The 329,490-nt window shown below is 71.7% G+C and carries 279 protein-coding genes, 5 pseudogenes and 1 riboswitch; of the genes and pseudogenes, 142 read left to right on the forward strand and 142 right to left on the reverse strand.

Going from position 1 to position 329,490, the window contains the following annotated elements:
• Window positions 1–1,048: biotin/lipoyl-containing protein (locus KVT44_RS11960; protein WP_217567035.1), on the forward strand; the 1,048-nt coding region annotated here is incomplete at its 5' end.
• A 294-nt stretch (window positions 1,049–1,342) separates the two neighbouring features.
• Here the strand turns inward: KVT44_RS11960 and KVT44_RS11965 are convergent.
• A pseudogene (locus tag KVT44_RS11965) lies at window positions 1,343–2,173 on the reverse strand (ammonium transporter); the annotation flags it as partial.
• Window positions 2,174–2,775: 602 nt separating this feature from the next.
• Here KVT44_RS11965 and dhaK point away from each other — a divergent pair.
• The 3 genes from dhaK to KVT44_RS11980 all read left to right on the forward strand — a co-directional run bounded on the left by dhaK (window position 2,776) and on the right by KVT44_RS11980 (window position 4,854).
• Window positions 2,776–3,768, forward strand: a complete 993-nt coding sequence (dhaK, locus tag KVT44_RS11970) for a dihydroxyacetone kinase subunit DhaK (RefSeq protein ID WP_054233331.1) — start codon at window positions 2,776–2,778, stop codon at window positions 3,766–3,768.
• Between the two features lie 68 nt (window positions 3,769–3,836).
• The gene (gene dhaL / locus KVT44_RS11975; RefSeq protein ID WP_217567036.1) at window positions 3,837–4,436 is read left to right on the forward strand and encodes a dihydroxyacetone kinase subunit DhaL; all 600 of its coding nucleotides are present in this window, start codon (window positions 3,837–3,839) and stop codon (window positions 4,434–4,436) included.
• Window positions 4,429–4,854 (forward strand): PTS-dependent dihydroxyacetone kinase phosphotransferase subunit DhaM, encoded by a 426-nt coding sequence (locus KVT44_RS11980; RefSeq protein WP_099924365.1) that lies wholly within the window; start codon window positions 4,429–4,431, stop codon window positions 4,852–4,854. Before dhaL ends, KVT44_RS11980 begins: the two co-directional genes overlap by 8 nt.
• 452 nt (window positions 4,855–5,306) lie before the next feature.
• Here the strand turns inward: KVT44_RS11980 and KVT44_RS11985 are convergent, their stop codons facing one another.
• Window positions 5,307–5,972, reverse strand: coding sequence for a TetR/AcrR family transcriptional regulator (locus KVT44_RS11985; protein ID WP_308313972.1), 666 nt, complete (start codon window positions 5,970–5,972; stop codon window positions 5,307–5,309).
• Between the two features lie 164 nt (window positions 5,973–6,136).
• Between KVT44_RS11985 and KVT44_RS11990 the strand changes: the two genes are divergently transcribed.
• Window positions 6,137–6,901 (forward strand): SDR family NAD(P)-dependent oxidoreductase, encoded by a 765-nt coding sequence (locus tag KVT44_RS11990; protein ID WP_217567037.1) that lies wholly within the window; start codon window positions 6,137–6,139, stop codon window positions 6,899–6,901.
• 38 nt (window positions 6,902–6,939) lie between these two features.
• On the opposite strand, the gene KVT44_RS11995 is transcribed toward KVT44_RS11990, so the two are convergent.
• Window positions 6,940–7,626, reverse strand: coding sequence for a glycoside hydrolase family 75 protein (locus KVT44_RS11995; RefSeq protein ID WP_217567038.1), 687 nt, complete (start codon window positions 7,624–7,626; stop codon window positions 6,940–6,942).
• A gap of 396 nt (window positions 7,627–8,022) precedes the next feature.
• Between KVT44_RS11995 and KVT44_RS12000 the strand changes: the two genes are divergently transcribed.
• The 3 genes from KVT44_RS12000 to KVT44_RS12010 all read left to right on the forward strand — a co-directional run bounded on the left by KVT44_RS12000 (window position 8,023) and on the right by KVT44_RS12010 (window position 10,838).
• The gene (locus KVT44_RS12000) at window positions 8,023–9,024 is read left to right on the forward strand and encodes a fibronectin type III domain-containing protein (protein WP_308313973.1); all 1,002 of its coding nucleotides are present in this window, start codon (window positions 8,023–8,025) and stop codon (window positions 9,022–9,024) included.
• A 21-nt stretch (window positions 9,025–9,045) separates the two neighbouring features.
• The gene (locus tag KVT44_RS12005) at window positions 9,046–9,978 is read left to right on the forward strand and encodes a LysR family transcriptional regulator (RefSeq protein ID WP_229888876.1); all 933 of its coding nucleotides are present in this window, start codon (window positions 9,046–9,048) and stop codon (window positions 9,976–9,978) included.
• Between the two features lie 284 nt (window positions 9,979–10,262).
• Window positions 10,263–10,838 (forward strand): hypothetical protein, encoded by a 576-nt coding sequence (locus KVT44_RS12010; protein ID WP_217567039.1) that lies wholly within the window; start codon window positions 10,263–10,265, stop codon window positions 10,836–10,838.
• A 79-nt stretch (window positions 10,839–10,917) separates the two neighbouring features.
• On the opposite strand, the gene KVT44_RS12015 is transcribed toward KVT44_RS12010, so the two are convergent.
• The 3 genes from KVT44_RS12015 to KVT44_RS12025 all read right to left on the reverse strand — a co-directional run bounded on the left by KVT44_RS12015 (window position 10,918) and on the right by KVT44_RS12025 (window position 14,551).
• The gene (locus KVT44_RS12015) at window positions 10,918–11,460 is read right to left on the reverse strand and encodes a PadR family transcriptional regulator (RefSeq protein ID WP_217567040.1); all 543 of its coding nucleotides are present in this window, start codon (window positions 11,458–11,460) and stop codon (window positions 10,918–10,920) included.
• 65 nt (window positions 11,461–11,525) lie between these two features.
• Window positions 11,526–13,541, reverse strand: a complete 2,016-nt coding sequence (locus KVT44_RS12020; protein WP_217567041.1) for an NADPH-dependent 2,4-dienoyl-CoA reductase — start codon at window positions 13,539–13,541, stop codon at window positions 11,526–11,528.
• Between the two features lie 224 nt (window positions 13,542–13,765).
• The gene (locus KVT44_RS12025; RefSeq protein ID WP_217567042.1) at window positions 13,766–14,551 is read right to left on the reverse strand and encodes a putative protein N(5)-glutamine methyltransferase; all 786 of its coding nucleotides are present in this window, start codon (window positions 14,549–14,551) and stop codon (window positions 13,766–13,768) included.
• A gap of 264 nt (window positions 14,552–14,815) precedes the next feature.
• On the opposite strand from KVT44_RS12025, the gene KVT44_RS12030 reads away from it, so the two are divergent.
• Complete coding sequence (locus tag KVT44_RS12030; RefSeq protein ID WP_099924358.1) at window positions 14,816–15,274, forward strand: MarR family winged helix-turn-helix transcriptional regulator; 459 nt, start codon at window positions 14,816–14,818, stop codon at window positions 15,272–15,274.
• A gap of 31 nt (window positions 15,275–15,305) precedes the next feature.
• On the opposite strand, the gene KVT44_RS12035 is transcribed toward KVT44_RS12030, so the two are convergent.
• Both KVT44_RS12035 and KVT44_RS12040 read right to left on the reverse strand, forming a co-directional pair.
• Entirely contained in the window at window positions 15,306–16,058 is a 753-nt protein-coding gene (locus KVT44_RS12035; RefSeq protein ID WP_099924357.1) for a GNAT family N-acetyltransferase, read from the reverse strand.
• The gene (locus tag KVT44_RS12040) at window positions 16,055–16,975 is read right to left on the reverse strand and encodes an NADP-dependent oxidoreductase (protein ID WP_217567043.1); all 921 of its coding nucleotides are present in this window, start codon (window positions 16,973–16,975) and stop codon (window positions 16,055–16,057) included. The genes KVT44_RS12035 and KVT44_RS12040 overlap by 4 nt, the downstream gene beginning before the upstream one ends.
• A 222-nt stretch (window positions 16,976–17,197) precedes the next feature.
• Here KVT44_RS12040 and KVT44_RS12045 point away from each other — a divergent pair, with 222 nt between their 5' ends.
• Both KVT44_RS12045 and KVT44_RS12050 read left to right on the forward strand, forming a co-directional pair.
• Window positions 17,198–17,803 carry a sulfite oxidase-like oxidoreductase gene (locus KVT44_RS12045; protein ID WP_099924355.1) on the forward strand — a complete coding sequence of 202 codons (606 nt, stop codon included), beginning with the start codon at window positions 17,198–17,200 and terminating at the stop codon, window positions 17,801–17,803.
• A 4-nt stretch (window positions 17,804–17,807) separates the two neighbouring features.
• Window positions 17,808–18,563: a ferredoxin reductase gene (locus KVT44_RS12050; protein ID WP_190169405.1), complete on the forward strand. Its 756-nt coding sequence runs from the start codon at window positions 17,808–17,810 to the stop codon at window positions 18,561–18,563.
• Window positions 18,564–18,619: 56 nt separating this feature from the next.
• Here the strand turns inward: KVT44_RS12050 and KVT44_RS12055 are convergent, their stop codons facing one another.
• Entirely contained in the window at window positions 18,620–19,453 is an 834-nt protein-coding gene (locus KVT44_RS12055) for a universal stress protein (RefSeq protein WP_217567044.1), read from the reverse strand.
• A 244-nt stretch (window positions 19,454–19,697) separates the two neighbouring features.
• On the opposite strand from KVT44_RS12055, the gene KVT44_RS12060 reads away from it, so the two are divergent.
• The 3 genes from KVT44_RS12060 to KVT44_RS12070 all read left to right on the forward strand — a co-directional run bounded on the left by KVT44_RS12060 (window position 19,698) and on the right by KVT44_RS12070 (window position 23,668).
• Window positions 19,698–20,282: a hypothetical protein gene (locus tag KVT44_RS12060; protein ID WP_190169403.1), complete on the forward strand. Its 585-nt coding sequence runs from the start codon at window positions 19,698–19,700 to the stop codon at window positions 20,280–20,282.
• Window positions 20,283–20,423: 141 nt separating this feature from the next.
• Window positions 20,424–22,319 carry a hypothetical protein gene (locus KVT44_RS12065; RefSeq protein WP_217567045.1) on the forward strand — a complete coding sequence of 632 codons (1,896 nt, stop codon included), beginning with the start codon at window positions 20,424–20,426 and terminating at the stop codon, window positions 22,317–22,319.
• 383 nt (window positions 22,320–22,702) lie between these two features.
• Window positions 22,703–23,668 (forward strand): acetylxylan esterase, encoded by a 966-nt coding sequence (locus tag KVT44_RS12070; RefSeq protein WP_217567046.1) that lies wholly within the window; start codon window positions 22,703–22,705, stop codon window positions 23,666–23,668.
• Between the two features lie 29 nt (window positions 23,669–23,697).
• Here the strand turns inward: KVT44_RS12070 and KVT44_RS12075 are convergent, their stop codons facing one another.
• A complete protein-coding gene (locus KVT44_RS12075) occupies window positions 23,698–24,747 on the reverse strand; it encodes a phosphatidylinositol-specific phospholipase C domain-containing protein (RefSeq protein ID WP_180293120.1) in 1,050 nt (349 codons plus the stop codon).
• A 196-nt stretch (window positions 24,748–24,943) separates the two neighbouring features.
• Here KVT44_RS12075 and KVT44_RS12080 point away from each other — a divergent pair, with 196 nt between their 5' ends.
• The 3 genes from KVT44_RS12080 to KVT44_RS12090 all read left to right on the forward strand — a co-directional run bounded on the left by KVT44_RS12080 (window position 24,944) and on the right by KVT44_RS12090 (window position 27,921).
• Entirely contained in the window at window positions 24,944–26,110 is a 1,167-nt protein-coding gene (locus KVT44_RS12080; RefSeq protein ID WP_217567047.1) for a serine hydrolase, read from the forward strand.
• Between the two features lie 171 nt (window positions 26,111–26,281).
• Entirely contained in the window at window positions 26,282–27,022 is a 741-nt protein-coding gene (locus KVT44_RS12085) for a GntR family transcriptional regulator (RefSeq protein WP_217567048.1), read from the forward strand.
• 65 nt (window positions 27,023–27,087) lie between these two features.
• Window positions 27,088–27,921: a carboxylesterase gene (locus KVT44_RS12090; protein WP_217567049.1), complete on the forward strand. Its 834-nt coding sequence runs from the start codon at window positions 27,088–27,090 to the stop codon at window positions 27,919–27,921.
• 19 nt (window positions 27,922–27,940) lie between these two features.
• Here the strand turns inward: KVT44_RS12090 and KVT44_RS12095 are convergent, their stop codons facing one another.
• Window positions 27,941–28,831 (reverse strand): class I SAM-dependent methyltransferase, encoded by an 891-nt coding sequence (locus KVT44_RS12095; RefSeq protein WP_217567050.1) that lies wholly within the window; start codon window positions 28,829–28,831, stop codon window positions 27,941–27,943.
• A gap of 54 nt (window positions 28,832–28,885) precedes the next feature.
• Between KVT44_RS12095 and KVT44_RS12100 the strand changes: the two genes are divergently transcribed.
• A complete protein-coding gene (locus KVT44_RS12100; protein WP_217567051.1) occupies window positions 28,886–30,481 on the forward strand; it encodes an alpha-amylase family glycosyl hydrolase in 1,596 nt (531 codons plus the stop codon).
• On the opposite strand, the gene KVT44_RS12105 is transcribed toward KVT44_RS12100, so the two are convergent.
• From KVT44_RS12105 to KVT44_RS12130, 6 genes are all read right to left on the reverse strand, one after another.
• Window positions 30,478–31,176: an alpha/beta fold hydrolase gene (locus KVT44_RS12105; protein ID WP_217567052.1), complete on the reverse strand. Its 699-nt coding sequence runs from the start codon at window positions 31,174–31,176 to the stop codon at window positions 30,478–30,480. The two genes, KVT44_RS12100 and KVT44_RS12105, sit on opposite strands and share 4 nt — an antisense overlap.
• A 62-nt stretch (window positions 31,177–31,238) precedes the next feature.
• The gene (locus KVT44_RS12110) at window positions 31,239–33,152 is read right to left on the reverse strand and encodes a hypothetical protein (RefSeq protein ID WP_217567053.1); all 1,914 of its coding nucleotides are present in this window, start codon (window positions 33,150–33,152) and stop codon (window positions 31,239–31,241) included.
• Window positions 33,153–33,457: 305 nt separating this feature from the next.
• The gene (locus KVT44_RS12115) at window positions 33,458–34,228 is read right to left on the reverse strand and encodes an SDR family NAD(P)-dependent oxidoreductase (RefSeq protein WP_217567054.1); all 771 of its coding nucleotides are present in this window, start codon (window positions 34,226–34,228) and stop codon (window positions 33,458–33,460) included.
• Window positions 34,225–35,526, reverse strand: coding sequence for a histidinol dehydrogenase (hisD, locus tag KVT44_RS12120; RefSeq protein ID WP_217567055.1), 1,302 nt, complete (start codon window positions 35,524–35,526; stop codon window positions 34,225–34,227). The genes KVT44_RS12115 and hisD overlap by 4 nt, the downstream gene beginning before the upstream one ends.
• Before the next feature lie 40 nt (window positions 35,527–35,566).
• Window positions 35,567–36,508 carry a VOC family protein gene (locus KVT44_RS12125; RefSeq protein WP_190169391.1) on the reverse strand — a complete coding sequence of 314 codons (942 nt, stop codon included), beginning with the start codon at window positions 36,506–36,508 and terminating at the stop codon, window positions 35,567–35,569.
• Window positions 36,505–37,479: a fumarylacetoacetate hydrolase family protein gene (locus KVT44_RS12130; RefSeq protein ID WP_217567056.1), complete on the reverse strand. Its 975-nt coding sequence runs from the start codon at window positions 37,477–37,479 to the stop codon at window positions 36,505–36,507. Before KVT44_RS12130 ends, KVT44_RS12125 begins: the two co-directional genes overlap by 4 nt.
• A 228-nt stretch (window positions 37,480–37,707) precedes the next feature.
• On the opposite strand from KVT44_RS12130, the gene KVT44_RS12135 reads away from it, so the two are divergent.
• The 8 genes from KVT44_RS12135 to KVT44_RS12170 all read left to right on the forward strand — a co-directional run bounded on the left by KVT44_RS12135 (window position 37,708) and on the right by KVT44_RS12170 (window position 45,434).
• A complete protein-coding gene (locus KVT44_RS12135) occupies window positions 37,708–38,013 on the forward strand; it encodes an antibiotic biosynthesis monooxygenase (protein ID WP_190169389.1) in 306 nt (101 codons plus the stop codon).
• A 50-nt stretch (window positions 38,014–38,063) separates the two neighbouring features.
• Window positions 38,064–39,188, forward strand: coding sequence for an FAD-dependent monooxygenase (locus KVT44_RS12140; RefSeq protein ID WP_099924337.1), 1,125 nt, complete (start codon window positions 38,064–38,066; stop codon window positions 39,186–39,188).
• Window positions 39,185–40,189 carry an amidohydrolase family protein gene (locus KVT44_RS12145; RefSeq protein WP_217567057.1) on the forward strand — a complete coding sequence of 335 codons (1,005 nt, stop codon included), beginning with the start codon at window positions 39,185–39,187 and terminating at the stop codon, window positions 40,187–40,189. The genes KVT44_RS12140 and KVT44_RS12145 overlap by 4 nt, the downstream gene beginning before the upstream one ends.
• Window positions 40,186–41,154 (forward strand): cyclase family protein, encoded by a 969-nt coding sequence (locus KVT44_RS12150; RefSeq protein WP_217567058.1) that lies wholly within the window; start codon window positions 40,186–40,188, stop codon window positions 41,152–41,154. The genes KVT44_RS12145 and KVT44_RS12150 overlap by 4 nt, the downstream gene beginning before the upstream one ends.
• A complete protein-coding gene (locus KVT44_RS12155; protein WP_308313974.1) occupies window positions 41,151–42,533 on the forward strand; it encodes an FAD-binding oxidoreductase in 1,383 nt (460 codons plus the stop codon). The genes KVT44_RS12150 and KVT44_RS12155 overlap by 4 nt, the downstream gene beginning before the upstream one ends.
• Window positions 42,534–42,536: 3 nt before the next feature.
• On the forward strand, window positions 42,537–43,493 hold the full coding sequence (locus KVT44_RS12160) for a fumarylacetoacetate hydrolase family protein (RefSeq protein ID WP_217567059.1): 957 nt from the start codon (window positions 42,537–42,539) through the stop codon (window positions 43,491–43,493).
• A gap of 153 nt (window positions 43,494–43,646) precedes the next feature.
• The gene (locus KVT44_RS12165; RefSeq protein ID WP_099924333.1) at window positions 43,647–44,627 is read left to right on the forward strand and encodes a LysR family transcriptional regulator; all 981 of its coding nucleotides are present in this window, start codon (window positions 43,647–43,649) and stop codon (window positions 44,625–44,627) included.
• A 36-nt stretch (window positions 44,628–44,663) separates the two neighbouring features.
• Window positions 44,664–45,434, forward strand: coding sequence for an SDR family NAD(P)-dependent oxidoreductase (locus KVT44_RS12170; protein ID WP_217567060.1), 771 nt, complete (start codon window positions 44,664–44,666; stop codon window positions 45,432–45,434).
• 33 nt (window positions 45,435–45,467) lie between these two features.
• On the opposite strand, the gene KVT44_RS12175 is transcribed toward KVT44_RS12170, so the two are convergent.
• The 7 genes from KVT44_RS12175 to KVT44_RS12205 form a co-directional block, all read right to left on the reverse strand.
• The gene (locus KVT44_RS12175) at window positions 45,468–46,727 is read right to left on the reverse strand and encodes an RNA polymerase sigma factor (protein WP_217567061.1); all 1,260 of its coding nucleotides are present in this window, start codon (window positions 46,725–46,727) and stop codon (window positions 45,468–45,470) included.
• Window positions 46,724–47,065 carry a YciI family protein gene (locus KVT44_RS12180; RefSeq protein WP_060896254.1) on the reverse strand — a complete coding sequence of 114 codons (342 nt, stop codon included), beginning with the start codon at window positions 47,063–47,065 and terminating at the stop codon, window positions 46,724–46,726. The genes KVT44_RS12175 and KVT44_RS12180 overlap by 4 nt, the downstream gene beginning before the upstream one ends.
• On the reverse strand, window positions 47,062–47,799 hold the full coding sequence (locus tag KVT44_RS12185) for an SgcJ/EcaC family oxidoreductase (protein ID WP_190169381.1): 738 nt from the start codon (window positions 47,797–47,799) through the stop codon (window positions 47,062–47,064). Before KVT44_RS12185 ends, KVT44_RS12180 begins: the two co-directional genes overlap by 4 nt.
• Before the next feature lie 122 nt (window positions 47,800–47,921).
• A complete protein-coding gene (locus KVT44_RS12190) occupies window positions 47,922–49,466 on the reverse strand; it encodes an MFS transporter (RefSeq protein WP_217567062.1) in 1,545 nt (514 codons plus the stop codon).
• Between the two features lie 11 nt (window positions 49,467–49,477).
• Window positions 49,478–49,891 (reverse strand): VOC family protein, encoded by a 414-nt coding sequence (locus KVT44_RS12195; protein WP_099924329.1) that lies wholly within the window; start codon window positions 49,889–49,891, stop codon window positions 49,478–49,480.
• Window positions 49,892–49,897: 6 nt separating this feature from the next.
• Window positions 49,898–50,668, reverse strand: coding sequence for an SDR family NAD(P)-dependent oxidoreductase (locus tag KVT44_RS12200; protein ID WP_099925873.1), 771 nt, complete (start codon window positions 50,666–50,668; stop codon window positions 49,898–49,900).
• Between the two features lie 152 nt (window positions 50,669–50,820).
• On the reverse strand, window positions 50,821–52,080 hold the full coding sequence (locus KVT44_RS12205; protein ID WP_308313975.1) for a cytochrome P450: 1,260 nt from the start codon (window positions 52,078–52,080) through the stop codon (window positions 50,821–50,823).
• Window positions 52,081–52,238: 158 nt separating this feature from the next.
• On the opposite strand from KVT44_RS12205, the gene KVT44_RS12210 reads away from it, so the two are divergent.
• The 3 genes and pseudogenes from KVT44_RS12210 to KVT44_RS60550 all read left to right on the forward strand — a co-directional run.
• Window positions 52,239–53,069, forward strand: a complete 831-nt coding sequence (locus KVT44_RS12210; protein WP_217567063.1) for a bifunctional 2-polyprenyl-6-hydroxyphenol methylase/3-demethylubiquinol 3-O-methyltransferase UbiG — start codon at window positions 52,239–52,241, stop codon at window positions 53,067–53,069.
• 286 nt (window positions 53,070–53,355) lie between these two features.
• Window positions 53,356–54,498, forward strand: a complete 1,143-nt coding sequence (gene rho, locus KVT44_RS12215; protein ID WP_217567064.1) for a transcription termination factor Rho — start codon at window positions 53,356–53,358, stop codon at window positions 54,496–54,498.
• A gap of 259 nt (window positions 54,499–54,757) precedes the next feature.
• Window positions 54,758–55,504, forward strand: a pseudogene (locus KVT44_RS60550) (D-alanyl-D-alanine carboxypeptidase family protein); the annotation flags it as partial.
• Between the two features lie 11 nt (window positions 55,505–55,515).
• Here the strand turns inward: KVT44_RS60550 and KVT44_RS60555 are convergent.
• From KVT44_RS60555 to KVT44_RS12290, 14 genes are all read right to left on the reverse strand, one after another.
• Complete coding sequence (locus KVT44_RS60555; protein ID WP_217567065.1) at window positions 55,516–56,901, reverse strand: glycosyltransferase 87 family protein; 1,386 nt, start codon at window positions 56,899–56,901, stop codon at window positions 55,516–55,518.
• Window positions 56,898–58,310, reverse strand: coding sequence for a polyprenol phosphomannose-dependent alpha 1,6 mannosyltransferase MptB (mptB, locus tag KVT44_RS12230; protein WP_217567066.1), 1,413 nt, complete (start codon window positions 58,308–58,310; stop codon window positions 56,898–56,900). Before mptB ends, KVT44_RS60555 begins: the two co-directional genes overlap by 4 nt.
• A 207-nt stretch (window positions 58,311–58,517) precedes the next feature.
• Window positions 58,518–59,477, reverse strand: a complete 960-nt coding sequence (locus KVT44_RS12235) for a glutaminase (RefSeq protein ID WP_217567067.1) — start codon at window positions 59,475–59,477, stop codon at window positions 58,518–58,520.
• A gap of 33 nt (window positions 59,478–59,510) precedes the next feature.
• A complete protein-coding gene (gene aspA, locus KVT44_RS12240; RefSeq protein ID WP_060902532.1) occupies window positions 59,511–60,929 on the reverse strand; it encodes an aspartate ammonia-lyase in 1,419 nt (472 codons plus the stop codon).
• Between the two features lie 283 nt (window positions 60,930–61,212).
• Window positions 61,213–62,229 carry an asparaginase gene (locus KVT44_RS12245; RefSeq protein ID WP_308313976.1) on the reverse strand — a complete coding sequence of 339 codons (1,017 nt, stop codon included), beginning with the start codon at window positions 62,227–62,229 and terminating at the stop codon, window positions 61,213–61,215.
• Window positions 62,226–63,674: an amino acid permease gene (locus tag KVT44_RS12250; RefSeq protein WP_217567068.1), complete on the reverse strand. Its 1,449-nt coding sequence runs from the start codon at window positions 63,672–63,674 to the stop codon at window positions 62,226–62,228. The genes KVT44_RS12245 and KVT44_RS12250 overlap by 4 nt, the downstream gene beginning before the upstream one ends.
• Window positions 63,671–64,402, reverse strand: coding sequence for a FadR/GntR family transcriptional regulator (locus KVT44_RS12255; RefSeq protein ID WP_099939790.1), 732 nt, complete (start codon window positions 64,400–64,402; stop codon window positions 63,671–63,673). Before KVT44_RS12255 ends, KVT44_RS12250 begins: the two co-directional genes overlap by 4 nt.
• A gap of 116 nt (window positions 64,403–64,518) precedes the next feature.
• On the reverse strand, window positions 64,519–65,355 hold the full coding sequence (locus KVT44_RS12260) for an undecaprenyl-diphosphate phosphatase (protein WP_075025643.1): 837 nt from the start codon (window positions 65,353–65,355) through the stop codon (window positions 64,519–64,521).
• Window positions 65,356–65,448: 93 nt separating this feature from the next.
• Window positions 65,449–65,823: a fluoride efflux transporter CrcB gene (gene crcB / locus KVT44_RS12265; protein ID WP_190169374.1), complete on the reverse strand. Its 375-nt coding sequence runs from the start codon at window positions 65,821–65,823 to the stop codon at window positions 65,449–65,451.
• Window positions 65,820–66,200, reverse strand: coding sequence for a DUF190 domain-containing protein (locus tag KVT44_RS12270; protein ID WP_217567069.1), 381 nt, complete (start codon window positions 66,198–66,200; stop codon window positions 65,820–65,822). Before KVT44_RS12270 ends, crcB (KVT44_RS12265) begins: the two co-directional genes overlap by 4 nt.
• On the reverse strand, window positions 66,197–66,673 hold the full coding sequence (crcB, locus tag KVT44_RS12275; RefSeq protein WP_217567070.1) for a fluoride efflux transporter CrcB: 477 nt from the start codon (window positions 66,671–66,673) through the stop codon (window positions 66,197–66,199). Before crcB (KVT44_RS12275) ends, KVT44_RS12270 begins: the two co-directional genes overlap by 4 nt.
• 258 nt (window positions 66,674–66,931) lie before the next feature.
• Window positions 66,932–67,216 carry a helix-turn-helix domain-containing protein gene (locus KVT44_RS12280; protein WP_217567071.1) on the reverse strand — a complete coding sequence of 95 codons (285 nt, stop codon included), beginning with the start codon at window positions 67,214–67,216 and terminating at the stop codon, window positions 66,932–66,934.
• Window positions 67,217–67,394: 178 nt separating this feature from the next.
• Window positions 67,395–68,957 (reverse strand): glycosyl hydrolase 53 family protein, encoded by a 1,563-nt coding sequence (locus KVT44_RS12285; protein WP_143600623.1) that lies wholly within the window; start codon window positions 68,955–68,957, stop codon window positions 67,395–67,397.
• Window positions 68,958–69,182: 225 nt separating this feature from the next.
• Complete coding sequence (locus KVT44_RS12290; protein WP_217567072.1) at window positions 69,183–71,204, reverse strand: beta-galactosidase; 2,022 nt, start codon at window positions 71,202–71,204, stop codon at window positions 69,183–69,185.
• Window positions 71,205–71,390: 186 nt separating this feature from the next.
• Here KVT44_RS12290 and KVT44_RS12295 point away from each other — a divergent pair, with 186 nt between their 5' ends.
• From KVT44_RS12295 to KVT44_RS12320, 6 genes are all read left to right on the forward strand, one after another.
• Entirely contained in the window at window positions 71,391–72,710 is a 1,320-nt protein-coding gene (locus KVT44_RS12295; RefSeq protein ID WP_217567073.1) for an extracellular solute-binding protein, read from the forward strand.
• Window positions 72,707–73,630 carry a carbohydrate ABC transporter permease gene (locus KVT44_RS12300; protein ID WP_217567074.1) on the forward strand — a complete coding sequence of 308 codons (924 nt, stop codon included), beginning with the start codon at window positions 72,707–72,709 and terminating at the stop codon, window positions 73,628–73,630. Before KVT44_RS12295 ends, KVT44_RS12300 begins: the two co-directional genes overlap by 4 nt.
• Window positions 73,627–74,532 (forward strand): carbohydrate ABC transporter permease, encoded by a 906-nt coding sequence (locus tag KVT44_RS12305; RefSeq protein WP_217567075.1) that lies wholly within the window; start codon window positions 73,627–73,629, stop codon window positions 74,530–74,532. Before KVT44_RS12300 ends, KVT44_RS12305 begins: the two co-directional genes overlap by 4 nt.
• Window positions 74,529–75,560 (forward strand): LacI family DNA-binding transcriptional regulator, encoded by a 1,032-nt coding sequence (locus KVT44_RS12310; protein ID WP_099924312.1) that lies wholly within the window; start codon window positions 74,529–74,531, stop codon window positions 75,558–75,560. Before KVT44_RS12305 ends, KVT44_RS12310 begins: the two co-directional genes overlap by 4 nt.
• A gap of 361 nt (window positions 75,561–75,921) precedes the next feature.
• Window positions 75,922–76,275, forward strand: coding sequence for a VOC family protein (locus KVT44_RS12315; protein WP_217567076.1), 354 nt, complete (start codon window positions 75,922–75,924; stop codon window positions 76,273–76,275).
• 72 nt (window positions 76,276–76,347) lie between these two features.
• Window positions 76,348–76,743, forward strand: coding sequence for a MarR family winged helix-turn-helix transcriptional regulator (locus KVT44_RS12320; RefSeq protein WP_190169367.1), 396 nt, complete (start codon window positions 76,348–76,350; stop codon window positions 76,741–76,743).
• A 39-nt stretch (window positions 76,744–76,782) separates the two neighbouring features.
• Here KVT44_RS12320 and pqqB read toward each other — a convergent pair whose 3' ends face one another.
• From pqqB to KVT44_RS12335, 3 genes are all read right to left on the reverse strand, one after another.
• A complete protein-coding gene (gene pqqB, locus KVT44_RS12325; protein ID WP_217567077.1) occupies window positions 76,783–77,670 on the reverse strand; it encodes a pyrroloquinoline quinone biosynthesis protein PqqB in 888 nt (295 codons plus the stop codon).
• Between the two features lie 63 nt (window positions 77,671–77,733).
• Window positions 77,734–78,846 (reverse strand): hypothetical protein, encoded by a 1,113-nt coding sequence (locus KVT44_RS12330; RefSeq protein ID WP_217567078.1) that lies wholly within the window; start codon window positions 78,844–78,846, stop codon window positions 77,734–77,736.
• A 31-nt stretch (window positions 78,847–78,877) separates the two neighbouring features.
• Window positions 78,878–79,726 carry a LysR family transcriptional regulator gene (locus KVT44_RS12335; RefSeq protein WP_099924307.1) on the reverse strand — a complete coding sequence of 283 codons (849 nt, stop codon included), beginning with the start codon at window positions 79,724–79,726 and terminating at the stop codon, window positions 78,878–78,880.
• Window positions 79,727–80,099: 373 nt separating this feature from the next.
• On the opposite strand from KVT44_RS12335, the gene KVT44_RS12340 reads away from it, so the two are divergent.
• The 9 genes from KVT44_RS12340 to KVT44_RS12380 are packed head-to-tail and all read left to right on the forward strand — an operon-like array spanning window position 80,100 to window position 88,868.
• Complete coding sequence (locus KVT44_RS12340) at window positions 80,100–80,807, forward strand: alpha/beta hydrolase (protein WP_217567079.1); 708 nt, start codon at window positions 80,100–80,102, stop codon at window positions 80,805–80,807.
• Window positions 80,804–81,652, forward strand: coding sequence for a sulfurtransferase (locus KVT44_RS12345; RefSeq protein ID WP_217567080.1), 849 nt, complete (start codon window positions 80,804–80,806; stop codon window positions 81,650–81,652). The genes KVT44_RS12340 and KVT44_RS12345 overlap by 4 nt, the downstream gene beginning before the upstream one ends.
• Window positions 81,649–82,530 (forward strand): ABC transporter permease, encoded by an 882-nt coding sequence (locus KVT44_RS12350; protein WP_217567081.1) that lies wholly within the window; start codon window positions 81,649–81,651, stop codon window positions 82,528–82,530. The genes KVT44_RS12345 and KVT44_RS12350 overlap by 4 nt, the downstream gene beginning before the upstream one ends.
• The gene (locus KVT44_RS12355) at window positions 82,530–83,270 is read left to right on the forward strand and encodes an ABC transporter ATP-binding protein (protein WP_190169362.1); all 741 of its coding nucleotides are present in this window, start codon (window positions 82,530–82,532) and stop codon (window positions 83,268–83,270) included. Before KVT44_RS12350 ends, KVT44_RS12355 begins: the two co-directional genes overlap by 1 nt.
• Window positions 83,267–84,235: an ABC transporter substrate-binding protein gene (locus KVT44_RS12360; RefSeq protein WP_217567082.1), complete on the forward strand. Its 969-nt coding sequence runs from the start codon at window positions 83,267–83,269 to the stop codon at window positions 84,233–84,235. Before KVT44_RS12355 ends, KVT44_RS12360 begins: the two co-directional genes overlap by 4 nt.
• Before the next feature lie 23 nt (window positions 84,236–84,258).
• On the forward strand, window positions 84,259–85,359 hold the full coding sequence (locus KVT44_RS12365; protein WP_217567083.1) for an LLM class flavin-dependent oxidoreductase: 1,101 nt from the start codon (window positions 84,259–84,261) through the stop codon (window positions 85,357–85,359).
• 28 nt (window positions 85,360–85,387) lie between these two features.
• Window positions 85,388–86,392: an ABC transporter substrate-binding protein gene (locus KVT44_RS12370; RefSeq protein ID WP_308313978.1), complete on the forward strand. Its 1,005-nt coding sequence runs from the start codon at window positions 85,388–85,390 to the stop codon at window positions 86,390–86,392.
• Window positions 86,389–87,495 (forward strand): acyl-CoA dehydrogenase family protein, encoded by a 1,107-nt coding sequence (locus KVT44_RS12375; protein ID WP_217567084.1) that lies wholly within the window; start codon window positions 86,389–86,391, stop codon window positions 87,493–87,495. Before KVT44_RS12370 ends, KVT44_RS12375 begins: the two co-directional genes overlap by 4 nt.
• Window positions 87,492–88,868 (forward strand): FAD-binding oxidoreductase, encoded by a 1,377-nt coding sequence (locus KVT44_RS12380; protein ID WP_217567085.1) that lies wholly within the window; start codon window positions 87,492–87,494, stop codon window positions 88,866–88,868. Before KVT44_RS12375 ends, KVT44_RS12380 begins: the two co-directional genes overlap by 4 nt.
• A gap of 13 nt (window positions 88,869–88,881) precedes the next feature.
• On the opposite strand, the gene KVT44_RS12385 is transcribed toward KVT44_RS12380, so the two are convergent.
• Together KVT44_RS12385 and KVT44_RS12390 are read right to left on the reverse strand one after the other, a co-directional pair.
• Complete coding sequence (locus KVT44_RS12385; RefSeq protein WP_217567086.1) at window positions 88,882–89,304, reverse strand: SseB family protein; 423 nt, start codon at window positions 89,302–89,304, stop codon at window positions 88,882–88,884.
• A 148-nt stretch (window positions 89,305–89,452) separates the two neighbouring features.
• On the reverse strand, window positions 89,453–90,694 hold the full coding sequence (locus KVT44_RS12390; protein WP_217567087.1) for an acyl-CoA dehydrogenase family protein: 1,242 nt from the start codon (window positions 90,692–90,694) through the stop codon (window positions 89,453–89,455).
• A 266-nt stretch (window positions 90,695–90,960) separates the two neighbouring features.
• Between KVT44_RS12390 and KVT44_RS12395 the strand changes: the two genes are divergently transcribed.
• The gene (locus KVT44_RS12395; protein WP_217567088.1) at window positions 90,961–92,223 is read left to right on the forward strand and encodes an alpha-L-fucosidase; all 1,263 of its coding nucleotides are present in this window, start codon (window positions 90,961–90,963) and stop codon (window positions 92,221–92,223) included.
• Window positions 92,224–92,236: 13 nt separating this feature from the next.
• On the opposite strand, the gene KVT44_RS12400 is transcribed toward KVT44_RS12395, so the two are convergent.
• Both KVT44_RS12400 and KVT44_RS12405 read right to left on the reverse strand, forming a co-directional pair.
• Entirely contained in the window at window positions 92,237–94,234 is a 1,998-nt protein-coding gene (locus KVT44_RS12400) for a glycosyltransferase family 39 protein (protein ID WP_217567089.1), read from the reverse strand.
• A 154-nt stretch (window positions 94,235–94,388) separates the two neighbouring features.
• Window positions 94,389–94,640: a DUF2180 family protein gene (locus KVT44_RS12405; protein ID WP_099924293.1), complete on the reverse strand. Its 252-nt coding sequence runs from the start codon at window positions 94,638–94,640 to the stop codon at window positions 94,389–94,391.
• 119 nt (window positions 94,641–94,759) lie between these two features.
• Between KVT44_RS12405 and KVT44_RS12410 the strand changes: the two genes are divergently transcribed.
• On the forward strand, window positions 94,760–96,043 hold the full coding sequence (locus tag KVT44_RS12410) for a PP2C family protein-serine/threonine phosphatase (protein WP_217567090.1): 1,284 nt from the start codon (window positions 94,760–94,762) through the stop codon (window positions 96,041–96,043).
• Window positions 96,044–96,070: 27 nt separating this feature from the next.
• On the opposite strand, the gene KVT44_RS12415 is transcribed toward KVT44_RS12410, so the two are convergent.
• The gene (locus KVT44_RS12415) at window positions 96,071–96,544 is read right to left on the reverse strand and encodes an NUDIX domain-containing protein (protein WP_217567091.1); all 474 of its coding nucleotides are present in this window, start codon (window positions 96,542–96,544) and stop codon (window positions 96,071–96,073) included.
• Between the two features lie 40 nt (window positions 96,545–96,584).
• A complete protein-coding gene (gene lnt, locus KVT44_RS12420) occupies window positions 96,585–98,213 on the reverse strand; it encodes an apolipoprotein N-acyltransferase (RefSeq protein WP_217567092.1) in 1,629 nt (542 codons plus the stop codon).
• A gap of 310 nt (window positions 98,214–98,523) precedes the next feature.
• On the opposite strand from lnt, the gene KVT44_RS12425 reads away from it, so the two are divergent.
• Window positions 98,524–99,540 carry an O-antigen ligase gene (locus KVT44_RS12425; protein WP_254649288.1) on the forward strand — a complete coding sequence of 339 codons (1,017 nt, stop codon included), beginning with the start codon at window positions 98,524–98,526 and terminating at the stop codon, window positions 99,538–99,540.
• A 12-nt stretch (window positions 99,541–99,552) separates the two neighbouring features.
• Here the strand turns inward: KVT44_RS12425 and KVT44_RS12430 are convergent, their stop codons facing one another.
• The gene (locus tag KVT44_RS12430; RefSeq protein WP_099924288.1) at window positions 99,553–100,098 is read right to left on the reverse strand and encodes a hypothetical protein; all 546 of its coding nucleotides are present in this window, start codon (window positions 100,096–100,098) and stop codon (window positions 99,553–99,555) included.
• Between the two features lie 139 nt (window positions 100,099–100,237).
• On the reverse strand, window positions 100,238–101,023 hold the full coding sequence (locus KVT44_RS12435) for a glutamate racemase (protein ID WP_217567094.1): 786 nt from the start codon (window positions 101,021–101,023) through the stop codon (window positions 100,238–100,240).
• A gap of 58 nt (window positions 101,024–101,081) precedes the next feature.
• Between KVT44_RS12435 and KVT44_RS12440 the strand changes: the two genes are divergently transcribed.
• A complete protein-coding gene (locus KVT44_RS12440; protein ID WP_217567095.1) occupies window positions 101,082–102,257 on the forward strand; it encodes a glycosyltransferase in 1,176 nt (391 codons plus the stop codon).
• A gap of 46 nt (window positions 102,258–102,303) precedes the next feature.
• Here the strand turns inward: KVT44_RS12440 and KVT44_RS12445 are convergent, their stop codons facing one another.
• Entirely contained in the window at window positions 102,304–103,737 is a 1,434-nt protein-coding gene (locus KVT44_RS12445; protein ID WP_217567096.1) for a TerD family protein, read from the reverse strand.
• A 302-nt stretch (window positions 103,738–104,039) separates the two neighbouring features.
• On the opposite strand from KVT44_RS12445, the gene KVT44_RS12450 reads away from it, so the two are divergent.
• From KVT44_RS12450 to KVT44_RS12465, 4 genes are all read left to right on the forward strand, one after another.
• Window positions 104,040–104,483, forward strand: coding sequence for a DUF6643 family protein (locus tag KVT44_RS12450; RefSeq protein WP_075025618.1), 444 nt, complete (start codon window positions 104,040–104,042; stop codon window positions 104,481–104,483).
• Window positions 104,484–104,551: 68 nt separating this feature from the next.
• Entirely contained in the window at window positions 104,552–105,376 is an 825-nt protein-coding gene (locus KVT44_RS12455; RefSeq protein WP_217567097.1) for an MOSC domain-containing protein, read from the forward strand.
• 158 nt (window positions 105,377–105,534) lie between these two features.
• Window positions 105,535–106,140 (forward strand): hypothetical protein, encoded by a 606-nt coding sequence (locus KVT44_RS12460; RefSeq protein ID WP_229888869.1) that lies wholly within the window; start codon window positions 105,535–105,537, stop codon window positions 106,138–106,140.
• A 158-nt stretch (window positions 106,141–106,298) separates the two neighbouring features.
• Window positions 106,299–108,734, forward strand: a complete 2,436-nt coding sequence (locus tag KVT44_RS12465) for a right-handed parallel beta-helix repeat-containing protein (protein WP_217567098.1) — start codon at window positions 106,299–106,301, stop codon at window positions 108,732–108,734.
• Between the two features lie 28 nt (window positions 108,735–108,762).
• Here KVT44_RS12465 and KVT44_RS12470 read toward each other — a convergent pair whose 3' ends face one another.
• Entirely contained in the window at window positions 108,763–110,982 is a 2,220-nt protein-coding gene (locus KVT44_RS12470) for a hypothetical protein (protein WP_254649325.1), read from the reverse strand.
• 403 nt (window positions 110,983–111,385) lie between these two features.
• On the opposite strand from KVT44_RS12470, the gene KVT44_RS12475 reads away from it, so the two are divergent.
• Window positions 111,386–112,216 (forward strand): DeoR/GlpR family DNA-binding transcription regulator, encoded by an 831-nt coding sequence (locus tag KVT44_RS12475; RefSeq protein ID WP_054228731.1) that lies wholly within the window; start codon window positions 111,386–111,388, stop codon window positions 112,214–112,216.
• Between the two features lie 80 nt (window positions 112,217–112,296).
• The gene (locus tag KVT44_RS12480) at window positions 112,297–112,776 is read left to right on the forward strand and encodes an SRPBCC family protein (RefSeq protein WP_217567100.1); all 480 of its coding nucleotides are present in this window, start codon (window positions 112,297–112,299) and stop codon (window positions 112,774–112,776) included.
• A gap of 33 nt (window positions 112,777–112,809) precedes the next feature.
• Here the strand turns inward: KVT44_RS12480 and KVT44_RS12485 are convergent, their stop codons facing one another.
• Window positions 112,810–113,934 (reverse strand): PLP-dependent cysteine synthase family protein, encoded by a 1,125-nt coding sequence (locus KVT44_RS12485; RefSeq protein WP_095856234.1) that lies wholly within the window; start codon window positions 113,932–113,934, stop codon window positions 112,810–112,812.
• Between the two features lie 392 nt (window positions 113,935–114,326).
• On the opposite strand from KVT44_RS12485, the gene KVT44_RS12490 reads away from it, so the two are divergent.
• Together KVT44_RS12490 and KVT44_RS12495 are read left to right on the forward strand one after the other, a co-directional pair.
• Window positions 114,327–114,650: a hypothetical protein gene (locus tag KVT44_RS12490; RefSeq protein ID WP_054228734.1), complete on the forward strand. Its 324-nt coding sequence runs from the start codon at window positions 114,327–114,329 to the stop codon at window positions 114,648–114,650.
• 1,305 nt (window positions 114,651–115,955) lie between these two features.
• On the forward strand, window positions 115,956–116,489 hold the full coding sequence (locus tag KVT44_RS12495; protein WP_075025610.1) for an ATP-binding protein: 534 nt from the start codon (window positions 115,956–115,958) through the stop codon (window positions 116,487–116,489).
• 26 nt (window positions 116,490–116,515) lie between these two features.
• Here KVT44_RS12495 and KVT44_RS12500 read toward each other — a convergent pair whose 3' ends face one another.
• Genes KVT44_RS12500 through KVT44_RS12510 form a run of 3 tightly spaced genes read right to left on the reverse strand, consistent with a single transcriptional unit; the run spans window position 116,516 to window position 120,137 of the window.
• A complete protein-coding gene (locus KVT44_RS12500) occupies window positions 116,516–119,077 on the reverse strand; it encodes an ABC transporter permease (protein ID WP_217567101.1) in 2,562 nt (853 codons plus the stop codon).
• A complete protein-coding gene (locus KVT44_RS12505) occupies window positions 119,074–119,832 on the reverse strand; it encodes an ABC transporter ATP-binding protein (RefSeq protein ID WP_075025608.1) in 759 nt (252 codons plus the stop codon). The genes KVT44_RS12500 and KVT44_RS12505 overlap by 4 nt, the downstream gene beginning before the upstream one ends.
• The gene (locus KVT44_RS12510) at window positions 119,829–120,137 is read right to left on the reverse strand and encodes an SHOCT domain-containing protein (protein WP_190169338.1); all 309 of its coding nucleotides are present in this window, start codon (window positions 120,135–120,137) and stop codon (window positions 119,829–119,831) included. Before KVT44_RS12510 ends, KVT44_RS12505 begins: the two co-directional genes overlap by 4 nt.
• A gap of 202 nt (window positions 120,138–120,339) precedes the next feature.
• Between KVT44_RS12510 and KVT44_RS12515 the strand changes: the two genes are divergently transcribed.
• The 3 genes from KVT44_RS12515 to KVT44_RS12525 all read left to right on the forward strand — a co-directional run bounded on the left by KVT44_RS12515 (window position 120,340) and on the right by KVT44_RS12525 (window position 122,515).
• Window positions 120,340–120,912 carry a TetR/AcrR family transcriptional regulator gene (locus KVT44_RS12515; RefSeq protein ID WP_254649290.1) on the forward strand — a complete coding sequence of 191 codons (573 nt, stop codon included), beginning with the start codon at window positions 120,340–120,342 and terminating at the stop codon, window positions 120,910–120,912.
• 38 nt (window positions 120,913–120,950) lie between these two features.
• A complete protein-coding gene (locus KVT44_RS12520) occupies window positions 120,951–121,529 on the forward strand; it encodes a DUF4865 family protein (RefSeq protein ID WP_217567103.1) in 579 nt (192 codons plus the stop codon).
• Between the two features lie 68 nt (window positions 121,530–121,597).
• Window positions 121,598–122,515 (forward strand): phosphotriesterase, encoded by a 918-nt coding sequence (locus KVT44_RS12525; RefSeq protein ID WP_308313979.1) that lies wholly within the window; start codon window positions 121,598–121,600, stop codon window positions 122,513–122,515.
• Window positions 122,516–122,521: 6 nt separating this feature from the next.
• On the opposite strand, the gene KVT44_RS12530 is transcribed toward KVT44_RS12525, so the two are convergent.
• Both KVT44_RS12530 and KVT44_RS12535 read right to left on the reverse strand, forming a co-directional pair.
• A complete protein-coding gene (locus KVT44_RS12530; RefSeq protein WP_190169334.1) occupies window positions 122,522–123,766 on the reverse strand; it encodes an ROK family protein in 1,245 nt (414 codons plus the stop codon).
• On the reverse strand, window positions 123,763–124,464 hold the full coding sequence (locus KVT44_RS12535) for an alpha-ketoglutarate-dependent dioxygenase AlkB (protein WP_217567202.1): 702 nt from the start codon (window positions 124,462–124,464) through the stop codon (window positions 123,763–123,765). The genes KVT44_RS12530 and KVT44_RS12535 overlap by 4 nt, the downstream gene beginning before the upstream one ends.
• Window positions 124,465–124,568: 104 nt before the next feature.
• Here KVT44_RS12535 and KVT44_RS12540 point away from each other — a divergent pair, with 104 nt between their 5' ends.
• Window positions 124,569–125,714, forward strand: a complete 1,146-nt coding sequence (locus KVT44_RS12540; RefSeq protein ID WP_217567104.1) for a methyltransferase — start codon at window positions 124,569–124,571, stop codon at window positions 125,712–125,714.
• On the opposite strand, the gene KVT44_RS12545 is transcribed toward KVT44_RS12540, so the two are convergent.
• Window positions 125,704–126,477, reverse strand: a complete 774-nt coding sequence (locus KVT44_RS12545; RefSeq protein WP_217567105.1) for an AraC family transcriptional regulator — start codon at window positions 126,475–126,477, stop codon at window positions 125,704–125,706. The two genes, KVT44_RS12540 and KVT44_RS12545, sit on opposite strands and share 11 nt — an antisense overlap.
• A gap of 71 nt (window positions 126,478–126,548) precedes the next feature.
• Between KVT44_RS12545 and KVT44_RS12550 the strand changes: the two genes are divergently transcribed.
• Window positions 126,549–127,382, forward strand: a complete 834-nt coding sequence (locus KVT44_RS12550; RefSeq protein ID WP_217567106.1) for a phytanoyl-CoA dioxygenase family protein — start codon at window positions 126,549–126,551, stop codon at window positions 127,380–127,382.
• Window positions 127,379–127,660 carry a hypothetical protein gene (locus tag KVT44_RS12555; protein WP_190169330.1) on the forward strand — a complete coding sequence of 94 codons (282 nt, stop codon included), beginning with the start codon at window positions 127,379–127,381 and terminating at the stop codon, window positions 127,658–127,660. Before KVT44_RS12550 ends, KVT44_RS12555 begins: the two co-directional genes overlap by 4 nt.
• Window positions 127,661–127,662: 2 nt before the next feature.
• Here the strand turns inward: KVT44_RS12555 and KVT44_RS12560 are convergent, their stop codons facing one another.
• Window positions 127,663–128,514, reverse strand: coding sequence for a class II fructose-bisphosphate aldolase (locus KVT44_RS12560; RefSeq protein ID WP_217567107.1), 852 nt, complete (start codon window positions 128,512–128,514; stop codon window positions 127,663–127,665).
• 32 nt (window positions 128,515–128,546) lie between these two features.
• A complete protein-coding gene (locus KVT44_RS12565) occupies window positions 128,547–129,437 on the reverse strand; it encodes an SIS domain-containing protein (protein ID WP_217567108.1) in 891 nt (296 codons plus the stop codon).
• A gap of 156 nt (window positions 129,438–129,593) precedes the next feature.
• Between KVT44_RS12565 and KVT44_RS12570 the strand changes: the two genes are divergently transcribed.
• Window positions 129,594–130,373 carry a DeoR/GlpR family DNA-binding transcription regulator gene (locus KVT44_RS12570; protein WP_190169328.1) on the forward strand — a complete coding sequence of 260 codons (780 nt, stop codon included), beginning with the start codon at window positions 129,594–129,596 and terminating at the stop codon, window positions 130,371–130,373.
• Between the two features lie 34 nt (window positions 130,374–130,407).
• On the opposite strand, the gene KVT44_RS12575 is transcribed toward KVT44_RS12570, so the two are convergent.
• Entirely contained in the window at window positions 130,408–132,498 is a 2,091-nt protein-coding gene (locus KVT44_RS12575) for a GH92 family glycosyl hydrolase (protein WP_217567109.1), read from the reverse strand.
• 285 nt (window positions 132,499–132,783) lie between these two features.
• Between KVT44_RS12575 and KVT44_RS12580 the strand changes: the two genes are divergently transcribed.
• Genes KVT44_RS12580 through KVT44_RS12590 form a run of 3 tightly spaced genes read left to right on the forward strand, consistent with a single transcriptional unit; the run spans window position 132,784 to window position 135,295 of the window.
• The gene (locus tag KVT44_RS12580; RefSeq protein ID WP_097283573.1) at window positions 132,784–133,920 is read left to right on the forward strand and encodes an ABC transporter ATP-binding protein; all 1,137 of its coding nucleotides are present in this window, start codon (window positions 132,784–132,786) and stop codon (window positions 133,918–133,920) included.
• On the forward strand, window positions 133,917–134,624 hold the full coding sequence (locus KVT44_RS12585) for an ABC transporter permease (RefSeq protein ID WP_067373069.1): 708 nt from the start codon (window positions 133,917–133,919) through the stop codon (window positions 134,622–134,624). The genes KVT44_RS12580 and KVT44_RS12585 overlap by 4 nt, the downstream gene beginning before the upstream one ends.
• Entirely contained in the window at window positions 134,621–135,295 is a 675-nt protein-coding gene (locus tag KVT44_RS12590; protein WP_075025595.1) for an ABC transporter permease, read from the forward strand. Before KVT44_RS12585 ends, KVT44_RS12590 begins: the two co-directional genes overlap by 4 nt.
• A gap of 52 nt (window positions 135,296–135,347) precedes the next feature.
• Here the strand turns inward: KVT44_RS12590 and KVT44_RS12595 are convergent, their stop codons facing one another.
• From KVT44_RS12595 to KVT44_RS12610, 4 genes are read right to left on the reverse strand one after another with little or no spacing between them, the layout of a single operon-like run.
• Complete coding sequence (locus KVT44_RS12595; RefSeq protein ID WP_229888894.1) at window positions 135,348–135,887, reverse strand: ATP/GTP-binding protein; 540 nt, start codon at window positions 135,885–135,887, stop codon at window positions 135,348–135,350.
• Window positions 135,888–135,909: 22 nt separating this feature from the next.
• On the reverse strand, window positions 135,910–136,341 hold the full coding sequence (locus KVT44_RS12600) for a DUF742 domain-containing protein (RefSeq protein ID WP_060898551.1): 432 nt from the start codon (window positions 136,339–136,341) through the stop codon (window positions 135,910–135,912).
• Window positions 136,342–136,400: 59 nt separating this feature from the next.
• Window positions 136,401–136,874, reverse strand: a complete 474-nt coding sequence (locus tag KVT44_RS12605) for a roadblock/LC7 domain-containing protein (RefSeq protein WP_054228754.1) — start codon at window positions 136,872–136,874, stop codon at window positions 136,401–136,403.
• A 2-nt stretch (window positions 136,875–136,876) separates the two neighbouring features.
• Window positions 136,877–139,741: an ATP-binding protein gene (locus KVT44_RS12610; RefSeq protein ID WP_308313980.1), complete on the reverse strand. Its 2,865-nt coding sequence runs from the start codon at window positions 139,739–139,741 to the stop codon at window positions 136,877–136,879.
• 331 nt (window positions 139,742–140,072) lie between these two features.
• Between KVT44_RS12610 and KVT44_RS12615 the strand changes: the two genes are divergently transcribed.
• Both KVT44_RS12615 and KVT44_RS12620 read left to right on the forward strand, forming a co-directional pair.
• Window positions 140,073–141,029 (forward strand): ABC transporter substrate-binding protein, encoded by a 957-nt coding sequence (locus KVT44_RS12615; RefSeq protein WP_190169326.1) that lies wholly within the window; start codon window positions 140,073–140,075, stop codon window positions 141,027–141,029.
• 164 nt (window positions 141,030–141,193) lie between these two features.
• The gene (locus KVT44_RS12620) at window positions 141,194–141,841 is read left to right on the forward strand and encodes a TetR/AcrR family transcriptional regulator (RefSeq protein WP_190169325.1); all 648 of its coding nucleotides are present in this window, start codon (window positions 141,194–141,196) and stop codon (window positions 141,839–141,841) included.
• Window positions 141,842–141,867: 26 nt separating this feature from the next.
• On the opposite strand, the gene KVT44_RS12625 is transcribed toward KVT44_RS12620, so the two are convergent.
• The 9 genes from KVT44_RS12625 to KVT44_RS12665 all read right to left on the reverse strand — a co-directional run bounded on the left by KVT44_RS12625 (window position 141,868) and on the right by KVT44_RS12665 (window position 166,674).
• The gene (locus KVT44_RS12625) at window positions 141,868–142,647 is read right to left on the reverse strand and encodes an alpha/beta fold hydrolase (protein WP_217567110.1); all 780 of its coding nucleotides are present in this window, start codon (window positions 142,645–142,647) and stop codon (window positions 141,868–141,870) included.
• Between the two features lie 64 nt (window positions 142,648–142,711).
• Window positions 142,712–143,848 (reverse strand): alpha/beta hydrolase, encoded by a 1,137-nt coding sequence (locus KVT44_RS12630; RefSeq protein WP_217567111.1) that lies wholly within the window; start codon window positions 143,846–143,848, stop codon window positions 142,712–142,714.
• On the reverse strand, window positions 143,845–146,355 hold the full coding sequence (locus KVT44_RS12635) for a thioester reductase domain-containing protein (protein WP_217567112.1): 2,511 nt from the start codon (window positions 146,353–146,355) through the stop codon (window positions 143,845–143,847). The genes KVT44_RS12630 and KVT44_RS12635 overlap by 4 nt, the downstream gene beginning before the upstream one ends.
• A 78-nt stretch (window positions 146,356–146,433) precedes the next feature.
• The gene (locus KVT44_RS12640) at window positions 146,434–160,395 is read right to left on the reverse strand and encodes a type I polyketide synthase (RefSeq protein WP_217567113.1); all 13,962 of its coding nucleotides are present in this window, start codon (window positions 160,393–160,395) and stop codon (window positions 146,434–146,436) included.
• A gap of 202 nt (window positions 160,396–160,597) precedes the next feature.
• A complete protein-coding gene (locus KVT44_RS12645; RefSeq protein ID WP_217567114.1) occupies window positions 160,598–162,322 on the reverse strand; it encodes a fatty acyl-AMP ligase in 1,725 nt (574 codons plus the stop codon).
• A gap of 286 nt (window positions 162,323–162,608) precedes the next feature.
• Window positions 162,609–163,439, reverse strand: coding sequence for an alpha/beta fold hydrolase (locus tag KVT44_RS12650; protein WP_217567115.1), 831 nt, complete (start codon window positions 163,437–163,439; stop codon window positions 162,609–162,611).
• Window positions 163,440–163,541: 102 nt separating this feature from the next.
• Entirely contained in the window at window positions 163,542–164,285 is a 744-nt protein-coding gene (locus KVT44_RS12655; protein ID WP_364563915.1) for an alpha/beta hydrolase, read from the reverse strand.
• An 11-nt stretch (window positions 164,286–164,296) separates the two neighbouring features.
• Entirely contained in the window at window positions 164,297–164,986 is a 690-nt protein-coding gene (locus KVT44_RS12660) for a response regulator (RefSeq protein ID WP_099924256.1), read from the reverse strand.
• Window positions 164,983–166,674 (reverse strand): sensor histidine kinase, encoded by a 1,692-nt coding sequence (locus KVT44_RS12665; RefSeq protein WP_217567117.1) that lies wholly within the window; start codon window positions 166,672–166,674, stop codon window positions 164,983–164,985. Before KVT44_RS12665 ends, KVT44_RS12660 begins: the two co-directional genes overlap by 4 nt.
• 236 nt (window positions 166,675–166,910) lie before the next feature.
• Between KVT44_RS12665 and KVT44_RS12670 the strand changes: the two genes are divergently transcribed.
• From KVT44_RS12670 to KVT44_RS12685, 4 genes are all read left to right on the forward strand, one after another.
• Window positions 166,911–167,771, forward strand: coding sequence for an ABC transporter ATP-binding protein (locus KVT44_RS12670; protein ID WP_217567118.1), 861 nt, complete (start codon window positions 166,911–166,913; stop codon window positions 167,769–167,771).
• On the forward strand, window positions 167,768–168,646 hold the full coding sequence (locus KVT44_RS12675) for an ABC transporter permease (protein ID WP_217567119.1): 879 nt from the start codon (window positions 167,768–167,770) through the stop codon (window positions 168,644–168,646). The genes KVT44_RS12670 and KVT44_RS12675 overlap by 4 nt, the downstream gene beginning before the upstream one ends.
• Before the next feature lie 99 nt (window positions 168,647–168,745).
• Entirely contained in the window at window positions 168,746–169,834 is a 1,089-nt protein-coding gene (locus tag KVT44_RS12680) for an ABC transporter substrate-binding protein (RefSeq protein ID WP_075025580.1), read from the forward strand.
• Between the two features lie 134 nt (window positions 169,835–169,968).
• Window positions 169,969–171,024 carry an ABC transporter substrate-binding protein gene (locus KVT44_RS12685; RefSeq protein WP_217567120.1) on the forward strand — a complete coding sequence of 352 codons (1,056 nt, stop codon included), beginning with the start codon at window positions 169,969–169,971 and terminating at the stop codon, window positions 171,022–171,024.
• Between the two features lie 15 nt (window positions 171,025–171,039).
• Here the strand turns inward: KVT44_RS12685 and KVT44_RS12690 are convergent, their stop codons facing one another.
• Together KVT44_RS12690 and KVT44_RS12695 are read right to left on the reverse strand one after the other, a co-directional pair.
• Entirely contained in the window at window positions 171,040–171,831 is a 792-nt protein-coding gene (locus tag KVT44_RS12690; RefSeq protein WP_217567121.1) for a DUF427 domain-containing protein, read from the reverse strand.
• A 9-nt stretch (window positions 171,832–171,840) separates the two neighbouring features.
• Window positions 171,841–172,125, reverse strand: coding sequence for an SHOCT domain-containing protein (locus KVT44_RS12695; RefSeq protein ID WP_168489606.1), 285 nt, complete (start codon window positions 172,123–172,125; stop codon window positions 171,841–171,843).
• A 261-nt stretch (window positions 172,126–172,386) separates the two neighbouring features.
• On the opposite strand from KVT44_RS12695, the gene KVT44_RS12700 reads away from it, so the two are divergent.
• The 5 genes from KVT44_RS12700 (at window position 172,387) to KVT44_RS12720 (ending at window position 176,960) form a co-directional block, all read left to right on the forward strand.
• A complete protein-coding gene (locus tag KVT44_RS12700; protein WP_099924249.1) occupies window positions 172,387–172,815 on the forward strand; it encodes a hypothetical protein in 429 nt (142 codons plus the stop codon).
• Window positions 172,816–173,006: 191 nt separating this feature from the next.
• Window positions 173,007–173,846 carry an SDR family oxidoreductase gene (locus KVT44_RS12705; protein ID WP_099924248.1) on the forward strand — a complete coding sequence of 280 codons (840 nt, stop codon included), beginning with the start codon at window positions 173,007–173,009 and terminating at the stop codon, window positions 173,844–173,846.
• Window positions 173,847–173,956: 110 nt separating this feature from the next.
• Window positions 173,957–175,345 carry a cytochrome ubiquinol oxidase subunit I gene (locus KVT44_RS12710; protein WP_099925867.1) on the forward strand — a complete coding sequence of 463 codons (1,389 nt, stop codon included), beginning with the start codon at window positions 173,957–173,959 and terminating at the stop codon, window positions 175,343–175,345.
• Entirely contained in the window at window positions 175,342–176,391 is a 1,050-nt protein-coding gene (locus KVT44_RS12715; protein ID WP_217567122.1) for a cytochrome d ubiquinol oxidase subunit II, read from the forward strand. Before KVT44_RS12710 ends, KVT44_RS12715 begins: the two co-directional genes overlap by 4 nt.
• Window positions 176,388–176,960, forward strand: coding sequence for a gluconokinase (locus KVT44_RS12720; RefSeq protein WP_217567123.1), 573 nt, complete (start codon window positions 176,388–176,390; stop codon window positions 176,958–176,960). Before KVT44_RS12715 ends, KVT44_RS12720 begins: the two co-directional genes overlap by 4 nt.
• 62 nt (window positions 176,961–177,022) lie before the next feature.
• Here the strand turns inward: KVT44_RS12720 and KVT44_RS12725 are convergent, their stop codons facing one another.
• Window positions 177,023–177,457, reverse strand: coding sequence for a DUF6325 family protein (locus tag KVT44_RS12725; protein ID WP_217567204.1), 435 nt, complete (start codon window positions 177,455–177,457; stop codon window positions 177,023–177,025).
• 187 nt (window positions 177,458–177,644) lie between these two features.
• Here KVT44_RS12725 and KVT44_RS12730 point away from each other — a divergent pair, with 187 nt between their 5' ends.
• On the forward strand, window positions 177,645–179,048 hold the full coding sequence (locus tag KVT44_RS12730) for a hypothetical protein (protein WP_254649291.1): 1,404 nt from the start codon (window positions 177,645–177,647) through the stop codon (window positions 179,046–179,048).
• Here the strand turns inward: KVT44_RS12730 and KVT44_RS12735 are convergent.
• A pseudogene (locus KVT44_RS12735) lies at window positions 179,032–179,994 on the reverse strand (DUF389 domain-containing protein). The gene KVT44_RS12730 and the pseudogene KVT44_RS12735 sit on opposite strands and share 17 nt — an antisense overlap.
• A 129-nt stretch (window positions 179,995–180,123) precedes the next feature.
• Between KVT44_RS12735 and KVT44_RS12740 the strand changes: the two are divergent.
• Window positions 180,124–181,056 (forward strand): cyclase family protein, encoded by a 933-nt coding sequence (locus tag KVT44_RS12740; protein ID WP_217567124.1) that lies wholly within the window; start codon window positions 180,124–180,126, stop codon window positions 181,054–181,056.
• 129 nt (window positions 181,057–181,185) lie between these two features.
• On the opposite strand, the gene KVT44_RS12745 is transcribed toward KVT44_RS12740, so the two are convergent.
• Window positions 181,186–181,830: a GAP family protein gene (locus KVT44_RS12745; protein WP_099924244.1), complete on the reverse strand. Its 645-nt coding sequence runs from the start codon at window positions 181,828–181,830 to the stop codon at window positions 181,186–181,188.
• Window positions 181,831–182,069: 239 nt separating this feature from the next.
• Here KVT44_RS12745 and KVT44_RS12750 point away from each other — a divergent pair, with 239 nt between their 5' ends.
• From KVT44_RS12750 to KVT44_RS12765, 4 genes are all read left to right on the forward strand, one after another.
• Entirely contained in the window at window positions 182,070–182,963 is an 894-nt protein-coding gene (locus tag KVT44_RS12750) for a YhjD/YihY/BrkB family envelope integrity protein (protein ID WP_254649292.1), read from the forward strand.
• 83 nt (window positions 182,964–183,046) lie between these two features.
• Window positions 183,047–184,639: a GMC oxidoreductase gene (locus KVT44_RS12755; protein ID WP_217567126.1), complete on the forward strand. Its 1,593-nt coding sequence runs from the start codon at window positions 183,047–183,049 to the stop codon at window positions 184,637–184,639.
• On the forward strand, window positions 184,636–186,054 hold the full coding sequence (locus tag KVT44_RS12760; RefSeq protein ID WP_217567127.1) for a DUF2252 domain-containing protein: 1,419 nt from the start codon (window positions 184,636–184,638) through the stop codon (window positions 186,052–186,054). Before KVT44_RS12755 ends, KVT44_RS12760 begins: the two co-directional genes overlap by 4 nt.
• 22 nt (window positions 186,055–186,076) lie before the next feature.
• The gene (locus KVT44_RS12765; protein WP_217567128.1) at window positions 186,077–187,909 is read left to right on the forward strand and encodes a glycoside hydrolase family 15 protein; all 1,833 of its coding nucleotides are present in this window, start codon (window positions 186,077–186,079) and stop codon (window positions 187,907–187,909) included.
• Here the strand turns inward: KVT44_RS12765 and KVT44_RS12770 are convergent.
• From KVT44_RS12770 to KVT44_RS57995, 3 genes are all read right to left on the reverse strand, one after another.
• Window positions 187,860–189,164, reverse strand: coding sequence for a chloride channel protein (locus KVT44_RS12770; RefSeq protein ID WP_217567129.1), 1,305 nt, complete (start codon window positions 189,162–189,164; stop codon window positions 187,860–187,862). The two genes, KVT44_RS12765 and KVT44_RS12770, sit on opposite strands and share 50 nt — an antisense overlap.
• Before the next feature lie 241 nt (window positions 189,165–189,405).
• Entirely contained in the window at window positions 189,406–190,521 is a 1,116-nt protein-coding gene (locus KVT44_RS12775; protein WP_217567130.1) for a GNAT family N-acetyltransferase, read from the reverse strand.
• Window positions 190,522–190,793: 272 nt separating this feature from the next.
• Window positions 190,794–191,192: an acyl-CoA reductase gene (locus tag KVT44_RS57995; RefSeq protein WP_308313981.1), complete on the reverse strand. Its 399-nt coding sequence runs from the start codon at window positions 191,190–191,192 to the stop codon at window positions 190,794–190,796.
• Between the two features lie 49 nt (window positions 191,193–191,241).
• Here KVT44_RS57995 and KVT44_RS12790 point away from each other — a divergent pair, with 49 nt between their 5' ends.
• Window positions 191,242–192,411 carry an MFS transporter gene (locus KVT44_RS12790; protein WP_308313982.1) on the forward strand — a complete coding sequence of 390 codons (1,170 nt, stop codon included), beginning with the start codon at window positions 191,242–191,244 and terminating at the stop codon, window positions 192,409–192,411.
• Between the two features lie 402 nt (window positions 192,412–192,813).
• Window positions 192,814–193,557, forward strand: coding sequence for a maleylpyruvate isomerase family mycothiol-dependent enzyme (locus tag KVT44_RS12795; protein ID WP_190169304.1), 744 nt, complete (start codon window positions 192,814–192,816; stop codon window positions 193,555–193,557).
• Between the two features lie 126 nt (window positions 193,558–193,683).
• On the opposite strand, the gene KVT44_RS12800 is transcribed toward KVT44_RS12795, so the two are convergent.
• On the reverse strand, window positions 193,684–194,094 hold the full coding sequence (locus KVT44_RS12800; RefSeq protein ID WP_217567132.1) for a MarR family winged helix-turn-helix transcriptional regulator: 411 nt from the start codon (window positions 194,092–194,094) through the stop codon (window positions 193,684–193,686).
• Window positions 194,095–194,179: 85 nt separating this feature from the next.
• On the opposite strand from KVT44_RS12800, the gene KVT44_RS12805 reads away from it, so the two are divergent.
• Complete coding sequence (locus KVT44_RS12805) at window positions 194,180–195,718, forward strand: MFS transporter (protein ID WP_217567133.1); 1,539 nt, start codon at window positions 194,180–194,182, stop codon at window positions 195,716–195,718.
• A gap of 123 nt (window positions 195,719–195,841) precedes the next feature.
• Window positions 195,842–196,120: a DUF6332 family protein gene (locus tag KVT44_RS12810; protein WP_075025559.1), complete on the forward strand. Its 279-nt coding sequence runs from the start codon at window positions 195,842–195,844 to the stop codon at window positions 196,118–196,120.
• On the opposite strand, the gene KVT44_RS12815 is transcribed toward KVT44_RS12810, so the two are convergent.
• The 3 genes from KVT44_RS12815 to KVT44_RS12825 form a co-directional block, all read right to left on the reverse strand.
• Window positions 196,081–196,746, reverse strand: coding sequence for a response regulator transcription factor (locus KVT44_RS12815; protein WP_054228788.1), 666 nt, complete (start codon window positions 196,744–196,746; stop codon window positions 196,081–196,083). The genes KVT44_RS12810 and KVT44_RS12815 overlap by 40 nt on opposite strands.
• Before the next feature lie 101 nt (window positions 196,747–196,847).
• On the reverse strand, window positions 196,848–198,122 hold the full coding sequence (locus KVT44_RS12820; RefSeq protein WP_217567134.1) for a sensor histidine kinase: 1,275 nt from the start codon (window positions 198,120–198,122) through the stop codon (window positions 196,848–196,850).
• Window positions 198,123–198,235: 113 nt separating this feature from the next.
• Window positions 198,236–198,973 carry a TetR/AcrR family transcriptional regulator gene (locus KVT44_RS12825; protein WP_217567135.1) on the reverse strand — a complete coding sequence of 246 codons (738 nt, stop codon included), beginning with the start codon at window positions 198,971–198,973 and terminating at the stop codon, window positions 198,236–198,238.
• 166 nt (window positions 198,974–199,139) lie between these two features.
• On the opposite strand from KVT44_RS12825, the gene KVT44_RS12830 reads away from it, so the two are divergent.
• A complete protein-coding gene (locus KVT44_RS12830) occupies window positions 199,140–199,589 on the forward strand; it encodes a nitroreductase family deazaflavin-dependent oxidoreductase (RefSeq protein WP_079089222.1) in 450 nt (149 codons plus the stop codon).
• Between the two features lie 100 nt (window positions 199,590–199,689).
• Here the strand turns inward: KVT44_RS12830 and KVT44_RS12835 are convergent, their stop codons facing one another.
• The gene (locus KVT44_RS12835; RefSeq protein WP_190169300.1) at window positions 199,690–200,946 is read right to left on the reverse strand and encodes a geranylgeranyl reductase family protein; all 1,257 of its coding nucleotides are present in this window, start codon (window positions 200,944–200,946) and stop codon (window positions 199,690–199,692) included.
• Window positions 200,947–201,131: 185 nt separating this feature from the next.
• On the opposite strand from KVT44_RS12835, the gene KVT44_RS12840 reads away from it, so the two are divergent.
• Window positions 201,132–202,487, forward strand: a complete 1,356-nt coding sequence (locus tag KVT44_RS12840) for a dipeptidase (protein WP_217567136.1) — start codon at window positions 201,132–201,134, stop codon at window positions 202,485–202,487.
• Window positions 202,488–202,640: 153 nt separating this feature from the next.
• Here the strand turns inward: KVT44_RS12840 and KVT44_RS12845 are convergent, their stop codons facing one another.
• A complete protein-coding gene (locus KVT44_RS12845) occupies window positions 202,641–203,681 on the reverse strand; it encodes an NUDIX hydrolase (protein WP_217567137.1) in 1,041 nt (346 codons plus the stop codon).
• 146 nt (window positions 203,682–203,827) lie between these two features.
• Complete coding sequence (locus tag KVT44_RS12850) at window positions 203,828–204,022, reverse strand: hypothetical protein (protein WP_099924230.1); 195 nt, start codon at window positions 204,020–204,022, stop codon at window positions 203,828–203,830.
• A 122-nt stretch (window positions 204,023–204,144) separates the two neighbouring features.
• On the opposite strand from KVT44_RS12850, the gene KVT44_RS12855 reads away from it, so the two are divergent.
• Window positions 204,145–204,600 carry an excalibur calcium-binding domain-containing protein gene (locus tag KVT44_RS12855; protein ID WP_217567138.1) on the forward strand — a complete coding sequence of 152 codons (456 nt, stop codon included), beginning with the start codon at window positions 204,145–204,147 and terminating at the stop codon, window positions 204,598–204,600.
• 497 nt (window positions 204,601–205,097) lie between these two features.
• Here the strand turns inward: KVT44_RS12855 and KVT44_RS12860 are convergent, their stop codons facing one another.
• Window positions 205,098–206,072 (reverse strand): Clp protease N-terminal domain-containing protein, encoded by a 975-nt coding sequence (locus KVT44_RS12860; protein WP_217567139.1) that lies wholly within the window; start codon window positions 206,070–206,072, stop codon window positions 205,098–205,100.
• A 68-nt stretch (window positions 206,073–206,140) separates the two neighbouring features.
• On the opposite strand from KVT44_RS12860, the gene KVT44_RS12865 reads away from it, so the two are divergent.
• The 4 genes from KVT44_RS12865 to KVT44_RS12880 all read left to right on the forward strand — a co-directional run bounded on the left by KVT44_RS12865 (window position 206,141) and on the right by KVT44_RS12880 (window position 208,987).
• Complete coding sequence (locus KVT44_RS12865) at window positions 206,141–206,500, forward strand: excisionase (RefSeq protein ID WP_075025547.1); 360 nt, start codon at window positions 206,141–206,143, stop codon at window positions 206,498–206,500.
• A 338-nt stretch (window positions 206,501–206,838) separates the two neighbouring features.
• Window positions 206,839–207,060, forward strand: coding sequence for a hypothetical protein (locus KVT44_RS12870; protein ID WP_054228798.1), 222 nt, complete (start codon window positions 206,839–206,841; stop codon window positions 207,058–207,060).
• Window positions 207,061–207,963: 903 nt separating this feature from the next.
• Window positions 207,964–208,287 carry a hypothetical protein gene (locus KVT44_RS58000; protein WP_254649293.1) on the forward strand — a complete coding sequence of 108 codons (324 nt, stop codon included), beginning with the start codon at window positions 207,964–207,966 and terminating at the stop codon, window positions 208,285–208,287.
• 331 nt (window positions 208,288–208,618) lie between these two features.
• The gene (locus KVT44_RS12880) at window positions 208,619–208,987 is read left to right on the forward strand and encodes a hypothetical protein (protein WP_217567140.1); all 369 of its coding nucleotides are present in this window, start codon (window positions 208,619–208,621) and stop codon (window positions 208,985–208,987) included.
• A 236-nt stretch (window positions 208,988–209,223) separates the two neighbouring features.
• On the opposite strand, the gene KVT44_RS12885 is transcribed toward KVT44_RS12880, so the two are convergent.
• Together KVT44_RS12885 and KVT44_RS12890 are read right to left on the reverse strand one after the other, a co-directional pair.
• Entirely contained in the window at window positions 209,224–209,766 is a 543-nt protein-coding gene (locus KVT44_RS12885; RefSeq protein ID WP_168506402.1) for a hypothetical protein, read from the reverse strand.
• Between the two features lie 526 nt (window positions 209,767–210,292).
• Entirely contained in the window at window positions 210,293–210,991 is a 699-nt protein-coding gene (locus tag KVT44_RS12890; protein WP_190169293.1) for a hypothetical protein, read from the reverse strand.
• Between the two features lie 299 nt (window positions 210,992–211,290).
• Here KVT44_RS12890 and KVT44_RS12895 point away from each other — a divergent pair, with 299 nt between their 5' ends.
• Entirely contained in the window at window positions 211,291–211,680 is a 390-nt protein-coding gene (locus KVT44_RS12895; protein ID WP_099924224.1) for a DUF6083 domain-containing protein, read from the forward strand.
• A 418-nt stretch (window positions 211,681–212,098) separates the two neighbouring features.
• On the opposite strand, the gene KVT44_RS12900 is transcribed toward KVT44_RS12895, so the two are convergent.
• From KVT44_RS12900 to KVT44_RS12910, 3 genes are read right to left on the reverse strand one after another with little or no spacing between them, the layout of a single operon-like run.
• A complete protein-coding gene (locus tag KVT44_RS12900) occupies window positions 212,099–213,028 on the reverse strand; it encodes a carbohydrate ABC transporter permease (protein ID WP_190169292.1) in 930 nt (309 codons plus the stop codon).
• Window positions 213,025–213,939 carry a carbohydrate ABC transporter permease gene (locus KVT44_RS12905; RefSeq protein ID WP_079065231.1) on the reverse strand — a complete coding sequence of 305 codons (915 nt, stop codon included), beginning with the start codon at window positions 213,937–213,939 and terminating at the stop codon, window positions 213,025–213,027. The genes KVT44_RS12900 and KVT44_RS12905 overlap by 4 nt, the downstream gene beginning before the upstream one ends.
• A 20-nt stretch (window positions 213,940–213,959) precedes the next feature.
• A complete protein-coding gene (locus KVT44_RS12910) occupies window positions 213,960–215,228 on the reverse strand; it encodes an ABC transporter substrate-binding protein (RefSeq protein ID WP_190169471.1) in 1,269 nt (422 codons plus the stop codon).
• Between the two features lie 267 nt (window positions 215,229–215,495).
• Between KVT44_RS12910 and KVT44_RS12915 the strand changes: the two genes are divergently transcribed.
• Window positions 215,496–217,526, forward strand: a complete 2,031-nt coding sequence (locus tag KVT44_RS12915; protein ID WP_217567141.1) for an NPCBM/NEW2 domain-containing protein — start codon at window positions 215,496–215,498, stop codon at window positions 217,524–217,526.
• 448 nt (window positions 217,527–217,974) lie between these two features.
• Here the strand turns inward: KVT44_RS12915 and KVT44_RS12920 are convergent, their stop codons facing one another.
• Window positions 217,975–218,934: an ROK family protein gene (locus KVT44_RS12920; RefSeq protein WP_099924220.1), complete on the reverse strand. Its 960-nt coding sequence runs from the start codon at window positions 218,932–218,934 to the stop codon at window positions 217,975–217,977.
• Between the two features lie 220 nt (window positions 218,935–219,154).
• On the opposite strand from KVT44_RS12920, the gene KVT44_RS12925 reads away from it, so the two are divergent.
• Together KVT44_RS12925 and KVT44_RS12930 are read left to right on the forward strand one after the other, a co-directional pair.
• On the forward strand, window positions 219,155–220,219 hold the full coding sequence (locus KVT44_RS12925) for a LacI family DNA-binding transcriptional regulator (RefSeq protein WP_099924219.1): 1,065 nt from the start codon (window positions 219,155–219,157) through the stop codon (window positions 220,217–220,219).
• A gap of 3 nt (window positions 220,220–220,222) precedes the next feature.
• Window positions 220,223–220,996 (forward strand): hypothetical protein, encoded by a 774-nt coding sequence (locus KVT44_RS12930; protein ID WP_217567142.1) that lies wholly within the window; start codon window positions 220,223–220,225, stop codon window positions 220,994–220,996.
• A gap of 12 nt (window positions 220,997–221,008) precedes the next feature.
• Here KVT44_RS12930 and KVT44_RS12935 read toward each other — a convergent pair whose 3' ends face one another.
• Window positions 221,009–222,313, reverse strand: a complete 1,305-nt coding sequence (locus KVT44_RS12935; RefSeq protein ID WP_095856179.1) for an aldolase/citrate lyase family protein — start codon at window positions 222,311–222,313, stop codon at window positions 221,009–221,011.
• Window positions 222,314–222,495: 182 nt separating this feature from the next.
• Between KVT44_RS12935 and KVT44_RS12940 the strand changes: the two genes are divergently transcribed.
• A complete protein-coding gene (locus KVT44_RS12940) occupies window positions 222,496–223,386 on the forward strand; it encodes an endonuclease/exonuclease/phosphatase family protein (RefSeq protein WP_217567143.1) in 891 nt (296 codons plus the stop codon).
• A gap of 62 nt (window positions 223,387–223,448) precedes the next feature.
• Here the strand turns inward: KVT44_RS12940 and KVT44_RS12945 are convergent, their stop codons facing one another.
• From KVT44_RS12945 to KVT44_RS12960, 4 genes are all read right to left on the reverse strand, one after another.
• Complete coding sequence (locus tag KVT44_RS12945; protein ID WP_168506416.1) at window positions 223,449–224,423, reverse strand: electron transfer flavoprotein subunit alpha/FixB family protein; 975 nt, start codon at window positions 224,421–224,423, stop codon at window positions 223,449–223,451.
• A 76-nt stretch (window positions 224,424–224,499) separates the two neighbouring features.
• Complete coding sequence (locus KVT44_RS12950; RefSeq protein WP_054228809.1) at window positions 224,500–225,285, reverse strand: electron transfer flavoprotein subunit beta/FixA family protein; 786 nt, start codon at window positions 225,283–225,285, stop codon at window positions 224,500–224,502.
• Window positions 225,286–225,504: 219 nt separating this feature from the next.
• Window positions 225,505–226,035, reverse strand: a complete 531-nt coding sequence (locus tag KVT44_RS12955) for a flavin reductase family protein (protein WP_099924215.1) — start codon at window positions 226,033–226,035, stop codon at window positions 225,505–225,507.
• Window positions 226,036–226,277: 242 nt separating this feature from the next.
• Window positions 226,278–226,691 carry a thioredoxin family protein gene (locus KVT44_RS12960; RefSeq protein ID WP_217567206.1) on the reverse strand — a complete coding sequence of 138 codons (414 nt, stop codon included), beginning with the start codon at window positions 226,689–226,691 and terminating at the stop codon, window positions 226,278–226,280.
• Between the two features lie 75 nt (window positions 226,692–226,766).
• On the opposite strand from KVT44_RS12960, the gene KVT44_RS12965 reads away from it, so the two are divergent.
• Together KVT44_RS12965 and KVT44_RS12970 are read left to right on the forward strand one after the other, a co-directional pair.
• Window positions 226,767–227,183, forward strand: coding sequence for a DUF4395 domain-containing protein (locus tag KVT44_RS12965; RefSeq protein ID WP_168506419.1), 417 nt, complete (start codon window positions 226,767–226,769; stop codon window positions 227,181–227,183).
• A gap of 185 nt (window positions 227,184–227,368) precedes the next feature.
• Window positions 227,369–228,097, forward strand: a complete 729-nt coding sequence (locus KVT44_RS12970) for a 1-acyl-sn-glycerol-3-phosphate acyltransferase (RefSeq protein ID WP_190169285.1) — start codon at window positions 227,369–227,371, stop codon at window positions 228,095–228,097.
• Between the two features lie 124 nt (window positions 228,098–228,221).
• Here KVT44_RS12970 and KVT44_RS12975 read toward each other — a convergent pair whose 3' ends face one another.
• The 4 genes from KVT44_RS12975 to KVT44_RS12990 all read right to left on the reverse strand — a co-directional run bounded on the left by KVT44_RS12975 (window position 228,222) and on the right by KVT44_RS12990 (window position 232,140).
• Window positions 228,222–228,794: a transglutaminase domain-containing protein gene (locus tag KVT44_RS12975; protein WP_217567144.1), complete on the reverse strand. Its 573-nt coding sequence runs from the start codon at window positions 228,792–228,794 to the stop codon at window positions 228,222–228,224.
• A gap of 84 nt (window positions 228,795–228,878) precedes the next feature.
• Entirely contained in the window at window positions 228,879–229,952 is a 1,074-nt protein-coding gene (locus KVT44_RS12980; protein ID WP_217567145.1) for a low specificity L-threonine aldolase, read from the reverse strand.
• Complete coding sequence (locus KVT44_RS12985; protein ID WP_099924211.1) at window positions 229,949–230,707, reverse strand: SDR family oxidoreductase; 759 nt, start codon at window positions 230,705–230,707, stop codon at window positions 229,949–229,951. The genes KVT44_RS12980 and KVT44_RS12985 overlap by 4 nt, the downstream gene beginning before the upstream one ends.
• A gap of 35 nt (window positions 230,708–230,742) precedes the next feature.
• The gene (locus tag KVT44_RS12990) at window positions 230,743–232,140 is read right to left on the reverse strand and encodes a DUF6421 family protein (RefSeq protein WP_217567146.1); all 1,398 of its coding nucleotides are present in this window, start codon (window positions 232,138–232,140) and stop codon (window positions 230,743–230,745) included.
• Between the two features lie 426 nt (window positions 232,141–232,566).
• Here KVT44_RS12990 and KVT44_RS12995 point away from each other — a divergent pair, with 426 nt between their 5' ends.
• A complete protein-coding gene (locus KVT44_RS12995; RefSeq protein WP_190169282.1) occupies window positions 232,567–233,250 on the forward strand; it encodes a glycerophosphodiester phosphodiesterase family protein in 684 nt (227 codons plus the stop codon).
• Between the two features lie 3 nt (window positions 233,251–233,253).
• On the opposite strand, the gene KVT44_RS13000 is transcribed toward KVT44_RS12995, so the two are convergent.
• Entirely contained in the window at window positions 233,254–233,808 is a 555-nt protein-coding gene (locus KVT44_RS13000; RefSeq protein ID WP_190169281.1) for a GNAT family N-acetyltransferase, read from the reverse strand.
• Between the two features lie 84 nt (window positions 233,809–233,892).
• On the opposite strand from KVT44_RS13000, the gene KVT44_RS13005 reads away from it, so the two are divergent.
• Window positions 233,893–234,285 carry a VOC family protein gene (locus tag KVT44_RS13005; protein WP_217567147.1) on the forward strand — a complete coding sequence of 131 codons (393 nt, stop codon included), beginning with the start codon at window positions 233,893–233,895 and terminating at the stop codon, window positions 234,283–234,285.
• Between the two features lie 89 nt (window positions 234,286–234,374).
• Window positions 234,375–235,139, forward strand: coding sequence for a VOC family protein (locus KVT44_RS13010; RefSeq protein WP_217567148.1), 765 nt, complete (start codon window positions 234,375–234,377; stop codon window positions 235,137–235,139).
• A 19-nt stretch (window positions 235,140–235,158) separates the two neighbouring features.
• On the opposite strand, the gene KVT44_RS13015 is transcribed toward KVT44_RS13010, so the two are convergent.
• The 3 genes from KVT44_RS13015 to KVT44_RS13025 form a co-directional block, all read right to left on the reverse strand.
• Window positions 235,159–237,753 carry a cellulosome protein gene (locus KVT44_RS13015; protein ID WP_217567149.1) on the reverse strand — a complete coding sequence of 865 codons (2,595 nt, stop codon included), beginning with the start codon at window positions 237,751–237,753 and terminating at the stop codon, window positions 235,159–235,161.
• Window positions 237,754–237,859: 106 nt separating this feature from the next.
• Entirely contained in the window at window positions 237,860–238,351 is a 492-nt protein-coding gene (locus tag KVT44_RS13020; RefSeq protein ID WP_095856167.1) for a MarR family winged helix-turn-helix transcriptional regulator, read from the reverse strand.
• Between the two features lie 833 nt (window positions 238,352–239,184).
• Entirely contained in the window at window positions 239,185–240,873 is a 1,689-nt protein-coding gene (locus KVT44_RS13025; protein ID WP_217567150.1) for an FUSC family protein, read from the reverse strand.
• Window positions 240,874–241,071: 198 nt separating this feature from the next.
• Here KVT44_RS13025 and KVT44_RS13030 point away from each other — a divergent pair, with 198 nt between their 5' ends.
• The 4 genes from KVT44_RS13030 (at window position 241,072) to KVT44_RS13045 (ending at window position 244,195) form a co-directional block, all read left to right on the forward strand.
• Entirely contained in the window at window positions 241,072–241,641 is a 570-nt protein-coding gene (locus tag KVT44_RS13030) for a DUF5134 domain-containing protein (RefSeq protein ID WP_217567151.1), read from the forward strand.
• 98 nt (window positions 241,642–241,739) lie between these two features.
• The gene (locus tag KVT44_RS13035) at window positions 241,740–242,675 is read left to right on the forward strand and encodes a M56 family metallopeptidase (protein WP_099924202.1); all 936 of its coding nucleotides are present in this window, start codon (window positions 241,740–241,742) and stop codon (window positions 242,673–242,675) included.
• 67 nt (window positions 242,676–242,742) lie between these two features.
• A complete protein-coding gene (locus KVT44_RS13040) occupies window positions 242,743–243,426 on the forward strand; it encodes a phosphatase PAP2 family protein (RefSeq protein WP_217567152.1) in 684 nt (227 codons plus the stop codon).
• Between the two features lie 73 nt (window positions 243,427–243,499).
• Window positions 243,500–244,195 (forward strand): HAD family hydrolase, encoded by a 696-nt coding sequence (locus KVT44_RS13045; protein WP_217567153.1) that lies wholly within the window; start codon window positions 243,500–243,502, stop codon window positions 244,193–244,195.
• Between the two features lie 99 nt (window positions 244,196–244,294).
• Here KVT44_RS13045 and KVT44_RS13050 read toward each other — a convergent pair whose 3' ends face one another.
• Window positions 244,295–244,540 (reverse strand): DUF2630 family protein, encoded by a 246-nt coding sequence (locus KVT44_RS13050; RefSeq protein WP_054229148.1) that lies wholly within the window; start codon window positions 244,538–244,540, stop codon window positions 244,295–244,297.
• A gap of 234 nt (window positions 244,541–244,774) precedes the next feature.
• Here KVT44_RS13050 and KVT44_RS13055 point away from each other — a divergent pair, with 234 nt between their 5' ends.
• Window positions 244,775–245,479 (forward strand): TetR/AcrR family transcriptional regulator, encoded by a 705-nt coding sequence (locus KVT44_RS13055; protein ID WP_217567154.1) that lies wholly within the window; start codon window positions 244,775–244,777, stop codon window positions 245,477–245,479.
• Here KVT44_RS13055 and KVT44_RS13060 read toward each other — a convergent pair.
• Window positions 245,467–246,969 (reverse strand): LVIVD repeat-containing protein, encoded by a 1,503-nt coding sequence (locus KVT44_RS13060; RefSeq protein WP_217567155.1) that lies wholly within the window; start codon window positions 246,967–246,969, stop codon window positions 245,467–245,469. The two genes, KVT44_RS13055 and KVT44_RS13060, sit on opposite strands and share 13 nt — an antisense overlap.
• Window positions 246,970–247,220: 251 nt before the next feature.
• Between KVT44_RS13060 and KVT44_RS13065 the strand changes: the two genes are divergently transcribed.
• The 3 genes from KVT44_RS13065 to KVT44_RS13075 all read left to right on the forward strand — a co-directional run bounded on the left by KVT44_RS13065 (window position 247,221) and on the right by KVT44_RS13075 (window position 250,913).
• A complete protein-coding gene (locus tag KVT44_RS13065) occupies window positions 247,221–247,847 on the forward strand; it encodes a DUF305 domain-containing protein (RefSeq protein WP_254649344.1) in 627 nt (208 codons plus the stop codon).
• Between the two features lie 187 nt (window positions 247,848–248,034).
• On the forward strand, window positions 248,035–249,393 hold the full coding sequence (locus KVT44_RS13070) for an FAD-dependent oxidoreductase (RefSeq protein ID WP_217567157.1): 1,359 nt from the start codon (window positions 248,035–248,037) through the stop codon (window positions 249,391–249,393).
• 161 nt (window positions 249,394–249,554) lie between these two features.
• Window positions 249,555–250,913, forward strand: a complete 1,359-nt coding sequence (locus KVT44_RS13075) for a nucleobase:cation symporter-2 family protein (RefSeq protein WP_099924195.1) — start codon at window positions 249,555–249,557, stop codon at window positions 250,911–250,913.
• Between the two features lie 34 nt (window positions 250,914–250,947).
• Here the strand turns inward: KVT44_RS13075 and KVT44_RS13080 are convergent, their stop codons facing one another.
• Window positions 250,948–251,322, reverse strand: coding sequence for a helix-turn-helix transcriptional regulator (locus tag KVT44_RS13080; RefSeq protein WP_217567158.1), 375 nt, complete (start codon window positions 251,320–251,322; stop codon window positions 250,948–250,950).
• Window positions 251,323–251,472: 150 nt separating this feature from the next.
• Here KVT44_RS13080 and KVT44_RS13085 point away from each other — a divergent pair, with 150 nt between their 5' ends.
• Complete coding sequence (locus KVT44_RS13085; RefSeq protein WP_217567159.1) at window positions 251,473–252,558, forward strand: NADH:flavin oxidoreductase/NADH oxidase; 1,086 nt, start codon at window positions 251,473–251,475, stop codon at window positions 252,556–252,558.
• 55 nt (window positions 252,559–252,613) lie between these two features.
• Here KVT44_RS13085 and KVT44_RS13090 read toward each other — a convergent pair whose 3' ends face one another.
• The 4 genes from KVT44_RS13090 to KVT44_RS13105 all read right to left on the reverse strand — a co-directional run bounded on the left by KVT44_RS13090 (window position 252,614) and on the right by KVT44_RS13105 (window position 256,955).
• Window positions 252,614–253,633 carry a helix-turn-helix domain-containing protein gene (locus tag KVT44_RS13090; RefSeq protein ID WP_217567160.1) on the reverse strand — a complete coding sequence of 340 codons (1,020 nt, stop codon included), beginning with the start codon at window positions 253,631–253,633 and terminating at the stop codon, window positions 252,614–252,616.
• 106 nt (window positions 253,634–253,739) lie between these two features.
• Window positions 253,740–254,744: an alpha/beta hydrolase gene (locus KVT44_RS13095; RefSeq protein ID WP_217567161.1), complete on the reverse strand. Its 1,005-nt coding sequence runs from the start codon at window positions 254,742–254,744 to the stop codon at window positions 253,740–253,742.
• A gap of 175 nt (window positions 254,745–254,919) precedes the next feature.
• A complete protein-coding gene (locus tag KVT44_RS13100; RefSeq protein WP_217567162.1) occupies window positions 254,920–255,633 on the reverse strand; it encodes a response regulator transcription factor in 714 nt (237 codons plus the stop codon).
• A complete protein-coding gene (locus KVT44_RS13105; protein ID WP_217567163.1) occupies window positions 255,630–256,955 on the reverse strand; it encodes a histidine kinase in 1,326 nt (441 codons plus the stop codon). Before KVT44_RS13105 ends, KVT44_RS13100 begins: the two co-directional genes overlap by 4 nt.
• Before the next feature lie 132 nt (window positions 256,956–257,087).
• Here KVT44_RS13105 and KVT44_RS13110 point away from each other — a divergent pair, with 132 nt between their 5' ends.
• Window positions 257,088–257,654, forward strand: a complete 567-nt coding sequence (locus KVT44_RS13110) for a class I SAM-dependent methyltransferase (protein WP_254649294.1) — start codon at window positions 257,088–257,090, stop codon at window positions 257,652–257,654.
• A 151-nt stretch (window positions 257,655–257,805) separates the two neighbouring features.
• Window positions 257,806–258,501, forward strand: a complete 696-nt coding sequence (locus tag KVT44_RS13115; RefSeq protein WP_217567165.1) for a hypothetical protein — start codon at window positions 257,806–257,808, stop codon at window positions 258,499–258,501.
• Here the strand turns inward: KVT44_RS13115 and efeB are convergent.
• The gene (efeB, locus tag KVT44_RS13120) at window positions 258,432–259,715 is read right to left on the reverse strand and encodes an iron uptake transporter deferrochelatase/peroxidase subunit (RefSeq protein ID WP_217567166.1); all 1,284 of its coding nucleotides are present in this window, start codon (window positions 259,713–259,715) and stop codon (window positions 258,432–258,434) included. The genes KVT44_RS13115 and efeB overlap by 70 nt on opposite strands.
• Before the next feature lie 161 nt (window positions 259,716–259,876).
• The gene (efeU, locus tag KVT44_RS58005; protein ID WP_308313983.1) at window positions 259,877–262,303 is read right to left on the reverse strand and encodes an iron uptake transporter permease EfeU; all 2,427 of its coding nucleotides are present in this window, start codon (window positions 262,301–262,303) and stop codon (window positions 259,877–259,879) included.
• A gap of 641 nt (window positions 262,304–262,944) precedes the next feature.
• Between efeU and KVT44_RS13135 the strand changes: the two genes are divergently transcribed.
• The 3 genes from KVT44_RS13135 (at window position 262,945) to KVT44_RS13145 (ending at window position 267,314) form a co-directional block, all read left to right on the forward strand.
• Window positions 262,945–264,747, forward strand: a complete 1,803-nt coding sequence (locus KVT44_RS13135) for a phosphatidylglycerol lysyltransferase domain-containing protein (protein WP_308313986.1) — start codon at window positions 262,945–262,947, stop codon at window positions 264,745–264,747.
• A gap of 87 nt (window positions 264,748–264,834) precedes the next feature.
• Window positions 264,835–266,127, forward strand: coding sequence for a histidine-type phosphatase (locus KVT44_RS13140; RefSeq protein WP_217567168.1), 1,293 nt, complete (start codon window positions 264,835–264,837; stop codon window positions 266,125–266,127).
• Between the two features lie 128 nt (window positions 266,128–266,255).
• The gene (locus KVT44_RS13145) at window positions 266,256–267,314 is read left to right on the forward strand and encodes a sporulation protein (RefSeq protein WP_217567169.1); all 1,059 of its coding nucleotides are present in this window, start codon (window positions 266,256–266,258) and stop codon (window positions 267,312–267,314) included.
• Between the two features lie 62 nt (window positions 267,315–267,376).
• On the opposite strand, the gene tatA is transcribed toward KVT44_RS13145, so the two are convergent.
• The gene (tatA, locus tag KVT44_RS13150; RefSeq protein WP_217567170.1) at window positions 267,377–267,655 is read right to left on the reverse strand and encodes a Sec-independent protein translocase subunit TatA; all 279 of its coding nucleotides are present in this window, start codon (window positions 267,653–267,655) and stop codon (window positions 267,377–267,379) included.
• Window positions 267,656–267,819: 164 nt separating this feature from the next.
• Entirely contained in the window at window positions 267,820–268,365 is a 546-nt protein-coding gene (locus KVT44_RS13155; protein WP_308313984.1) for an ABC transporter permease, read from the reverse strand.
• On the opposite strand from KVT44_RS13155, the pseudogene KVT44_RS13160 reads away from it, so the two are divergent.
• The 9 genes and pseudogenes from KVT44_RS13160 to KVT44_RS13200 all read left to right on the forward strand — a co-directional run.
• A pseudogene (locus KVT44_RS13160) lies at window positions 268,264–268,949 on the forward strand (sensor histidine kinase); the annotation flags it as partial. The gene KVT44_RS13155 and the pseudogene KVT44_RS13160 sit on opposite strands and share 102 nt — an antisense overlap.
• Window positions 268,949–269,627 (forward strand): annotated as a pseudogene (locus KVT44_RS13165) (response regulator). The pseudogenes KVT44_RS13160 and KVT44_RS13165, both read left to right, overlap by 1 nt.
• Before the next feature lie 122 nt (window positions 269,628–269,749).
• On the forward strand, window positions 269,750–270,325 hold the full coding sequence (locus KVT44_RS13170; RefSeq protein ID WP_054228841.1) for a TerD family protein: 576 nt from the start codon (window positions 269,750–269,752) through the stop codon (window positions 270,323–270,325).
• 167 nt (window positions 270,326–270,492) lie between these two features.
• Window positions 270,493–272,520, forward strand: coding sequence for a HEAT repeat domain-containing protein (locus tag KVT44_RS13175; protein ID WP_217567172.1), 2,028 nt, complete (start codon window positions 270,493–270,495; stop codon window positions 272,518–272,520).
• A gap of 106 nt (window positions 272,521–272,626) precedes the next feature.
• Window positions 272,627–273,508, forward strand: coding sequence for a DUF4132 domain-containing protein (locus tag KVT44_RS13180; RefSeq protein ID WP_217567173.1), 882 nt, complete (start codon window positions 272,627–272,629; stop codon window positions 273,506–273,508).
• A complete protein-coding gene (locus tag KVT44_RS13185) occupies window positions 273,505–278,406 on the forward strand; it encodes a hypothetical protein (protein WP_217567174.1) in 4,902 nt (1,633 codons plus the stop codon). The genes KVT44_RS13180 and KVT44_RS13185 overlap by 4 nt, the downstream gene beginning before the upstream one ends.
• Window positions 278,403–279,641: an AAA family ATPase gene (locus KVT44_RS13190; protein WP_254649296.1), complete on the forward strand. Its 1,239-nt coding sequence runs from the start codon at window positions 278,403–278,405 to the stop codon at window positions 279,639–279,641. Before KVT44_RS13185 ends, KVT44_RS13190 begins: the two co-directional genes overlap by 4 nt.
• Window positions 279,628–283,338 (forward strand): DUF5682 family protein, encoded by a 3,711-nt coding sequence (locus KVT44_RS13195; protein ID WP_217567175.1) that lies wholly within the window; start codon window positions 279,628–279,630, stop codon window positions 283,336–283,338. Before KVT44_RS13190 ends, KVT44_RS13195 begins: the two co-directional genes overlap by 14 nt.
• The gene (locus KVT44_RS13200; protein ID WP_217567176.1) at window positions 283,335–285,086 is read left to right on the forward strand and encodes an SWIM zinc finger family protein; all 1,752 of its coding nucleotides are present in this window, start codon (window positions 283,335–283,337) and stop codon (window positions 285,084–285,086) included. Before KVT44_RS13195 ends, KVT44_RS13200 begins: the two co-directional genes overlap by 4 nt.
• 142 nt (window positions 285,087–285,228) lie before the next feature.
• Here the strand turns inward: KVT44_RS13200 and KVT44_RS13205 are convergent, their stop codons facing one another.
• Window positions 285,229–285,816, reverse strand: coding sequence for a hypothetical protein (locus KVT44_RS13205; protein WP_217567177.1), 588 nt, complete (start codon window positions 285,814–285,816; stop codon window positions 285,229–285,231).
• 270 nt (window positions 285,817–286,086) lie between these two features.
• Between KVT44_RS13205 and KVT44_RS13210 the strand changes: the two genes are divergently transcribed.
• Entirely contained in the window at window positions 286,087–287,172 is a 1,086-nt protein-coding gene (locus tag KVT44_RS13210) for a sialidase family protein (protein ID WP_190169250.1), read from the forward strand.
• Window positions 287,173–287,384: 212 nt separating this feature from the next.
• Window positions 287,385–289,814 (forward strand): SpoIIE family protein phosphatase, encoded by a 2,430-nt coding sequence (locus KVT44_RS13215; protein ID WP_308313987.1) that lies wholly within the window; start codon window positions 287,385–287,387, stop codon window positions 289,812–289,814.
• Here the strand turns inward: KVT44_RS13215 and KVT44_RS13220 are convergent.
• The gene (locus KVT44_RS13220) at window positions 289,768–291,825 is read right to left on the reverse strand and encodes a BTAD domain-containing putative transcriptional regulator (RefSeq protein ID WP_217567210.1); all 2,058 of its coding nucleotides are present in this window, start codon (window positions 291,823–291,825) and stop codon (window positions 289,768–289,770) included. The two genes, KVT44_RS13215 and KVT44_RS13220, sit on opposite strands and share 47 nt — an antisense overlap.
• A gap of 151 nt (window positions 291,826–291,976) precedes the next feature.
• Between KVT44_RS13220 and KVT44_RS13225 the strand changes: the two genes are divergently transcribed.
• Window positions 291,977–292,864 (forward strand): alpha/beta fold hydrolase, encoded by an 888-nt coding sequence (locus KVT44_RS13225; RefSeq protein WP_217567178.1) that lies wholly within the window; start codon window positions 291,977–291,979, stop codon window positions 292,862–292,864.
• Window positions 292,865–293,003: 139 nt separating this feature from the next.
• Window positions 293,004–294,881, forward strand: coding sequence for a Na+/H+ antiporter NhaA (gene nhaA, locus KVT44_RS13230; RefSeq protein ID WP_217567211.1), 1,878 nt, complete (start codon window positions 293,004–293,006; stop codon window positions 294,879–294,881).
• Between the two features lie 27 nt (window positions 294,882–294,908).
• Here the strand turns inward: nhaA and KVT44_RS13235 are convergent, their stop codons facing one another.
• The 5 genes from KVT44_RS13235 to KVT44_RS13255 all read right to left on the reverse strand — a co-directional run bounded on the left by KVT44_RS13235 (window position 294,909) and on the right by KVT44_RS13255 (window position 298,329).
• Entirely contained in the window at window positions 294,909–295,223 is a 315-nt protein-coding gene (locus KVT44_RS13235; protein WP_217567179.1) for a hypothetical protein, read from the reverse strand.
• Between the two features lie 9 nt (window positions 295,224–295,232).
• On the reverse strand, window positions 295,233–295,784 hold the full coding sequence (locus KVT44_RS13240) for a PIG-L deacetylase family protein (RefSeq protein ID WP_217567180.1): 552 nt from the start codon (window positions 295,782–295,784) through the stop codon (window positions 295,233–295,235).
• Between the two features lie 93 nt (window positions 295,785–295,877).
• Window positions 295,878–296,783 carry an NAD(+)/NADH kinase gene (locus tag KVT44_RS13245; protein WP_217567181.1) on the reverse strand — a complete coding sequence of 302 codons (906 nt, stop codon included), beginning with the start codon at window positions 296,781–296,783 and terminating at the stop codon, window positions 295,878–295,880.
• A 190-nt stretch (window positions 296,784–296,973) separates the two neighbouring features.
• Window positions 296,974–297,270: a zinc-ribbon domain-containing protein gene (locus tag KVT44_RS13250; RefSeq protein ID WP_095858264.1), complete on the reverse strand. Its 297-nt coding sequence runs from the start codon at window positions 297,268–297,270 to the stop codon at window positions 296,974–296,976.
• A 381-nt stretch (window positions 297,271–297,651) separates the two neighbouring features.
• A complete protein-coding gene (locus KVT44_RS13255) occupies window positions 297,652–298,329 on the reverse strand; it encodes a uracil-DNA glycosylase (RefSeq protein ID WP_067372796.1) in 678 nt (225 codons plus the stop codon).
• Window positions 298,330–298,508: 179 nt separating this feature from the next.
• Here KVT44_RS13255 and KVT44_RS13260 point away from each other — a divergent pair, with 179 nt between their 5' ends.
• Together KVT44_RS13260 and KVT44_RS13265 are read left to right on the forward strand one after the other, a co-directional pair.
• Window positions 298,509–299,555: an N-acetylglucosamine kinase gene (locus KVT44_RS13260; RefSeq protein WP_254649298.1), complete on the forward strand. Its 1,047-nt coding sequence runs from the start codon at window positions 298,509–298,511 to the stop codon at window positions 299,553–299,555.
• A 167-nt stretch (window positions 299,556–299,722) separates the two neighbouring features.
• Window positions 299,723–300,646, forward strand: coding sequence for a sirohydrochlorin chelatase (locus KVT44_RS13265; protein ID WP_095856132.1), 924 nt, complete (start codon window positions 299,723–299,725; stop codon window positions 300,644–300,646).
• A 139-nt stretch (window positions 300,647–300,785) separates the two neighbouring features.
• Here the strand turns inward: KVT44_RS13265 and KVT44_RS13270 are convergent, their stop codons facing one another.
• The 4 genes from KVT44_RS13270 to KVT44_RS13285 all read right to left on the reverse strand — a co-directional run bounded on the left by KVT44_RS13270 (window position 300,786) and on the right by KVT44_RS13285 (window position 306,255).
• Entirely contained in the window at window positions 300,786–301,832 is a 1,047-nt protein-coding gene (locus KVT44_RS13270; protein ID WP_217567182.1) for a lactonase family protein, read from the reverse strand.
• Window positions 301,833–301,894: 62 nt separating this feature from the next.
• Window positions 301,895–303,286 carry a nitric oxide synthase oxygenase gene (locus KVT44_RS13275; RefSeq protein WP_217567183.1) on the reverse strand — a complete coding sequence of 464 codons (1,392 nt, stop codon included), beginning with the start codon at window positions 303,284–303,286 and terminating at the stop codon, window positions 301,895–301,897.
• 135 nt (window positions 303,287–303,421) lie between these two features.
• Window positions 303,422–304,918 (reverse strand): FUSC family protein, encoded by a 1,497-nt coding sequence (locus KVT44_RS13280; RefSeq protein WP_217567184.1) that lies wholly within the window; start codon window positions 304,916–304,918, stop codon window positions 303,422–303,424.
• Between the two features lie 185 nt (window positions 304,919–305,103).
• Entirely contained in the window at window positions 305,104–306,255 is a 1,152-nt protein-coding gene (locus KVT44_RS13285) for a hypothetical protein (protein ID WP_217567185.1), read from the reverse strand.
• A 189-nt stretch (window positions 306,256–306,444) separates the two neighbouring features.
• Here KVT44_RS13285 and KVT44_RS13290 point away from each other — a divergent pair, with 189 nt between their 5' ends.
• Both KVT44_RS13290 and KVT44_RS13295 read left to right on the forward strand, forming a co-directional pair.
• A complete protein-coding gene (locus tag KVT44_RS13290) occupies window positions 306,445–306,921 on the forward strand; it encodes an Lrp/AsnC family transcriptional regulator (RefSeq protein ID WP_067372784.1) in 477 nt (158 codons plus the stop codon).
• Between the two features lie 56 nt (window positions 306,922–306,977).
• Window positions 306,978–307,673, forward strand: coding sequence for an HAD family phosphatase (locus KVT44_RS13295; RefSeq protein WP_190169241.1), 696 nt, complete (start codon window positions 306,978–306,980; stop codon window positions 307,671–307,673).
• Between the two features lie 42 nt (window positions 307,674–307,715).
• On the opposite strand, the gene KVT44_RS13300 is transcribed toward KVT44_RS13295, so the two are convergent.
• The 5 genes from KVT44_RS13300 to KVT44_RS13320 all read right to left on the reverse strand — a co-directional run bounded on the left by KVT44_RS13300 (window position 307,716) and on the right by KVT44_RS13320 (window position 313,741).
• On the reverse strand, window positions 307,716–308,648 hold the full coding sequence (locus tag KVT44_RS13300; RefSeq protein ID WP_254649299.1) for an NADP-dependent oxidoreductase: 933 nt from the start codon (window positions 308,646–308,648) through the stop codon (window positions 307,716–307,718).
• Between the two features lie 99 nt (window positions 308,649–308,747).
• On the reverse strand, window positions 308,748–310,010 hold the full coding sequence (locus tag KVT44_RS13305; protein ID WP_217567186.1) for an XdhC family protein: 1,263 nt from the start codon (window positions 310,008–310,010) through the stop codon (window positions 308,748–308,750).
• A complete protein-coding gene (locus KVT44_RS13310; RefSeq protein WP_217567187.1) occupies window positions 310,003–312,153 on the reverse strand; it encodes a xanthine dehydrogenase family protein molybdopterin-binding subunit in 2,151 nt (716 codons plus the stop codon). The genes KVT44_RS13305 and KVT44_RS13310 overlap by 8 nt, the downstream gene beginning before the upstream one ends.
• Complete coding sequence (locus KVT44_RS13315) at window positions 312,150–313,142, reverse strand: xanthine dehydrogenase family protein subunit M (protein ID WP_190169238.1); 993 nt, start codon at window positions 313,140–313,142, stop codon at window positions 312,150–312,152. Before KVT44_RS13315 ends, KVT44_RS13310 begins: the two co-directional genes overlap by 4 nt.
• Window positions 313,139–313,741 carry a (2Fe-2S)-binding protein gene (locus tag KVT44_RS13320; RefSeq protein WP_217567188.1) on the reverse strand — a complete coding sequence of 201 codons (603 nt, stop codon included), beginning with the start codon at window positions 313,739–313,741 and terminating at the stop codon, window positions 313,139–313,141. The genes KVT44_RS13315 and KVT44_RS13320 overlap by 4 nt, the downstream gene beginning before the upstream one ends.
• A gap of 206 nt (window positions 313,742–313,947) precedes the next feature.
• On the opposite strand from KVT44_RS13320, the gene KVT44_RS13325 reads away from it, so the two are divergent.
• From KVT44_RS13325 to KVT44_RS13335, 3 genes are all read left to right on the forward strand, one after another.
• The gene (locus tag KVT44_RS13325; protein ID WP_190169236.1) at window positions 313,948–314,538 is read left to right on the forward strand and encodes a TetR/AcrR family transcriptional regulator; all 591 of its coding nucleotides are present in this window, start codon (window positions 313,948–313,950) and stop codon (window positions 314,536–314,538) included.
• Window positions 314,539–314,883: 345 nt separating this feature from the next.
• Window positions 314,884–316,989 (forward strand): NAD-dependent DNA ligase LigA, encoded by a 2,106-nt coding sequence (gene ligA, locus KVT44_RS13330; protein ID WP_217567189.1) that lies wholly within the window; start codon window positions 314,884–314,886, stop codon window positions 316,987–316,989.
• A gap of 194 nt (window positions 316,990–317,183) precedes the next feature.
• The gene (locus KVT44_RS13335) at window positions 317,184–318,203 is read left to right on the forward strand and encodes an SGNH/GDSL hydrolase family protein (RefSeq protein ID WP_254649300.1); all 1,020 of its coding nucleotides are present in this window, start codon (window positions 317,184–317,186) and stop codon (window positions 318,201–318,203) included.
• Between the two features lie 31 nt (window positions 318,204–318,234).
• Here KVT44_RS13335 and KVT44_RS13340 read toward each other — a convergent pair whose 3' ends face one another.
• Complete coding sequence (locus tag KVT44_RS13340; RefSeq protein WP_217567190.1) at window positions 318,235–319,599, reverse strand: FAD-dependent oxidoreductase; 1,365 nt, start codon at window positions 319,597–319,599, stop codon at window positions 318,235–318,237.
• Between the two features lie 175 nt (window positions 319,600–319,774).
• Between KVT44_RS13340 and KVT44_RS13345 the strand changes: the two genes are divergently transcribed.
• Window positions 319,775–320,962: a PP2C family protein-serine/threonine phosphatase gene (locus KVT44_RS13345; RefSeq protein ID WP_308313985.1), complete on the forward strand. Its 1,188-nt coding sequence runs from the start codon at window positions 319,775–319,777 to the stop codon at window positions 320,960–320,962.
• 2 nt (window positions 320,963–320,964) lie between these two features.
• On the opposite strand, the gene KVT44_RS13350 is transcribed toward KVT44_RS13345, so the two are convergent.
• From KVT44_RS13350 to KVT44_RS13365, 4 genes are read right to left on the reverse strand one after another with little or no spacing between them, the layout of a single operon-like run.
• Window positions 320,965–321,204: a hypothetical protein gene (locus KVT44_RS13350; protein WP_190169232.1), complete on the reverse strand. Its 240-nt coding sequence runs from the start codon at window positions 321,202–321,204 to the stop codon at window positions 320,965–320,967.
• Window positions 321,204–321,602, reverse strand: coding sequence for a hypothetical protein (locus KVT44_RS13355; protein WP_217567192.1), 399 nt, complete (start codon window positions 321,600–321,602; stop codon window positions 321,204–321,206). Before KVT44_RS13355 ends, KVT44_RS13350 begins: the two co-directional genes overlap by 1 nt.
• Before the next feature lie 47 nt (window positions 321,603–321,649).
• A complete protein-coding gene (locus tag KVT44_RS13360; RefSeq protein ID WP_217567193.1) occupies window positions 321,650–323,134 on the reverse strand; it encodes a HAMP domain-containing sensor histidine kinase in 1,485 nt (494 codons plus the stop codon).
• Window positions 323,131–323,835 carry a response regulator transcription factor gene (locus KVT44_RS13365; RefSeq protein ID WP_099924153.1) on the reverse strand — a complete coding sequence of 235 codons (705 nt, stop codon included), beginning with the start codon at window positions 323,833–323,835 and terminating at the stop codon, window positions 323,131–323,133. Before KVT44_RS13365 ends, KVT44_RS13360 begins: the two co-directional genes overlap by 4 nt.
• A gap of 302 nt (window positions 323,836–324,137) precedes the next feature.
• Here KVT44_RS13365 and KVT44_RS13370 point away from each other — a divergent pair, with 302 nt between their 5' ends.
• The 3 genes from KVT44_RS13370 to KVT44_RS13380 all read left to right on the forward strand — a co-directional run bounded on the left by KVT44_RS13370 (window position 324,138) and on the right by KVT44_RS13380 (window position 328,610).
• The gene (locus tag KVT44_RS13370; protein ID WP_217567194.1) at window positions 324,138–325,499 is read left to right on the forward strand and encodes a diacylglycerol kinase family protein; all 1,362 of its coding nucleotides are present in this window, start codon (window positions 324,138–324,140) and stop codon (window positions 325,497–325,499) included.
• 115 nt (window positions 325,500–325,614) lie between these two features.
• Window positions 325,615–325,785: riboswitch (cyclic di-AMP (ydaO/yuaA leader) on the forward strand.
• A 56-nt stretch (window positions 325,786–325,841) separates the two neighbouring features.
• Entirely contained in the window at window positions 325,842–327,275 is a 1,434-nt protein-coding gene (locus tag KVT44_RS13375; protein ID WP_254649301.1) for a C40 family peptidase, read from the forward strand.
• 165 nt (window positions 327,276–327,440) lie between these two features.
• Window positions 327,441–328,610, forward strand: coding sequence for a hypothetical protein (locus KVT44_RS13380; protein ID WP_217567195.1), 1,170 nt, complete (start codon window positions 327,441–327,443; stop codon window positions 328,608–328,610).
• 71 nt (window positions 328,611–328,681) lie between these two features.
• Here the strand turns inward: KVT44_RS13380 and KVT44_RS13385 are convergent, their stop codons facing one another.
• Window positions 328,682–329,287, reverse strand: coding sequence for a GPP34 family phosphoprotein (locus KVT44_RS13385; RefSeq protein ID WP_099924150.1), 606 nt, complete (start codon window positions 329,285–329,287; stop codon window positions 328,682–328,684).
• Window positions 329,288–329,490 lie beyond the last annotated feature (203 nt).

Consider the following 329,490-nt stretch of genomic DNA (forward strand, 5'->3'; position numbering starts at 1 on the left):
CGCGCCGTTCCTGTCGGACGACCAGGTGGCGGAGCTGTACTCCTCCTCCAAGGCGATCCTCAAGGAAGCCGGCTACGCCGGCGCCGGCACCGTGGAGTTCCTCGTCGGCATGGACGGCACGATCTCCTTCCTGGAGGTCAACACCCGCCTCCAGGTCGAGCACCCCGTCACCGAGGAAGTCGCCGGCATCGACCTCGTCCGCGAGATGTTCCGCATCGCCGACGGCGAGGAACTCGGCTACGGCGACCCCGCCCTGCGCGGCCACTCCTTCGAGTTCCGCATCAACGGCGAAGACCCGGGACGCAACTTCCTGCCCGCCCCCGGCACGGTGACGCTGTTCGCCCCGCCGTCGGGTCCGGGCGTGCGCCTGGACGCGGGCGTCGAGTCCGGCAGTGTCATCGGCCCGGCCTGGGACTCCCTGCTCGCCAAGCTGATCGTCACCGGCGCCACCCGGGAGCAGGCGCTCCAGCGCGCCGCCCGCGCCCTCGAGGAGTTCCAGGTCGAGGGCATGGCGACCGCCATCCCGTTCCACCGCGCGGTGGTCCAGGACCCGGCCTTCGCCCCCGAACTGACCGGCTCCGCCGACCCGTTCACGGTCCACACCCGCTGGATCGAGACCGAGTTCGCCAACGAGATCCCCGCGTTCACAGCCCCCGCGGACACGGAGACCGACGAGGAGCCGGGCCGCGAGACGGTTGTCGTCGAGGTCGGCGGCAAGCGCCTCGAGGTCTCGCTGCCGTCCTCGCTGGGCATGTCCCTGGCCCGCACCGGCCTCGCCGCCGGCGCCAAGCCGAAGCGCCGCGCGGCCAAGAAGTCCGGCCCGGTCGCCTCCGGTGACACGCTCGCCTCGCCCATGCAGGGCACGATCGTCAAGGTCGCGGTCGAGGAGGGCCAGGAGGTCAAGGAGGGCGACCTCGTCGTCGTCCTGGAGGCCATGAAGATGGAACAGCCCCTCAACGCCCACCGCTCCGGCACCATCAAGGGCCTGAGCGCGGAGGTCGGCGCGTCCATCACGTCCGGCGCCGCGATCTGCGAGATCAAGGACTGACGACCACAACTCCGCCCCATAACCAAGTGAGTACTGATCACTGAGGGGCCCTGAGACCTTGGAGGCCGGTTCGCGATCGGCCTTCACATTCGAGGGGCCCCTCATATTGGATTTGGGATTATGAGCCATCGCTCCGCGCCGCCCACGCCTGAGACGCCGGCCAAACCCTTGCGCCGTGATGCACAACGCAACCGGGATGCAATCATGAGCGCTGCTCGTGAGGCATTTTTCCGGGCGACCCGGACCGAGTCCCAAACACACCCCCAATGTCTGAGCCGCGGAGGGTGAGCCTCGCTATCCCGCAGCGGCAGGCTCGGGGGTCGGGGCGTTGGTCGGCGAGTGGGTGAGGTCGTAGGCGCTCTCCGCGTGCAGGTGGACATCGACGCCCTCCTGCTCCACCTCGGGTCGGACCCGCAGGCCCATCGTCTTGTCGAGCGCCTTGGCGATCAGCCAGGTCATGCCGAAGGAGTACGCCAGTACCGCGAAGGCTCCAACTGCCTGCTTGCCGATGAGGGAGAGGCCGCCGCCGTAGAGGAGGCCGTCGACACCGTTGGGTGCGTCCGCCGTGGCGAGGATGCCGACCAGCAGGGTGCCGGTGATGCCTCCGACGAGGTGGATGCCGACGACGTCGAGGGAGTCGTCGTAGCCGAACTTGTACTTAAGGCCGACAGCGAGGGCGCACACCGCGCCGCCGATGGCGCCGAGGACGAGGGCGCCGACCGGGGAGACCGCGTCGCAGGACGGGGTGATGGCGACCAGGCCGGCGATCGCGCCGGATGCGGCGCCGAGGCTGGTGGAGTGTCCGTCGCGGAGCTTCTCGACGAGGAGCCAGCCGAGCATCGCCGAGCAGGTGGCGGTAAAGGTGTTCAGTACGACGACAGAGGCGGCGTTGCCCGACGTCAGCGCGGAGCCGCCGTTGAAGCCGAACCAGCCGAACCACAGCAGGCCCGCGCCGAGCATCACCAGGGGGAGGTTGTGCGGACGCTCCTGGCCGCCCTCCTTCTGCCAGCCGATGCGCTTGCCGAGGACGAGGATCACGGCCAGGGCCGCCGCGCCGGAGTTTATGTGGACGGCCGTACCTCCGGCGAAGTCGATGGCGCCGAGCTTGTTCACGATCCAGCCGCCTACCACGCCCTACTGGGAACGCCCGCTGAAGTTCCACCGCACGACAGGCCCATCACTGAATGCGACCCCGCCAGGCTGCAGCCGCCCTGCCCTTCAACCTCCTTCACGACATCTGGCAGCCATCCAGAATTTCGGGGATGCTCGGTTCAGCAGGCCGCAACAGACTTCTCCACCACCAGGCCCGCATGGAATGGGGAACACGCCCGAGTCTGGGATCGAGACACGAAGTGCTTACTACACTCGCGCCGGAGCCCTCCGCGCCTCCGATAAACACTCGGCCAGACAGTGTCTCTGCAGTCCGCCCTGAGGCCGGATTTCGCCCGGCAGCCGGACAGCCACAAACGCTTTCATTTGCATCCGCACAGATGATCACCGTATCCCCAGCGTCGGCACTTCTCGGAGGAGACTTCTCGGGGCGATCCGCATGCACGTCAGCCATATCTGACAACCTGTCACCAAAGTCAGCAACAGGTCAGCATCAGTACCGCCACAACCCGCTTCCGACCGACATGAACCGCCAAGATCATTTACTGGTCCAACATGGTCTGACCTGCAAAGACAGAGGTCAGAGGCCCATCTGCTAATCTCATCAGGAGGTATCCATGAAGATGCTCATCAACGTGGCGGAGACGGTGGTCGCGGACGCGCTGCGGGGTATGGCGGCCGCGCATCCCGAGCTGACGGTGGATGTGGACAACCGGGTGATCGTACGGCGGGACGCCCCGGTGCCCGGCAGGGTGGGACTCGTCTCCGGCGGCGGGTCGGGGCACGAACCGCTGCACGGTGGTTTCGTGGGCCCCGGGATGTTGTCGGCGGCCTGTCCGGGCGAGGTCTTCACGTCACCGGTGCCGGACCAGATGCTGCGCGCGGCGGCGGCCGTGAACAGCGGCGCGGGCGTGCTGTTCATCGTGAAGAACTACACGGGGGACGTGCTCAACTTCGACATGGCGGCCGAGCTCGCCGAGGACGAGGGCATCCAGGTGGCGAAGGTCCTCGTCAATGACGACGTCGCCGTCACCGACAGTCTGTACACCGCCGGACGGCGCGGCACCGGCGCGACCCTGTTCGTGGAGAAGATCGCGGGCGCCGCGGCCGAGGAGGCCGCGCCGCTGGAGCGGGTGCAGGCGCTGGCCCGCCAGGTCAACGAGAACTCCCGCAGCTTCGGTGTCGCACTGAGCGCCTGCACCACGCCGGCCAAGGGCAGCCCCACCTTCGACCTCCCGCCGGGGGAGCTGGAGCTCGGCGTCGGCATCCACGGCGAGCCGGGCCGGGAGCGGCGCGCGATGATGACCTCGCACGAGATCGCCGACTTCTCGGTCAACGCGATCCTGGAGGACCTGAACCCGCGCAATCCCGTCCTGCTGCTGGTCAACGGCATGGGCGCGACACCGCTCCTGGAGCTGTACGGGTTCCACGCGGAGGTGAATCGGGTGCTCACCGAGCGCGGGGTGCCCGTGGCACGCACGCTGGTCGGGAACTACGTCACCTCGCTGGACATGGCGGGCGCCTCGGTGACGCTGTGCCAGGTGGACGAGGAGCTGCTGCGGCTGTGGGACGCGCCGGTGAAGACGCCCGCGTTGCGCTGGGGCGTGTGAACCCCGGCGGCATCGGCATGATGTCGCCCTCCCGCCCGGTCAACGTTCGTACCACGCAAGGAGATTCTGTGCTCGACGCCGAGTTCTTCCGCCGTTGGATGACGGCGACCGCCGCGTCCGTGGACCGCGAGGCGGAGCGGCTCACCGCTCTGGACTCGCCGATCGGCGACGCCGACCACGGCAGCAATCTGCAGCGCGGCTTCACCGCCGTGGTGACCGCGCTGGAGAAGGAGGCGCCGGACACCCCCGGCGCCGTGCTCACCCTCGCCGGACGCCGACTGATCTCCACGGTCGGCGGCGCGTCGGGTCCCTTGTACGGCACCCTGCTCCGCCGTACGGGAAAGGCCCTCGGGGACGCCGCGGAGGTCACCGAGGAACAGTTCACGGACGCATTGCGCGCGGGCGTGGACGCGGTGATGGCGCTGGGCGGAGCCGCGCCCGGCGACAAGACCATGATCGACGCGCTGGTGCCCGCGGTGGACGCGCTCGCCGAGTCCTTCGCCGCGGCGAAGACGGCCGCCGAGGAGGGCGCCGTCGCGACGACACCACTCCAGGCCCGCAAGGGCCGGGCCAGCTATCTGGGCGAGCGCAGCATCGGGCACCAGGATCCGGGTGCCACGTCCTCGTCCCTGCTGATCAGCGCGCTCGTGGAGGCCCGCGATGAGTGAATCCCCGGGCAGCGCGAACCAGTTCGTCGGCATCGTGCTGGTCTCCCACAGCGCCGCCGTCGCCGCCTCGGTCGCCGAGCTGGCGACGGGACTCGCGGGCGGCGAGACGACCGCTCCCGTCGCCGCGGCCGGCGGCACGGTGGACGGCGGTCTCGGCACCAGCGCCGAACTGATCTCCGCGGCGGCCGCCTCGGTGGACCGCGGCGCCGGGGTCGCCGTGCTCACCGACCTGGGCAGCGCGGTCCTCACCGTGAAGGCCCTACTGGCGGAGGGGGACGAGCTCCCCGACAACAGCCGCCTGGTGGACGCGCCCTTCGTCGAGGGCGCGGTGGCCGCGGTCGTCACGGCCTCGACCGGAGCCGACCTCGCGGCGGTCGAGGCGGCGGCCGCGGAGGCGTACACCTACCGGAAGGTGTGAGAGCACCGGAAGGCGTGAGAGCAGGGGCTGGAGCGTGTGAGTGCCGGGGCCGAAAGGGGTGATCGCCGGGCCGGGAGGTCTAAGCGCGGGGGCCGGGAGGTCTGAGCGCGGGGGCCGGGAGGTCTGAGCGCGGGGCCGGAAGGGCTGAGCGCGGGGGCCGGGAGGTCTGAGCGCGGGGGCCGGGAGGTCTGAGCGCGGGGCCGGAAGGGCTGAGCGCGGGGGCCGGGAGGTCTGAGCGCCGAGCCGGAAGGGCTGAGCGCGGGGGCCGGAAGGGCTGAGCGCCGAGCCGGAAGGGCTGAGCGCGGGGGCCGGAAGGGCTGAGCGCCGAGCCGGAAGGGCTGAGCGCTGGGGCACGAAGGGCTGAGCGCTGGGGCACGAAGGGCTGAGCGCTGGGGCACGAAGGCCTCGGCGGCCGGGAGTCGACCGCGGTCGGACGGCGCCCGGCCCAGCCCTCAGGCGAGCCCTTCCGCGACGATGGCGAGGGCCGAGCGCACGGTCGACACCAGTTCGGCCTCCGCCACCGCGGGGTCGGGCTGCTCCTCGTCCGTGCGCCACGCGTAGTGCTCGACCGCGGTGCGCAGGGCGCTGTTGAGCATGGCGGCCTGGATCTCCGAACGCAGGTCGACGGCGGGCAGGCCGGCCCGGTCGGCGAGGGCGCGGGCGAAGGCCGGCTCGGCCTCGTCGTGCGCCTGGAGCCAGACGGCGCGCAGGCCCGGCTCGGTCCGGGTCAGCCTCATCAGCGCCCGGATCTTGGGGAGGTGCGGTCGGGGCATCGAGGGGTCGCCGGTCGTGGCCGCCCGTTCCAGGGCGTCCTCGAGCGGCCGGCCGGGGCGCCATTCCCGCAGCGAGGCGGCTATCGCGTCGATCCCGGCCGCGAACAGCGGGCTCACACAGCTCTCCTTGCTCGGAAAGTAACGCCACACGGTCCGCGCGGAGACCCCGACAGCCTGCCCGATCTGCTCCCCGGTGGTCGCGGCCACCCCTTGGGCGACGAACAGTTCCACCGCGGCGCGGGCGATCTCCAGCCGGATCTCGGCCTTGCGCCGCTCGGTCAGCGGCGGCCGCCCCGTACGGCCGCGGCCCCGGCCAGGGGGTTCGGTGATCGCGCCGTCCGGCACTGGCGACTCCCTCGACTCGACGACGGGCGGCTGCCGCCCGGGCTGCCGCGATTCTAACGATCTCGAAAACGGCTCCAGACTTTATGTCATTGAGAGACATTAAGTCGTACTGTGTGGCGCACGACGACCTCGTCGCACCACGCACGCACTTCTGGGAGCACGTCATGAGCACCACTGGACTGGCCGGCCGCAGCGTCATCGTCACCGGAGCGGGCTCCGGAATCGGGCGGGCCACCGCCCTGGCCTTCGCCGCGGAGGGCGCCCGGGTCCTGGTGGCCGACCTCAACGCCGAGGGCGCCGAGAAGGTCGTCGAGGAGATAGCAGCGGCCGGCGGCACCGCCGTGGCCGTGACGGGCGACCTGAGCGAGCAGGCCGTGGTCGACCGGGTGACCGCGACCGCCGTGGAGCAGTTCGGCGGGGTGGACGTGCTGGTCAACAACGCCGGGATCATGGACCGCATGTCGGCGGCCGGTGAGGTCGGCGACGCGGAGTGGGAGCGGGTCATCCGGGTCAACCTCACCGCTCCCTTCCTGCTCACCCGGGCGGTGCTCCCGCACATGCTGGCGGCGGGCAAGGGCGCCATCGTGAACACCGCCTCCGAGGCGAGCCTGCGCGGCAGCGCCGCGGGCGCCGCGTACACCGCCTCGAAGCACGGCATCGCGGGCCTCACCAAGTCCCTCGCCGTGACGTACCGCAACAAGGGCATCCGGGCCAACGCCATCGCCCCCGGCGGCACGAAGACCGCCATCACCGTGGACGCCGACCGCGACGCCCTCGGCCCCCAGGTCCTCGCCTCGTACATGGCCAATGTGGGCACCGCGGCCGAGGCCGAGGAGCAGGCCGCCGCCATCCTGTTCCTCGCCTCCGACGCGGCGAGCAACATCAACGGCGCGATCCTGCCCGTCGACAACGGCTGGTCGGCGGTCTGACGCCCTCGAGCAACTGAAGGGACCGCCACCGCGGCCGCTCAGCCGCCGCGCACGAACTCCCGGGCCAGTCGCTCACCCGCCGTCACGGCTGCCGCGTGATCCTCGATGGGCGACACCCGGGAGTTCTTGAAGGCGATGTAGGTGACCCCGGAACTCGTCCCGCCACCGTGCGGGCCGGGACGGATGCCGAGCGCCTTGGCGGTGGCGTACGAGGCCTCGCCGATGATTTCGCGCGGTCCGGTGTCGCCGACCACCGCGTACTGGACCCGATGCTTGTAGATCACCGCGACCACCGAGCCGCCGCGGATACCGTAGGCGCGGTGGTCCCAGATGCCACTGGGTGTGGGCACGACGACATACGGGAGGGTCTCGGCGCTCAGGTACCGCCCGTCGGACTGCCGATACGCGGTGGTCCCGGAGAAGGACGGGTCGGTCCGCCCGTTGCACACGAGGCCGGGGCGGCCGTCGCAGTCGATGTCCATGTCGGCCTTCCAGAACACCGCGCCCCGCGCCCCGCAGACGGGAATCTCGGCGCGGGCGCCCGCGTCGGTGCGATAGCGCCCCTTCGAGACGGGCACGCAGTCACGGACCTTGGCGAGCAGATCGGCGGCGCGCACGTTCCCCTCCCGCACCGCCACCGGCGGGCTCGGACGGGCGGCGGGAAACGGGGCGGGAGCGAGCAGGGCCACGCCGGCCGCGGCCAGCGTCAGCGACTGAACACGCACGATAAAAGACCCTTCCCTGGGTGACATTGACGGCCATTCAGCAAAATTTGGCGTGTTTCTGACGGCGCGTCCACTGGGAAGGGGCCGGACGGTGCATGGCGGACCGGACGGGGGCACGGCGGGTACACGGCGGATTCGGCGGGTGCATTGCGGCCGAGAGCCCGAGCCGTGGTGGACCCGGGCTTCTCGACCGCCCTCGCCGGCGCGGCATCAGCGACGACAGCGGTCCGCGCCGTGGGCGCGAACTCCCCTGTCGAGAGGGTGAGTTCACACCGCGTCAGGCATCAGCATACGTAGCCCGAGGACGGTCCGACGAACGGCCACCGCCCCCTTGATGTGGCCGCGTCAGCCGTGTCTTATAGGTACAGACCAATCCCGTCGAGGGAAGGCAGGCCGGTGCGACGTGTTTCCCTTGGGTTGATCTGCGGCTCGCTGCTCGTCCTCACCGCGTGCGGAGGAGGTGCGGGAGCCGACGCCGGGGGCGAGCGGCTGCCCCCGGCCCCGATGGGGGTCACCGCGACGGCGGGCAGCGCGACCAGCGTGCACGTCATGTGGAACCGCGTCTCCGGGGACGTGAAGGTCACCGGTTACGAGGTGTACCGCGGCACCACCCGGGTCGAGCGGGTGCCCGGCGACGAACACATGGTGGACGTCACCAGACTGGCCCCGTCCACGAAGTACGTCTTCACGGTCCGCGCCCTGAACACCGACGGAAATCCCGGACCCCCCAGCGAGCCGGTGCGCGCCACCACACCGGTCGCGGTCGCCGCCGACAGCACGCCCCCGACCCGCCCCGGACGCCCGCACGGCAGGGCCGTCGGGAGCCGGGCGGCCCAACTGGAGTGGTCGGCGTCGACGGACGCCCGGGGCGTGGTCTCGTACGACGTCTACCAGGGCGGCTCGAAGATCCACAGCGTGGGCGGCGGACAGACGGCGACCGTCGTCACCGGGCTGAGACCCGGCACCGCGTACACCTTCACCGTGCGAGCCCGCGACGCGGCGGACAACCTCTCCCCCGCGAGCGCCGCCGTCCGGCTCACCACCGCGCCGGGCGCGGACGACGGCCGCGGCACCGCGCCGACCGGGTTCCGCGCGACTTCCCACCGCAAGGACGGGGCGTACTACCTCGACCTGTCCTGGCTGCCGCCGCGGACGGACGGGGTGATCACGGAGTACCGGATCGACCTGGACGGCCGACAGGCGACCTCACTCGTCTGGGGCGGCACACCGCCCAGCGGCAGGGCCACCTACAGCTTCTACGTGGGACGGGAGGCCGGGGTCGCGTACCGGGTGCGGATCAGGGCGAAGCTGCCGGACGGCACCTGGGGCGGGTTCTCGGCGGAGCGGACGGTGACGACGGGCTCCGCCACGGGTGGGAACGCCGGCACTCCGAAATAGGCGAACCGTAGGCTCACCCTCGTGCCCCATAGCGAACCCGATGCCTCGACGGCTCCCCTGGACATCTCCCTGCTGCGCACCTTCCTCGCCGTGCACCGCGCGGGGTCGTTCACGGCGGCCGCGCGGCTGCTCGGTCTGTCCCAGCCGACGGTGACGACGCAGATGCGGTCACTGGAGGAGCAACTGGGACGGGAGCTGTTCGAACGGCAGCCACGGGGCGTGGTGCCCACATCGGTGGCGGACGAACTCGCCGCGGAGGTCGCCGCGCCCCTGGACGCGCTCGCGGCGGTCGCGGACCGCCGCGGGGCCGGCGCCGACCAGCCGCCGGACCCGGTGCACCTGGCGGGCCCGGCCGAGCTGCTGTGCACGCGCGTCCTGCCCGCGCTGGCGCCGCTGACCGCACAGGGCGTACGTCTGCGCATCACTCCCGGCCTCACCGACGAGTTGCTGGACGGGCTGCGCGGCGGCCGCTTCGACCTGGTCATCGCCACGACCCGGCCGCGCGGTCGCACCCTGACCGCCGTGCCGCTGATGGACGAGGAGTTCGTGCTCGTCGCCGCCCCGTCGTGGGCCGAGCGCATCGACCCGGCCCGAGTGGCGGCCGAGGGGCCCGCCGCGCTGCACGGGGCACCCCTGGTGACGTACGCCGAGGATCTGCCCATCGCCCGGCGCTACTGGCGGCACGTGTTCGGCGTACGGCTGACCGGCCAGGCGTCGATCACGGTGCCCGACCTGCGGGGCGTACTGGCCGCGGTGGTCGCGGGCGCCGGGATCACCGTGCTCCCCCGGTATCTGTGCCTCGACGCGCTGGCCTCCGGTGCCCTGGTGCCCCTGCTGTCCCCCGAGGAACCGCCCATCAACACCGGGTACCTCACTCAGCGGCCGGGCGCGTCGGACAACCCGCATGTGGCGGTGGTCCGAGAGCGGCTGCTTCAGGCGGGCCGCACGTGGTGATGACGGAGAACAGATAGCGGATAGCAGATAGCAGCTGACGGATGACAGATAACAGATTTCGTCATCCGTCAGCTGTCATCCGTCATCCGTCATCCGTCCAGAGAAAATCACCAGCAAAACGCGGGATTCATCCGCCGGACGAACGAATTCGTCACCTGCCCGGTCCCCGTCCACGTGCGCCCCGAGCCGGAGGCGCATTGGCTCTCCCTGAGGCAGCACGGGCCTTTCCAATCCTCGGCGGCGCATGGGATGTACCGCCAACCGTGCCGCTGGAGGGCAGTCCTATGCGTACTTCTCAGATATTTCTCCGCTCCGGCCTGACCGTGGCCGCCGTCGCTGCGCTTCCGCTCACCCTGACCGCTCCGTCGGCCGCCGCCTTCGGTTCGGGGATCTCGGTGAGCACCAGCGGGTCCAGCGTGTCGGTCACCACCAATTCCTGCCCGAGCAACGGCAGCAGTTTCGGCAACGCCTCGCTGCTCGCCAATGGGCAGGTGAACTTCTCCCAAGGCCGCCAGATGCCGTTGTCCGGAACGAGCGCCACTCAGTCGGCGGTCTGGTCCAACGTCGGCGCCGGCACCTATACCGTCATCGTGGTCTGCCAGGACGGGACGACGGCCGGTACGCAGTCCGTCATCGTCTCGACCAGCGCGGTCCCCAGGGTCACCAAGACTCCCACGATCTCCTCGACCTCCTTGCCCTCCTTGCCCTCCTCGCCATCGCGCGGCGTTTTGGGCGGTCTCGGCGGGTCCACCAAGGACTACAGGACCGCCACGCTGGTGGGCGGCGGCGCGCTGGTGGCGTCGGGCGTCGTGGCAACGGCCTGGTACCTGCGCCGCCGGGCCAAGCCCCACCGGCTCTGATCACGGGGTCCGTCGCACCGGCGGCCGTCCGTCCGACTCCGGTCCGTTGGACGGCCGACTCCGGTCGAGAGGACGGCCCCTACTGCTCGTCGAGGTGCTCGAACTCGTCCAGCGCTTGCGTCAGCCACTGGGTCCAGAAGGTCTCCAGGTCGATCCCGGCCCGCAGCACCAGATGCCGCAGCCGGTCCTGGGGAGCGTCCTTGCCGGGCGGGAAGTCGCGCTTCTGGATCTCCTCGTACTCGGCCAACTGCCTTTGGTGCAGGTCGAGATGGCGGCGCAGGTCCGTCGCGATGCCCGCGGTGCCGACGACGGCCGAGGCGCGCAGCCGCAACAGCATCGTGTCCCGCATGGGCTTCGGGTCCTGGGACGCGGAGGTCCAGCGGGCCAGTTCGTCGCGGCCCGCCGGCAGCACCTCGTAGCTCTTCTTCTGTCCCCGGGCCGGCTGTTCGGACGGCAGGGCGCGGATGTAGCCCTCGGACTCCAGTCTTCCCAGCTCGCGATAGATCTGCTGATGCGTCGCCGACCAGAAGTAGCCGATCGACTTGTCGAACCTCCGGGTCAGTTCGAGGCCTGACGACGGCTTCTCGAGCAGGGCGGTGAGGATCGCGTGCGGGAGTGACATGGGGTCATCCTAGGGACGCCGGACCGAGGCCCCGGGCGCGACCGCTCCGGCCGCGGCTCGGCCGGTCACAGCGCCGCCGCGATCTCCGTGCCCTGCTTGATGGCGCGCTTGGCGTCCAGCTCGGCGGCCACGTCGGCACCGCCGATGAGGTGCACGCTGCGTCCCGCCGCGGACAGTTCCTCGTACAGGTCGCGGCGCGGCTCCTGGCCGGTGCACAGCACGACGGTGTCGACCTCCAGGACCTGACTGTGGCCCTCGACGGTGACGTGCAGTCCGGCGTCGTCGATCCGGTCGTACTGGACGCCCGGGACCATGGTGACGCCCCGGTGCTTGAGTTCGGTGCGGTGAATCCAGCCGGTGGTCTTGCCGAGTCCGGCGCCGACCTTGGAGGCCTTGCGCTGGAGGAGGTGGACCGTGCGGGGCGGGGCGGGGCGCTCGGGTGCGGCGAGGCCGCCGGGTGCCTGGTAGTCCATGTCGACGCCCCAGTGGCGGAAGTACGTCGCCGGGTCCTCGCTCGCCTTGTCGCCGCCGTCGGTCAGGTACTCGGCGACGTCGAAGCCGATGCCGCCGGCGCCGAGGATCGCGACCCGGTCACCGACGGGGGCGCCGTCGCGCAGGACGTCGAGGTAGCCGAGGACGCTGGGGTGGTCGACGCCGGGGATCTCGGGGGTGCGCGGGCTGACGCCGGTGGCGACCACGACCTCGTCGTAGGCGGAGACGTCCTCGGCTGCGACGCGGGTGTTCAACCGGACGTCCACGCCGTGCAGTTCGAGCTGGGTGCGGAAGTAGCGGATCGTCTCGTCGAACTCCTGCTTGCCGGGGACCTTGCGGGCCACGTTGAGCTGGCCGCCGATCTCGCTCGCGGCGTCGTAGAGGGTGACGTCGTGGCCGCGTTCGGCAGCGGAGACCGCGCAGGCCAGGCCGGCGGGCCCGGCGCCGACCACGGCGACGCGCTTGCGCAGCCGGGTCGGCGCGAGGACGAGTTCCGTCTCGTGGCAGGCGCGCGGGTTGACCAGGCAGGAGGTGATCTTCCCGCTGAAGGTGTGGTCGAGGCAGGCCTGGTTGCAGCCGATGCAGGTGTTGATGGCCTCCGGCCGCCCGGCCGCCGCCTTGGCCACGAAGTCGGGGTCGGCGAGCATCGGTCGGGCCAGCGACACCATGTCGGCGTGGCCGTCGGCGAGCAACTGCTCGGCGAGTTCGGGGGTGTTGATGCGGTTGGTGGTCACCAGGGGGATGGAGACCGCGCCCATGACCTTCTTGGTCACCCAGGTGTAGGCGCCGCGCGGCACGGAGGTCGCGATGGTGGGGATACGGGCCTCGTGCCAGCCGATGCCGGTGTTGATGATCGTCGCTCCGGCCGCCTCGACGGCCCGGGCCAGTGTGATCACCTCGTCCAGGGTGGAGCCGCCCGGCACCAGGTCCAGCATGGAGAGCCGGTAGATGATGATGAAGTTCTCGCCGACGGCCTCGCGCACGCGCCGCACGATCTCGACGGGGAAGCGCATGCGGTTCTCGTAGGAGCCGCCCCAGCGGTCCTCGCGCTTGTTGGTCTGAGCGGCGATGAACTCGTTGATCAGATAGCCCTCGGAGCCCATGATCTCGACGCCGTCGTATCCGGCCCGCTGTGCGAGCTCGGCGGCACGGGCGTAGTCGTCGATGGTCCGCTCGACCTCGGCGTCGGTGAGCGCGTGCGGCGGGAAGGGGCTGATCGGGGCCTGCAGGGCGCTCGGGGCGACCAGGTCCTGGTGGTAGGCGTAGCGCCCGAAGTGCAGGATCTGCATCGCGATCTTCCCGCCCTCGCGGTGCACCGCGGCGGTGATCTCCGTGTGCTGCTCGGCCTCCGCCTCGGTGGTCAGCTTCGCGCCGCCCTCGTACGGCCGGCCCGCGTCGTTGGGCGCGATGCCGCCGGTGACGATGAGGCCGACGCCGCCGCGGGCCCGGGTGGCGTAGAACTCCGCCATGCGCTCGAAGCCGCGCTCGGCCTCCTCCAGGCCCACGTGCATGGAGCCCATGAGCACGCGGTTGGGCAGCGTGGTGAAGCCCAGGTCGAGCGGGTTCATCAGGTGCGGGTAACGGCTCATCGGGCCCTCCGTGCGCGGTGTCGTGTGTCTGTTGTAGACGACGGACAACGCCTTATGCAACTAGTTGCACAATGACGGAGGTCACTCGACGAGGGCCGACCCCGCTCAGTGGCGACGGCCGACCCCACCCCCCGGGGCAACAGGCAGGCCCGCTCCGTGGCGACGGGCAGACCTGCTCCGTGGCGACGGGCGGGCCCGGGCGCTCGCCGAGCCCGCCTCGCAGGTCAGACCGCCCGCGGCGGCCTGGTGCCGATCACCACGTTCGCGTACAGCTCGTCGGAGACGGCCAGCGTGGCGGTCAGACCGCCGCGGGCGAAGGCCTCGACGGCCGCGGGAGCCTGACGCTCGCTGGTCTCGACCAGGAGGCAGCCGCCCGGGGCCAGCCAGCGGGGCGCCTCGGCGGTGACGCGGCGCAGGACGTCGAGGCCGTCCGCGCCGCCGTCGAGGGCGACGAGCGGTTCGTGGTCGCGGGCTTCCGGCGGCAGCAGGCCGACCTCGCGCGTGGGAACGTACGGCACGTTGGCGGTGAGGACGTCGACGCGGCCGCGCAGGGCGTCGGGCAGGGCCTCGAACAGGTCGCCCTGGTGGACATGCCCGCCGAAGGGTGCGACGTTGCGGCGCGCGCAGCGCACGGCGGCCGGATCGATGTCCGCGGCGTGCAGTTCGGGCCCGCCGAGGGCGGCGGCCAGTGCGGCACCCACCGCGCCGGAGCCGCAGCACAGGTCCACGACGAGGGCGGCGCCGCGCGCGCGAGCCACGGCCTGGTCGACGAGGAACTCCGTGCGGCGGCGGGGTACGAAGACGCCCGGCTCGACGACGATGCGCAGGCCGTGGAACCGGGCCCAGCCGAGGACGTGTTCGAGGGGGAGTCCCGAGACGCGCCGGTCCACCATGGCGGTGACCTCGTCCGGGGTGCGGGCGGTGGAGAGGATCAACTCCGCCTCGTCCTCGGCGAAGACACAGCCCGCGGAGCGGAGCGCGGCGACAACGGAATCGGAAAGAGGGGGCATGAGAGCCGAGAAGCCTTTCGGTGAGCCGAAGGGCGCTCTCGCGGTCACCTACAGGCGGCGATCCGCAGGGTCCTGAGGTGAGAGCACCCGACCTGACACAGCGGTAATGGGTCTCACCTCCTCGGCAACTCCCGGGCTGGGGTGGTCCGCAGCCAGGACGGTCACCTTACAGGAAGGGCCGGACGGCGATGGAGGTGCTCCCTCGCCCCGCGCCGGTCGCGGACCGCCAAGTTGTACTATGCAACTAGAGAGGAAGGAGCTCCCGTGAATGCAGCCGACGCGTCCGTCGAGACCATCCAGCGCGAGATGACGGCCTTCGCCCGCCGCGCCCGGGCCTCGGCGGGGCGTATGCATCCGGAGCTGTCGCTGGTCTCGTACACCCTGCTGGGCCATTTGGAGGAGAGCGGCGGCTGTCGTGCCACCGACCTCGCCGCGCACTACGCCCTGGACAAGTCCACGGTGAGCCGACAGGTGTCGGCGCTGGAGCGGGCCGGGCTCATCGAACGCCGAGTCGACCCCGAGGACCACCGGGTGCAGGTGCTCCAGCTGACGGAGGCGGGCACCCGCATCCTCGCCCAGGTCACCGAGAGTCGCCGGATCGCGTTCCGTGAGCGGCTCGCGGACTGGCCGGCGGCGGACCTTGAGCGGTTCGCCGGCTACCTGGTGCGGTACAACACGGCGGCGGCCGGGGCACCGCCCGCCGCGCAGGCCTCCGGGAGCTGAGGCTTCGCCACCGGAGGCCCTTCGGGAACCGTCAACGGACCCCCACGGCCTGGCCGTCCGTCAGGTGCTCCGGAACCCGTGCCGCCATGAACCGCGTGCCGCGACGCAACTTGAAGCCCAGGGACTCGTAGAGCCGGATGGCGTTGGTGTTGCTCGCGGCGGTGTGCAGGAAGGGGGTCTCGCCGCGTTCGCGGATGCCGTGCGCCACAGCCAGGATCAGGCGGGTGGCGAGCCCCTCGCCGCGGAAGTCCGGGTCGGTGCAGACCGCGCTGATCTCGGTCCAGCCCGGCGGGTGCAGCCGCTCCCCCGCCATGGCGATCAGCGCGCCGCCGCGCCGGATGCCGAGATAGGTGCCGAGCTCGACGGTGCGTGGCAGAAAGGGGCCGGGCCTGGTGCGCTCCACCAGGTCCAGCATCTCGGGTACGTCGGCGGGGCCGAGCCGCACCGCTTCGGCGTCCGGCGCCGCGGCGAGTCCGTCGTCGACGAGTTGGACGCCGTCCAGGCTGAAGGTCACCTCCCAGCCTTCCGGGGTCGGCCCGTTGAAGCCGGCCAGCGGGGCTTCGCCGCCGGGGCCGACGAGGGCGGCGAGGTCCGCCCAGTCGTCGTCGGTCGGGTCGTCGGGCAGGGCCAGCCACGGCGACACGTCGACGGGATAGCGCAGGACGTGTCCCCGGCGTTCGGCGAAGTGGGCGTGCGGGCCGGTCAGCGAGGCGAGGGCCGGGTTGTCCAGCGGGTGCGTGGCGCCGGCCGGCGGACGGGGGCTCGTGATGCGACGGTCGCTCATCGGGCGACCTCGATCACGATCTTGCCGCGGGCGTGGCCGTCCTCGACCGTGCGCAGCGCCTCGGCTGCCCGGTCGAGCGGAAAGGTCACCGTCACGAAGGGCCTCAGCCGGCCGTCGACCACCAGGGCCGCCACCTCGTCGAGGACGGCGGCGGTGCGGGCGCGTTCGACGGGTCCTCCCCCGAGCCGGGCGGCCGTCTCCCGGTCGGCGCCGGTGATCAGCTTCGTACGGTCGTCCAGCAAGGTCGCCGCGGCCTCCAGCACCTCGCCCCCGACCAGGTCGAAGACGGCGTCCACCCCGTCCGGCGCTGCGGCCCGCACCCGCTCGGCCAGATCCGGCCCCGACGGAACGTGCACGGCCCCGAGCTCCTCGACGAAGTCCTTCTTGCCCTCGCTCGCGACGCCGACCACGGTGAGTCCGAGGGCGCGCGCGATCTGCGTGGCCGCGACACCGACGCCACCGCCCGCACCGGTGATCAGCACGGTCGCGCCGGAGGGCAGGCCGAGCTGGTGGATCCCGTCGTACGCGGTCGCCGCGGCGATGGGCAGGGCCGCCGCGTCCGTGAAGGAGAGGCCGGCGGGCTTGTGTGCGGTGACCGCGGTCGGCAGCAGCGCGTATTCGGCGTATCCGCCGGCCACCGGGTTGCCGAAGACCTCGTCCCCCACGGTGAACCCGGTCACGTCGGGACCGAGCTGCTCGACGACGCCCGCGACCTCGTTGCCGAGGACGGCGGGGAGCTCGCGTGCCCCGGCGCCGGGACGGGCGTATCCCGTCCGCTGTTTCCAGTCGACGGGGTTCACGCCCGCCGCGCGGACCGCCACGAGTACCTGGCCGGGGCCCGGGCTCGGCCGGTCCTGCTCCACCAGGGCCTCGGTCTCCGGTCCGCCGTACCGGGTGAAGACGTACGCCTTGGGCATGTGCTTCCTCACTCTCCTCCGCCGCGCCGCGGGCGGCACTATCGGCAAGGAAGATCACGGCGCGGCTATTCCCGGGGCCCGGGAGAGTTCATACGGCCGCAATGATCGGGATCCCGCCCGGGCGCGGAGCACGGCCCGCGGCCACGTACGGTTGAATGCGTAAGCACCGATCACGCTCGATCCGCGGGCCGCCCCACCCGACGGCCTGGAGGCACCACCGCCATGAACGTCACCCGAGCCTTCACCGGGCGCCCCCGCGTCGACAACGCCGGACTGCCGCCCGGCCAGTACGACGCGGGCGACGACTGGCCCGTCCTGTCCGCCGAGGTCACCCCCGACCTGGCACCCGACGACTGGACCTTCCGGGTCGACGGGCTGGTGGCCGAGCCGCGTACCTGGAACTGGGAGCAGGCGCACGCGCTGCCCGCTTCGGCGTACGAGGGCGACATCCACTGTGTGACGAGTTGGTCGAAGTTCGGGGTGCGCTTCGGGGGTGTCTCCCTGGACGCGTTCCTGGACACCGTGCGCCCGGACGCGTCCGCCACCCACGTGGTCGCGTACTCGCACACCGGGTACACCACGAACCTCCCGCTCGCCGACCTCACCGGCGGTCGTGCCTGGATCGCCTGGGAGTACGAGGGGAAGCCGCTGCCCGCCGAACACGGCGGCCCGGCGCGGCTGATCGTGCCGCACCTGTACTTCTGGAAGAGCGCCAAGTGGATCGCGGGCCTCAGGCTCCTCGACCACGACGAGCCGGGCTTCTGGGAGCAGAACGGCTACCACGCACGCGGCAACCCCTGGGAAGAACAGCGCTACTCCGGTGACTGAGACGATGACCGACACGTTCGTACCGCCCACCCGGTTCGCCGTGCCCGGGCGGATCGCGGTGAGCAACCGGGCCGCCGCCACCTGGCAGACCGCCACGCTCACCGAGATCCGCCGGGAGACGCCGGGCGCCGCCACCTTCCGGTTCGCGGTGCCGGAGTGGACGGGGCATCTGCCCGGACAGCATCTGATGCTGCGGCTGACCGCCGAGGACGGGTACGTGGCGCAGCGTCACTACTCCCTCGCGTCGCCGCCCGACGACACCGGGCACATCGAACTCACCCTCGACCACGTCGAGGGCGGCGAGGTCTCCGGCTGGTTCCACACGGTGGCGAAGCCCGGTGACTCGGTCGAGGTGCGCGGCCCGCTCAGCGGGTTCTTCGCCTGGCCCGGCGACCGGCCCGCGCTGCTGGTCGGCGCGGGCTCCGGTGTCGTACCGCTGATGTCGATGCTGCGCCACCACCGGGCCCGCGCGCTGGACGTGCCGCTGCGGCTGCTCGTCTCCGCGCGCGGCCCCGAAGAGCTCATCTACGCGCGGGAGTACGGCGCCGAGACCACGCCCGTCTTCACGCGCACCGCCCCCGAGGGGATGGCCGTGGGACGGCTCGCGGCGGCGCATCTGGCGCCGCTGCTGGCCGAGCGGCCGCCCGGTGGGTGGGAGGCCTATGTGTGCGGCTCCAACGGGTTCGCGGAGCACGCCTCGCGGCTGCTGGTGGAGGCCGGGCAGCCGGTGGACCGCATTCGTATCGAACGCTTCGGCTGAGACGTCCTCGTCCGTCGAACCCGGTCGGCCGAGACGTCCTCACCCGTCGAACCCGGTCAGTCGTGCGGAACGACCGCCACCGGGCAACCGGCGTGCCGGATCAGCGACCGCGCGGCGCGGCCCGGGCCCCGTCCCGTGCGGCGCCCGACGACCAGCAGACCTGCCCGCGTGGACGCCTCCAGCAGACGGGGACCGGGATCGCCGTCGACGCGGTGCTCGCGGACCGTGGTCCCCGGGAACCTGTGGCGCCACGGCCGCAGTGTGCTGGTGGGCAGGGTCCACGGGTGCACCACGTGCAGCGGCGCCGAGCGCACGGCGGCCGTGTCGAAGGCGTAGCCGATCAGATCGTCGGCCGAGGCGTCCGGATCGAGTCCGAGGACGACCGGCAGGTAGGGCGCCGTACTCGGCGGTGAGCCGTCGACGACGGGCGCACGTTCGTCCTCGGGGAGTTCGCCCGCACGCACCAGGACGACCGGGCGGTCGGCGCGGGCCGCGACGCCGAGGGCGACCGAGCCGACCGGGAACCCCGCGCTCCCCGTACGGCCGCGCGTGCCGAGGACCAGCGTCTCCGCCTCGACGGCCGCGGCGAGCAGCGCCGGGACCGCCGGTGTCGCGGTGCGGCGGGCGATGATGTCCAAGGCCGGGTGGGCGTAGGAGAGTTCGATGGCGGCCCGGTCGAGCGCGGCGCGGGTGCGCCCGGCGGGAACGTCGATGTCGTCTATGTCGTCGATGTCGAAGACGCCGCCGGAAGCGGCCGGTTCGGTCCCCGCGTGCAGCAGCCGCAGGGGGAGCCGGCGGCGCTGCGCCTCGCGGGCGGCCCAGTCGGCCGCGTCCAGGCTGGATCGCGAGCCGTCGATGCCCACGGTGATCGTCCGCGTGTCGGTGCTCATGGCTCCCGCCTTCCCAGGGGGTGCGACCTCGGGCAACTGCCCTTCGTGCGGGGGTCGGTTACGCGCCAGTGCGCGTCGAGTGCTGCTGGATGGGCACAGGTCATGGTGGCTCCTGTTCGCTGCGCGGAGTGGTGCGCGGGTTCCACAGGAGGCGCGGATCAGTCACGCCGGGTGGGCCGCATCGTCCCGGTGCGGGGTCCGTTCGGCCCTCCGCGGGCGGGACCTTGGAGACGAGGAGGTGAAGATGCGTACCCGGGTACGCGGTTGGCGCTGGCGCCGCAATCCGCTGCGCCGCCGCTCGGACGTCGTCGAGGCGTGGACGGTACTGGCCGTCGCCGTGCTGTTGTTCGTCGGTGCGCCGCTGGCCGGAGCCGCTGTGGGGTGGTGGCGGTACGAGAGCGCACAGGCACGGGCGGCGACGCAGCGGGCCGAGCGGCAGCGAGTGAGCGCCGTACTCGTCGAGACCGCGCCCGCGGCGGTGCCCTCGCCGCAGGGTGCCAGGCTGTCCACGTTCCGGGTGAAGGTGCGCTGGACCGAGCCGGGCAAGGGGCCCCGGACCGGTGAGGCCCTGGTCCCCGCGGGCGGGCAGCCCGGCGACCGCGTCGCCGTCTGGCTCGATGCGCGCGGCCGGAACGTCGGTCCGCCGGTGAGCACCGGCGCGGTCTGGCAACACGCGCTGACGACGGGCGTGTCGACCGCCGCGGGGGTCGTGGCCGTCGTACTCGCCTGGCACTTCGCCGTACGGCGGATCGCCGCGCGTCGTCGTCTGGCCGAATGGGAGCGAGAGTGGGCGCGAACGGGGCCCAAGTGGCGACGGCACACGGCTTGATGACGGGGGAACCACCCGTCTTGACGGCGCGGGGTGCCACCCCTCCCGCGTCTTTTTCGCGCACCCCGTACTGCGGTCCGGCGGCGGACGCGCCTACGGTGTCGGCAGCGGCCGGTGCGCCATCGACACGGGAAGGACGCCATGCCCACGCTGATCAACCTGTGCGAGGAGCCCGACTTCTGTCTTCGGTTCGTCAACGGGGGCCCGATGGCCGACCGCGCGGTCGATTCCATACGCGCCCTGTCCCTGGCCGCGACCGCGGGCGGCGCGCTGGGTGACGTGAGGGACGCGCTGGTGGTGATCGGTGACTTCTGGGCTTCCGGGCGCACGTCCGTGCACGAGGGGGTCGAGCCGTTGCTGCGTGAGCTGTCGCGGCAGCGGGCCGCCGGACTCGCCGTGGTGGTCGGGCAGCACGGCGCGCAGTCCGTTCCGGTGGTGATCCGCAGCTCGGCCGTCCGCCTCGGCGTACCGCTGCTGACCACGACGAAGGAGCTGCGCGACTGGCACGAACTGATCCCGCGGCTGCGCGAGTACCGCTACCAGCAGGCCGAATGGCACGCCGATCAGCTCACCGCGCTGCTGAACCGGCTTCCGGACCGGCTCGCCGACGCGCGCACGGCCACGGATGCGGACACGGACGCGATGCAGCGGATCGCCGACTGGCTGGCGGCCGCGGTGGACGCCGAAGTGATGGTCAGTGATCCCCTGCGCGGTGTACTGGCCGCGGCGCCCGACGTCCTCACTCGGCAGCCCCCTCCCACCCCCTTCCCCAGGACGCGGACGGAGTCGCTCCCGCTGAGCGCCGCCGGTTCCGGCGCGGTGCTGTCGGTGACCCCCCGCCGTCCGCTCGACGACGTGCGCACCGAGTTGCTGGGGCACGCGGCGAAGGCGATGGGTCTCATCGACCGGACTCGGTTGCGGGACCAACTGGCGGAGACCCGGCGCGAGGTGCAGCTGAGCGTCCTGCAACTGCTGATGGTGGGTGAGGAGGTGGCGGCCCAGCGCGTGCTGGCCGGCCTCGCACCGGGGCTGCTGGCGACCGAGTCGGTGCGTGTCCATGTGATCGACTGCGCGCGGGAGGACCGTGAGGTGGCGCTCCGGCGGGCGGAGGACGCGCTCGCCGGACGCGCGCTGCTGGCGCGGTGCCCGGTGTTCAATCACCTGATCGTGGTCGATCCGCTCCAGACGGACGAGGACGCTCCGGGCGGTGTGTGGCACACGCTGGAGGCGGTCGTCGCCGCACTGCCCGGGCACTGCATGGGCGGCAGCCGGGTGTACGCGCTGAGCAGTGTGGCGGACGCGTACACGCAGGCGGCCGGCACCCTCGTGACGGCGCGCCGGACGGCCGGCCGGGTCGCGCTCGCCGAACAGCGTGCCGACCTGATGGACGTCCTGCCGCCGGCCACGGCCCGACGGTGGGCGGGCACACTGCTGCGCCCGGTACTCACCCTGCCGGCCGGGCAGCGCGAACAGCTCGTACGGACCCTGGAGTTGGGGCTCGAGTTCCCGCACACGGCCGTCGGCCGACTGCTCGGCATCCACCGCAACACGGTGACGCACCGCATCAGCAAGGGCTTCGGTCTGCTCGGCCTCGACCGCGGACAGGTCCTGAACCGGGTGGTGGTCTCGACGGCGCTCCAGGTCGTCGTGAAGTACGGTCATGACGCGCACTCGGCCGACCCGGCGGCGGACTTCACCGCGATGGTGTCCGCTCCGGAGGTCCGCGCCTGGGCCGACTCGTTCCTCGAGCCGCTGCGGGCCGACCGCCGCGATCTGCTGCGCACGCTCCGGGTCTGGTTGGAGAACGACATCCACACCGGGCGGACGGCCGCCGCCCTTGACATGGCGCCGGTGACGGTCCGCAGTCACCTGCGGGCCGCCGCGCCGCTGATCCAGCGCCACCTGCCGGCGGGCCCGGACGAGACGGAGGCGCTCGACGACATCGGGAACGAGCACGAGCAGGCGCTCAGCGGCGTACGCCCGTTGGCGTTCGCGCTGCACGCCGGGACCGGCCGCCCCTCCCTGCCGGCCACTTGAGCCCGCCCCTCAGCCGGCGCCGGACTGTGCACCGGTGAGGTGGCGCGCCCGCCGTCTTGTGCACCGGAACGGCTCCCGTCCGCCCCGGCGGCGCGCCCGGCGGCCCGACTGTGCACGCGTGACGTGGCACGGCGGGAAGGCGCTTCCTAGCGTGGCGCTCGCCCGCCCGACGCCGCGTCGGGGCCGGTGCGAAGGAGGTCGCCGTGAACGCCAACCGCTGGTCGCGCAAGAGTGAGGACGACCGGGCCGGGCGACGTGACTGCGGTTGGTCCGTGGCCCTGGCCCTCGGCCCCGGTGGCTGACCGAACGGAGGTCTGGCGGCCCTCCGGCGTCACACGTACGGTGTGATCATCCGCACCCGTGACGTCAAAAGGTGGTCCTTCATGGCCCTGTTCGACCTCCCCCTCGACGAACTTCGCGAATACCGCAGCGCGTCCGCCGAGCCCGAGGACTTCGACACCTTCTGGGCCAAGACCCTCCAAGAGACGCGGGAGCACGACCTCGACGCCCGCTTCGAAGCCGTCGAGACGCCGCTCAAGACGGTCAAGGTGTACGACGTGACGTTCGCCGGGTTCGGCGGGCACCCGGTCAAAGGCTGGCTCACGCTGCCCGCCTGGGCGAACTCCGCCCTGCCCACGGTGGTCGAGTTCGTCGGCTACGGCGGCGGTCGCGGCCTCTCGCACACGCATCTGCTGTGGGCCTCTGCGGGCTTCGCGCACTTCGTGATGGACACCCGTGGTCAGGGCAGCGCGTGGGGCGGCGGCGAGACCCCGGACCCGGTGGGCAGCGCGCCCGCGTACCCCGGTTACATGACCCGTGGTATCGACGCCCCCGAGAACTACTACTACCGCCGGGTGTTCACCGACGGTGTGCGCGCGGTGGAGGCGGCCCGCTCGCATCCGCTGGTCGACGCGGAGCGCGTGGCGGCCGTCGGCGGGAGTCAGGGCGGCGGGATCACGATCGCGGTGGGCGGTCTGGTCCCCGACCTGGCCGCGATCGCGCCCGACGTTCCGTTCCTGTGCGACTTCCCGCGTGCGACGACGCTGACGGACCGGCACCCGTACCGGGAGATCGGCAACTATCTCAAGACCCACCGCGGCCGCACCGAGGACGTCCTGCGCACGCTGTCCTACTTCGACGGGGTGCACTTCGCGGCGCGCGGGCGGGCGCCGGCCCTCTTCTCGGTCGCGCTGGAGGACCAGACCTGCCCGCCCTCCACGATCTTCGCGGCCTTCAACGCCTGGGACCACGAGGACAAGAAGATCGAGGTCTACGACTTCAACGACCACGAGGGCGGAGGCTCCTACCAGGAGGCGGCCAAGCTGGCCTGGCTGCCCGCGCACCTCTGACGCGGCCTTGGAGAGGTGACGGCCGGTGCTCAGCCCGCCGTGCCGCGTGGTACGACCGTCGACAGGACCGCGGGCAGGGGGTACCAGTCCGCCGAGACCACGCTGGCGTGCTGCCGGGCGAGGAGGGCGACGCGGTCCAGGGCCTGGGCCTGGGTGGGGTTGGTGGCGTCGATGGCCGGGGGCACGTTCTGGCCGTCGGTCATGACGACGAGGTAGTGCCGGTCGTCGTACCAGGCGGTGTCGATGGTGCCGTTCGCGTAGGTGGCGGCGTCGCCGTCGAAGATCACGAACCAGGGGCGGATGGTCGGGTCCGTGTAGCGGGTGCGCGGGTCGCCCGTGGCCGCGTTGTGCACGGCGGGGAAGGCGGCCGCCTCGCGCAGCCGCCCGGCCGCGGCGAGGTCGCGGAGGTAGGTGGCGTACTCGCGGTCGGTCCAGAGCGAGTCGAGGGGGTTGCCCTCCTCGACGGTTCCGGGGATCAGCTCGACCATGAACTTGCCCGCGAGGGCCGAGCGGGCGGGCCAGCCGTCGGCGCGTACGGCCGAGTCGAGGTCGGCGTGGGAGCCGACGATGTCGGCGGGGCGCAGCAGGGCGTCGCCGAGCTTCGCGGTGAGCAGGGCGTCCAGCTGGGCGGGGCCGCGGCCGTTGTTGGCCTGGAAGCCGTCCTTCATCTCGATCTTCAGCTGGATCGGCCGGTGGCCCGGGTGCGCGTCGTGCCAGGCCTTGATGTCGGACAGGCAGCCGGCGAGGTCGCGGTTGCGGGACTTGGTGCGCAGTTCGGAGGCGTTCGCCGCGTTCTCGCAGTTGTTGTCGTTGCCGATCGGGTTGCTGTGCGAGACGCGCCAGGAGGCGCCGAACACATTGGTCCACACGTCGAGTTCGAGCATTCCGGCGCCGGAGTCCAGCGCGTCGGCGAAGTACGTGTACTTGGCCTTGTCGTAGGAGTTGTGGACCCCGACCGAGGTGCTGGCGGAGTACGAGAGGTCCGCGGCGGTGGCGCCAGGGGCCGTGGTCAGGGCGAGGGCTCCCGCCGTCGCCACCGCGATCCCGGTACGCGTCAACACCCTCACATGTCTGTACATGCTCCCCTGCCTCCTGCGTCTCGGTGGTCAACCGACGTGCAGCGTAGGGGTGTTGGGTGACATCCGGAAGATCCCGCGGTGAAGGACTACGGGCAACGACGACACGTACGGAAGTCGGATGCCGTCACACCGCTTCCCTCCAGTCCGACCAGTCGGTACGTTCGGGGTCGGAGTCCCGATGGATGACGGAGGTCCCATGTCCCAGCCCGCGCCGCGTGTTCACGGCCACTGCGACGCCCGCTTCGCGGCGGTGCGCACCGCGTTCGAGGAGAACTTCCGGGATCGCGACGAGCTCGGCGCGGCCGTGACCGTCACGCTCGACGGCGAGACGGTGGTCGACCTGTGGGGCGGTTGGGCGGACGCGGCGCGCACCCGGCCCTGGGAGCGCGAGACGCTGGTCAACGTCTGGTCGACGTCCAAGGGCCCGACCTCGCTGTGCGCGCACATCCTGGCCGATCGCGGGCTGCTCGACTTCGACGCTCCGGTGGCCGCGTACTGGCCGGAGTTCGCGGCGGCGGGCAAGGAGTCCGTGCTCGTACGGCATCTGCTGTCGCACCGCGCGGGGCTGGCCGGGCTGCGCGAGCCGCACGATCTGGCCCAGCTGTGCGACTGGGAGCTGACCGTGGAGCGGCTGGCGGCGCAGGAGCCGTGGTGGGAGCCGGGGACCCGGTCCGGGTATCACGCGCTCACCTTCGGCCATCTGGTGGGAGAGGTGGTGCGGCGGGTCTCCGGGCTGCGGCCGGGCGCGTTCCTGGAGCGGGAGGTGACCGGGCCGCTCGGGATCGACTTCACCATCGGGCTGCCGGAGAAGGAGGCCGAGCGGGCGGCCGAGCTGGTGCATCCGCCGGTCGCGTCGAGCAGTGAACAGGCGGCGATCTTCGCCCAGTTGGCGCCCGCGGCGGTTGCCGCCCTCGCCAATCCGCTGGTCGGCGCCACCGAGGCCAACACGGCCCAGTGGCGGGCGGCCGAGATACCGGCGGCCAACGGCCACGGCACGGCCCGCGCGGTCGCCGCGCTGTACGGGATCTTCGCCGGGCGCGGGGCGTACGGCTCCCGGCAGGTGCTCTCCCCGGAGGCCGCGGAGCGGGTGCGCGAGGGGCAGGGCAGCTGCCGGGACCTGGTGCTCGGCGCAGGGTTCGAGCACGAGACGGAAACCGGCCTCGGGCTGTGGCTGAGCGGACCCAATGGCTCGTACGGTCCCAACCCGAGGGCTTTCGGACACGACGGCTTCGGCGGCTCCTGCGGTCTCGCCGACCCTGAGTCGGGCCTCTCCCTGGGGTACGTCATGAACCGGATGGGCCCGCACATCGCCGACGACCCAAGGAAGATGGCGCTCGTGGACGCCCTGTACAGCGCGCTCTGAGCGCGCCCGCGACGCCCGGCGGGTGCGGGCTGAAACCGGCCGAACCGTCCGACCGCTCTTCCCTCGTGGTTTAGACCAATGCTAGATCTGGTGGCGCACAGAGCCCGCACGGCTACGTTTTGTCACCACGATCAGCACGCTCACCACGGTCACCTCTCAGGAGGCGCGGACATGGCCCGCACCACCAGTCCAACCAGCACCCACCCGTCCGACCAGGAGCCCCGCTACGCGCGGATCGCCGCACAACTGCTCGGCGAACTGCGCGACGGGACGGTTCCACCCGGTGAACGACTGCCGGGAGAAAGGGAGTTGGCCACGCGCTTCGGCGTCAGCCGCGAGACGGTGCGGCAGGCGCTGCAGCGGCTGCGGCGCGACGGTCTCGTCTCCACCGACCGGCGCGGCAGCCACGCCACCCTGCCCGGCACCACCGCCGAGCACATCCCCTCGCTCGACTTCCCCGTCGGCGCGCACACCGCCGAGCCGTGCGCCGTCCACCGCGCCAGTGTCACCTGGGAGGCGCCCCCGCCCGAGCACGCCGAGGCACTGGGGCTCGCGCCGGCCCGGCCGACCCTCGTGCATCGCTACGAGTCGGCCGCGGCGGACGGCAGCGGACTGCGTACGGCCGTCACCTCGTTCTCCGCCGTCGCCGTGACCGAGGTCGAGGAACTCGCCCGCTACCGCGACCGTGCGGACGGCTCCGCGTCGGCGCAGCTGCGGCGGGCGTACGACTGGATGCGCAAGGCCGGGCTGACCCTGCACCACCGGGACGCGATCACCCGGCTCCCGCAGTCCGTGCGGGTCACCCGGCGCGTGCACGACCAGTACGACCGGCCCCTGGAGATCACCGAACTGGTGGTGGAGGCACAACAGGACGCCCTGGTCTATGAGTTCACACTGCCGGCGGCGGGGTGACACCGATCCGGGGATGCAGTCACGTGACAGATCCCAGGAGCGCCGTACGCGACTAGGTTCGAGACATGACCACCAACGACGCACAGCAGATCGAGCGGGCCAACGCCACGGGCCGCGTCCCGGTCGTCTTCGTCCACGGCCTGTGGCTGCTGCCGAGCAGCTGGGACCGGTGGACCGCGCACTTCGAGCAGGCGGGCTACGCGCCGGTCTCCCTGTCCTGGCCCGACGACCCCGACACGGTCGAGGAGGCCAACGCCCACCCGGAGGTCCTCGCCGGCAAGACGGTCGGGCAGGTCGCCGACCATCTGGAGACACTGATCGGCGGCCTGGAGAAGAAGCCGGCGGTCATCGGCCACTCCTTCGGTGGACTGCTCACCCAGATCCTCGCCGGCCGGGGCCGGTCCGCCGTCTCGGTGGCGATCGACCCGGCACCGTTCCGGGGTGTGCTGCCGCTGCCGATCTCGTCGCTGCGCTCCGCCGCGCCGGTCCTGGGCAACCCGGCCAACCGGCACCGGGCCGTCCCGCTCACCTTCGACCAGTTCCGCTACGGCTTCGCCAACGCGGTGAGCGAGGAGGAGGCCAAGGAGCTGTACGACACGTTCGCCGTACCCGCGCCGGGCGCCCCGCTCTTCCAGGCCGCCACGGCGAACTTCAACCCGTGGACCGAGGTCAAGGTCGACGCCGAGAACCCCGACCGCGGCCCGCTGCTGATCATCTCGGGCGAGAAGGACCACACCGTGCCGTGGGCGATCGCGAACGCCTCGTACAAGAAGCAGCAGCACAACCCGGGCGTCACCGAGATCACCGAGATCCCGGGCCGTGGACACGCGCTGACCATCGACCACGGCTGGCAGGAGGTCGCCGACACCGCGCTGGAGTTCGTCCGCCGCTTCGCCTGACCTCCCGCGACAGCACGGGTCAGCCGGAACCGGAAGCGGCATCCGAAGCGGCGGCGGAGGCGCCGCCGCTTCGGGTGGCCACGACCATCCGGCATCGCGGGCTGCCGTCACGCCGCCACCCGAACTCGGGCAGCGCCAGGAGCTCCACCTCGAACCCCGCCCGCGCCAGCTCCCGCTGTACGTCGCCGAGCCGGAACGCCCGGTAGTACATGACGAACGGTGGCCGCCAGACGGCGTTGCGCACCCGCATCGCCGTGTCGAAGCCCAACAGGGCCCAGTACCAGGGCGAACTCGGGCGCGGCGGGGCCGTGACGGGGAACGCGAAGCGCCCGCCCGGTCGCAGGACGGAGTGGACCTGGGCGAACAGACCCGGCAGCTCGCGCGGCAGGAAGTGCCCGAACGCGCCGAAGCTGACGACGAGGTCGAAGACGGGGCCGAAGGGCAGGGCACGCGCGTCACCCCGTACCCACGCGAGGTGCGGCGACATCCCCTGGTCCACGCCCTCGTACGATCCGGGGCTCGCCCCCGCTCGCGCGCCGGGCCGCGGGCGCGTTCGGGCGCCGGGGAGCGCGACCCCCGGCGCGTCCGCTTCCGTACGCTTCGGTCCCCCCGCACCCGTCCGCTCCCGCCCCACGGCCAGCATCCCCGCGCTGATGTCGACCCCGGTGACCCGACCCCGGCACAGTCCGCTCAGCACCTCCATGCCCGCGCCCGTGCCGCAGCACAGGTCGAGACCGTGGTCGAACGGGCCGATGGGGCCCAGTGCACGGGCCACGGAGTCGAGGATCGCGTCCGGAGTCCGGAACGGCGTGTGGTCGAACTTGGGTGCGAGCAGGTCATAGCCGTGCTCGACGGAGGACAGGGCCTGCGCGGCGAGTTCGCGGAGGGTGGGACCTTGCGGGGTGAACATCGCCCTCAGCTTAGGGGCAGCGCGCGCCCCGGGCGCCGGTCTAGGGTCCCGTTCATGACTTCGTTCCGTCCCGCCCCCGCCTGGCTGGCCGACGCCGTCTTCTACCAGATCTATCCGCAGTCCTTCGCCGACTCGAACGGCGACGGCATCGGCGACTTCAACGGGATCGCCGAGCGCCTCGACCACCTCGCGTGGCTGGGCGTGAACACCGTGTGGCTGAACCCGTGCTTCGTCTCACCGTTCCGCGACGCCGGGTACGACGTCAGCGACTACCTGGCCGTCGCGCCGCGCTACGGCTCCCTCGACGACCTGGCCAAGCTGGTCGACGAGGCCGGCCGACGCGGCATCCGGGTCCTGCTGGATCTCGTGGCAGGGCACACCTCCGACGAGCACCCGTGGTTCAACGCCGCCGCGCACGATCCGACCGACGACCGGTACATCTGGGCGGCCGAGGGCCGTCCCGACGGCTTCGTCCCCTCCCCCGGCACCCGCCCGGGCGCGTACCTGCCGAACTTCTTCGCCTTCCAGCCCGCCCTCAACTTCGGCTACGCGCGGGCGAATCCGGCCGAGCCCTGGCGCCTGCCGGTCGACGCCGAGGGGCCGCGCGCCAACCGGGCGGCGCTGCGCACGATCATGGACCACTGGCTGGGTCTCGGCCTGTCCGGCTTCCGTGTCGACATGGCCGCCTCGCTCGTCAAGGACGATCCGGACAAGACGGAAACCGCAAAGGTCTGGGCCGAGTTGCGCCACTGGCTGGACGGCGCGCATCCGGACGCGGTGCTGCTCTCGGAGTGGGGTGAGCCGGAGGTGTCCGTCCCCGCGGGCTTCCACGCGGACTTCTTCCTCCAGTTCGGCGGCCCCACCGACGGCCTCGCCCTGCGCTCGCTGTGGAGCAACGGCGAGGGGACGGTCAACGAGAGCTGGGACCCGCTCGACTGCTTCTTCGACCGGAGCGGCCGGGGTTCGCCGCGCCCCTTCCTCGAAGCCTGGGAGAAGGCGTCCACCACGCTCGGCGCGAGCGGTTTCATCTCCCTGCCCACCGCCAACCACGACTTCTCCCGCCTCAACTGCGGCCCGCGCACGCCCGAGCAACTGCCCGCCGCCTTCGCGTTCCAGCTCACCTGGCCGACACTTCCGGCGATCTACTACGGCGACGAGATCGGCATGCGCTACCTCCCGGGCCTGCCCGACCAGGAGGGCAGCGTCCTCGGCCCCCGCTACAACCGCGCGGGCTCCCGCACGCCGATGCAGTGGGACGAGGGTCCGAACGCCGGCTTCTCCACCGCCGCGCCGGACCGCCCCTACCTCCCCGTCGACCCGTCGCCCACCCGCCCGACCGTCGCCGCCCAGCGCGCCGACGAGACCTCGCTCCTCCACCTCGTACGCCGCCTCGTCACCCTGCGCACCCACACCCCGCAGCTCGGCTCCCGGGGCTCGGTGGAGGTGCTGCACGCCGGCCATCCGTTCGTGTACCTGCGCGGCGGACGGTACCTCGTGGTCATCAACCCACGGGAGCAGAAGGCGAGTTGTGCCTACGACGGTGCCCGCGCCGGGGTGCCCCTGGAGGCCGACGGGGTCACGGTGAACGGCTCCACGATCACCGCCGAGGGCTTCGCGTACGGGGTCTTCGACCTCGGCCCCGACCGCTAGTTGCCGTCCCCGCCCTCGTCCAGGAACGCGCACACCGCCTCCGTGAACTGCTGAGGCGCCGCGCTGTGGATGAGGTGTCCGACGGGGATCGTGACGACTCGCCCGCCGGGGACGCGGCGGGCGAGTTCGGCGATGCCGTCCTGGGGCACATGGCTGGCGGGTCCGCCGGCCAGCACCAGTGTGTCGGCGGTGATCCTGCTCAGTCCCTCGAGCCAGGCCGGGTCGGGCGTGTCGATCTGCCTTCTGACGGCCACCACCATGTCCCAATCGAAGGTGAGCTCGCCGTCCGGCCTGGTCGGGGTGGTCTTCTCGCGGGGCCGCGGAACCGGCACGTCCTCCAGGACGAGCCGGCTCACCCGCTCCGGTCGCTCCTGAGCGAGCAGGTAGGCCACGACCCCGCCCATGGAGTGTCCGATCAGGTCCACCGTGCCGAGCCCCACGACGTCCAGGAACCGGAGCACGTCGGCACGCATGAGTTCGAGCGAGTACTCCCCCGGCCAGTCGCTCCGCCCGTGGCCGCGCAGATCGAGGGCGTACACCCGTCGTCCGCGGGCGAGGGCGGGCATGACCTCGGCCCAGTCGGTGCTGTTCTCGCCGAGCGCGTGCAACAGGACGAGCGGCGCGGCGGACTCCTGCCCCCACACCTGACAGACGAGCCGGACCCCTCCCACATCAACCGTACGGTGATCAACCATGCGGGAGAGGATATGCGTCGGTCGTCGCCCGCCGGGCCCCGGCGTCGGACGCCCCCGGCGGCTCAGCCGACCGTGAGGACGATCGCGCCGGAGTAGGCGCCTCCTGCTTCGATGGCCGTCTGTGTGCCGTCGACCGTCATCGTCACGGACTTGCCGCTCGCCGCCCGCACCGCCGCGTCGGCGGCGAGCGTCAGCCTGGTCAGGTGCGAGGTGCCGGTCACGGTCCAGGTCGAGCCGCTGTTCAGCTGGACGATCACGCCGTTGTTGACGGCGGGCTTGACGGTGTTGGTGACCTGGCCCAGCTCGTAGAAGTTCGAGGAGTCGATCGTGTCGACGCGGTGCTTGGCCTCCGTGGCCGAGATGACGCCCTGCACGGTCGAGTCCTCGAAGGTGAGGACCATGTTCTTGCCCGCGCGCATGCCGTTGTAGAAGTCGCCCGCCAGCGCGATGGAGGTGAAGGTGGCGGCGCCGTCGGCCGCATGGACCGAGGTCGGGTCGAAGGAGGCGTCCTTGGCGGGGTCGCCCGTGGGTTCGGTGTAGACGCCGACGTTCATCATCTTGCCGTCGACGTTCACCGGGCCCGGGTCGTCGCTCTCGATCATCTGCAGGATGATTCCGTCGCCGGGGCTGAGCTGCGCGCCGTCCGAACCGTCCACCGTGATCGAGGTCTGCTGGCCCTTGTTGAGGAAGGTGGTCTGCGCGGAGGTGATGACCGTGCCGCCGTCCAGCTTCAGGGTGCCGGTGCCGAAGAACATGAAGCCGAAGTGGCCCGAGTTGACGACCGTGATCCGAGCCGGGATGGCAGCGAGTTCGGCCTTGGTCAGGCCGAGGCCGAGCGAGGAGTTGAGCGCCGCGACGGCTTCGCGGGTGCTGTCGCCGTAGTGGATGGAGGCGGCCGGGCCCGCGCAGATGGTGGCGTAGCTGCCGACGTCGAACTGCGAGCCGAGCACGCGGACGGTGGCGTCCCCGATGGCGTAGGTGCCGTAGCCGTACGTTCCCGTGTTGCCGACGCTGCTGTTGATCGCCGTCAGCTGGAGCCCGCTGCCGCCCTCCACCGACAGGGCTCCCCAGGTCTCCGACTGCACGGTCGAGTTGATGTACGTCGCCTTGGTGCCGGCGCCGATGAGGTTGGTGGCGCGGACATTGCCGTCGAGGCCCAGCATCCACGGCACGGACTCCATGTACGGGGTCTCCACGGTCGCCTGGTAGTCGGCGGGGAGCGTGCCGTTGCGGGCCCGCAGGCGGGAGTTCTTCACGATGACGTTGGCGCCGTCGTCCGCGACGACCGTCGTGCGCACCACGCCCTTGTTGGTGATCCTGGCGCCGTCCACGACGAGTGTCGTGGACGAACCGGTGCCGACGACCGCGGCGCCGTATCCCGCGAAGTCGCAACGCCCGTTGCCCGTGAGGGAGATGGCGGGGCTCTTGAGCGTGTAGGTGCCGTTCTTCACGAAGACACCGTCGAAGCACTCGCCGGTGGAGGTGATCGCGACGTTGCGGGCGAGGGTGTCGGTGAGCGTGCCGCCCACGACGCCGGACAGGACGGACCTGGCGCGGTCCACGCCGTCGGCGCCCACGTAAAGGGCCTGCCGGAAGGGGAAGGTGACGGTCTGATAGGTGATCGCGTTGGCCTCCGCCACGGTGAGCACGATGTCGCCCTGGTAGGTGCCGGCGGAGATCAGCGTCTCGGTTCCACCCGTCTCGGTGAGGAGCTGCCCGGTCTCGACCCCGTCGACGGTGAGGGTGACGCTGTACCCGTCGGGCGCGGTGACCTTTCCGCCTTCGGCTATGGACAGTTCGCTCACGCTCGTGGTCGCCGAGAGATGGTACGTCTCGCCGGCCCCCACGGAGATCTTGTCCGCCTTGGTCGTCTTCGCGGTGGGTCCCGCGGCCAGGGCCGGGGCTGCCGGAACGAGCAGGGCTCCGGCCGTGGCCGTACCGGCGATCAGGAACGAACGTCGGGTGATCAGCGTCATTGCATGCCTTCCCAGAGATCCAGTGCGCGGTTGCGCAGCGTGACCGGCCGACCGTCGGATTCATGGGGGCGACGGCTCGGGCGGAGGCACCAAAGGTGCGCATGAGAAAGTCAATCAGCCCTGTGCACAAGGGAGTAGCCACCTTGTGGACACATACCGGAGGGCGATGTCTCGGATCGTGCGGCCCACTTCATGGCCGTCACACAGCGTGTTCACAGGCGGGTCGGAGGGGAACGCACGACGGTGCGGCGGACGACCTGGAGCCGTCCGCCGCACCGTGCTCACCGCGCTCGCCGCGCCCTGGACTACGCCGGTGCGACCATCCCCGCCGACAGGTCGATGTCCGCCCCGCACAGCCCCGGCATCGCGAGCATCGCCACCAGCGCCCGGGCGACCTCGTCCTCCTCCACGAGCCGGCCCAGCGCGGCGCGCGAGGCGAAGTCCCGCTCGGCGGCCTCGACGCTCGTCCCGGTCAGCTCGGCCGTCAGCCGGAAGTTGCGGTCCATGCGCGGGCCCCGAACCGGCCCGGGGGAAAGGGAGTTGACCGCGACACCGTGCGGCCCGACCTCGCCCGCCAGCGTCCGGGTCAGACCGAGGAGCGCCATCTTGGAGGCGGTGTACGGGGTGCGGTTCAGCAGCGGCCGCTTCCCGCTCACGGAGGCGATGTTGACGATGTCACCGGCGCCGGCCGCGATCATGGGCGGTAGGAAGGCCCGGCACATCAGGTACACCCCGCGGACGTTGGCGGCGAACACCTCGTCCCACTCCTCGGGCTCGATGTCGGTGAGCGGGCGTACCGGTCCCGCGACTCCGGCGTTGTTGACGAGCAACGACACCTCCTCGTCGGCGAGTTCGAGGGCCAGGGCGCGCACCGACTCCGGGTCGGAGACGTCACACACCGCCGTACGGGCCCCTCCGTCCTCCTTGGCCACCCGCGCCGCGGCGTCCGCGAGAGCCCGCTCGCCGCGGCCGACGAGGATCACCCGGGCCCCGGCTTTCGCCAGGGCGAGCGCGAAGGCCCGCCCCAGCGGTCCGCCGCCGCCCGTGATCAGCGCCGTACGCCCGTGGAGGGTCATGCCGTGTTCCACGGCAGTTCGTCGCCCGCGGCCTTCGCCGCCCGTACGTCACCGGAGCGGGCGTGCCCCTCGAACAGCTCGACGCGGGAGGCGCGCCCGCACAGCCGGCCGAGCAGGGCCCCCGAACCGGAGTCCGTGACCTCCTGGTAGGTGACCGTCTTGAGGTACTTCCCCACCCACAGGCCGCCGGTGTAGCGGGCCGCGCCCCGGGTCGGCAGCACATGGTTCGTGCCGATGACCTTGTCGCCGAAGGACACACAGGTGCCCTCGCCCAGGAAGAGCGCGCCGTACTGCGTCATCCTGCGCAGGGCCTCGCGCGGCTCGGCGGTCAGGACCTCGACGTGCTCGAAGGCGAACGCGTCGGCGAGCGCGTACAGCTCGTCGAGGGAGTCCACGACGTGCACCTGCCCGTGGTCGCGCCAGGCGGGTCCGGCGAAGTCGCGCGTGGGCATGCCGGGGAGGAGTCGCTCGACCTCGGCGACGGTCTTCTCGGCGATCTCGCGGGAGGTGGTGATCAGGACGGCCGGGGAGTCGGGTCCGTGCTCGGCCTGGGAGAGCAGGTCGACGGCGCACACGAAGGGGTCGGCGGCGCTGTCGGCGAGGACCAGGATCTCCGTCGGACCCGCGAAGAGGTCGATGCCGATCTCGCCGAACAGCTGCCGCTTGGCCTCGGCGACATAGGCGTTGCCCGGCCCGGCGATCAGGTTCACCGGCTCCATGGTGTCCGTGCCGACGGCCATCGCGGCGACGGCCTGCACCCCGCCCAGCAGCCAGATCTCGTCCGCGCCCGCGAGATGCGCGGCGGCGACGGTGGCCGCGGGGATCTCGCCGTGGATCGGGGGCGTACAGGCGACGACCCGCGGCACGCCCGCGACCTTCGCCGTGACGATGGTCATGTGCGCGGACGCGGTGAGCGGGTAGCGGCCACCGGGGATGTACGCGCCCGCCGCCCGCACCGGGATGTGCTTCTGCCCGAGCCTGACGCCCGGCAGGGTCTCCACCTCGAACTCGCCCATCGACTCGAGCTGGTGGCGGGCGAAGGAGCGCACCTGGTCCTGGACGAAGCGGATGTCGTCGATGACCTGCCGCGGGACCGAGGCGACGATCTTCTCGATCTCCTCGGCGGAGAGCCGGAAGGCGTCGGGGCTCCACCGGTCGAACTTCTCGGAGTACGCGCGCACGGCCGCGTCGCCGCGCTCGCGGACGTCCGCGATGACGCCCGCCACGGTCTCGCGCACCTGGTCGAGGGAGGCGGTGACCTCCGCCCCCGGTACGGCGTGCTTCAGGATCGTTGCCACAACTGCGGCCTTTCTGCGGGTTGTTGACGGCGGTCGGCGGTTACACGGGGGGTGCGTCGAACAGCACGTCGGGATCGTTGAACTGCTCCTTGGCGACCGACTCGCTCATCGGGTCGGCGGTGCCCCACTGGTCCTGGGTGATCGGGTCGTCCACGTCGTGGCGGCCCGGGTGCCACAGGTCCTCCTCCAGGACGGCGAGTTCGGTCGTGTACTCGACCGTGTTGCCGTGCGGGTCGTGGAAGTAGGAGAAGGTGTTGTCGCCCGCGAGATGGCGGCCCGGACCCCAGGTGAGCCGCGTCCCGGCGCGCAGCGCCCGCCCCGTACCACGCATGTACTCCTCCACTCCGCGCATCTCGAACGAGGCGTGGTGCAGGGAGACATGGGGTCCGCGCGCGATGGCGAAGGAGTGGTGGAGCGGGCTGCACCGCAGGAAGTACATGAGGTCGCCCATGTGCGCCGAGTACAGGGTGTCGGTGAGCCGGAAGCCGAGGTGCCGGACGTAGAAGTCCCGCAGCCCCTCCGGGTCCTGCGAGTTGACCACGCAGTGCGAGAGGCGCACCGGGATCGCCTCGCGCTCCTCGATCCTGCGGTGTGCGCGCGTCTCGACATCGGCCGACACCTCCACGACCCGGCCGTCCGGGTCGAAGAAGCGGAAGCCGTAGCCGCCGCCCGGAGTGTCCAAAGCCCCCGGCTCGCCGATGAGTCGGACCCCGGCCCGCCCGAGGCGCGGATGCAGCTCGTCCACCGCGGCCGGCGAGACCGCGCCGAAGGCGACCAGGTCCATCCGCTTCCGCTCGTCCTCGCGGATGCGGACGATGTACTGCTCGGGGCTGCCCTCGGCGGCGAAGAAGGCGATCCCGCTGTCGCCTGCGACCTCGGTCAGACCCCAGGTGGTGCCGTAGAAGGCGCGCTGCCGGGCGAAGTCCGGTACGGCCAGGTCGACATGGCGGAGATGGGTGATGGGCTGGAAGGTGCTGGTCACTGTCCGCTCCTGACGGTGTTGCGCTGGTGGCCGAGGCCCGTGATCTCCGCCTCCATGACGTCTCCGGGCTTGAGGAAGACGCCCCAGTGCGCGCCGTTGCCCGCCGGGGAACCGGTGAGCAGCAGGTCGCCGGGGCGCAGGGTGGTGGTCGTGGTGACGTAGGCGATGAGCCGGGGAATGTCGAAGATCATGTCCTTGGTGGACTCGTCCTGGCGCACGGTTCCGTTGTGGCGCAGGGTGATCCGGACGTCCGCGTCGTCGGTGGGGTTGCCGACGAAGGCGGCCGGGACGAGGAAGGGCCCGGTCGGCAGGAAGGTGTCGGCGTTCTTGGCGGTGAACCAGTCGGTGCCGATCGCCTTGAGGTCGGGCCGGTAGAGCCGGTCGCGGGTGGTGAGGTCGTTGCAGATGGTGTAGGCGGCGACGTACGACATCGCGTCCTCGGCGGGGATGTGCTTGCCCGTCCGGCCGATGACGAGGGCGAGTTCGAGTTCCCAGTCGTGCTGCTCGCCGAGCGTGGGCAGCACGATGTCGTCGTACGGGCCGCAGATCGCGCGGGGCGAGCCGAGGAAGACGTACGGGACTCCGCTGCGGATCCGCTCGTCCATCATCCGCTCGGCGTCCGCGCGGGCCTCCTCGGGCGTGGCGCCGTGCACGCTCTCCTTCTCGGCGGCGACCAGGTCCACCACGTGCTTGCGGTAGTTGGCGCCGCTCTGCAGGACCTGGCCGGGCTCGATGGGGGCGAGGACGCGCAGGTCGGCGAGGGCGTGCCAGGAGTCAGCAGCCTCCTGTGCCAGGTCGACCAGGCGCGGGAAGAGGGCGTCCCAGTCCTCGATGACCGCGCGCACGGACGGGGCCAGGTCGGACAGGTCACGTACCCGGGGCCCGACGACCAGGCCCGGGAAGACCTGGGAGCCGTCCCCGAAGGTGCCGAGGGCGAACGGCCCGGTGTGGGAGGGAATTCGGTCGGGCACAGGCTGTCTCCTCGTACGGCGGGTGGCTTGCCGTCGACGCTAGGCAGCGCGGGGGCGGGGCGGAAATGGCGATCCGCGATGCCTGCCATCAGGGGGCCGGAGGCCGTGTGATCAGCGGCCCATCGTCGTACGGGATGGATGACGTCCCCCTTGCCGATGCCTCGATCCGTTGACCCTGCAACGACCCTCCGAGCAGGCTCGGAGCACCGTCGGACCTGAGGAGCGAGTGTGATCGTCGAGCATGCCGAACTGACCGTGGAAGCCGGTCGTGAGCGGGTTTTCGAGGCCGTCTTCGACAAGGCCCGCGAGGTGCTCGCCGAGGCGGACGGGTTCCGCTGGACCGAGCTGCTGCGCTGCGAGGAGCGTCCGGACCGCTATCTGCTGCTGGTCGGCTGGACGTCCGTGGAGGCGCACACGGTCGGCTTCCGCAGCTCCGAGCGCTTCCAGCGGTGGCGCGCCCTGGTCGGGCCGTTCTTCGCCGCGCCGCCCGCCGTCGAGCACTACCGCACGCTCGGCGGCCGCTTCACCGCCTGACCGCACCCCACCGCACCCCTGTTCTTCTTCTACGTTCGCAAGGATCGCCCATGCCCGTACACAAGGTGCTCGTCGTCGGCGGCGGCATCACCGGTAGCGTGCTGTCGCTCGCGCTCGCCCAGCGCGGCGCCGAGGTCGAGCTCGCCGAGATATCGCCCCAGTGGTTCGGTGTGGGCCACGGCATCACCGTCCAGGGCAACGCGCTCAAGGCGCTGCGCTCGGTGGGCGTGCTCGACCGGGTGCTCGCCCGGGCCGTCCCGTTCGACGTGATGCGGCTGCGCCGGGCCGACGGCGGACTGCTCGCCGAGCTGCGCACCCCGCACACCGGCGGTGCCGAGCTGCCGTCGACGGCGGGCGCGCTGCGCTCGGACCTTCAGGACGCCCTGTGCGACGCCGTCTACGCGCAGGGGGTGCGCGTCCGGCTCGCGCTGAGCGTGGCGAAGCTCGACCAGTCCCCCGACCATGTGGACGTCACGTTCACCGACGGCACCAGCGGCCGCTACGACCTCGTGGTCGGCGCCGACGGCATCAACTCGCGGATGCGGCAGCTGATCGGCGTCACCACCAGGCCCCGCCCGGTGGGTATGTCGATCTTCCGGGTGGTCGCGGAACGGCCGCCCGAGATGGACTGCGCGGAGGTGTACTACGGCGGTCCGCGCTACAAGGCCGGCTACAGCCCGATCTCGCCCGACCAGTGCTACGCCTACCTGCTCGACGAGAACCTCGACGCCTCACTGATCGGTCCGCGCGCCCCGCTGTCGCTGCTGCGTGAGCGCGGCGCCGGGTACGGCGGCACCTGGGGCAGGATCCTCGCCTCGCTGCCTCAGGACACCCCGGTCGACTACCGGTGGATCGAGGCGATCCTCGTCGACGAGCCCTGGTACCGGGGCCGTACGGTGATCATCGGGGACGCCGCGCACGCCTGCCCGCCGCTGATCGCGCAGGGCGCCGCGATGTGCGCCGAGGACGCGGTCGTGCTCGCGGAACTCGTCACCGGCGGGGCGCCCCTGGAGAAGGCGCTCGACACGTTCATGGCGCGCCGGCTGCCCCGGGTGCGGGTGGTGCTGGAGAACTCGCTGCGGCTCGCCGACTGGGAGATCCACCCGGAGACGCCCGGCGCGGACCCCGGCCGGATCATGTCGGAGACCCTGGACTATCTGACGGCCGCCGCATGAACGTTCCCGTCGTGGACTTCCACGGGCACCTCGCCGTCCCCGCCGCCGACGCGCTGTGCGCGGGCACGCCCGGCCTGGCCGCCGAGCTGGCCGCCGAACAGCGGGCGCACTCCCCCACGTCACTGGCGGTCAACCGCGCCCAACTTCAGCGTCTCGCACCGAAGTTGACGGACATCACGACCAGGCTCGCCGACCTGGACACGATGGGTGTCGACCTCCAGGTGGTCGGCCCGATGCCGATGCACCACTACTGGGCGGACGCGGATCTCGCCGTACGCCTGGCGCGCACGGTCAACGAGGCCGTGGCCGCGCACTGCGCGGTGGCGCCGGAGCGGCTGTACGGCCTGGGCACGGTCCCGCTCCAGCATCCGGACCTCGCGGTCGCGCTCCTCGACAAGGCGGTCACGGAGTACGGCCTGTACGGGATCAGCGTGTCCACGACCGTGGACGGACGGGAGCTCGCGGACCCCGCGCACGACCCGGTGTGGCAGCGGGCCGAGGAGCTCGGCGCGGTCGTCTTCGTGCACCCCTGGGGCTGCTCGCTCGGGGAACGGCTGGCCACGCACTACCTCGGCAACACGGTCGGGCAGCCCCTCGAGACGACGGTCGCGCTCTCGCACCTCATCTTCACCGGTGTCCTGGACCGCTTCCCGCGCCTCAAGCTCGTCGCCGCGCACGGCGGGGGTTATCTGCCGACGTACATCGGCCGTTCCGACCACGCCTGGCACATGCGCGAGGACGCGCGCGGCTGCGCGCAGCCGCCGAGCGCTTATCTGCGGCGCATGTGGTTCGACGCGCTCGTCTACACCCCGGGCGGACTGCGCCATCTGGTCGAGGAGGTCGGCGCGGACCGGGTCGTCCTCGGCACCGATCACCCCTTCGACATGGGCGTCGAGGACCCGGTGGCCCGGCTGGACGCCGCCGGGCTGTCCCCGGCCGACCGTGTCGCCGTCGCCGGGGGCAACGCTCTCGACCTGCTGCAGAAAGGACGTACTCGATGAGCCTGGGTCCGATTGAGGAAGAGCTCGCCAAGGCCCGTACCGCCTACCGGAACTGGGGCCGTTGGGGTAAGGACGACGTGCTGGGCACGCTCAATTTCATCGACGACGCGATACGGGCGCACGCGGCGGGCCTGGTCCGGCGGGGCCGGTCGTTCTCGCTCTCCCAGGAGTTCAACGAGAGGGGCCCGCAGCGCGGTTTCCGTGGCCGGATCAACCCCGTCCACTACATGAAGGACACCGGTTCGGACGCGGCCGCCGGGACGCAGGACTTCCCGCACGGCTTCGGGGGCGCCGACGACCATGTCGTGATGCCGCTCCAGGCCTCCACCCAGTGGGACGGCCTCGGACACATCTACGACAACAAGCAGGCCTGGAACGGGCGTCCGTGCACCATCGTCAACGGCGACGGCGACTCGGTCACCGGCATCGAGCACATGAAGGACGCCTTCACCGGGCGCGGGGTCCTGCTCGACGTGGGCCGCGCGGTCGGCGACGAACACGGCGAACTCCCGGACGGTTTCGCGATCCTGGAGGAGCATCTGCGCGCCACGATCGAGGCGCAGGGCGCCACCTCCTCCGTACGGCGCGGCGATCTGGTCCTCATCAGGACCGGGCAGTTGGGGCGGGTACGGCGACTCGGCGCGTGGGGTGGGTACGCCGCCGGGGACGCCCCGGGCCTCTCCTTCACCACGCTCGGCTGGCTGCACCGTACGGAGATCGCCGCGATCGCCTCCGACACCTGGGGCCTCGAAGTACGCCCGTACGAGTTCGCCCAGCCCGCGATGTCCCCGCTGCACCAGATCGCGATCCCCAACATGGGCCTCCCGCTGGGTGAGATGTGGGACCTGGAGGAGCTGGCCGAGGACTGCGCCGCCGACGGTGTCCACGAGTTCCTGCTGATCGCGGCGCCGCTGCCGGTGACCGGCGCGGTGGGCGCCCCCGTCAATCCGATCGCGATCAAGTGAGTACGAGCGTGCACATCGACCGTTTCTCAGGCACCCTCCACTTCCCCGGCGACGAGGACTTCGAGGAGGCGTGTTTCGGCCGGGTCTTCAACGCCCGCCGCCCGTCGGACCGTACCCCCGCCGCCGTGCTGATGGCCGAGTCCGAACAGGACGTCGTCGACGGCGTACGACTCGCCCTGGAGCGGGGCTGGCAGGTCGCCGTCCGCTCCGGCGGGCACAGCTGGGCCGCCTGGTCGGTGCGCGAGGACGCGCTGCTGATCGACCTCGGAGGTCTGCGCGAGATGGCGTACGACCCGCGGACCGGGATCGTGACGGCGGCCCCCGGAATCAAGGGCGGCGACGAACTCAACCCGTATCTCGGAGAGTTCGGGCGCTTCTTCAACGGCGGGCACTGTCCCTCCGTCGGCATCGGCGGCTTTCTGCTCCAGGGCGGACAGGGCTGGAACGCGCGCGGCTGGGGCTGGGCGGCCGAGAACGTCGTCGCGATCGACGTCGTCACCGCCGAGGGCGAGCTGGTGCGTGCGGACGAGACGCACCACAGCGACCTGTTCTGGGCGGCGCGCGGGGCGGGTCCTGGCTTCTTCGGGGTCGTTACCCGCTTCCATCTGCGCACCCGCCCGCTGCCGAAGCATTTGGCGCACACCGTGCACGCGTACCCACTGGACCTCTTCGACGAGGTCATGACCTGGCTGCACGGCATGCACCACACCGTCTCCGACCTGGTCGAGATCGTCGCCCTGACACAGACCCCGCCCGCCGGGGACGGTCCGGTGCTGCTGGTCACGGGCGTGTCGATGACCGACACCGCCGAGCAGGCCGCCGAGGCGCTGGCCCCGCTGCACGCCAACCCGTACGCGGACCGGGCGCTGCTGCGGATCGAGGCGCGGCCGACCACCCTCGCCGAGCAGCTTCGGGGCCAGCGCCTCGCCAACCCCGAGGGGCACCGCTATCTCGTCGACAACGCCTGGCTGACCGGGTCAGCCGCCGAGGTCGTGCCGGCGATCCGGAAGGCGTTCACCGAGCAGCCGACCCGGCAGACCTTCACCATCTGGTTCTCGATGGCCCCGCTGCGTGAACTCCCGGACATGGCCTTCTCGTTGCAGTCCGAGATCTACTGCGCCACCTACGTCATCCACGACGATCCCGGGCGCGACGCCGAGCTGCGCGGCTGGCTCGACGAGGCGATGGCGGCGATGCGGCCGGTGACCGCGGGCCAGTATCTCGGGGACTGCGACTTCACCGTGCGGCAGCTGAGGTTCATGGGTGACGCGCAGTGGGAGCGGCTTCAGGAGATCCGGGCGGCTCGGGACCCGAAGGGCCTCTTCGTGGGCCATCTGAGCGCCGGAACCGTCACCAACACCAACGACTGGGAGCGATAGGGCATGCGGTTCACGACATACGCGTACGAGGGTGTGGAGCGCGCCGGGGTCGTACGGGACGGGATCATCCATCCGCTGCCGCCGGGCACGACCGTCCTGTCGCTCGTGGAGCAGGAGGCGCTGCATGCCGCCGGCGGCGAAGCGCTCTCCGTCGAGAGTGACTTGACGGTGGATCAGGTGCGCCTGCTGCCCCCGCTGAAGCCGCCGTCCATCCGGGACTTCGTCGGATTCGAGGCGCACATCGAGGGGGTCGCCAAGTCGCTGGACGGTCTGGAGCAGGTGCCCGAGGAGTGGTACCGGGCGCCGAACTTCTACTTCACCAACCCGCACGCGGCCTACGGCGCGCACGACGACGTTCCGGTACCTGCGGGCTGCTCGGTGCTCGACTTCGAGCTGGAGGTGGGCGCGGTCGTCGGCCGTGCGGGCCGGGACCTCACGCCCGAGCGGGCCCGCGAGCACATCGTCGGCTATCTCGTCTTCAACGACTGGTCGGCGCGCGATCTGCAGAAACCGGAGAAGAACCTCGGTCTCGGCTTCTCCAAGGGCAAGGACTTCGCGAACACCCTCGGCCCGTATCTGGTCACGGCCGACGAGGTGGCGGACCGGCGCGACCCGGACGGCTTCCTCGACCTGGAGATGACGGTCACCCTGAACGGCGAGCTGATCGGCCGCGACACCCTCGCCAACGTCTCCTGGACCTTCGAGGAGATGGTCGCCTACGCCGCCCGTGACGCCTGGGTGCGCCCCGGCGACATCCTCGGCTCGGGCACGTGCGGCTGGGGGGCGCTCGCGGAGTTCTGGGGACGTGTCGGGGAACGTACGCCGCCGCCCCTGAAGCCCGGCGACGAGGTGACGCTCACCGTGGAGCGCCTCGGCAGCGTCTCCAACCGGATCGTCCCCGGGCGCGCGGACGTGTATCTGCCGCGGGCCCGCAAGCGCGGCCGGACGCCCCGGCCGTAACCCTCCGTACCCCTTTCGACCTGCACACATCCAGGGATCCGATGGCAGCCATCGGATCCCTGTGAGTTGCCCCCGGACCCTTCCTCGGCGGGAACCCGGTCGTTACGCTCCCGTTTCACCGAGCTTCAACGACGCGGCCGGAAGGAGACACACATGGGTCTCGGAGCGATCGACCTGAATCTCCTGGTGGCGCTGGAAGCCCTCCTGGAGGAGAAGAACGTCACCCACGCCGGGGTGCGGCTGTCCACCAGCCAGTCCGCGATGAGCGGGTCGCTGGCCCGGCTGCGGCGGCACTTCAACGACGAGCTGCTGGTGCGGGTGGGCCGCGAGTACGAGCTGACGCCGCTCGCGGAGCGCCTGCTGCCGGTCGTCCAGGCCTCCCTGCACAAGGCCGAGGAGGCGCTCTCACTGACCCGGCACTTCGAGCCCGCACGCAGCCGGCAGCGCTTCTCGGTGGTGATGTCGGACTATGTGATGACGGTGTTCGTGGAGCCGCTGCTGCGGGCCATCGCGCAGGAGGCGCCGGGCGTCCGCATCGACTTCCACCCCATCGTGGACGGGCAGTTGGAGACGGAGACCCATCTGCGCTGTCACGACCTGATGATCGTGCCGCTCGGGTACCAGCTGCCGGGCGTCAGCGAGGCCGTGATGCACGACCGGTTCGTGTGTCTCGTCGACCCCGACAACCCGCGGCTGGTGGACGGGCGGCTCGCCCTGCGCGACCTGGCGGAGATGCCGCACGCCGCGTGTGGCATCGGCAAGCTCACACCGGCCGACCGCCAACTGGAGACCCTCGGCATCACGCCCAGGGTGCAGGTCAGTACGCCCGGCTTCAACGTGCTGCCGTTCCTGGTGAGCGGCACCGACCTGGTCGCCCTGGTGCCCGAGCGGCTCGCCCGGCGCTACGAGGGCTTCGCCCGCTGTGCCGTCGTACCGACGCCGTTCCCGGACGTGCCGCTCGTGGAGGCCATGTACTGGCACCACAACCGGCACGCGGATCCCGCGCACCGGTGGCTGCGGGAGACGGTCCGCAAGGTGGGCGCGTCGCTGGACGATCCCGGGCCGGCGGAGATCGTCGACGTGGATGCCAGCCATGGCGAACGCGCGTTTCCGGAGCTGGCCCCGGCTTCCTAGCGTGGGGAGCGAACCCCCGCCCCCTTGGAGGAAGCCGTGAGCCGCACGCGCCTGGCCGGTCGTACCGTCGTCGTCACCGGAGCCGCACAGGGTCAGGGAGCCGTGGAGGTGGCCGCGGCGGCCCACGAGGGGGCCTCGGTGGTCGCCACGGACGTCCTCGACGAGCCCGGCGAGAAGCTCGCCGCCGCCCTGCGCGCCGACGGCCTCGACGTGCGCTACCACCACCTGGACGTGTCGTCCCCGGACGACTGGGCGGCCCTGGCGAGCTCCCTGGAGGCCGTGCACGGGCTCGTCAACAACGCCGGGATCCCCATGCGGGCCCGCCTCGGCGGGGTCGAACTCGCCGACTGGAACCGGGCGTTCGCGGTGAACACCACCGGCCCGATGCTCGGCATCCAGGCCCTCGCACCGCTGATGCCCCCCGGGTCCTCGATCGTGAACGTCGGCTCGGTCGCCGGACTCACCGCCCATCACGCGGTCGCGTACACGGCGAGCAAGTGGGCGCTGCGGGGCCTGTCGAAGGTGGCCGCGCTGGAACTGGCGCCGCGCGGTATCCGTACGAACGTGATCCACCCCGGTTACATCGAGACGCCTCTGATGGCGACGGCCAACCCGGTCTTCACCCGGGCGCATCTCTCGATGACTCCGCAGGGCCGCCCGGGCAGCTGCGAGGAGGTCGCTCCGCTGGTCGTGTATCTGCTCTCCGACGAGTCGTCCTACGTGAACGGCGCCGAGATCACCGTGGACGGCGGCTACTCCGCGCACGGCGGCGTGAAGGCGATCACGAACGCGCTCGACTCGGTGTGACCACCCGGCCCGGACGGTCGCCGCGGACGGGTCCTACGCCGATCGGCACTGCGCGAGCCGCTTCTCCAGAAAGCGCCGCTCGGCGGCGTTCTCCACGAGCTCCAGCGCCCGGTCGTACGCCTCGGCCGCCTCCGCCGGGCGTCCCATGCGGCGCAGCAGATCCGCCCGGGTGGCGGGCAGCAGGTGGTAGCCGTCCAGCTCGCCCTCCCGCTCCAGCTCCGCGACGAGCGCCAGCCCCGCTTCCGGGCCCTCGGACATGCCCACCGCCACCGCACGGTTGAGCCGCACCACGGCGGAGGGCACGAAGCGCGCCAGTTCCCCGTACAGCGCGGCGATGTCGGCCCAGTCCGTGTCCTCGGCCGTCGCGGCGGTGGTGTGGCAGGCGGCGATGGCGGCCTGGATCTGGTAGGGCCCCGGGCGTCCGCGGCGCAGGGCGCTCTCCAGGAGGGCGGCGCCCTCGTCGACGGCGGCCTTGTCCCAGGCCGTACGGTCCTGGTCCTCCAGCGTCACCAGCTCGCCGGCCGCGTCCACCCGGGTGGCGCGCCGGGCGTCGTGCAGCAGCAGGAGAGCGAGCAGACCGAGGACCTCGGGTTCGTCGGGCATCAGACGGGCCAGGACCCGGGCGAGCCTGATGGCCTCCGCGCAGAGGTTCGTACGCACCAGGTCGGCGCCGGACGTGGCGGCGTACCCCTCGTTGAAGAGCAGGTAGACCACGCCGAGGACGCCGGTGGTGCGTTCGGGCAGCAGATGCGCGGGCGGTACGCGGTAGGGGATGCCGGCGTTGCGGATCTTCCGTTTGGCGCGCACCAGGCGCTGCGCCATGGTCGTCTCGGGCACCAGGAAGGCGCGGGCGATCTCGGGGGTGGTGAGCCCGGCGAGGGTGCGCAGGGTCAGTGCCACCCTGGCCTCGATGGGGAGCGCCGGGTGGCAGCAGGTGAAGATGAGGCGCAGCCGGTCGTCCCGGACGCCGCTGTCGTCGCCGTCGTACTCCGGGTCGCTGGGCCCGTCGTCCCGTGCCAGCACCGCCGCCTCCCGCAGTTTCTGAGCCCCCACCGCCTCGCGGCGCAGCACGTCCAGGGCCCGGTGGCGTGCGGTCGTGGTCAGCCAGGCGCCGGGGCGGCGCGGCACTCCGTCGCGCCGCCACCGGTCCAGGGCCTGGGCGAAGGCGTCCTGCGCGCACTCCTCGGCGAGGTCCCAGTCGCCGGTCACCCGGATCAGGGTGGCGACGACCTGGCCCCATTCCTCGCGGAAGGCGGCGGCGACCGCCGCCTCCACGTCACCGATGTCGTTCACTCCCAGACCGGCCGCACCTCGACCGAGCCGCCGCCCAGCGCCGCCGGATGCCGGGACGCGAGCGCGATGGCCTCGTCGAGGTCGGCGACCTCGATGAGGTCGAAGCCGGCCACGTACTCCTTGGACTCCACGAACGGCCCGTCGCTGAGCAGGACTTCGTCGCCCTGGACACGGACGGTGGTGGCGTCGGTGGACGGCCGCAGCCGTGCGCCGCCCTTGACGATGTCGCGGCTGCGGACCTCGTCGATGTACGAGGTGAAGCGGGGGTCGTCGGCGATCTGCGCGGGGCTCAGCTCCTCGCCGCCGACGGGGGTGCAGATGAACAGGACGTACTTCATGACAGGCCCTCCGTGACGCCGGTGTCGAACGGGACCGAGGTGTGCTGGTGGACGATCTGCCAGCGGTCGCCCGCGGCGCGGTAGCCGGTGGTCACCCGGGCGGTGGTGTCGAGCGGTTCACCGGTGGCGAGCGTGGCGCGGATCCGTACGAGCGCGTGGCTGAAGGCGACGCTCTCGTCGACCCGTACGCGGAAGTCGGACACCTCGCGGTGCACGGGCCCGCTCAGGGTGGAGAACCACAGCTCCTCCGCCTTGCGCAGGGCCTCGACGCCGCTCTGTTCCAGACCGCTCACGGGGTGGAACACCTCGACGTCGGGGGCGTAGCAGGCCATCGCCCGGTCGAAGTCCCGATCCCGGCCGGCGGCGGTGAGCTCCGCGTCGAGCCGGCGGATCTCGGTCTCGGCGTCCTCGTCGTCCCAGAAGGCGCGCACCTCCATGGCGCCGACGGTCGCCACGGGGTGCTGCGCGGCCACCTCGACGGCCTCCTCCAGGCTGTCGCAGTCGAGGATGTCGTATCCGGCGACGTACTCCTTCGTCTCGGCGAACGGCCCGTCGGTGCGCAGCACCTCGCCGTCGCGCACCCGCACGGTGACCGCCTCGGCGGGGAGCCGGAGCCGGTGGCCGTGCAGCCGGACACCGCTGCGGACGCCGTGCTCCTCGACCCAGGGCTCGACGGGGGCCATGCCCGAGGCGTCGGCGGTGTCGTCGCCGCAGACCAGCAGCATGTACTTCATGGTTCCTCCCGGTGCTCATGAACTTCCTACACCCCACCGACGAACGGAACCGCCCCGAATCGACACCCTGGGCACGCGAAGAGGCCGGGACCCGGGTCCCGGCCTCTTCGTGGAGCTCCGCGCTACGCGGTAGCCGTCCGCACCGACGGCTCACCGCCGGCGCCGACCGCCGCTCGGGCGGTGTTCTTGCGCACCAGCAGCAGGGTGACCAGCGCGCCGAGCAGGGAGGCGCAGCCGCAGATCACCACGCCGAGGGCCATGCCGTGGCCGAGCGCGGTCTGCGCGGCGGCCCTGGCGCTGTCGCTGCCCGCGTTGACCACGGCGAGCGGGCCCGCGGCGGCCTCCATGCCGGCGTCCGCACCGTTGAGCTTGCCCACCAGGGCGGAGGACGCGGCGCTCATCGCGATGGTGCTGATGACGGCCGGCCCGAGTCCCTGGCCGAACTCGCGGACCAGGCTGGTGGCGCCGCTGGCCATGCCGGTCATGTGGATCGGTACGGCGTTCACGGCGGCCGAGGTCAGTGAGGAGACGACGCAGATGAAGCCGATGCCGAGCAGCAGCACCGGGCCGATGAAGGCGGCGAGGGAGGTCGTGGTGATGGGCAGCGCGGCGATCCAGAACTGTCCCGCGGCCATCGGCAGCAGTCCGCCCATCAGGAGCCAGCGGGCGTCGACGCGGGTCAGCATCCTGCTGAGCACCGGTGCCAGGAGCAGCGGGATCAGCTGGAGGATCACGAACGGCATGCTGGCGCGCAGCGCGCTCAGATGCATCACGGCGCCGAGGCGGATGGAGACGCAGTACGCGGTGCCGATGAAGCCGAACATGCCGGCCAGGGCGACGACGGCCGCCGCGGCGAAGGACGGGATCCTCAGCAGGTCCAGGTTGAACATCGGCGAGGCGGCGCGGGTCTCGGCGACGACGAAGCCGACGAGGGCCACCGCCGCGAGGGCCAGCGAGCCGACGATCGCCGCGCTGCCCCAGCCGCGGTCGCCGCCCTCGATGATGCCCCAGAGCAGAGCGGTGAGGCCGACGGCGATGGTGATCTGGCCCGGCCAGTCCAGGGCGCGGCCTTCGGGGGCCTTGGAGTCGGTGACCAGTTTCCAGCAGGCGACCGCGACCGCCAGGCCGAGGACGACGGGTGGCACGAACGCCCAGCGGAAGTCGGCGACCGTGGCGAGCACCCCGGAGGACAGCGGTCCCACCGCGGAGGCGAGGGAGATGCTGAGCGCCCAGGTGGAGACCGCCTTGGCACGGTCCTTCCCGTCGGGGGTGGCGGCCGCGATGACCGCGAGGGAACTGGGGAAGAGTGCCGCGGCGCCGATACCGGCCAGCGCCTGTCCGGTCCACATCATGGTGATGTTCTGGGAGGTGGCGTTGAGGAGTTCACCGAGCGCCAGGACGAGGCCGCCGAGCACCAGCAGGCGCTTGCGGCCGAAGAGGTCTCCGACCACACCGAAATTCAGTTCAAGAATGGCGGTGGGGAGAATGAAGGCGGACGTGACCCAGGCGACCTGGGAACCGGACGCCCCGAAGGCGGCCTGGATTTCACCATTGATGGGGGACGGAACGGTAATGCACAGTTGCGCGGCGGCGACTGCGAGACAGCAGGCTATGAGTGTTCCGAGGTCCAGTTTCTTCAAAGAGGTCGTGGAGATCGAATCCGTCATCGTGCGTGCCCTCACTCTGCGTTTTTCTCTATGAGTTCGATGAGATTTCCCTCGGGGTCGGTGACCCAGGCCATGCGAATACCGGGTTCGGGGGAAGGACCCGGTTTCATGGCCTCGCCCGCTCCGTGCGCCACCAAGGCCGCGTAGACGGGGTCGAGTTCCGGGGTGGTGACCGCGAAGTGCCCGTATCCCTCGGTGAGGGCGGCGGTCAGCGGGTCCGGGGCCCGCAGCCCCGGCGCGGATCCGGGCCTGGCGAGGAGTTCGATCCGCCAGCCGTGCGGATGTTCCAGGACGACGGCGCTCAGACCGGGTCCTTCGAGGGTGAACTCGAAGACGGTCCTGAGTCCGAACGCCCCCTGGTACCAGATGGTTTGGGCGGGCAGATCGCGTACGTTGACGCCCACGTGGTCGAGTCGGACGGTCACCGGCGCTCAGCCGGCCATCGCGCTGTCGCCACCGTCGACCATCAGGTTGGCGCCGTTGACGAACGCCGCCTCGTCGGAGCAGAGGAAGGCGGCGGCGCGCGCGATGTCCTCGGGCTCGCCCACCCGGCCCACCGGGATCCGCGCCTCCAGCTGCGCCTTCGGTCCGTCGGGGTCGTCGAGGAAGGGCGCGGTCGCGGAGGTGCGGGTCATGCCGGGGGCGATGGTGTTGACCCGGATGTGGTGCGGAGCGCCGGCCGCGCACAGGTGCTTGCTCATCGCCAGCACCCCGCCCTTGGCGGCGCCGTGCGGGACCATCGGCATGAAGGGGGCGCCCCGGACGGCGGCCACCGAGGCGACGTTGAGGACGGCTCCGCCGCCGCGGGCGATCAGGTGCGGCCAGGCGGCCTGCGTACAGAAGTAGGGGATGTCGAGCTCGTTCTTGATGGTGAAGTACCAGTCCTCGGCCGGCATGGTCGCGAACGGCCCGTTCCGCAGTGCGGAGGCGTTGTTGTAGAGGATGTCGATCCCGCCGAGGGCTTCGATCCCCGCGTCGATCCACTCGCGGGCGCCCGCCTCGGTGGAGAGGTCCACCGGGGCGAGGGACCGCATGACACCGCCGGCCTTCTCGACGATTTCCACCGTTTCCGCGGCGGCGTCGGCATCGAGGTCACAGCCGAATACGGTGGCGCCTTCCGCGGCGAATACCTGGGCCGCGGCCCGCCCTATTCCGGCCCCCGTTCCGCTGATGAAAGCGATTTTTCCGGCCAGTCGACCCATGATTGCCATGTCCCTTGCCCAGTGCCGCCGGTGTGCGGTGCTGGCAGCGTAGGGACGGCCATTGCCCAGAACAAGAAAAGGGTCGGCGCAGGGGCATCGCGGTGTCGTATGGCTGGTATGCGGCGCGGTGTCGTACGGCGGTATGCGCGCGGTCAGCCGTGGGAGGTGCCCAGCCGTACCGGAAGTACCCGCACGCTGTTGCCGACGAAACTGGAGTGCCGGGAGAGTTCCGCCTCCGTCACGGCGAGGTCGAGGTCGGGGAAGCGGGTGAACAGCCGCTCCAGGGCGATGGTCGCCTCCATGCGTGCCAGCGGGGCACCGAGGCAGTAGTGGGCGCCGTGCCCGAGGGAGAGGTGGCGGGCGGCGCCGGACCTGCCGGGCCGGGTGACGTCGAAGCGGTCGGCGTCCGGGCCGTGTACGGACGGGTCGCGCCCCGCCGCCGAGTAACCGGCCAGCACGGGCGTCCCCTTGGGGATCACCGTGCCGTCGACGGTCAGGTCCCGCACCGGATAGCGGAAGGGGAAGTAGCTGACGGGCGCGTCCCAGCGCAGGGTCTCCTCGACCACGTCCGCCCAGCCCACCCCGCCCTCGCCCTTCATGACCAGCTCCAGCTGGTCCCGATGGCCGCAGAGCGCCCGTACGGCGTTGGTGAGGAGGTTGAGCGTGGTCTCGTGCCCCGCGATGATCATCAGTACCAGGGTGCCGATCAGCTCCTCCTGGCTGAGCCGGTCGCCCTCCTCGTCCCGGGCGGCGATCAGCGCGCTGGTGAGGTCGTCGCCCGGCCGCTCGCCCCGCGCGACGGCCACGGCGGCGAGCACGGCGACGAGTTCACGGTTGGCCGCCAGGGCCTTCTCGGGGCCGATGTCGGTGGCGACCACCTGGTTCGACAGGTGGTGCAGCCGGTCGCGGTGCTCCGCGTCCACCCCGAGCAGTTCCCCGATGACCCCCATGGGCAGCGGCATCGCGAAGTGCCGCCGCAGATCGGCGACTCCGCCGTCCCGCTCGGCCGCGGCCCGGAGGTCGTCGAGCAGTCCCGCCGTCAACTCCTCGATCCGGGGCCGTAGTTCCTCGACCCGGCGCGCGGTGAACGCCTTGCTCACGAGCGAGCGCAGCCGGCGGTGGTCCTCGCCGTCCGCGGTCGTCATCCCGCGTACGGTCGCGAAGGTCGCGAGCGGCCACCCCGGCGCTATCCGCCCCTCCCGCAGCTCGGTGAAGTGCTCGGCGCCCTTGGCGACTTCGGGATGCGCGAGGAACTCCTTCAACGCCTCATGCCCGAGCACCGCCATACCCTCCACCTCGCCGGGCAGCACCACCGCCGCGACGGCGCTCCGCTCGAGCAGCCGCGCGTTTCCGGCGTGCGGGCAGCCACCGGCCGGGTCCATACGGTGCGGCGTGACGGGAGAGGTGTCCACCGGAGGTCTCCTTATGGGCGTGGGGAGTCGGGCGCGGGCACTACGAGCCGTTACGACGAAGATTCTGCCCGCTCGACCCCGTGACCGACAGCGATGGCGTACGCGCCGATCCGCGGTTCTTCCCCCGGATGCGCCCGCGTCCACGGTTGGATGGTTCCATGACCGACGAGCACGAGCGGATGATGCGGGCCAACCAGGCCAACTGGGACGCGCGGACCCCCGTCCATCTCGCCAGCCGGTTCTACGGACTGGGCGAGAAGCTCGACCCGGCGCGCTGGTTCGCCGCCTTCGAGTGGGAGGACCTCGGGGACCTGGCCGGCCTCGACGTGCTGCATCTCCAGTGCCACCTCGGCACCGAGACGATCGCCTTCGCCGAGCGCGGCGCGCGGACCGTCGGCCTGGACATCTCCGAGGCGTCCGTGGCGGCCGCGGCCGACATCGCGGCACGGGCGGGCGCCGACGTGACGTACGTACGGGCCAATGTGTACGACGCCGTCGAAGCCCTGGACGGGCGGCGGTTCGACGTGATCTACACCGGCAAGGGCGCCCTGTGCTATCTGCCCGACCTGGACCGCTGGGCCACCGTCATCGCTCAACTGCTGCGCCCGGCAGGGAGGTTGTACATCGCCGAATTCCATCCGCTGCTCAACGCGCTGGGCCCCAAGCCCGCCGAGGGCGAGGGCACCGAACTGCTGCTGCGCCACGACTACCTGGGCGGCCGGGACGCCGTGCACCGGAACGCGACCTACACGTACACCGACGGACCGGCCGTCGAGAGCGCGACCGACAGTTACGAGTGGATGCACGGAATGGACGAGGTCATCAACGCGTTGACCACAGCGGGCCTCGGTATCCGCCGGCTTCGGGAGAGCGACGAGCTTCCCTGGCCGCGCTGGCCGCAGATGGTCCGTACGCCGTCGGGCTGGTGGCGCCTGCCGGAGGGGGAGCCGCGGATTCCGCTGCTGTACGGCCTCCTGGCGAGCCGTTGAGAGACAGATCACAGCCACTTCGCCACAGGCCATGGTAGTCTGCGGTCAGCACTTGTGTACGCCCCGTCTCGGGCGCCGGTGCCGAATCTCGTTCTTTCGCTGACACGCCCGTCGCTTTTCCGATCGGGCGACCAGCTTCTTCGCATCACCTTCCGAGCGCGGTCAGCCGTAGCTCCTTCAGGTGATCTTCCCCGCCGCACCGAGGCGTGAGCACGCCGCCTCCCCCCGGCACACCCCCTCCCTTCTTCATGACCTCATGAATCCGTCCTCGAAAGGACCACCTCTCATGACCACCACACTCGAACACCCTCCCGTACAGAAGCAGCTCCCGGCCCACGCCACCGGTGTCCTCGACATCGCGCACAACGGGCAGGGGTACCTACGCGCCGCCGAGAGCTGCCTGCCCACGCCGACCGACGTCCAGGTCTCCGCCGCGCTGATCCGCCGTCACGGCCTGCGCAAGGGCGACACCGTCGAAGGCGTACGCGGCGGACCCCGCGCCCTCGCCGAGGTCGAGCGGATCAACGGCCGCACCCCCGAAGAGCTGCGCCGCCGCCCGCACTTCCGCGACCTCACCCCGCTGCACCCGCGCGACCGGCTCCGCCTGGAGCACCCGGCGAGCGGCATGGCCGGACGCGTCGTCGACCTGGTCTCCCCCGTCGGCAAGGGCCAGCGCGGTCTGATCGTCGCCCCGCCCAAGACCGGCAAGACGGTCCTGCTCCAGCAGCTCGCCGCCGCCGTCGCGGGCAACCATCCCGAATGCCATCTGATCGTGCTGCTCCTCGACGAGCGGCCCGAAGAGGTCACCGACATGCGGCGCTCCGTCCGCGGCGAGGTCTACGCCTCGACCTTCGACAAGACGCCGAAGGAGCACATCGCCCTGGCCGAGCTCGTCGTCGAGCGCGCCAAGCGGCTCGTCGAACAGGGCGAGGACGTCGTCATCCTGATGGACTCGCTCACCCGACTGTGCCGCGCGCACAACAACGCGGCCGCCTCCGGTGGCCGCACCCTCAGCGGCGGCGTCGACGCCGCCGCGGTGCACGGTCCCAAGCGGTTCTTCGGCGCCGCGCGCCTCGCCGAGGAGGGCGGCTCGCTCACCATCCTCGCCACCGCCCTGGTGGAGACCGGCTCCCGCGCCGACGACTACTTCTTCGAGGAGCTCAAGAGCACCGGCAACATGGAGCTCCGCCTCGACCGGACCCTCGCCTCACGGCGTGTGTTCCCGGCCGTGGACATCATCCCTTCCGGCACCCGCCGCGAGGAACTGCTCCTGCCCGGGGCCGAGTTGACAGCCGTACGCGGCCTGCGACGCGCCCTGCAGACCCGGGACGCCCAGGCCGCCCTGGAAACCCTGCTGGAGCGGCTGCGCGCCACGCCGGACAACGCGACCTTCCTGCGTCAGGTCCAGCCGACCCTGCCCACCGCCTGACCCCACCGCGAATCCGCCGCGCTGGACCTCCCGGACCTCTCCCGCGTGTGGCATCCGGGTACTGCATCCCCTCGCTCGGGCCTGGCGCCCCGGCGCACGGCGACTCCGTTCCTACGTTGACGGTATGACAATCGGATTCCCATCCCGGATGGTCGTCTCGTTGACCGCCTTCTCCTGCTCCGCCCTCTGTGTGGCCGGAGCACTGGCCCTCGCGCCGAGTCCGGCCCTCGCCCGCCTCGGTACGGGCCAGCCGAGACCCATGGCCGCCCAGACGCCCTACCTCCAGCGGGCCGGGACGCAGGTACGCACACGGTCCGACGCCCCCGCGCTGCCGGACATCTCGGCGCTGTCGTGGGTGGTGGCCGACTCCGGCACCGGCGAGGTGCTCGCCGCGCACGACGCGCACCTCAAACTGCCGCCCGCCAGCACCCTCAAGACCCTCTTCGCGCTCACCGTGCTCCCGGCGCTGCCCGCCGGCATCCAGCACACCGTCAAGGAGGAGGAACTGGAGGGCATCGGCGACGGCAGCAGCCTGGTGGGCGTGGCCGCGGGGCACACCTACCGCGTGTCCGACCTGTGGCGCGGCGTCTTCCTCAACTCCGGCAACGACGCCGTGCACGTACTGGCCGCGATGAACGGCGGCTGGCACCGGACGGCGGTCCGGATGCAGGCCAAGGCCCGCTCGCTGGGCGCCCTCGACACCCATGTCGAGTCGCCCGACGGCTACGACACCCCCGGCCAGGTCTCGTCGGCGTACGACCTCGCGGTCTTCGGACGGGCCGGCCTGCGCAACCCGGAGTTCGCGCGCTACTGCTCCACCGCCGAGGCCTCCTTCCCCGGCGACGGCTACCCGTACCAGATCCAGAACACCAACCGGCTGCTGACCGGCGCCGACGGGGTGGCGCCCTACCCGGGCCTGATCGGCGTCAAGAACGGCTACACCACCAACGCGGGCAACACGCTCGTCGCCGCCGCGCACCGGGGCGGACGCACCCTGGTCGTCACGGTGATGAACCCTCAGGCGGGCGGCGGCACCACGGTGTACGAGGAGGCCCGCTCGCTGCTCGACTGGGGCTTCGCGGCCGCCGGGCACGTCGAACCCGTCGGATCGCTCCCCGACAGCCGGTCCGTCCCGGCGGCGGGCGCCTCGCCCGTACAGGCGAGGACCGGGTCCGCGGACGGCCCCGACGGCGGCTGGCCGGAGGCGGCCGGAATCCTGGGCGCCGCGGGTCTGGGCGCGGGCGGAGTGGCCCTCGCTCTGCGTCTCAAGGGCGTGCGGGCCACCCGCGACTGACCCGCCGGCAGCCACAGCAGCAGCCCCAGTGTGATCCACGTGTACGTGTTGCTGCCGAGGAATCCGTCGAGGCCGGAGGAGTCGTCGAACCAGAGCCACACCACGCTGCTGCACAGCACCGCGTACAGGGCCGCCGCGACCCGCGTACGGTGCCGGTGCAGCAGTACGGCGAAGGACGGCAGCAGCCAGACGAGGTGGTGCACCCAGGTGATCGGGCTGAGGAGGCAGGCGGCGAGCCCGGTGAGGGCGAACGCGGCCGTCCAGTCCTCGTCGGCCAGCGCCCACGAGGTCCGCCACGCCCACACGCACAGGAACAGCAGGGCGGTCGCCGCCCACACGGCCCGACTCGGTTCGCCCGGTGCGGCGAGCCGGGCCAGGACGCCCTGCAGCGACTGGTTGGAGACATAGGCGAGACGTCCGATACGATTGGTGTCCCACAGTGCATCGGACCAGTAGAAACGCGAGGCGTCCGGCGCCGCCCAGGCCGCGAGACCGGTGGCCGCCGCGGCGACGGCCGTCGCGACCCCGGCGGCGCGCCAGCGGCGGCCGAGCAGCAACAGACCGATGAAGAGCGCGGGGGTGAGCTTGATCGCGGCGGCCAGCCCGATGCCGACGCCCGCCCGGCGTCCCCGGCCGGTCGACAGCAGCCAGGCGTCGCTCAGGACGAGGGCCAGCAGCAGGAGGTTGACCTGCCCGAAGCTGAAGGTGTCGCGGACCGGTTCGAGCAGGGTCAGCAGACAGGCCGCGAGGGCGTAGCCGTACCAGCCGTAGCGGCGCAGCGCGGGCCCGACCAGGATCCACACCACGACCGCCAGCGCCGCGAGATTGAGCACCACGGAGACGGCGATCGCCGTGCGCAGCCCGATCAGCGACATCGGCAGCATGGTCACGGCCGCGAACGGCGGATAGGTGAATCCGTACGTGGTTCCCGGCACCCAGTAGTCGTAGATCCGGCCGCCGTGATGGACCCAGGCGTCGACGGTGCCGTAGTAGACGCGCAGATCGAACCAGTCGCGCAGCAGCGGCACGGTCGCGGTGAACACGCCCACCGCGACGGCGAGAGAGAGCAGGCCGAGCAGCCGTCGGCCGTCGGTGTCCAGATGTCTCATGCCGTCCGCCCCAGCACCGGCGGCTGCGCCGACTCCTCGGCCCGGGCGGCCTGACGGGCCTGCCAGAGCACGACGAGGGCGAGCGCGCCGCCGGAGACGGCCAGCACCACCTGATCCACGTCCGGCGGTCCGCCGCTGGGCAGTACGGCGAGCGCGAGTACCGCACTGGCCGCCGCGACCCGGTGGCGCACCGAGCCGTTGGGCGCCGCGGCGGCGATGAGGAACAGGCCCCACAGGGCGTACCAGGGCCGGATCGCGGGACCGAACACGGCGACCGCGCCCAGGCTCAGGCCCAGCGCATAGATGGGGCCCGGCCGCAGGCGCAGCCATATGAACAGGACGACCAGGACGGTCACCACCAGCCCGGTCGCGTGCCAGACGGGCATCGCCAGCGGGGCGAGACCGCTGCCGAGATCCTTCAGCAGGGCTCCGGTGGCGCGGCCGAGGACGCTGGTGGGCGACCAGTTGTGCGGGGAGACGGGGGTCTTCAGGGCCGCTATCCAGCCGTACCCCGTGCCGGCCACAGCGGTCACCGCGGCCGTGGTGGCGAGCGCGACCCCGGTCGTGGTCAGGACCGTGCGCACTGCTCCGCGACGCCCGCGCAGCGCCACCACCGCCAGCAGGCCGAGCACGGCCGGCGCCTTGACCAGTGCGGCGAGGGTGATGAGGACGACGCCCAGCAGGTGCCATCGGCCGCGTGCGGCGACCAGGCCGACGCCGAGCAGTCCCAGCATGATGGCGTCGTTGTGCGCACCGGCCACCAGGTGCAGCAGCACGAGCGGGTTGAGCGCGCCGAGCCACAGCGCGGCGGCCGGATCGGCACCGCTGTGCCGGGCGAGGCGGGGCAGCGCCGCCGCCATCAGGCCCACGCCGAGCAGCGCGACCAGCCGCATGCCGAGCAGCCCGGCCGGTATCTCCCCGCGGGTGAGGCCGGACAGCGCGGAGGCGACGGCGAGGAAGACCGGGCCGTACGGCGTCGCGGTCTGCTGCCACACCGGTGCCACCTCGTCGGCGAGCGGCCCGCCGAGCTGCGCGGGCCCGTTGGCGTACACGTCGATGTGTGCGTCGACCATGGCGCCCTGCGCGAGATAGCTGTACACGTCCCTGCTGAACAGCGGCGGCGCGAGAAGCAGCGGCGCCGCCCAGGCGACGAGCACCAGGAGCAGTGCGCGCGGCGTCGGCGGCTCCGGGCCGCGTACGACCTTGCCGAGCAGCACCCACGCGGCGATCAGCAGGACGACGCCGAAGTAGACCCCGACCACGCCGAGTACGGCACGCGCGGAGCCGGGGTCGAGGAAGTCCCGCGTGGGCAGGGCGCCGGCCGTCTCACCGCCGAGCGCGAGGAAGGCGGTACCGGTCAGGCCCAGGGCCTGACAGCGGTGGAGATCGAGGCGAGCCTTGGCCAACACTTGGCAAGCGTGTCAAGGGCGGGTGGCCGGAAAGCGACGGGGTGCCCTCCGGGCGGGGGATGCGGCGTTACCTCCGGGTGGCTTGTCGGGTGCGGGTCCGGATGTGGCTGGTCGCGCCCACGCGGCGGAGCCGCATATTGTCACAGCCCCGCGCCCCTTGACCGGCGCCCTGCTGGGCCGGAGTCGGCAAGTCCCGCCCGTACTGGCTCAGAAGACCGACACGCCCGTCAGTGTCGTGAAGCGGTCCAGGGCCGCCACGCCTGCCACCGAGTTGCCCCGCTCGTCCAGACCGGGGCTCCAGACGCACAGGGTGCAGCGGCCGGGGACCACCGCGATGATGCCGCCGCCGACGCCGCTCTTGCCGGGGAGGCCGACGCGGTAGGCGAATTCGCCCGCCGCGTCGTAAGTGCCGCAGGTCAGCATGACCGCGTTGACCTGCTTGGCCTGGCTCTGGGTGAGCAGTCGGGAGCCGTCGGCGCGCAGGCCGTGCCGGGCCAGGAAGCTCGTGGCGAGGGCGAGGTCGGCGCAGGACGCCTCGATCGAGCACTGGCGGAAGTACTGCTCGAGGAGGACCGGTACCGGGTTGTCGATGTTGCCGTACGAGGCCATGAAGTGGGCGAGGGCCGCGTTGCGGTCGCCGTGGGTGGCCTCGGAGGCGGCCACCTCCTTGTTGAAGGTGAGTTCGGCGTTGCCGCTCTCCGTACGGAGGAAGGCCAGCAGGGTGCCGGCCGCGTCGCCGGTACGGGTCTGGAGCCGGTCGGTGACGACCAGGGCGCCCGCGTTGATGAACGGATTGCGCGGGATGCCGTTCTCGTACTCCAGCTGCACCAGCGAGTTGAAGGGGTTGCCGGAGGGCTCGCGGCCGACGTGTTCCCACAGTTCGTCGCCCTCACGGGCCAGGTCGAGGGCGAGGGTGAAGACCTTGGTGATGGACTGCGTGGAGAACGGCTGCCGCCAGTCCCCCACGCCGTACACCGTGCCGTCGAGCTCGGCCACGGCCATGCCGAAGCGCCGGGGGTCGCAGGCGGCCAGCGCGGGGATGTAGTCGGCGGGCCGGCCGCGGCCGGGTGTCTGCCCGATCTCGGTGGCGATGCGCTCCAGGACCGGCTGGAAGGTCGGGGACGACGGAGACGGCGGATACGACGAAGACACAGCCATGATCACCATTGTGCCGCCGGACCGGTCCTGGTGCGCATCGGGTCACACCGCCTGTGGGGTGCCGCTGCCCGCGATCACCTCGGGCCGCAGCAGCGCCGCCAGCCGCTCTGCGGGCAACAGGCCCTTCTCCAGGACGAGTTCGGCGACGCCGCGCCCGGTGGCGAGGGCCTCCTTGGCGATGTCGGTGGCGGCCGTGTACCCGATGTGCGGGTTCAGGGCGGTCACCAGGCCGATGGAGTTCTCGACCGCGGCGCGCAGGACCTCCGTGTTGGCGGTGATCCCGGTGACGCAGCGCTCGGCGAGGGTCAGGCAGGCGGTGCGCAGGTGGGTGATGCTCTCGGACAGGGAGTGCAGGATGATCGGCTCGAAGGCGTTGAGCTGGAGCTGCCCCGCTTCCGCGGCCATGGTGATGGTGACGTCGTTGCCGATGACCTCGAAGGCGACCTGGTTGACGACCTCGGGGATCACCGGGTTGACCTTGCCGGGCATGATGCTCGAACCGGCCTGCACCGGCGGCAGGTTGATCTCGTTGAGGCCCGCGCGCGGCCCGGAGGACAGCAGCCGCAGGTCGTTGCAGCTCTTCGACAGCTTCACCGCGATCCGCTTGAGCACGCCGGACATCTGGACGAAGGCGCCGCAGTCCTGCGTGGCCTCGACCAGGTTGGCGGCGGTGACCAGGGGCAGCCCGGTGATCGCGGCGAGGTGGCGGCGGGCGGATTCCGCGTATCCGGCGGGGGCGTTGAGGCCGGTGCCGATGGCCGTGGCGCCGAGGTTGATCTCGTGGATCAGCTCGACGGCCTCGGCGAGACGGCTGCGGTCCTCGTCGAGCATCACCGCGTACGCCGAGAACTCCTGCCCGAGGGTCATCGGCACCGCGTCCTGGAGCTGGGTACGCCCCATCTTCAGCACGTCACGGAACTCGAAGGCCTTGGCGGCGAACGCGTCCTGGAGCACGGCCATCGCCTTGAGCAGCTCGCGCACCGCGAAGACGGTGGCGACCTTGACGGCGGTGGGGTAGACGTCGTTGGTCGACTGGCCGAGGTTGACGTCCTCGTTGGGGTGCAGGTACTGGTATTCGCCCTTGGCGCGGCCGAGGAGCTCCAACGCCCGGTTGGCGACGACCTCGTTGGCGTTCATGTTCGTCGAGGTGCCGGCGCCGCCCTGGATGACGTCGACGACGAACTGGTCGTGCAGCTTGCCGGCGCGGATCTCCCGGCAGGCCGCGACGATGGCCATGGCCTTCTCCGGTTCCAGCAGGCCGAGTTCCTCGTTGGCACGGGCGGCGGCCTCCTTGACGGCGGCCAGGGCCTCGATCAGATGCGGGTAGGCGGAGATCGACGTTCCCGTGATGGGGAAGTTCTCGGTGGCGCGCAGGGAGTGGATGCCCCAGTACGCCTCGGCCGGGACATCACGGTCCCCGAGCAGATCGTGTTCACTGCGGTGCGCTACGGCGACGGTCATGACTGAGCGGTCCTCTTTCGGAGGAGTGAGGGTGGAATGGGTGAGGCATAGGGGCGGGTCGGTCGGGGGCGAGCTGCTGATCCGGCCCTGAGGCGCACGGACGCCAGGGGCGCGGGGCTGTGACAACATGCGGCTCCGCCGCGTGGGCGCGACCAGCCACGACGGCCCCGCACCCGCTGCAAGAGGCCGGCCCCCACGAACCCAAGGGGCGCGAGGAACTGCGCGACCAGCAACGACGAACCCGCACCCGACGACGCACCCCCATGACCTGGTCGCACGCCGCTCAGCCCGAGAGCGGATCAAGCGCCCGGGCCGGGCGAAGCCCGCCCACAACGGCACCGCCCCCGAGCAACGGCACGGAGCCGAACTCCGCAAGCAACGCCGGGGCGACCCCCGCGCGCGCGAGCGCCGCCGCGGCCACCGGCCCACGCGCCCGGTCCGCACCGTCGGCGATCTTCACGGCGACGGCCCGGCCGTCCGGCAGCGCGGCCATCTGGACGCCCTCGAAGCCGTCCTTCGTGAGCAGCCCCGGCACGGCCCGCATCAGCGCCGCGACATCGCGGCCGGAGCCGGACGCCATCTCGGCGTGCTCGCGCATCGCGTCGGCGACCCGCGCCTCGGGGGTGCCGGCCGGTGCGGTGGTGATCCGGGCGGCGGCGCGGGCGAGCCCGTGCAGCGAGACGGAGAAGAGGGGCGCGCCGCAACCGTCGACGGTGACCTGGGCGATCGCCTGCCCGGTGAGGTCCTCGACGATCTCCGCGATGGCCTGCTGGAGGGGGTGGCCCGGGTCGAGGTAGTCGTCGAGGGACCAGCCGTTGAGCCGGGCGGTCATCAGCATGGCGGCGTGTTTGCCGGAGCAGTTCTGCGCGAGCCGGGACGGCAGCCGCCCCTCGCGGATCCAGGCGTCCCGCACGACCGGGTCGTACGGCACATCGGGCACGTTGCGCAGGTCGTCCTCGGTGACTCCGGCCAGTTCCAGGATCCGCCGGGTCCCGGCCAGGTGCCGTTCCTCGCCGGAGTGACTGGCCGCGGCCAGCGAGAGCAGCTCGCCGTCCAGCGGCAGTCCCGCCCGCAGCATCGCCACCGCCTGGACGGGCTTGAGCGCCGAGCGCGGGTGGAACGCGGCCTCGATGTCCCCGATCTGGAGGTCGATGCTGCCGTCGGCGGCCAGTACGACCACCGAGCCGTAGTGGATGCCTTCGACGACTCCACCGCGGACGAGCTGGGCGACGGGGGCGTGCAGGGGTTCGCGGATCACCGGGGCGGCGATCGAAGCGGCGTACGTCGTGCTCGTGCTCACGCGTCCACTCCGTCACGGATGCCGGAGACCCGGCGGCGCACCCCGTACCACCCGGCGACGAGCGCCACGGCGATCAGCGGCAGACACAGCACCGTGGTGCGCCCCGCTCCCCCGTCGGCGTACATCAGGACGAGGACGGCGACAAGGAAGCCGATCGTCACGATCTCGGTCCACGGCGAGCCGGGCAGGCGGTAGCTCGGCCTGGTCAGCTCGCCGCGCTGGGTCTTCCGCCAGAACAGCACATGACAGAGCATGATCATGCCCCAGGTGGCGAGGATGCCGATGGCGGCGAAGTTCAGGACGATCTCGAAGGCGTCGGCGGGGACCACGAAGTTGAGGCCGACACCGAGGACGCAGATCCCGCTGGTGAGCAGGATGCCGCCGTAAGGGACCTGGCTGCGGCTCATCACGCCGGTGAACCTGGGAGCGGAGCCCGACATCGCCATGGAGCGCAGGATGCGGCCGGTGGAGTAGAGGCCGGAGTTGAGGGACGACATGGCCGCGGTGAGCACGACCAGGTTCATCACGCCGCCCGCCGCCGGGATGCCGATGTTCGACAGGACGGTCACGAAGGGGCTCTGGCCCGCGCTGTACTTGTTCCAGGGCAGCAGCATCGAGAGCAGGACGACCGAGCCGACGTAGAACAGGCCGACACGCCACATGATCGAGTTGATCGCCTTCGGCATGATCTTCTCGGGGTTCTCCGTCTCGCCCGCCGCGACACCGACCAGCTCGACGGAGGCGTAGGCGAAGACGACGCCCTGGATGATCAGCAGCATCGGCAGCAGGCCGTTGGGGAAGATTCCGCCGTTGTCGGTGATCAGGGACGGGCCGGGGGTGCTGCCGTCGACGGGGTGCTGGGTGACCAGCAGGAAGATGCCGATGAGCATGAAGACGACGAGCGCGCTCACCTTGATGATCGCGAACCAGAACTCCAGTTCGCCGAACATGCGTACGGATATCAGGTTCACCGTGAGGACGACGGCGAGCGCGACGAGCGCGATCACCCACTGCGGGATGTCGGAGAACATGCCCCAGTAGTGGGTGTAGACGGCCACGGCGGTGATGTCGGCGATACCGGTGGTGGCCCAGTTCAGGAAGTACATCCAGCCGGCGACGTACGCGCCCTTCTCCCCCAGGAACTCCCGGGCGTACGACACGAAGGCGCCGGAGGACGGCCGGTACAGGACGAGTTCGCCGAGCGCGCGCACGACGAGGAAGGCGAAGACGCCGCACACCGCGTACGCGACGAAGAGGGAGGGGCCGGCGTCGGCGAGCCGGCCGCCCGCGCCGAGGAAGAGGCCGGTGCCGATGGCACCGCCGATGGCGATCATGTTGACGTGCCGGGACTTCAGCGACTTGCTGTAACCCGCGTCTCCGGCGTCGACGTGCGCGGCCGGTTTGCCCGCCGATGTGGCCTCGTCTTTGAGGGACTGCTCGCTCACGCCTCGGGTCCGCCTTCCGTGGGGATGTCCGTACGCGCGGGGCGCACGATGTCGGTGAGGGTGGTCTCCACGCGGTCGAGGTGATGGGACATCGCCTCCACCGCGTCGTGTTCACTGCCGTCGATCAGCGCTTCGACGATCGCCCGGTGCTCGCGGTTGGACTGTTCACGCCGCCCGCCGAGCTCGTTGAGGAAGGCGGACTGGCGGGCCAGCGCGTCCCGGATCTCTTCGATCACCCTGCGGAAGACCGGGTTCTGCGAGGCCTCGGCGACCGCGATGTGGAAGATCGTGTCCATCGCGACCCACGCCGTGGTGTCGGTCTCCCGCTCCATCCGGTCCAGCAGATGGGCCAGGTGGTCGAGGTTCTCCGGGGTGCGGCGCACCGCCGCGTAACCGGCGACCGGGATCTCGACGTGGCGGCGCACCTCGAGCAGGTCGCTCGCCGCGTAGTCGCCGAAGGTGGGGTCCTCGACCGTGTTGGCGACCACGAAGGTGCCCTTGCCCGTACGGGACACGGTCAGGCCCATCACCTGCAGGGCCCGCAGCGACTCGCGGAGCACCGGCCGGCTGACCTCCAGGCGGCGGCACAGCTCGGCCTCGGAGGGGAGTTTGTCACCGATGGCGTATTCGCCGCGCTCGATGGCGCTGCGAAGGTGGGTGAGCACCGCTTCCATGGCACTGACGCGCCGCGGTACCGATCCACCTGTCTGGCTGTCTGACAGGTTCACGGAGGTGATCCTGCGGGTGACAAGAGGGGGCTGTCAAGGGGAGTGAAAAGAAACATTCAGGGGGTGCGAAGCCTGTAAACCGGCTTCGCACCCCCTGTGAGCTGCTGTTTCCGCGATCAGCTGGCGAGGGTCCCGCTCGCCAGCAGTCCGAACAGTGCCAGACCGATCACGATCCGGTAGATCACGAAGGCGTTGAAGGAGTGCTTGGCGACGAACTTCAGCAGCCAGGCGATCGACCCGTAGGCGACGACGAAGGAGACGATCGTGCCGACCGCGAGCGGGGCGGCGCCCACCCCCGTGCCCAGGGCGTCCTTCAGCTCGTACAGACCGGCGCCGGTGAGGGCGGGGATGCCGAGGAAGAAGGAGAGCCGGGTGGCGGCGACCCGGTCCAGGTCCAGGATCAGCGCGGTCGACATCGTGGCGCCGGAGCGCGAGAAGCCCGGGAAGAGCAGCGCGAGGATCTGCGAACAACCGACCAGCATCGCGTCCTTGAACGACGTGTCGTCCTCACCGCGCTTGTGGCGCCCCATCTGGTCCGCCGCCCACATCACACCACTGCCCACGATCAGCGAGCCCGCGACCACCCACAGGGAGCCGAGCGCCCCGTCGATGAGCGGCTTGGCGGCGAGGCCCACGATCACGATCGGGATGGTGGCGTAGATGACCCACCAGGCGAACTTGTAGTCGTGGTGCTGCCGCTCCTCGCGGTTGCGCAGCCCTCGGCCCCATGCGGAGACGATCCGCACGATGTCCTTGAAGAAGTACACCAGTACGGCGGCGATCGCGCCGACCTGGATGACCGCTGAGAACCCGACGACGGCCTTGTCGTCGACCGGGATGTTCATCAGCCCCTCGGTGATCTTGAGGTGGCCGGTGGAGGAGACGGGGAGGAACTCGGTCACTCCCTCGACGACTCCGAGGACGACGGCCTGACCGACGTTGATGACGCTCATAGGATCCAGTTCTAGGTCTGAGGGGTTGATGGTGAGGAAGGTTGGTCGACAGTGCTGTAGACAGTCTTACTATGCGCGAGTGACGTCCGGTGCCTAGGCCCACAACGCCTGGGCGAACGAGACACCCGCGAACGCCGCGCCGAGCCCGGCCGTCACGCTCACGAGCACGTTGGCCGCAGCGTAGAACCCCGCGCCGGTCTCGGTCAGCCGTAGTGTCTCGTACGAGAACGTCGAGTATGTGGTCAGCGCCCCGCACAGGCCGGTCCCGAGGAACAGCTGAAGGTGGGAACCCGCGGTCCCCGCGGCGACCGCGCCGGTCAGCAGGCCGAGAACCAGACAGCCGACGACGTTGACCGCGAAGGTGCCCCAGGGGAAGACGGTGTCATGCCTGGTCTGCACCGCACGGTCGGTCAGATAGCGCAGGGGCGCGCCCACCATTCCGCCGACGATCACCAGCAGCCAGTTCACAACGACCTCTTACCTTTCTTGCCCGTTCTGCCCGATTCGGCGTCACGTCCCGCATACCGGATGACCTCGCAGTCGTCGAGGATCACCAGCCCCTCGCCGACGAGTTCGTCGAGCTGGGGCAGGAAGGCACGGACGCGGTCCGCGGTGTCCACGATGACGATCGCCACCGGCAGGTCCTCGCTCAGCGACAACAGCCGTGAGGTGTGGATCAGTGAGGAGGCGCCGAAGCCCTCGATACCGCGGAAGACGCTCGCGCCGGCCAGGCCCGCCGCGTGGGCGCGGTGCACGATCTCCGTGTACAGCGGCTTGTGGTGCCAGATGTCGTTCTCGCCGATGAAGATCGTCACCCGTAGGGCACTGCCCGTCAGCCGTGTCATCGCCGCCTCCGTACCAGGGCGCGGCGGGTCGCGGTCACCGCGAGCCACACCGCCGTGAGCGCCGCGCACAGGGTCGCGGCGAGATAGGCGAGGCCGGTTCCGGAGTGGCCCGAGTCGACCAGTTTCTGGATGTCCACGGCGTACGTCGAAAAGGTGGTGAACCCTCCCAGCACACCGGTGCCGAAGAAGGGCCGCACAAGTCGGTGGGCCGCCCACACGTCCGTGATGACGACCATGAAGACGCCGATCACCGCACAGCCGATGACGTTGACCCAGAACGTGGTCCAGGGGAAACCGCCCGTCTCCACGGGCCACAGCCGCGCGGCCCCGTATCGGGCGGTGGCGCCGATGGCTCCGCCGAGCGAGACCATCGCCACGACCGGGGCCTGGCCGTGCCAGGGGGACGCGGGGCGCGGGGTCGGCCGAGCGGGGGCACCCGGTTCGTCGACGCGCTCGGGATGCGGGACTGTCATGAGGCACTTCTCCTACTCGCCGGGCCCGGGCCCCCGGGCACACCTCATCGCAAGTAGGGACCGTTGGCGGCATCAGCGCCGCGGTTCGGGTACGGCGGGCCCCACCGCCGCGCCGCGACACATGATCGCGGCCGCTGAACAGGGTAACGCCGACGCTGACGCCCTCGCACACTCGACCGGCGCACGCGGCACCCCCGCCACCCCTCCCCTTTTCTCCCCTTCTCTCCTCTACGCTCCTCCCCCGCTTCCCTCCCCGCCCTACCAGCCCTTCTCGAACAGGGAGCGGACCTCGGCGATGCGGTACTCGTCGCGGCAGTAGAGCGTGCGCCGCCCGATCCTTCTCGCGCGCAGGAGCCCTATCCCGACGAGGAGGTCGAGGTGGGTGCGGGCGACGGCGTGGCTCACGCCGAGCTTGGCGGCGAGGGCGGCCGCCTCGACGCCGTCGACGAGAGAGCCGTGGCACTCGGGCGGGAAGTGAGCGGCGGGGTCCCGCAGCCACTCCAGGATGTCCAGCCGTTGCCCGCCGACAGGAACCCTCAGCATCTCGTCCCCCTGCCCTTCGTGATGGTGGCGCTGTGTGACCACTGTCCCGCAGCCCGGGGCGGCTCGCACGGGACTTCCACGCCTTCGCGCGGCCCGGAATCCCTGGGACACCACAAGGGCCCGGCCGCCTTGGCAGCCGGGCCCTCATGTCATCGACGGTGACTGATCGGGTGACTGATCAGCGGTGGCCGAACTGCGACATGGCGGGCAGCGCCTTGTCGTCGAAGCCGAACAGCGCCTGGTTCTCCCAGCCGTTGCCGGACGTGGCGTCGGCCGGGTCCCAGCCGTTGCCCGTGACGGCGGTCCAGGTGGCCTCCCAGTAGAAGACACCGAGGCCGCGGCCGTTCGGGACGGCCTCCACGACGTTCATCACGTCCCGCAGCCACGCGGACTGCCCGGCGGTGGTGGCCGGGTAGCCGGAGACCAGCTCACCGGTCGTGTCGATCTGGTTGACGAGCGAGTCGTCGCTGTCGAGACGGAAGGGGTAGGCCGTCTCGGCCAGGAACACCGGCTTGCCGTAGCGCGCGGCCGCGTCGTCCAGGGTCGTCTGGAAGTCGGAGAGCGGGCCGTGCCAGTAGCCGTAGTAGGACAGGCCGATGGCGTCGAACTTCACGCCGTTGGAGACCGCGTTGTCGAACCACCAGCGGGTGCCGGACAGGTCGCCGCCCTTGGCGAGGTGCAGCGCGACGGTCGTCGACGAGCTGACGGCCTTGACCGCGTCGTACCCGGAGTTGAGGAGCCCGGCGAGCTGCGACCAGTTGTCGGTGGAACCCTCGGACCACAGCATGCCGCCGTTGATCTCGTTGCCGACCTGGACCATGTCGGCGGTGGTGCCCTGTGCCTTCAGCGCGTTGAGGACGTCGTACGTGTGGTTGTAGACGTCCGTCTTCAGCTGGCTGTAGGAGTGGCCCGCCCAGGCGGCCGGCTTGGTCTGGGCGCCGGGGTCGGCCCAGGTGTCCGAGTAGTGGAAGTCGACCAGGAGCTTCATGCCCTGCGCCTTGATGCGCTTGGCCATCGCCAGGACGCGCGTCTTGTTGTTGTAGCCGTCGGCGGGGTTCACCCAGACCTTCAGGCGCGCGTAGTTCATACCGGCGGACTTGAGGATGGCGAGCGCGTCACCGGTGGTGCCGGAGCTGGTCTTGTAGACGCCGCCGAGGGCCTCGCTCTTGGCGAGGGAGGAGATGTCGGAGCCCTTGACGGACAGCCCGGTGGCGCTGCCGGAGGTGAACGTCAGGTCGTCGACGTTGATCCAGTTGCCCGCGTTGGCATCGGAGTTGATGCTGATCGTGCACTGGTTGCCGGTCACCGTGACGGGGACGACGAGGTGTATCCATCCGCTGCTGGAGACCGGCAGGTCGGTGCGCTGCTCGGTGCCGCCGCAGTTCTTCAGCGCGAGGTAGGCGGAGTTCTGGCCGCCGCCCGAGCGCACCCAGGCGGTGAGCCGGTAGTTCCCGTTGGTCAGTCCAGAGAGGTACTGGTACGTCTCCACCTTGTAGGCGGCGGAGGAGTACTGCGTGAGGCGGTAACCACCGCTGTGGCCCCCGGCCTCCACGTAGGAGGCGCCGGTGTCGCCGTACTCCGACCAGCCGGCGGGCGTGGCCGTGCCGGCGCCGTCGGCCTCGAATCCGGCGTTGGTGAGGGTGCTCGCCGCCTGTGCCGTCTGCGCGGGCAGGGCGGTGAGGGCCAGCCCGGCCGCGAGCGGCAGCAGCAGGGTCCTGAGTGTGCGTCTGGGATGGAACATCTTCGTCCGTCGTCCCTTCGACGTGATGGGAATGGGGTGCCCCCGGAGTGGCTCTGGGGGGCGACCCCTCCGCCCGCGGCTCTCGTGGCACTCACGGGCGGAGGGGAGTTCGGCTCGGCCGCGGGGTCCTGCGACCCGGCGGCGGTCGGGTGAGGCGTGGAGTCCTACGACGAGGACGGCGGTCGGCTCAGCCGTCCTCGTCGTACGGCCAGGAGAGCGGTCGGCTCAGCCGTCGAGCCGTACGACCCGGACGGCCCCCGCGGGCAGCACGAGGCGGCCCGCGGCACGTTCGCCCGTCAGCAGCTCGGTGCCGGCCGCGTCCAGCGGCACCTTGGCGTCCGACGAGGTGTGGTTGATCGCGAACAGGAAGGTGCCCGACTCACCGCTGCGGCGCACCACTTCGACATCGCGGGGCAGGTCGGCGCGCGGCGCGATCCGCGCGTCGTCGGACGCCCAGCCGATGAGGGCGTCCAGGCCCTGCGCGCCGAGGCGGGTGGAGACGTACCAGGCGGAGCCCTCGCCGAGGCGGTGGCGGGTGACGGCCGGGTGGCCCGCGGTGAGTCCGTCGGCGTACGTCCACACGGTCTCGGCGCCGCGCGGCACCACGAACTCGGTCCAGACGTCGCCGGTGAGCTCGGAGCCGTCGGGGCCGGTGATCCGGACCCGGTCGTCCTTCAGGAGCGGTGAGAACTCCTCGACGGTCAGGCCGAGCACGTCCCGCAGCGCGCCGGGGTAGGCGCCCTCGTGCACGGCGTCGTGCTCGTCGACGATCCCGGAGAAGTACGAGACGACGAGGGTGCCGCCGTTCTCGACGTACTCCCCGAGGTTGTTCCCGGCGGCCTCGGTCATCAGGTAGAGGGCGGGGACGACGACAAGGGGATAGGCCGACAAATCGGCTTCCGGATGGGCGAAGTCGACCGTGAGGTGACGGTCGTAGAGCGCCTCGTAGAACGCGTCGGCGCGCTCGCGCGGGTCGTGGTCCTCGCTGGGGCGCCAGTCGAGGGTCTGCGCCCACCAGGAGTGCCAGTCCCACAGCACGGCGGCGTCGGCGACGGTGCGACTGCCCTTGACCGAGGTCAGCGACTCGATGGACGCGCCGAGTTCGACGACCTCGCGCCAGACCCGGGAGTCGGTGCCGGCGTGCGGCAGCATCGCCGAGTGGAACTTCTCGGCGCCACGCCGGGACTGCCGCCACTGGAAGAACATGGCGCCCTCGGAGCCGCGCGCCACGTGCGCGAGGGAGTTGCGGGCCATCTGGCCCAGGGACTTCGCCGGGTTGCGGGGCTGCCAGTTGACGCCGGACGTGGAGTGTTCGAGCAGCAGCCAGGGGGCGCCGCCCGCGACGGAGCGGGTGAGGTCCGCGGCCATCGCGAGGTTGACGTGGGTGCGGCGGCCGTCGGTGATCAGGTAGTGGTCGTTGGTGACGAGGTCGACCTCGCGGCCCCAGGCCCAGTAGTCGACGGAGTCGCACTGGCTGAGGGCGGTCATGAAGTTCGTGGTGACCGGGATGCCGGGGGCGAGGCGGTGCAGGATGTCCCGCTCGGCGACGAAGTTCTCGCGCATGGTCTCGTCGGCGAAGCGCTTGTAGTCCAGGGCCTGGGCCGGGTTGCCGACCGTGGGGGTCACGCGCGGCGGGTTGATCTGCTCGAAGTCCGCGTAGCGCTGGCCCCAGAAGGCGGTGCCCCAGGCCTCGTTGACCACGTCCACGGTCTTGTACGTGCGGGCCAGCCAGCGGCGGAAGTGGGCGGCACAGGACGCGCAGTAGCAGGCCGAGACGGGGACTCCGTACTCGTTGTGGACGTGCCACAGGGCGAGCGCGGGATGGTCGGCGTACCGGGTGGCGAGTGCGGTGGTGATGCTCGCCGCGGCGGCGCGGTAGTCGCTGTTGCTGTGGCAGATGGCGCCGCGCGAGCCGAACTCGTAGCGGGTGCCGTCGGCGGCCACCGGCAGCGCCTCGGGGTGCTCGCGGTAGAACCAGGCGGGCGGCGCGACGGTCGGGGTGCCGAGGTCGGCGCGGATGCCGTTCTCGTGCAGCAGGTCGAGCAGTCGGTCCAGCCAGCCGAAGTCGTGAGTCCCCCGGGCGGGTTCGAGCAGCGCCCAGGAGAAGATCCCGACGCTCACCATCGTGACACCCGCCTCGCGCATCAGCCGGACGTCCTCGTGCCAGACGTTTTCCGGCCACTGCTCGGGGTTGTAGTCCCCACCGAAGGCGAGCCTGGTGAGGCCCTTGGGTGTGGTCTCCGGCATGGATCTTCTCCCGTTTAATCGATCATTTGGGAACGTGCACACACTCGATCAGCGGCGCGATCCCAACATAACCGCACAGCAACAACCATTGACAAGTGTCCGGGATGTTTCTCTACTGTGAACGCTCACAGAAGCATGGCACGGTCGCCGCAGCAGGCGGGGACCCAGGTCAGGGGAGAAAGATCCATGCCAAACACGAAGCTGCGTCGCCTCGTGGCCACCTCCATCGCCGTCACACTCGGCGGCACCGCACTCGCCGCCTGCGGCTCGTCGGACGACAAGAGCTCGTCCGAATCGGGACCGGCGTCCCTGACGTACTGGTCCTGGACTCCGGGCATGGACAAGGTGGTCGACCTCTGGAACAAGGGGCCGGGCAAGCAGCAGAAGATCACGGTCACGGTGAAGAAGCAGGCGTCGGGCGACACGCTGGTCACCAAGATCCTCACCGCGCACAAGGCGAAGAAGGCCCCGGACCTGGTCCAGGCCGAGTACCAGGCGCTGCCGACCCTGGTCAGCAATGACGCGCTCGCCGACATAGCGGGTGAGTCGAAGGACGCGAAGAGCAAGTTCGCCGACGGTGTCTGGCAGCAGACGACCCTGGGCTCGGACGCGGTGTACGCGATCCCGCAGGACATCGGCCCGATGATGTTCTACTACCGCCAGGACCTCTTCAAGAAGTACGGCCTGACGGTTCCCACGACCTGGGAGCAGTTCGCCGAGACCGCCCGCGCGCTGAAGAAGAAGGCCCCGGACAAGGACCTGACCACCTTCTCCGCCAACGACTCCGGCCTCTTCGCGGGTCTCGCCCAGCAGGCGGGCGCCAAGTGGTGGACCGCCTCGGGCGACAAGTGGAAGGTCGGCATCGACGACGCGGCGACGCAGAAGGTCGCCGACTTCTGGGGCGGCCTCGTCAAGGAGGGCGCGATCGACAACCAGCCGATGTACACGCCCTCCTGGAACAAGGCGCTGAACACCGGCAAGCAGATCGCCTGGGTCAGCGCGGTGTGGGCGCCGGGCACCCTCACCACCGCGGCCCCCGACACCAAGGGCAAGTGGGCGATGGCCCCGCTGCCGCAGTGGGACGGCAGCACGGACGTCACCGGCAGCTGGGGCGGCTCCTCGACGGCCGTCACCACGGACTCGCAGCACAAGGCGGCCGCCGCGAAGTTCGCCACCTGGCTGAACACGGACCCGCAGGCGGTGGCCGCGCTGGCGAAGGAGGGCGGCATCTACCCGGCCGCCACCACCGCGCAGACCAGTGACGCCTTCTCCCAGCCGCCGGCGTTCTTCTCCAACCAGGCGGACTTCTACTCGAAGGCCGCGGAGATCGCCAAGACCACCGCGCCCTCCGCCTGGGGCCCGAACGTGAACGTCGCCTACACGACCTTCAACGACGCCTTCGGCGCCGCCGCCAAGGACAAGTCGGACTTCGGCGCCGCCCTGAAGAAGATGCAGGACGACACGGTGGCCGACCTCAAGAAGCAGGGCTTCGGGGTCGCTCAGTGACGACGGCACGTCGGAAGTCGTACGGGGTCAAGGGGGCCCCGTACGCTTTCCTCCTCCCCGCGACGATCCTCTTCGCCCTCTTCTTCGCGCTGCCCATCGGCTACGCGCTCTGGCTGAGCCTGCACAAGGTGCAGGTCAAGGGCCTGGGCCTGGGCTCGGGTGCGCGGAACGAAGTCTGGGCGGGGCTGGAGAACTACAAGGACGCCCTCTCCGACTCCGAGCTGCTGAGCGGCGCGGTGCGCGTGGTGGGCTACGGCGCCATCGTGATCCCGGTGATGCTGGGCCTCGCGCTGCTGTTCGCGCTGATGCTCGACACGGACAAGGTGCGCCTGGCCCCCTTCACCCGGCTCGCGATCTTCCTGCCGTACGCCATTCCCGGCGTCGTCGCCGCGCTGCTGTGGGGCTTCCTGTACCTCCCCGACGTCAGCCCCTTCTATTTCGTCCTCGACAAGCTGGGGATGCCGCAGCCGAACCTGCTGGACGGCGGCCCGCTGTATCTCGCGCTGTCCAACATCGCGGTCTGGGGCGGCACCGGCTTCAACATGATCGTCATCTACACCTCGCTGCAGGCCATCCCGGCCGAGGTGTACGAGGCGGCGAAGCTGGACGGCGCCACGCCCCTGCAGATCGCGCTGAAGATCAAGATCCCGATGGTGGCGCCCTCACTGGTGCTCACCTTCTTCTTCTCGATCATCGCGACGCTCCAGGTGTTCAGCGAGCCGACCACCCTCAAACCCCTCACCAACTCCGTCTCCACGACCTGGAGTCCGCTGATGAAGGTGTACCAGGACGCCTTCCGCAAGGGCGACATCTACTCGGCCGCCGCTGAGGCGGCGATCATCGCCGTCGTCACCCTCGTCCTGTCCTTCGGCTTCCTGCGGGCCGCGAACTCCCGTAACAAGCAGGAGGAAGCACGATGAGTTCTCTTGCCGTACGCAAGGCCGCACCGGCCGCGGGTACCACCCCCGGCACCGCCCAGGGCCCGCCCCTGCGCCGCCGTATCGCCTTCGTGCCCACCCTGACGCTGCTGCTCGGCGCGCTCTACTGCCTGCTGCCCGTCGCGTGGGTGCTGATCGCGGCCACCAAGTCGGGCCGTGAGCTGTTCTCGACCTTCACGTTCCTGCCGGGCTCCGGCTTCACACAGAACGTCAAGGACCTCAACGCCTACCGCGACGGGATCTACTGGAAGTGGATGGGCAACTCCGCCCTCTACGCGGGCCTCGGCGCCCTCCTGTCGACGGCCGTCTCGGCGCTCAGCGGCTACGCCCTCGCGATCTACCGCTTCCGGGGCCGCGAGACCGTCTTCGGCGTCCTGATGGCGGGCGTGCTCATGCCGCCGGTGATCCTGGCGATCCCGCAGTACCTGCTGCTGGCCAAGGCGGACCTCACGGACTCGTACGCGTCCGTGCTGCTCCCCCTCATCCTCTCCCCGTACGGCGTCTACCTCGCCCGGATCTACTCCTCCGCGGCCGTGCCCGGTGACGTGGTCGAGGCCGGGCGGATGGACGGGGCGAGCGAGTGGCGGATCTTCACCCGGATCGCGCTGCCGATGATGGTGCCCGGACTGGTGACGGTGTTCCTCTTCCAGTTCGTCGCCGTGTGGAACAACTTCCTGCTGCCGTACATCATGCTCAGCGACGACGAGAAGTTCCCGATCACGCTGGGTCTGTTCACGCTGCTCGAACAGGGCTCCAACACCCCGGCGCTGTACACGCTGGTGATCACCGGCGCGCTGCTCGCGATCATTCCGCTCATCGCTCTCTTCCTGGTCATCCAGCGATTCTGGAGCCTCGATCTGCTCTCGGGAGCCGTAAAGTCGTGACCATGACCAACGCGGGGGGCAGGCGCAGACCGCCGACGATCCATGACGTCGCGCGCGAGGCCGGCGTGTCCCGGGGCACGGTGTCGCGGGTGCTCAACGGCGGGCACTACGTGAGCCCGGCGGCACAGGAGGCGGTCAACGCCGCCATCCGCAGAACGGGCTACGTCGTGAACCGGCACGCCCGCTCGCTGATCACCGGCCGCTCCGACTCGATCGGCTTCCTGCTCACCGAACCGCAGGAGAGGTTCTTCGAGGACCCGAACTTCAACGTCCTGCTGCGCGGCTGCACCCAGGCGCTGGCAGGGCACGACATTCCGCTCCTGCTGATGCTCGCGGGCACCGAGGACGAACGGCGGCGCATAACGCGGTACATCACCGCGGGCCACGTCGACGGAGTGCTGCTGGTCTCCAGCCACTCGGGCGACCCGGTCGCCGAGCAGCTGCGTGAGGCGGGCGTGCCGCTGGTCGCCTGCGGCAAGCCCATCGGGCTCGGCTCCAAGGTGAGCTACGTCGCCGCCGACGACCGCGACGGTGCCCGGGACATGGTCAAGCACCTGGTCTCCCTGGGCCGTCGCCGCATCGGGATGGTCACGGGTCCGCTCGACACCCCGGGCGGTGTCGAGCGGCTCGCGGGCTACCGGGAGGTGCTCGCCGAGGCGGGCATCGAGGCCGACGACCGTCTCGTGGCTTCCGGCGACTACAGCCGGGCCAGCGGTGAGGCGGGCGCCGAGCAGCTCCTCGACCGCGCTCCGGACATGGACGCGGTGTTCGTCGCCTCGGACCTGATGGCCCAGGGCGTGCTGGCCGCGCTGCACAAGGCCGGCCGCCGGGTCCCGGAGGACGTCGCCGTCGGCGGCTTCGACGACTCCCCCGCCGCCACCGCGGTCACCCCCGCCCTCACCACCATCCGCCAGCCCTGGGACCGCATCAGCAACGAGATGGTGCGGGTGCTGCTCGCACAGATAGGGGGCGACGACCCGGCGGCGGTGATCCTGCCGACGGAACTGGTACGCCGCGACTCGACCTGAGCCGCACCCTCGACGCCTGGGGCCTGTCCGGCGGATCAGGTCGGAGGAAAGTAACGGCGCCTCATCAGCGCAGGTGAGCGGGGTCTGGTGCGTCCAGCTGCAAGGCGGAGGAGGGCGTCGACGCGATGGGGGTCCCCCTGCTCGAGCGAAGCCGAGAGCTCGGGGGAGTCGGCAACCGACGACAACGCCGCGGGGGCACCCCCTGCTCGAAGAGCTCGGGGGAGGGCGTGCCAGACCCCGCGTCTGCGGCATGATCCGCCGGACAGGCCCCAGGAGCCGGGACCGGTCAGGATTCGAGAAGCCTCACGGTCCTCCCCCGCCCTACCGTGAAAGCACCGGAACACACCACGGAGGAGTCACCATGACCGCAGGGCTGAAGACCATCATCTACCCCGTCAAGGACCTCACACGGGCGAAGGCCCTGTTCGGCGCGTTGCTCGGCACGGAGCCCTACGCGGACACCGCGTACTACGTCGGATTCAAGGACTCCGGGCAGGACGTCGGCCTCGACCCCAACGGTCACGCCAAGGGGATGACCGGACCGGTCCCGTACTGGCACGTCGACGACATCCGGGCGACGCTGGCGGCCCTGCTGGAAGCCGGGGCCGAGACGCTCCAGGACGTCCAGGACGTGGGCGGCGGCAGGCTGATCGCCTCGGTCAAGGACACGGACGGGAACCTCGTCGGGCTCCTCCAGGACGGCTCCGGCGCGTAGCCCCGCCCGGATGGTTGCAACCGCACTAGTTGCACGCTCAATAAAACCCTGGACCTCTGTTACCGTGCACATATGGCAACGAACGTGGCGGGCGAGGCCCGGCTCGAGGACCGGTGGCGGGACATCCTGTCGGTGCACGCGCGCACGATGTGCGAGATCGACCGCGCGCTGCACCCGCACGGTCTCGGCGCCAGCGACTTCGAGGTGCTGGACATCCTCGTCTCGAGCGAGCTCGCGCACGAGGGCGAGCACTGCCGGGTGCAGAACATCGCCGACCGTGTCCATCTGAGCCAGAGCGCCCTGTCCCGCCTGATCGGGCGGCTGGAGAAGGACGGCCTGGTGGAACGCACCGTCTGTCTGGAGGACCGGCGCGGTGTGTGGGTCGCGCTCACCCGCAAGGGACGCGACCTGCACACCGAGGTATGCCCCCTGCAACGCGCCGTGCTGGCCCGCATGCTGAACGCCTAGCGTCCCCCGCCACACCTCGCCCCTCCACACACGAACACGTCACACCACGAACTCCGCCCCGTCCGGCAGCACCTCGACCCCCGCCGCGCTCACCCGCGCGCGGGCGTCCGAGTCCGGGTCGAGCAGCGGGTTCGTGTTGTTGAGGTGCGTGTAGATCCGTCGGGGGCCGGAATGGCGGGCGAGGGCCGCGAGGCTGCCGCGCGCGCCCGCCACCGGAAGGTGCCCCATCGCGGCCTGCCGCCCGCCCCGCGAGCGCACGGCCGTGCCCATCTCGTCGGGCGCGTAGAACGTGCCGTCGAGCAGTGCGCAGTCCGCCGAGGCGAGCAGGTCGTCCAGCTCCGGGGTCCAGGCGCCCAGGCAGGGCGCGTACAGGAGCACTCCGCCGCCCGCCAGGTCCTCGATCCGGTACGCGGTCACCCAGCGGTCGTCCGGGTCGGGGCCGGCGACGTACTTCGGGGCCTTGGGACCGACGGGGTGCGCGGTGACGACCAGACCGCCGGACAGTACGAACCCGCCCTCGGTCAGGCTGTCCGCCCACTCCCAGGGGGCGTAGCGGTCGAGCAGGTCACGCAGGGGGGCCAGGGTGGCGAGGACGGGCGGTGCGGCGTAGACCTTGAGCCCGGCGCCGCCGCGCAGGACGGTCAGTCCGGCGACGTGGTCGGCCTCCGCGTCGGTCAGGAGCACGCCCCGTACGGGTGTGTCCCGTGGCCCCGGTCCGGGCGCGAGCGCGGGGGTGGTGATCAGCTGCGTACGGATGTCGGGCGAGGCGTTGAGCAGCCACCAGTCGCGGGAGTTGCCGCTCAGGGCGACGGACTCCTGGGTCCGCGCGTGCAGTTTTCCGTCGCGGGCTGCCGCGCAGAGCGCGCACGCGCAGTTCCACTGTGGGAAGCCGCCACCGGCGGCCGTGCCCAGCAGGACGACTTTCAAGGGGACTCCCATCCCTGCGCAGCGAACCGTACCCGGGGGATCTTCCCCACTCGGCGGCCAGAACTACGCGGCGGCCGGGGGCAGTTCGGGACGATCTTCGCCGGGGCGCCGGTCCGCGGGGCGCGCGGGCGGGATCGGTGTCGAGGGGAAGTCCCGCGGCCCGGTCCAGAGCGCCGGGACCGCGTCGCCGCGGCGGCACAACTCGAAGGCGATCGTCTCGTAGTTGACCCGCCAGCCGTGGAAGTGCGGCCACGCCTGTTCGGCCGTCCGCTCGGCGGGGAAACCGGCCGCCTCCAGCATCGCGACGGCCGCGTCGAACTCCAGGTAGGTGAGCTGGATCGGGGTCTCGGGCGCGGGGTCGGTGTCGTAGGGGAAACGCAGGGAGCGGGCGATGTCGCGCAGTGCGGTGAATCCGGCGCGCAGCGTCAGGCGGGCCTCGGGCGGGGCGCTGCTCGGGGTGAGGGCGAGTTGCATGGCGGCCGCGTCCATGACGGCGACGAGGGCGACGATCCAGCTGCGATAGGGCCGCGGTGAGCGGAACGCGAGCAGGACGGGGTACGTGGAGTGGCTCTCGCCGATGTCGGAGGCGAGCCGTTCCCAGGCGCGGTAGAGCTCGGGCAGCGCGGTCTCGGTGTCGACCAGCCACTGCCGGGCGAGGATCTCCGGTCCCCAGGCGGGTTCGCCCGCGCGCGACTGGAGCAGGGTCACCTCCAGCTCGCGGCGGTTGTAGGCGGCGTACAGGGTGGGCAGGTAGGCGATCTGGAGGGCGATCACGACCGGTCCGGTGACGGCCGCGATGAAGTCCACCACGGACAGGTGCAGTCGGTCGCCGCTGGCGAAGCCGAGCGTGAACAGGCTGGAGCCCGCCTCCCGGACCGATTGGGTCCAGGTCAGCGAGGAGATGGCGTGCAGCAGCAGTCCGAAGCCGACCAGGGCGCCGCCGAGCCAGCTCACGAGCGTGCCCATCAGCATGAGCGGGGCGAGCCAGGTCTGTGCGCGGTCGATGGCGCGGTAGCTGCCGCCGGGGGCGGCGAGGCGCAGCAGGAAGCGCAGGGAGCGCCACCAGCGGATCACCATCGAGGAGTACAGCCCGCGGGGCACGACGAGGGTGCGCAGGATGCTGGCGAACACCACCAGCAGGAGCAGGCCGCCGGCCACGCCCGAGATCCATTTCATGCGGTCATTCTCACGCCCGGCACGGACGTCTTCAGCGCAACAGATCCCGTACGGCGTCGAAGGCGGCGGTGACGGTCGCCGGGTCGGCGCCGGGGCGGGCCAGCGCGCTCATGGGGATGGGGGTGACCGGGGGCAGCCGGTCGTACGGGGCGAGCCCGTCAGGGGCGGGTCCGACGGCGGCGAGCAGGGCCACGCCCTGGCCGGTGCGGGCGATGTCGAGGACGCCCGCCAGATAGCCGGCGTCGCCGACGACGGTGGCCGCGACGCCGTGCGCGGCGAGGGTGGCGATGGCCCGGCGGCGGATCGCGCACGGGTCCTCGATGGCCACCAGCGGGACGGGCGCGGGCGCGGCGGGCGGTGCCCAGCCGGGCGTCGCGTGCCAGGTGAGCGGCAGCCCGCCGACGGGGGTGCCCTCGGTGGCGGCGGCCTCGGTGACGTACACCGCGACGTCGACGCTGCCGCGCTCCACGGCCTCGACGAGGCGGGCCGAGCGGTCGATGCGGAAGCGGACCCGGCAGCCGGGGCGTACCTCCTGGACCGCGGCGGTGAGCCGGGGCAGGAACTGATCGGCCGCGTGCTCGGTGGAGCCGATGGTGACGGTGTCGCCGTCCACGTCGAGCAGGGCGCGTACGGCCTCGTCGTGGACGGCGAGGATGCGTCGGGCCTGTTCCACGAGGAGCCGCCCCTCGGGGGTGAACCGCGTGCCGCGGCCCTCGCGTTCGACGACGGGGCGGCCGAGGGTCTTCTCCAGCCTGCGCACGTGCTGGCTGACGGCGGACTGGCTCAGGGTGAGGGAGCGGGCCGCGCGGTGGAAGCCGCCGCAGTCGGCTATCGCGGTCAGGCTGCGCAGGGCCACGATGTCGAGGACAGGTTGGGGCATACGGCGACCGTAGCCCGTTCCCGGCACCGATCGCGATCGCTGATCGATTTCGATGCGGAATCGTCGTTGGACGTGGTCGGGCACCGCCGGTCATGATGAGGCCATGCTTCACACGACCGCTTCCGCTGCCTTTCTGACGCAGCGCCGAGTCATCGACTTCGGCGTGGCGAGCAGCGCGCGTTGTCGTTGATCTCCTGAAGCACGCACCGGTCTCCTGACCCACGCACCGCCGAACGGCCGTCTTCGGCGTTCGGTGCGCCCACTCCCCTCTTGTCACCCGCTGCGCGTCTCGTTTCCCCCTGACACGTGACAACGGGTCCTGAGCCACGCGCTCCTCCTCTCCCACGCCCCTCATCCAGGGAGTTGTCCCCGCATGCCCACATCCCCCTCGTCGTGGAACGAACCCGAAGGCCTCGCCCCGCGCGGCACGCTCGTCGTGCTGGCCGGCCGCGGTGAGCACGGCGGTGTGTACGAACGGTTCGGCCGCCGGCTCGCCTTCGACGCCTACCGTGTGCGGTCCCTGGGTGATCCGGCCGCCGACCCGTCCCTCCTCGACCTGGCCGCCAAGCTGCTCGCCGACGAGTCGCTGCCCGGGCCCAAGGTGCTCGTCGGTTCGGACACGGGTGCCCGGTACGCCGCTCATCTCGCCGCCGAAGGGACGGCGGGCGTCGACGCGCTGATCCTCGCCGGTCTGCCCACCGGTCCCTGGACGTCGGGGGGTTGGAAGGCCGAGGTCGAGGCGCGCACGGCCTGCCCCACCCACCGGGCCAGGCTCACCGACGACCCGGGCTTCCGCCGCGGCGCGCTCGACGAAGCCGTGGACCTGCCGGAGCTCCGCCTCGACCTCGTGGGCGTCCCGGTACTGGCCCTGCACGGCGCGGACGACCCGGTCAGCCCGCTGGACCGGGCGCTGAGCGCGTACGGGGGTCACTCCGGGGTACGGACGGTGACCTTCAACGGCGGCCGTCACGACGTACTGAACGACGCCTCGCACCGCACGGCCGCCGCCGCTGTCGTCCTCTTCCTGGAGCGACTGCGCCTGTCCGCCGAACTCCCCGTGATCGCCGAGGGGCTCTCATGACCGGCGCCCGGGTGACGACGACCGTCGCCGAGCTCGCCGGTCTGCTGCGCTCCGCCGAGCCGCCCGTGGTGCTCGACGTCCGCTGGGCGCTGGGCGATCCGCACGGCCGCGACGACTACACGGCCGGGCACGTTCCGGGGGCGGTGTACGTGGACCTGGACAACGAGCTGGCCGCGCCGCCGAGCGCGGAGGGCGGGCGCCATCCGCTGCCGGAACTCGCGAACCTCCAGGAATCCGCTCGGAAGTGGGGCGTACGGGCGGGTCGGCCGGTCGTGGTGTACGACGACCTGGGGAACACGGCGGCGGCCCGGGCCTGGTGGCTGCTGCGGTACGCCGGAGTGGCCGAAGTGACGCTCCTGGACGGAGCGTTGGGCGCGTGGCGGGCAGCCGGGCTGCCGCTGGAGACCGGTGCGCCCGGTGCTCCGCCGGAGGGGGATGTCGTGCTGCGTGCGGGCGGGTTGCCCGTCACGGACGCGGACGGAGCCGCCGAACTGGCCACCACAGGGCTGCTGTTGGACGCCCGGGCGGCCGAGCGGTACCGCGGTGAGGTGGAGCCGGTGGATCCGCGCGCCGGACACATTCCGGGCGCGGTGTCCGCCCCGACCGGGGAGAACCTCGCGGCGGACGGGACCTTCCTGCCGCCGGAGGTGCTCCGCGAGCGCTTCGGCGGCAAGGGGGCAGCGGAAAGCGCCCGTATCGGCGTCTACTGCGGCTCCGGAGTCACCGCCGCCCATCAGATCGCCGCTCTGGCCCTCGCCGGGTACGACGCGGCGCTCTTCCCCGGGTCCTGGTCCGCCTGGTCCACCGATCCCGCGCGCCCGGCAGCGAAGGGAGACCGGCCATGACGACGAAACCGCTGGACGCGGCGGTGCTGCCACAGCAGGCGGTGCCTGCAGACAAGCCCGCACAGGACACCCGCGTCACCCTCCGCGGCACCGCGAAGACCACTCGGCGTCTCACCGTCCCCCGTTCAGTGCGCCGGGCCGCCGGACCCGTCGGCCTCGTGCTGCTCTGGTTCCTCACCTCGGCCACCGGGGTGCTCCCCGAATCCGTGCTGGCGTCCCCCGTCGACGTCGTACGGCAGGCGGTGGACCTGACGAGGAGCGGTGAACTGCCCAGCGCCGTCGCCGCGTCGGGGCGCCGGGCCGGCATCGGGTTCCTCATCGGGGCGACGGTCGCCCTCTCCCTGGCGCTGCTGGCCGGACTGTTCCGGCTCGGCGAGGACGTCATCGACTCCTCGATGGGCATGTTCCGGGCGATCCCCTGGGTGGGGCTGATCCCGCTGTTCATCGTCTGGTTCGGCATCGAGGAGACCCCGAAGATCGCCCTGGTCGCGCTCGGTGTGACGTATCCGCTGTACTTCAACATCTACGGCGGCATCCGCTCGACCGATGCCGGGCTCGTCGAGGCCGCACGGATGATGGGGCTCGGCCGGCTCGGTCTGATCCGGTACGTCATCCTGCCGAGCGCGCTCCCGGGGGCGCTCGTGGGTCTGCGGTACGCGCTCTCCACCGCCTGGCTCGCGCTCGTGTTCGCGGAGCAGATCAACGCCGACGCGGGGCTCGGCTATCTGATGAGCAACGCCCAGCAGTACTTCCGCACGGACATCATCGTGCTCTGTCTCGCGGTGTACGCGCTGCTCGGCCTCGCCTGCGACTTCGCCGTACGGATCCTGTCGCGCCGCCTGCTGACCTGGCGGGCCAACTTCGAGGGTGACGCCTGATGCCCAACAGCGTGGAAATTCGGGGGCTTTCGCGGGCCTTCGACGGCAACACCGTCCTGCACGACCTCGATCTCGACATCCGCGAGGGCGAGTTCGTGGCCCTGCTGGGCCACAGCGGCTGCGGCAAGTCGACACTGTTGCGGATTCTCGCCGGGCTCGATGACGAGATCGGCGGCGAGGTGACCGTGCCCGCGCGGCGCAGCGCCGCGTTCCAGTCGCCGCGGCTGCTGCCCTGGCTGAAGGTGTGGCGCAATGTCGTCCTCGGACTGCCCGGCCGGCCGGACAGGGCGCTCGCTCTCAAGGCACTCGACGAGGTCGGCATCGCGGACCGCGCGACCGTCTGGCCCAAGACACTGTCCGGAGGTCAGGCCCAGCGGGTGTCGCTCGCCCGTGCCCTGGTCCGCGAGCCCGAACTGCTGCTGCTGGACGAGCCGTTCGGCGCCCTGGACGCACTGACCCGGGGCAAGGTGCAGCAGTTGGTCGCCGAGCTGTGGCGGCTGCACGGGTGCGCGATCCTCCTGGTCACCCATGACGTGGAGGAGGCGCTGCTGCTCGCCGACCGGGTCCTGGTGATGGACGAGGGCCGTATCGCCCACGACCTCACCGTCGAGCTGCCCCGCCCCCGCGATCTGACCGCCCCCGAGTTCGTCACCCTGCGCGCCCGCCTCCTGGGCTGGCTCGGCGTCACGCCCAACCACTCCGAGGCCGACGCCAAAACCCTGGAAAGGACCCCCTCGTGATCCGCAGACTCGCCGCCGCCACCCTGAGCATGACCGCCCTGCTGGCGCTGACCGCCTGCGGCGCCGACTCCTCGGCGGACACCTCCGCCGGCGGGCAGGTCACCCTCACCATCGGCGACCAGGCCAAGACACTCCAGACGATCATCGCCGCCTCGGACGCGCTCAAGGGCGCCAAGTACAAGGTGAAGTGGGCCGAGTTCGAGGGTGCGGCCCCGCTCTACCAGGCCGTGCAGGCAAGCGCCGCCGACACCGGGTTCTCCGCCGACCTGCCCGCGCTCCAGGCGCTCAGCGGTGGCGTCAAGGTCAAGAACGTCGCCGCCCTCAAGAACGACGGCACGCACGTCGGACTCGTCGTCCGCAAGGACTCCGGCATCGACAGTGTGAAAGACCTCAAGGGCCAGAAGGTCGTGGTGTCCTCGGCGAAGGGCAGCATCTCGGAGTATCTGCTGGCCAACGTCCTCAAGCAGAACGGGCTCAGCTACAAGGACGTCAAGGTGCAGTACCTGCTGCCGACCGACGCGCAGGCCGCCTTCGCCTCCGGGAAGATCAAGATCTGGGCCACCTTCGGCGTCTACCAGGCTGTCGGCCTGGAGCAGGGTGGCCGCCTCCTCGTCGACGGCGGGGACGGCCGGGTCAGCGGCATCGGTTTCGTCAACGCCTCCGACAAGGCTCTCGCGAACTCTGCGAAGAAGACCGCCCTGAGCGACTTCCTCCAGCGCCTGAGCACGGCGTTGAAGTGGACCAGCACCCATCAGGACGCGTATGCGAAGGCCATCGAGGAGCGCAACGGCGCCGACGCCACAGTGGCGAAGACGCTCGCCTCGGCCGCCTACAGCCAGGTACTGCCGATCACGTCGGACGTCAACACGACCGTCCAGCAGGTGGCCGACCTCATGAACAGCATCGGGGTCCTCGACCCGAACGTGGACGTGGCCAAGTCCACCGACACCTCCCTGCTCAAGTGACCTTCATGTCTTAGGAGTTGCTCATGCCTGTCGAGTTCATCAGCGCCGTCCACACCGACTCCGGGGCCTCCGGACCCGCCGCGAGCAGCCGGACCGGCTTCGACCCCGGCTATCTGCGCAGGTACGCCCGCGCCCTGGACGACGGCGGCTTCGACCACACGCTGGTCGCCTACCACTCCGCCTCCCCGGACGCCCTCCAGGTGGCCCAGTTCGTGGCCACCCACACCGAGCGCGTCCGCCCGATCCTGGCGCACCGGCCCGGTGTCGTCTTCCCCACCCACGCGGCCCGCGCCCTGGCCACCTTGGACCGGATCAGCAACGGGCGGCTGTCGCTGCACATCATCTCCGGCGGCAGTGACGAGGAGCAGCACAGGGAAGGCGACTACCTGGGCAAGAGCGAGCGGTACGAGCGTTCGGACGAGTACATCCAGATCCTGCGGAAGGTGTGGCAGGCCGACGGACCCGTCTCGCACGAGGGCAAGTACTTCAGGTTCGAGGGCTACCACTCCGATGTGAAGCCGGTGAACGGGCTGATCCCGGTGTCCGTGGGCGGCTCCTCGCAGGACGCCTACCGGGTGGGCGGGCAGCAGGGCGACATCTTCGGGCTGTGGGGCGAGCCGCTGAAGGAGACCGCCGAGCAGATCGCCGCCGTCAACACGGTCGCGGACGCTGCCGGGCGCCCCCGTCCCCGTATCTGGGTGTCGTTCCGCCCCATTATCGCGCCCACCGACGAACTGGCCTGGGAGAAGGCGCACCGGACGCTCGGCGTGCTGAAGGACGCGGCGAAGAACACCGAGTCGCTGCGCCACTACCGCACGACGGGGCGCCCGGCCAACGTCGGTTCGCAGCGGCTCCTCGACATCGCCGAGCGCGGCGAGGTCCACGACCGTTGCCTGTGGACGGCCCCGGCCGTCGCCACGAACGCCGCGGGCGCCTCGACCGCGCTGGTCGGCTCCCCCGAGACCGTCGCCCGAGCCCTGCTCGACTACGTCGACATCGGCTGCGAGCTGCTGTCGATCCGCGGCTACGACCCGCTCAACGACGCCATCGACTACGCCCGTCACATCCTGCCGCTGGTCCGGCAGGAGCTCGCCCACCGCGCGGCGACCGCTCAGGCCGCCTGATCCCCCTCCCACGTCCCATGGAGATTCCGTGTTGCGTCACACCCTGCGTGCGTCCGCCGCCGCCCTCGCCCTGCTCCTGCCGTTCGCAGCGGCCTGCGGGGGCAGCGCGACGGCCGAGTCCTCGTCCGACGTCTCCTCCGTCACCCTGCGGGTCGGCGACACCGGCTGGAAGGTCGGTGAGGCCGTCCTGGAGTACGCCCATCTCGACGACACCCCGTACAAGGTCAAGTGGAGCCTGTTCCAGGGCGGCGACCAGCAGCTCCAGGCGATCCGCGCCGGAGCGCTCGACCTGGCCTCCTCCAGTGAGATCCCGCCCCTCTTCGCGGCCGCCGACGGCAAGCCCAACTTCAAGGTCGTCGCCGTCCAACGCGGCTCCACCCTCAACCAGGAGGTCGTCGTCCCCAAGGGCTCGAAGGTGACCGACATCGCCGGTCTGAAGGGCAAGAAGGTGGGCTACGTCCAGAACACCACCGCCCACTACTTCCTCTACGAGCTGCTGAAGCAGGCCGGCCTCAAGTGGTCGGACATCGACGCCAAGCCGCTGCTGCCCAACGACGGTCTCGCGGCCCTGAACGGCGGCGGCATCGACGCCTTCGCCTCGTACGGCACGTCGATCATCACCGCGCACCAGCAGGGCGCCCGCACGGTCGGCTCCGGCGCGGACATCCTGTCCGGCAACTTCCTCTGGTCGGCCCGCGACAGCGTCCTCAAGAGCCCTGCTCAGCGGGCCGCCACGGCCGATCTGATCGCCTGGATCACCAAGGCGTACGCCTACGTCCGCGACGGCCACGAGGACGGCTTCGCGAAGGTCACCGCCGAGGCCACCCACCAGCCCGTCGCCCGGGCCAAGTCGGACCTCGTCGCCGCGCAGAACCAGCGGCCGACCCAGTCCAGGACGGTCGGCGACGACACGATCGCCTCCCAGCAGAAGGTGGCCGACGCCTTCACCGAACTCGGCGCGCTCAAGGAGCACTTGGACGTGAAGTCGTTCTGGACCACGGAGCTCAACACCGACCTGAAGAAGGCCCTGTGACCGCGCGCATCGCCGAACTGGCCGCCGGCTACGACCGTTCGGGCGTGTTCCCCGCCGAGTCCCTCCGGATCGCCCATGGCGCCGGACTGCTCACCGCGACCATCGGTGAACGGTACGGCGGTAGGGGTGCCCGGGTCGAGGAGAGTGCCCGCATCCTCCACACGCTCGGCCGGGGCGACCCGTCCGTCGCCCTGATCGCGGCGATGACCTTGAACACGCATGCGCGGCAGGCCGTACAGCCGCACTGGCCGGACGAGCTGTACGCGCGTGTGGTCAAGGAGTCCTTCGAACGGCCGGTGCTCATCAACCACGCGCGCGTGGAGCCCGAGTTGGGCTCCCCCGCGCGGGGCGGCCTCCCGGCGACCCTCGCTCGGCACACCCCCGACGGCTGGTCGCTGAACGGCACCAAGCGCTTCGTGACCGGCGCGGAGGGCCTGGACTGGTTCCTGGTGTGGGCCACCACCGACGAGCCGGACCCGCGCGTCGGCACCTTCCTCGTCCCGGGCGGCTCCCCCGGCATCGAGATCACCGGCCGGTGGGACCACCTGGGGCTGCGCGCCAGCGGCAGCCACGACGTGACCTTCCGCGAGGTGGCGATCCCGTACGAGAACGTCGTGGGCCTCGGCCCGTACGGTCCCGCGGCCGAGCAGGACAACCGGGCGGGCGCCTCGCTCCATCTCCCGCTGGCCGCACTCTACTTGGGCGTGGCACGGGCGGCGCAGACCTTCTTCCACACCTTCGCCCAGGCGCGTGTACCCGTCAACCTCGGTCATCCGGTGGCCCGCACGGAACGCTTCCGGCGGACGGCCGGGGAGATCGAGGTGCTGCTCGACGCCGCCGAGCAGCTGGTGTTCGACGGTGCCGCCCGGGTCGACGCCGACGACTCCTCGTACTCCCCTGAACAGGCCCTCGGCGCCCGGGTGCTGGCCGACCGGCACGGGGTGCGGGCCGTGGAGCTGGCCGTGCGGCTCCTCGGCAACCCGGGCCTGACCCGCGGCAATCCCCTGGAGCGGCACTTCCGCGACATCCAGTGCGCTCCCGTGCACGCGCCCCAGGAGGACATCGCCCTGCTGGCGATCGGAACGAAGGCACTCACCCCATGACCGCCGCTCCCCCCACCACCGCGTCAGCCCGGCTCCTCGGGCTGCTCGCCCGCGACCTGCCGCCCGACCGGCTGACCACGGATCCCGCCGCACTCGCCGGGTACGCCACCGACCGCTCCGGCACCCGGCCCGACGGGCTCCCCCTGGCGGTGGTGCACGCCCGGCGGACCGAGGACGTGACCGTCACCCTCCGGCACGCGTACGCGCTGCGCGTGCCGGTGGTCCCGCGCGGCGCGGGAACCGGTCTGTCCGGCGGGGCGACGGCGGGCGAGGGCGCCCTCGTCCTCGACCTGGCCCGGATGAACCGCGTCCTCGAACTCTCCCCGGACGACCAGCTCGCCGTCGTCGAACCCGGCGTGATCACCGCCGAGCTGGACCGGGCCGCGGCCGGGCACGGGCTGCGCTACGCGCCCGATCCGGCGAGCGCGGCCCTGTCCACGATCGGCGGGAACATCGCGACCAACGCGGGCGGGCTGCGCTGCGCGAAGTACGGCGTGACCCGGGACAGCGTGCTGGGCCTGGAGGCGGTGCTCGCGGACGGCACGGTCGTGCGCACCGGCCGCCGTACCGTCAAGGGCGTCACCGGCTACGACCTCACGGCCCTGCTCACCGGCTCCGAGGGCACCTTGGCGGTGATCACGTCGGCGACGCTGCGGCTGCGGCCCGTCCCCGTGGCGACGGCCACCCTCGCCGCGTACTTCGCCTCCTTCGAAGCGGCCGCCGAAGCGTCGTACGCCCTCACCCAGGCCGGGGTCGAACCGGCGCTCGCGGAGCTGGTGGACGGACCGGTGCTGGGCGCCGTCGACCCGGCGCTGCGGGAGCGCGGCGCGGCCCTGCTGCTGGTGCAGTGCGACGGCGCGGGCGCGGCGATCGAGGCGGAGGCCGTCTCCCGGCTGCTCGCCCCACTGGCCACGACGGTCGAGACGACGGCGGATCCGGCGGAGGCGGAAGCCCTGCTCGCCGCCCGCCGTCTCGCGCTGCCCGCGCTGGAGCGCCTCGGCCGTCCGCTGATCGAGGACATCGCGGTGCCCCGCTCCCGGCTGGCGGAGGCGGCGCGGGAGATCCGTGCCGTCTCCGCGCGCCATGACGTGCCCGTCTTCACCCTCGCGCACGCGGCGGACGGGAACCTCCACCCGATCATCGTCGTGGACCCGTCGCTGCCCCGCCTCCCCGACGCGGCCTGGGAGGCGGCGGGTGAGATCTTCGCGCTGGCCCTGCGGCTGGGCGGCACGCTGACCGGTGAGCACGGTGTGGGCGTACTCAAGCGGCAGTGGGTGGCGGACGAACTGGGGCCCGCGGCCCACACGTTGCAGCGCCGGATCAAGGAGGCGTTCGACCCGCGGGGCATCCTCAATCCGGGCAAGTGCCTCTAGGACCGGACGGCGGTCAGGCCGGCGGCCGGACCAACAGGGTACGAACGCCCTCGGAGGTGAGGGTCAGGCCGTTCGGTGAACTCGGGTCGATGGTGAGCGACAGATCGCCGGTCGGCCATTGGGAGGCGAGCGCACCCAGCGGAACCAGACGGTAGCGGGAGACGAACGGCAGCAGTTCGGCCATCGCCGGCTCCGAGGTGAACACCGGCACCACCTGCTCCCCGCCCGGCTGCTCCAGCACGGGCAGCGCCACGGCGCCGGGGTCGCGCACGTCCTCCTCGCTCGCGTCGTCCGGCACGGGGACCAGCACCTCGCTGCCGGCCAGGGTGTCCAGCGCCAGCGGGTTCTCGGTGTTCTCCGCGAGTGCGTTCAGTGCCTCCTGGGCCGGTGTCGTGGCCGTCGGCAGGTAGTGGTGGTTGTTCGAGGGTGTGTCCATTGGCAGATCCCAGGTAGTGACGGACAGGCCGCCCGGGGCGGGACTCGCCCCGGGCGCGGCTCCTGTCGCGCGTACCCACTCGCGGCCGGGGCATTCCCCGCCCCGCCCGCCGGTGCTCACGAGATCGAGAGATCAGGCGGTCAGGCGGTCAGGAGATCAGCGGGATGTCGTCCGACGGCAGGCCGAGGCGGTCGCGGCCGACACGGCGGGCCAGCGGTTCGGCCATCGTGGGGCCGAGGTGCGACCAGATCGTGGCGGCGTCCCGGAAGTAGCGCTGCATCCGTGCGCCGTCGCGGGCGTGCCGGGAGCCCGCCGTGCGGAAGAGGATGCCCTGGAGCGCGTCCCAGGCCAGGCGCCCGGCGGTGACGAAGACGAGCGCGAGCCGGTTGTCGACGGCGGTCGTGAAGGGAGCCCGGCCCGACACGTTGTCGCAGCAGGCCTCCATCCAGTCGTCGGCGGTTGCCCGCAGCGCCGCGTCCGCCGTACGGATCGCGGCCAGCGCCTCCCCCAGGTGGCGCTGGTAGTCGTGGAGGTCGGCGCGGGTGCGGCCGGGGTCCAGGACGAGCGGCCGTTCGGCGATGATCCGGGCGTACTCGTCGGCGGCCGCGTACGCGGTGCCGATCATGAGGGCGGCCAGCTCGCCGTGGAAGAAGCTCGCCGCGCGCCCCGCGTACATGGGATGGCCGTGCAGCTCCGAGCCGAGGGAGCCGCCCTCGACGGGCAGGTCGAGCAGACTCGCCTCCCGGGTGAAGTGCGCGGGGATGCGGGCCTCGTCGAAGCGGATGCTGTGGGAACCGCTGCCGCGCAGGCCGAGGACGCCCTGCCAGTCGTCGAGCAGGGTCCAGGCGGAGCGTGGCGCCACGAACAGCACGAGCGGCCCCGGCGGGTCCTCCGGCTTGTCGGGGGCGCGCAGGGTCTGACCGACGTAGTGGGTGGAGTACGGGGAGCCGGAGGAATAGGACCAGGTGCCGTCCAGGACCACATGACCGTCGCCGTCGGGCCGCGCCACCCCGACGGGGGTCGCGGTGGAGGCGGCACGGAAGTCGCCCTCGTCGCCGAAGAGTTCGTCCTGTGTCTTCTCCTCGAAGACCGAGGCGACCTGGAGGACATGGGCGGCGGTGAGAGACAGGGCCCAGCCGGTGGAGGGGCAACCGCGCGCCACCTCGGTCACGACGCGGTAGAAGGTCGGCAGGCCGAAGGCGTAGCCGCCGTACCTGCGCGGCTGCAGCATCCGGTAGAAACCGGCGCGCAGGAACTCCTCGTGGGTGTCCTTGGGGTAGATCGTCAGCCGCTCGGTCTCCGGCTGCCGTTCGAGCAGCGCGGGCCGCATCGCCACGGCCCGCTCGATCACTTCGCGTTCGGTGAGTTCCGGTTCGGGAACGGCGATCACGGGGCCTCCTGACAGGCGGGACTGTCCGTACGTGCGGCGATACCAGTGATTGAACACGCAGATCCGCCACGGTGTACCGCCGGATAACGCCAAGTACGAGGATCCGTACGCCGGTTGAAGCGTCGGCCCGCCCGCCCGGGAGTGCGAGGGGAGCGCCTTTCCCACCCGTCGGCCAGGGCTTCGAGGCGATGGCCATGGTGAAAACGAACCAGTGATGGTGACCGGCGCCCACGCGCCCCGCGGGCCCCGCCGCCTACCGTGGGCGCATGCCGATGCAACCCTGGTTTCCCGACGCCAAGCTGGGCGTCTTCATCCACTACGGTGTCTACGCCGTGGGCGGAGCGGCCGAGTCCTGGTCGTTCTACACGGGCGAGATGACCCACGAGCAGTACATGAAACAGCTCGAAGGCTTCACCGCGTCGAAGTACGATCCGGACGCCTGGGCCGAGCTGTTCGCCCGCATCGGCGCCCGGTACGCGGTCCTCACCACCAAGCACCACGACGGCGTCGCCCTCTGGGACACCGGCCACCGCAATCTCGACGTCGTCCGGGACACACCGGCCGGCCGGGACCTGGTCACGGGCTTCGTCGACGCGCTGCGCGAGCGGGGGCTGAAGGTCGGGCTCTACTACTCGCACTCCGACTGGAACCACCCCGACTACCCCAGCATCCGGCACGTCAGGCCGGGCGAAACGCCGAGCCCCTACTCGCACGCCGAGCCGGGCAAGGAGGACCCGGCGGCCTGGGAGCGCTACCTCGCCTACCGCGACGGCCAGGTCGGCGAGCTGATGGACCGCTTCCGCCCCGACCTGCTCTGGTTCGACGGCGAGTGGGAGCGCACCGAGGAGCAGTGGCGGATGGACGAGCTCGCCGAGCTGATCCTCGCGGGCAACCCCGACGCCGTCCTCAACGCGCGGATGCTCAGCCACGGCGACTACGCCACCCCTGAGCAGGGCACCCCGCTGCAGGCCCCGGAGGGTCCGTGGGAGCTGTGCCTGACGATCAACGACTCGTGGAGCCACCGGCCGCAGGACCGCGACTTCAAGTCGGTGCGCCAGCTGGTGCGCTACTTCACCGAGACGATCGGCATGGGCGGCAATCTGCTGCTCGGCGCCGGGCCCCGCGAGGACGGGACGATCCCCGAGGAGCAGATCGAACGCCTGGAGGGGCTCGGCGCCTGGATCGGACGACACACGGACGCGGTGTACGGAACGGTCGCCGGGCTGCCCGCCGGGCACCACTACGGTCCCAGCACCCTCTCCGCCGACCGGCGCACGCTGTACCTGGTCTGCTTCGACGCCCCCCGTGACAACGTCTCGTTGCGCGGCCTGCGCAACGAGGTCAAGCGCGTCACGGTCCTGGGCACCGGCACCGAACTGGGCCACCACGTCACCGGCGGCCTCGACGCCGTCCCGGGCGTGACCTGGATCGACGCGCCCGCCGCGGCCGACCTCGACGAGTACGCCACCGTCCTCGCCGTCGAGCTGGAGGGCGAGCTGGACCTCTACCGGGGCACCGGCCGCGACTGACGGGGGGACCGCGTCAAGGGAGTGCGGCGGCAGAACGGGGCGAGCAGCGGTAGAGGCGTGACGTCGGGAGCGGTACGCGTGCGCAATGGGCGCGCACCCATTCGGCGTTGGTCCGGCCCGGGACGGTCACCGCGCCGCCGAGGACGACGTAGCGCAGCCGGCCGGTGGCGACGAGGTGACGGAACTGGGCGCCGGTGGGCGTGGGCGCGGCCCCGGTGAATCCGCCCATGGGAAGCACCTTGGCGCCCGCGTAGAGGATGTACGCGGCGGCGGACCGCCAACTGGTCGTCGCGAAGAGGTAGGTGGCTCCGTCCTGGTGGGCCCGGGTGTAGGCCAGGAGCCGCTGCTGGTCCTCGTCGAGTCCGTCGGTGGACTCAGGGGCCTTACCGCCCGCGTTCCGGGCGGCGGGCGGTGCGGAGAAGGTCCGCTGCCGCGCGTTGTGGTGGTGCCACGTGGACACCGGCCCGGCGGAGCCCATGCCGGAGTGCCCGTACGCGGGGTCCAGGACCGAGGCGGCCCAGGCCGCGGAGGGCCCCAGCATCGCCGCGACGGCCAGGCCGAGGCCCAGCACCGCGATGCGCCGTCGCGCCCCTTCGGCGCCATCGGTACGGGACAGTGCCAGCAGCGCCAGCGCACCCGCTGCGAGGATGATCGCGGCCGGTGCCAGCCACGGCAGGAACGTCGGGTACTGCCCCGCGACCACCGCCGACCAGGCCACCGTGGTCACCACGGCGACGGGCAGCGCCCACGTCCGCGCCCCGCTCCCCTTGCGCCAGGCACGCCAGAACTGCACCGTCCCGGCGCCGAAGAGCGCCGCCAGCGGTACGGCCACGACACCCATGTAGTACGTATGGCCACCGACCGCTCCGGCGCTGAACACCAGGAAGTACGTGGCCAGCCAGACCGCCCAGAGCAGGAAGCCCGCCCGCAGCGGGTCCGTACGCGGCCTGCCGCGCAGCCACACCAGACCGCACACCGCGGCGAGCGCGGCCGCCGGGTACAGCCAGCCGACCTGCGAGGCCAGCGACGGGCCGACCATCTTGGCCCACTGCGTGGCGGCGTGTCCGTGCCCGGGCTCCGTGGGGGCGGTGCCCGCCATGGTCTGTGCCGCCACGCTTCCGGTGTCCTTGGCGTCGATGCCGAGGCTGGAGAAACGGGTGAGGAAGTTGTATCCGACGACCTGGCTGATGGCCGAGTTGTTCGTCGTACCGTCCACGTACGGACGGTCCTTGGCCGGGGTCAGCGTCACCAGCAGCACCCACGAGGCCGAGACCGCCAGACACACCGCGCCGGCGGCGGCCAGGTGGGCCAGGCGGCGGCGCAGCACCGTCGGTGCCGAGACCACGTACAGCAGACCGAGCGCCGGGAGGACCGCCCAGGCCTCCAGCATCTTGGCCTGGAAACCGAGGCCGACCCATATCCCCGCCGCGAGCAGCGGGCGCAGCCGGGCCTCGCGGGCCGCGCGCAGCGTGGCGTCGGCGGCCAGCAGGACGAGCAGGGTGAACGCGGGATCCTCGGCCTGCGTGCGGAAGAGCCCCGCGACCGCCGGGGTGAGCGCGAACGCGCCCGCCGCGAGCAGGCCCGCGCTCTCCCCCGCCCAGCGACGCACCGCGCGGTACAGGACGGCGACGCTGAGCACGCCCTCGATGACCTGGGGCAGGGTGAGCGCCCACGGATGGAATCCGAAGATCCGCGCGGACAGCGCCTGAGGCCACAGGAAGCCGGGCAGTTTGTCGATCGTGATCGAGTTGCCGGGGTCGAAGGAGCCGAACAGGAAGCCCTTCCAGCTCTCGGACATGCTGCGCGCGGTCTGCGCGTAGAACGCGTGGTAGCCACTGTGCTGGATGTCCCAGGTGAACAGCAGGGCCGCCACCGCGAGGATCGCCAGCAGCGCGGGTCTGGCGTGGGCCGGTCCTCCCACCGGACTGCGGCCGGACGTCCCGGGACGGGCGAGCAGCCGCCCGCCCGTCCGCTGGGCCGACGCGATGATCGCTGCGGTGGTGCTGACCATGGACGTACCTTCCCGGTGTGCTCGCCGTTCGCTCAGAAAGAGGGCGGAACGGCCCACCGGGATGCCTGGGGGCGGTGACTGTTCAGGTGACGTTCAGGTCGTGGGACGGACGCCGCGGCTCGCACCATGGGTCGCGGCCGGTGCGCTGCCGGAGTCAGCTCGTCTCCGCCGCGCGGCAGGCTCCGCAGGTGATGTGGCGGGCCGGCTTCTCGTGGGTGGCCCGGCCGGTTCCGGTGATGTCCTGGGTCGGCGGGTGGCTTTCGTGCACATGCGTGCGACAGAGCGCCGCGCCGCAGCGGATGCATACGGCGACCGCGGGACCGGGGGTGCCGGGGCAGTCGTAACAGTTCATGTCCTCACCTCGTTCTTTGGTGAGCACGGCCCTGTTGGGGGCTCTGCGATCCATCCTCCATCATCCTTGCGAACATCGCCTGGCAAGAGAACCCGGCCACGAGCCGTGCGCTCGGACGGGCCGGAAACGGTCACCGTGTCGCACCGGACGAGGGGGCGGAGTAGACATGGGACATGAGTGACAGTGATGCGCCGGCCGAAAGAGGCGGCCGGGGCATCGGCATCGACTACGCGGAGGTCTTCCGGGCCCTGCCCAGTCCCGCGCTGCTGCTCACGCCCGACATGGTGGCGGTCGACGCCAATCGGGCCTACGAAAGGGTCTCCGGACGGAGCCTCGCGGAGTTGCTCGGTCGGTGCGTCTTCGACGTGTTTCCCGACAACCCCTCCGACGTCCGGGCCGGTGGTCCCCAGGCGCTGCGCGCCTCGCTGGAGCGGGTGCTGGCCACCGGCGAGCCGGACAGCATGGCCGTGCAGAAGTACTCCGTGAAGGTGCCCGACCGGTCCGGCGTGTTCGAGGAGCGTTACTGGAGCACCGTCAACATCCCTCTCCTCGACGCCGACGGCCGGGTGTCACTCATCGTCCACCGCGTCGAGGAGGTCACCGCGCTGATACGCGCACGGCGGGCGCTCGGCGCCGCACCGGAACTGCCCCTCACCGCCGAGGACGCGATGACCGCCGATCTGCTGAACCGCTCCCTGGAACTGCAGGAACTCAACGAGGAGTTGCGCAAGGCCCACGCCCGCGCGCACGAGGTCGCCGTCACCCTTCAGCGCGCCATGCTGCCGAGTACGTCGCTGCCGGACCGGCCCGGGGTGGCCGTGCGCTACCGGCCCGCGACCAGCTTCCTCAACGTGTGCGGCGACTGGTACGACCTGATCGACCTCGACGCGCGACGGCTGGCCGTGGCGGTCGGTGACGTGGTGGGGCACGGCCTGGAAGCGGCCGGGACCATGGGCCAGCTGCGCAGTGCCCTGAGCGCGGCGATCCGCGCCACCGGGCGGCCCGCCACCGCCCTCACCACCCTCGCGGCGCACGCCCACACCGTCGACGGCGCGCTCGCGGCGACCGCCGTCCAGGCCGTCATCGACCACACCGCCCTCACCGTCACCTACAGCCGCGCCGGCCATCCGCCGCCTCTGCTGGCCCACGGTGACGGCTCCGTCGAGGTGCTGGACTCGGCCACCGACCCGCCCCTGGGAGCGGGCGACGACTCCCTTCCCCGCTGCGAGTCGACGGTGGGCTACGGTCCCGGCAGCACTCTCGTCCTCTACACCGACGGTCTGATCGAGCGCCGGGGCGAGGACATCTACGCCGGTCTGGACCGCCTCGCCCACAGCGTCGAACGCCATCACCGGCTCGGCCCCGAACTCCTCGCCGACGCCGTGCTCGCCGATCTCCTCCCCGCACCTCGGCGCGGCCCCGACGACGACACCGCGCTCGTCGTCATCCGACTGTGAGCCGTCCGGTCCCCGGTGCGCCCGCGCTCAGTTCGCGGGGTCGAACCACGTGGACGCGTCCGACAGGGCCTGCTTGATCCGGAACATCCCGAACTCGTTCAGCTCGGGCAACGCGTCGACCGCGAACCATCCGACGTCCAGCGACTCGTCGTCGTTGACCCTCGCCTCGCCGCCGACGGCCCGGCACCGGAACGTGGTGTCCATGAACTGGCAGGTGTCGCCGTTCTCGTAGGTGACCGGTGACAGAGCCTGGACCAGCACCACGCGCTCGACGACACAGCGCACGTTGGTCTCCTCGAACACCTCCCGCACGGCGCAGGCCGCGGGCTGCTCGCCCGGGTCCGGAATGCCGCCGATGATCGACCACTTCCGGGTGTCGGTGCGCCGGCCCAGCAGCACTCTGCCCTCGTCGTCGAAGACGACAGCGCTGACTCCGGGAAGCCAGAGCAACTGGTGGCCTGCGGAGGCCCGGATGGTGCGGATGAAGTCAGGGGTAGCCATGGACCGACCCTAACGGCCGGATTCCGTGACCCGGCCGAGGTCAGGCAAGATCGCCCGGAACGGCGCCGTTCCGGCGCCCCCGGACCACTGTCGTACCCGCCCAACCGAGACCGCCCACCGCGACCGCCACCAGCAGCATCTCCGGCAGGATGCCGAGCCGCGTGGCGGGGGTCTCGGAGGAGCGCAGCGGCACCTTCTGGACCAGCGAGTCCGCCACGAACATCCCGGTCCGCTGGGTGATCCTCCCGTCCGGCATGATCACGGCGCTGACTCCGCTGGTCACCGGCACCGTGACGGTCCGGCTGTGCTCGACGGCGCGGACGCGGGACATGGCGAGCTGCTGATAGGTCATCTCGCTGCGGTCGAAGGTCGCGTTGTTGCTCGGCACCGAGATCAGCTGCGCGCCGTCGGTCACGGTGCCGCGCACGGCCCAGTCGAAGGCGGCCTCGTAGCAGGTGACCAGTCCGACCCTGGAGCCGTCCATGGTGAACACGCCCGGCTTGTGGCCCCGGCTGAAGTCCTGGCGGACCATCGAGGTCCAGTTCTTGTTGATCGCGCCGAGCAGTGAACGCAGCGGAAGGTACTCGCCGAAGGGCTGGACCTGTCGCTTGTCGTACGTGTCGAGGGGACCCTTGACCGGGTCCCACAGGATCTGCTCGTTGTAGAGCTTGCCGTCGCGCTCGACGACGCCACCGACCGAGATGGGCGCGCCGATGGCCTTGGCGGCGTTGTCGATCACGAGGCGGGCGTCGGCGTTGGTGAAGGGGTCGACGTCGGAGGAGTTCTCCGGCCACAGCACGAAGTCGGGCCGAGCGACCTTGCCCGCCTTGACCTCGGCGGCCAGCCGCTCGGTCTCCCGTGCGTGGTAGTCGAGCACGGCGCGCCGCTGGGAGTTGAAGTCGAGCCCCGCGCGCGGCACATTGCCCTGGATGACGGCGACGGTCGCCGTGCCGTTCTCGGCCTTGTCGCTCACCAGCGACCGCGCGGCGAGCGCCCCGACGACGGGGACGGCCACGCTGAGCAGCGCCGCCGCGGCGGCCCCTCGGCGTACGACACCGGTGCGCCGGCCCTCGACGACCTGGCGTACGACCTCGTACAGCCCGAAGCCGCAGAGCACGACCGCGAAACCGAGCACCGGGGTGCCGCCCACCGCGGCCAGCGGAAGGAAGATGCCGTCCGCCTGGCCGAAGGCGATCTTGCCCCAGGGGAAGCCGCCGAACGGCGCACGCGCGCGTGCCGCCTCGCCCGCGATCCAGACCGCCGCCGCCCACAGCGGCCAGCCGGGCAGCCGGGAGACGAGGGTGATGCCCGCGCCGACGAGCGCCACGTACACCGCTTCCACGGCGACGAGTGCCAGCCACGGGCCGGGGCCGACCTCGACACCGGTCCACACGAGCAGCGGGAGCAGGAAGCCGAGGCCGAACAGATAGCCGAGCCCGAGGCCCGCCTTCCAGGAGCGACCGCGCAGAAGCCAACCGAAGACCGCGAAGGCCGGCAGGGCCAGCCACGAGACGGTGCGCGGCGGGAAACTGACGTAGAGCAGTACTCCGGAGAGCGCCGCGGCGGCGGCCGGAGCGTATCGCCGAGCCAGTCTGGCCCCGCGCGATGCGGGCGCGGCCTGGGGTTCGAGCTGATCCGGCTCGTCTACGGAAGTTGCGGTGGCGGTCACTCGGGGAGTGTACGGCGCGTGACCTGGGCGCCGACAGCACGGTCCGCACCATGAACCTCCCGGCGCCCGGGGGTGGTCCGTCCGCTGCCCAGACCGTCGCATGCCCGCCTGATGCACCGTTCCTGCGCAACTCATCCACAAACCGGCGCATCAGCCGTTACGGTGTGCCCGAGCCTCTGACGTGCGGCCGGATGCGGCCGTGGCGGTCGGGGCCCGGCACAGGTCGGGGGGCGACGGGGTGGGGTCCACGGGGATGAGGTCCGCGGCCGGTTCGGCGGCCGAAGGCGAGAGACGAAACGTTTCGGACGCCATGGGTGTGATCGTGCTCGGGGCCTGCGCGGTGTGGGCACTGATCACGGCGACCGCGCACGACGGGCGGCCCGAGGGCGTGCTCCTGGCCGTGCTCGCCGTGGCCGCCGGGTACGCCTCGGGCCGGATCCTCGGCGCTCTCCTGCCGGTCGCGGCGCCGGCTGCCGGAGCCCTCGCCGGACTGGGCCTCGCGCTCACCGCCGCGCACACCACCCCGGGCCCGCAGTTCACGACGCCACTCGGGCACGGCGGCGCCACGGCCGCGCTGCTCGCCCTGTCCACCGGTGCGGCGTGCTGCGCGGCCTGGGCGGCACGCAGGCCGGCGCAGCGGCTCGCGCTGAGTCTGCTCGCCGTCGGGATCGTGGTGAGCGCGGCGGTGCTCGGCTCGACCACGGGATGCGCCGCCGGCGCCGGAGTGCTGCTGTGCTCGCTCGCCGCCGACCGCATGCGCCGCCGCGCCCTCGGACTCGGGGGTCTCGCGCTCGCCGCGGCGCTGGTGACGGGCGCGACCTGGGCGGTCGCGGAGAACGTGCTTCCGGACGGGCTGACCGCTTCCCTGGAGGGGCAGCTCACCGAGCACCGGGTCCTGCTCTGGCGCGACGCGCTCCACCTGGCCGGACACCATCCCGCCCTCGGTGTGGGGCCCGGACGGTACGGGGAACTCAGTCCGACGGTCACGCAGTCGCTGCTGCCCGACGGCAAGCCCCACTCGGCACCGTGGCAGCAGGCGGCCGAGCAGGGTCTGGTCGGCGTCGCGCTGCTCGCCACGGTCTTCTGCTGGATCCTCTATTCGCTGTGGCGTTCGCCGCGGTCCACGACGATCGCGCTGACGGCGGGCGCGGCCCTCACGGCGCTGGCCGTGATCGCCTCGCTGGGCAACGCGCTGAGCTTCACCACGGTGACGGCGGGTGCGGGGCTGCTCGCGGGGCTCGCGACGGCACGGCCCCTGGCCGACGAGGACCTGGAGAGCGTCTTGAACGCGAGAGACCAAACCCCGAGGAACCGGCTGGAACCGTGAACTCCGCGACGGTCAGATGACCGCGCCGGGCGTGGCCGGCCGCAGCCGGTCCCGGATGATCCGGACCATCGCCTCCGCGTTGTCCACCGTGATGGTGAACGTGTGTCCGTCACCGAGCCGGAGCACCACGCCCTCGCCGCGCCGGACGATGACCGCGGTGCCCTTGTCGGGACGCCAGCGGTAGCCCCAGCCGCCCCACTGCCGCGGGGTGACCCGGGGCGCGAAGTCGGCGCCGACGACGCTCGAGAGCGGAATACGCCGGCGCGGCAGACCGATGTGGCCGCAGCGCACTTCGAGGCAGTCCTTGTCGACCTTCACGGCGACATGCACGAAGGCGAGCGTGCCGAACATGATGAGCAGTCCCGCCGCGATGCACCCGACGACGGACATGGCCAGTGCCGCGACACCCGACGTCCACGTCGAGTCGACGGCCAGTTCGACACCCAGCGCGATACAGGCGGCCCCGCCTATGGCGGGCAGCCACTGGACGCGATTGGTCGCACTCCCGGTCCAGACATCGGGGTGCGAGAAGTTTTCGCGGCGGAGGTGGTCCCTCATGTTTAAGAGACTACTCAGGTTCCGCACCGCGGGCACCGGGTCGCGGAGGGGCACTGCTCCGGGTGGGCGCGCGGCGCACGCAGGGCGTTCGGGCGGTGACGGACGGTCGTCGTTCGGAGACCTCCGCCCGGCGACAGAGTCAGCGGGCGGGGCTGACCGCCTGAAGAAGGCGGCCTTCCTCGTACGCCAGCGCGGTCGCCGACAGGCCGCCCTCGCTGCCGCTGAGGAGCACGGTGAGGGAGCCCTCGGCGGGGGCCGCCGGGTCCGGGAGCTCGCCGATCCTGCGCAGTGCCTGCGCGGCGACCGCCCCGGCGGAGCCATGCAGCGCGAGCGGCGGGAAGCCGGGCTGCTGCACGGCCGTGCGGATGCGTTCGGCGACCAGCTCGTAATGGGTGCAGCCCAGGACGACGGCCCTCACATCGCCGGGGGTGCGCTCGGCCGCCGCGGCGATCGCGGCGTCGATGCCCTCCTGGTCGCCGTGCTCCACGGCGTCGGCGAGCCCGGGGCAGGCCACTTCGGTCACGGGCACTCCCTCGGCGAACGCGCCGATGAGCCCGCGCTGATAGGGGCTGCCGGTGGTGGCGGGCGTGGCCCAGATGGCGACGGGTCCCCCACCGGCGGCGGCCGGCTTGATCGCCGGGACGGTGCCGATGACGGGCACCTCCGGCTCCAGACGGGCGCGCAGCGCCGGAAGGGCGCGGACGGAGGCGGTGTTGCAGGCGACGATCAGGGCGTCGGGACGGTGCTGGGCGGCGGCCTCGGCGACGGCGAGCGCGCGGGCGGTCACGTCCTCGGGCGTACGCGGTCCCCAGGGCATGCTGCCGGGGTCCGACGAGAGCACGAGATCGGCGTCGGGCCGCAGTCGACGTACCGCGGCGGCAGCAGCGAGCAGTCCGATTCCGGAGTCCATGAGCGCGATCTTCACCCGGTCACCATAGACGATCCGCCCCGGCGGACCCCCGGGGTGGGGCAGACTGCGGCGGGTGAGTGCCGTCGCGTGGACCGCCGTGGGATCACTGGCCGCCTGGCTGTGGCTGCTGCTCGGGCAGGGCTTCTTCTGGCGTACGGATCTGCGGCTGCCGCCGCGTCGGGAACCGGACGACTGGCCGTCCGTCTGCGTCGTCGTACCGGCGCGCGACGAGGCCGCCGTACTGCCCGAGAGCCTGTCCTCGCTGCTCGCCCAGGACTATCCGGGGCGCGTCGAGATCTTCCTCGTCGACGACGGCAGCTCGGACGGCACCGGGGAGCTGGCCCGTGAGCTCGCCCGCACGCACGGCGGGCTGCCGCTCACCGTCGCCTCGCCCGGGGAGCCGCCCGCGGGCTGGACCGGCAAGCTCTGGGCCGTGCGTCACGGCATCGGCCTGGCACGCGCGCGTGGCCCCGAGTACCTGCTGCTGACGGACGCGGACATCGCGCACGCGCCGGACAGCCTGCGGACGCTGGTCGCCGCGGCGCGCACCGGCGGCTTCGACCTGGTCTCGCAGATGGCGCGGCTGCGGGTGGAGAGCGTGTGGGAGCGGCTCGTCGTCCCCGCCTTCGTCTACTTCTTCGCACAGCTCTATCCCTTCCGGTGGATCGCGGTGAAGGACTCACGGACGGCGGCAGCGGCGGGCGGCTGCGTACTGCTGCGCGCGGACGCCGCCGAGCGGGCGCGGATTCCGGACGCCATCCGGCACGCCGTCATCGACGACGTGGCGCTCGCGAGGGCGGTCAAGGGGAGCGGGGGCCACATCTGGCTGGGGCTGGCCGAGCGGGTCGACAGCGTGCGTCCCTATCCCCGGCTGCACGACCTGTGGCGCATGGTCTCGCGCAGCGCGTACGCCCAGCTGCGGCACAACCCGCTGCTGCTCCTCGGTACGGTCCTCGGCCTCGCCGTGGTGTACCTGGTGCCGCCGGTCGCCCTCTTCACGGGTCTCTTCTCCGGGCATACGGGGATCGCGGCGGCCGGCGGGCTCGCGTGGCTGCTGATGACGGCGACGTATCTGCCGATGCTGCGCTACTACCGGCAGCCCGTATGGCTCGCCGCGTCGCTGCCGGTGACCGCGTTCCTGTACCTCCTCATGACGGTCGATTCCGCGGTGCAGCACTACAGGGGGCGCGGCGCGGCCTGGAAGGGCCGCACCTACGCGCGCCCGGACACCGCGCTCGACGAGCGCTGACCGGTCACTTCCCGCGAGTCATTTCCTGTGGGTCACTTCCTGTGGGTCACTTCCTGCCGGGGGTCCAGTTCATGCCCCACCCGTAGACGCGGTCCACCGTGCGCTGCGGGCTCACCCCGCGCTCGGGGACGAGGTAGCGGGCTTCACGCTGGACGATCAGGTCGCCGCCGTTGTTGGTGATGAGGGCGAGGGCGCAGACCGTCGAGGGCACCGTGCACTCGTCGAGCGAGAAGTCGACGGGGGCGCCGTTCAACGGTTGCAGGGTGACCGTGGCATGCAGGTCGGCGAACGAACGCGCCCCTTCGTAGATGGTGACGAAGATGAGGATGCGCCGGAAACTCTGCTTGTGGTCGAGGTTGACGGTGAGGTTCTCGCCGCTCGCCACGGCACCGGTGCGGTCGTCGCCGTCGAGGTGGATGTACGGCGGCTGGTGCAGCGCCCCGAAGGCGTTGCCGAGCGCCTGGACGACTCCTTTGCGGCCGTCGGACAGCTCGTACAGCGCGCAGAGGTCGAGGTCGAGGTCCCTGTGCGCCGCGACGGCCCGGCCCCGCTTACTGCCCCACCCCGAGAACTGCTTGCGCACCTGCCAGTTGAGGTTGACGCGCATGGCGCCGGACGTGCCGCCCTGCTTGGTCAGCGAGACCGAGGGCGCCTCCTTGGTGAGCGTGACCTTGGAGAGGCGGACCGGGGCCCCGGGCCGGGCGGGCGGCGGAGTCATGGCGGGGGGCGAGACGGTGACCGGCGGTGCGGTGACGGGCGGTGCGACGGGCGGGGGCATGTTCACCGGCGGCCCGACCGGCGGCGGACCGGCCACACGTGTGCCGGGCGCGGGCGGCATGGCGGCGGGGGGTGTGGGGCCGGGCGGTGCGGGGGCAGGCGGTACGGGGGCGATCGGCACGGCGGCGGTCGGCGTGGGGGGAGGCGGGGGCGGTGCCGCGTGCTGCGGCTCGTCCACCGTGATTCCGTAGTCCTTCGCCAGCCCTTCCAGTCCGCTGCTGTAGCCCTGTCCGACCGCGCGGAACTTCCAGGCACCCTGGCGCCGGTAGAACTCGCCGAGCACGAAGGCGGTCTCGACGGTCGCGTCCTTGCTGTCGAAGCGCGCGATCTCCGTGCCCTGCCCCGCGTCGAGCACGCGAATGTACAGACCGGGCATCTGCCCGAAGGTGCCGCCGTCCGCGGAGGCGGCCAGCACCACCGTCTCGATCGCGCCCTCCACGCGCGCGAGGTCGACGAGCAGTGTGTCGGTCACCTGACCGCCGTCGCCCCGCTTGCCCTCGTGCCGCACGGCGCCGGAGGGGTGTGCCGGCTGGTTGTAGAACACGAAGTCGCCGTCGGAGCGGACCTTTCCGGAGACCAGCAACAGCGCGGAAGCATCCGCGTCGGGGACCCCGGGCCCCGAACGCCACCCCATTTCGACGCGCAACGCACGCGTCGGCACAGGAACATTCGAACCTTTAGGCATTGTCATGTCCGCCCCCATCACGTGTCACCGCGCCAGGCCGCGCCTCGGGCCGTCCCTCGGGCCCTTTCCCGACCAACCTATTCCCCCAAGGCGGAGAACTCCTGTGAGGTGCCGCGGAAGATCGCACGAGGGGCTTCGAAGACTGCTGGCCAACCACCGGTAACCCCCTCGGAACTCGGCCTTTACACGATCTGAACCCGGTTTGCCGCCCTTTTTTGCCGAGTTCGCTCGCATTGGGGATCCCGCGTCACTGCCGACACGGAAAACAACCCTCTTATCGGTCTCCCCAACCAGCACATCGTGGGCTTAACTTATGTGCCATGACCTCCCCCCGCTCCACCTATGGCGGCGGTTACTACTCCGCGCCGTCCTTCCCGGACACCCCGATCTACGACTCCCTGGTCGCCGAGCGGGGCACTCCCCAGATCGCCCCGATCCGGGTTCCCGCCGCCTACGACACGGGCAGCAGCTACCTTCCCGCGCTCCCCTCCGCACTTCCGGCCCTGCCCGCCGGACCCTCGCAGCAGGCCCCCATGTACGGCGGCTACCCGCAGGCCCAACAGCCCGCACCGCTGCAGCAGGCCCCGGCGCCGTACATCCCGCAGCAGGCCGGCGCCCCGCGTGGCTACCCGGGACCCCAGCAGCAGCCGCAGCGCCCGATGGCGGCCGGCACCGGCTACGAGGCGATGCGCCCCGCGGCTCCCCGCCCCGCCCCGGCTCCGTACCAGGACCCGTACAACAACCAGCAGTACCGCGGGTACTGACAGGCTGAGGTACGCGGGCACCGCGGCATTCGGACCAGAATGTCGGTGCCCGCTGGCACGATGGAGTCATGGGGAACGCGGAGCTGCACTCGATCCATGTCCATCCGGTCAAGGCCTTCCGGGCTCTCTCGCCCCGGGAGGCCGTCGTGGAGCCCTGGGGGCTGGCCGGAGACCGACGCTGGGTACTGATCGACGACGGGGGAAAGGTCGTCACCCAGCGTCAGCAACCACGGCTGGCACTGGCCGCCGCCGAGCTGTTGCCGGGCGGCGGCATACGCCTGTCCGCGCCCGGCCGTGAGCCACTGACCGTCCTCGTGCCCCAGCCGGCCGGCACGACGCCGCTGGACCTCTTCGGCGACAAGCTGGAGGCGGTCCTCGCCGACGCGGACGCGCACGCCTGGTGCAGTGACTATCTGGGGACCGAGGTCCGTCTCCTCCACATGGACGACCCCGCCACGCGCAGGCCGGTGGACCCGGACTACGCGCGTCCGGGCGAGACCGTCAGCTTCGCCGACGGCTATCCCCTGCTGGTCACCACGCTCGCCTCGCTGGACGCGCTCAACTCCTTGATCGCGCAGGGCGACCGCGCCGACGAGGGGCCCCTCCCGATGAACCGCTTCCGGCCGAACGTGGTGGTGGCGGGCACGACGCCATGGGCCGAGGACGGCTGGCGGCGGATCGCCATCGGCGAGGTCAGCTTTCGGGTGGCCAAGATGTGCGGCCGCTGCGTCGTGACCACCACCGACCAGGACACCGCCCAGCGCGGCAAGGAGCCGCTGCGCACGCTCGGACGCCACCGCCGCTTCGGCTCCCAGCTCGTCTTCGGACAGAACCTGGTGCCGGAGTCCCGCGGCACGGTGCGGATCGGCGATCCGGTCACGGTCCTCGAATGACCCGCCCGCGGGAACCCGGGCCCCGGGCAGGCTCGTTGAGCGTGTGAGAAGTTCATGAAAGACCCGTGGGAAGGGTGATTTCGCTCTCTCTTTCCCGGGGCTCGCATATGAACGGCTTCGCCGGGGGTTATCACGGAGGCGAAAGGGGGTGCGGGACGGTGCGAGCTATCGGCGGACTCTGGCGTTGGCGGCACAATCCGCTGCGCCGCACGACCGATCTGGTCGAGGCGTGGCTGGCCCTGCTGGCCGTCCTGCTGATCCTCACCCTCGCGCCCCTGCTCGGCGCGCTCACCGGAGCGACGGCGGAGGACGCCCTCCAACAGGCCGTTCGGGACCAGCACCTGGCCCGGCACGAAGTGACGGCCACCGTGGTCGGCAAGGCGGCCCGGGCCCCGCTGGACCCCGATCCCGAGGCCTCGTCGGCGCAGGATCCACACAGCCGTGTGCTCGCCGACTGGACCGCTCCGGACGGCACGGCGCATCACGGCAAGGTGATAGCCGCCCTCAAGTCACCGCACAAGGGCGACCACTTCACGCTCTGGACCGACGCGCACGGTGGCCTGGTGGCCCGCCCGCTGGATTCGGCCACCGCGACGACGCACGCCGTACTGGCGGGCATCGGCGCGGCCCTGCTCACCGCCGGGCTCCTCGACAGCGGCAGACGTCTGATCGTGTGGCGCATGACCCTTCGCCGGTACGCCCGTTGGGATCAGGCATGGGACAGGGCGGGTCCGGACTGGGGCAGGACGGGCACCGGCAGCTGACCGCCTTCCGGCTCCGGTCAACCCACCGTGCCCGCGCACGCTACGGTGGACCGACCGAATCGTTCGGCGCCGTCGTGAGAAGCTGTTCTTGATCGCGACGGGGTTTCAGCACGGCCTCGCAGGACCCGCGTACGACGAGGTGGGGGCACAACAGCGCCATGGCACAGGGCACGGTCCAGGTGACGCACACCGGCACCTCGCGGTGGCGGCGCCGCACAGGAGAGTACGCATCGCTGGCCGCCGCCCTGGAGGCCGCGGCCGACGGGGACGTGCTCACCGTCGCACCCGGCACCTACCGGGAGAATCTCGTGGTCCAGCGCGCGGTGACGCTGCGCGGCCCGGAGGGCTCCCCCGGCTCCGTGCGCATCGCGCCGGTGGACGGCGTGCCGCTGACCGTGCGCGCCTCGGCCGTGGTCCAGGACCTGCACGTGGAGGGCCAGGACTCGGCGGCGCCCGCGCTGCTCGTCGAGGAAGGCACCCCGGAGCTCCTCGACGTGCGGATCGTCACGCGCTCCGCGGCCGGCATCGAGGTGCGCGGCGGCGCCCGTCCGACCGTGCGGCGCTGCACGGTCGACAATCCGGCCGGCATCGGCATCGCCGTACTCGACGGCGGCGGTGGCGTGTTCGAGGAGTGCGAGGTCGTCGCGGCCGGACAGTCCGGCATCGCGGTCCGGGGCGGCGCGCATCCCCGTCTGGAGCGCTGCCGGGTGCACCACGCCTCCGGCGCGGGCCTGTCGGTGACCGGCGAGAACTCCTCGCTGGAGGCGGTCGGTTGCGAGGTGTACGAGGTCAAGGGCTCCGGTGTGCAGATCACCGCGCGCGCCGCGGCCCATCTCACCGACTGCGATGTGCACCGCACGACGTCGGACGGCGTCACCTTGGACACGGACGCCGTGCTCACCCTCGCCGACTGCCGCATCCACGACATCCCGGAGAACGCGGTGGACCTGCGTTCCCGCTCGGTCCTCACCCTGACCCGCACCACCGTCCGGCAGTTCGGGCGCAACGGCCTGTCGGTCTGGGACCCGGGCACGCGCGTGGACGCCAACCAGTGCGAGATCTTCGACAGCACCGGCGACTATCCCGCGGTGTGGGTCAGCGACGGCGCGACCGCGGTGCTCGAGTCCTGCCGGGTGCACGACGTGCCCGACGCCCTGTTCGTCCTCGACCGCGGTTCACGCGTGGACGTCGTCGACAGCGACCTCTCCCAAGTGCGCAACACCGCCGTCTCGGTGAGCGACGGCGCGACGGCGCAGCTCGACGACTGCCGTATCCGCGACGCCGCGACGGGCGCCTGGTTCCGTGACCACGGAAGCGGCGGCACCCTGTCCGGCTGCACCGTGGACGGCACCCAGACGGGCGTGATCGTCACCAAGGGCGCCGACCCCACCATCGAGCGCTGCACGGTCGAGTCCCCCGCGGAGGCCGGTTTCTACGTGTCGGCGGGCGGCCGCGGCACCTTCCACAACTGCCGGGTGACGGGCAGCGGGGGCTACGGCTTCCATGTCATCGACGGCTGCCGGGCGACGCTGAAGAAGTGCCGTACGGAGCGCTGCGCACGCGGGGGTTACGAGTTCGCCGACGGCGGCAACGCACCGGGCGGCGGCCCGGTCGTCGAGGACTGCACGAGCGACGAGAGCGCCGGAGTGCGCCCCCCGGCGCACGAGGCGGCCGTACAGACGTCCAACCCTTCCACGAGCCTGCTCGGCGCGATCCCGGGCCAGCGCACCACCGAGCAGGAACCGCTCGTCACCGCCTCGGAGCCGGAGCCGGCGCAGCCGGCCCGTACCTCGAAGGTCGTCCTCGGCGAACTCGACGGGCTGGTGGGCCTGGACAGCGTCAAGCGCGAGGTGCGCGCCCTCACCGACATGATCGAGGTGGGCCGCCGCAGACAGCAGGCGGGCCTCAAGGCGGCCTCCGCCCGCCGCCACCTGGTCTTCACCGGCTCTCCCGGCACCGGCAAGACGACGGTCGCCCGGCTGTACGGCGAGATCCTGGCCTCGCTCGGTGTCCTGGAGAAGGGGCACCTGGTCGAGGTGTCCCGCGTCGACCTGGTGGGCGAGCACATCGGCTCCACGGCGATCCGCACCCAGGAGGCGTTCGACCGGGCGCGCGGCGGTGTCCTGTTCATCGACGAGGCGTACGCGCTGTCGCCGGAGGACTCGGGCCGCGACTTCGGCCGCGAGGCCATCGACACGCTCGTGAAGCTGATGGAGGACCACCGGGACGCGGTCGTCGTGATCGTCGCGGGGTACACGGCCGAGATGGAGCGCTTCCTCTCCGTCAACCCCGGTGTGGCGTCACGTTTCTCACGGACCATCACCTTCAGCGACTACGTCCCCGAGGAGCTGCTGCGGATCGTGGAGCAGCAGGCCGAGGAGCACGAGTACAGCCTGGCGTCCGGCGCGCCCGAGGCGCTGCTGAAGTACTTCACGGCCATCCCCAAGGGCCCGGCTTTCGGCAACGGCCGTACCGCGCGGCAGACCTTCGAGGCGATGGTCGAGCGGCACGCGGGGCGGGTCGCCCAGCTCGACGAGCCGAGCACGGACGACCTCACGCTGCTCTACCCCGAGGACCTGCCGGAGCTGCCCTGAGCCTCGCCCCGTGGACGGGCGGTCGCCCTCAGGTCGTGGCGTCGCCGTCGGGACGGGGGCTCGGTACCGCCTCCGACCGCAGCCGCGACAGCAGCCGTTCGCGTTCCTCGGCGAAGGCCGGGTCCGCCTGGTAGTCCCCGTGTCCGAGGATCGGCGCGGGCAGCGGATGCTCCTGGGTGCGTCCGTAGGCGAGCGGGTCCTTCAGGGGCGCGCGGTCGACCTGGGGGCCGCAGTCGCCGGGCAGCCGAACGGGGCCGCCGATGGGGTCGGTGAGGCGGTACAGGTTGCGCCAGCAGTCGACCTCCCGGTGCAGGGAGGTGAGGGCGGCCGGGCCGAAGTGGGCCGGGAACCAGCGCCCGTAGAGCCGTTCCAGGGGTGAGCCGTAGGTGAGCAGCGCGACCCGCCTGCGTACGGAGGGCTTCAGCTGCCAGGCCGCGGCGGCGGCCAGCACACTGCCCTGGGAGTGCCCGGAGAGCACCAGGCGCCCGCCGGTGGCCCGGGTCCAGGTGACCATGCGCCACGTCAGGTCGGGCACGGCACGCTCGGCGTAGCAGGGCGGAGCGAAGGGGTGGGCGGCGCGCGGCCAGAAGGTGCCGACGTCCCAGAGGATGCCGATGGTGCGGCGGGCCGCCGGGTCCTTGTAGGCGCGCCGCCCCGAGGTGACGAGAAGGACGAAGCCGAGGCCGATCAGCCAGGACCCGAGCGCCTGTGCGGTTTCGGCGGCGCCTCGGACGAAGGCGTACGACCCTCGGGCGGCCTGCGCCGGGGCGTCACCGGTGGTCAGGACGCCCACCAGGGCTCCGGCGCCGAGGAGCAGGGTCACGAACGAGATCACGCCGACCATGAGGGGCGCCCGGTCGGTGAGGGCGGCCATCGCGCGTGTGCTCGCGATACGGCCGGTACGGGTGGTGTCCTTGGCCTCGCCGCGGTAGTCGAGTTCCACCGCGCGCATCTCGAGGACGCGCAGCCGCCAGGTGCGCAGGGCCAGCCTGCCGCACAGGCCGAGGAGCACGAGGAGCGTCGGGGGGATCACGGACGCCTGCCAGGTCAGCAGGACGGGCGGGCCGGGCAGCGAGCCGCGCGTGCCGTCCAGCCAGTCGGCGACGCGCTGCGCGACTCCGCCGGACATCACGCCGCCCAGGGCGCAGGCCAGCATCGCGACGGCGGGTCCGGCCAGACCACGCAGGGCGGTGCGCGGGTCGGGCCTGGTGCGGTACAGAACGCGGGCCACCACGCCGAGCGTGATGACGAGCAGCCCCTGGGCGAGGGCGAGGCCTCCGAAGGTCGCGTCGCCCGGCAGCCGCCCCGTCGAGTGCCAGCCGGGCCGTGACCATCCGGCGTACAGCAGGGTCAGGGCGAACAGGACGATCGAGCCCAGGGGCAGCCCGCGCACGAGCGTGGCGTCCAGTTCCTGGTCCAGCCGGTGTTCGCTGCGCCCGCGCCGGCAGACCACCCACAGCACCACGACCGCGCCCACGACGAGCGCCGCGTACAGCAGCAGGCCGAGGATCCCGAGCACGGCGGGTCCACCGGTCTCCCGGTCGAAGCGGGCCGCGGGGCCACCGACCGCGGCGGTGACGGTGAGAAGTCCCGCCGCGGTGTGCGCGGCGCGCAGCCGGGCCACCAGACGGCGCCCGTACCAGAAGCCGGGCCTGCCGAGCCCGGTGCGGCCGGTCTCCTCGGCGGGCTCGGGCCTGCGGGACACGGGCTGCTGGGACTCGTACGCGCTCCAGGTGCGGTGCGAGAGGTACCAGAGCAGGCAGGTGAGACCCGCGGGCACCAGGGCGGCCAGGGCGAGGCGGCGGCCGGGTCGGCTCCACCAGCCGTTGTCGGACAGGTCCGGGGAGAGGAAGCCAAGCCAGGAGTGCGCCTCGGCGCACGCGCGTGTGCCCGCGCACTGCCAGGCGGTCAGGTCGAGGGCGACCTCGCAGGCCGCGGCGACCAGCAGCACGGTGAGGGTGAGCCCGGCCAGCCGGACGAGCAGGCCGTACAGGCGGACCGTCCGGGTGCGGCCGCGGGTGGCGGGACGCATCCAGTGCGCGAGGTTGACGACCATGAAGGGCAGCAGCAACAGCCACAGGGCCCGGGTGCCGTTGCCAGAGGTGAGGTTGCACCACACATAGGCCTCGGGGACCGGCTTGCCCCGGTAGTCGTCGGGGCGCCGCTCCGCGTCGGCGTCGTCGACGCGCCGGTAGACGGCCGCGGTGTCGTCGCCGCTGATCCGGACCGTGCGCGGATCGTCCAGCATCTCCTCGGGTGTGGTGCCGCCGACTCCGTGGACCAGGAGTTCGAGGGCGGTATCGGCCGCTTCGGGCCGCTGTGCGGGGCCGCTGAGCTCTCCCGCCGAGGCGTGTTCCCGTGCACGTTCCACTTTTCTGCACTTCCCCCGTGCGCGCGTCTGGCATGTGTCATGTGCAGGCACAAGGATCTCCGCTCAGGGGTGCGCGCGCACCTGTGGTCACGGAATCTCCCCGATACGTGTGACAGTGACGCGACGGGCGGGACGGGGTGTCCTTGCGGGGAGTGGCGCACGTGTCGGTGGCCCGTGCGAGGATGGGTCGTCCTCCAGGCCTAGGACAAGGAGAATGTCCACGTGGGAGTGGGTTCGGACAGAGTGTCGGGCAGCTTGTGGCGCAAGGATCGGAGCGGACGTGAGTGAGAATCAGAACCTTCTCGCGGAGCAGCGTCGGGCCCTGATTCTCGACGAGGTACGGCGCCGGGGCGGCGTCCGCGTGAACGAGCTGACCCGCAAGCTGGGCGTCTCCGACATGACGGTCCGTCGTGACCTCGACGCGCTCGCCCGCCAGGGCGTGGTGGAGAAGGTGCACGGCGGCGCGGTGCCGCTGGTCGAAGCGAGTACGCACGAGCCGGGTTTCGAGGCCAAGTCGGGCCTGGAGCTGACCGCCAAGGAGGACATCGCGCGGGTCGCCGCCGAGCTGGTCGCGCCGGGCACGGCGATCGCGCTCTCGGGCGGTACGACGACGTACGCGCTGGCGCATCAGCTCCTTGACGTGCCGGACCTGACCGTGGTCACCAACTCGGTACGGGTCGCCGATGTCTTCCACTCGGCGCAGCGCCTCTCCGGCCAGCGCCAGGGCGCGGCCACGGTCGTGCTGACGGGCGGGGTGCGCACCCCGTCCGACTCGCTGGTCGGCCCCGTGGCCGACCAGGCCATCGCGGCGCTCCACTTCGACGTGCTGTTCCTCGGGGTGCACGGGATATCGGTCGAGGCGGGCCTGTCGACGCCGAACCTTGCGGAGGCCGAGACCAACCGGCGGCTGGTGCAGTCCGCACGGCGGGTCGTCGTGGTCGCCGACCACACCAAGTGGGGCACGGTGGGTCTGAGTTCGTTCGCCGCGCTGGACCAGGTCGACACGCTGGTCACCGACGCCGGGCTGCCGGCGGAGGCGCGGGCGGAGGTCTCCGAACACCTGCGGCGCCTGGTGGTGGCCGGAGAGCCCGAGGACGGTACAGACATCTGACGGTCCGCCAGCTAAGGTGACGCTGCCCGCGGCTCCGTACGCGGGACCGGAGGCTCCGTTCCCAGGTGGGGGTTTCGTCCATGGCACGCCGTCTTCGCCCGGTGGGGCTCGACTTCGCCGAGACCGCTCCTCTGCGTCTGGTGTTCGCCCGCGAGGTGGCGGCCCCTCCCGAGGTGGTCTTCCGCGCGCTGGCCGAGGACGTGCCCGGCTGGAGCGAGTGGTTCTCGGCGGTGACACTCGCCCGGCCGACCGGGGACGGCGCCGGGCGGGAGATCCGGCTCCGGGGCGGTACGCGCTTCCAGGAAACGGTCCTCGTGGCCGAGGCCCCCGAGGTGTACACGTACCGGGTGGACGTCTCGAACGCGCCCGGCCCCCGGGCCCTGGTCGAGGAGTGGCGGCTGACTCCGGCCGGGAAGGGCACCCGGGTCCAGTGGACCTTCGCCGCCGACGGCGCGGCCCCGTTCCGGCTGGCCCTGAGGCTGGGCCGGGCGGGCCTGGGCCGCGCGTTCCGCCAGGCGGTGACGGCGCTGGACCGACGACTGGCGTCGACACCCGCGTGACGACGAGGTCCGTCTGAGGACGCGCCCCGACGGTCAGTCCGGCCAGACGCCCGTCTGGAGCAGGGCCGCGATCGCCGCGGTGTAGGGCGCGATGTCCAGCCCCTGTTCGGCCAGCCACGCGTCCGAGTAGTACTTGTCGAGATAGCGGTCCCCGGGGTCGCAGAGCAGCGTCACGACGCTGCCCTTGCGCCCCTCGGTCACCATCTCGGCGACGATCTTCAGCGCGCTCCACAGCCCGGTGCCGGTCGAGCCGCCCGCCTTGCGGCCGATGGCCTGTTCCAGTGCCCGTACGGCCGCCACGCTCGCGGCGTCCGGCACCTTCATCATCCGGTCGATCGCGCCCGGCACGAAGCTCGGCTCCATACGGGGCCTGCCGATGCCCTCGATACGCGAGCCGCAGTCGCAGGTGACGTCCGGATCGCCGGTGGTCCAGCCCTCGAAGAAACACGAGTTCTCCGGGTCGGCGACGCAGATACGGGTGTCGGCCTGCATGTAGTGCACGTAGCGCGCGAGGGTCGCCGAGGTGCCGCCGGTACCGGCCGTGGCGACGATCCACGCGGGCTCCGGGAAACGCTCCAACTCCAGCTGGCGGAAGATGGATTCGGCGATGTTGTTGTTGCCGCGCCAGTCCGTGGCCCGTTCCGCGTAGGTGAACTGGTCCATGTAGTGGCCGCCGGTCTCGACCGCGAGGGCGGCGGACTCCTCATACATCCTGCGGGAGTCGTCCACGAAGTGGCACTGCCCGCCGTGGAACTCGATCAGACGGCACTTCTCGGCGCTCGTGGTGCGCGGCATGACCGCGATGAAAGGCACGCCGATCAGCTTCGCGAAGTACGCCTCGGAGACCGCGGTCGAGCCGCTGGACGCCTCGATCACCGGGCGGCCCGGCCGGATCCAGCCATTGCAGAGCCCGTACAGGAAGAGTGAGCGGGCGAGGCGGTGCTTGAGGCTGCCGGTGGGGTGGGTCGACTCGTCCTTCAGGTAGAGGTCGATACCCCACGCCTCGGGCAGCGGGAAGCGCAGCAGGTGGGTGTCCGCCGAGCGGTTCGCGTCGGCCTGGACTTTGCGGACGGCTTCTTTGAGCCAGGTCCGGTACCGCGCGTCGCTGTGGTCGACGTCGAGGGTTTCGCCGGTCCGGATCTGCTGAGGGGTGCTCACGGCGGGGCTCCTTACGCATCGCGCCGACGCCGGTTCAGATGGTCGGACGCCTCGATCATAAACACCTTGCGCACGCTTCTCACCTGCATAAACACACCTTTGAGCACCTCAAAGGCACCCCTGGAGCAGGGGTGTCCGAAGCGACGGGGGCGCACCCGGGCGAGTGCTCCCGTCCCCGCCGTCACCTCGTCATGCGCACTGGTGCTCGCCGCTGCCTGCGGGCAGACTGCACCGCAGGGGACGCGGCCCGCGTCCGACCGCGCCGCGCGGGATGACACTCCCGGAGCGGTCGCGCACACCGGAGCACGACCCGCGCGAAATCCGGGCCCGGGACGCGGGACAGAGCGACGCGGGACAGAGCACAGCCGACGCGCACAAGGGGGCGGAGCATCATGGCGGAGCCGGAGTTCACGGCCACGGGCGTGCGGATCGGGAAGAGGCTGCGGTCGCTCACCCGGGCCGGACAGGTCCGGATCAGCGACGGCAGGCTGGAGTTGCTGACGAGTTACGGCAGCGAGATCGACAGTGCGCCGGTGCAGGCGGTGCGGGCGTCGAAGCCGTGGTTCGCGCCCGAGGACCGGGCGTTGGCCGACGTCAACGGCACCCGCTATTCGCTCACGCTCGGCGAGCACGATCCCGCGCCGGGCAAGCCGGGGCCGCCTTCGGCGCGCCGGTTCATAGAGGCGGTTCGCAGGGCGGCGGGGCGCAACGGCTGAGTCGGCCGCGCGGCAACCGACACGGGAGCCTTCGGTTCGCCACCGGCAAGGGCCGACACAGGCACCCACGACTCGCGACCGGCGACGCCCTGCGCGCAGGCCTTCGTCCTCCGGCCGACGGCCGCCTACCGGGCACCCCCGAGCGCGCTGCCAACGACGCTCGCGACCCGCGGCGGTCGGCACGCGGGCCCCGGGCCCGCAACCGGCGACGGCGACCGGGCGAGCCTCGGACGTCCCACCGTCGACGTCCGGCACGAACGCCCTCACCACAGCCGACCACAGCCGACCGGCACGGCCCGGGCTCGCGCCCGACGATCCCCGGACCGGGAGCCCCGCGACCGCCGAGTCCCGGTGCCGGACCCCTCGCTCGACGAGAGCCGAAGGCACACCCCGAACGCGCGCCCGGCGAAACCCGACGCGGGACGCGGCGCGACAGCCGCCCACGCACGACCACCAACGGCCCACGGGACGGCCGTCGGCCCACAACCGCCGACGGCCCACAACAAGGCCCTGGGCCCACAGCCGGCGCTGCCCGGCGCGCAAGCCCTGGGCCCACAACCACCCACGCCCGATCCAGAACCCTCCGGCCCACGCCCGGCGAAACCCGATGCGAGAACCACCCGCGCGTAACCGGCGACCGCCGACGGGGCAGCCCTGGGCTCGCGGTCGGCGGCGGCCATCGACAAACCCCTGGACTCACCGCCGGCGAAGCCCTGCTACGGATCCTCCAGCCCCCGCCCGGCGAAACCCGGGGTGGGGGCCACCCGCCGACGGGCGGCTACGGCCGACCGAAAAGCCTCAGGCTCCCCACCGGCCCACCCCGGACCATGAGCCTCCGGCCCACGCCAGGCAAAACCCGAAGTGGGAGCCCCCCACCCGCGGGCAGGCGGCTTCGGGGCGCGTGCGGCGAGGGGTGGCGTCCGGGGCCTCGGTCCGTGTCCGAGGGGAACGCGGTCCGGGATCAGCACCCTCGGCTCGGCGGCCCCCGTTCGCGGTGGGTGACGTTCGGTGCGTGAGCGATCCACCCGCTCCCCGCGGCGGTGAACGATGAACCCCGGCCCGCCGGACGCCGCCGCTCAGGCGAGACCCCCGCCCCGCGACGGCTCGGGCCGGAGCGGACCGCACCGCGAGTTGCAGGACCGCACCCCCTGAGTCACGCTGTTCTCACATCATCACTCTGGGTTCACCGGCGATAACGCTACGAATCAGTCCGCCGGTCACTACAGCAGGCGGCCGTTCCACTCAGCCACTCTGCTGGATCCGATCTCCGTCTTCTTCCGGACCTCAATTCGGGGAGTCGCAGCCGTGATCAGCCAGCCAAGCAGGCATTGCACGGTGGAGCTCCAAGCCCTGCCGTCGCGGATCGGCCAGGTCCGCAGAATCCTTTCTGCGCAGTTGCGCTACTGGCATCAGGACCCCTTGATAGACCGGGCCGCGCTCGGAGTGACCGAGCTGCTGACCAACGTTCACCGGCACGCCCAGCCGGACAAGGTGTGCACCGTGGAGATCGAGCTGCTGCTCGACCGGCTCACGGTCTCGGTGCACGACCACGACCCCCGCCTGCCCGAGGTGCAGGACGTCGACCCCACGGCCACCTGCGGACGCGGTCTCGCGATGATCGCCGCGGTGAGCGAGAGCTGGGGCGTGCGTCCGGACGGCGAGTCGGGCAAGGTCGTGTGGTTCACCCTGCCGGCGACCTCGCCCGCGGTGGCGGAGCCCGTGCTTCCGCCGTACGAACAGACTCGCGAGACCACGCGCCGACACGCCGTCGCCCCGCTCGACCCCCTCGACGAACGCCGGCCCGAACACGCTCCCGCCCGGTCCGCCGTTGCCGGCTGACCGGGCGGTGACCCCCGTCTCGTACGTCACTCGGTGGCGATGGCGCGCAGCACGTCCAGGCGTGCTGCCCGCCGGGCCGGGCGCAGCCCCGCGAGGGCTCCCGCCGCGACGCCCACGAGCGCCACCACGACGAGCCGCACGGGCGGGATCGCGAAGGCGAAGGCGCTGTCCGACGCGCCGTCGGAGGCCTCGACGAGCACCCAGCCCAGGAAGGCACCGAGGGCGAGTCCGCCCGCCGTTCCGAAGGCGGCGACGAGGACCGACTCCCAGCGGACCATGGCGCGCAGCTGCGCCCGGGTCTGCCCGACCGCCCGCAGCAGACCGAGTTCACGGGTGCGCTCGTGGATCGCGAGGGTGAGCGTGTTGGCGATGCCGAGCAGGGCGATGAGCACCGCGAGTGCGAGCAGCGCGTAGACCAGGGTGAGCATCATGTCGATGCCGCCGGCCGAGGACCGCGCGTACTCGTCGCGGGTCTGCACCTCGGGGTTGCCGTACCGCGCGGCCACCTTCTCGACGGCCGCCTTGCCGTCGGCCGTACCGACACCGTTCTTGAAGGTGACGGCGACGAGCGAGTCGGAGTCCTGGGTGCGGTGCGGGGCCCAGGCGGCGCGGGTGATGACGTAGTCGCCGGCGAGTTCGGAGCGGCCGTAGACAGCGCGGACGGTGAAGTTCTCGCGTTTGCCGTCGGTGAAGGTGAGCCGGGCGGTGTCGCCGGTCGTGAGGTGCTGCTCCGCGGCCTCCGTCCGGGTGAGCGCGATGCCGTCGGTGCCCAGGTCGTCGAGCGAGCCGCGCACCTCACCGAGGTCGAAGACCTTGCCGAGTGTGACCGGGTCGGTGACGGTCAGCGCCCGCCCCTTGCCGTCGACTTGGGCGACCCCGCGGCCGAGGCCGACCGCGTACCGGACGGCCGGCTGCCGCGCGATCGCGGGAGCCAGCTCGGGGCTCAGCCCGCTGCCGCCCGCGCCGAAGGACGGGGTGCTGACGGCGACGTCACCCGCGAAGGACCGGGAGACCGTCTGGTCCATGGTGGCCTTCAGCGAGGCGCCGAAGACCGTGAACAGCGAGACGACGGCGACGCCGATCATCAGGGCGCTCGCGGTGGCGGCGGTCCGCTTCGGGCTGCGCAGCGCGTTGCGCCGGGCCAGGCCGCCGGTGACACCGCGCAGCGTGTCGAGGGGGGCGCCGAGGGCTCGTACGGCGGCCGACGACGCCACGGGTCCGAGGACCACGAAGGCGGCGAGGGCGAGAACGGCGCCGAGGCCCGCGAGCCACAGCGACGGGCTCACCAGTACGCCGGTCAGGGTGGCGCCCACCGCGAGTACGGCCAGCGCCGCACCCACGATCGCCCGCCCCCGTGAGGCCCCGGACCCGTCGACGGCCGTCTCGCGCAGCGCGGCCAGCGGCGCGGTGCGTCCGGCGCGTACGGCGGGCAGCAGCGCGGAGCCCAGGCAGACCACGACGCCGACCGCGAGCGGCAGCAGCATGGACAGGCCGCTGATCACCAAGTCGCCCTGGGGGAAGGGGAACCCGATGGCGGGGAACAGCGCCTGCAGCCCGGCCGCGATCCCGATGCCGCCCGCGAGGCCGACGGCCGACGCGGTCACCGCGACCACGCTCGCCTCGACCAGGGACGAGGCGGTGACCTGGCGACGGGAGGCGCCCAGGGCACGCAACAGGGCGTTCTCGCGGGTGCGTTGGGCGACGACGATCGCGAAGGTGTTGTGGATGGAGAAGGTCGCGACCAGCAGCGCGATGCCGGAGAAGACGAGCAGGAAGGTGGTGAAGATGTTCAGGAACTGGCTGGAGATCATGTCGGTGTTCTCCCGCGCCGACTCCTGGCCGGTGATCGCCTCGACTCCCTTGGGCAGGACGGGAGTCAGGTCCGCGACGAGCTCGGCCTGACCGACTCCGGGACCGGCCCGCACCCGGATGTTCGCCGCCTCGCCGGGCTTCGCGGTGAGGTACTTCTCGGCGTCGGCCTGCGTCATCCCGGTGAACGTCACCTGCGCCATGCCGTCCTCGCCACCGAAGGTCGCGAGGCCCACGATCGTCACCTTGACGGGACCGGGGGTGCGCAGGGTGGTCGTGTCGCCGATCTTCAGGCCGCCCTTCTTCGCGGCGCCGCGGTTGACGACGACCTCGCCGGACTTCGACGGGGCGTGGCCCGCGGCGAGTTGGTACGGGTTGAGCTTCGGGTCGGTGATCCAGTTGCCGGCGAGGGTGGGCGGGCCCTGGCCGCCGACGGGCTCGCCGTCGCTGCCGACGAGTTGGCCCGCGCCCTGGATGTCGGGGGCGGCGGCCGCGACGCCGGGAACCCGCTCGACGGTCTTGACCAGGGCGGTGTCGACCGGTTGGCGCACACCCTGGCTCTCACCGGGCGTCGTGATGGCGTCGGCGCTGCGGACGACCGCGTCGGTGCCCTTCGTGGCGTCGCCGAACAGCGTGCTGAAGCTCGCCCGCAGTGTGTCGCCCATGACCAGCGTTCCGGCCAGGAAGGCGACACCGAGGAGCACCGCCAGGAACGTACCGGCGAAGCGGCGTTTGTGGGCGCGCAGGGAGGACACGCTCAGGCGCACGGAGGCGTTCACGACCGCCCTCCTTTGGCGTCGAACGCCTTCATCCGGTCGAGGACCTTGTCGGCCGTCGGGGACTCCATCCGGTCCACGAGGCGTCCGTCGGCGAGGAAGACGACCTCGTCGGCGTGTGCGGCCGCCACCGGGTCGTGCGTGACCATGACGACCGTACGGTCCATCCGGCGCACCGCGCGGCCGAGGAGGTTCAGGACCTCCTCGCCGGAGCGGGAGTCGAGGTTGCCGGTGGGTTCGTCGGCGAAGACGACGTCGGGACGGCCGGCGAACGCCCGGGCCACGGCGACGCGTTGCTGCTGTCCGCCGGAGAGTTCGGCGGGGCGGTGGTGGAGCCGGTCGCGCAGGCCGACGACATCGACGAGCGCGTCGATCCACTCTCGGGAGCCCTTCGTCCCGGCGAGGTCCAGGGGCAGCGTGATGTTCTCGGCGACGGTCAGCGTCGGGATCAGGTTGAAGGCCTGGAAGACGAAGCCGACACGGTCGCGGCGCAGCAGGGTCAGGCGGCGGTCGTCCAGCGTGCTCAGTGGGGTGTCGCCGATGAACGCGGCGCCCGAGGTGAGTGTGTCCAGGCCCGCCGCGCAGTGCATCAGGGTGGACTTGCCGGAGCCCGAGGGGCCCATGATCGCGGTGAAGCGTCCGGCCGGGAAGCCGACGCTCACCCCGTCCAGGGCCCTGACGGCGGTGTCGCCGCTGCCGTACACCTTGACGGCGTCGGCGACACCCGCGGCATGACGCGTCGTGGTGGCGGTCGTCATGCCGCTCCTCCCTTGCCCGGGCGGCCGAACTGCTCGTCCAGGACGGACAGTCGGCGCCAGTACTCGTCCTCGTCGATCTCGCCGGTGGCGAAGCGGCGGCCGAGCAGCGCGATCGGCGAGTCGCCCGTCGGGCGGGAGTCGCGGGGCGGGCCGAAGTCGCCCATGGCGCGCCACGGTCCGCGGCGCCCGCGGCCCACGGTGCGGCGCAGGACCGTCACGACGCCGATCACGACGGCCGCCCAGATCAGCGGGAAGAACAGGATCCACGGGCCGGGGCCGCCGTCCCAGTTCGCCAGGGTCTGCATCTCGGGTCATCTCCTAGAGGAGCAGTTGTAGGTGGGAGCTGTTGCGATGCATCGAGACTCGCTCCGGGAGGGGGCCCGAGTCGTCGTACGGCCAGCGGCCGTTCCCGTACCTCCGGGGGAGTACGCGGGGCGCCATCGCCTGCTTCCTCAGTCCGCTCCTACCGCCCTCGACTCTGTACCTACTAGTATGTACAGTGAGTTCATGAGCACTCCGGAGCGGCTGATCGAGTCCACGCGTGAGCTGTTGTGGGAGCGCGGCTACGTGGGCACCAGCCCCAAGGCGATCCAGGAGCACGCGGGCGCCGGGCAGGGCAGCATGTACCACCACTTCAAGGGCAAGCCCGATCTCGCCCTGGCCGCGATCCGACGCACGGCCGAGGAACTGCGGGCTGCTGCCGAGGACGTACTGGGCGCGCCCGGTTCGCCGTACGAGCGCGTCGAGGCGTATCTGCGCCGGGAGCGAGACGTCCTGCGCGGCTGTCCGGTCGGTCGGCTGACGATGGACCCGGACGTGATCGCCAGTGCGGAGCTGCGCGCCCCCGTCGACGAGACGATCGACTGGCTGCGCGAGCGACTGGCCGGGATCGTCGAAGAGGGCAAGGAACAAGGGCAGTTCGCGCCGTCGCTGGACGCCGAGGAGATCGCCGCGACGATCCTCGCGACCGTCCAGGGAGGCTATGTGCTCGCGCGCGCCTCCGGCTCCCCGGCCGCCTTCGACACGGCCGTCCGCGGACTGCTCGCCCTGCTCTCCCCCGCCGGTCGGGGCCTCGGCTGAAGACCTGAAGGCCTGAAGGCCCCTCAAGGAGGCATGCGATGCACGCGATGCAGTACGAACTGACGTTCCCCGCCGACTACGACATGGGAATCATCCGCGCCCGGGTCTCCCGCGTCGGGCACCTCCTCGACGACTGGGAGGGGCTCGGTTTCAAGACGTATCTGATGCGTGAGCGCGGGCTGCACGGCTCGCCGGTCAACCAGTACGCGCCCTTCTACCTCTGGAACACCGTCGAGGGCATGAACTCCTTCCTCTGGGGCGGCGCCTTCCAGGGACTGGTCGATGACTTCGAGCGGCCGGTGGTGCAGAACTGGGCGGGCCTCGCGTACGAGGAGGGCGGCGCCGCCGGTGCGCCGGCCCAGGTCGCGGTGCGGCGACGGCGGCCCGTACCGGAGGGCGTCGACCTGGCCGAGGTGATGGCGGACGCCGCTGCGGAGACGGAGCGGCTGGCCTCGCTCGACGGCGCGGTGTGCGCGGCCGCCGCCGTCGACCCGCGCCACTGGGAGCTGGTCCACTTCTCCCTCTGGGACCACGACACGCCGAAGGCTCCCGGCGAGGTCTTCCAGGTGCTGCACTTGTCGGCGCCCGGGCGCGACCGGCTGCCCCGGGGCCGGTAGTGGTGAGCCCTGCCCCCACGAGCCCCGATGGCGCCGTCCCCGCGAGGGTCCGTACGGTCCTCGCAGACGTGCCGCCCGAGCACCTCGGGGTGTGCGACGCCCATGACCACCTCTTCTTCGGCAGTCCCGCGCTCCCCGGCCAGGAACTGCGCGACGCGTCCGCCGCGCGGGCCGAACTGGCCGCGTTCCGCGAGCAGGGCGGCGGGAGCGTGGTGCAGTGGACGCCGTACGGACTGGGCCGGCGCGCCGCGGACCTGCCGCTGCTCTCCCGTGACACCGGGGTCCATGTGGTCGCCGCGACGGGCCTGCACCAAGCGGTCCACTACACACCGGAGTCGCTCCGCGAACTGCGCGGCAGGCTGACCGACGTCTTCGTCTCCGAACTCACCTCCGGCATCGGCACGTCCGGGGTCCGGGCCGGACTCGTCAAGGTCGCGGGTGGCTTCCACGCGCTTGACGGGCACGCCCGCTGGACGATGACCGCGGCGGCCGAGGCGCACCATGCCACGGGCGCGCCGATCGCCGTGCACCTGGAGCTGGGCACGGCCGCGCTCGACGTACTCGACCTGCTGTGCGGCGCGTTGGAGGTGCCGCCGCACCGGGTGATCCTGGGTCACCTCAACCGTTCCCCGGACCTCGTGGTGCAGCGCCAGGCCGCCGAGGCGGGCGCCTACCTCGCCTTCGACGGCCCCTCCCGTGCGAACCACGTCACCGACTGGCGCATGCCCGACGCCGTACGCGCCCTGGCCGACGCCGGTTTCGGCCATCGCCTGCTCCTCGGCGCCGACACGACGACCGCGGCCGCGCGCTCGGTCAACGGCGGCCCCGGGATGCCGTATCTGCTGCGCCGGGTGCGCCCACGGCTCGCACTGGCCCTGGGTGCGGAACTCGTGGAGCACCTCTTCACACAGAACCCCGCCCGGGCGCTCGCCGTGGAGTGGCGCGGTACGCCACCCCGTCCGCCGCGGTTGCCGGACGCCGCCTAGGCCCTGTCAGGTCCGAGCCAGTGCCGCCGGTGGGTCGTCGAGGACCGGCTGCCAGGCCAACTCCGCTGCACCCACCAGGGTGTTGTGGTCCAGGGTGCAGGCGAGGATCGGTACACCGCCGCTCTGGCCCCACAGGCTGCGGTCGGCGACGACGGCGCGCAGCCGGTCGGGGTCGGCGTCGAGGAGGGTGCGGTGCAGGCCGCCGAGGATGATCCGGTCGGGGTTGAGGATGTTGACCAGTCCGGCGAGGCCGAGGCCGAGGCGGTCGATCAGCGCCTCGGTGGCCGTGCGGACGGAGGGGTCCTGGTCGTACCGGGTGCGGATCAGGTCGTTGGCCTGCTGGAGGAGGGACACCTCGGGGCCGGGGTCGCGGCCCGCCGCCGTGAGGAACGCCAGGGGGTCCGCCTCGACGTCGAGGCAGCCGCGGCTGCCGCAGTGGCAGGGGCGGCCCTCGGGGTTGACGGTGAGGTGGCCGACTTCGAGGGCGAGGCCCGAGCTGCCCGTGTGCAGCCGCCCGTCGAGGACGAGCGCGCCGCCGACGCCCCGGTGCCCGGTGGCCACGCACAGCAGGTCGCGGGCGCCGCGCCCGGCGCCGTGGCGGTGCTCGGCGAGCGCGGCGAGGTTGATGTCGTTCGCGGCGAACGCCGGGCCCTCGATGCCCGCCGCGCGCACCCGCTCGGCGAAGATCCGGCGGACGGGGGCGCCCGCGGGCCAGGCGAGGTGGAGGGGGTTGAGGGCGAGCCCGTCCGGCTCGGCGACGGCGGACGGTACGGCGAGTCCGGCGCCCACGCAGCGCCGCCCGGTCTCGCGGAGCAGCTGCGCGCCCGTCTCGACGACGGCGCCCAGCACCTTCGCCGGGTCGGCGTCGACGGTCTCGCAGCTGGGTGCGGTGGCGACGATCCGGCCGCCGAGCCCGACCAGTGCGGCGCGGAACCCGTCGGCGTGCACCTGTGCGGCCAGCGCCACAGGACCGTCCTCGGCGACCTCCAGGCGGTGCGAGGGCCGTCCCTGCGAACCGGCCGCCGCGCCGGGCCGCGCGTCGACCCGGATCAGCCCGAGCGCCTCCAGCTCCGAGGCCACCACGCCGGCGGTCGCCCGGGTGACGCCCAGCTCGGCGGTGAGTACGGCACGCGTCGGCGCACGTCCGGTGTGCACGAGTTCCAGCGCGGGTCCGAGCGCCCCGCGCCCCCGGTCCAGCCGTGTCCGCGTGTTCCCTTCCCCCGCTGTCCGGGGGCCCGCCTTGCCGTTCATGAGGGCGAGTCTCCCATGATCCGCTCGTGCGGTGCCCCGCCCGAAGGCACCTGGAAGCCACTCACCCGTAGCGTCACGTTCAGACGGCCGGTCAGGCCCAGTTCGGGCGGCGCCGTATCGGGGAGCACTCGGGGAACCCCGTGGTAGGCGAGCCGGGAGGCCCCGCCGAACACGAACAGGTCCCCGCTGCGCAGCTCGACATCCGTGTACGGGCGCGAGCGCGACTCGGTGTTCCCGAAGCGGAAGACGCAGGTGTCGCCGAGGCTCAGCGACACCACGGGCGCGTCGGACTTCTCGTCGCTGTCGCGGTGCATGCCCATCCGGGCGTCGGCGTCGTAGAAATTGATCAGTGCGATGTCGTACGGGGCGATGGCGGCCTCGGGGCCCAGGGTGTCCGCGACCGCGCGGCGGCCGAGCTCGTCCAGCCAGGCGGGGAAGGGCTTCACCGGGGCGCCGTCACCGTCGGCGACCGTGCGCGCGTACCGGTACGGGTACCAGTGCCAGCCCAGGCACACCTGCCGGGAGGTCATCGTGCCGCCGCCGGGCGTGCGCACCGTACGCAGTCCGGCCGGTGGGCGGGCCCACGCACGGCAGGCATCGAGAAGCTCCCGCTGGGCAACCGGGTCCAGCCAGTCCGGCAGATGCACCGCGCCCGGCGCGACCTCCGCCCGGCTCCGGGGGAACAGCTCAGCATCCATGGACATGCCACCATCCTCGCGCACCCCGCCCGTCCCGTGCCCGCATCCGATCAAGACCCGGGCCGCACCCGGCTGAGCTGCGGCTCGGCTAGCCTTGACCCACGATGAACGACCGGATGACCGCGCCCTGGGCCGAGTACGCGCTGGCCCGCTTCCCCGAGGACCCCCGCGACCAGCTCCGTGCCTGGGACGCCGCCGACACCTATCTGCTGCGGCACCTCGCGGACAGCGGAACCCCGCTGTCCGGGTCGGTCGTGGTGGTCGGCGACCGCTGGGGAGCGCTCGCCACGGCGCTGTCGGCGCACCGGCCGACGCAGATCACCGACTCCTTCCTCGCGCAGGAGGCGACCCGGGCGAACCTGGCCCGCAACGGGGTCGAGGCGACCGCGGTACGGCTGCTGACCACGCAGGACACGCCCCCCGACCGCATCGACGTCCTGCTCGTCCGGGTGCCGAAGAGCCTCGCCCTGCTGGAGGACCAGCTGCACCGGCTGGCGCCCGGCGTGCACGAGGGGACCGTCGTCGTGGGCACGGGCATGGTCAAGGACATCCACACCTCGACGCTGCACCTCTTCGAGCGGATCCTCGGCCCGACCCGGACCTCGCTGGCCGAGAAGAAGGCCCGGCTGATCTTCTGCACCCCGTACTCCGGGATCGCCCGCGCTGCCAACCCCTGGCCGTACAGCTACCGGCTGCCCGACGACATCGGACTGGTTTCCGGCCGTACCGTCGTCAACCACGCCGGTGTGTTCTGCGCCGACCGTCTCGACATCGGCACCCGCTTCCTCCTTCAGCACCTGCCGCGCAGCCGGGGCCCCGAGCGGATCGTGGACCTGGGCTGCGGCAACGGAGTCGTCGGTACGGCGATGGCGCTGGCCAACCCGGAGGCGGAGGTGCTGTTCGTGGACGAGTCGTACCAGGCGGTCGCCTCGGCCGAGGAGACGTACCGGGAGAACACCGACGGCGTGGGCGCGGAGTTCCGCGTGGGCGACGGACTCGCGGACGTCCCCGCCGGGAGCGTGGACCTCGTCCTGAACAATCCGCCCTTCCACTCGCACCAGGCGACGACGGACACCACGGCCTGGCGGATGTTCTCGGGGGCGCGGCGCGCGCTGCGGCCGGGCGGCGAACTGTGGGTCATCGGGAACCGCCATCTCGGCTACCACCTGAAGCTGCGCCGCCTCTTCGGCAACAGCGAACTCGTGGCGAGTGACGCGAAGTTCGTCGTCCTGAGGGCCGTCAAGAAGTAGTTCCGCGCAGTACGCGGGGCGAGGCGCCGAGTTCGCGGCGACACGCCTTGTTGAAGGCCTGCAGGTCGGGGATGCCGACGGAGGCGGCGACCGCCGGGATGGAGAGCGTCGTGGCGCGCAGCAGATGGTGGGCGCGCTGAAGTCTGCGGCGACGGACGTAGGCCACGACGGTGGTGCCGGTCTCGGCGCGGAAGAGCCGGGTGAGGTGGTTGTGGGAGATCCCGGCGGCGCGGGCGATCTCCGGGATGGTGAGCGGCGCCGCCAGCCGGGCCTCGATGTGGGCGATGGCCGTGCCGACCGCCGGGTGCGGGCCGCGGCTCGTGGCGGTGGGCGGGGTGAGCCGGGCGACGCGCCACAGCGCGGTCCAGATCTCGGCCCGGGTGTGCTCGGGCGCTCCGGGGGCCGCCGCGATCGCGTTCAGCAACAGGCTGGAGAGCATGGGGAATTCGGGCCCCGCGTCCTGCATCACGGGGACGGTGCGGGGCGGCCCGGCGGGGGCGATGCGCAGATGGGCGTAGAGGTGTTCGGAGCGGCCCTGGTAGCGGTAGCGGACCGTGGTGCCGGGTGGTACGAGGCTGACGCGGCCGGGGCGGATGGTGTGCGCGGTGCCGTCGACGGTCAGCTCGGCGTCGTACTGGTAGAGGTGCAGCTGCCACAGCTCCGGCAGCCGGAAGACGTCCGTGCGGCTCGCCACGCCGTGCACGCCGACGCCGATGTTGACGACGGCGGGCGGCTCGCCGAGGTGGACGTCCGTCTCCCGCATGGTGAAAAGCTACCAGCAGTGGTGAGCCGCGCCCACGCGCCGTCGGCGGCCCCGACCCTACGTTGAGCCGCATGACCAACACGTCGGACCACACCTCGAGCATCCCACTCCTGAGTTCGGTGCGGATGGCGCACTTCGTGGCCCACGGCTCGCTGCGGCTGGACGCCGTGGTGCCGCCGGAGATGAACGCCGAGGGCCTGGAGGTGCTGCGCGCGGGCGTGCCCGAGGTGCCCTACGGCAGCTCCGTGCCGGCCGCCTACCCGGTGGGTTCCTTCGTCCGCCGGCTGCTGGAACTCCCCGCCGTGGCCGGGACCCTGCGGAGCCTCGTCGGGCCCGGACCCACCGTCGACCACCACTACGTCCACATCCGCGAGCCGCACGAGGGGCGGGCGCAGCCGCTGCACGCCGACGCGATCATCGATGTGCGCACCGACGCCTTCGACGTGCAGCTGATGTACTACCCGCAGGACGTCACCCTCGACATGGGCGGCACGCTCAGCGTGCCGGGCAGCCATCTGCGGCGCACCAACGAGTCGGACACCGGGCGCTACCAGAATCTGCGCGGGCAGAGCCGGCTGGTCTGCCCGGCGGGCACCGTGGTGTTTCTGCACCATGGCCTGTGGCACGGCGGGCGGCGCAACGACAGCGACGTGGTCCGCCATATGTTCAAGATCCGCTTCAACCCGACCGTGCGGCAGCGGCGGCTGTGGGACACCTCGGACCTCGGCGACCCGCGGGTCGCCGAGGAACTCTCCACGACGTTCCCCTGGTACGAGCCCGCCACCGGCCGTCTCGAGATCTACCACCGGGTCCTGCTGTGGCGCGCGCTCACCGGAGACGACTCCTTCGACCTGGACCACTGGGTGACCCGGGTCTCCAACCACCCTCGGGAGGATGCCGTATGAGTGTCCGTCAGCAGGTTCTGGTGCTCTATCTGGCCACCTCCGCCCTGGACTCGGAGGTGGTGGGCTGGTCGGTCTACGACGGCACCGGCCGCACGTCCCCCACGACCGGGGACAGCGACGAGCCGCCGTACGCGTCGGGTGTGGACGCCTTGAGGGACGGCTGGCGGCTGTTCCAGGCGGCGCAGCTGATCCCGCCGTGTCCCGGGGGCGAGTACGACGTGTCGTTCCTCAAGCACGAGTTCTTCTTCGAGCAGCTGGTCGACGTCGGCGCCCCCTGAGGTCAGGCGCCCAGCACGCGGATCAGGCGCGCCACCGTCCCCGCCATCGCCTCCCGCCCCACACTGAGGTACTTGCGGGAGTCGACGGCTTCGGGGTGGGCGGCGAGGAACTCCCGGACGGCGCCGGTCATCGCGATGTTCAGGGCGGTCCCGACGTTGACCTTGGCGATGCCGCCCGCGACGGCCGCGGCCAGTTCGTCGTCCGGCACTCCGGAGGAGCCGTGCAGGACGAGCGGCACGCCGAGTGCCGCGGTCAGCCGCTTGAGGCGGTCGTGGTCGAGGGCGGCGGTGCGGGTGGTCATCGCGTGCGAGCTGCCGATCGCGACGGCCAGGGCGTCCACGCCGGAGTCGGCCACGAAGGCGCGGGCCTCGGCGGGGTCGGTGCGGGCGCCGGGCGCGTGCGCGTCGAGCGGCGGCTCACCGTTCTTGCCTCCCACCGCCCCCAACTCGGCCTCGATCCACAGGCCTTGGGCGTGCGCCCAGTCGGCGGCGGCCCGGGTGGCGGCGAGGTTCTCCTCGTACGGCAGCCGGGCCGCGTCGTACATCACCGAGCTGAACCCGGCGGCGGACGCCTGGCGGAGCAGGTCGTCGCTCTGGACGTGGTCGAGATGCAGCGCGACGGGCACCGAGGCGCGCTCGGCGGCCGCGGCGGCGGCGCGGGCCAGCGGCAGCAGCCGTCCGTAGCGGAACTTCACGGCGTTCTCGCTGACCTGGAGGACGACGGGGGCGGCCACGGACTCGGCGCCGGCGATGACGGCCTCGACATGCTCCAGGGTGATGATGTTGAACGCGGCGACGGCGGTCCGCGCCCCGGCCGCGGCGGTGACCAGGTCACCGGTGGCTGCGAGTGGCACAACTCCTCCTTCTGGGTGCGCGGCCCGAGGGCTCAGCGGGCCGACGGGGCGAGGACGACCGAGCGGGTGAGGTGGCGCGGGCGGTCGGGGTCGAGTCCGCGGGCCGCGGCGACGGCGACCGCGAGCCGCTGGGCGCGGACGAGTTCGGCGAGCGGGTCGAGTTCACCCGCCACCCACCGTCCCCCCGTGGCCCGTACCTGCTCGGCCAGCCCTTCGGGGGCCTCGCCGAGCATCCAGGTGGCCGTGCCGGCGGTGGTGACGCTGATGGGCCCGTGCCGGTACTCCATCGCCGGGTACGCCTCGGTCCAGGCCAGGGAGGCTTCACGCATCTTGAGCCCGGCCTCGTTGGCGAGCCCGACGGTCCAGCCGCGGCCGAGGAAGGTGAACTGCGCGCAGTCGACGAGCCCTTCGGGCAGCGGGGTCGCGAGCGCGGTGCGCGCGTCGGCGACGACGGCGTCGGTGTGCAGTCCGAGGTGGGCGCGGAACAGGGTGAGCGCGGTGGTCGCGAACCGGGTCTGCACCACGGAGCGTTCGTCCGCGAAGTCGAGTACGACGAGGTCGTCCGCGCGCTCGATCACGGGGGTCGCGGGGTCGGCGGTGATCGCGGTCGTCCGGGTACGTCCGCGCAGCCGCCCTAGGAGTTCGAGCACCTCGGTGGTGGTGCCGGAGCGGGTGAGGGCGACCACACGGTCGTAGGAGCGGCTCTCGGGGAACTCCGAGGCGGCGAAGGCGTCCGTCTCGCCCTGCCCGGACCCCTCACGCAGCGCGGCGGCGGCCTGCGCCATGAAGAAGGAGGTCCCGCAGCCCACGATCGCGACCCGCTCCCCCACTTCCGGCAGCGCGGCGTCGTGTGCCTTGGCCTGCTCGGCGGCGCGGATCCAGCACTCGGGCTGGCTGTTCAGCTCGTGCTCGACATGGGTCATGCCGTACCCCTCCCACTGACGCTGTCCATGCAAGATAGTGCAAGTTAAGGCTGACTTTCGAGCACAATCAAGCATGTCGACTGTGGAAATGCCAGGGAATGTGGTGTGCCGGGGGGTGCGCTAGGGTCGCGAAGGATCGAGGAACGGAGAGTGCGGATGTCGCGCGACGCCCGCTGGAAGGCCCTGCTGGAACTGCTCGTGGAGCGGGGCCGGCTGGAGGTCGAGCAGGCCGCGGCCGAGCTGGAGGTGTCACCCGCCACGATCCGGCGCGACTTCGACCAGCTCGCCGAGCAGCAGATGCTCGTGCGCACCCGGGGCGGCGCGGTCGTCCACGGCGTGTCGTACGAACTGCCGCTGCGCTACAAGACCGCCCGGCACGCCTCGGAGAAACAGCGCATCGCGAAGGCGGTGGCCGATCTCGTCGCGCCCGGCGAGGCGGTGGGCCTGACCGGCGGCACGACCACCACCGAGGTGGCCCGCGCACTGGCGGTACGCCCCGATCTCGCCTCGGGGTCGCCCGCGCTGACCGTGGTGACGAACGCGCTCAACATCGCGGGCGAACTGGCCGTCCGGCCCCAGTTCAAGATCGTGCTGACCGGCGGGGTGGCCCGCCCGCAGTCGTACGAGCTGGTCGGGCCGCTCGCGGACGGTGTGCTCAGCCAGATCACCATGGACGTCGCCGTGCTGGGCGTGGTCGCCTTCGACGTGACGCACGGGGCCGCCGCCCACGACGAAGCCGAGGCGGCGATCAACCGGCTGCTGTGCGAGCGCGCCGAGCGTGTGATCGTCGCCGCCGACTCCAGCAAACTGGGCCGGCGCGCCTTCGCCCGGATCTGCGCGGCCGAGTCGGTGGACACACTGGTCACCGACGCGGCGGTGGACGAGGAGACCGTGCGGCGGTTCACGGAGGCGGGGGTCGGGGTCGTCGCCGTCTGACGGCCCCGGCCGGACCGCTACCTCGACGAGGGACTCATGAGCCCTTCCGCTGCGGCGCGGTGACCGTGAGCGTGCGGATGTCGCGGCTGGTGGCGGAGGCGTCGGGCGCGACGAGCACCATCCTCGGTCCGCCCGGGCGGTGTACGACGATACTGGGGAAGGCCGGTTCGGCCAGGGCGAGTTGCCCGGTGCCGGCGGCTTGCGGGTACATGCCGAGGCTCGCCCACACGGCCCAGGAGGACATGGCGCCGAGGTCGTCGTTACCGACGAGGCCGTCGGGACGGTCGCTGAACAGGGTGGCCAGGGCGCGGCGGACGGTGTCGCGGGCGCGGTCGGGGCGGCCGGCGAAGTCGTACGCCCAGGGGGTGTCGAACGACGGCTCGTTGCCGAGGTAGGCGTAGGGCTGGGTGCCGCCCGCGTTGAGCTGGGTGAAGAAGGTGTCGAGGCGGGCGGTGACGGCGGCGTTCCCGCCCATCAGGGTGAAGAGGCCGGACAGGTCGTGCGGGACCATCCAGGTGTACTGGGCGCCGTTGCCCTCGACGTACTCGTTCTTCTGCGCGGGGGTGAAGGCCGGCCAGGTGCCGTCGGCCGCGCGCGGCTGGAGGTAGCCGGTGGCGGGGTTGAAGAGGTTGCGCCAGTTCCCGGAGGCCTTCAGCAGGGTGTCGTAGGCGGCGGTGTCCCCCAGACGGTGGGCGAGCTGGGCCAACGCGTAGTCGGAAACGGCGTATTCGAGAGTGGTGGCCGCCGAGCCCCACACTCCCTTGGTGCCGGCGGGGATGTAGCCGAGGGCGTCGTACTGTGCGTGTCCGGGCCGCTGGCGCTCGTTGTCGCGGCCCGCCATGGCGGCGCGCAGCAGGCCGCGGGCGTCGAAGTCGGTGGCGCCGAAGGCGTACACGGCGGAGGCGATGACGGGCAGCGGGTCGCCGACCATGACGCCGGTGCCGCCGTTGGCGAGGGTCCAGCGGTCGAAGTAGCCGGCCTGGAGGCCCTGGTTGAGGACGGACTGCGCGATGTCGGAGGCTTCGTGCGGGGCCAGCAGGGCGAGCAGCTGGACCTGGGAGCGGTAGACGTCCCAGCCGGAGAAGTTCGCGTACTGGACGTGTCCGGCGGCGGTGGTGTGGATGCGGCCGTCCATGCCGGGGTAGCGGCCGTCGGCGTCGCTGAAGGCGCTGGGGTGCAGGAGCGAGTGGTACAGGGCGGTGTAGAAGACCCGGCGCTGGGTGTCGGTGCCGCCGCCGACACTGATGCGGCCGAGCCAGTCGTTCCACTGGGCACGGGCGGCCCGCCGGATCTGGTCGTACGGGTTCGTGTGCTGCTCGGCGGCGATGTTGCCGCGGGCGCCGTCGACGCTGACGAAGGAGACGCCGACGCGGACGGTCACCGTGCGTACGTCGGGGCCGAAGGAGACCTGCGCGGCGCCCGGTCTGCCGTCGGGGTGGACGACGTGGGCGAAGGGGTGGTCGAACACGGCGTGGAAGTAGAGCCGGTAGCGGTTGGCGGACTTGCAGAAGCCGCCGCTGTCGGTGAACCCGGACAGGGTGTCGGTGCCGATGTCGACCGTTCCGGTCGCCGCGTTGAACGCCTTGCCCGCGTCGACACTCAGCGCGGCGGAGCGGTCGTCGGTGGCCGGGTAGGTGAAACGGGCGATGCCGGAGCGCTGGGTGGCGGTGAGTTCGCTGCCGATGCCGTTGTCGAAGGTGACCCGGTAGTTTCCGGGTGTCGCCCGCTCGTTGGCGTGCGAGAAGGTCGCCTGCCCGCTGGTGTCGCCGGCGAGCATCGGCATGAAGGGCACGTTGCCGTAGTCCCTGCAGCCGGCCCCGGAGATGTGGGTGAGGCTGAATCCTCTGATCCGGTTGTCCCCGTACGCGTACCCGCCGTGCTGGTAGGTCACCGTGTCCGGGCTCCACTGCACCCCGCCGAGGGGTGCGGTCGCGCCGGGGAAGGTGTTTCCGGCACCGCCGCCATGGCCGAAATCGGCCCCTCCGGGCGCGGTACCGACGAAGGGGTTCACGTACTGGGCCGGGTCGGTCACCGTGTCGTCCGCGGCGGCGGGTGCGGCCGGGGCGGACGACACGACGAGCACGGCGGCGCCGGCCAGCGCGGCCCGGCGGAAGGGGAATCGCAAGTGGGTCTCTCCGGGCTGTGGCGGCAGGGGCGACAGAGCATGAGGGCGACAGTCTCCCGGGGGATGTCGTCGTCTCCGCGCCGCCACGCCCGGAGATCACCCGCACGGCGGAGCGCCCGCTCTCACCCGACCGGCTCGTGCGACGCGGCGGGCTCCACCTGCGCACCCTCCACAACCGGCCACCCTGTGATGCCCGAACACACGCGCCAACTGGCTAGACTACGCACCCTCGTGCATGTGATCCGGTCACGTCCGATCACAGCCGTTCCCGAAGGGTTTCGACGCTTGATAGCCATCGAAGATGTCAGCAAGCGATATGCCGACGGCACGGTGGCCGTCGATCGCCTGTCCCTCCAGATACCGAACCACTCGATCACCGTGCTCGTCGGGCCTTCGGGGTGCGGCAAGACCACCACACTGCGGATGATCAACCGCATGATCGAGCCCAGCAGCGGCACGATCCGCGTCAACGGCGAGGACATCCTCCGCAAGCCGGTCAACGCTCTGCGCCAGTCCATGGGTTACGTCATCCAGAACGCGGGGCTCTTCCAGCACCGCACGATCCTCGACAACATCGCCACGGTGCCGCGGCTGCTCGGCTGGTCCAAGCAGCGCGCCCGCGCCCGCGCGGCGGAACTGATGGAACGGGTGGGCCTGGACCCGGCCATGGCCCGCCGCTACCCCTACCAGCTCTCCGGCGGCCAGCAGCAGCGCGTCGGTGTCGCCCGCGCGCTCGCCGCCGACCCGCCGATCCTGCTGATGGACGAGCCGTTCTCCGCCGTCGACCCTGTCGTCCGCCGGGGTCTGCAGGAGGAGTTGCTGCGCATCCAGGGCGAGCTGGGCAAGGCCATCGTGTTCGTCACCCACGACATGGACGAGGCCATCACGATCGGTGACCGCGTCGCCGTACTGCGCACTGGTGGCAAGCTCGCCCAGTTCGCCGCCCCCGACGAGCTGCTGTCGGCGCCCGCCGACGCGTTCGTGGAGGAGTTCCTCGGCGGCGACCGGGGCATCCGGGGGCTGTCGTTCCTGTCCACCCGCGACCTCGCACTCGACCGCTCCCGGGTCTTCCCGGTCGGCAGCGACTGGCAGCAGCTCGCCGGAAAGCCGGGCGGCACGGAGCCGGTCCTGGTCACCGACGCGGACGGAAAGCCGCTGGGCTGGGCCGACCTGACGGTGTGGGCCGGTGACGTCCAGGCGCTGGAGCCGCACGGGCAGGCCTTCGAGGTGGGCAAGGACTCGCTGCGGGTCGCGCTGGACCGGGCGGTGCTCTCGCCCACCGGTCAGGCGGTCGCCGTGGACGGGGCGGGACGCGTGCTGGGGCTCGCCGGGCAGGAGACGGTCGCCGCCGCGATCCGCGCGGCCAGGCAGCGCCGCGCCGCGGACTCCGAGGGCGTCTCCACGGTGAAGGCCTCGCGATGAACGGCTTCTTCGACATCCCGAGCGACCTGCAGAGCAGCTATCTCGGCCTGATCTCCACACACATGCAGGAGGCGCTGGTCCCGGTTCTCGTCGGCCTCCTGCTGGCGCTGCCGATCGGCCTGTTGTGCGTCCGCGTCAACTGGATCTATCCGCCGGTCCTCTGGATCACCACGGTGCTGTACGCGATCCCGTCGATCGCCTTCTTCGTGGTGCTCATCGACTACACCGGCCTCAGCAAAACCACCGTGATGATCCCGCTGACCCTCTACAGTCTGGTGGTTCTCGTCCCGGCGGTCGTCGACGGCGTCCGCTCGGTCCCCGAGGAGACGAACGCCGCCGCCGCGGCGATGGGCATCGGTTCGCTGCGACGCTACCTCCAGGTCCAACTGCCCATCGCCGTACCCGCGATCATGGCCGGACTGCGCGTGGCGACCGCCTCCAGCATCAGTCTGGTCAGCGTCGGCTCGCTGATCGGCAACCAGGGGGCGCTCGGCAACCTGCTCACCACCGCGATGCTCTACCACCGCCCTCTCCTCGCCGTGAACTCGGTGGTCACCACCGCCGTTCTCGCGGTGCTGGTCGACGCCGTGCTCGTCCTGCTGCGCCGCGTGCTCACCCCCTGGCAGCCGGCCTCCGGCCGCAAGGCCGCACGCCGTACGTCCACGATCGCGGGCGCCGCCCGCACTCCGGAGAGCGTCTCGTGAACGTACTCAACTTCATCCAGTCCTTCTTCTCCGACGGCTCCCACTGGCACGGGTACGACGGGATCCCGCAGCGCGTGTGGGAACACCTCCAGTACACCGCCGGGGCGCTCGCGATCGCCGCGGCCGTCGGCCTGCCCATCGGCCTGGTCACCGGACACACCGGACGCGGCGGCAACGCGCTGGCCTTCGTGTCGGCGGGTGCCCGGGCGCTGCCCACCTTCGGGCTGCTGGTGCTGATGTTCGTCTGGCTCGGCCTCGGCATCGTGCCCGTGATGATCCCGCTCGTGGTGCTGGCGGTCCCGCCGATCCTCATCACCACCTACGAGGCGATCCGCACCCTGGATCCCTCCCCCGTCGACGCCGCCCGCGGAATGGGCATGCCGGAGGGGAAGGTCCTGTTCCAGGTCGAGGTGCCGGCGGCGCTGCCGCTGATCCTCAGCGGTCTGCGTTCGGCGGCGATCCAGATCGTGTCCACGGCGACCATCGCGGCCTATGTGAGCCTCGGCGGGGTCGGCCGTTACATCCTGGACGGCCTCTACCAGCGCAACTACGAGAAGGTGGTGGGCGGCGCCGCCCTCACCGCGATCCTGGCGCTGCTCGTGCTGGTGCTGTTCTGGGCCATTGCCCGGGTGGCGGTGTCCCCGGGGGTGCGCAGGCGCCGTACGGCCTGAGGAAAAGGGAAGAGGGGGACGAGCCGCAAGGCCCGTCCCCCTCTTCTCTCGTTCACTGCTGCGCGGTCGCCAGGGCGTGTTCGAGGACGACGAGGAGCGCGTCCCGTACGGACCCGCGCTCGCGGGCGTCGAACACGGTGAGCGGCACGTGGTCGCCGACGTCGAGGGCCCACCGTACGTCGTTCAGATCGTGTTCGACCTTGCCGTCGAAGGCGTTGACGGCCACCGCGAAGGGGATCTCGCGGTGCTCGAAGTAGTCGACGGCCGCGTAGCAGTCGTCGAGCCGGCGGGTGTCGACGATGACGAGCCCGCCCAGGGCGCCCTCGACCAGGTCGTCCCACATGAACCCGAAGCGCTCCTGGCCGGGGGTGCCGAACAGGTAGAGCTTCAGGGTCGGGTCGAGCGTGACACAGCCGAAGTCCATGGCGACGGTGGTCGTCATCTTCTCCGGGGTGTGGGAGAGGTCGTCGATGCCCGCGGCGACCGAGGTGATGGACGCCTCGGTGGTGAGCGGCTCGATTTCGGAGATGGCACCCACGGTGGTGGTCTTGCCCACGCCGAAGCCGCCCGCGATCACCATCTTCACCGGCATCGGCGGCCGGGGACCCTCGGTGTCAGCGCTCACGGATCGCGCCTCGGGAGTCGGGGATAGCTCGGAGACCATCGATAACCCTTCGCAATACGGTGGCGTCGCGGGCGGATTCGGCCTGCGGTGCGTACAAGGCCAGTTGACCGTCGGCGCGCAGATCGTCGGCGAGCACCCTGATCACATTCAAATGCATCCGCAGTTTCGCCGCGATCTCCGCCAGCGACTGCGGCTGGCGGCAGACCGTGATGATGTCGCGATGCTGGTCGAAGACGAACGCGTCCAGCGTGGCCAGACCGAGATCCGTCGCGACGACCTGCGTCTCGATCGGAATCGTCGGCACCAGACTGTCACCGCCGGCGATCCGCCCCGCGGTCAGCAGGAATGGCCTGACGATCGACGGGGGGTGCTCCGCTCCCCATGCGTCGTCGTCGGCGGCTGATGGCTCGCCGGCCGTCATCTCGTCCTCACCCTTCACCTCGCGGGTCGTCCCGGCCTTCGTGACGCCCCCGCCGACCGTCAACCGGTCGGCGCGATCCCCACGGTGTTCTTGAGCTCCATGACCAGTTGCGGGCTCAGAGCGGCACCGGCGCGGTTGGCGAAGAGGGTCATCTCGTACGCGATGTTCCCGAGCTTCGCCTCCTTGGAGGCGACCACGCCGAGCACCGCGCCCGCGCCCAGCGCGGACACCAGGACGTGCCCTTCCTCCAGGTCGATGATGACCTTGTTGAGCCCACCGAGGCCGTAGTTGCCGGACGCGCCCATGGCGAGGCTGGTGATCCCGGAGACGATGGCCGCGAGCCTCTCCGAGTCCGCCTTGCCGCGCAGTTGGGACACCGCGATCAACAGACCGTCGGAGGACACCCCGATCACGTCGACGACGCCGGCGGTCTCGGTGGCGAAACGATTGAGCAGCCAATTGAAGTCGGCAGCGGCGGCCTTCACGTCCGTCGCCTGTTCCACGGCCGCGGACTCCGGTCCACCTGTCCACATGGTCACTTGCTCATGCCTTCCGGGAATGAGGGTCTGTTGTTCTCTGTGCTGGAATCGCCAGAGGTGTCGGGACGGCCCCCTGAACGGGCCGACCCGAAGCCGGTACCGCGAGCCTCTGTCGCGCTCTCGCGCTCGGCCCGCAGAACGGCTTCCTCGAACTCGTCGATCTCGGATCGTGCCGCTTCCGCGTCGGCGGTCTGCCAGGCGGGCGGCCGTGGGTTGGTGATGGTCTGTTTGGGCAACCGGGTCGAGGCGGTGGTGGCCTGCAGGGTCGCGCCGCGCACGCGCCGCCTGAGCGGACTGGTGCCGCCCTCGCCCGGTCGCGCCGGGGCGCTGCCGGGTGCCGACGGGGCCGTACCGGAGCCGCGTGCGGTGCTCGCACCGCGGGGCGGCTGGCCGAGCCCGCTGCCCGTGCCGGTGTTCGGGCCGCGCGGCGGCTGCCCCGCCGCACTCCCCGGGCCGGTGCTCGCGCCGCGTGACCGCTGCACGAGCCCGCTGTCCATGCCGCTGCCCGCGGCGCGTGAGGGCCGGCCCTGTCCGCCCTCCATGCCGGTGCCACGCTGGTGGCCCGGGCCGCCGACCGCGTCCTGAGGCGTGCCGCGTCCCGCTGTCTCGCGCTCCGCGGGCTGCGCCGCCCCCGGAGTCGTGGTGCCCGGTGTGCCGCCCGGCCGGGGCCGGGATGCGCCGTAGCCGCCCGAGGCGCCCTCGCCCATCGGTTCCTGACGGCCCGTGTGGCCGTCCGCTCCCCGGCCGCGCGCGGGGATCCTGCGCGGCAGCGACGAGGGGCCGGGTTCCGGGTCGACCGCCGCGGGGCGCGGTTCGGTCCCGCCGGGGCGGCGTGGCGGCGGCAGGATGTGCGGGGCCCTGGTCGCGGCCCCCGTGGGGTCGGCGAGCAGCAGATGGGAGCCGGGCACCGCGACGGTGACGGTGACGCCGCCGCCCGGGGTGCGGGTCAGGACGACCTCGATGCCCCAGCGCCGGGACAGACCGCCGACCACGAAGAGGCCGAGGACCTCGGTCGGGGCCAGGTCGAGCCGTTCGCGGCGGATCAGGCGGGCGTTCTCCTCCTCCAGCCGCTCGGCGCTCATCCCGAGCCCGTGGTCGATGATCTCGATCAGGGCGCCGCCGCCGGAGCCGTGCCGGGGCCGCAGGACGACTTCGACGCTGCTGGACGCCGGGGAGAACGTCACCGCGTTCTCCAGCAGTTCGGCGAGCATCAGCGTGAGGTCGCCGACGATGTCGGGGGCGACGGTGACATCGCCCTCGGCGTGCGGGGTGACCCGCTGGTAGCCCTCGATCTGGCCGAGCGCGGCGCGGACGATGTTGCTGAGCCGCATGGGCCCGGTGTTGAGGCCCGTCTCGCGGATGCCGGCGAGCAGCATCAGGCTGTCGGCGTTGCGCTGGAGACGTACCGCGATGTGGTCGATGCGGTAGAGCCGGTCCAGTACCTCCGGGTCGGTCTCGCCGCGCTCCACCGAGTCGATCAGCGCGAGCTGACGAGCGGTCAGGTTGCTGACGCGGTGGCCGACGTTGCCGAACATCTCGGCGATGTTGCGGCGGCTGATGACCTGGCGCTCCAGCAGGGCGGTCGCGGTGACCTGCACCTGGTTGAAGGCTTCGGCGAGTTCGCCGAGTTCGTCGCGGACCGGCACGGGTACGGCCTCGAGGCGCGGCGGGCTCGCGTCGTCGGCGTCGTCGTCGGCGACCCGGGCGAGCTCGGTCTCGGCCGCGTCGGCCACGTGCTGGGCCGCCTCGGTGAGGCTCCGCACGGTCCGCACCACGGAGCGGCGGACCAGTACGGAGAACAGGATCCAGGCCGCGAAGGCGGCGAGGTTGGCGGCCACCAGCCACAGCACCTGCCACCAGGCGTCGCTGGACGCCTTCTGGGTGTCGGCGGCGATCTGGTGGATGAGCGACTCGGTGATCTTCAGCCGGTTCTCCGCCTGACGCTGGTACGTCGGGTCGGCGGCCAGGGCGTCGTCGAGCGCGGTGCGCAGCTGCGAGGCGTTCTCCGCGACCAGACCGCTGGGGTCGACCTGCAGCGCGGCGTAGTGCTGGGCGACGACGCTCTGGTACGGGCTGTGCTCGATCGCGGCGAGTTCGGCGCCCTGTTCCTGGCTGGCGAACCGGGTGAACCGCTCGGCCTGGTAGGTGTACTGCTCGTAGTCGCCGACGGCTCCGGTGTACTCGATGAGCGCGTTGGGGTCCCGGGTGCGGGCCGCGAACACACTGGTCTCGAAGGAGGCGTGGGCGGTGTCGGCGCGCAGCAGCGCGTCCAGCAGATTGCCCGCGGACTCCGAGGACTCGCCGCCCGACTGACCGAGCCCGAGGCCGTTGATGAGGCCCTCGATGACCGATCCGTACGCCGGGTCGATGTTGTCGGCGGGGATCGGGCCCTCTTCGATGGTCTTGCGGAGGCTGTCCAGGCCCTCCAGCTCCTTGAGCGCCTGGGCCTCGGCGTCGGGCAGCCGGTCCCCGTAGGTGGACCGCACGGCCTCCGCCTGGGCGGTGACCTTCTGCTGCGCCTGGAGGAAGGCGGAGGTGCCCGGCGCCTTCTCGCCGGAGCGGGCGGCCTCGTAGCGCAGGGAGACGAGGAGTGCCTGGCGGTGCTCGGTCTGCACGCCGTCGATGAGCTTGGTGACCTGCGCGCTGTCCCGCACGAGTTGGGCGGTGGAGGCGGCGGAACGGGCCGAGTCGATCTCGGCGTAGGTGATGTAGGCCATCATCGCCGAAACGACGGCGAGCGGGACAATCACCAGGACGTTGAGTTTCCTGCGGAAAGGCCAACGGTCGAGGAGGGAAGGCGTCCGGCCTATTCGGGGAGCCGTGGTCTGCGGCCCCCGGGCGGCTTTCCTGTGCGCGGGCACCAAACCTCCTTGACTTCATTCCCAATTGGAAGCCCGCAGCCCGGGCTGCGTGGACTGGGTCATGCCAGCACGCTCGGGCCGAGCAAGTGGAACCAGGTCCCCCGACTCGGCCAACATTAGCGGCTGCCGCAAGAGTACGGCCATGATCAACCAAAAAGTGACATGGCGATACGTCGGATTCGCGCCCGTTTCGGTCAGGTTGCGCCCACGCGGCGAAGCCGTGTGGTCTCCATCGGTGATCTATTCGTGTCTTGACGGTGCGTTACTGGGCTCGATTGGATCGTCATCACGCCATGCCTTCCGGCCGCCGACCGCTCATGCACAAGTCTGGATGACCAACGTGACCCACGCCAGAAGCACCAGAACGACCGCAACGTACGCTGTATCCCTGCTGGTTGTGGCCGCGGCCGCCCTCACGGGCTGCGGTTCCTCCGACAACTCCGACAGCAAGGACCCGCTGAAGGGCGACACCGCCAAGGGCGGCACGGTCGTGGTCGGCTCGAACAACTTCCCCGAGAGCATCCTGCTCGCCGACATCTACGGCGAGGCCCTGAAGGCCAAGGGCATCAAGGTCAGTTACAAGTTGAACATCGGCAGCCGCGAGACCACCTACGGTCTGATCAAGAACGGCACGATCACCGTCCTGCCCGAGTACAACGGCGCGCTGCTGGCCTATCTGAACGCCAAGGCGGCCCCGACCACGGTCGAGGACACCAGCAAGGCCATCACGGCCGCGCTCGATTCCAAGCTGACCCTGCTCGAGCCCTCCAAGGCGGAGGACAAGGACGCGATCGCGGTCAACGAGGCGACCGCCAAGAAGTACAAGCTCACGACCTCGTCGACGATCGCCGACCTCTCCGCCTCGGCCAAGGACGTGGTCATCGGGGGATCGCCGGAGTTCCAGACGCGCAAGCAGGGATTGGTGGGCCTCAAGTCCGAATACGGCCTTGAATTCAAGTCGTTCAAGGCGCTGGACGCGGGTGGGCCGTTGACCGTGGCCGCCCTCAAGGGCAACAACATTCAGGCCGCAGATATTTTCACGACCGACCCCGGAATCACCAAGAACAAGTTCGTGGTCCTTCAAGACCCGAAGAATCTCTTCGGTTTTGAGAACGTGACGCCGCTGGCCTACAAGAGCGGTCTCTCCGCCGCCGGAGTTTCCGCGCTCAACGCCGTATCGGCGAAGCTCGACACGGACACCCTGGTCAAGCTCAACGCCCAGGTGCAGAACGACAACAAGGACCCGCTGGACGTGGCCAAGAGCTGGCTGTCGACCGCCGGGCTGTAGTTCCGACGGAGGTGCGCAGGCCGGAGCGGGGGTCCGCCGCTCCGGCCTTTGCCGTACCGCGAGGTCTGCGAGGCGCGACGGTTCGCCCGTCCGTCGCGAGATCGCCGACGCCCGCCGACTGATCTCCTCATCAGTTCTGAAGAGGCCGCGGCTAGGATGAGCGCATGCCCGATCAAGCCGCCGCCCAGCCCGCCAACCGCTTCGAACGCAGGCGCGCCCGGACCCGCCATGCCCTGATCGCCGCCGCCCAGGGGATCCTGGCCGAGCAGGGCACGAGCGAGGTCAGCATCCAGCAGATCGCCGAGCGTGCCGACGTCGGGTTCGGCTCCTTCTACAACCACTTCCAGACGAAGGCGGAGCTCTTCGAGGCGGCGGTCGTCGACGCGCTGGAGGAGTACGGCAAGCTGATCGACTCGATCACCGGCGACCTGGACGACCCCGCCGAGGTGTTCGCGGTGAGCGTCCGGCTGACCTTCCGGCTCGCCGACACCCACCCGGAACTCGCCCGAGTCCTGCGCTACGGCGGCCTCCCCTACATCCACGCCGACTTCGGCCTGGGCCCCCGCGCCCTGCGGGACATCGAGAGGGGCAACGCCTCCGGCCGCTTCCAGGTGGACAGTCCCCTCGTCGCCCTCAGCGCCGTCGGCGGCTCCCTCCTCGGGCTGCTCCAGCTGAAGTCGTCCGCCAGGTCCGAGCAGTCGGGCCCCGGCGCCGACGAGGAGATGGCCGAACTCATCCTGCGCATGCTGGGCCTGCCCCCCGAGGAGGCCCACGAGGTCGCCCGGCGCCCACTGCCGATCGCGACGACCTAGGGCAACCTCGTGGGCTCGCGGGCGCCTCAGGGGCGCTCGGTCAGGAACCGGTCGATGGTCGAGGTGAGTTCCTCGGGCTTCTCCACCGGGAGTTCGTGGCCGGCGTCCAGGATGCGCACCTCCGCGTCCGGGTACGCCTTCGCCATCCGCAGCATCTGGGAGACGGGCAGCTGGATGTCGTAGTAGCCGTGGATCATGAGGGTGGGGACACGGATCTCCCCGACCCGGTCGAGGACGTCGAAGGACCGCATCGCGCCGTAGCAGGTCATGACCACCTCCCGCGGTGTGGCCGCGGAGGTCCGGATGTACTCCTTGATCTCCTCGCGCGGGTACCCGGGGGCGAAGGCCCGCTGGATGTTGGCGGCGACGAACAGCTTGAACGGCACCCGCGTGGACACCGCCATCAGCAGGCCCCTCCCCCGGCTGTACGCCATCCGGCTGATCGAGTTCACCAGGACCATGCGCTCGACCCGGTCCGGGTGGCCCAGCGCCAGGGTCTGCGCGATCATCCCGCCCATCGAGTGACCGACGGGGACGAACCGTTCGACCTTCAGGTGATCGAGGACGGCGAGGACGTCCCCGGCCAGCTCCCCGATGCTCCGCCGTCCCGACCCCTCGCTCTCGCCGTGGCCGCGCAGATCGACACGTATGACCCGCCGCGTGGAGGAGAAGTGCGCCAACTGGTGGTCCCAGCGGTGCCGGTTGGCGGTCCAGCCGTGGATGAACACCAGGGGCGCGCCCGCACCGTCACGGGGGCCCTCGTCGTCGTACGTCAGTCTGGCGCCGTCGACTTCGAGCTGCGGCATGGGTGGCCTCCTGCGGTGCGGTCCGGTTACTGACGGGTACGGTAACCGGCCGCCCGGGCCGCCGTCACCGTCGTTCGCCGAGGAATTCGAGGATGTGCCCGAACACGTCGAGGGCCGCGCCCCGGCCGAGGAACGTGTCCAGGTGGCCGTAGCCGGGAATCTCGGTGTACGCGACGTCCAGCTGTGGCTGTCTGCGGGCCAGTACGTCATGACAGAGCCTCTGGGAGTCGAGCCACAGGCCGTTCTCGCTGCCGGCGAGCAGCAGGACGGGGGTGTCGATACGGGCCGCCGCGTCCAGCGCGTTCTGCGGCAGCGCCCGGTAGCGGTGGTCGCCGTCGTGCCAGCGCACCACGGTGCGGGCCAGCTCGATGCGGCGCAGATGGGGCAGGATCCAGAGCGGGGCGGGGCCCAGCAGCTCGGCGAGCCGGTGGTGGGTGGCCTCGGACAGGTGCTCGTGCACGAACAGCGAGGCGCCCGTCCCCCACGCCGAGTTGTGCAGGATCTGGCAGGTCGGATCCGGGCAGCTCGCCCCGCGCGAGGCGAGGGCGAACAGGGGGGTGTACCTCGACCACAGGCCGGCCTTGCGGATGTCGACCGGTATGTGATCGATGCGGGACCTGAGCAGCTCCCCCGCCAGCGACATGCGCAGCGAGGTGCGGCCCGCGAGCTTCGGCGTCAGGAACACGCCCTGGGACACCACGCCCGCGAGGCCCGGGACCAGCCCGGCCGTCATGCTGAGCGACAGCGTGAGGGAGCCGACGCAGTGGGCGACCACGAACAGCGGCCGGTCGCCGATGCGGCCGCGGATGTGGGAGACGGCGGCGGGGATGTCGTACAGGGCGACGTCGTCGTACGTGTACTTCTGGCCGGTCTCGTTGTACGGCAGCCGGCAGCTGCCCCGCCAGTCGAGCAGCCAGGGCTCGTAGCCGTCGTCGAGCAGGACGTCGACCAGGTTGCGGGTCTCGGGCAGCAGGAACATGTCGGCGGACGCGGTGTGCCCGTGCAGGAGCAGCACGGCGGGGCGGTCCGTGTCGCCGCTGTCCACGCGGGTCAGGCCGAGGCGTACGCCGTCGCCCGCCCGGAAGGGGATCTCCTCGACCCGCGCCGGGTCGAGGCGGTGGTGGAGGGGGCCCAGGGTCGTGGTGCTCCTGACCTTGCGGAGCGTCGGCCTGGTGCGGGAGTCGGTGCTCCGGAGGATCATCGGTGGTGCTCCGAGGGGGTCGTGGTGCGGCGCAGGTCGAGGAGGTCGGCGGCGGCCCGGGCGAAGGGGCCGAGCAGACCGCGGCCCATCTCCAGGCCGAACCAGGCGAGCCAGGTCAGCTTGGCGGCCCGCTTCTCCTGGCTGGTCAGGCGCGGGTCGACCTTGATGCCGTCGACCTGGTCGCGCAGATAGGTGTCGGCGGGCACGACGAGCTCGCCCGCCAGGGCCGCCGGTGCGCCCTCGCGGCCGATCTCTACGGTGAGCGCCCGGGTCTGGCGCCACACGTCACGACGGGCCCGGGCGTACTTGTGGCCCTCCAGCCACCAGCCGCCGCCTTCCGCGTCACGCAACGCCAGCCGGTAGCTGAGGAGTCGGTGGCGCATACCGTGTCGCTGCGGGATGCCCTCCTCGGGCCGGATCCAGACGTCGCCGTGCTCGACGACCAGCGGTTCGGGATGCACCGCCGCGCACGTCAACTCGCCGGTGACATCGACCCGGCGCTCCTTCACCAGCTGGTACATGCTCGCGAGGGAGAGGGTGAGCGCCATCGAGCAGGGAGTGTCGGCGGGGGCTCCGACCGGGCCGACACCGCCCTCGGTCGTCTCGGAGAACCACAGGTAGGGCTGGTCGTCCTTGTGCGGCAGCCGGGCCAACCCGTCCTGGGCGAGCCGCTCGAACGTCCTCAGCTGGGCCTGGGCGTCGTAGCGGGCGGCGGGCCGCAACCCGAGTGCCTCGACGAGCGCGGCGGTGCGCTCGGCGGTGGCCGCCGGACCCTTCAGGGTCGCCTCGCACAGTCTGAGCGCGGTGGGGCTCCGCAACACCCTGGTGAGGAAGCCCAGTTCGGGCACCGGCTCGGCTTCCAGCCGGGCCAGGGCGTGGGTCCGCCACTCGTCCCAGTCCTGTACGCGTACGTGCATCCCGCCGAGCGCCATGTCCCGTACGACGTCGTCGAGGGTGTTGGGTACGCCGGTCAGGTGGTAGTCGTAGCCCCACGCGTCGGGTTCGCAGACGACGCCGACCGCGACCCGGCTCACCCAGTCCACCGGGGCCGCGTTCAGGTGGTTGAAGGCGGGGACCGTGCGGAAGCGGCCGAAGGCCGAGAGGAGACCGCTGCTGAGGTCCTGCGGGTTGTAGGCGCCGGTCCTGGTGTGGCCGCCGATGCCGCCGGGACGCAGGGCCGTGACGATCAGGCCGTGGTCGCGGGCCCGTCGCAGGGCGACCTCCGCCGCCCACTTCGTCTGGTCGTAGCCCGCGACGAGGCGGTCGACGTGGGCGAGCGGGTCGTCCTCGCCCATCGCGGTGATGCCGACCTCGTTGAAGACCGCGATGGAGGAGATGTGGTGCAGCGGCTTCGGCCGGCCGGTCGCCGCGAGCTCGGCGAGGGTCAGCGAGCCGATGACGTTGCTCTGCCGCAGCGACTGGTAGCCGCGCAGGAAGTCCACGGCCGCCGCCACGCCGACGACGCTGTCCAGCTCGTGGGTGAGCGTGGTCCACAGTTCGTCCGACAGGCCCAGGTGCGGGCGCCGGATGTCGCCGGGGAGCACGGTCACCCGGCGGCGGACCTCCGACGACCAGGGCAGCTCGTACCTCTTGAGCGCCTCACCGAGCCGCCCTAGGGCCGCCTCCTCGTCGGCTGCGCGGACCAGGCAGTAGACGTGGGCGTCGCTGTGCCGCAGCAGGTCGAGGAGCATATGGCTGCCGAGGAAGCCGGTGGCGCCGGTCAGCAGGATCCGACGGGGCGGCAGCGGCTCGGGGTCGCCGGTCCAGGGCAGCCGGTCGGCGAGCGCCAGGTCGGCCAGGATCTGGTCGAGGTCCTCGGTCCGGGCCGTGGCGTGCGGGGCCGGGGTGACGGCCACCGCGGGGGCGGTGCGGGGGGCCGGGACGGGGAGGATGCCGGGTGCGGGCGCCGGACGGGTGCCCGCGGCGGACGACGGAAGCGGACTTGCCACCGTGACCGAGGTCGAGGTCCCCTCGGACGTGGCTGTACCTGCCGTGTCCGGGGCCCGAGTCGTCCCGGGCGTCGGCGTTTTCGATGCGGCCGGGGCCGAGAGGGCGGCCGGGGCGCCCGCGGTCGACAGCCGGCGCTGGGCCAGGCTGGTCGGGCGGGCGTCGGCGAAGACGTCGTCGAGGGCGATCTCCATGCCCAGCTCGTCCTCCAGCGCAGCGACGAGTTCCACGGCGCCCACCGAGGTGCCCCCGGCGTCGAAGAAGTCGACGCCGGGCGACAGGTGCCCCTCGGGCAGATGGCGGCCCGCCACGGCGGCGATGGCTGCCGCCAGAGCCTCCACGTCCGGAACCGCCGCCGCCGGACCCTCCACGTCCAGGACCACGTCCGGAACCGCTGCCCCCGCAACGCCCCCGTCGGAACCGGTCGGCACGGGCGCCGCGGCCGTCCTCACCTTCGCCAGCAGGGCGTCCACGCTCAGCCCGCCACCACCCCGCTCGATCGCCTCGGCCGTCGCCCGCTGTCCGGCGTACGCCGACGCGTCCTCGTTCACCTCACGCATGAGAGCCCTTCACCCCGTGACTTGTCCTTTCGCGCACTGCCACCACTGCCACCGCTTTCACCCGTCGACGCCGCCGGTTCACCCCCGCCGCCAGGACCGGAAGGCCCGCAGCTGTTCCGGCGTGACCACGGTCTCCAGGCGTTCGTCGTCCTGGTCCCCGCCACCGAGCGCGGCCAGCAGCCGCCGGGCCGGTACGTTGCGCGGAGTGCGCTCCGCCGTCAGTCGGACCTTGACGCAGCCCAGCTCGTCGGCACGGTCGGCCAGCCACCGCAACAGCCGTTCCTCGACTCCCCGGCCGAGCGCCCGGCAGCTCATCAGCCAGGCCAGTACGTCGAGTTGGTCGCCGTCCGCGTGGAGGGCGAGCAGCCCGATCTGGCCGTAGTCGCCGAACCGGTCCCGGGCCGCGGCCGTCCACACCTCACCGCGCTCCCGCCAGCGCCCGAGATCGCCCCCGTCGGCGGACCGGGTCCGCAGGGTGAACTGGTTGGTACGGCGGACGAGTTGCTCGGCCCGCTCGACATCGGCCCCGGACAGGGCCCGGATGTCGACCTCAAGTTCCAACTGGGCGAGGAACTCCTCGAATCCGGCCTGCGCGCGCACCGCGTCCCGGTCCCGCTCCTGTTCGTAGAACCGCGCCCGCACCGCGTCCTCGGCCGTCGCCGCGGCCGGAACGAGCGGCCACAACCTGCCCAGGAACGCGCCCAGTTCGGCCGACGGCGGGCAGGTCACCGACAGCACCTCCGGCAGCGCGGACCGCACTCCCGCGATCTCGACCGGGTTGTCGTCGAGGAACAGAAAGCTGTCCGGGCCGAGGCCGAGCGTCCGGGCCGCCTCGGCGAGCCGGCCGGACTTCGGGCCCCAGGTCGCGGAGAGCACGCTGAAGTGTTCGGCCTTGAGCAGGCTGTCCGGGCGGTCCAGGACGGCCCGTACCGTGGCCTCGTCGTTGTTGCTGACCAGTGCCAAAAGCGCGCCCGCCGCACGCCACTGAAGGAGCCGGCGGGCGAGCAGGGCACGCGGTCCGGTCAGGTCCACCGCCTCCGGGCCGATCTCCCCGGCCACTCCACCCCACAGCGTCTCGTCGCCGTCCACCGCGATCACCTTGGGCGCGGGGCGCCGTACCGCACGTACGACGTCGGCGAGGCACAGCGCCACCGCCGCCTGGAACTGCGGGGTGAAGGGGAGGTGGGCGATGCGCTCGGTCCGCTCGTCGAAGGGTTCCTCGACGGCGTGGCATCGGGTCCAGTCGTCGGGGCGGAGCACCGCGATGCCGGGCACCTCGGCCAGTTCGTCGGCGATCTCGCGCTCCCACCGTGCGAAGCGGTCCTGCGCGTGCGCGCACGGCAGGAAGCCGACGATCAGCGGCTTCCGCGTCCGTTCGGACAGGGCGCGCAGCGCGGCCGGGAACGCGGTACGCAACTCGGCGAGCAGCGCGTCGTCCACCGGGCCGAACCGTTCCAGGTCCGCCGCCCGCAGCAGCGCCACGCCCACCGCCGCCGTGGGGTCGGCGAAGACGCCGGAGGGGTCACGCAGGGCGGCGAGCACCTGGTGGTACGGGGCTTCCGCGACGGTCAGGCCGCCGTCCCACGCGCCCTCCTCGACCGCCGCCTCGCACAGCAGGGGCAGATTCCCGAGGGCGAAGGTGGCGGCGAGGGCGAGCGACCGGCGCGGGGCGCGGCGAGTGTCCTCGGCCGCCGCCTCGGGCACCTCCACCGCCGTGCCCGGCCTCGTACGGATCGCCGGGGTCGCCTCGACCGCCGTACCCGGCGTCGAACGGACCGCCGCCGTCGGATCGTCCGCCACCTCCGCGAGCAGCCGCAGGAATTGCTCCCCCAGTTCGACAGAGGTCGCCGCGTCCAGGATGTCGAGGTTGTGGTCGAGCCGGATCCGGCCCGCGTCGGGGGTCATGGTGATCATCAGGTCGAGGTCGGAGTACCCGGTCCCGGCGGGCAGGACCTCCAGGTCGGCGAGGCGGCCCGCCGCAGAGCGTACGTAGTTGAAGTACACCTCCACCAACGGCGCGTTCGTCCGGTGCAGCCCCTGTCGGGCGAGGGTCGACAGCACGTCCGAGAACATGGCGCCCTTCGCGAGGACCCGGTCGAGGCGGCCGTCGGTGCGGCGCAGCACCTGCGCGATCCGTTCGCCCGCCCCGGCCTCGGCCGGGAACGGCACCGGCACTCCGAAGAAGCCCACCGCGTCGTACGCGTCGGCGTGGATGCGGGTGTCGACGGGCACGGCGAGAACGAAACGTTCCTTCTGCCGCATCCTGGCGAGCAGCACGGTCAGGGTGCCGAGGCAGAAGGCGGCGGGCGTGATCGCGAGCCCGCTCGCGGCGGCCGACACTCGTTCCATGAGCCCGTCGGGGATCGTCACGCTGACGCTGCCGGCCCGGTACGAGCGTGTCGCCGGGCGGGGCCGGGCGAGCGTCAGGTCGAGTCGGTCACTGCCCTGGAAGGCCTCGCGCCATGCGGTCACGCCCTCGCCGGGGGTGTCGTCCGTCTGTTGCGCCTCGATCAGGAGATCGATGTCCCGGTTGGTGACGGCGTCACCGAGCGAGGTGCCGGACAGTTCGGCGTCGAGTTCCCCCGCCACGAGCAGCAGCGACTGCAGGTCGTTCACCGCGTGGTGCGCGCCGAACGCCAGGATCTGGCCCCGGGGACCGCCGTCGAGCAGCTCGAAGCGCCACAACGGAGGGTTCGCCAGGTCGAAGGGCGGTTCCAGCAGCCGACGCAGCCGGTCGGCCGCGTCGAGTTCGTCGTCGCCGGGCACGTCCGTCCAGCGCAGTACCGGCCGTGCGAGCTCCCGGTCCACCCGGAGCAGCCGCGCGTGTTCGCCTCCGGCACCGGTCACGATCGCGGTGCGCAGCGCGGCGTGCCGTCCAGCGAGACGGGTGAGGATGTCGGTGAGCGCCGCGCGGGTGGTGGGCGTGGTGAGCCGGAGGGCCAGGCCGACGGCGTGGGCCGCGTCCGGCATGCCCGGCCGGGCGCTGCGCAGCAGTCGTACGACATCGCGGGTCGCGGGCCGCAGTTCGCTCTCGGGCACCTCGACGGCGGCCTCGGGCCGCCGCGCCTCGGGCCGCCGTTCCCCGGCCTGCGCGACCGTGTCCCGTTCGGGCAGCACCTCGCCGAGCGCCCGGGCCAGACCGCGGATGTCGGAGGCGGAGAACACGGTGGCGGCCGGGAGTTCGGCGCCCAGCTCGCGGGCGAAGGCGTTGCGCAGCCGGACGAGCATGAGGGAGTCCAGGCCGAGTTCCTTCAGGGCCGTGGTCGCGGAGACGTCCACCGTGCCTTCGGAGACCTGGCCGACCCGGGCCCGTACATACGCTTCGAGGCGGTCCGCGCGGTCCCGTTCCGTCGTCGCCGCGAACACGCTTGCGACGAGGTCGTCCGCGCCGTCACCGCCGGTCGGTACGGTGATCAGGTCGCCGAGGATCGGACGGGTGCGGGCCGCGTCCGGGTCGTGCGCGAGGGTCTCCCAGTCCAGGGCGAGGGGGGCGAGTTGGCGACGGGAGGTGGCCAGCACCCGTTCGAAGAGTTCGCCACCGTCCTGCGGGGAGAACGCGAGCAGCCCGGACCGGCCTGCCTCGGCGGCCCGGATGCCGGACTCGGCGACCATGCCCACGCCCGCCCACGCGCCCCAGTCCAGGCTCAGCGCCCGGCGGTCGGCACGGGAGAGGTGGTGCGCCCAGGCGTCGAGGAAGGCGTTCGCCGCCGCGTACGGGCTCTGTCCCGCGGAGCCGAGGAGACCGGCCGCCGAGGCGAACAGGACGAGGCTCTCGGCCTCCGGGATCAGTTCGGTGAGCAGCGTGGTGCCGAGGACCTTGGGGGCGAGCACGCGCAGGACGCGCTCGTCGGTCAGGTTCGCCACCGTCGCGTCGTCGAGGACACCGGCCGCGTGGACGACTCCGGCGATCGGCCCCGCTTCCCGTCGTACGGCGTTCAGGGCTGCCGTCAGTTCCTCGCGGTCGGCCACGTCGGCGCGGGCGAGGTGCACGGTGGTCCCGTGTTCTTCGAGACCCCTGATCCAGCCCGCGGTGTGCGCGTCGGGCTCGCCGCGGCTCATCAGGGCCAGTCGGCGGGCGCCGCGGCGGACCAGTCGTTCGGCGACGACCCGGCCGAGGCCGCCCAGACCACCGGTGATCAGGTACACCCCGTCGGGGGTGACCTCTCCGTTGCCGCCGTCGTCGGGGCGGGTGCGGGCCAGGCGCGGGACCAGTCGGCCCGACTCCCGCAGCGCGACGAGCCGTTCGTCGTCCGCGTGCCGCAGCTGTGTCCACAGGGCGTCGACACCGTCGGTGGGCGGCAGGTCGATCAGGGTGGCCGACAGCTCCGGGTACTCCTGCGCCACCGCGAGGCCGAAGCCCCAGGCGAGGGCCTGCTGAGGGTGCGTCACCCGCGTGCTGTCACCGGCGGCCTGGCTGCCCCGCGCGACGACGAACAGACGGGGGGCCCGGCCCCGCGGCCGGTCCGCCAGCGCCCGTACCAGGTGCAGCGTGCTCAGGCAGCACAGCCGCGCCGCCTCCTCGGCCGTACCGGCATCCGTGATCGCCGGGGCGTCGAGCGCGGACAGCTGGACCACCCTCTCCGGCGGCCCGTCGGGGAAGGCCTCGTCCAGGAGGCGGGCCAGGTGCCGCGGATCGGCGGGGTCGAGCACGTAACGACCGGGTCCCTCGACGCCGAACGACTCACCCCTGCGGGCGATCACCCGCGGCACGGTCGAGCCGAGCCGCTCCTCCAGTTCGGCCGCGACACCCGTGTCGTCCGCCAGGATCAGCCAACTGCCCTCGGCGGGCGGCCGCTGCGCGGCCGGACGCGGCTGCCAGTGGGTCTCGAAGAGCGCGCCGTCCAGCGGAGACAGTGCCGCCAGTTCGAACTCCCGAGCCTCCAGCACCAGTTGCTCGTCCTCGTCCCACAGCCACAGGTCCACGGTCGCCGTGTCGCCGTCCACGGAACGCAGTCGGCAGGTCGCCCACACGGGCGCCGTGCGCAGTCCGGTGAACCTCAGCTGTCCGACGGCCGCGGGCACGAACGCCCGGCCCGCGGGCGCGCCGCCCGGCAGCGCGGCCGTGTGGAAGGCCGCGTCGAGGACGGCGGGATGCAGCAGATGACCGGCGGCGGGTGTGCGGGCCAGGCGGCCGAGGGCGGCCACCTCCGTACGGCGGCCTTCCTCCAGTCCCCGGAAGGCGGGGCCGTAGTCGATGCCCAGGGCCGCGAGCCCGGCGTAGACCGCTGACACATCGACCTGCTCGTCGCACCGTTCGCGCACGGCGTCGAGCCGCTCTTCGTCATCGGCGGCGGTTTCCGCGGTGACCACGAGACGTCCGCCGACGTGCCGCTGCCACGGCGCGCCGTGCCCACCAGCGGGTGTCGAGGCGATGGTGAAGTCCCGGAAGCCGTCCTCGGCCGGGCTCAGGACCAGTTGCAGCCGTACGGGCCGGTCCACCTCCAGCGGCAGCGGCTGTACGAACCTGACGTCGGCCAGCCGTACTTCGCCGCCGCCCCGCAGCGTGGACGCGGCCTCCAGGGCCATGTCGAGGAAGGCGGCGCCGGGCAGCCAGACCTCACCGGTGACCCGATGGTCGGTGAGATAGGCGAAGCGGCTGTCGTCGAGGTCGATGTCGGCCTGGAAAAGGTGCCGGTCGGGATCGTCGCTGGCCTCCAGGTGCGTGCCGAGGAGCGGTGATCCGCCGGCCGAGGCGGTGGCCGGGGCGGGCGCGAGCCAGTGGCGTTCGCGGGCGAAGGCATAGGTCGGCAGGCCGACCCGGCGGCCCTGCGGGAACAGCAGCGGCCAGTCGGGCGTGTGCCCGGCCGTGTACAACTCCCCCAGCCCGCGCAGCAGTACGTCGTGTCCGTCGCTCTGCCGGCGCAGCGAGCCGATGCCGACCGCGTCGATCCCGGCCTCCGCCGCCACCGCCTCGATCGACGAGGTGAGCGAGGGGTGCGGGCTCAGCTCGACGAAGTAGCGGTAGCCGTCGTCCAGCATCCGTCGGATCGTGTCCGCGAACCGGACCGGCTCCCTGAGGTTGGCGTACCAGTGATCGGCGTCCAGCCGGTCGCCGGGGACGGGTTCGGCCAGCACCGCCGAGTACAGCGGGGTCGGTGTCCGGACGCCCCTGACGTCGGAGAAGCGGTCGAGCAGCTCCGCGCGGAGCGGGTCCATCAGGGGGGTGTGCGAGGCGAACGGTGTCGTCAGCGGGCGTGCGACGATGCCCCGCTCGTCGAGGCGGTCGCGCAGCTCGGCCAGCGCGTCGGCCTCGCCGGAGACGGCCGTGGACCGGGCGCTGTTGACCGCCGCGACGAACAGGCGGCCCGCGAACGGCGTGAGCAGCTCCTCGACCCGCGCGGGCGGCAGTTCCAGGGACAGCATGCCGCCCTGGCCCACCAGCGGTACGACCGCCTGCCCGCGTCCGGTCACCACGGTCACGGCCTCGTCCAGGGTGAGGGCGCCCACGCTGTACGCGGCGGCGATCTCGCCCAGGCTGTGCCCGACGACGGCGTCCGGGCGGACGCCGAGCGCGCGCCAGGCGGCGGCCAGTGAGGCGTTGACCGCGAACAGCACCGGTTGCAGGAACTCGGTGCGGCCGAGCGGGGCGAACTCCTCCGGCGCCCGCAGGGCGTTGAGCACCGACCAGCCGACCCGTCGGTGAACGGCCTCGTCGATGCGGACCAGCTCCTCGCGGAACGCCTCCGACCCGGCCATCAACTCGACGCCCATTCCGGGCCATTGACCGCCGTGCCCGGCGAAGACGAAGGCCACCTTGCCCGTCCCGTCGTCGCGGGGCGCGGCAAGGGGCGACCGCCCGCTCGCCAACGCGTCCAGCCGTGCCAGCAGTTCGTCCCGGTCACCCGCGACGAGCGCCGCGCGCCGTTCGAAGTGGCTGCGGTGCCGGGCCAGGGTGTGGGCGACATCGAGGAGAGCGATGTCCTCGCCGGCCTCCTCGGTCAGGTGGTTCGCCAGTCGCGCGGCCTGCCCCCGCAGAGCGACCTCACTGCGTCCCGACAGCACGAACAGCCGCTTGCCCGGCGGGACTTCGTCCTTCCCGTCCGCCTTCTCGACCGGCGGGGCCTCCTCCACGATCACATGCGCGTTGGTCCCGCTGATCCCGAAGGCACTCACTCCGGCCCGTCGTGTCCGCCCGGGCGACGACGGCCAGGGCGCCGTGTCCCGCACCAGCCGCAGCCCGCTGTTCTCCCAGTCGACGTGCCTGCTGGGTGTGTCGGCGTGCAGGGTGCGCGGCAGGGTCCGGTGGCGCAGCGACTGCACCACCTTGACGAGCCCGATCACACCCGAAGCAGCCTGCGCGTGTCCGATGTTGGACTTGAGCGAGCCCAGGTACAGGGGGTGGTCCTGCGGGCGTGAGTCGCCGAAGACCTCCGCCAGGGCGTTCGCCTCGATCGGGTCGCCCAGCGTGGTGCCCGTGCCGTGCGCCTCCACGTAGTCGATGTCGGCGGGCTGCAGCCCGGACAGCTCCAGGGCCCGCCGGATCACCTGTTCCTGCGCCGGGCCGTTCGGCGCGGACAGCCCCTGGCTGCGGCCGTCCTGGTTGACGGCCGTGGCGCGCAGCACGGCCAGCACCTCGTCACCGTCGCGCCGGGCGTCGCTCAGTCGCTTCAGTACGACCATGCCGGCGCCCTCGGCCCAGATGGCGCCGTCGGCGTCGTCGGAGAAGGAGCGGCAGCGGCCGGTCGGGGACAGGCCCCGCAGTCGGCTGAACTCCACGAAGGTTCCCGGGGTCACCATCACCGTCACGCCACCGGCGAGCGCGAGGTCGCATTCTCCGGACCGCAGCGCCTGCGCCGCCAGGTGCAGTGCCACCAGCGACGAGGAGCACGCCGTGTCCACCGTCAGCGCGGGGCCGCCCAGCCCCAGCGCGTAGGCGAGCCGCCCCGAGGCCACGCTCAGCGCCGAGCCCGTACCGACGTACCCGTCCAGCTGGTCGAGGCGGGACCCCGCCAGATAGTCGCTGCCGAACATGCCGACGTACACACCGGTGGTGCTGCCCGCGAGTTCGGCGGGCACGATCCCGGCGCGCTCCAGCGCCTCCCACGCCGTCTCCATCAGCAGCCGTTGCTGCGGGTCCATCGCGGCCGCTTCCTTCGGGGTGATCCCGAAGAAGCCCGCGTCGAAGGACGTCAGGTCATCGTCGTTCAGGAAGCCGCCCTCACGGGCGTACGACTTGCCGACGGCGTCCGGGTCGGGGTCGTACAGCGCCGCCACGTCCCAGCGTTCGGCCGGGAAGGGGCCCACCGCGTCGCGCCCCTCCGCGACCAGGTTCCACAGGCCCTCCGGATCGCTCACACCGCCCGGCAGCCGGCAGGCCATGGCGACCAGGGCCACCGGTTCGTCGGAGGCCGGCGTCGTGGCACGTGCGGGCTGTGTGCCGGGAGTGGTGCGGTCGCCCACCGCGAGGACGGTGGACAGCAGGTGCGCGGCGAGCCGGGCCGCGGTGGGGTGGTCGAACAGCAGGGTGGCCGGGAGCTTGGCGCCGATCCGGGCGCCGATGCGGTTGCGGAGTTCGACCGCCGTCACCGAGTCCATGCCGAGTTCGCGCAGCGGCTGGTCGGGGCGGACGGACTCCGTCGAGCGCAGGCCGAGGGCGCGGGAGATCTCCTCGCGAACCAGGGCCAGGACGCGTTCGGCGCGTTCGGCCTTGGGCAGCCGGGCCAGTCGGTCGGCCAGACCGTCGCCGCCGCCACGGCCGGTGCGGGGTGCGGGCAGCAGCGAGCGCCACACCGCCGCCGTACCACCGCCCGTGGCGGTCACCGTCTCGCGCAGGCGGGGCAGGTCCAGGGCCCAGGCGACCAGGTGCGGGGCGCCCTGGCGCAGGGCGAGTTCGACGAGTTCGCGGCCCTGGTCGGGGGTGAGGGCGCGGTGGCCGAGACGGGCCATCCGGTCCAGGTCGGCGTGTGCGACGGCGAGGCCCTCGCCCGCCCAGGCGCCGAAGGAGAGGGACACGCCGGGCAAGCCCAGGGCCCGCCGGTGGTGGGCGAGTTGGTCGAGGTAGACGTTGGCCGCCGCGTAGTTGCCCTGGCCCGCGTTGCCGAGGACTCCGGCGGCCGAGGAGACCAGCAGGAACAGGTCGAGTCGCGCGTCGGCGGTGAGCCGGTGCAGGTGGGCGGCGCCGTCGACCTTGGGGCGCAGTACCTCTGCGAGGCGTTCGGGCGTCAACTCGGCGACCACCCCGTCGGCCAGGACTCCGGCGCAGTGCACGACACCGCGCAGCGGCGACTCCTCGCCGATACGGCCGAGCAGATCGGCCACGGCCGCCGCGTCCGCGATGTCGCAGGCCGCGACCTCGACCTCGGCGCCGAGCGCGGCCAGTTCGGCGGCGACCTCGGCGGCCCGCGGATCGTCGGGACCTTGACGAGAGGTCAGGAGCAGGCGCGGAACGCCGTGTTCGGCGAGCAGCCGGGCGATGTGCCGCCCGACGGCACCGAGACCTCCGGTGATCAGCACCGTGCCGTCGGTGGGTACGAGGGTGGGGCGGCCGACCAGGTCGAGGACGACCGGGGTGCCGGTCGCGTCCCGGTTACGGGCGCGGACGAGTCGCGGTGCGAGCAGAGTGCCCGCGCGGAAGGCGAGTTCGGGTTCCTCGGCGTGGGTGGCGGCGGTCGGGAGCGCGTCCGCCGGGTCGGAGTCGTCGAGGTCGAGCAGGGTCAGGCCGAGTTCCGGGTGTTCGGCGCGGGCGCTGCGGGCGAGCCCCCACAGCACGGACTGGGCGAGGCCGGGCACGGTGTCCTCGTCGACGGCCCCGACCGCACCGCGCGTCACCCACACGGTCCGGGCAGGCGCCTCGTCCTGGGGGAGGGCGATCAGGGCACGCAGTTCAGCCAGGGCCGCGGCCGCCAACTCCTGTGCCGCGGCGGCCGGTTCGGCGCCCGCTGCGGGGCGAGGCCAGAACCGTACGAGCACGTCGACGCCGCCCGCCCCGCTCGCGTCCGCGCCGCCCGTCCCATTCACGTCCGCGCCGCCCGCCCCGCTCCGGACGTGGGTTCCCGCCGCCGCGAGGCCACGCAGGGCCCCGGCGACCTCCGGGTCCGAGGGGTCGCCGACGACGGCCCACTCGGTGCCCGGCGCCTCGGCGGGCTGTTCGGGTACCGCCGTCCAGACCATCTCGTACAGGTGCCGGGCGTTCTCCGAGGCGCCTTTCAGGTCCGCCGGGTCCGCCGCCCGCAGTCGTACGGCCTCCAGACGCCCGGCCGGGAAGCCGTCGGTGTCCCACAGCGTGACGTCCAGGGTGAGGTCCGTGCCGGAGCCGCCCGTGCGTCGTACCGCCGCGGTGAGGTCCCTCGCGCCACCGGGCGGCAGGACGCACCGGCCCACCGCGACCGGGAGCAGCACCCGGCCGTCGGACGCGTCGAGCCCGGCGGCCACGTGCAGCGCGGCGTCCAGCAGGGCGGGGTGGAGGGGGTACGGGTCTGCCGCGTCGCGGGCCGTGGGCGGCAGCGAGAGCCGGGCCAGCAGTTCACCGTCGCCGGTCGCGACCGCCGACCGTACGCCCTGGAAGGCCGGGCCGTAGCCGAGGCCCAGTTCGGTGAGCCGCTCGTACGTCCCCGGGGTCCAGGCCTGTTCGGCCGCCTCCGGCCACACCGGGGGCCGATCCACCGTCGGCGCGGCGGGCGCGGACGCGGACACGGTGGCGTGCAGGGTCCAGCCCGTGGCCTCCTGGGCGCGCGGGCGGCTGTGCACGGTGATCTCCGGTACGGGACCGGCCGTGACCACCTCGACGGACACCTCGACCGTGCCGGAGTCGGGGAGGGTGAGAGGGCTGAGGAGGAGCAGGTCGGTGAGGTCGGACGGGTCGTCCGGGCGGGCCACGGCGAGCGCGGCGCGGCAGAGTTCCATCAGGGTGGTGCCGGAGACGACGGTCCGGCCGAACACGGTGTGGTCGGGCAGCCAGTCGGCGGTGTCCTCGGACCACTCGCCCCGGAAGGTCCAGCGGGTCTCGTCCGGCGACTGGAGCTGGATGCCGAGCAGAGGGTGCGCGGCACGGTCGAAGAGGCCGGAGGCACCGGTCGTGGACTCGGGCTCGATCCAGTGGCGCCGCGGATCCCAGGCGTACGTCGGCAGGTCGGCGGGGGCGGTGTCGGGGACCAGTCGGCGCCAGTCGATCCGCCGTCCGTGGACGTGGAGTTCGGCGGTGGCCCGGTCCAGGCAGGCGGGTCCGTCCTCGTCGCGGCGCAGCGAGCCGACGGCGACCAGGTTCTCGTGGCCGGAGTCCTCGGCGACGGTGTGCAGGGCGGTGACGAGTGAGGGGTGGGGGCCGAGTTCGACGAAGCAGCGGTAGCCGTCCGCGGCCATGCGCTCCACGGTGGGTGCGAAGCGGACGGGCTCGCGCAGATTGGTGTACCAGTAGTCGGCCTCCAGCTCCTCGGTGACCGGCTCGCCGGTGACGGTGGAGTACCAGGCGACGGAGGTCGGGCAGGTGGTGACGCCGTCGAGTTCGTCGAGGACCGTCGCGCGGACCGGCTCGACCCCGGGGCTGTGGGAGGCGTAGTCGACATCGAGGCGGCGGGCGAAGACCTGCTCGCGGTCGAGGTCGGCGAGCAGGGTTTCCAGGGGCTCGACGTCACCGGCGATCACCGTCGAGCGGCCGCTGTTCACGGCGGCGACGCAGACCCGTCCGTCGAGATCGGCGAGGCGGTCCTCGACCTCGGTGTGCGGGAGGGCGACGACGGCCATGGTGCCGGTGCCCGACAGCCCGGTCAGGGCCTGGCTGCGCAGGGCGACCACCGCGGCGGCGTCGTTCAGGCTGAGCGCGCCCGCGACGCAGGCCGCGGCGACCTCGCCCTGGCTGTGCCCGACCACGGCGTCCGGCCGTACACCCCGGGCCCGCCACACCGCGGCCAGGGACACCATCACGGCGAACAGGACCGGCTGTACGACGTCCACGCGGTCCAGGGACGGGGCGCCCTCGGCGCCGCGCAGGACGGCCGCCACCGACCAGGTGGTGAAAGGGCGCAGGGCGGCGTCGCAGCGGTCGAGTTCGTCCGCGAACACCGGGTCGCGGTCGAGCAGATCGCGGGCCATACCGGCCCACTGGGAGCCCTGGCCGGGGAAGACGAAGGCCAACTTGCCGGTGGGGACGGCCTGCTGAGGTCCGACGACCGTATCGGTATCGGTGCCGGTGTCGCTGTCCGTGCCGCTGTCGGTTCGGCCCTCGGCGAGTGCGCGCAGGGCGGTCAGCAGGCCGTCGCGGTCGGCCGCCCGGACGACGGCCCGGTGCTCGAAGTGCGTGCGGTGGTGGGCCAGCGTCGCGGCCACGTCGGGCAGCGCCGGCCGCGGCTGTTCGTCGAGCGCTTCGAGGAGGCGGGCGGCCTGGCCCCGGAGGGCGGGGAGGGTACGGGCGGAGAGCGGGAAGAGGGTCGCGCCGGGGAGCTCCGTCGGGGGTGTCCCGGTGGCCGGCCGTACGAGATCCCGCGGCGCCTCCTCCAGCACCACGTGCGCGTTCGTACCGCTGATCCCGAACGCGCTCACCCCGGCCCGCCGCACCCGGTCGCCGCCCCGCGGCCATGCCCGGGCGGCGCTGTGCACCCGCAGGCCGCCGCCCGCCCAGTCAACGTGCTCGGTCGGGGTGTCGGCGTGCAGGGAGGCCGGGAGCAGTTCGTGGCCGAGGGCCAGAACCGTCTTGATGACACCGCCGATGCCCGCCGCGGCCTGGGTGTGACCGATCTGGGACTTGAGGGAGCCGACGCCGAGCGGCCGGTCGGCCGGGCGCCCCGGCCCGAAGACGGCGGCGAGCGCCCGGCCCTCGATGGGGTCGCCGAGCCGGGTGCCCGTGCCGTGGGCCTCGACGTGGTCCAGGTCGTCCGGGCGGAGTCCGGCCGCGTCGAGGGCGGCCCGCACCACCCGTTCCTGTGCCGGGCCGCTCGGGGCGCTCAGGCCCTGGCTGCGGCCGTCCTGGTTGATGGCCGACCCCTTCACGACGGCGAGGACCCGGTCGCCGTCGCGGCGCGCGTCCGCGAGCCGCTTGAGCAGCACCAGACCGCAGCCCTCGGCCCACACCACGCCGTCCGCGTCGGACGAGAACGGGCTGCACCGACCGGACGGCGACAGCCCGCGCAGCCGGCTGAACTCGACGTGTCCGCGCGGGGTGACAAGGAGCGTCGCGCCGCCTGCCAGCGCGAGGTCGCACTCGCCGCTCGCCAGCGCCCGCGCGGCCAGGTGCAGGGCGACGAGGGAGGAGGAGCAGGCGGTGTCGACGGTGACCGCCGGGCCCTGGAGTCCGAGGGTGTAGGCGATGCGTCCGGAGGCCACGCTGGACGCCGAACCGGTGCCCACGTGCCCGTCGAGCCGGCCGAGCGCGACCGAGGCCTGGTAGCCGCTGTCGTACAGCCCGATGTAGACGCCCGTGGAGCTGCCGTTCAGGGTGTCCTGGACGATCCCGGCGCGCTCGATGGTCTCCCAGGCGGTCCCGAGCAGCAGCCGCTGCTGGGGGTCCATGGCCGCGGCCTCGCGCGGTGAGATCCCGAAGAAGTGCGCGTCGAAACGGTCGATGTCGGAGAGGAAGCCGCCGCGCAGGGTGTACGCCTTGCCGGGGGCCTCCGGGTCGGGGTCGTAGAGCCCTCGGGTGTCCCAACGGCCCGCGGGCACCTCGGTGATGGCGTCCTCGCCGGAGGCGAGCAGCCGCCACAGCGCCTCGGGGTCGTCGGCGCCGCCGGGGTAGCGGCAGCCCATGGAGATGACGGCGATGTCCTCGTCGCCGCGTACGGGCGCGTCCGCCGGCACCGGCGCCGCCGCGCCGACGGGCCCTTCGTCGAGGACCGCCGCGGCGAGCGCCGCGATGGTGGGATGTTCGAAGACGAGGGACGGCTCCACGGCGCGGCCGATCCGACCGGAGAGCTCCGCGGCCAGGGTCACCAACTGGCGTGATCCCAGGCCGAATTCGGCGATCGGCCGCTCGGCGTCGACGGCCAGTGTGTCGAGCCCGGCCGCCTCGGCGACGGCCGACGTCAGCCAGGCCCGCACATCCTCGGAGGTCACGTCCTCGGAGGTCGTGACGGACATCTCGGGGAACTGCTTCGGGGACTCGCTCGCAGGCATCGGGAAAGGTGTCCTCGTGAACTCGGGTTCAGGCGGATTCCGTACGACGGGTACGGCGACCGTGGACGGCGACCGGTCGACGGCGATCGGTGGACGGCGGAGGCACCGGCGCGCGACTGAGGAACCCCTGGTGTACGGCGGGTACGACCGGGGTGCCCTGTCGGCGCGGGTGTCCGCGCCGACGGGGGGGACCTCGTCTACCTCATCTCGCGGCGGGCGCGCCCACGACCGCGAGGGCGTCGGCGAGGTAGGCCGCCCGGGAGGCGTGGCGCTGGATCTTCCCGCTGGACGTCTTGGGGATGGTGCCGGGGTGGACCAGCACGACGTCACGCACCGCGAGGCCGTGGGCCTCGCCGATCGCGCTGCGGATCACCTCGGTGATCCGCTCGGAATCGGCCGCCGCGTCCGGAGCAGTCTCGGCGACGATGACGGGCTGCTCGCCCTCGACGCCGCCGTCCACGGAGAACGCGGCGGTGCAGCCCGGCCGGAGCGCCCCGTGGGACATCTCGGCGGACAGCTCCAGGTCCTGCGGGTAGTGATTGCGTCCGTCGATGACCATCAGGTCCTTGAGGCGGCCGGTGACGAACAGCTCGCCCTCGCGCAGGAATCCGAGGTCGCCGGTCCGCAGGAAACGGTCCGAACGGTCCTTCAGCGTGGCCCGGAAGGTCTCGCGGGTGGCGAGGGCGTTGCGCCAGTAGCCCTTGGCGACGCCCGCGCCGCTCACCCAGATCTCGCCGACCTCCCCCTCGGGCAACTCCTCCCGCCGCTCGGGGTCGGCGATCACCACGGTCGTACCGGGGATCGGCCGCCCGGAGCCGACGGCGGCCGCGTCGTCCGCGCCCACGTGCGTCCCTGACCCGGGGGCCGCGGCGAGGGTGGGCGGGGTGTCGACCGAGCCGCCGGTGACGATGAGCGTGGCTTCGGCGAGGCCGTAGCACGGATAGAGGGCCTCGCGTCGGAAGCCGGCCGGGGCGAAGGTCTCGGTGAAGCGCCGCAGGGTGGCGGCCCGTACCGGCTCGGCGCCGTTGAAGGCGACCTTCCACCGGCCTAGGTCGAGTCCGTCGAGGAGTTCGGGGGTGGCGTGCTTGAGACACAGCTCGTAGGCGAAGTTGGGGCCGCCGCTGGTGTGCGGGCGGTAGCGGCTGAGGGCGGTCAGCCAGCGCGCGGGCCGCTGGAGGAAGTGCAGCGGCGAGAAGAGCGTGGCGGTGGCGCCGAGGTGGACGGTGTTCAGGACCGGACCGATGAGGCCCATGTCGTGGTACACCGGCAGCCAGCTGACGAACAGTTCGTGGTCGTACTCCGCGAGCGTGTCCGGGGTGTGGCCCATCCGCTCGGTGATGGCCCGCTCGTTGTCCAGCAGGTTCCCGTGCGTCACCATCACGCCGCGCGGGGCGGAGGTGGAGCCGGAGGTGTACTGGAGGAAGGCGACCGAGTCGGCGGTGAGGTCGGGTTCGCGCCAGGAGTCGGCCGCCTCGTCGGGTATGTCCTCGGTGGCGACGCAGGTGACCCCGTCCAGTTCGGGCAGGTGTTCCGCCTGGGCGGTCAGGGCGGCGAGCACCTCACGGCCGCCCAGGATCACCTTGGCGTCCGCGTCGGCGATGAGGCGCTTCATGCGGGTCAGGGCACGATGGTTCTGCGACCGCCCCTGCGGGGGAACGCCCGGCACGGCGACGACCCCGGCCGAAAGACAGCCCAAGTAGCCGCAGATGAACTCCAGGCCGGGCGGATACAGCAACAGGGCACGGGATCCGGCCAGGCCGCGTTCCTGCAGCCAGGCGGCGACGGCTCGGGACCGACGGGCCAGAGGTCCGTACGAGATGTCCTGGATCTCTCCGTCGCAGTCGCCCGTGACGAGGTAGCGGTATGCCGTCCGCTCCGGCTGTTGCGAGGCGTGCGTGGTCAGTAAGTCGACCAGGGAACGAGCCATATGAGGAGTCTCACCTGTTCGAATGAGTGAGCGAGGAAAGTGGAGTTCGAAGGCCGCGGGGTGCGTACGCGCAGGTGCCGTGGCCGTCCGGCCCCCTTGCCGGACAGTCCGTCTCGACCAACCTGCCCGAGGAGCGGCGGCGATGCATACGCCGGCCCCTCGTGGCCCCCGTTCGGCTTGCTACTAACGAGTAACACGATAGCAAGTCTTGTCGGCCAGGTGGCTGTAACCCCGGGTATTCAATAGGTAACTGGCCGATCTGGCCAATCTGCCGTCCCCCACGCCTTCATGACGTGCCGGGAGCCGCGGGGTGTTCGAGGTGCGCGGCGAAGGCGGCGAGGTCGGCGACCACGCGGTCGGGCTGCTCCCAGTGGACGTCGTGCCCGACGCCCTCGTAGGCGATCAGGCGTGAACCGTGGATGGCGTCCAGGATGATCCGCTGGTCGCCGCGGGGCAGCAGGTCGTCCTGGTCACCCCAGATGACGAGGGTGGGCACCAGGATGCCCGCGAGGGTCGCGCGCAGATCGGTGTCGAGCAGTCCGCGCAGGGTCTCCTGCCAGACGTACGCGGGGACCTTGAGGTTTTCGTCGATCATCGTCTCGACGAGGCCCCTGGCGACGGGTCGGTCCACCGCGCCGGAGACGAACTCCTCGACGAACTCCCGGGGGACGGGGTCCGAGAGCCCCTCGACGGCCTCGCGCAACCCGGTCACCGCCGGCTTGTCCTCGAGCGTGCCGGGTACGCCGATCAGCACCAGCCCCGAGATCCGGTCGGGATGGCTGCCCGCGACCATCCGGGCGGGCACGCCGCCGCTCGAGGACGCGACGAGCACGGCGCGGTCGATGTCGACGGCGTCCAGGAAGGCGACGAGGTCGGCGGCGTAGTCCTCGGGTGTGTAGCCCTCGGACGGGCGGTCGGCGTCGCCATGGCCGCGCTGGGTGGGCGCGTAGCCGCGCAGGGCGGCCGGGAGGCGCCTGAGGAGGGACTCGAAGGCCCACCAGGAGTCACCGAGTCCGTGCACGAAGACGACCGGTGTGCCACCGGGGTAGCCGGCCTCGGCGTAGGGCAGCGTGAGTCCTTCCCGCACCTGGGCGGACTTCAGGGAGATCACGGTCACGACACCCTGCCTCCTTCGCTCCGCCGCCCGGTCGGGGAACCAGGAGCGGAGAGCGAGCGGCGATCCCTCCCGACAGTACCGACGAGTGGCGGAGCTCGCGTCTCAGGACGTCCGGACGAAGCGTGTGAGGGCGGCGGCGTACCGCCGCGGATGGGTGACGTGGGGAATGTGCCCCGCCCCTTCGACGGTCCCCCGCCGCGCGCGTGGCAGGGCCGCGGCCAGCCGGTCGAGGATCGTCGCCCACCACACCGGGCTCCGCGTGCCTCCGCTGAGCAGCACCGGCGCGGCGCACCGGGCGAGGGCGTCGGTATCGATCTTCGCCCAGTCGGGGTCGGACTGTTCGTCCAGCCAGGTGGGCGCGTTGTGCACGAACGTCTCGCGCACGGCGGCGGGCAGCCGGTCCCAGGTGCCGGGCCCCATGGCCACCTCCTCCACGAACTGCCGTGCGCCCTGCCGGTACTCGCCCTTGCCGAGATGGGCGAGGACGGCGTCCATCGAGGCTCGCGTCGGGCGCAGTTGCCTCAGGGCGTCCGGATCCCCGGCCACGATGGCGACGAGCGGAGGCTCGTGGACCGTGATACTGCGGAACAACTCCGGCCGGCGCGCCGCAAGCCCCAGTGCGATCGACCCGCCGAAGGAACTGCCCGCCATGTGCGCGGGCGCGGGTCCGAGCCGCTCGATCAGGGCCTCGAGGTCGTCCTCGTCCTGTCGGCGGGTGCCCTGGCCCGGCCCCGCTTCGCTCTTCCCGTGACCACGGCGGTCGTAGGTGACCACCCGACTCCTGTGGGTGGCGGGCGGGCGGGAGCGGCCCGCCGTGAGCGTGCCTTCAGTGTGCGCCGGGAGCACCGGCCGCGACGTCAGGACACAGCGCGGTAGCGGTGTTCGGGGCGGCCGGTCGCGCCGTAGCGGAGTTCCAGTCGGACCATGCCCTCCCGAACGAGGTAGGACAGGTAGCGCTGGGCCGTGGCGCGGGAGACGCCGGTGAGTTCCGCCGCCTCGGCCGCCGACACGTCCCGGCGGGCGGTGCGGACCGTCTCGTGGAGCAGGGCGAGGGTCGGCGCGGAGTGGCCCTTGGCCGGGACGGCGGGCAGGGCGGTGGGGCGGACGACGCTGAACAGGGCGTCCACGTCGGCCTGGTCGGTCTCCGCCGCCGGGCCCAGGACGTCCACGCGGTGCTGCAGTTCGCGGTAGGCGGCGAGCCGCTCGGCCAGGGCGGCGGCACCGAAGGGCTTGACGAGGTACCCGACGGCTCCGAGCTTCATCGCGGTCCGTACGGAAGTGATGTCCCGGTCGGCCGTGATGACGATGGCGTCGGGGCGGGCGCCACCCGCGTCGCCGGTCAGCTGTCGCAGCACGTCGAGGCCGCTGCCGTCGGGCAGGAAGATGTCGAGGAGCAGCAGTTCCGGGTGGAGCGTACGGACGGCGTCCAGCGCCTCGGCCACGTTCGCCACCTGGCCGACGACCTCGAAGCCCTCGACGCGGGCCACGTATGTGCAGTGGAGTCCGTTCACCCGGAAGTCGTCGTCCACCACCAGGGTCCGTATCACCAGCGCTCCCCTCCATCGGCCGCGGCCAGGGCGCCCGCCGGTACCGGCAGGGCCGTCGTGAACAGTGCGCCCCGCGGCGCGGGCGCGGCGTCCGGCAGGGGCAGCGTCACGGTGAAGACCGCCCCGGGTCCCTCGCTGACCGTGATGGTGCCGCCGTGCCCCTGGACCAGCCGGTGGACCAAGGCGAGTCCGAGGCCGCGCCGGGCGGTGCCGCGGTCCGGCCGGGTCGACCAGCCGTCCTCGAAGATGGACTCGGCCGCGCCCGGCGGGATGCCCGGTCCGGTGTCGGCCACCCGCACCAGCACCTCCGTGGTGGCCTCGACGACCGTGAGCCGTACCTCCCGGCCGCCCGCCGGAGCCGGTCCGCCGACCGCGGCGTCGAGGGCGTTCTCCAGCAGGTTGCCGACGATGGTCAGCAGCCGGTGCAGATGCGGCGGCTGCTCGCCGAGCGCGGAGTCCTCACCCAGCACGATCCGTACGCCGCGCTCGGCGGCGACCGTCGTCTTGGCCACGATCAGACCCACCATCAGGGCGTTGCCGATGTGCTCGCGCACCGACTCGGTCAGCTCCTGGTCGGCTCCGGCCAGCTCGACGGCGTACTCGTACGCGGACTCGTGCTCCCCCACGTCCAGCAGCCCGGCCAGGGTGTGCATCCGGTTGGTGAACTCGTGCTGCTGGGCCCGCAGCGCGTCCGTCAGCCCGCGCACCGAGTCCAGCTCCCTGAGCAGTCCGACCAGTTCGGTGCGGTCGCGCACGGTGACCACCGCTCCCAGCGCCCGCCCGTGCAGCGTCACCGGCATCCGGTTGACGGCCAGGCAGTGGTCGTCGGTGAGGACCGTGATGTCCGTCCCGCTGAGGCTGCCGTCCAGTGCCCTGCGCAGCCGCCCCTCGGGCAGGAGTTCGTCCAGCCGGCTGCCCAGTGCCGTGCCCAGACCGAGCAGATGGCGGGCCTCGTCGTTGATGACGGTGACCCGGCCCTCGGGGTCGAAGGCGACCACGCCCTCCCGGATGCCGTGCAGCATCGCCTCCCGGTCCTGCAGCAGCCCGGCGATCTCCTCCAGCTCCAGCCCGAACGTCGTCCGCTTCAGGCGTCTGGCCAGCAGGAACGCGGCCACCGAGCCGAGCGCGGTGGCGATGGTGGCGTACAGGCCGAAGGTGGGCAGCTCCCGCCAGAGCTCGCCGAGTACGTCGTGTTCCGGGATGCCGGCCGACACCTCGCCGACCAGCGTGCCCGTGGGCCCCTTGAGCGGAGCCTTGCCGTTGGCGGACCGCCCGGTCGCGCCGTGGTCGGAGCCGACGTGAGGGAGGCCGTCCAGCACCGCGATCGGCTCGCCCACCGGCTCGCCGATCAGTGCCGGGGTGGGGTGCGAGTGGCGGATGCCGTGCAGGTCGATCACGACCACGTACGACGCCCCGGACGCCTTCCGGATCCGTTCGGCGACGGTCTGCACGATGTCGCCGCCACCGCCGTACTCCATGGCCTGCTGGATCTGCGGCTCGGCGGCCGTGGTCTGGGCGATGGCCAGCGCCCGCTGCTCGTAGGAGCGGTCGATCTCGGCCCGCTGAGCGAACGCGAACAGTACGAAACCGATGGCTCCGGAGAGGGCCAGGATGGCCAGCTGGTTGGCCAGGATCCGCGCGGAGAGCCTCCCCTTCCTGGCGCGGCCGATCCGGATTCGGATGGGCATCACAGGTGCCTTCGCCCTTGTCTTGCTGCCGGGCCCGGCCCCTTCGCCGTAACCCGTGGTGGCGTGATTGTGCCCCACCAGGGACACCATGCCCACCCCCGGCCCACTGAGCAGAACGTGCAGAACCCCGGTTAACACAACTAACGCGAGATACGTCTGAAACAGCGACGTAATACGGGGCGGCCTCTAGCGTCTGCCTTCCTCGACCCCGAGGTTAGGGAAGGAGACGGCCTCAGATGGCTTCGCGAAACGATGCCGCGTTGAGCACGGTCGCCGACAAAAGCGGCCAGGACAGCGCGCGAGTCGAGATTTCAGGGCTCACCAAACGATTTCTGACTCCCGCGGGTGAGGTGTTCACGGCGCTGCAGGACGTTTCGTTCACCGTGGAGCCTGGCCAGTTCTGCGCGGTGGTGGGCCCGACGGGCTGCGGCAAGTCGACGACCCTGAGCATGGTCTCCGGGCTCGACCGGCCCAGCGAGGGCTCGGTCAAGGTCGGCGGCCGTGAGGTGGACGGTGTCACCGACGGCGTCAGCTTCATGTTCCAGACCGACGCGCTGCTGCCCTGGAAGACCGTCCTCGGCAATGTGCTGATGGGCCCGGTCTTCCGCGGCGTCCCCAAGCAGAAGGCCCAGGTCTCGGCGCGCGACTGGCTGCGGCGGGTGGGCCTGTCCGGGTTCGAGGACCGCTACCCGCACCAGCTCTCCGGCGGTATGCGCAAGCGCGTGGCGATGGCCGCGGCACTGATCAACGAACCGAAGATCCTGATCATGGACGAGCCGTTCGGCGCCCTGGACGTGCAGACCAAGGCGATCATGTCGACCGAGCTGCTGGGCCTGTGGGAGCAGATCCGTCCGTCGGTCATCTTCATCACCCACGACCTCGACGAGGCCGTGGCGCTCGCCGACCGGGTCGTCGTCATGACGTCCAGCCCCGGATCGGTCAAGGCGGTCTTCGACATCGACCTGCCCCGCCCGCGCGGCGCGGTCCAGGAGATCCGCTTCCAGCCCCGCTTCATCGAACTTCAGCACCAGATCTGGGAAACGCTGCGCGAGGAGGTGGAGCGCGCCTACGCACGCACCGCAGGAGGTACGACATGAGCACGACGTCCGCAGTTTCCGCCGCGCTGGTCAAGGACGGCACACCGTCCTCGGCCGCGGCCAACGCGAAGCAGGCCGCCCGGCGACGCACCGCGCTGGTGTGGGCGGGCCGTATCGGCCTCGCGGCCTTCGTCATCGGCGGCTGGCAGGCGTTCACCACCTGGGGGATCGTCGACCCGTTCTTCTTCGGGCAGCCGTCGGGCATCGCCAAGCGGCTGGTCGACCTCTTCCAGCACGGCACCGAGTTCGGGTCCTTCTACTCGAACATCTGGACAACGATCCAGGAGGCGCTCGCCGGCTTCGCCCTCGGGGCCGTCGCCGGCGTGATCTTCGGTGTCGCACTCGGCCAGAGCCGGTTCCTCGCCGATGTGCTCGGCCCCTACATCAAGGTGGTCAACGCGATCCCGCGTATCGTCCTCGGCTCGATCTTCATCGTCGCGTTCGGCATCGGTGTGCTGCCGAAGATCCTGCTCGCCGCGGTGCTGGTGTTCTTCATCGTCTTCTTCAACGCCTTCCAGGGCGTCCGTGAGGTCGACCGCAACATCCTCGCCAACGCCAAGGTGCTCGGCGCCTCGCAGGCGCAGATCATCCGGCACGTCACCGTGCCGTCCGCGCTCACCTGGATCATCGCCAGCCTGCACAGCGCCTTCGGCTTCGCCATCGTCGGCGCGCTGGTCGGCGAGGTGCTCGGCGCGCAGAGCGGGCTCGGCCTGGTCATCAAGACCGCGCAGAACCAGTTCGACCCCAACGGCGTGTTCGCGACGATGCTCGTCATCTCGGTCATCGTGCTCGGCGCCGAGTGGCTGATCAGCAAGCTGGAGCACCGGCTGCTGTCGTGGCGCCCGCCGGCGCCGTCCGAGGCGAACTCCCTCTGACGCCCCCGCACTTCCCCCTCCTTCATCTCAGAACCCTCAGCTTCATCTCGGAACCCTCAGCTTCATCTCGGAACCCTCAGCAAAGGAATGTGGTCAGCCATGTCCAGACGACCCGTCGCCGTCGCCGCGTCTCTGCTCACCGTTCTCGCCCTCGGCACGGTCAGCGCCTGTTCCGGCAACTCGTCCGCCTCGAGCGGCGGTTCGGGCTCCACGCCGACCGTCAAGCTCATGGCCGGCGGCCTCGACAAGCAGATCTACCTGCCGTACCAACTCGCCCAGCAGCTCGGCTTCTACAAGAAGTACGGCGTCAACGTCCAGCTGAGCACCGAGCAGGACGGCGGTGTCGGTGCCGAGGAAGCCATGGCCTCGGGGCAGGTGGACATGGCGGGCGCCTGGTACAACCACACGATCGAGTTCCAGGCGAAGGGGAAGGCGGTCGAGGACGTCGTCCAGCTCTCCGGCGCCCCGGGCGAGCGTGAGATGTGCACCAAGAAGTCGGGCGTCACCTCGGGCGCCGACTTGAAGGGCAAGACCCTCGGCGTCACCGACCTGGGTTCGGGCACCGACACCCTCACCCAGTTCCTGGCCGCCAAGAAGGGCGTCAAGACCAGCCAGTACCACCGGATCGGGGTCGGCGCGGGATCCACGGCCATCGCCGCGCTGCAGAACGGCAAGGTCGACTGCGTCATGACGACGCAGCCGACGGTCGCCGCGATCCAGAAGAAGGGTGTCGGTGCCTCCGCGATCGACCTGGCCACCACGGCCGGCGCCACGCAGGCGATGGGCGGTGCCTATCCCGCGGCCAGTGTGATCGCCCGCACCGACTGGGTGAACTCGCACAAGGACGCGACGCAGAAGGTCGTCGACGCGCTCGTCGCCACCATGCACTGGATCAACACGCACAGCGCGGCCGACATCGCCAACAAGCTGCCGGCGTCGTTCGTGTCGAACCAGTTGGTGACCAAGGCCGACTACATCTCGGCCCTGACCCAGGACAAGGGTCAGTTCCTCCCGGACGGCCTCATGCCGGCCGGCGGTCCGAAGACCTCTCTGGCGACAGAGCAGTTGGTCGGCAACGTGAAGGGGTCGGTGGACCTCAGCAAGACGTTCACCAATGACTTCGCCCTCCAGGCCAACAAGACCGAGGGCTTCAAGACCACCACGACCCCGGCAGGGCCGAACGGCTGAGCCTCGCCGATCACGGGGCCGCCCAGGTGCCTGCCACCTGGGCGGCCCCGGGCCGTGAGCACGAGCACTCGGGCGGGTACCTTCCGCGCCGCGCCCGCATGTCCCCGCCCACCCGCTCGCAAAGGAGACCAGTGATGAAGCCGGTCACCACGTCCTTGCTCGCCAGGGCCGTCTGCGCCGCCCTCGCGCTGGCCGTGCCCGCCTGCAGCGGAGGGGACAGGTCCGGCACCGCGGTCGCGTCCGGGAACGGCGACGGCACGCCCACGGTGCGGATCATGGTCGGGGGCCTCGACAAGCAGATCTATCTGCCGGTGACGCTCGCCCGGGAGCTGGGCTACTACCAGGCGCAGGGTCTGGATGTGCGGTTCTCCGACGAGCCGGACGGGGTCGAGGCCGAGACCGCCATGATCTCCGGCCAGGTGGACGCGGTGGTCGGGTTCTACGACCACACCGTCGACCTGCGGTCCAAGGGCAGGTCCACCGAGTCCGTCGTCCAACTGCTCCGCGCCCCCGGCGAGGTCGAGATGGTCCGCACCGACGAGGCGGGCAGCGTCAAGAGCCCGGCGGACTTCGGCGGCAAGCGCCTGGGCGTGACCGGCCTGGGCTCCTCCACCAACTTCCTCACCCGGTACCTGGAGGAGAAGAACGGCGTCGAGGCGGGCAGCGCCGCGTCCGTCGCCGTCGGCGCGGGCTCCACCTTCGTGGCGGCGATGCAGAACAAGCAGATCGACGCCGGGATGACCACCGAGCCGACCGTCTCGCTGCTGGAGCGGAAGAAGCTGGCCAGGCCGCTGATCGACCTGCGCACGGCCGCGGGCGCGAAGGCCGCGCTCGGTGGCACCTACCCGGCCTCCTGTCTCTACCTCACCACCGGGTACGTCCGGAAGAACCCGGAGGTGGTGCAGAAGCTGGTCGACGTCTACGTCGAGACGCTCAAGTGGATCCAGGCCCACTCCGCCGCCGAGATCGCCGACAAGATGCCGGCCGCCTACTACGCGGGCGTCGGCAAGGCCGTCTACACCAAGGCGCTCCAGAACGAGAAGGGTATGTACTCCCCCGACGGTCTGATGCCCGCCGACGGTCCCGAGACCGTCTACAAGGTCCTCTCCGCCTTCGACTCGACGGTCGAGGGTCACACCGTCGACCTGTCCAAGACCTACACCAACGACTTCGTCAACAAGGCCGGCTGACAGCCCACGCCGCCGTCACGTCGCCGGTCGCGCCGAAAATGTCGAGGTGAACGGGGTGACGGGGCGCTCCAGGCGTTCCCCGTCCACGGTGATGTCGACCGCTTCGTTGTAGAAGGCGAGGAGGCCTTTGACGGCGCCCACCGCGGGCAGTGGCTCCGGGTAGCTCCAGACGAGGTTCGCGGGGGCGTCGCCGCCACCCCGCCACGACCAGTACGCGGCGGTGCCCTTGTAGGGGCACCCCGTGCTGAGGTCGCTGGGGACGAACAGGTCGAGGCGGACGTCCTCACGCGGGAGGTAGTACCGCGTCGGCAGGCCGGTCTCGAAGAGCAGCACCGGACGGCGGGTGTCCGCGACGACCGTGCCGTCGATCTCGACCCGGACGTGACGGCTGCTCGGGAGGGCGTCCACCCGCTTGTGCGGATCGCGGGGGTGGATGAAGATCTCCTCGTCCTCCTCGTACCAGTGGTCGAGCCCCCGGCCGCTGCGGCTGAACCACTCGAAGGCGATGTGGCCGGCCAGGTCGTCGGCGGGGAACGTCCAGGCCGCGTTCTCCAGCAGTCCGCCGTCGACTTCGAGGTCGTAGAAGACCCGCGATCCGCTGTGGGTGCCGGTCGGCGGGTTCCGCGCCGGGCGGAGCAGGTCCTCGCGGACCTCCTCGCGTGGGAAGGCGTAGAGCGGAACGGGCACTTCGGGCTCCCAGACGAGGACCGGGTGCCGGCTGTCGACGACCGTGACCTCGCCCTTGCACCCGCGCACCCAGCGCCCGCTGGGCTCCCACCGCAGGCCTTCCGGAGTAGTGAGGTTCATGGAACCTCACTACCCAAGGATCCGGCGCTTCTGCTCCTCGAACTCGGCCTCGGTCAGGACGCCCTGGGCCTTGAGTTCCCCGAGTTGCTTCAGCTGATCGATCCTGCTGCTCATGTCGTCGGCCGACGGGGCGGGCGGCGGGGGCGGCGCGGCGGGCGCGGGCTGCGGCGGGGCCTCCTGGTACTCCTGCTGAGCCCATCGCCCCTGCTGACGGCGTGACACACGGTTCGACACGGCGGTCGCGGTACCGGCCACCACGGCTGTGCGGGCGACCCCGCGAAGGAGACCTGGCACGGCGGTTTCCTTTCTGGAAAAGCAGCCCGCGAATCCGGAAGGCGGCCCGCGAAATATCCACACTCCCCTGACCGACGGGTAATTCTCGGCGCATGGGTCACCTCCATTGGAGCACCGCACGGATTTCCCCGCACATCGGCATCGGCGCCACCCCGCGGGAATTCCGCCGTTCTGCCGGACGGTGACTCTCATGGCAAGCTGAAATGCGGACCACCGACCGGTCACAGGTCAGTGGTGAGGTCTACGTGGGAGGAGCTCGATATGACCACGACTGGAATGCACCAGCGACACGAGACCGGGAGCGGCGGAGCGTGGGCGTCCAGCTGGACCGCCTTCGCCGCAGTCATGATGATCTTCGGCGGAGTGATGGCGATATTCGAGGGAATCTCCGCCATCGCCGAGGACGACGTCTTCGTCCTCACCCGCAACTACGCCTACAACTTCAATCTGACGAGTTGGGGCTGGATCCACCTCTCCCTCGGCGTCCTGGTCGTGCTCGCGGGCGCCGCCCTGTTCACCGGAGCGATGTGGGCACGCGTGGTCGGAGTCGTCCTGGCCGGCCTGTCGATGATCGCCAACTTCATGTGGCTGCCGTACTACCCGGTCTGGGCCATCGTGCTGATCGCCGTGGACGCCTTCGTCATCTGGGCGCTGTGCGTCGGAATCAGCCGGCAGCCCCGCACCGAGTAGCCGAGCGCGCCGTCCCGGGCGGACCCCGCGGATCGGCATTCGGCCGTTCAGCCCGGGTCGGCCCCCCGACCGGCTGACAGCGGACGTGCCGACGAGCCGTCCCGACTCACCAGTGTTTTCGTTGTGGGGCGGATTCCTCCGAAAAGCGGATTCCTCCGACGGTCCGCGTCGGCACCCACAGGGAGACATGAGTGGAAACCAGCGGCAGTGATGGTCGCCAACCCCTTGCCTTCCCGCTCCTCAAGGGGCAGAAGGCGCTGGTGACGGGCGCGAATTCCGGCATCGGCAAGGCCACGGCCATCGGCCTCGGCCGGGTGGGCGCCGACGTGGTGGTGAACTACGTGTCCGGGCGGGACGCCGCGGAAGAGGTCGTACGCGAGATCGAGGGATTCGGGGTGCGCGCCTACGCGCACGAGGCGGACGTGTCGCAGGAGGACCAGGTCGTCGACATGGTGTCCCGCATGGTCGAGGAGTTCGGGACCATCGACGTCATGGTGGCGAACGCCGGGCTCCAGCGCGACGCCCCCGCCACCGAGATGACCATGGCCCAGTGGCAGAAGGTGCTGGACGTCAATCTGACCGGACAGTTCCTGTGCGCCCGCGAAGCGACCAAGGAGTTCCTGCGGCGAGGCGTCGTCCCCGAGGTCTCCCGTTCGGCCGGGAAGATCATCTGCATGAGTTCGGTCCACCAGATCATCCCGTGGGCGGGCCATGTGAACTACGCGTCGTCCAAGGGCGGGGTGCAGATGCTCATGGCGACCCTCGCGCAGGAGCTCGCGCCCCAGGGGATCCGGGTGAACGCCGTCGCCCCGGGCGCGATTCGCACTCCCATCAACCGCGACGCCTGGGACACCCCCGAGGCCGAGGCCGACCTCCTCCGGCTCATCCCCTACCGCCGCGTGGGCGACCCGGACGACATCGCGAACGCGGTGGCGGCGCTCGCGTCCGACCTCTTCGACTACGTCGTGGGCACCACGATCTACGTGGACGGCGGAATGACGCTGTTCCCCGGTTTCGCCACCGGCGGCTGAAGCGCAGGGCCCCTCAGCCATACCGTACGAACCACCGAGGTCATGTGAACAGCGCAGTCGAGCACGTTCTCGCGGACGGCCCACCACAACTCCTCCCGGCCCGGGAGCTGATGGCCTTCACCCTGGCCTCCCACATCCTGCTCGTACCGTTCGGCGTGGCGCTGCCCGCCATCACGCTCCTCATGCACTACCGCGGACTGCGCAAGGGCGACGCCGTCGCCCTGCTGCTCGCACGGCGCTGGTCGGCGGTCATGGCCGTCCAGTTCGCGATCGGCATCGTGACGGGCACCGTGCTCTCCTTCGAGTTCGGTCTGCTGTGGCCGGGGATGATGGGCCGGTGGGGCGATGTCTTCGGCCTCGGCTTCGGGATCGAGGCCTGGGCGTTCTTCCTCGAGGCGATCCTCATCGCCATCTACCTGTACGGCTGGCGCAGGCTCAAGCCGTGGACGCACTTCTGGCTCGGCCTGCCGCTGCCGCTGGCCGCCCTGATGGGTGCGTTCGGCATCGTGGCCGCGAACGCCTGGATGAACACCCCGCGCGGCTTCACTCTCAACGCCTCCGGCAAGCCGGTGAACGTCAATGTGCGGCAGGCGGTCTTCACACCGATGTTCGGCCCCGAGTACTGGCACTTCGTGGTCGGCGTCGTCCTGACCGCCGGATATGTCGTCGCCGGGGTGTACGCGGTCGGCCTGCTGCGCGGCCGCCGGGACCGCTACCACCGGCTCGGCTTCACCTTGCCGTTCACCGTCGCCGCGATCCTCACCCCCGTGCAGTTCGTGCTCGGGGACTCCATCGCCCGCTCCGTCTTCCACAAGCAGCCCGTGAAGTTCGCGGCCACCGAGCTGGTGTGGAAGACCGACACCCATGTACCGGAGTACCTCTTCGGGCGTCTGCACGCCGACGGGTCGGTCTCCGGCGGGATCAAGATCCCCCAACTGGACTCGATCCTCGCCGGATTCAGACCGGCCACCGAGGTGACCGGACTGACATCGGTCCCGGCGAGCGACCGCCCGACGGTGATCCAGGCCACCATCGCCCACTGGGCGTTCGACATCATGGTGACCGTCGGAAGCCTGCTCGTGCTGCTCGCGCTCTGGTACGGCTGGTGCCGGCTGCGGCGTCGTGAACTGCCCCGGTCGCCCTGGTTCCTGCGGTGTGCCGCCCTCGCCGGCGCCGCCTGTCTGCTGACCGTGGAGTGCGGCTGGATCACGACCGAGGTGGGCCGGCAGCCCTGGATCGTCTACCAGAACATGCGGGTCTCGGAGGCGGTCACGGGCACCCGCGCCGCGTCCCTGTGGACGATGTTCGGCATCGTCGTGGTGGTCTACGTCCTCGCTTTCGGTTCCTTCCTGACCGTCCTCGTGAAGATGAGCCACCGCTGGCGGCTGGCCGACGAGGGCGCGCCCGCGGGTGCCGCCGCCGAGGACCTGGAGGGCGACACTCCCTACGGGCCCCGCCCGTTGTCGACCACCGCGAGCGGGGACAGAGGAGACGAATGATCGAGGACGTCGTCGCCTGGGTGCTGCTGGTAGCGGTGGCCGCCTACGCGTGTGCCGGTGGCACGGACTACGGTGCCGGATTCTGGGACCTCGTCGCGGGCGGCGCCGAACGCGGCAAGCGCCCGAGGTGGCTCATCGACCACGCCATGGAACCCGTGTGGGAGACCAACAACGTCTGGCTCATCTTCGTCCTGGTCATCATGTGGACCGGGTTCCCGGTCCTGTTCCAGACGGTCTTCTCCGCCATGTGGCTCCCGCTGGCACTCGCGGCCGTGGGACTCGTCCTGCGCGGTGCCGGCTTCGCCCTGCGCAAGCCCACGCGGCGCCTCGCCCGGCGCAGGGTCTACGGCGCCGTCTTCGCCGTCTCCTCGCTGCTGACCCCCTTCTTCCTCGGCGCGGCGGTCGGGGGCATCGCCACGGGCCGGGTGGCTCCCGGCACACAGGCGTCCGCCGACGCCTGGTCCAACGGGACCTCCGTGATCGCCGGGCTGCTCACCGTCGCCGCGACCGCCTTCCTCGGGGCGGTGTTCCTGACCGCCGACGCCCGCCGCTTCGACGCCCCCGACCTCGTCGGCTACTTCCGGCTGCGGGCCTGGTGCACTCTCGTCGTCCTCGCCGTGCTGGCGATCGTCGGCCTCGCCGTGACCCACGACGACGCGCCCTACGTCCACGACGGGCTGACCGGCGGAGTCGGTCTCGTCCTCGTGCTCATCGCCGTCGTCAGTGCGTTGGCCACCGCCTGGCTGCTGTCCCGCGTCGCGACGGGATGGGCGAGGGTCACCGCGATCGGCAGCGTGGCCCTCGTCGTCGTGGCCTGGGGACTGGCCCAGCGGCCCTACCTCATCCCCACCTCACTGACCGTGTCCCAGGCGGCCGGCGCGTCGACGACGCTGCGCTGGCTGATGCTGGTCACGGTCATCGCGGTGGTGCTCGTGGGGCCGCCGCTCGTCCTGCTCTACCGACTGGACACCCGCGGGGCCCTCCAGCCCCTCACCGAGGCGGACCTTCGGCAGACGGCACCAGGCCGGGAACCCGAGAACCCGTGACCGGGGCCGGGGGCAGCGCCGGAGGCGGCGAAGGGGACGGGAAAAGGCCCCCGATCATAGTGGTCCTCGGCGTGTCGGGATCCGGGAAGACCACCTTCGGCCGAGCGGTCGCCGTGGACCTCGGCCTGGCGTACGTCGAGGGCGACGACTTCCATCCCGCGGCGAACATCGCGAAGATGACCGCGGGCCACGCCCTGGACGACGCCGACCGCGCGCCCTGGCTGCGTGCCCTCTCCGACCGCATCCGTCGCTCCGCCGAGGCCCGCGAGGGACTGGTCGTCGCCTGTTCGGCCCTCAAGCGCGCCTATCGCGACGAGTTCCGGGAGGCCGGGGGGCCGGCGTTGCGGTACCTGTACCTCGCCCTGGACCGGGCGACGGCCCGGGACCGTGTGTCCCGGCGCACCGGCCACTTCATGCCCGCCCGGCTGGTCGACTCGCAGTTCGAGACGCTGGAGCCGCTGGAGCGGGACGAGCCGGGCATGACCCTGGATGCCACGGCCGGCCTGCCGGTGAATCTCGCCCGGGTGCGGGCCGCCGTCGAGCGCTGCGCCGGGCACCCGGGCCCCTGACGGATCAGGCACTCACGAGTACGGCGCCGATGCCTCCCGAACGCGCGGGCGGCGGCCGTGTGCTACTCCGTCGCGTCCAGCGCGGCCAGCACGGCGGGCACCGGGATGCGCCCGGAGGCGACCAGTTGCGCACCGCCGCGGCGCAGGGCGGTGGCGAAGGGAGCGGCCCACAGGTTCTCGTAGACCAGGATTCCGGCCGAGTTGCCGGGCTCCAGGGCGCTGCCCGCTTCTTCGATGTCGTCCTCGCCCAGCAGGCCGGAGGAGGCGCCCTCGAAGACGGCGAGGTCGAGGGCTCCGTCACCGGTGAAGTCGGCGATCTCCATGCCGACCACGGATCCGTCCTCCTCCTTCCTGACAAACATCAGATCGAGGATCCGGATGACGCCGCGGTCCACCAGGTCGACCAGCAGGGGAAGGCCTTCGCCGGTCATGCGGTTGCCGGGAAACTCGACAACTATATAGTCGATTGGGCCCATTTCGGCGAATTCGTCGCTCATGGCGGAATCGCTCACGGCTTCACCCCTGGGTGGTCATGGAGTTTCCCCTGTCCCCGAATGCCCGCGCATCGACGGGGCCGGAATTCCATTGCAGCATCGGACGGAAGGCGCCGCACCTCGGTGCGGTGTTCACCCGCCGGGCCGGTTCCGGGTCGCGGGATCGGATCCGTACGCCTCTGCTGTAACCATGACGAGCAGCCCGCCTCCACCGGACCCGGACCGGAAGCCCCCAGAACCGTCCGGCGAGCAGCGGCTCTCGGCGCGGGAGCGCGACGAGCTGGACGAGCTGCGGCACCGGGTGAGCGCTCTGGAGACCGGGGGGCCATCGGGGACCGCGCGGCACCACTGGCTCCGCTCGACGGGTTCGGTCCTGCTGATTCTCCTCGCCTCGCTGCTGTCGCTGCTGGCCGTCGTCGCGGTCTGGGCGAACAGCATCGTCCGGGACACGGACCGCTATGTCGCCACCGTGGGGCCGCTGGCGAGCGATCCGGATGTGCAGAAGGCGGTCACCAACCGGGTCACCACCGCCGTCCTGGCGCAGATCGACGTGGACGCACTGGTCAAGGATCTGGAGCGGGCGGCGTCGGAGAAGGGTGCCCCGCCGAGGGCGGCCAAGCTGCTCGGCGATCTGAGCGGCCCGATCACCAGCGGTCTGAAGAGTCTGGTCGGCGACACCGTGCAGCGGGTGGTCTCCAGCAAGGCCTTCGACACCGTCTGGGTGGACGCGAACCGCCGGGCCCACCGCGCGCTGGACAAGGCCCTCACGGGCAACGCCACCGGTGCGGTGTCCGCCAAGAACGGTCAGGTCACCATCGACGTGGCGCCGATCGTGGCCCAGGTCAAGGACCGGCTGGTCGGCGCCGGCTTCAAGCCGGCCGCTCGGATCCCGGCCGTCCACACGGACTTCGTGGTGTTCGCGTCGAAGGACGTCGGCAAGATCAAGACGTATCTGCGGGTGCTGGACATCATCGGCGGCTGGCTCCCCGTCATCGCCGTACTGATCGCCGCCGCGGGCGTGTATCTGGCCACCGACCGTCGCCGGGCCCTGATCGGGGCCGCGCTCGGGGTGTTCGCCGCCATGGTCGTGCTCGGCATCGTCCTGACCGTCGCGCGGGCGGTCTATCTCGACCATCTGCCCGTCGGGACGTCCGAGGACGCCGCCGCCACGGTGTTCGACTCCCTGGTCAGGTTCCTGCGCGCCGGTGTTCGCGCGGTCGGAGCGCTCGCGCTCGTGACGGCCGCCGGCGCCTTCCTCGTCGGGCCGTCCAGGATCGCCGTCCTGATCCGTACGGGCAGTCGCAGGGGCATCGGCGCCCTGCGCGACGTCGCCGCGTCGGCGGGGCTCCCGCTGGGTCCGGTCGGCCGGTTCGTGCACCGCTTCAAGCGGTGGATCGGCGCCGCGATCCTGGCGGTCGCCGCGATCGTGCTGTTCGCCTGGAACTACCCGACCACATGGGTCGTGGTGTGGACCGTGGTGATCGTGCTGGTCGCCTTCGCGATCCGCGAGTTCCTGGACACCGGCGCCCCCTCGGCCGCGAACACTTCGACGCCGTCTCCTCCGGCGCCGTCCGCCCCTACGCCGTCCGCCTGACCTCGCGCCGGTGCCGGCGTTCGCCCACCCGCCGCCAGATCGCCCGCTGGCACTTGAGCGTGCCGGTCCCGACCACGATCAGTACGACGATGTTGAGCAGGAGTTGGAGCAGCGACCCCCAGGCCTCGTCCCAGCTGGCGAACGCGCACGAGACCCCGATGTCGGCCCCGGCCGGAATGGTGGTCACCGAGATGAAGACGCCGAGGAGTGCGCTGGTCCGGGCCTCGGCCAGCGAGACGATGCCCACGACGCCGGCCAGCACCGCCACCACGGCCGAGAAGAAGTTGGGGGTGTTGATCAGATTCGAGACGGGCCTGACACCCAGTTCGAAGGCCCTCGGCTGAAGCCCGAAGCCCGGACGAGCAGCGAGAAGAGGAAGGTCGCGGCGACGGCCGGCACGAAGCCCAGGAGCAGGGCCATCAGGCCCTGCCGGATTCTCGGCCGGGGAGCCGTGGTCGATCGCGAGGGCGACGCTGGTGATGGCCCCGTACTCGGGTCCGACCACCATGGCCGCGACGATGAGGATCTGGGAGTTGGTGATGATGCCGACCGCGCCGATGAGCCCGGCGACGACCAGGAAGAGGTAGAAGCTCGGGGGGTATCTGCCCTCGGCCCGGATCCGCGCCTCCACCTGTGCCCACACCGGTGCGCGCGGCGTGGCCCCGAGCCGCTGGGCCCCGGTCCTCGCGGCGTGTTCCGAGAACACCGTGTCCACCGGATCGAGGACGATGGAGCCGTGGCGCTCAAGACCCAGGTCCCGCAGACCGCGCAGTACGTCGTTCGCGGCTCCCGTCAGGACGTCGCACTCGATGGCGTCACCGTCGGGGTTGCGTACGCTGCCCGTCTGGAGAACCACGTTCAAGGCGCACGGCTCGTCGCCCAGCAGGGCCATGGTGCGTCGCGTGAGATCCGGCGGGCACACCGCGCGGACATGAATCATGTCCATCCGGACCTCCACGTTTCGGTGCGGTGCGCCGGCTCGTGACGTGGACAGGTCGCTCCTTCATTAACGCGGTGGGGCCTGCCCCCGGCAACTCGGCGTGCCGGAATCCGGCTTCTGTCGGAGGCTGGTGACATGCCGATGCCCGACGAGCTGAGCGAGGCCGAGTTCCGGTCGCTCTACCGCCGACTGCGCGGCATGGCCTCCGGCGGTGGCAGGCGCCGGGGCGCCCTGGACACGATCACCGCGGAACAGGTGCTGGCGGCCGTCCGCGAGGTGCGGTCGGGACATACGGTGTCGCTCGCCGCCCCCGTGGAGACCCGTGTCGAACCCGACGACGCCGATCCGGCCGAGCACCGGCTCACCGCTCCGGCCGACGGCGAACCGGCTCCGAAGGGCCTGGACTTCGCGCGGGACCGCTTCGCCATGAACGTTCACGGCGATGTGGACAGTCACCTCGACGCGCTGTGCCATGTCATCTACGACGGCACGCTGCACGGCGGCATACCGGCGGCGGACGCGCTGTCACCGGAGGGCGCGAGCGTCCTGTCCGTCGAGCTGGCCCGCGACGGCATCGTCGGACGTGGCGTCCTCCTCGACATACCCCGGGTGCACGGCCTCTCCTGGCTCGAGCCCGGATCGAACGTGACCGCCGAGGATCTGAGCGCCGCCGAGACCCGGCAGGGGCTACGGGTCGGCCGCGGCGACATCCTGCTCGTACGGGTCGGACACCGCCGGCGCCGCGAGGAGCTGGGCCCCTGGGACGTGGCCGCCGCCCGTGCCGGACTGCATCCGACCGCGATGGAGTTCGTGGCCGACCGGGAGGTGGCGGTGCTCGGCAGCGACGGCAACAACGACACGGCCCCGAGCGCGGTGCGAGGGGTCGCGTTCCCGGTGCATGTGCTCGCCGTCCACGCCATGGGACTGCATCTGCTCGACTATCTGCGGTTCGAGGACCTCGCGCCGATCTGCGCGCGGGAAGGCCGCTGGTCGTTCCTGTGCGTGATCGCCCCGCTCCGGCTGCCCGCGGCCACCGGCTCGCCCGTCAATCCCCTGGCGATCCTGTGACGACGGTCGTCACCCGGCGGTCCCGTAGTGGCCGGCGCTCGCCCTGACGGTGCCGTGATGGTCGCCGTCACCCGGGCGGTGCGGTGATGGCCGGTCAGGGTCAGGCGGTGCGGTGATGGCCGGTCAAGGTCAGGCGGTCAGCTGGTAGATGCTCTTGCCCACCAGCCACAGCCCCAGCAGCAGGCACACCGTCACGATCGCCTCGTCCTGATGGCCCTCCAACCACGTCCGCAGCCGCCCGAGCCGGACGCGGGACGAGTCGGGGGCGAAGGTCGCGTAGACCTCCATGGCCAGCAGGCTGGAGCTGGCCAGCAGGCAGTAGCCCAGCAACGCCGCGTACGAGGCGGCGTGGGAGAGGTCCGCCTCCACCACGGTGGCGGCACCGGCGGCCACCAGCCCCCAGGGCTGGAGGAACAGCGCCAGCCCGGCCGCCGTCCACGGGGAGATCCGGTCGAGCCGGGACATCATCCCGGATGACTTGCGCCGCCTGCCCCTTCTGCGGCGGGTGCGCTCCCCGTACCAGACGAGGCCGACGCCGATGGCCAGTTTGGCGGCCAGGGCGGCCGTGGAGGGCGCCGACTTGGGCGGCGGCGGTTTCCCGCCGGTCATCAGCAGCACCACGGCGATGATCGCGACGAAACTGGCCAGCCAGGTGAGGACGAAGGCCAGCCCGTTCCAGATCCCGCCCCGCGTGGACAGCACCAGCACGAACGCGGTGACCGAGAAGGGGTTCACGGCGATCGCCAGACCGATGAGGACCAGGTCAAGGACCATCGCTGCCCCCGTACGGCCGCGCGAGGCTCGGGGCGGCGCCGGATGCGCGCATGGCCCCATCGTCACCGCTCCCGCCCGCACCCACAATTCAGCGGTGCCGTCCGGAACTCCTCGGGCGACCTCTCCCCCGTACGGCGCAACGGCGCTCGCGCCGCAGGCGGGCGGCCGCCCGGGACGGCACCCTGGTGGCGTGGTCACGCCTCGGGGCGTGGAGCCCAGTCCGGACCCGGGGAGCGGAATTGCGCGCAGGCAGAGGATCCGGCCCGCCCGCCGACGGCGGGGCGGGCCGCCTGCGCGGGCGGGCCGCGGAACTGGGGGCGCGGCTGCGGCGGCTGCGCGCCGGCGCCGAGGAACGCTTCCCGGTGATCACCCGCCTCAGCTCGCACCTGATCGCCGTGAACCTGCTGGACTCCGCGACCCGGCTGGCGGCCCAGGTGTTCCTGACCGCCGTTCCACTGCTCTTCGTGGTCGCGTCCTTCGCCCCGCAGTCGGTGCGCAAGGAGATCGTCTCCTCTCTGCACGACGTCTTCGGTATCAACGGCTCCTCCGAACAGGAGTTGAAGAAGGTCTTCGAGGCCAATCCCGCGAACCTTCAGCAGGGCGCCGGAGTGGTCAGTTCGCTGATGGTGCTGCTCTCCGCCACGGCGTGCAGCCGGGCGATGCAGCGCCTGTGCCAACGCGCCTGGCGGCTGCCGGGTGCGAGCGCACGGATCGCCGCCTGGAGATGGCTCGTGTGGATCGCGGCCTGGCTGGTCATCCTCGCCCTGCAGGGACCGCTGCGCACCGGGTTCGGCGTGGGGGCGTGGCTGGGCGTGCCGCTCCTGCTGGTCGCCCAGGTGGGCGTCTGGTGGTGGACCCAGCACCTGCTGCTGGCCGCGCGCGTCCCCTGGCTGCCCCTGCTGCCCGGTGCGCTCCTGACCGGGGTGGCCATGACCACACTGTCGGTGGTCGCCAAGCTGTACATGCCCAGCGCGCTCAACCGCAGCCTGGACCGCTACGGGTCTCTAGGGGCGGTCTTCACGGTGTTGTCATGGCTGATCGGGCTCTGTGTCGTCATCGCCGCCGGGATCACCGCCGGGGCGGTGATCGCACGGGAACCCGCCGTGTCCCGGCACCTCGGCTCACCCGAATAGTCCAACTCGCCGCAAATATCCCCCAGGGATACCTTGGGCTTTGGGGCAGATGCCCGCGGTGGGCAGTGGGGACGGTGGCCTGCATGACCGACGCACAGCACTACGACGCCATCGTGGTCGGCACCGGTGCGGGCGGTGGCACGATCGCCCACCGGCTGGCGCCCACCGGGAAGCGGATCCTCCTTCTCGAACGCGGGGACTATCTTCCTCGTGAACGCGACAACTGGGATTCCACCGCCGTCTTCGTCAAAGGGAAATACCGCGCGCCGGAATTCTGGTTCGACAAACACGGAAACCAGTTCCCGCCCGAGGTCAATTACTACGTGGGCGGCAACACCAAGTTCTACGGCGCCGCGCTCTTCCGTATGCGCCCCGAGGACTTAGGCGAACTCCGCCACCACGACGGCATCTCCCCCGCCTGGCCACTGAGCTACGAGGAACTCGAGCCGTACTACACCCAGGCCGAGCATCTCTACCTGGTCCACGGCCAGCACGGCGAGGACCCGACCGAGGGTCCCACCAGCGCCCAGTACGCGTATCCGCCGGTCCAGCACGAGCCGCGCATCCAGCAGCTCAGCCATGATCTGGAGAAGCAGGGGCTGCATCCCTTCCACCTCCCGATCGGGGTGAACCTCACCCAGGACGACCGGGGCCGGGCCACCCACACCAGCGCCTGCATCCGCTGCGACCGTGTCGACGGCTTCCCCTGCCTGGTCGGCGCGAAGTCCGACGCACAGGTCATCTGTGTCGACCCCGCCCTGGAACACGACAACGTCGAGATGGTCACCCACGCGGACGTGCGGCGCCTGGAGACGGACGCGACCGGCCGCAGCGTCACCTCGGTCGTCGCGACGGTCGGGAACGGGGGCGGCGAGGGCTCGACCGTGGAGTTCAGCGCGGACATCGTGGTCGTCGCCTGCGGCGCCGTCAACTCCGCCGTCCTGCTGCTGCGTTCGGCGAACGACCGGCATCCGCGGGGGCTGGCCAACAGCTCGGACGTCGTGGGCCGGCACTACATGCGGCACAACAACCTCGCCCTGATGGCCGTGTCCAAGGAACCGAACGACACCAGGTTCCAGAAGACGCTGGCCCTGCACGACTGGTACCTGGGATCCGACGACTGGGAGTATCCCCTCGGCGGCATCCAGATGCTCGGCAAGTCCGACTCCGAACAGATCCACGGCGAGGCGCCCCGCTGGGCCGGGGCCGTCTGTCCCGACATGCCCTTCGAGGTACTGGCCCACCACGCGGTCGACTTCTGGCTGTGCGGAGAGGACCTGCCCACCCCCGACAACCGCGTCACGCTGGACCGGGACGGCGGCATCCACCTGGCCCTCGACGAGAAGAACAACATCGCCGGACTGAACCACCTGCGGCACAAACTGCAGGGCATGCTCGGCCACTTGGGCATGCACGAACACCATCTCCTGTCGCGGAGCATCTACCTGCACAAGGGCATGCCTATCGGCGCCACGGCGCATCAGGCGGGCACCGTCCGCTTCGGCCGCGACCCCGCCGACTCCGCCCTCGACGTGGACTGCAAGGCCCACGACCTCGACAACCTGTACGTCGTCGACACGAGCTTCTTCCCGAGCATCGGAGCGGTCAATCCGTCGCTGACGGCCATCGCCAACGCCCTGCGTGTCGGTGATCGCATCGCGGACCGACTGCGATGACCTCGCACCACCGGGCCGGCGGCGTCGTCGCGCACCGCACACCCCGCGAGCGTGCCGAGACCGGCAAGGCCGCCCGGGCCGCCGTACCCCGCTCCAGTCACGCCGAGTTCGCTCCCGCTCAGAAGCGGCCCGACCCCGTGGACGTCATCGAGGCGCAGTCCGCGACCCGGGTGCCCGAGCTCGTACCGATCCGCTACGGGAGGATGATCGAGTCACCGTTCCGCTTCTATCGGGGGGCCGCCGCCATCATGGCCGGGGACCTCGCCGACACTCCCCGCAGCGGGATCACGACGCAGGTGTGCGGCGACGCGCACCTGCTGAACTTCCGGCTGCTGGCCTCGCCCGAGCGCCGCATGATGTTCGACATCAACGACTTCGACGAGACGCTGCCCGGCCCGTGGGAGTGGGACGTCAAGCGGTTGTGCACGAGTTTCGTCATCGCAGGCCGGGCGAACGGCTTCAGCGCCAAGGAGCGGGCCGGCGTCGTGCGGTCGACGGTGCGGTCGTACCGCGAGTGGCAGCGGCGCTTCGCCGCGCTGGGCAATCTCCCCGTGTGGTACGCCCGGTTCGACGAGGACTGGGTGCGCACTCACGTCATCCAGGAGGTGAGCGCGCGGGCCCGCGAGCGCTGGTCGCGGTCGGTGGCGAAGGCACGCACCCGCGACAGCCTCCAGGCCTTCGACAAGCTGACCCACGTCGTCGACGGGAGGGTCCGCATCGCTCCGGATCCCCCGCTGGTCACACCGCTCCAGGACCTGCTTCCGGACGTCGAACGCGAGGCGTTGGAGGAGCGGATCCGCCGGATGATCGAACGGTACGGTCAGAGCCTCCCGTCGGACCGGCGGTTGCTGCTGGAGCAGTACCGGCTGGTCGACATGGCCCGCAAGGTGGTCGGGGTCGGCAGCGTGGGCACCCGCTGCTGGATCATTCTGCTGCTCGGCCGCGACGACCAGGATCCGCTGCTCCTGCAGGCCAAGGAGGCCGACGAGTCGGTACTCGCGCCGTTCGCCGGGGCGAGCGGTTGCGTGACGCAGGGCGAGCGCGTGGTCCGGGGTCAGCGGCTCATGCAGGCCACCAGCGACATCTTCCTCGGCTGGGCTCGGGCCGATGGCATCGACGGCGGCCGACGGGACTTCTATGTACGGCAGTTGCGGGACTGGAAGGGCATCGCCGAGCCCGAGTCGATGGTGCCGGACGGGATGCGGGCCTTCGGTGAGCTGTGCGGTGCCACGCTGGCCCGCGCGCACGCGAGGTCGGGGGACCGGATCGCCATCGCCGCCTACCTGGGCGGGGGTGAGGTCTTCGACCGGGCGCTGGTGACGTTCGCCGAGCGCTATGCCGACCAGAACGAGCAGGACCACCGGGCACTCGTCGACGCCGTCCGTTCCGGGCGGGTCAAGGCGGAAACCGCCTGACACGCCTGACAAGGAGAGCAACATGGATCGCTATCCGCCCATCGCCGACCACGGGCTCGTCGGGGACCTTCAGACCACGGCTCTGGTCTCGTCCCAGGGAGTGATCGACTGGTTCGCGGCACCGCGCTTCGACTCACCGAGCATCTTCGCCGCGCTGCTCGACCACGACGGCGGCGGCTACTTCCTCCTCGCGCCCGAACACCCCGAAGGCACCTGGAGACAGCTCTACTACCCGGACACCGCCATCGTGGTGACCCGCTTCATGTCGCCCGACGGAGTCGGCGAGATCGTCGACCACATGCCGGTCCAGCCGGGCCCGACACCGACCGACCGGCACAGCCTGGTGCGGGTCGTCCGCTCGGTGCGCGGCACCGTGCGCTTCACACTCGAATGCCGGCCGCGGTTCGACTACGCGCGAGCCGCCCACGAGCTCGACCTGACGCACGACAGGCCGCTGCAGGAGACGGCGACGTTCCGGGCTCCCGGGACGACCGCCTACCTCCAGGGCAGCATCCCGCTCGAACGGGACGGGCAGGACGTCCGTGGGGCCATCACCCTCAACGCCGGGGAGACGGCGGCCGTGGTGTTCACCGTCTGCGCGCCGGACGGGGAGGCGCCACCGCCCCCCACCGTCGAAGGGATCACCGAAGATCTCTGGGAGAACGTCGACTTCTGGCAGAAGTGGGTGCGCACCTCGCGCTACCACGGCCGCTGGACGGACATGGTGCACCGCTCCGCGATCACCCTCAAGCTCCTCACGTACGCTCCCACGGGCGCCCCGGTCGCCGCCGCCACCATGGGACTGCCCGAGCAGGTCGGCGGCGAGCGCAACTGGGACTACCGCTACACCTGGGTGCGGGACGGCTCCCTCTCGGTGCGGGCCCTGCTCGACCTCGGCTTCGTGGAGGAGGCCACCCGCTTCACCCGCTGGCTGGGCGACCGCCTGGGCGCCCGCGAGGGCCCCGACGACGAACCCCTCCAGATCATGTACCGGGTCGACGGCGACCCCCATCTGACGGAGGAGATCCTGCAGCACTTCGAGGGCTACCGCGGCTCCTACCCGGTCCGGGCCGGCAACGCCGCCTCTGACCAACTGCAGCTCGACATCTACGGCGAGGCCCTCTACGCCCTGGCCGAGGGCCGCGAGGTCGGCGAACAGACGGGCTACCACGGCTGGAAGGGGCTCGCCGCCACCCTCGACTGGCTCGCCGACTCCTGGGACCGGCCCGACGAGGGCATCTGGGAGACCCGGGGCGGACGCAAGGACTTCACCTACAGCCGGGTGATGTGCTGGGCCGCGTTCGACCGCGGCCTGAAACTGGCGCGCGACTTCAGCAGACCGGCCGACACCGTGCGCTGGACCCGGGCCCGGGACGCGATCCTCGAACAGGTCATGGAGCGCGGCTGGAACGAGAAGGAGCAGGCCCTCGTCCAGTACTACGGCGGCGACGTCCTGGACGCCTCCCTGCTGCTCGTCCCCCGGGTCGGATTCCTGGCCCCCCGCAGCCCCGGCTGGCTCAACACCCTCGACGCCATGGACCGCGTCCTCGTCTCCGACAGCCTGGTCTACCGCTACGACCCCGGGGCCTCGCCCGACGGACTGCGCGGCTCCGAAGGAACCTTCAGTCTGTGCACCTTCCTGTACGTCGACGCCCTCGCCCGCGCGGGGCGCCTCCCCCAGGCCCGCTATGCCTTCGAGAAGATGCAGACGTACGCGAACCACGTCGGCCTGTTCGCCGAGGAGATCGGTCCCAGCGGGGAGCAACTGGGCAACTTCCCGCAGGCCTTCACCCATCTTTCGCTGATCATGGCCGCGACGACGCTGGACGAGGCGCTCGACGCGCTCCATCACTGAACACCGGGATTCCCGGCCCCTGCGACAGCAGTTCGGTGGTCACGAAGGACACCACTGCGGCGAGCACGATCACCGGCACCGTGCCCGAGTTGCCCACCATCAGCACGACCAGCACCACACAGCTGACCGGCAGCCGGAGCGCGGCGGCGGACGAGGCCGCCATGCCCGCCGCCACGCCCGGCACGACGCCGAGCCCCGGCAGCGGCGCGAGCAGGGCGCCCGTCGCGCCGCCCAGGAACAGCGCGGGGAACACCGGACCGCCGCGCAGGCTGCCCAGGCAGAGCGCGTACGCGACGCCCTTGAACACCAGGACCGCCACCAGGCTGCCGACCGACCAGGCGTGCGGGTCGGTGGCGAGCTGCCCCAGGATGGACTGGCCCGACAGGGCGACGTCGGACGGCGAACGGCCGGTGAGGACCGCGTAGAGCGCCGCGCAGACGGCCGCGCCGATTGCGCAGAGCACCGTGTTGCGCAACGGATGCGCGACCACCAGGCGCGCCGCGATCCGCCCGCCCACGATGATCAAGTGGATGGCCGCCCCGATGACGACCGCCATGAGCACCGACCACACCACGTCCCCGGCGTCGAGAACGGAGGGCGCGGGCAGTCCGATCTCCAGGCTCCCGGTCTTCAGTCCGGTCCAGTGTCCGAAGCCGGTGAACACGATGGCGCCGATTCCGCCGGCCAGCAGGACGGGGAGCATCACCGCGAACAGCTGCGGCCCGCCCACTCCGGACACCTCCATCAGGAGCACGGCCGCCACCAGCGGACTTCCGAAGATCACGGAGATGGCCGACGCGGCGCCCGCGGCACCGAGCAACGCCGTGTTCGCCTCGGTCGCGGGAACGCGTACGAGATCCCGGAACATCAGCGCCAGACCGCCGCCCAGGGCGATCAGGGGCGCCTCGGGCCCGAGCACGGCTCCCAGCGGCAGACTCGCCAGCGCGGCGAGGACCACACCGGGAACGGCGGCCTTCGACGTACCTCCGGGCTGCAGGCCCCCCGCCGGGACGTGTCCGCCCCGGCCGGGAAACCGCAGGACGACCAGGGCGACGACCGCACCCGACACCAGAGCCGGCGGCAACGGCCACCACCACGGCGGATTCGACCACCCGAGATGGTGCGGCCAGTCCACCCAGATCAGACGTTCCAGCTCGTGCAGCAGAACGAGGAACCAGAACGCGACCAACGACACCGGGATCCCGATCAGGCCGCAGAACACCAACGTCCACCGGTACGCGGGCTGCCGCAGCATGTCCCTCAGCTGCTCGGCCTCGCGGGGCTGATCTCCCGGGGCGGGCTCCGCCTGTACGGGCTTCGGTTCGGTGATGGGTCTTCTCCTGGGTCCGCTCGCAGCGATGCCGCCGGTCGGAGCGCGAGATTACCCACCACGTGGCCCATGCCACTCCAAGCCACGCGACACCACCCGGAAACCCTCCGGGTGGACGCGCCCCACCGATGCCGCACGGCCCCCGGACCGTCGGTGGAGAAGCCGCTCAGCGGGCGCGGGGGCCCGCCGCGCCGGAGTCCGGCCGGCCCGAAGTACGCAGCGTGCCGACCGTCTTCAGCAGCCGGTCGGCCGGATCCCGCAGCCTGGGATGGGCCAGGACCGTGTTGCGCAGGCCCCGCACCGGCCTGCGCCAGAGCCGGTGCGCCGTGGCCATCGGGTGGGGACGGGTCGCGAACCCTTCGCCCACGCGCAGCTCCCGGGTCTTGAGCCAGTCCTTCCACTCCTTGTCGCCACGGCCCAGGTCCATGAGCCGCACGCCCTCCCGCCCTGCGGCCTCGGCCATCCGGAGGTGCATGATCAACCCGGGCGAGTAGTAGCGGAGTTCGGGGTCGTACGCGGTGAACCAGGCCGCGAACAGCGTGCGCGAGGTCGGTCCGAAGTGTGCGGCCACCGGCCGGTCACCCGCGTACACCACGGACAGCACGCCGTTGAAGTGCTCCTCACGGACCCGGAAGAGATGGTCCACCAGGTCCACGATCCAGGGCCGCGCGAACCGGTCCATCCGTCCCGTCCTGCGGTACTGGGCGGACTTCCAGCGCATGAGGGTACGCAGCACCCGCGGGTCGCGCTCGTCGTAGACGAACCGCATCTCGCCCAGGTCGCGTCCCAGGCGGCGTTCCTTCTTCAGCGTCGTCTTGGCCAGTCCCGGGTAGGCGCCGCGCAGCCACTCGGCATAGGTGCCCTCGCCGACCTTCAGGTCTATCGCCGGTGAGGCGAACGTCCCGGTGACATGTCTGCCGAAGGGTCTCTGCTCCTCGACGAGGTGGTCGAACTCGAAGACGGACAGCCCACAGGCCCGCAGCAGTTCCTGCGTGTCCCAGGTGACCCCGGGGCGGTGCACCAGGGCCTGACAGTCGGAGAGACCGAGACCGATGGCCCGGCCGACGCCCAGGGAGTTGCGCTCGTAAGGGAAGAAGCCGACGGGCTCCCCTCTCTCGTGGAGGACCGCCACGTGCGCCCCGCCTCGGTACCTGTCGATCCCCGCCGCGAACTCCGGGGCCAGGAACGGGTTGGCGTAGTCGGGCGACTCGTCCATCACCCGATGCCAGGCCAGGAGGAGCGAACTGCCCAGCTCCTCCGGTCTGTGGATCGTGATCTCCACCTCAGATCAACCGCCCTTCCGCGGGCTCCGCGAGGGACGTACCGTTCGCAGCGCGGACCCCTAAGGCGTGAGGATCGTTGTTCATCGATCGCACGGCCGACCGCCCCCCATTCCCCCATGACGCGTCTCGAACTGTTCCGCGAGGCTCAAACGTCGCGAATCAGTACGCAAGCTGTCAAGGGTGTCTGTCGTAACGGAAGAGTGGGAATTGGCTTGCCCGGACCCGAACGGGCCGTCGGCGCTCGGATCCCGACAGCGGATCGGAGGGCGATTCACTCGTCGTTCACCCAGCGCATGAGGCGCCGCAGGGGGTGGAAGCCGTCGTGGGAGAGGCCCGGTGGCATACCGCCGGCCCGGCCGAGCGACACCACGCGCCGCACCCCGGCGCAGGTGAGGGCGTCGCGCGGTTCCGCCTTGCGCGTCTCCGGGGAGACGCCGACGCTCTGCGACACGAGGAAGTGGCCGCCGTGATCGTCGGCGGTGGTTCGCAGCGCCGCGGCGTCGGAGCCGCCGTCCGGCTCGCTGAGCCCGACGGCGAGGCGGTGGCGCCCGGTCATGACGTGCTCGCGGATGAAGTCGCGCTGGACCTCGTCGCCCCAGCGGAACCCCGTGATCCCGCCGCGGTCACCGGCTCGACGCGACAGGCTCCTTGCCCCACCCCCGCCCGCCACCTACGCTGACTTTGTGCCGCTAATAAACAAAGCCCGGTCGCACAGTGCCGTGCGGGGCCCCGACGACCTCACCCGCCTGCGTGGCGCCATCACCGCCTTCTTCGCCCTCGACGGCTTCGTCTTCGCGGGCTGGGTCGTGCGCATCCCGGCCATCAAGGAGCAGACCGGCGCCTCGGTGAGCGCCCTGGGGCTAGCGCTGCTCGGCGTCTCGGCCGGGGCGGTGATCACGATGACACTCACCGGCCGACTGTGCCGCCGCTTCGGCAGCCATCCGGTGACCGTCGTCTGCGGCATCCTGCTGGCGCTGAGCGTGGCCCTGCCCCCGCTGACGCACTCGGCGGTCGCGCTGGGGCTGGTCCTGCTCGTGTTCGGAGCGGCGTACGGCGGTATCAACGTCGCCATGAACAGCGCCGCCGTCGACCTGGTGGCCGCGCTGCGGCGGCCTGTCATGCCGAGCTTCCACGCGGCGTTCAGCCTGGGCGGCATGATCGGCGCGGGGCTCGGCGCACTGGTGGCGGGTTCCTTGTCCCCCACCCGGCACCTGCTCGCGCTCACCGTGATCGGCCTGCTGGTGACCGCCCTCGCCGGACGCACCCTGCTGAGCCACGAGCCTCCGGCGCCCCCGGAGCGCGGACAATCGCCGGAGGAGCGGACCCCGCGTCGCCTCGACGCACGCACCCGGGGGCTGGTGTTCGTCTTCGGCCTGATCGCCCTGTGCACCGCGTACGGCGAGGGTGCCCTGGCCGACTGGGGAGCCCTCCACCTGGAACAGGATCTGCGGGCCCACCCGGGCGTCGCGGCCGCCGGCTACTCCTGCTTCGCGCTCGCCATGACCATCGGCCGGGCCGGCGGTACGACGCTGCTGGAACGGCTGGGCCGCACACGGACGTTGGTGGGAGGCGGCGCCACGGCCGCCACCGGCATGCTGCTCGGCGCGCTCGCCCCCTCCGTGTGGGCGGCCCTGCTCGGCTTCGCGATCACAGGGCTCGGACTCGCCAACATCTTCCCCGTCGCCGTCGAACGCGCGGGCTCCCTCGCCGGCCCCGGCGGTGTCGCCATCGCCTCGACGCTCGGCTACGGCGGCATGCTCCTGGGCCCACCCGCGATCGGGTTCATGGCCGACTGGTTCTCGTTGCCCGTCGCCCTCACCAGCGTGACGGTGCTGGCGGCGCTGGCCGCGCTCATCGGGTTCGGGACGCGCCGGGCGGCCGTGAGCTGACGGCACGTCGCCCCTGGTCCTGTCGGATGCGCCGCGGACCGTGCGGGCGTGCTCCACCTCACAGCGGGCGACGGGGCCGCGCGGGAACAACTCAAGGGGGTCGGCCGTTGATCCGTACGTGGCTGCGGAGGGGACAGTGTCCCCGGGTCTCACCTACAGCCCATGGGGACGATCGTCCGGCTGAAGCCCCATGGAGCGTTCCGCCGCGAGGCGACCGCCCTCCGCCGGCCACGACATACGGCCCCGGCTGGTCTCCCCCGTCCAGCCGGGGCTTCTCCTTGCCCGCCGCCGGTAACGACAGCGTCCGGGTCGGCCCACCGTGCCGTCGGCAGTGATCCCCGTCAGGTGACGCGATACGCGCCCGCGGCCCCCGGAGCCCACTCCGTCCGGCACACTCGCCGCATGGAGATTCCGGAGTTCGTGGAGACCCTGGACGAGGAGGGCCGGTCGCTCGCCGCGGCGGCCGAGCAGGCGGGGCCCGACGCCAAAGTGGCGACCTGCCCGGGGTGGCAGGTGCGGGATCTGGTGCGGCACACGGGCATGGTGCACCGGTGGGCGACGGCGTTCGTCGCCGAGGGGTACGCCGCGTACCACCCGGACGGCGGCCTGCCCGAACTGGACGGCGCCGAACTGCTGGCCTGGTTCAGGGACGGCCACCGCCGCCTGGTCGACACGCTCGCGGCCGCTCCGCCCGACCTGTCCTGCTGGAGCTTTCTGCCCGCGCCCTCGCCGCTCGCCTTCTGGGCACGGCGGCAGGCGCACGAGACGACCATCCACCGGGTCGACGCGCAGTCGGCGCTCGGCGAGACGCCGGACACGGTGACGCGGGGCTTCGCGGTGGACGGGATCGACGAGTTGCTGCGCGGCTTCCACGGACGCCCGAGGAGCCAGGTGCGTTCCCGAACGCCCCGTGTGCTGCGGGTGCGCGCCACCGACGTGGACGCGGTGTGGACCGTACGGCTGTCGCCCGAGCCGCCGGTCAGCGAGTGGGGCGTGGCGGCGGGCGGAGACGTCGACTGCGAGCTGGCGGGGCCCGCGGCACGGCTCTATCTGGCGCTGTGGAACCGGCTGCCGTTCCCGGACTTGACCGGTGACACCTCGCTCGCCGCGCTGTGGCGGGAGAAGTCCGGCATCACCTGGGGCTGAGACACCGGGGCCCGACCGGGTCGGTCCGGGTCGGTCCGCGTGCGATTGCCTCCGACCTGCGGTCCGCGTGTGGCGGCCTCCGGCCTGCGGTCCCGTGTGGTGGCCTCCGGCCTGCGGTCCGCGGTGTCAGTCGCCGGTGGCCGTCCCGCCCGCCAGCATCCGCGTCAGCACCGCCCGCTGCACCGGCAGCACCTCGGCATGGAGCGTTCGTCCCTTCGGAGTGAGGCAGACGCGCACCCCCCGCCGGTCCTCCTGGCACATGCCGCGCGTCACGAGACCGTCCTTCTCCAGGCGGGCGATCAGCCGGGACAGGGCGCTCTGGCTCAGATGGACGCGGTCGGAGATCTCCTGGACGCGGTAGGAGCAGTCACCGTCGGACGCGGTGCCCCCGGCCAGCACGTCCAGCACCTCGAAGTCGCTTGCGCCCAGGCCGTGTCGGTGCAGCTCGCGGTCGAGCTCGCACAGGGTGCGCGCATGCACCGCGAGGATGTCACGCCACTGGTCCACGAGCACCTGCTCGGCCCTCTTCGCCGCCATGGGCGCACCGTAGCAAAGAATCGAGTTTGTTGCATCGGAATTAAATGCACTTGCATCCGATGCGTGTGCATGTACTGTCTCCCGCATGACCTCTCCGCTCACCACCCCCACCACCGAGGGACGCTGGACCCCGCGGCTGTGGGGCACCCTGCTGGTGCTCTGCGCCGCGATGTTCCTGGACGCGCTGGACGTGTCGATGGTCGGCGTCGCCCTGCCGTCCATCGGCTCCGAACTGGACCTCTCCACCTCGACGCTGCAATGGATCGTCAGCGGCTACATCCTGGGATACGGCGGACTGCTCCTCCTCGGCGGCCGCACCGCCGACCTGCTGGGCCGCCGCCAGGTCTTCCTGGTGGCCCTGGGCGTCTTCGCGCTCGCCTCGCTGCTCGGCGGGCTCGTCGACTCGGGCCCGCTGCTGATCGCCAGCCGCTTCATCAAGGGCCTGAGCGCGGCGTTCACCGCCCCGGCGGGCCTGTCGATCATCACCACGACCTTCGCCGAGGGCCCCCTGCGCAATCGCGCCCTGTCGATCTACACGACCTGCGCGGCCACCGGCTTCTCGATGGGCCTCGTGCTGTCCGGCCTGCTCACCGAGGCCAGTTGGCGCCTCACCATGCTGCTGCCCGCGCCCATCGCGCTGCTCGCCCTGCTCGTCGGCCTGAAGCTGCTGCCGCGCAGCGAACGCGAGAAGGACCACAACGGCTACGACATCCCCGGCGCCGTCCTCGGCACGGCCTCGATGCTGCTGCTGGTGTTCACCGTCGTCCAGGCCCCCGAGGTCGGCTGGGCCTCGACCCGCACCCTCCTGTCCTTCCTCGCCGTGGCCGTCCTGCTCACCGTCTTCGTCCGTGTCGAGCGGCGTTCGGCGGGGCCGCTGATCCGGCTCGGCGTGCTTCGCTCCGGCAGTCAGATCCGCGCCCAGCTCGGCGCGATGGCGTTCTTCGGCTCGTACGTCGGATTCCAGTTCCTGGTGACGCTGTACATGCAGTCGCTGCTCGGCTGGTCGGCCCTGCACACCGCGCTCGCCTTCCTGCCCGCCGGCGCGCTGGTCGCGCTCTCCTCCACGAAGGTCGGTGCCGTCGTCGACCGCTTCGGGACCCCGCGGCTCATCGCGGTGGGCTTCGTGCTGATGGTCGTCGGCTACGCGCTGTTCCTGCGCATCAGCCTCGACCCGGGGTACGCGGCCGTGATCCTGCCGACCATGCTGCTGATCGGCGCGGCCTGCGCGCTGATCTTCCCCTCGCTCAACATCCAGGCCACCAACGGTGTCGACGACCACGAGCAGGGCATGGTCTCGGGTCTGCTCAACACCTCGGTCCAGGTGGGCGGCGCCCTCTTCCTGGCCGTGGTGACGGCCGTCGTGACCGCGAACTCCTCGGCGGGTTCCTCGCCGCAGGCCGTCCTCGACAGCTACCGGCCCGGTCTGATCGTGGTGACGGGGATCGCCGTGGCGGGGCTGCTGATCACCCTGCCGGGGCTGCGGACCCGGCGCCCGCGGCCGACCGTCGTGGTCGCACGGTCCGTGGGGAACGACTCCATGGGGAAGGGCTCCGTGGGGAACGAGTCCGTGCGGGAGGACTCCGTACGGGAGGAGTCTGAGGGGCGGGTGGCGATCGGCGACTGATCCGGTTCGCCCGCGCCCTCAACTCACCACGTGAACGCGGCACTTGGACCCGACACTTCGACCCGACGCGCCCGGCAGGCAACCCCTTGCCCGCCGGGCGTGCCCTCGTGACAGACTCGGACCATGGGGAGACGCACGCAGGAGCAGCGGGACGCGATGACGATCGAGATCGGGTACGCGCTCCTCAGCGCGACCTTCGCGGCGGGCCTGGCGCTGGGCGCCGTATCCGGCCCCGCGCTGCTCTTCGATCTCCCGCTCCCCATCGAGAAGGTCCTGATCACCTCGGGGGTACTGCTGGCGACCGCGCTCTTCGCGGTACGCGTGGTCACGGTGCTCGTCCGCTTCGGCCGCGCGGCCGGCACTCACCCGAGCCACCCCGGCCGCACCAACCCCGACTCATAGGCCAGCACGACCAGTTGGGCCCGGTCACGGGCGCCGAGCTTCACCATGGTGCGGCTGACATGGGTCTTGGCCGTGAGCGGGCTGACGACCAGACGCCGCGCGATCTCGTCGTTCGACAGTCCGATACCGACCAGGGCCATCACCTCCCGCTCCCGCTCGGTGAGCCGGACGAGCGACTCCGCGGCCGCGGGCTCCTTGGAGCGGGCCGCGAACTCCGCGATCAGACGGCGCGTCACGCCCGGTGACAACAGCGCGTCGCCGCCGACCACCGCCCGTACCGCGCGCAGGAGTTCGTCCGGCTCGGTGTCCTTGACGAGGAAGCCGGAGGCGCCTGAGCGGATCGCCTCGAAGACGTACTCGTCGAGCTCGAAGGTGGTGAGCATGACCACCTTCACGTCCTTCAGGTCCGGGTCGTCGGTGAGACGGCGGGTCGCGGCGAGGCCGTCGAGCAGCGGCATGCGGATGTCCATCAGGACTACGTCGGGGCGCAGTTCGCGCACCTTGCGCACCGCCTCCTCGCCGTCGGCCGCCTCACCGGCCACCTCCAGGTCCGCCTGTGCGTCGAGCAGCGCCTTGAAGCCCGCCCTGACCAGTGACTGGTCGTCGGCGAGCAGGACGCGGATCACCGGTCCCTCCGCGCCGTCCACCGGTCCTCCCGCGCCGTCCACCGATCCTCCCCCGCTACCCACCGGCTCTCCTGCGCCATCCGCCGGCTCTCCTTCACCGTTCACCGGTCCTCCTTGACCTTCAGCGGGAGCACGGCCAGCACCCGGAAGCCTCCGTCGTCGCGCGGGCCCGCCTCGATCGTGCCACCGAGGGCGACGGCCCGCTCTCGCATACCGGCCAGCCCGTTGCCGCTGCCGCCCGCGTCGGTGCCGGTCGCGGGTCCGTCGTCGTCGATCCGCAATCGCAGCGTGCCCTGCGCGGCTTCGAGCCGCACGCGCGCGTGCCGCGATCCCGAGTGCCGTACGACATTGGTGAGGGCCTCCTGGACGATACGGAACGCGGCGAGGTCGGTACCCGGCGGAAGCTTCGGAACGCCGCCGGGTTTCTCGATCCCGACCGTCAGACCCGCGCTCGCCGCCTGTTCGACGAGTTCGGGGAGCCGGTCGAGCCCGGGCGCCGGCGCGCGCGGCGCCTCCCCCGGCGTACGCAGTGTGTCGAGCACCTGGCGGACCTCGCCGAGCGCCTCCTTGCTGGCCTCCTTGATGGTGGTGAGCGCCGTGCGCGCCTGTTCCGGGTCGGAGTCGAGAAGCGCGAGGCCGACGCCCGCCTGGACGTTGATCACGGAGATGCTGTGGGCGAGGACGTCGTGCAGTTCACGGGCGATCCGCAGCCGCTCCTCGTCGGCGCGCCGGGCGGCGGCCCGCGCGCGTTCGGCGCGGTCGCGGGCCCACTGCTCACGGCGTATCCGGGCCAGCTCCGACACCACCACGACCAGCACGCCCCACGTGAGGAAGCCGAGTTCCTGGTTCCAGGGGGCGGCCCGGTCCCCCGAGGGCGGCAACCAACGGTAGAGCCAGTGCCCCACCAGCAGATGACTGGCCCACAGCATGCCGACGGCCGTCCAGGCGGCCCAGCGGTGCCCCGCGACGACCGCGCCGAAGCAACCGACGGCCACGGTGACGAAGACGGGCCCGTACGGATATCCGGCGGCCAGATAGACCAGCGCCGCCGCGGCCGTGCCGAAGGCGACGAGCACCGGGTGCCGGTGCCGCCACAGCAGCAGGCCCGTGCCGAGGATCAGCAACGCCCTCGCGAAGAGGTCCAGGGGGGTGCGTTCGCCGTCCTGGGCGTGCGCCGCGAACTGGGAGCCACCCAGCACGAAGACGGTCAGCAGCAGGGTGGAACGCCACGGCCACCGGTCACCGTGCCCGCCGTGCCCGCCGCGCCCGTCACCATGGTCCTCGCCGCTCCATCGGCGCCACCCCGGTGGCCCGTGCCGCCACCACGGCGGTACCCCGCCCCACACCGGGGACCTGGGGGTTCGCTGCTCTTCCATGACGGTCACGCTAGACGGCACGGGCCGCCGGGGGCGTCAGCCGGGCGAGGTGATCACGCGTACTCCCCACGGAGTACCACCCGATCCCTCCACGGATTACCACCCGGTCGTCGTCAGGGACCGCCCGTGCCGTTCCCCTTGCCCCGGGTCCCGGTCGGCTCGGGGTACACCAGGCCCACGCCGTGGGCGAGTTGGTCCACCGCGTGCCGGAAGAACGGCTCGCGGTCCTCCACGAGCCGGTTGAACTGCCCGAAGAGCTCGAACCCGATCAGCCCGTAGAGCTGGGCCCAGGCGGCGACGAGCGCCGCGACCGCCTCGGGCGGCAGGTCGGGCGCGAGGTCGGCGGCCATCCGCTGCGCCTCGGCCTTCAGCTCGGGCGGCAGCGGGGTGCGGGCCACCCCCTTGCCCCGATACGCGTCACGCACGATGCCGACCAGCAGTAGTCCCACGCGGGAGGCGGCCGGGATGGTCGTGTCCGGCGCGGTGTAGCCGGGCACGGGCGAACCGTAGATGAGCGCGTACTCGTGCGGCTGCTCCAGGGCCCAGCGGCGCGCCGCCACGCACACCGCGATCCAGCGTTCGCGCGGCCCGGCGCCCGCGACCTGTGCGTGCGCCGCCTCCGCACTCTCGCCGAGGGAGTCGTAGGCGTCGATGATGAGCGCGGTCAGCAGGTCGTCACGGCTGGGGAAGTAGCGGTAGAGCGCGGAGGAGACCATGCCGAGCTCCCGGGCGACGGCTCTGAGCGAGAGCTTGGCGGCGCCCTCCGCGGCGAGCTGTCTGCGCGCCTCTTCCTTGATGGCCGCGGTGACCTCGATCCTGGCTCGGGCGCGTGCTCCGCGTGCGGTACTCATGCGGGAAGTCTGCCACGTTTTCAGAGCAGTGCACACAAACGAGAGCACTGCTCTTGATTTGGATCACTGATCTCATGCAGACTGCTCTCAAGCGAGAGCGGTGCTCACAAAAGAGAGCAGCGCTCCCACTCAGAGAGCGGCGCTCTCGCAACCGATGGGGGTCATCATGTCCACGCACGTCCAGAAGCCCGGCTGGTTCACCGTCAACGTCTTCAACCGCTGCGTGGCGTTCATGACCCGTCGCGGTCTCAGCATCTGGGGCTCACGGGTCCTGGCCGTCCGTGGCCGCAAGAGCGGCGCGTGGCGCACCACCCCGGTCAATCTGCTCACCGTGGACGGACAGCAGTACTTGGTCGCCCCCCGCGGCCACGTCCAGTGGACGCACAACATGCGGGCCGCGGGCGGCGGCGAGCTGCGCCTCGGCAAGAGGGTGGACACGTTCACCGCGACCGAGGTCGGCGACGACGACAAGGTTCCGCTGCTGCGTGCCTACCTCAAGCGCTGGAAGGCGGAGGTCGGTGTCTTCTTCGGTGGCGTCGGCCCCGACTCGTCCCCCGAGGAGCTGCGGCGCATCGCCCCCGACCACCCGGTCTTCCGGATCACGGTCACGAGCTGACCGGCCGGAAGCCGACGGACACCCCCGCCGGCCACCGGCCACTCCACGGCCACGGAGACGGACACGCACACGGCCACGGACGCGGCTCCGCGCCCAACGGTCACTCCGTGGTCGGAGTGCTCTCGGCAACCGTCGGCGCGGCGACGGCCGAGCGCCGGTCGAGCGCGGACAGGGCGCGCCCTGCCATCGGGTGGGAACGCACCATCTCACCCAGCGTGGTCGAACCGCGGGTGATCCCGGCGAACGCCCTCCAGGCGGGCCGGAAACTGGTGATCGCCGCGTGGAGCATGCCCGGCCGGCGCTCGAAGGCCGCGAGCATGCTCTTGCCGACGGCCATCTCGACGCCGAGCCCCGCCTTGATGGCGAAGGCGTAGTTGAGCGCCTGGCGCCGGGTGTCCACCGCGTCGTGCGCCTCGGCGATCCGTACCGCCCACTCCCCCGCGAGCCGCCCGGAGCGCAGCGCGAAGGAGATGCCCTCGCGGGTCCAGGGTTCGAGCAGCCCCGCCGCGTCGCCGCAGACCAGCACGCGCCCTCGCGACAGCGGGGAGTCGTCGGCGCGGCAGCGCGTCAGGTGCCCGGAGGAGATGCTCGGCTCGAAGCCGGCGAGCCCGAGCCGGGCGATGAAGTCCTCCAAGTACCGCTTGGTGGCGGCGCCTTCGCCGCGCGCGGAGATCACGCCGACGGTGAGCGTGTCCCCCTTGGGGAACACCCATCCGTAACTGCCCGGCATGGGACCCCAGTCGATCAGGACCCGTCCCTGCCAGTCCTCGGCGACGGTCTCCGGCACCGGGATCTCCGCCTCCAGGCCGAGGTCGACCTGGTCGAGCTTCACCCCGACGTGCGCCCCTATGCGGCTGGCGCTGCCGTCCGCCCCGACGACCGCCCGCGCCAGCACGGTCTCGCCGCCCTGGAGGACGACGGCGACGGTGCGCCGGTCGGGCACGGCGGACCCGTGCTGTTCGACCCGCGAGACCGTCACTCCCGTGCGCAGCTCGGCGCCCGCCTTCTGGGCGTGCTCGACGAGCTGCTGGTCGAACTCGGGCCGGTTGATGAGCCCGAACAGCATCTGCTTGGAGCGCCGGGTGCGGGTGAACTTGCCGTCGAGCGAGAACGTGACCGCGTGCACCCGGTCCTGGAGCGGTAGTTCGAAGCCGGGCGGCAGGGCGTCGCGCGAGGGGCCGATGATGCCGCCGCCACACGTCTTGTAGCGGGGCAGTTCCGCCTTCTCCAGCAGCAGGACGCTGCGTCCCGCGACCGCTGCCGCATAGGCGGCCGAGGCGCCCGCCGGCCCCGCGCCGACCACGACGACGTCCCACACCCGCTGTTCGTCGTCCGCCGAAGAGTTCTCGCTGCTCACGATGGTCTACTGCTCCCAGTCCAGCCGTCTGCCGCCACGGTCCCGAGCATCCTACGGCGGGCATCGCCGCAGGCCACTGTGGGAGGATCGGGGGCGTATGCGCCCTGCACACCAGGGACGCGCGTACGCACCACCCGATCACTTGTACACAGAAGTACAACGTCGCACCTACAAGGAGCGTGCCCATGTCGTCGAATCCGGTCGCCGAGACCGTCGCCTCGCTCATGCCCAGGGCGCAGGCGGAGCTCACCGAACTGGTGGCCTTCAAGTCGGTGGCGGACTTCGACCAGTACCCCAGGAGTGAGAGCGAGGGCGCCGCGAACTGGGTCGCCGACGCGCTGCGCGCCGAGGGTTTCCAGGACGTGGCGCTGCTGGACACCCCGGACGGCACGCAGTCGGTGTACGGCTTCCTGCCCGGGCCCGAGGGCGCCAAGACCGTGCTGCTGTACGCGCACTACGACGTGCAGCCGCCGCTGGAAGAGGCTGCCTGGACGACCCCGCCGTTCGAGCTGACGGAGCGCGACGGCCGCTGGTACGGGCGCGGCGCCGCCGACTGCAAGGGCGGGTTCATCATGCACCTGCTCGCGCTGCGCGCGCTGAAGGCGAACGGTGGCGTTCCGGTGGGCGTCAAGGTGATCGTCGAGGGTTCGGAGGAGCAGGGCACCGGCGGTCTGGAGCGGTACGCCGAACAGCACCCGGAGCTGCTGACCGCCGACACCATCGTCATCGGCGACGTCGGCAACTTCCGACTGGGTCTGCCGACGGTCACCTCGACCCTGCGCGGGATGACGCTCGTTCGCGTGCAGATCGACACGCTGGAAGGCAATCTGCACTCGGGCCAGTTCGGCGGGGCGGCGCCCGACGCGCTGGGCGCGCTGATCCGCGTACTGGACTCGCTGCGCGCCGAGGACGGTTCGACGACGATCGACGGGCTGACCGGGGACGCGCGCTGGGAAGGCCTGCAGTACGAGGAGGAGGCGTTCCGCAAGGACGCCAAGGTGCTGGACGGGGTCGAGTTGATCGGCTCGGGTACGGTCGCCGACCGCATCTGGGCCCGTCCGGCCGTCACCGTGCTCGGCATCGACTGCCCGCCGGTCGTCGGCGCCACCCCGTCCGTGCAGGCGGGCGCGCGTGCGCTGGTGAGCCTGCGGGTGCCGCCGGGCGTGGACGCGGTCGAGGCGACCAAGCTCCTGCAGGCCCATCTGGAGGCGCGCACCCCGTGGGGCGCGCGGGTGAGCACCGAGCAGATCGGCCAGGGCCAGCCGTTCCGCGCCGACACCTCCAGCCCGGCGTACACGGCGATGGCCGAGGCGATGGCGGTCGCCTACCCGGGCGAGGAGATGCAGTCCGCGGGCCAGGGCGGTTCCATCCCGCTGTGCAACACCCTCGCCTCGCTCTACCCGCACGCGGAGATCCTCCTCATCGGCCTGAGCGAGCCGCAGGCGCAGATCCACGCCGTGAACGAGAGCGTCTCCTCCGACGAGCTGGAGCGCCTCTCGGTCACGGAGGCGCTGTTCCTCCAGAAGTACGCGGCGAGCTGACCACCCGGCCGAGAGGGTCCTCGCCACCCGGCGAGGACCCTCTGGCTCGGCCTGGTGAACAGCCTGCGCTCCGTGCGCCGTTGACCATCGGCGCCGGATCACCCGGTGTCCGTGCACCGTCGACGTCGGCCGAGGGGTGGCCCGGCGTCGACGTCAGCCGAGCGGTACACCGGCCTCCAGGTAGAGTGCGGCGCCGCGCTCCCGCGCCCGCAGGGCCCAGCGCAGCCGCTCGTAGCGCACCGGCGGCAGCAGGTCCGCAGCCTCCCGCTCGGTCACGAAGCGCCAGGCGCGCAGTTCGGGGCCGGGGAGCAGCAGCCGGCGGGCCTCGTCGGAGTCGAGGCGGCCGCCGTCGAAGAGAAGGCGCAGACCGCCGTAGCCCGGGGGTGCCGGCGGCTCCCAGTCCACCACCAGCAGACCGGGTACGTCCTCGAGCCGTATGCCGGTCTCCTCGGCGACCTCGCGCATGCCCGCGCGCGCGGGAGCCTCCCCCGGTTCGACGACGCCGCCGGGAAACTCCCAGCCCGCCTTGTAGGTGGGGTCGACGAGCAGCACCCGGTCCTCCTCGTCGAAGAGGAGGACTCCGGCGGCGACGGTCTCGGAGGTCGGTTCGGGGGTCTGCACGATGTCGCACGCCGACGCGTCACCGGTGCGTACGGCTTCGGCGACGCGCACTGCGGTGTCGTACGGGGTGAGGGCGCTGGTGTCGATGGGGTGGGCGTCAGCGGTGAGCCAGGAGGAGAGCGCCGCGCGGTAGGGCTCGATGTGGTCGTAGGACCACTGGCGCACCCGTATCTCGCCGTCGGGGAGGTCCTCGGGTATCTCCCGGCCGGCTATGCGCGCCCGCAGGATCGTTTCCGCCGGGGCGAGGAGCACATGGCGTACTTCGATCCGGCGCGAGGCGAGGCCGCCGAAGATCTCGTCACGGTACTCCTGGCGCAGCAGGGTCATGGGAACCACGAGCACGCCGCCGAGCTCCGCGAGCAGGGCGGCAGCGGTGTCGACCACCAGGCGCCGCCAGATCGGCAGGTCCTGGAAGTCGCCGACTTCGGCGAGGCGTTTGGCGGGCAGCAGGCGCGCGAGCTCGCCGCCGATCACCTCGGGGTCGAAGAGCGTGCTGTTCGGGATCAGGTCGACCAGTTCCCGTGCGGTGGAGGTCTTCCCCGCACCGAACGCTCCGTTGATCCAGACGATCACGGACAGTTCCCCCTCTTCTATTGGCCCCCTGAGGCTTGCCCGCTTCACCCTGCCACGGAAACCAGCCGCAGATGAGGGAGCCGACGGCGCGGCGCCGGTGTTCTCCGTCCCGAGGAGCACCGGCGCCGTGTGTCCGTCCCGGCGCCTCAGCCGTCCTGGCCGAGCGCGGTGTCGTCCACGCCCAGGCTGTCGCTGCTGAGCGTGTGGTCAAGGCTGCTGAGCGTGTCCTTGACGGGCAGGTCTCCCAGGGAGTCGCCGTCGACGGCGTGGGACGGGGTGATCGCCGCGACGACGAACCCGGTGGCGAGGGAGGCGATGGCGAGCATGCTGCGCTTCTTCATGCCCGGTTCAACTCCTCATGCGACGAGGAGTCACGGGTGGGTCACGCAACTCCCACTCCTCCCCTTCGGACACATCAGCGGCACTACCGTCATCCCACTCGAAACGCCTCAGGGGGGACGACATGACCAACCCGTACACGGCACCAGCCGCCGCGTCGGCCCGCACCGCCCCGGGCTGGGCCCGCAAGCGCTACGTACTGCCCGCGCTGGCCGTGGCCCTCTTCATCGGCGTCGGCATCGGCAACAGCGGTGGGGACACCACCGAGTCCGCCGCGGCGAAGCCCGGTCCGACCACCACCGTCACCGCCACGACGACCGCGACGCGGACGGCCACGGAGACTGTCACGGCGACGCCGGCCGCGACCGTGACCGTGCGGAGCACGAAGACCGTACGCGCGACGGTCACCGCGCAGCCCGCCGCCGCGGGCGGTGGCGGCAGCGACGACAGCGGCGGGGGCTCCGTGTACTACGAGAACTGCGCCGCGGCCCGGGCGGCGGGCGCCGCGCCCGTCCACGTGGGAGACCCCGGCTACGGCCGCCACCTCGACCGCGACGGAGACGGCGTCGGCTGCGAGTGACGCGCGGATCAGCCTTTGGTGGACCCCAGTGTCAGGCCCGCGAGGAAGTGCCGTTGCAGGAGGATGAGGCAGTCGCCGCAACGCTGCCTGGGGCAGACCGCCTGACCGGCCGGGAAGGCTTCTGACAGCAGCGAGCCCCGCACCGGGCGCTGTTCCGGGCGGGGCATCAGCAACAACCCGACTGGATCGTTGGGATGTTGACGACAATGCTACGGGCGGCCACTGACAACGCGGGCCGGCTACGCCGCCGAGCCACCAGCACACAGCTGATCCGCTCGGCCCGGCTACTTCGTTGCTCGTCCCGCGGCGCGACTACCAGCGCGTGCCGGCCGGCGGCGACGGCGTGCCAGGCGCCGCGCTGCGCCTCGGTGGGCGCGGCGAACGCGCCTGTGAACGACGCCCTGGTCGCCGGCGAGAACACGCCGGCGCATCGTCGCTCACCACGCCCCCGTCCTCGCCTGTCCCACCGACCGTTTCCGGCCCGCTGATCAGCCGGTTCACCGGCGGAGCCGGGGCGCAAGGACCGTGCGCACGACCTTGGCCACGTTGCTCGCGGCGGATCCGTCCTCTTCCCCGGGTTCCGGTTCCAGCACACGTTGGATCTGCAACAGCAGCTGGTTGGTCGACCGCCAGAGCGGGACGAACATGCCGGCCACCGGCCCGACGCCCTGGATCGGGCCGTTGGACAGCTCGGTGACCTTCTTGGCGATCGTGACCGTTGTCGGGTCCCGCAGGATCAGGTGCACCTCATCGTCGACCAGCCGGATTTCCATCTTGCGCGCGGCGGCCTCCTCCGGGTTCGCGTCCGTGGTCGTCTCCGGATCCAGTTCGTCGATCTTGGCGGCGACCGCGTCCGGGTCGACCCCGAGTTCGCGCAGCACCCTGGCCGCCATGCTGTTCTCGGCCCGCAGCATCGCTTCAAGCAGGTGATGGCTGCCGACCGGTGCGCCACCGGCCAGCGCGCTGGCGGCGGACACGGTGTCCTCGGTGGCAGGTGTGCCGGCCGGCCATGGGCCGGCCTCGACGTCCTGAGATCCCTCCAATGACGCCAGCACCACGGCACGGACCTTGCTGACCGGATTGATCCGCTCGGCGAGCACCTTCGCGCCGACGCCCTCACCTTCCCCGGTGACCAGGGCGAGCAGGATGTGTTCCGTACCGATGTAGGTGTGGTGCAGCTGCTGCGCCTCCCGCAGGGCGAGGTCCAGTGTCTTCTTCGCGCTCGGCGCGAACGGGATATGCCCGGTCAGCTCCTGCGTGCCGGGCTTGGCCACCGCGGCGATATCGGCCTGCGCCGTCTCCTTGTCGTACCCGAGCTGGCGCAGAACTTTCGCCGCCATGCTGTCCGGCGCGTCGAGCAGCCCCAACAGGATGTGCTCCGTGCCGATGTAGTGGTGCTTGAGCAGCCTCGCCTCCTCCTGAGCCGTGACGACCACCTTGCGGGCTTCCACCGTGAACCGTTCAAATGGCATGTCTCCATGGTCGCAACCATGTCAATACACTGTTATTGATAGGGTCACCCTGTCGAAGGGAGGGTGTGATGGAGACACCGTCGGACTGGGAGGACCGGCTCGCGCGCTGGCAGAATGAGCTGGAGCTGTTCGAGCAGCTGGACGAGACACCCTGGGTCACGCTGGCCAAGGCGGAAGCCGAGACCGGCGTTTCCCGCTCGGCCCTGCGGTCCTGGTACCGCAATGGCGAGATCCGGTCCCGGCTGGTGGACGGCCCGAACGGGCCGCAGCGCCTGGTCCAGCTGGACGCGGTGATCGAGCGCGCCGCCGCGTCACCGCGCATTCAGCGCAGGGCGGAACGGGAAGTCAGCCTGGAAGCCCAGGTCACTCTGCTACGGCACCGGGTTGACCAGCTTGAGCTGCGGCTGGCCGCGCTGGAGCGGAAGTGACCGGCGCGAGCAGCACCGTGCCATCGGCCCGGAACGGTAACGCCGGATCCGCCTGCTTATCCACGACCAGGGTGTACGGCCGGTCCAGCGGCGCCCAGTACGGGAACGGGGCGGCACCGAGCTTGGAGTGGCCGACCGGCACCACCGCGGTTCGTGCCGCGTACAGCATCACGAGTTTCAGCTGCGCCTGCTCCAGCAGACTGATCTTGGGTGAAATTGGACTGAGACAACCCAGAACCCAGCCTACGAGCACCCACGCCGTCCGGCACGCGCTGCGTGGGGCGCTCTGAGCCCGCGCTCCGGATGCGCATCCGGGCGGGCCGGGCGAGTCTGAAACCATGCCCGGAGAGCTGCACGTGATCGTGTACCCACCGTCCCCGACCGACGGCAGCCGACAGGTGCGCGTCAACGGAGAACTGCTCACCGCACACTCACTGCGCGACCTGGCCGCCTTCCTCCGCTACGCCGGGCTGGAAGGGATCGACGAAGTCGATGTAGCCAACTCAAGGGTGATCGAGTGGCACGGCGGCGGCCCTGAAGCGTGGTCTCCACCGACGTGACGCGCGGCCCAGCTCGAGGCCGGCGGCCGCTCCCGGTAGGCGACGAAGGACGGTGCGCCGCGCATGCCTAGGCCGTGTTGAAGCCGGCGCATAGTAGTCCGCGAATAGGGCCGTCTGGTTGGAGTGGTCGACGGTCAGGCGCCCGCGGGATGCGCTGCAGATGGCACACGCGCCGACCTGCCGCCTCCGAAGCACCTCGGTTGCTGACAGATGCGCCGGGGCTTCGCCGGAGAGCCTTCGGCCCAGCGCCCCTGAGTTCGGACCGCAGAAGGCGACGCCTTGTTCTCGTAGGCCGGCGAGCTCGGAGGCGGCGCACCATCATGGCGAAGCCCAGGATGAAGACGACACGGTCGCGCAGGCCGGTGAGCGTCGTCGCGTCACAGTCGGCAACCAGAAGTCGGAGCTTGGCCAAGTTGATGGGTGGGGACTTCCGCTTCCTAGCGTCTTGGGAGTGGCAGGCAGGGCGACGCGCTGCTCGGTGGCGCACCATGTGGTGAAGGTGTTCCACTGGCGGTCGTAGGCGCGGCGGGTGTTGTCGGTGATGGAGTCTTCGAGAGCCTGCCTGGTGACATCGGAGACTTCATGGTCCCGTGCCGTGCGAAGACTGACCGCAGTCGCCGTGGCGACGGCAGGCAAACTGCCATCGACTAGTTCGGCGTCGACCGTATCCGAGTTCTCCGTCGTGGAGTGCCCCCGGCGGGCTCGACGTTCGCGATGCGGTCCGCGCGCCACATGATGATCTGTGTAGTGCTGAAGCCGTACGAGCCCGCGCCCTGCACTGAGCGGAGGTCGTCTCGAAGCCCTGCTGCAGCAGGCCGCGTTTCAGGTAACGCTATGCGCTGGCTCGCACGCAGTCTTGACATCAACCCTTGACTGCAAGTCTTGGCTCACTACCTTGAGTTCATGCCGAGCAACGACAAGCCCCGCCTCCTGCCCACCGGGAAATGCTGGTGCGGATGCGGGAAGGAAACCGGCCTCGGGAAGTTCTTCACCCAAGGCCACGACAAGACCGCCGAGTCCGCGCTTATCGCCCTCAAGTACGAGGGAAGCGTCCCCCACTTTCTCCACGCCCACGGCTACGGCCCCCAGCACTCCGTGACCGGGCATGCCGTCGAAAGGACGGACTGGGAGGAGTGCGACGAGTGCTCCACCCAGCCCGGCTACAGGGGGGCGCCCGCCAGCGTCGCCAAACATAAGCGCAAGTACCACAAACCCAACGAAGCCTGAGGAGACCCGCGGATGACGCAACGCCAGGCACTTGAGCAGTCCATCCGGTCTCTGGGCGGCACGTGGGACACCGGGAGGGCGGTCACCGCACTTCGGGATGCCGGGTACGGGGAGGGCGACCGCAGGCAGCAGGAGAAGCGAGCCCGACAGGTTCTGCGGGACATTGCCGAAACGGGACTCATCGTCAAGGCCGACCCTGGCAGTGCGACTTATCACGTCGTCGAACAGTAACCTCACGCATACAGTGCCCCGCCCTCGATGAGAGCGGGGCGCAGGCGTGTTCGGGGCCGTGCGGCCGCACGGGCTTCAACTCCCGCTACATTCCCGCCGCATGAGTATCCCTTGCGGCGACATCGCCACCTTCTCCACAGCCGCCCTGAGCGCGGTCGCGACCGTCGGCGCGTGGCCGGCCGCGCACCGGTCGGCGAAGACTGCGGACACTGTCGCCCGCATCGAACAGGACCGCTGGCACGCCGACCTGCTCCCCCAGTTCCAGATCACCATCGAGCGCGCGGAGGGCGATCGGGCCACGCTCAGCGTGCGCCTCGTCGGCCCCCTCTCGCTCTGCCATCTGGACGAGATCCGCCTGAAGGTCGTCCCCAGCGACGACATGTCCCGCACCGTCACCCTCGCCGACGGACCTTCCCAGGAGCAGGTCGACGCGAACGTGGACGGTGCCTTGCGAAGTCGCGGTACCTGAAGCCACCCGAGCACGCCGGCTCGACTGACCGTCCCTGGACGAAGCAGAGCGCCCCCGCCACCACCCCGGAAAGGGGCGGCATGCAAGTCGGCCAACTTCGGCGGCCCACAGTTCGCGTCCGCTTGCGCCGCAGGTGGGCCGGACGTGGTCGCCGAGAGAGGGATGGTCGTGCGCGGCTGCGGCCCACTCCGTCCATCCGGGCGGGCCTTGCGCATGCCGTCACGGCGTCCCGCGCCTCAGTCGAGGTTGGCCGCTGCCGCCTTGTACTCGCCGGCCTGCTTCGGCGTCAGGTAGTGCGACACCCGCACCAGCGTCGTGCCCTGTACGTAGTCGTACTCCGACAGCGCCGGCATCGACTTGGTGACCGCCTGGATGTACTCGGCGCGGGCTTTGGCGTCCGAGGGGCTGGCGAAGGACTCGATGGCGCCGCCGCGGTCGACGTCTCCCTTGTCGGTGCCGCTGACGTCGTCGGCGGAGATACGGCTGTCGGAGAAGGTGACCTTCGACGTGTACTGGCTGGGGCGGCCGAGGAGGTGGTTGGGGTCGTTTTCGGCGGTGACGGTGCCGCTGAGCTTCGCCGAGGTGACGGTTGCGGAGATCTTGTCGAACGCGGTGCCGGCGGTCAGCGGCTTGCTCGCGGTTTCCTGCTTCGTGGTGGAGCTGTGCTTCGCGGCGGCCGGGCTCGCGGGTGTTCCGCTGCTGTCCGCCTTGGTGTTGCTGCAGGCCGCGAGGGTGGCGATGAGGAGGGCGGCGGCCGTGATGGTGAGGGTTTGCTTCATCGCGTGATCATGACGCCTGTGTATGTCTTTTGGAACTTCTGCGTCCGAGTTGTGATGAGGCATCCAAGGCACTGACCTGGTGTTTGTGAGTCGCCCAGGCGGCGGCGCAACCCAGACTGGAGGCAGGTCTACACAGCGCGGGTCATCAGCTCACGTTCCTCAGGTGGGGCAGGGCTCGTCCTCGAGGCCGGATCAAAGCAGGCCGACGGGCCGACAGCTGCCCCATCACCAAAACCCGGAGGCGGCGCCGACGCCTGACCGCCTCGGCTTCCCGACGGGGGGTGCGGCTATGGCTGTTGCCCACCTCGGGCTCGTCCCGGCGCAAGCGGTCACGATGATGATGCTCCAACGAAGTTACCGTCCCGCAGGCAAACAGAGGTGATCATGTCGCACACAGCCTGTCGCAGGACGAGGCCGACCTGATGGTGGCTCAGGTGCTGGCGGAGCAGCCGGAGCCGGGTTCGCCGAAGGCCTGGCCTGGGCGGTTCTCCGTTTCGCGGCGTTCGGCTCCGAAGGCCTGGTGCGGCTAGAGGTTGAGAAGGGCGTTGCGGGCTGCTTCGCAGTCGGTTCCGAAGGGTGTGACGATTTTGCCATTCGCCACGTCTTCATCGTCGTAACCGATCATGACGGGGCCGCCTTCTCGGCGCAGCTTCTCCTTCCGCTCCTTTTCAACGGCGGCTTCCCGCTCCTGGACGAAGCTGGAGAGCAGCATCTCGATGGGTTCGAGGTATTGGTCGGAGTCACGGGAGAGGCGTTGGAGGCTGTAGATCGCGCCCATTCGTTCGGCATGGCTGTTGCTGCCGAGGAGCTTGACGGCGGTCACGTACTGCTCGGTGACTCGCCCTTCGCGGTCTCTGTCGGCTGCTTCGCGGTCCTTCTCCTGTTCGTAGGCAAACTGCTCCTGCGTCTGCCTGAACTGTTCTTGCGCCAGCCGGAACTGCTCCTGCGCAAGGGTGAACTGTTCTTGTGTGTGTTCGAACTGCTGCCGGGCAAGTTGGTGGTTGCGGTGCGTGTAGATCAGACCGAAGGCTGCGATGACTCCGGCGCCGACGGCAACAAGCATGGTGCGGAAGCCAGTGATGACTACTCCGTCCGCGGGCTGCAGACCAGCCTTTCGGATGTGAGAGCCGTCGAACAACCAGGGGCCCTTCCAAAGGAGCCATCCGTAGCCGAGGATCACGATGAGGATGCCGAGCGCGGAGCCGGCCTTCTTCCACCCGTTCATGGTGTGCATCTTGGCCCCGTCAACTGCCCGTCATGCGTGAAATGCGAAAGTCGGAGCAACATCTGAGCTTTGCTCGCCTGCTGGCGATGGCGGCGCGGGCTGTGCTCGGGCAGGGAATCAGTGTGCTGTTGTCGAGGCACTGCTCTGTCCAGACCGCCTCCTCGGCCTCCACGGCTGCGCCTGGTGGGTTGCCGCAGTGCTGTAGGCACCTCGCGGGCCGTCGTCCGGCTGTCGCGTCCCTGCCGTCCCGTCTGGTTGGCGCGGTGCCGCCGAGCTCAGCCGGCCCGCACGCTCGCTGTATGGGGGTTGTCGAGGAGGGGCCGCGGCGATTGGGCGCGGGGCAGGTCTTCACGTGCCCGTATTGCGGGCTGCCGCAGGACAGGATGCCGACACTGGACCACGACTGGGTGCTGCTGGAGCCAGACGTGACGGTGCTGGCGCATCTGGTGCCGGCGGAGCACCGGTGGATCGTTCTGTCGGACGGCCCGGTGACGGTGTACGGAGTCTGCCCGCCGGTGGCCGAGCAACGCTGCCGGATTGAGCACCGGCTGACGTGTCCGGGGCAGGAGCTGCCGGATCTGTGGCCGTGGCTGACGGCGATGCGGGAGGAGAGCCGGCGGGCTTCGGAGCGCCGGGACGGCGGGCATCAGCCGCCAGAGCCGGACATCGAACTGCCGGACGTCGGATAGGGGCGGAATTTTCATGTCTTCTTGAGGGAGTGAACTGTTGCGGTCTTGTTGTCGGAGGGCGGCTGTTTGTCGTCACCGGTGAGGTTGCTCCCCAGTGTCATGGCGGCGATTGCGAGTGCGAGCACCCGCAACGACGGGTCCCCCGAGGGCGATCCTGTCGGCGTTGCCGGCCCGCTTCCGGGTCATGAAGCTGTCCGGGCCTGCGACATAGGCCCCTGCCACAACAGTGAGCATCATCGTTGCGAACAGGGCCGGCAGAAGAACTGCTGCCTTGTTGTTCTTCGAAGATTCGCCCGCGCCTGGCCCGACGCGCGAGCACGGCTTCCACTGCCTGCGGCACACGTTCGCCAGCATGCTCTCCCCGGATGAACGGGGCGCCGGTGACTACCTGACGCCCCGTAAATCTGCAGGTCAGGGCCTACCCCTTGGTGGACCCCAGTGTCAGGCCGGCGACGAAGTGCCGTTGCAGGAGCAGGAAGACCAGGATCGTGGGGAGGGCGACGAGGACGGAGCCCGCGGCCAGCAGGTTGTAGTCGGTGAAGAACTGGCCGCGAAGGTTGTTGAGGGATGACGTGATCGGGAGCTTGTCGGGGTTGGAGATGAAGATCAGGGCCCAGAGAAAGTCGTTGTAGATCCAGGTGAACTCGAGGGTGCCGAGGGCCGCGAGGGCGGGGCGGCACAGCGGGAGGGTGATGCGCCAGAACTGGGTCCACACGCCCGCGCCGTCGACGATGGCGGCCTCGAGGATCTCCTGTGGCAGCGTCCGCATGAAATTGGCCAGCACGAAAACGCAGAAGCCCATCTGGAAGCCGATGTTGACGATGATGACGGCCCAGTAGGAGTCGTACATCGTCAGCGAGTCGGACATCCACCACGGCAGCGGGATCCTGTTGAACAGGACGTACAGCGGGGTGACGATGACCTGTTGGGGCAGCAGGTTGCCCGCGGTGAAGAACATCAGCAGGACCAGGCCCCCGCGCAGCTTCAGCCGGGACACGGCGAAGGCGACGAACGAGGCGAGGAAGAGGGTCACCAGGACGGCGGGCACGGCGATGAGCAGCGTGTTGGTGAAGTACTTGCCCATGCCGGATTCGCTGTAGGCGCGACGGTAGTACTCGAAGGACAGGTGTTTCGGGAAGGAGAAGTAGCCGTTCTGCGCCGTCTCCTCGTACGGGCGCAGCGAGGCGTAGACGGCGAGCAGGAGCGGCGCGAGGAAGGCGAGCGAGACGCCCATCAGGAAGATGTGGACGCCGAAGCGGCCGGGGCGTGGCCGGCGGCGGGGAGCGGGCGCCCTCTCCGGGGCGGGTGCCGGGCGCACGGGGGCGCCGGTGCGGATGTCGGCGGTCATCGTTCGCGCGCACCTCGCAGCTCTTGGACCAGGAACGTCACGATGAACCCCAGGGAGACGGTGAGCAGGACGACCGCGATGGCGGAGCCGAATCCGATGCGGCTGGCTTCCCCGATGATGTTGTCGGTGATCAGGACGGAGAGCAGTTCCAGGCCGTTGCGGCCCTTGTTGACCGCGTAGACGATGTCGAACGCGCGCAGCGCCTCGATGACGGTGATGACTCCGACGATCACGTTGACCGGGCGCAGGGTCGGGAAGACGACGCGGAAGAAGGTCTGGCGGGCGTTCGCGCCGTCGATCGCGGCGGCTTCCTTCAGCTGCGGGTCGACGGACTTGAGTCCGGCGAGGTAGAGGATCATGACGTAACCCGTGTGCCGCCAGCTCGCCGCGATCATCATCATCCAGATGTTGAGGTGCGCGTCGCCGAGCCAGTCGATCGGGTTCTCGTGGTTGTTGAGGATCGTGTTGACCACGCCCTGGTCGGTGCCGAGGATCAGCTGGGCGATGAAGCCGACGATGGCGAGCGAGAGCACGACCGGCAGGTAGATCACGGACTGGTAGAAGCGGCTGAAGCGCACTCCGCGGTCGATGAGCACCGCGAGGAACAGTCCGAACGGGGTGGCGATCAGGCCGAGGAAGAGCAGCCACAGGACGTTGTGGCGGACGGCGGGCCAGAACGCCGGGTAGTTCTCGAACACGTTCTTGTAGTTGTCGCCGCCCACCCAGTGGATGTCGCCGACGCCGTCCCAGGAGGTGAAGGAGAGCCCGATGGAGGCGAGGGTGGGGCCCCAGACGATGACGATGTCGAGCAGGACGGGTATGCCGAGGAGCACGCCGAGGACGACGGTGTCGCGGCGGGTGAACCGCCGCAGCCGCCGTCGTCCGGCGCGCCGTGGAATGTTGAGCGCCACGGAACGTCTTCCCCCAGTGATCAGCCGACGGGCGACGAGAAGATGGTCTTCTTCTGTCGTTCGATGCTGTTGCAGAGACCGTCGACGTCCTTCGGGTTGCCGATGAAGTCCTGGATCGCCTTGATCATCACGGTCGAGGCGAAGTCCGGACGGGTGTCGCGGTCCATGAACTGCGAGATCTGCTTGGCGCCCGAGACGAGCTGGGCCGACTTCTTCTGCAGGGCGCTGTACTTGGTGGTGTCGGCCCCGTCGTTGACGGCCACGTTGTTGGGGTCGAGGGCGAGGTAGGTGTTCTCGGCGGTGGGGGTGCCCAGCCATGTCAGGAGGGCCTTGGCGCCGTCGAGGTTCTTCGACTTCTTGGCGACCAGGAAGCCGTCGATGGGTGCTTCCACGGCGTCCTGCGCGTACTGCGGGTCGATCTCGGGGAAGGCGAAGAAGTCGATGTCGTCGCGTTCGTTCTCGGGGAACTGGGTGCCCGGGTGCGGCATTCCGAAGACCGCCATCCCCGTCTTGCGCTGCTGCAGGCTCTGCCCGGCCTCCTCCCAGGTCCGGCCGAGGGCGCCCTTCTGGTAGTAGGGCATGACCTCGCGCCAGGTGTCGAAGACGTTCTTCACCTTGGTGTCGGTCCATGCCTCCGTGCCGGCCATCAGGGACTTGTGGAAGTCGTATCCGTTCAGGCGCATGTTGATGTAGTCGAAGGTGCCCATCGCGGGCCAGCCGTCCTTGTCACAGAAGGCGACCGGCGTCCCGTCCTTCGACATCCGCTTGGCCAGCGCGATGAAGTCGTCCCAGGTCTTGGGCTGTTGATAGCCCTTGGACTGGAAGAGGCTCTTGCGGTGGAAAACGGCCCACGGATAGTAGTAGTACGGCACGAAGTACTGCTTGCCGGAGTGGGTGGACTGCTCCTTCAGGGCGTCGGAGAAGCCGGTGAAGCCACTCCACACGTCACTGATCTCGTGCAGGAGCCCCTTCTCCGCGAAGTACTGCATGCGATACCCCGCGAACCACATGAAGACGTCGTCGGGCGTGCCCTGGAGATAGCGGTTGATGTTCTCCTGGAAGTCGTTGTGGTCCTTGGTGTTGACCTTGACCTTCTTGCCGGACTTCTTCTCGTACGCCGAGAAGGCCGCCGCGTACGCCTTCTTGGGGACCGGGTCCGAGGCGTTGGACCCCACGGTGACTTCGTTCTTGTTTCCGCCGGGTCCGTCGCCGCAGGCGGACAGCAGGGCGGGGAGCGTGAGCGCGCCGGCCCCGACGGCCGCACCACGCAAGAGATTTCGCCGGGACATCCGATGACCTGAGGTGCCTTCGGGCACGACGATCCCCTTCAACGATGACTGTGCCATGTCCCCCTCCTCGGGGTGCCACCCAACACAACCGAACGCGAGGCTTGGATCTCACTCCCATGTCGGAGACTCGTCAAGGGTTCCGACGAGATATCGAACAACCGTTACCACTTCTCTTCCAACAGAGTTGGACAGGTCCTACCGTAAGCGCGCACCCTTGTCGCGGACATGCAGTCATCCTATCTTTCGCGAGTTCGGAGGAACGTAACGATGCGTCACCTTCCCACCCGCACAACCCGCCGAAGAGTGGTCGGAGCACTCGCGACGGCCCTGTTGTGTACGACCGGCCTGACCGCTCCGGAGGCGCTGGCCGCCCCCGCCCCCACCGAAGCCCCCGCGTCCCCCGCCCTTGCGGACGGCCTCGCGCTCACCCCTCCGATGGGCTTCAACAACTGGAACTCCACACACTGCCGGGCCGAGTTCAACGAGACCATGGTCAAGGGGATCGCGGACCTCTTCGTGGAGAAGGGGCTCAAGGACGCCGGGTACCAGTACGTCAATCTGGACGACTGCTGGGCCCTGCCGTCCCGGGACGCCGACGGCAAGCTGGTACCCGACCCGGTGCGCTTCCCGAACGGGATCAAGGCGGTCGCCGACTACGTGCACGCCAAGGGACTCAAGCTCGGCATCTACACCAGCGCGGGCACGAAGACGTGCGACAGCGTCGGATTCCCGGGCGCCCTCGGCCACGAGTACAGCGACGCCCGGCAGTTCGCGGACTGGGGCGTCGACTACCTCAAGTACGACAACTGCAACAACCAGGGCGTGGACGCCAAGCTGCGCTACACGACCATGCGGGACGCGCTGAAGGCGACGGGGCGGCCCATCGTCTACAGCCTCTGCGAATGGGGCGAGAACAAGCCCTGGGAGTGGGCCTCGGACGTCGGACATCTGTGGCGAACGACCGGTGACATCAACGACAGCTGGGGCTCGATGCTGTCGATCCTCAAGCAGAACCTGCCCCTCGCCCCGCACGCGGGTCCCGGTCACTGGAACGACCCGGACATGCTGGAGGTCGGCAACGGCGGCATGACCGACACCGAGTACCGCTCGCACTTCTCGATGTGGTCGGTCATGGCGGCTCCGCTGCTCATCGGCTCGGATCTGCGCAAGGCGTCGGCCGCCACCTTCGACATCCTCGACAACAAGGAAGTCATCGCGGTCGACCAGGACCCCCTGGGCAAGCAGGGCACCGTGCTCTCCTCCGAGGGCGGACGCTGGGTCGTCGCCAAGGAGATGAAGGACGGCAGCCGGGCGGTGGCGCTGTTCAACGAGACCGGCAGCGCCCAGCACATCGCCACGACCACGGCGGCCGTGGGGCTGCCGGCCGCCCACGGCTACACCCTGCGCGACCTGTGGCAGCATCGGAGCTACAACACCGCCGGAGCCATCTCCGCGACCGTCCCCGCGCACGGCACGGTCCTCGTCCGCGTCTCGGCCGACCGCCACTGGGCCAAGAACCCGCCCGCCGTCGAACTCGGCCTGGCCGGAAGCCCGTTCGTGGAGGCGGGCAAGCCGGTCTCCCTGACGTCGGCGGTGACCGACCTCGGCCGTACGCCCGCGCGACGCGTCTCGGTGGCGCTGAGCGGCCCGACGGGCTGGAAGGTCGCGGCCGCCTCACCGACCACGGCGGGCACGGTACGCACGGGACACTCCCTGCGTACGAAGTGGCGGTTCACCGCGCCCGAGGGCACGGCCGCGGGATCGTACGACCTGACGCTCAGGGCCACGTACCGCTCACCGACCGGCATACGCGCCGAGAGCGTGCTCCCGCTCACGGTGTCGGTCGTCGTGGCTCCCCCTTCGGGCGTCTCCTACCTCGGCGACCTGCCATGGCTGTCGACGACGAATGGATTCGGCCCGGTTGAGCGCAACACCAGCAACGGGGAGAGCGCCGCGGGTGACGGTCATCCGATCACTCTCGGCGGAGTCGTCTACGCCAAGGGACTCGGTGCGCACGCCCCGAGTGCCATCGAGTACTACGTCGGCAATCGGTGCCGGACCGTCACCGCGGATGTCGGCGTCGACGACGAGAAGGGCGCCAAGGGCACCGTCGCGTTCGAGATCTGGGCGGATGGCACGAAGGTCGCCTCGACCGGGGTCCTCACCAACGCCATGCCGGCCCAGCCGGTCTCGGCCGACGTGACCGGCGCCCAGGTCGTCCGCCTCGTCGTCACCGACGGCGGCGACGGTGTCGACTCGGACCACGCGGACTGGGCGGACGCCCGACTGACCTGCTGACCGGTGCGCCAAGCCGGGGGTCTCCTCCGGCTCGGCAGCGGGCGTGAACCCGGCCGATCGGCCCCTTGTCGGTCGTCGGGCCGCCCCACGCCGGCACCCCGCCCCGGACACTCCGCCGGCGACCGATGTGCTCGGCACGACCGGGGCCGAGCCGACCGCGCCGGAGGACTTGGCCCAAGCAGGCTCCCCGCAGGGGGCGTCGGTCCCGGACCGCAGACCCGGTCACGGCTCGAGCCGCGACCGCGCTCCGCTCACCCCCGGCGGATCACCCGCACCTCCGGTCGGCGCACCCGACGGATCACCCGCACCTACGGTCGGCACACCCGCCCCGGACGCGCGAACCACGGCGCACGCCCGCTCACCCGGCCCGACCCGGGTCGGGCCGTCGGCCCCCGGCCCGGCCGGCCAACCCAGGCCCCGGCCGATCAGCCGCGGCTCGGGGCGGCGCTCAGCCCGCGACCCGCTCCGCGGTCGTGCTCGGCTGCCTGCTGAGCGCGGCCGCCGCCGCGCCGACAAGACCGGCGTCCGTGCCCATCAGTGCGGGCGCCACGGTCAGCCGCTGCACGAAGGACAGGGTGGCGTAGTCGGCCAGCGCCTTGCGGAGCGGCTCGAAGAGCACGTCCCCGGCCTTGCCCACTCCCCCGCCGATGACGGCGATGTCGATCTCGACGAGGGTCGCGGTCGCCGCGATGCCCGCCGCCAGCGCCTTCGCCGCGCGTTCGAACGAGGCCACCGCCACCGGGTCGCCCTCGCGCGCGGCGGCGGCCACCGCGGCGGCCGAGGTGTCACCGTCGGGCCCCGGCCGCCAGCCGCCCTCCAGCGCCCGCCGCGCGATGTTCGGACCGCTCGCGATGCGCTCCACGCAGCCGCGCGAACCGCACGGGCAGGGGTCACCGTCGAGGTCCACGCTGATGTGCCCGATGTGGCCCGCGTTGCCCGTGGGACCGGGGTGGAGCTGACCGTTCAGGACCAGCCCGCCCCCGACACCCGTCGAGACCACCATGCACAGGGCGTTGTCATGGCCGCGCGCCGCACCCTGCCAGTGCTCGGCGGCCGTGATGGCCACCCCGTCGCCGATCAGCTCGACCGGCAGGCCCCCGGTGGCCGCACGGACCCGCTCGACGAGCGGGTAGTCGCGCCAGCCCGCCACGTTCACCGGACTCACCGTGCCCGCGGAGGCGTCCACCGGCCCCGCGCTGCCGATGCCGACGGTCCCCGCCCGGCTCCACAGCGGTGACCCGGTCAGCTCGCCGAGCACCTCCTCGACGGCCCCCATCACGGTGTCGCCGTCCTCCTGCGCGGGCGTCGCGCGCTGCGCGCGCAGAAGAATGCGGCCGCGGCCGTCCACCAGCGCTCCGGCGATCTTGGTGCCGCCGATGTCGAGCGCGGCCACGAGGTCGGTGTGCATCAGTGTCAGTTCTCCCGGTGAACCTGGTGAAAGGGGCAGACCGGTCTCGCGATGCGGGGCGCAGGCCGGAGAATGCGGTGGACAGTGTCTCCCGCATCTGACAACGTTGTCCAGGCTCTATGCTCGACGCCACATCCTCATACAACCCCATGGACCGACGCACCCCCGTGGACAACAGGACCCGTGGCCGACAGGGACCGCCGCGTGGACGACGGGAACCGTGGACGACAGGACAGGACAGCGCATCGTGGCAGAGACCGCCCGCCGATCCGAGAACCGCTACGGCAACCGTCCGACCATGAAGGACGTGGCGGCACGAGCCGGGGTGGGCCTCAAGACGGTCTCGCGGGTCGTCAACGGTGAGCCCGGAGTCACTCCGGACACCGAGCGCCGCGTCCAGGAGGCCATCGACGCGCTGGGCTTCCGCCGCAACGACAGCGCCCGGGTGCTGCGCAAGGGCCGCACCGCGAGCATCGGCCTCGTCCTGGAGGACCTCGCCGACCCCTTCTACGGCCCCCTCAGCCGCGCGGTCGAGGAGGTGGCCCGCGCCCACGGCGCGCTGCTCATCAACGGCTCCAGCGCCGAGGACCCCGACCGCGAACAGGAACTGGTCCTCGCCCTGTGCGCACGCCGCGTGGACGGGCTGGTCATCATCCCGGCCGGTGACGACCACCGCTATCTGGAGCCCGAGATCAAGGCGGGCGTCGCCACGGTGTTCGTGGACCGCCCGGCGGGACAGATCGACGCCGACGTGGTGCTGTCCGACAGCTTCGGCGGGGCCCGCGACGGCGTCGCCCACCTGATCGCCCACGGCCACCGCCGGATCGGCTTCATCGGCGACATGCCGCGTATCCACACCGCCGCCGAGCGGCTGCGCGGCTACCGAGCGGCCATGGAGGAGGCGGGCATACCCGTCGAGGACGACTGGATGTCCCTGGGCGTCACCGACCCGCAGCGGGTGCGGAAGGCGGCCGAGGACATGCTGTCCGGTCCCTCCCCCGTCACCGCGGTCTTCGCCGGCAACAACCGCGTCACCGTCACGGTCGTCCGTGTCATCGCCGAGCGCGGCCGGCCCGTCGCCCTCGTCGGCTTCGACGACATCGAGCTCGCCGACCTCCTCCAGCCCGGCGTCACCGTCGTCGCCCAGGACGCCGCCACCCTCGGCCGCACCGCCGCCGAACGCCTCTTCCGCCAGCTGGAGGGCACCCTCATCACCCCGGAACGCATCGAACTCCCGACCCGTCTGATCACCCGCGGCTCGGGCGAACTGCCGCCCGCGGACTGAGCCGTGGCCGAGCCGGACCCGCGCACTCTCGAAGCGCTCGGCCTCGCCGAGGCGCCCCGCGAGCACCCGCTGAGCTACCCGGGCGCCCGGCCCGAGGAATCCGTACTCCTCGACGGGGACCGGCTGTTGCCGCTCACGCGCAGGGTGTACGAGGACCGCGTCCCGGTCCTCGCGGTCGGCTCCAACGCCTGCCCGGCCCAACTCCGGCACAAGATGGCGCAGTCCGGGGTGTCGGGCACGATCCCGATGGTGAAGACGCGGGTCTTCGGCCTCGGGGTCGGCGTCTCGGCCCATGTCAGTCTGATGGGGTACGTGTCCGCGTCGCCGTTCCACGCGCCGGGCGCCGTGGGCGAGTTGTTCCTCACGTGGCTGGACGCGGCGCAGCTCGCGGTGGTGGACGCGAGTGAGGGCGTTCCGGTGGCTGAGGGGGCGTACGGCCGGGCGTGGCTGCCCGCCTCCGACGTGCGGATCGAGTTGGACTCCGGTGAGCTCCTGCCGGGTGCCCATGTGTACGTCAACCGCCGCGGAGTTCTCCACAACGGCTCCGGGACACCTCGCCCGCACCCCGGCGAGCAGCGCCCGCTGCTCGCCTCGCTCCTCGCCGGGTCGGCGCGACTGCGGGAGCTGTTCGGGGAGACGCCGGAGGAGTTCTGCGCGCGGGCTCGCGGCGACGGCGCGCTCTGTGCGCGCGGTACCGAGCTGTTCACGGAGGAGCGGCTCACCACGGCTTCCGGTCTGGAGAAGTACGTAGGAGCCGGCCCGTCCTCGCGCCCCTAAAAGCGGGGAGCTTCACTTCCCCGAGATGGTCAGGTCGCCGCGCCTCGGCACGGCGAAGCCCTCCAGGTCGGCCCTCGTCAGGCCCGTCACCCGCGCCACCTCCGCGATGTCGAGGGCACCGCAGTCCAGGCCGCGCAGGAGGTAGCCGCTGAGGGCCTTGGCGGTGGCGGGCTCGTCCATGACGTCGCCGTCGGTGTGGTTGGCGTAGCGGGAGAGGCGGGCGGCCGCCTGTTCGAAGCCCTCGCGGTAGAAGGCGAAGACGGCGGCGTAGCGGGTCGGGATGTGACCGGGGTGCATGTCCCAGCCCTGGTAGTAGGCGCGGGCCAGGGCGCGGCGGGTGAGGCCGTAGTGGAGGCGCCAGGCGTCGTGGACCTTCTCGGTGGGACCGATCGGCAGCACGTTGGTGGAGCCGTCCGAGACGCGTACGCCGGTGCCGGCGGCCGCGACCTGCATGATCGCCTTGGCGTGGTCGGCGGCCGGATGGTCGCTGGCCTGGTAGGCGGCGCTGACGCCGAGGCAGGCGCTGTAGTCGAAGGTGCCGTAGTGCAGTCCGGTGGCGCGGCCCTCGGCGGCCTGGATCATCCGGGCGACGGTCGCGGTGCCGTCGGTCGCGAGGATGGACTGGCTGGTCTCGATCTGGATCTCGAAGCCGATGCGGCCGGGCTCCAGGCCGCGCGCCTTCTCGAACTCCTCCAGGAGCCGGACCATCGCGGTGACCTGCTCGGCGTACGTCACCTTGGGCAGCGTCAGCACGAGCCCCGCGGGCAGGCCTCCCGACTCCATCAGGCCTGTCAGGAAGATGTCGAGCGTGCGGATGCCCCGGTCTCGTACCGGCGCCTCCATGCACTTCATGCGGATGCCCATGTACGGGGCAGCCGTGCCGTTCTCGTACGCCTCGGCGATCAGGCGGGCCGCGCGAGCCGCCGCCTCGTCCTCCTCGGCGTCCGGGCGCGGGCCGTAGCCGTCCTCGAAGTCGACCCGCAGGTCCTCGATGGGCTCGCGCTCCAGCTTGGCGCGTACACGGTCGTACACGGGTTCGGCGAGGTCGTCGGTGAGGCCGAGGACGGCGGCGAAGGACGCGGCGTCGGGGGCGTGCTCGTCGAGGGCGGCGAGGGCCCGGTCGCCCCAGGAGCGGATGGTGTCGGCGGCGAACACGTCGCCGGGGACGTACACGGTGTGGACGGGCTGCCGGGTGCCAGGGTCTCCGGGGTAACGCCGCGCCAGTTCGGCGTCGACCGGGGCGAGGGAGGCGCTGATCTCCTCGCTGACGGCGCCCGCGAGGCTCGTCGCCACGTTCTCCTGCTGGCCCTGACCCATCCCACACCCTCCAGTTTTCCGCTCCACGGAATCAACAATCCGTAGAGCGAAGTTATCCATGGCCCTTCCCGATGGTCAACACCTGTCCACGGCATGGTCCGTCATGTGCACTCCTGCCCCACGCCTTCTTTCGCGTCGCGGGGCACACCCCTCATGCTGGCCCCGAGGGGAGGGGATCACACATGTCGAACACCCTCAGAGTGACGCGACGCATGGGTCTGCGGACGGTGGTGGCCGCCGCGGTCGCCGTACCCCTGCTCACCACGGCGTCCGCCTCCGCCAGCCGGCGCGGCGGCCACCGTCTGGAGGTCATGACGTTCAACCTGCGCTTCGCGAGCACCGCCGAGCCCAACAGCTGGGCCGTGCGCCGTCCGGTGATGCGCGCGCTGTTACGCCGGGAGGCGCCCCACGTCATCGGCACCCAGGAGGGCATCTACCAGCAACTGCGTGACATCGATTCCGACCTCGGACCGCACTACGACTGGATCGGCACGGGCCGCGTGGGCGGCAGCCACGACGAGGCGGTGGCGATCTTCTTCGACACCCGTCGGCTGGCACCGGTCGAGCACGACAGCTTCTGGCTCTCCGACACCCCCGAGCTGATCGGCTCGAACACCTGGGGCGCCGCCTTCCCGCGCATCGTCACCTGGGTCCGCTTCCGCGACCTGCGGGACGCACGGGAGTTCTATGTGCTCAACACCCATCTGGACCACGCGAGTCAGTACGCACGCATGCGTGCCGCGAGTCTGATGTCCGAACGCGTCGCGCGCTTCGACCGCGCTCTGCCGCTCGTCGTGACCGGCGACTTCAATGCCGTCGCCCACCAGAACCCGGTGTACGAAGCGATGCTGGGCGCCGGGCTCGTCGACACCTGGGACACGGCGGCCGAGCGCGGCACGCTCTACGGGACCTTCCACGGCTACCAGCCGTTGACGCCGGACGGCGACCGCATCGACTGGATCCTGGTGGGCCCCGGGGTGACCGTGCACCGGGCGGCCGTCAACACCTTCTCGGTGGACGGCCAGTTCCCGAGCGACCATCTGCCCGTGCAGGCCTGGCTGAGCCTGCCATGAGCGAGGCCCCCGTGACCGCGCGGGCGGTCACGGGGGCCTCGTACGGCCGGAGCCGGACTCGATCAGCCCTTGCGGGTCTTGATCTCCTCGGTGAGCTGCGGGACGACCTCGAAGAGGTCGCCCACCACGCCGTAGTCGACCAGGTCGAAGATGGGCGCCTCGGCGTCCTTGTTGATCGCGACGATCGTCTTCGACGTCTGCATACCGGCGCGGTGCTGGATCGCGCCGGAGATGCCGGAGGCGATGTACAACTGCGGCGAGACGGACTTGCCGGTCTGGCCGACCTGGTTGGTGTGCGGGTACCAGCCGGCGTCGACCGCGGCACGCGAGGCACCCACGGCCGCGCCGAGGGAGTCGGCGAGCGCCTCGATGATCGAGAAGTTCTCGGCGCCGTTGACGCCACGGCCGCCGGAGACCACGATCGCGGCCTCGGTCAGCTCGGGGCGGCCGGTCGACTCGCGCGGGGTACGCGCGGTGACCTTGGTGCCGGTGGCCTTCTCGGAGAAGGACACCGCGAGGGCCTCGACGGCGCCCGCGGCCGGGGCGGCCTCCACGGCGGCCGAGTTCGGCTTGACCGTGATGACCGGGGTGCCCTTGGCGACACGGGACTTGGTGGTGAAGGAGGCGGCGAACGCGGACTGCGTGGCCACCGGGCCCTCGTCACCGGCCTCCAGGTCGGTCGCGTCCGTGATGATGCCGGAGCCGATGCGGACCGCGAGGCGCGCCGCGATCTCCTTGCCCTCGGCGGAGGACGGGACGAGCACGGCGGCCAGGGAGCCCCCGGCGGACACCACCTCGTACGCGGCCTGGAGCGCGTCCACCTTCGGGACGACCAGGTAGTCGGCGTACTCGGCGGCGTCGTGCGTGAGGACCTTGACCGCACCGTGCTCGGCGAGCGCGGGGGCGGTGGCCTCGGCGCCGGAGCCGAGGGCGACGGCGACGGGCTCACCGATGCGGCGGGCCAGCGTCAGCAGCTCCAGGGTGGGCTTGCGGACGGCGCCGTCCACGTGGTCGACGTAGACGAGAACTTCAGCCATGGGACTTCTTCTCTCCTGCTTACGAAAGATGAGGGGCGGTCAGCGAGTGGAGGTTCAGCGAGCCTCGAACAGGCCTTTAGATGAACTTCTGGCCCGCGAGGAACTCGGCGAGCTGCTTGCCGCCCTCGCCCTCGTCCTTGACGATCGTGCCGGCCGTGCGCGCCGGGCGCTCGGTCGCGGAGTCGACCTTGGTCCAGGCGCCCTCGAGACCGACCTCGTCCGCCTCGATCTCCAGGTCCTCCAGGTCCCAGGACTCCACCGGCTTCTTCTTGGCGGCCATGATGCCCTTGAAGGAGGGGTAGCGCGCCTCACCCGACTGGTCGGTCACCGACACGACGGCCGGGAGGGAGGCCTCCAGCTGCTCGGACGCGCTGTCACCGTCACGGCGGCCCTTGACGACGCCGTCCTCGACGGAGACCTCGGAGAGCAGGGTGACCTGCGGGACGCCCAGGCGCTCCGCCAGCAGGGCGGGGACGATACCGGCGGTGCCGTCGGTCGAGGCCATGCCGGAGATGACCAGGTCGTAGCCGGCCTTCTCGATCGCCTTGGCGAGCACCAGCGACGTACCGATCGCGTCGGTGCCGTGCAGGTCGTCGTCCTCGACGTGGATGGCCTTGTCCGCGCCCATGGAAAGCGCCTTGCGCAGCGCGTCCTTGGCGTCCTCGGGGCCGACGGTCAGCACGGTGATCTCGGCGTCGTCCGCTTCGTCGGCGATCTGCAGCGCCTGCTCCACCGCGTATTCGTCGAGCTCCGAGAGCAGACCGTCCACGTCGTCACGGTCCACGGTCAGGTCATCGGCGAAGTGCCGGTCGCCAGTGGCGTCGGGCACGTACTTCACAGTGACAACGATCCTCAAGCTCACGCCGGCTCTCCTACTGCATCGTCATTTCTGGGCTGCCTTCTTTCAGGCAGCATAGGCGCCTGAAGCGGCCGATCCCGGTCGGGGCGGCCCGCGCTCCGAACGAAATATTACTCGCCAGTACACCCAGTTCCTGCCCACTAAGCAAGCGCTTTGAACTGTGACCTTGGCAACGCTGCGTAACCGACGAGTAGGACTCGCCGGTAGGACCGGCGAGTAGCTTCAGTCGCGCAGGCCGTTGAAGCGTCCCTGGTGGTACAGCAGCGGGCGGCCCGCGCCGGACGGATCACCGAGGACGACCTCGGCCAGCACGATGCGATGATCCCCGGCCGGCACCCGCGCCGCGACCCGGCAGACCAGCCAGGCCAGTACGCCGTCGAGGACGGGAACACCTTCCGGGCCCTTGCGCCAACGGGTGGGCGCGCCGAAGCGGTCGGCGCCGCTGCGGGCGAAGGTGGCGGCGAGTTCCTGCTGGTGCTCGCCGAGTATGTGGATGCCGACGTGGTCGGACTCGGAGATCGCGGGCCAGCTGGAGGCGCCGACACCGATGCCGAAGGAGACGATCGGGGGCTCGGCGGAGACCGAGCTGAGCGAGGTGGCGGTGAAGCCCACGGGACCCGAGCCGCCCTGCGCCGTGATCACGGCGACACCGGCCGCGTGCTGCCGGAAGACGGAGCGCAGGAGGTCGGGTGAGGCGAGTTGCGCATCGGGAGAGGCGAGCCGAAAAGTGTCCAGGTCGGGCGTGGCCGTCATGGAGTCGTCCTTCTGCGAGGGGTGACGTGGGGGTCCCCCCGCTCGAGCGAAGCCGAGAGTGGGGGAAGGTCCGTGGGTGCTCAACAGACCGGACAGCGCGCACTCGCGGTGCGGGCCAGGTCCACGTGGACGCGCTCGAAGAGAAGGAGTTCCGGGGGCATACGGTCAGGTTGACGATAGGTGGTGCGTGCAGTCAAGTACGTCCGGTCATCTGCGAGATGCCTCACCATGATCGCCACGAGTCAGACGGCCTCTCCCAGCGCCGCGATCACATCCGCCTTGCGCGGCTGTCCGGTCGCGCGCCGCACGATCCGTCCGTCGGCGTCGAGGACGAGCACGGTCGGGGTCTTGAGGATCTCGAGTTCGCGGACGAGTTCGAGGCGGTCCTCGGCGTCGATCTCCACGTGGTGCACGCCCGGGACCATTCCGGCCACCTCGGCGAGCACCCGCCGGGTGGCCCGGCAGGGAGCGCAGAAAGCGCTGGAGAACTGGACGAGCGTGGCCCGTTCACCGAGCCCCTCCCCCAACTCCGCCGCGCCGAGCCGCTTTCCACCGTCACGCCCGCGCACTCTCACCCTCCCGTTCCGCCGCCGTTGCAGCACTCCGAACGCGCTCGCCGCCGCGAGCACCACCACGCACACCACAAGTCCGGTCATCTCCAGCACAAGCATTCACGAGACCGCAAAGATTCCCGGGTCCACGGACCGCCGTTCATACGGAATGCTTGATTCATGGACATTGACGCAAGAGGGCCGCGGTTCGGTGCGGCCGTGACGACCGTCGTACTGGCGGCCGTTCTGATCACCGGCAGCACCTGGCTGTTGGCCTGGCAGGTACTGGCGTTCGCGCTGGGCGCCTCGGGCGGCGTGGCGCGCTCTCCCTACGGCTGGCTGTTCCGGAAGGTCGTACGCCCCCGACTCGGGCCGCCCGCACAGTTCGAGTCGCCGCAGCCGCCGCAGTTCGCGCAGGCCGTCGGGCTCGTGTTCGCCGTCGTGGGTCTGATCGGTTTCACGGCGGGGCCCGACTGGCTGGGGTTCGCCGCGACCGGCTGCGCGCTGGCGGCCGCGTTCCTCAACGCGGCGTTCGGGTACTGCCTGGGCTGCGAGATGTACCTGCTCGTACGTCGGTTGACCGTACGCGCCCAGTGACGGTGAGTGAGAAGTGCGAGGTCGATCAGGGGACACGTGACGAGGATCTCGCCGCATCGCGGCACTGGGACTGGCCACTCGTCCGTTCTTCGGGCACGATCTGCGCAATGCCGTAAACCTACGGCTGCGTAACTTTCCCGCCGGGAGACCCCTTCCCGAGCAGAGAGAAAGGGTCCACCCCGTCCATGGCAGAGCTTGTCTACCGTCCCGTCGTCGGTCTCGCCCAAGTGTTGTTCAAGGCCTGGGACCTCAAGATCGACTGCAAGGGATCGGAGAACATTCCGCGCTCGGGCGGCGCCGTGCTGGTCAGCAACCACATCAGTTATCTGGACTTCATCTTCGACGGTCTGGCCACCCTGCCGCAGAAGCGCCTGGTGCGTTTCATGGCGAAGGAGTCGGTCTTCCGGCACAAGATCTCCGGTCCGCTGATGCGGGGCATGAAGCACATCCCGGTGGACCGCAAGCAGGGCGAGACGGCGTATCAACACGCGCTGGATTCACTGCGGTCCGGCGAGATCGTCGGCGTCTTTCCCGAAGCGACCATCTCCCAGTCCTTCACCCTGAAGAGCTTCAAGTCGGGTGCCGCGCGCATGGCCCAGGAGGCCGGCGTGCCGCTGATCCCGATGGCTCTGTGGGGCACCCAGCGGCTGTGGACCAAGGGCCAGCCGCGCAACTTCAAGCGCAGCCACACCCCGATCACCATCCGGGTCGGCGAACCGGTGGAGGCGCCGCAGGACCAGTACGCGGGCGCCATCACCCGGCGGCTGCGCGAGCGCGTCCAGGAGCTCCTGGAGGCCGCGCAGCGCGCCTATCCGGTCCGCCCCAAGGGCCCGGACGACACCTGGTGGATGCCCGCACACCTCGGCGGCACGGCGCCGACCCCCGAAGAGGTGAAGGCGGCCGAGGCCCGCTGAATCGTCACGCCGGGGCGTGGACGGTGATCCGCGCCCCGGGGCTGAACTTCTCCGGGAGTGCGGTGAGTTCGGCCCCGTCGCACCACACCACCCCCGCCCGCGTCCGGGTGATGGGCGGCCGGTCTCAGAGTGCGCCGGGAAGCGTCTTCCAGAGGTGCGGCCGGTCGGGGGCGGCCTTGAGGACGCTCAGCACGACCGGGTGAGGTTCGGCGTACAGGACCGGATAGTCGAGCTCGTCGAACTCGGGATCGGGCGTGAAGGCCAGCCGCTCGCCGTCCAGGGAGAACTGGGCGTCCACGCCCGGCTTGTTGCCCCGGGGGTCCTGCCGGTGCCAGGCGCCGTTGAACCGCACGGCGACCAGCCCGTGCACCTCGTCGAACTTCTGGTAGCAGAACGCCGTCGGGATGTCCTCGGCCCGCAGCAGCGCGGCCAGCGCGTGGGCCTTCGCGTAGCAGATGCCGGTGCGCCGCTCCAGCACGTCGGAGGCACGCCAGGTGACCCGAAGATCGCCGGAGTCCTGCGAGTGCGGAATGGTGTCGCGCACGAATTCGAAGGCCGCCCGCGCATAGGCATACGAGTCGACGGCCCCCTTGGCCAGCCGCGCGGCCGTCTCCCGTACGAGCGGATGGTGATGGTCGATGACCTCGTCGGCGGCCAAGTAGGCAGACAGGTCGGCGGTGTTCTGGATCAGCTCCATGCCCGGAGAGCATAGGAATGCGATCACCCGAGAGTCAATGACTTTTCAGGTGACCGCATATCTATGCAGACGCTGGTGCTCCGGCTACGCGTGAGCCATCTCCTCCTTGAGCGCCGCCACGAACCCGTCGACGTCGTCCTCGGTCGTGTCGAAGGAGCACATCCAGCGGACGTCGCCCGCCGCCTCGTCCCAGAAGTAGAAGCGGTAGCGCTTCTGGAGCCGCTCGCTCACGTCGTGCGGGAGTCGCGCGAAGACGGCGTTGGCCTGGACCGGGTGGAGGATCTCCACGCCGTGCACCGCGCGCACGCCGTCGGCCAGCCGCTGGGCCATCTGGTTGGAGTGGCGGGCGTTGCGCAGCCACAGGTCCTTGGCGAGCAGCGCCTCCAACTGCACGGAGACGAAGCGCATCTTGGAGGCGAGCTGCATGGACAGCTTGCGCAGGTGCTTCATGTGACTGACCGCGTCCTGGTTGAGGACGACGACGGCCTCGCCGTACAGCGCGCCGTTCTTCGTCCCGCCGAGGCTCAGGAGGTCGACGCCGACCGCGTTGGTGAACGACCGCATGGGGACGTCCAGGGAGGCGGCCGCGTTGGCTATCCGGGACCCGTCCAGGTGCACCTTCATGCCGTGCGCGTGGGCGTGGTCGCAGATCGCGCGGATCTCGTCGGGCGTGTAGAGGGTGCCCAGTTCGGTGCTCTGGGTGATCGACACGACCTGCGGCATCGCACGGTGCTCGTCGTCCCAGCCGAAGGCCTGACGGTCGATCAGCTCAGGAGTGAGCTTGCCGTCGGGCGTGGGCACGGTGAGCAGCTTGAGGCCGCCCATGCGCTCGGGGGCGCCGCCCTCGTCGACATTGATGTGCGCGCTCTCCGCGCAGATCACCGCGCCCCAGCGGTCGGTGACCGCCTGGAGCGCGACCACGTTCGCGCCGGTCCCGTTGAAGACCGGGAAGGCCTCGGCGGTGGCGCCGAAGTGACTGCGGATGATCTGCTGGAGGTTCGCCGTGTAGTCGTCCTCGCCGTACGCGACCTGGTGCCCGCCGTTGGCCAGGGCCACGGCGGCGAGCACCTCGGGATGGGCCCCCGCGTAGTTGTCGCTGGCGAAACCGCGGACGGCCGGGTCGTGGTGACGCCGGGCGTCGGTCTTCGGAGGGTTCACGGCTTCTCGGTCAGCCACAGACGGTTTCCGTTCACTTCACCGGCGGGCCGCGACCAGACGCCGGCGATGGCCTCGGCCAGATCCTCGACGTCCGTGAAGCCCGCGAACTTCGCGTTCGGGCGCTCGGCGCGCATCGCGTCGTGCACCAGTGCCTTGACCACCAGGATGGCAGCCGCGGAAGTCGGGCCCTGCTCGCCCCCTGCCTTGCGGAAGTAGTCGGCCATGGCCAGCGTCCACGCCTCGGCGGCGGCCTTGGCTGCGGAGTAGGCGGCGTTGCCCGCGGTGGGCTTGCTCGCGCCGGCGGCGCTGATCAGGAGGTAGCGGCCACGGTCGCTGCGCTGCAACGCCTCGTGGAACGCGAGGGACGTGTTCTGCACCGTGCGGATGAGCAGCAGCTCCAGGAAGTCCCAGTCGTCGAGGCTCGTCCTGGTGAAGGTCTCGCTGCCCCGCCAGCCGCCGACCAGGTGGACCAGGCCGTCGACATGGCCGAAGTCCTTCTCGATGCGGACGGCCCAGTCGCGGGTCGACTCGAGATCGAGCAGGTCGACCGTGTCGCCCACGACGGTGGCGCCGCCGTGCCCGTAGCGGGCCGCGTCCACGGCCTCCGCGAGCCGCTCGGGATCGTTGTCCGATCCGATGACGGTCGCGCCCGCGTCGGCGAGCCGGGCCAGCGTCGCGCGCCCGGCGGGTCCACCCGCTCCGGCGACCGCGATCACCGCGCCGCTGAGAGGTCCGTTGCCGTTTCCGTGTGCCATCGCCTTCGCCTCCTGAACATCCCCGGTACGAGCGCTCACGCGGCGGCCCGCTCGGCGCTCGTCGCGGTGATGCCCTTGGTGGAGGCGATCACGTTCTTCAGTTTCTTGGAGAGCGCCTCATAGAACATGCTCAGCGGAAACTCGTCCGGAAGCACGTCGTCGACGAGCTTACGGGGCGGCTGGGTCAGATCGAGGGCGTCCGGGCCCTTGGCCCAGCGGGAGCCGGGGTGCGGGGCGAGGTAGGTGGAGACGAGCTCGTACGCCTTGAACCAGTGGACGAGCTTGGGGCGGTCGATGCCGGCCCTGTAGAGGTCCTCGATCTCGGCGCACAGCTGGTTGGTGACCTGAGGGGCGCGCTGCCAGTCGATGTGCAGCTTGTTGTCGGTCCAGCGGACGACGTCGTGCTGGTGCAGGTAGGCGAAGAGGAGCTGGCCGCCGAGACCGTCGTAGTTGCGGACGCGGTCACCGGTGACCGGGAAGCGGAACATCCGGTCGAAGAGCACCGCGTACTGCACGTCACGGCCGTGCTGGTGGCCCTCGGCCTCCAGCTTCACGGCCTCCTTGAAGGCGGTGAGGTCGCAGCGCAGCTCCTCCAGGCCGTACATCCAGAACGGCTGGCGCTGCTTGATCATGAACGGGTCGAAGGGCAGGTCGCCGTGGCTGTGGGTGCGGTCGTGGACCATGTCCCACAGCACGAAGGCCTGCTCGCAGCGCTCCTGGTCGTGGACCATCGCGGCGATGTCCTCGGGCAGCTGAAGGCCCAGGACGTCCACGGCGGCGTCGGTGACGGCGCGGAAGCGGGCGGCCTCGCGGTCACAGAAGATGCCGCCCCAGGAGAATCGTTCCGGCGCCTCGCGCACGGCGATCGTCTCCGGGAAGAGGACGGCCGAGTTGGTGTCGTAGCCCGCCGTGAAGTCCTCGAAGGTGATGCCGCAGAACAGCGGGTTGTCGTAGCGGGTGCGCTCCAGCTCCGCCAGCCAGTCCGGCCAGACCATGCGCAGCACGACCGCCTCGAAGTTGCGGTCCGGGTTGCCGTTCTGCGTGTACATCGGGAAGACGACCAGGTGCTGGAGGCCGTCCTCGCGGTGCGCGGCGGGCTGGAAGGCCAGCAGGGAGTCCAGGAAGTCGGGCACCTGGAAGCCACCGTCGGCCCAGCGGCGCAGGTCCTTCACGAGCGCCTCGTGGTACTCGGCGTCGTGCGGCAGCAGCGGGGCGAGCCGCTCGATGGCGTCTATGGCACGGCGTACGGCCAGATCGGCGTCGGCCGTGTCCGGGGCACCCTCGGCCTCGAAGTCGATCGACCCGTCCTTGGACTGCCAGGGCCGGATCTCCTCCACGGCATCCTTGAGCACGGGCCAAGCCGGGTGCTCCACCACCCTGCCCACGGGAGGAACCCGCTCCTCCACACCCACTGGCACAAGAATTTCCGTCATCTCTCACCCTCCACGGGAGAACCTCGCGTATGCACACCGTATGTAAACGAGGTTCCTTCCCGCAAGGGGAGACTCGATAGATTATCCTGCACCACCCCACCTTCACCGCTCTTTTTCCTGCCGGATACCGTGGAGGCGATTACTTCCGCTATATGGCGCCGGGCAGACAGACATCCGCGGGAAGCGCCGGGAAGTGGCAGGAGCAACGGCTCCGGGGCGCTCGGGGTCAACCGCCGAAAGACTCGCCCACGCCCGGGTGACGCGCCCCGGCGGCAACGGCCCGCTCTCCCCTTGTGGCAGACACGCCCTGCCTGGCGTACGAGCGGGTACATCCCGCGGCGGGACGATTAGGCTGCGGCCTTGCCGCGTGGGTGCCGCCGAGACCACGCGCGAGCCGAGCCGCCGTCGACGGAAGCGAGTCGAATCTTGAACTTCCTCACCATCGGTCATCGCGGAGTGATGGGTGTCGAACCCGAGAACACCCTCCGTTCCTTCATCGCCGCCCAGCACGCGGGCCTCGACCTGATCGAACTCGATCTGCATCTGAGCAAGGACGGCGCGCTGGTCGTCATGCACGACGCGGACGTGGACCGTACGACCGACGGCTCGGGGCCGATCGCCGAGATGACCCTCGCCGAGCTGCGCGCCCTGGACGCCGGGCACGGTGAGCGCGTGCCCGTCTTCGAAGAGGTCCTGGACGCCGTCAGGGCGCCGCTGCAGGCCGAGATCAAGGACACGGCGGCGGCGCGGGCGCTCGCCGAGGTGATGCACCGGCGCGATCTGGTGGGGCGGGTCGAGGTGTCGTCGTTCCACGACGAGGCGATCGCCGAGATCACGCGGCTCGTGCCGGGCGTCCGCACGGCGCTCATCGCGAGCCGCTACGGCGTCGATGTCGTGGACCGCGCCGTGGAGGTCGGCGCCGCCACCGTCTGTCTCAACATCCGCCGACTGACCCTGGAGGTCGTCGAGCACGCCCGCAAGGCGGATCTGCGGATCATCGGCTGGGTGGTGAACACCCAGGACCACCTGCGGCTGGTGCGGGCCCTGGAGCTGGACGGCGCGACCACCGACTACCCCCAGATCAAACGCACCGGCCGCTTCACGGCCTGAGGATCACTGCGCCGGCTGCGCCAGTGGCTTGACCAGCAGCTCGAACTGCAGGTCGTCGCGCTGCGGAATGCCGAAGCGCTCGTCGCCGTACGGGAAGGGGGTCATCTTTCCCGTACGGCGGTAGCCGCGCCGCTCGTACCAGGCGATGAGGTCCTCGCGTGCGGAGATCACGGTCATGTGCATCTCCGTGACAGCCCAGGTCTCGTGGGCGTGCCGCTCCGCCTCGGCGATGATCACCTTGCCGAGTCCGCCGCCCTGGAGTGCGGGGCTGACCGCGAACATGCCGAAGTAGGCGTGGTCGCCGCGGTGTTCGAGCTGGCAGCAGGCGACGACGGCGCCGTCCCGCTCCACCGTCAGAAGGCGGCTGCCCGGCGCCTTGATGACGGCGAGCACGCCCTCCGGGTCGGTCCGCTGACCTTCGAGGATGTCCGCCTCCGTGGTCCAGCCGGTCCGGCTGGAGTCCCCGCGGTAGGCCGACTCGATCAGCGCGACGAGGGCGTCCACATCGGCGTCGGTGGCATCACGGAAGGTCAGTCCGGTGGCGGCGGCGGTGTCCATGGAACAGTTCTCCGAAATCTCTGGCGCGACGCGGGCACCGCTGAGCGTAACGCCCCCGCCTTTGAGGCCCTAGGCTCCGGGTGCATGGTGCATGTACTGAGCAGTCGGGTACTTCTGCGGCCCACCGACCCGGAGCGCTCCCGCGCCTTCTACGGCGAGCGGCTGGGGCTCGCCGTCCACCGGGAGTTCGGGACGGGTCCCGAGCGCGGCACGGTCTACTTCCTCGGCGGCGGCTTCCTGGAGGTCTCGGGCCGCTCCGAGACCCCGCCCTCGCCCGCGCTCAGGCTGTGGCTCCAGGTGGCCGACGCCGACGCGGCGTACGAGGAGCTGTCGGCGGCCGGGGTCGACATCGTGCGCCCGCCGGTGAAGGAGCCGTGGGGGCTGATCGAGATGTGGATCGCGGACCCGGACGGTGTCGAGATCGTGCTCGTGGAGATCCCGGCGGATCATCCGCTGCGCTACCGCCCCGGAATCTGAGCGCACGACGCCCTGCGTCGGATGGCCACGGCCCGGGCACGGGCATAGCGTGCTGGAGGGGCCTTCTGGCGGAAGGGCGGAGGAACGTCATGAAGCTCGACAAGCCGGTGACCGGCGGTCCGTGCTGGACCGAGCTCGGGACCAGCGATCTGGAGGCGGCCAAGCGCTTCTACGCGGATCTGTTCGGCTGGCGCCCGGAGACCGACCCGCGCCAGGAGGCGGGCGGCTACACGGTCGCGCACCTCGGCGACGCGCCGGTCGCGGCGATCTCCCCGCTGTACCAGGAGTCACAGCCCGTCGCCTGGAACGTGTCGTTCGCGGTGGCCGACGCGGACACCGCCGTGGACGCGGTGCAGGCCGCGGGCGGCACGGTCGTCCTCGGCCCGATGGACGTGTTCGACGTCGGGCGTTTCGCGGTGGCGTTCGACCCGACCGGAGCGGCCTTCCAGCTGTGGCAGGCGCGGGCCTTCCCCGGCGCGGGGCTGTTCAACGCGCCGGGCGCGCTCGGCTGGGTGGAGCTGCTGACGCGCGCCCCGGACCGGGCCGTCGAGTTCTACACCACGGTGTTCGGCTGGACCGTGAACGCCTCCGAGCACTACACGCAGTGGGGCATCGAGGGAGCCGACTTCGGCGGCATGGTGGCGATGGACGACAACTTCCCGCACGCGGTGCCGCCGCACTGGCTGCCGTACTTCGCCGTCGAGGACGTGGACGCCACCGCGAACGCCACCGTCGGGGCGGGCGGCAGCATTCTCATGGAGCCCACGTCCGTGCCGCAGGGCCCCCGGATCGCCGTCCTGCGGGACCCGCAGGGGGCGTTCTTCGGGGTTCATGTGGCGGGCGAGGAGGGCTAGCCGGACGCTCGACCGGAACTCATGCCAGGGGTGTCACCGCCACCTGGTCGATGACCGGCGCGTACGCGGAGCGCTGCTGGTGGGCGTTGGTGGTGTCGCCGTCGAAGTCGGGCCGTTCGTCGGCTGTGAAGGTGAGGGTGTTGGTGCCCTCGTTCAGGGTGACGGGGACGGCGAGGTCCCAGAAGTTGTTGAAGTGGAAGGTGGTGGGGAAGAGGATCCGGTGCGCCGGCGCCCCGTTCACGGACAGGTCCGCGTGGCGGCAGACCGGATCGGGGTTGTAGTGGGTGGCCGGGGCCTGCTCGCCGTTGGAGTAGCGGACGGTCACGGCATGACGTCCGGTGCGTGCCGCCGTGACGGTCAGGGTGAGGGCGTTCTCCGGCCCCCGGCCGATTCCCTCGACCGCCTTCCCGCCGGTGGCGAAGGTGTGGGCGCCGGTCACCTTGGCCTCACCCGTCACCGTGCCCTCCTCGGCGGGGTACACGGTGGTCTCGAGGCGTCCGGTTCCCGGTCCCACGCACAGCCGGTCGAGGACGAGGCGCTCCGAAGTGCCGGTCACCGTCAGCTTGTTGATGCCGCCCGCCAGGAACAGCGGGATCCCGTCCCGGTCGAGGCCTCCCACCTCCATCCCGTTGACCGTCAACAGCCCTTCTCCCGGACCGATGTGATCGACCGTCACGACCGCCTCGCCGTCGGCGGCCGCGTGCACCCAGAACGTGGCGGTCCCTCCCGGCGGCAGCAGTACGGCACCCGGCCCGCAGGCTCCGCGCTCGTACGTCACGCGGGCTCCGGCGCCGAGGCCCGCGTACGCGGCCTCGTACAGCGCGGGCGCGGTCACGTGCGGGTCCCGCAGGACGAGGTCGATCCGGTCGATGATCGCGTCGCCCTTGGTGGCGCCGAGGTCGGGGTCCCGTGCGGACAGGGTGAGCGTGTGCGCGCCCGCCGTCAGCTCCACCCGGGTGTCGGTGTGCCCCCAGACGACCGGCTTGTAGCCGAGGGGGAGGCGCAGTTCCTGGGGGTCCGCTCCGTCGACACGCAGGAAGACGTTGGTGGGGCCCTGCTCCCGCACGAGTTCGTGGAGGTTGTGGGAGTTGGCGAGGACGCTCAGGTCGTACGTCCCGTCCTGCGGGACCTCGACGGAGAAGGCGACGGCGAGGTCGGAGCCGGTGCGTAGTCCGCCGACGTGGTAGGTGCCCGAGGTGGCGAACCTGTCGACGTCGGAGGGGGATCCCTCGGGCCCGTTCCTCGAGTGGCCCTCGCCCGTGCAGGTCGCGTTCTCCGCGTGGTACGACCGGCGCCAGCCGATGGAGGGCGGCGCGAGGACCCCGTCGCCGCCGGGCGAGAGGATCACCTCGTAGGCGGACATCGCGTCGAGATCGGCGAGGGGAAGGACCACCCTGCCTTCGCCGACCGGCAGTTCGAGGTCCTTGATGCGCAAGGGCTGTGCGGAGGCGCCGACTTGGCCGGTCCACGGGATCTCGTGGAGCCTGGCGTGGACCGTGCCGCCGAAGATCTCGGCGGGGACGTTCGCGAAGACGAGTTCCACGGCGCCGCCGCTGCCGCCGAACAGGGCGCGGGCCTGGCGCTTGTCCCGGTCGAGCGTGGCGACGCCCTGGAGGGTGTACTGGGCATTGGGGTGCGGCGCCCGTACGTGGACCGTGCGGCCGGTCATCCGGCCATAGGTGTGGAACAGCCACCACTGGCCGTTGCCCTTGTTCGCCTCGACCGCCGAGTCGTTGAGGTTGCCGTCGATGTTCCAGTACGCCATGTCGGCGTCGATCTTCGACTCCTCGATGGCGGAGATCCACTGGATCATCTGCCCGGGCACGGACAGGTGGTAGTTGTGCGCGTACTCGTTGATGTTGACGGGGAGGGGGCCGATCCCCAACTCCCGTTCCATGTCGCGGTACTTGGCGACGTTCGTACGGATCGCGGCGGGTGTCGACAGCTCGTGCCAGGTCACCACGTCCGGGAGGACGTCATGGGCCTTGGCGAACTCCAGGAATCCCCGCACCTCGTCGTACAGGACGCAGGTGTTGGGGCCCGCGATGCGCGCGTGCGGGTCGAGGCCCTTGATGAGGTGGTGGAGGTCCTTCCAGGCCGCGAAGTAGTGCCGCGGGTCGCTGTGCCAGGAGGTCTTGTCGTAGCTCCACTCCCCCGTGCCGAACATGTTGCCTTCGGGTTCGTTGAACGGCACGTAGACGATGTGGGACTTGAGGGCACCCATCGTCAGGACCTGCCTGACCTGCTTCTCCACCCTGGCCCGGTAGTCGGCGAGGCGTTCCTCGCCGGTGGCGCCGGGCCACTGGTAGGGGAAGCCGCGGTAGATGTCGGTCATGTAGAGGTAGACGTCCCTGCCGCCGCAGTCCACGAAGGAGGGCAGGATGTCGAGGGCGTCGGCGCCGGGGTGCTGGGTGCCGTCCTGGGCCTTGGTCGACACCGTGCGCACGTGCATGCCCTCGACCACGTTGCGGCTGGGCACTCCGTCGCCGTACAGGCCGTAGAGCGTGCCGCTCGCCCCGCCGTGGAAGGCGCCGGTGTCGGTGCCGAGGTCGATGGTGAGCGTCTCGGTGTCTGCTGCCACTGCGCCTCCGCGGTCACGCTGCTTGTTCGACATCCCGTACGTCAGCCGGAACTCCGAACCGGGCGAGCCCGAACGTAGGAGCGCCGCGCTGCCCGTGTCAACGGCGAGTGCCCTCGAAGCGCGTGGGCCCCTGGCCGCCTCAGACGCGGGGCACCCCGAGGCGGCCTTCGAGCTGACCGAGCAACTCACCGAGCAGGTCGGCGAGTTCGCGTTGGCGGGCGAGGTCGATCCCGGACAGGGCCGTCGTCTCGTAGGCGAGCTGCTGGGGCAGGATGCCGTCGACGAGGTCGCGGCCCGCGTCGGTGAGCCGGACGTGCGCGACCCGACGGTCGCGGGTGTCACCGCGGCGCTCGACCAGGCCGCGCTCGGTCAGTTGCTTCAGGCGCTTGGTCACGGCGGCACCGGAGGAGAACGTCTCGCGGGCGATCTCACTGGGGGTCAGCTCGTGACCGGTGCGGCGCAGGGTCCCGAGGACGTCGAACTCCGGACGGGTGAGCCCGGCCCGGCGCAACGGGGCGTCCTCGGCCTGCTGGAGCAGCGCGGCCGAGCGGTTGATCCGGCCGATGATCTCCATCGGCCCGGTGTCGATCCCGGGATGCACGGCCTGCCACTGCCGCACCACGGCAGCCATGGTGTCGACCGGGGGTGGGGTGCCGGGGGGTGCGGTGGTGGGGGTACCTGAGGGAGTCTGGGTACCTGAGGCGACTGGGCTGCCTGAGGGGGCCGGGGCACCCGAGGGAGCTGGGCTGTCCGGGGGAGCCGGAGTGCCTGAGGCGGCCGGGCCGCCCGAGGGAGCCGGAGTGCCTGAGGCGGCCGGGCCGCCCGAGGGAGCCGGAGTGCCTGAGGCGGCCGGGCTACTCAAGGCAGCCGGGCCACCCGAGGCCCCCTGGGCAGCCGAAGTGCCCGAAGTTCCTGAGGCAGCCGGGCCGCCGGGGACGCCCGGGGCACCCGAGGCACCCGAAGCACCCGAGGGAACCTGGGGAGCGGCCTCGGTGTCCGTTGCGGGGTCGGGTCGAGCGGCGGGCGTGTCCGCCCCGGCCGACCGCGCGGAACCGGCCGCCCGCGCGGGCCCGGAGCCCGGCTCCGCCGACGCCGAGCGGCCGGCCTGCGGATGCGCCGGCGTGGACTCCCCGGCCGGGGTACTCGTGTCGGCGGCTTCTCCGGTCCCGTTGTCCCTCGACGCCACGCCTCCGAGCGGAGCACCCGCCGAGAGCCCCCGTCCGGCCGAGTCGCCCGACGGGCCGCGCCCACCGGCGCGCGCGTCCGCCGACGCCGAGCGCCGGGCCGCCGGACTGTCCGCGCCGGCACCACCACCGACCACAGCACCGGCCGAACCCGGCCGTCCAGCCGGGGGCTCGCTCATCCGACTCGGCTGCCCGTACGGCGCCGCGTGCCGAGGTGTCGCCGGGGTCGCAGTGCCGCTCCGGCCGAGTGCCGCGTCCGTCGCGCGCCCATCCGCTGCCGTCATGCCTGTGCGCCCTCCAAGGAGTGCAGTCCCTGCCGTCGTACCGTCGCCGCGAGCGTACGGTGTCCGGACTGCTCGGCCCGCATCACCCGCTCCTCCGGCAAGGCGCGTTGCCACCATTCGCCGGCGGCGGCGTCGGCGGTGGCGCGCAGCTCGACGACGGCACCGGACAGCGCGCGGCGAGCGGACTCCAGGGCGCCGGGTTCGGGACGCTCGGCGTCGAGCAGGCCCGCGGCACGTTCGCGGGCCCGCTCGACGGCGTCGAGGGCGTCCTCGATACGGTCGCCGGCCCGCCGGTTGGTGACCGCGACCGCCGCGGCGAAGCCGACCAGCGCACCCACCAGGGTGTCCGCGACCCGGTCGGTCATCAGCTCACCCGGCTGCTGGACGCGGGCGAACTCGGTGATGAGCAGCGCCATGGGGGTCACGCAGATGCTGCCGAGCCAGTAGTTGCGGCCGATCAGGGCCTCGGCGCCGAAGTTGAGGGCGAGGCACAGCAGGACGAGGACCGCCTGGCTGAGATGGGCCAGCGGGGCGAGCACGGCGAAGAGGAGGACGCCGATCAGGTTGCCGACGACGCGCTGCACTCCCCGGCTCCAGGTCAGGGTGACGTTGGCCTGGTAGAGCGAGGCGGCGGTGACCAGCGCCCAGTAGGGGCGGCCGACGCCGAGCGCGAGCGACGCGTATCCGGCGAGGGCACAGCCGAGCGCGGTGCGCAGGGCGATCGGGGCGAGTGGGCCCAGGCGACGGAACAAGGGGTTCGGGGGGACGGCGAGTTCGACTTCCACACCCAGGAGTTCGTCGGCGGCTTCCCCGAGGTCGTCCGGACGAGGTACGGGCCCGGTGCCCCGTACCTCGCGCGCCCACGCCCGCAGCCGCTCGGGCTCCGTGTCGGCGGGCGCGGCGATCGCCACCTCGGCGCGCACGACGAGCCGTTCCAGGGCGCGCCGGGGTGCGCTGCGGGCGCCGGTGGAGAGCAGCGACTGCCAGGCCCCGTGCACGGCGGCGGCCGCGGCGGCGCGGGCCCGGGCGGCCCCGTCACCGGTACCCGCCGTCTCGGCGTAGGCGGCCGCGGCGTTCAGCGCGTGCGCCGTCGCGCGGCGCTCGGGCCCGTGCGGGCGGACGAGCCCGGGTGCCATGCCGACGATCCACGCCCAGGCGCCCGCAGCGGCGCCCAGCGCGAGATGGCCGGGCACCTGGCCGAGCGTCTGCGGCACGAACAGGGACGCGGAACTGATGAAGGCGAGGACCACGTGGCCGGGCGGCCCGATGCGCGTGGCGTCGCACAGCGCCTTCTGCACGGCGGCCAGCAGCGCGCCGACGGTGACCAGCACGACGGCGTTCGTCGTGAGCGAGGCCGCGGTCAGCGCGACGGCGAGGCCGCCGAGCATGCCGAGGACGACCCAGGCGAGCGCGCGGGCGCGGGCGGCGTACGGACGGTTGTGGGCGTAGAGCGCGCAGAGCGACCCGGCCATGGTGTACATCGCCAGGTCCAGCCGGCCGAGCGCGAGAAGCGTCAGATTCGGCGGGGCGACCGAGGCGACCACGCTCAGCGCGGGCTTGAACCAGATGTCGGCGGGACGGCCGAGCCGCAGCACACCGGCCAGCGGGAGACGACGTCCATGAGAGCGGTGACGTCCATGGGGACGTCGGCGTACAGGGGGGATCTGGGGGGTCGCACTGCTCATATCTTCAAGCTTAGCAGGTGTTTTACTCGTGAAATATATTCTCCCGTCACCACCCACCCGCGCCCACCTGCGACGCACTCCCGCACGCTCCCCCGTGTACACCTGTGCGCTCGCTTGCGCACCGCCCGGCCCGGGCATGCCCTGACCGACTGTCCGACATCAACGACTGTCCGACTCCGTAGAGCGGGGAGGTACGCGGTGCACGGACCGGCGTCACCCGGCTGGCTGCTCGTAGCGCTGTGCGCGGCGAGCGGGGCCTACTGTCTGTTGCGGATGCGCAGCCCCGTCGAGGAGCAGCGCCGCACCGCGGGCGCCGAGGCGCTCATGGGATTCGGCATGGCCGCGATGGCCGTGCCCGCGGCGGCGGCCACTCCGCCGCGCTGGGCCTGGTTCGCGTACGCCGCGGTGTTCGGGGCCGCCGCCCTGCGCGCTCTGTGGTCGGTCCACAGCAGCCCGCACCATCTGCACCATCTGGTCGGGGCCTGCGCCATGGTCTACATGGCCGCCGCGATGGCCGCCTCCCCCGGGCACCACGGACACGGCGGCGGTTCCGGGATTCCTCTGGTCACGGGGGCGCTCCTGGTCTACTTCGTCGGGTACGTGCTGCGCTCCGGGGCCCGGCTGCTGCCGGTAGCGGCGATGGCCGGCGACTCGGGGGCGCTCGGCGGCACCCCCCGGACCCTCGGCTGGGGCGACCGCCCCGAGCTGTCGCAGGCGTGCCGTCTGTCCATGGGGATCGCGATGCTGGCCATGCTGGTCACGCTCTGAGAGCCGCTCCGGCCCCGGCCATGTGAAACCGTGGCGTACGTCACTTTGTCGTCGCGGGCCGTATCCCCCGGCGACGCTCCGCTCATAGGCTTCACCTCATGATGGTCCCCGCGGCACTGTTGCTGCTCGGCGCCCTGGCCGCCGTGGTCGCTCCACGACTGCTCGCCCGGGCGGACTGGCCGGACCATGAACCCGTGGTCGCCCTGTGGGCGTGGCAGTGCGTGGTGGCGGCCGTTCTGCTGTGCTGCGTCCTGTCGATGACGCTCAGCGCGGCCGCCGCGTGGGTGGCGGTGCGCGGCCATGTCTTCGCCCCCGCTCCGCACTCCGTCGTGGACGCCTACGCGTTGAGCAAGGGGAGCCCGTGGGCCGCGACGACCGCCGTGGCGCTCGCCTGCGGCGGTGCCTGGACCGCGGCGATGCTGGTCCGCGAGGTGCTGCGGGCCCGGGCCCACCGTCGGCAGAGCCGTGACGAACTCCTCGTACGCGCACCGCTGTTGCCCGGTGAGGAGCCGAGCAGTGACCGGCTGGTGGTGCTGGAGGGCGAGCGTCCTGACGCCTGGTGGCTGCCCGGGACCGCTCCCCAACTGGTCGTCACCACAGCCGCGTTGCGCCGTCTCAAAGGGCGTCAGCTGGACGCCGTGCTCGCCCATGAGCAGGGGCACGCGCGGGCCCGGCACGACTGGCTGCTGCACTGCTCGGCCGCGCTCGCCGTCGGTTTTCCGCAGGTGCCCGTGTTCGCCGCGTTCCGCGACGAGATGCACCGCCTGGTCGAACTCGCCGCCGACGACATGGCCTCGCGCCGCTTCGGTCGCCTCACGACCGCCCTCGCACTGGTGGAACTGAACGAGGACCGGGGCGTGTTCGGCCCCTGTCCGACTCCGCAGGCCCATGTCCCGCAGCGGGTGCACCGCCTGCTCGCTCCCCCGGACCGGCTGACGCCGTCGCGGCGGCTGCGGCTGACGGCGGCGGCCACGCTGGTGCCGGTGATCCCCCTGCTGGTGGCGTTCGTACCGGGCCTGCGGGCGCTCGGCTAGCCGCGCCGACGGCGGTTCGGCACCACGGGGTTGGCCTCCGGCCCCGTACGTCGGCGAGGATCACCGTATGCGCTCCCCGCCCCTCGACCCACCGCTTCGCACCCCGACGCCACGGACCGCGGCAGTCACCGCGGCGGTGCTCGCCGTTCCGTCCGTGCTGCTCCTCCTGCTGGTCGTGTTCTCCTGGCGACCGCTGCTGGCCCTCGACGGCGACATCGCGCGCACCACGCACCGCTGGGCGGTCGACGAACCGGGTGCCACCCAGGTGTTCCGCGTTCTGACGGACTGGGTGTGGGACCCGTGGACGATGCGCGCGCTGGGTGCGCTGGTCGTGCTCCGGCTGGTCTGGCGGCGTTCGGCGTGGTGGCCGGCGCTGTGGGTGACGGCCGCCTGCGTGCTGGGCACGGTGGCGCAGCAGTCACTGAAGGCGGCGGTCGGCCGGGCACGCCCCGTCTGGCCCGACCCCGTGGACTCCGCGCACTACGCGGCCTTCCCCTCGGGCCACGCCATGACCGCGACGGTGGTGTGCGGGCTGCTGCTGTGGCTGCTCCAGCTGTACGGCGCCGGGCGCGCGCTGCGGCGTACGGCACTGGCGCTGGCCGTGGTCTGCGTCGTGGGTGTCGGACTGACCCGTGTCTGGCTGGGCGTCCACTGGCCCTCGGACGTCCTGGGCGGCTGGCTGCTCGGCGCGCTGGTGGTCGCCCTGGCGGTGACGACCCATGAGCGCCTCTTCGGCTCGGAACGTACTTGACCGGCACGGAGTGTGCTCGACCCGCCCGGAGCGTGCTTGACCGGCACGGAGCGCGCCCCGAAGGATCTCCCTCATGACGATCAAAGGCGTGCTCTTCGACTTCTCCGGAACCCTGTTCCGTGCCGAACCGACCGAGTCCTGGCTGCGCGCGGTGCTCAGGGACGCCGATCTCACCCTGCCCGAGCGGGAGTTGACCGAGGCGGCGGACGCCCTGGAGGCGGTGGGCGCGCTGCCCGGCGGTGGCGTCGCGCCCCGACTGCCTGAGGGCTCGGAGGACTTGTGGCGCAGGCGGGACGAGAGCGCCGAGCGGCACCGGGCCATGTACACCGCGATCTCCCGCCAGGTGCGGCTGCCCGATGCCCGGCTGCACGACGCGCTGTACGAGCGTCACATGCTCCCGGCGGCGTGGGGGCCCTACCCCGACACGGCCGAGGTGCTCGACGCCCTGTGCGAGCGCGGGGTCGCGGTCGGGGTGGTCAGCAACATCGGCTGGGATCTGCGGCCCGTCTTCCGTGAGCACGGCCTCGACCGGTACGTGGGCGCGTACGCGCTGTCGTACGAGCACGGCATCCAGAAGCCGGACGCCCGGCTGTTCGCGACCGCCTGCGACGCTCTGGGCATCGCTCCCGAGGACACGCTGATGGTCGGGGACGACCGCCGCGCCGACGGGGGTGCGGCGGCGCTGGGCTGCGCGGTGCACTTCGTGGACCACCTGCCCGCGGCGCGGCGCCCGGAGGGACTGCGGCCGGTGCTGCACCTGGTCGGCTGACCCACACACCTTCCCGGGAGCGCCCGCGGGCCCGAGGGCCGTCGATGTCGGCCCGGAGGCCAGGGGGCGGCCCGGAGGCCCGGGAGCGGACCCTCACGATCAGCTCTGATAGCCCTCGACCTGCGAAGACGGTCGTACGCGCGCCTCGTCCGGGTTCTCCCCGAACTCGGACTTCGCGCGCCGCTGGCGCAGCAGGTCCCAGCACTGGTCGAGCTCGCGCTCCAGCTGACCGAGCCGTTCGTGTTCCGTGGCACTGTCGATCTGCCCTGATGCGACGGCGTCGCGCAGCCGGCGCTCGTCGTCCACCATCGCCGTGATCTTGGCCAGGATCTGCTCTTGATCCATCTCCACCCGCCTCCTCGGCACTTTCGCCCACTCTAAGGAGGCCACGACGGCTGTGCGACTCGCTCGGGAATCCTGCCCGGCCGGGAATTTCCGCTCGCCCGGTGCCCGTCCGCCTGAGACGATCCCCCGCGTCGCCCCAGGCGGACGGCAGCCCGAGGCCTCCCCCGCGGTGGGTCATGGCCCGGACGCTCTGAGTATAGTTGGCTGGCAGCCAGTCAACACAGGAGTTCCAGCATGTCCCCGCGCAGCCCGTCGGTCAATGAAGAGTTGCGCCGGCGTTCCCGGGAGCGGCTGTTGCAGGCCGCGGTGGAGCTGGTGAACGAGCGCGGCTACGAGGCGACGACGCTCGGGGACATCGCGGATCGCGCGGGATCGGCGCGCGGACTGGTGTCGTACTACTTCCCCGGCAAACGCCAGCTCCTGCAGTCCGCCGTGCACCGGATGATGCACCGCACGCTGGAGGAGGGGCTGGAGCGCGAGCCGCGTACCGAGGACGGCCGGGAGCGGCTGGCGCGGGCCATCGACGCGATTCTGGGCCTGGCGCGGGACCGGCCCGTGCTGATGCGTCAGCACATGGCGGGGATACTGCTGGGCGAGGGGTTCGTCCAGTGTCCGGAGCAACAGCGCCTCGCGCAGCTCCTGCGGGAGACCGTCGCCGAGTACGGCTCCCAGGACGCCGACACCGACTACCCGATGCTGCGGGCGGTGCTCATGGGCGCGGTGTACGCGGCCCTGGTGCCGGGTGTGCCGATGCCGGTCCCGAGGCTGCGGGCCGAGCTGTTCGAGCGCTACCACCTCGACTGGGAGATGGGTGTCCCGCCGGACACCGAGGTGCCCGGCGGGACGCGCGAGAGCGATCTGTCGCGGTTCTTCACGACCGGCCGACAACCGGACGAGCAGGCGCCTGACGATCAGTCGCCCGACGATCAGTCGAAGTAGTCCGGCTGCGTCTGGACGTTGAGCTCGCGCAGGTGGACCCGCTGGGCCGGATCGGTGCGCCGGTCGCTGAGCTTGAGGACGTCGAAGCCCTTGGCGATGTCGTTCGAGTAGATGTAGCCGTTGTAGTAGTACGCCGACCAGGAGCCGCCGACCGTGAGCTTGTCGGTGGTCAGCGGTCCGCGCTCGAAGTAGGCGATCTCCTTCGGGTTCGAGGAGTCGGTGAAGTCCCAGACGGAGACGCCGCCCTGGTACCAGGCCTGGACCATGAGGTCCTTGCCCTTGACGGGGATCAGCGAGCCGTTGTGGGCCACGCAGTTCTCGGTGTCGGCCTGGTGGCGGGGGATCTTGAAGTAGTTCTTGAAGACGAGCTTGCGCTTGTCGCCCTTGCCGACGATGTCGTAGATGCCGTCGGCGCCGCGGTTCGGACCGATGGCCGCGTTGCAGGTGGCCGCCCCACCGCCGCCCAACTCGTCGGTGAAAACGACCTTGTTCGCCTTCTGGTTGAAGGTCGCCGAGTGCCAGAACGCGAAGTTGACATTGTCCTCGACCTGGTCGATGACCTTCGGGTGCTCCGGGTCCTTGATGGAGAACAGGATGCCGTCGCCCATGCAGGCACCGGCGGCCAGGTCCTTGGAGGGCAGGACCGTGATGTCGTGGCAGCCGGTGGTCTTGGAGACGCCCGGGTTGGTGGGTGAGCCCGGGTTGCCGCCGCCGTCCGGTCCCTCGCCCGGGAACAGCACCGGGAAGTTCACCACGGCGGCCTTCTCAGGGGCTTTGCGCGGCACCTTGATGACCGAGATGCCGTCGTGCGGGGGCTGGCAGTCGGGGAAGGTGGCGCTCGGCGAGTACGAGGCGACGTAGATGTAGACGTTCTTGCGCTCGGGCACCAGCGTGTGGGTGTGCGAGCCGCAGGCGGTCTCGACGGCGGCGACGTACTTCGGGTTCGCCTTGTCGGTGATGTCGAAGACCTTCATGCCCTCCCACGAGGACTTCTCGGTCGCGGGCTGCGTGGTGCTGTTGCAGGAGTTGTCGCTGCGCGAGGAGTCGGTGGACAGGAAGAGCAGGTTGCCGGAGACGGACACGTCGTTCTGCGAGCCCGGGCAGAGCACCTGCGCCACCGTCCTGGGCGCCTTCGGGTCGCTGATGTCGAAGATGCGGAAGCCGTCGTAGTTGCCGGCGAAGGCGTACTTGCCCTGGAAGGCGAGGTCGGAATTGGTGCCGGCCAGCGCGTCCTTGGGGATGTTGGTGAGGTGTTCGATGTTGTCGGAGTGGACGATCTCGTCCTGCCCGGGTATCTCGCCGTTCGCGATCGCCGTCCTGGTCTCGATGGCGTCACTGCGGGACACCTTCTCCGGAACGGCGGGGCCGTCCCCGGGATCGGGGGTCGCGGCCGCCGGGCCGGCCGTGAGCAGCGCGGCCAGGAGTCCGGCCGCGGCCGCGGCAACTCCCAGGCGTCTGCGCCGCGTTCGGGGATCGATCAACAGGGTCACTGCGTCCTCCCTTGTAGCCGTTCGCAGTCGAACGGTTCACGGACCCCAGAAGTATCGTCCGACCCATGCACTGATCAACAGATGGCAACGCACTCGTAATAAAGGTTTTTGATCAGTAACGTTCACCGACGTGCTAGGACGGTCATGAAACACCCGTGAGGTGTCCGGCGATTCATGTGCCCCTGGAGGTCGATGTGTTGCTCCGTCGTACGTCCCGCGCGTCCCGTACGCCCCGCACACGCCGTGCGCTCCTGGGCGCGGCCTCGCTGGCGGTCGCCGTGCTCGCGCTCGGGGGCTGCGACTCCGGCTCGGCCTCCGCGCCCAAGTCCGTCGGGACGAGCGGGCCTTCGGTGATCGCCCCCGGCAAGCCGGGCGAGGCGGCCGAGACACTCTCCGCCGCGGACGCCGCGAAGCAGCGCAACGAGGACGACTCCCCCAACGCGGCGGACTTCGCCTACGCGCGGATGATGATCGAACATCACACCCAGGCCCTGGAGATGACCGCGCTCACCCCGAAGCAGGCAGCGTCGGGTCAGGTGAAGCGGCTCGCGGCGCGGATCGCGGCCGCGCAGGGGCCGGAGATCACCACGATGAAGGGCTGGCTCACGGCCCACGACGGCGACCAGCGGGCCACGGAGCACCGGCACGAGGCGATGCCCGGCATGGCGACCGAGGCACAGCTGAAGGAGTTGCGCGCGGCGCGGGGCAAGGCCTTCGACACGCTCTTCCTGAAGCTGATGATCACACATCACGACGGGGCGATCGCCATGGCCACGGAGGTGAAGGCCCAGGGCAACAACATCCAGGTCGAGGAGATGGCCGACGACGTGATCGCCCAGCAGACGAGCGAGATCAGCAGGATGCGCGCGTTGCGGTGACGCTCGGCGACACCTCTGACGACCGCCGGAACGATCACCACATGTATTCATGTCATGACTTTCCGTGCGGACGAACCCGTACGCGTGCGCCGCGCGCCGCACCCTGTCAGCGGAGCGTCGGTGGTGCGATGCTGGAGCCATCAGCGATCTCCTCGAGCTGTTCGGGTTTCGGATTGGGAGTTCCGCCGTGCTGTATGTCGCCGTCGTCGGCTCGGGGCCCAGCGGGGTCTACACCGCCCAGAGCCTCGTCCAGAGCGGGCTGTCCGGGGTCCGGGTGGACGTCCTGGACCGGCTGCCGTGCCCGTACGGCCTGGTGCGCTACGGCGTGGCGCCGGACCACGAGAAGATCAAGTCGCTGCAGAACAATCTGCGGTCGGTCCTGGAGGACGAGCGGGTGCGGTTCCTGGGCGGTGTCCAGGTCGGCCCGGGCGGAGTGCCCGCGACTCGACTGCGGGAGCTGTACCAAGCGGTGGTCTACTGCGTGGGCGCCGCCACCGACCGCCATCTCGGAGTGCCGGGCGAGGAACTGTCGGGCAGCTGGTCGGCGACCGAGTTCGTGTCCTGGTACAGCGCGCACCCCGACTCCGCCACCGACGGCTTCGTGCTCGGCGCGCGCTCGGCGGTGGTCGTCGGCGTCGGGAACGTCGCCGTCGACGTGACCCGGATGCTGGCCCGCGGCGCCTCCGAGCTGAGCCCCACGGACGTGCCGCAGGCGGCGCTCAGCGCGCTGGCCGCGAGCAAGGTGACCGAGATCAGCATGATCGGGCGGCGCGGTCCCTCGCAGGCCCGCTTCACCACCAAGGAGCTGCGCGAGCTCGGCTCGCTGCCGGACACCGAAGTCGTGGTGGATCCCGAGGAGTTGGCGCTCGATCCGCAGTACGCCGACCCGTCGGACCTGCCCGCCGCGCAGCGCCGCAATGTGGAGGTGCTGCGGGGGTGGGCCGCCGCGCCGGCGCAGGACCGGGCCCGCCGGATCCGGCTGCGTTTCTTCCTGCGCCCGGTCGAGCTGCTTCCCGACGAGGGCGACGGCACCCGGGTGGGCGCGGTGCGCTTCGAGCGTACGGCGCCCGACGGGCGCGGCGGGGTGACGGGCACGGGACGGTACGAGGACATCGAGGCGCAGTTGGTGCTGCGCTCGGTCGGCTATCGGGGCGTCCCGCTCGAAGGGCTGCCCTTCGACACGGACCACGGCACGGTGCCGCACCGCGCGGGCCGGGTGCTGCGGGACGGCGTGGTCGCGCCGGGCGAGTATGTGGCGGGCTGGATCAAGCGGGGCCCGACCGGTGTCATCGGCACCAACCGGCCGTGCGCCAAGGAGACGGTGACCTCGCTCGTCGAGGACGCCCCCGAACTCATGCGACGGGAGCTGGCCGAGGATCCCCTCGCGGCGCTGCGGGCGGCCGGGGCGACACCGGTTCCGTGGGCCGGATGGGAGGCGATCGAGCGGGCGGAGGCGGAGCTCGGGGCCTCGCTCGGACGGGGTGTGGTCAAGCTGCCCGACTGGACGTCACTGCTGGCGGCGGCGCGGACGGCGACTTCGTCCTAGGGCGTTTCCGGCAGGTCGGGCGCGACTCGGTGGGCATGACACATAGCGGCAACGGGCCGGAAATCAACAAACTGTTCAAGGCCCTTACGGTCTCGTGCTGTTCGGACGTTCCTCGCGCCGTCCGGCCGTCCCCGTCCCCACCCGCCGCTCCTGGAGTGCCCATGGCGACCACCGCACCCGCGCATCCCGTGCATCCCGTCGACGAGGTCCCACCCGTACGCCACCTGGCCGCCTTCGGGCTCCAGCACGTGCTCGCGATGTACGCGGGCGCGGTGGCCGTGCCGCTGATCGTGGGCGGGGCGATGAAGCTCTCGCCCGCCGACCTCGCGTATCTGATCACCGCGGACCTGCTGGTGTGCGGTATCGCGACCCTCATCCAGTGCGTCGGCTTCTGGCGGTTCGGTGTACGACTGCCGATCATGCAGGGCTGCACCTTCGCGGCGGTCTCGCCGATGGTCCTGATCGGGACGACGGGCGGCGGACTGCCCGCGATCTACGGATCGGTGATCGTCGCGGGGCTCGCGATCGTGTTGCTGGCGCCGGTCTTCGGCAGGCTGCTGCGCTTCTTCCCGCCACTGGTCACAGGCACCGTCATCCTGATCATCGGGGTCTCACTGCTGCCGGTCGCGGGCAACTGGGCGGCAGGCGGCGTGGGCGCGAAGGACTTCGGGGAACCGAAGAACCTGGCGCTCGCGGGCTTCGTCCTGGCCGTGGTGCTGGCTGTGCAACGGTTCGCGCCGCCCTTCCTGAGCCGGATCGCGGTGCTGGTCGGCATCGCGGTGGGCCTCGCCGTGGCGGTGCCGTTCGGGTTCACGGACTTCGGCGGGGTCGGGGACGCCGACTGGGTCGGGATCAGCACGCCGTTCCACTTCGGCACGCCGACGTTCCACGCCTCCGCGATCGTGTCGATGCTGGTCGTGGCGCTGGTGACGATGACGGAGACGACCGGTGACCTCATCGCCGTCGGCGAGATGACGGACCGGAAGGTCGAGCCGCGCACGCTGGCCGACGGTCTGCGCGCCGACGGTCTCTCCACGGTGCTCGGCGGTGTGTTCAACACCTTCCCCTACACGGCGTTCGCGCAGAACGTGGGTCTGGTCGGCATGACCCGGGTGCGCAGCCGCTGGGTGGTGGCGACCGCGGGCGGCATCCTCGTCCTGCTCGGTCTGCTGCCCAAGCTGGGCGCGGTGGTCGCGGCGGTGCCCGCGCCGGTCCTTGGCGGCGCGGGTCTGGTGATGTTCGGGACGGTCGCCGCGAGCGGGCTGCGGACGCTGGCCGAGGTGGACTTCAAGGGCAACAACAACCTGACGGTGGTGGCCGTCTCGGTCGCCGTGGGCATGCTCCCCGTCGGTGTGCCGACGATCTACGCGAAGTTCCCCGACTGGTTCCAGACGGTGATGAACAGCGGGATCAGCGCCGGGTGCCTGACGGCGATCGTCCTGAACCTGCTCTTCAACCACCTGCCGGGGAAGGCGGGTTCGGCCGGGGCCGCCGCCGAACCGAAGGCCGCCTCAGTCTGATCCCCACCGGTCACCCGGCCGGTCGCCCCACCGGTCACCCAGCCGTTCGCCGAGGTTCGCCGAGGCGCTCGCCCTGCCGCTCGATCGCGGCGAGGACGCTGTCGAGGAACCCGGGGAACAGCGCGTCCAGGTCGGCTCCGCGCAGGGCGTTCATCTTGGCCGTTCCCCGGTAGACCTGCCGGATCACCCCGCTCTCACGGAGCACCCGGAAGTGGTGCGTGGTGGTGGACTTGGTGACCGGCAGGTCGAAGTGCGAACAGGAGAGCTCGTCGCCGACGGCGGCGAGCTCGCGCACGATCCGCAGCCGAATGGGGTCGGAGAGCGCGTGCAGCACCGACTCCAGGCGGATCTCCGCACGCACGGGGTGCGGCAGGTCACGGCTGCTGCCGGCGGGGTCTGCGGTCGTCACGGTGGCTCCACTTCGTCCACGAACCTCATCTTCGTCCAGGAACCTCAGTGTACGAGGATTGTTCGACATCTCTCGTAGTTTGACACATGCCGTACTACGACGCCTATCGTATGAGGTGCAGCTCGGCACCCTCGACGAACGGAGTCCGCCGTGAGCACGCTCTTCGAGCCCTTCACCCTGCGCGAGGTGACCATCCCGAACCGGGTGTGGATGCCCCCGATGTGCCAGTACTCGGCCGCGCCGGAGGGACCCTCGACGGGCGCGCCGAACGACTGGCACTTCGCCCACTACGCCGCCCGCGCCACCGGCGGCACGGGGCTGATCGTCGTCGAGGCCACCGCCGTCTCCCCCGAGGGCCGGATCAGCCCCTACGACCTGGGCATCTGGAACGACACCCAGGTCGAGGCCTTCCGCAGGATCACGCGCTTCCTCAGGAGCCAGGGCACCGTGCCCGCGATCCAGCTCGCGCACAGCGGCCGCAAGGCCTCCACCGACCGTCCCTGGAAGGGCGGCGCGCCGGTCGGCGAGGACGCGTACGGCTGGCAGCCGCTCGCTCCGAGCGCGCTGGCCTTCGACGAGCGGCACCCGGTGCCGACCGAGCTGACCGTGGCCGGGATCCGGGAGATCGTGGGCCAGTTCGCGGACGCGGCGCGGCGCGCCCTGGACGCCGGTTTCGAGATCGCCGAGATCCACGGCGCCCACGGATACCTCGTCAACGAGTTCCTCTCCCCGCACTCCAACCACCGCACCGACGCGTACGGCGGCTCCTACGAGAACCGTGTCCGCTTCGCCCTCGAGGTCGTGGACGCCGTGCGGGAGGTCTGGCCCGACGACAAGCCACTGTTCTTCCGGATCTCCGCCACCGACTGGCTGGAGGAGGGCGGCTGGAGCGCCGACGACACCGTCCGCTTCGCGGGCGAACTGCGCGCGCACGGCATCGACCTGCTCGACGTCTCCACCGGCGGCAACGTCTCGGGCGTACGCATTCCGGTCGGGCCGGGTTACCAAGTCCCCTTCGCCGCACGGGTCAAGGCGGAGACCTCGCTGCCCGTCGCCGCCGTCGGTCTCATCACCGACGCCGAGCAGGCCGCGAAGATCCTCGCCAACGACGAGGCCGACGCCGTGCTGCTGGGGCGCGAGCTGCTGCGCAACCCCTCGTTCGCACGCCTGGCGGCCCGTGAACTGGGCGCGGAGGTCCAGGTCCACGTCCCCGACCAGTACCACCGCTCCGTGTAGCGGTACCACCACCCCGCGGTACCACCACCCGGCGCGGCCGTCCCGGGAGCGCGCCCTAGCGTGCCGCGTTCCGGTGCAACCGTCGTAGGAGCAGCGCCAGTTGGAGGCGGAGCCGGCCGTGCGGGTCGTGGACCGGCCAGTCGAGCCAGTGCTCGGCCTGGACGAGGCGGTCCTGGAGTGTGGAGTGGTGCACGTTCAGCTCCGCCGCGGCGGCGCGCAGACTCGTGCTGAAGGCGACCGCGTTCAGCGTGCTCGCCGCCCAGGGGGCCGTCGCGACGGCGCGTTCGAGGGCGCGGACGTCGGGGACGGGTTCCGTGGTCGGGCCGACCGTGTCCGCGAGCAGCGCGAGGCCGCCCAGCTCGTCCGCGTACACCGTGCGGGGGCCGGGGTCCTGGTCGGTGCCCTCCGCGGTGAACCGCAGGGCGGTACGGGCAGCGGCCCACGACGCCGGAAGGTCCCGTACGGGCACCGCGGGGCCGATACCCGCGCGACGGCCACCGGTGGTGGGCGTGCTGTCGCCGGTGGCGGGCACCGCTTCGACGAGCGGGCCGCCCTCGGCGGTCGCCACCACACGGGCGGCGGCCACGTCCCGCAGGCCGAGCCGGACGGCCGCCTGACGCCGGGCGTGCTCGGTGGCGGCGGCGTCCAGGAGTACCTCGACCGAGGCGGGGTCGGCCTGGCGGGCCTCCGCCGGAGCCCGCCCGCGGGTCCTGTCCAGCACCACCCGAGCGGCGGCCGCGGCACGCTCGAGGACCATCGCGTGGACCCCGTCGGACACTCCCGTGCGCTCCAGCCAGACGGCAGGCGGTCCGTCCGGCGTCAAGCGGGCCGAGGGCCAGGCCGGGTCGAGGGGGCCGCCGTCGTCCCGGCGCATCCCGTCGGCCTCGACCCGGACACGGACCCCGCGCTCCTCGTCGACGAGCCGGGCCGGGCAGCCGGACAGCACGGCCGCGCCCCGCACCAGGGACTCCAGACCCGCCCGGCCCTCGATCAGCCGGTCGAAGTAGGTGATCACCTGGAGTGCGGCACCCGCGTCGGGGTCGAGCGCCGCGAGCCTGCCCGCCAGCTCCTTCACCGAACTCACTCACCTCGCACAGGCCACCGGAAAGCGTCGCCCCCATGCTCCGTCCTCCGGCGTCCGGTGCCAAGCCGTCACCGGCAAGAACGCCCGGTGGACGGGGTCAGTTCTCCAGGAGTCGGCGCAGCCAGCGCAGACGTGCGGCCTTGGTGTCCTGGGACAGGGCGGCCTGCGGCGCCATCAGGTCGTATCCGTGGAAGCCACCGGGCCACACGTGGAGTTCGGCCCGGCCGCCCGCCTTCCACAGGCCGCTCGCGTAGGCGACGGCCTCGTCCCGGAAGGTCTCGGCCGAGCCGACGTCGATGAAGGCCGGGGGCAGCCCGGAGAGGTCCTCGGCGCGGGCCGGGGCGGCGTAGGGAGAGACGTCCGGGCCGCCGCGGGCGTCACCGAGCAGGGCCGTCCACCCCATGTGGTTCGCCGCGCGGTCCCACACGCCGAGACCGGCCATCTGATGGCTGGAGGGGGTGTCGTTGCGGTCGTCGAGCATCGGGCACAGCAGCACCTGTCCCAGGAGAGCCGGTGTGCCGCGGTCCCGGGCCAGCAGGGCGACCGCCGCGGTCAGACCGCCCCCGGCGCTCGCGCCCGCGACGATGATCCGCTCGGGGTCGAACCCCAGTTCTCCGGCATGCTCGGCCGTCCACTTCAGTCCGGCGTAGCAGTCCTCGACGAGGGCCGGATGCGGGTGTTCGGGTGCGAGGCGGTACTCCACCGACACCACGGCCGTGCCCAGCTCCTCGGCCCAGTCGAGCATTTCTCCGACGCCGGTGCGGTTGTCGCCGATCACCATGCCGCCGCCGTGCACGTTGTAGACGACGGGCACGGCCGCGGCAGCCCGGGTCGGCCGGCAGATGAGCAGCGAGATGTCCGGTGCGCCCTGCGGCCCGGGCACCGTGCGCTCCTCCACCTCGAAGGCGCCCTCCCGGGTCAGGTCCAGGTCCGCCCCTTCGGACAGTAGGACGCCCTCGCGCAGCGCCGGGATCATCTCGATGCTGAACGAGGACGGCAGCTGTTCGCGGATGATCTCGAGGGCGGCGGCGAGCTCCGGGTCGAACGGCGGGGGCGGCCCGACCCGGGAGCCCTGTGCCTCGGCGGACGGATTGGTGGTCATCGGCTCTCCCTGCGTCCTGGCCACGTCCCTGTGACCACTGGCTGTCATCGTGCCGCGCGCCCGCGGTCCCACGGCAGCGCCAGACGGCGGAGAAGTCCCGCCGAACGGCGGGATGCCCGTCGCCGCTCGATCCCCGTCACCGCTCACCCCCGCCGCCGCTCACCCCTGTCGCCGCTCAGTCCCCGACCCGTACCAGCCCGCTCTCGTACGCGAAGATCACCGCGTGGATACGGTCCCGGAGGCCGAGCTTGGTCAGGATGCGGCCGAGGTGGGTCTTCACGGTCGTCTCGCCGACGAAGAGGCGGGCCGCGATCTCGCCGTTGGCCAGTCCCCGGGCGACCAGGGCGAGGACTTCCCGTTCCCGCTCGGTGAGCGCGGCGAGGCGGCGGCGCTGGGCGGGCGTGGACGCGGACGCGGGCCCGTGCAGGACGAAGCGTTCGACCAGGCGCCGGGTGAGCGAGGGCGCCACCATGACCTCGCCCCGCAGCACCGCCCGGACGGTCACCAGGATCTCCTCGGCCGGGGCGTCCTTGACGAGGAAGCCGTTCGCGCCGGCACGCAGGGCCGCGTAGGCGTACTCGTCGAGGTCGAAGGTGGTGACGACGAGGATCCGGGGCCCGTGGGGCTGCGCGCAGAGGTGCTCGGTGGCGGCGAGTCCGTCCAGACCGGGCATGCGTACGTCCATCAGGACGAGGTCCGGCTCCAGGGCGGCCGCGCCCGCGATCGCCGCGTCGCCGTCGGCGGCCTCGCCCACCACGGTGAGGTCGGGCTGGCTGTCGACGACCATGCGCAGCCCCATCCGGATCAGCTCCTGGTCGTCGCAGATCAGCACGCGGGACGGGGACGACGACGTAGGGGGCGGGGTCGGGGTCGAGGTCGGGCCGGTCATGGGGCTGCCCCCGTGGGCTCGGGCTCTGCGACGCGCAGGGTGGCGGCGACCTGGTAGCCGCCGTCGGGCGTGGGCCCGGCGTCGACACTCCCGCCGTACAGGGCGGTGCGTTCGCGCATGCCGGTGAGACCGCGACCGGACGAGGGCAGCGGGGCGGGGCGCTCGGCGACGGCGCCCCCTGCGGCTGCGGCTCCGGCTCCGGCTCCGGCTGAGTTCTCCACCCGCACGCGGACCAGCCGCCCGGGCCCCCGAGTGCCCGTGTCGACCCGTACGTGGATCGTGGCGTCCGGCGGCGCGTGCTTGACGATGTTGGTGAGCGCCTCCTGCACGATGCGGTACGTCTGCACGGTGAGGTCCGGCGGAAGGCCGCCCTGCTCGCCGCGCAGGTCCAGCCGGGCGCGCGTGCCGCTCGTGTTGAGGCGTCCGATCAGCCGACGCAGATCGGCCGAGAGGGGCTCGGGAGCCGCATCGGGGCCGCAGTCGGGGTCGGAGTCGGAGTCGGGGTTGTGGTCAGGGTTGTGGTCGGCGTCGGCTGAGGCGTCCGCGTCGGGCGTACGCAGCACCTCCAGCAGCCGGCGCAGTTCACCGAGGGCCTCGCGGCCGGTCGCGCCGATGACGCCGAGGGTGCGGTCGACGACGGCGGGGTCGACATGCCGCATCAGCCTGCCGCCCTCGGCGTTCACCACCATCACGCTCACACTGTGCGCGAGGACGTCGTGGATCTCGCGGGCGATGCGCGCCCGTTCCTCGGCGACGGCCACCCGGGCCAAGGCGAGGCGCTCCGACTCGACGAGTACGGCCCGCCGCTCGAACTCGGCGAGGTAGGCGCGCCGGGCACGGACGTACTCGCCGAACACCCAGGCCCCGGCCAGCAGCAGCCCCACCGCGAGCGGGGTGAGCCAGGCACCTCGGGCGCCCGGACCCACGTACTCCCGCTGCCACGCGGGAATCCACAGCAGGACGCAGGCGGCGGCACACACCACCGTCAGCGCGGCGGCGCGGCGCAGACCGCGCACGGTGAGGGTGGCCAGGACCGCGGCCAGGGCGACGGCACCGCGCCCCGGCTCCTGTCCCCACACGTGTCCGAGGTACTGCGCCCAGAAGGCCGCCGTCACCAGGGCCGCGACGAGCACCGGCCGACGGCGGCGCCACAGCAGGGGCAGCACCAGGGCGACGTACACGCCCGCCTGTACCCAGACCGGCCGCCAGCCCGGCTCCGGGCGGATGACCGGGGGCACGGCCACCAGCACGACCAACAGGACGTCCGTCAGCCACGGGTGGCCGCGCCGCCGGCGGAGCAGGGTCTCGATCAGCCGATGCACCGCCTCACGCTATGACCGGGGCCCGCTCCGCCGCATCGTCCTGCGGGGCGTCACGGGGTCCTCCCGCGGTCGTACGCGCACCGGCCGGGGATACGACGTGCGGCCACCCGGCGCGCTTCCAGCATGGCCGTCATGTCGATCACCACCGAGTTCCTCAGACGGCCCCTCATGACCGGTGCCGTGGCGGCCAGTTCACGTCGGCTGGCCCACGCGATGACCGAGGGCATCGGTCTGGAGCGAGCCCGGCTCGTTGTCGAACTGGGCCCGGGGACCGGAGCGTTCACCGACGCGATCCTCGCCCGACTGGCGCCCGAGGCGCGGCTCGTCGCGGTCGAGCTCAATCCGGTGCTCGCGGCACGGCTGTCGGCCGCACGGCGCGACGAACGGCTGACCGTGGTGTCGGGTTCGGCCACCGAGCTGCCCGCCGCGGTGAGCGGACCGGTCGACGCGGTGGTCTCCGGGCTGCCGTGGACGGTCATGTCGCGGGAGCGGCGCGGGCACATCCTGGACGCCGTGAGCGAAGTCCTGACGCCCGGCGGACGGTTCACCACCTTCGCGTATGTGCACGCGGCCTGGACTCCGCCCGCCCGTGCCTTCACCGCCGAACTGGCGTGCCGCTTCGACCGGTTGGAGCGCTCGCCCGTGGTGTGGCCGAACCTCCCGCCCGCCTTCGTACACCGGGCCACCAGGAGGCCGTGACGCTCGGCGCAGGGCGACGTGTCCCGTGCCGAAGTGCCGAAGATCCCGCGACCCGATGGAGACCCGACACCGAAGCGGTTGACGAGCAGAAACCCTACATACTGTAGGGTTTGCCTCATCGTGAGCCTCTTACGTCTCGGGGGACCCCCAAATGAAGGAACGTGACGACGGTCCGGCGGCGCCGAGCGACGGCACCTTCGAGCGGATCCTGGACCGGGCCCTCCACTCCCCCGAGATCATGGCAGCCGTGGAACGCGTCGGCGTGGCGGACACGCGCGAGCGCCTGCGCGCCGAAGCCCTTCAGGCGCGCCCCTCGCTCTCCCGGACCGCCGCGGTCGAGTACGACCGGTACCTCCGCGTGCGGGCGTCCGGACGACATGAGGGACCCTCAAAGGCCGCCGTACGTGTGGGGGATGGCTCCGTGTCCGTCTCGGCGCTGCTCGTGCCGAGTCTCGGTGTCGTCGCCGCGGGTGTGTACGTCCTGAGCGGGTTCGACCTGCACGCCCTCGACGTACGCCCGCATCTGAACGACGGGCTGATCATGGTGGTGGTGATCCTGGCCGCGGTGACGGCGGGCGCGGCGCTGGGCGACCTTCTCTGGTCACTGGCGACGCGCGACCGCCCCACCTCGGAGGACCGCGATCCCGAGGTGAGGCGTGCCCATGAGGAGTGGCAACTGGCCCTGCTGGAGCGGGGGGTGATGCCGTTTCTGCTCGGTACGCTGGACGGGGCGGCCTCGTGCCCGGCCCCGGCCCAACCCCCTCTTCACCCTTCGCTTCAGCCCTCCACGAGGGAGCGGCCCAGCCAGTCGGACTTGTCCTTCACCCCGGGCAGCGCGAAGAAGTAACCGCCCCCGGTGGGGCTGATGTAGTCGACGAGCGGCTCGTCGATCAGACGCGTCTGGGTCGCCTCGAACTGACGGACCACGTCCTGCTGGTAGGAGCAGAAGGCCAGGCCCATGTCGAGGTTGCCCGCCTTGTCGACGCCCCGGTCGTAGTTGTAGCCGCGGCGCAGGATCCGGGTGGTGTCGGTCTTCGCCGTACGGGGGTTGGCGAGCCGTATGTGGGCGTCCAGCGGGATCGCCTCGCCCTTGGGGTCCTTGGTGTAGCGCGGGAGGTCGGTCTCCTGGGCGCCGTCCAGCGGTGCGCCGGTGTCACGGCGGCGGCCTATCATCTTCTCCTGCTCGGTGAGCGAGACCCGGTCCCAGAACTCGACCAGCATGCGGATGATCCGGATGACCTGGTAGCTGCCGCCGACCGCCCAGGTCGGTTCGCCGTCGGCCGCGGTGACCCAGACCAGCTTGTCCATCTCGCGGGACGAGGTCGTGTCGGGGTTGGCGATGCCGTCCTTGAACCCGAGGAAGTTGCGCTGCGCGCCGGTGGGACGGGACGGGTTCTGGAAGCCGTCGACGCGCCACTTGATCTGCATCGCGCCGCGGGTGTGCCGGGTGATGTCGCGCAGGGCGTGCAGCACCGTGTCGGAGTTGGCGGCGCACAGCTGCAACGACAGATCGCCGTGGCACTCGGCGGCGTCGAGGTTGTCGTTGGGGAAGGTGCGCATCGGCTTGAGGTGGCGCGGCATGCGGTCGGCGAGGCCGTAGCGGTCGTCGAAGAGCGAGGCGCCGACGCCCACGGTGACGGTGAGGTCGTCCGCGGGCAGGTCCGGTCCCAGCAGACCGCTGTCGGAGGGCGGTGCGCCCACGCCGAGGTCGACCGGGGTGCCACCGGTGGTCAGGAAGCGAGCCCGCTCGGTGATCGTGCGCAGCAGGGCGGCCAGTTGGGTGCGGTCCTCGGCGATGACGTCGAAGGAGACGAAGACGGCGGCCGTGGGCGCGGGGGTGGTGATGCCGGCCTGGTGGGCGCCGTGGAAGGACACCTTGCCGCTGCCCGAGTCGGCCGCCGCGGCGGGAGTGCTGCCCGCGGCCACCTGGGCCCCGACGAGCCCGGCGCCCGCCAGGGCGGCTCCGGCCGCGCCGACGCCGAGGGCGGTCTTGGTGAACGTACGGCGGCCGAAGGGGCAGCCGCCCTGCGCGGCCTGGTCGTCCTGGCTCGGGGTCGTCATCGGGGGAGGTCCTCTCCTGTGGGCACATGGTCCCGGGACTGCGGGGGCGGTGGTTCGGCGCGGGTGGGCCGACGGTCTCGGGGTCGGCGCCGCCGGGCTGCTGACGCGGCCGTGGGGCTGCTCACGCGGCCTTGGGGTCGCTCAAGCAGGCGTTCGGCTGCTCACGCGGCCTTGCGGATCTCCAGGAGGTCCGGGATCGGGGCGAGCTCTTCCAGCAACTGGCCGACCGAGCCGTCGAGGCGCTGCCGGTCGGTGTCGGACAGCTTGTCCAGCGGCGTCCAGGTGCCGTCCTCGGCCCGCTGGGCGAGCACCAGTTGCTCGGTGCGCCGCATCCATGTGTCGACTGCCGGGATCACCTTGGCGTTGCGCTTGTCGATCAGCGGGCGGAGCAGGGTGAGCAGTTCGCGGGTGCCGTCGAGGTTGGCCTCGGTGGTGGCCAGTTCGGTGCCGCTGCCGTAGTCGGCGTTGCCGCTCAGTTCGCGGTGCAGGGTGTTCTCGAGGATCTCGTGGGCGCGCAGCGGGAGGTCGGCCGGGTCGAAGTCCTGCTTCGGGAAGTCCTTGCGCAGGGCGTCCACATCGGCGGCGAGTCGCTTGGCGTACGGCGCGAGGGTGGCGGCGGACTGGCCGTGCCACAGGCCGTACTCGATGCGGTGGAAGCCGGTGAAGGCCGGGTCGTCGACCCCGCCCGCGAGTCCGGCCGTACGGCCGTTGATCTTCGCGTCGAAGTCGGCGAACGTTCCGTAGGCGGCGCCGAGCGAGGCGTACCGCGTGTGCGCGGGCAGCCAGTCCTTGCGTGCCTGGTCGAGCTTGTCGGCGTCGAGGTCGCTCTGGAGGGTGCGCGTCTTGGTCTGCAGGTCGGCCAGACCCTGGTCGACGTACGTCCGGTAGGCGGCCAGCGGTGCGGCGAGGTCCTTCTCGGAGACCGGCAGTACGGCCTGGACGGAGCCGCCGCCCGCGCTGACGCGCACGGCCGCCGAGGTGACGGCTTTCCCGCCGTTGGGCACACAGCGCCAGGCGTACGAGCCCGTCCCGACGGTGGCGATCAGGGCGCGGGTGGTGCCGGGGGCGATGCCCTCGACCTCGCCGTAGACGGCGTTGCTGACCGGGTCGATCAGATAGATCTCGGAGGTACGGGAGCCGGTGTTGCGCACCTGGAAGGTCTGCCGGCCCGGCTTGGGCGCGGTGAAGCCCTTGCCGCAGTCGGCCGCGGACACTTCGACGACGGGCGTCCCGGACGCGGGCTTTCCGCCGCCGGCGGCGATGGCGATCCCCGCGATGAGCGCGGGCACGGCGACGAGAGCGGCGGGGACCGTCCAGCGAGGGAAACGACGGGGGGTGGACGGCGTGGCCACGGCGCCCTCGGCGGGAACGGACGGCTGGTCGGGGCCGGAGGCCCCAGGCTCGGCGGGCTTCTCGCCTTCGGCGGCGGGCTCTCCTTCGGCGGCGTGCTCGTCTTCGGGGGCGGACGTGGCGGACGGGTCGGCCTCGGCCTCGATCGCGGCCGACGTGGCGGCCTTGTCGGCGTCGGCGGAAACAGACCCGGCCTCACCCCCGGCCGGTGCGGGCGCGGCGGACCGCTCGGCCTCGACGGCGGTCGACGCGACGGCACTCCCGGCGCCGGGGCGGGGGCCGGGGCCGGCGGGACTCCCGGCCCGCGTAGCGGCGGGCGTCGCGGGCTGCTCCGCGTCGGCGGAGTCGAGCGGCACGGACACGCGCTTGGCTGCCCCCGCGACGTCCGTCGCGGCGAGCACCACGGGCACCGGCTTCGCCGGGGCCGCCCCGCGGACGCCGCGTACGAACAGCGTCATCACGATCGCCAGGTACGTGCCGTAGACACCGACCTGAAGCCAGGTCATCTGCGGGGTGAGGTTGAGCGTGCCCTGGACGACGGTGACGTACCACGAGGCCGGGTCGAGATGCGCCGACAGATCGAAGGCGTACGACGTGCCGCCCGGGATCACCGTGGCTTCCTGGAGGTCGCGCATGCCGTAGCCGAGGACGCCCGCGGCGATGACGATGAGCACGGCGCCGGTGATACTGAAGAACCGCGTGAGGTTGATGTGCAGGACGCGCCGGTACAGGCCCCAGCACAGCGCCGCGGCGAGCAGCAGTCCGACCGCCGCTCCGGCCAGCGGACCCGACGAACTCCCCGCGGCCTGCGCGGTGGTCCACAGGAACAGCGCGGTCTCCAGACCCTCGCGGCCGACGGCGAGGAACGACGTGGCGATCAGTACGCCCGCGCCCATGCCCAGCGCGGCGGTGACCTTCTGCTTGATCTCGCCGGAGAACGTACGGGCCGAGCGCCGCATCCAGAACACCATGGCGGTGACGAACACGACCGCGACCAGACTCAGCGAGCCCCCGAACGCCTCCTGCGACTTCCCCGGCAGGTTCGCCGCCGTGAACGTGAGGACCGCGCCGAAGCTCATCGACAACCCGATGGCGGCGGCAACTCCCGTCCATACATGGGGCAGTCGGGCGCGCTGGTCGGACCGTACGAGCGTGGCGACCAGAACCGAGACGATCAGTCCCGCTTCCAGCCCCTCACGCAGACCGATCAGAAAGCTGGGAAACGCGTCGTCCCACACCTCGGGCCTCTCTCCGATGCAGCAAACACCAGGCCGGGCGGCCAAGGGCGGGACTTAGTGTAGGCATGCCTAACTAACGGTCAAGAGAGCGCGCAAATCGCGACACAGCGGACGCGGATCGCACGCCGGGCCCGGGTCGGCCGCATCGAGCGCGGATCGGCCGACGAGTCGTCGCGGGGGCCGCGCAAGGCGGGCATCACGCCTCTGAGCTGCGGTAACACGAGAGCGGCAGCCAAGAGGCCCGGTGTCCGCGTCCATGCGCGCGGCGCACGGCGACAGCCCGGCGGCGCGGTCGCACCCCCGCCACGGACATTCTGTCCGCGCTTCGATTCTTACCAGCTGCTTACCCAGCGGCACCGCCTGGACCAGGCAGTCTTTCCCCGCAACACCGCTGACCGCCACTCGTTAAGACCCTCGGCGGCAATCCTCACCGTGACCACAACTCACCTTTTCCTTACAGCATGTAGGGTTTCCCCGCTCTGCCCCTCTCAGGGAACACACAGAGTTCCCCGCCCCCGCAGCTCTCCCCCACCGCCCTCTCCCCAAGGTGATGCTCCACGGTGTCTGCACAACAGCCAGTACTCGTCCCGGAACAGAGGAACTCGAAGTCGCGCCGGCCGGACCCGACCGGACGGCCGGCCATCGGCGACCGGCTACGACCACGGGCGGCCGCGGCCACGGTCTGGTACCTGCGACTGCTCGCGCTGCTCAACGTGGTGGCGGTCACGTCGCTGCCGTTCCGGGAAGAGGTGCACGAGCACAACGGAGGTGAGTTCTTCACCCCGTACCTGGCCACCGCCGGGCTGGTCTCGGCCGCGCTGGCGCTGTTCCTGGCGCTGGTGATGCGGCGCCGCAAACGGGCCGCGTGGATCTTCAACATGCTGCTGGCGGGACCGCTCTTCGGGCTGTACGTCCTGGCCCTCACACAGGAGCAGTACCGACGGCACGGCTTCAACTGGTTCTCGACCGTGTTCACCGGGCTCTTCGTCGTCGCGCTGCTGGTGGGGCGAAGGGAGTTCCAGGCCGTCGGGGACCGCTCCAACCCCCGGCTGGCGCTGGCCGTCGGCGCCGGTGGCTTCCTGGTCAGCGGCACCCTCGGAACGCTGCTGGTGAGCGCCACCAACAAGGTGTCCGGGGCGCCGCTGAGCGACCGGATCGCGTACACGCTGCTGCGCGGGGTCAGCGTCGGCCCGCTCGCCGACCGCCTCGACTCCGTGGTCGCGCCCCGCTGGGTGGACGTGATCGTCAACATCCTGATCGCGGCCTCCTTCCTGCTCGTGCTCTACGCCTGCTTCCGCGCCCCGCGCGGGCGGGAACTCCTCGGCGAGGACGACGAGCGACGTCTGCGCGACCTTCTCGCCAAGCACGGTGAGCGGGACTCGCTGGGCTACTTCGCGCTGCGCCGCGACAAGGCCGTCATGTGGTCCCCGAGCGGCAAGGCGGCGATCACCTACCGGGTGGTCGGCGGAGTGACCCTTGCCTCCGGCGACCCGATCGGCGACCCCGAGGCCTGGCCCGGTGCGATCGAGGCATGGCTGCACGAGGCGCGGCGGCACGCCTGGACGCCGGCCGTGACGGGCGCCGGCGAGGAGGCCGGCACCATCTACGCCCGGCACGGCCTCGACGCCCTCGAACTCGGCGACGAAGCCATCGTGGACCGCGCCGACTTCACCCTCGAAGGGCGCGCGATGCGCGGAGTGCGCCAGGCCCACAACCGCGTCCGCCGGGCCGGTTACACCGTCGGCATCCGCCGCCACGAGGACATCCCCGAGGCCGACATGGCCACCCTCATCGACAAGGCGGACCACTGGCGGGACGGCGAGACCGAGCGCGGGTTCTCCATGGCGCTCGGCCGGCTCGGCGACCCGGGCGACGGCCGGTGCGTGATGCTGGAGTGCCGCGACAGCCAGGACGAACCGCGGGCCGTGCTGAGCTTCGTACCGTGGGGCGACAAGGGGCTGTCGCTCGACCTGATGCGCCGGGACCGTGACTGCGAGAACGGCCTCATGGAGTTCATGGTCATCGAACTCCTGCTGCGCGCCGAGGAGATCGGGGTGCAGCGGGTCTCGCTGAACTTCGCCATGTTCCGTTCCGTCTTCGAGCGCGGCTCCCGGCTGGGCGCCGGACCGGTGCTGCGTCTGTGGTGCGCGGTTCTGACCTTCCTCTCCCGCTGGTGGCAACTCGAGTCCCTCTACCGGGCCAACGCCAAGTACCGGCCCGTCTGGGAGCCCCGTTACCTCCTCTTCGAGAAGAGCAGTGACCTCCCCCGCATCGGGATCGCCGCCGCCCGCGCGGAGGGCTTCCTCACCCCGCCCGCGCTGCCCGCGCTCGGCCGCCGCCCACTCCTGCGGAGGCCGGGAGGACGGTCACAACCCCCGCACGGGAGCGGGCAGGTCCCCGGACAGCAGAGCAGTTCCTCGACCAGCACCTCGTCAACCAGGTAACTCTTCTGGCCTGTTCGAGGTACGGGCGCCGGGGCACACGCACCTGGCGCCCTGGCCCTCACCCTCTCCGCGCTCTCCGTCCTCCTCATGTCCCCGCTCCCGGCGCAGGCGGCGGGCGGGGCGTCGGGCAGTTACGGGACGAAGACGCCGTACGCGCCGCAGCAGAACGCCCGTACGTACCAGCGGGCACCGAAGGGGTTCGTCCCGGTGTTCACCGAGTACGTGTCCCGGCACGGTTCACGCGCGGCGACGAGCGACGAGGACGGAGAGTTGATCCTCCAGCTGTGGGACAAGGCCGAAAGCGAGGGCGAACTCACCCGTGCCGGTGCGGAGTTCGGCCCGCAGGTGCGCTCACTGCTGGCGGCGATGGAGAAGGTCGGATACGGCAACCTCAGCGGCCGGGGCAAGCGGGAGATCCAGGGCACGGCGGCCCGCATGGCACAGCGGCTGCCCAGACTGTTCGCGCGGATCGCCCAGGACTCCGAGCCGATCGACGTGGTCAGCTCGGGCCAGGGCCGCGCCGTCGACAGCGGCGCCCTCTTCGCCTCGGCCCTCGCCGACACCGACCCGGCTCTCACTCCCCTCATCGGCCCGGCGCGCACCGACCCCGACCTGCTCTACTTCCACAAGTCCGCGGGCGGTGCCGCCTACCGCGACTACCTCGCCCACGACCAGCGGCTGGCCACCACCCTCAAGAGCGTCACCGACCAGCCGGCCACCCACCGCGCGGCCCGCGACATCCTGAAGAGGATCTTCACGTCGGCCTTCGTGCGGCGGATCTCGGACGGGGAGTTCGCCTCCATCGGCAGCGAGGTGGACGCGGCCCAGGCGGTCTACAACCTGTACAGCATCGCCCCGGCCATGACCGACGAGGGCACCTGGCACCTGGCGCGCTACCTCGCCCCGCGCGACGCCTGGTTCGCCTATCTCAGCGATGCCGAGGACTTCTACGAGAAGGGACCGGGCTTCGCGGACAGCGACATCACGTACAAGATGGCGGACGTCCTGCTCGACGACTTCTTCAAGAGGGCCGAGGCCAAGCGTGACGGAACCAGCGACCTCGGCGCGGAGCTGCGTTTCACCCACGCCGAGGAGATCATCCCGCTCGCCGCTCTCATGCGGCTGCCGGGCAGCACGAAGCCGGTGACGACGACTCAGCCGTACACCTATACGGACAACCCCTGGCGGGGCGGCTCGGTGGCGCCGATGGCCGCGAACATCCAGTGGGACGTGTTCCGCAAGGGCGACACCTCTCTGGTGCGGATGCTCTACAACGAGAAGGAGACCGCGTTCAAGGCGGGCTGCGCGCCGGTGGCGAAGGGCAGCGCGTTCTACGACCTGGACGAGCTGGAGCGCTGCTTCGGGCGCACCAAGTCGTGAAAGATGCCTCCGTCCAGGTGACTTGGGAACTTCTTTACCGATGCCGTCAGTTCTGATGACACCGGCTCGGGGCTCGCTCCGAGCCGGTTCGGAACGATGAGTGCGATCAGTGAAGGAGCCACACCGACATGGTGTTCAAACGGCTGCTCGGAGCGATGGGCGCAGGCGGCCCCTCGGTGGACACGGTTCTCGACGGCGGCGCGGTGGCGCCCGGCGGGATCCTGTCCGGGCAGGTCCATCTCCAGGGTGGCAGCGCGGACGTGGAGATCGAGCACATCGGGCTCGAACTGATCGCCCGGGTGGAGACCGAGCACGAGGACGGGGAGAGCGAGGGCGTCGTCGTCTTCGAGCGGTTCACGGTCGGCGGCGGTTTCCGCCTCGCCGAGCAGGAGCGGCACAGCGTTCCGTTCAGCGTGTCCCTGCCGTGGGAGACACCGGTCAGCGAGCTGTACGGGCAGCCGCTGGGCATCGTTCTCGGTGTGCGCACCGAGCTCGCGGTGGCCGGTGCGAGGGACAAGGGCGACCTGGACCCGCTCGTGGTGCGTCCGCTGCCGGTCCAGGAAGCGGTCCTGGAGGCGCTGGGGCAGCTGGGCTTCGGCTTCAGGTCCGCCGACCTCGAACACGGCCACATCGGGGGTACGGGGCAGCAGTTGCCCTTCTACCAGGAGATCGAGCTGACGCCCGCGCCGCAGTACGCGCACGTGGTGAACGAGATCGAGCTGACCTTCCTCGCCACCCCGGCCGGCATGGAGATCGTCCTGGAGGCCGACAAGCGCGGCGGGCTCTTCGAGTCCGGGCAGGACGCCCTCACCCGCTTCACGGTGAGCCATCACGATGTCGGGGCCCGCGACTGGAACGGCGAAGTCGACGGCTGGATCAGGCAGTTGGTCGAGCACCGGGCGTCGTACGGCTCCCACGCCACGTACGGCCACGCCGATCCGTATGCCGCCGGAAGCGGGTACGGGCATCACTCGGCCCATGAGTCCAGCTACGGGTCCAGCCATGAGTCCGGCTATGGGTCGGGTCATGAGGGCCACCGCTCCGGGCCCGGCCTCGGCACCGCGGTCGCGGCCGGCGCGGCGGGACTCGCGGTGGGGGTGGTCGGCGGGCTGGTCGCGGCCGAAGTCGTCGACGAGGTGGGCGACTTCTTCGAGGGCGACGACGACGAAGGCGGCGAAGAGGACTGAGTCCTCAGACGTGTCCGTGTCCGGGGGCGGTGTGCGCCGTCCCCGGACCGGACCACATGGGCTCAGTGCGCGGCGCTCGGAGCCTCGGTCGTCGCGCGCGGGGCGGCCTGCTCGGCGGAGTTCTTGATGACCGCCGTGGGGGTCACCGGAGCCGTGCCCTGTTCGGCGGTGGCGGCGGACGCAAAGTTCTCGTCCTTCATCGCCTTGGTCTCGCTCTTGAGGATGCGCATCGACTTGCCCAGCGCACGGGCGGTGTCCGGCAGCTTCTTCGAGCCGAACAGCACGATGAGCACGATCGCCACGATCAGCAGGTGCCAGGGTTCCAGTCCGTTGCGGAGCATCGCGCGCCCGCCTTTCTTCGCCTCGGTCGAGGGCACGCCCCACTGGCCGCCACCCACTTGAAGATTGCCGCTTTGCGCAACAGTACAACCATGGGTGCGGATCGGACGGCTCCCGGCTCCCCCTTCCGCCCCCCTTCCGTTCCCGTTCCGCTCCTGTTCCGCCGCTATTCCGTGCGCAGGGCGACGGCACTGCGGGTCCGGGCGGCCCAGCCCGCGGGCAGCAGAGCGCCCAGGACGGCGATCAGCAGTCCGCCGAGGGCGAGCAGGACCAGTTCGGGCGTGCGGTAGACGGCGATGACGGACTCGGGCAGGTTCAGCCCGGCGCTGTGCCCCATGGCAGGCATGATCCAGCCGTGCAGGGCGACGCCGAGCGGCACTCCGACGGCGCCGCCGCCGGGTCCGGTCATGACGACCGAGGTGACGACCATGACGACGGTCTGCCGCGGCGTCATTCCGAGGGCCTTGTGGATGCCCAGGTCGCGGACCCGTTCCCGGGTGTCGAGGACGACTCCGTTGAGCACACCGAGTCCGGCGACCGCGACGAGCATCAGGGTGAGCACCGCGGTCAGCGAGTTCAGCACGGCGACCGTGCCACTGTCGCCGACCCACGGATGTCGGCGCTGGAACGCGAGCGGGCCGCGGAGCTGCGCCGCGCCGCCGAGCATGAACGGGCCCGCGTCGCCCGTGAGTTGCACAACGTCGTCACCCACAACGTCAGCGTGATGGTCATCCAGGCCGGCGCCGCCCGCAAGGTCATGGACCTCGCGCCCGACCAGGCTCGCGAGGCCCTGCTCGGGGTAGAGGCCGGCGGCCGGGCGGCGATAGCCGAACTGCGGTACGCCATGGGTCTGTTGACGATGGAGGCCGAAGGGCCGGAACCGGCCGCCGCGGCGGATCTCGCGCCGCAGCCGGGCCTGGACCGGTGGAGTCCCTGGTCGGACAGGTACGCGAATCCGGCGTACCCGTGGAACTGACGATCACGGGGTCGGCCCGTGCGCTGCCGTCGGGGGTCGGTCTGGCCGCGTATCGGGTGGTGCAGGACGCGCTGACGAACACGGTGAAGCACGCGGTCGGTGCCAAGGCGACCGTGACGGTCGAGTACGGCTCCGACCGTCTCCGTGTCGACGTCAAGGACACCGGGGGCACGCCGGACGCGTCCGCGACGACCACCGGAAACGGCCGTGGTCTGCTCGGTCTGCGCGAGCGACTGGCCGTGTACGGAGGCACCTTGGACACCGGACGACGTCCGACCGGCGGCTACCGTGTCAGCGCGCCGATCCCCCTGGAGGCGTGATGACGTCACCGCTGCGCGTGGTGGTCGCCGACGACCAGACCCTCGCCCGTACGGGCTTCCGGATGATCCTCATGGCCGACGGCATCGACGTGGTCGCGGAGGCGGCCGACGGCGCCGAAGCCGTGGAGGCGGTCCGCCGCACCCGCCCCGACGTGGTGCTGATGGACATCCGGATGCCCGAACCGGACGGCCTGGAGGCGACCCGCCACATCCTGACCGGCGCGTCCGACCCGCCCCGCGTGATCATCCTGACGCTCTTCGATCTCGACGACCTGGTGTACGCGGCGCTGTCCGCCGGGGCCAGCGCTCCTCCTCAAGGACGTCACCCCCGAACACCTGGTCTCCGCCGTCCGCCTGGTCCGCTCCGGCGACGCGCTCCTGGCTCCCACGATCACCCGCCGCCTGGTCGAACGCCACGCCCGCCGGTCCCCGGAGACGACCGCGCTCCCTCGCGACCTGGCCCCGTTGACCCCGCGCGAACTCGAAGTCCTGCGTCTGCTCGCGCAGGGCCTGAGCAACACCGAACTCGCCGCCCACCTCCACCTGGCCGAGACGACGGTCAAGACCCATGTCGCCCGCATCCTCGCCAAACTCGGCCTCCGCGACCGCGTCCAGGCGGTCGTCACGGCGTACGAAACGGGCCTGGTCACGCCCGGCACCGTGGCCAGGAGCACATAGGACCGACGGGTTCCGGCCGGCAACTCCCGCTCTATTTCTACAGTGATGTAGTTTTTTGGTGTCGATCCATCCAATGCCGGGCGTCCACTCGCCCGGCCGACGGCAGCACGGAGGAGAGCAGCGTGGGAGTTTCCCTGTCCAAAGGCGGCAATGTCTCGCTCAGCAAGGAGGCGCCGGGCCTGACCGCGGTCCTGGTCGGTCTGGGCTGGGACGTGCGGACCACGACGGGCACCGACTACGACCTCGACGCGTCCGCGCTGCTGGTCGACGAGTCGGGCAAGGTCCTCTCGGACCAGCACTTCGTCTTCTACAACAACCTGAAGAGCCCGGACGGTTCGGTCGAGCACACCGGCGACAACCTGACCGGTGAGGGCGAGGGCGACGACGAGTCGATCAAGGTGAACCTGGCCGGCGTACCGGCCGAGGTCGCCAAGATCGTGTTCCCGGTCTCGATCCACGACGCCGACGCACGCGGACAGAGCTTCGGCCAGGTCCGCAACGCGTTCATCCGTGTCGTCAACCAGGCCGGCGGCACCGAACTCGCGCGCTACGACCTGTCGGAGGACGCCGCGTCCGAAACCGCGATGATCTTCGGCGAGTTGTACCGCAACGGCACGGAGTGGAAGTTCCGCGCGGTGGGCCAGGGGTACGCCTCGGGTCTGTCCGGGATCGCCTCCGACTTCGGCGTCGGAGTCTGACGCGTCCCACCGGTTCCCCGCCGTCCCCGCCTCGATGCGAATCCCCTGGGCGCGGGCGGCGGGCCCTTGCCACCTCTGTCGCCGGAACACGCCCCAAAAGGCACACGTGACTGTCAGTGCCTTGGTGCACACTCACGATGAGTTGTCGTACGCCTGGGGAGGATGCCGTGTTCACGGGGATGGACGAGGTCGGCTGGGCCTCGATGAAACATGCCTATGGAAGCGCCGAGGACGTCCCGGAGTTGCTCCGGGGACTGGCCTCCGCGTGCCCTCAGGAGCGTGAGAGAGCGCTCGACGGGATGTACGGAGCCGTGCACCACCAGGGCGATGTCTACGACTCGACGCTCGCGTGCATCCCGTTCCTGTTCGAACTCGTCGGGCACGCGGAACTCCGCGACCGGGGCGACGTCGTGGAGCTGCTCGTCAGCATCGGCGGTGGGGACGCCTTCGACGACGATCCACTCGAAGACGGGGACGGCGCCGAGGGCAACTACGCCATGGCCCGCACGGCGGTACGGTCGGGCGCCGCGGCCTTCATCGGCCTGCTCGCGGACCGGGACCCGGAGGTCCGCCGGGCGGCACCGACGGCGCTCGTCCGGTTCCTCGGCCAACCGGAGCGCGTCCTCGGGCTGTTGACGGGACGACTCGAGGAGGAAGAGGAGGAACAGGTCAGACCGGCCCTGGCCGAGGGCCTGGGGCTGTTCGCGCGCCTGCACCCCGCGTCCGCCGCTCCCGCGGTGGAGTGCCTGATCGAACTCGGTGCCGCTCCGCACGACCCCGGGCTGCGGCTCGCCGCCCTCGGCCAACTCGCCGGCTGCGCACCCGATCACCTTCCAGCCGACCTCGTACCCACCGTCATCGCACTGCTCCGGGCCAGATCACGACGCACCCGGGTGCCGGACCAGCCCGAGCGGCCCGACACCGACACCCTCATCGGCCACCTGCGACGCCTGCGCCCCGCCGACGAGGAGGGGGGTCATCTCCTGCGGACCCTGCACACCGCGCTCGGCGGCCGGACCGCCGAGCGGATCGCCCTGCTCAAGGGGCAGTTGAGCAGCGACGAGTCGGCCGACCGGTGCAACGGCGTGTGGATGGCGGCGGGGCTGTTGCGTGAATGGCGGGGCTCGTACGAAGAGCTGGTCGCGTTGATCGGCGAACAGGTCGTCACCGAGGAGCAGCGGCTGCGCGATGCCGCGGCCTCCGTCCTGGAGACACTCTTCGGTCTGGCCGCCCCGGCCGCCGACCACCTGGCCGCCCTGGTGGCGGTCGGCCCCGAGCACCGAATACGCCAGTGGGAGCACGGGACACCGGCCCTCGGCGCCCCGCTCAAGGCGCTGGCCAGAGCCGGCGATCCGCGCGCGGTGGCGGCGCTCGCCGAGGTGCTGGACGGGCCGGTCGTGCCCCCCGAAATCGGTTACGAAGTACAGCACTTGGGTCCGGCGGCGGCCCCGCTCGCTCCACTGCTGCGCGAGCGGCTCGGCGAGCTCCCCCTCGACGCAGTCGACACCTACGACCGTGCGGTGCCGCTGCTGTTCGCGCTCGGCAGGCTGGGACACGCGCCGGCGGTACCGGAGATGCTGCGGCTGCTGCACGGGGCGCCGGAGGGGCTGCGGAGCCGGGAGTGGCTCGTGCGGGCGATCGCCGACGCGCTCGGCAGGTGCGGCCCGGATGCGCGGGAGGCGATACCGGCCCTGCGTGAGCTGCTGGACGGGGGGTGCGCGGTGGTGGCGGCCGATGCGCTCTGGTCGCTGGAGGGCGACGCGGAGGCCGTACTGCCGACTTTGCGAAGGGAGTTGGTGGCGGGGCAGTTCCAGGCACGCAACGCGGCCGAGGCCCTGGGCCGACTGGGGCCCGCGGCCCGACCCGCCCTGCCGGCACTGCGCGGCATGGCCGACTCCGGGAAGGTGTGGCTGCGTGCGAGCGCCGCGGCCGCCCTGTGGGACATCGCCGGGGATCCCGGGCCGGTCCTCCCCGCGCTCCGCTCCGCCTGGGAGCAGAACGCGCACACCCGCGCCGTCCTCGCCGACTGTCTGACCCGGATGGGTCCGGCGGGCGCACCCGCCCACGATCTGCTCCGTACGGAACTCGCCACACCACGGCGGCACCAGTCGCGCGCCGGCGGATACGGCAGCCATGACATCGCCGAGGACGAACAGCTGCTGCGTGCCTGCCGCGCCGCCCTGGACGCCGCGTAGAAACCGCAGCTCAGAGCCAGTTGAGCACAACCCGTCGAGGCATTGTCAGACCCCTCCCCTACTGTGATCACCATCGCCGACAGGTGGGTTCGGGAGGGGTCCTGTCATGGGTTGGATCGAGACATCCAGTGGGTACGCCGTCACGTTGGACGGCGCACAGGTGCGGTGCCGTAACGCGGCGGGACGCATGCTGAAGCAGGTGCCCGCGAAGCTGCGGGACGACGTGGAGGTCGTCCGGCTGCGGCAGTTGGCCGAGTGGCTGGAGCGGCATGAGCGGGAGTGCCGCTCCCAGGTGGACACCTGGATCGTCCGCTCCCTGCCCGTGCCGACGGACCTGCTGGCCCGGGTGTGGCCCGACGCCGCCTGGCAGGCGGTGCTGCGGGACCTGGTGGTGGCGCCGGTCGACACGGACGGCACGGTCGCGCTGGAGCGCGCCGGGTTCCTGCGGGACGCGGATCCGGAGCAGGGCCTCGGCGTGGTCGACCTGGACGGCGACTCGGTCCGGCTCGCCGCGCGGACGGTGGTGATACCGCATCCGGTGCTCCTCGAAGACCTGGAGGACCTGCGGGAGTTCGCTGCGGAGCTCGGTGTCGAGCAGGGCGCCGGCCAGTTGTTCCGGGAGGTCTGGCCGCGGCCGGACGAGAGGGACGGCGCCGCCTTCGAGTGGAGTGCCTACGTGGGCGGGAAGTTCGAGGAACTGCGGCACGCGACCGCGCGGGCGGGTTCGTACGGCTATCGGGTGCGCGGCGGGTACGCGGTGTGCCCGCTGATCGAGAACGGGGTCGCGGTGGAGGCGGCCTACTGGATCGGCGCCGACTACCCGGAGTCCGAGACCCGCACCGGCGGCCTGGAGTGGCGGGCCGCGGGCGGGCGCCGGCTGCCGTTGCGGGAGGTGGGGCCGGTCGCCTGGTCGGAGGGGGTTCGGATGGCGGCTTTGGTGTACGCGGGGCGTGTGGTGAACGGCGAGGACGAGGAGGGGGAGCTGTGAGCGGGGATCAGCTGCTGGAGTCGGGAGCGGTACTGCCGCTGGGCGAGGGTGCCGGCGATGTGCTGACGGCGCGGACGTACGGGCATCCCGTGCTGGAGGGGCGCACGGTGGTGCGGCTGGTGCCCGAGGCGATCGGGCCCGCCGAGGACCTCGCCCTGGAGTACCTGGGCTTCGGCACCGCCGACGCGGCGCCGGTGGGCCGGGTGAGGCGGCAGTCGCTGGGCTTCCCCGCCTGGGCGCTGGTCAACGACCCGGTGAACGGGCACCATGCGCTCGCCGTGGTCAAGGAGATGGAGCGGCTCACCCGGATGGTGTCGAGCAAGCCGGGCCACGCCAAGGACGGCTTCGACGAGATCGGCGCCCGGCTGGACCGCTCGGTGCCGCACTTCCTGCCGACGTACTACGAGCAGGTGGCCCGGCTGTTCCTGGCGGCGGAGTCGCGCCAGCACGCCGCGTCGTTCTTCGGCAAGGCCCGGGCAGCCGAGCAGCGGCACGCCCTCGACGTGGACGAGGACCGGCTGCGGGAGGTGTTCCTGGAGTTCGCCGGGGCGGGCGCGCTGAGCGGCAAGGCACTGCGCGACCACGCCAAGGGGCTGGCGGCACGACTGTCCGGCACAGCCGCGTACGAGCAGTTCAGGACGCTGTCGTCGCAGCGCTGCGCGGCCGGGATCGCTCCCTACGCGGGCATGCTGGAGGATCTGCGGCGGCTGGCGAAGGGTGCGGGGCTCGATCCGCGTGCCGAGGAGCGTGCACTGCTCGCCGAGATCCTCCCCTCGGGCGCCATGAACCGCGCGGCCGGGAGCTTCTGGAAGTCCGCGCTGCCCGCTCTGGCGGAGCTGGCTCACGAGGATCCGGCGGTACGGGAGCGGTTGTTGACGCTGATGCCGTCCACGGGCGGTGATCAGCGCGAGGAGTTCGACGCGGCGTGGCTGGCGCTGCTCGACGCCTGCGGGGCGATCGGTCTGCTGGTCGACGGCACGGTCGACGCCGCCGACTGGCTGAGCTCCTGGGACCGGCACCGCCAGCGTGGCTGGCGGCAGCGCAAGCGGCTCGTCGAGGAACTCGCCCTGGTGGAGCGGCTGGCGCCCCGGCTGATCGCCGACGGCAAGCCGGTGCGGCTGCTGCGCGAGCAGGGCTGGAACTCCTACGTGGATCTCGACCTCCTGGACACCGCCCTGGCGGCGGGTGTCCCGGTCGCCGACCCCTCGCCGGGGACCAAAGGCCTGGAGCTGCGCTACTGGACGGACGACGAGCGCCCGGGCCGCCGGGACCTGGCCGCGGTCACCACCGACCCACGCTTCACTCCCCTGTTGCGCAGGGCGGTGGAGGACCTCTCGCTCACGGACGCACCCGCGTCCGGGCCCTCGGCCCGCGTGCGGCGACTCGCGGACCATCCGGCGCTGCGCACGGCCGTGGCGGGCTGGCTCCGGGACCGGGCCGACGAACTGGCCGAGCCGGTCGGCCTGCCGGGGCTCAAGGAGCTGCTGACCAAGGTCTCCCGCTTCTCGGCACCCGCCGCACTGGCGACGGCACCGGAGGCCGTCCGGCGGATCGTCGACTTCGATCCCGCACCGGTCCTGGGCCGCACCCTGCGCACGGGCATCTTCGACGAACTGGGCTGGCCCGCCCTCGAAGAGGCCCTGGACACCCTCGGCAAGGTCGCCCCGCCGACGAGCGGACAACACCCGTGGCCGCACCAGCACGGCGGGTCGTACCAGTACGCGGACGCCTGGCCCGCGCTGATCGTCCGTGTCGGGACCCAGGTCGCACTGGCCGGCCCCGACGCCCTGCTCGACACGCGCACGCTCACCCTGCCGTCCCAGGGACGCCAGTACGGCGAGCCGACAGTGCGTCACGTGGACGGCCAGTGGCTCATCGCGTCCGGGTACGGGAACGAGCAGCGGGCCGTCTGGTCCGGACGCCCCGCCGACGTGTTCAAACCGACAGGCCTGCCGGGCGGCTGGTACGGCGGCCACCCGGTGTCGCTCGCGCTGCCCGACGGCGGCCGCTGCTTCGGCGGCCGGCCCGTGCACGCCGGGGACACCACGTTCGCCGAGCAGCGCCGCGAGATCGCCTCGGACGGCATCTCGTACTGGGTGCTGCACGAGAACCACTGGCACGAGTACGACCCCGCCACCGCCAAGCGCGGCCGGGCGTCGGTGCCTGCGTTCTTCGACTCGGCGCTCGCCGGCGCCCGCCCGGGCGTCGTCCTCACACAGTCGGCCTGCCGGCTGCTGCCGGTCCAGCCAGGTCTGGAGGGCTCGCCGTTCGGCAGCAAGGACGGGCTACTCGGCTGGTGGGTGACGCACGACCAGAACTCCGGTGCCTGGACGGCCTGTTCGGTCGACGGGAACCGCAGTCCGGCGACCACCAAGGGCGTTCCGGCCCCGCCCCTGCGCCTGCCGGGCGGCGCCGTCCTGCACCCCGTGCAGACGGGCTGGAACCGTACGATCGTCGAGCTGTGCGACAGGGACGGCCTGTCGCTGGCCCGCGTCCAGCTGGGCGACCGCGGCAGCGCACATGTGGCGGGCACCCGCTTCCTGCCGCCGCTGTGGTACTGGCACGCGCTGCGCCCGCGCGACGAGCACGGCTCGGCCGCGCTGCGGGCCGTGACCGACGCGGACGCCACCGCGCTGCTGGCCGCCGTCCGGGACGGCGAGAGCCCGCGGGAGGCCGTGGCCCGGCTGCTGCCCGCCGTCACCGACGAGCGGCTCGCCCTCGGGGTGGCCGGGTTGGTCGAGGAGACGGCCCGCTGCGCCAAGCGGATCGCCACGCTCGCCGAGCGGGCCGAGCGGCCGGTCGCCGCGCCCCAGGACAAGGAGGAGGAAGTCCGGCACGCGTACGACCACGTCCTGCGCGAGGCGCTGCGGGAGCTCACCGCTCCCGGACACTTCTACGGTTACTACGGCAACGAGCAACACGCCACCACCACGGTCGACCAGCTCAGGGCGTTGCGCTCGCTGTTGGCCCCGGGCACACCGCCCGCGAAGTTCCCGCTCGTCGGCACCGGAGTCGCCTGGCTCTCGCTGGCCGGCCCCGGCATGGCGGCGGCCGCCCTGCGCGCCGCCGCGCCCACCACGCCGGAGGGCCGGCGCGCCGGGCTGCTGGAATTCCTCGACGTCGTCCTGTCGGTCGGCGACGGCGTGCTCGTCGATCCCCGCGGACGACTGCGGGTCGTGCAGCTCAAGGCCTCCCGGTCGGAGCGGCCGGAGCGCGTCGGGGAGGTGCTGGCCTCGGGCGACCGGCGGCTTCTGATCCTGTCCTGCCAGAAGGTCGACGCGGGCGACGCGTACTGGAACGCCGTCGAGTACGACCCGGCGGGCGAGTTCGGCCCCTGGGAGGGCTTCGCGCTCGTCGAGTCCGAGATCCGGGGTACGTCCGGGGACGAGGCCCTGGCGCCCGCCGTACGGCGGTTGGTGGCGCTCGTGAGGGAGCGGGGACCGCTGCCCTACCGGCCGGAGCAGGCACGGGAGTTCGCCGAGCGGGTGGGGGTGAGCGCGGTGGCCGGAGCGCTGCTGCTCCTCGGGCTGCCCGGGCTCAACTCCTACGGCAAGGACGGGCTTCTACCCGCGGAACACCTCCAGCCGCTGGGCGCGAAGAGCGCGGAGGCGCAGGCCGCCCGGAGCGCCCTCGGCGAACTCTCCGTCGCGGAACGGCAGTTGTTCACCGCCGCGCTGGTCCCGTCGGATCCCGGACACACGGAGCGGCTGTGGACCGACGGTTTCGACCTGGAGCCCGTCGTACGGATCTGGATCGAGCGGCGGGGGCAGCGGCGGGCGGCGCCGCCCGAGCTGATCGCGCGGATGGTGAGCGAGACAGGGCCGGGCCGGATGCTGGACGCCGTCCTCAACCCCCAGGCGCGCCCTGAGCTGACCGGTCGCACCGAGCAGCGGATGCGGGGCAACGGACTCGAACCGCTGGACGCGCAGGCCCTGTTCACCGGCTCCACCCTGGCCGCGTACGTCAGCATGCTGCGCTGGCTCGCCTATCGACTGCCGTACGGCGATCCGCTGCGCGCGACGCTGCCCGAGACCCTGCGCATGCTCCGCGAGCGCCTCACCGACCCCGGGCTGCTGCTCGACCTCGGGGTGACCTGGGGGCATGACGGCAACACGGTGTCGACGCGGGTACGGGAGACGTTCGGGCTGCCCGCCCAGGGAGGCGGGGACGCGGAGGGCCTGCTGCGGGCGGGCCCGGCGATCGTGCTGGCGCCGATGCGGCACCGCTCGGAGTGGGACACCGTATGGCTGCGGCCCTCGGCCGTGCTGCCGCAGGCGGGCGAGGAGGGCGGACCCGATCACCCGGCGCTGAAGCTGCTCGCGGCGCTGAGCCGGGACAGCGGGCAACTGCAGTCGCTGCGCACGCTGTTGAGCGAGGAGTTCACCGCCCTGATCACGGCGGACGGCCCGCCCGGAGCCGCACAGCACCCGGCCCACAGCGCGCCGGAGCTGGTGGCCGAGGCGGCGCAGCGCTGCGGGCTCTCCGAGGACGCGGCCGGGCTCTATCTGATGCTGCTCGCGCTCCCGGACCCCACGGACCGCAACCAGGCGGCCTGGACCGGCTGGAAGCCCGCGCGGCTGAAGCGGGCCAGGGCCGAACTGGCCGCCACCGGGCTGGTGGTGGAGGCGAAGCGGTCCCGGGCCGGGCGAGCGCAGTTCCTGCCCGGCGGCTGGCTGGAGCACAAGGCGCCGCGGCTGCCCGTCGAGAGCTGGAAGACCCCGCTGCTGCCGGAGACGACCCACGGTTTCGTGGTGCCGGACCACCCGGTGCCGGAGTTGTTCGCGCGGGCCTGGCGGCGGGTCGTCGAGGGTGACGCGCCCGGGTTCGAGGAGTTCGCCGGGCGCGGTGGCCGGGGCGGCAGAGGTGGCCGGGGCGGCCGGAGCGGAGGCAGGGCATGAGCGGCGGACGGAGCACGGCGAGCGGGATGACGGCATCGGGTGCGACGGCCAGGACGAACGTGACGGAGGCGAGGGGCGTAACGGGTGTGCCGGACGTGTCGAACGTGACGGGCGCGCGGCAGATCGAGCTGCCCGAGGACCGTCACGCCGAGGAGCTGGCGTTTCTCGCGGCGTACGACGAGGGGCCGCGACCGCCGGGCTGGCACCTGACCCCGCGCGCCGTGGTGACGTTCGTGTGCGGTTCGGACGGCGAGACGCTGAGCGGCGCGGACGGGCGACGGCTCGTCGTGTCACGGAAGTTCGTGGGCGACCGGGGACTCGTCGAGCGGTGCGTGGTGACGCTCGCGGGCGAGCGGGGTCTCCTGCTGGTCGGCGAGCCCGGCACCGCCAAGTCGATGCTCTCCGAGTTGCTGGCCGCCGCCGTGTGCGGCACCAGCGCGCTCACCGTGCAGGGCACCGCGGGCACCACGGAGGACCAGCTCAGATACGGCTGGAACTACGCGATGCTGCTCGCCACGGGGCCGAGCCGAGCGGCCATGGTGCCCTCACCCGTGCTCACGGCGATGACCCGGGGAGCCGTCGCCCGGATCGAGGAGGTCACGCGCTGTCTGCCCGAGGTGCAGGACGCCCTGGTGTCCCTGCTGTCCGAACGGCGCATCGCCGTACCGGAGTTGGCTGGTGGCCCGGAAGGGGACGGCACGGTGCACGCCGTGCCGGGGTTCACGCTGATCGCGACGGCCAACCTCCGTGACCGCGGTGTCTCCGAGATGTCCGCCGCCCTCAAGCGCCGCTTCAACTTCGAGACCGTCGGACCGATCGACGACCTCGACGCGGAGACGGAGCTGGTCCGAGGCCAGGCCACGGCGGCGCTCGCCCGCTCGGGTGCCCCTTTCTCCGTAGACGACGCGGTGCTGGAGGCGCTGGTCACGGCCTTCCGGGATCTGCGCTCGGGCCGCAGCGCGGAGGGCTGGGAGGTCGAGCGGCCCACCACGGTGATGTCGACGGCGGAGGCGGTGCAGGTCGCCACGTCCATGGGCCTGGGCGCCGCGTATCTCGGGGACGGCAGGGATGTCGTGCGGACCCTGCCCGGCCATCTGCTCGGCACGGTGCGCAAGGACGACCCGGCCGATCACGCACGGCTGCTGGGCTACTGGGACGGTCCGGTGCGGCGTCGCGCGGAGCAGGGCGCCGCGCTGTGGCGGACGCTGTGGGAGCTGCGCGATGACCTCGTGTGAGCAAGCGCCCGACTCGGCGGGGTCGCCCGAGGTGGCTCTGGAGGCGCTGGCCGAGTGTCGGGAGCCGTTCCTGATCGGCGTGCGGCACCATTCACCGGCGCTCGCGGCGGCCGTGCCGGAGATGCTGTCGGCGGCGGCGCCGGAGGTGCTCCTCGTCGAGCTTCCGGAGGAGTTCGCGCCGTGGCTGGAGTACCTGGGGGATCCGGCGACGGTGCCACCGGTGGCGCTGGCGGGGAGCCGGGAGCACGGCGGGGTGGTCTTTCTGCCCTTCGCCGAGTTCTCCCCGGAGCTCGCGGCGATTCGCTGGGCGAGGGAGGCAGGGGTGCCGGTCGTGCCGTTCGACCTGCCCCTGGCCGCGCGGGACACGGGGGAGCGGGCGCGGGAGGTGGCGGAGGAGCCGGGTGCGGGCCGAGCGGGTGGCGGGCGTGGGCGGCTGGCGGCCGCCCTGCGAGCGCGTGCCGGGGGCCGGACGGAGGACGACCTGTGGGCGCGGCTGGTGGAGTCGGGCGCGCCGGGCGCCTCGCCGGAGGAGTTGCGGCGCGCCGCGCTGCTCGTCGGCTGGGCGTTGCGGGCGGACACCGGAGAGGACGCCGTGGACCCGTACGACCTGCGGCGCGAGGCCAATATGCGGGGGCGACTGGCCGAGTGTTCGGGGCGGCGTACGGCAGCGGTGATCGGGGCGTTTCACGCGCCCGCGCTGCTGCGGGCTGGTTCCGGCCCGGTGGGTTCGGGTGCCGGGCCGATGGGTTCGGGTGCCAGGCCGGTGGGTTCACTTGTCGGGCTGGTGGGTTCGGGTGCCGGTTCCGCGGAGGACGTCCCCTCGGTCATCACCTCCCTCGTGCCCTACTCGTACCCGCTGCTCGACGAGCGGTCCGGGTATCCGGCCGGCATCCGTGATCCGGAGTGGCAGCGGGGGGTGTTCCGGGCGGCCGGGGAGCCGGGGCGGCTGGACGAGTTGCTGACGGCGACGGCCGTGCGGATCTGCGCCGCCGTCCGCGAGGCGGGACATCCCAGTGGCCCCGCCGACGCCCGGGAGGTGGTGCGGGTGGCGCGGGATTTGGCCACGCTGCGCGGGTTGCCCGCCGCGGGCCGCGGCGAGCTGGTCGAGGCGGTGCAGACGGTGCTCACGCAGGGCCAGTTGCTGGGTCGGGGGCGGGTGGTGGCCGCGGCCATGGAGCGGGTGCTCGTCGGTGACCGGCAGGGGCGACTCGCTCCCGGCACGCCACGCTCCGGCCTTGGCCCGGCGGTCGAGGGCCTCCTCGCTGAACTCTCACTGCCCTCCCCCACCGCCCCCGCCCGCCGTGAGCTGCGGCTCGACGCGCTGCGGTCCGAACTCGACCGCCGACGCGAGATCTGTCTGCGCAGGATGGCGGTCTGCCGTGTTCCCTACGGCGAAGAGGCCGGCGTCGCGGGGGTCGGCGACGGCGCCGCGCTCACCACACGGTGGACGGTGACCTGGACGCCCTCGACCGCGGCGATGCTGGATGTCACCGGCGTTCACGGAGTGACGTTGGAACAGGCGGCCGGCGGCGTACTGGCGCGGCGACGGGCGGCGGAGCGGCGCGACGGCGGTCCGACCGCGGCCCAGGTGCTCGCCGGGCTCGAGGACGCGGCCCGCTGCGCCCTCCCGGGGCTCGCCTCGGAACGCCTCACGGAAGTCGCCGAACTGCTGCCCGCGTCCGGCACCCTGCCCGAACTCCTCGGCGGGCTCGACCTGTTGAGCCGGATCGGCGCGGGGCATGTGCCGGGGCTGCCCGCCCCTTGGGAGAAGGAGCGGATCGAGGCCGCGTACGAGGAGTTGGGCGCCGCCGGTGTCCGCGCGCTCGACGGGCTGACCGGCTCCACCGACACCGCCGACGCCCGCGCTCTGGTGGACCTCGCCACCCGGGTGGACGGCGCGGGCGGCGGACTCCGGCTCGCGGACGCCCTCGGCCGCCTGGACGAGGACGGTACGCCGCTGATCCGCGGCGCCGCGGGAGCCGCCCGGGTGTTGCTGGGGCTGCGGGAGGCGACGGAGTTCGGCACCCGGCTGGCCTCCCGTGTCGACGGTGCCGTGACTCCCGAACTCCGTTCCGACCTCGCCGCGTTCCTGCGCGGCACGCTGCTCGCCGCCGGTCCGCTGCTCGAGACGGGCGAGGTCGTGGACCCGCTCCTGGAGCGCGTCGAGTCCCTCACCGACCGGGCCTTCCTCGACCGCCTGCCGGCCCTGCGCGCCGGCTTCGACGTCCTGGCACCGGCGGCCCGGTCCCGGATGCTCGCCGCGGTGGAGGACCACACCGGCCACGCGGTGGGCGAGTTGCCGGACCCGGTATCGGAGCCGGGGTTCCTGGCCCGGATGGCGGCGGCGGATCTGGCGGGGCGGACGGCGTTGGCGACGGCGGGGTTGGACCCCTTGGGCACGGACGCGACGCCTACCTCGAATCAGACCCCGCATGACAACCCCGGCGTGCCCAACAGTCCTGCCGCGCCCAGCAGTCCAGCCGTACCCAGCAGCCCTGCCGTACCCGGTAGTCGCGCCGTGCCCAACAGCCCTGCCGTACCCGGCAGTCGCACCGTGCCCGACAGTCCCGCCGTACCCAACAGTCTCGGCCCCGGAGATCGCTGGCGGCTCCTGCTGGGCAGGGCACGGCAGTTGACGGGGCGGGTCGTCCGGATCGCTCGCGCACTCGACGAGTTGTACGGGAGCGGGCGCGGCGAGGGGGTCGGAGAGCCCGGTGACGACGGTGCGGGCGGCGGGAGCGAGGCGTCGTTCCCGGATGTGCGGAGCTGGTCCGAGGAGCTCGCGGCGCTCTTCGGACCCGGGGTACGGGAAGAGGTGCTGGCCGCGGCGGCCGACGCCGGACGCGTCGACGCCCTGCAGGAACTCGACCCCGCCTCGGCCCGCCCCTCGGTCGAGCTCCTGCGGACGGTCCTCTCGTACGCGGGAGGCATGCCCGAGCAGCAACTGGCGCGGCTGCGGCCCCTGGTCGCCCGGCTGGTCAAGGAGCTCACGGACGCTCTCGCCCACAGACTGCGACCCGCCCTCGCCGGTCTCGCGCATCCGCGGCCCACCCGCAGACCGGGCGGCCCCCTGGATCTCGCCCGCACCGTGCGCGCGAACCTCGCGACCGCGCGCCGCGATCCGGCGACGGGAGCGATGACGGTGCTGCCCGAACGGCCGGTCTTCCGTACCCGGGCCCGCAAGGCGGCGGACTGGCGGCTCGTGCTGGTCGTCGATGTGTCCGGGTCCATGGAGGCGTCGACGATCTGGGCGGCGCTCACCGCGTCCGTGGTCGCCGGGATCCCGGCACTGAGCACGCACTTCGTGGCGTTCTCGACGGAGGTCGTGGACCTCACCGACCAGGTGGACGATCCCCTCGGGCTGCTCCTCGAGGTGCGGGTCGGCGGCGGGACGAGCATCGCCCGGGGCCTGCGGCACGCACGCTCACTGGTGACGGTTCCCTCCCGCACACTGGTCGTCCTGATCAGCGACTTCGAGGAGGGGGGTCCGGTGGGCCCGCTGCTGTCCGAGGTGCGGGCACTCGTCGACTCGGGCTGCCATGTCCTCGGCTGCGCCTCGCTGGACGACGCGGGCCGACCGCGCTACTCGTCCGGTGTGGCGGGGCAGTTGGTGGCCGCGGGCATGCCGGTGGCGGCCCTCAGCCCGCTGGAACTGGCCCGCTGGGTGGGCGAACGCATGGGAGGTACACACCGATGACCACGCTTCCCCCGGTGACGGCCGAAGTGGCGGCCGCCGCGCTGGAGTCGCTCCCGACCCGGCTGCGCAAACGTGCCGACTCGGCCGCGGCCAAGGCGGCCAACTGGCCCGTCGCCGTCACGGACGCGACGGTCGTGGTGCGGGTCGACGACTCGACGACGGTCACTCTCACCACCACGGCCGGGGTGGTGACGTCCGCCGAGGATGCCGTGTGCAGCTGTCTGCTCGCGCCGGCGTGTCTGCATCGTGCGGCGGTCCTGACGCTGGCACCGCTGGCGGAGGAGACGGACGGACCGGAAGCGACGGCTGTCGTGCCGTCGGACGCCGGCGACTCCACCCCTGTCGTCCCTCCGGAGACCGGGGCCCTCGACCTCAGTCCCCCACAGTCCGCGGCGGTGCACGCCCTCCGGGTGGCCGCGACCGCCGTACTGGCAGCCGGAGTGACCGGCTCCGGTGCCGTGCACCGCGCCACGCTCCTCCATGCCGCCCACTCGGCGCGCGTCGCCGGACTCCACCGCGCCGCGGCCGCGGCCGTCCGGGTGGCGCGGCGGCTCTCCGAGGCGGGCACCGGGGACCCCGCGTTCCGGCTGCCCGAACTGGCCTCGGAGCTGGCGGAGTTGCTGACCGTCGCCGTCGGGCTGCGCCGGGCGCCGGACCCAGATCTGATCGGCACCGCACGTCGGGCCTACACGGCGAACGGTTCGCTGCGACTGCACGGTCTGTTCACCGAGCCGGTGGTGACCGCTTCGGGGTACGCCGGGGCGGTCACGTACGCCCTCGCGCAGGACGGCCGGCTCCGCTCGCTGTCCGACGTGGCGCCGGGCGACGCCGACCGTGCTCGGCAGGCCGCGGGCTCCGCGGTCCCCGGCGGCAGCGCCCTCACCCTGCGGGAACTGGGCGACCACGGCGGGGCGATCCTCACCGACCCGACCGTCTCACCGGACGGGCGGATCGGCGGTGGCGGCGCGGTCCGTTCCGTACGGGCGTCGGGGGCCCGTTGGCACGAGGAGCCGCTCGACACGCTCTGGCGGCGTTCCCCGGTCGACCAGGTGGCTGCCGCGCTGCGGTGGTCGGCCGAGCCCGCCGACGAACGGGACGCGGGTGGTGACCTGCTCTTTCTCACCGGGACGATCACCGGCGGAGGGTTCGCCGTGGACGGTGGTCCCACGGTGCGCCTCCTGGCGCCGGACGAGCGTCCCGAACTCTCCTACGTCGAGAACCTCCGGCTTCTGGCGGGGGCCCACGGTCTGTCCCTGCGCCTCGTCGCACGGCTCGCGGCGGACCGGCCGAGCGGTGTACGCGCCCTCGCCGCGGCCTGGCAGGGCACGGACGGCGACCCGGTCCGCGCGGACCTCGGTCTGCGCCGCCTCAACCGCACCCACCTGCCCAGGACCGGAACGGCCGTCATCCCTTCCACCCCAGCGCCCGCGCTTCCCACGGAACTCGACCTCCTGCGGCGGGCCGTGGACCGCGCGGTCGCGGGTGGCCGCGCCGTCACCGCCGCCGTGGCCGACGGCGAACTCCCCCGTCGGCTCGCCGCGGTGGGTCTGACCACGGGGGCCGCGTGCGCGCGGGCCCTGGTGGACACCGCGTCCGACCGGCGCCATGACGCGCTGGGCCGACTGCGGCCGGCCGACCCGGAGGCGTACGCCCGCGCCTGGCTCGCGTCGTCCACTTACGCCTCGGCCGCCACGGCGTCCCTCCTCACGGCCGCGTGGGCACCGGAGGGGGAGCACGATCCGGCCTGACCGCGGGGGTCCTGCGGGGCGGGGGCGGCGGGGAGGCGAGCGAGGAGGCGGGAAGGCGGAGGCCATAGCGTCCGGCGCCCCGGTCCCGTAACCCTCCACCCCTCTCTCCACGCCCCCGCTCCACACCCCCACCCCGCTCCCCTCAGCCCGTCTTCCGCCCCCACAGTGGGCCGACCCGTTGCCAGTCCTCGTCCCACTGCGCCATGCGCCGTCGTTCCATTCGTCCGCGTATCAGCCGTCCGCCGATGAACGGCACACCCGCGACGCTCACCCCCACCAGGACGCCCACCAGCGCGGCACGCAGTTGGGCCTGGGAGGGCGTGGGGGGCTTGGTGACGAGGCGGCCGTCGGCGTCCGTCCATACCGTCACCGGGGTGCCCGCGGGGCTGCCGACGGACACCCGGGCCTGGCCGGCGTGCGGCGAGCCGTCCGGCGCGGTCCAGCGGACCTTCGCCCAGACCATGTCGGCGTCGTTCGCCGACGCGGTCGACTTCGGCACGTCGTCGTTGAGCAACGCCAGAACGGAGTGCCACTCGGCCCGCTGCCTGGCCAGGCCGTTCTCCACGGACTGCGTCGCCAGCAGACCGGTGAGCACCCCGCCGAGCGCGGTGACCGCCCAGGCGACGAGCACGATCCAGGCCTCCAGCGCGTCACTGCGACGCCGCAGCGGATTGCGCCGCCATCGCCACAGCCACACCTTCGGAGCCTTCGGACCACGGAATGCCGCCATCGATGGCATCCTCCTCACGACCGCACGGACATGCCACATCGCCCTCCCATACGGGATCGGTCCCTCCGATGCTCACAACGAGTCCCACGACCCGTGCGTGCCAGGAATCCGGCCATCCCTCGCCCGCAGGCGCGTCGGCCGGGACGAGACGTCGCCGATGACCGACGCCACCCCGCTGACCTGCGGAAATTCGACGTACAGGGGAGACTGTCAGTGCCGGGGTGCAGACTGGCCGATGTCTGAGACGACGTCGTCGCGGAGGTGGTCGGCATGGCCGAAGTACTGCTCACCGTCGGTACACGCAAAGGGCTGTTCATCGGACGGCGGCGGGGCGCCGCCTGGGAGTTCGACGAGAGTCCGTACTTCAACGCGCAGGCCGTGTACTCGGTCGCGATCGACACCCGCGGCGAGACACCACGGCTGCTGGCCGGAGGGGACAGCGCGCACTGGGGTCCGTCCGTCTTCCACTCCGACGACCTGGGGCGGACATGGACCGAACCGGCGCAGCCGGCCGTCAAGTTCCCCAAGGACACCGGGGCTTCGCTGGAGCGGGTGTGGCAGTTGCACCCGGCGGCGGCCGAACCGGACGTGGTGTACGCGGGCACGGAGCCGGCCGCGCTGTACCGCTCCGAGGACAGAGGCGAGTCCTTCGAGCTGGTCCGGCCCCTGTGGGAGCACCCCACCCGGTCGCAGTGGGTGCCAGGCGGCGGTGGCGAGGGGCTGCACACCGTCCTCACCGACCAGCGCGACCCTGGGGCCATCACGGTCGCCGTCTCCACGGCGGGGGTGTTCCGTACGCACGACGGCGGGGCGAGCTGGGAGCCGTCCAACTCCGGTGTCTCCGCGGTGTTCCTGCCGGATCCGAACCCGGAGTTCGGTCAGTGCGTGCACAAGATCGCACAGGACGCGCAGACCCCGGACCGGCTCTACCTCCAGAACCACTGGGGTGTGTACCGCAGCGACGACGCGGGCGGCGAGTGGACCGACATCGGCGCGGACCTGCCGTCCACCTTCGGGTTCGCGGTGGCCGCGCATCCGCACCGCGGCGACACGGCGTACGTCTTCCCGATCAACGCGGACGCGGACCGCGTCCCGGCCGACCGGCGCTGTCGTGTCTTCCGCACGCAGGACGCCGGCAGGACCTGGGATCCGCTGACCGCGGGACTGCCCACGGAGGACCACTACGGCACGGTGCTGCGCGACGCGCTCTGCACGGACGGCGCGGACCCGGCGGGTGTGTACTTCGGCAATCGCAACGGCGAGGTGTACGCGTCGGCGGACGACGGGGACAGTTGGCGGCAGCTGGCCTCGCATCTGCCGGACGTGCTGTGCGTACGCGCCGCAGTCGTCGGCTGAGGCCCGGGAGCCGCCTCTCGGACCACATCCGGCGCCGGTCACTCGCCGCGGTGATGCCAACCCGGTCGGTAGCGAATTCACCGCGTCGAACGGTCTCTTGCGCCGCTGGCGCGCCGCTGCGGGAGGCGCGAGCATGGAGGTATGGGGATGGCGGTGAAGACGTGACACCTGCGATTCCGGAATCGGGCGAAGGTCCCGGCACAGAGCCCTATATCGGTGCGGAAGAAGCAGCCTCGGACGCGGCGGCGATCGTCACCCTGGCCGGCATGGTGATCGGCTGGACCAGAAGCGCGGAAGAACTCCTCGGCCGTTCGGCCCGCGAGGTCGTCGGAGGCTCCGTCGGCCGTCTGCTCGCCGTGCCCGAAGACCCCTGCCGCGTAGCGGCGATCATGGAACGCTGCCGTGGGGGCCAGGCCTGGAGCGGAGTGGTCACGCTGTCGCATCGCGACGGCCGTCGTGTCGAAGTGAATCTGCGGGTTTCCGCGTCGTTCCAGGTCCGCGACGACGAGTGCTTTCTCGTCTCGGCACGGGAGCGCATCACGCGCTGGGCCATGGGGCAGTCCGTGCTGGACGGGTTCCTGACCCGCTCGCCCGTGGGAATGGCCATCGTGGACATGGACCTGCGCTGCACCTGGGTCAACAACACCCTGGAGAGCATCGGCGGCATACCGCGTGAGCAGCGTCTGGGCCGGCGCCTGACCGACCTCTTCCCGGGCCTCCATGCGGAGACCATCGAGGACGTGATGCGCAAGGTACTGCGGACCGGCGAGCCGGTCAGCGACTTCGAGTACCGGGGCTGGAGCTGGGCCGACCCGCAGCGGCAGCACGCCTACTCCACGTCGTTCTTCCCCCTGATGGACGTCGAGGGCGCCGTCACGGACATCTGCTACATGGTGCTCGACGTCACCGACCGGTGGAACGCCCGCCAACTGATTTCCATGGTCAATGAAGCCGGCGCCTGTGTGGGCAGCTCCCTGGACGTCCTGGAGACGGCCCAGGAGCTGGCCGACTTCGCCGTGCCCCGGTTCGCCGACTTCGCCATCGTGGATCTGCTGGAGCCGGTCCTCAGCACCGAGGGGCACGGAACCTGGCTGTCCGACGCGGGTCCGGCGGTGACGGGGCCGGTGATGCGGCGGGCGGGCATGAGTTCCGTCCGGGAGGGGTGCCCGGAGGCGGTCGCCCAGGTCGGCGATCCGGTGGACTTCATCCCTCCCCCGCACGACCTCGACCTCCTCGTGAACGGCGAGCCCGTCCTCATACCGGTGCTGAACCCCGACAACCCTCAATGGGTCGTCGAACAGCCGTCCAGGACCTCGAGCATGCGCGAGTTCGGACTTCACTCACTCATCTCCGTGCCGATGCGGGCACGGGACACCGTCCTCGGCCTCACCACCTTCGTCCGCTCGCAGAACCCGGCTCCCTTCACCTCGGACGACGTACTGCTCGCCCGGGAACTGGTCGCACGAGCGGCCGTCTGCGTCGACAACGCCCGCCGCTACACACGGGAGCACCACGCCACGCTGACGCTCCAGCGCAGCCTTCTGCCCCATACGCTGGAAGGCGGCATGGCCGTGGACGTGGCCTCCATGTATCTGCCCGCGGACGCCAAGGACGGTGTGGGCGGGGACTGGTTCGATGTCATCCCGTTGTCCGGAGCCCGAGTCGGCCTCGTCGTGGGCGATGTGGTCGGCCACGGTCTGAGCGCGGCCGCCACGATGGGCCGGCTGCGTACCGCGGTGCAGACACTCGCCGACATGGATCTGCCGCCCGACGAGCTCCTGGCCCACCTCGACGACCTGGTGCTCCGCCTCAGCGAGGAGGAGTCCCATGACGCGTCGGCCGACCTGATCCGGACCACGGTGATGGGTGCCACCTGCCTGTACGCCATCTACGACCCGGTCACACGCAACTGCACGCTCGCCCGGGCCGGCCATCCGCCGCCGGTCCTCGTGACTCCGGAGGGCAGGGTCAGCTTCCCGGAACTGCCGGCCGGTCCGCCACTGGGGCTGGGTGGACTCCCGTTCGAGGCAGTCGACATCGAACTCGCCGAGAACAGCCTGATCGGCCTCTACACCGACGGCCTCATCGAAGGCGGCGAGCGGGACGTCGACGTCGGAATGGCCCACCTCAGGGACGCCCTGTGCCCTTGCGATCTCCCGCTCGAGACACTCTGCGCCAACGTGCGGGGCCTGACCTCCACGCCGCAGTCCGACGACGCCGCGTTCCTCGTGGCGCGCACGCACGCGCTCAGCGCCGACCGCGTCGCCTCGTGGGACGTGGCCTCCGATCCCGCCGCCGTGGCCGGGGCCCGCGCCCTCGCCACCCGCCAACTCCGTGCGTGGGGACTGGAAGAGCTGGCGATGGCGACCGAACTCGTCGTCAGCGAGTTGGTCACCAACGCGGTGCGCTACGCCCCCGGCCCCGTGCGACTGCGGCTGCTGCGCGCATCCCGCCTGATCTGCGAGGTCACCGACACCAGCAACAGCTCCCCGCGGCTGCGGCACGCCCGGACCACCGACGAAGGGGGACGCGGCCTCTTCCTCGTCGCCCAGCTCGCCCACCGCTGGGGCACCCGGTACACACACGAGGGAAAGATCATCTGGGCGGAACTGGACTCGTCGGTGCCCGCAGCGCGGTGGTGATGTCGGCGAGGTGGTCCTCGACGGGGCCGAGGGTGATCAGGCCGCTGCCCGCGCCGGCGAGTTCCCCGGCGGCCGGCAGCAGGCGGGTGCGGGCCCGCTCCAGCACGTCCCGGTCACCGACCTCCAGCGCGACCACGGCCTCCAGGCAGCAGCACGCCTCGTACATCAGGTCGCGCGGCGGCTCCGGGAGCGCGCGCAGTGCCGCCCGTGCCTCGGCCCGGCGTCCGGATGCCAGCAAGGCGAAGGGCGTGGCCCAAGGGCGGTACGGGCCCCAGTCCGCCCCCAGGTCGATCTCGACCGGCCCTGGATCGGAACCTCCTGGATCGCTACCCCCTGGACCGGTATCCCCTGAATCGGTGTCGGACCACGTCCTCCTCCTGTGCTGCACCCGCAGGCACAGCAGGGCGAGCGGAAGAAGCCCACGCTCCAGGCCCGGCATCCCGGCTCCGTCCAGGCGTGCGGCGGCATCCCGGTAGGCGGTCTCGGCCCCCGCCGGTTGCCCGGACGCGGCCAGCCGCAACGCCCGGTACCACTGGGTGAAGACGCCGGCGAGCGGCAGCTCGTGGCGCTCGGCCAGCCGGTCCACGGCGGCGGCATGGCGGTCGGCCGCGGCGAAGTCGGCCAGCGCGCCGCGTGCCTGGAGCCGGATGAGGTGACCGAGCACCTCATAGGTCACCAGGTCGTGCCGGGCGGCCAGTTCGACCAGCTCCGCGCCGATCTCGTCACGCCGTGGGGCCAGGCCCGCGCGGGTGAAGGACTGCATGAACGCCCCGTTCAGCGCGAACGCCAGCAGCGCGGGATCGTCGAGACGACGGGCGATCTCCACCGCCTCGCGGGCGGCCTGGGGGCCGCGTGGCGCTCGGCTGCCGCGCGTCTCCAGGGCGATCGTGGCCAGCAGGCGGCACCGCGCGGCCTCGTGCGCGTCGCCCGGCGAAGCGGTGAGGGCGCGCTCGGCGGCCTCGACGATCCGTCGGGCCAGCTCCGGATCGTCGCTGCGGGTCCAGATCGCGGGGACGTCGTAGGCGCCGATCACCCGGGCGGTCAGGTCCGGTTCGCTGAACTCCTCCGCCGCCGCGATGGCCTCCATACGGTGCTGCCTGGCGGCCGCGAGCCCACCGCCCCCGGTGACCGCGAGGTTGCGGATCAGACTCACCGTCGTCTCCAACCGGGCCCGGGCACCGGCGGCGACCGTACGGTCGTAGGCCGCCGCCGTCCGTGTCCACAGCCGGGCCGCGGTCGCCGTCGGCCCGGCCGGAGGATCGAGCCCGGGATCCTGGGCGAGGATGTCCGCCTCCAGGCGGCGCAGCCGGGGCCCGGGGTCCACCCCCAGCTGGTCGGCCAGGACCGCCCGGGCTCTGCGCAGCACGCCCAGCGCATCCCCCTGACGGTCCTGCCGATACAGCGCCAGCGCCAGCAGCCGCCAGGCGTCCTCGCGCCAGGGGTGAGCGGCGAGGTGTACGTCCAGGTCGGGCACCGCCTCGGCGGCCAGGCCGAGGTCCAGCTGCGTCCGGGCCCGCTGCTCCACCGCCTGGAGCCGCAGCTCGGCGAGGCGGGAGCGCTCGCCCCGGGCCCAGTCCTCCTCCTCGAACTCGGCGTAGGCGGGCCCGCGCCACAGCGCCAGCGCCTCCTCCAGTCGTGGCAGCGCTTGCGTGGCGGGCAGCCGCGCGGCGGCGCCGACGGCCGTCTCGAAGCACCAGGCGTCCACGGCGTCCGGCTCCGGGCGCAGCGCGTACCCGGGGCCGTCCGTGACCAGCAGCCGGGCGGGGGCCCGGGACGGACGGTCCGGCTCCAGGACGCGTCGCAGCGCGGCGACAAAGGTCTGTACGGCGCCCACGGCGCCGGGCGGGGGATCCGTCCACAGGTCGCCGACCAGGTGGGTGACAGGGACGACCCGGCGGCGGGCCACCACCAGCCGCGCCAGCACGGCCCGGTGCCTCGGTCCCTTCAGCGCGAGCGCGCGGCCGTCGCTCTCGGCCACGGTGGGTCCGAGCACGCCGAACGCGACCCGCACCCTGCTCGCCTCTCCCGACACCCTCGCCACGGTACTGCGCCGACGACCTGCTGATCACGTACTGAGCACGCGCTGATCACCTGCTGATTCGCGCCCGGCAGGCTCGTCGCGTCCATCATCTTCCGCTTCCGCCTTCCAGAAAGGGCGAACCATGGCACCGACCATCCCCGGCTTCGACTACCGGCGCGTCCCCGTCGCCGACCATGTCGCGCTCCACGTCGCCGTCGCCGGATCCGGCAGCCCGATCGTGCTGCTGCACGGTTTCCCGCAGACCCACCTGATGTGGCGGCACGTGGCCGCCGACCTCGCGGCCGACCACACCGTCATCTGTCCCGACCTGCGGGGCTACGGCGCCAGCGACAAGCCCGTCGACACCGGCGCCGACGGGAACGCGTACGCCAAGCGCACCATGGCCGCCGACGTCGTCTCGCTCGCCCGCGCTCTGGGCCACGAGCGTTTCGCCCTGGCGGGACACGACCGGGGCGCGCTGGTCGCCATCCGCGCAGGCCTCGACCACCCCGAGGCGATCACCCATCTCGCCTCGCTCGACGTGCTGCCCACGCTGGACATGTGGGACGTGATGCACGGCACCGGCGCGGCCGTCGGCTTCCACCTCTACCTGATGGCCCAGCCGCCGGGTCTGCCCGAGCGGATGATCCACGCCGCCGCGGACGTCTTCTTCGGTCATTTCCTCGACATCTGGACGCGGGACCCGAGGGCGATCCCGGACGAGATCCGCGCCGCCTACCTGGCGGCTTCCCGCGCGGCCGTCCCTTCCATCGTCGCCGACTACCGCGCCTCGGCCGGCATCGACGTCGAGCACGACCGGGCCGACCGTGCTGCCGGGAACCGGCTGCGGATGCCCGTGGCGGTTCTCCAGCAGGACTGGGGCGCGGCTCTCGGCTTCGACGCCGCCGCGCGGTGGCGCGCCTGGGCGCCCGACCTGCGGCACACGACCGTCTCCTGCGGTCACTTCATGGCCGAGGAGGCCCCCGCCGACGTCGTCAAGGCCATCAGGGACCTCGTCGCCGACCACTGAGCGGACCTCTTCCCCGGCCACTGAGCGGATCTCCTCACCGAGCACTGCGCGGATCTCCTCCCGGACACCGTTTCGCCGCGTGCCGGACCACGCGCGGGGCGAGAATCGGGGGGTGACTGTGCCAGCTGAGACCTCGCCCATGTCGGGGCAGACCGTGTGCGGCAAGGACGGGCGCGGTCCGCTGCGCTCCTTCCTGCAGACCGAGACCGGCAGTGCCGCGGTTCTGCTGGCCGCCACGCTCGCGGCCCTCGCCTGGGCCAACATGGGGCCGGGCACGTACGAGGCCTTCTGGAGCACCGAGCTGTCGGTCCGCCTCGGGGCGGGCGAAGTCTCCCTGGACCTGCGGGAGTGGGTGAACAGCGGGCTGATGACGCTGTTCTTCTTCGTCGTGGGACTCGAGGCGCGCCGGGAGTTCGACCTGGGCGAGTTGCGGGAGCGCAGAAGGGTCACGCTGCCGCTGTTCGCCGGGCTCAGCGGCATGGTCGTGCCGATCGCGATCTACCTGGCTCTCAACGCGGGCCACGACTCCCTGCACGGCTGGGGCGCCGCCATGTCGACGGACACGGCCTTCGCCCTGGGCATGCTCGCCCTCTTCGGGGCACGGCTGCCCGACAGTCTTCGGGTCTTCATCCTCACCATCTCCGTCGTGGACGACTTCCTGGCCCTGGCCGTGATCGCCGTCGCCTACAGCGGCGCCCTGGCCCTGCCCGCGCTGCTGACGGCGCTCGGCCTCTTCGCGGCCGTCGTGCTGGTACGGCGCACCCTCGGGGTACGGATTCCCGCCCTGTACGCGGTGTTGGGCGTGGCGGTGTGGGTCGCGCTGCTCAAGTCGGGGGTGGACCCGGTCGTGACCGGGCTCGCGATGGGCCTGCTCACCTACGCCTACCCCGCCGAGCGCGTCGACCTGGAACGAGCCAGCCGTCTTTTCCGGCGCTTCCGCGAGCAGCCGACGCCGGAACTGGAGCGCTCCGTACGGCGCGGGATCGCCTCGACGCTCTCGCCCAACGACCGGCTCACGCGGATGTTCCACCCCTGGACGAGCTATGTGATCGTGCCGCTGTTCGCCCTCGCCAACGCCGGCATCACCATCAGCGCCGGCCAGTTGGCCCATGCCTTCACCTCGCCGATCGCCCTCGGCATCCTCCTCGGCTACGTGCTCGGCAAGCCGCTCGGCATCATCGGCGCCACCTGGCTCACGACACGCGCCAGCCGCGGGCGACTACACCCGCCGGTCGGCTGGGGCGCCATCACCGCGGGCGGCACCCTGGCGGGAGTGGGGTTCACCGTGTCCCTGCTGATCGCGACCCTCGCCTTCGACGGGGCCCGGCTGGCGGAGGCGAAGATCGGCATCCTCGCCGCCGTGGTGGGCGCGTTCCTCCTCACCTGGCTGGTCACCTCGGTGATCGGCGCCCTTCCCAAGCGTTCCCGTGTCCGGGCCCTCCTCGGTACGGGCACCACCATCGTCGACCTCAGCGACCCCGTGGACGTGGACCGCGACCACGTACGCGGCCCGCTGGAGGCGCCCGTGACGCTCGTCGAGTACGGGGACTTCGAGTGCTCGTACTGCGGCCTGGCCGAGCCCGTGGTGCGCGAGCTGCTCGCCGACTTCGGCGACGTGCGCTACGTGTGGCGGCATCTGCCGCTGACCGACGTCCATCCGAACGCCCAGTTCGCCGCGGAGGCCGCCGAGGCCGCGGCCCACCAGGACGGGTACTGGGAGATGCACGATCTGCTGATGCGGCACCAGGGTGACCTGCGGCCGAAGGACCTGCTCCGCTACGCCGAGGAGATCGGCCTCGACATCGAACGCTTCCGCAAGGATCTCCGCGAAGGCACGGGGGCGGCCCGGGTCGCGGCGGACGTGGAGTCCGCCGACCTCAGCGGTGTTTCGGGCACTCCCACGTTCTTCGTCAACGGCCGCCGCCACCACGGCGCCTACGACATCGCCTCGCTGTCGGCGGCGGTGCGCGCCGCGCGGCAACGGGCGGCGCTTCAAGGGGTCGGCCGGCAGGACTGAGCCCCGATCAGGGCGAGGCCGTACGCCTCAGGGCGTCTCGCGGACGCCCTCGAACAGGTCGCTCTCCCGTGTGCCGCCGGTCCACGGCGGGTGGGCCCGCACGTATTCCTCGACCCGGCCCTCGTCCCCGGGCAGGCTGAAGAACTTCAGCAGGGCCGCGGCGTCCGCCTGGCCGGCGTGGGCCGCCAGGGCCCTCAGCTTGTGGGGCCAGAAGTCGGAGACGTCCACGGCCGCGGTCACGCTGTCGTCGTCGACGGCGACGTCGAGCGGGGGGATCCAGGCGTCGGGTCCGAGGGCGGCCTCCGCCAGGGCCCGCACCGTTTTCAGACTCGAGAGCGACACGGCGATGTATTACAGCCTCGGCAGGCTCCGCGGGTGCCGGCCGCCCTCCTCGCCGGGAAATCCGCCGGACCGCTTGATCCACTCGAAGGCGGCGACGGTCAGCTCGTGCGTACGGACATGATCGGGATGGTACGAGAACCCGTTGGGCGGATACGTCACGATCACATCCGGCCGGTACTCCCGCATGAGCGCCTCGAGCCGCCGGACGACCGGTTCGCCCTCCATCCTGCTGAACGCGCGCGGATCGATGTCGTCCGCCGAGTCGGGCACGCCGGAGTCGGGGTAATTCAGCCGGACCAGGTCACTGACGCCGAGCGCGGCCGCCGACTCGGCGAGCTCGCGGGAGCGCCGTGCGGCGACCTGCGCCGGCTCGTGGTCGCGGTGCCCGGGCTTGCCGTCCCCTCCATCGTCGCCCTGCGCACGGTCGGTGCAGGTGACGAGAACCGTACGAACCCCGGCGGCCGCGTAGCGGGCGAGCGTGCCGCCCGTCCGACTGGCCTCGTCGTCCGGATGCGCGTGGACGACCACCAGCGTCGGCCGCCGGGTCTGCGGTGCGGTCATGACATGGGCCCTTCCGCCGGCGGCCCACCTTACAAGGCCGCCTCCGTCGGGTCGGCCGCTGTGCCGCTCAAGACGCGCTCCTCAGCCCGCTCCTCAGGGCCCCGTCGAGGGGTCGGCGGGGTCCTGAGAGGCTCGCGCGCCCGCTTCGATACTTCCCTTGATGCCGAGTTTTCTGCGTGCTCGCTGGTAGAACGTCGTACCGCCCAGACGCACGACATGAGCCGCCGCGGGGCATGCCGACACGGTGACCCAGTCGCCCGCGTCGAGGTAGCCGAGCACCTCGCCGTCGACCTCGACCGCCAGTCGCCCGGTCGTGGGGAGCAGTTCGAGGGTGACGTCCTCGTCCGCGGGCAGGGCGAGCGCCCGGTCGAACGACGAGTGCGCACTGGCGGGGACGACCAGGATGGCTTCCACCCGGGGCGAGAGGATCGGGCCGCCCGCGGCGAAGCTGTACGCCGTGGATCCGGTCGAGGTGGAGACCACGACGGCGTCGGCGGCGTAGCGGATGAACTCCTCGCCCTGGAGCCGGATCGCGATGGCGGCCATGCCGCTGCCGGGTACCCGTACGAGGGCGATGTCGTTGAACGCACGGACCTCGCGCCCGTCCGGGAGGCGCGTGCGTACGGCCATCCGGGCCTCGGTGGTGAACTGGCCGCTGTCGATCCGGTCCAGCGCCGACTGGAGCTCGTCGACATCGATCTCCGCGAGGAAGCCCAACCGGCCCAGGTTGACGCCGAGCACCGGAGTGTCGCTTCCGGACAGCAGCCTCATGGAACGGAGCATGGTCCCGTCCCCGCCGAGACTGACGATCAGATCGGCCCGGGCGACGAGGTCCTGATCCGGTACGGCCACGGCGCTGCAGTCGATACGGCCCACCTCGTCCGGCAGCCCCAGCACCTCGGCATCGTTCTTGCGGGCCCACTGCACGACCGACTCGATGACCGGTCCCGGATTGCGCCGGGGATGCAGGATCAGGCCGATCGATCCGATCAGACCCATGAGAGGGCTCCCTTCCGTCGAGACGCCATGTCCAAGTAGTTCATCATTGCCCCGCGAGGGGCATTTCCGACCGATGCGGCACGGAATGCAGCCTGGACGACTCATACGGAAGGGGTCGGCGGCGGACCGGCGCCGTCCGCGGGGAGCACGGCGCCGTCGACGTACCGCCGCGCCGGCCCCCGCCCCCGGCTCAGGCCTGGTACGGCTGCTGGGGCTGCTGCGGCTGGCCGTACTGCTGGGCGGCGTGCGCGCTCGCGGCCTGCGCCTGCAGCTGCTCCGCCTGCTCCTTGGTCGCCTTCTGCTCCGCGCCGCAGAAAGTGCACTGCGTCGCGTACTTCGACGAGATCGGGAACAGCGGCACGAAGAACAGCGTGAACTTCGTGACACGCTTGCGGAGCGTGTGCGCCGAGGGATTGCCGCAGCGGCCACACACCAGCGTCAGTATCGCGAGCTGGTACAGGTATCCCCTGGTGCCAAAAATGATCATGCTGTTGGTCCCTCCCGGGTCGGTGCGGACGAGCTGCGGAACGCAGTCGCGGAGCACAGTCTCGTGCACGTCGACGCGCTCGGCGCTGGCGGGGTTGCACGACGCCGCCCGAAAGCGTGGACCGCCTCGGCCGCCGACCCGGTCCGGATGACCAGCGCGCCCGGCGCGAAGTAGTCGGCCGGACACGCCGGTTGGCCCAGCGCCTGCCCCAAGGACGAGGCGCTCGCCCACCCCGCGGACGGTGTTCGTGGCCGCGGGGTGGATCGTCGCCGTCGTCGACGACGGTCTGAAGTGCGACGAGACGGCGGCCGACGCCGCCCTCCGGCGGGCACCGCCCCGCCCCCAAAACCCGCGCGGGCGGCACGAGATCCGGCGACCGCTCTACGGCAGGCGCCAGTCCACCGGCTGGACGCCCTGCCTCTCCAACAGCTCGTTGGCCCGGCTGAACGGACGCGAGCCGAAGAAGCCGCGATCGGCCGACATCGGTGAGGGGTGCGCGGACTCGATCGCCGGGAGATCCCCGAGCAGCGGCCGCAGATTGCGGGCGTCACGCCCCCACAGGATCGACACCAGCGGCTTCTCCCGCGCGACCAGCGCCCGGATCGCCTGCTCCGTGACCTCTTCCCAGCCCTTGCCCCGGTGCGCCGCGGGCTGGCGGGGCGCCGTCGTCAGCGCCCTGTTGAGCAGCAGCACCCCCTGCTCGGTCCAGGGCGTCAGATCGCCGTTGGACGGCCTGGGCAGCCCCAGGTCCGTGTGCAGTTCCCGGAAGATGTTCTCCAGGCTGCCCGGCAGTGAACGCACCTCGGGCGACACGGCGAAACTCAGCCCGATGGCCATCCCCGGCGTGGGGTAGGGATCCTGGCCGACGATCAACACGCGGACGTCGTCGAAGGGCTGCTGGAAGGCCCGCAGGACATTCGCCCCGGCCGGGAGATAGGTCCGGCCCGCCGCTATCTCGGCCCGGAGGAAGTCCCCCATGGCGGCGATTCGTTCGGCCGCAGGTTCCAGAGCCTTCGCCCAGCCTGCTTCGATGAGTTCATGCAAGGGTCGTGGTGCCACGACGTGCCACTCTACTGGCACACGCCGTGACGCATTCATACGGATTCACACGGCCGAGCGCCGCGCGCGGACCCGCCTCTCGGCGCTAGTCTTCCACCGCGCCGAGATCATCGAGCCGGTCCAGCCGATCGCCCAACCGATCACCCAGCCGGCCGGTCAGCAGAGAGGAGGGGAGCCTGTTGCGTCCCTCCCACGTGTCGGCCGGTGTGCTGGCGGTGGACTCGGGTGGCTCGGGGCTGCGCGCGGCACTGGCCGTGCACGGGCATGTCGTCGGCGTTCCGCTGACCTCCAAGGAGCCGGTCCGCACCGGCCCGCGCGGCATCGACGCCGGACATCTGCTGGAGCAACTGCTGCCGATGGCCCGGGAGTTGATGGCCGCCACCGGGACGGAGGAACTCGGGGCCGTCGCCGTCGGAGCGGCGGGTCTCGCCACCCTCGGCGACGCACTGCGCGCCGAGCTGCCCTCCGCGCTCGAGCGCGAACTCGGCGTGCGGCGGCTCGCGTTGGCCGCCGACGCGGTGACCGCGTACGTGGGGGCGCTCGGCCCCCGGCCGGGCGCGGTGATCGCCGCGGGCACCGGCATGATCGCGATCGGCACCGATCTGGGCAGCTGGCGAAGGGCGGACGGCTGGGGCCATCTGCTCGGCGACTGCGGCGGTGGGGCGTGGATCGGCCGCGCCGGGCTCGAAGCGGCCCTGCGGGCCTTCGACGGGCGCCAGGGCGGGTCGACGGAGCTGCTGGCGCGGGCCGAGGAGATGTTCGGGCCGGTGGCCGGGTTGCCGGGCAAGCTGTATCCACGCACCGACCGGCCCGCCGTACTCGCCTCCTTCGCGCCCGAAGTGGCCGCGTGCGCCGCGTCCGCCGTCGGCGACCCCGTCGCGCGCGACGTGCTGCGCGCCGCCGCCCGGCACCTGGCCGACTCCGCGGCCGCCGTCTGCCCGGACACCGGGGAGGACCGGGTCGCCCTCACCGGGGGCCTGTTCAAGATGGGCGACCCCCTCCTCGTACCGCTGCGCGCGGAGTTGACGCAGCGGTTGCCGCACGCCCGGCAGGTACCGGCCGCGGGCACCCCGCTGGACGGCGCCGTACGTATCGCCGTCGACCTGGCGGGCGACCGGCTCACGCTCCCCCGCGACGAACACATGCTTTACGTGATGACCGAAAAGGGCACAACCTCACCATCCGCTCCCCGAAAGGAGGATTCATCCACCCTGTCGGACAAGTGAAGTTGACTCCCGCACGGGTCGCCACAGGAGCACCACAGCACCGGCGAGTCCGGCCACACCGATCATTTCTGATCCACGCGTAACTCATCAGACAAAAGGGGACGGATACCGCTCACCTGCACCCTCCCCGAACAGGGGAGCCCAAGAAACCAGTAACATGCGTCGCCATGAGCTCCCCCACTGGGCCCGCGTCCGGCCTGCCAGTACGAATGCCGCGACCTCGCCAGCCCGGGCGGCACCGCCGACCCGAGCCGCTGGCGGCTCCCGAGGGCGCGCCTGCGCTCGTCCTCGCGGTGCCGGGCACCTCCAGCGCGGCCACGCGCAGCCTCGCCGAGGAGGTCGTGAGCATCGCGCGCTCCGAGCTGCCCGGCCTCGACGCCCGGATCGGGTACCTCGACGGGGACGACGCCGAGTTCCCCACGCTGCAGTCCGTGCTCACGCGTGCCGCCGAGGAGCGCACCGCCCGCTATGAGCAGGCCCGTGCCGCCGGTGCGGACGTGACCGAGCCCGACGGCCCCGTCGCCGTCGTGGTGCCCCTGCTCGCCGGCCCGGACAACGCGTTGCTGCGCCGGGTCCGCCAGGCCGTCATGGAGAGCCGGATCGCAGCCGACCTGACCGACGTTCTCGGCCCCCACCCGCTGCTCGCGGAGGCGCTGCACGTGCGTCTGTCCGAGGCGGGTCTGGCGCGCGCCGACCGTGCCCGGCTGTTCACCGTGGCCACGGCCGCCGACGGCATCATCCTCGCCTCCGTGGGCGGCGAGGAGGCCGTACAGGCGGCCGGGATCACCGGCATGCTGCTCGCCGCGCGGCTCGCCGTGCCGGTGATGGCGGCGGCGCTGGACGAGGAGGGCGCGATCGCGGCCACCGCCGAGCAGCTGCGCGGCTCGGGTTCCCAGCAGCTCGCCCTGGCTCCGTACCTGATCGGACCGGAGATCGACGCCGGTCTGCTGGACGCGGCCGCCAAGGAGGCGGGCTGCTCCGCCGCCGAGGCGCTCGGCCCGTACCCGGCGATCGGCAAACTCGCGCTGGCCAAGTACACGACGGCGCTGGGCATCGCCCCGCAGCAGCCGCAGGGCGCGCCGGTCCGCTGACCGCCCAGGCACCACCCCACGCACGTCGAAGGGCCCGCTCCTCTCACAGGAGCGGGCCCTTCTCTCGTCGGCTCTCTCGTACGTCTGCGACTAGTACGTCGGCGGTTCGCGCCTCGGCAGCGGGCCACCGACGGGCGGGTCAGCCGAAGACCACGCAGGACGCGGCCGGAACCTCCACCGAGCCGCCCCGTCGCGGCACCCCGGTGTCCGGGTCGACCGCGAACCAGGTCACGTCCCCCGAGCGCTCGTTGGCGGCGTACAGGAAGCGCCCCGAGGGGTCGAGGGCCAGCGCGCGCGGCCAGGTGCCGCCGCACGGCACCGTGGCGACCAGCCGCAGCCCTTCGCCCACCGCGTCGGGCGTGAGCACGGAGACGACGTCCTGGCCGCGGGTGGCGGTCCACACGAAGCGCCCGTCGGGCGACACCACGATGCCCGAGGGGTACGCGTCACCGTCCGGGACCCCCGAGAGCACCGGCGTCTCCCCGACGGGGCGCAGAGAGCCTTCCTGGGCGCTCCAGCGGCAGACGGTGACCGTGGGGGCGAGTTCGTTGAGCACGTACGCGTGTTCGCCGCGCGGATGGAAGGCCAGGTGGCGGGGCCCGGAGCCGGGGCGCAGCGCGATCTCGCGGTGCAGCGTGAGCCGGCCGCCGTCCAGCGCGCACACCCGCACGGAGTCCGTGCCGAGGTCGACGCTGACGGCCCAGCGCCCGCTCGGGTCGGGCTGTACCTGGTGGGCGTGCGGGCTCTGCTGGCGCCGGGTGTGCGGGCCGCGGCCCTTGTGCTGGAGCACGCTGGAGGCGGCGCCGACGAGCGTGCCGTCGTCGCGCACGGGCAGGGCGGTGACGCTGCCGGAGCCGTAGTTGGCGGTCAGGACGTGTCCCGCGAACACGCTGAGGTGCGTGGGGCCGCCGCCTCCGACGGAGACCAACGGCCCGGCCGGCTTCGGTTCGTCGCCGTCCACGCGGTACGCGGCCACCGCGCCGTCGGCCGTCTCGCTGACCGCGTAGAGCATGTCGCGGGCGGGCGACAGGGCGAGGTACGAGGGATCGGGTACGCCGTCCACCGCGCTCAGGAGGGTCAGCGCGCCGCTGCCGCGGTCCACGGCCGCGGTGAGGACGCCGGGGCCTCCCGCCGCCGTGAACGAGCCGATGAACGCCCGCTGTTCCCGCGTGCCGCCGTCTGCCACTGCCGTTCCCCTCTCGGTCCCGCGCTGTCCGGGGCCGACGGTAGCAGTCGGAGACCAACGGTCTAGACCAAGGGCCCGCCCGCCTCCCCGAGCGCCCGTGCGCGCGCCTCCGGGTGGTGGACGTACGCCGGATGCCGTTCCACGGTCTCGTAGGTGCGGTGGAAGACGGGGGTGGCGCTGCCGGAGATGGGCGGCACGATCCATGACCAGTCCGCGCCGACCCGGCGGCCCTTGCGCTCCTCGCGGCCGAGGTGGGTGAGGAAGCGCCGGGACTCGGTGTGGTGGTCGGTGACGGTGACGCCCGCGCGGTCGAAGGAGTGCAGGACGGACCGGTTGAGTTCGACGAGCGCGCGGTCCTTCCACAGCGAGCGGTCGGTGCGGGTGTCGAGGCCCAGGCGGTCGGCGAGGTGGGGCAGGAGGTTGTAGCGGTCGGTGTCGGCGAGGTTGCGCGCGCCTATCTCGGTGCCCATGTACCAGCCGTTGAACGGGGCCGCCGGGTAGCAGATGCCGCCGATCTCCAGGCACATGTTGGCGAGCGCGGGCACGGCGTGCCAACGCAGTCCGAGCGAGCGCCACCAGGTGTACTCGGGGTGGTCGAGTTCCACTTCGAGCACCGCGTCCTGCGGCAGCGTGAACCAGCGGGGTCGGTCGTCGGGCTTGCCGTCGGCGCCCTGGACCACCAGCGGCAGGACGTCGAACGGGGTGCCGGGGCCGCCGGGCCAGCCGAGCCGCCGGGCCAGCGCGGTGAGGCCCACGTTGCGCGGATCGCCGGTCACGCCACCGTCCGGGCGGGCGTAACCGGCGTACCGGATGAGCTGTTCGTTCCAGATCCGTGGCCCTGGGCGGCCCGGCCGGTCGGGCGCGAAGACGGTGATGAGCGCCCTGATCCGGCCCTCGCCCGCAGCCTCCCGCAGATGGTCCGCCGACGCCTCGGCGACGTCCTCGGCCGTCCGCACGTCCCTGCGGTCACGGACGCACAGGGAGCGCCAGTACAGGCGCCCGATGCAGCGGTTGGCGTTGCGCCAGGCGACGCGGGCACCGAAGACGAGTTCCTCGGTGGTGTGGCGGTAGGTGCCGGTCTCCGCGATCTCGGCCCGCGCGGCGGCGATGCGCCGGGCCGGGTCGCCGAGGCACTCCTCGGTGTGGCGGAGGGTGAGGAACTCGGCGGCGGCGCGCAGGAGTGCGTACGGCGGTGAGTCGTCGTGCGACGTCGGGGCGGCGGAACGGCCCGGCACGGGTATCAGGCGCCCGCCGAGACCCGGGACGGACGGCTCCGCCCGCCGGGAACCGATGGCGTGCGGCAGCACCGTCGGGGTCGCGCCGTGCGTCCTGCGACCTGCCGGAACACGGTCCAGCCAGCCGCCCGGCCCCTCGGCCCACGGCGTCGGGTGCCGCGCGCTCCCGTCGTCGCCGAAGCGCTCTTCCTGTCCGGTTCCTCGCGGGAAGTCCCGCATGGTGCCACCCCCAAGCGGCTTGGCCCGCGGGCCGCTCCCGCACGGTCCGCGGGTTCCGTGCGTCCGATAGCCGCGGGGTTACCCCGCCCGGGCGGTGATCCACCCTCTACGTGGTCCGTGCACGTGCCTCGCGTGTCAGACGCGAACGGGGTTCGAAGCACGGGGGTGCAGGAGGGGCGCGGCGAGTTCGGCGAGTGCCCGCTCGAGCCCGTGCAGGTGTGCGAGTACCGGCTCTTCCAGGGGAGGTGTTCCGGCCTGGACCGTGATCCGCCGCGGTTCGGGTGAGGTGAGTGCCTCGACGGCCCTCTCGACGCGCTCGCACGCGACGGTGAGGCGGTGGTCGCTGGAGGCCACGGGGTCCGACGCGATGGCGGCGAGGCCCCGTACTTCCCGCGCGCAGGTGTTCAGCGCCGCGAGGACCTGGCGCGCCCTGCGGCCACGGGCGCGCAGGGGATTGAGGGGGTGCAGAAGGGGCGTGAGCGAGAGCCGTACCTTGTTCAGCACCGTCTCCAGCTCCGCGACGCGTGCCGCGGGGTCGGCGGTGGCGGAGCCGTTCAGCCGGGCCGCGGCCTCGGTCGTGCAGGCGTGGACGCACTGGATCGCCCGCACGATCCAGGCGTCCGTCGTGGCGTGCGTGGTGATCGGCAGCACGAGCAGCACCGCCAGCGCGGCGCCGATCGCCCCGATGCCGGTCTCCGCCAGACGCAGGACGACCAGATGCTGGTCCAGCACGCCGAACATCCCGTACAGCAGCTCGGCCATCACCGTCACCGCGAGCATCATCCAGGTGTACGAGACCGCGGCACTGTAGAAGATGACGAACACACACACGGCGAGCAGGGCCACGGTCGGTACGGGCGCACCGTGCAGGGGGACGACGGCCGAGGCCCCGAGGGCGATGCCGATCACCGTTCCGAGGACCCGGCGGTAGCCGCGGATCAGGGTCTCGCCGCGCGAGGTGGTGTTGACGAAGATCCACCAGGCGGCGCCGACGGCCCAGTACCAGCGCTCCTGGGACAGCAGGCTTCCGACACCCAGGGCGAAGGCGGCGGCCACGACGGCCTGGACCGCCTGGCGGGTGGTGGGACGGGCGAGGCCCCGGCCGGCCGAGGGGGCGGGCGCCCCGGCGGGCGGCATCCGGCGCTCGTAGCACCACAGTCCGAATCGGACCGCCGAGGAGGCGAGGAGGGCGAGCAGTACGGCGCCGTACAGCTCGGGCAGTCGCGCCGGCACGGTGTGCAGGAACTGCGCCATGAAGAAGGCCATGAACCCGAAGACGCCGAGGGCATGGCCGCGCGCGCCCCAGCGCCGGGCGTACACACCGGCGCCGACGACGGCGAGGAAGGCCGCGCCGCGTGCCGCCGGCTGGTCGTGCAGGGTGGCCGCGAGAGTGAGGACCGGAAGACCCACCACGGGCAGCAGCGCCGTCGTCGCCAGCTGTCCGCGCACCGTGGCGTCGGTGACCGTGAAGAGGGCGAGCAGCGCCGCGAGTCCTCCCGCGACCGCGCCCGCGAGGGAGGAGCCGGTCGCACCGCACAGGGCCACCGCCAGGCCGATGCCGAGGACGGCCCGGATGGCGCCGCGCAGCCGCAGCCGGCCCGGGTCCGGTGCCACGAACACCCTCTTCAGCACTGTTTCCCCGCCCCTTGAGCTCAGCCTGTACTTCAGGCATGCAAAAGGCGCCGCGGGGGTCCCGCAGCGCCATCGACCTGCCCATCAGAGCATCATCGGGGCTGTTGGCTCAAGTGGACTCCGGAGCACTGAGCCATTGGCACAGTCACCGAGCGGAGAGGGGAGCCATGTGGATGCCATTGGCATCACTCCGTGTCGACCGGGTGCGGGGGGAGCTCGAAGCGCAGCAGGGCCCCGGTCAGGTGCGTGCGCAGGTCCGTCTCCATCTCGATGTGGCGGACCTCGCCGCCGTCCTCGATGACGGTCTTCACCAGTTCCTCGATGACGTCGGGGACCTCGCGCAGGGCGTCTCCGCAGAGCGGGCACTGTTCCCCGGTGCGGGCGAGCAGCCCGTCGCGGTCGCAGACGACTCCCGGGGCGACGGCCTCCGCGTCCACGGCCAGCGTCCGGATCGCGGCCAGCGACCCCGCCCACAGGGTGTCGTCGAGTCCGACCGTCGCGTGATGCTTGGTCGCGACGGCCTCGAGGATCTCGCCGACCAGCCGCTCCTGCTCCTGGTACGCGCGGTCGGTGACAAGGACGCGTACCTTGTCCCGGATGTCGGCGGCGGTCGCGGTGTCGCGGTCGACGGTGAAGCGGCCGACGAGCCGGTCGTGCAGGTCACGGGGGAGGAACTCGATGAAGGCCGGTACCTGATAGGGGTGCCCGCCGACGGCCAGCAGATCGAAGCCCCCCTCCTTGAACAGGCGCTTGAGCTCGCCGATGAGCCGCCGGTAGTGCCTTCTGCTCATCTCGTCGGCCCTGTCGCGGACCCGGACCTCGTCGAGCCCCGCGGCGTGCTCGGGCGCCCGCAGCGTCCGGTCGCGGATCGCCTCCAGCTTCCGGACCTCGTCGAGGTGGTACTCCCAGACCTGTGCGGTGGCCTCGTCCACGACGACCGCGCAGGTGCGGTCGTACTCGTCGAGTACCGCCAGCATCGGGCGGACGTAGGGGTCCGCGTCCACCACGACGCGTTCGTGGGTGGCGCGCGGCAGCCACACCTCCTCGTAGACGCCGTTGCCACTGCAGGAGAAGACGACGACGGTGCCGGGCCGCTGGGGTTCCTCGCCGAGCCTCTGCTCGATCTTCGCGATGTCGTCGCGCAGCGAGAGTCGTACGGCGTGCTCCAGCGAGCGGTCGTCCGCGAGCGGCCTGACGCCTTCCAGCAGACTGTTCAGCCGGGCCCGGTGCGTACGACGGCCGGGCCGGTCCGGTTCCACCGGAAGGTAGAGGGAGACGAACGGGAGCCCGTTCCCGGCGAGCCGGAGGATTCGGTCGACCTGCTCCTGCGTGATCATCGTCGCTCCTCGCCGCTCCTCGGGCCTTGCGCCACCCCTCCAGGTAACGCGGTGGGCGGCGCACCGGCAAACGCGGCGCGGCGGACAAGGTGAGCGGGAGGGGTGAACCGGCCCACCGGGCTCACGGCGGGCTGAGCCATTGGTACGGTCGAAGAAGATCAGCCCAGGCGGCAGGGAGGCCGGTGGATCATGGCCGTGGACGAACTCGACACCCGCATCCTGCGGCTGCTGCTGGAGCAGCCGCGTACCAGCGTGCGCGAGTACGCCCGCATGCTCGGTGTCGCCCGCGGCACCCTCCAGGCCCGCCTCGACCGGCTGGAACGGGACGGGGTGATCACCGGTACGGGTCCCTCGCTGTCCCCCGCGGCGCTCGGCCACCCCGTCCTCGCCTTCGTGCACATCGAGGTCACACAGGGCCACCTCGACGAGGTCGGCGACGCGCTGGCCGCCGTACCGGAGATCATCGAGGCGTTCTCGATCACGGGCGGCGGCGATCTGCTCACCCGGGTCGTGGCGCGCGACAACGCCCACCTGGAGGACGTGATCCAGGCGCTCATCAGCATGCCCGGCGTCGTCCGCACCCGCACCGAGGTGGCGCTGCGCGAGCGGGTTCCGCACCGGGTGCTGCCACTGGTGGAGTCGATCGGGCGAGCAACGAGAAACTGACCGGCGACACAGGGGTGATCGGCCGCGCTCGGCCCTCCCTTGGCATCCTGGACCCCATGAGCACTCTCGGCCGCACTTCGGTCATCTTCGATCTCGACGGCACGCTCGTGGACAGCGAGCCGAACTATTTCGAGGCCGGCCGTCAGACGCTCGCCGAGCAGGGCATCACCGACTTCACCTGGGCCGAGCACGAGCGCTACGTCGGCATCAGCACCCGGGAGACGGTGGCGCTCTGGAAGGACCGCTACGGCTTGCGGCCCCCGCTGGACGCCCTGCTCGCCGACATGAACCGCCGCTATCTCGAGCTGGCCCGCGCCGCCACGCACGTGTACCCGGAGATGCGGAAGTTCGTGGAACTGCTGACCGCCGAGGGCGCCTCGATGGCCGTGGCCTCGGGCTCCTCGCCCGCCGCCATCGAGGCGATCCTGACGGGCACCGGCCTGGCCGCCCATCTGACGACCGTCGTCTCGGCCGACGAGGTCGCGCACGGCAAGCCCGCCCCGGACGTCTTCCTCGAAGCGGCGCGCCGGCTGGAGGCCGACCCGGCGGACTGCGTGGTCCTGGAGGACGCCGCTCCGGGCGCCGCCGCCGCACACGCGGCCGGGATGCGCTGCATCGCCGTCCCGTACGTCGCCGCACAGGCCGACGACCCGGCGTTCGCCACGGCGGGTCTGCTGCTGCGCGGCGGTCAGCGCGAGTTCACCGCACAGACCGCGTACGACTGGCTCGCGCGACCGGCCTCGGCTTCCTGAGCCACGGCCACACCTCGACGAGGTGCGGTGTCCGGCGTCGGCTCAGGAAACGTGCAGCACGATCTTGCCCCGGCGGTGGCCCCGCTCCAGTGCCGCGTACGCCTGCGCGGTCTCGGCGAGGGGGAAGACGCGGTCGACAGGCGGAGTCAGTTCGCCGTCCGCGACCAGGCGGGACAACTCCTCCAGCCCGGAGCGGTCCGGTTCCACGACGAAGAACCTGCCGCCCTCCTTCGTGGCGTCGGGCGGGGCGACGATGCTCACCAGACGGCCGCCGGGACGCAACACCTGCCAGGAGCGCTCCTGGGTGTCGCCGCCGACGGTGTCGAAGACCAGGTCGACGTCCTTGACCTGCTCCTCGAAGCGTTCGCTCCGGTAGTCGACGACCTGCTCGGCGCCCAGCTCGCGTACGAAATCGGCGGCTTCGGCGCCGGCCGTCGCGGTGACCGAGGCACCGAGCGCGACCGCGACCTGCACCGCGAAGGAGCCCACCCCGCCCGCACCGCCCTGCACCAGCACCCGGGCACCGGGGCGCAGGCCACCGTGCACGACCAGGCCCTGCCAGGCCGTCAGCCCGGCCAGCGGCAGCGCCGCCGCGTGGTCGTGGTCGAGCCGGGCCGGTTTGGCGGCGAGTACGGCCGCGGGGACGGCGACGAACTCCGCCGCGGCCCCGTCCCGGGTGAACGGGATCAGCCCGTACACCTCGTCGCCGACCTTCCAGTCCGACACCTCGGGGCCGAGCTCGGCGACGACACCCGACACCTCCTTGGACGGCACGACGGGCACCCGCTCGCTGCCGCTGTCGTCGAAGCTGTCGGTCCAGGTCGCGTCCCAGACCAGTTCGTCCGGCGTGATGGACGCGGACCGCACCCCGACCAGGACCTCTCCCGGGCCCGGCACCGGGCGCGGGGCGATCTCGTACGTCAGCTGCTCGGGGCCGCCCCGTCGGTGGCCGCGCACCGCGTGCATGGTGTCCATTCCAACCTCCCAGGTCGCGCCGGCCGGGCACCGGCGGTACCTCCAGGGTGGTCGACCCGTGCACCTCGCGCTTGAGTCGTTGGACCGCACGCGCCCTTCTCAGGCAGCCTCCCGCGTCCCCGCCGCGCCGGTCCCCCGTCCGCCCCCGTCGCGGTGGATCGGTGTCCTGGAGCCGGTCAGTGGAGCGCCTGTCCCGCCCTCCCGGGCCGCGACGATCTCCGCCGCGATGGACAGCGCGGTCTCCTCCGGCGTACGGGCCCCGAGGTCGAGCCCGATCGGGGATCTCAGGCGGGCCAACTCCCGCTCGCCGAGGCCGACTTCACGCAGCCGCCGCTCACGGTCCTCGTGCGCGCGGCGTGACCCCATGGCGCCGACGAACGCCACCGGCATCCGCAGGGCCGCCTCCAGCAGCGGTACGTCGAACTTGGCGTCGTGGGTGAGCACGCACAGGACCGTGCGGTCGTCGGTCACGGTGCGCCGGAGGTAGCGGTGCGGCCAGTCGACCACGATCTCGTCGGCGTCGGGGAAGCGGACCCGGGTGGCGAAGACCGGGCGGGCGTCGCACACGGTCACGTGATAGCCGAGGAACCTGCCCACCCGTACCAGCGCCGTCGCGAAGTCCACGGCGCCGAAGACGATCATTCGGGGCGGTGGCACGCTCGACTCGACGAGCAGGGTCACGCCACCCGGGCAGCGCGCGCCGTCCTCCGACAGTTCGAGGGTGCCGGTGCGGCCCGCCGCCAGCAGGGCTCGTGCCTCGGCCGCCGCCGTGCGGTCCAGCTCCGGACGACCGCCGAGACTCCCCTCGTGGGAGACGCCCGGACCTCCCGCGTACGACGTGGACGACCGGGACGGGTCGGATGCCCCGGCGGAGTCGGATGCTCCGGAGGAGTCGGATGCCCCGGAGGAGTCGGACGAGCCGTCGGGACGGACGAGCAGCACCCTCCCCAGCAGCTCCACCGGTCCCCGGGCCACCCGGGCGACGGCCGCCGCCTCGCCCCGGGACGCGGCCGCCAGCGCCGCCGCGTACACCGGCCGCTCAGGCGCGTCCGCGCGCACCGGGGTGACCAGGACCTCGATGACCCCGCCGCAGGTCAGCCCCACCGCGAAGGCGTCCTCGTCGCTGTAGCCGAACCGTTCCAGCACCGTCCGGCCGTCCTGGAGCGCCTGGACGCACAGGTCGTACACGGCGCCTTCCACACAGCCGCCGGAGACCGAACCGATGGCCGTGCCGCCGCTGTCGACCGCGAGGGCGGCTCCGGGGCCGCGCGGGGCGCTGCCGCCGACACTCACGACGGTGGCGACGGCGAAGTCCCGGCCCTCCTCGGCCCACCGGTTCAGCTCGTCGGCGATGTCAAGCATCCCCGTCCCCTCCCGTGCCCGCCAGCAGCACCCGGTCCGGGCGGATCGGCAGATTCCGGTGACGTACACCCGTCGCGTGCCAGACCGCGTTGGCGATCGCCGCCGCCGCTCCGACGACCCCGATCTCGCCGATGCCCTTGATGCCGACCGGGTCCCCGGGGTCGGGGTCGTCCACCCAGTCCGCCTCGATGTCGGGTACGTCGGCGTGCGCGGAGAAGTGGTAGCCGGCGAGGTCGGCGCCGACATGGCCGCCGCTTGCCCGGTCCCGGTGAGCCTCCTCGTGCAGGGCCATGGACAGGCCCCAGATCATGCCTCCGACGAACTGCCCGCGCGCGGTCAACGGGTTGACGATCCGGCCGGCCGCGAAGATGCCGAGCATCCGCCGCACCCGCACCTCCCCGCTGGTGACATCGACGGCGACCTCGGCGAACTGGGCCCCGAAGGAGTGCCGTTCCTTCTGCTCCAGCGCGCCGACCGCCTGTGAGGTGTCCGAGCGTGCCGTGATCCCCTCCGGCGGAATGCCGCCGCCCAGGGCCAGCCGCTCGCGCAGCTCGTCCGCCGCGACCCTGATCGCCCAGGCCCAGGAGCGCGTGCCCATCGAGCCGCCGGCGATCATCGCAAAGCCGAAGTCGCTGTCCGCGATGCGCATCCGGATGCGCTCCGGCGCCACCTCCAGCGCGTCCGCGGCGATCAGGGTGAGCGCGGTCCGGGCCCCGGTCCCGATGTCGGACGCGGTGATCCGTACGGTGAAGCTGCCGTCCTGCTCGGCCGTCACGGCCGCCGTGGACGGGGCGGACAGCACGGGGAACGTGGACGCTGCCGTGCCGGTCCCGAGCAGCCAGCGGCCCTCGCGGCGGACACCGGGACGCGGGTCACGGTCCGCCCAGCCGAACCGACGGGCCCCCTCCTCGAAGCACGCGAGCAGGTTGCGGCCGCTGAACGGCAGCCCGGAGACGGGGCCGACGGCCGGTTCGTTGCGGGCGCGCAGCGCGATCGGGTCGAGTCCGCACTTCTCGGCGAGTTCGTCGAGCGCGGACTCCAGCGCGAACGAGCCCGGCGCCTCGCCCGGCGCCCGCATCCAGCTCGGGGTCGGCACGTCGAGCGGTACGACACGGGTCTGCGAGTAGTGCGCGTCGGAGTCATACATCGCGCGCCCGAACTCGGCGCACCGCTCGACGAACTCGTACACGGTCGAGGTGAGGCACTCGGCCCGGTGGTCGAACGCGCGCAGCCGGCCGTCCGCGTCGGCGCCGAGCCTGACCCGCTGGGCCGTGGGGCTGCGGTAGCCGACCAGCGAGAACATCTGGCGGCGGGTCAGTACGACGCGCACGGGGCGCTGGAGGACGGTCGCGGCCATCGCGGCGGCGACCGAGTGGGGGCGGGTGCCCTTGGAGCCGAAGCCGCCGCCGACGTGTTCCGAGCGCACCCGCACCGACTGGGGGTCGAGCGAGAACAGCTTCGCGAGCTCGTCCGCCACGAACCTGCTGCCCTGGTTGGAGTCGATGACCTCGAGCCGGCCGCCGTCCCAGCGTGCGATCGCCGCGTGCGGCTCCATGGGGCTGTGGTGCTCCTCCGGAGTGCTGTACTCGGCGTCCACGACGACGGCGGACGCGGCGAGTTCGGCCTCCAGGTCGCCCTTGTGCGCGGCGGGGGCGCTCTCCGGCGCGTACACCCCGGGGAGCCCGGCGGCGAACACGACGTCGTACGGCTCCTCGTCGTACGCGACGACGAGGGCCTCGGCGGCCTCCCTGGCCTGCTCGGTCGTCTCGGCGACGACCAGCGCCACCGGCCAGCCGACGAACGGGACCCGGTCGTGCTGGAAGATCTGGGCGATCGGGTCGGGCGCCCCGAAGGCGTTCGTGTAGTCGCCGTTGAGCCGCGGGGCGTTCTCGTGATGCAGGACGGCGACGACGCCCGGCATCGCGAGGACGGGCGCGGACTCCACCGCGCGGATCCGGCCACGGGCCACGGTGGACAACACCAGCCAGCCGTGGGCGAGTTCGGGATACGGGACCTCGCCCGCGTAGCGCGCCGCCCCGGTGACCTTGGCCACGCCCTCGACGCGGGTGTGCGCGGCACCGACGGCCCCGAACGTCGCGCTCGCCGCCGTCGTCGTGGTCGTGGTCGCGGTCGTACCGGTCATCGGGCCGCCTCCTCGGTGAGTTCGGTCAGCATCGCCACGACGAGATTGCGCATCAGGGGCACCTTGTATCCGTTGTGGGGCAGCGTCCGGGCGGCCGCGAGCTCGGCGTCCGCGGCGGCGGCGAAGGCCTCGGCGCTCGCCGGTCCCCCGGTCAGCGCCCGTTCGGCCGCACGGGCCCGCCACGGCCGGGAGGCCACCGCCCCGAAGGCGAGTCGCACTTCGCGTACGACACCGTCGTGGACGTCGAGGGCGGCGGCGATCGAGCCGATCGCGAACGCGTACGAGGCGCGCTCGCGCACCTTGCGGTAGCGGGAGCGGGCGGCGACCGGGGTGGCCGGCAGGGTGACGCCGGTGATCAGCGCGCCGGGCGGCAGGGCGGTCTCCAGGTGCGGGGTGTCACCCACTGGCAGATAGAACTCCGCGAGCGGCAACTCCCCCGGCCCGTCCGCCGTTTCGTACGAGACGACGGCGTCGAAGGCGGTGAGGGCCACGGCCATGTCCGAGGGGTGCGTGGCCACGCAGTGCGCGGAGGCACCGAGGACGGCGTGGTTGTGGTGCTCGCCCTCGACGGCCGGGCAACCGCTGCCGGGGACCCGCTTGTTGCAGGGCTTCGCCAGATCGGTGAAGTAGCCGCACCGGGTGCGCTGGAGCAGGTTTCCGCCGACCGTGGCCATGTTGCGCAGCTGACCGGAGGCCCCGGCCAGCACGGCCTGGGTCAACGCCGGGTAGTGGCGCCGCACGTCGGGATGGGCGGCGAGGTCGCTGTTGGTCACGGTCGCGCCGATCCGCAGCCCGCCGCTCCTTGTGAACTCGACGCGGTCGAGGGGGAGTTCACGCACGTCGACGAGCCGGGCGGGCCGCTCCACCCCGCTCTTCATCAGGTCGACGAGATTGGTGCCACCGCCGAGATAGCGCGCGTCGGGGTCGGCGCCCAGCAGCGCGACCGCGCCGGTGACGTCGTAGGCGCGCTCGTAGTCGAACTCCCTCATGCGGCCGCCTCCTTGGTCTCGGGCGACCGTGTATCGGACGACCGTGTATCGGACGACTGCGCCGCTCGCGCGACGGCCTGGACGATCGACACGTACGCGCCGCACCGGCACAGGTTGCCGCTCATCCGCTCACGGATCTCCTCGGGCGTGAGCTGCGGAACCCCCGCTTCGGGCCGCACGTCCGCGGTCACGGCGCTCGGCCAGCCCGCCGCGTGCTCCTCGATCACCGCGAGGGCCGAACAGATCTGGCCGGGCGTGCAGTAGCCGCACTGGTAGCCGTCGAGGTCGAGGAAGGCCTGTTGCACGGGATGCAGCCGCTCACCGTCCGCCACCCCTTCGATGGTGGTGATCTCGCGTCCCTCGGCGGCGACGGCGAGTTGCAGACAGGAGACGGCCCGGCGTCCGTCGAGCAGCACCGTGCAGGCGCCGCACTGGCCCTGATCGCAGCCTTTCTTGGTACCGGTGAGATCGAGACGCTCACGCAGGGCGTCGAGCAGGGTGGTGCGACGGTCGACGGGCAGCGTGTACTTCTCGCCGTTGATGTGCAGGGTGATGGTGCTGGACGTCGAGGTCGTGGCGCTGGACGTCGTGGGGGCCATGATCAGCCTTCTTTCGCCTGTCTGAGGGGGAAAGGAAGTCGCGAGAGGGCCGGGAAAAGGGAGCACCGATGGTCCACACTGGCCGGATCCGGCGGTATGGTGAACCCTTAACCGGACAGCTGTCCGTTCATCCCGAACCTATCGGACAGCTGTCCGCTTAGCAAGGTACTCGCCTGGGAGGGCTGAGGACGAAGAAGGAGGCCCGAGTGCAGCAGAAGAAGGCCACCCCGCTGCGCTCGGACGCGCAACGCAATCGCGAGCGCATTCTCGAGGTGGCCCTGGCCGAGCTGACACGGTCGGCGGACACCCCGCTCAGCTCGATCGCCAAGAAGGCGGGGGTCGGGCAAGGGACGTTCTACCGCAACTTCCCCAATCGCGAGGCACTCCTCCTGGAGATCTACCGCCACGAGGTGCAGCAGGTCGCCGACACCGCGGCGCAGCTGCTCGAGACGCGTGCGCCGGACCGGGCCCTGCGGGAGTGGATGGACCGCCTCGCCCAGTTCGCCATGACCAAGGTCGGCCTGGCCGAGGCCCTGCGCGCGACCACCCTCGCGCACGGCACCCTGACCCGGCTGGGGCACGGCGCGATGTCCTCGGCCACCGCGCTGCTCCTGGCGGCGAACGACAAAGCGGGCACCATCCGCCCGGGAGTGACCCCGGAGGACTTCTTCCTCTTCATCGCCGGTCTCTGGCAGATCGACGCGGACGGGGACTGGCAGCCGCGCGCCACCCGCCTTCTGGACCTCGTGATGGACGGTCTACGGGTGGGCGCGCCGGGTTCCGCGCCGCCCGAGTGAGCCGAGCCGCGGCCGGCGGGGGCGGAAGCGGCGGGCCGTCGTCACCGACAGCCGCTCCTACGCGCACGACGAAGCCGTCCGCCTGTACTCCCCCGTGGCGGACGGCTCGTGTCGCGGTGTTCAGAGATCGGGATCGGTGTCGGCGACGTAAGTGTCCTGGGCCGCTGGACGACACCCGCCGGGGCGGGCGACGGGATTCGAACCCGTGTCTCTCTCTTGACAGGAGAAGTAGCCGAAACCTTCGCACCTGAACGAGTTCACCGTAGTGGTCACCGCCGTCGCGGTCACCTGGTTTCCGGCGTGCGCCAGACGCGTGACGGAGCGTTGTCAGTGGTGGCGTGCAGGATGGCGGGTATGACAACACCAGCCGCAGTGATCGTGGATGCCGCCGCCTACGCGCAGGCGGTCGAGGACGCCGTGAAGGCTTCGGCCGCCTACTACACGGGCGGCACGTCGGTACTGGACGACGACACCTACGACCGGCTCGTGCGGGGCATCGCGGCGTGGGAGTCCGCTCATCCCGACGAGGTGCTGCCCGACTCACCGACCGGGAAGGTCGCCGGTGGCGCCGCGGAGGGCGATGTCCCGCACACGGTGCCCATGCTGAGCCTGGACAACGTGTTCTCGCCGGAGGAGTTCACCGCCTGGACCGCGTCGCTGGCCCGGCGGATCGGCCATGACGTCACACGGTTCGGTGTCGAGCCGAAGCTCGACGGGCTCGCGATCGCCGCCCGATACACCCATGGTCGCCTCACCCGGCTGATCACCCGTGGCGACGGGACGGCCGGGGAGGACGTCTCGCACGCCATCGGCACCGTCGAAGGCCTCCCGGCCGAACTGGCCGAGCCGGTCACGGTGGAGGTGCGCGGCGAAGTCCTGATGACCACAGCCCAGTTCGAGCACGCCAACGAGGTGCGCACCGCGCACGGCGGCCAGCCGTTCGCGAACCCGCGCAACGCCGCGGCGGGCACGCTGCGCGCCAAGGACCGCGCCTACACCGTGCCGATGACCTTCTTCGGCTATGCCCTGCTGCCGCTGCCCGGCACTGAGGGGGCCCTCGCGGCACGGCTGGGTGAGGCCGCGCACAGCGAGCTGATGGCCCGGTGCGGCGAACTCGGCGTGAACACCACCGCCGCCACCGCCGTGCCCGGGACCACGGCGGAGACCGCCGAGCAGGTCCTGGCCCGGGTCAAGGAGATCGCCGCGCTTCGGGCGGAGTTGCCGTTCGGGATCGACGGGATAGTCATCAAGGCCGACCTCGCCGCCGATCAGGAGGCCGCCGGATCCGGTTCGCGTGCGCCGCGCTGGGCGATCGCCTACAAGCTGCCGGCCGTGGAGAAGATCACCCGGCTGCTGGAGGTGGAGTGGAACGTGGGCCGCACCGGCATCATCGCTCCGCGCGCGGTCCTCGAACCGGTCGAGATCGACGGCTCCACCATCACCTACGCCACCCTCCACAACCCTGCCGACATCACCCGCCGCGACCTGCGTCTGGGCGACCACGTGATGGTCCACCGCGCCGGGGACGTGATTCCCCGCGTCGAAGCCCCGGTCGCCCATCTGCGCACCGGCGAGGAGCGGCCGATCGTCTTCCCCGAGGTGTGCCCGCGGTGCGGCTCCCCCATCGACACCAGCGAGCAGCGCTGGCGCTGCGAGAACGGCCGCAACTGCCACCTGGTCGCCGCCCTCTCGTACGCCGCCGGCCGCGACCAGCTCGACATCGAGGGCCTGGGCCACACCCGTGTCGTCCAGCTCGTCGAGGCCGGCCTGGTCGCCGATCTGGCCGACGTGTTCGCCCTGACGCGCGAGCAGCTCCTCGCCCTGGAACGGATGGGTGAGACCAGCACCGACAATCTCCTCGCGGCGATCGGCGCGGCCAAGGGGCAGCCGTTGTCGCGGGTGCTGTGCGCGCTCGGCGTCCGCGGCACGGGCCGCTCCATGTCCCGTCGTATCGCCCGGTACTTCGCGACCATGGACCACATCCGAGCCGCCGACGCCGAAGCGATGCAGCGGGTCGAGGGCATCGGCACGGAGAAGGCCCCGTCCATCGTGGCCGAACTCGCCGAACTCGCCCCGCTCATCGACAAGCTCGCCGCGGCCGGGGTCAACATGACCGAGCCCGGTGCCACTCCGCCCGTCACCGCCGACGACACCGACACCGACGCCGATACCGGCGCCCAGGGCGCGGAGTCGGCGGGCGGGCCGCTGACCGGGATGGCGGTCGTCGTCACCGGAGCGATGACCGGTCCGCTGGAGAAGCTCAGCCGTAACCAGATGAACGAACTCATCGAGCGCGCCGGTGGCCGCTCCTCCTCCAGCGTCTCCAAGAAGACCACGCTGGTCGTCGCCGGCGAAGGCGCCGGATCCAAGCGCGCCAAGGCCGAGGACCTCGGCATCCGGCTGGTCACCCCCGACGAGTTCGCGACTCTGGTCGCCGACTACGTCGACTGAAGGGCGCCTCTTCCTTCCCCTGCTTCCTGCTCCCTGCTCCCTGCTTATTGCTTCCTGACTTATTGCTTCCTGCTCCCTGCTTCGTGTTGGGCCGTCCTCGCCTTGGCTCGGGAACCGATGGTGTAACCCGCTACACCATCGGTTCGGGAGTGGGCTCTCTCGTGACGGCGAGCCCGCGCCGGGATCGTTGATCCATGAAGACTTCCGCACGAGCCGGGCTCGCCGTCATGGCCGCGGGTGGCATTTTCTTCGCCGCCACAAGCCTGGGAGACCACGACGACTCGGCCACCGCCGCCCCGAAGAGCGCGGCCGTCTCCGGAGAGCCGAGCCACTCGACGGTGTCCGGGGCGCCAGAGAGTACGGACGCCTCCGGGTCATCGGCGGGTGCCGGTCCGTATGTGGCGCTGGGTGACTCCTACACCGCCGGCCCCGGCATCCCCTCCCGGACCGGAACCCCCACGGGATGCGACCGCTCCGACCACAACTACCCCACCCTGGTCGCCCACGAACTCGGCGTCAAAACAGCCGACTTCCGCGACATGAGCTGCACCGGCGCCACCGTCGACGACCTCACCGCACCCCAGACCACCGACCACGGCACCAACCCCGCCCAGCTCTCCGCCCTCACCGCCCACACCGCCCTCGTCACCCTCGGCATCGGCGGCAACGACATCGGCTTCAGCAAACTGATCACACAGTGCGCCAAGTCCGGCATCCTCTACTTCGCCACCGGCAGCGGCAAGTACACCGGCGACCACGCCCCCTGCCGCAGCCAGTACGTCGACGCCACCACCGACACCGTCCGACAGAAGATCAACACCGTGGGCGACCGGCTCGCCGACACCCTCGCCGAGGTCAAGCGCCGCGCCCCGCAGGCACGCGTCTACGTGGTCGGGTACCCGGCGATCCTGCCCGCCACGGCCGGCGACTGCGGGCGCGACATGGGCCTCGCACCCGGCGACGTCGCCTTCCTCCACCAGGAGCAGCAGCGGCTCAACACCACCCTGCGAGAACGCGCCGAAGGCGCAGGTGCCGGGTATGTCGACACCTACGCCCCGTCGAACGGTCACGACGCGTGTTCCGCGCGTGAAACCCGCTGGGTCGAACCCCTCGTGCCGCTCGCCCCCGCCGCGCCCGTCCACCCCAACGCCCGCGGCGAACGCGGCATGGCCGACACCGTCATCAACACCATCGACGCAAGCAAAGGGTCCTGAGACCAAGGGGGCTCAGAGGAGCCCCCGAGGCCTACGCGCCGCTCGCGTCGAGCATGCCCTCGCGCTCGACGATCTTCACGCGTTCCCGGCCCTGCGGTTCGCCCAGCGCCTTCTCCGCGGCGTCCAGGCGGTACCAGCCCTCCCAGGTGGTGAAGCGGACGTCCCGCTCGCCGAGGAACGCGTCCACGGCCTCCGGGTCCGGCGAGCCGGGCGTGTGCAGACGTCCGTTCGCGTGGTCGTCCAGCAGGCCGGCGACGGTCTCGTTGGCGTCGCCCTTGGTGTGGCCGATCAGGCCCACGGGGCCGCGTCGGATCCAGCCGGTGACATACGTCGACTGCAGGTGCTCGCCGGTCTCCTCGATCACCCGTCCGCCCTGGTCCGGGACCGTGCCCGACTCGGCGTCCCAGGGGAGCTTGGGCAGTTCGTCGGACAGGTAGCCCACGGCGCGGTAGACCGCACCGAGGTCCCAGTCCTTGTACTCGCCGGTTCCCTTCACGTTGCCGGTGCCGTCGAGGGCGGTGCGCTCGGTGCGCAGGCCGACGACCTGGCCGTTCTCGCCGAGGATCTCGGTCGGGGACTCGAAGAAGTGCAGGAACAGCTTGTGCGGGCGGTCACCGATGTCGCGGATGGCCCAGTTCTCCAGGGTCTTGGCGACCATGTCGGCCTGCTTGTTGCCGCGCCGGGTCGCGATCGAGCCCTCGTCGTAGTCGATGTCCTCGGGGTCGACGATGACCTCGATGTTCGGGGAGTGGTCCAGTTCCCGCAGCTCCATCGGGCTGAACTTCGCCTGCGCCGGACCGCGGCGGCCGAAGACGTGGACCTCCAGGGCCTTGTTGGCCTTGAGGCCGTCGTAGACGTTCTCCGGGATCTCGGTCGGCAGCAGTTCGTCGGCGGTCTTGGCGAGGATGCGGGCGACGTCGAGCGCGACGTTGCCGACGCCGAGGACGGCGACCTTCTCCGCTTCGAGCGGCCAGGTCCGTGCCACGTCCGGGTGACCGTCGTACCAGGAGACGAAGTCCGCCGCGCCGTACGAGCCGTCGAGGCCGATGCCGGGTATGTCGAGGGCCCGGTCGGCCGTCGCCCCCGTGGAGAAGATCACGGCGTCGTAGAAGGTGCGCAGATCGTCGAGGTTGATGTCCCCCGGGTAGTCGACATTGCCGAAGAGACGTATCTGGGGCTTGTCGAGCACCTGGTGCAGGGCCGTGATGATGCCCTTGATCCGCGGGTGGTCGGGGGCCACGCCGTAACGGATCAGACCGAAGGGGGCCGGCATCCGTTCGAAGAGGTCGATGGACACACCGGGCTCGACCGCAACTGCGGACTTCAGCAGCGCGTCGGCAGCGTAGATCCCGGCGGGGCCGGCTCCGACAATGGCTACCCGCAGAGGGCGAGGCATGATCAGGTTCCCTTCGAACGGTGGCAGGGTGGCTCGTCGGGAAGCCTAAACTAAGGCAAACCTTAGTCAGTAGCCGGGTTGGATCTATGACCCCATAAGCCGATCTTATGACTGATCGTTGGGGAGCACGGGCCTCGGAATCGGGGGCAAAATGGGATACGTGGGTGTCCGGCGTGTGTCAGTGGACCGCCTCGTGGAGCAGCCGTCGGGCCGCGGACTGGTGGCAATCCCACTCGCGCTGATCGTAGTGATCACGGTGGTGGACCTCCACTCCCCGACCAACGTCCACCTGGGTCCGTTGCTGGTCATCGCCCCCGCCCTCACCGCCTCCCTGGCCGGACCACGACTGACCGCGGCCGTGGGGGCGCTGGCCGTGGCCGCCCAGGTCTTCATCGCGGTGTTCCACGGCGGGCTGACCACCGCCAACCACGTCTCGCAGATCATCGCCCTGACCGTGCTCTCCGCGCTGGTGGTCTTCGTCTGCCATGTACGCGAGCGGCGTGCCCGGGAGCTGAGCCGGGCACGGTCGGTGGCCGAGACGGCGCAGCGGGTCCTGCTGCGACCGCCGCCCCGCCGGATCGGGCCCTTGCGCGTGGCCTGGCTGTATCTGGCCGCCGAGGACGAGACGCAGATCGGCGGCGACCTGTTCGCGGTCTCCCGCGCCGCCCAGCCCTCCACGCGGGTGATCATCGGGGACGTACGCGGCAAGGGGCTGGCCTCCATCGGCGAGGCCTCGGTGGTGCTCGGCTCGTTCCGCGAGGGCGCTCACCGGTACGCCACCCTGCCCGAGCTCACGGCGGCACTGGAGGTCAGCGTGTGCCGCGACCTGGAGGACGTGGCCGACACCAAGAACGACCCGGGCGAGCACTTCATCACCGCTCTCGTGCTCGACATCCCCGACGAGGGGCCGGACGCCTGGATGATCACCTGCGGTCATCCACCGCCTCTCCTGCTGCACAACCAGGAGGTCACGGTCCTGCACCCGCGCCACCCCCTCCCCCCGCTGGGCATGTGCGAGCTGCCCGCCGCGAGCCACCGACCCGACCGGTTCACCTTCGAAACCGGTGACATCCTCCTGCTCTACACCGACGGCGTCATCGAAGCCCGCTCACCGTCGGGCGTCTTCTACCCGCTCCTCGAGCGGGTCGCCTCCTTTCCCGTCTCCAGCCCCGACGCCCTGATGCGGCACATCCACGACGACCTCCTCGCGCATGTCGGCGACCACCCCGGCGACGACGCCGCCCTCCTGATCATCGAACGCGCCGCCTCCCACCACCCGCATCGACCGCATTTCGCCACCCGTTCCGTCGACGGCCACCACCGGCTCCATCCCGCCGGATCGCCCCCGTCGGCGCAACGCTGACCTCACTCCCGGGCCATGTCCGACTCCGCCGCGCTCGCCGCGGAATCGGCGTCGTCGACGAGTTTCCGCAGGTGACCGAGGTCCGCGGAGGAGGTGGGTGCGGGCTGCCGAGTGGTCTGCGTGCCCTGTGCGGTCTGTGTGCTGTGCGTGCCCTGCGTGCTCTGTGCGCTCCCGCCATGGCCGCAGCCGGCCAGGAACAGCAGGGCGGCCAGTACGGCCGGCACGGTGTGGCGCGCGCGCATCAGTTCGTACGACCGTTGTCGTGGGCGCCGCACCACTTCTCGACGTCGGCCAGGTCCTTCTGGCGGGTCTCCAGGGTGGGGACCAGGGAACGCCGGACGGTGAGCCGGTCGTTCAGGTAGGTCTCGATCTGGGTGTGCCCCGCGGACTTGGCGTTCGCCACCCGCTGCTCGAGACGGGCGATGGAGCCACGCTGGGAAGCGTCCGCGCGCAGCCGGGTGAGGATCCGGTCGATCCGCCGGTCGATCTTCGGCGCGCGCTTGCAGAGCGCCGCCGCGCCGTCGCCCGTGGGGGTGCCGGACGGCGCGGGAGTCGCGGCGTCGGCGGTGGCGGCGCCGAACAGCGATCCGGCGGCGACCAACGAGACGACCGAGATCACGGTCTTCCTGGTGCTTGGCATGACGAACTCCTCCACGTTCACGGGCGACTGCCCTCTCGCCGGGAAAGCTAGGAGCCGTCTTTGTGGAATTCTTGTGGCCGGTCGGCGGTCGTGATCATCCAGTTGCGCGGGAACGGAAGCGTGGCCCCCGTGTCCGCGGTGCCGTCGCTCAGCGGCAGGGTGACCTCGACGCGGGTACCCGGACCCGTGGGCCGGTCCAGTACCCGGATCCCACCTCGGTGCAGGGCGATCTGCTGGGCGACCAGGGTCAGTCCGAGGCCGGAGCCGGGACTGTCCGGTCGGCGGCGGAAGCGTTCGAAGACCTCGGTGCGCAGCGCGGGCGGGATGCCAGGGCCCCGGTCTTCGACGACGAGGAGCGCGTCGGCGCCGCTCGCGCGCAAGGTCACCTCGACCTGCGGGGGCTGCCCGTCCGTGTGTCCGTGGACCAGGGCGTTGACGAGCAGGTTGTCCACCAGGCTCCGCAGTCCCGCCTCCCAGCCGTGTACGCGCAGCCTCGGTGCGCAGTGGCCGGTCACCCGTGCGTGCGGATGGCGTCGCCGCTGTTCCTCCGTGCTCGCTTCGACGAGGTCGGCGAGGTCGACCGGGCCGAAGGCGTCCGCCTCGACGAGGTCTCCGCGGCCGAGGTCGCGCAGCATGACGAGGACCCCGAGGAGGCGCGCGTGTTCGCGGCTCAGGTCGTGCAGCACTTCGTCGCGGTCGGGTCCGGCGAGCTCCGGATGCTCGGTGAGGATCTCCAGGTTGGTCTGCATGCTCATCAACGGGGTGCGCAGTTCGTGCGAGGCCGCCGAGGCGAAGGAGCGGGCGGTGGCCAGTGCCTCGGCGGTCCTGAGCGCCTGCTCGTCGTAGCGGGCCAGGACGGTCTGCAGGGTGTGTGCGAGGTCGTCGACCTCGGCGATCCGCGTCGGGGTGTGGTCCAGGCGGGTGGAACTGGAGCGGGGGTCGAGGCCGCTCGCCCGGCGTTGCAGACGGCGCAGCGGCGCGCTCGCCCGGGTGGCGACGGCCCAGGCGAGCAGCCCGGACAGCGGCGCGGCGAGCAGGGCGACGGTCACCGCGCGCCGTCGGACCAGGCGCACCTGGGTGTCGGCGGCGGTGTCGGACGCGAACAGCCACAGGGTGCCGCGCACACCGGGGCGCGCCCCCGTCACCCGGGTCGACAGGATCCGCCAGCTCCTGCCGTCGGCACGGAGGGTGACCGGCACGGGCGCCCTGGCGGGCAGCGCCACGTCGGCCGCCGGTTGCGGGCCGCCCGTGAAGGTCTCCTCGGGGCCGATCAGTCGTACGCCCACGTCCAGGGCCGAGGTGAACACCCGGCGCTCGCGGGCCTGCTCCACCGCCGCCGACCGGTCGGCGGCGCTCGCGCGCAGCAGACTCCGGGCGTCCTTGGCGACGGCCACCGCGCGCTCACGCAGATGCGTGTCCTGCTGATCGTGCAGATCCGCGGCGACCAGCCGCAGCAGCAGCCAGCCGGTGGCCAGTACCAGTACGGGCACGGTGGCGCCGACGGCCAGGGCGATCCGAGTGGAGAGTCTCACGGCCGCTCCCGCGGGTCGTCGTCGCGCAGGACGAAGCCCACGCCTCGTACCGTGTGGATGATCCGGGAGCGCCCCGACGTCTCCAGTTTGCGGCGCAGATAGCTGACGAAGGTGTCCACCGCGTCGGTGCGCACCTCGAAGTCGTAGCCCCATACGCGATCGAGGAGCTGGTCCCGGCTGAGCACGATGCCGGCGTTGCGGGCGAGGAAGTGGAGGAGTTCGAACTCGCGGCGGGTCAGTTCCACCGGCCGCCCGTCGAGGCTCACCCTGCGGGCGGCGGGATCCAGGAGCAGCCCGCCGGCCCGTACGGTGCCGCTGTCCCGTGGCGGCCTGCGCCGCAGCAGTGCCTCCAGCCGCAGGACCAGCTCCTGCAGGGCGAAGGGCTTGACGAGGTAGTCGTCGCCGCCCGCCTGCAGGCCCGCGATCCGGTCGGCGGTCTCGTCGAGTGCGGAGAGCATCAGCACGGGTACGTCGTTGTCCTCGTCCCGCAGTGCCCTGCACACCTCGATGCCGCTGAGGTCGGGCATCGAGATGTCCAGCACGATCACATCCGGCGGCGTCCGCCGGGCCACCGCCAGGGCCGGTCGGCCCCCGTCGGCCAGATCCACGGTGAATCCGCCGAGCCTCAGGCCCCGCTCCAGCGAGCGGCGGATCGCCGCGTCGTCGTCCACGACCAGGACACGGCCGCGCTGCCCACTCATCACCACTGTCCCTCCCCGCCACACCCCGGCGTACTGCCGGGGCCCGCCGCCGCCCATCGTGCATCAGCCACGACGGTCCCGGCCCCGAGGGGTGGACCAAGGGTTCGGTGAGAACCGTTCGGACCGGCCCCGGTCGGCGCGGGCCCGGCGGAGCGTGGCGGTTGCGCGGGGCCTGACCCGACGGTTGCATACGACTGTGTCGTCGATGGCCGACCCCGCACACAGCCGACGACCCGCCGAACCAGGCCTCCGTGCGGCCGGGCCCACCAGGGCCGGACTTCTACGACGTCCGTGGAGGAGCGATGGGTGTGGACACGAGCGCGCAGGTCGGCCACGGGAAACGGTGGGCGGCCAGGGCCGCGCTGGTCGCGGCGGCGCTGGCGGTGCTGCTGCCGCTCGGTTACGGAGGCGTGGACGGCGTACTGCTGCTCTTTGCCGCGCTCCTCGGCGTGGCCGTCACGGCGGCGGCGCTGTGGTGGGCGCTGACCCGGCGCGGCCCGCTCCGTTGGGTGGCGGCCGTGCTGGCGGCCGTCGCGCCCGGCGCCGTGCTCACCCTGTTCGCCGTGGCCGGGCTGCTCTGGGCCGTTCCCGTGTCCCTGGCACTGTGGACCGTGGCCGTCTGGAGCGGCCGGTACGCCCTGCGGAGCGACCGGACGCGCGCCCCGCGCCCGAAGGAACGCAGGGCACCACCGCCGCGGCGCCCCTTCCTCCTCATGAACCCGCACTCCGGCGGCGGCAAGGTGGCGAAGTTCGGACTGCGGGAGAAGGCGGAGCGGCTCGGCGCGCAGGTCGTGCTCCTCGACCCGGACAAGCACCAGGACGTCACCGCGCTGGCCCGGGCCGCCGTCGCGGACGGCGCGGATCTGCTGGGCGTCGCCGGCGGTGACGGTACCCAGGCGCTGGTCGCGGCCGTCGCCGCCGAACACGGTCTGCCGTTCCTGGTGGTCTGCGCCGGCACCCGCAATCACTTCGCCATGGACCTCGGCCTCGACCGCGACGACCCGGCCACCTGTCTGGACGCCCTCACCGACGGCGTCGAACTCCGCGTGGACCTCGGCTTCGCCGGCCGCCACCCGTTCGTCAACAACGCCTCCTTCGGCGCGTACGCGGCGGTCGTGCAGAGCCCCGCGTACCGCGACGACAAGATCGGCACCATCCTGGACCTCCTGCCCGACCTGCTCACCCGCCAGCGCGGGCCGCGACTGACCGCCCGCGCCGGCGACACGACGCTCGACGCCCCGCAGGCCGTACTGGTGAGCAACAACCCCTACCGCACCAACGATCCGGCCGGTCTCGGCCGCCGCGAACGGCTCGACTCCGGGCTGCTCGGTGTCCTCGGCATCACGGTGGACAGCGCGGCCGAGGCCGCCGCGCTCGTACTGGACCCCGCGCCGGACGGACTCGCGGTCCTGACCACCCGTGAGGTGGTCATCGACGCCGACCGCGCGGAGATCGAGGCCGGCATCGACGGCGAGGCCCTGGTCCTGCCCGCCCCGGTCCACTGCCGCGTCGAACCCGGCGCCCTGCGCGTCCGCGTCCCCAAGGAACGGCCCGGTGTGCCGGAGGCCCAACCCCCTTTGGACTGGCGCCGATTGCGCACGCTCGCGGCGACCATGGGGCGAACAGCGGTCGTACGACATCCTGGTCGTGGCCGGGACACGTAGACGAAGGTCACAATTACATATCGGACAGTTCGCGCTCCAATCTTCACACCAGGCACACAAATTGGCTAAGTTGGCGGTAGGCCGCACGACTCCCTCCGGCGAACCTCGCCGGGTCGCGCGACCTCCGCCGAATCCGGTGCCCCCGTGGCAACAGGAACCGGGACCCAACCGACCTTGGGGTGAATCGGCCCAACTGCCCGATCGGGCAAGGGCCGTAGGGCATGCCTTCCGGAATCTTCCGCCCGAACCCGACAGCCGGCCCGGTAGGCGGAGTACGGAAGGAGTACGGCTCCCATGGCGCCGGAACGAACCCCGCGCCCCGGAGGCAACAGCCTCCCTGGCATGCCCGACTCCGCACGCGCGACGGCCGCCCTCAGTGGCGCGGACGGTCCGAGCCGCGAGGAGGTGCAGCAGCGGATCAGCTCCCTCTACGACCAGGCCGAGAACGCCGTCGGGTTCGTCAACGGGACCCGCGCGATGACCACGGGGAGCCGAAGCCGCGTCAACCCGGCGCCGGAAACCGCGCGCAGGCGCCGCGACCCCGCCCTCGACGACATCACCAAGACCTGGTTCGACGCGGCGCGCACGCAGCTGGGTCCGTCCGCGCCGGCCAGGCTGCCGGCCGACCGGATGCCGAACCGCCCGGCCGAGGCGCGGCCCACGGGCCCGGCGAAGCGGCCGGAGGACGGGCTCACCAACCGTGGGCGGGAGTTGACCGCCCGCCCCGTTCTTGAGTTGACCGCGGGCCCCTCCGCCGAGGCGGCCGCCGGGCCCGTGGCCGAGTTGACGGGCAGGGCCGTCGCCGCGCTGCCGGCCGCGCCGGAGCCTGCGCCGCAACCCGCGCAGGAGGCCGCCACGGCCCTGCTGCCCGCGCTGCCCGCCGGACCGGGGCAGTCCTCGTTGAAGACGTCCAAGGAGAAGATCCAGCGCAAGCTGGCGCTGGCCCGTGAGTTGGTGTCCAAGCACGCCGCACGGTGGAACCCCGGGCCCGCGGCGATCGAGTCACGTCCGGCCGAGGGTGTCTGGCCCACCCCGGAGGACCAGGCTCGCCGGCAGGCCGCGGAGGAATGGCAGCGACAGCAGTCGACCGCTCTCGGCCCGGACATGTCCCTCGGCACCGGGATGCCTCTCGGCGCGGACATGTCCATGGGTACGGGGATGCCGCTCGGCGCGGACATGTCCCTCGGCGCGGGGATGCCCCTGGTCGCGGGCATGCCTCCCGGCGCGGACATGTCCCTCGGCAGAGGCGTACCGCCGGCCACGGACATGTCCATGGGTGCGGGGATGCTCCTCGGTGCCGACATGTCCCTCGGCGCGGGGATGCCCCTGGCCGCGGGCATGCCCGTAGGCACCGGCGCCTACACCGGCGCGGTCAACACGGCCGTCGGCGCGGTCGGCGCCGCGGAGTCGGCGTACGGCGGGAAGGCCGCCAAGGCCCTCGCCTTCGCCCGCGAGCAGATCGGCAAGCCGTGCGTCTGGGGCGCGACCGGGCCGGACTCGTACGACTCCGCCAGCCTCGTCCAGGCCGCCTGGAGGGCCGCCGGGGTCGCACTCCCGCGCACCGTGCACGGGCAGGCGACCGCCGGTGCGGCGATTCCCCTGACCGACATCCAGTTCGGCGACCTGATCTTCTTCTACGACAACGTCAGCCACGTCGGCTTCTACACCGGCAACGGCATGATGATCCACGCCCCCAGCCCGGGTGCCTCGATACGCGAAGAGTCCATCTTCTTCGCCGGACAGAAGGCGATCCACAGCGCGCTGCGCCCGGCGTGACGGATGCAGCGACGTCTCCAGCGCCTCAAAGCACACATAAGGCACTGGAACGGCCAAAGTTCCGCAATAGGGGATGTACGTGATCCACGCGGGCCTCGCCGCCCGACCGGCCACCTGCGCTGACCATACTGGGAGGCCACGCCGCCTCCCACCGCAAAGTGACTCATGCCCAAGCCCTCCACCGCCCGCGCCACCGCTCCGGAAACCGTCTGGCTGGCCGGCGGGCGCCACGTCGGGCCCGCCCCGCAGGAGATCCTCAGGGAGAACCTGCGGAGGCTGAAGGCCGCCGAGACGATCCACGACTTCCTGGAGGCGGAGGACCCCTCGAACCCCGAGGGGCATGTCTTCGAGGCGCGCTGGCTGGTCGACGACGCCGTCCCGGTTCGCGCACGGCTCACGACGGACGGACGCGAACACGCCGCCGAGGGAACCCGCTGGACGCTGGTGGCCGAGGCGGAACGGCCCTGGGACCTCGCGTGGCCCTCTCCCGCGACCATGTTCTGGCCCGAGGGACAAGAGGTCCCCTGGGACCACGACATCGTGGCCGGGCTCCGCCTGCGGGACATCAACCCGCTGCCGCAGGAGGACAAGGCACTGCGCCGCCTGCTCAAGGAGGCCGCGCAGCACAGCTGGAGCATCAACGTCGTCATCCACGAGGCGATGACCACCGACGAACGCGGTCGCCTCCCGCTGGCCCGGCTGCTCCCGCCCGGTCTGCGTCACCGGGTCGTGGAACACCGCGCCGCGCCCGAGCAGTTCCAGGCGGTCAACTGGGCGCTGTACGACCTGGGCGTACGGGTGCCGCGCGGCGGCGCCGTGATTCTGCCCGGCTCCCCCGCCCGGCCCGGGTACGACGAGCAGGACTGCACCGTACGCAGCGTGTTCCTCGACGGCTCGGAGCCGACGGAGCTCCTGGAGAAGGTCGTACGGTACGCGGCGCTGCCCCGGCCGCTGCCGGAAACGGCGGAGGACGCCCTCGCCGGCCTCCGGGAGGAGTGGAAGCTGCTGACGCTGGAGGAGGCGCGGGCGCTGGTGGCCGTCTACGCCGAGGCACTCGACGCCATGACGAAGTCGCGCGACCAGTACCGCGAGGCGACCGAACTCGCGCATGCGGCGCTGGCCGAGCTCCGAGACCTCCGGACGACGGCGTCCGGTGCGCACGAGACGTCCGCCGGTCAGGAGGGCAACCCGCTCCACCAGCTGACGCGGACGTTCCAACGGGTCGCGGGCACCGTACGGGCACGGCGCGTGGCCCGCGACGACGGCCCGGACCGGGGCACCGACACGGGAACAGGCACCGGCACGCCCGAGAACGGGCCCGGCAGGGGCGAGTGATCGCTACCGGAAACCGGCGCCGACCCGAGGTCACCCTCTGAAACCGGCGTGTCGCGGCGCGCCCGCTCGCGTCACGCACCTCGCCAGAGGTTGGCGAACGCCGCGTTCTCGATGGACCGGCGCTGGCGTACCGCTTCCAGTTCCATGACCGCGTCGTTGACGGCGGCCAGCACGGTCGTCACCGCGTCGTCGGTCACGACCGGCACGTCCGCGCCCTGCTCGGCCGGAATCCCGACGGCCGCCGCGAGGGAGACGAGGACGGGCTCGTCGGCGGCCCAGCGGTGCAGGGCCCGGCGCCGGGCGGGCGAGTCGACCACGACCATCCGGACGGCTCCGAAAAGCAGTCGGCGTTGACGTTGCCGGGTCAGCTGACCGTCCGCCTCGAGGGCGGCCAGATGGACCGCGGCCAGGCCGCGCCCCCTGCGCCACAGCCAGTCCTCGACCGGCTCGTAGGGCACCTGACGTACGAGTGAGGACGCCGCCTCGGCCAGGAGGCGGTCCTCCGTCGTCGGCTCCGGGGCCGGCACGAGGCGGTCGCCGTCCAAGTGGACGGCGTCAGCGGCGAGGAGGTCGATCACCTCGGCTCCGGCGAGGGCGAGGGAGAGGTCGCCCTGCCCCACGGGGCGGTCCGGGTCCACGTCCATGGCGGTGATCAAGAGGTCCCTGGCCGTGGTCATAGATGGCTCCCCCACACAGTCTCCGGAGGGGCAAGCCTACGATCTTCGGCGGGGAAAGCCTACGAACCTCCACCGCTCGGCGCGGGTGCGCGCGGAGCGGAGCAGGGGGGGGGGCGGGCCCCCCCCCGCCGGCCCCCCCCCCCCGCGGCCACGCCCCCCCCCCCCCCGCCCGCGCGCGGCCCGCCGGCAGTAGGTTGGCTTTG

It is taken from the genome of Streptomyces sp. GbtcB7 (assembly GCF_019091445.1).
Classification (GTDB): domain Bacteria; phylum Actinomycetota; class Actinomycetes; order Streptomycetales; family Streptomycetaceae; genus Streptomyces; species Streptomyces mirabilis.

What these genes read in the sequence shown, in the direction of transcription:
- KVT44_RS13115 (WP_217567165.1), top strand. Translation starts at nt 257,806, where the DNA reads ATGAAGGAACGTGACGACGGTCCGGCGGCGCCGAGCGACGGCACCTTC.
- KVT44_RS12530 (WP_190169334.1), bottom strand. Translation starts at nt 123,766, where the DNA reads ATGAACGGCAAGGCGGGCCCCCGGACAGCGGGGGAAGGGAACACGCGG.
- KVT44_RS12035 (WP_099924357.1), bottom strand. Translation starts at nt 16,058, where the DNA reads ATGAGCGACCGTCGCATCACGAGCCCCCGTCCGCCGGCCGGCGCCACG.
- KVT44_RS12385 (WP_217567086.1), bottom strand. Translation starts at nt 89,304, where the DNA reads ATGGACACACCCTCGAACAACCACCACTACCTGCCGACGGCCACGACA.
- KVT44_RS12740 (WP_217567124.1), top strand. Translation starts at nt 180,124, where the DNA reads ATGCCGATGCCCGACGAGCTGAGCGAGGCCGAGTTCCGGTCGCTCTAC.
- KVT44_RS12305 (WP_217567075.1), top strand. Translation starts at nt 73,627, where the DNA reads ATGAGTTCTCTTGCCGTACGCAAGGCCGCACCGGCCGCGGGTACCACC.
- KVT44_RS13025 (WP_217567150.1), bottom strand. Translation starts at nt 240,873, where the DNA reads ATGAGCAGTGCGACCCCCCAGATCCCCCCTGTACGCCGACGTCCCCAT.
- KVT44_RS12615 (WP_190169326.1), top strand. Translation starts at nt 140,073, where the DNA reads ATGACCAACGTGACCCACGCCAGAAGCACCAGAACGACCGCAACGTAC.
- KVT44_RS13005 (WP_217567147.1), top strand. Translation starts at nt 233,893, where the DNA reads ATGGTGCATGTACTGAGCAGTCGGGTACTTCTGCGGCCCACCGACCCG.
- KVT44_RS13350 (WP_190169232.1), bottom strand. Translation starts at nt 321,204, where the DNA reads ATGCGCGCGCGCCACACCGTGCCGGCCGTACTGGCCGCCCTGCTGTTC.
- KVT44_RS13285 (WP_217567185.1), bottom strand. Translation starts at nt 306,255, where the DNA reads ATGATCACGCAGGAGCAGGTCGACCGAATCCTCCGGCTCGCCGGGAAC.
- KVT44_RS13305 (WP_217567186.1), bottom strand. Translation starts at nt 310,010, where the DNA reads ATGCTTGACATCGCCGACGAGCTGAACCGGTGGGCCGAGGAGGGCCGG.
- KVT44_RS12585 (WP_067373069.1), top strand. Translation starts at nt 133,917, where the DNA reads ATGAACGGCTTCTTCGACATCCCGAGCGACCTGCAGAGCAGCTATCTC.
- KVT44_RS13075 (WP_099924195.1), top strand. Translation starts at nt 249,555, where the DNA reads ATGGCGACCACCGCACCCGCGCATCCCGTGCATCCCGTCGACGAGGTC.
- KVT44_RS13195 (WP_217567175.1), top strand. Translation starts at nt 279,628, where the DNA reads ATGACCTCGTGTGAGCAAGCGCCCGACTCGGCGGGGTCGCCCGAGGTG.
- ligA (WP_217567189.1), top strand. Translation starts at nt 314,884, where the DNA reads ATGGCGGGTATGACAACACCAGCCGCAGTGATCGTGGATGCCGCCGCC.
- KVT44_RS12620 (WP_190169325.1), top strand. Translation starts at nt 141,194, where the DNA reads ATGCCCGATCAAGCCGCCGCCCAGCCCGCCAACCGCTTCGAACGCAGG.
- KVT44_RS12920 (WP_099924220.1), bottom strand. Translation starts at nt 218,934, where the DNA reads ATGCACACCGACCTCGTGGCCGCGCTCGACATCGGCGGCACCAAGATC.
- KVT44_RS12685 (WP_217567120.1), top strand. Translation starts at nt 169,969, where the DNA reads ATGAAGCCGGTCACCACGTCCTTGCTCGCCAGGGCCGTCTGCGCCGCC.
- KVT44_RS12985 (WP_099924211.1), bottom strand. Translation starts at nt 230,707, where the DNA reads ATGGCACACGGAAACGGCAACGGACCTCTCAGCGGCGCGGTGATCGCG.
- KVT44_RS12315 (WP_217567076.1), top strand. Translation starts at nt 75,922, where the DNA reads ATGACCGCAGGGCTGAAGACCATCATCTACCCCGTCAAGGACCTCACA.
- KVT44_RS12380 (WP_217567085.1), top strand. Translation starts at nt 87,492, where the DNA reads ATGACCGCCGCTCCCCCCACCACCGCGTCAGCCCGGCTCCTCGGGCTG.
- KVT44_RS13000 (WP_190169281.1), bottom strand. Translation starts at nt 233,808, where the DNA reads ATGGACACCGCCGCCGCCACCGGACTGACCTTCCGTGATGCCACCGAC.
- KVT44_RS12540 (WP_217567104.1), top strand. Translation starts at nt 124,569, where the DNA reads ATGAACGACCGGATGACCGCGCCCTGGGCCGAGTACGCGCTGGCCCGC.
- KVT44_RS12465 (WP_217567098.1), top strand. Translation starts at nt 106,299, where the DNA reads ATGGCACAGGGCACGGTCCAGGTGACGCACACCGGCACCTCGCGGTGG.
- KVT44_RS13055 (WP_217567154.1), top strand. Translation starts at nt 244,775, where the DNA reads ATGTCCCCGCGCAGCCCGTCGGTCAATGAAGAGTTGCGCCGGCGTTCC.
- dhaK (WP_054233331.1), top strand. Translation starts at nt 2,776, where the DNA reads ATGAAGATGCTCATCAACGTGGCGGAGACGGTGGTCGCGGACGCGCTG.
- KVT44_RS12110 (WP_217567053.1), bottom strand. Translation starts at nt 33,152, where the DNA reads ATGACGCTGATCACCCGACGTTCGTTCCTGATCGCCGGTACGGCCACG.
- KVT44_RS12295 (WP_217567073.1), top strand. Translation starts at nt 71,391, where the DNA reads ATGCCAAACACGAAGCTGCGTCGCCTCGTGGCCACCTCCATCGCCGTC.
- KVT44_RS12235 (WP_217567067.1), bottom strand. Translation starts at nt 59,477, where the DNA reads ATGGTGATCATGGCTGTGTCTTCGTCGTATCCGCCGTCTCCGTCGTCC.
- KVT44_RS12640 (WP_217567113.1), bottom strand. Translation starts at nt 160,395, where the DNA reads ATGCCTGCGAGCGAGTCCCCGAAGCAGTTCCCCGAGATGTCCGTCACG.
- KVT44_RS12850 (WP_099924230.1), bottom strand. Translation starts at nt 204,022, where the DNA reads ATGAAGAAGCGCAGCATGCTCGCCATCGCCTCCCTCGCCACCGGGTTC.
- aspA (WP_060902532.1), bottom strand. Translation starts at nt 60,929, where the DNA reads ATGACCGTCGCCGTAGCGCACCGCAGTGAACACGATCTGCTCGGGGAC.
- KVT44_RS12535 (WP_217567202.1), bottom strand. Translation starts at nt 124,464, where the DNA reads ATGGATGCTGAGCTGTTCCCCCGGAGCCGGGCGGAGGTCGCGCCGGGC.
- KVT44_RS12150 (WP_217567058.1), top strand. Translation starts at nt 40,186, where the DNA reads ATGAGCCTGGGTCCGATTGAGGAAGAGCTCGCCAAGGCCCGTACCGCC.
- KVT44_RS13365 (WP_099924153.1), bottom strand. Translation starts at nt 323,835, where the DNA reads ATGAGTGGGCAGCGCGGCCGTGTCCTGGTCGTGGACGACGACGCGGCG.
- KVT44_RS12470 (WP_254649325.1), bottom strand. Translation starts at nt 110,982, where the DNA reads ATGCTGGACGATCCGCGCACGGTCCGGATCAGCGGCGACGACACCGCG.
- KVT44_RS12710 (WP_099925867.1), top strand. Translation starts at nt 173,957, where the DNA reads ATGGCCTTCACCCTGGCCTCCCACATCCTGCTCGTACCGTTCGGCGTG.
- KVT44_RS12050 (WP_190169405.1), top strand. Translation starts at nt 17,808, where the DNA reads ATGACCGACACGTTCGTACCGCCCACCCGGTTCGCCGTGCCCGGGCGG.
- KVT44_RS12490 (WP_054228734.1), top strand. Translation starts at nt 114,327, where the DNA reads ATGGCGGAGCCGGAGTTCACGGCCACGGGCGTGCGGATCGGGAAGAGG.
- KVT44_RS13100 (WP_217567162.1), bottom strand. Translation starts at nt 255,633, where the DNA reads ATGACCGGCCCGACCTCGACCCCGACCCCGCCCCCTACGTCGTCGTCC.
- KVT44_RS13180 (WP_217567173.1), top strand. Translation starts at nt 272,627, where the DNA reads ATGGGTTGGATCGAGACATCCAGTGGGTACGCCGTCACGTTGGACGGC.
- KVT44_RS12345 (WP_217567080.1), top strand. Translation starts at nt 80,804, where the DNA reads ATGACCGGCGCCCGGGTGACGACGACCGTCGCCGAGCTCGCCGGTCTG.
- nhaA (WP_217567211.1), top strand. Translation starts at nt 293,004, where the DNA reads ATGTCGGGGCAGACCGTGTGCGGCAAGGACGGGCGCGGTCCGCTGCGC.
- KVT44_RS12520 (WP_217567103.1), top strand. Translation starts at nt 120,951, where the DNA reads ATGCACGCGATGCAGTACGAACTGACGTTCCCCGCCGACTACGACATG.
- KVT44_RS13010 (WP_217567148.1), top strand. Translation starts at nt 234,375, where the DNA reads ATGAAGCTCGACAAGCCGGTGACCGGCGGTCCGTGCTGGACCGAGCTC.
- KVT44_RS12405 (WP_099924293.1), bottom strand. Translation starts at nt 94,640, where the DNA reads ATGGATCGCAGAGCCCCCAACAGGGCCGTGCTCACCAAAGAACGAGGT.
- KVT44_RS13210 (WP_190169250.1), top strand. Translation starts at nt 286,087, where the DNA reads ATGGCCGAAGTACTGCTCACCGTCGGTACACGCAAAGGGCTGTTCATC.
- KVT44_RS12160 (WP_217567059.1), top strand. Translation starts at nt 42,537, where the DNA reads ATGCGGTTCACGACATACGCGTACGAGGGTGTGGAGCGCGCCGGGGTC.
- KVT44_RS12885 (WP_168506402.1), bottom strand. Translation starts at nt 209,766, where the DNA reads ATGAAGCAAACCCTCACCATCACGGCCGCCGCCCTCCTCATCGCCACC.
- KVT44_RS13290 (WP_067372784.1), top strand. Translation starts at nt 306,445, where the DNA reads ATGGCCGTGGACGAACTCGACACCCGCATCCTGCGGCTGCTGCTGGAG.
- KVT44_RS12290 (WP_217567072.1), bottom strand. Translation starts at nt 71,204, where the DNA reads ATGCCGGAGACCACACCCAAGGGCCTCACCAGGCTCGCCTTCGGTGGG.
- KVT44_RS13140 (WP_217567168.1), top strand. Translation starts at nt 264,835, where the DNA reads ATGTCCCCGCTCCCGGCGCAGGCGGCGGGCGGGGCGTCGGGCAGTTAC.
- KVT44_RS13300 (WP_254649299.1), bottom strand. Translation starts at nt 308,648, where the DNA reads ATGGACACCATGCACGCGGTGCGCGGCCACCGACGGGGCGGCCCCGAG.
- KVT44_RS12840 (WP_217567136.1), top strand. Translation starts at nt 201,132, where the DNA reads ATGTCGTCGAATCCGGTCGCCGAGACCGTCGCCTCGCTCATGCCCAGG.
- KVT44_RS12025 (WP_217567042.1), bottom strand. Translation starts at nt 14,551, where the DNA reads ATGCCCCCTCTTTCCGATTCCGTTGTCGCCGCGCTCCGCTCCGCGGGC.
- KVT44_RS12935 (WP_095856179.1), bottom strand. Translation starts at nt 222,313, where the DNA reads ATGGGTCAGGGCCAGCAGGAGAACGTGGCGACGAGCCTCGCGGGCGCC.
- KVT44_RS12915 (WP_217567141.1), top strand. Translation starts at nt 215,496, where the DNA reads ATGCGTCACCTTCCCACCCGCACAACCCGCCGAAGAGTGGTCGGAGCA.
- KVT44_RS12945 (WP_168506416.1), bottom strand. Translation starts at nt 224,423, where the DNA reads ATGGCTGAAGTTCTCGTCTACGTCGACCACGTGGACGGCGCCGTCCGC.
- KVT44_RS13245 (WP_217567181.1), bottom strand. Translation starts at nt 296,783, where the DNA reads ATGGGTCTGATCGGATCGATCGGCCTGATCCTGCATCCCCGGCGCAAT.
- KVT44_RS13225 (WP_217567178.1), top strand. Translation starts at nt 291,977, where the DNA reads ATGGCACCGACCATCCCCGGCTTCGACTACCGGCGCGTCCCCGTCGCC.
- KVT44_RS12100 (WP_217567051.1), top strand. Translation starts at nt 28,886, where the DNA reads ATGACTTCGTTCCGTCCCGCCCCCGCCTGGCTGGCCGACGCCGTCTTC.
- KVT44_RS13190 (WP_254649296.1), top strand. Translation starts at nt 278,403, where the DNA reads ATGAGCGGCGGACGGAGCACGGCGAGCGGGATGACGGCATCGGGTGCG.
- KVT44_RS13275 (WP_217567183.1), bottom strand. Translation starts at nt 303,286, where the DNA reads ATGCGGGACTTCCCGCGAGGAACCGGACAGGAAGAGCGCTTCGGCGAC.
- KVT44_RS13250 (WP_095858264.1), bottom strand. Translation starts at nt 297,270, where the DNA reads ATGATCATTTTTGGCACCAGGGGATACCTGTACCAGCTCGCGATACTG.
- KVT44_RS12970 (WP_190169285.1), top strand. Translation starts at nt 227,369, where the DNA reads ATGGCAGAGCTTGTCTACCGTCCCGTCGTCGGTCTCGCCCAAGTGTTG.
- KVT44_RS12975 (WP_217567144.1), bottom strand. Translation starts at nt 228,794, where the DNA reads ATGGAGCTGATCCAGAACACCGCCGACCTGTCTGCCTACTTGGCCGCC.
- KVT44_RS12805 (WP_217567133.1), top strand. Translation starts at nt 194,180, where the DNA reads ATGACCTCTCCGCTCACCACCCCCACCACCGAGGGACGCTGGACCCCG.
- KVT44_RS12415 (WP_217567091.1), bottom strand. Translation starts at nt 96,544, where the DNA reads ATGGCTACCCCTGACTTCATCCGCACCATCCGGGCCTCCGCAGGCCAC.
- KVT44_RS12115 (WP_217567054.1), bottom strand. Translation starts at nt 34,228, where the DNA reads ATGACCCTCCACGGGCGTACGGCGCTGATCACGGGCGGCGGCGGACCG.
- KVT44_RS13355 (WP_217567192.1), bottom strand. Translation starts at nt 321,602, where the DNA reads ATGCCAAGCACCAGGAAGACCGTGATCTCGGTCGTCTCGTTGGTCGCC.
- KVT44_RS12555 (WP_190169330.1), top strand. Translation starts at nt 127,379, where the DNA reads ATGAGTGTCCGTCAGCAGGTTCTGGTGCTCTATCTGGCCACCTCCGCC.
- KVT44_RS12065 (WP_217567045.1), top strand. Translation starts at nt 20,424, where the DNA reads ATGCCCACGCTGATCAACCTGTGCGAGGAGCCCGACTTCTGTCTTCGG.
- KVT44_RS12715 (WP_217567122.1), top strand. Translation starts at nt 175,342, where the DNA reads ATGATCGAGGACGTCGTCGCCTGGGTGCTGCTGGTAGCGGTGGCCGCC.
- KVT44_RS12105 (WP_217567052.1), bottom strand. Translation starts at nt 31,176, where the DNA reads ATGGTTGATCACCGTACGGTTGATGTGGGAGGGGTCCGGCTCGTCTGT.
- KVT44_RS12645 (WP_217567114.1), bottom strand. Translation starts at nt 162,322, where the DNA reads ATGGCTCGTTCCCTGGTCGACTTACTGACCACGCACGCCTCGCAACAG.
- KVT44_RS13375 (WP_254649301.1), top strand. Translation starts at nt 325,842, where the DNA reads ATGCCCGACTCCGCACGCGCGACGGCCGCCCTCAGTGGCGCGGACGGT.
- KVT44_RS12280 (WP_217567071.1), bottom strand. Translation starts at nt 67,216, where the DNA reads ATGCTGAGGGTTCCTGTCGGCGGGCAACGGCTGGACATCCTGGAGTGG.
- KVT44_RS12730 (WP_254649291.1), top strand. Translation starts at nt 177,645, where the DNA reads ATGACGAGCAGCCCGCCTCCACCGGACCCGGACCGGAAGCCCCCAGAA.
- KVT44_RS12190 (WP_217567062.1), bottom strand. Translation starts at nt 49,466, where the DNA reads ATGACGGATTCGATCTCCACGACCTCTTTGAAGAAACTGGACCTCGGA.
- KVT44_RS12140 (WP_099924337.1), top strand. Translation starts at nt 38,064, where the DNA reads ATGCCCGTACACAAGGTGCTCGTCGTCGGCGGCGGCATCACCGGTAGC.
- KVT44_RS11980 (WP_099924365.1), top strand. Translation starts at nt 4,429, where the DNA reads ATGAGTGAATCCCCGGGCAGCGCGAACCAGTTCGTCGGCATCGTGCTG.
- KVT44_RS12860 (WP_217567139.1), bottom strand. Translation starts at nt 206,072, where the DNA reads ATGCCATTTGAACGGTTCACGGTGGAAGCCCGCAAGGTGGTCGTCACG.
- efeB (WP_217567166.1), bottom strand. Translation starts at nt 259,715, where the DNA reads ATGACGACCCCGAGCCAGGACGACCAGGCCGCGCAGGGCGGCTGCCCC.
- KVT44_RS12955 (WP_099924215.1), bottom strand. Translation starts at nt 226,035, where the DNA reads ATGACGGCCACGCCCGACCTGGACACTTTTCGGCTCGCCTCTCCCGAT.
- KVT44_RS12510 (WP_190169338.1), bottom strand. Translation starts at nt 120,137, where the DNA reads ATGCAGACCCTGGCGAACTGGGACGGCGGCCCCGGCCCGTGGATCCTG.
- KVT44_RS12795 (WP_190169304.1), top strand. Translation starts at nt 192,814, where the DNA reads ATGGAGATTCCGGAGTTCGTGGAGACCCTGGACGAGGAGGGCCGGTCG.
- KVT44_RS12085 (WP_217567048.1), top strand. Translation starts at nt 26,282, where the DNA reads ATGGCCCGCACCACCAGTCCAACCAGCACCCACCCGTCCGACCAGGAG.
- KVT44_RS12810 (WP_075025559.1), top strand. Translation starts at nt 195,842, where the DNA reads ATGGGGAGACGCACGCAGGAGCAGCGGGACGCGATGACGATCGAGATC.
- KVT44_RS12765 (WP_217567128.1), top strand. Translation starts at nt 186,077, where the DNA reads ATGGATCGCTATCCGCCCATCGCCGACCACGGGCTCGTCGGGGACCTT.
- KVT44_RS12165 (WP_099924333.1), top strand. Translation starts at nt 43,647, where the DNA reads ATGGGTCTCGGAGCGATCGACCTGAATCTCCTGGTGGCGCTGGAAGCC.
- KVT44_RS12890 (WP_190169293.1), bottom strand. Translation starts at nt 210,991, where the DNA reads ATGAACGGGTGGAAGAAGGCCGGCTCCGCGCTCGGCATCCTCATCGTG.
- KVT44_RS12020 (WP_217567041.1), bottom strand. Translation starts at nt 13,541, where the DNA reads ATGAGCCGTTACCCGCACCTGATGAACCCGCTCGACCTGGGCTTCACC.
- KVT44_RS12350 (WP_217567081.1), top strand. Translation starts at nt 81,649, where the DNA reads ATGACGACGAAACCGCTGGACGCGGCGGTGCTGCCACAGCAGGCGGTG.
- KVT44_RS13200 (WP_217567176.1), top strand. Translation starts at nt 283,335, where the DNA reads ATGACCACGCTTCCCCCGGTGACGGCCGAAGTGGCGGCCGCCGCGCTG.
- KVT44_RS12545 (WP_217567105.1), bottom strand. Translation starts at nt 126,477, where the DNA reads ATGCGGGAGACGGACGTCCACCTCGGCGAGCCGCCCGCCGTCGTCAAC.
- KVT44_RS13240 (WP_217567180.1), bottom strand. Translation starts at nt 295,784, where the DNA reads ATGACCGCACCGCAGACCCGGCGGCCGACGCTGGTGGTCGTCCACGCG.
- KVT44_RS12480 (WP_217567100.1), top strand. Translation starts at nt 112,297, where the DNA reads ATGGCACGCCGTCTTCGCCCGGTGGGGCTCGACTTCGCCGAGACCGCT.
- KVT44_RS12365 (WP_217567083.1), top strand. Translation starts at nt 84,259, where the DNA reads ATGCCTGTCGAGTTCATCAGCGCCGTCCACACCGACTCCGGGGCCTCC.
- KVT44_RS12755 (WP_217567126.1), top strand. Translation starts at nt 183,047, where the DNA reads ATGACCGACGCACAGCACTACGACGCCATCGTGGTCGGCACCGGTGCG.
- KVT44_RS12830 (WP_079089222.1), top strand. Translation starts at nt 199,140, where the DNA reads ATGTCCACGCACGTCCAGAAGCCCGGCTGGTTCACCGTCAACGTCTTC.
- KVT44_RS13050 (WP_054229148.1), bottom strand. Translation starts at nt 244,540, where the DNA reads ATGGATCAAGAGCAGATCCTGGCCAAGATCACGGCGATGGTGGACGAC.
- KVT44_RS12320 (WP_190169367.1), top strand. Translation starts at nt 76,348, where the DNA reads ATGGCAACGAACGTGGCGGGCGAGGCCCGGCTCGAGGACCGGTGGCGG.
- KVT44_RS13370 (WP_217567194.1), top strand. Translation starts at nt 324,138, where the DNA reads ATGGGTGTGGACACGAGCGCGCAGGTCGGCCACGGGAAACGGTGGGCG.
- KVT44_RS12960 (WP_217567206.1), bottom strand. Translation starts at nt 226,691, where the DNA reads ATGACCGGACTTGTGGTGTGCGTGGTGGTGCTCGCGGCGGCGAGCGCG.
- KVT44_RS12800 (WP_217567132.1), bottom strand. Translation starts at nt 194,094, where the DNA reads ATGGCGGCGAAGAGGGCCGAGCAGGTGCTCGTGGACCAGTGGCGTGAC.
- KVT44_RS12455 (WP_217567097.1), top strand. Translation starts at nt 104,552, where the DNA reads ATGGGGAACGCGGAGCTGCACTCGATCCATGTCCATCCGGTCAAGGCC.
- KVT44_RS12895 (WP_099924224.1), top strand. Translation starts at nt 211,291, where the DNA reads ATGGGGGTTGTCGAGGAGGGGCCGCGGCGATTGGGCGCGGGGCAGGTC.
- KVT44_RS13320 (WP_217567188.1), bottom strand. Translation starts at nt 313,741, where the DNA reads ATGGCCCCCACGACGTCCAGCGCCACGACCTCGACGTCCAGCACCATC.
- KVT44_RS12145 (WP_217567057.1), top strand. Translation starts at nt 39,185, where the DNA reads ATGAACGTTCCCGTCGTGGACTTCCACGGGCACCTCGCCGTCCCCGCC.
- KVT44_RS12600 (WP_060898551.1), bottom strand. Translation starts at nt 136,341, where the DNA reads ATGACGGCCGGCGAGCCATCAGCCGCCGACGACGACGCATGGGGAGCG.
- KVT44_RS12045 (WP_099924355.1), top strand. Translation starts at nt 17,198, where the DNA reads ATGAACGTCACCCGAGCCTTCACCGGGCGCCCCCGCGTCGACAACGCC.
- KVT44_RS12355 (WP_190169362.1), top strand. Translation starts at nt 82,530, where the DNA reads ATGCCCAACAGCGTGGAAATTCGGGGGCTTTCGCGGGCCTTCGACGGC.
- KVT44_RS12040 (WP_217567043.1), bottom strand. Translation starts at nt 16,975, where the DNA reads ATGCCCAAGGCGTACGTCTTCACCCGGTACGGCGGACCGGAGACCGAG.
- KVT44_RS13385 (WP_099924150.1), bottom strand. Translation starts at nt 329,287, where the DNA reads ATGACCACGGCCAGGGACCTCTTGATCACCGCCATGGACGTGGACCCG.
- KVT44_RS13045 (WP_217567153.1), top strand. Translation starts at nt 243,500, where the DNA reads ATGACGATCAAAGGCGTGCTCTTCGACTTCTCCGGAACCCTGTTCCGT.
- KVT44_RS12340 (WP_217567079.1), top strand. Translation starts at nt 80,100, where the DNA reads ATGCCCACATCCCCCTCGTCGTGGAACGAACCCGAAGGCCTCGCCCCG.
- KVT44_RS13020 (WP_095856167.1), bottom strand. Translation starts at nt 238,351, where the DNA reads ATGGCTGCCGTGGTGCGGCAGTGGCAGGCCGTGCATCCCGGGATCGAC.
- KVT44_RS12880 (WP_217567140.1), top strand. Translation starts at nt 208,619, where the DNA reads ATGAGTATCCCTTGCGGCGACATCGCCACCTTCTCCACAGCCGCCCTG.
- KVT44_RS12410 (WP_217567090.1), top strand. Translation starts at nt 94,760, where the DNA reads ATGAGTGACAGTGATGCGCCGGCCGAAAGAGGCGGCCGGGGCATCGGC.
- KVT44_RS13145 (WP_217567169.1), top strand. Translation starts at nt 266,256, where the DNA reads ATGGTGTTCAAACGGCTGCTCGGAGCGATGGGCGCAGGCGGCCCCTCG.
- KVT44_RS12910 (WP_190169471.1), bottom strand. Translation starts at nt 215,228, where the DNA reads ATGTCCCGGCGAAATCTCTTGCGTGGTGCGGCCGTCGGGGCCGGCGCG.
- KVT44_RS12060 (WP_190169403.1), top strand. Translation starts at nt 19,698, where the DNA reads ATGCGTACCCGGGTACGCGGTTGGCGCTGGCGCCGCAATCCGCTGCGC.
- KVT44_RS12055 (WP_217567044.1), bottom strand. Translation starts at nt 19,453, where the DNA reads ATGAGCACCGACACGCGGACGATCACCGTGGGCATCGACGGCTCGCGA.
- KVT44_RS12865 (WP_075025547.1), top strand. Translation starts at nt 206,141, where the DNA reads ATGGAGACACCGTCGGACTGGGAGGACCGGCTCGCGCGCTGGCAGAAT.
- KVT44_RS12630 (WP_217567111.1), bottom strand. Translation starts at nt 143,848, where the DNA reads ATGATCCTCCGGAGCACCGACTCCCGCACCAGGCCGACGCTCCGCAAG.
- KVT44_RS12870 (WP_054228798.1), top strand. Translation starts at nt 206,839, where the DNA reads ATGCCCGGAGAGCTGCACGTGATCGTGTACCCACCGTCCCCGACCGAC.
- KVT44_RS12200 (WP_099925873.1), bottom strand. Translation starts at nt 50,668, where the DNA reads ATGGGTCGACTGGCCGGAAAAATCGCTTTCATCAGCGGAACGGGGGCC.
- KVT44_RS13315 (WP_190169238.1), bottom strand. Translation starts at nt 313,142, where the DNA reads ATGAGGGAGTTCGACTACGAGCGCGCCTACGACGTCACCGGCGCGGTC.
- KVT44_RS12700 (WP_099924249.1), top strand. Translation starts at nt 172,387, where the DNA reads ATGACCACGACTGGAATGCACCAGCGACACGAGACCGGGAGCGGCGGA.
- KVT44_RS12090 (WP_217567049.1), top strand. Translation starts at nt 27,088, where the DNA reads ATGACCACCAACGACGCACAGCAGATCGAGCGGGCCAACGCCACGGGC.
- KVT44_RS12010 (WP_217567039.1), top strand. Translation starts at nt 10,263, where the DNA reads ATGCGTACTTCTCAGATATTTCTCCGCTCCGGCCTGACCGTGGCCGCC.
- KVT44_RS12080 (WP_217567047.1), top strand. Translation starts at nt 24,944, where the DNA reads ATGTCCCAGCCCGCGCCGCGTGTTCACGGCCACTGCGACGCCCGCTTC.
- KVT44_RS12285 (WP_143600623.1), bottom strand. Translation starts at nt 68,957, where the DNA reads ATGTTCCATCCCAGACGCACACTCAGGACCCTGCTGCTGCCGCTCGCG.
- KVT44_RS13310 (WP_217567187.1), bottom strand. Translation starts at nt 312,153, where the DNA reads ATGACCGGTACGACCGCGACCACGACCACGACGACGGCGGCGAGCGCG.
- KVT44_RS12515 (WP_254649290.1), top strand. Translation starts at nt 120,340, where the DNA reads ATGAGCACTCCGGAGCGGCTGATCGAGTCCACGCGTGAGCTGTTGTGG.
- KVT44_RS12270 (WP_217567069.1), bottom strand. Translation starts at nt 66,200, where the DNA reads ATGACACGGCTGACGGGCAGTGCCCTACGGGTGACGATCTTCATCGGC.
- KVT44_RS12570 (WP_190169328.1), top strand. Translation starts at nt 129,594, where the DNA reads ATGTCGCGCGACGCCCGCTGGAAGGCCCTGCTGGAACTGCTCGTGGAG.
- KVT44_RS12990 (WP_217567146.1), bottom strand. Translation starts at nt 232,140, where the DNA reads ATGACGGAAATTCTTGTGCCAGTGGGTGTGGAGGAGCGGGTTCCTCCC.
- KVT44_RS12450 (WP_075025618.1), top strand. Translation starts at nt 104,040, where the DNA reads ATGACCTCCCCCCGCTCCACCTATGGCGGCGGTTACTACTCCGCGCCG.
- KVT44_RS13340 (WP_217567190.1), bottom strand. Translation starts at nt 319,599, where the DNA reads ATGCCTCGCCCTCTGCGGGTAGCCATTGTCGGAGCCGGCCCCGCCGGG.
- KVT44_RS12855 (WP_217567138.1), top strand. Translation starts at nt 204,145, where the DNA reads ATGACCAACCCGTACACGGCACCAGCCGCCGCGTCGGCCCGCACCGCC.
- KVT44_RS12330 (WP_217567078.1), bottom strand. Translation starts at nt 78,846, where the DNA reads ATGAAATGGATCTCGGGCGTGGCCGGCGGCCTGCTCCTGCTGGTGGTG.
- KVT44_RS12605 (WP_054228754.1), bottom strand. Translation starts at nt 136,874, where the DNA reads ATGTGGACAGGTGGACCGGAGTCCGCGGCCGTGGAACAGGCGACGGAC.
- KVT44_RS12400 (WP_217567089.1), bottom strand. Translation starts at nt 94,234, where the DNA reads ATGGTCAGCACCACCGCAGCGATCATCGCGTCGGCCCAGCGGACGGGC.
- KVT44_RS12015 (WP_217567040.1), bottom strand. Translation starts at nt 11,460, where the DNA reads ATGTCACTCCCGCACGCGATCCTCACCGCCCTGCTCGAGAAGCCGTCG.
- KVT44_RS12595 (WP_229888894.1), bottom strand. Translation starts at nt 135,887, where the DNA reads ATGCCGGTGAAGATGGTGATCGCGGGCGGCTTCGGCGTGGGCAAGACC.
- KVT44_RS12395 (WP_217567088.1), top strand. Translation starts at nt 90,961, where the DNA reads ATGCCGATGCAACCCTGGTTTCCCGACGCCAAGCTGGGCGTCTTCATC.
- KVT44_RS13015 (WP_217567149.1), bottom strand. Translation starts at nt 237,753, where the DNA reads ATGTCGAACAAGCAGCGTGACCGCGGAGGCGCAGTGGCAGCAGACACC.
- KVT44_RS12425 (WP_254649288.1), top strand. Translation starts at nt 98,524, where the DNA reads ATGGGTGTGATCGTGCTCGGGGCCTGCGCGGTGTGGGCACTGATCACG.
- tatA (WP_217567170.1), bottom strand. Translation starts at nt 267,655, where the DNA reads ATGCTCCGCAACGGACTGGAACCCTGGCACCTGCTGATCGTGGCGATC.
- KVT44_RS12070 (WP_217567046.1), top strand. Translation starts at nt 22,703, where the DNA reads ATGGCCCTGTTCGACCTCCCCCTCGACGAACTTCGCGAATACCGCAGC.
- KVT44_RS12185 (WP_190169381.1), bottom strand. Translation starts at nt 47,799, where the DNA reads ATGAAGTACATGCTGCTGGTCTGCGGCGACGACACCGCCGACGCCTCG.
- KVT44_RS12965 (WP_168506419.1), top strand. Translation starts at nt 226,767, where the DNA reads ATGGACATTGACGCAAGAGGGCCGCGGTTCGGTGCGGCCGTGACGACC.
- KVT44_RS12180 (WP_060896254.1), bottom strand. Translation starts at nt 47,065, where the DNA reads ATGAAGTACGTCCTGTTCATCTGCACCCCCGTCGGCGGCGAGGAGCTG.
- KVT44_RS12565 (WP_217567108.1), bottom strand. Translation starts at nt 129,437, where the DNA reads ATGACCCATGTCGAGCACGAGCTGAACAGCCAGCCCGAGTGCTGGATC.
- KVT44_RS12095 (WP_217567050.1), bottom strand. Translation starts at nt 28,831, where the DNA reads ATGTTCACCCCGCAAGGTCCCACCCTCCGCGAACTCGCCGCGCAGGCC.
- KVT44_RS13205 (WP_217567177.1), bottom strand. Translation starts at nt 285,816, where the DNA reads ATGGCGGCATTCCGTGGTCCGAAGGCTCCGAAGGTGTGGCTGTGGCGA.
- KVT44_RS12075 (WP_180293120.1), bottom strand. Translation starts at nt 24,747, where the DNA reads ATGTACAGACATGTGAGGGTGTTGACGCGTACCGGGATCGCGGTGGCG.
- KVT44_RS12430 (WP_099924288.1), bottom strand. Translation starts at nt 100,098, where the DNA reads ATGAGGGACCACCTCCGCCGCGAAAACTTCTCGCACCCCGATGTCTGG.
- KVT44_RS12825 (WP_217567135.1), bottom strand. Translation starts at nt 198,973, where the DNA reads ATGAGTACCGCACGCGGAGCACGCGCCCGAGCCAGGATCGAGGTCACC.
- KVT44_RS13035 (WP_099924202.1), top strand. Translation starts at nt 241,740, where the DNA reads ATGATGGTCCCCGCGGCACTGTTGCTGCTCGGCGCCCTGGCCGCCGTG.
- KVT44_RS12820 (WP_217567134.1), bottom strand. Translation starts at nt 198,122, where the DNA reads ATGGAAGAGCAGCGAACCCCCAGGTCCCCGGTGTGGGGCGGGGTACCG.
- KVT44_RS12670 (WP_217567118.1), top strand. Translation starts at nt 166,911, where the DNA reads ATGGCTTCGCGAAACGATGCCGCGTTGAGCACGGTCGCCGACAAAAGC.
- KVT44_RS12550 (WP_217567106.1), top strand. Translation starts at nt 126,549, where the DNA reads ATGACCAACACGTCGGACCACACCTCGAGCATCCCACTCCTGAGTTCG.
- KVT44_RS12635 (WP_217567112.1), bottom strand. Translation starts at nt 146,355, where the DNA reads ATGCGTGAGGTGAACGAGGACGCGTCGGCGTACGCCGGACAGCGGGCG.
- KVT44_RS11990 (WP_217567037.1), top strand. Translation starts at nt 6,137, where the DNA reads ATGAGCACCACTGGACTGGCCGGCCGCAGCGTCATCGTCACCGGAGCG.
- KVT44_RS12725 (WP_217567204.1), bottom strand. Translation starts at nt 177,457, where the DNA reads ATGAGCGACGAATTCGCCGAAATGGGCCCAATCGACTATATAGTTGTC.
- KVT44_RS12690 (WP_217567121.1), bottom strand. Translation starts at nt 171,831, where the DNA reads ATGAACCTCACTACTCCGGAAGGCCTGCGGTGGGAGCCCAGCGGGCGC.
- KVT44_RS12505 (WP_075025608.1), bottom strand. Translation starts at nt 119,832, where the DNA reads ATGACGACCGCCACCACGACGCGTCATGCCGCGGGTGTCGCCGACGCC.
- KVT44_RS60555 (WP_217567065.1), bottom strand. Translation starts at nt 56,901, where the DNA reads ATGAGACATCTGGACACCGACGGCCGACGGCTGCTCGGCCTGCTCTCT.
- KVT44_RS13265 (WP_095856132.1), top strand. Translation starts at nt 299,723, where the DNA reads ATGAGCTCCCCCACTGGGCCCGCGTCCGGCCTGCCAGTACGAATGCCG.
- KVT44_RS12675 (WP_217567119.1), top strand. Translation starts at nt 167,768, where the DNA reads ATGAGCACGACGTCCGCAGTTTCCGCCGCGCTGGTCAAGGACGGCACA.
- KVT44_RS13040 (WP_217567152.1), top strand. Translation starts at nt 242,743, where the DNA reads ATGCGCTCCCCGCCCCTCGACCCACCGCTTCGCACCCCGACGCCACGG.
- KVT44_RS13380 (WP_217567195.1), top strand. Translation starts at nt 327,441, where the DNA reads ATGCCCAAGCCCTCCACCGCCCGCGCCACCGCTCCGGAAACCGTCTGG.
- KVT44_RS12745 (WP_099924244.1), bottom strand. Translation starts at nt 181,830, where the DNA reads ATGGTCCTTGACCTGGTCCTCATCGGTCTGGCGATCGCCGTGAACCCC.
- KVT44_RS12625 (WP_217567110.1), bottom strand. Translation starts at nt 142,647, where the DNA reads ATGCCGCAGCTCGAAGTCGACGGCGCCAGACTGACGTACGACGACGAG.
- crcB (WP_217567070.1), bottom strand. Translation starts at nt 66,673, where the DNA reads ATGACAGTCCCGCATCCCGAGCGCGTCGACGAACCGGGTGCCCCCGCT.
- KVT44_RS12335 (WP_099924307.1), bottom strand. Translation starts at nt 79,726, where the DNA reads ATGCCCCAACCTGTCCTCGACATCGTGGCCCTGCGCAGCCTGACCGCG.
- KVT44_RS58000 (WP_254649293.1), top strand. Translation starts at nt 207,964, where the DNA reads ATGCCGAGCAACGACAAGCCCCGCCTCCTGCCCACCGGGAAATGCTGG.
- KVT44_RS13095 (WP_217567161.1), bottom strand. Translation starts at nt 254,744, where the DNA reads ATGACCACCAATCCGTCCGCCGAGGCACAGGGCTCCCGGGTCGGGCCG.
- KVT44_RS12680 (WP_075025580.1), top strand. Translation starts at nt 168,746, where the DNA reads ATGTCCAGACGACCCGTCGCCGTCGCCGCGTCTCTGCTCACCGTTCTC.
- KVT44_RS13295 (WP_190169241.1), top strand. Translation starts at nt 306,978, where the DNA reads ATGAGCACTCTCGGCCGCACTTCGGTCATCTTCGATCTCGACGGCACG.
- KVT44_RS12900 (WP_190169292.1), bottom strand. Translation starts at nt 213,028, where the DNA reads ATGACCGCCGACATCCGCACCGGCGCCCCCGTGCGCCCGGCACCCGCC.
- KVT44_RS12770 (WP_217567129.1), bottom strand. Translation starts at nt 189,164, where the DNA reads ATGCTGCGGCAGCCCGCGTACCGGTGGACGTTGGTGTTCTGCGGCCTG.
- KVT44_RS12760 (WP_217567127.1), top strand. Translation starts at nt 184,636, where the DNA reads ATGACCTCGCACCACCGGGCCGGCGGCGTCGTCGCGCACCGCACACCC.
- KVT44_RS12940 (WP_217567143.1), top strand. Translation starts at nt 222,496, where the DNA reads ATGTCGAACACCCTCAGAGTGACGCGACGCATGGGTCTGCGGACGGTG.
- KVT44_RS12260 (WP_075025643.1), bottom strand. Translation starts at nt 65,355, where the DNA reads ATGAGCGTCATCAACGTCGGTCAGGCCGTCGTCCTCGGAGTCGTCGAG.
- KVT44_RS13110 (WP_254649294.1), top strand. Translation starts at nt 257,088, where the DNA reads ATGTCGATCACCACCGAGTTCCTCAGACGGCCCCTCATGACCGGTGCC.
- KVT44_RS12665 (WP_217567117.1), bottom strand. Translation starts at nt 166,674, where the DNA reads ATGCCCATCCGAATCCGGATCGGCCGCGCCAGGAAGGGGAGGCTCTCC.
- KVT44_RS13335 (WP_254649300.1), top strand. Translation starts at nt 317,184, where the DNA reads ATGAAGACTTCCGCACGAGCCGGGCTCGCCGTCATGGCCGCGGGTGGC.
- KVT44_RS12445 (WP_217567096.1), bottom strand. Translation starts at nt 103,737, where the DNA reads ATGGGGGCGGACATGACAATGCCTAAAGGTTCGAATGTTCCTGTGCCG.
- KVT44_RS12210 (WP_217567063.1), top strand. Translation starts at nt 52,239, where the DNA reads ATGACCGACGAGCACGAGCGGATGATGCGGGCCAACCAGGCCAACTGG.
- rho (WP_217567064.1), top strand. Translation starts at nt 53,356, where the DNA reads ATGACCACCACACTCGAACACCCTCCCGTACAGAAGCAGCTCCCGGCC.